Origin of the sequence: Streptomyces sp. NBC_01016, from assembly GCF_026341035.1 — a bacterium.
Classification (GTDB): domain Bacteria; phylum Actinomycetota; class Actinomycetes; order Streptomycetales; family Streptomycetaceae; genus Streptomyces.
The window spans coordinates 110,150-571,522 of the sequence record NZ_JAPEOQ010000002.1; the positions used below are offsets into that span (position 1 = coordinate 110,150).

The 461,373-nt window shown below is 70.5% G+C and carries 385 protein-coding genes, 9 tRNA genes and 6 pseudogenes (1 of these 400 running past the window's edge); 203 read left to right on the forward strand and 197 right to left on the reverse strand.

From position 1 onward, the window contains the following. From OG746_RS27290 to OG746_RS27310, 5 genes are all read left to right on the forward strand, one after another. A protein-coding gene (locus OG746_RS27290) for a Cgl0159 family (beta/alpha)8-fold protein (protein WP_266719417.1) crosses the window boundary here: on the forward strand, positions 1–294 show its 3' portion. Its footprint begins 633 nt before the window's first position; only the last 294 of its 927 coding nucleotides appear in the window; the start codon falls outside the window, past its left edge; its stop codon occupies positions 292–294. A 15-nt stretch (positions 295–309) separates the two neighbouring features. Beyond that, positions 310–1,140, forward strand: a complete 831-nt coding sequence (iolB, locus tag OG746_RS27295; protein ID WP_266719419.1) for a 5-deoxy-glucuronate isomerase — start codon at positions 310–312, stop codon at positions 1,138–1,140. Then, positions 1,137–3,020, forward strand: coding sequence for a 3D-(3,5/4)-trihydroxycyclohexane-1,2-dione acylhydrolase (decyclizing) (iolD, locus tag OG746_RS27300; RefSeq protein ID WP_266719421.1), 1,884 nt, complete (start codon positions 1,137–1,139; stop codon positions 3,018–3,020). Before iolB ends, iolD begins: the two co-directional genes overlap by 4 nt. Before the next feature lie 31 nt (positions 3,021–3,051). Next, positions 3,052–4,560: a CoA-acylating methylmalonate-semialdehyde dehydrogenase gene (mmsA, locus tag OG746_RS27305; RefSeq protein ID WP_266719423.1), complete on the forward strand. Its 1,509-nt coding sequence runs from the start codon at positions 3,052–3,054 to the stop codon at positions 4,558–4,560. Between the two features lie 299 nt (positions 4,561–4,859). Further along, entirely contained in the window at positions 4,860–6,251 is a 1,392-nt protein-coding gene (locus OG746_RS27310) for an APC family permease (RefSeq protein ID WP_266719425.1), read from the forward strand. A gap of 22 nt (positions 6,252–6,273) precedes the next feature. Here OG746_RS27310 and OG746_RS27315 read toward each other — a convergent pair whose 3' ends face one another. The 6 genes from OG746_RS27315 to OG746_RS27340 are packed head-to-tail and all read right to left on the reverse strand — an operon-like array spanning position 6,274 to position 12,496. Beyond that, positions 6,274–7,593 carry a Gfo/Idh/MocA family protein gene (locus tag OG746_RS27315; protein ID WP_266719427.1) on the reverse strand — a complete coding sequence of 440 codons (1,320 nt, stop codon included), beginning with the start codon at positions 7,591–7,593 and terminating at the stop codon, positions 6,274–6,276. 5 nt (positions 7,594–7,598) lie between these two features. Further along, on the reverse strand, positions 7,599–8,618 hold the full coding sequence (locus tag OG746_RS27320) for a LacI family DNA-binding transcriptional regulator (protein WP_266719429.1): 1,020 nt from the start codon (positions 8,616–8,618) through the stop codon (positions 7,599–7,601). 11 nt (positions 8,619–8,629) lie between these two features. Further along, positions 8,630–9,313, reverse strand: a complete 684-nt coding sequence (locus OG746_RS27325) for a hypothetical protein (RefSeq protein WP_266719431.1) — start codon at positions 9,311–9,313, stop codon at positions 8,630–8,632. 5 nt (positions 9,314–9,318) lie between these two features. Further along, a complete protein-coding gene (locus tag OG746_RS27330; RefSeq protein ID WP_266719433.1) occupies positions 9,319–10,185 on the reverse strand; it encodes a carbohydrate ABC transporter permease in 867 nt (288 codons plus the stop codon). Positions 10,186–10,187: 2 nt separating this feature from the next. After that, positions 10,188–11,159, reverse strand: coding sequence for a carbohydrate ABC transporter permease (locus tag OG746_RS27335; RefSeq protein WP_266719435.1), 972 nt, complete (start codon positions 11,157–11,159; stop codon positions 10,188–10,190). Positions 11,160–11,206: 47 nt separating this feature from the next. Continuing rightward, complete coding sequence (locus tag OG746_RS27340; RefSeq protein ID WP_266719437.1) at positions 11,207–12,496, reverse strand: ABC transporter substrate-binding protein; 1,290 nt, start codon at positions 12,494–12,496, stop codon at positions 11,207–11,209. Positions 12,497–12,891: 395 nt separating this feature from the next. Here OG746_RS27340 and OG746_RS27345 point away from each other — a divergent pair, with 395 nt between their 5' ends. Both OG746_RS27345 and OG746_RS27350 read left to right on the forward strand, forming a co-directional pair. Beyond that, entirely contained in the window at positions 12,892–15,636 is a 2,745-nt protein-coding gene (locus tag OG746_RS27345) for an alpha/beta fold hydrolase (RefSeq protein ID WP_266719439.1), read from the forward strand. After that, the gene (locus tag OG746_RS27350; protein WP_266719441.1) at positions 15,633–16,529 is read left to right on the forward strand and encodes an ABC transporter permease; all 897 of its coding nucleotides are present in this window, start codon (positions 15,633–15,635) and stop codon (positions 16,527–16,529) included. The genes OG746_RS27345 and OG746_RS27350 overlap by 4 nt, the downstream gene beginning before the upstream one ends. 127 nt (positions 16,530–16,656) lie before the next feature. On the opposite strand, the gene OG746_RS27355 is transcribed toward OG746_RS27350, so the two are convergent. Together OG746_RS27355 and OG746_RS27360 are read right to left on the reverse strand one after the other, a co-directional pair. Then, positions 16,657–17,871 carry an acyl-CoA dehydrogenase family protein gene (locus OG746_RS27355; RefSeq protein WP_266719443.1) on the reverse strand — a complete coding sequence of 405 codons (1,215 nt, stop codon included), beginning with the start codon at positions 17,869–17,871 and terminating at the stop codon, positions 16,657–16,659. Between the two features lie 21 nt (positions 17,872–17,892). Next, a complete protein-coding gene (locus tag OG746_RS27360) occupies positions 17,893–18,360 on the reverse strand; it encodes an SCP2 sterol-binding domain-containing protein (RefSeq protein ID WP_266719445.1) in 468 nt (155 codons plus the stop codon). 145 nt (positions 18,361–18,505) lie between these two features. Here OG746_RS27360 and OG746_RS27365 point away from each other — a divergent pair, with 145 nt between their 5' ends. Both OG746_RS27365 and OG746_RS27370 read left to right on the forward strand, forming a co-directional pair. Further along, the gene (locus tag OG746_RS27365; RefSeq protein WP_266725457.1) at positions 18,506–19,120 is read left to right on the forward strand and encodes a TetR/AcrR family transcriptional regulator; all 615 of its coding nucleotides are present in this window, start codon (positions 18,506–18,508) and stop codon (positions 19,118–19,120) included. 136 nt (positions 19,121–19,256) lie between these two features. Beyond that, positions 19,257–21,188 (forward strand): AMP-dependent synthetase/ligase, encoded by a 1,932-nt coding sequence (locus OG746_RS27370; protein WP_266719447.1) that lies wholly within the window; start codon positions 19,257–19,259, stop codon positions 21,186–21,188. A gap of 115 nt (positions 21,189–21,303) precedes the next feature. Here OG746_RS27370 and OG746_RS27375 read toward each other — a convergent pair whose 3' ends face one another. The 4 genes from OG746_RS27375 to OG746_RS27390 form a co-directional block, all read right to left on the reverse strand. Further along, the gene (locus OG746_RS27375) at positions 21,304–22,080 is read right to left on the reverse strand and encodes an ABC transporter permease (protein ID WP_266719449.1); all 777 of its coding nucleotides are present in this window, start codon (positions 22,078–22,080) and stop codon (positions 21,304–21,306) included. Further along, complete coding sequence (locus tag OG746_RS27380) at positions 22,077–23,069, reverse strand: efflux ABC transporter ATPase subunit, DrrA-related (protein ID WP_524540480.1); 993 nt, start codon at positions 23,067–23,069, stop codon at positions 22,077–22,079. Before OG746_RS27380 ends, OG746_RS27375 begins: the two co-directional genes overlap by 4 nt. 130 nt (positions 23,070–23,199) lie before the next feature. Then, positions 23,200–24,042 (reverse strand): DUF4097 family beta strand repeat-containing protein, encoded by an 843-nt coding sequence (locus tag OG746_RS27385; protein WP_266719453.1) that lies wholly within the window; start codon positions 24,040–24,042, stop codon positions 23,200–23,202. 95 nt (positions 24,043–24,137) lie between these two features. After that, on the reverse strand, positions 24,138–24,650 hold the full coding sequence (locus tag OG746_RS27390) for a toxin-antitoxin system HicB family antitoxin (RefSeq protein ID WP_266719455.1): 513 nt from the start codon (positions 24,648–24,650) through the stop codon (positions 24,138–24,140). A 244-nt stretch (positions 24,651–24,894) separates the two neighbouring features. On the opposite strand from OG746_RS27390, the gene OG746_RS27395 reads away from it, so the two are divergent. Continuing rightward, positions 24,895–25,668: a LamG domain-containing protein gene (locus OG746_RS27395; protein ID WP_266719457.1), complete on the forward strand. Its 774-nt coding sequence runs from the start codon at positions 24,895–24,897 to the stop codon at positions 25,666–25,668. A 141-nt stretch (positions 25,669–25,809) separates the two neighbouring features. Then, positions 25,810–26,397, forward strand: coding sequence for a sigma-70 family RNA polymerase sigma factor (locus OG746_RS27400; RefSeq protein WP_266719459.1), 588 nt, complete (start codon positions 25,810–25,812; stop codon positions 26,395–26,397). Positions 26,398–26,400: 3 nt separating this feature from the next. Here OG746_RS27400 and OG746_RS27405 read toward each other — a convergent pair whose 3' ends face one another. Then, complete coding sequence (locus tag OG746_RS27405; protein WP_266719461.1) at positions 26,401–27,348, reverse strand: hypothetical protein; 948 nt, start codon at positions 27,346–27,348, stop codon at positions 26,401–26,403. A gap of 211 nt (positions 27,349–27,559) precedes the next feature. On the opposite strand from OG746_RS27405, the gene OG746_RS27410 reads away from it, so the two are divergent. After that, positions 27,560–31,951: an FtsK/SpoIIIE domain-containing protein gene (locus tag OG746_RS27410; protein ID WP_266725459.1), complete on the forward strand. Its 4,392-nt coding sequence runs from the start codon at positions 27,560–27,562 to the stop codon at positions 31,949–31,951. Positions 31,952–32,027: 76 nt separating this feature from the next. On the opposite strand, the gene OG746_RS27415 is transcribed toward OG746_RS27410, so the two are convergent. The 6 genes from OG746_RS27415 to OG746_RS27440 form a co-directional block, all read right to left on the reverse strand. Continuing rightward, complete coding sequence (locus OG746_RS27415; protein ID WP_266719463.1) at positions 32,028–33,050, reverse strand: hypothetical protein; 1,023 nt, start codon at positions 33,048–33,050, stop codon at positions 32,028–32,030. A gap of 55 nt (positions 33,051–33,105) precedes the next feature. After that, positions 33,106–37,596 carry a DUF6531 domain-containing protein gene (locus OG746_RS27420; RefSeq protein WP_266719465.1) on the reverse strand — a complete coding sequence of 1,497 codons (4,491 nt, stop codon included), beginning with the start codon at positions 37,594–37,596 and terminating at the stop codon, positions 33,106–33,108. Between the two features lie 275 nt (positions 37,597–37,871). Continuing rightward, positions 37,872–42,347, reverse strand: coding sequence for a DUF6531 domain-containing protein (locus OG746_RS27425; RefSeq protein WP_266719467.1), 4,476 nt, complete (start codon positions 42,345–42,347; stop codon positions 37,872–37,874). Positions 42,348–42,357: 10 nt separating this feature from the next. Next, positions 42,358–43,080, reverse strand: coding sequence for a hypothetical protein (locus tag OG746_RS27430; protein ID WP_266719469.1), 723 nt, complete (start codon positions 43,078–43,080; stop codon positions 42,358–42,360). 44 nt (positions 43,081–43,124) lie between these two features. After that, positions 43,125–43,442, reverse strand: a complete 318-nt coding sequence (locus OG746_RS27435) for a DUF6317 family protein (RefSeq protein ID WP_266719471.1) — start codon at positions 43,440–43,442, stop codon at positions 43,125–43,127. A gap of 75 nt (positions 43,443–43,517) precedes the next feature. Then, the gene (locus OG746_RS27440; RefSeq protein WP_111662277.1) at positions 43,518–43,817 is read right to left on the reverse strand and encodes a WXG100 family type VII secretion target; all 300 of its coding nucleotides are present in this window, start codon (positions 43,815–43,817) and stop codon (positions 43,518–43,520) included. 262 nt (positions 43,818–44,079) lie between these two features. Here OG746_RS27440 and OG746_RS27445 point away from each other — a divergent pair, with 262 nt between their 5' ends. After that, on the forward strand, positions 44,080–45,102 hold the full coding sequence (locus tag OG746_RS27445) for a helix-turn-helix transcriptional regulator (protein ID WP_266719477.1): 1,023 nt from the start codon (positions 44,080–44,082) through the stop codon (positions 45,100–45,102). A gap of 3 nt (positions 45,103–45,105) precedes the next feature. Here the strand turns inward: OG746_RS27445 and OG746_RS27450 are convergent, their stop codons facing one another. The 11 genes from OG746_RS27450 to OG746_RS27500 all read right to left on the reverse strand — a co-directional run bounded on the left by OG746_RS27450 (position 45,106) and on the right by OG746_RS27500 (position 58,038). Then, complete coding sequence (locus OG746_RS27450; protein WP_266719479.1) at positions 45,106–46,449, reverse strand: methylaspartate mutase; 1,344 nt, start codon at positions 46,447–46,449, stop codon at positions 45,106–45,108. After that, positions 46,446–46,913 (reverse strand): cobalamin-dependent protein, encoded by a 468-nt coding sequence (locus OG746_RS27455; protein ID WP_266719481.1) that lies wholly within the window; start codon positions 46,911–46,913, stop codon positions 46,446–46,448. Before OG746_RS27455 ends, OG746_RS27450 begins: the two co-directional genes overlap by 4 nt. Before the next feature lie 44 nt (positions 46,914–46,957). Beyond that, positions 46,958–48,310, reverse strand: a complete 1,353-nt coding sequence (locus OG746_RS27460; protein WP_266719483.1) for a fatty acid desaturase — start codon at positions 48,308–48,310, stop codon at positions 46,958–46,960. Then, positions 48,307–50,295: an FAD/NAD(P)-binding protein gene (locus tag OG746_RS27465; RefSeq protein WP_266719485.1), complete on the reverse strand. Its 1,989-nt coding sequence runs from the start codon at positions 50,293–50,295 to the stop codon at positions 48,307–48,309. The genes OG746_RS27460 and OG746_RS27465 overlap by 4 nt, the downstream gene beginning before the upstream one ends. Further along, positions 50,285–51,523 (reverse strand): ATP-grasp domain-containing protein, encoded by a 1,239-nt coding sequence (locus OG746_RS27470; RefSeq protein WP_266719487.1) that lies wholly within the window; start codon positions 51,521–51,523, stop codon positions 50,285–50,287. Before OG746_RS27470 ends, OG746_RS27465 begins: the two co-directional genes overlap by 11 nt. A 1-nt stretch (position 51,524) precedes the next feature. After that, complete coding sequence (locus tag OG746_RS27475; protein ID WP_266719489.1) at positions 51,525–52,760, reverse strand: MFS transporter; 1,236 nt, start codon at positions 52,758–52,760, stop codon at positions 51,525–51,527. Next, positions 52,757–54,037: an ATP-grasp domain-containing protein gene (locus tag OG746_RS27480; protein WP_266719491.1), complete on the reverse strand. Its 1,281-nt coding sequence runs from the start codon at positions 54,035–54,037 to the stop codon at positions 52,757–52,759. The genes OG746_RS27475 and OG746_RS27480 overlap by 4 nt, the downstream gene beginning before the upstream one ends. Beyond that, positions 54,021–55,328 carry an ATP-grasp domain-containing protein gene (locus tag OG746_RS27485; RefSeq protein ID WP_266719493.1) on the reverse strand — a complete coding sequence of 436 codons (1,308 nt, stop codon included), beginning with the start codon at positions 55,326–55,328 and terminating at the stop codon, positions 54,021–54,023. Before OG746_RS27485 ends, OG746_RS27480 begins: the two co-directional genes overlap by 17 nt. Next, entirely contained in the window at positions 55,318–57,372 is a 2,055-nt protein-coding gene (locus OG746_RS27490; protein WP_266719495.1) for a hypothetical protein, read from the reverse strand. Before OG746_RS27490 ends, OG746_RS27485 begins: the two co-directional genes overlap by 11 nt. Next, entirely contained in the window at positions 57,356–57,706 is a 351-nt protein-coding gene (locus OG746_RS27495; protein WP_266719497.1) for a 4Fe-4S dicluster domain-containing protein, read from the reverse strand. The genes OG746_RS27490 and OG746_RS27495 overlap by 17 nt, the downstream gene beginning before the upstream one ends. Before the next feature lie 110 nt (positions 57,707–57,816). Then, complete coding sequence (locus OG746_RS27500) at positions 57,817–58,038, reverse strand: hypothetical protein (protein ID WP_266719499.1); 222 nt, start codon at positions 58,036–58,038, stop codon at positions 57,817–57,819. A gap of 266 nt (positions 58,039–58,304) precedes the next feature. Here OG746_RS27500 and OG746_RS27505 point away from each other — a divergent pair, with 266 nt between their 5' ends. The 4 genes from OG746_RS27505 (at position 58,305) to OG746_RS27520 (ending at position 63,855) form a co-directional block, all read left to right on the forward strand. After that, positions 58,305–59,534: a pyridoxal phosphate-dependent aminotransferase gene (locus OG746_RS27505; protein ID WP_266719501.1), complete on the forward strand. Its 1,230-nt coding sequence runs from the start codon at positions 58,305–58,307 to the stop codon at positions 59,532–59,534. A 1,338-nt stretch (positions 59,535–60,872) separates the two neighbouring features. Then, a complete protein-coding gene (locus OG746_RS27510) occupies positions 60,873–61,364 on the forward strand; it encodes a hypothetical protein (protein WP_266719503.1) in 492 nt (163 codons plus the stop codon). Next, positions 61,361–61,933 carry a hypothetical protein gene (locus OG746_RS27515; protein ID WP_266719504.1) on the forward strand — a complete coding sequence of 191 codons (573 nt, stop codon included), beginning with the start codon at positions 61,361–61,363 and terminating at the stop codon, positions 61,931–61,933. The genes OG746_RS27510 and OG746_RS27515 overlap by 4 nt, the downstream gene beginning before the upstream one ends. Next, on the forward strand, positions 61,930–63,855 hold the full coding sequence (locus OG746_RS27520; RefSeq protein ID WP_266719505.1) for a hypothetical protein: 1,926 nt from the start codon (positions 61,930–61,932) through the stop codon (positions 63,853–63,855). The genes OG746_RS27515 and OG746_RS27520 overlap by 4 nt, the downstream gene beginning before the upstream one ends. 39 nt (positions 63,856–63,894) lie before the next feature. Here the strand turns inward: OG746_RS27520 and OG746_RS45650 are convergent. The 6 genes and pseudogenes from OG746_RS45650 to OG746_RS27545 all read right to left on the reverse strand — a co-directional run. Beyond that, positions 63,895–63,990: pseudogene (locus OG746_RS45650) on the reverse strand (transposase); the annotation flags it as partial. A gap of 34 nt (positions 63,991–64,024) precedes the next feature. Beyond that, positions 64,025–65,098, reverse strand: a pseudogene (locus tag OG746_RS27525) (IS3 family transposase). Between the two features lie 34 nt (positions 65,099–65,132). Then, the gene (locus OG746_RS27530; RefSeq protein ID WP_266719506.1) at positions 65,133–65,714 is read right to left on the reverse strand and encodes a hypothetical protein; all 582 of its coding nucleotides are present in this window, start codon (positions 65,712–65,714) and stop codon (positions 65,133–65,135) included. Between the two features lie 174 nt (positions 65,715–65,888). Continuing rightward, positions 65,889–68,525 carry a tetratricopeptide repeat protein gene (locus OG746_RS27535; RefSeq protein ID WP_266719507.1) on the reverse strand — a complete coding sequence of 879 codons (2,637 nt, stop codon included), beginning with the start codon at positions 68,523–68,525 and terminating at the stop codon, positions 65,889–65,891. A gap of 197 nt (positions 68,526–68,722) precedes the next feature. Continuing rightward, positions 68,723–69,037, reverse strand: a complete 315-nt coding sequence (locus OG746_RS27540; protein ID WP_266719508.1) for a hypothetical protein — start codon at positions 69,035–69,037, stop codon at positions 68,723–68,725. Positions 69,038–69,392: 355 nt separating this feature from the next. Next, positions 69,393–69,551, reverse strand: a complete 159-nt coding sequence (locus tag OG746_RS27545) for a hypothetical protein (RefSeq protein ID WP_266719509.1) — start codon at positions 69,549–69,551, stop codon at positions 69,393–69,395. Positions 69,552–69,588: 37 nt separating this feature from the next. Between OG746_RS27545 and OG746_RS45655 the strand changes: the two are divergent. Further along, positions 69,589–69,819 (forward strand): annotated as a pseudogene (locus OG746_RS45655) (helix-turn-helix domain-containing protein); the annotation flags it as partial. Between the two features lie 965 nt (positions 69,820–70,784). Next, entirely contained in the window at positions 70,785–71,324 is a 540-nt protein-coding gene (locus OG746_RS27550; RefSeq protein ID WP_266725461.1) for a nuclease-related domain-containing protein, read from the forward strand. Positions 71,325–71,581: 257 nt separating this feature from the next. Here OG746_RS27550 and OG746_RS27555 read toward each other — a convergent pair whose 3' ends face one another. Genes OG746_RS27555 through OG746_RS27565 form a run of 3 tightly spaced genes read right to left on the reverse strand, consistent with a single transcriptional unit; the run spans position 71,582 to position 72,858 of the window. Continuing rightward, entirely contained in the window at positions 71,582–71,818 is a 237-nt protein-coding gene (locus tag OG746_RS27555; RefSeq protein ID WP_266719510.1) for a DUF397 domain-containing protein, read from the reverse strand. Next, on the reverse strand, positions 71,811–72,002 hold the full coding sequence (locus OG746_RS27560; RefSeq protein ID WP_266719511.1) for a DUF397 domain-containing protein: 192 nt from the start codon (positions 72,000–72,002) through the stop codon (positions 71,811–71,813). The genes OG746_RS27555 and OG746_RS27560 overlap by 8 nt, the downstream gene beginning before the upstream one ends. Positions 72,003–72,012: 10 nt before the next feature. Further along, positions 72,013–72,858, reverse strand: a complete 846-nt coding sequence (locus tag OG746_RS27565) for a helix-turn-helix domain-containing protein (RefSeq protein ID WP_266725463.1) — start codon at positions 72,856–72,858, stop codon at positions 72,013–72,015. Positions 72,859–73,075: 217 nt separating this feature from the next. On the opposite strand from OG746_RS27565, the gene OG746_RS27570 reads away from it, so the two are divergent. Then, positions 73,076–73,567: an ATP-binding protein gene (locus OG746_RS27570; protein WP_266719512.1), complete on the forward strand. Its 492-nt coding sequence runs from the start codon at positions 73,076–73,078 to the stop codon at positions 73,565–73,567. After that, positions 73,564–73,698: a hypothetical protein gene (locus OG746_RS27575; RefSeq protein WP_266719513.1), complete on the forward strand. Its 135-nt coding sequence runs from the start codon at positions 73,564–73,566 to the stop codon at positions 73,696–73,698. Before OG746_RS27570 ends, OG746_RS27575 begins: the two co-directional genes overlap by 4 nt. Before the next feature lie 187 nt (positions 73,699–73,885). Here the strand turns inward: OG746_RS27575 and OG746_RS27580 are convergent. After that, positions 73,886–73,958: transfer RNA gene (locus OG746_RS27580), tRNA-Arg, on the reverse strand. Between the two features lie 333 nt (positions 73,959–74,291). Here OG746_RS27580 and OG746_RS27585 point away from each other — a divergent pair. From OG746_RS27585 to OG746_RS27605, 5 genes are all read left to right on the forward strand, one after another. Continuing rightward, positions 74,292–75,989 carry a dynamin family protein gene (locus OG746_RS27585; protein ID WP_266719515.1) on the forward strand — a complete coding sequence of 566 codons (1,698 nt, stop codon included), beginning with the start codon at positions 74,292–74,294 and terminating at the stop codon, positions 75,987–75,989. Between the two features lie 98 nt (positions 75,990–76,087). Continuing rightward, positions 76,088–77,950, forward strand: coding sequence for a YfjP family GTPase (locus tag OG746_RS27590; protein ID WP_327655428.1), 1,863 nt, complete (start codon positions 76,088–76,090; stop codon positions 77,948–77,950). A 125-nt stretch (positions 77,951–78,075) separates the two neighbouring features. Then, entirely contained in the window at positions 78,076–78,591 is a 516-nt protein-coding gene (locus OG746_RS27595; RefSeq protein WP_266719517.1) for a single-stranded DNA-binding protein, read from the forward strand. Between the two features lie 374 nt (positions 78,592–78,965). Continuing rightward, positions 78,966–80,423, forward strand: coding sequence for a Cys-Gln thioester bond-forming surface protein (locus tag OG746_RS27600; RefSeq protein ID WP_266719519.1), 1,458 nt, complete (start codon positions 78,966–78,968; stop codon positions 80,421–80,423). 184 nt (positions 80,424–80,607) lie between these two features. Further along, on the forward strand, positions 80,608–81,441 hold the full coding sequence (locus tag OG746_RS27605; RefSeq protein WP_266719521.1) for a cutinase family protein: 834 nt from the start codon (positions 80,608–80,610) through the stop codon (positions 81,439–81,441). 116 nt (positions 81,442–81,557) lie between these two features. Here the strand turns inward: OG746_RS27605 and OG746_RS27610 are convergent, their stop codons facing one another. Beyond that, a complete protein-coding gene (locus OG746_RS27610; protein WP_266719523.1) occupies positions 81,558–84,722 on the reverse strand; it encodes an AfsR/SARP family transcriptional regulator in 3,165 nt (1,054 codons plus the stop codon). A gap of 270 nt (positions 84,723–84,992) precedes the next feature. Continuing rightward, the gene (locus tag OG746_RS27615; RefSeq protein WP_266719525.1) at positions 84,993–85,385 is read right to left on the reverse strand and encodes a hypothetical protein; all 393 of its coding nucleotides are present in this window, start codon (positions 85,383–85,385) and stop codon (positions 84,993–84,995) included. 3 nt (positions 85,386–85,388) lie between these two features. On the opposite strand from OG746_RS27615, the gene OG746_RS27620 reads away from it, so the two are divergent. Next, positions 85,389–85,547, forward strand: coding sequence for a hypothetical protein (locus tag OG746_RS27620; protein ID WP_266719527.1), 159 nt, complete (start codon positions 85,389–85,391; stop codon positions 85,545–85,547). Between the two features lie 231 nt (positions 85,548–85,778). Here the strand turns inward: OG746_RS27620 and OG746_RS27625 are convergent. Next, positions 85,779–86,090, reverse strand: a pseudogene (locus OG746_RS27625) (tyrosine-type recombinase/integrase); the annotation flags it as partial. Positions 86,091–86,690: 600 nt separating this feature from the next. Between OG746_RS27625 and OG746_RS27635 the strand changes: the two are divergent. Beyond that, positions 86,691–87,869 carry a protein kinase family protein gene (locus OG746_RS27635; RefSeq protein ID WP_266719529.1) on the forward strand — a complete coding sequence of 393 codons (1,179 nt, stop codon included), beginning with the start codon at positions 86,691–86,693 and terminating at the stop codon, positions 87,867–87,869. Between the two features lie 98 nt (positions 87,870–87,967). After that, a complete protein-coding gene (locus OG746_RS27640; protein WP_266719531.1) occupies positions 87,968–88,942 on the forward strand; it encodes a hypothetical protein in 975 nt (324 codons plus the stop codon). 264 nt (positions 88,943–89,206) lie between these two features. On the opposite strand, the gene OG746_RS27650 is transcribed toward OG746_RS27640, so the two are convergent. Continuing rightward, on the reverse strand, positions 89,207–89,473 hold the full coding sequence (locus OG746_RS27650; RefSeq protein WP_266719533.1) for a hypothetical protein: 267 nt from the start codon (positions 89,471–89,473) through the stop codon (positions 89,207–89,209). A gap of 279 nt (positions 89,474–89,752) precedes the next feature. On the opposite strand from OG746_RS27650, the gene ettA reads away from it, so the two are divergent. Genes ettA through OG746_RS27665 form a run of 3 tightly spaced genes read left to right on the forward strand, consistent with a single transcriptional unit; the run spans position 89,753 to position 92,519 of the window. Further along, entirely contained in the window at positions 89,753–91,417 is a 1,665-nt protein-coding gene (gene ettA, locus OG746_RS27655; RefSeq protein WP_266719534.1) for an energy-dependent translational throttle protein EttA, read from the forward strand. Next, positions 91,417–91,839, forward strand: coding sequence for an acyl-CoA thioesterase (locus tag OG746_RS27660; protein WP_266719535.1), 423 nt, complete (start codon positions 91,417–91,419; stop codon positions 91,837–91,839). Before ettA ends, OG746_RS27660 begins: the two co-directional genes overlap by 1 nt. After that, complete coding sequence (locus OG746_RS27665; RefSeq protein WP_266719536.1) at positions 91,836–92,519, forward strand: DUF8010 domain-containing protein; 684 nt, start codon at positions 91,836–91,838, stop codon at positions 92,517–92,519. Before OG746_RS27660 ends, OG746_RS27665 begins: the two co-directional genes overlap by 4 nt. 18 nt (positions 92,520–92,537) lie before the next feature. Here OG746_RS27665 and OG746_RS27670 read toward each other — a convergent pair whose 3' ends face one another. Then, complete coding sequence (locus OG746_RS27670) at positions 92,538–92,942, reverse strand: globin (RefSeq protein WP_266719538.1); 405 nt, start codon at positions 92,940–92,942, stop codon at positions 92,538–92,540. Positions 92,943–93,046: 104 nt separating this feature from the next. Here OG746_RS27670 and OG746_RS27675 point away from each other — a divergent pair, with 104 nt between their 5' ends. Continuing rightward, entirely contained in the window at positions 93,047–94,045 is a 999-nt protein-coding gene (locus OG746_RS27675) for a methyltransferase domain-containing protein (protein WP_266719540.1), read from the forward strand. A gap of 31 nt (positions 94,046–94,076) precedes the next feature. Here OG746_RS27675 and OG746_RS27680 read toward each other — a convergent pair whose 3' ends face one another. From OG746_RS27680 to OG746_RS27745, 14 genes are all read right to left on the reverse strand, one after another. Then, positions 94,077–95,390 carry an FHA domain-containing protein gene (locus OG746_RS27680; RefSeq protein WP_266719542.1) on the reverse strand — a complete coding sequence of 438 codons (1,314 nt, stop codon included), beginning with the start codon at positions 95,388–95,390 and terminating at the stop codon, positions 94,077–94,079. Between the two features lie 58 nt (positions 95,391–95,448). Further along, entirely contained in the window at positions 95,449–96,795 is a 1,347-nt protein-coding gene (locus OG746_RS27685) for a vWA domain-containing protein (RefSeq protein WP_266719544.1), read from the reverse strand. A gap of 47 nt (positions 96,796–96,842) precedes the next feature. Continuing rightward, complete coding sequence (locus tag OG746_RS27690) at positions 96,843–98,162, reverse strand: protein phosphatase 2C domain-containing protein (protein ID WP_266719546.1); 1,320 nt, start codon at positions 98,160–98,162, stop codon at positions 96,843–96,845. A 29-nt stretch (positions 98,163–98,191) separates the two neighbouring features. After that, the gene (locus tag OG746_RS27695) at positions 98,192–100,675 is read right to left on the reverse strand and encodes a serine/threonine-protein kinase (protein WP_266725469.1); all 2,484 of its coding nucleotides are present in this window, start codon (positions 100,673–100,675) and stop codon (positions 98,192–98,194) included. A 221-nt stretch (positions 100,676–100,896) separates the two neighbouring features. Then, complete coding sequence (locus OG746_RS27700; RefSeq protein ID WP_266719548.1) at positions 100,897–102,204, reverse strand: hypothetical protein; 1,308 nt, start codon at positions 102,202–102,204, stop codon at positions 100,897–100,899. 69 nt (positions 102,205–102,273) lie between these two features. Then, positions 102,274–103,326, reverse strand: a complete 1,053-nt coding sequence (locus tag OG746_RS27705; protein ID WP_266719550.1) for a glutamate ABC transporter substrate-binding protein — start codon at positions 103,324–103,326, stop codon at positions 102,274–102,276. A gap of 14 nt (positions 103,327–103,340) precedes the next feature. Next, positions 103,341–104,789, reverse strand: a complete 1,449-nt coding sequence (locus OG746_RS27710; RefSeq protein ID WP_266719552.1) for a GlnX family signal transduction membrane protein — start codon at positions 104,787–104,789, stop codon at positions 103,341–103,343. A 222-nt stretch (positions 104,790–105,011) separates the two neighbouring features. Further along, positions 105,012–105,977: an N-acetylglucosamine kinase gene (locus tag OG746_RS27715; protein ID WP_266725471.1), complete on the reverse strand. Its 966-nt coding sequence runs from the start codon at positions 105,975–105,977 to the stop codon at positions 105,012–105,014. Continuing rightward, on the reverse strand, positions 105,974–107,239 hold the full coding sequence (locus OG746_RS27720) for a 6-phospho-beta-glucosidase (protein WP_266719554.1): 1,266 nt from the start codon (positions 107,237–107,239) through the stop codon (positions 105,974–105,976). The genes OG746_RS27715 and OG746_RS27720 overlap by 4 nt, the downstream gene beginning before the upstream one ends. A 9-nt stretch (positions 107,240–107,248) precedes the next feature. Continuing rightward, on the reverse strand, positions 107,249–108,157 hold the full coding sequence (locus OG746_RS27725; RefSeq protein ID WP_266719556.1) for a carbohydrate ABC transporter permease: 909 nt from the start codon (positions 108,155–108,157) through the stop codon (positions 107,249–107,251). A 5-nt stretch (positions 108,158–108,162) separates the two neighbouring features. Further along, positions 108,163–109,098 (reverse strand): carbohydrate ABC transporter permease, encoded by a 936-nt coding sequence (locus OG746_RS27730; RefSeq protein WP_266719558.1) that lies wholly within the window; start codon positions 109,096–109,098, stop codon positions 108,163–108,165. Between the two features lie 18 nt (positions 109,099–109,116). Continuing rightward, entirely contained in the window at positions 109,117–110,466 is a 1,350-nt protein-coding gene (locus OG746_RS27735; RefSeq protein WP_266719560.1) for an extracellular solute-binding protein, read from the reverse strand. Between the two features lie 78 nt (positions 110,467–110,544). Continuing rightward, positions 110,545–111,729 carry an ROK family transcriptional regulator gene (locus OG746_RS27740; RefSeq protein ID WP_266719562.1) on the reverse strand — a complete coding sequence of 395 codons (1,185 nt, stop codon included), beginning with the start codon at positions 111,727–111,729 and terminating at the stop codon, positions 110,545–110,547. A 201-nt stretch (positions 111,730–111,930) separates the two neighbouring features. Further along, a complete protein-coding gene (locus OG746_RS27745; protein WP_266719564.1) occupies positions 111,931–112,467 on the reverse strand; it encodes an HNH endonuclease in 537 nt (178 codons plus the stop codon). 316 nt (positions 112,468–112,783) lie between these two features. On the opposite strand from OG746_RS27745, the gene OG746_RS27750 reads away from it, so the two are divergent. After that, complete coding sequence (locus tag OG746_RS27750; protein ID WP_266719566.1) at positions 112,784–113,857, forward strand: mechanosensitive ion channel family protein; 1,074 nt, start codon at positions 112,784–112,786, stop codon at positions 113,855–113,857. Positions 113,858–113,926: 69 nt separating this feature from the next. Here OG746_RS27750 and OG746_RS27755 read toward each other — a convergent pair whose 3' ends face one another. The 4 genes from OG746_RS27755 to OG746_RS27770 all read right to left on the reverse strand — a co-directional run bounded on the left by OG746_RS27755 (position 113,927) and on the right by OG746_RS27770 (position 119,597). Then, positions 113,927–115,276: an FtsX-like permease family protein gene (locus OG746_RS27755; RefSeq protein ID WP_266719568.1), complete on the reverse strand. Its 1,350-nt coding sequence runs from the start codon at positions 115,274–115,276 to the stop codon at positions 113,927–113,929. Beyond that, positions 115,273–115,971, reverse strand: a complete 699-nt coding sequence (locus OG746_RS27760) for an ABC transporter ATP-binding protein (RefSeq protein ID WP_266719570.1) — start codon at positions 115,969–115,971, stop codon at positions 115,273–115,275. The genes OG746_RS27755 and OG746_RS27760 overlap by 4 nt, the downstream gene beginning before the upstream one ends. Then, positions 115,968–116,510 carry a PadR family transcriptional regulator gene (locus tag OG746_RS27765; protein ID WP_266719572.1) on the reverse strand — a complete coding sequence of 181 codons (543 nt, stop codon included), beginning with the start codon at positions 116,508–116,510 and terminating at the stop codon, positions 115,968–115,970. Before OG746_RS27765 ends, OG746_RS27760 begins: the two co-directional genes overlap by 4 nt. A 111-nt stretch (positions 116,511–116,621) precedes the next feature. Further along, positions 116,622–119,597, reverse strand: coding sequence for a glycoside hydrolase family 84 protein (locus tag OG746_RS27770; RefSeq protein ID WP_266719574.1), 2,976 nt, complete (start codon positions 119,595–119,597; stop codon positions 116,622–116,624). A gap of 258 nt (positions 119,598–119,855) precedes the next feature. Between OG746_RS27770 and OG746_RS27775 the strand changes: the two genes are divergently transcribed. The 9 genes from OG746_RS27775 to OG746_RS27815 all read left to right on the forward strand — a co-directional run bounded on the left by OG746_RS27775 (position 119,856) and on the right by OG746_RS27815 (position 129,560). Beyond that, on the forward strand, positions 119,856–120,074 hold the full coding sequence (locus OG746_RS27775) for a hypothetical protein (RefSeq protein WP_266719575.1): 219 nt from the start codon (positions 119,856–119,858) through the stop codon (positions 120,072–120,074). Between the two features lie 5 nt (positions 120,075–120,079). Next, positions 120,080–122,122: a 4-alpha-glucanotransferase gene (gene malQ, locus OG746_RS27780; RefSeq protein ID WP_266719577.1), complete on the forward strand. Its 2,043-nt coding sequence runs from the start codon at positions 120,080–120,082 to the stop codon at positions 122,120–122,122. Between the two features lie 20 nt (positions 122,123–122,142). Then, entirely contained in the window at positions 122,143–122,382 is a 240-nt protein-coding gene (locus OG746_RS27785; RefSeq protein WP_266719579.1) for a hypothetical protein, read from the forward strand. A gap of 127 nt (positions 122,383–122,509) precedes the next feature. Beyond that, positions 122,510–124,009 (forward strand): FAD-dependent monooxygenase, encoded by a 1,500-nt coding sequence (locus OG746_RS27790; RefSeq protein ID WP_266719581.1) that lies wholly within the window; start codon positions 122,510–122,512, stop codon positions 124,007–124,009. Positions 124,010–124,052: 43 nt separating this feature from the next. After that, on the forward strand, positions 124,053–125,315 hold the full coding sequence (locus tag OG746_RS27795; RefSeq protein ID WP_266719583.1) for a sensor histidine kinase: 1,263 nt from the start codon (positions 124,053–124,055) through the stop codon (positions 125,313–125,315). Next, a complete protein-coding gene (locus OG746_RS27800) occupies positions 125,279–125,923 on the forward strand; it encodes a response regulator (RefSeq protein WP_266719584.1) in 645 nt (214 codons plus the stop codon). The genes OG746_RS27795 and OG746_RS27800 overlap by 37 nt, the downstream gene beginning before the upstream one ends. A 152-nt stretch (positions 125,924–126,075) precedes the next feature. Next, positions 126,076–127,050 carry a DMT family transporter gene (locus tag OG746_RS27805; protein WP_266719586.1) on the forward strand — a complete coding sequence of 325 codons (975 nt, stop codon included), beginning with the start codon at positions 126,076–126,078 and terminating at the stop codon, positions 127,048–127,050. Positions 127,051–127,098: 48 nt separating this feature from the next. Beyond that, a complete protein-coding gene (locus tag OG746_RS27810) occupies positions 127,099–128,100 on the forward strand; it encodes an alpha/beta hydrolase (RefSeq protein WP_266725473.1) in 1,002 nt (333 codons plus the stop codon). A gap of 494 nt (positions 128,101–128,594) precedes the next feature. Continuing rightward, a complete protein-coding gene (locus tag OG746_RS27815) occupies positions 128,595–129,560 on the forward strand; it encodes an arsenic resistance protein (protein WP_266725475.1) in 966 nt (321 codons plus the stop codon). On the opposite strand, the gene OG746_RS27820 is transcribed toward OG746_RS27815, so the two are convergent. Together OG746_RS27820 and OG746_RS27825 are read right to left on the reverse strand one after the other, a co-directional pair. Then, positions 129,527–129,742: a GNAT family N-acetyltransferase gene (locus tag OG746_RS27820; RefSeq protein ID WP_266719588.1), complete on the reverse strand. Its 216-nt coding sequence runs from the start codon at positions 129,740–129,742 to the stop codon at positions 129,527–129,529. The two genes, OG746_RS27815 and OG746_RS27820, sit on opposite strands and share 34 nt — an antisense overlap. Before the next feature lie 192 nt (positions 129,743–129,934). Then, complete coding sequence (locus OG746_RS27825) at positions 129,935–130,261, reverse strand: GNAT family N-acetyltransferase (RefSeq protein WP_524540481.1); 327 nt, start codon at positions 130,259–130,261, stop codon at positions 129,935–129,937. Positions 130,262–130,305: 44 nt separating this feature from the next. Between OG746_RS27825 and OG746_RS27830 the strand changes: the two genes are divergently transcribed. Together OG746_RS27830 and alc are read left to right on the forward strand one after the other, a co-directional pair. Beyond that, on the forward strand, positions 130,306–131,226 hold the full coding sequence (locus OG746_RS27830; protein ID WP_266719590.1) for a LysR family transcriptional regulator: 921 nt from the start codon (positions 130,306–130,308) through the stop codon (positions 131,224–131,226). Between the two features lie 109 nt (positions 131,227–131,335). Then, positions 131,336–132,466 (forward strand): allantoicase, encoded by a 1,131-nt coding sequence (gene alc / locus OG746_RS27835; RefSeq protein WP_266719592.1) that lies wholly within the window; start codon positions 131,336–131,338, stop codon positions 132,464–132,466. 71 nt (positions 132,467–132,537) lie between these two features. Here alc and OG746_RS27840 read toward each other — a convergent pair whose 3' ends face one another. Then, a complete protein-coding gene (locus OG746_RS27840) occupies positions 132,538–132,762 on the reverse strand; it encodes a DUF6332 family protein (protein WP_266719594.1) in 225 nt (74 codons plus the stop codon). Between the two features lie 46 nt (positions 132,763–132,808). Continuing rightward, complete coding sequence (gene pepN / locus OG746_RS27845) at positions 132,809–135,382, reverse strand: aminopeptidase N (RefSeq protein WP_266719596.1); 2,574 nt, start codon at positions 135,380–135,382, stop codon at positions 132,809–132,811. 138 nt (positions 135,383–135,520) lie between these two features. On the opposite strand from pepN (OG746_RS27845), the gene OG746_RS27850 reads away from it, so the two are divergent. Both OG746_RS27850 and OG746_RS27855 read left to right on the forward strand, forming a co-directional pair. Further along, on the forward strand, positions 135,521–136,027 hold the full coding sequence (locus OG746_RS27850; RefSeq protein WP_266719598.1) for a DUF1203 domain-containing protein: 507 nt from the start codon (positions 135,521–135,523) through the stop codon (positions 136,025–136,027). A 40-nt stretch (positions 136,028–136,067) separates the two neighbouring features. Continuing rightward, positions 136,068–136,247, forward strand: a complete 180-nt coding sequence (locus tag OG746_RS27855; RefSeq protein ID WP_266719600.1) for a hypothetical protein — start codon at positions 136,068–136,070, stop codon at positions 136,245–136,247. A gap of 27 nt (positions 136,248–136,274) precedes the next feature. On the opposite strand, the gene OG746_RS27860 is transcribed toward OG746_RS27855, so the two are convergent. Next, positions 136,275–137,294 (reverse strand): aspartate-semialdehyde dehydrogenase, encoded by a 1,020-nt coding sequence (locus tag OG746_RS27860; RefSeq protein ID WP_266719602.1) that lies wholly within the window; start codon positions 137,292–137,294, stop codon positions 136,275–136,277. A gap of 117 nt (positions 137,295–137,411) precedes the next feature. On the opposite strand from OG746_RS27860, the gene OG746_RS27865 reads away from it, so the two are divergent. Both OG746_RS27865 and OG746_RS27870 read left to right on the forward strand, forming a co-directional pair. After that, entirely contained in the window at positions 137,412–138,005 is a 594-nt protein-coding gene (locus OG746_RS27865) for a sigma-70 family RNA polymerase sigma factor (protein WP_443063087.1), read from the forward strand. Position 138,006: 1 nt separating this feature from the next. After that, the gene (locus OG746_RS27870) at positions 138,007–138,720 is read left to right on the forward strand and encodes a hypothetical protein (RefSeq protein ID WP_266719606.1); all 714 of its coding nucleotides are present in this window, start codon (positions 138,007–138,009) and stop codon (positions 138,718–138,720) included. A gap of 171 nt (positions 138,721–138,891) precedes the next feature. Here OG746_RS27870 and OG746_RS27875 read toward each other — a convergent pair whose 3' ends face one another. Next, positions 138,892–142,215, reverse strand: coding sequence for a S8 family serine peptidase (locus OG746_RS27875; protein ID WP_266719608.1), 3,324 nt, complete (start codon positions 142,213–142,215; stop codon positions 138,892–138,894). 214 nt (positions 142,216–142,429) lie between these two features. On the opposite strand from OG746_RS27875, the gene OG746_RS27880 reads away from it, so the two are divergent. Together OG746_RS27880 and OG746_RS27885 are read left to right on the forward strand one after the other, a co-directional pair. Further along, positions 142,430–142,879 (forward strand): NUDIX hydrolase, encoded by a 450-nt coding sequence (locus OG746_RS27880; RefSeq protein ID WP_266719609.1) that lies wholly within the window; start codon positions 142,430–142,432, stop codon positions 142,877–142,879. An 829-nt stretch (positions 142,880–143,708) separates the two neighbouring features. Next, on the forward strand, positions 143,709–144,086 hold the full coding sequence (locus OG746_RS27885; RefSeq protein WP_266719611.1) for a nuclear transport factor 2 family protein: 378 nt from the start codon (positions 143,709–143,711) through the stop codon (positions 144,084–144,086). A 102-nt stretch (positions 144,087–144,188) separates the two neighbouring features. Here the strand turns inward: OG746_RS27885 and OG746_RS27890 are convergent. Further along, positions 144,189–144,566: pseudogene (locus OG746_RS27890) on the reverse strand (transposase); the annotation flags it as partial. A gap of 504 nt (positions 144,567–145,070) precedes the next feature. Between OG746_RS27890 and OG746_RS27895 the strand changes: the two are divergent. Both OG746_RS27895 and OG746_RS27900 read left to right on the forward strand, forming a co-directional pair. Further along, positions 145,071–146,840 carry a TIGR03767 family metallophosphoesterase gene (locus tag OG746_RS27895; RefSeq protein WP_266719613.1) on the forward strand — a complete coding sequence of 590 codons (1,770 nt, stop codon included), beginning with the start codon at positions 145,071–145,073 and terminating at the stop codon, positions 146,838–146,840. Positions 146,841–146,938: 98 nt separating this feature from the next. Beyond that, entirely contained in the window at positions 146,939–148,081 is a 1,143-nt protein-coding gene (locus OG746_RS27900; RefSeq protein WP_266719615.1) for a serine hydrolase domain-containing protein, read from the forward strand. Positions 148,082–148,090: 9 nt separating this feature from the next. Here OG746_RS27900 and OG746_RS27905 read toward each other — a convergent pair whose 3' ends face one another. Together OG746_RS27905 and pepN (OG746_RS27910) are read right to left on the reverse strand one after the other, a co-directional pair. Further along, the gene (locus OG746_RS27905; RefSeq protein ID WP_266719617.1) at positions 148,091–149,152 is read right to left on the reverse strand and encodes a hypothetical protein; all 1,062 of its coding nucleotides are present in this window, start codon (positions 149,150–149,152) and stop codon (positions 148,091–148,093) included. Positions 149,153–149,395: 243 nt separating this feature from the next. After that, a complete protein-coding gene (gene pepN / locus OG746_RS27910) occupies positions 149,396–151,981 on the reverse strand; it encodes an aminopeptidase N (RefSeq protein WP_266719619.1) in 2,586 nt (861 codons plus the stop codon). A gap of 138 nt (positions 151,982–152,119) precedes the next feature. Between pepN (OG746_RS27910) and OG746_RS27915 the strand changes: the two genes are divergently transcribed. Further along, positions 152,120–152,752, forward strand: a complete 633-nt coding sequence (locus tag OG746_RS27915; protein WP_266719621.1) for a mycothiol-dependent nitroreductase Rv2466c family protein — start codon at positions 152,120–152,122, stop codon at positions 152,750–152,752. Here the strand turns inward: OG746_RS27915 and OG746_RS27920 are convergent. The 4 genes from OG746_RS27920 to OG746_RS27935 form a co-directional block, all read right to left on the reverse strand. Beyond that, complete coding sequence (locus tag OG746_RS27920; RefSeq protein WP_266719623.1) at positions 152,749–152,970, reverse strand: hypothetical protein; 222 nt, start codon at positions 152,968–152,970, stop codon at positions 152,749–152,751. The genes OG746_RS27915 and OG746_RS27920 overlap by 4 nt on opposite strands. 133 nt (positions 152,971–153,103) lie before the next feature. Continuing rightward, complete coding sequence (locus OG746_RS27925; RefSeq protein ID WP_266719625.1) at positions 153,104–153,745, reverse strand: superoxide dismutase; 642 nt, start codon at positions 153,743–153,745, stop codon at positions 153,104–153,106. Positions 153,746–153,902: 157 nt separating this feature from the next. Continuing rightward, positions 153,903–155,321 (reverse strand): amino acid permease, encoded by a 1,419-nt coding sequence (locus OG746_RS27930; RefSeq protein ID WP_266719627.1) that lies wholly within the window; start codon positions 155,319–155,321, stop codon positions 153,903–153,905. Between the two features lie 167 nt (positions 155,322–155,488). After that, positions 155,489–156,844, reverse strand: coding sequence for an amino acid permease (locus OG746_RS27935; protein ID WP_266719629.1), 1,356 nt, complete (start codon positions 156,842–156,844; stop codon positions 155,489–155,491). Positions 156,845–157,126: 282 nt separating this feature from the next. Here OG746_RS27935 and OG746_RS27940 point away from each other — a divergent pair, with 282 nt between their 5' ends. Further along, on the forward strand, positions 157,127–157,732 hold the full coding sequence (locus tag OG746_RS27940) for a biotin transporter BioY (RefSeq protein WP_266719631.1): 606 nt from the start codon (positions 157,127–157,129) through the stop codon (positions 157,730–157,732). A 23-nt stretch (positions 157,733–157,755) separates the two neighbouring features. Here the strand turns inward: OG746_RS27940 and OG746_RS27945 are convergent, their stop codons facing one another. After that, positions 157,756–158,529, reverse strand: coding sequence for an LPXTG cell wall anchor domain-containing protein (locus OG746_RS27945; protein ID WP_266719633.1), 774 nt, complete (start codon positions 158,527–158,529; stop codon positions 157,756–157,758). A gap of 177 nt (positions 158,530–158,706) precedes the next feature. Here OG746_RS27945 and OG746_RS27950 point away from each other — a divergent pair, with 177 nt between their 5' ends. Then, a complete protein-coding gene (locus OG746_RS27950) occupies positions 158,707–160,212 on the forward strand; it encodes a serine/threonine-protein kinase (protein WP_524540482.1) in 1,506 nt (501 codons plus the stop codon). Between the two features lie 84 nt (positions 160,213–160,296). Here the strand turns inward: OG746_RS27950 and OG746_RS27955 are convergent, their stop codons facing one another. After that, complete coding sequence (locus OG746_RS27955; RefSeq protein WP_266719635.1) at positions 160,297–161,721, reverse strand: amino acid permease; 1,425 nt, start codon at positions 161,719–161,721, stop codon at positions 160,297–160,299. A gap of 161 nt (positions 161,722–161,882) precedes the next feature. Between OG746_RS27955 and OG746_RS27960 the strand changes: the two genes are divergently transcribed. Together OG746_RS27960 and OG746_RS27965 are read left to right on the forward strand one after the other, a co-directional pair. Next, positions 161,883–162,371, forward strand: coding sequence for a ribose-5-phosphate isomerase (locus OG746_RS27960; protein WP_266719637.1), 489 nt, complete (start codon positions 161,883–161,885; stop codon positions 162,369–162,371). Between the two features lie 242 nt (positions 162,372–162,613). Beyond that, positions 162,614–163,429: an Fpg/Nei family DNA glycosylase gene (locus OG746_RS27965; protein ID WP_266719639.1), complete on the forward strand. Its 816-nt coding sequence runs from the start codon at positions 162,614–162,616 to the stop codon at positions 163,427–163,429. Here OG746_RS27965 and OG746_RS27970 read toward each other — a convergent pair. After that, positions 163,426–164,658, reverse strand: a complete 1,233-nt coding sequence (locus OG746_RS27970) for a GNAT family N-acetyltransferase (protein ID WP_266719641.1) — start codon at positions 164,656–164,658, stop codon at positions 163,426–163,428. The genes OG746_RS27965 and OG746_RS27970 overlap by 4 nt on opposite strands. A gap of 150 nt (positions 164,659–164,808) precedes the next feature. Between OG746_RS27970 and OG746_RS27975 the strand changes: the two genes are divergently transcribed. Further along, positions 164,809–165,981: a PP2C family protein-serine/threonine phosphatase gene (locus OG746_RS27975; protein WP_266719643.1), complete on the forward strand. Its 1,173-nt coding sequence runs from the start codon at positions 164,809–164,811 to the stop codon at positions 165,979–165,981. A gap of 21 nt (positions 165,982–166,002) precedes the next feature. On the opposite strand, the gene OG746_RS27980 is transcribed toward OG746_RS27975, so the two are convergent. Next, the gene (locus OG746_RS27980) at positions 166,003–167,184 is read right to left on the reverse strand and encodes a cation:proton antiporter (RefSeq protein ID WP_266719645.1); all 1,182 of its coding nucleotides are present in this window, start codon (positions 167,182–167,184) and stop codon (positions 166,003–166,005) included. A gap of 177 nt (positions 167,185–167,361) precedes the next feature. Between OG746_RS27980 and OG746_RS27985 the strand changes: the two genes are divergently transcribed. Continuing rightward, a complete protein-coding gene (locus tag OG746_RS27985) occupies positions 167,362–167,796 on the forward strand; it encodes an HD domain-containing protein (protein WP_266719647.1) in 435 nt (144 codons plus the stop codon). A gap of 27 nt (positions 167,797–167,823) precedes the next feature. On the opposite strand, the gene OG746_RS27990 is transcribed toward OG746_RS27985, so the two are convergent. Further along, positions 167,824–168,618, reverse strand: a complete 795-nt coding sequence (locus tag OG746_RS27990) for an SDR family NAD(P)-dependent oxidoreductase (protein WP_266719649.1) — start codon at positions 168,616–168,618, stop codon at positions 167,824–167,826. Positions 168,619–168,690: 72 nt separating this feature from the next. Next, on the reverse strand, positions 168,691–169,848 hold the full coding sequence (locus tag OG746_RS27995) for an acyltransferase family protein (protein WP_266719651.1): 1,158 nt from the start codon (positions 169,846–169,848) through the stop codon (positions 168,691–168,693). A gap of 510 nt (positions 169,849–170,358) precedes the next feature. Between OG746_RS27995 and OG746_RS28000 the strand changes: the two genes are divergently transcribed. Continuing rightward, positions 170,359–170,553, forward strand: coding sequence for a hypothetical protein (locus OG746_RS28000; protein WP_255971564.1), 195 nt, complete (start codon positions 170,359–170,361; stop codon positions 170,551–170,553). A 91-nt stretch (positions 170,554–170,644) separates the two neighbouring features. Here the strand turns inward: OG746_RS28000 and OG746_RS28005 are convergent. After that, positions 170,645–170,715: transfer RNA gene (locus OG746_RS28005), tRNA-Gly, on the reverse strand. Between the two features lie 139 nt (positions 170,716–170,854). On the opposite strand from OG746_RS28005, the gene OG746_RS28010 reads away from it, so the two are divergent. The 5 genes from OG746_RS28010 to clpX all read left to right on the forward strand — a co-directional run bounded on the left by OG746_RS28010 (position 170,855) and on the right by clpX (position 175,647). Continuing rightward, positions 170,855–170,931, forward strand: a tRNA-Pro gene (locus tag OG746_RS28010). 150 nt (positions 170,932–171,081) lie between these two features. After that, a complete protein-coding gene (tig, locus tag OG746_RS28015; protein ID WP_266719656.1) occupies positions 171,082–172,464 on the forward strand; it encodes a trigger factor in 1,383 nt (460 codons plus the stop codon). 414 nt (positions 172,465–172,878) lie between these two features. Then, positions 172,879–173,484 (forward strand): ATP-dependent Clp protease proteolytic subunit, encoded by a 606-nt coding sequence (locus tag OG746_RS28020; protein WP_266725478.1) that lies wholly within the window; start codon positions 172,879–172,881, stop codon positions 173,482–173,484. 61 nt (positions 173,485–173,545) lie between these two features. Then, on the forward strand, positions 173,546–174,205 hold the full coding sequence (locus tag OG746_RS28025) for an ATP-dependent Clp protease proteolytic subunit (RefSeq protein ID WP_266719658.1): 660 nt from the start codon (positions 173,546–173,548) through the stop codon (positions 174,203–174,205). 155 nt (positions 174,206–174,360) lie between these two features. Further along, the gene (gene clpX, locus OG746_RS28030; protein WP_266719660.1) at positions 174,361–175,647 is read left to right on the forward strand and encodes an ATP-dependent Clp protease ATP-binding subunit ClpX; all 1,287 of its coding nucleotides are present in this window, start codon (positions 174,361–174,363) and stop codon (positions 175,645–175,647) included. Positions 175,648–175,749: 102 nt separating this feature from the next. On the opposite strand, the gene OG746_RS28035 is transcribed toward clpX, so the two are convergent. Further along, the gene (locus OG746_RS28035) at positions 175,750–176,796 is read right to left on the reverse strand and encodes a hypothetical protein (RefSeq protein ID WP_266719662.1); all 1,047 of its coding nucleotides are present in this window, start codon (positions 176,794–176,796) and stop codon (positions 175,750–175,752) included. A 115-nt stretch (positions 176,797–176,911) separates the two neighbouring features. Between OG746_RS28035 and OG746_RS28040 the strand changes: the two genes are divergently transcribed. Then, positions 176,912–179,536 carry a valine--tRNA ligase gene (locus tag OG746_RS28040; RefSeq protein ID WP_266719664.1) on the forward strand — a complete coding sequence of 875 codons (2,625 nt, stop codon included), beginning with the start codon at positions 176,912–176,914 and terminating at the stop codon, positions 179,534–179,536. Positions 179,537–179,657: 121 nt separating this feature from the next. Next, positions 179,658–180,854, forward strand: a complete 1,197-nt coding sequence (locus OG746_RS28045; protein ID WP_266719666.1) for a sensor histidine kinase — start codon at positions 179,658–179,660, stop codon at positions 180,852–180,854. Between the two features lie 89 nt (positions 180,855–180,943). On the opposite strand, the gene OG746_RS28050 is transcribed toward OG746_RS28045, so the two are convergent. After that, a complete protein-coding gene (locus OG746_RS28050; RefSeq protein ID WP_266719668.1) occupies positions 180,944–181,966 on the reverse strand; it encodes a rod shape-determining protein in 1,023 nt (340 codons plus the stop codon). Between the two features lie 133 nt (positions 181,967–182,099). On the opposite strand from OG746_RS28050, the gene folC reads away from it, so the two are divergent. The 10 genes from folC to OG746_RS28100 all read left to right on the forward strand — a co-directional run bounded on the left by folC (position 182,100) and on the right by OG746_RS28100 (position 194,851). Next, positions 182,100–183,638: a bifunctional tetrahydrofolate synthase/dihydrofolate synthase gene (folC, locus tag OG746_RS28055; RefSeq protein ID WP_266719670.1), complete on the forward strand. Its 1,539-nt coding sequence runs from the start codon at positions 182,100–182,102 to the stop codon at positions 183,636–183,638. A gap of 5 nt (positions 183,639–183,643) precedes the next feature. Continuing rightward, on the forward strand, positions 183,644–183,982 hold the full coding sequence (locus OG746_RS28060; RefSeq protein WP_266719672.1) for a DUF4233 domain-containing protein: 339 nt from the start codon (positions 183,644–183,646) through the stop codon (positions 183,980–183,982). Positions 183,983–184,074: 92 nt separating this feature from the next. Further along, positions 184,075–184,488: a nucleoside-diphosphate kinase gene (ndk, locus tag OG746_RS28065; protein WP_266719673.1), complete on the forward strand. Its 414-nt coding sequence runs from the start codon at positions 184,075–184,077 to the stop codon at positions 184,486–184,488. Between the two features lie 380 nt (positions 184,489–184,868). Next, positions 184,869–185,888 carry a rod shape-determining protein gene (locus OG746_RS28070; protein ID WP_266719674.1) on the forward strand — a complete coding sequence of 340 codons (1,020 nt, stop codon included), beginning with the start codon at positions 184,869–184,871 and terminating at the stop codon, positions 185,886–185,888. A gap of 155 nt (positions 185,889–186,043) precedes the next feature. Continuing rightward, positions 186,044–187,033, forward strand: coding sequence for a rod shape-determining protein MreC (gene mreC, locus OG746_RS28075; protein ID WP_266719676.1), 990 nt, complete (start codon positions 186,044–186,046; stop codon positions 187,031–187,033). Between the two features lie 18 nt (positions 187,034–187,051). Next, a complete protein-coding gene (gene mreD / locus OG746_RS28080) occupies positions 187,052–187,729 on the forward strand; it encodes a rod shape-determining protein MreD (protein ID WP_266719678.1) in 678 nt (225 codons plus the stop codon). Between the two features lie 104 nt (positions 187,730–187,833). After that, a complete protein-coding gene (gene mrdA / locus OG746_RS28085) occupies positions 187,834–190,026 on the forward strand; it encodes a penicillin-binding protein 2 (RefSeq protein ID WP_266719680.1) in 2,193 nt (730 codons plus the stop codon). Between the two features lie 54 nt (positions 190,027–190,080). After that, positions 190,081–191,226, forward strand: a complete 1,146-nt coding sequence (rodA, locus tag OG746_RS28090) for a rod shape-determining protein RodA (RefSeq protein WP_266725480.1) — start codon at positions 190,081–190,083, stop codon at positions 191,224–191,226. Between the two features lie 86 nt (positions 191,227–191,312). Further along, positions 191,313–192,866, forward strand: coding sequence for a CYTH and CHAD domain-containing protein (locus tag OG746_RS28095; protein ID WP_266719682.1), 1,554 nt, complete (start codon positions 191,313–191,315; stop codon positions 192,864–192,866). 41 nt (positions 192,867–192,907) lie between these two features. Further along, complete coding sequence (locus tag OG746_RS28100; protein ID WP_266719684.1) at positions 192,908–194,851, forward strand: TIGR03960 family B12-binding radical SAM protein; 1,944 nt, start codon at positions 192,908–192,910, stop codon at positions 194,849–194,851. Between the two features lie 59 nt (positions 194,852–194,910). Here the strand turns inward: OG746_RS28100 and OG746_RS28105 are convergent, their stop codons facing one another. Continuing rightward, positions 194,911–195,495 carry a TerD family protein gene (locus OG746_RS28105; protein ID WP_266719686.1) on the reverse strand — a complete coding sequence of 195 codons (585 nt, stop codon included), beginning with the start codon at positions 195,493–195,495 and terminating at the stop codon, positions 194,911–194,913. Positions 195,496–195,618: 123 nt separating this feature from the next. Between OG746_RS28105 and OG746_RS28110 the strand changes: the two genes are divergently transcribed. The 3 genes from OG746_RS28110 (at position 195,619) to OG746_RS28120 (ending at position 201,568) form a co-directional block, all read left to right on the forward strand. Next, a complete protein-coding gene (locus OG746_RS28110) occupies positions 195,619–196,458 on the forward strand; it encodes a hypothetical protein (RefSeq protein WP_266719688.1) in 840 nt (279 codons plus the stop codon). Positions 196,459–196,504: 46 nt separating this feature from the next. Beyond that, positions 196,505–197,308 carry a TIGR03936 family radical SAM-associated protein gene (locus OG746_RS28115; RefSeq protein ID WP_266719690.1) on the forward strand — a complete coding sequence of 268 codons (804 nt, stop codon included), beginning with the start codon at positions 196,505–196,507 and terminating at the stop codon, positions 197,306–197,308. A 249-nt stretch (positions 197,309–197,557) separates the two neighbouring features. Further along, positions 197,558–201,568 (forward strand): Rne/Rng family ribonuclease, encoded by a 4,011-nt coding sequence (locus OG746_RS28120; protein ID WP_266719692.1) that lies wholly within the window; start codon positions 197,558–197,560, stop codon positions 201,566–201,568. A 183-nt stretch (positions 201,569–201,751) separates the two neighbouring features. Here OG746_RS28120 and OG746_RS28125 read toward each other — a convergent pair. After that, positions 201,752–202,698 (reverse strand): IS5 family transposase gene (locus OG746_RS28125; protein WP_443063169.1). Its coding sequence is split into 2 segments (ribosomal slippage): positions 201,752–202,299 and positions 202,299–202,698, totalling 948 coding nucleotides; the frame shifts between segments, so codons are not numbered across the junction. 324 nt (positions 202,699–203,022) lie between these two features. Here OG746_RS28125 and OG746_RS28130 point away from each other — a divergent pair. From OG746_RS28130 to obgE, 4 genes are all read left to right on the forward strand, one after another. Next, a complete protein-coding gene (locus tag OG746_RS28130; RefSeq protein WP_266719693.1) occupies positions 203,023–204,357 on the forward strand; it encodes a phospholipase D-like domain-containing protein in 1,335 nt (444 codons plus the stop codon). A 186-nt stretch (positions 204,358–204,543) separates the two neighbouring features. Then, positions 204,544–204,864: a 50S ribosomal protein L21 gene (gene rplU / locus OG746_RS28135; RefSeq protein ID WP_266719694.1), complete on the forward strand. Its 321-nt coding sequence runs from the start codon at positions 204,544–204,546 to the stop codon at positions 204,862–204,864. Positions 204,865–204,878: 14 nt separating this feature from the next. After that, positions 204,879–205,133, forward strand: a complete 255-nt coding sequence (gene rpmA, locus OG746_RS28140; RefSeq protein WP_266719696.1) for a 50S ribosomal protein L27 — start codon at positions 204,879–204,881, stop codon at positions 205,131–205,133. A 127-nt stretch (positions 205,134–205,260) separates the two neighbouring features. Continuing rightward, positions 205,261–206,709 carry a GTPase ObgE gene (obgE, locus tag OG746_RS28145; RefSeq protein ID WP_266719698.1) on the forward strand — a complete coding sequence of 483 codons (1,449 nt, stop codon included), beginning with the start codon at positions 205,261–205,263 and terminating at the stop codon, positions 206,707–206,709. 477 nt (positions 206,710–207,186) lie between these two features. Here the strand turns inward: obgE and OG746_RS28150 are convergent, their stop codons facing one another. Then, positions 207,187–209,286: a hypothetical protein gene (locus tag OG746_RS28150; RefSeq protein ID WP_266719700.1), complete on the reverse strand. Its 2,100-nt coding sequence runs from the start codon at positions 209,284–209,286 to the stop codon at positions 207,187–207,189. Positions 209,287–209,592: 306 nt separating this feature from the next. On the opposite strand from OG746_RS28150, the gene proB reads away from it, so the two are divergent. The 5 genes from proB to OG746_RS28175 all read left to right on the forward strand — a co-directional run bounded on the left by proB (position 209,593) and on the right by OG746_RS28175 (position 214,621). After that, complete coding sequence (gene proB, locus OG746_RS28155; RefSeq protein WP_266719702.1) at positions 209,593–210,699, forward strand: glutamate 5-kinase; 1,107 nt, start codon at positions 209,593–209,595, stop codon at positions 210,697–210,699. Positions 210,700–210,866: 167 nt separating this feature from the next. After that, on the forward strand, positions 210,867–211,343 hold the full coding sequence (locus OG746_RS28160) for a DUF8830 family protein (RefSeq protein WP_266719704.1): 477 nt from the start codon (positions 210,867–210,869) through the stop codon (positions 211,341–211,343). Positions 211,344–211,492: 149 nt separating this feature from the next. Next, positions 211,493–212,779, forward strand: coding sequence for a glutamate-5-semialdehyde dehydrogenase (locus OG746_RS28165; RefSeq protein WP_266719706.1), 1,287 nt, complete (start codon positions 211,493–211,495; stop codon positions 212,777–212,779). An 81-nt stretch (positions 212,780–212,860) separates the two neighbouring features. Next, a complete protein-coding gene (locus OG746_RS28170) occupies positions 212,861–213,442 on the forward strand; it encodes an SCO2584 family spore wall biosynthesis protein (RefSeq protein WP_443063085.1) in 582 nt (193 codons plus the stop codon). Positions 213,443–213,532: 90 nt separating this feature from the next. Beyond that, positions 213,533–214,621, forward strand: coding sequence for an SCO2583 family membrane protein (locus OG746_RS28175; protein ID WP_266719709.1), 1,089 nt, complete (start codon positions 213,533–213,535; stop codon positions 214,619–214,621). Positions 214,622–214,655: 34 nt separating this feature from the next. Here OG746_RS28175 and OG746_RS28180 read toward each other — a convergent pair whose 3' ends face one another. After that, positions 214,656–215,771 (reverse strand): M48 family metallopeptidase, encoded by a 1,116-nt coding sequence (locus OG746_RS28180; RefSeq protein ID WP_266719711.1) that lies wholly within the window; start codon positions 215,769–215,771, stop codon positions 214,656–214,658. A 121-nt stretch (positions 215,772–215,892) separates the two neighbouring features. Between OG746_RS28180 and OG746_RS28185 the strand changes: the two genes are divergently transcribed. The 9 genes from OG746_RS28185 to OG746_RS28225 all read left to right on the forward strand — a co-directional run bounded on the left by OG746_RS28185 (position 215,893) and on the right by OG746_RS28225 (position 220,777). Beyond that, positions 215,893–216,033, forward strand: coding sequence for a hypothetical protein (locus OG746_RS28185; protein WP_266719713.1), 141 nt, complete (start codon positions 215,893–215,895; stop codon positions 216,031–216,033). A 65-nt stretch (positions 216,034–216,098) separates the two neighbouring features. Beyond that, on the forward strand, positions 216,099–216,260 hold the full coding sequence (locus OG746_RS28190; protein ID WP_266719715.1) for a hypothetical protein: 162 nt from the start codon (positions 216,099–216,101) through the stop codon (positions 216,258–216,260). Between the two features lie 43 nt (positions 216,261–216,303). Next, complete coding sequence (gene nadD / locus OG746_RS28195; protein ID WP_266719717.1) at positions 216,304–216,966, forward strand: nicotinate-nucleotide adenylyltransferase; 663 nt, start codon at positions 216,304–216,306, stop codon at positions 216,964–216,966. Between the two features lie 26 nt (positions 216,967–216,992). Further along, positions 216,993–218,660, forward strand: a complete 1,668-nt coding sequence (locus OG746_RS28200) for an LCP family protein (RefSeq protein ID WP_266719719.1) — start codon at positions 216,993–216,995, stop codon at positions 218,658–218,660. Positions 218,661–218,800: 140 nt separating this feature from the next. After that, positions 218,801–219,253 (forward strand): ribosome silencing factor, encoded by a 453-nt coding sequence (gene rsfS, locus OG746_RS28205; protein WP_266719721.1) that lies wholly within the window; start codon positions 218,801–218,803, stop codon positions 219,251–219,253. Further along, positions 219,250–219,900 carry a histidine phosphatase family protein gene (locus OG746_RS28210; protein ID WP_266719723.1) on the forward strand — a complete coding sequence of 217 codons (651 nt, stop codon included), beginning with the start codon at positions 219,250–219,252 and terminating at the stop codon, positions 219,898–219,900. The genes rsfS and OG746_RS28210 overlap by 4 nt, the downstream gene beginning before the upstream one ends. A 141-nt stretch (positions 219,901–220,041) precedes the next feature. Further along, positions 220,042–220,114: transfer RNA gene (locus OG746_RS28215), tRNA-Ala, on the forward strand. Positions 220,115–220,339: 225 nt separating this feature from the next. Next, on the forward strand, positions 220,340–220,534 hold the full coding sequence (locus tag OG746_RS28220; protein ID WP_266719725.1) for a hypothetical protein: 195 nt from the start codon (positions 220,340–220,342) through the stop codon (positions 220,532–220,534). A 9-nt stretch (positions 220,535–220,543) separates the two neighbouring features. After that, positions 220,544–220,777 (forward strand): hypothetical protein, encoded by a 234-nt coding sequence (locus tag OG746_RS28225; protein ID WP_266719727.1) that lies wholly within the window; start codon positions 220,544–220,546, stop codon positions 220,775–220,777. On the opposite strand, the gene OG746_RS28230 is transcribed toward OG746_RS28225, so the two are convergent. Then, positions 220,746–221,933, reverse strand: a complete 1,188-nt coding sequence (locus OG746_RS28230; RefSeq protein ID WP_266719729.1) for a glycosyltransferase 87 family protein — start codon at positions 221,931–221,933, stop codon at positions 220,746–220,748. The genes OG746_RS28225 and OG746_RS28230 overlap by 32 nt on opposite strands. A gap of 148 nt (positions 221,934–222,081) precedes the next feature. Here OG746_RS28230 and OG746_RS28235 point away from each other — a divergent pair. Further along, positions 222,082–222,154: transfer RNA gene (locus tag OG746_RS28235), tRNA-Ala, on the forward strand. A gap of 75 nt (positions 222,155–222,229) precedes the next feature. On the opposite strand, the gene OG746_RS28240 is transcribed toward OG746_RS28235, so the two are convergent. Together OG746_RS28240 and OG746_RS28245 are read right to left on the reverse strand one after the other, a co-directional pair. After that, complete coding sequence (locus tag OG746_RS28240; protein ID WP_266719731.1) at positions 222,230–223,807, reverse strand: NADH-quinone oxidoreductase subunit NuoF family protein; 1,578 nt, start codon at positions 223,805–223,807, stop codon at positions 222,230–222,232. Beyond that, the gene (locus OG746_RS28245) at positions 223,804–224,919 is read right to left on the reverse strand and encodes a cytochrome b/b6 domain-containing protein (RefSeq protein ID WP_266719733.1); all 1,116 of its coding nucleotides are present in this window, start codon (positions 224,917–224,919) and stop codon (positions 223,804–223,806) included. Before OG746_RS28245 ends, OG746_RS28240 begins: the two co-directional genes overlap by 4 nt. A gap of 514 nt (positions 224,920–225,433) precedes the next feature. Between OG746_RS28245 and leuS the strand changes: the two genes are divergently transcribed. From leuS to holA, 8 genes are all read left to right on the forward strand, one after another. Beyond that, positions 225,434–228,346, forward strand: coding sequence for a leucine--tRNA ligase (leuS, locus tag OG746_RS28250; RefSeq protein WP_266719735.1), 2,913 nt, complete (start codon positions 225,434–225,436; stop codon positions 228,344–228,346). Between the two features lie 162 nt (positions 228,347–228,508). Further along, complete coding sequence (locus tag OG746_RS28255) at positions 228,509–229,231, forward strand: hypothetical protein (RefSeq protein ID WP_266719737.1); 723 nt, start codon at positions 228,509–228,511, stop codon at positions 229,229–229,231. A gap of 84 nt (positions 229,232–229,315) precedes the next feature. Then, entirely contained in the window at positions 229,316–230,164 is an 849-nt protein-coding gene (locus OG746_RS28260) for a DegV family protein (RefSeq protein ID WP_266719739.1), read from the forward strand. A gap of 220 nt (positions 230,165–230,384) precedes the next feature. Continuing rightward, positions 230,385–231,401 (forward strand): ComEA family DNA-binding protein, encoded by a 1,017-nt coding sequence (locus OG746_RS28265; RefSeq protein WP_266719741.1) that lies wholly within the window; start codon positions 230,385–230,387, stop codon positions 231,399–231,401. A gap of 41 nt (positions 231,402–231,442) precedes the next feature. Beyond that, positions 231,443–234,022, forward strand: coding sequence for a ComEC/Rec2 family competence protein (locus OG746_RS28270; RefSeq protein WP_266719743.1), 2,580 nt, complete (start codon positions 231,443–231,445; stop codon positions 234,020–234,022). 155 nt (positions 234,023–234,177) lie between these two features. Next, a complete protein-coding gene (locus tag OG746_RS28275) occupies positions 234,178–235,059 on the forward strand; it encodes a YceI family protein (protein ID WP_266719745.1) in 882 nt (293 codons plus the stop codon). A gap of 49 nt (positions 235,060–235,108) precedes the next feature. After that, entirely contained in the window at positions 235,109–235,354 is a 246-nt protein-coding gene (locus OG746_RS28280) for a hypothetical protein (protein WP_266719747.1), read from the forward strand. A gap of 144 nt (positions 235,355–235,498) precedes the next feature. Further along, the gene (holA, locus tag OG746_RS28285) at positions 235,499–236,482 is read left to right on the forward strand and encodes a DNA polymerase III subunit delta (RefSeq protein WP_266719749.1); all 984 of its coding nucleotides are present in this window, start codon (positions 235,499–235,501) and stop codon (positions 236,480–236,482) included. 331 nt (positions 236,483–236,813) lie between these two features. Here holA and rpsT read toward each other — a convergent pair whose 3' ends face one another. Continuing rightward, positions 236,814–237,080, reverse strand: a complete 267-nt coding sequence (rpsT, locus tag OG746_RS28290; RefSeq protein ID WP_266719751.1) for a 30S ribosomal protein S20 — start codon at positions 237,078–237,080, stop codon at positions 236,814–236,816. 232 nt (positions 237,081–237,312) lie between these two features. Here rpsT and lepA point away from each other — a divergent pair, with 232 nt between their 5' ends. Together lepA and OG746_RS28300 are read left to right on the forward strand one after the other, a co-directional pair. Then, a complete protein-coding gene (lepA, locus tag OG746_RS28295; protein WP_266719753.1) occupies positions 237,313–239,184 on the forward strand; it encodes a translation elongation factor 4 in 1,872 nt (623 codons plus the stop codon). Between the two features lie 256 nt (positions 239,185–239,440). Continuing rightward, entirely contained in the window at positions 239,441–241,330 is a 1,890-nt protein-coding gene (locus tag OG746_RS28300; RefSeq protein WP_266719755.1) for an AMP-dependent synthetase/ligase, read from the forward strand. Positions 241,331–241,403: 73 nt separating this feature from the next. Here the strand turns inward: OG746_RS28300 and OG746_RS28305 are convergent, their stop codons facing one another. Continuing rightward, positions 241,404–241,982 carry a response regulator gene (locus tag OG746_RS28305; RefSeq protein ID WP_266719757.1) on the reverse strand — a complete coding sequence of 193 codons (579 nt, stop codon included), beginning with the start codon at positions 241,980–241,982 and terminating at the stop codon, positions 241,404–241,406. A gap of 12 nt (positions 241,983–241,994) precedes the next feature. Further along, positions 241,995–246,134, reverse strand: a complete 4,140-nt coding sequence (locus tag OG746_RS28310; protein WP_266719759.1) for a HAMP domain-containing protein — start codon at positions 246,132–246,134, stop codon at positions 241,995–241,997. A 102-nt stretch (positions 246,135–246,236) separates the two neighbouring features. Here OG746_RS28310 and OG746_RS28315 point away from each other — a divergent pair, with 102 nt between their 5' ends. Together OG746_RS28315 and hemW are read left to right on the forward strand one after the other, a co-directional pair. Further along, positions 246,237–248,192: an ATP-binding SpoIIE family protein phosphatase gene (locus tag OG746_RS28315; protein WP_266719761.1), complete on the forward strand. Its 1,956-nt coding sequence runs from the start codon at positions 246,237–246,239 to the stop codon at positions 248,190–248,192. 73 nt (positions 248,193–248,265) lie between these two features. Next, on the forward strand, positions 248,266–249,498 hold the full coding sequence (gene hemW, locus OG746_RS28320; RefSeq protein WP_266719763.1) for a radical SAM family heme chaperone HemW: 1,233 nt from the start codon (positions 248,266–248,268) through the stop codon (positions 249,496–249,498). Between the two features lie 130 nt (positions 249,499–249,628). Here the strand turns inward: hemW and OG746_RS28325 are convergent, their stop codons facing one another. Both OG746_RS28325 and OG746_RS28330 read right to left on the reverse strand, forming a co-directional pair. Beyond that, positions 249,629–250,447 carry a DUF3097 domain-containing protein gene (locus OG746_RS28325; RefSeq protein WP_266719765.1) on the reverse strand — a complete coding sequence of 273 codons (819 nt, stop codon included), beginning with the start codon at positions 250,445–250,447 and terminating at the stop codon, positions 249,629–249,631. Between the two features lie 34 nt (positions 250,448–250,481). Then, the gene (locus OG746_RS28330) at positions 250,482–251,222 is read right to left on the reverse strand and encodes an MBL fold metallo-hydrolase (RefSeq protein WP_266719767.1); all 741 of its coding nucleotides are present in this window, start codon (positions 251,220–251,222) and stop codon (positions 250,482–250,484) included. 131 nt (positions 251,223–251,353) lie between these two features. Between OG746_RS28330 and hrcA the strand changes: the two genes are divergently transcribed. The 9 genes from hrcA (at position 251,354) to OG746_RS28375 (ending at position 262,787) form a co-directional block, all read left to right on the forward strand. Further along, complete coding sequence (gene hrcA, locus OG746_RS28335) at positions 251,354–252,370, forward strand: heat-inducible transcriptional repressor HrcA (protein ID WP_266719769.1); 1,017 nt, start codon at positions 251,354–251,356, stop codon at positions 252,368–252,370. Continuing rightward, positions 252,371–253,507, forward strand: a complete 1,137-nt coding sequence (gene dnaJ, locus OG746_RS28340) for a molecular chaperone DnaJ (protein ID WP_266719771.1) — start codon at positions 252,371–252,373, stop codon at positions 253,505–253,507. It abuts the gene before it with no gap. Positions 253,508–254,478: 971 nt separating this feature from the next. Then, positions 254,479–255,573 (forward strand): nitronate monooxygenase, encoded by a 1,095-nt coding sequence (locus tag OG746_RS28345; protein WP_266719773.1) that lies wholly within the window; start codon positions 254,479–254,481, stop codon positions 255,571–255,573. Further along, complete coding sequence (locus OG746_RS28350) at positions 255,573–256,319, forward strand: 16S rRNA (uracil(1498)-N(3))-methyltransferase (RefSeq protein ID WP_266719775.1); 747 nt, start codon at positions 255,573–255,575, stop codon at positions 256,317–256,319. Before OG746_RS28345 ends, OG746_RS28350 begins: the two co-directional genes overlap by 1 nt. A gap of 103 nt (positions 256,320–256,422) precedes the next feature. Then, entirely contained in the window at positions 256,423–256,959 is a 537-nt protein-coding gene (locus OG746_RS28355; RefSeq protein ID WP_266719777.1) for a hypothetical protein, read from the forward strand. A gap of 45 nt (positions 256,960–257,004) precedes the next feature. Then, on the forward strand, positions 257,005–260,235 hold the full coding sequence (locus tag OG746_RS28360; protein ID WP_266719779.1) for a S41 family peptidase: 3,231 nt from the start codon (positions 257,005–257,007) through the stop codon (positions 260,233–260,235). Positions 260,236–260,437: 202 nt separating this feature from the next. Next, positions 260,438–260,791 carry a histidine triad nucleotide-binding protein gene (locus OG746_RS28365; protein WP_266725482.1) on the forward strand — a complete coding sequence of 118 codons (354 nt, stop codon included), beginning with the start codon at positions 260,438–260,440 and terminating at the stop codon, positions 260,789–260,791. A gap of 22 nt (positions 260,792–260,813) precedes the next feature. Further along, positions 260,814–261,722 carry a ribonuclease Z gene (locus OG746_RS28370; RefSeq protein ID WP_266719781.1) on the forward strand — a complete coding sequence of 303 codons (909 nt, stop codon included), beginning with the start codon at positions 260,814–260,816 and terminating at the stop codon, positions 261,720–261,722. Between the two features lie 33 nt (positions 261,723–261,755). Continuing rightward, positions 261,756–262,787, forward strand: coding sequence for an adenosine deaminase (locus tag OG746_RS28375; protein ID WP_266719783.1), 1,032 nt, complete (start codon positions 261,756–261,758; stop codon positions 262,785–262,787). Here OG746_RS28375 and OG746_RS28380 read toward each other — a convergent pair. Both OG746_RS28380 and OG746_RS28385 read right to left on the reverse strand, forming a co-directional pair. Further along, positions 262,739–264,121, reverse strand: coding sequence for an MFS transporter (locus OG746_RS28380; protein WP_266719785.1), 1,383 nt, complete (start codon positions 264,119–264,121; stop codon positions 262,739–262,741). The two genes, OG746_RS28375 and OG746_RS28380, sit on opposite strands and share 49 nt — an antisense overlap. A 279-nt stretch (positions 264,122–264,400) precedes the next feature. Then, positions 264,401–265,219, reverse strand: coding sequence for an IclR family transcriptional regulator (locus OG746_RS28385; RefSeq protein ID WP_266719787.1), 819 nt, complete (start codon positions 265,217–265,219; stop codon positions 264,401–264,403). A 107-nt stretch (positions 265,220–265,326) separates the two neighbouring features. Here OG746_RS28385 and OG746_RS28390 point away from each other — a divergent pair, with 107 nt between their 5' ends. The 6 genes from OG746_RS28390 (at position 265,327) to OG746_RS28415 (ending at position 270,820) form a co-directional block, all read left to right on the forward strand. After that, positions 265,327–266,469: a carbohydrate kinase family protein gene (locus OG746_RS28390; RefSeq protein WP_266719789.1), complete on the forward strand. Its 1,143-nt coding sequence runs from the start codon at positions 265,327–265,329 to the stop codon at positions 266,467–266,469. A 259-nt stretch (positions 266,470–266,728) separates the two neighbouring features. Continuing rightward, positions 266,729–267,478, forward strand: a complete 750-nt coding sequence (locus OG746_RS28395) for a GNAT family N-acetyltransferase (protein WP_266719791.1) — start codon at positions 266,729–266,731, stop codon at positions 267,476–267,478. Positions 267,479–267,624: 146 nt separating this feature from the next. Next, positions 267,625–268,659: a PhoH family protein gene (locus OG746_RS28400; protein WP_266719793.1), complete on the forward strand. Its 1,035-nt coding sequence runs from the start codon at positions 267,625–267,627 to the stop codon at positions 268,657–268,659. Positions 268,660–268,671: 12 nt separating this feature from the next. Further along, complete coding sequence (ybeY, locus tag OG746_RS28405) at positions 268,672–269,169, forward strand: rRNA maturation RNase YbeY (RefSeq protein WP_266719795.1); 498 nt, start codon at positions 268,672–268,674, stop codon at positions 269,167–269,169. Continuing rightward, positions 269,166–270,458: a hemolysin family protein gene (locus OG746_RS28410; protein WP_266719797.1), complete on the forward strand. Its 1,293-nt coding sequence runs from the start codon at positions 269,166–269,168 to the stop codon at positions 270,456–270,458. The genes ybeY and OG746_RS28410 overlap by 4 nt, the downstream gene beginning before the upstream one ends. Further along, complete coding sequence (locus OG746_RS28415) at positions 270,455–270,820, forward strand: MmcQ/YjbR family DNA-binding protein (RefSeq protein ID WP_266719799.1); 366 nt, start codon at positions 270,455–270,457, stop codon at positions 270,818–270,820. The genes OG746_RS28410 and OG746_RS28415 overlap by 4 nt, the downstream gene beginning before the upstream one ends. A 38-nt stretch (positions 270,821–270,858) precedes the next feature. On the opposite strand, the gene OG746_RS28420 is transcribed toward OG746_RS28415, so the two are convergent. After that, on the reverse strand, positions 270,859–272,283 hold the full coding sequence (locus tag OG746_RS28420; RefSeq protein WP_266719801.1) for an MFS transporter: 1,425 nt from the start codon (positions 272,281–272,283) through the stop codon (positions 270,859–270,861). A 145-nt stretch (positions 272,284–272,428) separates the two neighbouring features. Between OG746_RS28420 and OG746_RS28425 the strand changes: the two genes are divergently transcribed. The 3 genes and pseudogenes from OG746_RS28425 to OG746_RS28435 all read left to right on the forward strand — a co-directional run. Then, positions 272,429–273,250 (forward strand): helix-turn-helix transcriptional regulator, encoded by an 822-nt coding sequence (locus tag OG746_RS28425; RefSeq protein ID WP_266725483.1) that lies wholly within the window; start codon positions 272,429–272,431, stop codon positions 273,248–273,250. 28 nt (positions 273,251–273,278) lie between these two features. Beyond that, a complete protein-coding gene (locus tag OG746_RS28430; RefSeq protein ID WP_266719803.1) occupies positions 273,279–273,632 on the forward strand; it encodes a cytidine deaminase-like protein in 354 nt (117 codons plus the stop codon). Positions 273,633–273,985: 353 nt separating this feature from the next. Next, a pseudogene (locus OG746_RS28435) lies at positions 273,986–274,315 on the forward strand (transglycosylase family protein); the annotation flags it as partial. Positions 274,316–274,495: 180 nt separating this feature from the next. On the opposite strand, the gene OG746_RS28440 reads toward OG746_RS28435, so the two are convergent. Together OG746_RS28440 and OG746_RS28445 are read right to left on the reverse strand one after the other, a co-directional pair. Beyond that, a complete protein-coding gene (locus OG746_RS28440) occupies positions 274,496–274,834 on the reverse strand; it encodes a P-II family nitrogen regulator (protein ID WP_266719804.1) in 339 nt (112 codons plus the stop codon). Beyond that, the gene (locus OG746_RS28445; RefSeq protein WP_266719805.1) at positions 274,831–276,132 is read right to left on the reverse strand and encodes an ammonium transporter; all 1,302 of its coding nucleotides are present in this window, start codon (positions 276,130–276,132) and stop codon (positions 274,831–274,833) included. Before OG746_RS28445 ends, OG746_RS28440 begins: the two co-directional genes overlap by 4 nt. A 120-nt stretch (positions 276,133–276,252) precedes the next feature. Here OG746_RS28445 and era point away from each other — a divergent pair, with 120 nt between their 5' ends. Next, the gene (gene era / locus OG746_RS28450) at positions 276,253–277,221 is read left to right on the forward strand and encodes a GTPase Era (RefSeq protein ID WP_266719806.1); all 969 of its coding nucleotides are present in this window, start codon (positions 276,253–276,255) and stop codon (positions 277,219–277,221) included. A 15-nt stretch (positions 277,222–277,236) separates the two neighbouring features. Here era and OG746_RS28455 read toward each other — a convergent pair whose 3' ends face one another. Next, complete coding sequence (locus OG746_RS28455) at positions 277,237–278,073, reverse strand: helix-turn-helix transcriptional regulator (protein ID WP_266719807.1); 837 nt, start codon at positions 278,071–278,073, stop codon at positions 277,237–277,239. Positions 278,074–278,212: 139 nt separating this feature from the next. Here OG746_RS28455 and OG746_RS28460 point away from each other — a divergent pair, with 139 nt between their 5' ends. After that, complete coding sequence (locus OG746_RS28460) at positions 278,213–279,067, forward strand: NAD-dependent epimerase/dehydratase family protein (protein ID WP_266725484.1); 855 nt, start codon at positions 278,213–278,215, stop codon at positions 279,065–279,067. Positions 279,068–279,145: 78 nt separating this feature from the next. On the opposite strand, the gene OG746_RS28465 is transcribed toward OG746_RS28460, so the two are convergent. Continuing rightward, positions 279,146–279,412 carry a protealysin inhibitor emfourin gene (locus OG746_RS28465; protein ID WP_266719808.1) on the reverse strand — a complete coding sequence of 89 codons (267 nt, stop codon included), beginning with the start codon at positions 279,410–279,412 and terminating at the stop codon, positions 279,146–279,148. A 26-nt stretch (positions 279,413–279,438) separates the two neighbouring features. Then, positions 279,439–280,524, reverse strand: coding sequence for a M4 family metallopeptidase (locus tag OG746_RS28470; RefSeq protein ID WP_266719809.1), 1,086 nt, complete (start codon positions 280,522–280,524; stop codon positions 279,439–279,441). A 288-nt stretch (positions 280,525–280,812) separates the two neighbouring features. Between OG746_RS28470 and leuA the strand changes: the two genes are divergently transcribed. The 5 genes from leuA (at position 280,813) to OG746_RS28495 (ending at position 287,762) form a co-directional block, all read left to right on the forward strand. Further along, positions 280,813–282,534: a 2-isopropylmalate synthase gene (gene leuA / locus OG746_RS28475; RefSeq protein WP_266719810.1), complete on the forward strand. Its 1,722-nt coding sequence runs from the start codon at positions 280,813–280,815 to the stop codon at positions 282,532–282,534. Positions 282,535–282,721: 187 nt separating this feature from the next. Then, on the forward strand, positions 282,722–283,417 hold the full coding sequence (locus tag OG746_RS28480) for a TerB family tellurite resistance protein (RefSeq protein ID WP_524540483.1): 696 nt from the start codon (positions 282,722–282,724) through the stop codon (positions 283,415–283,417). Between the two features lie 211 nt (positions 283,418–283,628). Next, positions 283,629–285,701, forward strand: coding sequence for an MMPL family transporter (locus OG746_RS28485; protein WP_266719812.1), 2,073 nt, complete (start codon positions 283,629–283,631; stop codon positions 285,699–285,701). 67 nt (positions 285,702–285,768) lie between these two features. Beyond that, positions 285,769–287,094, forward strand: a complete 1,326-nt coding sequence (locus OG746_RS28490; RefSeq protein ID WP_266719813.1) for a sensor histidine kinase — start codon at positions 285,769–285,771, stop codon at positions 287,092–287,094. Then, on the forward strand, positions 287,091–287,762 hold the full coding sequence (locus OG746_RS28495) for a response regulator (protein ID WP_266719815.1): 672 nt from the start codon (positions 287,091–287,093) through the stop codon (positions 287,760–287,762). Before OG746_RS28490 ends, OG746_RS28495 begins: the two co-directional genes overlap by 4 nt. A 4-nt stretch (positions 287,763–287,766) precedes the next feature. On the opposite strand, the gene OG746_RS28500 is transcribed toward OG746_RS28495, so the two are convergent. Both OG746_RS28500 and OG746_RS28505 read right to left on the reverse strand, forming a co-directional pair. Further along, positions 287,767–288,114, reverse strand: coding sequence for a VOC family protein (locus OG746_RS28500; protein WP_266719817.1), 348 nt, complete (start codon positions 288,112–288,114; stop codon positions 287,767–287,769). 30 nt (positions 288,115–288,144) lie between these two features. Next, positions 288,145–290,217 (reverse strand): ATP-binding protein, encoded by a 2,073-nt coding sequence (locus OG746_RS28505; protein ID WP_266719819.1) that lies wholly within the window; start codon positions 290,215–290,217, stop codon positions 288,145–288,147. A 249-nt stretch (positions 290,218–290,466) separates the two neighbouring features. On the opposite strand from OG746_RS28505, the gene OG746_RS28510 reads away from it, so the two are divergent. Further along, positions 290,467–291,528 carry a PP2C family protein-serine/threonine phosphatase gene (locus OG746_RS28510; protein ID WP_266719821.1) on the forward strand — a complete coding sequence of 354 codons (1,062 nt, stop codon included), beginning with the start codon at positions 290,467–290,469 and terminating at the stop codon, positions 291,526–291,528. Here the strand turns inward: OG746_RS28510 and OG746_RS28515 are convergent. Continuing rightward, a complete protein-coding gene (locus OG746_RS28515; RefSeq protein WP_266719823.1) occupies positions 291,525–292,454 on the reverse strand; it encodes a LysR family transcriptional regulator in 930 nt (309 codons plus the stop codon). The two genes, OG746_RS28510 and OG746_RS28515, sit on opposite strands and share 4 nt — an antisense overlap. A gap of 100 nt (positions 292,455–292,554) precedes the next feature. On the opposite strand from OG746_RS28515, the gene OG746_RS28520 reads away from it, so the two are divergent. Continuing rightward, the gene (locus OG746_RS28520; protein ID WP_266719825.1) at positions 292,555–293,760 is read left to right on the forward strand and encodes an MFS transporter; all 1,206 of its coding nucleotides are present in this window, start codon (positions 292,555–292,557) and stop codon (positions 293,758–293,760) included. Here OG746_RS28520 and OG746_RS28525 read toward each other — a convergent pair. After that, a complete protein-coding gene (locus OG746_RS28525; RefSeq protein ID WP_266719827.1) occupies positions 293,708–295,849 on the reverse strand; it encodes an ATP-binding protein in 2,142 nt (713 codons plus the stop codon). The genes OG746_RS28520 and OG746_RS28525 overlap by 53 nt on opposite strands. 237 nt (positions 295,850–296,086) lie before the next feature. Here OG746_RS28525 and OG746_RS28530 point away from each other — a divergent pair, with 237 nt between their 5' ends. Continuing rightward, a complete protein-coding gene (locus OG746_RS28530; RefSeq protein WP_266719829.1) occupies positions 296,087–297,211 on the forward strand; it encodes a PP2C family protein-serine/threonine phosphatase in 1,125 nt (374 codons plus the stop codon). Here OG746_RS28530 and OG746_RS28535 read toward each other — a convergent pair. Both OG746_RS28535 and OG746_RS28540 read right to left on the reverse strand, forming a co-directional pair. Continuing rightward, positions 297,153–297,434: a DUF397 domain-containing protein gene (locus OG746_RS28535; RefSeq protein WP_266719831.1), complete on the reverse strand. Its 282-nt coding sequence runs from the start codon at positions 297,432–297,434 to the stop codon at positions 297,153–297,155. The two genes, OG746_RS28530 and OG746_RS28535, sit on opposite strands and share 59 nt — an antisense overlap. Then, a complete protein-coding gene (locus OG746_RS28540; RefSeq protein ID WP_266719833.1) occupies positions 297,416–298,249 on the reverse strand; it encodes a helix-turn-helix domain-containing protein in 834 nt (277 codons plus the stop codon). Before OG746_RS28540 ends, OG746_RS28535 begins: the two co-directional genes overlap by 19 nt. Before the next feature lie 354 nt (positions 298,250–298,603). Here OG746_RS28540 and OG746_RS28550 point away from each other — a divergent pair, with 354 nt between their 5' ends. Beyond that, positions 298,604–298,819 carry a hypothetical protein gene (locus OG746_RS28550; protein ID WP_266719837.1) on the forward strand — a complete coding sequence of 72 codons (216 nt, stop codon included), beginning with the start codon at positions 298,604–298,606 and terminating at the stop codon, positions 298,817–298,819. On the opposite strand, the gene OG746_RS28555 is transcribed toward OG746_RS28550, so the two are convergent. Beyond that, the gene (locus OG746_RS28555; RefSeq protein ID WP_266719839.1) at positions 298,816–300,267 is read right to left on the reverse strand and encodes an MFS transporter; all 1,452 of its coding nucleotides are present in this window, start codon (positions 300,265–300,267) and stop codon (positions 298,816–298,818) included. The two genes, OG746_RS28550 and OG746_RS28555, sit on opposite strands and share 4 nt — an antisense overlap. 65 nt (positions 300,268–300,332) lie before the next feature. Between OG746_RS28555 and OG746_RS28560 the strand changes: the two genes are divergently transcribed. From OG746_RS28560 to OG746_RS28575, 4 genes are all read left to right on the forward strand, one after another. Then, a complete protein-coding gene (locus OG746_RS28560) occupies positions 300,333–300,854 on the forward strand; it encodes an RrF2 family transcriptional regulator (protein ID WP_266719841.1) in 522 nt (173 codons plus the stop codon). A 49-nt stretch (positions 300,855–300,903) separates the two neighbouring features. Then, positions 300,904–301,653, forward strand: a complete 750-nt coding sequence (gene recO, locus OG746_RS28565; protein WP_266719843.1) for a DNA repair protein RecO — start codon at positions 300,904–300,906, stop codon at positions 301,651–301,653. Between the two features lie 37 nt (positions 301,654–301,690). Next, positions 301,691–302,521, forward strand: a complete 831-nt coding sequence (locus tag OG746_RS28570) for an isoprenyl transferase (protein ID WP_266719845.1) — start codon at positions 301,691–301,693, stop codon at positions 302,519–302,521. A gap of 134 nt (positions 302,522–302,655) precedes the next feature. Beyond that, positions 302,656–305,055, forward strand: coding sequence for an ATP-binding protein (locus tag OG746_RS28575; RefSeq protein ID WP_266719847.1), 2,400 nt, complete (start codon positions 302,656–302,658; stop codon positions 305,053–305,055). Position 305,056: 1 nt separating this feature from the next. Here OG746_RS28575 and OG746_RS28580 read toward each other — a convergent pair whose 3' ends face one another. The 4 genes from OG746_RS28580 to OG746_RS28595 all read right to left on the reverse strand — a co-directional run bounded on the left by OG746_RS28580 (position 305,057) and on the right by OG746_RS28595 (position 308,166). Beyond that, positions 305,057–305,470, reverse strand: a complete 414-nt coding sequence (locus tag OG746_RS28580; protein ID WP_266719849.1) for a Fur family transcriptional regulator — start codon at positions 305,468–305,470, stop codon at positions 305,057–305,059. Positions 305,471–305,537: 67 nt separating this feature from the next. After that, positions 305,538–306,410, reverse strand: coding sequence for a metal ABC transporter permease (locus tag OG746_RS28585; protein WP_266719851.1), 873 nt, complete (start codon positions 306,408–306,410; stop codon positions 305,538–305,540). Then, the gene (locus OG746_RS28590) at positions 306,410–307,183 is read right to left on the reverse strand and encodes a metal ABC transporter ATP-binding protein (RefSeq protein ID WP_266719853.1); all 774 of its coding nucleotides are present in this window, start codon (positions 307,181–307,183) and stop codon (positions 306,410–306,412) included. The genes OG746_RS28585 and OG746_RS28590 overlap by 1 nt, the downstream gene beginning before the upstream one ends. Before the next feature lie 17 nt (positions 307,184–307,200). Beyond that, positions 307,201–308,166 (reverse strand): metal ABC transporter substrate-binding protein, encoded by a 966-nt coding sequence (locus OG746_RS28595; protein ID WP_266719855.1) that lies wholly within the window; start codon positions 308,164–308,166, stop codon positions 307,201–307,203. 188 nt (positions 308,167–308,354) lie between these two features. On the opposite strand from OG746_RS28595, the gene OG746_RS28600 reads away from it, so the two are divergent. Next, positions 308,355–309,737: a glycine--tRNA ligase gene (locus OG746_RS28600; protein WP_266719857.1), complete on the forward strand. Its 1,383-nt coding sequence runs from the start codon at positions 308,355–308,357 to the stop codon at positions 309,735–309,737. A 91-nt stretch (positions 309,738–309,828) separates the two neighbouring features. Here the strand turns inward: OG746_RS28600 and OG746_RS28605 are convergent, their stop codons facing one another. The 3 genes from OG746_RS28605 to OG746_RS28615 are packed head-to-tail and all read right to left on the reverse strand — an operon-like array spanning position 309,829 to position 311,179. Continuing rightward, positions 309,829–310,095, reverse strand: coding sequence for a DUF397 domain-containing protein (locus tag OG746_RS28605; protein WP_266719859.1), 267 nt, complete (start codon positions 310,093–310,095; stop codon positions 309,829–309,831). Further along, the gene (locus OG746_RS28610) at positions 310,092–310,322 is read right to left on the reverse strand and encodes a DUF397 domain-containing protein (RefSeq protein WP_266719861.1); all 231 of its coding nucleotides are present in this window, start codon (positions 310,320–310,322) and stop codon (positions 310,092–310,094) included. Before OG746_RS28610 ends, OG746_RS28605 begins: the two co-directional genes overlap by 4 nt. After that, complete coding sequence (locus OG746_RS28615; protein WP_266719863.1) at positions 310,322–311,179, reverse strand: helix-turn-helix domain-containing protein; 858 nt, start codon at positions 311,177–311,179, stop codon at positions 310,322–310,324. Before OG746_RS28615 ends, OG746_RS28610 begins: the two co-directional genes overlap by 1 nt. Positions 311,180–311,353: 174 nt before the next feature. Here OG746_RS28615 and OG746_RS28620 point away from each other — a divergent pair, with 174 nt between their 5' ends. Next, on the forward strand, positions 311,354–311,800 hold the full coding sequence (locus OG746_RS28620; protein ID WP_266719865.1) for an ATP-binding protein: 447 nt from the start codon (positions 311,354–311,356) through the stop codon (positions 311,798–311,800). A gap of 432 nt (positions 311,801–312,232) precedes the next feature. On the opposite strand, the gene OG746_RS28625 is transcribed toward OG746_RS28620, so the two are convergent. The 4 genes from OG746_RS28625 to OG746_RS28640 form a co-directional block, all read right to left on the reverse strand. Further along, positions 312,233–312,817, reverse strand: coding sequence for a TetR/AcrR family transcriptional regulator (locus OG746_RS28625; protein WP_266719867.1), 585 nt, complete (start codon positions 312,815–312,817; stop codon positions 312,233–312,235). A gap of 24 nt (positions 312,818–312,841) precedes the next feature. After that, positions 312,842–313,852, reverse strand: a complete 1,011-nt coding sequence (locus tag OG746_RS28630; protein ID WP_266719869.1) for an aldo/keto reductase — start codon at positions 313,850–313,852, stop codon at positions 312,842–312,844. A 112-nt stretch (positions 313,853–313,964) separates the two neighbouring features. Next, positions 313,965–314,897, reverse strand: coding sequence for a molybdopterin-dependent oxidoreductase (locus OG746_RS28635; RefSeq protein ID WP_266719871.1), 933 nt, complete (start codon positions 314,895–314,897; stop codon positions 313,965–313,967). 45 nt (positions 314,898–314,942) lie between these two features. Then, the gene (locus OG746_RS28640; RefSeq protein WP_266719873.1) at positions 314,943–316,379 is read right to left on the reverse strand and encodes an MFS transporter; all 1,437 of its coding nucleotides are present in this window, start codon (positions 316,377–316,379) and stop codon (positions 314,943–314,945) included. 112 nt (positions 316,380–316,491) lie between these two features. Here OG746_RS28640 and OG746_RS28645 point away from each other — a divergent pair, with 112 nt between their 5' ends. Continuing rightward, a complete protein-coding gene (locus OG746_RS28645) occupies positions 316,492–317,376 on the forward strand; it encodes a helix-turn-helix transcriptional regulator (RefSeq protein ID WP_266719875.1) in 885 nt (294 codons plus the stop codon). On the opposite strand, the gene OG746_RS28650 is transcribed toward OG746_RS28645, so the two are convergent. Both OG746_RS28650 and OG746_RS28655 read right to left on the reverse strand, forming a co-directional pair. Further along, the gene (locus OG746_RS28650) at positions 317,371–318,840 is read right to left on the reverse strand and encodes an MFS transporter (protein WP_266719877.1); all 1,470 of its coding nucleotides are present in this window, start codon (positions 318,838–318,840) and stop codon (positions 317,371–317,373) included. The genes OG746_RS28645 and OG746_RS28650 overlap by 6 nt on opposite strands. A 57-nt stretch (positions 318,841–318,897) precedes the next feature. Beyond that, entirely contained in the window at positions 318,898–320,379 is a 1,482-nt protein-coding gene (locus OG746_RS28655) for an MFS transporter (RefSeq protein WP_266719879.1), read from the reverse strand. Between the two features lie 100 nt (positions 320,380–320,479). On the opposite strand from OG746_RS28655, the gene OG746_RS28660 reads away from it, so the two are divergent. Continuing rightward, positions 320,480–321,337, forward strand: coding sequence for a helix-turn-helix transcriptional regulator (locus OG746_RS28660; RefSeq protein WP_266719881.1), 858 nt, complete (start codon positions 320,480–320,482; stop codon positions 321,335–321,337). 119 nt (positions 321,338–321,456) lie between these two features. Further along, complete coding sequence (gene dusB, locus OG746_RS28665) at positions 321,457–322,584, forward strand: tRNA dihydrouridine synthase DusB (protein ID WP_266719883.1); 1,128 nt, start codon at positions 321,457–321,459, stop codon at positions 322,582–322,584. A gap of 881 nt (positions 322,585–323,465) precedes the next feature. Here the strand turns inward: dusB and OG746_RS28670 are convergent. Continuing rightward, complete coding sequence (locus OG746_RS28670) at positions 323,466–325,454, reverse strand: amylo-alpha-1,6-glucosidase (RefSeq protein WP_266719885.1); 1,989 nt, start codon at positions 325,452–325,454, stop codon at positions 323,466–323,468. Then, positions 325,451–326,806 carry an MGH1-like glycoside hydrolase domain-containing protein gene (locus OG746_RS28675; protein WP_524540484.1) on the reverse strand — a complete coding sequence of 452 codons (1,356 nt, stop codon included), beginning with the start codon at positions 326,804–326,806 and terminating at the stop codon, positions 325,451–325,453. The genes OG746_RS28670 and OG746_RS28675 overlap by 4 nt, the downstream gene beginning before the upstream one ends. Before the next feature lie 144 nt (positions 326,807–326,950). On the opposite strand from OG746_RS28675, the gene OG746_RS28680 reads away from it, so the two are divergent. The 3 genes from OG746_RS28680 to OG746_RS28690 all read left to right on the forward strand — a co-directional run bounded on the left by OG746_RS28680 (position 326,951) and on the right by OG746_RS28690 (position 332,384). Then, on the forward strand, positions 326,951–328,153 hold the full coding sequence (locus tag OG746_RS28680) for an ROK family protein (protein WP_266719887.1): 1,203 nt from the start codon (positions 326,951–326,953) through the stop codon (positions 328,151–328,153). A gap of 415 nt (positions 328,154–328,568) precedes the next feature. Next, complete coding sequence (ppdK, locus tag OG746_RS28685; RefSeq protein WP_266719889.1) at positions 328,569–331,286, forward strand: pyruvate, phosphate dikinase; 2,718 nt, start codon at positions 328,569–328,571, stop codon at positions 331,284–331,286. A 171-nt stretch (positions 331,287–331,457) separates the two neighbouring features. Further along, the gene (locus OG746_RS28690; protein WP_266719891.1) at positions 331,458–332,384 is read left to right on the forward strand and encodes an oxidoreductase; all 927 of its coding nucleotides are present in this window, start codon (positions 331,458–331,460) and stop codon (positions 332,382–332,384) included. A gap of 90 nt (positions 332,385–332,474) precedes the next feature. On the opposite strand, the gene OG746_RS28695 is transcribed toward OG746_RS28690, so the two are convergent. The 4 genes from OG746_RS28695 to OG746_RS28710 all read right to left on the reverse strand — a co-directional run bounded on the left by OG746_RS28695 (position 332,475) and on the right by OG746_RS28710 (position 338,109). After that, the gene (locus OG746_RS28695; RefSeq protein WP_266719893.1) at positions 332,475–333,758 is read right to left on the reverse strand and encodes an LPXTG cell wall anchor domain-containing protein; all 1,284 of its coding nucleotides are present in this window, start codon (positions 333,756–333,758) and stop codon (positions 332,475–332,477) included. A 211-nt stretch (positions 333,759–333,969) separates the two neighbouring features. Further along, positions 333,970–334,314 (reverse strand): nitrite reductase small subunit NirD, encoded by a 345-nt coding sequence (gene nirD / locus OG746_RS28700; protein ID WP_266719895.1) that lies wholly within the window; start codon positions 334,312–334,314, stop codon positions 333,970–333,972. Beyond that, positions 334,311–336,848 carry a nitrite reductase large subunit NirB gene (nirB, locus tag OG746_RS28705; RefSeq protein WP_266719897.1) on the reverse strand — a complete coding sequence of 846 codons (2,538 nt, stop codon included), beginning with the start codon at positions 336,846–336,848 and terminating at the stop codon, positions 334,311–334,313. Before nirB ends, nirD begins: the two co-directional genes overlap by 4 nt. Before the next feature lies 1 nt (position 336,849). Next, a complete protein-coding gene (locus tag OG746_RS28710; RefSeq protein WP_266719899.1) occupies positions 336,850–338,109 on the reverse strand; it encodes an NAD(P)/FAD-dependent oxidoreductase in 1,260 nt (419 codons plus the stop codon). Positions 338,110–338,359: 250 nt separating this feature from the next. Between OG746_RS28710 and OG746_RS28715 the strand changes: the two genes are divergently transcribed. Together OG746_RS28715 and OG746_RS28720 are read left to right on the forward strand one after the other, a co-directional pair. Then, positions 338,360–339,814, forward strand: a complete 1,455-nt coding sequence (locus OG746_RS28715) for a ferric reductase-like transmembrane domain-containing protein (protein ID WP_266719901.1) — start codon at positions 338,360–338,362, stop codon at positions 339,812–339,814. Positions 339,815–340,119: 305 nt separating this feature from the next. Further along, positions 340,120–340,902 (forward strand): sulfite exporter TauE/SafE family protein, encoded by a 783-nt coding sequence (locus OG746_RS28720; RefSeq protein WP_266719903.1) that lies wholly within the window; start codon positions 340,120–340,122, stop codon positions 340,900–340,902. Between the two features lie 22 nt (positions 340,903–340,924). Here OG746_RS28720 and OG746_RS28725 read toward each other — a convergent pair whose 3' ends face one another. The 5 genes from OG746_RS28725 to OG746_RS28745 all read right to left on the reverse strand — a co-directional run bounded on the left by OG746_RS28725 (position 340,925) and on the right by OG746_RS28745 (position 347,390). Further along, positions 340,925–341,581, reverse strand: coding sequence for a class F sortase (locus OG746_RS28725; protein ID WP_266719905.1), 657 nt, complete (start codon positions 341,579–341,581; stop codon positions 340,925–340,927). 61 nt (positions 341,582–341,642) lie between these two features. Next, positions 341,643–342,188: a GVDTG sorting domain-containing protein gene (locus tag OG746_RS28730; protein WP_524540485.1), complete on the reverse strand. Its 546-nt coding sequence runs from the start codon at positions 342,186–342,188 to the stop codon at positions 341,643–341,645. A 229-nt stretch (positions 342,189–342,417) separates the two neighbouring features. Further along, positions 342,418–344,007 (reverse strand): M4 family metallopeptidase, encoded by a 1,590-nt coding sequence (locus OG746_RS28735; RefSeq protein WP_266719907.1) that lies wholly within the window; start codon positions 344,005–344,007, stop codon positions 342,418–342,420. A 516-nt stretch (positions 344,008–344,523) separates the two neighbouring features. Further along, a complete protein-coding gene (locus OG746_RS28740; RefSeq protein ID WP_266719909.1) occupies positions 344,524–346,623 on the reverse strand; it encodes a molybdopterin oxidoreductase family protein in 2,100 nt (699 codons plus the stop codon). A gap of 80 nt (positions 346,624–346,703) precedes the next feature. Then, the gene (locus OG746_RS28745; protein WP_266719911.1) at positions 346,704–347,390 is read right to left on the reverse strand and encodes a SanA/YdcF family protein; all 687 of its coding nucleotides are present in this window, start codon (positions 347,388–347,390) and stop codon (positions 346,704–346,706) included. A 182-nt stretch (positions 347,391–347,572) separates the two neighbouring features. On the opposite strand from OG746_RS28745, the gene OG746_RS28750 reads away from it, so the two are divergent. The 5 genes from OG746_RS28750 to OG746_RS28770 all read left to right on the forward strand — a co-directional run bounded on the left by OG746_RS28750 (position 347,573) and on the right by OG746_RS28770 (position 354,635). Beyond that, positions 347,573–348,433 (forward strand): sirohydrochlorin chelatase, encoded by an 861-nt coding sequence (locus OG746_RS28750; protein WP_266725490.1) that lies wholly within the window; start codon positions 347,573–347,575, stop codon positions 348,431–348,433. Positions 348,434–348,479: 46 nt separating this feature from the next. After that, positions 348,480–349,811: a deoxyguanosinetriphosphate triphosphohydrolase gene (locus OG746_RS28755; protein WP_266719913.1), complete on the forward strand. Its 1,332-nt coding sequence runs from the start codon at positions 348,480–348,482 to the stop codon at positions 349,809–349,811. A 78-nt stretch (positions 349,812–349,889) separates the two neighbouring features. Further along, positions 349,890–351,155: an NAD(P)/FAD-dependent oxidoreductase gene (locus OG746_RS28760; protein ID WP_266719915.1), complete on the forward strand. Its 1,266-nt coding sequence runs from the start codon at positions 349,890–349,892 to the stop codon at positions 351,153–351,155. Between the two features lie 132 nt (positions 351,156–351,287). Beyond that, the gene (dnaG, locus tag OG746_RS28765) at positions 351,288–353,195 is read left to right on the forward strand and encodes a DNA primase (RefSeq protein WP_266719917.1); all 1,908 of its coding nucleotides are present in this window, start codon (positions 351,288–351,290) and stop codon (positions 353,193–353,195) included. Positions 353,196–353,348: 153 nt separating this feature from the next. Beyond that, positions 353,349–354,635 (forward strand): RNA polymerase sigma factor, encoded by a 1,287-nt coding sequence (locus OG746_RS28770; RefSeq protein WP_266719919.1) that lies wholly within the window; start codon positions 353,349–353,351, stop codon positions 354,633–354,635. 124 nt (positions 354,636–354,759) lie between these two features. On the opposite strand, the gene OG746_RS28775 is transcribed toward OG746_RS28770, so the two are convergent. From OG746_RS28775 to OG746_RS28790, 4 genes are all read right to left on the reverse strand, one after another. Continuing rightward, positions 354,760–356,685 (reverse strand): ABC transporter ATP-binding protein, encoded by a 1,926-nt coding sequence (locus OG746_RS28775; RefSeq protein ID WP_266719921.1) that lies wholly within the window; start codon positions 356,683–356,685, stop codon positions 354,760–354,762. Next, positions 356,685–358,424 carry an ABC transporter ATP-binding protein gene (locus OG746_RS28780; RefSeq protein WP_266719923.1) on the reverse strand — a complete coding sequence of 580 codons (1,740 nt, stop codon included), beginning with the start codon at positions 358,422–358,424 and terminating at the stop codon, positions 356,685–356,687. Before OG746_RS28780 ends, OG746_RS28775 begins: the two co-directional genes overlap by 1 nt. 171 nt (positions 358,425–358,595) lie before the next feature. Next, positions 358,596–360,026, reverse strand: coding sequence for a xylulokinase (locus tag OG746_RS28785; protein ID WP_266719925.1), 1,431 nt, complete (start codon positions 360,024–360,026; stop codon positions 358,596–358,598). A gap of 67 nt (positions 360,027–360,093) precedes the next feature. Continuing rightward, positions 360,094–360,405, reverse strand: a complete 312-nt coding sequence (locus OG746_RS28790) for a YtxH domain-containing protein (protein WP_266719927.1) — start codon at positions 360,403–360,405, stop codon at positions 360,094–360,096. Positions 360,406–360,585: 180 nt separating this feature from the next. Here OG746_RS28790 and OG746_RS28795 point away from each other — a divergent pair. The 3 genes from OG746_RS28795 to OG746_RS28805 all read left to right on the forward strand — a co-directional run bounded on the left by OG746_RS28795 (position 360,586) and on the right by OG746_RS28805 (position 360,987). Beyond that, positions 360,586–360,658, forward strand: a tRNA-Asn gene (locus OG746_RS28795). A 5-nt stretch (positions 360,659–360,663) separates the two neighbouring features. Then, positions 360,664–360,736: transfer RNA gene (locus tag OG746_RS28800), tRNA-Asn, on the forward strand. A 177-nt stretch (positions 360,737–360,913) separates the two neighbouring features. Beyond that, positions 360,914–360,987, forward strand: a tRNA-Ile gene (locus tag OG746_RS28805). A gap of 123 nt (positions 360,988–361,110) precedes the next feature. Here the strand turns inward: OG746_RS28805 and OG746_RS28810 are convergent. The 11 genes from OG746_RS28810 to pgfA all read right to left on the reverse strand — a co-directional run bounded on the left by OG746_RS28810 (position 361,111) and on the right by pgfA (position 374,557). Continuing rightward, positions 361,111–362,148: a rod shape-determining protein gene (locus tag OG746_RS28810; RefSeq protein WP_266719929.1), complete on the reverse strand. Its 1,038-nt coding sequence runs from the start codon at positions 362,146–362,148 to the stop codon at positions 361,111–361,113. Positions 362,149–362,631: 483 nt separating this feature from the next. Continuing rightward, positions 362,632–363,219 (reverse strand): hypothetical protein, encoded by a 588-nt coding sequence (locus tag OG746_RS28815; protein WP_443063080.1) that lies wholly within the window; start codon positions 363,217–363,219, stop codon positions 362,632–362,634. Next, on the reverse strand, positions 363,194–364,018 hold the full coding sequence (locus OG746_RS28820; RefSeq protein WP_266719933.1) for an FkbM family methyltransferase: 825 nt from the start codon (positions 364,016–364,018) through the stop codon (positions 363,194–363,196). The genes OG746_RS28815 and OG746_RS28820 overlap by 26 nt, the downstream gene beginning before the upstream one ends. Beyond that, the gene (locus OG746_RS28825) at positions 364,015–364,257 is read right to left on the reverse strand and encodes a Trm112 family protein (RefSeq protein ID WP_266719935.1); all 243 of its coding nucleotides are present in this window, start codon (positions 364,255–364,257) and stop codon (positions 364,015–364,017) included. Before OG746_RS28825 ends, OG746_RS28820 begins: the two co-directional genes overlap by 4 nt. After that, positions 364,247–365,161 (reverse strand): DMT family transporter, encoded by a 915-nt coding sequence (locus OG746_RS28830; RefSeq protein WP_266719937.1) that lies wholly within the window; start codon positions 365,159–365,161, stop codon positions 364,247–364,249. Before OG746_RS28830 ends, OG746_RS28825 begins: the two co-directional genes overlap by 11 nt. Positions 365,162–365,167: 6 nt before the next feature. Further along, complete coding sequence (locus tag OG746_RS28835; RefSeq protein WP_266719939.1) at positions 365,168–365,914, reverse strand: class I SAM-dependent methyltransferase; 747 nt, start codon at positions 365,912–365,914, stop codon at positions 365,168–365,170. Further along, entirely contained in the window at positions 365,911–367,212 is a 1,302-nt protein-coding gene (locus tag OG746_RS28840) for a condensation protein (protein ID WP_266719941.1), read from the reverse strand. The genes OG746_RS28835 and OG746_RS28840 overlap by 4 nt, the downstream gene beginning before the upstream one ends. Next, positions 367,209–371,462 carry an alpha-(1->3)-arabinofuranosyltransferase gene (locus OG746_RS28845; protein WP_266719943.1) on the reverse strand — a complete coding sequence of 1,418 codons (4,254 nt, stop codon included), beginning with the start codon at positions 371,460–371,462 and terminating at the stop codon, positions 367,209–367,211. The genes OG746_RS28840 and OG746_RS28845 overlap by 4 nt, the downstream gene beginning before the upstream one ends. Next, entirely contained in the window at positions 371,459–372,214 is a 756-nt protein-coding gene (locus OG746_RS28850) for a class I SAM-dependent methyltransferase (protein WP_266719945.1), read from the reverse strand. Before OG746_RS28850 ends, OG746_RS28845 begins: the two co-directional genes overlap by 4 nt. Further along, the gene (locus OG746_RS28855) at positions 372,211–373,365 is read right to left on the reverse strand and encodes a glycosyltransferase family 4 protein (RefSeq protein WP_266719947.1); all 1,155 of its coding nucleotides are present in this window, start codon (positions 373,363–373,365) and stop codon (positions 372,211–372,213) included. Before OG746_RS28855 ends, OG746_RS28850 begins: the two co-directional genes overlap by 4 nt. A 181-nt stretch (positions 373,366–373,546) precedes the next feature. Continuing rightward, positions 373,547–374,557 (reverse strand): cell envelope lipid trafficking protein PgfA, encoded by a 1,011-nt coding sequence (pgfA, locus tag OG746_RS28860; RefSeq protein WP_266719949.1) that lies wholly within the window; start codon positions 374,555–374,557, stop codon positions 373,547–373,549. A 338-nt stretch (positions 374,558–374,895) separates the two neighbouring features. On the opposite strand from pgfA, the gene OG746_RS28865 reads away from it, so the two are divergent. From OG746_RS28865 to arfA, 8 genes are all read left to right on the forward strand, one after another. Then, the gene (locus OG746_RS28865) at positions 374,896–375,048 is read left to right on the forward strand and encodes a DUF2613 family protein (RefSeq protein ID WP_266719950.1); all 153 of its coding nucleotides are present in this window, start codon (positions 374,896–374,898) and stop codon (positions 375,046–375,048) included. A gap of 4 nt (positions 375,049–375,052) precedes the next feature. Next, positions 375,053–376,282 (forward strand): PucR family transcriptional regulator, encoded by a 1,230-nt coding sequence (locus OG746_RS28870; protein WP_266719951.1) that lies wholly within the window; start codon positions 375,053–375,055, stop codon positions 376,280–376,282. 134 nt (positions 376,283–376,416) lie between these two features. Then, complete coding sequence (locus OG746_RS28875) at positions 376,417–377,193, forward strand: IclR family transcriptional regulator (RefSeq protein ID WP_266719953.1); 777 nt, start codon at positions 376,417–376,419, stop codon at positions 377,191–377,193. After that, a complete protein-coding gene (locus OG746_RS28880; RefSeq protein ID WP_266719955.1) occupies positions 377,190–378,038 on the forward strand; it encodes an SMP-30/gluconolactonase/LRE family protein in 849 nt (282 codons plus the stop codon). The genes OG746_RS28875 and OG746_RS28880 overlap by 4 nt, the downstream gene beginning before the upstream one ends. Before the next feature lie 179 nt (positions 378,039–378,217). Continuing rightward, positions 378,218–379,567, forward strand: coding sequence for an extracellular solute-binding protein (locus OG746_RS28885; protein ID WP_266719957.1), 1,350 nt, complete (start codon positions 378,218–378,220; stop codon positions 379,565–379,567). Further along, on the forward strand, positions 379,564–380,508 hold the full coding sequence (locus OG746_RS28890; RefSeq protein WP_266719959.1) for a carbohydrate ABC transporter permease: 945 nt from the start codon (positions 379,564–379,566) through the stop codon (positions 380,506–380,508). The genes OG746_RS28885 and OG746_RS28890 overlap by 4 nt, the downstream gene beginning before the upstream one ends. Then, entirely contained in the window at positions 380,505–381,368 is an 864-nt protein-coding gene (locus OG746_RS28895) for a carbohydrate ABC transporter permease (protein WP_266719961.1), read from the forward strand. The genes OG746_RS28890 and OG746_RS28895 overlap by 4 nt, the downstream gene beginning before the upstream one ends. Positions 381,369–381,411: 43 nt before the next feature. Next, positions 381,412–382,917: an arabinosylfuranosidase ArfA gene (gene arfA, locus OG746_RS28900; RefSeq protein ID WP_266719963.1), complete on the forward strand. Its 1,506-nt coding sequence runs from the start codon at positions 381,412–381,414 to the stop codon at positions 382,915–382,917. Between the two features lie 72 nt (positions 382,918–382,989). On the opposite strand, the gene OG746_RS28905 is transcribed toward arfA, so the two are convergent. After that, positions 382,990–383,934 carry a sulfite exporter TauE/SafE family protein gene (locus OG746_RS28905; protein ID WP_266719965.1) on the reverse strand — a complete coding sequence of 315 codons (945 nt, stop codon included), beginning with the start codon at positions 383,932–383,934 and terminating at the stop codon, positions 382,990–382,992. Positions 383,935–384,067: 133 nt separating this feature from the next. Here OG746_RS28905 and OG746_RS28910 point away from each other — a divergent pair, with 133 nt between their 5' ends. After that, on the forward strand, positions 384,068–384,532 hold the full coding sequence (locus OG746_RS28910) for an RrF2 family transcriptional regulator (RefSeq protein ID WP_266719967.1): 465 nt from the start codon (positions 384,068–384,070) through the stop codon (positions 384,530–384,532). Between the two features lie 42 nt (positions 384,533–384,574). On the opposite strand, the gene OG746_RS28915 is transcribed toward OG746_RS28910, so the two are convergent. Further along, a complete protein-coding gene (locus OG746_RS28915; protein ID WP_266719969.1) occupies positions 384,575–385,792 on the reverse strand; it encodes a pyridoxal phosphate-dependent aminotransferase in 1,218 nt (405 codons plus the stop codon). A gap of 299 nt (positions 385,793–386,091) precedes the next feature. Between OG746_RS28915 and OG746_RS28920 the strand changes: the two genes are divergently transcribed. Next, a complete protein-coding gene (locus tag OG746_RS28920; RefSeq protein ID WP_266725492.1) occupies positions 386,092–387,021 on the forward strand; it encodes an arabinan endo-1,5-alpha-L-arabinosidase in 930 nt (309 codons plus the stop codon). A 67-nt stretch (positions 387,022–387,088) separates the two neighbouring features. On the opposite strand, the gene OG746_RS28925 is transcribed toward OG746_RS28920, so the two are convergent. From OG746_RS28925 to OG746_RS28955, 7 genes are all read right to left on the reverse strand, one after another. After that, complete coding sequence (locus OG746_RS28925; RefSeq protein ID WP_266719971.1) at positions 387,089–388,261, reverse strand: aldose epimerase family protein; 1,173 nt, start codon at positions 388,259–388,261, stop codon at positions 387,089–387,091. 54 nt (positions 388,262–388,315) lie between these two features. Then, on the reverse strand, positions 388,316–389,566 hold the full coding sequence (gene mmsB / locus OG746_RS28930) for a multiple monosaccharide ABC transporter permease (RefSeq protein WP_266719973.1): 1,251 nt from the start codon (positions 389,564–389,566) through the stop codon (positions 388,316–388,318). Next, positions 389,563–391,113 (reverse strand): multiple monosaccharide ABC transporter ATP-binding protein, encoded by a 1,551-nt coding sequence (mmsA, locus tag OG746_RS28935; protein WP_266719975.1) that lies wholly within the window; start codon positions 391,111–391,113, stop codon positions 389,563–389,565. Before mmsA (OG746_RS28935) ends, mmsB begins: the two co-directional genes overlap by 4 nt. Before the next feature lie 30 nt (positions 391,114–391,143). Then, positions 391,144–392,259 carry a multiple monosaccharide ABC transporter substrate-binding protein gene (chvE, locus tag OG746_RS28940; RefSeq protein ID WP_524540486.1) on the reverse strand — a complete coding sequence of 372 codons (1,116 nt, stop codon included), beginning with the start codon at positions 392,257–392,259 and terminating at the stop codon, positions 391,144–391,146. A gap of 137 nt (positions 392,260–392,396) precedes the next feature. Next, complete coding sequence (locus tag OG746_RS28945) at positions 392,397–393,353, reverse strand: hypothetical protein (RefSeq protein ID WP_266719977.1); 957 nt, start codon at positions 393,351–393,353, stop codon at positions 392,397–392,399. A 187-nt stretch (positions 393,354–393,540) separates the two neighbouring features. Continuing rightward, complete coding sequence (locus tag OG746_RS28950) at positions 393,541–394,548, reverse strand: zinc-dependent alcohol dehydrogenase (RefSeq protein ID WP_266719979.1); 1,008 nt, start codon at positions 394,546–394,548, stop codon at positions 393,541–393,543. After that, a complete protein-coding gene (locus OG746_RS28955) occupies positions 394,545–395,702 on the reverse strand; it encodes a mandelate racemase/muconate lactonizing enzyme family protein (protein ID WP_266719981.1) in 1,158 nt (385 codons plus the stop codon). The genes OG746_RS28950 and OG746_RS28955 overlap by 4 nt, the downstream gene beginning before the upstream one ends. Before the next feature lie 203 nt (positions 395,703–395,905). On the opposite strand from OG746_RS28955, the gene OG746_RS28960 reads away from it, so the two are divergent. Continuing rightward, complete coding sequence (locus tag OG746_RS28960; protein WP_266719983.1) at positions 395,906–396,541, forward strand: SCO2400 family protein; 636 nt, start codon at positions 395,906–395,908, stop codon at positions 396,539–396,541. A gap of 28 nt (positions 396,542–396,569) precedes the next feature. On the opposite strand, the gene OG746_RS28965 is transcribed toward OG746_RS28960, so the two are convergent. Then, positions 396,570–397,019 (reverse strand): MarR family winged helix-turn-helix transcriptional regulator, encoded by a 450-nt coding sequence (locus OG746_RS28965; protein WP_266719985.1) that lies wholly within the window; start codon positions 397,017–397,019, stop codon positions 396,570–396,572. A 125-nt stretch (positions 397,020–397,144) separates the two neighbouring features. Between OG746_RS28965 and OG746_RS28970 the strand changes: the two genes are divergently transcribed. The 3 genes from OG746_RS28970 to OG746_RS28980 all read left to right on the forward strand — a co-directional run bounded on the left by OG746_RS28970 (position 397,145) and on the right by OG746_RS28980 (position 399,707). Continuing rightward, positions 397,145–398,170 (forward strand): NADP-dependent oxidoreductase, encoded by a 1,026-nt coding sequence (locus tag OG746_RS28970; RefSeq protein WP_266719987.1) that lies wholly within the window; start codon positions 397,145–397,147, stop codon positions 398,168–398,170. A gap of 130 nt (positions 398,171–398,300) precedes the next feature. Beyond that, positions 398,301–398,723, forward strand: coding sequence for an organic hydroperoxide resistance protein (locus OG746_RS28975; protein WP_266719989.1), 423 nt, complete (start codon positions 398,301–398,303; stop codon positions 398,721–398,723). Between the two features lie 54 nt (positions 398,724–398,777). Next, positions 398,778–399,707 (forward strand): EI24 domain-containing protein, encoded by a 930-nt coding sequence (locus tag OG746_RS28980; RefSeq protein WP_266719991.1) that lies wholly within the window; start codon positions 398,778–398,780, stop codon positions 399,705–399,707. Between the two features lie 30 nt (positions 399,708–399,737). Here the strand turns inward: OG746_RS28980 and OG746_RS28985 are convergent, their stop codons facing one another. Then, positions 399,738–400,304: a TetR/AcrR family transcriptional regulator gene (locus OG746_RS28985; RefSeq protein ID WP_524540487.1), complete on the reverse strand. Its 567-nt coding sequence runs from the start codon at positions 400,302–400,304 to the stop codon at positions 399,738–399,740. 128 nt (positions 400,305–400,432) lie between these two features. Here OG746_RS28985 and OG746_RS28990 point away from each other — a divergent pair, with 128 nt between their 5' ends. Next, positions 400,433–402,880, forward strand: a complete 2,448-nt coding sequence (locus OG746_RS28990) for a beta-glucosidase family protein (protein WP_266719993.1) — start codon at positions 400,433–400,435, stop codon at positions 402,878–402,880. Positions 402,881–402,947: 67 nt separating this feature from the next. Here the strand turns inward: OG746_RS28990 and OG746_RS28995 are convergent, their stop codons facing one another. Together OG746_RS28995 and OG746_RS29000 are read right to left on the reverse strand one after the other, a co-directional pair. After that, entirely contained in the window at positions 402,948–403,946 is a 999-nt protein-coding gene (locus OG746_RS28995) for an aldose epimerase family protein (RefSeq protein WP_266719995.1), read from the reverse strand. Between the two features lie 46 nt (positions 403,947–403,992). Beyond that, complete coding sequence (locus OG746_RS29000; RefSeq protein WP_266719997.1) at positions 403,993–404,916, reverse strand: SGNH/GDSL hydrolase family protein; 924 nt, start codon at positions 404,914–404,916, stop codon at positions 403,993–403,995. A 339-nt stretch (positions 404,917–405,255) separates the two neighbouring features. Between OG746_RS29000 and OG746_RS29005 the strand changes: the two genes are divergently transcribed. Then, entirely contained in the window at positions 405,256–405,750 is a 495-nt protein-coding gene (locus OG746_RS29005; RefSeq protein ID WP_266719999.1) for a DUF3145 domain-containing protein, read from the forward strand. Positions 405,751–405,959: 209 nt separating this feature from the next. Here OG746_RS29005 and OG746_RS29010 read toward each other — a convergent pair whose 3' ends face one another. The 5 genes from OG746_RS29010 to OG746_RS29030 form a co-directional block, all read right to left on the reverse strand. After that, positions 405,960–407,231, reverse strand: coding sequence for a beta-ketoacyl-[acyl-carrier-protein] synthase family protein (locus OG746_RS29010; RefSeq protein ID WP_266720001.1), 1,272 nt, complete (start codon positions 407,229–407,231; stop codon positions 405,960–405,962). Positions 407,232–407,319: 88 nt separating this feature from the next. Further along, the gene (locus OG746_RS29015; RefSeq protein ID WP_266720003.1) at positions 407,320–407,568 is read right to left on the reverse strand and encodes an acyl carrier protein; all 249 of its coding nucleotides are present in this window, start codon (positions 407,566–407,568) and stop codon (positions 407,320–407,322) included. A 73-nt stretch (positions 407,569–407,641) separates the two neighbouring features. Continuing rightward, a complete protein-coding gene (locus OG746_RS29020; RefSeq protein ID WP_266720005.1) occupies positions 407,642–408,673 on the reverse strand; it encodes a ketoacyl-ACP synthase III in 1,032 nt (343 codons plus the stop codon). Between the two features lie 18 nt (positions 408,674–408,691). Further along, on the reverse strand, positions 408,692–409,618 hold the full coding sequence (locus OG746_RS29025) for an ACP S-malonyltransferase (protein ID WP_266720007.1): 927 nt from the start codon (positions 409,616–409,618) through the stop codon (positions 408,692–408,694). Positions 409,619–409,707: 89 nt separating this feature from the next. After that, the gene (locus OG746_RS29030; protein WP_443063078.1) at positions 409,708–410,937 is read right to left on the reverse strand and encodes a PucR family transcriptional regulator; all 1,230 of its coding nucleotides are present in this window, start codon (positions 410,935–410,937) and stop codon (positions 409,708–409,710) included. An 85-nt stretch (positions 410,938–411,022) separates the two neighbouring features. On the opposite strand from OG746_RS29030, the gene OG746_RS29035 reads away from it, so the two are divergent. Continuing rightward, positions 411,023–411,688 carry a pirin family protein gene (locus tag OG746_RS29035; RefSeq protein WP_266720009.1) on the forward strand — a complete coding sequence of 222 codons (666 nt, stop codon included), beginning with the start codon at positions 411,023–411,025 and terminating at the stop codon, positions 411,686–411,688. A gap of 27 nt (positions 411,689–411,715) precedes the next feature. On the opposite strand, the gene OG746_RS29040 is transcribed toward OG746_RS29035, so the two are convergent. Both OG746_RS29040 and OG746_RS29045 read right to left on the reverse strand, forming a co-directional pair. After that, a complete protein-coding gene (locus OG746_RS29040; RefSeq protein ID WP_266720010.1) occupies positions 411,716–412,525 on the reverse strand; it encodes a serine hydrolase domain-containing protein in 810 nt (269 codons plus the stop codon). A gap of 30 nt (positions 412,526–412,555) precedes the next feature. Then, positions 412,556–413,023 (reverse strand): GNAT family N-acetyltransferase, encoded by a 468-nt coding sequence (locus OG746_RS29045; protein ID WP_266720012.1) that lies wholly within the window; start codon positions 413,021–413,023, stop codon positions 412,556–412,558. Between the two features lie 112 nt (positions 413,024–413,135). Here OG746_RS29045 and OG746_RS29050 point away from each other — a divergent pair, with 112 nt between their 5' ends. Then, complete coding sequence (locus tag OG746_RS29050) at positions 413,136–413,609, forward strand: MerR family transcriptional regulator (RefSeq protein WP_266720014.1); 474 nt, start codon at positions 413,136–413,138, stop codon at positions 413,607–413,609. 5 nt (positions 413,610–413,614) lie between these two features. Next, entirely contained in the window at positions 413,615–414,661 is a 1,047-nt protein-coding gene (locus tag OG746_RS29055) for an aldo/keto reductase (RefSeq protein ID WP_266720015.1), read from the forward strand. Positions 414,662–414,703: 42 nt separating this feature from the next. On the opposite strand, the gene OG746_RS29060 is transcribed toward OG746_RS29055, so the two are convergent. From OG746_RS29060 to OG746_RS29090, 7 genes are all read right to left on the reverse strand, one after another. Further along, positions 414,704–415,933 carry an acyltransferase family protein gene (locus tag OG746_RS29060; protein ID WP_266720017.1) on the reverse strand — a complete coding sequence of 410 codons (1,230 nt, stop codon included), beginning with the start codon at positions 415,931–415,933 and terminating at the stop codon, positions 414,704–414,706. Then, the gene (locus tag OG746_RS29065) at positions 415,930–417,060 is read right to left on the reverse strand and encodes an alpha/beta hydrolase (RefSeq protein WP_266720019.1); all 1,131 of its coding nucleotides are present in this window, start codon (positions 417,058–417,060) and stop codon (positions 415,930–415,932) included. The genes OG746_RS29060 and OG746_RS29065 overlap by 4 nt, the downstream gene beginning before the upstream one ends. 153 nt (positions 417,061–417,213) lie before the next feature. Next, positions 417,214–417,891: a response regulator gene (locus OG746_RS29070; RefSeq protein ID WP_266720021.1), complete on the reverse strand. Its 678-nt coding sequence runs from the start codon at positions 417,889–417,891 to the stop codon at positions 417,214–417,216. 15 nt (positions 417,892–417,906) lie between these two features. Next, complete coding sequence (locus OG746_RS29075; protein WP_327655306.1) at positions 417,907–419,283, reverse strand: sensor histidine kinase; 1,377 nt, start codon at positions 419,281–419,283, stop codon at positions 417,907–417,909. Positions 419,284–419,364: 81 nt separating this feature from the next. Then, on the reverse strand, positions 419,365–420,243 hold the full coding sequence (locus OG746_RS29080) for a DUF4429 domain-containing protein (RefSeq protein WP_266720025.1): 879 nt from the start codon (positions 420,241–420,243) through the stop codon (positions 419,365–419,367). A 76-nt stretch (positions 420,244–420,319) separates the two neighbouring features. Then, positions 420,320–421,531, reverse strand: coding sequence for an alpha/beta hydrolase (locus OG746_RS29085; RefSeq protein WP_266720027.1), 1,212 nt, complete (start codon positions 421,529–421,531; stop codon positions 420,320–420,322). A gap of 117 nt (positions 421,532–421,648) precedes the next feature. Next, the gene (locus OG746_RS29090; protein ID WP_266720028.1) at positions 421,649–422,290 is read right to left on the reverse strand and encodes a TetR/AcrR family transcriptional regulator; all 642 of its coding nucleotides are present in this window, start codon (positions 422,288–422,290) and stop codon (positions 421,649–421,651) included. A 110-nt stretch (positions 422,291–422,400) separates the two neighbouring features. On the opposite strand from OG746_RS29090, the gene OG746_RS29095 reads away from it, so the two are divergent. From OG746_RS29095 to OG746_RS29105, 3 genes are all read left to right on the forward strand, one after another. After that, the gene (locus OG746_RS29095; protein WP_266720030.1) at positions 422,401–424,011 is read left to right on the forward strand and encodes an MFS transporter; all 1,611 of its coding nucleotides are present in this window, start codon (positions 422,401–422,403) and stop codon (positions 424,009–424,011) included. A 214-nt stretch (positions 424,012–424,225) separates the two neighbouring features. Then, positions 424,226–424,600, forward strand: coding sequence for a peptidase inhibitor family I36 protein (locus OG746_RS29100; protein WP_266720032.1), 375 nt, complete (start codon positions 424,226–424,228; stop codon positions 424,598–424,600). Between the two features lie 126 nt (positions 424,601–424,726). Then, entirely contained in the window at positions 424,727–425,038 is a 312-nt protein-coding gene (locus OG746_RS29105; RefSeq protein ID WP_266720034.1) for a PTS sugar transporter subunit IIABC family protein, read from the forward strand. A 104-nt stretch (positions 425,039–425,142) separates the two neighbouring features. Here OG746_RS29105 and aceE read toward each other — a convergent pair whose 3' ends face one another. After that, positions 425,143–427,890 (reverse strand): pyruvate dehydrogenase (acetyl-transferring), homodimeric type, encoded by a 2,748-nt coding sequence (gene aceE / locus OG746_RS29110; protein ID WP_266720036.1) that lies wholly within the window; start codon positions 427,888–427,890, stop codon positions 425,143–425,145. Between the two features lie 442 nt (positions 427,891–428,332). Between aceE and OG746_RS29115 the strand changes: the two genes are divergently transcribed. The 6 genes from OG746_RS29115 (at position 428,333) to OG746_RS29140 (ending at position 432,939) form a co-directional block, all read left to right on the forward strand. Then, the gene (locus OG746_RS29115) at positions 428,333–428,764 is read left to right on the forward strand and encodes a DUF3052 domain-containing protein (protein WP_266720038.1); all 432 of its coding nucleotides are present in this window, start codon (positions 428,333–428,335) and stop codon (positions 428,762–428,764) included. 166 nt (positions 428,765–428,930) lie between these two features. Next, entirely contained in the window at positions 428,931–429,389 is a 459-nt protein-coding gene (locus OG746_RS29120; RefSeq protein WP_266720040.1) for a peroxiredoxin, read from the forward strand. Between the two features lie 131 nt (positions 429,390–429,520). Next, positions 429,521–430,096: a TerD family protein gene (locus OG746_RS29125; RefSeq protein ID WP_266720042.1), complete on the forward strand. Its 576-nt coding sequence runs from the start codon at positions 429,521–429,523 to the stop codon at positions 430,094–430,096. Between the two features lie 104 nt (positions 430,097–430,200). Then, complete coding sequence (locus tag OG746_RS29130) at positions 430,201–430,776, forward strand: TerD family protein (protein WP_266720044.1); 576 nt, start codon at positions 430,201–430,203, stop codon at positions 430,774–430,776. A 160-nt stretch (positions 430,777–430,936) separates the two neighbouring features. Continuing rightward, entirely contained in the window at positions 430,937–432,082 is a 1,146-nt protein-coding gene (locus tag OG746_RS29135) for a DUF475 domain-containing protein (RefSeq protein ID WP_266720046.1), read from the forward strand. A 113-nt stretch (positions 432,083–432,195) separates the two neighbouring features. Further along, positions 432,196–432,939, forward strand: coding sequence for a TerD family protein (locus OG746_RS29140; RefSeq protein ID WP_266720048.1), 744 nt, complete (start codon positions 432,196–432,198; stop codon positions 432,937–432,939). Here the strand turns inward: OG746_RS29140 and OG746_RS29145 are convergent. Then, positions 432,926–433,765, reverse strand: coding sequence for a TerD family protein (locus tag OG746_RS29145; RefSeq protein WP_266720050.1), 840 nt, complete (start codon positions 433,763–433,765; stop codon positions 432,926–432,928). The genes OG746_RS29140 and OG746_RS29145 overlap by 14 nt on opposite strands. Positions 433,766–433,986: 221 nt before the next feature. Here OG746_RS29145 and OG746_RS29150 point away from each other — a divergent pair, with 221 nt between their 5' ends. From OG746_RS29150 to OG746_RS29160, 3 genes are all read left to right on the forward strand, one after another. Further along, positions 433,987–435,159 carry an HpcH/HpaI aldolase/citrate lyase family protein gene (locus tag OG746_RS29150; RefSeq protein WP_266720052.1) on the forward strand — a complete coding sequence of 391 codons (1,173 nt, stop codon included), beginning with the start codon at positions 433,987–433,989 and terminating at the stop codon, positions 435,157–435,159. Positions 435,160–435,227: 68 nt separating this feature from the next. Further along, positions 435,228–437,624, forward strand: coding sequence for a phosphoribosyltransferase (locus OG746_RS29155; RefSeq protein ID WP_266725500.1), 2,397 nt, complete (start codon positions 435,228–435,230; stop codon positions 437,622–437,624). Further along, positions 437,621–438,427, forward strand: a complete 807-nt coding sequence (locus OG746_RS29160; RefSeq protein WP_266720054.1) for an HAD family hydrolase — start codon at positions 437,621–437,623, stop codon at positions 438,425–438,427. Before OG746_RS29155 ends, OG746_RS29160 begins: the two co-directional genes overlap by 4 nt. A 558-nt stretch (positions 438,428–438,985) precedes the next feature. Here OG746_RS29160 and OG746_RS29165 read toward each other — a convergent pair. The 4 genes from OG746_RS29165 to OG746_RS29180 form a co-directional block, all read right to left on the reverse strand. After that, positions 438,986–439,201: an FmdB family zinc ribbon protein gene (locus tag OG746_RS29165; protein ID WP_266720056.1), complete on the reverse strand. Its 216-nt coding sequence runs from the start codon at positions 439,199–439,201 to the stop codon at positions 438,986–438,988. 25 nt (positions 439,202–439,226) lie between these two features. Beyond that, positions 439,227–439,745, reverse strand: coding sequence for a DUF4383 domain-containing protein (locus tag OG746_RS29170; RefSeq protein WP_266720058.1), 519 nt, complete (start codon positions 439,743–439,745; stop codon positions 439,227–439,229). Positions 439,746–439,857: 112 nt separating this feature from the next. Continuing rightward, entirely contained in the window at positions 439,858–441,243 is a 1,386-nt protein-coding gene (locus OG746_RS29175) for a coiled-coil domain-containing protein (RefSeq protein WP_266720060.1), read from the reverse strand. Between the two features lie 99 nt (positions 441,244–441,342). Next, on the reverse strand, positions 441,343–442,122 hold the full coding sequence (locus OG746_RS29180) for a DUF4097 family beta strand repeat-containing protein (RefSeq protein WP_266720062.1): 780 nt from the start codon (positions 442,120–442,122) through the stop codon (positions 441,343–441,345). Positions 442,123–442,336: 214 nt separating this feature from the next. On the opposite strand from OG746_RS29180, the gene OG746_RS29185 reads away from it, so the two are divergent. Continuing rightward, positions 442,337–442,408, forward strand: a tRNA-Val gene (locus tag OG746_RS29185). Between the two features lie 34 nt (positions 442,409–442,442). Here the strand turns inward: OG746_RS29185 and OG746_RS29190 are convergent. After that, positions 442,443–442,859: a DUF8825 domain-containing protein gene (locus OG746_RS29190; RefSeq protein WP_266720064.1), complete on the reverse strand. Its 417-nt coding sequence runs from the start codon at positions 442,857–442,859 to the stop codon at positions 442,443–442,445. A 161-nt stretch (positions 442,860–443,020) separates the two neighbouring features. Between OG746_RS29190 and OG746_RS29195 the strand changes: the two genes are divergently transcribed. Continuing rightward, on the forward strand, positions 443,021–443,272 hold the full coding sequence (locus tag OG746_RS29195) for a DUF2277 domain-containing protein (RefSeq protein WP_266720066.1): 252 nt from the start codon (positions 443,021–443,023) through the stop codon (positions 443,270–443,272). 22 nt (positions 443,273–443,294) lie between these two features. On the opposite strand, the gene OG746_RS29200 is transcribed toward OG746_RS29195, so the two are convergent. After that, the gene (locus OG746_RS29200) at positions 443,295–443,927 is read right to left on the reverse strand and encodes a DedA family protein (RefSeq protein ID WP_266720068.1); all 633 of its coding nucleotides are present in this window, start codon (positions 443,925–443,927) and stop codon (positions 443,295–443,297) included. Positions 443,928–444,181: 254 nt separating this feature from the next. Between OG746_RS29200 and OG746_RS29205 the strand changes: the two genes are divergently transcribed. Continuing rightward, on the forward strand, positions 444,182–444,700 hold the full coding sequence (locus tag OG746_RS29205; protein WP_266720070.1) for a superoxide dismutase family protein: 519 nt from the start codon (positions 444,182–444,184) through the stop codon (positions 444,698–444,700). An 86-nt stretch (positions 444,701–444,786) separates the two neighbouring features. Here OG746_RS29205 and OG746_RS29210 read toward each other — a convergent pair whose 3' ends face one another. The 4 genes from OG746_RS29210 to OG746_RS29225 all read right to left on the reverse strand — a co-directional run bounded on the left by OG746_RS29210 (position 444,787) and on the right by OG746_RS29225 (position 450,116). Then, the gene (locus OG746_RS29210) at positions 444,787–445,236 is read right to left on the reverse strand and encodes a DoxX family protein (RefSeq protein ID WP_266720072.1); all 450 of its coding nucleotides are present in this window, start codon (positions 445,234–445,236) and stop codon (positions 444,787–444,789) included. 96 nt (positions 445,237–445,332) lie between these two features. Continuing rightward, positions 445,333–447,324: an FAD/NAD(P)-binding protein gene (locus tag OG746_RS29215; RefSeq protein WP_266720074.1), complete on the reverse strand. Its 1,992-nt coding sequence runs from the start codon at positions 447,322–447,324 to the stop codon at positions 445,333–445,335. A 364-nt stretch (positions 447,325–447,688) separates the two neighbouring features. Beyond that, positions 447,689–449,323, reverse strand: coding sequence for an alkaline phosphatase D family protein (locus tag OG746_RS29220; RefSeq protein ID WP_266720076.1), 1,635 nt, complete (start codon positions 449,321–449,323; stop codon positions 447,689–447,691). A gap of 148 nt (positions 449,324–449,471) precedes the next feature. Then, positions 449,472–450,116 carry an HNH endonuclease family protein gene (locus OG746_RS29225; protein ID WP_266725502.1) on the reverse strand — a complete coding sequence of 215 codons (645 nt, stop codon included), beginning with the start codon at positions 450,114–450,116 and terminating at the stop codon, positions 449,472–449,474. Positions 450,117–450,391: 275 nt separating this feature from the next. Here OG746_RS29225 and OG746_RS29230 point away from each other — a divergent pair, with 275 nt between their 5' ends. Both OG746_RS29230 and OG746_RS29235 read left to right on the forward strand, forming a co-directional pair. Continuing rightward, a complete protein-coding gene (locus tag OG746_RS29230; RefSeq protein ID WP_266720078.1) occupies positions 450,392–451,138 on the forward strand; it encodes a DUF4142 domain-containing protein in 747 nt (248 codons plus the stop codon). Between the two features lie 231 nt (positions 451,139–451,369). Continuing rightward, complete coding sequence (locus tag OG746_RS29235) at positions 451,370–452,047, forward strand: HAD-IA family hydrolase (protein ID WP_266720080.1); 678 nt, start codon at positions 451,370–451,372, stop codon at positions 452,045–452,047. A 139-nt stretch (positions 452,048–452,186) separates the two neighbouring features. Here OG746_RS29235 and OG746_RS29240 read toward each other — a convergent pair whose 3' ends face one another. Next, positions 452,187–453,020 carry a peptidoglycan-binding protein gene (locus OG746_RS29240; protein ID WP_266720082.1) on the reverse strand — a complete coding sequence of 278 codons (834 nt, stop codon included), beginning with the start codon at positions 453,018–453,020 and terminating at the stop codon, positions 452,187–452,189. 254 nt (positions 453,021–453,274) lie between these two features. Between OG746_RS29240 and OG746_RS29245 the strand changes: the two genes are divergently transcribed. Further along, positions 453,275–455,347, forward strand: a complete 2,073-nt coding sequence (locus OG746_RS29245; protein WP_266720083.1) for an MDR family MFS transporter — start codon at positions 453,275–453,277, stop codon at positions 455,345–455,347. On the opposite strand, the gene OG746_RS29250 is transcribed toward OG746_RS29245, so the two are convergent. Further along, positions 455,274–455,828 carry a GNAT family N-acetyltransferase gene (locus OG746_RS29250; protein ID WP_266720085.1) on the reverse strand — a complete coding sequence of 185 codons (555 nt, stop codon included), beginning with the start codon at positions 455,826–455,828 and terminating at the stop codon, positions 455,274–455,276. The two genes, OG746_RS29245 and OG746_RS29250, sit on opposite strands and share 74 nt — an antisense overlap. A gap of 126 nt (positions 455,829–455,954) precedes the next feature. On the opposite strand from OG746_RS29250, the gene OG746_RS29255 reads away from it, so the two are divergent. Continuing rightward, the gene (locus OG746_RS29255; protein ID WP_266720087.1) at positions 455,955–456,608 is read left to right on the forward strand and encodes a hypothetical protein; all 654 of its coding nucleotides are present in this window, start codon (positions 455,955–455,957) and stop codon (positions 456,606–456,608) included. 5 nt (positions 456,609–456,613) lie between these two features. Then, a complete protein-coding gene (locus OG746_RS29260; protein WP_266720089.1) occupies positions 456,614–457,240 on the forward strand; it encodes a hypothetical protein in 627 nt (208 codons plus the stop codon). A 304-nt stretch (positions 457,241–457,544) separates the two neighbouring features. On the opposite strand, the gene OG746_RS29265 is transcribed toward OG746_RS29260, so the two are convergent. The 3 genes from OG746_RS29265 to OG746_RS29270 all read right to left on the reverse strand — a co-directional run bounded on the left by OG746_RS29265 (position 457,545) and on the right by OG746_RS29270 (position 458,385). Then, positions 457,545–457,841, reverse strand: a complete 297-nt coding sequence (locus OG746_RS29265; protein ID WP_323179699.1) for an antibiotic biosynthesis monooxygenase family protein — start codon at positions 457,839–457,841, stop codon at positions 457,545–457,547. An 89-nt stretch (positions 457,842–457,930) separates the two neighbouring features. Then, positions 457,931–458,155, reverse strand: a complete 225-nt coding sequence (locus OG746_RS45660; RefSeq protein WP_524540488.1) for a DUF7848 domain-containing protein — start codon at positions 458,153–458,155, stop codon at positions 457,931–457,933. 2 nt (positions 458,156–458,157) lie between these two features. Beyond that, a complete protein-coding gene (locus tag OG746_RS29270; RefSeq protein ID WP_266720093.1) occupies positions 458,158–458,385 on the reverse strand; it encodes a hypothetical protein in 228 nt (75 codons plus the stop codon). 275 nt (positions 458,386–458,660) lie between these two features. Between OG746_RS29270 and OG746_RS29275 the strand changes: the two genes are divergently transcribed. Continuing rightward, entirely contained in the window at positions 458,661–459,878 is a 1,218-nt protein-coding gene (locus tag OG746_RS29275) for a helix-turn-helix transcriptional regulator (protein ID WP_266720095.1), read from the forward strand. Positions 459,879–460,147: 269 nt separating this feature from the next. Here the strand turns inward: OG746_RS29275 and OG746_RS29280 are convergent, their stop codons facing one another. Together OG746_RS29280 and OG746_RS29285 are read right to left on the reverse strand one after the other, a co-directional pair. Next, positions 460,148–460,297, reverse strand: a complete 150-nt coding sequence (locus OG746_RS29280; protein ID WP_266720097.1) for a hypothetical protein — start codon at positions 460,295–460,297, stop codon at positions 460,148–460,150. Positions 460,298–460,469: 172 nt separating this feature from the next. Then, complete coding sequence (locus OG746_RS29285) at positions 460,470–460,817, reverse strand: hypothetical protein (RefSeq protein ID WP_266720099.1); 348 nt, start codon at positions 460,815–460,817, stop codon at positions 460,470–460,472. Positions 460,818–461,373: the final 556 nt, after the last annotated feature.

Genomic DNA, 461,373 nt, shown 5'->3' on the forward strand with positions numbered 1-461,373 from the left:
TCCGGGCTCGGCGGCACCTCCGCGTACACCTGGCTGAAGCTCCCGGTCACCGACGACCCCGACGACATGGCCCGGGTCATGGAGACCTCCGCCCTGCCCGCCGTGCTGCTCGGCGGCGACATCAAGGACGGCGATCAGGACGCCACGTACGAGAAGTGGCGTGCCGCGCTTCAACTGCCCACGGTTCAGGGGCTCGTGGTGGGGCGCTCGCTGCTCTACCCGGCCGACGGGGATGTCGCGGCCGCCGTCGACACGGCCGTGGGCCTGCTGCGCACCACGCGTGCGGACACCTAGGAGGAGAGTAGAGGGATGACGCACCTTCCACGCGGTAGTGCGGCCGACGGGCCCTACGCCCTGTCCGTCGACCCCGACAAGGTCGGCTGGGCCCGGGCAGGGCTGCGGATCCTCGAACTCCGGGCCGGGCAGACGCACGCCTTCGACACCGGGGAGAGCGAGTGGATCGTGCTGCCGCTCTCCGGCGGATGTTCCGTCCGCGCGGAAGGGATGAACCTTGAACTGGCGGGCAGGGGCAGCGTATTCAGCGGAGTGAGTGACTTCGCCTACGTACCGCGCGACACCAGCGTGGAGATCTCCTCCGGTGCGGGAGGCCGGTTCGCCCTGGCAGGAGCGAAATGCGGTCGACGACTCCCCGTCCGCTACGGCCCCGCGCCGGAGGTTTCCGTCGAGGACAGGGGCGGCGGCCAGAGCGCACGGCAAGTGCGCAACTTCGCCGCCGCCGACGCCTTCGACTGCGATCAGCTCATCGCCGTAGAGGTGATCACCCCTGGCGGGAACTGGTCCTCGTACCCGCCGCACAAGCACGACGAGCACCGGCCGGGCGAGGAGGCGCTGCTCGAGGAGATCTATTACTTCGAGATCGAGGGGCCCGAGGGCGGGGCCGCGGATTCGTCCCCGGGGTACGGGTATCAGCGTGTCTCCCCGTCCCGGCCCGGCGGCACCGATCTCCTCGCCGAGGTCCGCTCCGGCGACACCGTGCTCGTGCCCGACGGCTGGCACGGTCCTTCGATCGCCCAGCCGGGGCACGCCATGTACTACCTGAATGTCATGGCGGGGCCGGGGGACGAGCGGGAGTGGCGGATCTGCTTCCACCCCGATCACGTGACGGAGGGATACCGATGAAGACCAGCACCACTCGCCTCACCGTCGCCCAGGCCCTCGTCCGCTTCCTCGCGAACCAGTACACGGAGCGCGACGGCGCCCGGCAGCGGCTGATCGGCGCCACCTGGGGCATCTTCGGCCACGGCAACGTGGCCGGGCTCGGGCAGGCGCTCCTCCAGTACGGCGACGACATGCCCTTCCACCAGGGCCGCAACGAGCAGGCGATGGTGCACGCCGCCGTCGGCTATGCCAGGCAGTCCGACCGGCTGTCCACGCACGCCGTCACCACCTCGATCGGGCCCGGCGCCACCAACCTCGTCACCGGCGCCGCCCTCGCCACCATCAACCATCTGCCCGTACTGCTGCTGCCTGGTGATGTGTTCGCGGCCCGGCCAGCCGATCCCGTGCTTCAGCAGCTCGAAGTGCCGTACGCGGGTGATGTGTCGGTCAATGATTGTCTGCGGCCCGTGTCGAAGTATTTCGACCGGGTCGAGCGGCCCGAGCAGCTGATTCCGGCCGCCTTGCAGGCCATGCGTGTGCTCACCGATCCCGTCGAGACCGGCGCCGTCACGCTCGCGCTGCCGCAGGACGTGCAGGCGGAGGCGTACGACTGGCCGGACGACTTCTTCCGGGAGCGGGTGTGGGTCGTGCGTCGGCCTGAACCGGATGCCATCGAACTCGCCGCTGCTGTACGGGAGTTGAAGAACGCTCGGCGGCCGCTCGTCGTCGCCGGTGGCGGGGTGCATCACAGTGGCGCCGAGGGTGCCCTGGAGGACTTCGTCGACGCCACCGGGATTCCCGTCGCCTCCACCCAGGCCGGCAAGGGCTCGCTGCTGCACGATCACCCCGCCGACGTCGGCGGCATCGGGCACACCGGGACCGCCACCGCCAACGAACTCGCCCGCACCGCCGACCTGGTGATCGGCATCGGCACCCGGTACACGGACTTCACGACGGCCTCCGCCACCCTCTTCGCGAACCCCGACGTCCGCTTCCTGAACCTGAACGTCGCGGCCTTCGACGCCCACAAGCTGTCCGCGCAGCCGCTCGTCGCCGACGCCCGCGCGGGGCTTGCCGCGCTGAGCGGGGCGCTCGGCGGGGCGTACCGGGCCGAGCCCGCGTACGTCGCCGAGTACACCGAGGACAAGGAGCGCTGGGAGCAACGCGTCGACGCCTGCTTCGCCGCCGAGGACGAACTCGTACGTCCGACCCAGGCACAAGTCCTGGGTGTGATGGACGAGTTGGTCACCGGGGACGACATTCTCATCAATGCGGCCGGGTCGCTCCCCGGCGATCTGCACAAGCTGTGGCGGGCCCGCTCCCGCGACCAGTACCACGTCGAGTACGGGTACTCCTGCATGGGCTACGAGATCCCGGCCTCGCTCGGTGTCGCGCTCGCCGCGCCCGGCCGGCCGGTGTGGGCGCTCGTCGGCGACGGCACGTATCTGATGCTGCCGACGGAGATCGTGACCGCAGTGCAGGAGGGCATTCCCGTCAAGGTGGTCATTCTGCAGAACCACGGGTACGCCTCGATCGGCGGTCTGTCCGCCTCTGTGGGGGCCGAGGGCTTCGCCACGCAGTACCGGTTCGCGGGGGAGCAGGGGGCGTACGCGGGCGCGCCGCTGCCCGTCGACCTCGCCGCCAACGCGGCCAGCCTCGGGATGACGGTGCATCGCGCCAAGACCGTGCGTGACCTGCGCGAAGCGCTCGCCGTCGCGCGTGCCGCGACCCGCCCCACATGTGTCTACGTGGAGACCGAAACGGCAGACACAGTGTCGGGCCCGCCTCCCGCGCAGGCGTGGTGGGATGTTCCTGTGGCCGAGACGGCGGAGCGCAGCGCCGCGGTCAAGGCCCGCGAGGAGTACGACCGGCGCGCCGCCGGTCGACGCCGTCACCTCTGAGAAGTACGTAGCCGTCACAGGAGTTGCCCGTATGTCTGACACGAAGTTGGTCCACCACTGGATCGGCGGCAAGACCGTCGAGGGCGCGTCGGGCAATCACGGCCCGGTGACCGACCCGGCGACCGGCGCCGTCACCACGCACGTCGACTTCGCGAGCGTCGAGGAGGTGGACGCGGCCGTCGCCACCGCCAAGGAGGCGTACAAGTCGTGGGGCCTGTCCTCGCTCGCCAAGCGCACCGAGATCCTCTTCCGGTTCCGCGCGCTGCTCGACGCCAACCGTGACGCGATCGCCGAGCTGATCACCGCCGAGCACGGCAAGGTGCACTCCGACGCGCTCGGCGAGGTCGCCCGCGGCCTGGAGATCGTCGACCTGGCCTGCGGCATCAACGTGCAGCTCAAGGGCGAGCTGTCCACGCAGGTCGCCACCAACGTGGACGTGTCCTCGATCCGCCAGCCGCTCGGCGTCGTCGCCGGCATCACGCCGTTCAACTTCCCGGCCATGGTGCCGATGTGGATGTTCCCGATCGCCATCGCGACCGGCAACACCTTCGTCCTCAAGCCCTCCGAGAAGGACCCCTCGGCCGCCGTCAAGATCGCCGAGCTGCTCACCGAGGCCGGCCTGCCCGACGGCGTCTTCAACGTGCTGCACGGCGACAAGGTCGCCGTCGACCGCCTCCTGGAGCACCCGGACGTCGCCGCCGTCTCCTTCGTCGGCTCGACCCCGATCGCCCGCCACATCCACGCCACGGCCTCCGCCAACGGCAAGCGCGTGCAGGCCCTCGGCGGCGCCAAGAACCACATGCTGGTCCTCCCGGACGCCGACCTGGACGCGGCCGCCGACGCCGCGGTCTCGGCCGCGTACGGCTCGGCGGGCGAGCGCTGCATGGCGATCTCGGCGGTCGTCGCGGTGGGCTCCATCGCCGACGAGCTCGTCGCGAAGATCAAGGAGCGCGCCGAGAAGATCAAGATCGGTCCCGGCAACGACCCGACCTCCGAGATGGGCCCGCTCATCACGGCCGCCCACCGCGACAAGGTCGCCTCCTACGTGAAGGGCGCGGCGGCCGAGGGCTGCGAGGTCGTCCTCGACGGCAGCGACTACACGGTCCCCGGTTTCGAGGACGGCCACTGGGTGGGCCTGTCGCTCCTCGACAACGTCCCCACGACCGCCAAGGCGTACCAGGACGAGATCTTCGGCCCGGTCCTGTGTGTGCTGCGCACGGAGACGTACGAGGAGGGCGTGGCCCTCATGAACGCGTCCCCGTTCGGCAACGGCACCGCGATCTTCACGCGTGACGGTGGCGCCGCCCGCCGCTTCCAGCTGGAGATCGAGGCCGGCATGGTCGGCGTGAACGTGCCGATCCCGGTGCCGGTGGGCTACCACTCCTTCGGTGGCTGGAAGGACTCGCTCTTCGGCGACCACCACATCTACGGCAACGACGGCACGCACTTCTACACCCGCGGCAAGGTCGTCACGACCCGCTGGCCGGACCCGGCCGACGCCCCCGCCGGTGTGGACCTGGGCTTCCCCAGCAACCACTGAGGGCCCTGCGCAGTCCGGAGTACGGACAGTTCGCTGTGAACTTCAGCGCTCCGGCTGCGGTTCCCGTACGTAGGGGATGAACCGGGCAGCGTAAGCCGACTCCCGTGAGGGCCTTGGATAGCAAGGTCATTCACGGGAGTCGCTGCATCTATCCCGGACGACTTTGCGAACACCTAAAGAATCGCGTGCAGTTGGCGCAAGCGGTGGTGCGGATTCCGAAGGCGAACAGGCGTTGACGTTCGGATATCGGCGAGGTTGCATGACGCCTCCCTGTCGCACGAGCCGATCGGATCCGCTTCATGACCGACACGCTTCGCCCCGTCGCCGCCCCGTCCCCGCCAGAGGCGGCACCCCAGGAGCAGAAGCTCAAGCGTTCCATCGGCGTCGTCGGAGGCACCCTGCTCACGCTGTCCTGCGTGACGCCCGCCTCCTCGCTCTTCGTCGTCGTCCCCGACCTGTTCGGCAGCCTCGGCACCGCCACCGCGCTCACCATCGCCGTCGGCTCGCTGATCTGTATCGGCGTCGCCTTCCTCTACTCGGAGCTGGGCACCCTCATCCCCAGCGCGGGCGGCGAGTACGCCATGGTGTCGACGCTGGCCGGGCGCCTGGCGGGCTGGCTGGTCTTCGTCCTGTCCCTGCTGGTCGTCTTCATCGTGCCGCCGGTGATCGCGATGGGCACGGCCGACTACCTGGAGCCGCTGATCCACCTCGACCCGGCGATGGCGGGCGCGGGCGTGATGCTGCTGTCCACCCTCGCGGGCCTGCTCGACCTGCGCGCCAACGCGTGGATCACCGGCATCTTCCTCGTCCTTGAGGTCATCGCGGCGGCCCTCGTCGCGGTCCTCGGCTTCGCGCACGCCGAGCGCGGTGTCGGCTCGCTCGGCTCGATGCAGGTCGCGGGCGCGAACGGACACACGGACGCGGTGACGGGCATGCTCGTGGTCTCCGGCCTCGCCATCGCCCTCTTCGTCACCCAGGGCTTCTCCACCGCCGTCTACCTCTCCGAGGAACTGGAGAACCCGCGCAAGTCCGTGGCCCGCACGGTCCTCGCCACGCTCGCCATCTCCACCGTCGTCATCCTCGTCCCGGTCGTCGCGATCACGATGGGCGCGAAGGACATCTCGGCGCTCACCTCGGGCGACATCAGCACCATGGTCGTGGCCTGGTCGAACTCGGCGGTCGGCGCGTTCGTCTCGCTCTGCGTCGCGCTCGCCATCATCAACGCGGGCATCGTCATGGTCATCCAGAACTCCCGCGTCCTGTTCGCCTCGGCCCGCGACAAGGCCTGGCCGGGACCGGTCAACAACGCGCTGTCCCGGCTCGGCCGCTTCGGCTCGCCGTGGGTCGCGACCCTGGCCGTCGGCGTCCCCGGCGCGGCCCTCTGCTTCGTCAACCTCGACACCCTGTACGGCGTGACGGGCGTCTCCGTCACCGGCATGTACCTGCTGGTCGCGGTGGCCGCCCTGTTCGCCCGCCGCGGCGCCCACAAGGACAGGACGGCCTGGCGGATGCCCCTGTGGCCGGGGATCCCCGTGGTCCTGATCGCGCTGATGATCTACATCCTGATCGAACAGGAGGTCACGTACCTGCTGTGGACGGGCGGCATCATGGCGGTGGCGACGCTGTACTGGGCCTTCTACCTGAGGCCGAGGCAGGAGACGCGGTGGTTGGTGTCGGTCCCGACCGATTGATTCGACTCGATCCCCGAGGCCGTCACCACAGCTGACCGGTCTCCACCGGGAGGCCGGTCGCCAACGACGAGTTGCCGGCCACGCCCACCGCCAGGGCAAGCGCCCCGTCGCGGGCCGTGGCGCCCTTCCCCGCGGCCGGCGCCGCGCCCTCGTCGGAGCCGTCGCCCAGGGGTCCGAAAAGCTCCTTCAGCATGCGGAGGTCCCCGCCGCCGTGGGAGCCCGCCGACCACTCGTACGGGATCTCCCGCGGTGCCTCCCACAGCGGGCGCAGCAGGATCGACGTGCGGCCGGGGCGGTCCATGACCACTCCGCCGTGCGACGCCCCCGCCCCGCCGGAGGCAACCCGTGGGGGCTGCCACGTGTTCTCCTCGACCTCCAGCTCCAGGCGTCCGGCCGTGCCGTTGAACATCACCCGGTAGCCCTCCCAGGGGGAGTACGCCGTGAGGTGGTACGTCATCGTGGCCCCGGAGTCGTAGCGGACCAGGACCGAGAGGTCGTCCTCGACGTCGATGGCGTCGCCGAAGACGTTGCGGTCGCGGACGTAGTCGGAGTCGCCCGCCGCTTCCGCTTCCACGTAGAGGGACTTGAGGTGCGGGTCGTCGGCGAGGTGGATGGCGTATGGGTCGTTGGAGGCCTCGGACGAGCCGTGTGCGCGGACGTAGTCGCGGCGGAGGCCGGTTCGCTCGCCGTTGTCGCGGCCGTAGAAGACGAGGCCGCCCTCCGCGTACACGCGTGAAGGGGCCGCGCCCAGCCACCAGTTGACCAGGTCGAAGTGGTGGCCCGACTTGTGGACGAGGAGGCCGCCGCTGTGCTGCTTCTCGCGGTGCCAGCGGCGGAAGTAGTCGGCGCCGTGGCGGACGTCGAGGAGCCATTCGAAGTGGACGGAGCGGATTTCGCCGATCGCGCCGTCGTGCAGCAGCTGCCAGACCTTCTCGTGGGCCGGGTTGTAGCGGTAGTTGAAGCCGACGGAGAGCTCGCCGCCGGTGCGGTCCACCGTTTCGAGGATCGAGCGGCACTTCTCCGCGTCCGTCGTCATCGGCTTCTCCGTGACGACGCGGCAGCCCGCTTCGAGGGCCGTGTTGATGTACGTGTGGTGGGTCGCGTCGACCGTGGTGACGAGGACCTCGTCGATCCGGTGCGTGCGCAGGGCCTGCGCGAAGTCGCTCGGGTCGCAGGCGGCCGCCTCCGGTGCGCCGAGCTCCGCGAGCACCCGGTTGTGGTGGGCGATACGGGTCGGGCTCGGGTCCGCGAGGAGGGCTACGTCGTAGTGGGGGCGGGCGCCCAGGGCCTTGGTGTACATCTGGGCACGGTGGCCGGTACCGATGATCGCGGCGCGCTTCATGGAGGTCAGGATTCCTTTCGGGGGGCTGGGCCTGTGGAGCGGCGGACTATCAACTCGCTGTCCAGGGTGAGCTCTTCGGGTACGCGGCTCGGGTCGTCGAGGAGTCGCAGCATCAGGTCGACGGCGCGTTCGCCGAGCGCGTCGAGCGGGATGCGGACCGAGGTGAGGGCGGGGGTGGCCGTGGTGGCGAGGAGGGTGTCGTCGGCGCCGACGACGCTCACGTCGTCCGGGACGCGGACCCCGCGGTCGGCGAGGCGGGAGAGTACCCCCAGTGCCATCAGGTCGTTGTGTGCGACGATCGCCGTCGCGCCCGCCGCCAGGGCCAGGTCGGCGACCTGCGCGCCCGTGTGGAACTTGGGCTCGTGCGGGCCGAACTCGGTTACTTTCAGCTCCAGTTGCTCGGCCGCGTAACGGACCGCGTGGCCGCGCTGCTCGCTCGACCAGGAGTTGCGGGCCCCCAGGATCAGGGCGAGGTGGCGGTGGCCGAGCGCGTGCAGATGCGCCACGGCCTGGCGCAGGCCGTCCTCGCTGGGCGCGACCACGGACGACACGCCGGACACGCTCCGATTCACGGCGACGCTCGGCACCTGCCGGACGACTTCGCCGAGCCGGGCGCCGTCCATCCTCGGGGCGACGAGCAGCAGCCCGTCCACCTGGCGGGCCAGCGTCAGCGCCAACTCGTACTCGTCGTCGGGGTGTTCGTCGGTGTCCGCGAGGAACACGGCGTAGTCCTTGCGGCGGGCGCGGGCCTGGACGGCCTTCACGATCACCGCGAAGAACGGATTGGCGATGTCGGGCACGATGAGGCCGAGCGTGCGGGTTCGCCCTTCGGCGAGGGAGCGGGCGATGCGGCTGGGGCGGTAGCCGAGCCGTTCCGCTGCCGCGAGGACCCGGGCGCGGGTGTCCGGCCGGACCTGGTGCGGGGAGGCGAAGCAGCGGCTGACGGTGGAGGGCGAGACACCGGCCGCGTCCGCGACATCTTCGGCGCTGGGGGCTGCGCCGCTTGACCGGTCGTTACTGCGCATGGCGTGTCCCCTCACGTGGTCGTTTTCGCGAGTGCGCCACGGGTGGGCGGGTTTGCGTCGGCGGGTGTCGTCGCGTCGTGGTTTGCGCCCCGCGGCGGAGCCGCAGATCGACACTGCCCCGCGCCCCTGGGGCGTCGGTCCACCGCCACTGCCGCAAGTGCCAGCACACCCGTCACCAGTGGTGCCAGGATCGTCAACTGCCAGACGCAGACCGCCGATACGAGGACCGCCCCCGCGAGCATCGCCGAGCCCCGCGGATCCCGCCCGGGCCGCGCCCAGCGACCCGTCGAGGACCAGGTGGACGCCATCCGGACCTGGTACACGACCACCGATCCCGCCGCTCCCGCGATCACCAGCGCGAGCAGCCAGAAGAACGGCAGGTCACCCGCGGACGCGGCCAGGCGCAGGTCCGCGCCCAGGAAGCCGAGGACCGCAAGGCCCACCGTCCCCACCGCGGAGCCGCCCGGCAGCGCCGCCCGCCAGTCCGCCGCGAACCGGCGGGCCGTGCCGGGCGACGGGCCGTCCGGCACACAGCGACGTACCGCCGCGCAGCCCGCCGCCATCGCCGCCGGCCACGTGACCAGCAGCAGGGAGCCCGCCGCCACCAGCAGACCGATCCACAGCACCTCCGCGAAGAGCGTGAACCGCTCGCCGTACGGGGTGTCGCGCCGCGTCACCGTGCCCGTGCCGGTCATCCCGCTCATCCCTTCATTCCGGACGTCGACGCGCCCTCGATCAGCAGCCGTTGGAACGCGATGAAGAAGGCGATCACCGGGAGGAGCGAGAGGACCGACATGCCGAGCATCGCCCCGTAGTCCTGGCTGCTCGTCGAGTCGACGAACAGGCGGAGCGCCACCGGCAGCGGGTACTTCTCCGGTGACTGGAGGTAGACGAGCGGTGCGAAGAAGTCGTTCCAGGACCAGATGAAGGTGAAGATCGCCGTGGTGATGAGCGCCGGGCGCAGCAGCGGAAGGACGATGTGGCCGAAGATGCGGAAGTGGCCGCAGCCGTCGATCAGCGCCGCCTCGTCGAGGCTGCGCGGCAGGTTGCGTACGAACTGCACCATCAGGAACACGAAGAACGCGTCCGTGGCGAGGAACTTGCCGAGCAGTAGCGGGACGTAGGTGTCGACCAGGCCCACCTTCTGGAACATCGTGTACTGCGGAATGAGCAGCAGGTGTGTCGGCAGCAGGATCGTGCCGATCATCACCGCGAACATCGCCCCGCGTCCCCGGAACCGCAGCCGGGCGAAGGCGTAGGCCGCGATCGAGCACGACAGTACGTTGCCGATCACCGAACCCACGGCGAGTACAAGGGAGTTGGCGAAGAAGCGCCACGCCGGGACCTCGGCGATCCCGTCGAGCGCCGTGCCGAATCCGCTCCAACTGAGCTGGGACGGGAGGATGTTGAAGCTGGAGATGATCTCGTCGGCGGGCTTCACGGAGGCCGTGAACACCCAGACCACGGGATAGAGGAGGACCAGGAGCAGGGCGATCGCGCCCGCGTGCCAGGTCAGGGAGCGGGTCCGCAGTGTCCGAAGGGCCGCATTCGGCGTCGTCGTAGCCATCGTCACTTCTCCTCGCCCGCGTAGTGGACCCAGCGGCCCGAAGTCTTGAAGAGCACCGCGGTGATCACGCCGACGACCAGGAGCAGCACCCAGGTCAGGGCCGCCGCGTAGCCCATCCGGAAGTCGTTGAAGCCGAGTTCGTACAGGTACATCGAGTAGACGTGGGTGGAGCCCGCGGGCCCGCCTGTGCCGTTGGAGAGCACGAACGCCGAGTTGAACATCTGGAAGGCGTGCACCATCTCGAGGACCAGGTTGAAGAAGATCACCGGGGACAGCATGGGGACCGTCACCGAGAGGAAGCGGCGCCAGGGGCCCGCCCCGTCGATCTCCGCCGCCTCGAACAGCTCCTTCGGTATCTGCTGGAGCGCCGCCAGGAAGATGACCATCGGCGCGCCGAACTGCCAGACCGACAGCGCGACCAGGGACATCAGCGACCAGTCGGGGTTGGAGATCCAGCCGCCCGTGTGGATCCCGAAGGTGCCGAGGAACTGGTCGACGACGCTGCCGGTGGAGAACAGCAGCCGCCACACGATGGCCGCGCCGACGCTCGCCCCGATCAGGGACGGCATGTAGAAGGCGGCCCGGTAGAAGTTGCGGCCCTTGCGCCGGGTGTGGAGGAGCAGGGCGACACCGAGCGCGGCGATCAGCTTCAGCGGCGTCGCCACCACTACGTAGAGCAGCGTCACGCCGACGGTGTCCCGGACCTCGGGGTCGTCGAACAGGATGCGCTTGTAGTTGTCGAGGCCGATCCAGCGCGGCGAGTCGAACAGGTTGTAGTCCGTGAACGACATGTAGAGCGAGAACAGCATCGGCCCGACCGTCAGCACGGCCGCGCCGATCATCCACGGCGTGAGGAAGACGTACGCGGAGCGGTCGTTCGTGCCCCGGCGGCGGCGCTTGGCGGGGCTGGTCGAGGGGGAGTCGCCGCGGCGTGCGCGGGGTATCGCGGCGTCGGTCGTCGTCGTAGAGGCCATGAGGGCTCCGTACGTTTGCGGGGAGGGGAGGCGAAGGCGGCCGTGCGTCAGGCGAGGGTGACCTTGGACTGGTCGAAGTAGAGGTCCACGGCCTGGTCCACGGAGATGCGGTCGTAGAAGAGCTTCTCGGCGACGCGCTGCAGATAGACGTTGAGCGAGGCCCCGCCGTCGGCCGGGGGCGGCGGGGTCGACGCGAGCGTCTTCTCGACCTGCTTCTCGTACGTCTGGACCTGGCGCACCTTCGGGTCGCTGAGATCGGCGGCGCCCTCCTGGCTCGTCGTGGGCGGCATGCCGATGTTGGTGCCGAGGATCTTGCCCACGCGCCGGTCGTTGATCAGGAAGTTGATGAACTGCGCGGCCTCGCTGAGGTACGGGCTCTTCGCTGCGGCCCCCAGGAACATGCCCGGCTTGGAGTAGATGCCGGACTTGCTGGTGTCGCTCGGCACATAGCCGAGGCTGAGCTTGCTGCCGCGCATGTCGCTGCGGCCGCCGACCTGGTTGTCCCACTCCAGGTTGGAGGCGACGCGGCGGGTGGTGATGGGGTAGCCGGGCAGCGACTCCAGGACGACGTCGGGCCCGCCGAGCGCGCCCTCCTTGCGCCACTCGTTGACCTTGGTGAAGTAGCGGCGCATGTCGTCGGGGGAGAAGCCGAGTTCGCCGTTCTCCGTCCACATCTGGAGGCCCTGCTGCCGCATCCAGATCTCGACGCCCAGATAGTTCTGGCCGGGGTTGTCCATGCCGAACTGCTTGTATCTGCCGTACTTGGTCACCTTCAGGGACTGCTCCATGAAGGTGTCCCAGTCCATCCGCTTCGTCGGCGGGCGGGCCCCCGCCTTGGCCCAGAACTCGGCGTCGTAGTGCAGCGCGACGCTGTTGTGGGAGAGCGGCAGGCCGACGCGGCGGTCGTTCACCAGGCCCGCCGTGCGCACCGACTCGACCACGGTCGAGGTGTCGATCTCCTTGCCGGAGCCGGCGAGGTCGTTCAGGTCGGCGAGTACGCCGTGCTCGCCGAGGGTGCGGATCCAGGCGTAGTCGACGTGCATCACGTCGGGCGGGTTGCCGCCCGCGGCGGCGGTGCTGAGCTTCGGCCAGAAGGAGTCGAAGGCGGCGAAGCTCGACTTCACCTTGATCTTGGGATGTTCTCGCTCGAAGACGGCTATGCACTTGTTGATCAGGTCGGCCCTGCCGCTGTCGCCCCAGAAGAAATAGCGCAGTGTCACGCTGCCGCCGGCGCCGACGGACCGCGAGGGTCCGCCGCAGGCGGTGAGCGCGGCACCGAGGCCGGAGGCGAGCAGGGCGGACAGGGTGGTGCGACGGGAGGGGGCGGCACTGCCCATAGGGGGCCTCCACGAGCGGCTCGGCGGTGGGCGCTGTCGAGGGAGGACGTTTGCATGCGCTCGCAGGCCGGTCAATGGGTTGCGCAGCGATTCCCGGAACCAGAAATTCCCACCAACTCCCTTCACCGCACGCCCTCTTGACGAACTCTGCGAGCGCTCGCAGAATGCCGGGACAACTTCAGCCCCAATTCCAGCCCCGCCGGCGTTTGAGGCGCGGGGTCCGGGGCGGAGCCCCGTGGCGTAGGACCGGTCGACCGGTCGAGTCCGTGGTTCTCGGCGTCGCGGCCACGTACGACACCTGCAGTACCCCGGAGGGACTCGTACGCCCAGGGGAGGGTGGTTGCCTCGGTCCACCGGATGCGGTGGTTGTCGGTGGTGGCGCCTACCGTTGACCCATGGTTTTTCGACGGCGCGTGTGGCGCGAGCGGATACGCGGGTGGCCGCGACGGTGGGTAGCCGTCGCGGCGGCCCTTGTCGTGCTCGCGGGGGCGGGTACGTGGACGGGACTCTCGGCGGCCGCGGACTCCGGCTCCGGCGGGGCATCCGCCGTGCACCGGCAGGACCGGATGATGCCGATGGGCGGCGGGGTGCGCATCGACACCTCGTACTTCACCGCGGGTGACCCGTCCCACAAGCGCCCCGCGGTGCTGCTCACGCACGGCTTCGGCGGCAGCAAGGCCGACGTCCGCGCCGAGGCGGAGAAGCTCGCCGCCCACGGGTACGCGGTCATGACCTGGTCGTCCCGCGGCTTCGGCCGATCCGGCGGCAAGATCGGCCTGAACGATCCGAAGCACGAGGTGGCCGACGTCTCACGCATGATCGACTGGCTCGCCAAGCGCCCCGAGGTGGAGCTCGACAAGCCGGGCGATCCGCGCGTCGGCGTCTCCGGGGCCTCGTACGGAGGCGCGGTCTCGCTGCTCGCGGCGGGCCACGACAAGCGGGTCGACGCGATCGCCCCGCAGATCACGTACTGGAACCTCGCGGACGCGCTGTTCCCCGACGGCGTCTTCAAGAAGCTGTGGGCGGGCGCCTTCTTCACCTCCGGTTCCGCGCCGGTGGGCACGCGCACCAGTGAGGCCGGGCTCGCCTGCGGCCGCTTCGAGGAAAAGCTGTGCGACATGTACAAGCGCGTCGCCGTCGCCGGGAAGCCGGACGCCGCGGCGCGCAAGCTCCTGGAGGAGCGCAGCCCCGTCGCCGTCGGCGACCGCATCAAGGTCCCCACGTTCATCGCCCAGGGCCAGACGGACTCCCTCTTCCCCCTCGGGCAGGCCGACGAGATCGCGCGCCACGTCAAGGCGAACGGCGCGCCGGTCCAGGTCGACTGGCTGAACGGCGGGCACGACGGCGGCGACATGGAGCTCGACCGGCTGCACGCGCGCGTGACGTCCTGGTTCGACCGCTACCTGAAGGACGAGAACGTCGACACGGGCCCCGCGTTCCGCGTCACCCGCACCGGCGGCGTCGACTCCACGGACGGCGCGGCCACACTGCGCGGCGCGAGCGGCGACATGTACCCGGGCCTGCGCGGCGAGCGGCGCACGGCGGTGCCGCTGAAGTCGGCCACCGAGACCTTCCAGAACCCGCCGGGCGGCGGACCGCCGTCGATCTCCTCGGTGCCGGGCCTCGGCAAGGTGTCGAACCTGTCGTCCTCGCTCGGCGTCGGCTTCTCCCTCGAGTACCCCGGCCAGTTCGCGCGCTTCGACTCGGCGCCGCTGAAGAAGTCGCTGCGCGTCACCGGCTCCCCGACGGTCACCGCGCACGTGAAGTCCTCCACCGGCACCGCCGTGCTGTTCGCGAAGGTGTACGACTCCGGGCCCGACGGGACGCGTCAGGTGCTGCCCTCGCAGCTGGTGACGCCGGTCAAGGTGACCGGCGCGGACGGCGCGGGCAAGGACGTGAAGATCACGCTCCCGGCCATCGACCACGAGGTGCAGAAGGGCCACAAGCTGCGGCTCGTGCTCTCCGCGACCGACCTCGGCTTCGCGTCGCCGAACGAGCCCGCGACGTACCAGGTCTCCGTGCACGACAGCCTGAGCGTGCCCTCCGCCCCCGACGTGAAGACGGCGCCCACCCCGCTGCCCGCATGGGTGTGGTGGCTGCCGGCCGGGGCGCTCGCCGTCGCGGCGGGGCTGCTCCTCACGGCCCGGCGGCGCACGTCGGCGCCAGCGCCCGACCCGGCGCTCGCCGAGGTCCCGCTCCAGATCACGGACCTCAGTAAGAAGTACGCGGGCTCCACTGACCGGTACGCGGTGCGCGACCTGTCCTTCCGCGTCGAACAGGGCCAGGTCCTCGGCCTGCTCGGGCCGAACGGTGCGGGCAAGACCACGACCCTGCGCATGCTCATGGGCCTCATCCGGCCCGACCAGGGCGAGATCCGGGTCTTCGGCCACGCGATCAGGCCGGGCTCCCCGGTGCTCTCCAGGGTCGGCGCGTTCGTCGAGGGCGCCGGCTTCCTGCCGCACCTCTCCGGCCGGGAGAACCTGGAGCTGTACTGGAAGGCGACCGGCCGCCCGGCCGCGGACGCGCACCTCGACGAGGCCCTGGAGATCGCCGGCCTCGGCGACGCCCTCGCCCGCTCCGTGCGCACGTACTCGCAGGGCATGCGCCAGCGCCTCGCGATCGCCCAGGCCATGCTCGGCCTCCCGGACCTGCTCATCCTCGACGAGCCGACGAACGGGCTCGACCCGCCGCAGATCCGCGAGATGCGCGAGGTGATGATCCGCTACGCGCGCGCAGGACGCACGGTCATCGTCTCCAGCCACCTCCTCGCCGAGGTCGAGCAGACCTGCACGCACCTCGTGGTGATGGACCGCGGCCGGCTCGTCCAGGCGGGCCCCGTCGCGGACATCGTCGGCTCCGGCGACACGCTGCTCGTCGGCGTCGCGGGCGAGGTCTCCGACGCGCTCGTGGAGAAGGTCGGCGGCCTCGCGGGCGTGGAATCGGTGGTGCGGGTCGACGACGGCCTGCTGGTCCGCCTCACCCCGGAACCCGGCCTCGAACCGGACCCGACCACCGGGTCCGACCCGGCCGCCCGGCTGGTCGCGGAGCTGGTGCGGCTCGACGTACCGGTGCGCTCCCTCGGCCCGCACCGGCGCCTCGAGGACGCGTTCCTGACCCTGATCGGAGGGGCATCGGCATGACGACGACCGGAGTCGAGACCGGGGCGCGCGACGTGCCCGAACTCGCCCACGGCTACCGGCCGGGCCGCACGCTCCCGCTGCGCGTGGAGCTCGTCCGCCAGGTGAAGCGGCGGCGCACGCTGGTGATGGGCGCGGTCCTGGCCCTGCTCCCGTTCGTGCTTGTCGCCGCGTTCGCGATCGGCGGGGAACCGGGCGGCGGCGGGGGAGGCGACGGCGGCCAGCGCGTGAACCTGATGGACACGGCCACCGCGTCCGCGGCGAACTTCGCGGCGGTCAGCCTGTTCGTGTCCGCCGGATTCCTGCTGGTCGTCCCGGTGGCCCTGTTCTTCGGCGACACCGTCGCGTCCGAGGCGAGCTGGTCGAGCCTGCGCTATCTGCTGGCCGCTCCGGTGCCGCGGGCCCGCCTGCTGTGGTCCAAGCTGGCCGTCGCGTTCGGGCTCAGCCTCGCCGCGATGCTGCTGCTCCCGCTGGTCGCGCTCGGCGTCGGCGCGGTGGCGTACGGCTGGGGACCGCTGGACATCCCGACCGGCGGCGCGCTACCGGCGGGCACGGCGGTGCAGCGCCTGCTGGCCGTGGTCGCGTTCATCTTCGTGTCCCAACTGGTCACGGCGGGGCTCGCGTTCTGGCTGTCGACCAAGACGGACAACCCGCTGGGCGCGGTCGGCGGCGCGGTCTTCCTGACCATCGTCGGCAACGTCCTGGACGCGGTCACCGCGCTCGGCGACTGGCGCGACTTCCTGCCCGCGCACTGGCAGTTCGCCTGGGCGGACGCGATCCAGGCGCAGCCCGAATGGGGCGGGATGATCCAGGGGGCGTCGGTTTCGGTGGCGTACGCGGTGGTGCTGTTCGCGCTGGCGTTCCGGGGGTTCGCGCGTAAGGACGTGGTGTCGTAGGGGCGGCGCGGTGCGGTGGGGACTGTGACGTAGAACCACGACCAAGTCGTAGTCCTACGTCACAGAACCCTCAGTCCCGACCCGACCCGACCCGACCCGACCCGACCGGACCGGACCAGGCCCCCACTCAGCGGATCTGCCGCCCCGAGATCGCTCGTGCGATCACGAGGCGCTGGATCTCGCTCGTGCCCTCGAAGATCGTGTAGATCTTCGCGTCCCGGTACATCCGCTCCACCGGGTGTTCGCGGCTGTACCCGGCCCCGCCGAGGACCTGGATGGCCTTCTCGCTGGCCGCGACGGCCAGTTCGCCCGCGCGCAGCTTGGACATCGAGCCCTGGCCCGCGTCGAAGACCTTGTCGTTGCGGGCCATCCAGGACGCCTGCCAGATGAGGAGGCGGCACGCCTCGATCTCCGTGCGCAGGTCGGCGAGGGCGAACGCGATCGCCTGGTTCTCGATGATGGGGCGGCCGAACGCCTCGCGCTCGCCCGCGTAGTCGAGCGCGTACTCGTACGCGGCGCGCGCGATGCCGAGCGCCTGCGCGCCCACCGTCGGCCGGCTGACCTCGAAGGTCGACATCGCGGCCTGGCCACGGGAGCGCGACGTCCCCTCGCGGGCCCGAGCGAGCCGCGCGTCCAGCCGGTCGCGACCGCCGAGCAGGCAGTGGCCGGGGACGCGGACGTCGTCGAGGAAGACGTCGGCCGTGTGGGAGGCGCGCAGGCCCAACTTCTTTATCTTCTTGGCGCCTTCGAGGCCCGGCGTGCCCGGCGGCACGATGAACGCCGCCTGTCCGCGCGAGCCGAGCTCCGGGTCGACGGAGGCGACGACGACGTGCACGTTCGCGATGCCGCCATTGGTGATCCATGCCTTCTGGCCGGACAGGACCCACTCGTCCTTCGCCTCGTCGTAGCGGGCGCGCGTGCGCATCGCCGCGACGTCCGAACCCGCCTGCGGCTCCGAGACGCAGAACGCCGCGACCTTGGGGTCGTCCTCGTCGCCGTAGCACTGCGGCACCCACTCGGCGAGCTGGTCGGGCGTGCCGGAGGAGAAGATCCCGGCGACCGCGAGCGAGGTGCCGAAGAGGGCCATGCCGATGCCGGCGTCGCCCCAGAACAGCTCCTCGTTGGCGATCTGCAACGAGATGCCGCTCGGGTCGCCGAACATCTCGGCGAGGGACTCGAAGCCGTAGAGGCCGATCTTGGCAGCCTCCTGGATCACCGGCCAGGGCGTCTCCTCGCGCTCGTCCCATTCGGCGGCCGCGGGGCGGACGACGTCGGCGGCGAAGCCGTGCACCCAGTCCCGCAGGTCGCGCTGTTCCTCGCCCAGTTCAAGAGAGAAGGCCATGGTGGACCGAACTCCTTTCCCTCACGCCTTGGGGATGTCGAAGTAGCGGGTCAGGCCGGAGGCGAGTGCGACGTCGCCCGCGATCTTGACCTTGCGCATCATGAACATCGTGACGGGCGAGGAGTTGCCCGAGACCAGCTTGAGGAAGTCGGCGTCGCCCATGATCAGCGTGACGCGCGGCTCGGCCTCCGAGCGGCCCTCGGAGACCGTGCAGGTGCCACCGGAGATCTTGGTTTCGTAGACCGCTTCCGGGACTTCGTCCTGGCCGGTCACCTTCCAGCGGATCAGGGCTTCGAGGGACCCGGCGACGTCCGGCTTGAACTGCCGCTCCATGCGCCCGAAGACCTCCTTGAGGACGCGGGTGCGCAGCTCCTCGTCCCGCGCGATCCGGCCGATCTCCTTCGCGGACAGCCCCTTCACGATCCGCGCGAACTCCTCGGGCGTGACGCTCGCGAAGTCGAGCGCCGCGATCTCCTCGGCACCGCTCATGGGCCCACTCTCCTTCTTGCTTACGGCGACCTTACCGCTTAGTAAGTTTACTGATTGGTAAGGTTACGGCGACGTAGATAGGCTGACAAGAGTGACGGGCACATCGGGAGCGGCTCAAGGGCGTACGGCGGCGCGCAGGAAGCGCATGCCGCGCCAGATGCGCGAGCAGCAGATCATTGACGTCGGCGTGCGGGTCTTCGCCAAGCGTGGCTATCACGCGGCGTCCGTGGACGAGATCGCCGAACTCGCCGGAATCTCCAAGCCGATGGTGTATCTGTACCTGGATTCCAAGGAGGGGCTGTTCCTGGCTTGTCTGCGGCGGGAGGCCGAGCGGCTCGTCGCCGCGTTCCAGGAGGCCGCGCGGGGTGCGGGGGCCGCGCCCGAACTGCGGCTGCACGCCGGGCTCTCGGCGTTCTTCGCGTTCGTCGCCGAGCACCGCGACAGCTGGGTCGTGCTGCACCGGCAGGCCTCCGAGTTGAGCGTGGCGATCGCCGCGGCCGTGGCCGACGCGCGGCGCGCGATCATGGCCGAGGTGGCCGGGCTCATCAGGGACGGCATTTCGGACAGTGGCCGGGGCTCTCAACTGGGCGACGAGGACGCCGACTTCGTCGCGCACGCCCTCGTGGGCGCCGCCGACTCGCTCACCGACTGGATGGAGCACCATCCGGGCCAGTCCCCGGAGGGCATCACGCTGCGTCTGATGAACATGGTGTGGGTGGGGATGCGGGACGTGCTCGACGGTGAGGTCTGGGTGCCGTAGCCGCCTCAGTCGTCTTGGCCGGTGGATCGCCGGCGGTGGTCGCGGATTCGTGCGCGACCATTGAATTTTTCTTACGCGTAGGTAAGTTGACTCACCAGTAAGTACGAGTCGGGCAGCCGCGCACACGGGAGCCGTCATGGGCGTACGTAAGGATCTGAAGCGGGCAGGCGCCCGTCGCGACCTGGCCGATCGCGTCAAGGTCGAACTGGTCAGGGGCGAGAACGGGGCCGTGCGCGAGGCGCGCGTCGCGGCGCTCGCCGAGCCGCCGAAGGACGGGTCCACGCCCGCCGACATCCCGTATCTGAACGCCGAGGACGAGCCGAACGCCGTCGTCGTACGGCGCAAGGAAGCGGGGGAGTGGCGGCCGGTCACCGCCGCCGCGTTCGCCCGTGAAGTCACCGCCACCGCCAAGGGGTTGATCGCGGCGGGGCTCGAACCGGGCGGCCGCGTCGCCCTGATGTCGCGCACCCGCTACGAGTGGCAGGTGCTGGACTTCGCGATCTGGGCCGCCGGCGGGCAGACCGTGCCCGTCTACGCGACGTCCTCGCCCGGGCAGATCGAGTGGATCGTGCGGGACTCCGGCGCGACGATGCTGATCGTCGAGACGCCGGAGAACGCCGTCGCGGCCGGTGAGGCCGTCGCCGAAATACCCGAGGCCGACCGCCCCGGCATCCGGCAAATTGATGCAGGTGCCGTGCTCGAACTCGCCGCCCTGGGCGCCGACGTGGCCGACGAGGAGGTCGCCAAGCGGCGGGCCGCGCTCACCCCCGACACCATCGCGACCGTCTGCTACACCTCCGGCACCACCGGCCGGCCCAAGGGCTGCGTCCTCACGCACGGCAACCTGTACGCCGAGGCCGCGAACACCGTCGAGCTGCTCCACCCGATCTTCAAGGCGATCACCGGACAGTCCGCGTCGACCTTGTTGTTCCTGCCGCTCGCGCACATCCTGGGGCGGACGATCCAGGTGGCGTGCATGCTCGCCCGGATCGAGCTCGGGCACTGCCCGAGCATCAAGCCCGACGAGCTGCGGCCCGAACTGCGCTCGTTCCGGCCGACGTTCGTGGTCGGCGTGCCGTATCTCTTCGAGAAGATCCACGACACCGGGCGCGCGACGGCGGAGAAGCTCGGGCGCGGCTCGTCCTTCGACCGCGCCGACCGGATCGCGGTGCGCTACGCCGAGGCGCATCTGGAGCGGTTCCTGAACGGAGGCAAGGGTCCCGGGCCCGGTCTGACCCTCGCCGCCGGGCTCTACGACCTGCTCGTCTACCGGCGCGTGCGCAAGGAACTCGGCGGCCGGCTCCGGTACGCGATCAGCGGCGGCTCGCCGCTGGACCGCAATCTGAATCTGTTCTTCTACGCCGCCGGGGTCATGATCTACGAGGGCTACGGCCTCACCGAGACCACGGCCGCCGCCACGATCACCCCGCCGCTGCGGCCCCGCCCCGGCACCGTGGGCCTGCCCGTGCCCGGCAGCGCCGTCCGGATCGCGGACGACGGCGAGGTGCTCATCAAGGGCGGCATCGTCTTCGGCGCGTACTGGAACAACCAGGCCGCGACCGATCAAGTCCTGGACGGGGACGGGTGGTTCGCGACCGGCGACCTCGGAGAGCTGGACGACGACGGCTATCTGAGCATCACCGGGCGCAAGAAGGACATCCTCGTCACCAGCGGCGGCAAGAACGTCTCGCCCGCCGTCCTTGAGGACCGGCTGCGCAGCCGCTCGCCCGTCGGCCAGTGCATCGTCGTCGGCGACAACCGCTCCTACATCGGCGCCGTGATCACCCTCGAGCCGGAGTCCGTCGCGCACTGGCTGGGTGTCCGCAAGATGCCCGCCGACACCCCGATGTCCGAGGTGATCGGCGACCCCCGCATCGTCGCGGACGTCCAGAAGGCCGTCGACTACGCCAACGAGGCCGTCTCGCGCGCCGAGTCGATCCGTAAGTTCACGCTGGTGGAGGGCGAGTTCAGTGAGGAGAACGGGCTCCTCACGCCCTCTCTGAAGATCAAGCGGACCGCCGTCATGGCCGCGTACGAGCGCGAGATTGGGGAGCTCTACGGCGACTGAGGCCGCGACCACGGTGTAATCGGGTCCTGGCTGTCGGGACGTGACGGTGGGGATGTGACTCTCGGGACATGACTGTGGGGGCTCCGTTGCGGAGCCCCCACGGTGAACCGCCAGATCAGCGTTCGGTGTTGACGTTGTACAGCTTGCGCGACCAGACGTAGCCGACGACGGTGATCGCGGCGCACCAGGCGAGCGAGATCCACCCGTCGTTCCCGATCGCGGAACCGGTGAGCAGCCCGCGCAGCGTCTCGATCATCGGCGTGAACGGCTGGTTCTCGGCGAACCAGCGCAGGCCCGGCGCCATCGACTCGGCCGGCACGAACGCGGAGCCGAGGAACGGCAGGAACTGGATGAGCAGCGGCTTGTTGCTCGCCGACTCGACCGTCTTGGACTTGAGGCCGAGCGCCGCCGCGAGCCAGGTGATCGCGAACGTGATCGCGACGAGCAGCCCCGCGGCGGCCAGCCACTCGACCGGGTTCGCGTTCGGCCGGAAGCCGAGTGCGATGGCCACGGCCACGACCAGCACCAGGCTCACCGTCGTCGTGAGGACGCTGCCGATGACATGGCCCGTCATGAACGACGAGCGCGTGATGTTCATGGTGCGGAAGCGGTTGATGATGCCCTCGGTCATGTCCTGGCAGACCGCGATCGAGGTCGACATGGCCCCGGAGGCAACCCCCATGACCACGATCCCGGGCGTCAGATACTCCAGATACGCGTCCCGGCCCGCGCCCCCCGACATCGAGTCCCCGAAGGCGAACACGAAGAGCACCAGCATCAGGATCGGCATCATGGACGCGCCGAGCGAGACCATGGGATAGCGCAGGGCGTGCTTGATGTTGCGCCGCGTCATCGTCATCGAGTCGTGCACGGCGTACGTGAGGGTGCTCATCGCAGGGTCTCCTTGACGTGGAGCGGGTTGGCGTCGGTGCCGTCGCCGGTCAGGGCGAGGAACACGTCGTCGAGGTCGGGGGTGTGCACGGAGAAGTCGGCGGCCTGCACACCGGTGGCGTCCAGCCGGTCGAACAGGGAGCGCAGCGCGGCGAGGTCGCCGTCGCCCGCGATCCGCAGCGCGAGCTCCTGGTCGTCGCGGGCCGAACCGGGGAAGGCCTCGGCCGCCCGCTCGTACTCGGCCCAGTCGTTGAACCGCAGCCGTACGTGGCTGCCGGGGATCTGCGCCTTGAGCTCGTCGGCGGTGCCCTCGGCGACGATCCGGCCACCGTCGAGCACGGCGATCCGGTCGGCCAACTGGTCGGCCTCTTCGAGGTATTGCGTGGTCAGGAAGACGGTGACGCCGCCGGCGACCAGGTTCCGCACGGTCTCCCACATGGTGCGGCGGCTGCGCGGGTCGAGCCCGGTCGTCGGCTCGTCGAGGAAGATGATCTGCGGGTCGCCGACGAGCGTCATGGCGAGGTCGAGGCGGCGCCGCATGCCACCGGAGAAGGTGGCCGCGCGGTTCCCTGCGACATCCGCGATGCCGAAGCGCTCGAGCAGCTCCTTCGCCCGTTTCCTGCCCTCGCGCTTGCCGAGCCGCAGCAGGTCGGCCATGAGGAGCAGGTTCTCCTCTGCGGTGAGCATGTTGTCGAGCGCGGCGAACTGCCCGGTGACCCCGATCGCGGCGCGGACGCCGTCCGGCGCTCCGGCGACGTCGTGCCCGGCCACCTGCGCCTGGCCGCCGTCCGCGTCGACGAGCGTGGACAGGATCCGCACGGTCGTCGTCTTCCCGGCCCCGTTCGGCCCGAGCAGGGCGAAGACCGAACCGGCGGGGATGCTCAGGTCGATGCCGTCGAGCACGGTCTTGTCGCCGTAGGACTTGCGCAGGCCGACGGTGGAGACGGCGAGCGGGACCCGTCCGGTCCCACTGCGGGTGGATGTGGACATGACAGATGAAGGCATGGGGCCCTCCGGTGTGAGGGTGCGGGGTGATGGGTGCCGGCGAAGGTGCCGCCGGTGAAGGTGCCGGCGCCGGTGAAGTGCCGGGAAGCGTAAGGGTGTTGTGTCCGTGCGCCGCTCAGTGCTTGGCGCGGCGGATGTCGATGTTGCCCCACTTGGTGCGGGCGCGGACCTTGACGGAGTCCTCGGACTCCGCGGGCGCCTCGGAGGCGGTGAGGGTGTTGCGGACCTGGCCGTTGTCGGCGTTCGCGTCGAGCCAGGCGGCGGTGCCCTCGCGGATGCCGACCTCGATGGCGCCGAAGCTGGTCTCCAACTGGACGGTGCCGCGGGCGACATCGGCCACGCGCAGGGCGCCGTGGGCGGTGGTGGCGGCGACCGAGCCCTCGGCGCGCCCGATCTCGATGTCGCCGTGGGCGCCGTTCACCCGCAGCTCACCGGTCACGGCGTCGATCATCGTGGTGCCGTACGAGTTCTTCAGGACGGCGTGACCGTCGATGACACCGACCCGCAGGCTGCTGGAGCTGGTGGTGATCTCGGCCATGCCTTCGACCCGGTCCACATGGACCGAGCCGTGCGCCGTCTTGAGGTCCAGCGGCCCCGTGGTGTCGAGGCGGACATCGCCGCCCGAGGTCTTCACGCGGACCTTGCCGAGCCGGCCCTCGCCGAGCACCTGGGTCCAGGAGCCGGTCAGTTCGACGGACGAGCCGGTCGGAAGCTCGACCGTCACGTGCACGCCCCCGCTCGGGCCGATCATGCGGCGCTCCTTCGTCCGCACGGTGAGCACACCGCCCGCGAACGAGACCTCGGTCTGCTCGGCGGCCCGCACGTCCTTGTCCCGCTTCGGGTTGCTGGGCGTCACCTCGACGACGGTGTCGGGGCGCTCGCTCGCGGTGAACTGGATGGAACCGGCGCCCACATGGGCGTTGACCGAAATCGCTTCGGGGGTCTCGTAAGTAGGCATGGCTGTCCCGTCCTCCTGGCTCGTTGGGGCGTCCCCGCTGATGGGACGTGGTGCGCCGTTCTCCTGGCGGTGGTGCGGGTGGGGCGGGGGCGCGGCTAGCGCACCCACCCCGTGAAGCTCTGTCCGACGGTGCGGCTCTTCTCTGTCGTACGGGGCCCGGCGCCGCCGTCGACCGCGCCGGACACCGCGCGCACCAGCCACGCGTTGACCGAGAGGCCCTCCCGGCTCGCAGCCTCCTCGGCGCGGGCCTTGAGGTGGGCGGGCAGGCGCAGGTTGACGCGGGCGGTGCCGCCCTCGTCGGTCTCGGGTACGGGCGGCGCGGCCGGAGCTTGAAGGGGCTCGGCGGGCGCTGCCGGGGTGTCGCGCGGCTGTGGTGTCACCACGAACTCGGGGTCGAGCCCCCGCAGCCGTACGTCGACCGAACCGGGCGCCAGGTCGCGGGTGATCTCGTCCATGGCGGCGGAGAGGACGTTGAGCATCGTGAGCCGGGTGGCCGACTCCAGCGGAGCGGTGAGCCGCTCCGCCAGTTCGCGTGCTTCGTCCCCACCGGCTTCGGCGGCCACCGCGAGCTCGCGGTGCAGGGTGTCGACGTAGGGCGTGAGGTCCATGACGTCATAGTGGCACCACTATGGCGCCACGCGCAAGCCCTTTGGCTCAGAGTGGCACCATGTGGCATCACGTGGCGCCATGCTGTGTCACGCGGTGCCAGTGTGCGGACTGTGCGCAGGATGCAGGTGAGGTGCGTGTGGATCAAGTGACCGTCGCGTGTGAACTGGGTGCATGGTGAACCGTTTTCGCCAGGGGTGCGTAGCCAACCAGTGACACGTTTATGCCGCACTTCTGAGGAACTTCATGACGCGCAGATGGGCGCTTATCAGCACGATCGCCGTATTGACCGCCGCGCTGGTCTTCGTCGGCGTCCAACTGGTGCGCGGCCAGGACTCCGGAAACGAGAAGGCCGAGGCGAAACCGGCCGCGTCGCCCAGCCCGAGCAAGGAAGCCGAATCGCTGGACGGCCTCGGATGGTGGCCGCTGCACCGGTCCGGCACTGCGAAGGTCGGTGAGCACGATGCCGTGTTCAACGGCGGCGTGACCTGGGCAGAAGGCCCCGAGGGTGGTGCCCTGCGGCTGAACGGCACCAGCGGATACGCCAGTACCAACACCAGCCTCGACACCGCGGGCAAGGACTACTCGGTCGCCGCGCGCGTGCGCCTCACCGAGCAGAACCTGAAGGGCATGCACACCGCGCTCTCGCAGGAGGGCGACAAGAACAGCGCGTTCTTCCTCCAGTACTCCGGCCAGGACCAGAATTTCGCCTTCAGTTTCCCCGGCGCACGTACCGTCGCGGAGTCGTCGGAGGAGCCCAAGGCCGACCGCTGGTACCACCTGACCGGCACGTACAGTCAGAAGGACCACCGGATGCGGATCTATGTGGACGGCAAGCTCGCTGGAACCAGGGTTGCTTCCAGCAGCGTCAAGCCCACGGGCAGCGTGATGATCGGCCGCGGCAAGTTCGGCGGAAAGGCCACCGACTACTGGAACGGTGACATCGCCGACGTGCATGTCTACGACCGCGAGTTGACATCCCGTGAGGTGAGCACGCTCTCCTCTCACGAACCGGGCTGACCGGCGCCGACGCGCCGAACATCACCGCCGCCGCGGGCCGCCGGGCGCCACACGTGCGCACGGCGGCCTTCGGCGGTGCCTGTCGGTCCGCACCCGGCGGAACCCGTCTTCCCCCACAGAAGATCCGGAGAGGAAAGGCCCTTGTCGGCCAGTGCTTCGCCCGAAGACCGGATACCCGGCCCCCGTGCCGCGGACCTCCAACCCGACGAGTTCCTCAGAGCGCTCTACGAATTCCACGGAACCGCGCTCCTGCAGTTCGCCGCGCGGCGACTGGAGGGCGACTGGCACCGCGCCGAGGACATCCTTCAGGAAGTCGCCATACGCGCCTGGCGGCATGCCGCGGAACTCGACCCGACCGCGGACTCGGCGCGGCCCTGGCTGTTCACCGCGCTGCGCAACCTCGTCATCGACGGCCACCGCGCCCGCCAGGCCAGACCGCCGGAGACCGGCGACCCCGAGCTTGCCCACCTGCCGGTGTCCGACAACGTGGACCACATCCTCACCACCCAGGTCCTCGTCGAGGCGCTGGGCGACCTGCGGCCGTCCCAGCGCGAGGTCCTGCTGCACGTCCACTACCTCGGACGCACCGTCAACCAGACGGCCAAGGTGCTCGGCGTGCCGCCCGGCACCGTCAAGTCCCGCACGTACTACGCCGCGCGTGCCATGCGCGAGGCGCTGAACAGGCGTGGGCTGTACGCGCACGGCGCGGTGGACAGCGAGGCGGCGTGACACTCAGAGGGCCAGTCGTCCAGCGTGGCCGGTGATCTTCAGGCCGAGCGGTCCGGTGTCGAGCGAGCCGTCCGCGCCGATGCGCCAGCGCCACCCCGTGGGCGCCTCGCCGAGCACGAGGAGGGCGTCCCCGCGGCGCAGGCCGGAGAGCACCCCGTCCCGGCGCGGGAGTTGAGTGGCGTCCACGACGAACAGGTGGGGCACCTCGCCCTGCACGGCGATCCGGCTGCTGCCCTCGATCAGTCGGAACACCTGCGTGACGTCGGCCGAACCGGCAGCGGGCACACCCGCGTTCGCCGACGCCGCCGCACTGGCGAAGGCCTCCTCCAGGCTGGCCGCGCTGTGCAGCCGCGAGCTGCGCGTCTCGTCGCCGGTGAGGAGTCGGCCGTCGGCCAGCGAGCCCACCAGCGTGACCTGCGCGAGCGCCCCCACGGGACCGGCGAGCGCCTCGAGGACGAGGGCCCGCACCATGCGGTGCACCTCGGCGTCCGGGCCCGTCACCGAGATGGGGCCCGCCGCGCGGGAGAGGTCGACGAGCACCCGGTCGGGGCCGTCGAGGCCCACCGTCACCGTCAGCGCGTACGGCAGGGCGGGCTCGCCGTCGGGGCCCGGCCGGTGCAGATCGTCGGGCGAGATCGTCCAGCGCTCGCCGTCCTCCTCGGCCGCCCAGGGCGCGGGCGCGTCCTGCTGGGCGCCGGCGAGCAGCAGCCCGAGCCGCTTCTCCGAGTAGACGACGGCGTACAGATCGGGCAGCGACCGGCCGGAGCGCAGGCATTCGCCCGTCAGCCGGCGCAGGCCCGCGTCGACGACGTCGAGCGCGGCGCGGCTCGTGACGGCGGCCGAGGCCTTGACGGGCTTCGGCGGTCGGCCCCGCAGCTCCGTGACGATCAGCACCGTCACCGCCGCGATCAGCGCAAGACCCAGCACCGCGGCCAGGACGTACCAGATCATCCACTGACTCCTTGTCACAAAACGGGAGCGGCACGGTCGCTGCGCCGTGCACCCGATGGCCACTACGGGGCCGGCCTGCGGATGGTTCACAGGAAAGTTCCGTGAACCGTCCGCCGACCGGCCCCGTAGTCACGTCAGTGGTACGGGAGCCGTCGACCGCGGCTGCCCACGCCCCCATTCACCCTGGCTGGAGGACGTTTTCGTGTCGTTGATGTTGACCGTGGTCGAGGCGGGTGGTGACGCGTTCGACGTCCACCTCGACGCCGACCCCGACACGCCCATGAGCGCTGTCGCGGAGGCGCTGGCCGGGGCGGGAGGCGTCCACCGGCCCCCGGAGGGCCTCGGCCTGTACGCCGACGACCGGCTGCTGCCCGGGGACCTGCGGCTGCGGGACGCGCCGCTCCAGCACGCCTCCATCGTGGGCCTGGGCCGCCCGGCCGGCACCGCGGCCGCCGAACCGGACGGCCTGGTGGAGGTCCGTGCGGTCGGCGGTCCCGGAGCGGGCGCCGTGCACCGGATCGACATGGGGGAGTACCGGATCGGCCTCGGCCACGACGGCTCCGCCCAGGTCCTGCGCGCCGTCCCCGACCTGCCGTCCGCCGTGCTCACGGTCGGCCCCGGCGGACGCTGCCGGATCGCGCCCGACGCGTCCGTGCCGGGCGACGGCTCGCTCCAGCTGGACCGCGAGAAGGTCACCGAGGCGGTGGCCTGGCCCGTCGGCGCGCAACTCCTCGTCGGCGGCGCCCTGTTGGAGCTCGCGCTCCCGCAGAAGCCGGACGCCGCCGTGCAGGCGTCCGAGGACGGCACCGGCTGGGACTACAACCGGCCACCGCGGCTGCACCCCGCCGAGCGCGCCACCCGCTTCACCCTGCCGTCGCCGCCCGCACCGCTCGCCGCCCGGCCGCTCCCGTGGATCACCGCCGCGGCCCCGATCGTGATGGCCGTCGTGGGTGCGCTGGTCCTCAACCGCACGTCGATGCTGCTGTTCGGGCTGCTGTCCCCGGTCGTGGTCGTCGGCAACTACGTGATGAGCCGCCGCAGCGGCCGCCAGTCCCACTCCGACAGCGTCGCCGAGTTCGAGGAGAAGAAGGCGCGCATCGAGGGCGACGCGAACGAGGCCCTCACGGCCGAACGCACCGCCCGGCGCCGCGGCTTCCCGGACCCGGCCGAGGTCGTCCTCACCGCCGTGGGCCCCCGGCGCCGCCTCTGGGAGCGCCGCGCCACCGACGCCGACTTCCTCGAACTGCGCGTCGGCACCGCCGACATGGACTCCGACGTCGTGCTCCACGACCCGACGAAGGACGAGCACCGCCGCCAGGACCCGTGGACCGCCTACGACGTCCCCGTGACGGTGCCGCTGCGCGAGCACCACGTCCTCGGCATCGCGGGCCAGGGCCCGGGCGCACGCTCCGTGGCCCGCTGGGCCATCGCCCAGGCCGCCGTCCTGCACAGCCCCCGCGACCTCCAGATCCACCTGCTGACCACCGGCGAACAGGGCCGCGACGGCTGGTCCTGGCTGCGCTGGCTGCCGCACGTCCGCAAGAAGTCGGGCGACACCCCGGCCTCCATCGGCTACGGCACCGAGAGCTGCGCCCTCCGCGTCGCCGAACTCACCGCGCTGATCGCCGAACGCGCCACGGCGACGGCGGCCGAACGGCGCGGCAAGCCCGCGGGACCCGACGTGCTCGTCGTCCTCGACGGCGCCCGCAGGCTGCGCTCGCTGCCCGGCGTGACGCAGATCCTGCGCGAGGGCCCGGCCGTCGGCGTCCGCGCGGTCTGCCTCGACGCCGAGGAGCGGCTGCTGCCCGAGGAGTGCCTCGCCGTCGTCGCCGAGGAGCCCGGCGGCACCATCCGGGTGGGCCGCTCCGGCCGTGGCACCGTCACCGGCGTCCGGCCCGACCTGGTCTCCGCCGACTACTGCCGTTCGCTGGCCCGTGCGATGGGCCCGCTGCGCGACCCGGGCGGCGGCGACGAGGAGGCCGCCGTGCTGCCCGCCTCCGCGCGGCTGCTCGACGTCCTCGCCCTCGACCCGCCGCAGGCCGCCGGCATCCGGGGGCGCTGGCTCGCCGGCGGCCGCTCGACCCGCGCGGCGGTCGGCGTCTCCCTCGACGGCCCGTTCCACCTGGACCTGAAGCGCGACGGCCCGCACGGCCTCGTCGCGGGCACCACGGGTTCCGGCAAGTCCGAACTCCTCCAGACCATCGTCGCGTCCCTCGCCGTGGCGAACCGCCCCGACGCGATGACCTTCGTACTGGTCGACTACAAGGGCGGCTCCGCGTTCAAGGACTGCGTGGACCTGCCGCACACCGTCGGCATGGTCACCGACCTCGACGCCCACCTCGTCGAGCGGGCCCTGGTGTCGCTGACGGCCGAACTCACCCGGCGCGAGCACATCCTCGCCGCGGCGGGCGCCAAGGACATCGAGGACTACATCGACCTCCTGGAGCGCGAACCCGGGTCGGGCCGCGACCCGATGCCCCGACTCCTCATCGTCATCGACGAGTTCGCCTCGATGGTCCGCGACCTGCCCGACTTCGTGAAGGGCCTGGTCAACATCGCCCAGCGGGGCCGTTCGCTGGGCATCCACCTGATCCTCGCGACCCAGCGCCCCAGCGGCGTCGTCTCCTCCGAGATCCGCGCCAACACCAACCTGCGTATCGCCCTGCGCGTCACCGACTCCGGCGAGAGCCAGGACGTCATCAACTCCGGTGAGGCCGCCGGGATTTCGCAGAGCAACCCGGGCCGCGCCTACGTCCGCCTCGGCCAGAACTCCCTCGTCCCGTTCCAGTCCGGACGCGTCGGAGGCCGTCGCCCCGGCGCCTCCACGATCTCCCTGCCCGCTCCCTGGGCAGTGGCGGTCGGCTGGGAACACCTCGGCGAGCCGCTCCCGGCGCGCCCCCGCGCCGCCGCCGCGCCCGCCGAGGTCGAGACCGACCTCACCGGGCTCGTCACGGCGATCCGCGCGGCCGACCGGGAGATGGGCATCCCCCGGCAGCACAGCCCCTGGCTCCCTCCGCTGCCCGAGGTCCTCGTCACCCGCGACCTCCCGGCCCCCGCCCCCTCGCACTACGACCTCCAGCCCGTCCCGTACGGCGTCGTGGACCTGCCCGCCCAGCAGGCCAGGCAGCCGCTGGTCATCGACCCGGCGACCCTCGGCCACCTGCACATCGTCGGCTCGCCGCGCCAGGGCAGGTCGCAGGCGCTGCGCACCATCGCCGGTGCCATGGCGCTCGCCCACTCCGCCGACAAGCTGCACATGTACGGCATCGACTGCGGCAACGGCGCGCTGCTGCCCATCGAGGGCCTGCCGCACTGCGGTGCCATCACCCAGCGCACCCAGCCCGACCGCGTCGCCCGGCTGCTGGCCCGCCTCACTAAGGAGCTGACCCGCCGCCAGGAAATGCTCGCCGCGCGCGGCAGCGCCGACCTGCCGGAGCTCCGCCGCGCGCTGCCGGAGGCCGAACGCCCGCCGCACATCGTGCTGTTCATCGACCGCTGGGAGGTCTTCGACAAGCAGCTCGGCGAGTACGACTCCGGGAACCTGCTGACCTCCGTCATGAACCTGCTCCGGGACGGCGCGAGCGTCGGCATCCACCTGCTGATGACCGGTGACCGTGCGCTGTTCTCCAGCCGGGTCAACGGCTCCACCGAGGACAAGCTCGTCCTCAAGCTGAACGAGAAGTCCGAGTACGGGCAGATCGGCATCACCCAGCGCAACGTGCCGGACGAGATCCCGCCGGGCCGCGCCTTCCGCGCCGCCGACAAGGCGGAGGTGCAGATCGCGCTCCTCACGGACAACCCGGAGGGCCAGGCGCAGGCGGGGGCGCTCCACCAGATCGCCGAACACTGCCGGGCGCAGTCGTCTCAACTCCCGGCTGCGACACGCCCGTTCCGTGTCGACACTCTGCCCGACCGGCTCACCTGGGAACAGGCGATCCAGTACGTGCCGCGCCCGCTGCCGTCGCCGCGGTGGGCCATGTCCGGGGTCGGCGGCGACGAACTCGCCGCGGTGGGCCCCGACTTCTCCGTCACGCCGACGTTCATGGTCTCCGGGCCCGCCCGCTCGGGACGCAGCACGGTCCTGTCGACGCTGGCGATGTCGCTGCTCTCGGTCGGCGCGCCCCTCGTCATCGGCGCGCCCTCCAGGTCACCGCTGCGCCGGCTCGCCGGGCGGCCCGGCGTCCTCGCGGTCTACGAGGAGTCCGACATCGACCCCATGGCGCTCGAGCAGGTGCTCGCGTCCGCGCCGAAGGGCGCCGTGGTGATCCTGGACGACGCCGACCTGCTGCTGAAGACGAAGGCCGAGCCCGTCCTCACCCAGATCGCCAAGTCCGGCGCGGAGAACGGCCGCGGCCTGGTGATCGCGGGCCAGACCGACCGCCTCTCCTCCGGCTTCTCCGGCTGGCACACGGAGGCCCGCCGCAACCGCTGCGGCCTGCTCCTGAAGCCGCAGAACATGAGCGACGGCGACCTGATCGGCGTCAAGATCCCCCGCAGCCGCCTGAACGCACCCACCGCCGGGCGGGCGATGCTGCATCTGGGGGACGGGGTGCTGCGGACGGTGCAGGTGCCGGAGACGGTGTTGCCGGCGGCCGAGGGCTGAGGCCCTGCGGCAGGTACGACAGAGGGCCCCGCCGATGAGTTCGGCGGGGCCCTCTGCGGTGTGCGAACCGGGTTCGTTACGGCGCGATCCGCCACCGTTGCACTTCGTCCTCGTGCACGGTGATCCACGTTCCGTCGCCGAGGGCCTTGGCGTCCGGGCCGTCCGGGAACGGGTACCGAATTCGCTGACGAGCGGTCAGGTCCGCCGTGTCGAGCAGGAAATGCTCGGTCTCCTCGGACCACCATTCCTCGCCCACGGCGGCGATGGCGCGGGACGCGTCGACGAATCCGGAGTCGCCCGTGATGTACGACTCCTCAGCCGTCCGCAGGCCTTCCGGGCGCACCTCGGACTCGACCTGCGTAGTCCCGTCGGGGAGGACACCGCGCAGTTGCAGCCAACTGCCGCCGACATCCTGCACCAGCACTCTGTCGTCCTGCGTGGCCGTCACGCGCGCCAAGCCCGATGCGAGTTCCGTGAGGTGCAGGCGGTCGTCCGCGACGTCCACCTTCCAGGAGTGGGCACTGTCCTGGCCCTGCCCCGCGGACAGGAAGAAGGCCGAGACCCGGGCGAAGGGCGCGTCCAAGGTGTAGGAGGCGGAGAACGACGGGAGCGGCGCCTCGTCGAGCACCTTCCCGGTGGCCGATTCGAGGAGGACGCAGCGGTCACCCGGATATTCCCCGGTGCTTCCCGGAGTTCCCGGAACGACGGCGAGCAGCCGCTGCCCGTCCGGGGTCTCCGCACAGGCCCCGCTGCCGATCGGGCCACCGCCCCAGGGGAAGTGCCTGAAGCTCCATTCCACGGCGCCGTCGCGCGAGTGGTACGACACCGAGTCCTGCCGGGACACCGCGACGCCGCCCCTGGTCGGTGTCACGTAGGCGCCCTCGTAGAGATCCGTCAGCGGGACGTGGAGGACGTCGTCGCAGAAGAGCCGCGGCTCGGCGGACGAGCGCAGGGTCCTGACGGACACCAGCTCCGGCGAGCGGGTCACCAGTCGCAGTGTCCCGTCCCGGAACTGCCGGCCGTCGAATTCTCCCCAGGCCTCCGTGATTCCTTCGACGGTCTCCCGACCGACGAGTTGAGGGGCGATCTCCTCGGGCATCTGTGCTTCCCGTTCCTGATGGGGTGGTGCGGGCGCCGCCGTGCGCCCGCGGTGGTCAACCTGGGAATACGAAGTGCCGGACCTTGGTGCCGGCGTCCCGCACGTGAATGGGTCCCTCCACGCGGCCTCCGAATCCCGTGATGAGAGGCTCGCAGATGTCCTCGCACACACTGCGGCTGGCCGCGCCGTGCGTGGGCACCCGCCCGATCCTGTCGAGGAATTCCAGCAGGTTCTCCTCCGCGTGGCCGGCCAGCATCCTCGGCGGAATGTACTGGTCGTTGGGGAGGAACTTGGCTCCGCGGGCCTCGACGAGGTCCCGCTGCGCGGGAGTCAGCTTCGCCTTGCTCGTTCCGCCCACCCAGATGTCACCGGTCCTGTCACGGACCGCGGCGACCGTCTGGCCCGACTGGCCACGCCTGGACAGCACCTTGTTCACGTCGGTGGCCAGGGACTCCAGTTCGTCGCACGGTGCGAGTCCGAGGGCGTCGAACCAGGTGTTGGGGTTGTGCGGATAGGCGCGGGGGTTGGGAGCGGGCTCCAGGCCCAGCGGGTCCGGCGTCGTGTAGCGGGCGGTCTCCGGGTCGTAGTGCCGGAAGTAGTTGTAGTGCAGCCCCGTCTCGGGGTCCTCGTACTGTCCCGGGAAACGCAGCGGTGTGTGGGCGATCGCGTCCCGGTTGCGTGTGGTGACGCCCCACAGGGTGGCGCGGGAGCGCCAGGCGATGCCGCCGCGTTCGTCGACGAGTTCGGTGGGGGTGCCGACGAGGTCGGTGACGATGGCGAAGAAGCGGGAGTCGAACTCGTCCTGGCTCCTCGGCTTCCGCTCCAGCTGCGTGAGCGGGCGGTGGCCGTCGTGGTCCCAGGTGAGGATGACGCCGGTGGTGCTGTCCCGCTGCTCGGCGAGACGCGTCTCGTCCCAGGTGAAGTACACCGCCTCGGCCACCGAACCGTCCTCCGCCATACGGTACTTGGCGGTCCGGCGCCCCATCGGGTCGTACGTGTAGTGCCAGCGGGTGCCGTCGGGGGTGACGCAGGCGAGGAGGTGGTCCTCGGCGTCCCACTCGTAGCGCCAGGTGTCGGGCTTCTTCGACAGGCGGCGCTTCTGCCGCAGCACCATGCGGCCGGCGTCGTCGTACTCGTAGCGGACCGCGCCGGCGGAGAGCAGCCGGGTCTCGGTGTAGGTGCGGGGGCCCCGGGCGTCGGTGCGGTGCGCCTTGTCGGGCCAGTCGGCCTCGGTCTGGTTGCCCGCCCGGTCGTAGGCGTAGGACTCGGTCCAGCCATCGGCGGTGACCGTCAACGGGCGGCCCGCCGGGTCCAGTTCCATCCGTCGGCTGGTCCCCGTCACCTCGTCGGTGACGGAGGTGACGTAGTCGTCCGCCCGGTACGCGTAGGTGCGGGCCCGGACGTCCCCGCCCGGGGCGGCCACCCGCTGTGCGACGGGGCGCCCTGCCGGGTCCCAGGCCGTGGTCAGGGCGACCGGCGATGCGGCGGCGCCCAGGGAGCGGACGAGCTCGTGGCCGAGGAGGTCGTGCGCGAACTCCATCCGGTGGCCGTCGGAGGCCAGGGAGCTGCGGTTGCCCGCCCCGTCGTAGGCGAGTTCGGTGTACGCGCCGGTGGGAGTGGTGCGGGAGGTGCGGCGCCCCATGATGTCGTAGGTGTAGCGGGTGGTGCGGCCGTCGACCGTCTCCGACAGCGGGTTGCCCGTGATGTCCCGCTCGAAGGCGAGCGTGGACGTGGGGGAGGCCGCGCGGACCAGCGCGCCCGCCGCATCGTAGGTGTACTCGGTCCGCACCCCGGCCGCGTCCTTGGCCGTCAGCTGGCTGAGCTCGTTGTACGTGTAGCCGATCTCCTGGCCCAGCGGCGTCGTGCGCGCAGTGACCCGGCCCAACGCGTCGTGGGCGTAACGGATCTCGCGGTTGTCGAAGTCGGTTTCCTTGGTGAGGTTGCCGGCGCTGTCGTAGACGTAGTCCCACTCCAGGCCCTGCGGGTTGGTGACCCGGGTGAGGCGGAGCTGGGCGTCGTAGGCGAAGGTGCACCGGGCGCCGTCGGGCTCGGTACGGGCCGCGAGCCGGTCGAAGTGCGTGTACGCGAAACGGGCGGTGTTGCCCGCGGCGTCGGTGCGCGTGAGGCAGTTGCCCTCGCCGTCCCAGGTGAGACGTTCGGTGCGGCCGTCGGGACCGGTGCGTTCCGCTACGCGGCCCTCGACGGTCCACACGGTGCGGGTGACCGCGCCCAGCGGGTCGGTGAGGGTGACGGGACGACCGAACGCGTCGCGCTCGATCAGGGCGGTTCCGCCGGAGGCGTCGGTCACGGAGAGGGGCAGGCCGGCGCCGTCGTTCTCGTACGCGGCCGCGGCGCCCGCGGCGTCGATCGCGGTCGCGATGGCACCCGCACGGTCATGGGTGAACCGAAGGGCGGCGCCGTTCGGCCCGGTCATGACGGTGGGGTTGCCCCGCTCGTCGTACTCGCACGTCCACGTCGTCCCGTCGTGGCCGGTCGAGGCGAGCGGCAGGTTCAACTCGTTGTACGTCGCCGAGGACCTGCTGCCGTCCGGGAGCTCGACGACCGTGGAGTTGTGCGCCCGGTCGTATTCGTAGCGAGTGGTGTTGCCGAGGGCGTCGGTGCGGGCCAGCAGGTTGTCATAGCGGTCCCACTCGGAGGTGGTGGTGTGGCCCAGGGGGTCCGTCTCACCGACGACTTGGTGGTGGTCGTTGAGCTGGTAGACGGTCGTGGCGCCGCAGGCGTCGGTGTAGTGGGTGCGATTCCCGACGGGGTCGTAGGACCAGCGGGAGGAGAGGTACCCCTCGGGGCCGATGGTCTCGGTGACGCGGTCGGCGTCGTCGTAGACGTACCGGTAGACGGAGCCGTTGCGGTCGGTCCAGGAGGTGATGCGGGACTGGTCGTCGTAGCCGAACACCAGCGCCTTGCGCGAGGAGTTGACGACGTGGGAGAGGTTGCCGTCCGCGTCGTGCTCGTAGGACATGACCTCGACGGGGCCCTCGGGCGTGGAGACCGAGAGGCCGGTGATGAGGCCGGCGATGCAGTGGGCCTGGACGCGGTAGCCGCTGGAGTGGGCCAGTTCGGTGGGGGTGCCGTCCTCCAGTCGGGAGATGGTGACGGTGTTGTCGTTGCGGTCGTGCCAACGGGTCAGCCAGTAGTGGCCGTTCTCGTCGTCGGGGTGATCCGCGAAGGTCTGGACGAGACCCGAGTGGGGGTCGGCGACGCGGTAGGTGACCCGGCCCGTGGCGTCGTCCGTTCCCGCGCAGGTCAGGGGAAGGCGGTCGCCTTCCTCGGGCCACACCGGCTCGTCGGTGTCGGAGGTGGGGAGGCTCGGGTAGGTGAGGATCGAGCCGTCCTCGCGGGCCCATGAGACCCGTCCGCGGTCGTCGATCTCCAGGCGTTCGTCGAGGGTGGAGGCCCAGGACGGGCCGAAGAACTGGCCGTAGCGGTAGGTCGACAGATGCGTACGGGAGATCGTCAGCGGCAGCACGCCGGGCAGCGACAGATCGGTCTGCGGCAGCACCATCTCACCGCTGGCCACATCGACCGGGTCGGTCTTGCAGGTACGGCTGCCCAGACCACGGCCGACGAAGCGGGTGTTGGCCGTCTTGATCGGGACGGTCTTGACGCCCTTGAGGGCCGAACCGATCCCTCCAAGTCCCTTGAGCAGCGCACCGCCGCCCGCGACCAGGCCCACGACGCCGAGGATGATCTCGCCGATGTTCCAGTCGCCGGTCTCCGCCATGATCGACATATTGATGCCCAGTGATGCCGCCCCGGCGACGACGGCACCGATCGTGAGCGCGATACCCAGCCCCTGAAGCCCGGGAATCAGCAGCGCGAGCACGCCCAACACCGCGCTGATGATGGCGAGCGCCTTGCTGAACGCCTTCTTGATCTTGTCCCAGAGGCTGTAGCCGGCGACGGACTCGTCCCGCGCGTCGTCCAGCTTCTGCGCGGCTACGGAGGCGTCCTCCTCGCGCACTTGGCGTGCGTCCTCGGCGAGCATGCGGGCCGCGTCGAGATCGGCCTGCGCGTCATCGGCCTGGGCCTGGGCGCCGGACTGCTTGCTGTGCGCCTCGTCCAGGGCGCGCCGAGTGCTGGCCCGTGCCGCCTTGTCGTCCGGCGGATGCTTCACCCCGTCGAGGTGACTGATGTCGGCACCGGCAGCCCGCACCACGTCGGTGGCGGACTCAAGGCGTTCCTTGGCCTCGCGGCCCTTCTCCAGGGCGTTGTCGGCATTGCGCTGCTGGTCGCGCAGCGAATGCACGTACGTGTCCAGGGCGCCGGCGGCCTGGTCGTACGAACTGTGCAGTTTTCGCACCTGGTTGGCCAGGTCGCCCAGCTTTTCCCGGAGCTTGTCCATCGTCTTGCCCTCGCCGGTCTGATTGTTCTCCAGACCGGAGACGAGAGGCAGGGCATCGCCCGCGTTGTCCGCTACGGAACGGTACTGGCGGGCGAGATCGCCGAGCATGTCCGCATCGCCCGGGGTCGGGTCGTCCGAGAATCCGAAGACATCTTCCCAGTCGGACACCGCAGGCCGAGTCATGGCCATTTCCCACTTTCTTTTGGCCGGTTCCGGGCAGACCGGCAACGGCTATTGCATTCGGTAACGAACGGTCGGGTTTCTTGCTCGCCAAAGGAACTGCGCTTTCTCCTGCGGCACGTCGACGTGCCGTCCACCGCGCTCAGCTCGTCCGCGCCGGTGCAGGTGCACCCCCGCGCAGGGGTGGCACATCGCCCCCGTAGATCTTCACGAGTCCCGTCGACCGGACGACGTGATCGGTCCAGGCCATGTGCCGCCCTCCGGTCGGTACGCGCGATTCAGACATTGGAGGGCCGTTTACCCCAGCTGTAGTGCTCCGAGGTTCCGGGGACCTTACCGTTTCGGAGGTCGTCGGGGCCGTTGTCGGGGCGCACGTTGAAGTGCGGCCCCTGGTTTCCGGGGGTGCCCTTGGGACCGTAAATGTGGCCGGCGCCGTGGTCCTGGATGGCCACCTTTCTGCCGTCGCCGAGCGTGTAGTGGAGCTGGCGGGTCTCGAACGGCTCGCCGTTCTTCAAGACATTTGCGCCCTTACCGTCCGTCATGTTCGGGCGAGTGATGTAGTCGGGCAGCTGATCCTTCTTGATGCCCAGATCCCGCTTGGCCGCCACGAACGCGCCGCGCTTGGTGGGAAGGTGCTGATTCTGAGGGACCGACGAGCAGCTCTCCGGAGCGAGGCCGAGCACGTCGACCCAGGTGTGCGGGTTGTGGACGTACGTGACCGGGTTGTCGGCCGGCGCGAGGCCCAGCGGGTCGGGGGAGGCGTAGCGCGCGGTCTCGGGGTCGTAGTGGCGGAAGTAGTTGTAGTGGAGGCCGGTCTCGGTGTCCTCGTACTGGCCGGGGAAGCGCAGCGGCGTCAGCGCGACGGCGTCCCGGTTGCGGCTGGTGGTGCCCCACAGGGTGGCGCGGGAGCGCCAGGCGATGTCGCCCCGCTCGTCGACCAGTTCGGTGGGGGCGCCCACCAGGTCGGTGACGATCGAGAAGAACCGCGAGTCGTACTCCTCCTGCGTCCTCGGGTCCTGGGTCCGCGGCCTGCGCTCCAGCTGGGTCAGGGGACGGTGGCCCTCGTGGTCCCAGGTGGTGGTGACGCCGGTGGTGCTTTCGGTCTGCTCGGCGAGGCGGGTCTCGTCCCACGTGAAGCGGACCGTCTCCGCCACCGAACCGTCTTCCGCCACGCGGTACTTGGCGGTGCGGCGGCCCATCGGGTCGTACGTGTAGCGCCACTGGGTGCCGTCGGGCGTCATGCACACGGTGAGCCGGTCCTCGGCGTCCCACGTGTAGCGCCAGGTGTCGGGCTTCTTCGACAGGCGGCGCTTCTGGCGCAGCACCATGCGGCCCGCGGCGTCGTACTCGTAGCGCACGCCTCCAGCCGCCTGGACGCGGGTGCCGGTGTAGGTGCGCTCGCCGCGGGCCTCGGTGCGGCCGGCCTTCTCCGGCCACGTCGCCGACGTCTGGTTGCCCGCCTGGTCGTAGGCGTAGGACTCGGTCCAGTTCTCGGCGGTGACCGTCAACGGGCGCCCGGCCGGGTCGAGTTCCATCTGCCGGGTCCGGCCCGTGACGGCCTCCGTCTCGGATGTGAGCAGGTCGTCGCCGCGATAGGTGTAGCGACGGTCGCGCAGCGCCCGGCCGGAGGCGGTGAGGCCGCGGGTGACGGCGCGCCCTGCCAGGTCCCAAGCGGTCGTGGCGGCCACGGTCTCCGCGCCCCAGGCACGTGCCAGCTCCCGGCCGAGCGCGTCGTGGCTGAAGGCCACGCGGTGCCCGTCGATCGAGAGGCCGTCGCGGTTCCCCCGGTCGTCGTAGGTGAGTTCGGTGACGACGCCGGTGGGGGTGGTGCGGGAGGTGCGGCGGCCGAGGACGTCGTAGCCGAACGCGGTGCGGCGGCCGTCCACGGTCTCGGCGAGCACCCGGCCCATGACGTCCCGCTCGAACTCCACCGTCGACTCGGCGGAGGACATCCGGGTGAGCTCCCCGGCCAGGTCGTAGTCGTAGGACGTGACCGTCCCCGCCACGTCCTTGCGCACGAGTTCGCCGACGGAGTTGTACTCGAAGGCGATCTCCTCGCCCAGCGGCGTCGTACGGACGACCGTGCGGCCCGACGCGTCGTGGGCGTAGCCGACCTCACGGTCGTCGAAGTCGGACTCGCGTATCAGGCGGCCCGCCCCGTCGTACGTGTAGTCCCAGGTCAGGCCCTGCGGGTTGGTGACCTGCGTGAGGCGCCGCTCCCGGTCGTAGCCGAAGGTGTGGCGCACCCCGTCGGGCCCGGTGCGGGCCGCGACCAGGTCGAAGTGGGTGTACTCGTAGCGGGTGGTGGCCCCCGCCGGGTTGGTGGCGGAGCAGCAGTTGCCCTCCCCGTCCCACGTCCTGTGCTCGACGCGGCCGTCGGGCCCGGTGCGCTTGGCCAGCAGCCCCTCGACGGTCCACTCGCTGCGCACGACGGCGCCCAGCGGATCGGTGAGGGCGACGATGCGGCCGAAGGCGTCGCGCTCGGCCGTCGTCCTGCTCCCGTCACCCCGGTCGCGGGCCACGGTGAGCCCCGCGGCATCGGTCTCGTACGTGACGACCGCTCCCGTCGGGTCCGTGACGGAGGCGAGGGCCCCGGTGCCGTGCCGGGCCAGCCGGTGGGTGGACCCGTCGGCCGCGATGAAGGCGACGAGGTTGCCCCGCTCGTCGAACTCCTGCCGCGAGACGTCGCCGTCCGGACCCGTCTCCGTGACCGCCAGGTTCAGCTCGTTGTACGCCGTCGTGGACCTGCTGCCGTCCGGGAGCTCGACGACCGTGGAGTTGTGTGCCCGGTCGTATTCGTAGCGGGTGGTGTTGCCGAGGGCGTCGGTGCGGGCCAGCAGGTTGTCGTAGCGGTCCCACTCGGAGGTGGTGGTGTGGCCCAGGGGGTCCGTCTCACCGACGACTTGGTGGTGGTCGTTGAGCTGGTAGATGTGCGTGGCGCCCACGGCGTCCGTGTAGTGCGTGCGCCGCTGCTCGAGGTCGTACGACCAGCTCGAGGAGAGGTACCCCTCGGGGCCGACGGTCTCGGTGATGCGGTTGGCGTCGTCGTAGACGTACCGGTAGGTCGAGTTGTTCCGGTCCGTCCAGGAGGTGAGGCGGTGTTGGTCGTCGTAGCCGAACACCATTGGCTTGCGGGATGAGTTGATGACGTGCGTGAGGTTGCCGTCCGCGTCGTGTTCGTAGGACATGACCTCGACGGGGCCCTCGGGCGTGGCGACCGAGAGGCCGGTGATCAACCCGGCGATGCAGCGGACCTCGACGCGGTAGCCGCCGGAGTGAAGGAGCTCGGTCGGGGTGCCGTCCTCCAGACGGGAGACGGTGACCTCGTTGTCGTTCCGGTCGTGCCAACGGGTCAGCCAGTACAGGCCGTTCTCGTCGTCGGGGTGATCCGCGAAGGTCTGGACGACACCCGTGTGAGGGTCGGTGACGCGGTACGTGACCCGGCCCGTGACGTCGTCCGTTCCCGCGCAGGTCAGCGGCATGCGGTCGCCTTCCTCGGGCCACACCGGCTCGTCGGACTCGGCGTTGGGAAGGCTGGGATAGGTCAGGATCGACCCGTCCTCGCGGGTCCACCACACGTGCCCCCGGTCGTCGATCTCCAGGCGCTCGTCGAGGGTGGAGGCCCAGGAGGGGCCGAAGAACTGGCCGCAGCGGTAGGTCGACAGATGCGTACGGGAGATCGCCAGCGGCAGCACGCCGGGCAGCGACAGATCGGTCTGCGGCAGCACCATCTCACCGCTGGCCACGTCGACCGGGTCGGTCTTGCACTTACGGCTGCCCAGCCCCCGGCCCACGCCACGAGCGTCGCCCGCCTTGGCCGAGGCGGGCTTGACGCCCTTGAGGGCCGACCCGATTCCCTTGATTCCCTTGAGCAGCGCGCCGCCGCCCGCGACCAGGCCCACGACGCCGAGGATGATCTCGCCGATGTCCCAGTCGCCTGTCTCGACCATGATCGAGATATTGATGGCCAGTGACGCGACGCCGGCGACGACGGCGCCGATCGTGAGCGCGATGCCGAGCCCCTGAAGCCCGGGAATCAGCATCGCCAGCACACCCAACACCGCGCTGATGATCGCGAGCGCCTTGCTGAACGCCTTCTTGATCTTGTCCCAGAGGCTGTAGCCGGCGACGGACTCGCCCCGCGCGTCGTCCAACTTCTGCGCCGCTACGGACGCGTCCTCCTCACGCACCTGCCGCGCATCCTCGGCGAGCATGCGGGCCGCGTCGAGATCCGCCTGCGCGTCATCGGCCTGCGCCTGTGCGCCGGACTGCTTGCTGTGCGCCTCGTCCAGGGCGCGCCGGGTGCTGGCCCGTGCCGCCTTGTCGTCCGGCGGATGCTTCTGGCCGTCGAGGTGACTGATGTCGGCAGTGAGCGCACTCACCACATCGGTGGCCGAATCGAGCCGCGCCTTGGCCTCACGCCCCTTCTCCAGGGCGTTGTCGGCGTTGCGCTGCTGATCGCGCAGCGAGTGCACGTACGTGTCCAGGGCGCCGGCCGCCTGGTCGTACGAGCTGTGCAGTTTGCGTACTTGCTCGGCCAGGTCGCCCAGCTTGTCCCGGAGCTTGTCCATCGTCTTGCCCTCGCCGGTCTGGTTGTTCTCCAGACCGGAGACGAGGGGCAGGGCATCGCCCGCGTTGTCCGCTACGGAGCGGTACTGGCGGGCGAGGTCTCCGAGCATGTCCGCATCACCCGGGGTCGGGTCGTCCGAGAACCCGAAGACGTCTTCCCAATCGGACACCGCAGGGCGCGCCATGGCCGCGACCTCACTTTCCCTGTTCTGTTGCGCCCATGGGGCTTGCGTCGGCGGCTTCCGCGGCCGTATCGGACGGGTCACCGAAACGGAGCGACTCCGCGATCGCGTCGAAGACCTCGTAGAACTGTTCCGCCAGATCCACGTTGGGGGTGGAGCTGGCGAGCACCAGATAGTCGTGGCTGTTCGGCACCTGGACCAGGGTGTGCCGGACCGCGGTGGGCACCCGCGTCCCGTTGTAGTCGATGTCCTCGATACGGGAGATCCGCCCGGCCGCCCCGACGTGCGGCAGCTCCACGAACTCCACCTCGCCGGGCGGCAGTCCGCTGCCTTCCGCGTCGGTGCCGAGCTGGACGCCCGCGGCCATGACGAGGTCCGCCAGGTCCTCCGCCTCCTCCTCGGGGACGGAGATCCGCAGCACCACCGTGGTGGCGCTGAGCACCAGCGGGCCGCTGCCCGCACGCAGAATCCTGAGCATGCCCGACGCCCGCAGCGCGCCCTTCGCGTGCGCCTCGCGGGCGATGCGCCGCGTGCTGCGGATCAGCCCGTCCACCTGCTCGCGGGTCAGCTGCGGGGCCTTCTCCACCTGTGCCTCGATACGGCGGCGGATCGACGCGTCCCGGGTGTTCGGGTCGAGGTCGAGGTGCCACCACGAGTCGGGGAACCTCAGGCTGTACTCCGCGGGCGCGGCCGTTTCCGGCCGCTCCGTTCCCGGTTCCGTACCCGGCTCCGTCATGGTGCTTTTCCCTTCCGCGTGACGTTCTTCGCGACGTTCCTCCGTCACGCGTCCTGCTTCTCTTCGTCCAGCGACTTGATGGTCTCGTCGTCGGTCTGCGTGAAGTTCTCGGCGATCGTGTCCGTGTTGTCGGAGAACTTCTTCACGTTGTCGTGAACCCGCTCGTGACCCGCCACCCACGCCTTGTCGAACGCGTCGAGGGCGTCCGCGAGCTTGCTGTCGCCGGCCAGGCTCTTGAAATCCCCGTCGTCGCCGGCGGCGTGGTAGAGCGTCGCGGAGTTGCCGATCAGATCCCCGATGTTCTGGAGCTCCTTGGCGGTGTCCTTCAGATCCTGCACGGGAACGCTGATGCGACCACTCATCGGTGTCTCCTCTCCTGTCCCAGCCGCCCGGCCCCGCCCTCACGGGGAGAGCGGGGCCGGGCGATGCGGGGCGCTTCAGCCGATGGAGCCGGCCGTCTGGTCGTCGGTGTCGACGAACGCGTCGGCGACCTGCTTGATGAACTCGCTGACACCCTGCAGACCCTCGATGGCCTTCTCGGTGCCGTTCTTGTACTCCTCCCAGTACGGGCGGAACTTGCTCTCGGAGCCCGGCGTCGCGTACGCCGCCTCGACCATCTCGTCCATCTTCGTGTTGGCCTCGTGCAGGCTCTGCTGCATGAGTTCCTTCTGGTTCTGCAGCCAGGTGGACGCCTCGCGCATCTCGTCCGGGCTGATCTGAATGTTGCCGCCGGCCATCTCGGTTCCTTCTCTCGTCTCGATTCGCCCGCGGTCCTAGATCCGCGCACACCGGGGTCTACGGGGCACCTGGCCAGGCGGTTCATGGCTGTTGCCGAACGGTGACGAAAGAAGGGGCCGGCAAGCGATCAAGGGGGCCGTTCCACCCTGTGAGCACCTACTGGTCGGCCGCTCGAAAGCTCTGTTAACGTTCCGGCCGGGTTACGGCAACGGGGCTGTTCTCTGGTTCTTTACATTGTGGGAACGGGAACGTGGGAGCACCATGGGCCGCTTGGTGTGGGACAGCCTGACCGATCTGAGACTTCAGCCGGGTGACGGACTCGTATACGAGCGGGTGCTCGACGGCACCCCCTTCGACGTGCCGGCGCTGGCCGCGGAACTGGGCATCACCGACAGCGATGTGACCGAGTCACTGGCGCGGCTGCTGGGTCTCGGCCTGCTGCACCAGGAGGATCCCGACTGCCACCGCTATGCGCCGGTCGGCCCGGAGTCCGCGGCGCTGCTGACCCTGCTGCCGCTGGAGACGGAGCTGCGCAAGCAGACCGAGCTGATCGCGCACGCCCGCCGCGACCTGGAGAGCCTGGCCCCCGTCTACCACAACAGCCTGGCCTGGCGGCAGCGCGCCAAGGGCGTGCAGGTGCTCACGGAACTCCAGGACGTGCGCAACGTGTTGGCCGAGCGCGCCGCCAACTGCCAGGAGGAGGTCCTCACCGCGCAGCCCGGCGGAGGCCGCCGCACCGAGGTCCTCGAGGAGGCGATCGAGCGGGACGAGGCGATGCTGGGCCGGGGCGTACGGATGCGCACGCTCTACCAGCACAGCGCCCGCTTCAGCCTGCCGACGGCCGCCTACGTCGAGCGGATCACCCACAAGGGCGGCGAAGTGCGCACCGCGTCGGCCGAGTTCATGCGGCTGATCGTGTTCGACCGCCGGGTCGCGGTGATCTCCCACGCGGGCAACAACCTGGGCGCGGTGCTCATCGAGGAACCCAGCGTCGTGAACTTCGCCGTGCAGGCCTTCGAGCATGTGTGGTTCAACGCCGATCCGTTCGAGGTCGACACCTCGCGCGAGCGCATGGAAGTGCTGTCGGAGGACGTCGACAAGGCGCTGCTGAGGCTGCTGGCCAGCGGCATGGACGATGCCGCCATCGCCCGCAGGCTGGGTGTCTCGTTACGCACCTGCCAGCGCCGGGTCTCCCGCATCCTCGACGGGCTCGGCGCCCGCAGCCGCTTCCAGGCCGGCTATCTCATCCACAAGCACGGGCTGCTGGCCGAACCCGCCAAGTGACCCTCACAGGCGGTGGTTCGGCTCCCCGAACAGCCGCGGGAAGTGGTCGATGTCCCTGGTGAGGGCCTCGTACAGGTCCGTGGGCCGGGTCCGCAGCGCGTCGGTGTTCCGGTCCCGCAGGTGCCGTGGCAGGGGCAGCGCGCCCGCGGACAGGATGCGGATCGCGCCGTCCCGCGCACGGCCCGGGATCACCGCCGAGCGGGCATGCCGGCTGGCGCTGAACGGGATGTCCAGGGTGCCGTCGGCGAAGGCGGCGGCGATGGCCTCGTGGAGGCCGAGGCGGCTGTCGAGCACCGGCGCCACCAGCGCGTCGACCTCGGCGAGCAGCCACTCCAGTTCCTCGGCGATCCTTGCCTCGTCGAGCCGCCACCCCGCGAGCAGCGGCGAGTTGGCGCGGGCGGCGAGGTGCAGACCGTCGACGATGGCGCGGGTGTCGGGGATGCCGTACGCCTCCTGGTACGTCTTGGTGATCAGCTTGGTCGCGCCGCCGTACCGGGCGACGAGCGCGCCGTAGAGGATGAGGTCCTCGGCGTGCGCGCGCTCGCGCGGGTAGACGCCCATGAACTCGTGCAGCACCGCGTGGACCTCGACGCCGGCCGGCAGATGGCGGGCGGCGAGCAGCGGGATGGCCCGCAGCGCCGCCACGTCCTGCTCGGCGTGGCCGCCCTGCGGGTAGGCGACCGAGATGCAGCGCACCCCCTCGCGGGCGGCGGCGACCGCCTCCAGGACGCTGACGGCGAGACTGACCGAGGGTGGCATCAGGACGGCCGTGAGCGTGCCGAACAGCTCACGGTCCACGACGAGGCCGAGCTCGGCCAGCTCGCCGCAGGCCGCGTCGACCTCGCGCCACGCGGCCAGGGACCGTTCGAGCGGCACGTCCTTGGAGTACGGCAGGTTGTACGAGATGCCGCCGCCCTCGAAGGACGTGATGCCGGCGGCGACGGCCGTGCGGAACAGCGTCCGGGCGTCGGGGGAGCCGTGCCGGACCTCCAGGGGCGCGCGGACCGCCTCGTTGAGCTCGCGGCCGCGCCGCCAGCCGTGCGAGACCAGCGGATAGCCGTTCAGGTCGGCCGGGTTGCGGTCGAGGACCGACCGGGCGTGGTCGAAGCGGCCGAGGCGGGTGTGCGCGTCGATGGTGAGCGACAGGACGTCGGGGGCGGCGTGTCGCTCGATGTCCTTGAGCAGCGTGGACATCTGGGGGTGCGAGCCGACCCCGCAGCGCGGCTGGAGGGCCAGGCGGCCGGCGGCCCTGGCCTCCCGCAGCACGTCGGCGACGGTGGCCTTCCCCAACGCGCCGACGTACGCGACGGATTCGTGGAGCGTCGGGAGTTCGGTGGCGGTCGTCACGAGGCACCCGCCGGCGTCGGGGCCGAAGTCGGTGCCGGAGCCGGAGTCGCGGCCGGGGCCGGCGTCGGGGCCGCCAACTCGTCGAGTACGGCAGGCAGTTCGGACGCGTCGTTCAGTACGCGGTGGACCCCGATGGCGTAGAGCCGCTCGATGTCGGCGGACTGTTTGCGGCTGCCCACGGAGAGGTTGCCGCCCACCAGGACCGGACAGCCGAGCAGGCCCCGGGCGCGCGCCTCGGGGAGGTCCAGCAGATCCTCGTACGCATGGCCGTTGAGGCTGCCGATCAGGACGGCCTCTGCGTCGGGGTGCTCGCGGTGGGCGGCGGCGAACTCGTCGACGGTCGTGCAGGTGCCCAGGTTGATCACCTGGAATCCACGGGCGCGCAGGGTGTGCGCGATGAGCTGGTTGGCCACGGCATGGCTGTCGCTCGCGGCGACGCCGAGGATCACGGTGCGTCTGTGCATGGGGCGGCTCCGGTCGGATCTGGGCGGCTCTCGGACGGGGAGGGTCAGTCGTCGAAGGCGGCGAACAGCTCCCGCCTGCTGACGTCCCGTATCCGTCGTACGTCGAACTCCGCGGGGTCGGCCGCGGACAGCGAGTCGAAGACCAGGTTGATCGCCGGCACCAGGCCCCAGGCGTGGTGGTAGGGCGGCCAGCCGGCGCTGCCCCGGTCGGCGTCGGCCTGGCGGGCGAAGAGGTAGTCGGCCCACTCGCGGGCCGCCGGGCGGCGGTGGTGGAAGTCGTGGACGACGGTGTCGCCGGTCAGGACCAGGTAGCGGCTCGGCAGGTGCACGAAGAGCATGCGGGCGGTCCAGCGCAGCCAGGCGGCGGTGGCCCGCAGCGGCGCGGCTCCGGGGGCGGGGGCCGCCTCACCGATGAAGATGGCGTTGGTGAGGGAACCGAAGTACGCCTTGCCGCGCCGCTCGGTCTGCTCCGGGTGCGGAAAGGTGTGCTTGACGCACAGGCGCAGGGTGTTGCTGAGCTGGAACAGCGGCACGAGCGGCACGAACCAGACGACGAGCAGCGCCGCCCACGTGCCCGTGAGCAGACAGGCGACGGCCGAACCGCCGTACAGCACGGCCGCCGTGAGCCGCTCGGCGCGCGAGGAGCCGTGCCAGAAGGAGCGGGCCCTGGCCACGGCGAACGTGGCGTGGAAGACCGGTGAGAGCAGCTTGCCGAGGGTGCGCCGCCACATCTGCCGGCGGGTCATGCCCGGGTGCAGGTCGAGGCTGATCAGGAAGGCCTGCACGGTGGGGTCGCGCAGCGTCATGTGGTGGGCCGCGTGGTGGTCGCCGACGTGTTCCTCGCTGTAGCGGGCGAAGTGCTGCACGATCAGCAGGCTCGACGTCGCCCGGCCGATCGCCGTGTCCAGCTTTCTGCGGCGGAACATGTTCCGGTGCGAACACTGGTGGTAGACCATCATGCGCAGGTTGCGCATGCCGTGCAGCGTCATCGCCCAGCCCGGCAGCAGCAGGAGCAGCCAACTCCCCGCCAGCGCCCAGCCGGTGACCGAGACGGCGACCCCGGCGAGCATCGAGGCGAGCGCCGCGAAGAGATGGAAGGCGGGCGTCCACCAGCTCAGCGGTGCCTGTCCTGCCAGGGGTCTGCCGGTGAGGAGCGTCAGCGGGTACTGGAGGACACGGGGCACGCGCCCCATGGACTCGCGTACGGGATCGGGGGCGGGCGCCACGGGATCAGGGGCGGGCGCCACGGGTCCGGGGGCCGGCGTGCCGGTTCCCGGTGCGGGTGTGCCGGATCCGGCTGCGTGGTCAGGGGCGGTGAGGTCGGACACGACGGTCATCGGGGACTCCTCCTGGGGCGTCGGGTCGAGCGGTTCGGCCGTCGCGGTGGTCGAGGTCATGCGGGCGCTCCCGCGAAGCCGGGCGCGGCATCGAGCACGGCCCTGGCCAGCGCGTCGCCGTCGCGCAGCGTCACCGAGTCCACGCCGGGGCCGACGCCCGTCGCGGTGGCCCAGTGCACGGACTCGGTGGGGACGCCGTGGGCGAAGCGGCGGGGGTGCGGGCGGCCGGTGGCGTCGACGACGTGGTGCGGGCGGTCGGTGACGTCGAGGCCGCCGGTCTCGTACGAGGTGCCGTCGGCGGACCGCACCCGGAACGGGCGGCAGTGGCCGGCCGACAGCAGGTGCCGCAGCAGCGGATCGGCGGTGCGGCGCAGGTCGGGTGCGGGCAGCCGGGCCTCGAACAGGACGCGGCCCGTGAGCCGGACGCCGGGGACGTCGGACTCCAGGGCGAAGCCCTCCGGGGTGGCCGTCACCCGGGTGCCCGGGCCCGCGACGCGCAGCACGCCCGCCTCGATCAGTGCCGTCAGTTGCTCGACCCGGTGTGCGGAGGGGCCGTCGGACAGGAACGCGCTGAGCGGCGTGTACCAGCGGTCGAGGTCGTCGCGGTGCGAGCGGCCGTCGAGGCCACCGTGGTCCACCGCGAGCCGGATCGTGTCGCGCAGGTCGCGCAGGACGTCGAGGGCCGCCTTCAGCGGGCCGCTGACATTGCCGAGCCGCGCGGCGCGCGCGTCGGCCCGCAGATGGTCGACCAGCCAGTGCGTGAAGTCCTCGTGGGAGCTGAAGTCCCGTGCGCCGTAAGGGCGGTGGACCAGGTCCCAGTTCCAGCGTTCGGCGTCCCGGACGCCCGCCTCCGTCAGCAGCCGGTCCTCGTCGCCGCGCGGCGCCGTGGCGAAACGGGCCGCGAAGGCCCCGGCCTCGGCACGGTGCACCCGGCCCGCCAGCAGCGTCTCGTAGTAGACGGTCTCGACCTCCTTGGCGATCAGCGGCCACAGGTCGGCGCGGAAGTCGAGCCGGTCGCCGCCGCGCAGCCGCTCGATGCGCTCCGGCGTCAGCAGCCGGGGCACATGGTGGCCGTGCGCGCCCTTCTCGTTCCTGCCGTGCGCCCGGTGGGGCACCCCGCGCCGTGAGCCCGCGCAGATCAGCGGCTCCCGTCCGGAGGGCCGGTAGACCAGACCGTCGGCGGTGCGCTCGTAGGTGCCGCCGCGGCCCTCGGTGAACAGGGCCATGTGGTCGAAGAAGTTGAGCCCGAGGCCGCGCAGCAGCACCGGTTCGCCGGGGGCGACGAGCCGGTCGAGGGCGAGGTCGGCGGGGTTGGCGGGTGGTACGTAGACCAGGCCGTGGTCGATGGCGCCGAGGGCGAGTTCCTCCTCGGCGCGGGACAGCCGGGCGGGCACGTGGCCCTGGCTGAGCACCACCGCGTCCAGCCGGTCGAGCAGCGTGCCGTCGTCCAACAGAACTTCCTGGTACGGCGGTTCGGCCGCGTCGTCGACGGCGACGGCCCGCGACCTGTGCACCCGCACCGTCAGCCGCTCGGGGGCCCGGCGCACCACGCGGCCGAAGGCCCACTCCAGGTAGCGGCCGTACAGGGCGCGCGAGGGGTAGCTGTCGGGGCCGAGATCACGCATCTCGGCGAGGGCGGCACCGTCCGCACCGTCTGAGACAGCCCCGTCCGCGTTCGCCCAGTCCGCGTCGGACCAGCCCTCCGCCCCGCTTTCCATGTCGTCCTGCGTGTCGTCGAAGGGGCCCATGACCGTGCGGAAGCGGGCCCATTCGTACAGGCTCGGCCCCGGCTCCTCGGGTCCTTCGACGGGCGTGCCGGCGTCGGTGAACACGGTGACCCGCGAGGCCACGGTGTTCATCAGCAGATGCCGGGACTGGTCCGTGCGCCACACCCGCCCGGCGCCCGGCCGGTCCGGGTCGACGACATGGACCACGATCGGTCCGGCGGGGCGGCGGTCGCGCGCGTTGGCGCACAGCCGCTCCAGCACGGAGAGGCCGCGCGGCCCCGCGCCGACGACACAGATCTCAAGGCGCTCACCTGTCATGGGAGTTGGTCTCCGGAGCGGTGTTCAGGGATACGGTGATGAGGTCCGCCGCCTCCCGTGCGGCGCGCTCGGCGGCCGGGGCGTCGACGCCCGTGGTGATCACGGAGCCGAGCCGGTCCCAGGAGGAGCGCACGTCGGTGACGGTGTCGCCCGGCTTGCGGGTGAGGTCGACGCGGACGACCCCCGGCCGGGCGCGCACGGCGTCGGCGCCGTCGATGCCGGTGATCGTGCCGGGGCGCGGGGCGGTCAGGAAGCGGATCGCCGCCGCCCGTACGGGAGTCGGCGCGGGCCCGGTGTCCTCGCCGAGGAGCGTGGCGATCCAGCGGCCGTGGAGATCGACGTCGTACGCCAGGTCGATCAGGTCCATGATCCGGTCGCCCGGCGGACGTCCGGCGCACTCGATCAGGCGGGGCCCGTCGGCGGTGCGCACCCACTCGGCGTGCAGGATGCCGCTGCCGTATCCGATGGCGTCGACGAACGCCTGCAACTCCCTTGTCCAGGACGGGTCCTGGGCGTGGACGGTGTGTCCCGTCTCGACCGGGCTCGGTCCTTCGAGGGTGTACTTGCGGGTGGCGTTGCAGAAGACGACCCGGCCCTCGTCGACCAGGCCCTCGGTGGAGAACTCCGGCCCGTACAGCCGCTCCTCGGCGAGATAGCGCCAGGTCATGGGCCGCTTGGCGAGCTGGCGTCCCTCGTCGGCGCCGGTGCAGTGGCGCCAGGCCGCCCCGGGGTCGGCCCCTGCGTCGAGCAGCAGTACGCCGAGGCTGGCCTGCCGCCCCGCGGGCTTGACGACACAGGGGCCGCCGGCCGCGAACGCGGCGATGTCCTCGGCGGAGCCGACCTCGCGGAACGCCGGGGTGGGCAGCCCGGCCGCCCGCATCGTCTCGCGCAGCAGCAGCTTGTCGCGCAGTACGGCGGCGGCCTTGGCGCCGGGGCCGGGAAGCCCGAGCTCCTCCGCGGCGCGGGCGGCGGCCACGACGGCGTACTCCAGCCCGGCCACCACCGCATCCACAGGGCCGAAGTCCCGTACGACATCCAGGAATTGCTCGTCCTGCTGATAGCGGCCGAAGCGGACCTCGCCGAGGCAGGGGTGGGCGGCAGCGCGGGCGGCGAGCCCCTTCGCTTCCCACAGGTCGGCCTCCTCGACGAGGACGACACTGCCGGCGGGGCGGCTGTCGTCGAGGGCGGCCAGGACGCCGTCGTTGTAGCCGATGAGCATCAGACGCATGTCAGTGGGCTCCCTTCGGGACGGTACGGACGGCGGCGGCTGCCAGCAGGCCGATGGCGGCGAGCGTGAACCAGTAACCGGAGGTCAGGCCGTGCGCGCCCGCCAGCAGGAACAGCGAGCCGCCCGCGAACGAGCCTGCGGACTCGCCGGTGGCGGTGGCGACCTGGCGCAGGTTGAACACCTCGACGACCGGCCGGTCGCCGTCGAGCCCGGCGAAGGCGGTGGAGACGGTCGGCGAGAACACCGTCTCGGCGAGCGTGAACACCACCAGTGCCCCGAACGCGGTGACCAGGCCGTCGCTGTCCACGCCGAGCAGGACGAAGGACAGGGCGAACACCGCGGTGCCCAGCCGCAGATGACGCATCGGCGACACCCCGCGCGCAAGGTCGCGGTTCATCCACACCGTGACCGGGATCTGAAGGGCGACGACCAGGACGGCGTTGAGCGTGAAGTACCCGGCGCGTACCGCCGTGTTGTCGCTGAGTTCGGCGATGCCGAGGGCCAGGGCCGAGAAGAACTGCGCGTACAGCAGGCTTCCGGCGGCGGCCAGCAGGGACACGCGGCGCACCGCTGGATCGGTGACGACGACCTTCAGCAGCCCCAGCTTCAGCGGGGGCCGGGTGTCGCCGTCGGACAGCCTGAGGCCGCGCGGAACGGTGACCGCGACGGTCGCCGCCGCGGCCGCGTACAGGGCGCCGACCAGGACGAGCAGCAGGCCGTAACGGGCGCCGCCGAACAGCAGGTTGGCGATGACGGGGCCGAGCGCGGCGGAGATGTTCACGGCGACCTGGATCGCCGAGAAGACGGTGGAGCGGTCGGCGGCGGCGTCCAGCGTCACGGCCACGTAGGCCCGTGCGGTGAGCGCGTTGACGCTGATCCCGAACCCGGCGACCACCAGACACAGCACCACCGCCCACATCCCCGGCGCCAACGGCAGCACGGCGAAGGCGGCGGCCGCGAGCAGCAGCCCGCCGACCATGGCCGCCCGCACCGGCGTCCGCTGCAACAGCCCGCCACAGGTCAGCGAACCGGCCCGGACGGCGACGGTCAGCGACAGCAGCGCGGTACCGACCCACCACGCCCCGGCGCCCGGGTCGAGGCGCGGGACGAGGAGGGGGAGGACCGGGAGCAGGGTGAAGTAGCCGAGGTGGGAGAGGAGATAGTCGAGGGTGATGGTGGCGAGAACGCGCCGAACCGGCCCGCGGGCGACGGACGGCTTCGGCGCGGCGACGGTCACGGGGTGCCTCCCGGCAGGGGCGCGTACCCGTCGAGGCGTACGTCGAGCCGGGCCCTCGCCGCGGCGAGTGTCGCGTCGACCGCCGCGAGGTCGGGCCCCGTGGCGACGAGCACGCCGTGCCGTCCCGCGGAGTCGGCGACCTCGGTCAGGACATCGCCCGCGCCGACGAAGAGGTGGGCGGCGACGAGCACCGGGTCCGCGGCGACCGCGTCCCAGCCGGTAACCGACGCGATCCGGCCGGGGCCGAGCACCAGGAAGTCGGAGCCCGCGGCGCCTTGGGCGGCGGGCGGTTCGGCGACCGGGCGGCCCAGCAGGTCGTCCAGCAGGGTGCCGTAGAGCTCGAAGCCGGGCCGGGTCTCCTCCACGAGGGCGTGGATGAAGTCGCCGCCCGGCCGGGCGTGGATCTCGCCCAGCACGATCGCACCGGCGGGCGTGACCCAGAACTCGGCGTGCAGCACCCCGTGGGTGAGCCCGGCCGCGGTCACCGCCGAGGCCACCGCGTCCCGTGCGGCGGCGGCCGTGGCCGCGTCCAGCGGGGCGGGGGTGCGGTGGCCGGTCTCGACGAAGCCGGCGCCGGTGCGCTTGGCGGTCAGGGCGAGGACCCACGGCTTGCCGCCGACCATGACGCCCTCGGCGGAGAACTCAGCGCCCGCCACGAACTCCTCGACCAGGAAAGGCGGTTCGAGGCCCGCGACGGCCGGGCCGAGCCCGGAGTGGTCCCGTACGAGCGAGACGCCCGCGCTGCCCATGCCGTCCCGCGGCTTGACGATCCACGGGCCTTCAGTGGCGGCGAGGAAGCCCGCGGCCTCCTCCTGGCCGGCGGCGACGGCGAACCCGGGCTGCGCGAAACCGGCCTCCCGCAGCACCGCCCTGCACAGGTCCTTCGTACGGACCGTCCGCACCGCCTCCGGGTCGTTGCCCGCCACGCCCAGCGCCCGCGTGAGGTGGGCGACGGCGAGTACGCAGCCCTCCTTGACGGTGACCACGGCGTCGATGCCGGGATGCGCCGCGGCGAACTCCCGGCAGGCCCCCGGGTCCGCGTACTCCAGCGGCAGGTGCGTGTCGGCGGGCATCCGCCACACCCCGGACCCCAGCGCCCGCGCCGTGTCCGCGCCGATCAGCCGGAGCCCGCGGGACCGGGCCTGGGCCGCAAGTCGGGTCAGCTGGTTCTGGCCGTGCGGGGAGGGCGTGGTGGAGCCGACGACCAGGACCGTCGGGGCGGCGTCCGGGGCCCGCCCGGCCGCCGCCGGCCGGGCGCCCTCAGGCGGCGTCGGCATCCGAGATCCCGATCGTGATCGCGGCCTCGGCGGCGTCCAGGGCGGCCTGCACGGCCGCGGCGCTGCCGCCGGTGGCGATGATGACGCCGATGGTGCTCGACATGTAGTCGGCGGGCGGCAGTTGGACCGTCGCGCCCAGCTTCCGCTCGACGACGATGTGCTCGACGCCGGGCACCCGCAACGCGTCGTCGACGCCTTCGACGCTCGCGAGGACGCCGTCGGCGGGAGCGAGCAGCTTGCGGAGTCCCGAGTGGAGAGGAGTGCCCTCAGCGGCCCGTGGGGCCTGGCCCGTCGCGACGCGCACGGTGTTCTCGCAGAACGGGACGCCTGTCGCGAGACCCACCAGGTGCGAGGTGATGAAGTCGCCGCCCACCCGGGCCGCGCACTCCACCATCCGCGCCTTGCCGTCGGGCCCGACCATCGCCTCCAGATGGAAGGCGCAGTCGTCCATGCCGAATCCCTCGGCGACCGCGTGCGTCAGCTCGTGCACGGCGGCCACGGAGGCCTCGGGCAGCGAGGTCGGGAAGGCGTGTCCGGCCTCCAGACGGTAGGGCTCCGTCGTCGTCTTGTCGGTGATGCCGGCGATGTGCACCTGCCCGCCCTGGACCCAGCCCTCGATGCTGTGCTCGGTGCCGGCCAGGAACTGCTCGATGACGATCTCGCCCGCGTGCCCCGTGAAGACGCGGTCCATCTCCGGGCGGACATAGGACGTCAACTGCTCGAAGGCGGGCCGGAGTTCGTCCTCGCCGTGCACCTGGTAGATGCCCTTGCTGCCGTTGCCCGTGGCCGGCTTCAGCACCAGCGGGAAGCCGAGTTCCGCGGCCGCCTTCGCGGTCTCCTCCCAGGTGGTGACGCGGGCGAAGCGCGGCGACAGGTCCGGTCGTACGGAGGTCAGGGCCTGCCGCATCAGGAACTTGTCGCGGGAGATCCGGGCCGCCTCCGTCGAGGCCGCCGGAAGGCCGAGCCCTTGCGCGATCCGGCTGACCGTCTCCACGGCCGCGTCGGACCAGGTGACGACGCCCACGACGTCGAACTCGGCCGTGATGGCCGCGACCGCGGCGTCCACCGCGGCGTCGTCGTAGGTGTCGACCTGGTGGACCGTACGGACGATCTCCGTCGGCAGCCCGGCCGGCGGCGCGTCGGCGATCAGCGCGACGCCGTAGCCGAGGCGATGGGCGGCGTACAGGGCGGAGCGCTGCTCCAGCGGGGTGCGGCGCAGATTGACGTAGACGAGGACCTGCTGCGGCACAGCGGACTCGGAGGACGGCTCAGATGACGGCTCAGAGGACATGGCTCTCCAGAGAGGGGACGGGGCCGGCGATGGAGGTGCGGTGCCAGCGGTGGTCGAAGGAAGTGACCTCGATCGGACGCCCGGCGACGGCGGCCGCGGCGACCCGCTCGGACAACTGGGCCAGGAACCGGGCGACATGGGTGACCCCGACGAGGTCCGCCTGGTCGAAGGGCTCCCCGGTGCAGCGCAGCACGCGCAGGTCGGTGAGGCTCTTGAAGGTGATCTCGTCGGTGATGCGCACCGGTTCGGGGCTGCGCGCCGAGAACCGGATCAGGTTGGCGACGTGCCCGCGGTGGTGCAGGTCGGAGTGGACGGCGAGATCGGGCAGGACGTGCGGGGAGAGGAAGTCGCGGGCCTGCACGGCCGGGTCCTTGGGCAGGTTGCCCGGCATCACGTGCCAGGTGTTGTACTGCATGCGCGCCGACATGGCCCACGCCGAGTCGGCGACCTTCAGCCGGTCGCCGCCGTGCAGCTCGAAGGCGCGGGCCGAGGGGACGACGCAGCAGTAGAAGTCGGGCAGCTCCCAGGAGACGATCTCCGCCCAGTCCCGCCGGCCGAGCGCGTCGATCAGCTTCGGCAGCGAGCGGATGCCCCGGCTCATCGCGAAGTCCGCGCCGAACAGGTCGACGGAGGCGTGCACGGTCGCCTCCACCAGCGCCTCGAACCCGGTCGCGAACCCGCCGCGCGGCGCCTGCAACCAGGCGTCGTCCAGCACGTCGAGTACGCCGGCGAAGTCCCGCCCGGCGCCGGGCAGCAGCTCACCGAGACGCTCACAGACACCCAGCTCGTGCGGACCGGGACGCTCGGCGCGCGGCAGTGCCCGCTCCGACTTGCGGCGGATGGTGGCGTTGATGTCGTAGTGGATGCGCCGCTCGGCCACGAGCCGGGCCCGCGCATCGGCGATCTGCCCGGCAGACGCCAACAGGCTTTCAATGGAGGGAAGTTCGACGCCCGAGAGCCCCGCGTCCGCCAGCTCGTCGATCACAAGCTCAGGAGCAGCCTGCAGATAAACACCCCTGGTCGTACGGAAGTTGTCGGCGACGTTCTCCAGGGACAGCTGTACGCCGTTGAAGCTCTCGACACGGTTGGGGCCGCCCGAGGAGTACGCCAGCCACAGGCACGCGACGACCACCGCCTCGTCATCCGTCCACAACTCCAGCGGCAGCCTGTCGAGATGGTGGAAGAAGCAGTCGGGGTGGGTGGGCAGCAGGCTCTTGCCGGTGAGGTTCTTCTCGTCCTTCAGGTTGGAGAAGACCGAGTCGTCCTTGTAGAGCATCACGGGCGGAACGAGGAAGACGGCCCCGCGAAGTGCGTCGACGGCGGCCGTACGCCCGTCCTGCCCGAGGCGGTCCAACAGGCCCCGGCACTCGGCGACTTCGTGCTCGGTGCGCCGCCGCACGTCGGCGAAGAGCCGCACGTACTCGGCGAGATCGTCCCGGCTCCAGGTGATCCGGGCGGCGACCCCGGTCGCGGCGGCCTCGGCGGGCAGCGACCGGCGCTGGGGCACGGTGACGACGAGCCGGCCCTGCGGGGAGAGGGCGAGGGTAGAGGTGAACGCGGCCTCGGCGCCCGCTCTTTGGGCTTCATCCGGGTCGCTCGTGGCGCGGGCGCGCTCGGGTCCGCCGGGCTCACCGGCGCCGGGAGTGCGGCCGGGCGCGGTCAGCATCCGCACGGCCGCCGTCTCCGCGCGGGTCAGCGACCGCCGGGCTGTGTCGGCGTCGAGCCGGCCGCCGAGCGTGATCAGGATCTCGACCATCTCGCGGGTGCTCGCCGCGCCGCGGGCGGCGGTGAGGGTCTGCTGGAGCAGCCTCGGGAACCCGGCGTCGTCGAGGGTGCGTTCGGGGTGCGGGGACGCCCCGGCCTGCCGGTCGGCCCGGCTCGGACGCTTGCTGCGCCGGGCCTCCTCCATGGCGAGCCGCCGGGCACTCTTGGGCGGGGCGACGGCGGGGGCGTCCGCCGTGGGGTGCGTGATGAGGTCGTCGACCGTGGGGCGTACGACGAGGCCGTCCGTCGGGGCGGGCAGGACGTCAGTTGACGACTGCACGGAACTCCTCCTGTCCCTCGACGTACGTCCACATCGACTGGTCGGTGGGCTGCCAGTTGTCGTCCGGGTAGATGCAGTCGACGGGGCAGGCCTGCACGCACTTGGCGCAGCCGTTGCACAGCTCCGGGATGATCACGACGTCGAGGCCGTGGTTGTAGATCGCGCTGAACTGCGGCGGGCAGGCCCGCATGCACGAGTCGCAGCCGATGCACTCGGCCTGCTCGATACGGCGCGGCGCCTTCTTCCACTCGTCGTTGCGGCGGTGTTCCTTGAGGCGCCGCGAGAAAGTCGTGGCGGGCGGCGGGGCGTCTGTTCCGGTCTCGTCGCTCTGCATCGTTCCGCTTTCCTGAGGAATTCCTCGATGTTCGGGATTCGGTCTTCGATTCCGGTCTTCGGGATTCAGGTGTTCCGGATTTCGGTGTTCCGGATCCCGAGGGGTGCGGCTCAGCCCCACCCGGTGTCGTCGGTGGACGTCGAGACGGAGGCGTTCACCTGCGACGTCACCTGCTCCAGCGCCTGGCTTCGGGCCTCGTCGGAGGTCGGGCAGAGCCCGCCGGAAAGCGTCACGGCGCCCAGGGCGAGCGAGAGGCAGGCGGCGGAGCTGAGGGCGATACGGGAGGTGATGCCGGGGACGGCTCGGGGGGTGGTTCGGGTGCGGCTCGGCATGTGGTGTGTCGCTTTCTGGCATGGCGGACACCGGGACGGCGATATCCCGGGAAAACGCGGTGAGGTGCCCGTTGCGGAAAGAAGCGACCGGCTCGGACGTCACTCATGTTCAGGTCGGCGCGGCGCGAAGAGCAATGCCGGGCGACCGTCCTGATTGCGCCTGTCGTAACGCGACACAGGGGCATTACTCCTGAACCGCGCGAATATGGACATCAGGGACGGCCGTACATTGTCGCCTCTGTCGTACGGGTGCAAGGCTGCCGCTCATGACCGCAGCCGCAACTCCCCAGTCCCAGAGCCGCATTTCGGCCCGGGTCGCCGCCATCTCCGAGTCCGTCACCCTCGCCGTGGACGCCCAGGCCAAGGCGCTCAGGGCCGCCGGACGTCCCGTGATCGTCTTCGGCGCCGGCGAGCCCGACTTCCCCACCCCGGACTACATCGTCGAGGCCGCCGTGACGGCCTGCCGTGACACGGCCAACCACCGCTACACGCCTTCGGCCGGACTGCCGGGGCTGCGCGAGGCCATCGCAGCCAAGACGCTCCGCGACTCCGGCTACGAGGTGGCCCCGTCGCAGGTCCTGGTCACCAACGGCGGCAAGCAGGCCATCTACAACGCCTTCGCCGCGATCCTCGACCCGGGCGACGAGGTCATCGTTCCGGCCCCGTACTGGACGACGTACCCGGAGTCGGTCCGCCTCGCCGGCGGCGTCCCCGTGGACGTCGTCGCCGACGAGGGGGCCGACTACAAGGTCACCGTCGAGCAACTGGAGGCGGCGCGCACGGAGAAGACCAAGGCGCTGCTCTTCGTCTCCCCGTCGAACCCGACCGGCGCTGTGTACAGCGCGGCCGAGGTCGAGGCGATCGGCCGCTGGGCGGTCGAGCACGACCTGTGGGTGCTGACCGACGAGATCTACGAGCATCTGGTGTACGGCGACGCGGAGTTCCACTCCCTGCCCGTGCTGGTCCCCGAACTGCGGGACAAGTGCATCGTGGTGAACGGCCTCGCCAAGACGTACGCGATGACGGGCTGGCGGGTCGGCTGGATCATCGCCCCGCAGGACGTCGTCAAGGCCGCGACGAACCACCAGTCGCATGCCACCTCGAACGTCAACAACGTCGCCCAGGCCGCCGCGATCACCGCCCTCTCCGGCGACCTGTCCGCCGTCGCCACGATGCGCGAGGCCTTCGACCGCCGCCGCAACCTGATCGTCCCGATGCTGAACGAGATCGACGGCGTCGTCTGCCCGATGCCCGAGGGCGCGTTCTACGCCTACCCCTCGGTGAAGGGCGTGCTCGGCAAGGAGATCCGCGGCAAGCGCCCCCGGAGCTCGGTCGAGTTGGCCGCACTCATCCTGGAAGAGGCCGAGGTGGCAGTGGTCCCCGGCGAAGCCTTCGGCACCCCGGGCTACCTCCGCCTCTCCTACGCCCTGGGCGACACCGACCTCACGGAGGGCCTCACCCGCCTCCAGAAGCTCCTCGCGGAGGCGGGGGCCTGACACCACGTGCGGGCGGCGGCCCGTCACCCACCACGAGCCATCGCGAGGCCGTCCGCCCCTGCCTAGTAAGAAGGCCCTACCGGAGTAGGGCCTCTTTTTTTGGGGGCCTTCGGCGGGACTCGAACCTGCGGCCAAGACTGCACCCCTGCCGTCTCATCGATGCCCTGACCTGGTATTTAGACGCAGGCGGGGCGTTCTGATCACCCAGCTCACCGTGTATTTACCGGAGGCTCTTATTCCGGTGGCGAGCCATCCCGTCGGTGCCATCACGACTGGCCAGGTCGAACTAGGACGGTGGCTAGGTTTGCAGCCTCTGGCCCTCGCTATACCGCCAGTTGGTCGGTGGTGGCCGGACAAGAGGGCGTGTGAGCACTGCTATGCATATGCCAGCTCCCGTGTCAAAATCTGTGGACTGTTACGCCGAGACCGTGTGGGGGCGCGTTGTCCGAGTCGTCAGAGCAGTCCGAGGTGACTGCTGTGGAATTGGTCGTCACGGAGCCTCAACCCGATGACTCGGGGGCCAATACATACGATCGCTACGACTGGCAGGCGTCCATGGCAGCCGCGGACGGCCTACAGCTCTATTTGGATGCTCTAGGCGCCAATAAGCGATTGGGCGGAGACGAGGACAGTCGCGTTCTTTGTGAGTACCACGAGGACTGGGTGGCTATGCGGGGAGGGGACGCGGAACTCGTCTCAGCCAAACATAGAGACGCGTCTGTTGACGCGTACCGAACTGTGAAACAACTCGCTGACGAGGGCGGGTTGGCGCACCTTCTTCTGCGGTGGCGGGCGCTGAAGGAGAAACCGACTTGCAGGCTGGCTACTAGTGGTGGCCTTCTTAGCGGTGATCCCCAAGAGTTGGAGGCAGCCGCGAAGTATCTTCGTGGAATTCGCCTATCCGGAGATCAGGTCACACTCGACGGTGATCACGCCGCAATCATCGAAAAGCTTCATTCCGCAATCCACAACTACGGTAGCTCGCACCTACCGTCGGAGTGGCAGCAGGGGAATGAAAGGGAGATATCCATAGATCTCCAACGGCGGGAAGTGGCAAGGTTCCTGTCAATGCTGGACATCCGTCACGGCTTGACGAGGCGGGCAGATATAGCCTTTGTGGCACCTGCGAAGTTCGCGAAACCAATCGTGGACCACCTGGGATACGACGTGCCCTGCGAGTCTATTTGGAATTCCGTATATGGCCTTTTCCGTACTCGCATGCGCACTGCAGGCCCTAGAGTCAATGCAACCATTTCTCCGGTACTTGCTTTCGCAATCGGTTCCGGTACGCCCACTTCACAAGACAGGGAGCGGGAGCTTGCGAGTCGGATAGTGACGATGTTTGACATCGATCTCGCTGTCATGACTGCAGCGGCGAACCCTTCCGCATATGAATCTCTTGGGTCACCGATACGACTCAGTCGATCGGCCATCAAAATGAGAAGAGGGCGTTGCTCTGACAACAGTGTCGAGCGTAGTGAGCAACTTAGAAAGGACTATCAGCGTTATTGGCGGGAGCGTCTGACTGGGGATCCCACAGCTCTCGCTGACCGCGAACGGTTGCGACGTCTGCTTCTCCGGGTCAGCGACAGAGTCGATACCCCGTCCCTGCGCGGGAATGCGGTTTGGGGTCACGATTTTTGGCGACTTCTCCAAGATGAGCTTGATTCGATTCCCGCCGAGAAGATCCCTGCCGGCATGGACCCTGATCTTTTGCTTGGCGGGATCAGTGAGCTCGCCAATGCATGCCAGGTATGGTTCAGTGAACGCTTCGATGTGGCACAGGAATTTGAAAGGCTCCGCGAGGAAAACCGTGGGAGCGCCGCATGAGCACAGCATATGATGACCTGGAGCTCTCGTTACTTCGAGACGACCTGGCTTACCATCAAGCGCGTGTCCTACTTCTTGTTGACGCGGTATCCAAGGCCGCGGGGCACGCTGGGAAACTAGATGGTCTTACGAAGCTGGCCAAGTTGGACTTCCTCCTGCGGTATCCAGCCTTGGCGCCGCAAGTCCTGGACAACCTCCCGGTTTTTGACCCTCGACTCAACCTTTCTCGTGAAGAATTAGCCACTCCCACTGAGGTTGAGGCGCCCATGGTGCGCTACAAATACGGCCCATGGGATGATAGGTATTACACAGTGATTGGCGCGTTGGTTGGTCGAGGCCTCTTGAAATATGCGAGAGGAAGAAAGGGTAGCGTAGCTCTTTCGATGACCAAAGAAGGCCGGCGACTCTCGGACCAGATGGGGAAGAGCCGAGATTGGAAGGCACTGAGCGAGCGCAGTGAGGCAATCGCGACTGCGTCAGCAGGAATGACTGGAAACTCGCTCAAAGACCTTGTCTATCAGAGGCTTGAAAAACTGATGGATCGTCCGCATCGGCAGGTAATCAAATGACCTTGAACTTTCGGATCAACGAACTCTTCCTGTACACCACAGAGGGTCAGGTTCGCTACGAGTTCGGATCTGACCTGACGGTACTTGAGGGGCCCACCGGAGTCGGAAAGACCACTCTCCTGGAACTCATAAAGTACGGGTTTGCGGCGGGAGAAGCGCGACTTGCGCTAGTAGCGACAGCTGCCGTACACGATGTTGCTCTTGACGTCAGCATCGGCAAGGAGCAGTTCCTTATCGTGCGCAGTCTAGACGCGCGCAAGAGTAAGAATGTCCGCGTTACTGACTTGCGCACCGGAGAGAGACTTCCGGACCATTCCGTGGGTGAAGGAGAGTCTAGCTTCAATAGCTTCCTCCTCCAGAAACTTGGATTTCCCGATGACATTCGCGCTGCAGCGCAGAAGAGCAGGAGCAGTAAGCCCGGAAGTCGCGTCACATTCGGCGATATTTTTAAGTACACGTATGTCCCGCAGTATGCAATCAATAGGGACATTGCCGACAGTAGAGATAGTTATTACGAGCCAAAGCGAAAAGCGGTTTTTGAGCTCCTGTTTAGGTTCACGGATTCAGAAATCCTCTCGATGCAATCGGAAGTGAATCTCTTAAACGGCAAGATTGACGTCGCCGCCAAGAACCTGGAAACCATCCGGGAATTCCTTCGTGACAGTAATACTAGCGGTCGCGAGGAGGTGCTCGAAAAGCTCAATGAAGCTAGGTCTGAAGAAGAGATTGCCTCGGAGAATCTGGCTGCGCTGCGCCAGGAACTTGATCCTGTGATCGACCGCCAGACGCAGGCCTATCGGGACCTGCTAACGGATGCAGAGCGCACTTTGTCTGAGGCGCGCGCCTCCGTGTATGACCTTGAGCGGGAGCGCGATGAAATAGTAGTCGAGCGGAAGCGTGTCCAATCCGATCGTTCCCGTCTGGAGCGAATGCGTGATGCCGGTGCCAGGTTGGCGAACATCGAGTTCACTGTATGCCCACGGTGCATGCAATCGTTGAAGAGCCGAGAGGTCGGGGAGGATAAGTGCCGGCTCTGCCTGCAAGTTGACCCAGTTGCTCCCAACCGGGAATCTGACAGCTATGAACTTCAACAGCTGCAGTTGCAGTTGGCTGAGATGGACGCTCAGAATGAGGTGACGCTACAGCAGTTCGAAAGGGCGCAGAGGGCGGTAGCGGAGCGTGAATCGCTGGTTGAGAAACTGACAGCCACGCTTGAGGAGCGTACGGCTCAGCGAGTTACGCCTCGCTTGCAGGCTTTCAGTGATGCCTCTGCCCGGAGAGCTATTGCTCGAACTCGGCAAGAACACTTGGAAAACGCCCTGCAGCAATGGGATCGAGTGGCCGACATTGAGGGAGAGGTAGAGAATCTTCGATCGGACCAGGAACGCCTCAAGGTGAATGTAGCTGCTAGAAAGTCGGCACTTGAGTCACACAAGGCTAATGTGTTGAATGCAATCGAGAGGGAATTCAATAACACGATAAAGGGGTTGAAGATTGCAGCCGTGGAAACTTCTGGATTGGATAAGGAGAGCTATCTACCCATCATTAATGGCAAGGTTTTCACTAAGGCCATGATGAGTGGTGGTGGGTCCATGACGGCTATGCAAATTGCCTACTGGACTTCGTTGATGACGGTTGCCGAGAAGGCGGGTGTGCCGTACCCGTCGATTCTTGTCATCGATGGCCCAAGGCTGGCGTTGGATCCAGCGAGTCCGACCTGTAAGGCCATCTATCAGCGCCTTGTGCGTGGAGTCTCAGATCCTCCGGATGCTGTGCAGTTCATTGTTGCGGACAATGAGATTCCGGCCGAATATCATGGGGATTTCGCTCGGATCGGGTTCGACTACGGGCATGCCACGGTCTCCACGGTCCGCCACCCTGGGCAGGGGCATGTAGCCGTGATTGCTTCCGCCGACGAGTGACGACCGACGTGAATAGAGACTCGTTGGCGCCCCATGCGCCTGGATGGTGCGCAGGCCATGCCTGACTGTCTGGACCAAGTGGTCGGGGCTGGTGAAGGCGATGTTGCTGAGCCAGCCGTGTCGCAGCAGGGGCCAGAGGGTCTGCCGCAGATTTAGGTGACAGGTGTGGTCACGCGGCTTGGAGGGCTGGTGTGGTCCTGACGGTTTCGTACTCGACGGGCGTCAGCCGGCCGAGCGAGGCTTGTCGACGACGGCGGTGGTAGGTCTTCTCGATCCAGGTCACGGTCGCGATCCGCAGTTCCAGACGGGTAACCCACGCGTGGCGGTCCAGGACGTTCTTCTGCAGCAGGCTGAAGAACGACTCCGTGGCCGCGTTGTCGCCTGCCGCACCGGCCCGCCCTATCGAGCCGACCATCCGGTGGCCGCCGAGCGCCCGGACGAACTTCCGCGACTGGAACTGGACGGATTCAGCGACACCGTCACGCCGGGCAACAGCGTTATCCAGGGCCGCGACGGCCAGGCGGGACTTCATCCGCGCGTCGATCGAGTAGCCCACGATCCTCAGGCTGAAGACGTCCTTGGTCGCGCAGAGGTACAACTTCCCTTCTGCTGTGGGATGTTCGGTGATATCGGCGAGCCATAGCCGGTTCGATCCGGCCGCGGTGAAGTCACGCTGGACAAGGTCGTCGTGCACCGGCGGGCCGGTCTTCTTGGTCCGGCCACGTCTCTTGTCGAACACGCTCCACCAGCGGTTGTCCCGGCAGATCCGCCACACGGTCCGGTCCGCCATGACCGACCCCGCGGCGCGGGCCTCGTCGGCCAGGAACCGGTAGCCGAACTCAGGATCGTCGCGGTGGGCGTCGAACAGCGCGTTCGCACGAGCGGCCTGTTCGAACTCGGCCTCGGCCACCGGTTTGTCGAGCCAGCGGTAGTAGGGCTGTCTGGCGAGTTTGAGCACCCGGCACGTCACCGTGACGGGAACCCCGTCCACGGCCAGCTCTTTTACGAGCGGGTAGATCCTTTTCCTGGCAGATGCGCCTGCGACAGATTAGGCCGCAGCCCGGCGCAGGACCTCGTTCTCTTGCTCCAGCAGCTTGATCCGCCGGCGTGCTTCCCGCAGTTCCGCGTTCTCCTGGCTGGTCGTTCCGGGCTTGGTCCCGTCGTCGATATCCGCCCGCCGCATCCACTTCCACAGCGTCATCGCGTGGACACCGAAGTCAGCGGCCACCTGCTCGACCGTCACACCCGGACCGCGGTTGCTGTTGCGAGGAACCGAGTTAGATCCTGCGGCCTGGCCAGAACGCCCATTTTCTACGCCTCGGACTCGGAGGGGTGTGGATCACTTGGCGAGCAGCGCTGAAGAACTTTGTGCGTGCTGCATCGGCGCGGGTTCGCAACCCCGCTAGCTCTTCAATGGCTGCTTCGTTCAGAGGGAATCGGACTTGGCGAACCCTCTGGACTGCCGTCTTCGCGGTGTTGGCGAGGACGACACACGCGGCATCAACGGTGTTGGGACCCAGCAGTTGGACGCGCTCAAGAGGATGGTCGAGGTCACCCTTGATCTGGAGGGACTTGTTCCAGATGCTCTCTTCCGTCGCCTCGATTAGATCGCCCTCGTAGGTGGCTTCCATGTGAGCCCAGTGCTCGTCGTCCGGGGGCACTAGATCGATGAGTTGCAAGACGCTTGCGTCCCAGGCTGCGAGAAGGGCTGTGTACGCATCCTGTCGCTGTCCTCGGAGCCATTGCTCGTGCTCCACTACTGCCTCGTCCCGAACCTGCCAACGCCCGATGGAGACGCCAGCAAGCCCACCCACGACACCTATTAAGGCGGCGATCACGGTCGCCTGCTCTGCAGTCATGCACGAAGTGTGCCGGGTGTTGGCTCCTGTGACACTCGCTTTAGGAGCTCGACCGAGGGGCGGTCGGGTCCGCGCCGACTGCGGAAGTGACAAGCGGATAACGGCGCTGCTGTACACCGCTGTCCGGTGGATGTCGGGGCTCCTGAGCCGTAGCTCTTTGTGGATCGGTCACTGTCAGTCATTCTGGATCTTTGGGATACTTGCGGTATCCGCAAAGCCGAGGGCACTGGCTGAGCTTGCCGAATTGGACCGCTGTACGGACTCGGCAGCTGTGCGAGCCGCAGCTAGATTCCTTCGGGTGGCCAGGGTTTTTGGGTGGGCGCTACCCAGCACTTGCTTGCACTGGGCAAGCGTTGCCTCGTACAGCGGAATGGCGCGCTGTGGGTCGCCCGCCGACAGGTAGGCGGCAGCCAAGTTGTTGCGGCTGGCCAGCGTGTCCGGGTGGGCTACCCCCCGTACCAGTTCGCCTTGGCGAAGCGCCGTCTTGAACAGCGGAATGGCGCGCTGTGGGTCGCCCGCCGACAGGTAGGCGGCAGCCAAGCCGTTGCAGGTGGCCAGTGTGATTGGGTGGACGTTACCTAGTACTTGCTTGCACTGGGCAAGTGTTGCCTCGTGTAGCGGAATGGCTTGCCGCAAGTCCGCCACAGAGTGATAGGCGTCAGCCAGGCTTTTCCGAGTGATCAGGGTGTTTGGGTCAGCGTCACCAAGCACCTGCTCGAACTGGGCAAGCGTGGTCTTCAGCAGCGGAATGGCGCGCTGTGGGTCGCCCACCGACAAGTAGGCGTCAGCCAAGTATTTCCGGCTGGCCAGGGTGTTCGGGTCAGCGTCACCAAGCACCTGTTCGCTCTGGGCAAGCGTGGCCTCCAGCAGCGGAATAGCGTGCTGCCAGTTGCCCGCCCGCAGATACGCGTTAGCCAAGTTGTTCCGGCAGCCCAGCGTGTCTGGGTGGGTTTCACCCAGTACATGCTCATGCTGGGCAAGTGTCTCCTTATACAACGGAATGGCCTGCCGCAGGTCCCCCATTTCTTTGTAAGCGCTAGCCAGAGATTCGCGGCAAGATAGCGTGTCCGGATGGGCGTCCCCCAGAATCTGCTCGTATTGGGCGAGTGTCTCCTTGTATAGCGGAATGGCTCGCCGCAGGTCCCCCGCCGACCGGCGGGCGTTGGCCAAGTTGTTCCGGCTGTTCAGGGTGTTTGGGTGGGTATCGCCCAGTGCGTGCTCGTACTGGGCGAGCGTCGACTCGTGCAACGGAATCGCTCGCTGTAGATCCCCCACCGACATGTAAGCGTTGGCCAAGTTGTTTTGGCAGGCCAGCGTTTCCGGATGGGCGTCCCCCAGAATCTGCTCGTATTGGGCGAGTGTCTCCTTGTATAGCGGAATGGCTCGCCGCAGGTCCCCCGCCGATACGTAGGCGGTAGCCAAGTTATTCCGACCGCCCAGGGTGATTGGGTGGGTATCACCCAGCACTTGCTCGTACTGGGCGAGCGTCGACTCGTGCAACGGAATCGCTCGCTGTAGGTCCCCCACCGACCGGTAGGCGGTAGCCAAGTTGTTCCGGCTCATCAAGGTGTTCGGGTGGGTGTCCCCTAGCGCCTGCACGCATCGGGTGAGTATCGCCTTCAGCAGTGGGATTGCATCGGCATCGAGTCCCTGGTCGTGAAGGTACAGGGCAGCAGCCTGGTAGGTCTCATCTAATTCGGCTGATATGGGGCTGCTATGCGGAGTGGATTCGGCAAGCGCGAGGACGTGTGGGAGGAGTTGCTCCCACTGTGAGGGATGCCCGTATTCGTAGGGTGCAGCTTGTCGGATCAGGCGTTCGGCCTCCTTCCGGCTGACGGGGCGGCCGGCCGTGTCGATGGTGGCCTGGTGGCGCAGCACGTTCCGCACCAGTCGATGGATGCTGATGTTCTGACGGCCAGTGCTGTACGAGATCATGTTGTATGCGCGCAGCACGCCCAACGCCTCGCCCACAGCGAGCGGGTCGGGACTGAACGGGCCGAGCAGCGTGCGGGGAATGTTGTCCGGTGCGAGCCAGACCATGGTGTTGAGGAGTTTGACGGCTAGCGGATTACGGTTTTCGATCGCGCCTATGGTGTAGCGCCAGATCCGGGCGATGGTTCGTTCAGGGGCGATGCCACCTGTTGCCTTGTCCATCACTTGGCCCAGTAAGCCTCGGTAGTCGGCCAGGGAAGTTCCGGTCTCGAAGAGGTAGGCACCAGCTTGCTCTAGCGCCAGGGGCAGGTAGCCGAGTTCGGCAGCGAGGGTTGCAGCGTCCTGGCGCTGTCTCGGCGTGAGCGGCTGCCCGTTTCCGAAGGCGAGGGTGCACAACAACGACACGGCTGTGTCGGCGTCGAGTACGCCCAAGGGGAGAGTTGGGGCGATGGCATGCCAACCGGTTGCGATGCGGCTGGTGGCCAGATGATGCCCATCTGGGAGTGCACCCAGGTAGTGACCTAGGTCATTCGGGTTCTCGACGTTGTCGAATACGAGTAGCCAGCCGGGGTGCCATTGCAGCCACAGGATGGCCCATGCCGCACGTTCTTGTGCTCCCGCGGTTGTGGCCCACTGGGGGCACAACCGCATGGCTAGGGTAGCCAGGCTGGCGATGATCTGCTCGGTGCTGGCGGCGTTGATCCACCAGACGAGCTTGTACGCATGCCGGTGCTTTTGGGCGTAGTGCAAAGCGAGCGTGCTTTTACCGATGCCGCCCAGCCCATGGATTGCCCGTGTGCTGGACGCCTGGGTGATGGTTGTGTCGCCTTGATCAGTCAAGAGGCAGTGCAGCTCAGCGAGTTCGTCGTCGCGTCCCACGAAGACGCCGGATGTAGACCCAGGCAAGTTCCCGGCGCCTGGTGGTGCGTCTATCTCTTGGGCCCAACGCACCGCTTCCGTTGGAAGCATTACCACTTGGGCATTGTCTCCGGTCACGGCTACGCCTACGTTGCCGTTGACAGCGATGGATCGCGGCGCCGTTGCCCGTGGGCCGCCTTGCTCGGGCCGGTGGTCGGTCATGGCTTGATCGTGGTGTTGTCGCCGGTGACGGCGGTGCCGATGGTTTTGGCGGCTATGGACCGTTCACCCGATGCCGTCACGGTCACCGTCTCACCGGCAGCGGGCAGCATCCGCGCCAGTTCGGCCCGCAATTCGGCGTCGTCGCGCAGCGCCCGCTTGAGCTGCTGGCGCAGAGTAGCCGCCGCATCGTCGTCGTCCGGCGCCTCGGCGGCGTCCTGGACGGCGGCTTCCAATTCTGCCTGGCCCTGCTCGTCCCGGCGGCGCCACACCAACTGGAGCATGCGCCGTCCCAGATTCGCTGTACCTTCCACGGCCGCGTTCTCCGCCCGAGTCAACACAGCCGCCCCGTAGGAGCTCACGGCGGACGTCAGGTACGGCCCGGCTTGCTCCACCAACTGCACGATCTCAGTACTCACTCGCTCCCCCGGTGCTCGCTCCCACGGAAAGACCAGGGTAGGAACACCACCGCTCCCGCAGGGGCCAATCGACAAGATGGCGCCCGCAGTTCCCACCGCCAACGGGCGGGGACAACCCACCTCTCCCGGTCAGTACCGTTAGGGCCGGTGGCCGGGCACGCCAGCTTCACCAACCTCTCACTTGTCCCGGCTCCTTGCGGTCTGCCGTAGAGCTTCGGGCCCCGACCTGATCCGGGGCCCTTGCTGCGGATCAGAACGGCGGGGTGCTGGGGTCGAGTGCGTCCATGGCGGCGCGTTCCTCGTCGGTGGCCGTCGCGCGCAGAAATGCGTGGATGTAGTCGACGATGGGGGCGTTCGCCCGCCGGATCTCGGCAGCTTCGGCGATTGTCGGTCTATAACTGACGACCATCGTTGGCACCTGGGTTTCCGGTCACTAGGAGATCCACATGTCGAAGACGCCCCCTCTGGACCGTGCGGCCAAGCGGCGCCTGGCCGTCATACGCCATGTCGAGGAAGTTACCGGGAACGTCGCGATGTCCTGCCGGTGCTTCGGGATCAGCCGGCAGGCGTAGTACGGCTGGTATCGCCGCTACCAGGCCGATGGCATCGACGGTCTGCGTCCCCGGTCCAAGGCACCCAAGCACAGCCCGAACGCGACACACGTCGAAGTGGTCGGGGTGGCCCTGTGTGATCAGCGGACCGTGGGCGCCAGCGAGTCACGGACCGGCGGACCGACGTTCTCCGTCACCGTGATCCGGCCTGTTCGGGGATCCCAACGTGTCGTTGACCTTGTGGTGCGGCATTTCCCGTGTGCACCGTGGCCCGTTGACGGTTGTGGCCCCTTGGGGTGCGACGGGCGGACGTCGGCCCGCAGCCGGTGACGGAGGCTTGGAGGCGGCGGGGCGGCGGCCGACCGGCGCCGCCCCGGTGTGGGGCCTTCGGTTCCTGGGGAACTGATCCCGGAGGCCCGGTAGGGCCCGGTGTGATCGGGGTGGTTCTTGCTGCTGTTTGCGCCTGGTTGGTCTACGGGTGCGGAAGGGTTCTCCCCTCCACGGCTGGATCACGGTGGCGGATCGCGGCGTACCGGCTGGGCCGTTGATGCGCGAGAGCGTCTTTCGGCGGTTGGGTTGGCACTGATCTATGCCACGAGGCCGGACCCGGGGCGCGAGCGGAGCGAGCCTTGATGATGTAGGGAAAGTCTGTTCGTGCTGGCCGATCGGCGCTCTTGCGGGCTTGGTGGACCGCTGCTGCCATGACCGTTGGGACGCTGTCGGGGGTGGTCATGGGCTCGCTCAAGGTTGTGCGTTGGAAGAGGCACGGACACGATCGGTTGTACGTGAACCTGCCGGACGGCACCGCCGTCGCTTGGATGGATTGCCGTACCGGGAAGATTGAGATCTTGGACGAGCGCCACCGGCGTGAGGCCTTGGAGGCGCTCCGTGTGTACCAGGGCTCGCAGCCGCGCCGCGAGCAAGGTCGCCCGGCTGCTAGTACTCCCTCGGCGCCTCGGTTGTCGGCTGCGCCACGACCGAGGGACACGCGAAGGAAGTCGCTGCCCGCTCTGTCTCCGGGAGAGGACCTGGCCGCTAACCGCCCTGGGGCTCGGCTACTTGGCTTGATCGCCGAGCGTGGGCCTACGCGCATGCAGAGGGCCTGGGCTCGCCTCCGGGGCCAGTCGACGGAGTGGGACTCGTGGTTCTCCGGGCTGGAGGGCGAACGTCGTGTCGGAAACGAGCTGCGTCGGCTGGAGAGTTCGGGCTGGCGAGTACTGCACGGAATACCACTTCCGAGCGGTGCTGACATCGATCATTTGCTGATCGGGCCGGGCGGCGTCTTCGCGATCAACACCAAGCACCACGACGGCAAGAACGTGTGGATTGGTGACGAGATGGCTCGGATCGACCATGGTCCTGCGCGGCCCTATGCCCGCGCGAGCAAGGCCGAGGCTCAGCGTGTGCGAGCGGTCTTGGAGCTGTACGTCGACTTTGACGTCCCGGTAGAACCGGCAATCGTCCTGGTGGGCGCCGAAGACGTGGCCAAGGCCGCTACGCAGTTCACCGTGCGTGTCTACCGGGAGCGAGAGGTGTCGTCGCTGGCGCCGCTGGATGGCGTTCTCGCCAAGGAACAGGTCGAGACCCTGTACGAGGTGGCCCGGCGCCGACGCGTGTGGCTGAGCGGCTGATTGCCAAAGTCGCTTGCGCCGTAAGAGGGATGCGACGTGACCAGGGAGTGGTGATCGCGGACTGTCGGCTGGTCGGAAGCTCCGATGCGGTGCGAATCATGCCTACTGCACCGGATACGCCTCGGAGCGCTGCTGAGCTCGCTGGGACTCGGTTTCTTTGGCTCGGAAACCGCTGGTGGAGGTGGGCGATCGGCTGGTCGACGTCGAGGCAGGGGGAGCGGAAGAGGGCCTGGGGCACAGGCCCTACATTTGGTCCGTTACGCCCCGTCGGCGAAGTGGTCGAACTCTCCAGCCTGCACTCCGAGTGCGAAGGCGTTCCACTTCTCCTGCGTTGTGGTGACGACGGTGTCAGGCGAGGAGGCTTCCCGTAGGAACACCAAGTCGCCGTCACCGAAGGCGATTTCGATCCAGGGGCCAGGGCCGGTGGCCTCGTCGGGCGCGGCCCGCTGCCAGATGAGGTCGTCGGGTATGTCTACCGGGAGGCCGTCAGTCACGGCGGGAGGCGTTGCGCTTCACCATGGAGAGGAGCGCGGAGAAGGCGGCGGGAGTGGCGGTGACTATGGATTCGCGGGGGTCGGCGGACTCGGTCAGGAGCACGCGGTCGGTGTCGGCGGCGACGTGGACGCAGGAGTCGCCTTGCGCGCAGTAGGACGACTTCTGCCAGGTGGGCGTGGGCATTTGGGTTCCTTCACAGGCTCTCGGCGACGGTGTGGATGAGGTCTCGTGAGGCTGGCCCGGGCAGGGCGATGGCTTCCATGCGCTCGATCAGGACGCGGTACTTGGTCAGTTGGGCCTCTGCGTCCAGGAAGACGGGCCCGTGCGATTGGTCGAGGTGCACGGTGTCGAGGCTCGGCACGGGGCCGTGCGAGTAGAAGATCGACTGCCCGGATCCGGCGAAGGAACCCGCGCTGAAGGGGAGCACCTGGAGTACAACTCCGGGCCGTTCGCTCATGTCGAGCAGATGGTGAAGTTGCCCCTTGGCGACCGCAGGTCCTCCCAACTGCATGCGCAGCGCGGCCTCATGGATGATCGCGTGGTACGGGGTCGGCTCCTCCTGGAACAGCACTGCCTGCCGCTTGATGCGGAACGAGACGCGATGCTCGATCTCCGGCGGGGTGATGGCGGGAACGTCCTGACGGAAGATTTCGCGTGCGTGCTCGGCGGTCTGGAGCAGCCCGGGGATGTGCACCGTGATGGCCGTGCGCATGCGTCGGGCGTGGTGCTCCACCTCGGCCAGGTCGAGCAACGCGGCGGGCAGTATGGCCCGGTACTCCTCCCACCAGCCGCGTACGCGCTCGCCGGCCATGCCCGCCAACGCGTCGACCAGCGCGGCGTCCGAGCAGTCGTAGTGACAGGCCAGTGCTCGTACGCGGTCGGGGCTGACGCCCATGCGTCCCGACTCGGTGTTGCTGACCTGGTTCTGCTTCACACCGAGTAGTTGACTTGCCTGAGTGGAGGTCAGACCGGCGCGCTCACGCAGTTTGCGCAGCTCGGAACCGAGGCGTAGCTGACGCCCTGTCGGGTTGCTCCGCACTGAACTCCGCGCCTCCTTGGCGACGCTGTCACCCACAAGGGTGGCACCTAAGGGCTTTTAGCTGTTCTCGATAAGAGTTTATCGCGGCTTCGCTACCTTCAATTCAGGCGCCTCGCCCAGAAGAACCCCGCTCGACGGAGCGACCTGGTCACTGGGCACCGGCCGACGCGATCCACTCGGCCGACAGTCCAACTCGCCCACCGGAAGGGAGACTTCCATGACCACCGTATCCCCGCTTCCGGCCGGCTCCGGCCTGTTCCCGGGCACGTACGCCCTCCAGCTTCCGCACGACCCTCGCGCCCCCGGCATCGCCCGCGCCCTGCTCCGCATGGTCCTTGAAGCGCACGGCAGGGCTGAACTCGTCGAGCCCGCCGAGCTCTTGAGCTCGGAGCTGCTGACCAATGCGCACCTGCACACCACCGGCCCGTACACGCTGCGTCTTGGTCCTGGCGTCGCTGACCCGGGGCGGGTTCGTGTGGCCGTGTGGGACGGTGACCCGAAGATTCCCCCGGGATTCGAGCGGGGCGGGCCGCGCGCTGATGCGTGTGCGGAGGGCGGGCGCGGGCTCTTTCTCGTGCGGGCCTACGCGGATGACTGGGGCGCGTACTCGTTCCCGGACGGGCGGGGCGGGAAGCTGCTGTGGGCCGAGTGTGGGGGCGCGGGCCGGCCGGGCAGCGGCGCGGGGAGTGGGGCCGATCTGTATTGGTGACCGCGGCCTCCACGGCATCCGACCAGGAGGGGTCGTCTGGCCGGATGGCGCAGCGCGAGCCCCGCTCGGGCTCGGACGGCGGCGGGGTGGGCAAGGCGCTTCCGGACGCCGACCTGTCCGGCACCGCCTGAGTCGCCGCCGGGAGACTCCACCGCGTATTTACCGCAGACACCCGCAGACACCCGCAGAAACCCGGTGGCAGCCGGACAGCGCCGGACCCTTCCATGGTCTTCGGGGGAGGGGCCGGCGCTTCCGTACGTTCAAGGGGACCGGCTCTGACCAGCAAAAAAGCCCTACCGGAGTAGGGCCTTTTGAAGGCGCCCCCGGCAGGACTCGAACCTGCGGCCAAGCGCTTAGAAGGCGCCTGCTCTATCCACTGAGCTACGGGGGCCGGTGTGTGGCCGGTGGCTTGGTCGGGGGATGTGGGGTGATCCGTGACCTTGCCGGGGACAAGGATAGGGCTCCCGGGTCCCTGCCCTTGCTGCTTCGCCTCCGCGGCACGATGTGGAGGTTCAGTGAAGCGGTCCCGATAATCGCAGGTAGGTACGAATCCTGCATCGCTTTTGGCTTCATACGCCTCGGGTGTTGTGCACTCGTTATGCCTGCGCCCCCAGTCGCCCCTTCCGTCCCGCTGTGTGCTTCCTGTGCCTTATCGCGTAACTTATCGGCGCGCAGACGAGGTCATATGCTTCATAAAGCGTCCAAAATTGGGCATTCTTCACGTGTGGTGACCTTGGACGTTCGGCCTCAGCTGCTCGACGCAATTACCGCGCTGCGCGACCGTGTCGCCGCCGCGCGCTTTCCGCTCCCGCTTGCGGGGGCGCCACGCGCGCGTGCCAACCGCGGCGAGCTGCTCGCACAACTAGACGACTATTTGGTGCCCCGCCTGCGGGCTCCCGAAGCGCCCTTGCTCGCCGTGGTCGGCGGCTCCACGGGCGCCGGCAAGTCGACCCTGGTGAACTCCCTCGTGGGGCGTGTCGTGAGCGAGGCCGGGGTGCTGCGGCCGACCACACGTACTCCCGTCCTCGTCTGCCATCCGGATGACCATCACTGGTTCTCCGGGATGCGCGTGCTGCCCGACCTCACGCGCGTGTGGATGCCCAAGCAGGCCGATGGCGGGCATGGCGCTCATGGAAGCCATGGCGGGCATAGCGGGCATGGGGGGCATGGCGGGCTCGAAGGAGAAGGGGACGAGGAGGGGGAGCTTGAGCTCGTTTCCGACGAGGAAGAGCGCGTGTTGCGCGTCGAGACCTCGGGGGTGCTGCCGCGCGGGCTCGCGCTGCTCGACGCCCCCGACATCGACTCCCTCGTCGCCGAGAACCGGATGCTCGCCGCACGGCTGATCAGCGCCGCCGACGTGTGGGTCATGGTCACCACCGCCTCCCGGTACGCCGACGCCGTGCCGTGGCGGCTGCTGCGTACCGCCAAGGAGTACGACGCGTCCCTCGTGACCGTGCTCGACCGGGTGCCCCACCAGGTCGTCGCCGAGGTCTCCCGGCAGTACGGCGCGCTGCTCGCCAAGGCCGGGCTCGGCGAGGTGCCGCGGTTCACCGTGCCGGAACTGCCGGAGTCGACCGGCAATGGTGGGCTGCTGCCCGCCACCGCCGTCGCCCCGCTCCGCGCCTGGCTGACCCATCGCGCCCAGGACTCCGACGCCCGCGCCCGCGCCGTCGCCCGCACCGCCCGCGGCACGCTCGACTCGCTGCGCGCCCGGATGCCCGAACTGGCCGCGGCCGTCGCCGCCCAGCACTCCGCCATGGTCCGGCTCACCTCCGCCGTCGAGGACGCCTACGAGACCGAGCACGCGCGCGTACTGGAGCGTTTGCGGAAGGGGGGTGTGCTCTCAGGGAACGCGCTGAAGCACTGGCGGAGTTATCCGGCGGACTGTGGGGCCGGTGAGCTGCTTGATGCGTTGGTGGAGAGTCTCGGCTCGTTGCTGGCGTGTGCGGTGACTGCGGCGGACGAGCGGGTCGATGAGGCCTGGCGTCGCGAACCCGGCTCGCGTGCCAAGGAACTACGTAGGCAGGATCCCGGGTCCGAGACCGCCGAGCAGCGGATCGGGCTGGCCGTACGGCGCTGGCGGCGGGTGCTCGAGGAGTACGCGGAGGAAGAGGCGCGGGCCGCCGCCCAGGCCATGGACGGTTCGCCGCCCGACGCCGAGGCGGTCGCGGCGCTCGTCGCCACCGGCCTGCTCGGCGGGCGCCGGGGCAAGGCCGCCGGCGAGAACCTGGCCGAGCGGATCGGTGCCCAGGGCGCCCTGCGGCTGCGCGATCGCGGTGGAGAGCTCCTGAACGAGTACCTGGACGCCGTGCTCGGCGCGGAACGCGAGCGTCGGCTCGCGCCGCTCGACGCGCTCGACATCACACCCGAATCCCAGGCCGAGTTGATCGCGGCCCTTTCGCTGCTGCAGAAGGAGAGGTGAGGGCGCTGTCCGCCGTCACGGATCAGACCGACCCCAGGGATCCCACCGGTTCCACGAACTCTGCCGATCACACCGGCCCCGCTGATCACACCAGTTGCGTGGATGACTCCGAGCTGACGGATCTCGCGGACAAGCTCGGTGATGCCCCCACAGCCCCCACACCGGAAGCCGCATCAGCCTCCGCGTCCTCCGCGTCCTCCGAAGAGGCTGCCGGGGCCACCCAAGGCGTGGAGATTCCCGAAGGGCGTACGGGGTCCACCCCCTGGGACGACGGTCTCATCGCGCGGCGCGTCGCCAAGCAGGGCGGCGAGGCGGCGGTGCCGGCCGGATCGGGGACGTACGACGGGCAGTTGAAGCAGCGGCTCGACGCGCTGCGGGAGCTCGTCGGGCTCTCGCGCGCCCGGCTCGACGGGACGACCCTCGCCGAGGCCGGGCACGTGCTCGACGAGGCCGCGGCCCGGCGGCGGCTCTCCTCGCGGCACACGGTCGTCGCGATCGCGGGCGCCACCGGAAGCGGCAAGTCGACGCTGTTCAACTCCCTCGCGGGCGTGCCCCTCTCGGAGACCGGGCTGCGCAGGCCCACCACCTCCGCGCCGATCGCGTGCAGCTGGACGGACGGGGCCGCCGGGCTGCTCGACCGGCTCGGGATCCCCGGGCGTGCGCGCAGGCGCCCCGCGCAGGGGCCGCAGGGCGAGGCGGCGCTGGACGGGCTGGTCCTGATCGACCTGCCCGATCACGACTCCGCCGCCCTCGAACACCGTGAGCAGGTCGACCGGGTGCTCGGTCTCGTGGACGCCGTGGTGTGGGTCGTCGACCCCGAGAAGTACGCCGACGCGATGCTCCATGAGCGGTATCTGCGGCCCATGGCGGGGCACGCGGAGGTGATGTTCGTGGTGCTCAACCAGGTCGACCGGCTGCCCGGCGAGGCCGTCGAGCAGGTCCTGGACGATCTGCGGAGGCTTCTCGACGAGGACGGCATCGCGCTCGGCGAGCACGGCGAGCCCGGTGCCACGGTGCTGCCGCTCTCCGCCCTCACCGGTGAGGGCGTGGACGATCTGCGCGACTGCCTCGACCAGGTCACCACCGAACGCCGGGCCGCCGCGCGCCGGATCGGCGCCGACGTCGACGCCGCCGCCGACCATCTCAAGCAGGTGTACGCGACCGGGCGGCAGGGCGGGCTGAGCGAGGAGGCCCGTGAGGAGTTCGCGGACCGGCTCGCCGAGGCCGTCGGCGCGGCCGCCGCGGGCCAGGCGGCCGGGCGGGAGTGGAGCCGGGGCGCCAACCGGGCCTGCGGCACCCCGTGGCTCAGGCTCTGGCGCTGGTACGAGGACCGGCGCGCGGTCGGCTCGACCGTCACGGTCCCCGTGGTCCCTGCCGACGAGGAGGAGGTCACGGCCCGGCAGCGCGTCGAGCACGCGGTGCGGGTGGTCGGCGACGCCGCCGCGAGCGGGCTGCCCGAGGCGTGGGGGCAGGCCGTGCGGGAGGCCGCGACGCGGGGCGGCGAGGGGCTGCCCGAGGCGCTCGACGAGCTGGCGTCCGATGCCGCCTCCGAGCACCTCAAGACGGAGCACGGGGCCGGGCGGCCGCCGCGGCCCGGCTGGTGGCCGGTCGCGGTGTTCGCCCAGGTGGCCATGACGCTGCTGCAAGTTCTGGGGGTGCTGTGGCTGTTGGGGCAGGTCGTCGGGGGCTTCTCGACGAATCTGGGTGTGCCCCTGCTGCTGGTGCTCACGGGGCTCGTGGGTGGGCCGTGCGTGGAGTGGTCGTGCCGGATGGCGGCGAAGGGGCCGGCGCGCCGGTACGGGCAGGAGGCCGAGCGACGGCTCAGGGACGCGGCGGCGGCCTGTGGCAGGGCGCGGGTGCTGGATCCCGTCGCGGCTGAGCTGCTGCGGTACCGGGAGGTGCGGGAGCAGTACGTACGGGTGGCCGGGGGAGTGACCGGGATTTCCACAACCCGCGGGTAGGACACAGGCGTCGGCGGGGATCGCGGCGCCGGGTGCAGTCTGTGATCGCGGCTCGGGAAGGGCTCGGGCCGCGCACGGACGTCCTGGCCGAGAGGGCCGGGCGGGGGTAACGGGAGGGGTTCCGGATGAGCAGCGAGACGATGGTGACCGTGGTGGGGAACGTGGCGACGACACCGGTGTTCCGGGAGTTGCCGACAGGGCCGGTCGCCCGGTTCCGGCTCGCGGCGCACAGCCGCCGCTTCGACCGGGTGCAGAACGTGTGGGTGGACGGGCACACCAATTTCTTCACGGTATGGGCCTGGCGCGGGCTTGGGACGAATGTGCAGAGTTCCCTGGCGCTCGGTGAACCGGTCATGGTGCAGGGCAAGTTGAAGGTGCGCGACGAGGAGCGGGGCGGGCAGCACTGGACGTCGGCGGACATCGAGGCGGTCGCGATCGGGCACGACTTGTCGCGCGGCACCTCCGCGTTCCACCGGACGCAGCAGGTCCGTGCGGAGAGCGCGCCGCGGGGTGATTCTCCGTGGGACGTGGCGAAACCGGGCGAGGTGGGGGCGGGGCCCGAGGTCGGCGACGGCCAAGCGCCGAACGGGCAACCGGCCGACGCCGAGCCGGATTTGGCCGAGCCGCAGCCGGTGGGGTGAGTCTGGCCGAACTGTGGCTTATCGGCTCCCATGTACTGGCGATTTGTCGATAAGCCCAGCTAGGAAACGGTGTTGGCGATAACGATTGCGATTCGGATCGGTTGCCGGAAGGCGGCTCCGGAGATCGCCGAAGATCATTTCCCTAGGATGCCGAGCGTGACTCCTGGGCTCGTCGGGACCTCTGCGCATCAGGTGCAGCGACGGGTCGGGAGTGCAAGGGCCAGCCGAATCACTGTGGTTGGCGTTGATTCTGCCGGCGGGACACCACCCCCCATGTGACACCTGTCCCGCCTGAAGGGAATTACGTGTTTTCTGTGTGCTCACGGACCGCACGGCGTGGACGAGGCGCAGCCCGTCTCGCCGCGGCGGCCCTGATGTCGGGACTCATGGCGACGGGAGCGATATCCGGCGCGGGCGTCGCGCAAGCCGACGACGGTGCGACGGAGCAGAGCGGTGCGAGCGCCACTCTGGCCGGCCTGGAGACGTACGACGCGGCCGTGATCCACGGGGCCGGGAAGGACGAGAAGGTGTCGGCGGGCCTGTTCCGGATGGCCGTCGACGACGGAGGGACCCTCCAGACGTACTGCGTCGACATCCACAACCCGACGCAGCCGGACGCCAAGTACCGCGAGACGTCCTGGGCCGGTACGTCGCTGCACGACAACGTGAACGCGGGGCGCATCCGCTGGATCCTGCAGAACTCGTATCCGCAGGTCAATGATCTCGCCGCGCTCGCCCGCAAGGCGCACGCGGGGAGCCTCACCGAGCAGGAGGCCGCGGCCGGTACCCAGGTCGCGATCTGGCGCTACTCGGACAAGGTCGATGTGGACGCGGTCAGCCCCGCCGCCGAGAAGCTCGCCGACTATCTGCAGCGCAGCGCGCGTGACCTCGCGGAGCCGCAGGCCTCGCTGACCCTGACGCCGCAGGCCGTGTCCGAGCAGCCGGAGGACGAGGCGGCCCCCGCTCGTACGGATACGGAAGCCGGGGGCCGTGCGGATTCGGAAGCCGGGGACTCGGAGGTCGGCAACAGGGTCGGCCCGGTCACGGTGCACACGAACGCAGAGAGCGTCACGGTGATGCCGCCCGTCGAGGCCGCCGCGGGTGGGGTGAAGCTCGTCGACGAGAAGGGCGAGCCCGTCACCACCGCGAAGGACGGCAGCCGGCTCTACTTCGACGTGCCCAAGAAGGCGAAGGAGGGTTCGGCGGAGCTGACCGTGCAGGCGTCGACGACGGTTCCGGTCGGCCGGGCCTTCGCCTCCGACACCAGAAGCCAGACGCAGATCCTCGCGGGCTCCAGCGAGTCCACGGTCTCCGCGACCGCGACGGCGACCTGGGCGAGCGAGGGCGCGGTGCCCGCACTGTCCGCGCGGGAGAACTGCACGAAGGGCGGCGTCGACATCACGGCCGCCAACAGCGGGGACGAGCCGTACACGTTCACGCTCATGGGCACCCGGTACACGATCCCTGCCGGTCAGACGCGGACGGTGACGATACCGCTGCAGGAGGACCAGGCGTACGACTTCACGATCAAGGGGCCGCACGGCTTCGACAAGCGGATACGGGGCGTGCTCGACTGCTCGACGACCTCAGCGGTGGGTTCCACGGCGGGCGGCGGTCTGCGCACCCAGGCGACGACGCAGCCGAGCCCTGCCTCCGTCGGTGGCACGGGCTCCGACGCCGACACGGACCTGGCCGAGACGGGCAGCTCGAACGCGACGCCGATCATCGCGGGCATCGCGGTGCTGCTGGTCCTGATCGGTGGGGCGTCGGTTGTCATGGGGCGCAAGAAGAAGTCGCCGGGCGCCGGCGACGGCGGCAGTGACGGCGAGTAGGCGAGTAACAGTCCCAGCCGGGGTCCCCCTCTCCGGCTGGGTGCGCCCCGCCCCGGCTCGGAATGAGTCCTCCGCAGCCGTGCCACCTGCGCTGTCATCCACATGTCAACGGGATGTGATCACCGCTCCCTAGCGTCAAGTGCGTTGGTTGACCGGGACGTTCACAACCCGAGGGGGATCGCACATGTCGGCATCGACTTCGCACATGTCGAAGAAGAGCAGGGCGGCGGGGGCTGTTCGCGCCGTTGCGGTGGCGGCGGTACTGGCCGCGGGCAGCGCTGTCGCGTTCGCGCCGGCCGCGCACGCGGACGGTGCGGAGCACTACTACATCGAGATCGGCGGCACCGGCCAGACGGAGAACAAGGACGGCTGCCCCAACACCAACTCCTCCTACGATGCCGCGAACGCCGCGTTCGGCCTCGGAGCCAGTGCGATCAAGGTGTGCTACCCGGCCTCCGCGGGCCCGATCATCGGCCCCACCGGCTCACTGATCGATCCGTCCGGGAAGGTCAACCCCGAGGCCCTCACCGCGCCGACCTACGACGCCAGCGTGCAGCTGGGCGTCGAGAGGGGGCTGAAGGCGGCGCAGGACACCCACAACGCGCACCCCGACGCCCAGCTCACGATCACCGGCTACTCCCAGGGCGCCCAGGCGGCGGACGTGGTGCTCCAGAAGATCGCGCAGGGCGACACCGGTGTCCCGCGCTCGCAGGTCGACGGCATGCTCTACGCCGACCCGATGCAGCCCGACACCGGTTTCGGGGCCCGTGTCCCCAAGGGGCTCGGCATCCCCGGCGTGGCCACCACGCCCGGCGCGGGACCGGTGAACTTCGACGGGATTCCGGTCAAGCGGTTCTGCATCGTCGGCGACCCGGTGTGCGACTTGAGGTCCGTCACGAACGCGCCCGGGTACTTCGACGTGCACCCGTTGTATCCGGCGGTCGCCATCCCCAAGAGCCTCAACCAGACCGGCCAGAACGGCGTTCAGTGGCTGAACCAGAACGGAGACCCCGTATAGGGCTCCGGGGGCTCCGGGCTCCGCTCCGGGCTTCAGATCTTCAGGGGCCGAAGGGCTCCTGAGGGAACGGGGGAGCAGGACGGGGGAGGCAGGGACGGGGGGAGTGGTCCGGCCGGTTACCGGCCGGCCGGACCATCCCCGTCCTGTCGCCGTCCCTCTCCCTGTCTTCGGTCTCCCCGTCTTCGGTCTTCCCGTCTTAGGCCTCCCTGTCTTCGGTCTCCCTGTCTTCGGTCTCCTTGTCTTTGGTCGCCGAGATCGTCCAGTACGCGGGAGATTCGCGCCCGGTTGGCGTCGGTGTCGGGGAGGGCGGTGCCGCGTTCGAAGAAGTCGCGGGATCCGGACAGGCCCTCGTCCACGGCCTCGTTCCAGAGCAGCCGGTGCCGTAACGCGATCTCCGGGGCGGTGTCGGTCGCCTCGTCCAGGACGTTGCGCGCCCGGCGCCGCAGGTCGGCGGCCGCCTCCGGGTTGCCCAGGTCCGCCTCGGCCGTGGACAGCCTGTCGAGGGCGGCGGCGTACAGCGGAACATCCCCGAGACGCCGGGCCAGGCTCTCGGCCTTCCCGAGGGTGCCGACGGCCTCGGTGGGCCGCCCGAGGTCGAGTTGGAGCCCGCCGAGGCGGAGCAGGGTCTTGCCGAGGAGTCGGGGGCTGCCCGCCTTCTCGGCCAGGGCGATCGCCTTCAGATAGCGGTCGTACGCCTTGTCGTGCTCGCCGAGCTGATGGTGCATGTCGCCGGCCCGCGTCATGATCGACCCCGTGAGCCAGTCATCGTGCGTCAACTCGCCCGCCAGGCGCAGGACTTCGGCGAAGTGCTCCATGGACTCGGCGATCCGACCCTCCAGATTGGCGAAGGTCCCGAGGCCGGCCGAGGCGCGGGCCTGCTCATGGCGGTCGTCGGCGCGGCGGCTGATGTCCAGCGCCTCGGTGAACCAGGCACGGGCCTCCCGGTACCGGCCCTGGACGCCGTACAGGATGCCGAAGCCGATCCGCAGCGCGGAGTCCATCCGGCGGTCGGTGGCCTGTTCGAGGAGCGGGAGCAGCAGCTCCAGCGCGGTGCGGCACTCGTGGAACCGGCCCTGTCTGGTGAGGTAGTCGACCAGGCCCTCGGCGATCCAGCAGGCCTCGTCGACCCGGCCGACGGCCACCGCCTGGCCGATCACGTCGACCAGTTCACCGCCCGCCTCGTCCAGCCAGGCCGTGGCCTCCTCCCAGCCCGTGAAGGGGCCGGTGCCCTGCGGTCCTGTCGGGGTGGACGACGTTCCCCAGTCGCTGGCGCAGCGGGCGGCGGCGACGTACAGCCGGAACACCCGCTCCCGCGCCGCCGAGGCCTCGTCGGGCGATGCGGCGGCGACGCGGCGGGCGTAGACGGCCACCAGGTCGTGCAGGCGGTAGCGGTCGACGGTCACCCGCTGCGTCAGACTCGCGTCGGCCAGGTTCTCCAGGGCGCGTTCGGCGTCGGGTGGCGTCCAGTCGAGAAGGGCGGCCAGCGTCAGCCGGTCGAGACGCACGGTGGGCGAGAGGCCCAGGACGCGGAAGGCGCGCTGCTCGGCGGCCGGCAGCTGGGCGTAGGAGACCCCGAACGCGGCTTCTACGCTGCGGTCCTCCACGGCGAGTTCGTCGAGGCGGCGCTCGTCGTCGGTCAACCGGGCCGCCAGGGCCTCCACCGCCCAGGGCGGACGGTCCTGGATCCGCGCGCCGACGATCCGCAACGCCAGTGGCAGCCGCCCGCACAAGGTGGCCAGCTCACGCACGGCGGCGCGCTCACGCCCGGAGCCGTCGCCGCCCCCGTCCCCTATGTCTCCTTCCTCTATGTCTCCTTCCTCTATGTCTTCTTCCTCGCGGCCGACGATGCGGGTCAGGAGTTCGGTCGCCTCGCCGATGCCGAGAGGGGACAGCGAGACCCTGCGGTCCACGTCGAGGCCCGTAAGCCGCCGCCGACTCGTCACCATCACCAGCGTGCCGGGGCCCGCGGGCAGCAGGGGACGCACCTGTTCGGCGCGGGCGGCGTCGTCGAGTACGAGGAGCAGCCGGAGGGAAGCGGTGGCCGCCCGCCATGACGCGGCCAGCTCGTCCAGGTCCTCGGAGTCCTGCCCCTCGCCGGCCCCGACCGCCCGTAATAATCGGCGCAGAACGCGTTGCCGCCCGACCGTCCCGCGGTCCTCGCGGTGCCCGTGCAGCTCCACGAACAGGCAGCCGTCGGGGTACCGGTCGCGCAGGGCCCGCGCCGCGCGCACGACCAGCGCGGTCTTCCCGACGCCGGCCATGCCGTCGACCGCCCGGACGGTGACCTCCTGGGCGTCGGCGGGCGCGACGAGCAGCTGGTGCTGGCGCTCGCGGCCGGTGAAGTTGCTTGTGTCGACGGGCAGTTCATACCGTGCGCGGTGCTTGCGGGGAGAGTCGTCGGGACGCGGCTGAGGCACGGTGGGCGGGTTCGGTGTCGCCCGTTCCCGTACCGCGGCGCCGCCGATCGGGGACGGCGGGAACGGATCGTCGCCGCGGAGCACCGCCGCGTGTACCCGTCGGAGTTCGGCGCCCGGCTCCACTCCTTGCTCGTCGACCAGGCGGCGGCGCACGGTCGCGTAGACGTCCAGCGCGTCGGCCTGCCGGTTGGCGGCGTGCAGGGCACGCATGAGCAGGGTGGCCAACGCCTCGTTGTAGGGGTGGGCCGTCGTCAGCGAGAACAGTTCGGCCAGGGCCTCGGCGTGCCGCCCGGAACGGAGCTGGCAGTCGGCCTTCTCCTGCACGGCCGAGAGCCGCTGCTCGCCGAGCCGCAACCGCTCGCCCTCCGCGAAGGGCCCGGGTATCCCGGCCAGGGGCTCACCGCGGAACAGCTCCAACGCACGGGACCACGCGTCCACCGCGCCATCCGGATCCCCGGACTTCTTGGCGGCGTGCCCAGCGGCAACGGCCGCCTCCCACCGCGCCACATCCACATCCACATGCGCACTGCCGGGAGCGAAGCGATACCCGCCGCGCACGGTCTCGATCACGGAGTGCGCTTCCCCGGGGAGATCCAGGCGGCGGCGTAACCGATGCACGTATACGGGGATCACCCTGGTCCCGGTCCCGGGCGGCTCGGTCCCCCACACCCCGTCGAGCAGTTGCTGCCGGCCGACCGTCCTCCCGGGCCGCAACAGCAGCGCGACGAGGAGCGCCTGCTCCCGCACCGGCCCGAGCTCCAGACTGTTGTCGCCGCGCCGGGCCTGGGGCGGCCCGAGCAGAGCGAAGTGAAGGCGCGGGTCCTGCGGGTTCACTTCCGTGGACAACTCGCTCGGAATCGGCACGCGGCGAGACTACCCACGCGTTGAACGCCCCCATCCCGCTCATCCGCCGACCCCCACAAGACCTGCACGCCCCTCCAGAACCTGCGCGCCCCTCGCGACACACAGTGACCGATTTGCTACCAGCCCCCGCCAAGAAAGCCCAGTTCAGGGCCCTGCCCCGATACGGGTTTCCGCCCAGCGGTGGTTGTACGGCAAGATGGGGTGTTTCTCGCTGAACGAGGGCACGAAACAGCCCCTCACCAGCGACTTTCTCGCCAATGAGGGGCCGTGTCAGGCGGCTTGGGCCGTCTCTGGGCCGTCAGCGGGGAGCGGCGGTACGTGCAGAGAGCTCGTCGTCGGTTCATCGCTGGCTGAGCTTTCGACGGCGAGGTCGGTGCGCATCACAGAGCGCATCCTCTCCCACTGATCCCAAAGACGGACGAAGTCTGTCCGTATGTCATTGAAGGATCCGTCAGGGGCGGGATCCCCTTCTTCCAAGCGCATGATCCTCTGGTAGAGCTGAGAAAGCGTCGTTGTCATCTGATCTAGCTCGGCCAGGACTGTTGCTGACGCTATGAGTTGAGCCTCAGCGAAGACTGAGTGGTGGTTGCTTCGAGCTTCCTCAACGAGTTCCCGTGCCTCCGGCGTGACAGTGTCTTTGTGCACGGTCCAGAGGAACTTCATGAGGTGCGTTCGATAGCGTCGAAACGACGCGTTGACCTGTACGTAGCTGCCGCGCCGACGATCCAGTTCAGCTACTTGCTGTTCACGACGCCACTGAGCGTCAGCTACCCGTTGCTCACGCTCGAACTGCTCCGCTTGGACACGAGCAAGGAGACGTTGTGACAGCACGGGAGCGACAAGCGTGCCTGTGACACCAACCACCGCAGCAGCTAACGCTATAAGGGCGCTTCCCATTGATCCCCTCTCTAACTGACAGAGTCACGTCAGTAACAGTCTGCCCGCAGGGGTTGGCTATGGATGTTCGTTCGGCTTGTGAGTTCTTTGGACAACTGGGCGCGCAATGGGCACAACAAAGCCCCTCACCCGCAGGTTTGCTGCCGATGAGGGGCTGCTTCAGGCGACTTGGGTCGTCCTAGGAGTGTCGTGGACGTGACCAGCGGCCCGGTGCATCGCGGAGATGGCCTTGCGGGCGCGTGCCTCGCTGGAGGGCGTCAGATGCGTGTACACGCGGAGCGTGAACCCCGGGTTGCTGTGGCCGAGGTAGAGGCTCAGCGCCTTGATGTTCTCTCCGGCGTCGAGGAGGACCGAAGCGTAGAAGTGCCGCAGGGCGTGCATCCCGTGCTCGCGGGCGGCGTAGCGCTGGCCCTTTTCGGGGACAGGGATGACCCCGCCGGAGGCCAACGCGGGCCTCCAAGTACGGGCGTTGAGGTCTACTCGATCCGGCTCCTGGATGCCCTCGACGGGGCGGGACCGCATGTCCTAAGCCATGACGGCAAGCGGCTGACGCCAGCGCGATAGAACTTTCCCTACTTCATCAAGCCCCGGCTGCGCTCCGCTCCGCCGGGCGCGCTTCCCGGCTCCGCTGCCCTTCGCGCTCATGCCTTCGGCCCGCGCTACGGGCGCTGCGCCGACGCGCGCCCACTCAGTTGGCGCCGCAGGTAATGAAGCGGGCAACCATCCTGCCTATCCGTTGGTCAAAGACGATGCCTCCGGCGGGGGATCGGCCGGCACCGGGAGCCGGGGGAAACGCTGCCGGGTGCGGGTCCGTGGGTGGTTGCGAGGAGCTCCCATCCCGTCCACCGTCGACCCAGGCAAAGCCGAGCAGACGTGGCCCCTGGTGTCCAGGTCGTTCGTACAGTGGCGCGCTCCACCTGGACACCAGGGGCCACGCCCGCTCCACTGCGTGTGGGTCGACGGCGGACGGGATGGGAGCTGGGTGAGTCGTGAGCGGGGCGCCCAGCCTTGCCCTCTTCCCGGACCCTCACCCCGCAAGAAGAGTAAAGCAATAGTCAGGAGGATAGCGAAATGAATGACCCCACCGAGTTGATGCTGGCCGACCTATCGAATTATTACGAACAAGCGGAGGTTTCGAATGCGTTCCTCCGTCTGTACGTGAGTGATCCTCGGTTCGGGCGCGCCTTCGCTAGCCTTCACGAACGGCTAAACGAGCATTTCGAATCCATCAATGACAGGGCGGAGACGACCCACCACTATTGGGCCGAGCAAAGCAGGGAGATGTTCGCGCTCATCAAGGAAATCACGAACTTTCTTGACTCTCTCGATCATGCCGGGATCCAGGTGCACCTCGCGGAGTCCTACGCAGGCGCAATGAAGAGCTGCCAGTCTTGGCTGGTGCGCAGCGGGGGCAGTGCGATTCCGGACGACTTCCAGCAAATCGCAGTTATCAAATACGAGCCGATATTCTCTCGTTCAGACACCGAGATCAAGCTGAAGAAGTCCAGTCAGCGCACCCAGTTGCAGCTGATAGGCGAAGGCTCGTATGCCAAGGTGTTCTCGTTCACTGACCCTGACTACGGAATCAAGTTCGCTGTCAAGCGTGCCAAAAAGGACATGGATGAACGGGATCTTCATCGATTCCAGCAAGAGTTCAAGATCCTCAAGCGTCTTAGGTTCCCGTACGTAGTTGAGGTATTTCAGTACGACGCAACTCGCAATGAATACCTGATGGAGTTTTGTGAATCTACGCTCCGCAAATACATCAAGCAGCGCAACAATAATCTGCCGTTTTCGTCACGGAAGAGAATTGCGCTGCAATTCCTGTATGGCGTCAACTATATCCACAGTCAAGGCCTGCTTCACCGTGATGTCAGCCTCCAAAACGTTCTAGTGAAGACCTTTAATGGTGGGGCGGTCCTTGTGAAGCTGTCGGACTTCGGCCTCGCCAAGGATAAGAACTCCGACTTCACGCGAACAAAGACAGAGATGCGGGGAACCTATCGGGACCCGCTCCTGGCTAACTTCAAGGACTATGGCGTACGTAACGAAATTTACTCGATCGGCTGGGTACTTTCCTACATCTTCACTGGGAGAGAGGCTCTGATGTCTCAGGACGATGCGCCGAGCCAGATCGTGCGGAAATGTGCGGCGCATGATGTTGCCCATCGGTATGGGAGCGTGCGCGAACTAATTGGTGACGTCGAGAGACTGGAATCCACCCCACCGCCCACGGACGCTCCGGCATAGCGCTGAGGGTGGAAGCGCTTCAGCTTGAAACCGACGCGACGCACCGGAGAGAGAAAGATGACAGGCCTGACGGTCAACGAGGCTCGCGAGGGGTGCCGATGACCAACTCCGGGCAGTCCGAAGAATTCAACTTCCCGGCCCTCGTCAATGGCCTCGACTTCCTAGCGAGCGCCGTGGGCTCGTTGTCAGGTGATGAGGGGCCGCCGGGGCCGCGCGATGTCAAGTACGCGGTTCTACACCTCCAAGCCGCAGTCGAGACACTGCTGAAAGCCCGGCTGGAGATACACGACCCCAGACTTGTGTGGACGAAGGTATCGGCGTTCGACAAGCGCAAGCACGAGGCCGGAGACTTCAACAGCTGTAGCGTCAAGATGGCGCTCGAGCGTCTGCACGACACCGTACAAATCGAGAGTGCGATTGATCCGGAGGAGGACAGCCTCAAGGAGCTTGGCAGCCTGCGTAACCGCATCATGCACTTCGGGTGGAGGGACACCGTCGTTGCCGTGCAGGCACGGACCCTACCCGTACTCGATCTATTGGTCGGATTCGTCAACGCCGACCTTCTGCCCTACGTCGACGAGCCGGCCGAGGCGTGGTCCGCCGAGCAGCAGATGGAACAGGTCCGGACCGGATTCAAGCACCTCGCGGACTTCATCGAACTGCGCATGCAAGCCCTGCACAGCCAACTGGCAGGCTATGAGCTCACGACTGCGGCGTGCCGGTCCTGCGGTCAATTCGCCGTCGTGCTCGACGGCGGAGCCTACGACCTCACCTGCCTTCTGTGCGGCCGACAGTACGGCACAGGCAAAGATGCGGCCTGGGAGTTCATCGGTTCTTGTGAGCACATCAGCATCACGGAGGGAGGTGGCGGGCTCAACGGCTGCAACGCTTGTGGGAACTACGCCGTGATCAGCACGCCCACGGCCCACTCCACGGAATCGGAGACATGGATCTGCTTCGCATGCGGGATGATGTTTGATGACGTCTGTGAGTTTTGCGACCAAGCCGCCGATCTCATCGGGGAGATGGGTATGTGTAGCGACTGCTACGAGATTCGGCTCGACAACTTCTGACAGGATATGAGTCGGGGTGACCTCCGCCCGCGCTTAGAGTGCACCTTCGTCGAGATCCTCGTCCTCCGAGGAGCCGCCACGCTCATAACCCGAAACAGAAATGTCGTGGCCGTCAGTAGCCTCCTCGCGCGTCACGCGCATTAGATGGACCAGGGGCGGCCCTTGGAGGCTGCTGACATTGTCGTGTCCTCCGCGCTCTGCGAGATCGTCTCCGAGATCCCTATTAATCGGTAGGGCTGCGAGAGCGGCTAACGGATAGGCGCGTCAGACCTGCGGATGCGTCGAGGTCCACCAGGCGGTGAGGCGGGCGGCCACGTCATCCGCATCGTGGGGTGCGGGTAGGCCGAAGTGGTCTGTGAGCTCGTGGTGGAGGAAATCCCTCAGCTCTGCCCGGTCGGCTCCGCGCTTCAGGCGGGTCAGGATCGGCGTCAGCATGCAGTCGTACTCGTCCTGGACGAGCTCGGCCACGCCGATCGGGTCCCATGCGTTGAGCAGATCTCGGAGGTCGTCCCGTACGTCCGGTGGTGCCATGGCGCCAGGATGGCATGCCGCCAAGTGATCATCCGGTGACGGTTTCTGGGCCGTCCCTGGGCCGTGCGAGGCCGCCCGACGGCGACAAAAGGCGACCGACAGTGACAGCTTCGCTACGACGGGGCTCGCAGAAGCCCCAGCTCAGGCCCACCCACCGATACACGTTTTCGCCCAGCGGTGGCTGTACGGCAAGATGGGGTGTATCTGCCCTCACGCGGTGGAGCCGCAGCACGCGGGCCCCTTACTGCGATACACACTTCGACTGCCGGACGGTTTCTCTTGGCTGAGTTCATCTACTCCATGCGCAAGGCGCGCAAGGCGCACGGCGACAAGGTGATTCTCGACGACGTCACCCTGGACTTTCTTCCTGGAGCGAAGATCGGCGTTGTCGGGCCGAACGGTGCCGGTAAGTCGACTGTCCTGAAGATCATGGCGGGCATCGAGCAGGCGTCGAACGGTGACGCCGTCCTCATGCCCGGCTACAGCGTCAACATCCTGATGCAGGAGCCGAAGCTCGACGAGTCCAAGACCGTTCTGGAGAACGTGCAGGACGGCGCCGCCGAGATCATGGGCAAGCTCAAGCGCTTCAACGAGGTGGCCGAGCTCATGGCCACTGATTACAGCGATGAGCTCATGGAGGAGATGGGCAAGCTCCAGGAGGACCTCGACCACGCCGACGCGTGGGACCTCGACGGTCAGCTGGAGCAGGCCATGGACGCCCTCGGCTGCCCGCCCGGCGACTGGGGTGTCGGCAACCTCTCCGGTGGTGAGAAGCGGCGTGTGGCGCTGTGCAAGCTGCTGATCGAGGCGCCCGACCTGCTGCTTCTCGATGAGCCCACCAACCACCTCGACGCCGAGTCCGTGAACTGGCTGGAGCAGCACCTCGCCCAGTACAAGGGCACCGTCGTGGCCATTACTCACGACCGGTACTTCCTGGACAACGTCGCCGAGTGGATCCTCGAGCTCGACCGCGGCCGCGCCATCCCGTACCAGGGCAACTACTCCACGTACCTGGAGAAGAAGTCCGAGCGCCTCAAGGTCGAGGGCAAGAAGGACGAGAAGCGGCAGAAGCGGCTCAAGGAAGAGCTCGAGTGGGTGCGGTCCAACGCCAAGGGGCGGCAGACCAAGTCCAAGTCGCGTCTTGCCCGGTACGAGGAGATGGCCGCCGAGGCCGACAAGATGCGGAAGCTGGACTTCGAGGAGATCCAGATCCCGCCGGGCCCGCGCCTGGGCAACGTCGTCGTCGAGGTCGAGAACCTCGGCAAGGCGTTCGGCGACAAGGTGCTCATCGATGATCTCTCCTTCACGCTGCCGCGTAACGGGATCGTCGGTGTGATCGGTCCGAACGGTGCCGGTAAGACCACCCTGTTCAAGATGCTGCAGGGCTTCGAGTCGCCGGACTCCGGTTCCATCAAGGTCGGCGACACCGTCAAGATCTCGTACGTCGACCAGAACCGCGCCAACATCGACCCGAAGAAGACTCTTTGGGCCGTGGTGAGTGATGAGCTGGACTACATCAATGTGGGCCAGGTCGAGATGCCGTCGCGGGCGTACGTCTCCGCGTTCGGGTTCAAGGGGCCGGATCAGCAGAAGCCCGCCGGCGTGCTCTCCGGTGGTGAGCGCAACCGGCTCAACCTCGCGCTCACTCTCAAGCAGGGCGGCAACCTGCTGCTTCTTGACGAGCCGACGAACGACCTGGACGTTGAGACCCTGTCCAGCCTTGAGAACGCGCTGCTTGAGTTCCCCGGCTGCGCCGTCGTCGTGTCTCACGACCGGTGGTTCCTCGACCGGGTCGCCACGCACATCCTCGCGTACGAGGGTGAGTCCAAGTGGTTCTGGTTCGAGGGCAACTTCGAGTCCTACGAGAAGAACAAGATCGAGCGGCTCGGCGCCGACGCCGCGCGTCCGCACCGCGCCACCTACAAGAAGCTGACCCGCGGCTGATGGCCCGCCACGTATACGCCTGCCCCCTGCGTTGGGCCGACATGGACGCGTATGGCCACATCAACAATGTGGTCTTCCTCCGGTACTTGGAGGAAGCGCGGATCGATTTCCTGTTTCGGCCCGACAAGGACTTCCAGCAGGGGTCCGTCGTGGCGCGCCATGAGATCGACTACAAGCGGCAGTTGGTGCATCGGCATCGGCCCGTGGACATCGAGCTGTGGGTGAGTGAGATAAAGGCCGCGTCGTTCACGCTGTCGTACGAGGTGAAGGACGAGGACGTCGTGTATGTCCGCGCCTCGACGGTCGTCGTGCCGTTCGACTTCGAGGCGCAGCGGCCGCGCCGGATCACCGCCGATGAGCGGGAGTTCCTGGGCGAGTACCGGGACGACGAAGCGGACCGTTCGGAGGCGCTCGTCGCATGAGTGCGACCGTGTTGTCGTTTGCCGATCCGGGGGAGGCGGCGGATCTCGCCGCCTTCCTCGGCCGGCTGCTGCACTACGACAAGGCGGCCGCCGTGCGGCTGCGGGCGCAGGCCGGTGGGTCGGCGCTCGCGGTGTTCGGCCGGCCGCCCTCGTTCGAGGTGCTGGCCGTGCGTACGGCGCGGCTGCTCAAGCCGTACGAGAACGGGATCGAGGACACCCTCGATGTGACCGTCTCCGCGGGGGAGTTGCTCGACGCCCTCGACGAGGGGACCGCCACCGCCACGGTCCCCGCCGCCGTCACCGGGCCGCCCTGGGCCGGTGTGCTGCCGCCGCTCGGCGGCTGGGAGCGGGTGGCCGGGTTCCCGGACGCCGATGCGCTGCGCGGACTCGTGAAGGCGGCCGTGGCCGAATTCCGGGCGCGGGTCGAGGAGTTGGCGCCGGACGCGCGTACGCGCGGTGAACTCGACCGGATCGGCCACGAGGTCTGGTCGCGGGAGATCGGTACGAGTGGGGCGCCGGTGCGGATCGTGCACGCCGCGGCCTCCCTCGGCTTCCTGCGGGGGGCCGAGGTCGACCTGGTGGCGGCCGGGGCGTGGGTGAGGTTGCGCACCGCGTACGGGTCCGTGGCTGTGCGGCGGGCGTCGTCCACGCTGGGTGGGCTCTCCGTCAGCCCCGTCTGAGGTGCGGCAGAAGCCCCCTCAGCCCGCCGTGTTCACCATCGAGGCCGCCGCGTACGTCAGGTAGTTCCACAGCGTGCGCTCGTGTTCCTCGGAGAGGTTCAGGTCCTCCACCGCCACCCGCATGTGCTTCAGCCACGCGTCGTGTGCCGCGCGGTCCACCTGGAACGGGGCGTGGCGCATCCGCAGGCGCGGGTGGCCGCGGTTGTCGCTGTACGTGCGGGGGCCGCCCCAGTACTGCATCAGGAACAGCGCGAGGCGCTCCTCGGCAGGGCCCAGGTCCTCCTCCGGGTACATGGGGCGCAGCAGCGGGTCCTGTGCGACGCCCTCGTAGAAGCGGTGCACGAGGCGGCGGAACGTCTCCTCGCCACCCACCTGCTCGTAGAACGTCTGCTCCGTAAGCGTGTCGCGTGGGATCTCAGTCACCCCTCCATGCTCTCAGACGCACCGGCCGGGGACCGGGGTCCTAGGACCCCTTCGACTCCGGAGCGGGGGTCGCCGTTTCCCGGTTGCCGCAGGACAGTGGACATATGGGCGCAGAGCACACCCGAGACCTCGAGCAGCTCGCCGAACGGGCGCGGGCCGGGCTCGTGCGCGAGATCGATCACAGCGGTGCCTGGGACGCCGACCCGGACTGGCGGGAGGCCTTCGCGGAAGTGCCGCGGCATCTCTTCGTGCCGTACTACTTCGTCGGCGTGCCCGGAGGCTACGAGCGGCTGTGGGGCGAGCACCCCGACCCGGAGCGGCGCGAGCGCTGGCTGCGTGGCGCCTACGCCGACGAGCCGCTGGCCACCCGGCTGCGGGACGGGGAGCTGGTGTCGTCGAGCAGCCAGCCGTCGCTGATGGCGCGGATGCTCGCGGGCCTGCGGGTACGGGACGGGGACCGGGTCCTGGAGATCGGTGCGGGCACCGGATACAACGCGGCGCTGCTCGCGCACCGGGTCGGTGCGGGGAACGTCACGTCCGTGGACCTCGATCCGGAGGTCGCCGAGTCCGCCCGCACCCATCTCGCCGCCGCCGGATACCGGCCGGCCGTCGTCGCGGGTGACGGGACGCGCGGCTGCCCTGACCGGGCGCCGTACGACCGGATCATGGCGACGTGCGCGCTGCGCTCGGTGCCGGTGGGGTGGCTCGGCCAGTGCGCGGTCGGCGCGCGGATCCTTGCGCCCCTGTCGACCGGGATCGTGGTCCTCGACATGCGGGGTGTGGATGACATGGAGGAGGCGTACGCGGAGGGGCGGTTTTTGCATACCTCCGCGTACTTCATGGCGTTGCGCGGTGGCGGTGACCGGGCGGCGGAGCCGCGGGTCGGGGGGCTGCCGCATCCCGTGCTGCGCGACGAGTTGTTCCGGTTTCTGTTGACGCTGACGTCGGGCCATCTGGACCCGCGGGACGCTCTCGCGTTGTGGGAGCGCGAGGGGCGGCCCGCGCGCGAGCGGTTCGGGGTGACCGTGCGCGGCGACCGTCAGTGGGCCTGGCTGGACGATCCGGGCGGGCCCCACACATGGGAGTTGCCGGGCACCAGCTAGGTGCCCGGCAACGTCCTACGACTGCGTGTACTCAGCCGCGCCGGATCGTGATCGTCGTCCACGCTCCGACGTGCACCCGGTCACCGTCCTGCAGCGGCACGGGGACGAACGGCTGGATCGGTTCGTCGCCGTTGTTGACGGTCGTGCCGTTCGTCGAGTTCTGGTCGACGACCGCCCACGTGCCGTCCGGCTGCTGCACGAGCACCGCGTGCTGGTGCGAGACGCCCGGGTCCTCCGGCGGCACCGACAGGTCGATGTCGGGGGACTCCCCGGTGGAGTGGCGGCGACGGCCGATCGACAGCTGGTTCCCGGTGAGCGGGCGCTGCTGCTCCGGCGAGTACGCGGGCAGGTTGAGCCCCGAGGCCTCGGGGCCGCTGCGCTGCATCATCGCCATGAAGTAGTCGCGGTCGGGGCCGATCGTCGCCGACCACGCCAACGGGCCCTGCGGCTGCTGCGGCGGCTGCTGCTGGAACGGCGGCGGGGTCGTCGAGGGTGCCGACGGGTCCGACGACGGAGGCGGAAGCATCCAGTCGTCCCCGTTCGTCCCACCGGGACCGCCGTGACCACCCGGACCACCGTGACCGCCGTGACCGCCGAACGACGGGTTGGGCGGCGGGGGCGGCGGGCCCTGCGGGTCGTGGTGCTGCGGGAAGCCGGGCGGCGGGGGCTGCATGGGCCCCGGCTGCACGGGCTGCGCCGGACCGGGCGGCGGGCCGGGCTGGCCGTGCGGACCCGGCTGCGCGGGCGGAGCCGGCGCGGGGGCCGGAGCCTGCTGCTGGTGGAAGCCCTGCGGGGCACCGCCACCGGTCTCGTACTGGCCGGAGCCGTCGAAGGACTGCGGGGGCGGCGGCGGGGTCTGACCCGACGGCTCGTTCCCGAACGGGGACGGCGGGATCGGCTCCGCGGGCCGGTTCATCTGCGAGGGCCGCGAGCCCTGGTACTCGTACGGGTCCGGGCCGGGCGGCGGCTGCTGCTGGAAGTGCAGCGCCGGGTTCGGGCCCTGCGGCTCCTGGTGGGGCGGCGGGAAGCCGGGCGCACCGGGGCCGCCCTGGCCGCCCGACGTGGGCAGCGGCGGGTTCGGGGCCGCGGGCGTGTACGACGTCGCCGTGTTCGTGAGGAAGTTCCAGCGGCATTCCTCGCAGAACGGCGCGCCGCCCTCACGCGGCGTACGGCACTGCGGGCACAGTTCGGGCGTACCGGCCCCACCCTGCGGCGCCTGCGGGTAGCCGTAACCGGCGGCCGGGGGTGGCGGAGGGGGCGGGGGCACGGTACCGGCCATGCGGTGACCGCAGACCTCGCACCAGTCGTCGGAACCCGACTGGTGTCCGTTCGGGCAGGTCGGCATGTCGGCGCTTCCCCCTCTCCTTCAAGTGCAAGCAGGGCTTGCCGTAGTGCGTGGGTGGCTATTTCTTGACGCGAACCGTCTTGGTCGACCGGGTCTCGAGAGTCATCTCGTCGGCCTCCGCGACCTTCGCTTTCAATCGAACAGTACCTTCCGCGGCGTCCACCACGTCCACCACCTTCGAAAGCAGCTTGGCCGTATCCGCGTTCCCCGAGAGGGCCGCGAGCTGCACCGCACGGCCCAGCTTCGCGGTCGCCCCGTCCATATCGCCCGACTTTCGGGCGTCAAGTCCCTGTTGGATGACGTCGGCCAGTTCGGCCTGGCCCGTGTAGTGGGCAACCTGCGGGTTGATCGACGTAGAGGCTGCCATGTCGTCCGTCCACACCGCACGGACGAGGCCCTGCGACAGGGTCTGCGCCGAGCCGTCCGGCTGCGGGATCACCAGGGAGACGCGGGCGGCGAGCATCTCCTGGCCGAGATCGGCGTCCGGGACCTGCACGCACACGTGGTAGTCGCGGGACTCGTCGCCCCAGGAGCCGGTGGGGTAGTCGCCGGCCCGTGGGCCCGCCTCGGTGCGGCGCTCCGTCAACTCCTCGACGGTGGGCGCTACTTGCTTCACGAACTTGATCTCGGTGCCGACCGGGGTCCACAGGCGCAGGGCGACGTCCGCGACCTCCTTGCCCATCGCCGTCTCCATCATCTGCGTGAAGTCCTCGGCGAGATGGGCCGGATCGGCAACGATGTCCGCGGTGCCGAGGAGGGCGGAGGCGATTCCTGTGACCTCCTTCACCTCCCAGTCCGTGCCGACGCCACGGGCGTCACAGGTGAAGCGGCCCGCGCCCGCGTCCAGCGCCGCGCGCAGATCCTCCGGCGACTCGTGCTCGTTGCGCCCGTCGGTGAGCAGGATGCCGTGCCTGATCGGCACGTCCGCCGAGGCCAGGAGCCGGTCGGCCAGTTGAAGCCAGGTGCCGATCGCGGTGCCGCCGCCCGCGGAGAGCTTGCGCAGCGCCTGCTTGGCCTGCCCGCGGGTGGTCCGGTCCGCGACGGCGAGGCGGCCCTCGCCCGGGTAGATCTCCTTGGCGATATGGGTGCCGGCGATCACCGCGAAGTGCACGCCGTCGCGCAGCGCGTCGATCGCGGCGGCCGAGGCCTCGCGCGCGCCGCGCATCTTGGTGGGCGGATAGTCCATCGAGCCGGAGCAGTCCACCATCAGCGCGACCGCGGCGTCCGTGCCCTCCCCCGGGACGCTGAACAGATGAGGGGCGCTGACCGCGCCGCCCACCGTGCCGCCCCCGGTGGAGGTCACCGTGACGATCGCGTTGACGTCACGGCCGCCCTCCGGCAGATATTCGTTCTGGTAGACCTCTACGGCGAACTGCGGAACGTGCGATTTCGAGAAATTTGCCATGGCGACATGTCCCCCCTGAACAAGACCATTTGTGCGGCTTTCCCGCGCTACGCCGATCCTGCCCCCGACTGCGGCACAGGGAACGGCAGCACCGCCACTGTTACGTTGTCGTGGCCCCCGCCGTCGAGGGCGTGGCCGACCAGGACCTGGGCGCTGTGCAGCGGATTGCTGGCGGCGTCCGTGGGCAGCACGCGGGCCATCTCGTCGACGGACTCCGCGTAGTTCCACAGCCCGTCGGTGCAGACCACGACCACTCCGGGGCGGTCCGGCTTGAACGACGCGGTGTGCGGCTCCAGTTCGTACGCGTCCGCGCCGAGCCAGCCCGTGATCGCGTGCGCCCGCTCGTCCGCGTACGCCTCCGCCTCGCTCATCAGGCCCGCCGCGACCATCTGCGCGGCCCACGAGTCGTCCTCGGTGAGCCGGGCCGCCGGTGCCTCGCGGTCGTCGGGCACCCAGTAGGCGCGCGAGTCGCCGATCCAGCCGACGATGAGCAGCTCCTTGGTGACGACCGAGGCGACGAAGGTGCACGCCGGCGCGTTCTGGTGCGGCTTGTGCTCGCGGGCCGTCTCGGGCTCGTCCGCAAGGGCGTTGACCGCCTCGGCGGCCACGACGATCGCCTCGTGCATGGCCTGCTGCGGGTGGGTGCCGCGCGGCAGCGCCTCGTGCAGGGCCTCGGTGGCGGCGCGGGACGCGGCGAGCGAGGCGTCGTCGGGCCGGGTCGCCGAGGACACCCCGTCGCAGACCACGGCGAGGACGGCCGCGGAGCCGTCGGGCAGCGCGGCCGAGGAGATCACGAAGGAGTCCTCGTTGCGGTGGTGGCGCAGGCCGCGGTCGCTGACCGCGGCGACCGCGCCCAACTCCTGCTCCATGTGGTCGCGTTCGCGCGGCTGGGCGTGCCCGCAGTTCTCGCAGTAGCCGTCCGGGTCGACGTGCCCGGCGCGGCAGGCCACGCACAGCTTGGTGCCGGCCGGCGGTGTGGCGGCGCCGAGCTCCTCGGGCGTCGCGGTGCGCGGGTCGGGTGCGGCGATCCTGAACTCCTCCTCGGACGGCGGACCGTCGATGCGTACGGCGGCGGGCAGTTCGGAGCCGCCCGAGTCAGTGCCCCGCAGATCGGTCGGCAGGTGCACCGGGGCGGGCAGGTCCGAACTGTCCAGGTCGGGGGCGGCAGGCCACTCGACGGAGGCCGGCTCCTCGACGGAAGCGGGCTCCTCGACGGAGGCGGCAGCGGGCTCTTCGGCGGCATCGCGCCCGGCGTCCTGCGCGCCCGACTGCGGCGGACGCCCGGTCGAGGAAAGGTCGTATCCGCATGCCCCGCAGAAGCGATCGGCCTCCTCCAGAGGCTCCTCGCAGCTGGGACACACTGACATTGCGGCCGCCTTGTGCGTCTGCGACATCCTCACACCCACGTCCGGGGGCGGTAGCGGTTGGCCCGCTCCACCAGTTCGATCCTCTCCTCGCCGCGCTGAGCGAGCCTGGCCAGAGTTCGGTACGAGCGTTCAAGACCGAGGCGGAGGCCGCGCTCGTCCAGATCGCTGCCGAGCACCACCGTGCGCACGGGATCCTGCGGCGGACCGGAACCCTGCCTACCGGAGAGTACCCAGTCCAGAGCCGTGCCGAGCACCTCGGTGGACAACTGCTCGCGGCGCACCGCGTCGAGGCCGAACGAGTCGAGCGCCTCGACCTGTCCCGCGGCGGCCGTCAGGTCGTGCAGCAACGGGTCCCCGTTCGCCCCCTGTGCCGTCCGCCCCCGCAGCCGCGAGCGCACCGCGGCGACCCGCGCCGCCGTGTAGTGGATCGACGACTCGGGCACCGACTCCAGGGTGCGCACCGCGCCGCCCCGGTCACCGGCGGCGAGCTGCACGCGCGCGAGGCCGAACGCCGCGCTGACGTAGCTCGGGTCGGTCGACCACACCAGGCGGTAGTACTCCGCCGCGTTGTCGAGCTGGCCCAGCACCTCCGCGCAGACGCCGAGCGCCAGCTTCGGCGCGGGCTCGCCGGGGAACGCGTCGTATATGGCGTCGAAGGACAGCGCCGCGTTCGTGTGGTCACCGGTCGCGAGCGCCGCGACGCCCCGGTACCAGACCACCCGCCAGTCGTCGGGATGGTCGGTCTCCAGCGCCGCCAAGCCGCGTGCCGCCGAGTCGACTTCGCCCATTTCGAGGCGCGCCCGCAGCTCCCGAAGGCGCAGTTCGAGGGAGTCGGCGGGCGCCGCGTGCAGGGCCGCGATCAGCTCGGCGGGGGCCGAGGCCATCAGGCCCGCGAGGAACCCGGCGTTCGGATCGCCCGGATCGACGCGCGGCACCGGGAGCGCGAGCGCGGTGCCCTGCGCCTGTAGTGGCTTGACGATCTCGGTGGACGACGGCGGCAGGGCGGGCGCGGCGGGCGGCGGGGGCAGCTCGGCCGCCGCCTTTCCCGGGCGCCGGCCGTTCCGTACGCGTACGGGGGTCTCCCGCGCCCCGAGCGGCGACACCTCGCCTTCGAGCAGGCCGAACAGCTCCGTGTCCGTGACCTTCACCTCGGGCCCGAACAGCGTGGAGAGGGCGGGCCGCGGCCGGTTCGTCTGGAGCGCGACGACCTCGCGCAGGACGCCCGTCAGCTGCTCGGCCATCTCCTGCGCGGAGGCGAAGCGGCGGGCAGGGTCCGGGTCGGTGGCGCGCACGAGGAACCGGTAGAACGACTCGTACGTGCGGAAGACCTCGATGTTGTCGGGGTCGGGCAGGGAGTCCACGAACACGTTCGTGTAGCCCTGGAAGTCGAAGGTGAGCAGGGCGAGCGTCCGGGCCACGGTGTAGAGGTCCGAGGCGATGGAGGGCCCCACCTCGGCGACTTCGGGCGCCTGGAAGCCGACGGTCCCGTAGATCGCGCTCTCGTCGTCGTCCATCCTGCGGACCGCGCCCATGTCGATGAGCTTGAGCTGGTCCTCGGTCTGGATCGCGTTGTCGACCTTGAAGTCGCAGTAGAGGAGATTGCGGCTGTGCAGATGGCCGAGCGCTTCGAGCGCCTCGATGCCGTACGCGCACGCCTGCTCCACCGGCAGCGGGTCGCGCCTGCCCTCGGGGGTGCGCCGCTCGTTGGCGATCTCCTTGAGGGACTTGCCGCCCACGTACTCCATGACGATGTATCCGTCCAGGGAGCCGGTGCGCTGGTCGAGGTGCTCGACGAAGTTGTAGATGCGGACGATGTTGGAGTGCTCGATCTCCGCGAGGAAGCGGCGCTCCGAGATCGCGGCGGCCATCGCGTCCTGGTCGCCCGTGTCGAGCAGGCCCTTGAGGACCACCCAGCGGTCCGACACGGCGCGGTCGACGGCGAGATAGACCCAGCCGAGGCCGCCGTGCGCCAGGCAGCCCACGACCTCGTACTGGCCGTGCACGACGTCGCCCGTGGCGAGCTTCGGTACGAAGGAGTACGGGTGGCCGCACTTGGTGCAGAACCCTTCCGTACGGCCCGGCCGCTCGCCCCGCGAACGGCCCACCGGGGCGCCGCAGTCGGACCTCGAACAGAATCGCTTCCGCTCGGGCACTTCGGGGTGCTCCTGCACCATCGCGCGCGGATCGGGCCGCGGCACGTCCGGCACGTTGACCAGGCCGACGCCGAGCCGCGCCCGGCCCGAACCGCTCGCGCCCGCCCCGGAGCTGCGCACCGACACCGAGCGCGACGTCGAACTCCCTGAAAGGGAGCGGGAGAGCCGGCCGGACACCGACCTGCGGGACTGCGAGGAGCGCGCCGACGTCCTGGCCGAGGCCCGCGAACTGGAGCCGGAGCTCTGCGAGCCGCGATGCCCGCCACCGGCGATCCCGGTCGGCTGCGAGGCCACCATGCCGCTCGGCGACACGACCGGGGCGAGCCCGCACATGTCGCAGTACAGCTCGCCGCCGCCCATGTCCTCGTAGGAACCGGTACAGCCGGGCCGCTGGCAGGAGGACGCCGCGGCCACGGGCGCGGGCTGTGGGCGGGCGGCGGGGCGGTGGGTGGGGGCGCTGCCCCCGTAAGTGCCACCGGCCGTCTGCGGTTTCAGGCCGCACGTGTTGCAGTACAGCTCGCCGCCCATGTCTTCGTACGAGCCCGTGCAACCCGCTCTGCCGCACTTCTGTGGCGCCACGCTCACGACTCCCCCCTGGCCGTTCTGTCGGCGGGCGCGGACAGCGTGTCCGCCGCCGCCCGTTGATACCGCAGCACCGCCGCCTCCGCGGCGCGCAGATTGCAGGGCGCGCTCCACAGCATGCGGCGCGCCGCGTCGTACCGCTCCACCAGGAACGGGTCCTCGGCGAAACCGAGCCTGGCCACCTTCGCCTTGTACGCGTCGAGGCGCCCGCGCAGCTCCGCGCGGATCGCCAGCGGGGCCGTCACCGCCGTCAACGACTCGCGGGCGCGCAGCAGTTCGTCCTCCGCCTTCGTCTCAAGCGACTCCAGGAGCGGCGAGAGCCGGTTCCACTGGCCGTGCCTGCGGTACTCGGCCGCCGTCGCCAACTGCTCCTGCAACACCGTCGGCGGACCCGACACCGCGGGCACCTCCGACCCGGCTATCTTCGCGAGCACCTCGCCGCGAGCCGACCTCGCCTCGGCGAGCGTGCGGTCCGCGCGCGACAGCACGTCCCGCAGCCGGCCGAGCCGCACCTCCGCGTCCTGCCGCACGCCGAGCACGGCCTCGATCTCCCGGCGCACGTCCTCCAGGGCGCGGGCCTCCCGGTCGTACGCCGTGGTGTCGGGGCGGCCGCCGCCGGGCGCCGAACTCCCCGCCGCCTTCTGCCAGTACGTGAGCGGGTCCGAGACCACTTCCTCGCGCATCCGGGTCAGCGAGCCGGTGATCCGCTCCAGGTCGTCGCCCGCCGGATGCTCACCGGGGCGCACTCCTACGGAGTGCGCGAGCTGCCGGGTGCGGGCCAGCTCGGCGGCGAGCATGTCGATACGGGCGGGCAGCGCCGACCACACCGCGTCGGCGGCCACCACCATGTCGAGGGACGAGGCGTACAGCGTGTTCATCCGGTCGACGAGCGCCGCGAGCGTGAACTGCTCGGACAGCTTCGCGGGCCCGGTGATCGAGGGCGAGGTGCCGCCCGCGCCGGGGCCCGGCGCGATGGTGACGGACTCGCCGCGCAGCAGCTCCGTCAGCTCCGACAGGTCGCCGCGGCTGGGCAGCCTGCGCCGCGAGCGGATCTCCCGCGCCGTGCGCAACGCGTCCGCGTACGCGTCGAAGTACGCCCACAGCAGCGTGATCTCCTGGTCGGCCGAGGCCCAGCGCTCCTGGGTCGTCCCGGTCAGCCGGGCGCCCTCCAGGAGTCTGCGCCCCGCGTGGTCCTGCAGGGCGAGCAGGGACGTCTCGATCGCTTCGTGCTCCGCGCCGAGCCGGGCCAGGGCACGGTCCACCTCGTCCCGGTCCATCACTGGACCAGCGGGTCCCCCGACGCCCATCGATCACCTCTCGCTTTCCCGAGTCCTCGTCAAGTCCCTGCCGCACCGCTCCGCTTGTCCTGCCGGCTCCTACTGGTACTTCGGCGCGGGCGGCCCCGAAGAGGAGCCGAGCGCCGGCTTCAGCCAGTGGTCGTACGACTTCTGCCAGCCGTCGGACTTGCGGTAGTCCACCAGCACCTGGTTGACCCGGCGCACCAGGTCGTCCGCGCCCTTCTTCATGGCGACGCCGTAGAACTCCTCGGTGTACGGCTCGCCCTTGAGCTCCACCGTCGGGTCCTGCGCGGCCTGGCTCGCGGCGAGCGCGCCGTCGGTGACCACCGCGTCGACCTCGCCGAGCTGGAGCCGCACCAGGCAGTCCAGCTGGTTCGGCACGGTCGTGGAGATGTCGGTGCTCTGCGGGAGACCGCCCTCGTCCACCGGCTTCTTCTTGCCGTCCTCCAGCGACGACGCGGCCGTCGAACCGGTCGCCGCGCAGATCCGCTTGCCCGCGAGCGAGGCCCCGTACCCCTTGATGTCGGAGGTCTTCGGGGCGAGCACCTGCTGGCCGGTCTGGAAGTACGCGGTGGAGAACGCGACGTCCTCGAGGCGGTCGCAGCTGATGGTCATCGTGCGGACCACCATGTCGACGTCGCCGTGCTGGATCGCCGGGATGCGCTCGTTGGTGGGGATGGCGCGGAAGCGGACCGCGTCCCGGTCGCCGAGGATCTTCTCCGCGATCTCGTGCGCGAGATCGATGTCAAAGCCCTCCAACTCGCTGGTCTTCGCCGTGCTGTTGGGGTCGCGGTAGCCCCAGCGGTAGCTGTTCTGGTCGACGCCGACCGAGAGATAGCCGCGGTCCTTGACGGCCTGCACCGCGCTGCCGCTCTCGCTGCCCGAAGGGGAGAGGCTGCGCTCCGGCTCCTTGCCCTTCACCGAGGGGTCGCAGTCGCCCGCCCTGGCCTGCCGGCCGTCGGCGACGCCACCGGACGCGTAGCTCGTCGTGCCGCTGTCGGTGGGGCGCTGTTGCTGGGTCAGCGGGAGCAGCAGCGCGAACACCGCCGTCAGGGCGCATGCCACCGCCATGGCGGCCACGCCGCCCCAGCCGCGCAGAGTCACCTTCCGCACGTTCCTTCGCTCGCTCATCGCCGCACCCCCTCTCACCGGTACTCCGAAAGCCTGCGTCCGATACCGAACACCGCGCCGGCCGCGGCCAGCACCGCCAACACCGCCGCCCCCACGGGCAGTCCGGTCATCGCGTCGAGACCGCCGCTCGCCTTGTCACTGAACTGACGCTGCTCGTGCACGAGGGCCGTGTCCAGATTCTTGTCCACCAGATCGAAGCATTCACCTGTCGGCTTGTCCTTCTTCGAACCGATGATCTTGTCGAGCGCGCCCTGGTAGTTGCCGGAGTCGTCCTGCTCCCGCGCGTCCTGGTGACGCTTGCGCCACTCCTTCATGCTGTCGTTCGCCTTGGTCACGGGCGCGCGGCCCGTGGTGTCGCCCTCGTCGTCGGCGAGCGCGTACGCGGCGTTCAGCTTGCCGGCGAGCGCGGTCATCTCCTGCTGGAAGTCGACGTCGTACTTGTCCTTGGTCTCGCCCTTCACGGACACCGTCTCCGCGCCACGGCTGACCAGCGTCAGGTTCTCGCTGCCCCGCGCCTTCAGGGACGCGATGCTCGCGTCGTGCAACACGTTCAAGGACCGTACGCCATGGTCATAGGACGCACTGAGTCCGCTGCGCGCGACGGTGTGACCGACGACGAGCCACAGCAGCACCACGGTGGCCGCCGCGGTGGCGGCGACGAGCCCCTGGTTGAACACCCGGTTCGTACGCCGGTAGTTGCGCCGCTGTGCCCACGCGAGGCCCGCGAGCGCGAACACGCCGAGGACGATGGCGATCCACGGGTAGGGCGTCGCCGAGTCGTAGTCGTTCCGCAGCCGCTGGTTCTCCGTCTTGTAGAGATCCTCGGCGGCCGGGAGCATCTCGGTCTGCATCTTCTCGTTCGCGTACCGCAGATAGGCGCCGCCCAGCGGGAAGCCCTGCCGGTTGTTGGCCCGGGCCCGCTCGATGAGGCCCTTGTACTGCGGCAGCAGCTTGTTCAGCTCCGCGATCGTCCCGGCAGAACGGGTGCCGGGGTCGGTGCTGGTCGCCGCGGTCACCAGCTTGTCCGCGGCGTTCCTGATGTCGCGCTCGTACCGGTCGCGCACAGCCGCCGGTTCCTGGCCCCCCGCCAGGAAGCCGCTGGACGCCGCCGTGTTGGCGTCGGCGAGCGAGCGGTAGATGTCGGCGGCGTCGGCGCTCAGCGGCTGGCTGGAGTGCAGCACGTCGTCCGCGGCCGCCGAGCGGTCCGTCATCTGCCAGGCCGTCGTCGCGCCGAACGCCACGACGAGCAGCGCGAGGATGGCGCCGATGATGCGCAGCCTGCCGGGCTCGGTCGTGGCCGCGGCCTTCAGCCGGTCCACGCCCTCCGCCCAGGCGGTACGCCGCCGGGGCGGAGGCGCGCCGGGCGGACCGCCCCGCTGCGCCTGTGGTGGCACGCCCGGAATGGACGGCGCGGCGGCGGGACGCTCCGGCGGCGCCACGCTCCCGTTCGACGGGTATGTCACTTCGACCCTCCCCCATGGTCGTACGTCGGTCGCAAGTATCGCTTCCGCGACTGACATCCGCACGGGCATTCGCTGGATCTTGTGCGGAAGCGCTCCGCTGTGGAACACGTGGGGGCGGGGGGTTCGGTTCCCTGGTCGTGTCTGCGGCGACGTGGTCGAGGTCGCGGGGCGCTGCCCCGGACCCCGCGCCTCAATCGCCGGCGGGGCTTGATTGTGGTCGAGTTATGCGTAATACGCCCGCACTCTTGCATGGATCTCCGGAGGAGCTCCCACTGCGTCCAGGCCCAGGAGTGCTGCTCCCAGTACCGGGCGTTCTGTCACCACGCGGGGGATTGCGTGCGGCGCCTTGGTGGACAGCAATATCCGTACGCGGTCGTTGAGTTGGGGGTGTTGGGCTGCCAGGACGCTGCCGCCCAGGAGGACCGGGGCCGGCTCGTCCAGGAGGTCGAGGCGGCGTAGGGCCACTGTTGCCATTGCCACCACCTCGTCGGCCATGCGCTCGACCAGGGAGCGGGCCACCGGGTCGTCGGCCGCCGCCGTGGCGAAGAGGACCGGGGTGAGTTCGTGGCGGCGGAGTGCGGGGATGTGGCCCAGGTGCAGCGCCTCGATCAGGGCGTACATGGAGTCGAGGCCGAAGTGGGCGGGCAGGGCGTGCATCAGGGCCGTGGGCCCGCCGCGGCCGTCCTCCGCGCGTGCGGCGAACCAGATGGCCTCCTCTGCGAGGCCGCCACCGCCGCCCCAGTCGCCGGAGAGCCGGCCGATCGCGGGGAACCGGGCCGTGCGGCCGTCGGGCAGCATCCCCGCGCAGTTGACGCCCGCCCCGCACACGACGGCGACGCCGCGCGGTTCGGCGTCCTCCAGGAGCCCGGCGCGCAGTACGGCGAAGGTGTCGTTGCGTACGTCGACCCGGGATCCCCAGCGGCGTGTGGTGAGGGCTGCCGCCAACTCCCGTTCCTCCACCGGGAGATCGGCATTGGCCAGGCACGCCGACACATGGTCGACGGTGCCCACGCCCGCCTGCGCGAAGGCGCGGTCGACCGCCTCCGCCAGGACGTCCACGGCCGGTGTCACGTTCGCCCGGTGGGGCTGGAACCCGCCGCCGCGGGCCGCGCCGACGACGGTGCCGTCGGCCGCGACCACCGCGACGTCGGTCTTGCTGTTGCCCGCGTCGATGGCGAGGACGGTCATGCCCACGCGAGGTGCTCCCGGTTGTGCGCGATCAGTTCGTCCGTGAGGCGGTCGGCGTATTCGATCTGGCCGATGAGGGGGTGCGCGAGCAGCGCGTTGAAGACGCGGTCCCTGCCGCCCTTGAGGGCCGCCTCCAACGCCAGGTCCTCGTAGGCGGTGACGTTGGCGATGAGGCCCGCGTACAGGGGGTCGAGCTTGGCGACCGGCAGCGGCTTCGCGCCCTTCGCGTCGACGGAGGCCTGTACCTCGATGACGGCGTCGTCGGGGAGGAAGGGGAGAGTGCCGTTGTTGTACGTGTTCACCACCTGGTGCGGGCTGCCGCCGCCACCGAGGAGGGACGCGGCCAGGTCGACCGCCGCCTCGCTGTAGAAGGCGCCGCCCCGCTTCGCGAGCAGCTCCGGCTTCTCGTCGAGCGTCGGGTCGCCGTACAGCTTCAGCAACTCGCTTTCCATCTCCGCCACTTGAGCGGCGCGGGACGGCTTCGTGCGCAGCTCTCGTACGACCGCGTCGTGCTGGTAGTAGTAGCGCAGGTAGTAGGACGGGACGACGCCGAGGCGGTCGACGACCGCGCGCGGCATGTGCAGGTCCTCGGCGATGGCGTCGCCCTGTTCGGCGATCAGGCGCGGCAGGACGTTCTCGCCGTCGGGGCCGCCGAGGCGTACGCCCAGCTCCCACGTCAGGTGGTTGAGGCCGACGTGGTCCAGGTGCACCTCCTGCGGCGTCACGTCCAGGAGCCGGGCGAACTTCCGCTGGAAGCCGATCGCGACGTTGCACAGGCCGACGGCCTTGTGGCCCGCCTGAAGCAGTGCCCGCGTCACGATGCCCACCGGGTTGGTGAAGTCGATGATCCAGGCGTCCGGGTTGGCGCGGCGCACGCGTTCGGCGATGTCGAGGACGACGGGCACGGTCCGCAGCGCCTTCGCGAGGCCGCCGGCGCCGGTCGTCTCCTGGCCGACGCAGCCGCAGTCCAGCGGCCACGTCTCGTCCTGGTTGCGCGCGGCCTGCCCGCCGACGCGCAGTTGGAGGAGGACCGCGTCGGCGTCGGCGACGCCCGCGTCCACGTCGGACGTCGTACGTATGACGCCCGGGTGTCCCTGCTTGGCGAAGATGCGGCGGGCGAGGCCGCCGACCAGTTCGAGGCGGTCCGCGGCCGGGTCGACGAGCACGAGCTCCTCGATCGGCAGCGTGTCCCTCAGCCGCGCGAACCCGTCGATGAGTTCGGGTGTGTAGGTCGATCCTCCGCCGACCACGGCGAGCTTCATAGAAATCCCTTAGCCCTTTACTCCGGTGAGGGTGACGCCTTCGACGAAGGCCTTCTGTGCGAAGAAGAAGACGAGGCAGACCGGCGCCATCACCAGGAGCGTGGCCGCCATCGTCAGGTTCCAGTTGACGCTGTGCGCGGACTTGAAGGACTCAAGGCCGTAACTCAGCGTCCAGGAAGCCGGGTTCTGGGCCGCGTAGATCTGCGGCCCGAAGTAGTCGTTCCAGCAGTAGAAGAACTGGAAGAGGGCGACGGCGGCGATGCCCGGCTTGGCCATCGGCACCACGATCTTCAGCAGCGTGCGCAGCTCGCCGCAGCCGTCGACCTTCGCCGACTCGATGTACTCCTTCGGGATTGTCAGCAGGAACTGACGGAGCAGGAAGATCGAGTACGCGTCGCCGAACGCCATCGGGATGATCAGCGGCCACAGGGTGCCGGAGAGGTGGAACTGCTGCGCCCACACCAGGTACATCGGGATCACGATGACCTGCGGCGGAAGCATCATCGTCGAGATGACGAGGAGCATCGCCGTGCGCCGCCCGCGGAAGCGGAACTTGGCGAGCGCGTACGCGACGGGGATCGCCGAGCACACGGTGAACAGCGTGCCGAGCCCCGCGTACAGCAGCGAGTTCTTCCACCAGTCGAGGAAGCCGTCCGTCTGAAGGACCGCCTTGTAGTTCTCCCAGTGCCAGGAGTCCGGCCACAGGTCGCCGCTCATCGCCTGCCCGTCGCTCATCACGGACGTCAGGAAGACGAACACGAAGGGGAGGACGAAGAGCAGCGCGACCGCGATCGCGATGCTGTGCACGGCGATCCAGTGCAGGATCCGTTGGCGGCGGGCGCGCCGGGCGGCCGGGCCGCTCTCGGGTGCGGGCCCGGTGGTGACGGCGGGGCGCGGCCTCAAGGTCGTAGTGGTCATGTCGATCAGTCCTCCGCCGCGAGCAGACCCGAGCGCTTGCGCATGAGCAGCGAGGTCACGGCCATGGCAATGGCGAACAGGACGAGCGAAAGCACGCACGCCGCGCCGGTGTTGAAGTTCTGGAAGCCCATCGAGTAGACGAGCTGCGGGACGGTGAGCGTCGAGTGGTCGGGATATCCCGGCTGGATGACGGTGCCGGGACCGATCGATACGCCCGACGCGATCTTTCCGGCGACGAGGGCCTGCGTGTAGTACTGCATGGTCTGCACGACGCCCGTCACCACGGCGAACATGACGATCGGGGTGATCGAGGGCCACGTCACGTAGCGGAACTTGGCGAAAGGACCGGCGCCGTCCAGCTCGGCCGCCTCGTACTGCTCCTTCGGTACGTCGAGCAGCGCGGCCATGAAGATGACCATGAGGTCGCCGATGCCCCAGAGGGACAGCAGGACGAGCGAGGGCTTGGCCCAGGTGGGATCGTTGAACCAGTTGGGGCCCTCGATGCCGACCTTGGCGAGGATCTCGTTGACCGGCCCGCTGCCCGGGTTGAGCAGGAAGACGAAGGCGACGGTCGCGGCGACCGGCGGCGCCAGATACGGCAGGTAGAAGGCGGTCCGGAAGAATCCGACGCCACTCTTGATCTTGGTGATGAGCAGCCCGAGCGAGAGTCCGAACACCACGCGCAGCGCCACCATCACCACCACGAGCCACAGCGTGTTCCACAGGGCGGGCCCGAACAGCGGCATGTCCCGGAACACGTACACCCAGTTCCGCAGCCCCACGAAGGTGGGCGCCTTGATCTGGTTGTAGTGCATGAACGAGAAATAGACGGTGGCGAGCAGCGGATAGGCGAAGAAGGCGCTGAATCCGATCAGCCAGGGGGAGAGAAAGCCCACGGTGCGCAGTCTGCGGCGGGCAGGCCTGGAAAGGGTGAGTGCCATACGAGAATGTCCCGTTCCTCAGTTCTGCGACTGCAGGGTGTCGGCGTCGATGAGTTTGTCGAGGCGCCGCAGACCGGCCTTCAGGTCGTGGACCTCGCCGGCCTCCTCGCCGTAACTGAAGTCCTGCAGCTGCGTGATGTACATGCCGCCGTTCGTGGAGGGCGGCATCACCTGGCTGTACTTGTTCTTCGCGATGCCGAGGAAGGTGCGGAATGTCGGATCGGCGTCCAGCTTCGGTGACTTGAGCGCGGCGAACGTGGACGGCACGTTGTGAATGGCGTTGGCGAAACCGACCACCTGATCGGTGTCGGAGGTCAGGAATTTCACCAGCTCCCAGGCCGCGTTCTGGTGCTTGCTGCTGTGCGCGATTCCGGTGACGGTGCCGGTCAGATAGCCGCGCCCGTACGTCTCGGCCTGGTCGTCGGGGACGGGCAGCGGCGCGACGCCCCAGTCGAACTTGGCCTTGGCGTCCTTCAGCATGAGCCCGCGCCATTCACCGTCCATGTGCATGGCCAGCTTGCCGCTGAGGAAGGCGTTCTGGTTCGACATCTCGTCGCCGAACGAGGTCCGGAACTTCTCCAGGGCCCCGTATCCGCCCTGCGCGTCCATCAGCTTCTTCGTCGTCTTGAAGTAGTCGTACGTGTCGGGTTCCTCGGCGAGCCGCGAATTCCCCTTGGCGTCGAAGTACTTGGGCCCCCACTGGCCGAACATCCGGTCCGGGCTGTTCTGGTAGAGCCGGAAGTTCGGCATGAAACCGACGCGCTTGTACGAGGAGTTTTGGGAGGACCCGTCCTTCACGGTGAGCTTCTTCGAGTCGGCGATGAACTCGGACATGGTCCGGGGCGGCCGATCGATGCCCGCCTTCTTGAAGGCGTCCTTGTTGTAGTACATGCCGAAGGCGTCGGCGAGGAGTGGCAGGGCGCACTGGTTGCCGCGATAACTCGTGTAGTCGAGAAGGGACTTGGGGAAGACCTTCGTCTTGTCCATTCCCGTCTTCTTCATGAACGGGTCGAGGTCGACCCACATGCCGGAGTCGCAGTACTGGCCGACGTTGTTCGTGGTGAAGGAGGAGACGACGTCGGGGGCCTCGTCGCCACCGGCCCGCAGGGCCTGATTGGTGGTGGCGTCCGTGACGTTGCCGGTGGCCTGCACCTTGATGTTCGGGTGCAGCTTCTCGAAGCGGGCGATCGACTCGTTGATCGCCTTCACCTCGCCGGGCGCCGACCAGCCGTGCCAGAACTTCAGCGTGACGGGCTTGGTCGGGTCGTCGGCGGCGCTGCCGGTACTCGGATTGGCGCAGCCGGCGAGCAGCAGTCCGGCCGCGGCGAGCCCTACGGGCGCGCGCAGGGGTATGCGCCATCGCGGCATGGCGAACGTCCTTTACGTGTACGGGGGTTGGGGGAGTGTTCCAGTACGTGTACGGGGGTTGGGGGAGTGTTCCAGCGGTCAGGCGTTGCTGGTGTCGAAGACGGTGGCGCGGGCCTGGGTGAGGGCGGTGCGCAGGGCGCCGGTGAGGATGGGGTCGCCGGCGAGGTCGCTGATGCGCAACTGGGGGCGGGGCAGGGCGAGTCCGGTGAGCTGTTCCTCGACGCGGTCGCGCAGGGCGTCGCCGCCGGCCCGGGCGACCTGCCCGGACAGGACGACGAGCTCGGGGTCGACGACGGCGACGACGGCGGCGAGTCCGGTGGCGAGCCGCCGGGCCACCTCGTCGAGGACGTCCTGCTTGTCGAGTGCCTCGGTCAAGTCCTTGACCCCGCCCGCGAGTTCACGCACCGCAGCGGCGGCGACGAGGCTTTGCAGCCCGCCGCCCCCGTCCGAGCGGGCCACGGCGTCGGTGCCGCCGCGCGCCAGGGGAGCCCCCGGCAGCGGCATGTAGCCGATCTCGCCCGCGCCGCCGGTCGCCCCGCGCAGCAGCGTCCCGCCGAGCACGATCGCGGCGCCCACGCCCTCGTCGACGTACGCGAGCACGAAGTCGTCGTGGTCCTGCGCGGCGCCCTCGTACTGCTCGGCGATCGCGGCGAGGTTGACGTCGTTCTCGATGGAGACGGGCGTGCCGAGCACCTGGGCGAGGTCGTCGCGCAGCGTGCGGGAGTGCCAGCCCGGCAGGTGCGGGGCGTAGCGGAGCTGTCCGGTGCCCGGGTCGATGGCGCCGGGGGTGCCGATGACGGTGGCGGTGAGGTCGCCGTGCCCGAGCCCCGCCTGGCGCAGCGCCCCGTCGGTGGCCTCGGCGACGAGCTGGGCGGTGCGGTGCCGCACGTCCTCGCTCACGGCGTGGGCCTCGATGCGGCGGCGGCCGCGTTCGGCGCCGGTGATGTCGGCGACGACGGCGGTGATGCCGGTCGGGTCGGCGGAGAGGGCGGCGACGTGCGCGGCGCCGGGGTCGATCTCGTACAGCAGGGCGTTGGGACCCGGGCGGCCGGTCTGGCTGCCGGTGGTCCGGACGAGCCCGGCGGTTTCGAGGCGGCCGAGGAGCTGCGAGGTCGTCGGCTTGGAGAGGCCGGTCAGCTCACCGATCCGGGTGCGGGTGAGCGGGCCGTGGGCGACGAGGAGGTCGAGCGCGGCGCGGTCGTTCATGGCGCGCAGGACGCTGGGGGTGCCGGGGGTACCGGGGATGCCTGGGTTGGCAGCCATCGTGGGGGACCCGCCTCCTCGCACTGTTAGGAAACTTTCCTATCGGGGTGCGAGGAACGTAAGGCGCGTGTGTGGGGGACGTCAATAGGTGCGGGGCCCCAATAGGGGAGGGCCGCCCAGAGGGAAGGGGCCGCGCACTGTGTGTGCACGGCCCCTTCGGCTCCTCAAGGCAGCTGGGACGACAAAGACCCGGATCGAAGTTCAGGCTGAGATGCCTTCGATCCGGGCCAGGGCCTCGTCCGCGCCGAACGGCTGCAAGTACGGCAGCCAGCACGGATCCCTATGCCCGGTCCCGATGATGCGCCAGGCCAGGCCCGACGGCGGAGCCGGCTTGTGGCGCAGGCGCCAGCCGATCTCCACCAGGTGGCGGTCGGCCTTGGTGTGGTTGCAGCGGCGGCACGACGCCACCACGTTCTCCCAGGCGTGCTGACCCCCGCGGCTGCGCGGGATCACGTGGTCGACGCTGGTTGCGACGCCACCGCAGTACATGCACCGGCCGCCGTCACGGGCGAACAGTGCGCGTCGGGTCAGAGGAACGGGCCCCCGGTAGGGAACCCGGACGAACCGCTTGAGCCGGACGACGCTGGGAGCGGCGACAGTACGTGTTGCGCTGTGCATAAAGGCGCCGGACTCCTCGAGGCACGTGGCCTTGTTCTCGAGAACGAGTACGAGCGCGCGGCGGAGCGGTACGACGCCGAGGGGCTCGTACGACGCGTTGAGGACCAGGACATGCGGCACGGATGCCTCCTTGTACGCCGGCGGCGCGTGGCTCGCGCCGGGACGATCTCCTAGCCAGTCTCCCCTCACGGCTGGTCGTGGCGCCACCATGTCCGCGTAACGGCCTTGGAGTGTTTTCGAGCACACACTCCTTCATTCCCCGCCCGGACCTGGTGAAGACCCTTGGTGCGCCGCGCGGGTTCACGTGACCACTGTCTCTCCGTGGAATGTGACGACGATCCACACACGATGCCCCGTTAGTGTGGTGTTTCTGCCCGCTCCTGTCCCCGAGCTTCGTCCCGAGGCGGGCAGATGGCTACGCCTGGAGGTACCTGCCGTGATCTTGTCCGTCCTGTCGGCCACGGGGACGAGCGACGTCTCGTCCGACCCCGCGAAACCCACACTCAAGGACGCCCAGGAGCAGGCCGGACAGGCCGCCGGCTGGGTCGAGCAGAACTGGTCCACCTGGCTGAGCGTCGGCCTGCGGATTCTGCTGATCGTCGTCATCGCTTTTGTGCTGCGCGCCGTGATACGCCGCACCATCACCAAGTTCGTCGACCGGATGAACCGCAGGAGCGAGGCCGGCGCCACGTCCGCGCTCGGTGGTCTTCTTGTGAACACGGAGCGGCGCCGGCAGCGCTCGGAGGCCATCGGCAGCGTGCTGCGCTCGGTGGCCTCGTTCGTGATCCTGGGCACCGCCGCCCTCATGGTGCTCGGCGCGTTCAAGATCAACCTCGCACCGCTGCTCGCGTCCGCCGGTGTCGCCGGTGTCGCGATCGGTTTCGGTGCGCGCAACCTCGTCACCGACTTCCTCTCCGGCGTCTTCATGATCCTCGAGGACCAGTACGGCGTCGGGGACACGATCGACGCGGGCGTCGCCTCCGGCGAGGTCATCGAGGTCGGCCTGCGCGTGACGAAGCTGCGGGGCGCCGAGGGCGAGATCTGGTACGTGCGCAACGGCGAGGTCAAGCGGATCGGCAACCTCTCCCAGGGCTGGTCCACCGCGGCCGTCGACGTCACCGTCCGCGCCGACGAGGACCTCGACAAGGTCAAGGAGACCCTGACCGAGGTCGCCGAGACCATGAGCAAGTCCGAGCCGTGGAACGAGATGCTGTGGGGCCCGGTCGAGGTGCTCGGCCTGGACAGCGTGCTGCTCGACTCCATGGTGGTGGGAGTCTCCGCCAAGACCATGCCCGGCAAGTCCCTGACCATCTCGCGCGAGCTGCGCTGGCGCATCAAGCGGGCCTTCGACGAGGCGGGCATCCGCATCGTCGGCGGCGTCCCGGCCCAGGTGGACGGCGAGTCCGCCGACCCGTCGGCCGGCGTCTCGGCCCCGTCGGCCTACGCGTCGGCCACGTCCCCGCAGTCCCTTGCGGCGTCGCCGATACCGCCGGCGAATCTGTCGAAGTAGCCAACGGGCCTACGAGGACGGGGGCGCGGGAGAACTTCTCCCGCGCCCCCGTCCTCGTATCCGAAGCCGTCACGCCACCCTGAGCCGCGACGGGTGTGTCGAGCGGTGCAGGAGCGGCAGCGCCGTGGCGGTGGCCAGCAGGCAGGCCGCGCCGACGCCCACCGGGACGAGGAGTGGCAGTGCCCAGGGGACGGACTGCCCCGCGATCCTCGCGTACGCCGTGTGGATCGCCGTGCCGCCGAGTGTCGCGAGGACGAGGGCCGGGGTCAGCGACAGGGCCGTCTCCAGGAGCAGCGCCCGCGTCAGGATCCGGCGCGGCACCCCGGCCGCGACCTGCGCGGCGAGCGCTCGGCGCCGCGAGGACAGTGACTCGGCGGTGCCGACCGCGAGCGCCGCCAGGCTGATCAGCAGGGCGATCAGCACCGCGGTGGCGGTGAGGTTCAGGCCGTACGTGTAGTAGCCGACGTCCTGCGGCACGCCGGTCTCGGCCTCGTTCGCCGCCAGTTGGTCGAGCATCACCTCACGGAGCCCGGCCAGGCCGACCCCGACGACGGTGACCAGGATGACGGCCGCGTGGCTGCGGGCCGCCGACCAAGGGTCCTCCTGCAGTCGGTGCGCGGCCAGCAGCACAGCGGGACGTTCGGTGCGCGGAGCGAACCGCCGCCCGATGAGCCGGGCGGCCGTCCCCGCGACCCAGATGGCGCCCGTCCCGCTCAGCACCACGGCGCCGACCACGAACAGCGGCAGGGACGCGGCCGTACCGGAGCTGCCGCGGACGAGGACCAGGCCCGCGCCGAGCATGACGAGGACGACGGGCAGCAGAAGCCCGAGGAGGAGCCCGGGACCGCGCCCCGCCCCCTCCCGCCGCACGTGCCCCAGCGGCGAGGCGACCCGGCGCAGCGCCACCGCGCTCACCAGGACGCCGAGCACCGGCACCGCGAGCGTCACGACGGCGGCGCCCAGCCATGCGACGGGGTCCACCGCCCGGTCCACGCTCAGCGCGGCCGTCGCGAACCCCGCGTATCCGATGAGCGCCCCCGCCAGGCACGCGAGCCCGGCCTCCAACGCCGCGATCCGCCGCACTTGCTTCGGGCCCGCCCCGGCGAGCCGCAGCCCGGCGAGCCGCCGGTCGCGGTGGACCGCGCCGATCCGGGCGCACTGCCCGAGGAGGCCGAGCACCGGGACGAGGAGCAGGAGCAGCCCGGCGACGACGCCCCGCCGTGTGCCCGGCTGGTCCAACAGGCCGTTCCCATAAGGGAACTGGACCTGGCCGCGCACGCTCGCGAGGGCCACGGCCGCGCACGCGAACCCGGTCGCCGCCGTGGCGCCGAGCGCCGTGAGCACCGCCCGCCGCCGCTCCAGGCGGTCCGCGCCGCGGGTCAGCAGCCAGGCGAGGCGCAGATCGGAGGAGACGCTCATCGGGTCACCGCCGTCGACGGCGCGGACGTGTCCTGCGTCGCTCCGTCCAGCAGCCGCACCTCCCGGTCCGCGTACGCCGCGACCTGCGCCTCGTGCGTCACCAGGACCACGGCCGTGTGCGTCTCCCGGGTCGCGTGGACCAGGGAGGCGAGGACCTGCTCGGTGGCCAGCGAGTCGAGCGCGCCGGTCGGCTCGTCGGCGAAGACGACCTTCGGCTCCGTCACCAACGCCCTTGCCAGGGCCACCCGTTGGGTCTGTCCGCCGCTCATCGCGCCGGGCCGCAGCTCGCGCTGCCCGCGCACGCCGAACCGCTCCAGCCACGCATCGGCCTCCGCCTGCGCCGCGGCGCGCGGTCGTCCCGCGAGCAGCAGCGGCAGCGCCACGTTGTCCAGGGCCGACAACTCCGGGATGAGCTGGCCGAATTGGAGGACGACGCCGAACTCGGTGCGGCGCAGCTCGCTCAGCCGCTCCTCGTCGAACCGGTGCAGGGGTTCGCCCGCGTACGTCACCGTGCCCTCGTCGGGGCGGGCGATGCCGGCCAGGCAGTGCAGCAGCGTCGACTTTCCGCTGCCGCTGGCGCCCGTGACGGCGACGAACTCGCCGGGGCGCACGTCGAAGCCGACGCCGCGCAGCGCCGGAGTCTTTCCGTACGCCTTGGTCAGACCCACGGCGGACAGGAGGGAGGGAGTGCTCATGTTGCAGTGACCTCCGCGGTCAAAGTGGCGAGCCTGGCCGCCGTGGACGCCATCCAGCGCAGGTCGGCGTCGAGGTGGGCCAGGGCGTAGTCGGCGGACAGGACGGTGGTGAGGTCCGCGCCGGGGTCGGTCTTCAGTGCGGTGAGCTCACGCATGCGTGCCATGTGGGCGGCGCGCTGTTCGTGCAGATGGGTGTCCGGGTCGGCGCCCTGCTCCGCGACGAGGATGGAGACGACGACCTTGGCGAAGATCTCGTTGGTGACGTGCGGGGCGGGCGGAGTGATCTCCCGTGTCCAGTCGAGAAGTTGGCGCGACCCGTCGGTCGTCACGCGGTAGAGGGTGCGCTCCGGGCCACCGTCGGAATCGGTGCCCTCGACCTCCACAAGGCCGTCCCGGACCAGGCGCTGGAGTGTCGTGTACACCTGCGCGTACGCGAGCGGGCGGGCCTGCGGGAAACGTTCGTCGTGGCGTCGCTTGAGGTCGTAGCCGTGGCGCGGACCGGAGGCGAGCAGCCCAAGGAGGACATGGCGGGTGCTCATGCGAGGAGTATGTACCGCGTATATGTATCGAGTACATAGTTGCCGCGAGAAGTGCCGGAAGTGGGAAGGTCCGTTCCGGCTCAGCGGCGCGTGCGGTTCACGCGCCGCCGCTCACTTGTGCTCGTCCGCGACCCCGTACGCCCCCACACTCCACAACGAAAACCCGTACTGCGTCGCCCTCTTGTCGCCCACGACCCGCACGAAGCGCACGTCCTTCGCGTCCATGCGGACCGACTCGTGGCCGCCCTGGCCGTCCCGGACGGTTGCCGCCGTGCGCCAGGTGCGGCCGTCGGGGGAGGTCTGGACGCGGTAGTGCCTGGCGTAGGCGTCCTGCCAGTGGAGGGTGACCAGGCCGAGGCGGGTGGGCTTGGCGAGTTCGACCTGCCACCATTCGCCGTTCTTCACGGGGGAGGACCAACGCGTCAACGTCTTGCCGTCGTTGGCGGCCTTCGCCGGGAAGTCCGGGGTCTCGTCCGCCGAGGAGGAGGCCTTGCCGGAGCGGGCCAGGTCGGGGCCCGCCGTGCGGGGGTAGGCGCGGACCGAGAGGGTGCGGGTCTCGTCGCCGAAGGTGAAGGGGATGGAGTACGTGCCCGCGGGGGTGTCCGCGGGAACCGTCACCTCGACGGGTACGTCGACCTTTGTGCCGCGCGGGAGTTCGGACTGGTGCGGGAGGTCGACCTTGATGCCGTGCGGGGCCTTCGTCGTCAGGCGGCCGCGTACGGCGCCCGGGCGCTGCGCCGTCAGGTGGGCCGTCAGTCGCTGGGGTGCGCCGCCGATTTCGGCGTCGGTCTCCGTGCGGGCCAGGGTGACCGAGGCCGCGGGGGAGTCCGCGTACCAGGGGACCACGTGGGTCACCGCGTCGGACGACGCGCCCGTGACGCGTACCGCGTCCGCGCGGGTGTTGTGGGCGTCCAGCTCCGTGAAGCCGCCGTCCGTGAGCGCGCCGATCCGCTTCCAGCCCTCGCCGGGTGCGTGCGCCTCGACCGTGCCCGAGGTGCCGGGGTCGGCGAGGACCGTGACCGTGGACAGAGCGCGGGCGCGCGGGAGTTCGGCCTTCGCGCCCTTCGACGCGTCCGCGCGGTCCGTGCCCGACCAGGAGGCGAACTCCTTCTCGGCCTTCGTCAGGAACGGGTCCAACACCCCCTTGCCGACCGTGACGTTCGACTGCTTCAAGTCCTTGCGGAGGGACGACAGGCGGCGTGCCGCCTTCCATGCCGCCGCCTTGTCGTCGCGGCTCGCCGCCTCCAGCATGTCGACCGCGGCCTCGCCCGCCTGCCCGTAACGGCCCAACTTGTCAGCCCATGGCCGGACTTCGGAGTCGAGTTCCGTGCCGTCGAGGGCCGAAGGCGTGCGGCGCATCTGGGTGAACGCGTCGCGCAGGGCCGCCGCCGTCTTCTTGGTGCTGTCCGCGTCCGTCGTCGTGCGCGCCTTCCGGAACGCCGAGATCAGCGGCTTCAGATACGCCGACTCGTCCGCGCCGAGCACCGACGACGCGTCGTTGCCCGCGAGGGCGGCGAGCGCCTCCTCGGTCTGCTTGTCGCCGTCCGCCAGATCGTCGATCGCCGCCTGCCAGGACTCCTGCGCCCGGTAGTCGCGCGGGTTCCAGGCGTAGTCCGCGGTCGTGAACAGCGGGATGCGGGAGGCAGCGGGCTGCTCCATGGCCGTGGCGAGGACCGCCGCGGAACCGGAGGCCACGGCGGGCTCCCGGCCCATGTACGGGCCCAGGAATATCCGGTCCTGCGCGTAGTCGTTGACCGGGTAGTTGTCCATCGTGAGCAGCTTGTGCCCGCCGCCGAACGCGCCCTGCACGCCCGCCAGTTCGCCACCGGTGATCGTGCGCGGCACCACGCCGACGCCCGTCCACGCGACCTCCACCGCGTCGTCCAGATCGCGGGCGAGCGCCGTCCGGTACTCCGTCGTGCCGTCCTGGTAGTACTCGGTCGGCATCAGGGACAGCGGCCCGGCGCCCGGGTGCCGGGCCGCGAGGTGCTTCGCCACCGCGTTCGCGACCTTCGCCTGCGCCTTCGCCGCGGAGTCGGGACCGGAGCCGAACTCCCGCGCGTCCGACGCGCAGTGCCACTCGCTGTACGACACGTCCTGGAACTGGAGCTGGAAGGCCCGCACCCCGAGCGCCCACATCGCGTCGAGCTTGCGGGTGAGCGCCTTGATGTCGTCCGGCGACGACATGCACATCGCCTGCCCCGGCGCCACGGCCCAGCCGAGCGTCACGTGGTTGGCGCGGGCCCGCTCGGCGAGCCTGCGGAAGTCGGCGCGCTGGTCGGCCGGGTACGGCTCGCGCCAGCGGGCCTGGCGGTACAGGTCGTCGCCGGGCGCGTACAGGTAGCGGTTCTGCTTGGTGCGGCCCATGAAGTCGAGCTGGTCCAGGCGCTGCTCCGTCGTCCACGGAGTGCCGTAGAAACCCTCCGTCAGACCGCGTACGGCCGTGCCCGGCCAGTCCCGTACGACAACCCCCGCGACGGTCCGCCGGTCGATCAGCTGCCGGAACGTCTGCGCCGCGTGGAACAGGCCGTCGTCGCCGATGCCCTCGATGGCGACGGTCGGCGTCCCCGCCGCGCGGCCCACGGCGAGCCGGTAGCCGCCGGACGGCAGATCGCCGCGGGCGCTCGCGCCGAGGCCCCGCAGGGTCGCGTCGAGAGAGCCGGCCCTCCCCTTGCCCGAGTCGGGACGGTAGTCGCCCGCGCCCGTCCTGGCCTGCGGGGACTCGGTGGCGAGCCGCACCACGAGCCGCGCGTCGCGGGGCACGTCGTGCTCGGCGGAGACCTGCCGGACGTCCCGCGCCCCCGCGCCCTTCAGTGCCTTGCGCAGCGCGTCCACGGCGTACGAGTCGGAGCCCGGCGGCACCAGGAGCGTCACCTCGTCCGGGACCGCGACCTCGTCCGCATCGTCCGACGCCTTGAGGGACTGCGGCCGCGGCCACACCGCGGGCAGCTTCGCGTCCGACTTCAGGTCCCCGGTGGTCGTCCCCGGCGTCGGGGGAGCGGCCACGGCCCCCGTGGCCCCGCCCAGCGTCCCGGCGATGACGGCGACCGCGAGGGCAGCCGCCCTCTTCCTGCGCCGGAGCTGCACGGCGTACTCCCTGTGGTTCGAACCTGACTCAAGAGGCACAAGGATAGAAGGGAGGAGGCCGTCGATGGGCGGTAACCGGCCCTACCGACGAGTTGCCTGGTCGAACGGGATTTTTTTCGGCTGTTCAGGCCCTCGGGCAAAGTTCCTTTCGTTGTACACACTGTGACCAGTAACACGTTGTTCGGTGAAAGAGGCCTGAGGTCGTAGCTTCTGGGTAGGTCTTTCGACTCCCGACGCCTTACGACGAAGGAGGCCCCCGTGGCCGCATCAGCACAGCTCCTGCTCTCGGCCCTCTCCAAACAGGCGGACCTCAGCATGATCGACGACGCCGACGTCACCAGCACCTGCTCCTTCGAAGCGCCCCTCACCAGCGAACCCGCCTTCGCGGACTACGCCCCCCTGACTTCCGAGCCGCCCATGACGGACGAGTCCCCCCTCACTTCCGAGCCCACACCCACCGGTCTCGCCGCGGGCTGAGTTCGATGACGCAGGCCCGGATCGCCGCGCTGCACGGAGTGGCCACCTCCTACTCCCCGGCGCCGGGCCGCACCGTCCACGCCTCGGACGCGGCGGTGGCGGCGGCCCTCGCCGCGCTCGGCGTGGACGTGAGCGCGGATCCGGCCGAGCCGCCCGAGCGGCTGCTGCCGCCGACCGTGGTGGTGTGGGCCGACGGCAGCGTCCCGCGTTGGGTGACGGGCCTGCCCGAAGGGGCCGAGCTGCGGCTGCGGCCGGAGGGCGGGGACCGCTTCGACCCCTGGGACCCCGGCACCGCGACCCCGCCAGGCACGCACCGGCTGCGCGTCGGCACACCCGACGGGCGCCGCGCCGAAGCCCATCTGATCGCCGCGCCGCCCACAGCGCCGGCCCCGCCGCCGCGCACCCACGGACTGCTCGTCCAGCTCTACTCGCTGCTCTCCACCCGCTCCTGGGGGATGGGCGACCTCGCGGACCTGGCCGACCTGGCGTCCTGGTCGGCCCGCACCCACGGCACCGGATTCCTCCAGGTCAACCCGCTGCACGCGGCGGTCCCCGCCGGGCCCGACGGCGGCACGGACCCGTCGCCGTACCGCCCCTCCTCGCGCCGCTTCCCCGACCCCGTCCATCTGCGGATCGAGGACATACCCGAGTACGCGTACGTCCCCCAGCACGCCCGGGAGGCCGCCCGGCTGCGCGAGGCGGTGCTCACCCAGGGCGCGCTGATCGACCGGGACGCGGTGTGGGCGCTGAAGCGGACGGCGCTCGAAGCGATCCACGAGGTGCCGCTCACCCCCGGCCGGCGCGCCTCCTACTGGGACTTCCTCGCCGCACAGGGCACGGCCCTGGAGGACCACGCCACGTACTGCGCGCTCGCCGAGCGGTACGGCCCCGACCTGCACACCTGGCCCGCCGCCCTCCAGGACCCGCGCTCGCCGCAGACCGGCCACGCCCGCCGGGAGCTGATGGACCGCGTCGACTTCCACTGCCGGCTCGCCTGGCTCACGGACGGGCAACTCGCCGCCGCCCAGCGTGCGGCGCGCGAGGCGGGCATGCCGATCGGGCTCGTGCACGACCTCGCCGTCGGCGTGCACCCCGGCGGCGCCGACGCGTGGGCGCAGCGCGACGTCTTCGCGCAGGGCATCAGCGTGGGCGCGCCCCCGGACGCCTTCAACGCGCGCGGCCAGGACTGGGGCCTGCCGCCGTGGCGCCCCGACCGCCTCGCGGAGACCGGCTACGCCGCCTTCCGTGACCTACTCCGCAATCTGATGCGGCACGCGGGCGCCATCCGCATCGACCACGTGATGGGCCTGTTCCGGCTCTGGTGGATCCCGGAGGGCCTGCCGCCGACCGAGGGCTGTTACGTCCACTACGACGCCGAGGCCATGCTCGCCGTGCTGCTCCTGGAGGCGTCGCGCTCGGGCACGTACGTCATCGGGGAGGACCTCGGCACCGTCGAGCCGGGCGTGCGCGGGACACTGCACGCGCGCGGGGTGCTCGGCACGTCCGTGCTCTGGTTCGAGCGCGACTGGGAGGGCGACGGACGCCCCGTCCCCGCCGAGGCCTGGCGCACGGACTGCGTCGCCACCGCCACCACCCACGACCTGCCGTCCACCGCCGCCCGCCTGAGCGGCGACGACGTACGGCTGCGCGAGCGGCTCGGCCTGTCGTCGGCGAGCGGGGCGGAGGCGGCGGCCGAGGTGGCGGAGTGGCTCGCCCTGTTCGCCCGGATGGGCCTGTTCGCGCACGGAACGCGGGACGAGGAGGAGGCGGTGCGTGCGGTCCACCGGTTCCTGTGGCGCACGCCCGCCCGGATGACCGGGGTGTGGCTGCCCGACCTGGTGGGCGACCGGCGCCCGCAGAACCTGCCCGGCACCTGGGCCGAGTACCCGAACTGGCGGCTGCCCGTCGCCGACGCCGAGGGCCGGCCCGTCACCCTGGAGGAACTGGCCGCGTCCCCCCGCGCGCACGCCCTGCTCGGCGTGTTCGCGGAGGCGTCCGCGGGAGCCGAAGTCCCCCTTACAGGCCCCCCGGACGCGCGGCCCGTTTAGGCGTTCGCTACGTTGGCACCGTGGACAAGAAGAACGCCCTGCGCGCCGGCGCCCTGGCCTCCGGTACGACGCTGATGATGCTGCTGATGTCGTCCCCCGCGCTCGCGCTCACGCGCGACGACGGCGACGACCCGGGTACCGGCCTGAGCGTGATCGAGACGCTCGGCCTCTACGTGGTGACGCCGATCGTCCTGTTCCTGGTGATCGCAGGACTGGTCTCGCTGGGCGACAAGTCCCGTAAGCAGCCGAAGCAGGGCTGAGGCCCGGCTTCCACACGGTTTCCCCGTCGAGGGCACCCACCGCGTTCTTTCGCGGCGGGTGCCCTCGACGCGTCTGTACGGGCAGGATGGGCGGGTCGATCCGGGCGTCACCGCATCTGGAGGCCTCATGGACAGCACAGGCTCATCCCGCACCACCGGCTCAGTGATCGTGGTCGGCGCGGGCCCGACCGGACTGCTGCTCGCGGGGGACCTCGCCGCCGCGGGCGTCCCCGTCACCCTCGTCGAGCGGCGCCCCCAAGAGATCAGCAACCTCTCCCGCGCCTTCGCCGTGCACGCCCGCACGCTGGAACAGCTCGACGCGCGGGGGCTCGCCGACGAGCTGGAGACGAAGGGCCAACAGCTGCAGCGGCTGCGCCTGTTCGGCAGCCTCGTCCTCGAACTGGCCGATCTGCCCTCGCGCTTCAACCACCTCCTCGTCGTCCCGCAGTACGAGGTCGAGAGGCTCCTGGAGCGGCGGGCCGTCGACGCCGGGGTCGCCTTCGCGTACGAGACCGAGGTGACGGGCCTGGCGCAGGACGCGGACGGCGTCACGCTCCACGTACGCACGCAGGGGGAGTCGAAGGACCTGCGCGCGGCGTACGTCGTCGGCACCGACGGAATGCGCAGCACCGTGCGCACGGCGGTGGGGCTTCCGTTCCCGGGCAAGTCCGTCATCCGCTCGGTCGTCCTCGCCGACGTCCGGCTCGGCGAGCAGCCCGACAACGTGCTCACCGTGAACACGGTCGGCGACGCCTTCGCCTTCATCGCGCCGTTCGGTGACGGCTACTACCGGGTGATCGCCTGGAACCGCGCGCACGACGTGTCGGACGACGCCCCGCTCGACCTCGACGAGATCAAGGAGACCGCCCGGCTCGCCCTCGGCCAGGACTACGGCATGCACGACGCCCGCTGGATGTCCCGCTTCCACAGCGACGAGCGGCAGGCGCCGAAGTACCGCGTGGGCCGGGTGCTGCTGGCCGGGGACGCCGCCCACGTGCACACCCCGGCGGGCGGCCAGGGCATGAACACGGGCCTTCAGGACGCGGCGAACCTCGGCTGGAAACTGGCGGCGGTGGTGGGCGGCCGGGCGACCGAAGAGCTCCTCGACACCTACGAGTCGGAGCGCCACCCCGTCGGTAAGGCGGTGCTGCGCAGCAGCGGCGGCCTGGTCCGCCTCGCGATGGCCAAGCGTCCCTGGACGCTCGCGGCCCGCTCGGTCCTCGCCACGGCCGTGACCCGCGCCCGCCCCGCCCGCACCCGCGCGGTCGGCCAGATCACCGGAATCGGCTTCCGCTACCCGGCCCCCAGGGGCTCCCACCCGCTCGTCGGCAGGCGCGTCCCCGACGTCGCGCTTCAGGGCGGGACCCGGCTCTACGAGGCCCTGCGCGCGGGCGAGTTCGTCCTGATCCTGCCCCAGGGGTCGCCGGACAAGATGGACGGCGTCCAGGTCGCCCACTGGGCGAGCGACCGGCGCACCGCGCTCCTGGTGCGGCCCGACGGATACGCGGCGTGGGCCCGCGACCCGGGTAAGGAAGGGGGAGCGGACGAGGGCGCGGATGAAGGAACCGATGGGGGAGTTAAGTCCACCGACGTCCCCGAGATGTTCGCCGGATACTCATTGCGGTAACGGCAAGTAGCCGAAGACGCGGTCGAGTTGGGGGAGACGGGACATGAAGCGGGTCGAGGCGGTCAGGCGGTGCAACCGGCTGTGGTGGCTGTCCATGGTGGCGATGCACTGGTCGACGATGGTGCACATCGCGGTGTGGACACCGATTCCGGGCATGCTGCCCTGGGCCGCGGCGGGCATGCGCCGCCTCGTGGACCGCGAGCGGGCCCTCGCGGCCGCGTGGTCGGGCATCGCCGTCGAGGCGACACCCGCGCCGACGGCCGGCGGCGAGAAGGAGAGCTTCGGGCCGCTCGCCCGCTACCGCTGGGTGTTCGGGGACGCCCAGCGGTTCCGCGAGTGGCGCTGGACCACGATGTACTCCTTCGTCGGCGGCCTCATCGCCTGCCTGCCCGGCGCGCTCGTCCTCTACGGACTGTGGGGCCTCTTCCTCGCCGTCTTCGGCTCCTACCTGGCGCGGGACGCCGGCTGGGACGGCCTCTGGTACATGTTCGTCCACGTCGAGAACATCCCGACGGGCCTGATGGCGGGTCTGCTCGGCCTCGGCGTCGGCAAGGTCGGCCTGTGGCTCGCGCCCGGCAGCGTCGACTGCCACGCCCGCTTCGTCCGCTCGACGCTCTCCCCGAGTGAGCAGGAGCTGATGGCGGCCCGCATCGCCCACCTGTCCGCGACCCGCACCGACGCCGTGGACACCTCCGCCGCCGAACTGCGCCGTATCGAGCGGGACCTGCACGACGGGGCGCAGGCCCGCCTCGTCGCGATGGGCATGACGCTGGACGCCGCCGAGCACCGCCTGAACGACGACCCGGAAGCCGTCAGGGCCCTCCTCGCGGAGGCCCGCGCCTCCTCGTCCGCCGCGCTCCAGGAGCTGCGCGACCTGGTCCGCGGCATCCACCCGCCGGTCCTCGCCGACCGTGGACTCGCCGACGCCGTACGGTCGTTGGCACTGCTCAGCCCGCTGGCCGCGGAGGTCACGGTCGACCTGCCCGCCCGCCTGGAGGCACCGGTCGAATCGGCGGTCTACTTCGCGGTCGCCGAGACCGTGACGAACGCGGCCAAGCACGCGGAGGCCGAGCGCCTGTGGATCGACATCACCTACGACGCGGGGACCGGGGCCCTGCGCGTCGGCGTCATCGACGACGGCCGCGGCGGCGCGGACCCGGACCGGGGCGGCGGCCTCGCCGGCATCGAGCGGCGGCTCGCCACCTTCGACGGCGTCCTCGCCGTCAACAGTCCGGCCGGTGGCCCGACCCAGATCTCGATGGAGGTGCCGTGCGCGTTGTTGTCGCCGAAGACCACTTCCTGCTGAGGGACGGTCTCGTGCGGCTCCTCGGCGCGTACGGGCACGAGGTCGTCGCCGCCGTGGACAACGGACCTGAGCTGCGCAAGGTCCTCGTCGCCGAGCGTCCCGACGTCGCGATCGTCGACGTACGGCTGCCGCCGGACTTCAGCGACGAGGGCCTGCGCGCGGCCCTCGAAGCCCGCGAACAGGTGCCGGGGCTCCCGGTGTTGCTGCTCTCGCAGTACGTGGAGCCCCTGTACGCACGGGAGTTGCTGGCGGACGGCGCGGGCGCGGTCGGATACGTACTCAAGGACCGGGTCACGAACGGCTCCGAGTTCCTGCGCACCATCCACCAGGTGGCGGGCGGCGGCACGGTGATGGACCCCGAGGTGGTGTCGAAGCTGCTCGCCCGCAAGGTCCGCGACCGGCGGCTCGGCTCCCTGACCGGCCGCGAGCGCGAGGTGCTCGCGCTGCTCGCGCAGGGCAGGTCCAACGCGGGGGTGGCCGAGTCCCTGGTCGTCACGGAGAAGGCCGTCACCAAGCACATCGGCAACATCTTCACCAAGCTCGGCCTGTATCCCGGCGAGAGCGACAACCGGCGGGTGCTGGCGGTGCTGGCGTACCTGGAGGGGTAGCTGGGAGGGGCCAGCTTTAAGGGGCCAGCTTTGAGGGGCATTCGTTCAGTAATTCTGAACGTACGCGGCGAAAAGTTTCGATGGACGTGATGGGTGGGGCGCTGCCACGGTAATGGGGCAACGGAACCCGATCGAGAGAGGCCCCGACCCTGATGGCAGTCCTGGACCGTACCCGTACACCGGTGGAACCGAGCGCGGCGGCGGGCCGCGCGGCCGGCGGGCTCGGCGTCGGCCTCGCGCTCGCCGCGCTCGCGACGGTCGTCTGGTCCGGCAGCTTCGTCACCGCGCGCGGGCTGCACGACAGCGTGCCGCCGATCCAGCACGCGTTCTGGCGCTGGGTGGTGGCGATCGTGGCGGTGGCGCCGTTCGGGGCGCGGGCGGCATGGCGTCAACGGGCGGTGCTGCGGCGGCACTTGGGGTTCGTGGCGCTGGCCTCGCTGCTCGGCATCGCGGTCTACAACACCCTCGTCAACCAGGCCGGCATGACGACCTCCGCCGGCAACATGGGCATGATCATGGCCGCGTCGCCGGTGCTCATGGCGGTGTACGAGCGGATCGGCGGGGCGCGGTTGGGGCCGCGCCGGGTGGCCGGAACGCTGATCGCCTGCGTGGGGGTCGTCCTCCTCGTCAGCAAGGGCTCCCTCACGCCCGACTTCGCACCCGGCGACCTGTGGGTGGTCGTGGCGGCCGTGTGCTTCGGCTCGTACAGCGCGCTGCTGCGCCGCAAGCCGCGCGAACTCGGCGGCGTGGCCTTCCTGTTCGCGACCTTCGTGCTCGGCGCGCTGATGCTGCTGCCCGTGTACGCGGCGAGCGTGGCGGTGCAGGGCGGCTTCGAGGTGCGGGCGGGCACGGCGCTGCCGCTGCTGTACGTGGGAGTGGTGTCGTCGGCGGTCGCCTTCTTCGCGTGGAACAAGGCGATCGCGATGGTGGGGGCGGCGCGAGCGGGGGTCGTGTACTACCTCCAGCCGGTGTGCGTGGCCGCGCTGTCGTACGTCGTCCTCGGGGAGTCGATGGGGTGGGCGCAGGTGGGGTGCATGGCGCTGATCCTGGGCGGGGTGGTGCTGGCGTCGGTCGCCTCGCCGCGGTTTGCCGAACCGGCAACAAGGCGGGGGGCCGGGCGGTCGTAGAGGCAGGATCGAAGGGTGACGTGGAGTTCCCCGGAGCTGGAGGAAACGATGCCCGACCTGCCTGTTCTGCCTGACCTGCCCGGCCTGCCCGAACCGATCCACCGCCTCGTGCCCTCACCGGCGGGCCGCACCCATCTCGTGGAGCAGGGGACGGGGCCGCTCGTCCTGCTCCTGCACGGGTTCCCCGAGTCCTGGTACTCGTGGCGGCGGCAGCTTCCGGCGCTCGCCGCCGCCGGATATCGGGCGGTCGCGATCGACGTACGTGGGTACGGGAGGTCGTCGCGGCCTGACGACATCGCCGCGTACCGGATGCTCGAACTCGTCGAGGACAACGTCGCCGTGGTCCGTGCCCTCGGCGAGGAGTCGGCGGTCGTGATCGGCCACGACTGGGGTGCGAACATCGCCGCCACCTCGGCGCTGGTCCGTCCGGAGGCCTTTCGGGCGGTGGGGCTGCTGAGCGTGCCGTACGCGCCGCGGGGTGGGCCGCGACCCAGTGAGGTGTTCGCGCATATGGGCGGCGGTGAGGAGGAGTTCTACGTCTCGTACTTCCAGGAGCCGGGGCGTGCGGAGGATGAGATCGAGCCGGATGTGCGGGGGTGGCTGGGCGGGATCTACGCCGCGCTCTCCGCGGACACGATGCCGGGGGCGGATGCACCTGACCCGCATTTCGTCGCGCGTGGTGGGCTGATGCGGGACCGGTTCCCCGGGGGTCGGCCCGAGTGGCTGAGCGATGACGAACTCGACGTGTACGCGGGGGAGTTCGAGCGTACGGGGATGGGGGGTGCGCTTGCCCGGTACCGGAACATGGACCGGGACTGGGAGGACCTGGAGGCGTACGACGGTGCGCCGATCGTGCAGCCGTCCTTGTTCATCGGTGGGGGAGGGGACGCCTCGACGACGTGGCTGGCGGAGGCGATTGCCGCGTACCCGAAGACGTTGCCGGGCCTCGCGGGGTCGCACGTTCTGCCCGGGGCGGGGCACTGGCTCCAGCAGGAACGTCCTGTGGAGGTCAACCGTCTGCTCGTGGACTGGCTGACCGCGCTCCGATAGCCACACCGCCCCCCGGCCACGGGGCTCCGCCCCGGCCCCCGCGGGCTCTCGTGCGAGAGGCGGGGCTTGATGGGCTCGGTGCCACGTGGCTTGCGGCCTGCCGTGGCCCAGGCCACGGGGCTCTGCCCCGGACCCCGCGCCTCAAACGCCGGCGGGGCTGGAAATGCCCACCCGCCGCAGGGGCTCGAATTGTCCCGCCCGCCCATGGGTAATCGCCCGGCTCCCGCCCATCTCCCACCCACCCGCCCCCTCCGGGGGCGTCGGCCCGACGGGGTGCCGCCCCGCCTTGGGTAACGCCCACCACGGCTCCCCACCCGCCGCGGTCGGCCGCACGCGCCTTGGGCAATCTGCCGCCTGGGGCGGCAGGGTGGGCAAGGCGGCACCCGGTGCAGGCTGCGCATACGGAGGGCGCCGGCCACGGCACCGTCCCAGAACCCCGGTGCCGCGCAACGAAGGAGCCCCGGTGGGCGGGCTACGGTCGGGGCGTGAGTGCGATGCGTATGGCCCAGGTGGGCGAGGTTATGGAGCGGCGGCAGGTAGCCGTTTATCTGGGGGCGCTGGCGGTCGGCGCCGTGGTCGGGCTCGTCGCGCCCAGCGGCGTTGGGCCCGGGCTGGAGCGTGCCATTAACCCCGTTCTCGCCGCGCTCCTCTACGTGACCTTCCTCCAGGTCCCCGCCGCAGAGCTGCTCCGGTCGCTGCGCGCCGGGCGCTTCCTGGCCGCCGCGCTCACGGTCAACTTCGTCGTCGTGCCGCTCGTCGTCGCCGCCATGTTCATGTTCCTCCCCGACGACCAGGCGGTACGCCTCGGCGTGCTCCTCGTGCTGCTCTGCCCCTGCGTCGACTACGTGATCGTCTTCAGCGGCCTCGCGGGCGGCGCGAGTCAACGGCTGCTCGCGGCGACGCCGTTGCTGCTGCTCGCGCAGATGGTGCTGCTGCCGGGGTATCTGTACCTGTTCATGGGCGCGGGGCTGAGTGACCTCGTCGAGGCGGGGCCGTTCGTCGAGGCGTTCCTCACGCTCATCGTCGTGCCGCTCGCCCTCGCCTGGCTCACCCAGGCGTGGGCCGCCCGCCGCCCGGCCGGGCGGCACTTCTCCGAAGCCGTGGGCATCACGATGGTGCCGCTCATGGCCGCCACGCTGCTGACGGTCGTCGCCTCCCAGATCCCCAAACTGGACGACAACCTCGGGGACGTGGCGCGCGTCGTGCCGTTCTACGTGCTGTTCCTGCTGGTGATGGCGTTCGCGGGCCGCGCCGTGGCCCGCCTCTACCGGCTCGACGTGCCCTCAGGGCGGGCGGTCGTGTTCACCGGCGCCACCCGCAACTCCCTCGTCGTCCTGCCCCTCGCCCTGTCCCTGCCGGACCCGCTGGCCGTCGCCGCGGTGGTCGTCGTCACCCAGACACTGGTCGAGGTCGTCGGCATGGTGGTCTACGTACGGGCCGTCCCGCGGCTGGTCGCCTGAGGCCTCAGTTCCATCAGCGGGAGCATGCGGCCCAGGACCGAGCCCGACGGGATCGCGCCCGCGTGCCGCGCGCCCATCGCCTCGTAGAACGGGACGGCGTTGGGGTCCGCCGCCCAGCTCACCCTCGTGAACCGGGCCTCGCGCGCCGTGTCCCGCACGTGCTCGAAGAGCAGCCGGCCCACCCCTAGGGCCTGTCGTTTGGATCAGGCCGGGCTCGCGGGGTCCGGCACGCACTCCCCCAAGCTCTTAAGGAGCAGGGGGGACCCCCTTCGGCGTTGTCGTCGGTCGACGACGCTCCGCGTCGCCTCCCTCCTCCGCCTTGCGATCGCACGCTTCCCCAAGCTCTCGGCTTCGCTCGAGCAGGGGAGGCCCCACTACCCCGCTCCCTGATCCGGCCTGATCCAAACGACAGGCCCGAGCCCCATCGCGTCGGGGTCCACGAACATCAGGCCCAGCTCGCCCACCGGCGGCGCCCCTTCGAGCGTCACCAGGCCGAGGAGCCGGCCGTCCGCGTCCTCGGCGACGGTCGTACGGCGGCGCGTGACCTCGGACGGGTGCAGCGTCAGCTCGTCCACGCACGCCGCCATGAACACCTCGTCGTAACCCCAGTGCGCCTTCGAGCGCAGCGCGAGGGCCGACAGCCGCTCCGCCTCGTCGGGGCGGGCCGGGCGAAGGCGTGCGGAGGGCGATGTGGGGGTCATGGGGTCAGCGTAGGACGCGGCCGCGAGCGGATACGTTGTGGCGTATGAGCAGCGAGAAGCGAGTGCCGGGGCCCGACCGGTGGGACGTGAAGAAGCTGGTGATCCTGCGCACCCTGCGGGAGTGCGGCACCGTCACCGCCACCGCGCAGACGCTGCTCATGACGCCGTCCGCCGTCTCGCAGCAGCTCACCAACCTCGCCAAGCAGCTCGGCGTGCCGCTCCTCGAGGCGCAGGGCCGGCGGGTGCGGCTGACCGACGCCGCGCAGCTCGTGCTGCGGCACGCGGAGGCCGTGTTCGCCCAACTGGAGCGCGCCGACGCCGAGTTGGCACAGTGGGTGCACGGGGAGACAGGGATGGTGCGGGTCGCCGCGTTCTCCACCGCCGTGCCCGCGCTCGTGGTGCCCGCCGTGCGGCAGCTGCGCTCCGCGCACCCAGGCATCACCGTCCGGGTGCGGGAGGCGGAGGCCGGGCAGGCGTACGAGCTGCTCGCCACCGGCGACGTGGACCTCGCCCTGTCGCTGGCCGCGCACGCGCCGACGCCCCGCGACCCCAAGTTCACGCGGGTGCCGCTGCTCGCCGACCCGCTGGACGTCGCGCTGCCGGTGGGCCATCCGCTGGCGGGCGAGCCGGGCCTGCGGCTCGCCGATCTCGCCGGTGAGCCGTGGATCTTCGGCGGGTCCGGGCCCTGGTCGGAGATCACGACGGCCGCGTGCGAGGCCGCCGGGTTCGTGCCGGAGCAGGCGCACAGCGCGGCCGGGTGGACCGCGATCCTCGCCATGGTCGAGGCCGGGATGGGGGTCGCGCTGGTGCCGCGGATGGCGGCGGCGCGGCGGGACGGCGTCGTGATGTGCCCGCTCGGCGCGGACCGTCCCGTACGGCATGTGGTGGCGGCCGTACGGAAGGGGTCGGAGGAGGGGACGGCGGTGCGCAGGGTCCTGGAAGCGCTGACCGTTCAGCAGAGCTGACACGCCGACCGTTCAGCAGAGCTGACACGCCGACCGTTCAGCAGAACTGAAAGGCCACCTCGAAAACTTTCGATGGACCTGTCGGCTCGTCGCGCGCGACAGTGGGCCCATGACCCAGACGACACCCGCCCAGGACCAGGACCCGCACGCCAACGACGCCGCCCCCTACGGAGGCGGCGACCCGTACGCCGACTACCGCACCTTCGGTGACGCCGACGCCTTCAGCGAGCTCGTCGACCTCGCCGACCGGCGGCTCGGCGGCGGTGTCATCGCCGCGAACGACGAGTTCTTCGCGATGCGCGAGAACCTGCTGCTGCGCGAGCGGGCCGTCTTCGACCCGGAGCACTTCGGGCACAAGGGCAAGGTCATGGACGGCTGGGAGACCCGCAGGCGGCGGGGGACCGCGGACTCCCCGTTCCCGGCTCCGGAGGACCACGACTGGGCCATCGTGCGGCTCGGCGCGCCCGGCGTCGTCCGCGGCGTGATCGTCGACACCGCCCACTTCCGCGGCAACTACCCGCAGAAGGTGAGCATCCAGGCCACGAACGTGCCCGGCGCCCCCGGCCCCGCGGAGCTGCTCGCCGACGACGTGAAGTGGGAGGAGATCGTCCCGAAGAGCCAGGTCAAGGGCCACGCGGCGAACGCCTTCACGATCACCAGCGAGCGCCGCTACACGCACATCCGCGTCTGCCAGCACCCCGACGGCGGCATCGCCCGCCTCCGCGTGCACGGCGAGGTCGTCCCCGACCCCGAGTGGCTCGACCTGCTCGGCACGTTCGACCTGGCGTCGGTGCTCAACGGCGGTTCCTACGAGGACGCGTCCGACAAGTTCTACTCCTCGCCGACGCAGATCATCCTGCCGGGCACCTCGCGCAAGATGGACGACGGCTGGGAGAACCGCCGCCGCCGCGTCCACGGCACCAACGACTGGGTCCGCTTCCGCCTCGCGGCGCAGGGCACCATCCGCGCCGTCGAGATCGACACCGCGTACCTGAAGGGCAACTCGGCGGGCTGGATAGCCCTGAGCGGCCGTGACGGCGAGACCGGCGAGTGGTTCGAGATCATCCCCCGCACCAAGCTGGAGCCCGACACCCTGCACCGCTTCCCGCTCCCGAAGGAGGCCGTGGCCACCCACGTACGCCTCGACGCGTTCCCCGACGGGGGCGTGGCCCGGATGCGCGTGCACGGGTCGCTGACGGAGACGGGCCGCCAGGCGCTGCGCGACCGCTTCACGCAGTAAAAGCCCCGTACGTGCGGGCAGTTGAAGCCCCCGTGCGTACGGGCAGCAACAGCCCCCGTACGTACGGGATTTCACCGCCCGAGGCGGCGCTCCCGGTCGAACCGGCGCAGCACACGCACGATGTGTGCCAGGCCGACGAGGCCGCCGAGCGCCACTGCGTGCGGAGTGACAGGCAGCGTCACCGCGACGGCGACCACCGTCACCGCACCGGCGATCAGCGCGCCGCTCACCAACGCGTAGACGATCTCCACCGTCATCGCGTCCTTCTCCGCCCGCGACTCCCGCCCGGCCCCCATGCGCCCAGTCTCACACGAGTGAGGGCACGGGGGCCGGGCTGCGGTGCTATACGTCCGCGTCCTGTGCCTTCAGCGCACGCTCGACGCCCGCCCGCGACTCCGACACCAGGCGGCGCAGCGCGGCGCTCGGGTCGGCGGACGACAGCCACTCGTCCGTCGCGGCCAGCGTCTCCTGCGAGACCTGGATCGACGGGTACAGGCCGATGGCGATCTGCTGCGCCATCTCGTGGGACCGGGAGTCCCAGACGGACTTCAGCGCCGCGAAGTACTTCTCCGTGTACGGCTCGAGGAGTTCGCGCTGGTCGGTCTGGACGAAGCCGCCGATCACCGCCTCCTGCACCGCGTTCGGCAGCTTGTCCGTCTCGACGACCGAGGCCCACGCCTCCGCCTTGGCCTCGGGGGTCGGCCGCGCCGCGCGGGCGCTGGCGGCGTGCCGCTCACCGGCGGCCGTCCTGTCCCGCTCGTACTCCGAGGCGATCTCCGCCTCGTCGTGGCGCCCGACCGCCGCGAGCCGCTGCACGAACGCCCAGCGCAGCTCGGTGTCGACGGCAAGGCCCTCGATCGTCTGGGAGCCGTCCAACAGGGCCTCAAGAAGGTCGAGTTGCTCCGGCGTGCGGGCGCTCGCCGCGAACGCGCGGGCCCACGCCAGCTGGTGGTCGCTGCCCGCGTCGGCGGTCCGCAGGTGGGTGAGCGCCGCCTCGGTCCAGCGGGTCAGCAGCGCGTCCCGGTGGGCGGGCGCCGCGTACAGGTCGACGGCGAGCTTCACCTGGCGGTGCAGCGACTGCACGACGCCGATGTCGGACTCCTTGCCGACCCCGCTGAGCACCAGGTCCAGGTACGCGCTCGTCGACAGCTCCGCGTCGCGCGTCATGTCCCAGGCGGACGCCCAGCACAGCGCGCGCGGCAGCGAGGCCTCGAAGTCGCCGAGGTGCTGCGTGACGAACGCGAGGGACTCCTCGTCGAGGCGGACCTTCGCGTACGACAGGTCGTCGTCGTTGAGCAGGATCACCGCGGGGCGGCGCTTGCCGACCAGCTGCGCCACCTGCGTCGACTCCGTTGCCGTGACGTCGAGTTCGACGCGCTCGCCGCGCAGCAGCTTGCCGGACTCGTCGTCGAGGTCGTAGAAGCCGATCGCGATGCGGTGCGGCCGCAGCGTCGCCTCGCCCTTGGCGCCCTCGGGCAACGCCGGGGCCTCCTGGCGGACGGCGAAGGAGGTGATGACGCCGTTCGCGTCGGTCTCGATCTCCGGGCGCAGGATGTTGATGCCGGCCGTCTCCAGCCACGCCTTCGACCAGGACTTCAGGTCACGCCCGCTGGTCTCCTCCAGCGCGCCGAGCAGATCGCTCAGCCGCGTGTTCCCGAACGCGTGGCGCTTGAAGTACGCCTGCACGCCCTGGAAGAACTCGTCCATGCCGACGTACGCGACGAGCTGCTTCAGGACGCTCGCGCCCTTCGCGTACGTGATGCCGTCGAAGTTGACGAGCACGTCGTCGAGGTCGCTGATGTCCGCCATGATCGGGTGCGTGGACGGCAGTTGGTCCTGCCGGTACGCCCACGTCTTCATCTGGTTGGCGAACGTCGTCCACGAGTGCGGCCACTTCGAGCCCGGCGCGTACGCCTGGCAGGCGGCCTCGGCGAACGTCGCGAACGACTCGTTCAGCCACAGGTCGTTCCACCACTCCATGGTGACCAGGTCGCCGAACCACATGTGGGCCAGCTCGTGCAGGATCGTCGCGGCCCGCACCTCGTACGCGGCGTCGGTCACCTTCGACCGGAACACGTACTGGTCGCGGATGGTGACGGCACCGGCGTTCTCCATGGCACCCGCGTTGAACTCGGGCACGAACAGCTGGTCGTACTTGGCGAACGGGTACGTGTAGTCGAACTTCTCCTGGAACCAGTCGAAGCCCTGTCGCGTCACCGCGAAGATCTCGTCCGAGTCGAGGAACTCGGCGAGCGAGGGCCGGCAGTAGATCGCCAGCGGCACGCTCTGCCCGGTCTCGGCGTTCTCGTACGAGGAGTGGACGCTGTGGTACGGGCCGACGATCAGCGCCGTGATGTAAGTCGAGATGCGCGGCGTCGGCTCGAAGGCCCAGACGTCGTCCTTCGGCTCGGGCGTCGGCGAGTTGGAGATCACGGTCCAACCGCTGGGCGCCTTCACGGTGAACTGGAAGGTGCCCTTGAGGTCCGGCTGCTCGAACGACGCGAACACGCGCCGGGCGTCCGGAACCTCGAACTGCGTATACAGGTAAGCCTGTTGGTCGACGGGATCGACGAACCGGTGCAGCCCCTCACCCGTGTTCGTGTACGCGCAGTCGGCGACGACCTTCAGCTCGTTCGGCCCCGCCTCCAGGCGCTTCAGCGCGATCCGGGCATCCCGGAACACGGCGGCCACATCCAACGACCGCCCATTGAGCAGCACCTCGTGCACGGCGTCGGCGACGAGATCGATGAACGTCTCGGCGCCCGCCTCCGCGCTGTCGAAGCGCACGGTGGTCACCGACCGGAACGTGCCGCCCTCTTGCGCGCCGGAGAGGTCGAGATCGATCTCGTACGAGTCAACGGTGAGCAGCTTCGCCCGCTGCTGCGCCTCTTCACGGGTCAGATTGGTGCCAGGCACGCGGTCATCTCCTATTAAGCGGTCTACGTTCTACGTTCTACGTTTGTGACGTTTCCGGTCATCCTTCCACGCGGGGTACGCGAAGGCGATGTCCGTTTCCCGCCGGTGAACACGGGCGCCCGGAGCGAGCCTGGAGCCATGACCAGGTACACCGCACTTCCCATCGACCCGACGGCACTCAAGGAACTCCGCGCCACCGACGACGCGGGCCGCGCCATGCGTCCCTTCACCGCGGCCGGTGACGCCTCGGTCGGCTCGCCGCTGCGCTGCTGCCTCCGCCCGGCCCGCGAGGGCGCACGTATCGCCCTCGTCTCGTACGCCCCGCTGCGCCGCTGGGCGGCACGGACGGGCGCGACCCCCGGCGCGTACGACGAGCAGGGCCCGGTCTTCGTGCACGCTGAGGACTGCGGCGGTTACGCACCGGAGGACCGCTACCCCTTCGCTCGACCCGGCGCGCGGCGCACCGTACGGCGCTACGACGTCCGCGGGCACATCGTCGGAGGCGCGCTTCTGGAGATCTCGGAGGAGACGACGGCCGGCTTCGACGCGGCCTTCGACGAGGCGTTCCGTGACCCGAGTGTGGTGCACGTGCACGTACGGGCGCTGGAGTACGGGTGTTACCACTTTGCGGTGCGGCGGCCCTGACCGGCCGCGTCCGTCCGAACCACCTGGCAGGCTCGCTGCCATGGAGATCAGCCTGGATCTGGATCTGCCCGAGGACGACATCGCGTTCATCGACGCGTACGTGGCGTCGAACGGGCTCGCGTCGCGGTCCGCCGCGCTCCGCGCCGCCGTCGAGCTGCTGCGGGCGCGCGTGGCACAGCCCGACGACGTACGCGAAGGGGGCGGTCACCTCGAACGGTGACCGCCCCCTTGGGCTGCGTGCAGCGGCCTACTTGGCCGACAGCTCCTTGGCCACCAGCTCCGCGATCTGCACCGCGTTCAGCGCGGCGCCCTTGCGGAGGTTGTCGTTGGAGATGAACAGCGCCAGGCCGTTCTCCAGCGTCTCGTCGTTGCGGATACGGCCCACGTACGACGGGTCCTTGCCGGCCGCCTGAAGCGGGGTCGGGATGTCGGAGAGCTCGACGCCGTCCGCCTTCGCGAGCAGCTCCGTGGCGCGCTCCGGGCTGATCGGACGGGCGAAGCGGGCGTTGACCTGGAGGGAGTGGCCGGAGAAGACCGGGACACGCACACAGGTGCCGGAGACCTTCAGCTCCGGGATCTCCAGGATCTTGCGGGACTCGTTGCGGAGCTTCTGCTCCTCGTCCGTCTCGTTCAGGCCGTCGTCGACGATCGCGCCGGCCATCGGCAGCACGTTGAAGGCGATGGGGCGCTTGTAGACGTTCGGCTCGGGGAAGTCGACGGCCTCGCCGTCGTGCGTCAGCTTGTCGGCCTCCGCGATGACCTTCTGCGCCTGGCCGTGCAGCTCGGCCACGCCCGCGAGGCCGGAACCGGACACCGCCTGGTACGTGGCGACGGTCAGGGCCTCGAGGCCCGCCTCGTCGTGCAGCGGACGCAGGACCGGCATCGCGGCCATCGTCGTGCAGTTCGGGTTCGCGATGATGCCCTTGGGGCGGTTCGCGATCGCGTGCGGGTTGACCTCGGAGACGACGAGCGGGACCTCGGGGTCCTTGCGCCAGGCCGAGGAGTTGTCGATCACGACGGGGCCCTGGGCGGCGACCTTCTCGGCGAGGGCCTTGGACGTGGCGCCACCTGCGGAGAACAGCACGATGTCGAGCCCGCTGTAGTCGGCCGTCGACGCGTCCTCGATCGTCACACCGTCCAGCACCTTGCCGGCGCTGCGGGCCGAGGCGAACAGGCGCAGCTCGTCGATCGGGAAGTCCCGCTCGACAAGGATCTTGCGCATGACCGTGCCGACCTGACCGGTGGCGCCGACGATTCCGACCTTCACAGGGTCCTCCGAGCTTTCGTGTTTCCGCGCAGCCGGCCATCCGGCCCGGCGGGTGTGTCCATGATGCGTCTGTCCAGGCCCGCCTTGTCCAATCCATTGTCCGTGGTCCGGGACGGTATGGCGCTGGCCACAGTTTCGCCTGAACGTTTCCGTCTTCTCCTGCGTCGTAGGGCGTACGCGGGGAGGGGAGGCGCAGTGCTGCGCAGAAAACCGAGGGGCCGGCCGGACGACCCCCTGGACGCCGCCGTCGAGGACCGGGTGCGGGCCGTGCTGTCGCTCGGCGGGGTGCCGTACGCGGATCTGCCGGACGGCGTGCAGCAGGTGCGCCTGAGGTTGCTGGAGCGGGCCGCGAAGGGGCAGGAGGCGCCCCGCGACGTCTCGGCCTGGGCGGCGGTCGTCGCCTCGAACCTCGCCATGGACTGGCACCGGGCGCGGGCCCGCCAGGCGCGGCTGGGGGAGCGGCTGGCGGCGCTGCGCCAGGAGGACGGAAGGGACGCGGCCGACACGCGCGTGCTGTCGATGGCGGTGGCACAGGGGCTCGACCAGCTGCCGGACGAGCAGCGGCAGGTGGTCGTGCTGCGGTTCTACGCGGATCTGCCGGTGCGGGACATCGCGGCGGAACTGGGTGTGCCCGAGGGCACGGTCAAGAGCCGCCTGCACACGGCGGTGCGGATGCTGCGGGTGCGGCTGCGCGAAGGGGAGGTGGTGTGACATGAACGACGACGCTGCGTCCGACGACCGGCTGCTGATGCTGGCCGTGACCGGGGAGCCACTGCCGGACAACGACCCCGCCGCGGCGGCGGCCGCGGCGGATGTCGCGCTGCTGCGGGAGCAGGTGCGGGGGTTGGGGGATGCGTTGGGGGCCCGCCGGGGGGCGGATCCGGTGGCGGAGTCTGTGCCGCCTGCGCCGGTACGCACGCGTCGGCGCCCGCTGCGGCTCGCCTTCGGGGGGCTCGTCGTGGCCTGCGCTGCCTCTCTCTTCGGCGGGATCGTGTGGCTGGGCGTGAACGCGCCGGGGGGCGGGGGCGACGACGCGGGCTCCGCGGACAGCAAGGCGGTGGCGCCCGACGGGGGCGGGAACGCGAAGTCCGGCTCCCGCGCCGCGATGCGGATCGCCTGCTCGCGGGTGCTGGCGGAGGGGCGGGTGGTCAGTGTCACGCCGCGGGCCGACGGTGACGTGCGGGTCGTCCTCGACGTCGAGCGCTACTACCGGCCTGAACGGTCACCACGGGACGAGCCCACGACGACCGTCACCCTCGACGGTTCGGCCCGCAGGGACCTCAAGCCCGGCACGTACACCCTGATCCGGGTCCCGGTTCACCCCGAGGACGGCCAGGACTGGAAGACGGGCCGGGGCATGGCCGACACCCGCAGGGACATCCTGCGGGCGCTGCCGGAGGCGCGGGGCCTGGACTGCGCCACATAAAGCAGCTTTTTCAGCCCCGCCGGTGTTTGAGGCGCGGGGCTTGGGGCGGCGCCCCATTTCAGCCCCGCCGGCGTTTGAGGCGCGGGGTCCGGGGCGGAGCCCCGAGGCCGTAACGCCGGAAGGGGCGGTCACCCGCAGGTGACCGCCCCCCAGATCTCGCTCAGCCGGAGGCTACGGCGTGACCTTCTCGATCTTTACGCTGCCCGCGCCGGCGACAACACCCCGCTCGTTCAGCAACTGCACCTGCCCGAAGAACTCGCGCCCCTCGGGCGCCGCAGCCGCCGCGACGACCTGCGCGGAGACGGAGGTCGACGCCCCGGTCGCCAGGGACACCGGCTTCGACTCGTCGACCTTCACCGTGCCCAACGAGGGCGCGAAGAAGACGTCGACGTAGTCGTACTCCGTCGAGCCGGACGGCACCGAGTACCCGTCGACCTGCACCGTGTACGTACCGGCGGCCGGCTTCGCGATGCTCACGGACTCCTCGGAGTCACCGTCGGCGGAGGACCCGACAACCGTGCCCGCCGCGTCGAGAACCGTGAGGTCGAGGTCGGCGGCCTGGTCCGAGACGTTGCCGATCGTGACGTCCAGCTTGTCGGCACCCTCGGGGACCTCCACGGTCGACGTCTGCGAGGCGCCGCCCGCGATCGTCGGCCGCGTCGTCTTCGAGGAACCGAGCGCGCCGCCCTTCAGCTTGCCGCCGCTGATGGCCGCGAACTTGTTCGCCACCTTCCACGAGACATCGGCGGGCGTGCCCACCTTCGCCTCGGGCAGCGTCTGCACCGCCGGGTCGAAGTCCGCGCCGAGCACGGCGACGTCCAGCGTGTACGGGTTGTCGAGCACCGGCGACGTACGCCGCGCCTCGACCTCGATCTCCCAGACGCCCGCCTGCGGCGCATCGTACGAACGCAGGTCGGGACGGCAGCCGTTGCCCGAACCGTCCCCGTAGTTCGGGTAGCAGTTCGGCGTCGACGTCGTGTCGACCGGAACGCCGTACGGGTGGATGGAAATGAAGCGCGTCTGGCTCTTGGCGGCGAGCCCGCCCATCCGCACCTCGAGCGACTTCGCGCCCTCCGGCACCGTCACGAAGTACGACTTCACGCCGTTGCGCTGCACCGAACCCTTCGCCTGGTACGTGTACTTGACCGGCGAGGAGACGATGGCCGTCGCCATGATCTGCTGGTCGACGCCCTCGGTCTTCGGGTCGTCGACGCGCAGGATCGCGCTGCGCAGCCCGGCCGACTTCGGCTTCGCCGCGACCTTCACGGTGACCGGCTTGTTCAGCGGCAGCGAGACGGTGCTCGACCCGACGATCGAGAAGGTGTCACCCGAGTTGTTCTTCAGCGACAGCCTGTGCGCCACCGGCTTCGACGAGCCCGACGTACGCGTGACGGTGACCTCGTACGTCTTCTTCTGCCCGGCCTTCAGGCCGCCCTCGCGGTCGTAGATGCCGGTGCCGAAGCCCGGCGTCTTGAGCTGGTCGTCGAGGGCGGTGTCGACGGGCGCCTTCACGGTGTACGTGTGGGCGCTCGCCTTGTCCTCAATGGAGTCCCAGGCATCGACGATGTCGATGAGGCCGGAGCCCTCCGCGTACGCCTGCTCGCCCGAGATGTGCTTCGCGGTCGAGGTGAGCGCGGTGCGCAGCTTCGCCGGGTTCAGCGACACCTTCTGCTGCTTGGCCGCCGAGATCAGCAGCGCGCTCGCGCCCGCCGCCTGCGGCGAGGCCATCGAGGTGCCCTGGAGCATCGAGTAGCCGGCGGGAAGCGAGTAGCCCGCCTCCGGGGTCGGCGAACCCGGCAGCCAGGTCTGGGTGGAGTTGATGGCGGCGCCGGGGGCCGTGATGAGCGGCGCGAAGCCGCCGTCCTCACGCGGGCCGCGCGAGGAGAACGGCATCATGGCGTATGACTTCTCGACCTTGGAGCCGTAGTTGGCGGCCCAGGTGTCCTTCGAGATGGACGCGCCGACGGACAGCACCTTGTCGGCGAGGCCCGGGTCGCCGATGGTGTTCGCGCCGGGGCCGGAGTTACCGGCCGAGATCACCAGCTGCACGCCGTAGTCGTCGATGAGGCGCGTGTAGAGCAGCGCGCGGGCGTTGGCCCCGTCGTTCAGCGCGGGGAGCCCGCCGATCGACATGTTGACGATGTCGACGCCGCGCTTCGTCACGAGGTCGATCATGCCCTCGGTGAGCGCGACGTTGGTGCAGCCGCCGGTCCAGGTGCAGGCCCGCGAGGAGACCAGCTTGGCGCCGGGCGCGGCACCGTTCATGTTCTTGTTGCCGAACAGGCCGTTGGCCGCGGTGATGCCCGCGACGTGCGTGCCGTGCTCGGACTCGATGACGCCGATGTTGACGAAGTCGGCCTTCTTGCCGACCCAGTCACCGCCGTACGGGTCCATGGGGACGTCCTTGCGGAACTCCACCACGAACGGCTGGCGCTCGACGACGTCGGTGGACGGGTTGTCCTTGCCGAAGTAGCCGACCTGGTGGCCGTCCTTGTACGGCTTCATCGGGGTGTCGTCGGTGAAGTCGCCGTTGTCGTTGAGGTCGACGGTCACCGTCCCCTTGGCGGCGTCGTACAGCACGCCCCACTTGTCGGTGGTGTCGCCGTCCCGGTTCGCGTCGCCCTTGGCGTCGCCGCCGGTCGTGGCGGACTCGGCGAAGGTGGAGATCCCGTACGATCCCGAAGCCGCCTTGTACGTACGGCCGTTGTACGTGAACGTAGGCCCGGTCACGTTGGTGACCATCGGCCGCCACGTCGCGTCGCCGTCCACGATCGGGTCGGTCGCGGTGACCCAGTCGACGATCTTGCGCTCGCCGGTCGTGGTCTTCTGCAGCGCCGGGTGGCCGAGGTCGACACCCGAGTCGAGGATGCCGATGGTGGTGCCGCGGCCGTCCGCCTTCGGGTGCTGCTTCACGAAGTCGACGGCGCCCGTCTCGAAGGACGGGTTGTACGGGTTCTTGGCGGGGGTGTCCTTGCCGGGCCCGCTGTACGAGCCGGTGGCCTTGGCCGCCGAGGCCTTGGCGGACTTGGCGGTGTCGGCGGACGGCGTCGGATCGTCGAGCGCGATCTCCTGGCGCAGATCGATGCCGCGCACGGAGCCGAGCTTCTCGGCGGACCTGATCGCGGAATCGGCGCGGCCCGTCGGCACGGTCGCCCGCACATAGCCGAGCTTGTCGTAGGTGCGGCCCACGGAGCCGCCCTTGACGGCGTCGAGCTGCTTCGCGACCTGCTCGGTCTGCCCGGGAGTGGTCGCGACCATCATGGTCACGTTCTTCGTGCCGTCGGCCTTGGCGTCGGCGAGCAGTTCGGCGTCGTGTGCGCCGAGCTTGTCGCTCGCGGACTTGGGGGCCTGGGTCGGGGCCGGGTCCGCGTCCGCGGCGAAGGCCATGGGTATCGGCCCGGTCGCGGTGAGCGCGGCCGCGAGTCCGGCGGCCGCCGCGAGCCGGGCCGCGCGTCTCGCGCCGGATATGGGAGCGCGTTGGGGATCGGTGGTCATCTGCATCCCTGTACGTAAATGGAGAAAGGAATCCGGATTTCGGTGCCGGATGACCGCTCAGCTTTACGCAAGTGACCACAGTTTGGGGAGAGTTGCCCGGGCCGGGAACTCGCCATGGCGTACTTCCGCCATGCGCCATCACGCCCAAACCGTGACGGGACCGGCAAGGCGCGTAACACCTGCACCAGGGGGCGGATGCCTCTAGCGTCGGGGGATGAACAAAGAGCTGAGGGTGGCGGCCTACGCCGTGTGCGTCAGAGAGGGGCAGGTGTTGCTCGCCCGCTGGATCGCGGGGGACGGAAGCAAACGGTGGACGCTTCCGGGCGGGGGGATGGACCACGGTGAGGACCCCTACGACACGGTGATCCGCGAGGTCGACGAGGAGACCGGCTATGTCGTCGACCCGGTCGTCCTGCTCGGCGTCCACTCCGTGCTGCGACGCTACCCCCGCAAGCTCGGCAAGATGGCGGACTTCCACGGTCTGCGTCTCGTCTACGAAGGGGTGATCACGGGCGGTGCCCTGCGCCACGAGCAGAACGGTTCCACGGACATGGCGGCCTGGCACGACCTCGCCGCGGTCCAGGACCTCCCGCGGGTGGAACTGGTGGACGTGGGCATGGACTTGTGGCGTGACCGGCCGGGGGATGGCCACATCCACCCGTGACGGCTCCCCGTCTCCCGGCCATGGGGCGCTGCCCCGGCCACATCCGCCCATGACGGCCCACCGGTCCCCGGCCACATCCGCTCGTGACGGCCCGCCGGTCCCCGGCCACATCCGCTCGTGACGGCCCGCCGGTCCCCGGCCACATCCGCTCGTGACGGCCCGCCGGTCCCCGGCCACGGGGCTCTGCCCCGGTCCCCGCGCCTCAATCGCCGGCGGGGCTGAAGAGAACGGGGCTCCGCCCCGGACCCTGCGAGTCTCGTCCCGGAGCGGGGCTTGAGTTGTCTCGCCCACTCGCAGGCATTGGCCCGGCTCCCGCCCATCTCCCACCGCCCGCCCCCTCCGGGGGCTTCGGCCCGACGGGGTGCGCCACCGCCTTGGGCGATCCGACGGCAGCCACGGCTGCCCTCCCATGGCGGCCGGCCGTCGCCGTCTTGGGCAATCTGCCGCCTGGGGCGGCAGGGTGGGCAAGGCGGCACCCCGATGCCGCGCACCCATGACGCGGGGCCCGACCCCGGAACGGCCAGCACCGCACACCGGCCCCGGCGAACTCCCGCCCCGGGCCGAAGCGCCCCCGACCACCGGCCGAAGCCCCCGGAGGGGGCGGGAGGGCGGGAGGTAACCGGGCACCGGCGCAGCCGGACAAGGACCGGCGCCGCGCACCCGTCACATCGGCGCCCACCCCGGCAAGGCTCCGGGACCCGGTGCCACGCACCCACCACCACAGGCCCCGGCCCCGGCACAGCCCCAGCGCTGTTACCGGGATGGTCCACCGTGATCGGAAGGCGGCTCGCGGGACGAGCTCCCGCACAACGGCTGGTATTACTGGGGCATGCAGGAAGAGACGGCACGCTCCGCGATCGACACGTTCATCTCCGCGTTCAACGCCTCGGACGACGGCTATGTGACTGCCCTGCTCTCCCAGGCCCTGACCTCGGACGTGGTCTTCTGGGGGCCGTTGGGTCGCAGCGAAGGAATCGCGGCGGTCGAGCGGTTCGTGCTGGACATCCGGCGCCACCCGGCGGGGACCGGCACGATGGTGCGCTGCTCAGCGGTGGACATGCCGGACGAGTGGGCCCGGTACCAGTGGGTCTTCACCACGCCGGATGGAGGCCCCCGCCTGGCGGGAACGGACGTCGTCCATCTGCGGCGGAGCCTCATCGACCAGGTCATCGTCTTTGCGGGGGAGATCAAGCCGTCCGCCTCCTGAGTCGTCCTTCTGTCGCTGTCCCTCTCGTGAACTTGTCCCTTTCGGCACTCCGAGGCTGCGGTTCGCGGTCGGTCAGGCTGCGGCGTTGAGGGGACGTCCGCCCTAGCGGAGGCCCTTCTCGCTGCGGATGCGGACGCGTTCCTTGCGTTGGGCGGCAACTACGTCGGGGCGACGGGCGTTGGCGGTGCGCCGGCGCAGGTAGCGGCGGATGTCGGCGCTGGTGTGGACGGAGAGGTTGTCCAGGATGACGTGGATCGGGGCGCCGTCGGGTCGGGCGGCACGGATCGACTTCAGCGCGGCCAGGGTGTTGGCGGTGCCCTTGCGGCGGCGGTTGACGCCCCACAGTCGGTCGTCGCCCACGGAGCAGCAGCCGTGGAAGCAGGTGACGCCGTGGGTGCGGCGGTAGGTCGCCGGCAGCCGGTTGCCCTGCTTCGCCCAGCAGGAGCCTGCGGTGGGCCGGATCCCCAACGGCCCGAACTGTCACAGCGCTAGGCACGGGGGCCGAAGCCCCCGGAAGGGGCGGGTGGGTGGGAGATGACCGGGCACCGGCGCAGCCGGACAAGGACCGGCGCCGCGCGCCAGTCACCTCAGGCGTCGGTCACGGCGCAGCCCCGCATCCCCGGGCGCCGCGCATCCCTCACGACAGGCGTCGGCCGCGGCACCGCCCCCCACCACCGGTGCCGCGCACTCCTCACGACAGGCGTCGGCCACGTCACCGCCCCCCACCACCGCCCCCGCGCACCGCCCCCCTTCCCCGAAAGATGAACACGGCGTGACCGACAGGGCGCCCACGGCCCACCCCCGCGTGACGATGCGGCACCCCCACGCCCGCCCCTAGATCCACGTACGTGATCGGCGCCACGCGTTGCGTCGCCGTTCACGCGCAGGTCATCCCCACTGCCAACCATCCAGTACGGAGGGGCGGTTCGACCGGACCGGCCCGGCCGTCACTGTCGACGCGTTCGCACTCGGGGAGACCGCGCCATGCCGCGCATACGCTCTGTCACCACAGCCGCCGCAGAGATCGACCGCCGCGCATTCCTGACCGCGACCGGCGCGGTGACCCTCTCTGCCGGTATCGGATACGCCCTCGGACCGGCAGGCGGCACCAACGCCGCCGCCCACCCGGCCGCCGCCGCCCCGGCAAGGGCGATGTCCCGCCAAGCACCCGCCGCCCCACTCGCCCCCTACACCCGCGGCACCACCCTCGCCGCCGTCGCGACCGCCGCCGCGGGCTCCGGCTACCGGCGCCTGGGCGACGGACCGGCCTGGACCCGCGTCGTCCGCACCGAACTCGGCTCCGCCCGCAGCGACCGCGAGGCCAAGCGGAAGCCCCTCGCCGCGTTCGTCCAGTTCACCGACCTCCACCTGGTCGACGTACAACACCCCCTGCGCTACGAGTACTTGAGGTCGCAGACCGCCAGCGCTTGGCGGCCGCAGGAGGCGCTGAGCGTAGCCGGGGCCGTCGCCCTCGTGGAACGGGTGAACGCCCTGCGCGGCGCACCCGTCACCGCCTCGCCGCTGCACTTCGTGATGACGACGGGCGACAACACCGACAACAACGCCCGCTCCGAACTCGACTGGTTCCTCAAAGCGATGAGCGGCGGCCGCATCAGCCCCAACACCGGCGACCCCCGCCACTACGAGGGCGTCCAGAACAGCGGGCTTCCCCTCTACTGGCAGCCGGACGAGGCATTCCGGGACGGCGACAAGCGGGACCACGGCTTCCCCCGCATCCCCGGCTTCCTGGACGCCGCGATCTCCGAACTGCAGAGCCCCGGCCTGAACGTCCCCTGGTACTCCACGGTCGGCAACCACGACTCGCTGCCCGGCGGCTGCTACGCGCCCGCGGACCCGTACTTCGCCGAATTCGCGGTGGGTGACCGCAAGTTGATGGACCTCGACACCGCCACGGGCAAGGCGATCTGGGACAACGTACAGAACGGCGGGGACCCGAAGGGCAAGGCGTTCAAGGAGCTGCTCGTCTCGCACAAGCGGAAGATGCGCCGGGTGACGCCCGACGAGTCGCGCGCCCCGTTCACGCCGGTCGAGTACGTCGCGGCCCACCTCGACCCTGCGCACATGGGGCCGGGCCCGATCGGCCACGGCTACACCCAGGCCAACCTGGCCGACGCGACGCAGCACTACGCGTTCCGGATCTCCGACGACGTCCTCGGCATCAGCCTCGACACCACGGACCCGGCCGGCCACTACGAGGGCTCGATCGGTGCGTCCCAACTGGACTGGCTCAAGGGTGAGTTGAAGGCCGCCGAGCGGCGCGGCGACCACGTCCTCGTCTTCTCCCACCACACCTCCAAGACGATGCGCAACCTCCGCGAGGACCCGGACCGCCGCGGCGAACGGCGGCACGGCGGCGAGGAGTTGACCGCCCTGCTCGCGGCCCACCGCCCCGTCCTCGCCTGGGTGAACGGCCACAGTCACAAGAACGACATCACGCCACATGCGGGCACCGGCGACGGCACCGGCTTCTGGGAGATCTCCACCGCATCCCACGTCGACTTTCCGCAGCTCGCCCGCATCATCGAGGTCGCCGACAACCGCGACGGCACGCTGTCCGTCTTCACGACGCTCATCGAGTCCTCGGCCCCGCACCGCACCGACTTCACGGACCTCACGCAGACGGGTCTTGCCGCCCTCTACCGCGAGCTCTCCTACAACGCGCCCGGCTCACGCGCCACGCTCTCCGGCACCCCGGGCGACCGCAACACCGAACTCGTCCTCCGAAAGGGCTGATTCCGGCTCAACCGGCCGACATCGGCTCAACTCCCGCACCCACCCCCGAAGTCCCTCCGGTCGAACGCGACACCACGGCACGGCAACGGAGGAGACACATGCTGAAGCGCACGGCCCTGCTGGGGGCGGCGACAGTGCTGGCGATCACGACCGGGGCGCTCGCCACTCCGGCCCTCGCATCGGGCCCGGACCGCGACGGCCACCGAGCCACCCAGCGTGCCCTGGATGCCGCCGTACGCGAGGGTGTCCCCGGCGCCACCGCTCAGGTCCGCGGCAACGGCCGTACGTGGAAGGGGACTTCGGGCGTCGGGAACCTCACCACCCACAAGCCGCGCGGCGCCCACGACCACTACCGCGTCGGCTCCGTCACCAAGACGTTCGTCTCCACGGTCCTCCTCCAGCTGGAGGCCGAAGGGGAGCTGGACCTCGACGACACCGTCGAGCACTGGCTGCCCGGCCTCGTCACCGGCGACGGATACGACGCCGATCGCATCACCCTGCGGCATCTGCTCAACCACACCAGCGGCATCGCCGACTACCTGGAGGACGCGCGGTTCAACGAGGCGTACATGACCAAGAACTTCCTCGACCACCGCAACGACACTTTCGCGCCGGAGGAGCTCGTACGCATCGGCGTGCGCAACAAGGCGCGCTTCGACCCGGGAGGCGGCTGGGACTACTCCAACACCAACTACGCGCTCGCCGCCATGGTCATCGAGAAGGCGACCGGCCACGCGTACGGGGACGAGATCGAACACCGCATCATCGAGCCCCTGGGCCTGCGCGCCACGAAGGTCCCCGGCACCGACCCACGCATGCCGCGCCCCGCCTCCCGGGCGTACTCCAAGCTGGGCGACAGCGCCGGGCCGACGTACGACGTCACCGAGTTCAACCCGAGCGGCTCCTTCGGATCCGGCGAGATGATCTCCGACTCCGCCGACCTGAACCGCTTCTACACCGCCCTGGTCCGCGGCGAGTTGCTGCCGCCCGAGCAGATGAAGGAGATGCGGACCACGGCGCCGGGCGGCACCCAGGGACCGGACTCCGCCTACGGCCTCGGCCTGCAGCGCTGGAAGCTGGAGTGCGGCACGGTCGTGTGGGGCCACGGCGGCGGCATCCACGGTTCGTCGTCGCTCGTCCTGACGACGCCCGACGGCAGCCACTCCCTCGCCCTCAACTTCAACGGCGACTGGGCGGGCGACATGACGAAGGTCGCCGAGGCGGAGTTCTGCGGCAAGTAGCCCACCGACTCACCGCGGCAGCACCACGACGTACGCCGCCGGGTCCCGGTCGCCGGAAGCCATCAGCGCGGTCCGCACGATGGCGGCCTGCTGCTCGATCGACTCGCGCAGCTTCTTCGGGGAGATGTGCACGACGGTGATCCCGAGCCGCTCCAGGTGCTCGCGCTTACGGGCGTACTCGCTCCACAGCGCGTCGTCGTCCTGCCGAAGGCCATGGCGCGGCGCCCGGGTGTCCAGCTCGACGGCGACGGAGTGATCGGGCCAGAACGCGTCGACGCCGCCGAGGTGCGGGCCGCCGGGCAGCCGCAGATCCACGTTCCACACGGGGTCGGGCAGCCCGTACTCGCGCACCATCGCGTACAGCCGGTCCTCGGCGATGGTCCGCCCCTCGGCGAGCAGCGAGTCGACGGCGTCGATGACGTGCGGCCTGGTCAGCAGCCGGGCCGCCGACAACTCCCGTACGACGGCGGCCGGTTCGCAGTGCCCGCCCCGTACGGCCTCGGTGAGCAGCCGTCGTACGGCGCCCGCGTCGGACAGCCGGGACACCGCGTCGGCGAGCGCCCTCGGCACGGGGGCGACCGGAACTCCCTTCAGCTGTACGGGAGTCGGCAGGGCGGTGGTCCGGATCAGCCGCGCGAAGGCGGTGGACCGCAACCGCCGGGTGCGCGGGACGAGCACGTCGATGTGGTCGAGCGAGGACAGCGGGGGAGCGGCGGAGAAGCCGTGCAGCGCGAGGGCGGCGAGCCCGGTGACGATGGTGTCGGAGTACGGCGCGCGACCGGGGGCGTGCTGCGTGGGCACCCCGTCCGGGCGCCCGCGCCGCTCGGGGGCCCGCCCCGAGTACATCAGCACGGCGTGCAGCCGCTCCTCGTCGCTGGGCTGGCCGGGGTGCAACAAATACACACCTGGCAGCAACTGTTGCCAGGTCCCACCGGCCCGGCACTGCTCGGACACGGCGGCGGCGCCCACGCCGTGCGCCTTCAGCTGCGCGGCGCTCATCAGCTGCCGCTGGTTCTGGTTGAGGTGGCGCAGGGGGCGGGGCGACAGCGGGGCGGGGGTGTTCTGGTTCATGACCCGCCCATTCCCGCCCAAGAACCCCCCACTAACCGCTGTTACACCCCCGTAGGAAACTCCGGACATCGTCGCCCTAAAGGTGTCCCCACCTCCTGCCGAAAAGACCAGGCGGCACCGGGGGTTACGGCCGCGATTGCCAGCATTCAGTAACACCACTTAAGCCCCGCTCTTGGACGAGAGCCCGCGGGGTCCGGGGCAGAGCCCCGAGGCCGAAACCCCGGGGTACCGCCACCACTCCGACTACCTGCCCGCAGCCCCGTCACACGCCTGCCCCCGCAAGGCCCGCGCCAAGTCGTCCCGCGCCTCAAGCACAAGCCTCCGCAACGCCGGCGCACCCCCCTCATGCCCGGACAGCCACGCGTCCGTCGCATCCAGCGTCGCCTGCGAGTCCTGCAGCCCGGGGAACAGCCCCCGCACCACATCCATCCCGATCTGGATCGACCGCTCTTCCCACACCCGCTCGATCACCGCGAAGTACTTCTCCGCGTACTTCGCGGTGAGCGCCCGCTGCGACGGCTGCTGGAACCCCGAAATGGTCGCCTCCACCAGCGCGTTGCTCAACGCGTCCGACTCCACGACCTGCGCCCAGGCCTGCGCCTTCACGGCCTCCGACGGCCGCGCCGCGAGGCACCGCACCTGGTGCCGCTTGCCGGAGGCGGTGTCGTCCCGCGCCAGTTCCGCCGCCAGTACGCCCTCGTTCGCGACCCCGTACGTCGCGAGCGTCTCCAGGAACGCCCACCGCAGCTCTTGGTCGACGTCGAGCCCGTCGATCTTCGCGCCGCCGGAAACGTCCAACAGCCCCTGGAGCAACTGGAGATCGGCCTCGCTGGAGGCGACCGCTCCGAAGAACCGGGCCCACGTCAGCTGGTGCTGGCTCCCCGGCTCCGCGATCCGCAGCTCCTTGAGCGCGCCCTCGGCGAGCAGCCGGCCACCGGTCTCGCGCCACTCGGGCACCGCGTAGTGCACGAGCGCGGAGCGCGCCCACGCGTGCAGCGTCTGGAGCACCCCGATGTCGGACTCGCGCCCCGCGAACCGCAGCACGAGATCGATGAAGTCACGCGCGGGCATCAACGCGTCCCGCGTCGCGTTCCACAGCGCCGACCAGCACAGGGCCCGCGCCAGCGGGTCGGAGATGTCCCCGAGGTGGTCCCGCAGCGTCGCCAGCGACCCCTCGTCGAACCGGATCTTGCAGTAGGTGAGGTCGTCGTCGTTGACCAGTACGAGCTCGGGAGCCTCGGCCCCGGCCAGCTCGCCCACGACCGTCCGCGGCCCGTCCACGTCGACCTCGGCGCGCGCGTACCGCTCGACGGCGCCGCCTGCCGCACGCCGGTACAGGCCCACGGCCACCCGGTGCGGGCGCAGTTCGGGGTGCGACTCGGCCGCTTCCTGCACCACCGCCAGCTCGGTGATCCGCCCCTCGGCGTTCAACGTGACTTGCGGGGTAAGGGAGTTGACGCCCGCGGTCTGAAGCCAGGACCGCGACCAGGTCGCCAGGTCGCGCCCGCTCGTCTCCTCAAGCGCCGACAGCAGATCGCCCAGTTCGGTGTTCCCGTAGGCGTGCCGCTTGAAGTACCGCCGCGCGCCTTCCAGGAACGCGTCCCGCCCGACGTACGCGACGAGCTGCTTCAGTACGGAGGCGCCCTTGGCGTACGTGATGCCGTCGAAGTTGAGCTTCGCGTCCTCCAGGTCCCGGATGTCGGCCGTGATCGGGTGCGTGCTCGGCAGCTGGTCCGCTCGGTACGCCCACGACTTCCGGTTGTTGGCGAAGGTGATCCAGCCGTCCGTGAACCGCGTCGCCTCCACCATCGAGAACGCGCCCATGAAGTCCGCGAAGGACTCCTTCAGCCACAGGTCGTCCCACCAGCGCATGGTGACGAGGTCGCCGAACCACATGTGGGCCATCTCGTGGAGGATCACGTTCGCGCGCCGCTCGTAGGACGCCTGCGTGACCTTCCCGCGGAAGATGAACTCCTCGCGGAAGGTCACCATCCCCGGGTTCTCCATGGCGCCCAGGTTGTACTCGGGCACGAAGGCCTGGTCGTACTTCCCGAAGGGGTACGGGTAGTCGAAGTGGTCGTGGAAGAAGTCGAGGCCCTGCTTGGTCACCGTGAAGACGTCATCGGCGTCGAAGTACGGGGCGAGCCCCTTGCGGCACATCGCGCCGAGCGGGACGACGAGCTTCGACCCGTCTTCGAAGGTCCGCTCGTAGGAATCCGTCACGTAGTGGTACGGCCCGGCGACGACCGCCGTGATGTACGTCGAGATCGGCTTGGTCTCCGCGAACTGCCAGACGCCGTCGACCAGTTCACCCGTGCCGTTCGACCATGCGGTCCATCCCTCGGGGGCCTGCACGCTGAACCGGTACGGCGCCTTCAGGTCGGGCTGCTCGAAGTTGGCGAACACGCGGCGCGAGTCGGCGGGCTCGTACTGCGTGTAGAGGTACACCTCGCCGTCCTCGGGGTCGACGAAGCGGTGCATGCCTTCACCCGTACGCGAATACGCGCACTGGGCGTCGACCACCAGCTCGTTGTCCTCCGCCAGGTTCTCCAGCTGGATGCGGTTGCCGTCGAACACGGCCGCCGGGTCGAGGTCCTCGCCGTTCAGCGACACGGCCGTCACGGACGGCGCGATCAGGTCGACGAACGTGGCCGCCCCCGCCTCGTTCGACCGGAACCGGATCGTGGTCACGGAACGGAAGGTGCGCGGCCCCTCGCCGGCGAAGTCGCCGACCGCGGAGCGCAGGTCGAGCGCCACCTCGTACCCGTCGACGGACAGCAGACCCGCCCGCTCGCGGGCCTCGTCGCGGGACAGATTCTCACCGGGCACGGCGGCACTCCTTTGTGACGTAACTGTTCAGCCGCCTACGATCCTCGCACGCGGCTCCGACACCGGACATCGGGGAATGGACCGGGCACGGGCCGCGTTGGCGCTGCCGAGACCACCCGGTGAATCTTGAGGAGAACCATGTCCGAGAAGACCCCCGTCGACTTCTGGTTCGACCCCCTGTGCCCCTGGGCCTGGATGACCTCGCGCTGGGTCCTGGAGGTCGAGAAGGTCCGCGACATCAAGGTCCGCTGGCACGTGATGAGCCTCGCGGTGCTCAACGAGCCGCGCCTCGACGAGCTGCCCGAGGAGTACCAGGAGATGATGCGCACCCAGGCCTGGGGCCCGGTCCGTGTCGTCATCGCCGCGCAGCAGGAGCACGGCGCGGAGGTCCTCGGCGACCTCTACACCGCGCTCGGCACCCGTATCCACAACCGCGGCGAGGGCCCCACGAAGGAGGCCGTCGCCGGCGCTCTGGAGGAGGTCGGCCTGCCGGAGTCCCTCCTCGACCACTGGGACGCCACCAAGTACGAGGAAGAGCTCCGCGCCTCGCACAAGGAGGGCATCGACAAGGTCGGCCAGGACGTCGGCACGCCGGTCATCGCGGTGCCGGGAGCCGACGGCAACCAGATCGCCTTCTTCGGCCCGGTCGTCACCCCGGCGCCCAAGGGCGAGGAGGCGGCCAAGCTCTGGGACGGCACGCTCCTCGTCGCCTCGGTCCCGGGCTTCTACGAAATCAAGCGCACGCGCACGGTGGGCCCGATCTTCGACTAGTCGTCGATGCTCGGCGGGAAGCTCCCGCCGCCCCACGTGCGGCCGTGGCGCCGGTAGGTGAGACACCCTTCGGTGTCACATCGCCACGTCGCGTGGATGTCGGCCTCGATCTGTCCCTTGGCAGCCAGGTGTGCCTTCTCGTGGGCCTTGAGGCGACGGAAGGGTCGGGGGCCGCCGTGGCACGTGTCGCAGTGCAGGTTCAAGAACTCCGCTGTCATCCCGCCAAGGTCCCCCGGAATCCCGCACACCAACAGACCCCCGTGAGTCACATCCTCACGGGGGTCCGTCGTTTCCGCCGCCCGCCAACGTGAAGGTTGAGAAGACGATCACGAGGCGGGACGCTTCACAGCATCACGGCACCAGCAGCAGGTTGTACGCCCGCTCCCTCGCGGCCGCGTACCGCTTGGCCACGTCCTGCCAGTTGACGACCCGCCACATCGCTTCGATGAAGTCGACCTTCTGGTTCTTGTACTGCAGGTAGAACGCGTGCTCCCACGCGTCGAAGACGAGGATCGGGGTCGAGCCCTGGCCGACGTTGCCCTGGTGGTCGTAGATCTGCTCGACGATGAGCCGCCCGCTCACCGGCTCGTACGCGAGGACGCCCCAGCCGGAGCCCTGCGTGGTGGCCGCGGCCTTCGTCAGCTGTGCCTTGAACCCGGCGAAGGAGCCGAAGGACTCGGTGAGCGCGTCGGCCAACTCGCCCACGCCGTCCGCCGCGAGCGGCTCGCCGCCACCGTCACCGGTCATGTTGTGCCAGTAGATGCTGTGCAGGATGTGGCCGGAGAGGTGGAAGGCCAGGTTCTTCTCCAGGCCGTTGATCGAGCCCCACTGTTCCTTGTCGCGGGCCTCGGCCAGCTGCTCCAGGGTGTCGTTCGCGCCCTTCACGTACGCCGCGTGGTGCTTGTCGTGGTGCAGCTCGATGATCTGCGGGTTGATGACCGGCTCAAGCGCCGCGTAGTCGTACGGAAGCTCAGGAAGCGTGTACGTGGCCATGTCTCTCCGTGCCCTCCGACTGCTTATTGCAACTCTATTGCAAGTGCAGGCTAACAGCAGGAGTGTCGGGCGCAACGAACGGGGACAGCGAACGGGCGCAACGAAAGGGCCCCCGGACCAAGTGGTCCGGGGGCCCTCCGCGTTGAACTCGGTACGGCTACTTCTTCTCGGCCAGCTTCTGCCGCGCGTACCCGACCGCCGCGAGGATGATCGCCAGTCCGCCAGAGAAGTAAAGCTGGACCCGCGTGTCGTGCTCGCGGGCCATCAGGACGAAGACGGCGACCATGCCGACGAGCGCGATGATCGTGAGGTACGGGTACGCCCACATCTTCACGACCAGCTTCTCCGGCGCCTCGCGCTCCAGCTTGCGGCGCAGCACCAGCTGGGAGACGGCGATGAAGAACCAGACGACGAGGATGATCGCGCCGATGGTGTTGAGCAGCCAGGCGAAGATGTCGTCCGGGCGCCAGTAGCTGAGCAGCACGCACACGAAGCCGAAGACCGCCGACAGCAGGACGGCCACGCGCGGCACACCGTTCGTGACCTTGCCGATGGCCTTCGGGCCCATGCCGCGGGCGACCAGCGAGGCGGCCATGCGGGAGGCGCCGTAGATGTTGGCGTTCATGGCGGAGAGCAGCGCGACGAGGATGACCACGTTCATGATCTGGCCGGCCGCCGGGACGCCCAGGTAGTCGAGCGTGGCGACGTACGGGCCCTTGGTCGGGATCTCCTTCGAGGTCCACGGCAGGAGGACCACGACGACCGCCATCGAGCCGACGTAGAAGAGCGCGATGCGCCACATCGCCGTACGGACCGCCTTCGCGACGCCCTGCACCGGGTGCTCCGACTCGGCGGCGGCGATCGTCACCGTCTCCAGACCGCCGTACGCGAAGACCGACGCGAGCAGGCCGACGATCAACCCCTCCGTGCCGTTCGGCATGAAGCCGCCGTGGCCGGTGAGGTTGGACATGCCGGGGGCGTCGACGTCGGGCAGCACGCCGAGCATGGCGAGGACGCCGATGACGAGGAAGAGCACGATCGCGCCGACCTTGAGCGCGGCGAACCAGAACTCGAACTCGCCGAAGTTCTTCACGGCCGACAGGTTCGTGATCGTGAACAGCAGCATGAACAGGGCGACCCAGGCCCACTCGGGCACGCCCGGCACCCAGCCGTGCACGATGCCCGCCGCGCCGATGCCCTCCAGGCCGACGGCCACACAGAGCAGGAACCAGAACGACCAGCCCGCGGTGAATCCGGCCCACGGCCCGATGCCCCGCTCGGCGTGCACGGAGAACGATCCGGACGCCGGGTACGCGGCCGACATCTCGCCCAGCATGCGCATCACGAGCATGACGAGCGCGCCGGATATCGCGTAGGCGAGGATGATCGACGGGCCCGCGGCGGCGATCGCGGTGCCGGAGCCCACGAAGAGGCCCGCGCCGATCACGCCGCCCAGCGCGATCATGGAAAGATGGCGCTGCTTGAGGCCGTGCGACAGCGACGGCTCGGCCGGCGCCTGCTCGACCGGCCGCGCGTCCGTCCCCTCCGCAGGGGACTGCGCTGAGTTCCGAGACATGGGTGTGCCCTGTTCAGTAGCTGTGACGGTCCTGGCGTAAACGGAACGTAAAACTGCCACAGTCTGGGTGGGCGGCCCGCTCAGAGGGAATAGGTTTCCGGTATACGGACACGACGCTCACACGCCGCAATGATCATGTCGACGTTCGGTGAACGCGTGGACACCGCTCAGGCACGCCGTGCGCGCAACTCCCGGGCGCCCGCGACCGCGAGGACGAGCAGCGTCGCCCCGGTCGACCACATCAACTGCGGCCGCGCCGTGTCGTCGGTCAGCATCAAGCCGAAGACCACGGCCATCGCGGCGATCGCCACCCAGGTCAGCCAGGGGAACGCCCACATCTTCAACACGAGGCGCTCGGGGGCCTCCTGCTCGATGCGTCGCCGCAGGCGCAGTTGCGACACGGCGATCAGCGCCCACACGAACAGCAGTACCGCGCCGACCGAGTTGAGCATGTAGAGGAAGATCGTGTCCGGCCACTCCAGGTTCAGGAGTACGGAGATGAAGCCGAAGGCCACCGAGGCCAGGACCGCGCGGCGCGGCACCCCGCCACCGCTCACCTTCAGCAGCGACTTCGGCGCCTCGTCGCGCTCGGCCAGCGAGAAGATCATGCGGGACGAGCCGTAGAGGTTGGCGTTCAGCGCGGAGAGCAGCGCCACGAACACCACGATGTTCATGATCTGCGCCGCCGACGGCACACCGATCGAGTCGAGCACGGTGACGTACGGGCTGATCCCCGCCTTCTGCTCCGTCCAGGGCAGCACGGTCACGATGACCAGCATCGAACCGACGTAGAAGAACAGGATCCGGAACACCGCGCTGCGCACCGCGCGCGCCACCGAGCGGGCCGGGTCCTCGGACTCGGCGGCCGCGATCGTGACGACCTCCAGGCCGCCGAACGCGAAGACGACCGCGAGGACGCCGGAGACGACGCCCTCCCAGCCGTGCGGCAGGAACCCGCCGTCCCCGGTCAGATGGGTGAGGCCGACCGGATCGGTGTCGGGGAGGATCCCGAAGATCGCGAGGGCGCCGAGCACCAGGAACGCGATGATCGCGAAGACCTTGAGGGCCGCGAACCAGAACTCGAACTCGCCGAAGTTCTTCACCGCCGTCAGGTTGGCGACGGTGAACACGACCATGAAGAGCAGCACCCACGCCCACTGCGGGACGCCCGGCGCCCACCCGTTCGCGATCTGCGCCGCGCCCGTCGCCTCGACGGCGAGCACCACCACGAGCATGAACCAGTAGAGCCATCCGGCAGTGAACCCGGCCCACCGGCCGAGCGCCCGCTCCGCGTGCACCGAGAAGGAACCGGACGCGGGCATCGCGGCGGACATCTCGCCGAGCATCCGCATCACCAGCATCGCGAGTGTGCCCGCGATCAGGTACGAGACGACGATGCCGGGCCCCGCGACCGCGATACCGGCTCCCGAGCCGACGAACAGGCCCGCGCCGATGACCCCGCCGAGGCCGAGCATCGTGAGGTGGCGCTGCTTCAGCCCGGCGGAGAGTGGTTCGTCGTGCATGGGGCTTCAGCCGATCTCGGATGTGCTGGTCGCGCGGGCGTGCGCGGTTTGGCGGGAACCTACAGTCTCCCGTTCAAGCACCTCCGCACGCAAAACGGACTCTCCCAGTGACGAGCATCACCTTGTACGAGGTGTAGGTGCCGTTGTTTGTTCAGAGCCCACCAACACGGCGTGGGCCCCTTTGTCGACCGGCGACCGTGATCGGCCCAACTCCCCTGGGATAGCGTCACAAAGTCCTGCCCTGCCCGACCGCAAGGTCCTCTCACTGAACGCGGAGTCCCCATGAGTACCGCCGCCGCTGTCGCGACCGCCGCCCGTCCGGGCAAGGTCCTGGCCGACCTCCTGCCCGCCTCCCGCACCAAGTCCGCCGTGGCCCTGAAGAGCACGGCGCTTGTCCTCGGCGGCGCCGCCCTCACCGGCATCGCCGCGCAGATCGCGTTCCCGATCCCGGGCTCGCCTGTGCCGGTCACCGGTCAGACCTTCGCCGCGCTGCTCGTCGGCACCGCGCTCGGCGCCCGCCGCGGCTTCCTCGCGCTCGCCGTCTACGCGCTCGCGGGCATGGCCGGCGTGCCGTGGTTCGCGGAGGGCGGCTCGGGTATGGCGACGGCCTCGTTCGGTTACGTCATCGGCCTGATGCTGGCCTCGGCCGCGGTCGGCGCGCTCGCCCGGCGCGGCGCCGACCGCTCGATGCTGCGCACCGCAGGCACGTTCCTGCTCGGCGAGGCCATCGTCTACGCGGTCGGTGTCCCGTACCTGGCCCTGTCCACCGGGATGGGCCTCACGGCCGCTATCGCCGCGGGCCTCACCCCGTTCCTGATCGGCGACGTCCTGAAGGCGGCCCTGGCGATGGGCGCGCTGCCCACCGCCTGGAAGCTCGCCGACAAGTAGTCCGCTGGTGCACCTCTAGTCGGCTAGCGCACCTCGGAGCTGCCGCGGCGGGTCCACCACAGGCCCGCCCCGCCGGCGGCCATCAAGGCCGCGCCGACCGCGCCCAGCGGCAGCGCGGCGTCACCGACGCCGGTCGACGGCAGGTTCTCCTGATCGTTGGCCCCGCCGCTTCCGCCCCCGCCCTCGTCGCCCTTGTCGCCCGCGGGGGCGGCCGGCTCGTTCTCCGTGTTGAGCAGCAGCGGCGTGACGGGCGCGTTCGGCGAGGGGCTCGTCGTGCCGAACGGCACCGGGCCCTGCTGCCAGAACGTCTTCTTCGTGTCCCCGCTCTGCACCGGCAGGCAGATCTTTCCGGTCTTTTTCAGATCGAATGTCGCGGCGACCTTGTACGACTGCGTCTTTCCTGCCTTGAGGTTGTCGATGGGGCAGGAGAATCCGCTGTTGGAGCCCTTCGGCAGCTTGTTCTCCGGAATCGCGGTGCAGTTCGGAACATCCTTCACCACGAGCCCGTCGAACCCCACCACGGCCAGGAATATCCGGCCGCTTCCCTTGCTGCCCTGATTGCTGACGCTCGCGATCAGATTCTGCGTCTCTCCGGTCGAGTTGTCGGCCGAGATCTTCTTCGGCAGTGCCGTGGTCAGCTTCACGCCCGAGGGCGCCGCGTCCACCGCCTTTCCCCCCTCGCCGCTGCCCGGACCAGGCCCGTGGTCCGCGAGCGCGGCGCCCGGCAGCACCATGAACGCCGTCACGGCGCCCGCGCACAGTGTCCCGGCGATTTTGACCTGACGTCGTGAACCCATACTCGTCGTCCCCCTAGGTATTTCCACTTCCCCCAACCGCGGCCGAATTCGCGGCACTTGAAGAGGTACCACAAGATTTCTCCGCACTATGCTGGGGCGGCGGGAAGTGTCGACGTTGTGTGCCGGGGGTGCAGTCGATTGCCTGGAAATACAAGCGGAGGCGTTCAGGGGTTACTGGTGGCGTCCCGCTACCGCCTGGACGAATCCATAGGCCAGGGTGGAATGGGGCGCGTGTGGCGCGCGGTGGACGAAATGCTCGACCGCCGGGTCGCCGTCAAGGAAATGCGCATCGACGGGCTCGACCCCGAGGACGCCCGCACCCGCCGCGAGCGCACGCTGCGCGAGGCCCGCGCCACCGCCCGCATCGACCACCCGGGTGTGGTGCGCGTCTATGACGTCGTCGACGAGGGCGAACGCCTGTGGATCGTCATGGAGCTGGTCGACGGCCGCTCCCTGGAGCAACTCCTCGTCGACGACGGGCCGTTGCCGGCGGACGAGGTCGCGCGGATCGGACTGAGCCTGGCCGGGGCGCTGCGGCAGGTGCACGCGGGCGGCGTGCTGCACCGGGACATCAAGCCCGGCAACGTACTGATGGAGCGCGTGGGGCAGCGCCGCGTCATGCTCACGGACTTCGGCATCGCCGCAATCCAGGACGCCAAGGCGCTCACCATGGTCGGCATGCTGGTCGGCTCGCCCGACTACATGGCCCCGGAGCGGGTCTCGGGCCATCTACAGGGCCCGCCGTCCGACCTCTGGTCGCTGGGGGCGACGCTCTGCGCGGCGCTCGGCGGCAGCTCGCCGTTCTCCCGGGAGACGACCCTCGCGACCCTGCACGCCGTCCTCTACGAGCAGCCGCGCCTGCCGCCCGACGCGGGTCCGCTGGGTCCGCTCCTCGCGGGCCTGCTGGCGAAGGAACCGCAGGACCGCCCCGACGTCGACACGGTGACCGGGGCGCTGGCCCCCACCGAGGCCCCGGAACTCCCGGAGGCGCCGACGCCCGGGACCCGCACCCTCGACATCGGCCTGCGCCGCCCGGAGCCCACACCCGCACCCGCGCCCGCACAGCCTCCGCGCGGGAACCGTCGCAGGACCACGCTCATCGCGACCGGGGGAGTACTGGCCGTGGGCCTCGCGGCGGCCATCGCCCTCACGCTGCCGAACGGGGACCCGCAGGCGGGCGGCTCGACGCCCACGACATCCCGCCCGCCCACCGTCGAGGGCACGTCCCGGCCGCCCACCGAGAGCCTTCCGGCGGGCGCGCGGCAGGAGGCGGGGTACGCGTGGGTGCCGCCGAAGGGCTGGGAGCGGGTGGTGAAGACGGCGTCCGAGGTGCACTACACGTCACCGGACGGCACCCAGGAACTCGTCGCCCAGTCGGCCCTCGCGAAGGACGACCTCCTGGCCACGTGGCAGAAGTCCGAACGCGCCGCCCACCAGGGCCAGGACTACAAAAAGCTCCGCCTGACCCGCACCACGTTCCGCGGCCGCCCCGCGGTGGTCTGGGAGTACCTCTTCACCCTGAAGGGCGCCCGCTGGCACGCGGAACTCCTGGGCTTCGACCGCGGAAACAGGTCCTACCAGGTGGGTACGTGGTACCAGCCCGAGGTGGAGGGGCAGGCGAAGGCAACGTACGAGCGGGTGAAGAAGACGTTCACGCCCCAATCAAGCCCCGCCGGCGATTGAGCCAATCCAGCCCCGCTCTGGTGACGAGAGCCCGCGGGGCCAGGGGGCAGCGCCCCGAGACGCCGACCCCGGACCCCGCAACACTCACGCCTTCGCCCGCTGAACCTTCTCGCGTACGAGCGCGAACCCGACAACGAACGCCGCAACGAGCAGAGAAAGCAGAACCTGCTCCCGCCCGTCCTTGTCCGTCAACATGTACACAAGCACGAACGAGATCATCGCGATCGTCGCCCACGTCAGATACGGGAACAGCCACATCTTGACGACAAGCTTCTCCGGCTGGTCCCGCAGGATCATCCCGCGCATCTTCAACTGCGTGAAACAGATGACGAGCCACACGAACAACGCGACGGCTCCGGAGGAGTTCAGCAGGAAGTTGAAGACGGTGTCCGGCCACTGGTAGTTGAACCAGACCGCGAGGAACCCGAAGACGACGGACCCGAGGATCGCGACCCGCGGCACACCGCGCGACGTGGTCTTCGCGAACGCCTTCGGCGCGTCACCGCGCTGCCCGAGCGAGAAGGCCATACGGGAAGCGGTGTACAGCCCCGAGTTCAGACACGACAGCACCGCGGTCAGCACGATGACGTCCATGACCTGCCCGGCGTGCGGGATGCCGATGGAGTTCAGAGCGGCCACGTAGGACCCCTCCTTGACGATCGACGGATCGTTCCACGGCAGCAGCGTAAGCACGACGAAGATCGAGCCCAGGTAGAAGATGCCGATACGCCAGATCACGGAGTTCGTGGCCCTGGTGACGGCCTTCTGCGGGTCCTCGGACTCACCGGCGGCGAGCGTGACGATCTCGGAGCCCATGAAGGAGAAGACGACCATCAGGACACCGGTGAGGATCGCTCCGGGCCCCTTCGGGAAGAAGCCGCCGGAATCGGTGAGGTGTTGGAGCCCGGACCCCGGGTTGTCGGAGCCGGGCAGCAGCCCGAAGACGGCGAGCAGGCCCACGATCACGAACGCCGCGATCGCGACGACCTTGATCCCGGCGAACCAGAACTCGAACTCCCCGTACGAGCCGACGGCCGCCAGGTTCACGACGGTGAGCACGATCATCACGATCAGCGCCCACCCCCACTGCGGGACGCCCGGTATCCAGCCGTTGAGGATCTTCGCGCCCGCCGTCGCCTCCACGGCGAGCACCACGACCCAGAAGAACCAGTAGAGCCAGCCGATGGAGAAGCCGGCCCAGCGGCCGAGGGCCTGGTCGGCATAGGCGGAGAAGGAGCCGGACGAGGGCCGTGCGGCGGCCATCTCGCCCAGCATCCGCATCACGAAGACGACCATCGCGCCGACGAGGGCGTACGAGACGAGGATGGCGGGTCCTGCGGCCGCGATGCCGGAGCTGGAGCCGACGAACAGACCGGCTCCGATGACACCGCCGATGGCGATCATGGACAGGTGCCGGTTCTTCAGCCCTGCCTTGAGTCCGTCACCGTCGCCGCCGGTGGGCGGCGTACCGGAGGAGGCCCCGGTGGTGGGGGGCGACTGCGTGGTCATGCACTGGGTCCTTACGTTTGCGGTAAACGTGGGTTCGCATTCAACGCACCGGGTCGCCCGTGCGGAAGCTTTGAGTCCGGATTGTTGTCAAGGCCACGACGGGCGCCCCGGCGGGCACCCGGAGGCGGCTACCCGGCGCGCGTCGTGCCACACTCGGACCCATGCGCGTGTACCTCGGCTCGGATCATGCCGGCTACGAACTCAAGAACCACCTGGTCGAATGGCTCAAGGCCCACGGCCACGAGCCCGTCGACTGCGGGCCCCACATCTACGACGCCCAGGACGACTACCCGCCGTTCTGCCTCCGCGCCGCGGAGCGGACGGCCGGGGACCCGGACGCCCTCGGCGTCGTGATCGGCGGCTCCGGCAACGGTGAGCAGATCGCCGCGAACAAGGTGAAGGGCGTCCGTGCGGCCCTCGCCTGGAGCGAGCAGACCGCTGCGCTGGGCCGTGAGCACAACAACGCGAACGTGATCTCCATCGGTGGGCGGATGCACACGGAGGAGGAGGCGACGAAGTTCGTCGAGATCTTCCTGGCGACGCCGTACTCCAACGAGGAGCGCCACCAGCGCCGCATCGACATGCTGTCGGCCTACGAGACGTCCGGCGTCCTCCCCGCGATCCCCGCGCACCACCCGCAGCAGGACTAGCCCCTCCGGGTCCGCACCCGCACCGGGGTTGCGCTCCGGGGCTCCGCCCCGGACCCCGCGGGCTCTCGTCACAAGAGCGGGGCTTGAAATACCAAGCCCCGCCGGCCATTTAAGCCCCTGCGGCGATTGAGCAGCGGGGTATGGGGCAGAGCCCCAAATCAGCCCCGCTCTGGTGACGAGAGCCAGCGGGGTCCGGGGCAGAGCCCCGTGACGTCAACCACGGTTAGCCGAAAGGAACCGGCGTGCCCGAAGGCCACACCATCCACCGCCTGGCCAAGGACCACGCCGAGAAATTCGCCGGCCGCAAGGCCACCGTGACCAGCCCCCAGGGCAAGTTCTCCGACGCGGCAGCGCTCCTCACCGGCCAAGAACTCACCCACACCGAGGCCATCGGCAAGCACCTCTTCCTCGGCTTCGGCGACGAGGGCGCCTGGATCCACATCCACCTCGGCCTCTTCGGCAAGTACACCTTCGGCGCGACCCCCGCCCCGCCCCCCACGGACACCGTCCGCCTGCGCCTCGCGAACGACACCCACTACGCGGACCTCCGCGGCCCCACCACCTGCGCGCTCATCACGGACGCCGAGAAGCAGGCGATACACGACCGCCTCGGCCCGGACCCGCTGCGCCAGGGCGAGGACCCCGCCAGGGCCTACGCCCGGATCTCCCGCAGCCGCACCACCATCGCCGCGCTCCTCATGGACCAGAAGGTGATCGCGGGCGTCGGCAACGTCTACCGCGCCGAGGTCCTCTTCCGCCACGGCATCGACCCGTACACCCCGGGAAAGAGCCTCACCGAGCCCCAACTCCACGCCATCTGGGACGACTTGGTGGCGCTGATGCACGACGGCGTCCGCGCCAACCGCATCGACACCGTCCGCCCCGAGCACACCCCCGAGGCGATGAACCGCGCGCCGCGCGTCGACGACCACGGCGGCGAGGTCTACGTCTACCGGCGCGCGCCACAGCCCTGCCACCTGTGCGGCACCGAGATTCGCACGGCGGAACTGGCGGCCCGCAACCTCTTCTGGTGCCCCACGTGTCAACCGCCCCGTTAGAACCCGTGCGGCAGCCACGGCGCGACGGTCGAGCCGAACGCCACCGACGCCTCCACGAGCGCTCCGGGCCGCAGCTCCCGCACCCGCCCGGCCCCTGCCAGCTCCATCAGTGACACGTCGCCGAGATAGGCCGCGCCCAACTCCCGTACGGACAGGGCGAGATCGGCCGGCTCCTCGGTCCGCTTGCAGGACGCGCCGCCCTTCGCGTCGCCGGTGAGCCGCCAACGCCCCTCGTTCCAGGGGCAGAAGGCGTCCGCCACCTCGAACACGACGTCCACGGGCGTGAGATACGTACGCGCTTCGAGCGCCTCGCCCACCTCCACCAGACGTACGTGCATCGAGTCACGCACCCGTACGCCGCACCGCCGGATGTCGGAGACCAGCGAGAACAGCGGATCGTCCACCGGAAGGTTCCCGCATTCCACGGTCTCCGTCAGATCGATGGAGCACAGGAACCGCCACAGCGCCGCGTACGCCGCGGGCTCGACCGAGGTCACCTCGCGCACCAGGACCCGGTTGCGCTCCACCCCGCCCGCGGAGTCCGGCCGGACCTGGAAACGCGCGAACCCGACCGCCTCCCCGTCGCGTTCGGCCACGACGCACTGGAGCGGCGAGGCCCCGTCCCGCTCCTGCTCCGGGTCGAGCAGCGGCAGCCGCTCCCAGCCGGGCGTCCGGGCGAGCATCCCGGGCCGCGTCCCCACGGTCCGCAGATACACGGACTCGCACCGCTCGGCGCCCTCCGCGACCTCCACGTACCGCAGTCGCACCTGGTCGGCCTCGGCGGGCGCCTCGATCCGTACCTGCCGGGACTCGATGCGCACCGCGGCCTTGCGGGTCCCGACGCCGTAGCCGAACCGCCCGTAGATGACGGGTTCGGACGCCGTGAGGACCGCGAGGGGCTCGCCCCACTCTCGTACGTCGTCGAGTTGACGGCGCATCATCCCGGTCAGAATGCCGCGCCTGCGGTGCGTCGCGGCGACGCTGACCATCGTCACGCCCGCCGCGGTCACGAAGGCCCCGCCGGGCACCGCGACGCGGAACGGGAAGGCGCCCGCGGTGCCCACGCACTCGGCCCCGTCCCAGACTCCGAGCGAGCGGTCGAGGACGGTCAGCTCCCGGTAGAGCCCGCGCTCCTCGGCCGCCTCGGCCACTCCGCCGAAGGCCCGCTCCAGCTTCCCGTACCAGTGGTCCCACTCGCTGTCCCGCAAGGTGCGCAGATCGGTCGCCATACGCCATCCCTACCAGGGCGGGCAGCGGCGGGCGAGGGAATTTACTCCCTGCACCGGGGCTGTACCGGGGCTGACGGGCGTGCCCGGAAAGGGGGACAAGTGGGACCTCCCGTGCACAGGTCCTGACCCGGTGGATAGGGTCCACGAACAATGGCGCTACGACGAGAGCGGCGCGGGCGCAAACAGCGCGCGGAGGCCGATACGTTCCCGGCCCGGTTGAGAATGCGTGTACACCGGGTCCGCACAGCCGTGCGCAAATCCGGAGTGGACTACTTCCGCGGGGACGGCTCGGACTGGATCGCGCTCGTCGGGCTGCTCATCACCATCCCGGTGATCGCCTTCGCCACCATCCTCAATCCGGTGTGGTGCGCGCCCGCCGTCCTCGTCCTGCCGATCGTCGCGGGCGGCCTGCTGCTGCGCCCCGCCAGCCTGCTCGGCCTGTACGCGGCGGCGGCCGCGGCGCTGATCGTGGAATCGTTCCAGCTGGGCCCCTACACGCAGCGCGCGGCCGGGGTCACGCCCGGCACCGTGCTCACGGTCGCGGCCTGCGGGTTCTTCGGCCTGCTCATCGCCCAGTTCCGCAGCCGGGTCGGCGTGCCCTGGCGGCGTGGCGGAACGATGCTCTTCGACCTGCGCGAACGTATCCGCACGCAGAGCCGGCTGCCCAAGCTGCCGCCGGGCTGGCACCGCGAGATGGCGCTGCGCCCTGCGGGCGGCCAGTCGTTCTCCGGCGACTTCGTGGTGGCGGCCCGTACGAACAACGGCCGCACGCTGGAGGTCGTCCTCACGGACGTGTCGGGCAAGGGAATGGACGCGGCCAGCCGGGCCCTGCTGCTGGCCGGCGCCTTCAGCGGCCTGCTCGGCTCGCTGCCGCCGCACGCCTTCCTGCCCGCGGCCAACGGCTATCTGCTCCGCCAGGACTGGGACGAGGGCTTCGCGACGTCGATCCACCTCGTCCTTGACCTGGAGTCCGGGGACTACGAGCTGTACTCGGCGGGCCACCCGCCGGGCCTGCAGCTCAGCGCGGGCACGGGCCGCTGGGAGGAGAAGGCGGCCGAGGGCCCGCTCCTCGGCGTCTACGACGGGGCCGAATTCGACGCCACGAAGGGGACGCTGCGCCCCGGTGACGTGCTGATGCTGTTCACGGACGGCCTCGTCGAGACCTCCGAGCGGGACATCAGCGAGGGCATGGACCGCCTCACCGGGGAAGCCGACCGGTATGTGACCGGCGGCTTCCACGGCGCGGCCTGGCACCTCATCGAGGCGGTGGCCAAGGACGTCAACGACGACCGGGCGCTGCTGCTGATCTGCCGGGACGCGTGAGGGTTTCCCTACCCCGGCGCCCTACACCCCGGCGCCCACCCGTGGCTCATCGAGCACCGGCGCCCGCTCCTTGAGCGGCAGGATCCTGGCCAGCCATTCGGACCGGCCGGCGGCCAGCGGCCCGAGCACCGCGAGCAGCAGCACGTATCCCGCGATGAACGGCGACAGGCGTTCGTCGAGCCCCGCGCCCGCGGCCATCGTGGCGAGGATCAGCGCGAACTCGCCGCGCGCCAGCAACGTGGTCGAGATGTTGGCGGCGGGCCCGCTCCCGAATCCGTAGATCTTCGCGGCCCCGAGTCCCGCAAGCACGTTCATGACGAGCGTCACCGCGACCGCCGCGAGCACGGGCCACAGCACCGTCGGCAGGTCACCGGGGTCGATGGAGAGGCCGAACGCGAAGAAGAAGATCGCGCCGAAGGCGTCCCGCAGCGGGTGCACCAGCTTCATGATCCGCTCGCCGGACGTGGTGGACCCGAGCATCAGGCCGACCATGAACGCCCCGATGGCGTCGGCGACACCGAACCACTCGGAGACCCCGGCCACGAACACCGCCGCACCGAGGAAGGAGATGACGAGGAGTTCGTCGTCCTTGGTGTTGAACAGCTTGCCGACGAGCCGCGTGCCGAAGCGCGCCGCGAGGGCGAGCAGCAGCAGGAACCCGAAGGCCTTGCCGCCGTCGAGCACGGCCGCCGACAGCGAGTCCGCCCCGGACAGGATCGGCTGCAGCGCGGCCAGATACAGGGCGAGGAAGATGTCCTCGACCACGATGATCCCGAGGATCGGCTTGGTCTCGGGGTTCCCGAGCCGGCCCGTGTCGACAAGAACCTTGGTGACGATCGCGGACGACGAGATGCCGAGCACCCCGGCGAGGACCAGAGCTTCGGATGTGCCCCAGCCGAGGGCGAATCCGAAACCGAGGCCGGCGCCGACGTTCAGCGCGAGGTACGTCCCGCCGGCGAGGGCCATCTTGCGGCCACCCGTCTTCAGGTCGTCCATGTGGAACTCGAGGCCGAGATAGAAGAGCAGAAGTACGAGTCCGAGCGCGGAGAGCATCTCCAGGTCGTGCGGGTCGGAGAGCAGCACGACGCCCGGCGTGTGGGGGCCGAGCAGGATCCCGGCCAGGATGAACAGGGGAATGGTGGGGAGGCCTATCCGCCCTCCCAGGCGGGCGAGGACGGCGGCCGCGAGAAAGGCGCCGCCCATGGCGATCAAGGTGTCTGCGTGTCCGATGGGCCCGTTCCTCCTTGGTCTTGAAGCCGTACGTAAAGGTCGATGGGTCGACCAGAGGCTTTGGTCAAGAGAGTGTCAAGAAAACGTCAATACTTAGCTTACCAAAGGACCTGGGGGCCCAGTCCTGAGCCGTGTGAGAGGGTCGGCGGCATGCTCACGCTGACGGAAGTAGAGGCCCTCGCGCGGCAGGCCCACCAAGGCCAGAAGGACAAGGCGGGCCGCCCGTACGCGGAGCATTTGGCGGCCGTGGCCGAGGGCACGCGGGCCAGGGGAGGCAGCGAGGCCCAGGTCGCCGCGGCCTGGCTGCACGACGCGATCGAGGACGACGCGCTCACGGAGGAGTGGCTGGACGCGGCCCCGCTCCCGGCGGAGACGAAGGCGGCCGTCCGCGCGCTGACCAAGCGCAAGGGCGAGCCCCCGGAGGCGTACGCGCGGCGCATCCTCGCCACCCCCGGCGCCCGCCTGGTCAAGGAGGCGGACCTGGCCCACAACGCGGATCCGGGCCGCCTCGCCGTCCTCGACGAGCCGACCCGGAATCGACTGACCCAGAAGTACGCGACGATGCGCGCGCTGCTGGGGCTTTAGGGCCCTGGGCCCTGTACGGGTTACGCCTTACGGCAGGATCGAGTCCACGTAACCGCCGTCCACCCGCAGGGCGCCGCCGGTCGTGGCGCTGGAGAGGTCGGAGGCCAGGTACACCACCATGTTCGCGATCTCCTCGGGCTCGATGAGCCGTTGCAGCAGGGACTGCGGGCGGTGCTCGCGCATGAAGGCGCGCTGCGCCTCGTCCCAGGGCAGGGAGCGGTCGACCAGCTCGTAGACGAAGTCCTCGACGCCGCCCGTGTGGGTGGGACCCGCGATGACGGAGTTGACGGTCACGCCGCTGCCGGCGGCCTGCTTCGCGAAGCCACGGGTCACCGAGAGCAGCGCCGTCTTGGACATCCCGTAGTGGATCATCTCGGCGGGGATCACGATGGCCGAGTCGCTGGCGATGTTCTGGATCCGGCCCCAGCCGCGCTCGGTCATGCCGGGCAGATAGTGGCGGATCAGCCGGACCGCGGACAGCACGTTGACCTCGAAGTAGCGGCGCCACTCGGCGTCGGTGATCTCCAGCGGGTCGGCGGAGCCGAAGATCCCCAGGTTGTTGACCAGGATGTCGATGTGGGGGAGCGCCTCGGCGGCGTCCCGCAGACCGTCCTCCGTGGTGACGTCGGCCGCGACCGGCACCAGATCCGCGGCGGGTACTTCGGCGCGGATGCGGGACACGGCCTCGTCCACGCGCTCCCGCGTCCGTCCGTTGACGCCGACGCGGGCCCCGGACCGGGCCAGGCCCGTCGCGATGGCGGCGCCGATGCCCTGGGTGGATCCGGTGACCAGGGCGGTGCGTCCCGTCAGATCGATCTGCATGAGGCCGGGCTCCTCGTGGTTCGGGTAAGGGTGGGCGGGTCGGTTTCCCGTCCCACCCTTACCCGAACCACGTCAGGCGCGCTGCCTGGCCCGTGCCGTCTCGGTGGCGTCCTTCTTGAACGCCCACGGCATCTTCGGCTCCATGGCGAAACGGAAGGCCCGCTGCACCGGTGGAGTGCACAGGGCGGTGACGACCGCGCCGGCGATGAGCGTGACGGCGACCTCGCCGTACGGAGTGTGGGTCCAGTCCGCGTCGAACCAGCCCCAGAACCGGGAGCCCTTCGCCAGGAACCCGTGCAGCAGATAGCCGTACAGCGTCCCGGCGCCGAGCACCGTGAACCACATCTTGCGGCCCGGCACCCACGCGAAGAAGCACGCGGTGAGCACGATCGAGCAGCCGAACAGGGCGAGCGTCATGACGACGCCGACCCACCACGGGACGCCCAGTTCCTGCGCGCTGTCACGGTGGTAGAACCACACCGACGTCATGCGCGGAGCCGCCCAGTAGGCGAGCAGGAAGGCGCACGCCGCGATCGGCACGGACAGGATCCGCACCTCGCGCCGCCGCACGAGCTGGAAGTGCTCGGGCTTCAGGAACAGGCCGAGCACGAAGAACGGCAGGAACTGCAGTACGCGCTGCAGGTCCAGGTCGTCGCCGATGTCGGGGGAGACCGACGCGAGCACGGCGACGGCGATGGAGAGCGGGATCGGCCAGCGGACGACCTTCCACAGCGGCGTGGTGAGCCGCCAGATGAACAGCGCGACGAGGAACCAGGTCAGAAACCATGGGTCGAGCAGGCTGATCGGATGCGTGGGGTCGTTGTCCGCGTACTTCTTGAAGAGGCTGTACGCGACCTCGAAGATCACATAGGGCACGGCGACGCCGGTGATGAGGCGCCGCAGCCGGTCGGGCCGCATGTCGAAGCTGCGCGAGAAATAGCCGGAGATGATGATGAACGCCGGCATGTGGAACGTGTAGACGATCTCGTACAGCGCTTCGGCGGTACGGCTGCCGTCCGTGAGGGGTTCCCAGGAGTGGCCCATCGCGACGAAGACGATGGCCAGGTATTTGGCGTTGTCGAAGAACGCGTCGCGCTGTTTGGGTTTGGGGGAGTCGGCCGGAGCGGGGGCCGGTTTCTGCTGGGGCCGGGGAGCGGCTTCCGCCGCGGGCCGCGCGGTCGGTGGCAGTGGGGTGCGGTGCGAGCTCTGCGGGTGCAGCGAGTTGGTCACAGGCCCTCCCACCAGGAACTCGGGGAGATCGTGGGGGGCCGCACTGCGCCGGTGGGGATGATGGCAGTGTGGAACATCTGAGGCACCTTAGTGGGGCCCCTGTGATTTCGTAAAACCATCAACTCGATTCCTCCTTGGTGTTTCCAGGTACCCCGTTTGTGCGGAAGTTGACATGGAGTTTGTGCGGTTGTGCTCCATCGCTTTGCCCGCCCCTGGTGAAATGACCGATTCGTCCCGTACGGCTTGGTCAGTAATTGGACATCGCATTTCCTTGATTTTCCTGTGTGCAAACCAAGGGGAAACTGAGAGAAGGCCTGCAGGTCGTGGTGACGGCGGGCGCGTGGGGCGGCCGGGACGATAGAAACGATCAAGCCGAAACCGGCCGGTACGTGGCCGACGATGCGTCACGGGCCGCATAGGGGGGCCGTGTTGGTGGCACGATGGTTCTGGCGGGGGGTGGGGCTGTACCCCCCGGGCCGGGAGAGCGGACCGACCTAGGGTGTGATCAGTGTGGCCATTTCGCTGTCAGTGGTGCTGTTGTTGGCGATCGTCCTCGTCGTCCTCATGCGCGGCGGCTCGATCAAGGCGGGACCCGCCATAGTGGCGGTGCTCTTCGGCTTCTTCCTCGCATCGACCGGAATGGCGCCTGCGATCAACAACTTCCTCAACTCGGTCGCGGACAGCATCAGCGCGATCAATTTCTGAGGCGGCGGCCAGGAGGCCCCACGGAGGTCCGCGAAAAAGCCTCCGGCCCGGTCCACGAGAAGTGGATCCGGGCCGGAGGCTTTTTCGCGAGAGCGGGCGACGGGAATCGAACCCGCGTAGCTAGTTTGGAAGACTAGGGCTCTACCATTGAGCTACGCCCGCACGGCTGCACCGCAGGTCGGTGACCGCGGCACGCAGGCATCGTAGCGGGTCGAGGGCGTCGAGTGCACACCCCTTTGTTCGCGGCCCGCAGCGCGGGAGCCGCACTGCCTGCAGGCATGTACCCTACGTGTCGCACCGACGGGGTGTGGCGCAGCTTGGTAGCGCGTCCGCTTTGGGAGCGGAAGGCCGTGGGTTCAAATCCCGCCACCCCGACCAGCGTTCGGGCGCAGGCCGCGAGGCCGCCCCGGGATTCTCCAAGATCGCATTGTGGGTCCGCAGCGGCGTGCCGTTACTATGCAAGCTGCATGCCCGTGTGTCTCTTAAGCCGGGCACGATCCCAGAAGTCAGCCCCCAAGGAGACCCACCGTGAAGAGCGCCGTCGAGACCCTGAACCCGACCCGGGTTCGGCTCAGCATTGAGGTGCCCTTCGAGGAGCTCAAGGACAGCCTCGACGCGGCGTACAAGAAGATCAACCAGCAGGTCACGGTGAAGGGCTTCCGCAAGGGCAAGATCCCGGCCCGCGTCATCGACCAGCGCTTCGGCCGCGGTGCGGTGCTCGAAGAGGCTGTCAACGACGCGCTCCCGAAGTTCTACACCGAGGCCGTCAACGAGGCGGAGCTCAATGTCCTCGGTCAGCCCGAGGTCGACATCACGGACCTGAAGGACGGCGAGACGCTGAACTTCACCGCTGAGGTCGACGTCCGCCCGACGATCGAGATCCCGGACTACTCCGGCATCGAGGTCGAGGTCGACGCCACCGAGGTCACCGAAGAGGACGTCGACAAGGCCGTCGAGCAGCTGCGCGACCGCTTCGCCTCCACCGCGCCGGTCGAGCGCGCCGCCGAGGACGGCGACGTCGTGACGATCGACCTGGAGGCCAAGGTCGAGGGCGAGGTCCTCGAGGACGGCGTCGCCTCCGGTGTCTCGTACACCATCGGCTCGGGCGAGCTCCTCGACGGCATCGACGACGCCGTCAAGGGCCTGGAGGCCGGTGGCGAGGCCACCTTCACCTCCGAGCTCAAGGGCGGCTCCGCCGAGGGCAAGGACGCCGAGGTCACCGTCAAGGTGAGCCAGGTCGCCAAGCGTGAACTGCCGGAGCTGGACGACGAGTTCGCGCAGCTTGCCTCGGAGTTCGACACCCTCGACGAGCTGAAGGCCGACAGCCGCAAGCGCCTCGAGAACCAGAAGCTGAACGACCAGGCCACGCAGGCCCAGGAGCGCGTCCTGGAGAAGCTGCTCGAGCTGGTCGAGGTTCCCGTCCCGGAGAAGCTGCTCGAGGACGAGGTCCAGACCCGCAAGCACAACCTCGAGAACCACCAGCTCGGCCAGATGGGCCTGAACCTCGAGAAGTTCCTCGAGATCCAGGGCAAGACGGTCGAGGAGTTCGACGCCGAGACGAGCGAGCAGGCCGTCAAGGGCATCAAGACGCAGTTCGTCCTCGACGAGCTCGTCAACAAGGAGAAGCTGAACGTCAGCCAGGAGGAGCTCACCGAGCACCTCATGCGCCGCGCCGCTTCCTCCGGCATGTCCCCCGACCAGTTCGCCCAGGCGGTCGTCGAGGGTGGCCAGGTCCCGATGCTGGTCGGCGAGGTCGCCCGCGGAAAGGCCCTTGCCGTGGTCGTCGAGGCCGCCACCGTCAAGGACACCAACGGCGAGGTCGTCGACCTGTCCGACGACGAGGAGGAGACGGAGGAGGCCACCGAGGCCGCCGCCGACTCCACCGAGGCCGCTGAGGCCGAGGACAAGTAAGCGCTCCGCCAGGAACGTGTGAGCAGGCCCCCGGAACCGTGATGGTTCCGGGGGCCTGCTTTTAAGGGGCGCGGGGAACTGCGCGCGCAACCACATCCGGCTCGCAGCCGCGACGACGTCACGCCCTGTGGCCCATGGCGCTCGTCGTGAGTTGCGCGCGCCCACGCGGCGGAGCCGCATATCGACACAGCCCCGCGCCCCTTACGGGGCGCTTCCACCCTGCTCACACGCGAGTGCAACGTACCTGCGCTCACAGCGAACAGTTCCTTCCGCGGGATTCCCCGGAGGGGGCCGCGCGTTAGGGTCCATGAAGAGGAGGGCAGGGGAGTCGCGAGCGTGACCCCCGGCCCCAGCTAAAGACGCGAGACGGCGCGTAGCCGTCAGAGACGAGCAGGTGGATCCGTGACGAATCTGATGCCTTCCGCCGCAGGCGAGCCGTCCATCGGTGGTGGCCTCGGCGACCATGTCTACAACCGGCTGCTCGGCGAGCGCATCGTCTTCCTCGGCCAGCAGGTCGACGACGACATCGCGAACAAGATCACCGCACAGATGCTGCTCCTTGCCGCAGACCCGGACAAGGACATCTTCCTGTACATCAACAGCCCTGGCGGCTCGGTGACGGCCGGCATGGCGATCTACGACACCATGCAGTACATCCCGAACGACGTCGTCACCATCGGCATGGGTATGGCCGCCTCCATGGGGCAGTTCCTGCTGACCGGCGGCTCGGCGGGCAAGCGCTTCGCGCTGCCGCACACCGACATCCTGATGCACCAGGGCTCCGCGGGCATCGGCGGTACCGCGTCGGACGTGAAGATCCAGGCCGAGTACCTGCTGCGCACGAAGAAGCGCATGGCCGAGATCACCGCGCGACACTCGGGCCAGAGCGTCGAGACGATCATCCGTGACGGTGACCGCGACCGCTGGTTCACCACCGAGGAGGCCAAGGAGTACGGCCTCATCGACGAGATCATCACTGCCGCTACGGGCGTTCCGGGCGGCGGCGGCACCGGCGCCTGATCCTCGCGATCACGTCGGCACAGCCAGCCAAGCCCACCTTCACCAGGACGGAACACCGACCATGAACAACTTCCCCGGCAGCGGCCTGTACCAGGGCCCCCAGGTCGACAACCGCTACGTGGTGCCGCGCTTCGTCGAGCGCACCTCGCAGGGTGTGCGCGAGTACGACCCGTACGCGAAGCTCTTCGAGGAGCGCATCATCTTCCTCGGCGTGCAGATCGACGACGCGTCGGCCAACGACGTCATGGCGCAGCTGCTGTGCCTGGAGTCGATGGACCCGGACCGCGACATCTCCATCTACATCAACAGCCCCGGCGGCTCGTTCACGGCCCTCACGGCCATCTACGACACGATGCAGTTCGTGAAGCCGGACATCCAGACGGTCTGCATGGGCCAGGCCGCCTCCGCGGCCGCCGTCCTGCTGGCCGCCGGCACCCCGGGCAAGCGCATGGCGCTGACCAACGCGCGCGTGCTGATCCACCAGCCCTCCGGCGGCACCGGCCGTGAGCAGCTCTCCGACCTGGAGATCGCGGCCAACGAGATCATGCGTATGCGTGCGCAGCTGGAAGACATGCTGGCCAAGCACTCGACGACGCCGATCGAGAAGATCCGCGACGACATCGAGCGCGACAAGATCCTCACGGCCGAGGACGCGCTGGCGTACGGTCTGGTCGACCAGGTCGTCTCGACGCGCAAGATGAACAACGAGGCGATCGCGTAACACGCGCTGTATCGTCTGCCGTCCCCTTGGCAGGGGCCACGTAAAAGTGAACCCTGCCAAGGGGGGCCCGAACGGGGGGCCCGGCAAGGTACCGTCGGATACAGGCACCAGGAGCCGCTGAACGTGGCGTCTCCCAGGCGAAGGGGAAGCACCTCGTGGCACGCATCGGTGACGGCGGCGATCTGCTCAAGTGCTCGTTCTGCGGAAAGAGTCAGAAGCAGGTCAAGAAGCTCATCGCAGGCCCCGGTGTGTACATCTGCGACGAGTGCATCGACCTCTGCAACGAGATCATCGAGGAAGAGCTCGCGGAGACGAGCGAAGTGCGCTGGGAGGAACTGCCCAAGCCGCGCGAGATCTACGAGTTCCTCGAGAGCTACGTCGTAGGACAGGAAGCCGCCAAGAAGGCCCTGTCCGTCGCGGTGTACAACCACTACAAGCGCGTCCAGGCCGGCGAGAACGGCGGGGCGAACGGGCGGGACGACGCGATCGAACTCGCGAAGTCCAACATCCTTCTCCTCGGCCCGACCGGCTCCGGCAAGACGCTCCTCGCACAGACGCTGGCGCGCATGCTCAACGTCCCGTTCGCCATCGCCGACGCGACGGCGCTGACGGAGGCGGGCTACGTCGGCGAGGACGTCGAGAACATTCTGCTCAAGCTGATCCAGGCGGCCGACTACGACGTCAAGAAGGCCGAGACCGGGATCATCTACATCGACGAGATCGACAAGGTCGCCCGCAAGTCGGAGAACCCGTCGATCACGCGTGATGTGAGCGGTGAGGGTGTACAGCAGGCGCTCCTCAAGATCCTTGAGGGGACCAGCGCCTCGGTTCCGCCGCAGGGCGGCCGCAAGCACCCGCACCAGGAGTTCATCCAGATCGACACGACGAACGTGCTGTTCATCGTGGGCGGCGCGTTCTCCGGTCTGGAGAAGATCATCGAGTCGCGGGCGGGCGCCAAGGGCATCGGCTTCGGCGCGACCCTGCACTCCAAGCGCGAGCTCGACGAGAAGGACCAGTTCCAGGAGGTCATGCCGGAGGACCTGGTGAAGTTCGGGATGATCCCGGAGTTCATCGGCCGCCTCCCGGTCATCACCGCGGTCCAGAACCTCGACCGTGAGGCGCTGCTCCAGATCCTCGTCGAGCCGAAGAATGCTCTGGTCAAGCAGTACGAGCGGCTCTTCGAACTCGACGGTGTGGAGCTGGACTTCGAGCGCGAGGCGCTCGAGGCCATCGCCGACCAGGCGATCCTGCGCCGCACCGGCGCGCGAGGGCTGCGCGCCATCATGGAGGAGGTCCTCCAGTCGGTGATGTACGAGGTCCCGTCCCGCAAGGACGTGGCCCGCGTCGTCATCACCGCGGAAGCCGTCCACTCGAACGTGAACCCGACGCTGATCCCGCGGGACGCCCGCGGCGGCGGCAGCGGCGAGCAGAAGTCGGCGTAGCGGCACGCCAGTCGGCAACGCCAGTCGGCACGAGAAGGGCCCCGGTCGGATCTCCGACCGGGGCCCTTCTCATGCGCGTTCCTGCCGTCAGGACTTGACCCGTCAGGACTTGACGCGTACCTCGTTGCGCAGCTTCGCCGTCGTGTCGGCCGCCTCGCTCAGCGGCTGCTCCTTCTTCGAGATGATGGCGCCGCTGTCCGAGTACACGATGTACGTGACCGTGCTGTGGTCACCCCAGATGCACATCGGCATCTTGAAGCTCGACGGCACGCCCGCGGTGGACGAACTGCCGCCGGGCATCTCGTACTTGGCGTTCTGGCACTTCATGACGCCGTTCTTGAAGCCGGCCGGCTCGAACTTCTGGGGCGAGCCCTCGAAGGAGACCTTGGCGCCGCTCGCGCCACCGGCCTCTTCCTGGGACTTCTTCTCCATCTCGGTGAACATCGAGTCGACGACCTTCTCCGGGTCCTCGATCTTGCCGTAGACGCCACCGAAGTTGATCGCCTTGACCGAGGTGCCGGAGCCCGCCTTGTAGCTGGCGTTCACGCTCTTGGGGTCGGTCACGCCCCACTTCTTGGCTTCCTCCAGGTCGCTGTCGCTGAAGGTGCCGCTGCTGGAGGTGTTCGAGCTGCTCTTCTGGTACTCGCCGAGGACCGTGGCCGGGGTCGTCAGCTTGTGCGAGCCGTCGTCCGCCACGGACCCGCCGCCACTGCCGCTGTCACCGCCACCGAAGATGAAGTAGCCCCCCGCCCCGAGAGCCGCCACCACGACCACCGCGCCGATCACGATGCCCAGCACCTTCTTGTTGCCGCCCCCGCCGGTGGGCGGCTGCTGCGGGTACTGGCCGTACGGAGCCTGCTGCGGCTGACCGTAGGGACCCGGCTGCTGGGGCTGGCCGTAACCGCCGGGCGCCTGCTGCGGCGGCTGGCCGTACGGGCCCGGCTGCTGCTGAGGCGGAACGCCCTGGGGTGCCTGTTGGGGCGGCTGCTGCGGGTAACCGTAGCCGGGCTGCGGCGCCTGCGGCGGCTGGCCGTACGGACCCGGCTGCTGCGGCTGACCGTAGGGCCCCGGCGCCCCCGGCTGCTGGCCGTAGGGGCCCGGCTGCTGGGGCGGCTGGTTCCCATAGGGGCCCGGCTGGTTGTGGCTCATTACTGGCGTTCCCTCCCGTTGCTTATGTGCTGCCGACATCCTGACGTACGTAGGTGCGATCCGTTCCACCGGATTCGGTTTCAGTACGAGCTTGTGACCCCTCTAAACTGGCGTGGTGACCGAGAACTCTCAGCAGCAGACGCCAGCGCCCACCTCCGAACTGCCGACCCAGTACGCGCCGGCCGAAGTAGAGGGGCCGCTGTACGAGCGCTGGGTAGAGCGCGGTTACTTCGATGTCGATCCCAAGAGCGAGAAGCCGCCGTACACGATCGTCATCCCGCCGCCGAACGTCACGGGCTCCCTGCACCTGGGCCACGCGTTCGAGCACACGCTGATCGACGCCCTCACGCGCCGCAAGCGCATGCAGGGCTTCGAGACGCTGTGGCAGCCCGGCATGGACCACGCCGGCATCGCCACGCAGAACGTGGTGGAGCGCGAGCTCGCCAAGGAGGGCCTGTCCCGGCACGACCTGGGCCGTGAGGCGTTCGTCGAGCGGGTCTGGCAGTGGAAGGCCGAGTCCGGCGGCCAGATCGCCGGTCAGATGCGCCGCCTGGGCAACGGTGTGGCGTGGAGCCGCGACCGCTTCACCATGGACGAGGGCCTGTCCCGCGCGGTCCAGACCGTCTTCAAGAAGATGTTCGACGACGGGCTGATCTACCGCGCCGAGCGCATCAGCAACTGGTGCCCGCGCTGCCTGACGGCCATCTCGGACATCGAGGTGGACTACCAGGACGACGACGGCGAGCTCGTCTCCATGAAGTACGGCGAGGGCGAGGACACCATCGTCGTCGCGACCACCCGCGCCGAGACGATGCTGGGCGACACCGCGGTCGCCGTGCACCCGGACGACGAGCGGTACGCGCACCTGATCGGCAAGCAGATCAAGCTGCCGCTGACCGGGCGCACGATCCCCGTCGTCGCGGACACGCACGTCGACCCGGAGTTCGGCACCGGCGCCGTCAAGGTCACCCCTGCCCACGACCCGAACGACTTCGCGATCGGCCAGCGCCACGACCTCGAGGCGCTCGAAGTCCTGGACGAGCGCGGCATCATCACCGCCCACGGCCCCTTCGAGGGGCTCGACCGCTTCGAGGCGCGCTCCGCGATCGTCGCCGCGCTGCGGGCCGAGGGCCGCATCGTCGCCGAGAAGCGGCCGTACGTGCACTCGGTCGGGCACTGCTCGCGGTGCAAGACGACGCTGGAGCCGCGGCTCTCGCTGCAGTGGTGGGTGAAGGTCGAGACGCTCGCCAAGGCCGCGGGCGACGCGGTCCGCGACGGCCGGGTGAACATCCACCCCGCCGACCTGTCGCAGCGCTACTTCGACTGGGTCGACAACCTCAACGACTGGTGCATCTCGCGCCAGCTGTGGTGGGGCCATCGCATCCCCGTCTGGCACGGCCCGAACGGCGAGATCGTCTGCGTCGGCCCCGACGAGCAGGCGCCGAGCGGCGAGGGCTGGCACCAGGACACCGACGTCCTGGACACCTGGTTCTCGTCCGGCCTGTGGCCCTTCTCCACGCTGGGCTGGCCGGAGCAGACCGAGGACCTGGCCAAGTTCTATCCGAACTCGGCCCTGGTCACCGGCTACGACCTGATGTTCTTCTGGGTCGCCCGGATGATGATGTTCGGGCTGTACGCGATGGACGGGGAGATTCCCTTCAAGACCATCGCGTTCCACGGCATGGTCCGTGACGAGCACGGCAAGAAGATGTCGAAGTCGTTCGGCAACGCGGTCAACCCGCTGGACTGGATGGACACCTACGGCTCCGACGCGCTGCGGTTCACGCTCGCGCGCGGCGCCAACCCCGGTATCGACGTCCCGATCGGCGAGGACTGGGTCCAGGCGTCCCGCAACTTCGCCAACAAGATCTGGAACGCGACGCGCTTCGCGCTCATGAATGGCGCGACCGTCGAGGGCCTGCTGCCGGAGCCGTCCGAGATGACGGCGACGGACCGCTGGATCCTGTCGCGGCTCAACAAGACGGTCGCCGAGGTCGACGCGTTCTACGACGACTACCAGTTCGCGAAGCTCTCCGACGCGCTCTACCACTTCGCGTGGGACGAGGTCTTCGACTGGTACGTCGAGCTGTCCAAGACGACGTTCATGGCGGGCGGCGAGCCGGCGAAGGTGTCGAGCCGGGTCCTCGGCGAGGTCCTGGACGTCATGCTGCGTCTGCTCCACCCGGTCGTCCCGTTCGTCACCGAGACGCTGTGGACGACGCTCACGGGCGGCGAGTCCGTGGTCATCGCCGACTGGCCGACGGACAGTGGCTTCCGCGACGACGCCGCCGAGCAGGAGATCGCGACGCTCCAGCAGGTCGTCACCGAGGTCCGCCGCTTCAAGGGCGACCAGGGCCTCAAGGCGGGCCAGCGCGTCCCGGCCCGCCTCACCCTGGACGGCACCGCGCTCGCCGCGCACGAGCCGGCGATCCGCCAGCTGCTCAAGCTCCAGCCGGAGGGCGAGGGCTTCACGGCCACCGCCACGCTGCCGGTCGCGGGCGCCGAGGTGGCGCTCGACCTGTCCGGCGCGATCGACGTGGCGGCCGAGCGCAAGCGCCTCGCCAAGGACCTCGCCGCCGCCGAGAAGGACAAGGCGCAGTCCGAGGGCAAGCTGGGCAACGAGGCGTTCCTAGCCAAGGCCCCGGACCACGTGGTCGACAAGATCAAGGGCCGCCTCGCCAAGGCGGACGAGGACATCGCCCGGATCCAGGCCCAGTTGGACCGGCTGCCGCAGGCCTGACCAGCGGCCCACGAAGGCCCCGGAACCCGCTCCAGGGTCCGGGGCCTTCGTGCTGCCCGCCGCTCCGGATCAAGGTAAGAAAGGGAACGTACCGGGCGCAGGCGCGGGGAGAAGGGGCTCCATGCACGACGAGGCCGACGGGCCGGCGACGAGCGGGGCGGCGACGGCCGTCGCGGGCCGTCGCCTCGGCCGTCTCTGGTCGCGCCTGGAGCGCTGGCGCGGCACCCCGCACGCCGTCGACCTCGTCACGGCCGCCGGCTGCTTCGCCCTGATGGGCCTGGACATCCCCGGCCTGGCCAGGGCGGACAACGCGCTCAACGGGACGTCCGCCACGATCGTGCTCGCCCTCGGTGCCGCGACGCTGCTCCTACGTAGGCGCGAGCCGTGGGGGCCCTGGCTGTCGTTCGCCGTCGGGATGGTCTTCCTCGGCTGGCTGCACGATGTGACCCTGATCCAGTTCGCCCTGTACTCCGTGGCCCGCTACCGGGGCCGTAACTCCGGCATCCTCGCCTGTTGCGGCTACCTCGTCTGGGCCTGTGCCGCGTTCGCGCTCTTCGAATGGCCCGCGTACCGGGGCGGCGAGAGCGTCAGCCAGTTCCTCGCCCTCGCCGTGCCCATAGGGGTGCTCGCCACCGGTGTCGGCATCGCCGCGCGCCGCATCGACCTCGTGCGCGCCCTGGAGGTCAAGGGCGCCGAGACCGCGCTGCTCCAGGCCGTGCAGCAGGAGCGCGCCGATGTCGCGGGCGACGTGCACGACTTCGTGGGCCGCGAGCTGACGATGCTCTCGGTGCGGGCGGAGGTGCTGTCGCGGCGGGCCCGCGGCGAGCACTGGGAGCAGGACTTCGACGAGCTGTCCGAGACGGCGCGGCGGGCGCACCTGCTGCTCAACGAGATCGTCGTGCGCCGCGGCAGCGGAGGCGGCGCCCCCACCCCCGGCCTCGACGCGCTGCCCCGGCTCGCCGAGGAGAGCGCGGCGGCCGGCAACGAGGTCGCCGTCGACGTGGACGCCGCCGCCCGCGCCCAGTCCCCGCTGCGCCAGGCCGCGGTCTACCGCGTGGTCCAGGAGTGCCTCACGAACGCCGCGAAACACGCCCCTGGCCAACCGGTGACGGTGACCGTAGCGGTAACAGCGAACCGCCTCCGCGCAACGGTCACGAACCCGCTGCCGACCGATACGCCGACCGTCGCCCCGGTCTCGGCGGGTACCGGCACGGCCGGCATGTCGGAACGCGTCGACTCCTTGGGCGGCACATTCAGGGCGGGCCCGACGGACCAGTCCACGTACGAGGTGGAGGCGGCTTTCCCGGCCAGGACGTAGTGGGTGTCTTTTAGGGGCGCGGGGAACTGCGCAAAAACGCAACCACAGCGAGTCCGCACCCGCCGCACAAACCCGGCCCCACCGGCGACCTACGCCGCAAGCATCCGCTGCAACCCGTCAAAGTCGTCCACACACTTCCCGCACCCCAACGCCACGCTGTCCAGCGGATCGTCCGCCACGAACACCGGAATCCCCGTCGCGGAAGCGATCCGCAGATCAAGCCCCGGCAACAACGCACCCCCACCCGTCAGTACGATCCCGTGCTCCATCACGTCCCCGGACAGCTCCGGCGGGCACTCCTCCAGCGTCGCCTTCACTGCGGTGATCACCGACTCCACGGGCTCGTCCAGCGCGGCCCGCACCTCGCGCACCGTCAGCTCGACCGTCTTCGGCAGGCCCACCACCTTCTCCCGCCCCCGCACGGTGAACGCCCGCATCTCGAACGCGTCCTCACCAGGTACGGGCCACGCCGAGCCGATCGCGACCTTGATGTCCTCGGCCGTGCGCTCGCCGATCAGCAGCCCGTGCTCCTTGCGCACGTAGTCCGTGATCGCCTCGTCGAACCGGTCGCCACCGACCCGCAGCGACTGCGAAGTGACCACGCCGCCCAGCGAGATGACGGCCACCTCGCTCGTGCCGCCGCCGATGTCCACGACCATCGACCCGCGCGGATCGGCGACCGGGAGCCCCGCCCCGATCGCCGCCGCCATCGGCTCCTCGATCAGGTGCACGGCCCTCGCCCCGGCCCGCTGTGCCGCGTGCTCGATGGCCCGCCGCTCCACGGGCGTGACCCCGCTCGGCACGCACACCACCATGCGCGTACGGGGGCGCCGTCCCGGCACCGCCTTGCGGACGAAGTGCCGGATCATCGCCTCGGCCGCCTCGTAGTCGCTGATCACACCGTCCCGCAGCGGCCGGATCGCGGTGATCGACCCCGGCGTGCGCCCGATGGTCTCCTTCGCCTCGCTGCCCACAGCGAGCACTTCACCGTGGCCACCGCCCTTGCCGGAACCCGCCTTCACTGCGACGACGGACGGTTCGTTCAGCACGATCCCCTGACCGCGCACGTAGAGAAGGGTGTTGGCGGTGCCGAGATCGATGCCTATGTCCATGATCAGCAAGTTTGCCGGGCGGAAGGGCGTTCCGGAGGGACCAAGGTCCCGAAACGGACAGGCCTAAAGTCCCGAACCGGGACGTCGGGTGGCGTCGGGCGCGCTGTCGGTGGACCTCCGTAGACTGGCGTGCGTGAGTGACCTCCCCCCGCGCGACAGCAGCGACCCCGGCTTCCCCGACAACCCCGACGACGCCGACCAGTTCGAAGAGATCGTCGGCGAAGAGACCACCCGCGACCCCGACCTCGCGGTGATCGAGGCCGGCAGTCGCACCCTGCGCACCCAGTCGACCCCGCCGCAGGGCGACGGCATTCCGGCCCGCCCGCAGGACCCCGAGGTGGAGAAGGCGCTGCGGGTGGTGGAGACGGAGCTCGCCACCCGCTGGGGCGAGACGAAGCTCGAGCCCTCCGTCGACCGCATCGCGGCGCTGATGGACGTGCTCGGCGAGCCGCAGCGCGCGTACCCCTCGATCCACATCACGGGCACGAACGGCAAGACGTCCACGGCCCGCATGATCGAGGCCCTGCTCACGGCCTTCGACCTGCGCACCGGCCGGTACACCTCGCCGCACGTCCAGTCGATCACCGAGCGGATCAGCCTGGACGGCGCCCCGATCGACCACGAGCGCTTCATCGAGACGTACGACGACATCAAGCCGTACATCGAGATGGTCGACGACCGGCAGGAGTACCGCCTCTCGTTCTTCGAGGTGCTGACCGGCATGGCCTACGCGGCCTTCGCCGACGCCCCGGTGGACGTGGCGGTCGTCGAGGTCGGCATGGGCGGCAGCTGGGACGCGACGAACGTGATCGACGGATCGGTCGCGGTCATCACGCCCATCGACCTCGACCACACCGACCGGCTCGGTGAGACGCCCGGCGAGATCGCCGGCGAGAAGTCCGGGATCATCAAGCAGGACGCCTCCGTGATCATGGCGCAGCAGCCGGTGGACGCGGCGCAGGTGATCCTCAAGAAGGCCGTGGAGACGGACGCGACCGTGGCCCGCGAGGGCCTGGAGTTCGGCGTCGTCCGGCGCGAGGTCGCCGTCGGCGGCCAGTTGGTGACTCTGCGCGGGCTCGGCGGCGAGTACGAGGACATCTTCCTGCCGCTGCACGGCGCGCACCAGGCGCACAACGCGGCGGTGGCGCTCTCCGCCGTCGAGGCGTTCTTCGGCATCGGCTCGCAGCACGCACGCCTGCTCGACATCGACACCATCCGCACCGCGTTCGCCTCGGCCACGTCGCCGGGCCGCCTGGAGGTCGTGCGCCGCTCGCCTACGGTCGTGCTCGACGCCGCGCACAACCCGGCGGGCGCCCGAGTCACCGCCGAGGCGATCGGCGAGGTCTTCGACTTCAGCCGCCTCATCGGTGTCGTGGGCGCCAGCGGCGACAAGAACGTACGGGGGCTCCTCGAGGCCTTCGAGCCGATCTTCGCGGAGGTCGTCGTCACGCAGAATTCCAGCCACCGGGCCATGAACGCCGACGAGTTGGCGGGCATCGCGGTGGAGGTCTTCGGCGACGAGCGCGTCCAGGTCGAGCCGCGCCTCGACGACGCGCTGGAGGCCGCGATCACGCTCGCCGAGGAAGAGGGCGAGTACGCGGGCGGGGGAGTGCTCGTCACCGGTTCCGTGATCACGGTCGGCGAAGCCCGGCTGCTCCTCGGGAAGGGCTGATCGCCGTGCGCATCCTGTGTTCCTCGACGCTGCTCGCCGAGTTCTTCGTCATCGGCTTCGCCGGGCTCGTCGCCATGAAGGAGCCCGACCTGTCGGCCGCCCTGGTGTGGACGGTGAGCGGCGTCGCGATGCTGCTCAGCGTGCTGCTGTGCGGCATGGTGACGCGGCCCGGCGGCGTGCAGCTCGGCTGGGCGCTGCAGATCGCCCTGATCATCAGCGGCTTCTTCGTCCCGGTCATGTTCTTCCTCGGCGCCTGCTTCGCGGGCCTGTGGTGGGCCTCGGTCCACTTCGGCCGCAAGGTCGACGAGGCAAAGGCACGGTGGGCGGCGCAGGCGGAGGCGTAGGAGGGGGCGGTGCCGCCCGCCTGCCAGGGTGATGGTCACGCCCTGTAACCTCGGGCGTCACCGCACATCCAGGCCTACAAGGAGTCCCGCGAATGACCCAGCGCACGCTCGTCCTGCTCAAGCCCGATGCCGTCCGCCGCGGCCTGATCGGCGAGATCATCGGCCGCATCGAGCGCAAGGCCGGCTGGACGATCAGCGCGCTCGAACTGCGCAGCCTGAGCCAGGAGACGCTGGAGGCGCACTACGGCGAGCACAAGGGCAAGCCGTTCTACGAGCCGCTGGTCGACTTCATGTCCTCGGGTCCGGTGGTCGCCCTGGTCGTCGAGGGTGAGCGCGTGATCGAGGGCGTACGCCAGCTGGCCGGTCCGACGGACCCGATCGCCGCCGCGCCCGGTTCGGTCCGTGGTGACTTCGGCAGCATCGTTCGTGAGAACCTGATCCACGCCTCCGACTCCGAGGAGTCGGCGGCGCGCGAGATGAAGCTTTTCTTCCCTGATTTCGCGTAACGGGTCGTCTATCCGGTCTTCTCGCATTCCGGACTTCGGCTCACTCGCGTGAGACACCCGGTGTCCGCTCCATGAGACCGGCGAGTTCGTTTTCTGATGCAGCGTCAGTCACGGAGCGCCACTGACCAGGAGCGGCCCGAGAATTCGGGCCGCTCTTTTGCATATGCGGCCCGATTGGGGGAACGCACTCCTCCGTCGGGACGTCCCCATTAGCGGGGCGGGGACTCCCATGCTGACAATGGCGAAGACCCTCGCGCCGTGATCGTGCAGGCGAGACTACGATGGAGCCTTCACGCCACACCGCGTCCACCTCTCGCCTACCTGACAAGCCATCAAACGCTCCACTTGGGAAGGCCAGACGAATCCTGATGGGGAACTCAATGTCGTTCATCGGCCGTGACATGGCTGTCGACCTCGGGACCGCCAACACGCTGGTGTACGTCAGGGGTCGAGGGATCGTGCTCAATGAGCCGTCCGTGGTCGCTATCAACACCAACACCGGTGGCATCCTCGCGGTCGGCGCCGAAGCCAAGAAGATGATCGGGCGTACGCCGGGCAACATCGTGGCGGTCCGCCCGCTGAAGGACGGCGTGATCGCCGACTTCGAGATCACCGAGCGAATGCTCCGCTACTTCATCCTGAAGGTGCACAAGCGGCGCTACCTCGCCCGGCCTCGCGTCGTCGTCTGCGTGCCGTCCGGCATCACCGGCGTCGAGCGCCGCGCGGTCATCGAGGCCTCTTCGCAGGCCGGTGCCCGCCAGGTGCACATCATCGAGGAGCCCATGGCCGCGGCCATCGGCTCCGGCCTCCCGGTCCACGAGGCCACGGGCAACATGGTGGTGGACATCGGCGGCGGCACCACCGAGGTTGCGGTGATCTCGCTCGGCGGAATCGTCACGGCGCAGTCCATCCGCGTCGCGGGCGACGAGCTGGACAACGCGATCATCCAGCACATCAAGAAGGAGTACTCGCTCCTCCTCGGTGAGCGCACCGCCGAACAGATCAAGATCACGATCGGCTCCGCGTACGACCTCGACTCCGACGAACACACCGAGATCCGCGGCCGCGACCTGGTGTCGGGGCTGCCCAAGACCGTCGTCATCTCGGCGGCGGAAGTCCGCAAGGCGATCGAGGAACCGGTCAACGCGATCGTCGACGCCGTGAAGACCACCCTCGACAAGTGTCCGCCCGAGCTGTCCGGTGACGTAATGGACCGCGGCATCGTTCTCACCGGTGGCGGCGCTCTGCTGCGCGGCCTCGACGAACGGCTGCGCCGTGAGACCGGCATGCCGATCCATATCGCCGAGGACCCGCTGGACAGCGTGGCGCTCGGTTCCGGCAAGTGCGTCGAGGAGTTCGAGGCGCTCCAGCAGGTTCTGGACGCCTCACCGCGCAGATGATGTGAAGTGAAAACGTCCGCCGTACGGGTGCCTGCCACCTCGTGCGGCGGATCGTTGATATATAGGCAAGGCGCACAAGAAATCCTCCCCAGCAGCGCTCGGCACTGCCGGGCACCGCTCGACGCAAACGACAGAGGAAGGCACGGCCGCCGCACGTGAGGGACACACGAGAGAGCCGGCTGCTCCTGGTGCTGCTGATCGCCATCGCGTTCGCGCTGATCACGGTGGACATCCGCGGCGGCGAGGACTCGCCTGTCGACGGTGCCCGACACGCCGCCGCCACGGTCTTCGGCCCGGTGGAGAACGGGGTCTCGGGCGCGGTCGACCCGATCGGCAACGCCATAAGCGCGGTACGCGACTCCGACAAGCGGCACAACCGCATCGGCGAACTGGAGCACGAGAACGCCGCGTTGAAGGCGAAGCTCGGCAGCGGGGACCGCAACCGCAGCAAGGTCCGCCAGCTCGACGCCATGCTGAAGACGGCGGGCGCGGGCCAGTACGGCATCAAGGGCGCCCAGGTCATCGCCATCGGCTCGGCCCAGGGCTTCTCCTGGACCGTGACCATCGACGCCGGCGCCAACGACGGCCTCAAGCGCGACATGACGGTGCTCAACGGTGACGGACTCGTCGGCCGTGTGACCACCGTCGGCCCGAACACCGCCACCGTGCTGCTGGCCAACGACCCGGACTTCACCGTCGGCACCCGCATGGAGAAGTCCGACGAGCTCGGCTTCGCCTCCGGGCAGGGCGACCGCCCGCTGCGCGTCCAACTGCTCAACGGCAAGGCCAAGGTGAGCAAGGGCGAACGGCTCGTCACCTTCGGCTCGCAGGCCGACAAGCCGTTCGTGCCCGGCGTCCCGGTCGGCCGCGTCGTCCGCGTCGACCCCTCCGGCGGCGACCTGACCCGCACCGTCTACGTGAAGCCGTACGTCGGCTTCACCAAGCTCGACGTCGTCGGTGTGGTCGTGCAGGCGCCGCGCACCGACCCGAGGGACACGGTGCTGCCGAAGAAACCCGCCAAGCCCAAGCCGACGCCCACCGTGACCGTGACGGCCACCCCGGGCGCGAACGGCGAGGGCAATGGCGAAGGCAACGCCGCCGGCAATGGCGAGAACGCCGCCGACAACAACGCAGACCAGCAGTAGCAGGAGGAGCAAGGAATCATGCGCTTCAACCGAATGCTGCTGTCCACGGTCCTTGTCGTCGTGGCCCTCGTCCTCCAGGTCTGTGTCCTGGCCCGGCTGCAACTGCCCGGCGCCGTCCCCGACCTGATGCTCCTCACCGTCCTCGGCCTGGCCCTCGTGTACGGGCACGTGGGCGGCGCCTTCGTCGGCTTCGGCGCGGGACTGCTCGCCGACCTCGCCCCGCCCGCCGACCACGCCGCCGGCCGCTACGCCCTCGTGCTCTGCGTCATCGGCTATCTGGCGGGCCTCGCCAAGCCCGAGAACGGCCAGCTGCGTTCGGCCGCAGGACCCATGCTCGTGGTCGTCGGCGCCGCCATCGGCACGACCCTGCTGTACGCGGGTGTGGGCGCGCTCGTCGGCGACACCGCCGCCCGCGACGTCGGCCTCGGCAGCCTCATCTTCACCGCGGCCCTCTACGACCTGCTGCTCGCCCCGTTCGTCGTACCCGGGGTGATGGCGCTCGCCAGACGGGCGGAGAACGATCCGCTGGGCGAGACCTCGGGCAGCTCCGCCAAGGCCGCCGACGTCTCCTCCGGCTGGCTCTCCGGCGGTGGCACAGGCCTGAGCATCGGCGGCAAGAGCGGCGGCCTGCGCATGCGGACGGTCAAGGCGCGCGCCTCCCGCGCGGGCCGCATCAAGGGGGTCAAGCGCCTGTGAGCGCACGGCAGTTGACCGACGACAGCGCAGGCACGCACAGCTTCGGCGTGTACACCTACTCGTACTCGTACACGTCCTCGTACTGAGAGGGGGAGCACGCCACAGTGACCAACATCCCCGAGACGGGCCGGACACCCCGCGTCCAGATCCGCCTCATCATCCTCCAGATCCTCGTCCTCTCCCTCCTGCTCACCCTCGGCGGCCGCCTCTGGTACCTCCAGATCCGCAACGGCGACGAGTACGCCAAGGAGGCGTCCGGGAACCACGTCCAGCAGGTGGTCACGCCCGCCACCCGCGGCTCCATCCTCGACGCCCGCGGCATCCCGCTCGCCGACAACGAGACCCGGCTCGTCGTCTCCGCCTCCCGCACCGACCTGATGAAGATGGACGACGACGGCAAGGCCGTCCTCGCCAAGCTCGCCAAGGTCCTCGGGCTGAAGCCCAAGCAGGTCCAGGAGAAGGTCCGGCTCTGCGACGCGAAGACGCCGCAGCCCTGCTGGAACGGCTCGCCGTACCAGCCGATCCCGATCACCGACGAGGCCACGCCCAAGCAGGCCCTGCAGATCCGCGAGCGCAGCGAGGACTTCCCCGGCATCACCGCGGAGCCCACCGCCGTGCGCCGCTACGCGGGACCCGGCGGCTCCAACACCGCGCAGGTCCTCGGCTATCTCTCCCCGGTCACCGACGCGGAGATCGAGAAGGCCAAGAACTCCGACTCGCCGTACCTGCGCTCCGACCAGGTCGGCCGCAGCGGCCTGGAGCGCACGTACGACAAGGACCTGCGCGGCAAGGCCGGCGTCACCCGCTACGAGGTCGACAACCTCGGCCGCGTCATCGGCCGCGCCGAGAGCGACAAGGCCGAGCCCGGAGCGAACGTCGTCACGTCGATAGACGCCCGCGTGCAGTCCGTCGCCGAGAAGGAGCTGGACGCGGCGATGAAGGCCGCCCGGCACGAGTTCGACAAGAACACCGGCACGAACTACAAGGCCGACGCCGGCTCGGTCGTGGTGATGGAGGCCAAGACCGGCCGCGTCGTCGCCATGGCCTCCAACCCGACGTACGACCCGAACGCCTGGGTCGGCGGCATCTCCGGCAAGGACTACTCCAAGCTCACCGGCAAGAAGTCCAACTACCCGCTGCTGAACCGGGCGATCCAGGGCCAGTCGGCGCCCGGCTCGATCTTCAAGGTCATCTCCAGCACCGCCGCGGTCAACGCCGGCTACCCGTTCAACGGCCGCTACCCGTGCACCAGCTCGTACTCGATCGGCAGCCAGGTCTTCAAGAACTTCGAGTCGGAGAACTTCGGCCCGATCAGCCTCGGCCGCGCCCTCGAGGTCTCCTGCGACACCGTCTTCTACGGCATCGCCCACAAGGAGTGGCAGAAGCTCGGCGGCATCCACCCCAAGGCCGGCGTCAACACCGACGACTCGTTCTACAAGACGGCCCACCAGTTCGGTCTCGGCAAGGAGACCGGCATCGACCTCCCCAACGAGGTCAACGGCCGGGTCCCCGACCGGAAGTGGAAGCAGCAGTACTGGAAGGCCAACAAGGACGCCTGGTGCAAGGGCGGCAAGCGGGACGGCACCTACGTCGAGCGCCTCAACTGGGAGAACTGCCGCCAGGGCAACGTGATGCGCGCCGGTGACGAGGTCAACTACTCCATCGGCCAGGGCGACACGCTCGTCACCCCGATCCAGATGGCCAGGATCTACGGCGCCATCTCCAACGGCGGCACGCTCTACCAGCCCGCGGTCGGCAAGGCCGTGATCAGCCCCGACGGCAAGCAGGTCAGCGAGATCGCGCCGAAGGCGCAGGGCAAGCTGCCCATGACGAAGCAGACCCAGCGCCACATCGACCAGGCCCTCGCGGGCGTGGCGACCCGGGGCACCGCCGCCTGGCGCTTCGGCGGCTGGCCGCAGAACAAGATCCCGATGCACGCCAAGACCGGCACGGCCGAGGTCTACGGCAAGCAGACGACGTCGTGGTTCGCGACGTACACGAAGGACTACTCGGTCGTCATGACGATCGCCCAGGGTGGTACGGGTTCCGGAGCCTCGGGCCCCGCCGTCCGCAAGATCTACGACGCGCTCTACGGCGTCGACAACAAGGGCGGCATCAACAAGAAGAAGGCCCTGCTGCCCGAGCCGGAGAAGAGCCTGCCGAAGATCCAGAAGGACGGTTCGATCGACGCCCCGGAGATCAAGCCGTTCCAGCCCGGCAAGGACACGACGCCCGCCCAGCAGGAGCTGGCGGCGACGCTGCCCACCTCCTCGTACGGCAACAGCAGGAGGGACTGACCGGTGGCCGGTAATGGCTTCTCCGTCTCCGGCTACGGGCCGCAGCGTTCCACCATGACGCGGCTCATGGCCCGCGACTCGGTGGTGCGCAGGCTCGACTGGCCGATGCTGCTCTCGGCGATCGCGCTGTCGTTCATCGGCGCCGCGCTCGTCTTCTCGGCCACGCGCAACAGGACCGAGCTCAACCAGGGTGACCCGTACTACTTCCTGTTCCGGCACCTGATGAACACCGGCATCGGCGTCGCGCTGATGGCGGGCACGATCTGGCTCGGGCACCGGACGCTGCGCACGGCGGTGCCGATCCTGTACGGGATCTCCGTCTTCCTCGTGCTCCTCGTCCTCACCCCGCTCGGCGCCACGGTGAACGGGGCGCACGCCTGGATCCTCTTCCCCGGCGGCTTCTCCCTCCAGCCCTCCGAGTTCGTGAAGATCACGATCATCCTGGGCATGGCGATGCTGCTGGCGACCCGCGTCGACGCGGGCGACCGCGAACACCCCGACCACCGCACGGTGTTGCAGGCCCTCGGCCTCGCCGCCGTCCCGATGATGATCGTCATGCTGATGCCGGACCTCGGGTCCGTCATGGTGATGGTGATGATCGTGCTCGGCGTGCTGCTCGCGTCGGGCGCCTCGAACCGGTGGGTGCTCGGGCTCATCGGCGTCGGCGCGGCGGGCGCGGTGGCGGTCTGGAAGCTGGGCGTCCTGGACGACTACCAGATCGCCCGCTTCGCGGCCTTCGCCAACCCCGCGCTCGACCCGGCGGGCGTCGGCTACAACACCAACCAGGCGCGCATCGCGATCGGTTCGGGCGGCCTCTCCGGCGCGGGCCTCTTCCACGGCTCGCAGACCACCGGCCAGTTCGTGCCGGAGCAGCAGACGGACTTCGTGTTCACGGTGGCCGGTGAGGAACTCGGCTTCCTGGGCGCGGGCCTGATCCTGCTGCTGCTCGGCGTGGTGCTGTGGCGGGCGTGCAAGATCGCGCGCGGCACGAGCGAGCTGTACGGCACGATCGTCGCGGCGGGCATCATCGCCTGGTTCGCCTTCCAGGCCTTCGAGAACGTCGGCATGACGCTGGGCATCATGCCGGTGGCGGGCCTCCCGCTCCCGTTCGTGTCGTACGGCGGTTCATCGATGTTCGCGGTGTGGGTGGCGGTCGGGCTGCTGCAATCGATCAAGGTGCAACGTCCGATGTCGGCATGACGAGCCCCTGCGGCGATCGAGCAGCGGGGTCCGGGGCAGCGCCCCGAGACCTTGGCCCCGGTGCCGGTGACGTCTAAATTCGGGTTATGGCGGAGACAAAGCGCGAGATCGAGCGAAAGTACGACGCCCCGACCGACAACTTCCGGCTGCCCGACCTGCTCAAGGTCCCAGGTGTATCGGCCGTCATCGACAAGGGCGTCGTCGAACTCGACGCCGTCTACTACGACACCGAGGACCAGCGCCTCGCCGAGGACAGGATCACCCTGCGCCACCGCAGCGGCGGCGCCGACGCGGGCTGGCACCTGAAACTGCCGGTCTCACTGAGCGAGGGCGTCCGCGACGAGGTGCAGGCCCCGCCGTCCGACACCCTGCCGCGCGCCCTCGCGGGCCTCGTACGCTCCCGGGTCCGCGGCGACGAGCTCATCCCGGTCGTCCGGCTCCGCTCGTCGCGGGACGTGTCCCACCTGACCGACGCCGACGGCTCGCTGCTCGCCGAGGTGTGCGTCGACGCCGTGCGCGCCGAGCGGGCCGACGGGGAGCGGGCCACCGCCTGGACCGAGATCGAGGTCGAACTGGCGGACGGCGCCGACCCGGCCTTCCTCGGCAAGGTCGAGAAGCGGCTGCGCAAGGCGGGCGTCGAGCGGTCCGCCTCCGCGTCGAAGCTGGCCCGCGCCCTGGAGGAGACCGGGGCCGAGCAACGTACGCATCCGGAGACGTCCGCCGGAGCCGGAGCGGAACCGGACACCCCTGACACCCCGGGCCCGGACACCGCGGGCGCCCGCGTCCTCGCCCGCCTCCGCGCCCAGCGCGACGCCCTCGTCGAGCTCGACCCCGCCGTGCGCCGCGATCTGCCGGACTCGGTGCACCAGATGCGCGTGGCCACACGCCGGATGCGCAGCGCGTTCAAGACGTACAAGAAGGTGCTCGACCCGGCCGTCACCGGGTCCGTCGGCGAGGAGCTGAAGTGGCTCGCGGCCGAGCTGGGCATCGACCGGGACCGCGAGGTGCTCACCGAGCGGCTCACCGGGCGGATCGACGCGGTGCCCAGGACGCTGCTGCTCGGCCCGGTCCGTGGCCGGCTGCGGATCTGGGCCGTCGCCCGCCGCCACGGCTCGCGCCGCCACACCGTCGCCGTACTCGACGGCAAGCGGTACATGGCCCTGCTCAACAGCCTGGACGCGCTGCTCGCAGAGCCGCCGCTGCTGCCCGCCGCCGACAAGCCCGCCGCCGAGGTCCTGGCGAAGGCCGCCCGCAAGGACAAGGCCCGCCTCGCCGCCCGCGTCGAGCACGCCCTGTCCCTGGAACCGGGCACGCGCCGCGACGTCGCGCTGCACGAAGCCCGCAAGGCCGCCAAGCGCGCCCGCTACGCCGGGGAGGCGGCGCGGCCCGTCCTCGGCAAGCAGGCGAAGAAGTTCGCCAAGCGCATGAAGGGCGTACAGAGCGTGCTCGGTGATCACCAGGACTCCGTCGTCGCCCGGGAGGCCCTGCGCCAGCTGGGGATCCAGGCGCACGGGGCGGGGGAGACCGCGTTCACGTGGGGCCTGCTGTACGGGCAGGAGCAGGCGGCCGCCGCCGACCGTGAGCGCGAGCTGCCGGGGGTCTGGGCAAGGGCGGAGAGGCGGGAGCTTTCGGCGGGTTAGGCTAGATGGTCACCCCTGTCAGCTCACGAAGGTCAACGGTTATGCCTGCCGATGCCGCCGCCTCGACGGTGGAGTCTGTCTTTCCGCAGCTCGAAGCCTTGCTGCCCCATGTGCAGAAGCCGATTCAGTACGTCGGCGGTGAGCTGAATTCCACGGTCAAGCCGTGGGAGGAGACCGACGTCCGCTGGGCGCTCATGTACCCGGACGCGTACGAGGTCGGCCTGCCCAACCAGGGCGTCATGATCCTGTACGAGGTGCTCAACGAGCGCCAGGGCGTCCTCGCCGAGCGCACGTACAGCGTGTGGCCGGACCTCGAGGAACTGATGCGCAAGCACAAGGTTCCGCAGTTCACGGTCGACTCGCACCGCCCCGTGAAGGCCTTCGACGTCTTCGGGCTCAGCTTCTCCACCGAGCTCGGCTACACGAACATGCTGACCGCGCTCGACCTGGCCGGCATCCCGCTGGAGTCCAAGGACCGCACCGTCGAGGACCCGATCGTCCTCGCGGGCGGCCACGCGGCCTTCAACCCCGAGCCGATCGCCGACTTCATCGACGCCGTGGTCATCGGCGACGGTGAGCAGGCCGTGCTCGACATGACCGAGATCATCCGCGGCTGGAAGGCCGAGGGGCGTCCGGGCGGACGCGAGGAGGTCCTCCTCCGTCTCGCGAAGACCGGGAACATCTACATCCCGGCCTTCTACGACGTCGAGTACCTGCCGGACGGCCGCATCGGCCGCGTCGTGCCGAACAAGTCGGGCGTCCCGTGGCGGGTCAGCAAGCACACCGTCATGGACCTCGACGAGTGGCCGTACCCGAAGCAGCCCCTCGTGCCGCTCGCGGAGACCGTCCACGAGCGGATGTCCGTCGAGATCTTCCGCGGCTGCACCCGCGGCTGCCGTTTCTGCCAGGCCGGCATGATCACGCGCCCCGTGCGGGAGCGAAGCATCACCGGCATCGGCGAGATGGTCGACAAGGGTCTCAAGGCGACCGGCTTCGAAGAGGTCGGCCTGCTCTCGCTGTCCTCCGCGGACCACTCCGAGATCGGTGACGTCGCGAAGGGCCTGGCGGACCGGTACGAGGAGGACAAGATCGGCCTGTCCCTCCCGTCGACCCGCGTGGACGCCTTCAACATCGACCTCGCCAACGAGCTGACGCGCAACGGCCGTCGCTCCGGCCTCACCTTCGCCCCCGAGGGCGGCAGTGAGCGCATGCGCAAGGTCATCAACAAGATGGTCTCCGAAGAGGACCTGATCCGTACGGTCGCGACCGCGTACGGCAACGGCTGGCGCCAGGTGAAGCTGTACTTCATGCTCGGCCTGCCCACCGAGACCGACGAGGACGTCCTGCAGATCGCGGACATGGCGGCCAACGTGATCGCCAAGGGCCGCGAGGTCGCGGGCAACGACATCCGCTGCACGGTGTCGATCGGCGGGTTCGTCCCGAAGCCGCACACCCCGTTCCAGTGGGCGCCGCAGCTCAGCTCCACGGAGACGGACGAGCGCCTGGCCAAGCTCCGCGACAAGATCCGCGGCGACAAGAAGTACGGCCGCTCCATCGGCTTCCGCTACCACGACGGCAAGCCCGGCATCGTCGAGGGACTGCTCTCGCGCGGTGACCGCCGCATCGGCTCCGTCATCCGCGCCGTCTACGAGGACGGCGGCCGCTTCGACGGCTGGCGCGAGTACTTCAGCTACGACCGCTGGATGGCCTGCGCCGCCAAGACGCTGCCCGCGTACGGCGTGGACGTCGACTGGTACACGACGCGTGAGCGCACGTACGAGGAGGTCCTGCCCTGGGACCACCTGGACTCCGGTCTCGACAAGGACTGGCTCTGGGAGGACTGGCAGGACTCGCTCGACGAGACCGAGGTCGACGACTGCCGCTGGACGCCGTGCTTCGACTGCGGCGTCTGCCCGGCGATGGACACGGACATCCAGATCGGCCCGACGGGCAAGAAGCTCCTGCCGCTGACCGTCGTCAAGTAGCGCGCAACCCCGAAGGGGCGGCCGGTTCTCCAACCGGCCGCCCCTTCGCGGTACTTGGGCTACTGTCCGGCGGCGAACCGCATCAGGGCGCGCTCGTCACCCTGCTTGATCTTGCCCGGCGTGTTGATGACCTCCAGCTTCCAGGAGCTGCCCACGCGCATGGCCTTGGCGACCGCGCAGCCGTTGTCGCTGGTCATCAGGCTCGGCCAGATGTCGGCGACCTGCTGCGTGCTGCCGCCCGTCGCGTCGTACACCTTGAAGCTGATGTTGCGGGCCTTCTGGAACGAACTGCCCTTCTTGTACGCGGCGGCCACGAACACGATCGACGTGATCTGCTGCGGAAGGCGCGAGAACTCGACGGTGACCGTCTCGTCGTCACCGTCGCCCTTGCCGGTCTGGTTGTCGCCGCTGTGGATGAGGGCGCCGTTGCCCATCGGGTCCAGTGAGTCGAGGCCGGCCAGGCGCACCGGATCGCCGCCCTGCATCGCGATGGCGATCAGGTCGAGGTCCGTTCCCTGCTTGCGGCGCAGCGCGCCGAGGACGCCTCCGCTGCTGCCGGCGGTGGGGTCCCAGGACACCCCGATGGACAGATGGGTCACTCCGTCCAGGTCGGCGGGGCCGTCTTCCTTCGTCAGCGTGATCATGCGTAATTCCTCCCCCTACAGGTAGAACTGCGGTTTTGCAGACTTCCCCGAAGATACGACGTGCGAATAGGGCGGGCCACGCCGGGCCGCATCCGCGAAGGCGTCGCGAGCGTCTGGAGAGACATGGACTTGGAGAAGCGCCCCCAACCGGCCCCTGAACCGGCCCCCGAAGGCTGCCTTGTTGCCGCGATCCGGCTGCCGCTGCGGATCGTGATGGTCGTCCTCGTGGTGCCCCTGCGCCTCGTGTGGGACGCGCTCGTGGCGGTCGGCCGCTTCGTGGGCAGATGGCTGCTGCTGCCGCTCGCGCGGGCGATCGGATGGGTGCTGTACGGACTCCTTGTGTGGCCGTGCCTGATGCTGTGGCGCTACGTGCTCGCGCCCGTCGGGCGCGGACTGCGGTGGCTCGGGCGGGTGTTGCTGGTCGTCCCCGCGGTGTGGCTGTACGTCCATGTCCTCGCGCCCGTCGGAAGGGCGCTGCGGGACTACGTGTTGGTGCCGATCGGTCGTGGACTCGCCTGGCTCGTACGGGTGTTGGTCGTGGTGCCGCTGCTCGCGGTGTGGCGTTACGTCCTCGTGCCGGTCGGCCGGGTGCTCGGCGTCATCGGGCGCGAGATCTGGGACGCGCTGCGGGTTGCCTGGCGGGTGGCCGGGTATGTGTCCCGTGCCGTCGGCCGGGCGCTGCGGTGGCTGATCGTGGATCCGCTGCGCTGGGTGTACCGCACCGTGCTCACCCCGGTCGGGCACGTCGTGCGCGACTACGTGCTGCGGCCCGTCGCGCGCGTCGCCGCGAGCGTCCGCGCAGCGGCCCGGCAGGCACGGACCGACGTGCGCCGGGTGCTGTTCGGGGCGGCGCCGCGGCCTGAACCGCAGGTCAGCGACCGGCGGGAACCCGGCGGCGCGCAGGGACGTAGTCTTGACAGCAGTACGACCGCACGCACGAAGAACGCATTCATTAAGGACTAGGACACTGGGCAAGCGACAGCCCGTAGGCCCGCCGCCCGCACCCGCGGTGCAGCGCATCCGACTGCGCTACACCAAGCGCGGCCGCCTCCGGTTCACCAGCCACCGTGACTTCCAGCGCGCCTTCGAGCGTGCGCTGCGCCGCGCCGAGGTACCCATGGCGTACTCGGCGGGGTTCACGCCGCACCCGAAGGTGTCCTACGCCAATGCCGCACCCACCGGCACGGGCAGTGAGGCCGAGTACCTGGAGATCGCGCTCACCGCGCCGCGCGACCCCGAGAAGCTCAGGGCTCTCCTCGACGAGTCGATGCCCACGGGCCTCGACATCGTGGACGCCGTCGAGGCCCGCACCTCGGGCCTCGCCGACCGGCTCACCGCCTCCGTGTGGGAGCTGCGGCTCGACGGCGTGAGCGTCGAGGAGGCCGCGCGCGCCGCGGAGGCGTTCCGCGCCGCCGAGACCGTCGAGGTACAGAGGAAGACAAAGAGCGGGATCCGGACGTTCGACGCCCGTGAGGCCGTCGTCAGTCTGGACGCGCTCGAGGTCTCCGACGTTTCGGCTGGTCCGGCTGATAGGCCCAGCGAGTCGGCCTGTGCGATACTGCGGCTGGTTGTTCGGCACGTGACGCCTGCCGTACGACCCGACGACGTCCTGTCCGGTCTTCGCGCCGTGGCCGACCTGGCGCCGCCGGTCCCCGCAGCGGTGACCAGGCTGGCGCAGGGGCTTTTCGACGCAGAGACAGGCACGGTGACCGACCCGCTCGCGCTCGACCGCGAGGCAGACCGGGCCGCCCCACAAAAGGCGGCCGCAGGAACTGCCACCGCGACGGCGCCTGCCGTGGAAGGTCCCGCGTAAGGCGGTCGTCGTAGCGCCGCCCTTGTACTCGGGAGCCATCTGGGTCGGGCAGCGCACCCACCCCAAGGACTTTCGCCAGGCCGTACGTACATCGCGTACCGGAACCGGCGAGAACAGACAGAGAGCCTCCGTGCGGCGCCCGCGCCCCGGACCGGCGGCACCGCGCTCGACATGATGCGCGTGAGCCGCAGACGTCACCGGTCACGGATCAGGCGCGGCGCCCGGAGGCCCGACGGGAGATCCACCCGCATGCCCGAGACCGAAGCCACCAACCCTCAGCTGGACAGCCCCAGCGACACCCTGCCCCCGCGCCGTCGGCGCCGGGCCGCGTCGCGCCCCGCGGGCCCGCCGGTAGCGGCGACCGCAGGCACCGAGGACGCCGCAGTGGCCATACCGGCCACTGCCACCCAGACTCCGGCCGCCGCCGAGGCGCCCGTCGAGACCCCCGAGACTTCCGCGACCGAGGCCCCGGCGCCCGCCGGCCGCCCGCGCCGCCGCGCGACCCGACGCGCCTCCGCGCCCACCGGTGCACCCGCCGAGCAGGCAGAGACGACGACCGTGGTGGCGGAGCCCGCCGAGCCCGTTGCCGAGCCGGAGCCGGCCGCCGCCGAGGAGCCCGCGGCCCCGCGCCGCAGCCGTCGCCGCGCCACCCGCACCGTGTCGACCCCGGACGCCCCGGCCGCCTCCACCGAGGAGCCGCAGGCCGAGGCCGCCGCTGAGCCCGCCGCCGAGCCGGAGCCGGTCGCCGACGAGGGTTCCGGCCCGCGTCGCAGCCGTCGCCGTGCCACTCGTGGCGCCTCCGCGCCCAGCGCGCCCGCCGGTCCGCCCGAGATCTCCGATGCCATCGCCGCCGAGACGACGGAGGCCGAGACCGTGGAGACCCCGGAGTCCGCTGGGAACACCGAGAACGCCGAGAACGCCGAGGACGAGTCGCCGCGCCGCCGGCGCCGCGCCACCCGTAAGGCCGCCGGTGGTTTCGCCGAGCCGAAGGCCACCAGGGCCACCAAGGCTGCGAAGTCCGCCAAGTCCGGATCGAAGCCGGCGCGGGCCGGCCGGGACGAGCAGGCCGACGAGACGCGCCCGAAGCGCGCCTCCGTCGCCACGTTCCAGGCCCCGGTCTTCACCGAGCCGATGTTCCAGACGCCGGAGCGCGCCGCCGCCGCTGCCGCGGCCGAGGCCGCCGTCGAGCAGCAGCCCGAGCCCGAGCCCGAGCCCGCGCCCACGTCCGCGCCCGAGCCCACGCCGGCCGCCGCCGTCGTCGAGGAGGAGCAGGGGCCGCGCCGTCGTCGCCGCCGTCGCGCCTCCGACGAGCAGCCCGCCGCGGCCGAGGCCGCCAAGGACGCCGAGGTCACCGAGCCCGAGCCCGAGACCGAGCCCGAGGTCCAGGACCAGCGGGCCGAGGAGAACGACGAGCAGGACGAGCACGGGGACCGCCCGGCCCGCCGCCGTCGCCGGGGTGGCCGTCGCCGTCGCCGCGGCGAGTCCGGCGACATCGACAACGACGCCGAGAACGACAACGAGTCCGACGACGACGTCGAGCCGGCCGCCGAGGAGTCCGACGACGACCGGTCCGAGTCCGACGAGCAGCGCGACGACTCCGCCGGTTCCGGCGGTTCGAGCAGCAGCCGTCGCCGCCGTCGCCGTCGCCGTCGCGCCGGTGACAACGGCTCCGACGGCGAGCAGCCGACCGACGACCCGGAGCGCACGGTCGTCAAGGTCCGCGAGCCGCGCAAGAAGGAAGAGAAGGCCGAGCGGTCGACGTCCTCGGACGAGGTGCAGTCCATCAAGGGCTCCACGCGTCTGGAGGCCAAGAAGCAGCGCCGCCGCGAGGGCCGGGAGCAGGGGCGCCGCCGCGTCCCGATCATCACCGAGGCCGAGTTCCTGGCGCGCCGCGAGGCCGTCGAGCGCGTCATGGTGGTCCGCCAGCACGGCGAGCGCACCCAGATCGGCGTGCTCGAGGACGACATCCTCGTCGAGCACTACGTCAACAAGGAGCAGTCGACCTCCTACGTCGGCAACGTGTACCTGGGCAAGGTCCAGAACGTGCTGCCGTCGATGGAGGCCGCCTTCATCGACATCGGCAAGGGCCGCAACGCCGTCCTGTACGCCGGTGAGGTCAACTTCGAGGCGCTCGGGATGGCCCACGGGCCGCGCCGCATCGAGACCGCCCTCAAGTCCGGCCAGTCCGTGCTCGTGCAGGTCACCAAGGACCCGATCGGCCACAAGGGCGCCCGCCTGACCAGCCAGGTCTCGCTGCCCGGCCGCTACCTGGTCTACGTGCCCGAGGGCTCGATGACCGGCATCAGCCGCAAGCTGCCCGACACCGAGCGCGCGCGCCTGAAGACCATCCTCAAGAAGATCGTCCCCGAGGACGCGGGCGTCATCGTGCGCACCGCCGCCGAGGGCGCGAGCGAGGACGAGCTGCGCCGCGACGTCGAGCGTCTGCAGGAGCAGTGGGAGGACATCCAGAAGAAGTCCAAGCAGATCTCGACGTCGTCGCCGAGCCTGCTGTACGGCGAGCCGGACATGACCGTCCGCGTCGTGCGCGACATCTTCAACGAGGACTTCTCCAAGGTCATCGTCAGCGGTGACGAGGCGTGGGACACCATCCACGGCTACGTCAACCACGTGGCGCCCGACCTGTCGGACCGGCTGTCCAAGTGGACGTCCGAGGTCGACGTCTTCGCGACGTACCGGATCGACGAGCAGCTCGCCAAGGCGCTCGACCGCAAGGTGTGGCTGCCGTCCGGCGGCTCCCTGGTGATCGACAAGACCGAGGCGATGATCGTCGTCGACGTCAACACCGGTAAGTTCACCGGCCAGGGCGGCAACCTCGAAGAGACCGTGACGAGGAACAACCTCGAAGCGGCCGAGGAGATCGTCCGCCAGCTGCGGCTGCGCGACCTGGGCGGCATCGTCGTCATCGACTTCATCGACATGGTCCTGGAGTCCAACCGGGACCTGGTGCTGCGGCGCCTGCTCGAATGCCTGGGCAGGGACCGTACGAAGCACCAGGTCGCCGAGGTCACCTCGCTCGGCCTGGTCCAGATGACCCGTAAGCGCGTCGGCCAGGGCCTCCTGGAGTCCTTCTCCGAGACCTGCGTGCACTGCAACGGCCGCGGCGTCATCGTGCACATGGAGCAGCCCGCAGCCAATGGCGGCGGTGGCAAGCGCAAGAAGCGCGGCCGCGGCGGCAACGGCGCGGACCACCAGCACGAGACGCACGAGGCTCCGGCCGCGGAGCAGTCCGAGCCCGAGAGCGAGGCCGAGGTCGCCGCGGAGGCGGCCGCCCCGGCGGCGCTGCCCGAGCCGGAGTTCGTTGCGGACGAGGAGCTGTACTCCAGCGCCGCGGAGGCCGAGGCCGCCGCGGGTCGTGGCCGCTCGCGTCGCCGCGCCACGCGCAAGGCGTCGGCCCCGGCCGGTGCCCCGCAGGCGGAGGCGGCCGAGAAGCCGGCGAGGTCCGGCAGGAAGTCGAGGGCCGAGCGGGCCGCGAAGCTGGAGGAGCGGAAGGCCGCTGAGGCCGAGGCTCCGGCGCCCGAGCCGGTCGTCGAGGAGCCGAAGGCCGCCGAGCCGGCCCCGGTCCCCGCGCCCGAGCCCGTGCAGGACGAGGCCCCCGCGCCCCGTCAGCGCCGCCGTGCCACGCGCAAGGCGTCCGCTCCCGCCGGTTCCCCGAAGGCCTCCTCGGAGGAGGCCGCTGCGGTGACCGTCACGGAGCCGGTCAAGGCCGAGCCCGTGGAGGAGCCGAAGGCCGTCGAGCCCGAGGCGCCGAAGGCCGAGGTGACCGAGGCCGCGGCCCCGGCCCGCCCGCGCCGTCGCGCCGTCCGCAAGGCGACCGCCCCGACCACCACCACTGAGGACACGGCCGTCGTGGTCGTCTCTTCGGCCTCGGACGAGGCCGCCGAGGCGCCCGCGCCGGAGGAGGCCGAGGAGGCGCCCGCCGCCAAGAAGGCCGCCCGTAAGACGGCCAAGAAGGCGACGGCGAAGAAGGCCGCCACCAAGAAGACGGCCGCGCCCAAGACGGCTGCCGCCAAGACGGCCGCGACCGACGAAGCCGCGACCGACGAGGCCGCCCCCAAGACGGCTGCCAAGAAGACGGCCGCCAAGAAGGCGACGGCTGCCAAGAAGGCGACCACGGCCAAGAAGGCGACGGCGGCGAAGAAGACCACCGCCAAGAAGACGACGGCCAAGAAGACGACCGCGAAGAAGACCGCGGCGGCCGAGCAGCAGTCGCTGCCGTCCGTCTCGGCCGCGGCCGACTAGGGCCTGTCCGGCGGGTCAGGCCGAATTGGGTGGCCTTGACCCGCCGGTGCCGGTGAGCAGGACCTGGTGCGTGCAGCTGCAAGGCGGAGGATTGAGGCATCGCGGAGCGATGGTGATTGACGACAACGCCGCAGATGTGCGTGCCAGGCCCTGCGTCCCTCGGCATGACCCGCCGGACAGGCCCTAGGGCGTTTCTGATGGCTCTTGGACGGTGTCGCGGAGCCAGATGACGACTGCTGCGACGGCCAGGGTGCCGTTGAAGATGTAGTCGCGCTTGTCGTAACGGCTGGCGACCGCACGGAACTGCTTCCACTTGCTGACGCACCGTTCGGCGGCACTGCGGCGGCGGTACTGGCCTGTGTCGAAGGCCGGAGGCCGGCCGCCGGCCCGGCCCCGCCGCAGACGGTTGCTGCGTTGGTCCTCGGGTTGGGCGATGGTCACCTTGATGTGCCGTCCGCGCAGGTAGGCGCGGGTGTCGCGGCTGGAGTAGGCCTTGTCTCCGCGGAGCCGGTCCGGGCGGGTGCGGGGCCGCCCCGGCCCGCGCCGGGCGATCCGCAGGCACTCCAGTACCGGGACGAGCATGGGGTTGTCGCCCCGCTGGCCGGGCGAGGTCTGCCAGACCAGCGGGCGGGCCCGGTCATCGGCCAGGAAATGGACCTTGCTGGTCAGTCCGCCCCGGGAACGTCCCAGTGCCTCGCGTCCATCGGCCTCCACACGCGCCCCGCCCCCTTTTGCGGGAAGTCACCCGGCGGCCGGTGCCGGGCCCCGGCCGCATGCTGATGAGCCCGGCAGGACGTGGAGTCGATGTTCACCGCCCACTCGGCCTCCTTCGCCGCCGTGCGGGCCAGGGCACCGTCCGGGTCGCTCGCGGCGGCCTCGATCTGCAGCTCTGTCAGGATCCGCTGCCAGGTTCCGTCGGCCGACCAGCGGCGATGGCGCTCATAGACGGTCTGCCACGGCCCGTACCGCTCGGGCAGATCCGGCCACGGCACCCCGGTACGGGCCCGGAACAGTACGCCGTTGATGACTCGGCGGTGATCCGCCCACTGCCCACCCGGGGCACCGTTTCCCGGCAACAGCGACTCGATCTTCTGCCACTGCGCGTCCGTCAGTTCATGGCGTCGCACCATACGACCCGCATGCCCAGCACCCGCACTGATCCACCCACCCAGCAAGAGCCATCAGAAACGACCTAGGGCCTGAGGCTCCGCCTGGACCGAGTGACGACGCCCCGCACAGCGCTGCTGTGCGGGGCGTCGCCGTATGTACGGGCAAGTCGGTCATTGCCGTGGTTTTCGGCGACGTGGGCGACGTGAGAGGTCTCGAAGAGCGCTCGATTCGCCCCCTGCCTCTTGGTGCGCGGCCAACTGCCTGTAAAAATCATGCAGTCATACAGGTGAAGGACATGGGTGGGCGTTGGGGAGACGCGTACTCGTGTCAGGGGAGGGAATGCGATGGCGCACGTGCGTCTCAGAGGCACGGGCAGACACCGTGCCGTGAAGCCGGTCAAGGCCGGACGGCAGATGGTGGCCCTGGCCACCGTGCTCTCGGCGGCGGGAGTGCAGGCGGGGGTCGCCGCGGGAACCGCGCAGGCGGACGAGGCCAGGACCTGGACCGAGGGGCCGATCTTCAACGATCCGCTGGGCACCGCCCAGGAGCAGTACGCCATCCGCACCAGGCTCGTCGAGCTGACGGACGCGGCGCTGCCGGGCTCGACCATCAAGGTCGCCGTGTACCACGTGTGGGAGCAGACGATCGTCGACGCTCTGAAGCGCGCCAGGGACCGCGGCGTACGCGTACAGATCCTGCTCGACTCGACGAGCAAGACGGACCGGCCGGACAACACGGTGTACTCGCAGCTGGTCGCGCTGTTCGGCACCAGCCGCGCCAACCCGTCCTTCGTGTCGCTGTGCCCCACGAACAAGTCCTGCCTCGGCGACCCGAAGTTCGGGAAGTCGATCATGCACAACAAGTTCTGGCTGTTCTCGGCCGTCGAGGGCGCCACGAACGTCGTCGTGCAGACCACGGCGAACTCCACGCCGTCCGCGAGCACGAGGTTCTTCAACGACGCGCTCCAGCTGCCCAACAACCCGGTCCTGTACGGCGCGTACGCGGACTATTTCGACGACATGGTCGTCAAGGACTGGGCGAACTGGGACTACCGCACGGTCAGCAACGGCCACTACAAGGCGTACTTCTTCCCGCGGGCCGGCACCACGAACTCCACGGACACGCTGCACTCGGTGCTCAACAACGTCTCGTGCACCTACAAGGACGCGGCGACCGGCGCCACGAAGAAGACGATCGTGCGCGCTGCGGTCTTCCAGATCACCCGGCAGGCCATCGCCGACAAGCTGGTCTCGCTGAAGAAGGCGGGCTGCACGGTCCAGATCGAGTACGCGACGTCCGACAGCGGCACCTGGAAGTCGATGCACACCACCGGCGCCCCGCCGCTGCGCTGCTACAACGACAACCGGGACCCGCTGAACCCCGGCGGTGCGAAGCTCGGGACGCCGTTCATCATCCACACCAAGTACGTGGCGATCGACGGCATGTACGACGGCGCGCGCAACAAGATCACGTTCACCGGCTCGCAGAACGCCTCGAACCCGGCGCTGCGCGAGAACGACGAGGCGTACGTCAAGATCGACGACGACTCCGTGCACGACACGTACGTGCAGCACTTCAACAAGGTGTGGGGCGTCGCGTACCCGGGGGCCTCGGACAACACGAACCTGTGCAAGGGCGTCAAGGTGCTCCCGCAGGACGGTGAGGTCAAGACCACGTGAGCCCGTCGGTCAGGGGCCGGTTTGCCCTTCTGTGGGGCGCCCCGTAACCTTGACCGTCGGCGTGTCCATCGATGCGCCTTACTCCCGTAAACCTTTTTCCTCCCGGAGTTCCTCGTGAAATCCGGGAGAGGCTGCCTCGTGCGGCTGGACTGCGGGCGTTCCGTTCCGAGCGAAAGAGAGATCCGCGTGTACGCCATCGTGCGCAGCGGTGGTCGTCAGCACAAGGTTGCTGTCGACGACATCGTTGAGATTGACAAGCTTCCCACCGCCAAGGTTGGCGACACCGTAGAGCTCTCTACGCTGCTCGTTGTCGACGGCGACGCCGTGACCAGCGACCCGTGGGTGCTGGCCGGCATCAAGGTCCAGGCCGAGGTCGTGGACCACCACAAGGGCGCGAAGATCGACATCCTTCGCTACAAGAACAAGACCGGCTACCGCCGTCGCCAGGGTCACCGCCAGCAGTACACGGCGATCAAGGTCACCGGTATCCCCACGGCTGCGAAGTAAGGGACTGAGACAAGATGGCACACAAGAAGGGCGCATCGTCCACTCGGAACGGGCGCGATTCCAATGCTCAGCGGCTCGGCGTGAAGCGCTTCGGCGGTCAGGCCGTCAACGCCGGTGAGATCCTGGTCCGCCAGCGCGGCACCCACTTCCACCCGGGCAACGGCGTCGGCCGCGGCAAGGACGACACCCTGTTCGCGCTGGACGCCGGTGCGGTGGAGTTCGGTACTCACCGTGGCCGCAAGGTCGTGAACATCGTCCCGGTCGTCTGAAACGCCTGAGGGCTTTCTGACCTGGATTTTTTCGCGAGGCGGACCTCACTTCCCCATCGGGGAAGCGGGTCCGCCTTTCGCGTGTTGAAGTAGAGACATTTCCGTACGTTTCTGGAGGCACTGAACCATGACCACCTTCGTGGACCGCGTCGAACTTCATGTCGCCGCGGGTAGCGGGGGCCACGGCTGTGCCTCCGTTCACCGGGAGAAGTTCAAGCCGCTCGGCGGCCCGGACGGTGGCAACGGCGGCCGTGGCGGTGACGTGATCCTGGTCGTCGACCAGGACGTCACGACGCTGCTCGACTACCACCACTCGCCGCACCGCAAGGCCACCAACGGTGCGCCCGGCGCGGGCGACAACCGCTCCGGCAAGGACGGCCAGGACCTGGTCCTGCCGGTGCCGGACGGCACGGTCGTCCTCGACAAGCAGGGCAATGTGCTCGCCGACCTCGTCGGCCAGGGCACCACGTACATCGCCGCACAGGGCGGTCGCGGCGGCCTCGGCAACGCGGCGCTCGCCTCGGCCCGCCGGAAGGCGCCCGGCTTCGCGCTGCTCGGTGTGCCGGGCGACGAGGGCGACGTCCAGCTGGAGCTGAAGACCGTCGCGGACGTGGCGCTCGTCGGCTACCCGAGCGCCGGCAAGTCCTCGCTGATCTCGGTGCTCTCCGCCGCCAAGCCGAAGATCGCGGACTACCCGTTCACGACGCTGGTCCCGAACCTCGGCGTGGTGACGGCCGGCTCGACCGTCTACACGATCGCCGACGTCCCGGGCCTCATCCCCGGCGCCAGCCAGGGCAAGGGCCTCGGCCTGGAGTTCCTGCGGCACGTGGAGCGCTGCAGCGTCCTCGTGCACATCCTCGACACGGCGACGCTCGAGTCCGACCGCGACCCGGTCTCCGACCTCGACATCATCGAGGCGGAGCTCAAGGAGTACGGCGCGGGTCTGGAGAACAGGCCGCGCCTCGTCGTCCTCAACAAGATCGACGTGCCCGACGGCCAGGACCTCGCCGACATGGTCCGCCCGGACCTGGAGGAGCGCGGCTACCGCGTCTTCGAGGTCTCCGCCGTCGCCCACAAGGGCCTCAAGGAGCTGTCGTACGCGCTCGCCGAGCTGGTGGCCGAGGGGCGTGCCGCCAAGCCGAAGGACGAGGCGACCCGGGTCGTCATCCGGCCGAAGGCCGTGGACGACGCGGGCTTCACCGTCAAGCGCGAGGACGCCGACGGCGAGCCGCTGTTCCGCGTCCGCGGCGAGAAGCCGGAGCGCTGGGTGCGGCAGACCGACTTCAACAACGACGAGGCCGTCGGCTACCTCGCCGACCGGCTCAGCCGTCTCGGTGTCGAGGACGAGCTGATGAAGGCGGGCGCCAGGCACGGTGACGGCGTCGCGATCGGTCCCGAGGACAACGCGGTCGTCTTCGACTGGGAGCCGACGATGATGGCGGGCGCCGAGATGCTCGGGCGGCGTGGCGAGGACCACCGTATGGAGGCGCCCCGGCCGGCGGCGCAGCGTCGCCGTGACCGGCAGGCGGAGCGGGACGACTCCCAGCAGGAGTACGACGACTTCGAGCCGTTTTAGTCTTTAGTCTTTGGCCTCTGGCGACCGGGACGTTTGGCCTCCGGGGACCGGGGCGTCCGGGCTCCGGGGACCGGGACGTTTGGCCTCCGGTGACCGGGGCGTCCGGGCTCCGGCGACCGGGACGTTAGGCCTCCGGCGACCGGGACATCTGGGCGGGCCGCACCGAAGGGTGCGGTCCGCTTTGTTGTTGGGGTGGGGGTGGGCTGGGGCCTGGTCCGGGTCCAGGTCCGGGGTCGGAGCCAGTGGTGGTGGGTGCATGGCACCGGGGTCCTGGGGCTTTGCCGGGGTGGTTGCCCCTGCGCTCGTCGCGCGGCGCCGGTCTCTCTCCGGCTGCGCCGTTGCCCGGTCATCTCCTACCCTCCCGCCCCTCGCAGGGGTCGGGGCGGAGCCCCGAGGCGTAGGGGACGGGGGCGGCGCACACGCGGAAGGGCCCGGGAGACGTCTCCCGGGCCCCTCCGCACGCGCGCCGCAAAGGCGTTACGCCGTCACCGTGTCCTCCGGCTCCGACTCGGTCGCCGCCTCCGCGGCCTCCGCCTCGGCCGCAGCCTCCTCGACGGAGTCCTCACGGGTCGGCGGTACCTCGTCCTCGCCACGTGCCGCCATCCGCGCACGCCGCTCGTCGGCCTTGGCGCACAGGGCGCGTACGGCGACGTTGAAGCGGTCGATGGACGGCGGGTCCGAGGGGCCGAGGAGGTGCTCCTTCAGGGCCGCGCGGGCCTCGGCGTGGGCGTCCTCCGCCTCGCCGCGGACGACCGCGAGCAGCTCGGGGACCTCCGTGGCCTCGGGCGCGAGGACCGTCGCGGCACGCACGGTCGGGAAACCGGTGCGGAACTCGTCCTCCGTGAGGCCGGACGTGTTGGCCACCGCGTACGGCTTCTCGCTGCTCAGCCAGTCGGAGACGACCGAGGAGACGTCGGAGATGAGGACGTCGGCCGCGTTGAAGCAGGTGAAGATCGCGGGCCGCGCCTGGGTGATGATCAGGTGCTCCCACTCGGGGAACGACGCCCAGTACGCCTCCTCCCACGCCTCGGTCGCCTCGGCCACCGCCGCCGCCCGGTCCCCGTCGGGCCGGCCCTGGAGCATCATCCGCTCCTGCTCGTCCGTGCCCTTGCGGAACTTGGTGGAGGTCAGCTCGTTCAGCGCCTCGGCGCGGCGCTCGAGCTCGACGGCGGCCTCGGGGCCGGGACGCGCGCCGGAGCGGCGGGTGTTGGCCTCCTCGATCATCGCCATGATGCGCTTGTTGGCCTCACCAGCGGCGGGGACCTGCGAACCGGTCATCGGGTGCGGCTTGTAGATCAGCCGGACCTTGGGGTCGGCGAGCAGGTGCCGCACGATGTTCTCGCCGGCCAGGATGACGGACGTGTTGCCCGGGTTGCCGTCCCAACCTTCCCAGGTGGGGGCGTACAGGACCGTCGTGTACTCGCCTGTCGCCGGGCCGTCCGCGAGCTTGATGGGCGCCAGCTGCGGGCGGCCCACCTCGACGACGTCCCGGTCGTCGACGCCGACGTCGGCGAGCTGGTAGCGGTCGCGCGCCGCGGGACCGGCCACCCACACCTCGTCGTACGCCTTCGCGTACGGGTTGCAGGACGAGAGCTTGTCGGACTCGCCGTGGTTGGTGAACGCGTGCTTGATCGTGGGGATGCGCAGGACCTGCGAGGTCTTCGCGGCGTTCGCCGGGTGCAGCAGCATCTTCAGCGTCGAGTTCTCCAGGGAGAACATCGTGGCGACCTTCGGGAAGCAGATGATCGGCACATCGGTGGCGTCGATCTTGTTCACCATGAAGCGCTCGCGCAGCACGATCAGCGGCTTGCCGTCGACCGCGGCGAGCGTGGAGAGCCACATGTTCGCCTGGTACGCGGAGGTGGTGCCGCCGGAGAAGTACATGCCGACGGTCGGCCGGTAATCGGCCAGCCACTTGTCGAGCCACTCCATGACCTTGGCGTCGCTCACCGGACGCTTCTTCGGCAGCAGCCACGTACCGAGGAAGACCGTGCCGAAGAGGAACAGGGCGATCGAGACGCCGATGCCGATGACGCCCCACACGGCGTTGGTCGTCGCCGCGGTGATCACCAGGCCGATGGTGGACGGGATCGCGAAGGTCAGCAGGCGGTGGGCCGCGCGCCGGGCGAGCAGGCGCGGCGGCGACGCGCACAGGTTCAGCGCGGACGCGTCGATGTTGCGCGTGACGATCGGCAGCGTGCGGGAGCGGCGCACCAGGACCGCGGCCGCCTGGCAGGCGAAGTGCAGCAGGTACATCGCGAGCACCATGACCAGCAGCGGAGCCTGCTCGTCGAGCGGGTTGATACCGCTGATGCGCAGCAGACCGACGAAGATCAGCATGTCGCGCAGCAGTTGCCGCACCGTGACGTCGAAGCGGATCTTGCCGAGCAGCGAGAGCAGCCCCGGCTGCTTGTACTGCAGGTAGGTGTCTAGAGCGAGTCCGGCCGCGCTCGCGGCGACGAAGACGGGAACATACGGAACGAGCGCGCTGACGAGCTGGGCCACATAGAGCGCGAACATCGTGAACAGCGCAGAAAGCTGCACGAGGCGGCGCGAGGCACGTCCGGCGGAGGGCACGGGCTGGGCTCCTGGCAGGGGGTCTCGGAGGGTGGGGGGACCGTGGGGGAGGTCCACCTCGCGGAATGCTGACCACTGACCGTATGACTTTCAGTGGCCCCCTAGCAATCCTCCAGGCCTGTAAGCAGGGGAAACAAGGGCAAATGGCGTGAAAGGACAGGGACCAACTCCCTCTCTTGGTTACCCGGCGTCCACGGCCCTGTCCGTACCTCGAAACCCAAGAGCGGTCGAAGGGGCAGGTCACGTACATTGCCAGGCATGTCAGGGGCTACAACTGGGGCAGCGTCGGGGACGTCACGGCAGGGCGTGGCGGATGCCCGCCGGATCGTCGTCAAGGTCGGATCGTCGTCACTCACCACGGCGGCGGGGGGCCTGGACGCCGACCGCGTCGACGCGCTCGTCGACGTCCTGGCGAAGCAGCGCGGAGGCGGGGAGAAGGAGATCGTCCTCGTCTCCTCCGGCGCCATCGCCGCGGGACTCGCCCCACTGGGCCTGACCCGCCGCCCCAAGGACCTCGCCCGCCAGCAGGCCGCGGCGAGCGTCGGACAGGGCCTCCTGGTCGCCCGCTACACCGCTTCCTTCGCGCGCTACGGAGTCCGCGTCGGCCAGGTCCTCCTGACCAGCGACGACATGGCCCGCCGCGCCCACCACCGCAACGCCTCGCGCACCCTCGACCAGCTCCTGGCGATGGGCGCCCTCCCGATCGTCAACGAGAACGACACGGTGGCCACGGACGAGATCCGCTTCGGCGACAACGACCGGCTCGCGGCCCTCGTCGCCCACCTCGTCCACGCCGACCTGCTGGTGCTGCTCTCCGACATCGACGGCCTCTACGACGGCGACCCCGCGAAGCCCGGCAGCTCCCGCATCGCCGAGGTGCGCGGCCCCGCCGACATAGCGCACGTCAAGATCGGCTCCGCCGGGAAGGCGGGCGTCGGCACCGGCGGCATGGTCACCAAGGTCGAGGCCGCCTCGATCGCCGCGGCCGCCGGCATCCCGGTGGTCCTCACCTCTGCCTCGTACGCCGCCGACGCCCTCGCGGCCCGCGACACCGGCACGTACTTCCACCGCACCGGCCGTCGCAGCGCCGACCGCCTGCTGTGGCTGCAGCACGCCTCGACGCCGCAGGGTGCGATCACCCTCGACGACGGTGCCGTACGGGCCGTGGTCGAGGGGCGCAAGTCGCTGTTGCCCGCCGGGATCGCGGCCGTGGAGGGCGAGTTCGGCGCGGGCGACCCGGTCGAGCTGCGCGACGAGCGCGGGCGCGCGGTCGCCCGTGGGCTCGTCAACTTCGACGCCAAGGAGATCCCGCAGCTGATCGGCCGCTCCACGCGTGAGCTGGCCCGCGACCTCGGTCCCGCCTATGAGCGGGAAGTCGTACACAGGGACGACTTGGTCATCCTCCAGGCTTGAAACGGGCCGCGCGCCTTCGAAACCCCCTGTGTGAAAGGCCGAAAGCCTGCCACCCGTGGGGGACCTTCCCCAAAACCGCCCCAAGAAGCTCCGTGTCCTGCTCAACTCTTGAGGCAGGGAGTTCATCCGGGGAAGGTCCGCACGACCATTGCGCAAAGGAGGCCGTCGTGAGACGAGCGCGCCCGGGGGTCGCGTCCAAGGGGCCCCGAGGGTCGGCGGAGCGGGCGCTGACGAGCGTGGCCGCGGGAGACGCGTACGACGAGGAGACCGCGGGGGAGGCCGCCGAGGGGAGGGCCGAGGAGGGCCCCCGCCTGTGGCACGTCACGCTCAGCGTCTCCGGTGCGGAGGCGCCGCTCGCGGAGGTGCGCCGCGGCCTCGAACAGCTCGCGCACGACCACCCCTTCCTGCTGACGAGCCGCTACGCGGTGGACCACGCGGAGATCCGCTACTGGGAAGAGGCCCGCGACCTGCACGACGCGGCGGCGGTGGCCCTGCGCCTGTGGGGCGAACACCGCCGCACGTCGCAGCTCCCGCCCTGGGAAATCGTCGGCCTGGAGGTCATCGACCGCCAGACCTACCACCAACGCATCGCCGAGGGCTACGGCCCCTTGCCGGCCACTCCCGTCGGCGTCCACCCCTTCTGACCAAGGGGCGCGGGGAACTGCGCGCGTAAGCACAGGTGACCCTCACGAGGCGGAAACCCCCACCCCTGTGGCCCAGGCCGTTTTCGGCCACGTCTCACCCCCCGAAACACCCCCTGGACCGCCCCCCGGCCCCCGATATCCTGCGGAGCATGACGCTGCCGCTCACCCCGTACGACTCGATGACCCCGGTCACCCAGACCGCGTACCGCGCGAGGTCCGCCGCCCACGATCTCGCCTCGCTGCCGCGCGCGGAAAAGGACGACGCCCTCGGTGCGATGGCCGACGCACTGGAAGTGCGTACGGCGGAAATCATCGAGGCCAACGCCAAGGACATCGCGCGCGCCCGGGAGGCCGGCACCTCCGAGGCCATCGTCGACCGCCTCACGCTCACCGCGGAGCGGATCCGCGCCATCGCCTCCGATGTGCGCGACGTCATCGCCCTGCCCGACCCGATCGGCACGGTCGTGCGCGGCAACACCCTCCCGAACGGCATCGACCTGCGCCAGGTCCGCGTCCCGCTCGGCGTCGTCGGCATCATCTACGAGGCCCGCCCGAACGTCACGGTCGACGCCGCCGCCCTCTGCCTCAAGTCGGGCAACGCGGTACTCCTGCGCGGCAGTTCATCGGCGTACGAGTCGAACACCGCGCTTGTGCGCGTACTGCGCGACGCCGTCGGTGGTGCAGGACTGCCCGCCGACGCGATCCAGCTCGTGCCCGGCGAGAGCCGTGACTCGGTGACCGAGCTGATGCGGGCCCGCGGCCTCGTCGACGTGCTGATCCCGCGCGGCGGTGCCTCGCTCATCAAGAACGTCGTCGAGAACTCGACCGTCCCCGTGATCGAGACCGGCACCGGCAACTGCCACGTCTACGTGGACGCCGACGCCGACCTCGACATGGCGGTCGACATCCTCGTCAACTCCAAGGCGCACCGCGTCTCCGTGTGCAACGCGGCCGAGACGCTCCTCGTCCACCAGGACATCGCCGACGCGTTCGTGCCGCGCGCCCTCGACGCGCTCGCCGAGGCGGGCGTCACCGTGCACGCGGACCCGCGGATCCTCGCGTACGCCCCGCAGTCGAAGGCTGAGGTCGTCGAGGCGACTCCGGACGACTGGGAGACCGAGTACCTCTCGTACGACATCGCCGCCGCGGTCGTCGACGACATGGAGCGGGCCGTCGAGCACATCCGCCTGTGGTCCTCGGGTCACACCGAGGCCATCGTCACGACCTCGCAGGCGGCCGCCCGCCGCTTCACGCAGCTCGTCGACTCCACGACCGTCGCCGTGAACGCCTCGACGCGGTTCACCGACGGCGGCCAGTTCGGCTTCGGCGCAGAGATCGGCATCTCCACGCAGAAGCTGCACGCCCGCGGACCCATGGGGCTGCCGGAGCTGACGAGCACGAAGTACATCGTCACGGGCGACGGTCACACCCGCTGACATCCGCCGACGCGCACGGTCGCATGTGGTGAATTCCCTTACCGTCTGCCCAAATTGACCCCTTCGGTCTACCCTGGACGGGTGCCGGAGGACGTGGGGGGCTCGCCGTTCCCGGACGGCTGGGAGCCCGACGACGACCACGACCGCGGGGGCTGGGACGAAGAGTTCGCCTCCGTGGTCTTCGACGAGGACTTCATCAAGGCTGCCGAGGTCCATGAGCCCACCGCGGTCGAGCGGCTGCTCGCCGCTGCGCAGGCGCGCGCCGAGGCCCAGGAGGCCGAGTCCCGCAGGACCCGCATCCGGCCGTCGCCCGACGACGAGTTCTACGACGACGTGGACGGGTACGGCCGCGGCGAAGACGGCGAATTCGGCTGCTACGGGGACGAGTCGGACGAGCTGTACGAGGAGGAGCGCGACCGCGAAAGCCGTCCAGCGGGCGGTATCCGCTGGCGCAGGCCCGTCGCCTGGGCGCTCGCCCTGCTGATGGGCATCGGCATGGTCGCCCTCGCCTTCACGGCCGTCTACCGGGGCGCGTCCTCGGGCAGCCAGGACGAGGTCCCGCCGCCCGCGACGACCGAACTGGAGAAGAACGTTCCGGGCTCGCCCTCCGCCTCCGCGGACTACTCGCAACCGGCGGTTTCGGCCGTTCCGCGGACCCCGTGAGGGGGCGCTCGAGGCGCTCGCGCGGGGGTCCGGAAAGTTGACCGTGCACCAGGGCGTTTACCTGGCGTCGGGGAGACCTACCCTGAAGGTATGAGCGGGCCAGGAGACCCACCGGAGGGGACACCGGACAGCGGTCCCGGTAGTGGCGGCAGCGAGGAAGAGTACCGATCCGTCGTGTTCGACGAATCGTTCGTCAAGGCTGCCCGGCTCCAGGAGTTCTCCGCGCAGGAGCGCATCGGCGACCACTCGCCGGCCGTGCGCCGCCTGCCCGTGCTGCGCCGGGGCCTCACACGGCAGGCCGTCATACTCGTCGTCCTGATCGTGGTCGCCTTCGGCACCGCGGTCTACATGGGCGTACGAAGCCCGTACCGGACCACCCCGGTCGCCCGGAACACCGAACCGCTGCGCATGACCGTCATACCCCTGGCCCCGACGGGCCGCGTCCCCGGCTCCGAGTCCGTGCACGAGCTGTACGAGCACAGCCCTGCCGCCCGGTTCAAGCGCGCCGGCCGTGCCATCGCTCTGCCGGACGACCCGAAGGCCACCGCGCACTTCTCCGACAGCCAGGTCGTCACCGCGCTGACGACGGCCAAGGACTACCTCGTCGACTCCTCGCTCGACCCCGACGTGCTCACGCGCGGCGCCGTGCGCCCGGTGCGGATGCTGATCGACCCGCAGCAGCTCCCGCAGTTCGACCAGAGCGTCAACAGGCCGGTCACCGACGGGCGGCACGCGGCCACCGGCTGGCTCGTCCGCTTCGACCCGGCGCAGGCCACCCTCGTCGATTCACGCATCCGCGTCCGCGGCGCGCTGCATGTGGCCGAGACCGACGCGGACACCCTCGAAGTGACCTCGGACCACACGTTCGTCTACGCGCTGCGGCCCACGGCGAAGGCGGCCGACGGCAAGAAGGCCGAGGCCTCCCTCTTCACCGTCCGCCGCTCCATGCACTTCCGCTTCGACCGCCAGGACCTGCGCAACCACCAGACCGAGCTGCTGGTCTCGTACGTCCAGGCGGGCCCGCTCGCCTGCTCGTCCGACTCCGCCGGGTATCTGCATCCGCTGCTCGCGGGCCAGAGCGCGAAGAAGGGCGGCCCGGCCGGCACCGACCCGTACGCGACGGACAGTGCGACCGCGCTGTGCGGCGCGCTCGCGCCGGACGCCCAGCCGCACGTGTAGGGCCTGTCGTTTGGATCAGGCCGGGCTTCGGGGATCAGCGCTCGCCGTTGCCGTTGCCGTTTCCTGTGCTGTCGTCGTCGGTGCCGTGGTTCCCGCTGGCGCCCCCGCCACCCGTGCCGCCGAAGCCGCCGAAGCCGCGCCGCACCCGGCCGCCCAGGTCGCCCGCGCCGCCCGCGATGTCGCTGACCAGCTTCATCAGCGGGTCCTTCGAGGTCTTCACGGAATCCGTGTAGTGCGAGGCCGACTCGCGCCACGAGTCCGTCACCGAGGTGTCCTTGTCCTCGCTGCGGCGCGGGTAGTGACCGTCCATCAGACGCTGGTAGTCGCGGCTCTCCGCCCACTTCTTCAGCTCGGCGGCGCGCACCGTGGTGAACGGGTGCGAGCGCGGCATCACGTTGAGAATCTTCAGCACGGAGTCGCGCAGATCGCCCCCGGCCTCGTACTCCTCGGCCTGCTTGAGGAACGCGTCCACGTTCATCTGGTGCAGGTGGTTGCCGCCCGCGATCTTCATCAGGCCGCGCATCGACGCCTGCAGGTCCTGGCCGACCAGCAACCCGGCGCGGTCCGCGGAGAGTTCGGACTTGCGGAACCACTCGCGCAGCGCCGTCACGATCGCCATGATCGCGAGGTTGCCGAGCGGGATCCACGCGACGCGCAGCGCGAGGCTGGTCAGGAACAGCAGGATCGTCCGGTACACCGAGTGGCCCGACAGCGCGTGGCCCACCTCGTGGCCGACGACGGCCCGCATCTCCTCCTCGTCGAGGAGCTCCACAAGTCCCGTGGTGACGACGATGATCGGCTCGTCCAGGCCGATGCACATCGCGTTCGGCTGCGGGTCCTGATTGACGTACATCGGCGGGACCTTCTCCAGGTCCAGGATGTAACAGGCGTCCCGCAGCATCGTGTTGAGGTGCGCGAACTGCTCGTCGGACACCCGCACCGAGTCCGACAGGAACAGCAGGCGGAGGCTGCGCTCGGGCAGCAGTCCGCTGAGCGCCTTGAAGACCGTGTCGAACCCGCTGAGCTTGCGCAGCGCGACGAGCGCCGAGCGGTCCGCGGGGTGCTCGTACGCCCGCGAGGAGATCCCCGGGAAGCGCCGACGCTGCCTGCTGGGTACGTTCTCGTGCTGCTCGTTCGGTTCGTCGGGCATCCGACTTCCCCCATGTTCCGTGTGTGCGACGTGTCCCGCCGTATCCGGTGTGCCCCCAAGGTGGAGTCCACACTAGGCGGATATACCGTGACGGGGCAGCACACCGAAGGAGCGAACCGTCATGGAGCACATCGATCAGGTCATCAGCGCGGCGTCGGACCAGGGTGCGGGGAACCTGTTGCGCGGCGTGCTGATCGTGGGCGTTCTGGGCGCGGCCTTCCTCGCCTGGTTCTTGTTGCGGGGCTACAAGAGCGACGACTGACCCCACCGCTTACGATGGGTCAGAAGTCTTTATCCCGATCCCACACCGGATAGGTCCTGCTGAAGATGAGCCTCCACAGCACCGCTGCCCAGCTCGCCACTCTCGCTGCCGAGGGCGAGAACGGCGGCAACCACGAAAGCCTCAGCCCCCTCGTGACGGGCGGCGGCGCCTTCATCATCCTGATCCTGCTGCTGTGGATCACCACGCGCTTCAACCGCGACCGCTGACCCGGGCGGAAGCACTGGGAACGGGCCAGTAGGCTCTGCACGCATGGGAGCGCAGGACATGCCTACCGGCCCGGTCAACAGCCCGGCCGGCGGCCCGGATCACGAGTGGGCCTCACCGGCCAAGCGACGCCTCGGCGTCATGGGCGGGACGTTCGACCCGATCCACCACGGACACCTGGTGGCGGCCAGTGAGGTCGCCGCGCAGTTCGACCTCGACGAGGTGGTGTTCGTGCCCACCGGGCAGCCCTGGCAGAAGAGCGCCAAGAGGGTCTCTCCGGCCGAGGACCGCTATCTGATGACGGTCATCGCGACCGCCGAGAACCCGCAGTTCTCGGTGAGCCGCATCGACATCGACCGCGGTGGTCCGACGTACACGACGGACACGCTGCGCGATCTGCGTCAGCTCAACCCCGACGCCGACCTCTTCTTCATCACGGGTGCCGACGCTCTGGGCCAGATCCTCACCTGGCGTTACACCGACGAGCTGTTCTCCCTGTCACACTTCATCGGAGTCACGCGGCCGGGCCACACGCTCGCCGATCCGGGTCTGCCGGAGGGCGGCGTCTCGTTCGTCGAGGTTCCCGCCCTCGCCATCTCGTCCACGGACTGCCGTGACAGGGTCGCCAAGGGTGACCCCATCTGGTACATGGTGCCGGACGGTGTGGTGCGCTATATCGACAAGCGCCAGCTGTACCGAGGCGACTGAACCCTGCACCGCCGAGAGGGGCATCGGTGAACGACCGATACGACGGTTACGACCAGCAGAACTACGAACTGGTCGGCTATGACGAGTTCGGCCAGCCGGTCTACCGGCCGGTCCAACAGGCGCCGTCGTACGAGCAGAACTCAGCGTACGGGTACGGCTACGACTCGTATGCGGGCGGACAGCAGCAGCCGACCGGGCAGCAGCACCAACAGCCCCAGCAGCCCCCTTCGTACGACCCCTACGGCGGGGCGCCGCAGCAGTTCCAGCAACCTCAACAGCAGCCACAGCCGCAGCAGTTCCAACAGTCTCAGCAGGCGCAACAGCCGCAGCAGTTCCAACAGTCGCAGCAGCCCCAGCAAGCTCAGCAGGCCACGGCGTACATCCCGCAGCAGGCCCCGCCGCCCGCGCCGTCGCAGGCCCAGCAGCCCGACCGCGACTACCGCACCGAGCAGTTCGAGTTCGTCGAGGAGCCGGACGAGGACTCCGAAGACGTCATCGACTGGCTGAAGTTCACCGAATCGCGCACCGAGCGGCGCGAGGAGGCGCGGCGCCGCAGCCGCAGCCGGGGCATCGCCCTCGTCGTCGTCCTCGCCCTGTGCCTGGTCGGCGGCGCCGGCTACCTCTGGTACCAGGGCAAGCTGCCGTTCCTGTCGAAGGACGCGGCGAAGGCGGGTGCGGCCTCCGCGGTCGGTCCGCAGAACCGTGACGTCATCGTCGTCCACCTGCACAACACCAAGGGCGGCGGCACGTCCACGGCGCTGCTCGTGAACAACACGACCACGAAGCGGGCCACCTCCGTCCTGCTGCCGAACTCCCTCGCCCTGTCCGACGAGGACGGCACGAGCACCACGCTCGCCAAGTCCGTCGACGAGGACGGCTCCTCCGGAACAAGCGACGGCCTCGACACCCTGCTCGGCACCGACATCCAGGGCACCTGGCGGCTCGACACCCCGTACCTCAACAACCTCGTCGAGCTCGTCGGCAACATCGACGTCACCACGAACGCGACCGTGCCCGACCCCGCCAAGAAGGGCACCGTGCTCGTCCACAAGAGCGCGGACCAGACCCTCAGCGGCCCGGCGGCCGTGGCGTACGCGACGTACCGGGCCAAGGGCGAGCCGCAGACGGCGCAGCTCGAGCGGTTCGGTCAGGTCATGCAGGGCGTGCTGCGCAAGCTGTCGTCCGACCCGCAGGCCGCGACGACGACCGTGCAGACGCTCGCCCAGATCCTCGACCCGTCGCTGACCGAGAAGGACCTCGGCGCCTTCCTCGCCAAGCTCGCCGACCGGGCCAAGGAGGGCGACTACAAGAGCGAGGTGCTGCCGGTGCAGCGCGGCGGCGCCATCTCCCGGTCCACTGCGGACTCGGTGGTCGAGAACGTGCTCGGCGGCACCGTGAAGTCCCCGTCCAGCGGCGACTCGCTGCGCGTCGGCATCGAGAACGCCACGGGGAACAAGGCCCGCACCGAGAAGGCCCGCGTCGCCCTGGTCAACGGCGGCTACACGTTCGTGTCCGGTGGAACCGGAACGGCGATCGCGACCTCCCGGGTGACGTACGCGGACGCCTCGCACAAGAAGGACGCCGTGGAGGTCGCCAAGACCCTGGGCCTGCCGACGTCGGCCGTGACCAAGGGCAAGGCGGCGAGGAACGCGGACGTCTCCGTGGTGCTGGGCCAGAACTACACCGGTCAGTGACCGCCCACCGGTGGCCCGGCGCCCCGCGCGCGTGGGGCCACCGGTAAGGCCGTGAGGCGTGTCGGCGGACCGTGAGACCCTTGGGGTACCCCCCTGAGGGATCTCTCAGGGGATCCAGACCGCCGACGGAAAGCCTTGTAGTGACCGCCACTGACCGTTCCATCGAGCTCATCAACGTCGCCGCGCAGGCGGCCGCAGACAAGCTCGCGCACGACATCATCGCCTACGACGTCAGCGATGTGCTGTCCATCACGGATGCCTTCCTGCTCGCTTCGGCGCCCAACGACCGCCAGGTCAAGTCGATCGTCGACGAGATCGAGGAGAAGCTGAACAAGGAGCTCGGCGCCAAGCCGGTGCGCCGCGAGGGCGACCGTGACGCCCGCTGGATCCTGCTCGACTACGTCGACATCGTCGTCCACGTCCAGCACAGCGAGGAGCGCGTCTTCTACGCCCTGGAGCGGCTGTGGAAGGACTGCCCCGAGATCGACCTGCCCGAGGAGGCCAAGGCCACCCGCGGCAAGGGCGAGGAGCACGCCAAGGAGCGCGAGGCCGCGGCCGAGGAGATGCGTGAGCTCGGTGGTGAGGTGCTGTGACCAGCGCCTCACCTCGGGGGCGGCGCGTCGTCCTGTGGCGGCACGGTCAGACCTCCTGGAACCTGGAGCGCCGTTTCCAGGGCACCACGGACATCGAGCTGACCGAGGACGGCGTCGGCCAGGCCCGCCGCGCGGCCCGGCTGCTCGCCTCCCTGAGGCCGGACGCGATCGTCGCCTCCGACCTCAGGCGGGCCGCGGCGACGGCCGCCGAACTCACCGCGCTCACGGGCCTCGAAGCCACGTACGACGAGGGCCTGCGCGAGACATACGCGGGTGAGTGGCAGGGCCTCACGCACGAGGAGATCATCGCCAGGTACGGCGACCAGTACGCCGCGTGGAAGCGCGGCGAGCCCGTGCGTCGCGGTGGCGGCGAGCTGGAGACCGAGGTCGCCGACCGGGCCGCGCCCGTCGTGCTGCGGCACGCGGACAAGCTGCCCGACGACGGCCTGCTGGTCGTGGTCAGCCACGGCGGCACCATCCGCACCACCATCGGCCGGCTGCTCGGCCTGGAGTCCCACCACTGGGAGGGACTCGGCGGCCTGTCGAACTGCTGCTGGTCCGTCCTCGGCGAGGGCGCCCGCGGCTGGCGTCTGCTGGAGCACAACGCGGGCACGCTGCCGGAACCGGTCCTCGGCGACGACGACTAGGCACCTTCGCAGGGTGCCCGAGTGCCTGCCAGGACCGGCCCCTCGGGCCGCAGGGGCCGGATTTCACTTTCCGGCAGGTCGCAGGCTAAAGTTCTTCTTGTTCGGCCCGCCGGGGGAAAGCCCGGAGGGGGAAGAACGCGAGGGGCTATAGCTCAGTTGGTAGAGCGCCTGCATGGCATGCAGGAGGTCAGGAGTTCGATTCTCCTTAGCTCCACAGGAATCAAAGATCCCGTCCCGTAAGGGGCGGGATTTTTCGTTGCCGATTTTGCGGCAGATTTGAGGCGTCGAGGGCGCCCGGGGCGTATACCTCAGCGGACGTCGTGTCCGGACTGGTACGCGGGCGTCGCTGACCGGGTCGCTTCCGCCGTGGCAGAATCGGACGGCCGGAACGGGGCTGTGTCCGACCGACGAAGGCGGCCCGCTGGGGAGGGAGTGCGCGATGCCCTTGAGCATCAACGAGGAAGCCGATCGCTTCCTCGGCATGGCAGCGATATCCGCCGAGCCCCCGGCCGGTTCCGAAGACGTCCCGTCCCTCGACTGTCCGTCCTGCGGCTCCTCCCACGTCGCGCAGATGCTCGGCGACAACGGCGGGATCTCGTACGTGTGCACGGCCTGCGGCCACAGCTGGAGCTGAGCGGAACACATGGGTGCACACAGGAGGAAGTGCGACTGGTGCGGCAGCGGCACGCCCATCGTGCGGGACATGGAGCCGCTGAACCCCGACTACCAGTACTGGTGCGAGGAATGCGCGCGGGCGCTGATCATAAAAGGCGACCCGATCGAGACGTACCGCGAGCTGGAGGGCGAGCCGATCTACGGCCGGCTCCTGGACGAGCACTGCACGCTCAAGCGCTTCTATTCGTTCGCCAGAGCCTGACCGCGGAGTACGCGAGGAAGGCGCAGGCCACTCCTACGTAGAGCGCCGAAAGCATCGACTCCCCTGCGTTCTGGTGGAGTTCGGGCCGCCCGTCGGTGTGCGGCACCCACCACAGTGCGTAGGTGCAGAACGTCAAGGCCAGGGCGAGCGCGGCCTTTTGGCGGCCCGACTCCCACACGAACAGCGCCAACGGCACGCACCAGACCCAGTGGTGGGACCACGAGACCGGGCTGACCAGGAGCGCCGTCGTCGCGCACGCCACCACCGCCTGGGCCCTGCGCCCGCGCAGCGCCGCCGCGACCGCGACCGCGAGTCCGATTACGGCGGTCACGGCGGCGGCAACTGCCCACCAGGTCCCGGGATCTCCGGTGTGCAGAAGTCGGGCCAGTACGCCGCGCAGCGACTGGTTGCCGGTCTCCTCGGCGTGGCCGGGGCGGTCCGACTCGAAGACCATCCGCGTCCAGAAGTGCCGGGAGTCGTGCGGCAGGACGACGGCCGTCAGGACGGTCACGCAGACGAACGAGCCCACCGCCACGCAGGCCCCGCGCACCCATGGCCGCCAGGCCCCGCCCCGCGCCAACTGCGCGAGTCCCGTGCACAGCAGGAAGACGGCGAACAGCGCGGGCGTCAGTTTGATCGCGGCCGCGATGCCGATCCCCACGCCTGCCCAGCGGTGCCCGGGCCGGCGCGTCAGGTCCCACAGGACGAGCACGGCGAGCAGCAGATTGACCTGCCCGTAGCGCAGCGTCGTCCACACCGGCTCGCACCACACGGCGGCGGCGGCCACCCACAAGGCGTGCTCCACGCGCGCGTGGCGTCGCACGAGACGCAGGGAGAGGTGCACAAGACCGAAGAGGAGGGCGAGGTTCAGGGCGGTCGCGGCGACCTTCATGGTCACCACGTCCAGGTACGTCAGCGGCAGGAACAGCAGCGCGGCGAACGGCGGGTAGGTGGTCGGCAGGCCGGCGTGGGTCGCGCGCATCGCATACAGGTCGCCACCTGTGCGGACCGTCCAGCCCTCCGCCCGGTAGACCATCAGATCGATCATCGAGACGTCGGCCGCGCGCTGGGCGATCACGAAGGCGGCGAACGAGAGCAGGCAGGCCCCGAGCGCTGCCGGTGCGTGGCGGGTGCGGGGCAGGGCGAGCACAGTCACATGAGGGAACACTAGTAGTCGTCAACGGCGACTTTTCCCTACAGAAGGGGGCGGAACGGAAACGATTTGGTGATGCACCCCGGTGACCGTGTAATGTTGGCGACGCCGCCGGGGAGACCGACAGGGAAGCCCCGGAGGACCAAAGCACGGGGCTATAGCTCAGTTGGTAGAGCGCCTGCATGGCATGCAGGAGGTCAGGAGTTCGATTCTCCTTAGCTCCACAGGAACGTGAAGGCGGGCCATCCGATTCGGATGGCCCGCCTTTGTTTGTGTCCACGGGTGTTTGTGTCGACGGGCTATCTCCGGGCGCGGCTGCGGCCGGGCGGGAGCGCGGGGCGCGCCGGCCTCCGGTCCTGCGCGGCCGCCGATGCGTCCTCCTCGATCCGCAGCGCCAGCGCGGGGCAGCGGCGCACGGCCCGTACCGCGTTCGCCTCCGAGTAGCCGGGGACCGCCGCCTCCGCGACCGTCGGGAAGCCGTCGGGTCCCAACTGCAGCAGCTCCGGCACGATGTCCGCGCACAGGCCGTGGCCCCGGCACAGCGTCCAGTCGACGGCGAGCCGCTTGCCGCTCGGCGTCGAGGCCGCCGGCGCCTCTGCGTGCAACGGCAGCACACCGAGCACCGGGCGGCCGCAGCCGGCGCCCAGGACGTGCGCCGCCAGGTCGTCAGTGAACGCCGAGATCGTCGACTCGATGAACGCCGCCGAACCGTCCGGGTGCTTGCACGCCCCGCGCCGCTTCACCGCGTGCGTGACCTCGCGCAGCGCCTCCAGGGCGGTCGGGCCGCCTCCGTTCAGCACGTCCTCGAGGCCGCGCGCCGCCGCGGGCAGCCCCAGGTAGCAGGGCCCGCACTGGCCCGCGCTCTCCGAGGCCAGCCACTGCGCCACCTTCAGGGCCTCGCCGAGCGGGCAGGTGTCAGGACCGATCGGCAGGATCGCCCCGGCGCCCAGGGCGCCGCCCGAGGCCTCCAGGGAGGCGCGGGAGACGATGGCGTCCTGCGCGCCGACCCCGTCCAGCCACTTGCCGTGATAGCCGCCCGTGAGGACGCCCTGGGGAAGCGGGGGAGCGCCCGCGAGTTGGAGTACGTAGCGCAGCGGGACGCCGGACGGCACCTCCAGGACCATCGGGCGGGCGACCGCCCCGGAGAGCGTCAACAGGACCGTGCCGGGCTCGTCGTGCAGGCCCGTGCGGCAGTAGCGCTCGGCCCCCGTGCGGGTCGCGATGGCGAGCTGGGCGAAGGTCTCCGCGTTCGACAGGAGCGTGGGGGCGCCGCCGACGCCGGAGTCGGAGGCGCGGACCTTGCGGCCCGGCGGCATGGGCGGGCCGCCGTCCGCCGAGCGGATCAGGGCCGAGGACTCGCCGGTGACCATGCGCACCGGATTGCGCTGCACGCGTGCGCGCAGTGGTGCGCCCCGACGGTTCGTCAGGCCGCGCTCGGCGAGGGCCGCCTGCATCGACGCCTCGGTGCTGTCACGGGTCACGCCGATGACGAGCGTGCGCGCGCCGATCGCCTCCGCGACGAGCAGGGCGCCGTCCAGGATCAGGTGTGGGGCCCGGTTGATGAGCACGGTGTCCTTGCGGCAGGCGGGCTCGTCCTCGCTGCCGTTGACGACGACGACCGGGCGCACTCCGCGCCGGATCGCCGACTCCGCGACCGCGCGGAGCTTCTTGGCGAAGGGGAAGCCCGCGCCGCCGCGGCCGCGCAGGGATATCGCCTGGGCCAGCTGCGCGAGCTGTTCGCCCGCCATGGGTTCCAGTGGTCCGTGCACCTTCAGGTGCATGTCGAGGTCGAGCCGCTCCACGAGGTCGAACCCCGAAGTGAGCTGGGGAAGTCCGACGACCCGGACTTCCGGGACGTCGGGCAGTGCGGTGTTCACTGCGTGCCTCCGTAGGGCATGGTCCAGGGCTCGCCGGAAGCGGGTGCTTGGTAGGGGCCGGGGAGCGGTTCGGTGGGATCTGGCGCTTCCGTGTAGCCGGGCGCTTCCTTATAGACGTCTTCGTAGGCGCCGCTGTTCATGCCGTCTCCGTAGGAGGCGGGGTAGCCGGGCACGCCTCCGTAGGGGGTGTCGTACGTCGGGTCGTACTGGGAGGGCGGGGCTGGGGCCGGGGGTGGCGGGGAGGGGGCGGGCCAGCGCTCGGTGGGTGCGGCCGGCATGGCGGCCGTGGGGTCCGCGTACTGCTGCAGGTATGGGACCGACTGCGTGGGCAGCTCCTCGCGGGGGAGAGCGGACACCGCGCGGTAGGCGGCCGCGAAGCCGATGTCGGCCTGCGTCGGGGGAGCGGGTTCGAAGGTGGGCTGCGGGGCGGGCTCCGGGCGGGACTGCGGGGCGGCCGGTGCGGGCTCGCTGCGGGGCTGCGGGAGGGGTGACCCGGCCCGCCTGGTGCCGCCCGCGCGCGGTCCGGCGTCCAGGAATTCGAGGATGCGCACCGCCACCTTGCGCCGTACGGCCTGCGGCGACGCCCGAAGGGCGATCGCGCCGGCGACCGCGACCAGGGCCAGGCAGTACAGGACGGTCACGTACGCCTTCGCGGGCCGGCCCGAGTACAGGCCGTGCATGAGGGCGAAGCACCAGGCCGGGTAGGCGAGCATGTGGGTCGCGCGCCAGCGGGTGGCGAGCCGGGCGGGGGAGGCCATGGAGCTGCGCAGCGCGCCCGTGACGCCTGTGGCGATCATGAGGAGTCCGGCGGTCACGCCCAGGCCGATCAGGCCCGCGCTGCCGTTGAAGCCCCCGGAGAACGGGATCAGCGCGCCGAGCAGCGTCACGTGCGAGAGCGCGAGCTTCACGCTGATGTGCAGCAACAGGAAGACGAGCGAGGAGACCGCGGTGATCCGGTGCACGGCCTGCGCGAGCAGCCGCTGCCGTGAGGTGAGGAAGACCCGGTCGGAGGCGACCAGGCCCCAGACGACGGACGAGGTCAGCGAGACCAGGCAGAGCACGCCCGCGCCGAAGTCGAGCGTCGCCCGCACAGCGTCGCTTCCGACGGACACGAGTACGGGCAACAGGAGGACGACTGCCGCGATGAGCAGCCCTGTTCTCCTGCGACGGCCGGCACCGGGTGTGCGTGAACTCCTCGGCGTACGAAGGGAGTTCAGGGGGTGAGGGGTTCGAGGGTTCATGGGGGTGACTCCGAACGGTTCGGCACGGTGGTCCCACGGCCCGCACTCTAGATCGAGGCATACCGGGCAGTACGAGGTTTGAGTTATCTCGCTGTTATCTACGAGATGTTTGGTCTTTGCGTTGTCCCGATAGGGGTCGGTACGCCGAGTAATCCCTGGGGTGGGGTGGGGCACAGGGGAAGCCCGTCGCGGGTCGAGCGAGGGCTGCGGTACCCTGACGCCATGCGTGCCGTACGCCTTCTGCTTAGCGAGCCGCGCTGATCAGTCCCGACCCGCCCCCAGGGCGTGAGGTCGGAATCGGCGCGGCGTCCCCTCCTGTGCGAGGGGCTTTTTCATTTCTGAGCACGGGCCGCTGGCAGACACAATCGATGGAGCTTTGAGGATCATGAGCGAGACGAATTCCGCCGCCGCTTCCGAGGCGGCGGTCGCGCCGCACCGCTACACGGCGGTCATGGCCGCCGACATCGAGGCACGCTGGCAGGACTTCTGGGACGCCGAGGGCACGTACGAGGCGCCGAACCCGAGCGGTGACCTGGCGGGCGACCCGCAGGTCGCGTCGCGGCCCAAGAAGTTCATCATGGACATGTTCCCGTACCCCTCCGGTGCGGGCCTGCACGTCGGCCACCCGCTGGGCTACATCGCCACGGACGTCTTCGCGCGCTTCCAGCGCATGACGGGCCACAACGTGCTGCACACCCTGGGCTTCGACGCGTTCGGCCTGCCCGCCGAGCAGTACGCCGTGCAGACGGGCACCCACCCGCGCGCGTCGACCGAGGCCAATATGGTCAACATGAAGGTCCAGCTGCGCCGGCTGGGCCTGGGCCACGACAAGCGCCGGTCGTTCGCCACGATCGACCCGGAGTACTACAAGTGGACGCAGTGGATCTTCCTGCAGATCTTCAACTCCTGGTACGACGACGACCTGCAGAAGGCCCGTCCGATCGCCGACCTGGTCAAGCAGTTCGAGACCGGTGAGCGTGCCGTTCCCGGCGGCGGCTCCTGGAGCGGGCTGAACGAGGGCGAGCGCGCCGACATCCTGGGCGATTACCGCCTGGCGTACGCCTCCGACGCGCCCGTGAACTGGGCGCCGGGCCTGGGCACCGTCCTGGCCAACGAGGAGGTCACCGCCGACGGCCGCTCCGAGCGCGGCAACTTCCCCGTCTTCAAGTCGAAGCTGCGCCAGTGGAACATGCGCATCACGGCCTACGCGGACCGCCTGATCGACGACCTGGACGGCCTGGACTGGCCCGAGGCGATCAAGCTGCAGCAGCGCAACTGGATCGGCCGCTCCGAGGGTGCGCGTATCGACTTCGCGGTCCCGGACGCCGATGGCTCCGGCAAGGAGAAGATCACCGTCTTCTCCACCCGCCAGGACACTCTGTTCGGCGCCACCTACATGGTGCTGGCCCCCGAGCACGACCTGGTCGAGAAGATCACCCCGGCCGCCTGGCCGGAGGGCACCCACGACGTCTGGACGGGCGGTCACGCGACCCCTGCCGACGCCATCGCCGCCTACCGCAAGCAGGCCGCCGCCAAGTCCGACGTCGAGCGCCAGACCGAGGCCAAGGACAAGACCGGCGTCTTCACGGGCGCGTTCGCGACCAACCCGGTCAGCGGCGAGCAGGTCCCCGTCTTCATCGCCGACTACGTACTGATGGGCTACGGCACCGGCGCGATCATGGCCGTGCCGGCGCACGACAGCCGTGACTTCGCCTTCGCGCGCGCCTTCGAGCTGCCCATGCGCTGCGTGGTCGAGCCGAGCGACGACCGCGGCACCGACCCCTCGACGTGGGACGACGCGTTCGTCGCGGGCGACGCGAAGCTGGTGAACTCCGCGGGCGACGAGGTGAACCTGGACGGCCTGGGCGTCGCCGACGCCAAGGCCCGCATGACCGAGTGGCTGGAGCGCAAGGGCATCGGCTCGGGCACGGTCAACTTCCGGCTGCGCGACTGGCTGTTCAGCCGTCAGCGCTACTGGGGCGAGCCCTTCCCGATCGCCTACGACGAGGACGGCATCGCCCACGCGCTGCCCGAGTCGATGCTGCCGCTGGAGCTGCCCGAGGTCGAGGACTACAGCCCGCGCACCTTCGACCCGGACGACGCCGACACGCGGCCCGAGACGCCGCTGTCGCGCAACGAGGACTGGGTCAACGTCACGCTGGACCTGGGCGACGGCCGTGGGCCGCGCAAGTTCCGCCGCGAGACCAACACCATGCCCAACTGGGCGGGTTCGTGCTGGTACGAGCTGCGTTACCTGGACCCGAACAACAGCGAGAAGCTGGTCGACCCGGAGATCGAGCAGTACTGGATGGGCCCCCGCGAGGGCATGCCCACCGGCGGTGTCGACCTGTACGTAGGCGGCGCCGAGCACGCCGTGCTGCACCTGCTGTACGCGCGCTTCTGGTCGAAGGTGCTGTTCGACCTGGGCCACATCTCGTCGGCCGAGCCGTTCCACAAGCTGTACAACCAGGGCATGATCCAGGCGTACGTCTACCGGGACGCGCGCGGGATCGCCGTACCGGCCGCCGAGGTGGAGGAGCGCGACGGCGCGTACTACTACCAGGGCGAGAAGGTCAGCCGCCTGCTGGGCAAGATGGGCAAGTCCCTGAAGAACGCCGTCACGCCGGACGAGATCTGCGCCGAGTACGGCGCGGACACGCTGCGCCTGTACGAGATGGCGATGGGCCCGCTGGACGTCTCCCGGCCGTGGGACACGCGCGCGGTGGTCGGCCAGTTCCGGCTGCTGCAGCGCCTGTGGCGCAACGTCGTCGACGAGACGACCGGCGAGGTCACCGTCGTCGACGTGCCCGAGGCGGACATCGACGTGGCCACGCTGCGCGCCCTGCACAAGGCGATCGACGGTGTGCGCGGCGACCTGGAGGGCATGCGGTTCAACACGGCGATCGCCAAGGTCACCGAGCTGAACAACCACCTGGTCAAGTCGTACGCGGGAGGCTCGCTGCCGCGTTCCGTGGCCGAGTGCCTGGTGCTGCTGGTCGCGTCGCTGGCCCCGCACGTCGCCGAGGAGCTGTGGCGCAAGCTGGGCCACAGCGAATCCGTCGTCCACCAGGACTTCCCGGTCGCCGACCCGCAGTACGTGGTCGACGAGGCCGTGACCTGCGTCGTCCAGATCAAGGGCAAGGTCAAGGCCCGCCTGGAGGTCTCCCCGGCGATCTCCGACGAGGAGCTGGAGAAGATCGCCCTGGCCGACGAGAAGGTCGTCGCCGCGCTGGACGGCGCCGGCATCCGCAAGGTCATCGTGCGGGCGCCGAAGCTGGTGAACATCGTGCCTGCGTGATCGGGCACATCGCGCCTGCGTGATCGGCACATCGTGCCTGCGTAAGGCGCTCAGGGTTGTTCCCTACGGGCAGGTTGGGGGTTCCGCTGGAACCCTCGGCCTGCCCGCTCCGTTTACGGTGGAGAGACCGGTTGGGCGGGGCGACCTTGAGGAGAGCGCGCTATGGAAGCCGTGCTATTGATCATTGCGCTGATCTTCGTCGCGTTTTTGGCGTTCGGCGGGTACATGACGGTGAAGGCGGTCGGCGCCGCCAAGCGCGGGGTGGACCGCAAGGTCGAGCAGGCGCGGCGGGCGGTGGAGGACACCACACTGCGCGCCAAGAGCTATGTGCAGCCCGGCACGGCAGCCGAGTTGGCGCAGCTGCGGCTGCATCTGCGCACCTCCATGCGGGCCACGCAGGACGCGCTGCACGCGCGCGTGGCCGAGGACGCCTCGCTCAAGGAGTCCCTCGGCCTCTTCGAGCGCCTGAGTGCGCACGGGCACGAGGTGGACGCCGAGCTGAAGCGCCTGGAGAGCGAGCCCGACAAGGGGCAGGTGGCGCGGGTGCTGCCGGAGCTCAGGACGCGCACGGAGCAGATCACGCGGTCGGCCGACGCGCTGCGGCACGCGGCCCGCGACCGGGCCGGCCGGTTCGCGAGCGACGACCTGGACGCGCTGAGTTCGCAGATCGACCTGGAGGCCGGCGCGCTGCGGCACTGGACGACCGAGCCGGGCTCCGGAGCGGGATCTGCGGCAGCACCCGAGCCCGAGCCCGCCTGGCAGGCGCCGGGGACGGACCGCAGGCAGGGGCGCGATCGGGAGCAGAACCGGGCCGCGATCACTCCGCCAGGTGTACGCCCCGTGTATCCGTGGGAGAAGAAACCCCGTCCGGAGAGCACGACTTGATCGCCCGCCGACGCGCGTCGTCCGATGGCCGGGAGGCAGGGGCCGGGCTGCCGCCGGGAGACCGTGGCAGGTAATCTCCGGTGCATGTCCCGCCATGTCGCGATCGTCACCGATTCAACGGCCTACCTGCCGCAGCGGACGATGGAGCGCCACGGCATCACGGCGGTGCCGTTGACCGTGGTCCTGGGTGACCGGGCGCTCGAAGAGGGTACGGAGATCTCCGCCCGCTCGGTCGCGGAGGCGCTGCAGAAGCGCCGGTCGGTGACGACGTCGAGACCCAGCCCGGAGCAGTTCGCCGAGACCTACCGCAAGGTGGCCGAGTCCGGCGCCACCGCCATCGTCTCGCTGCACCTGTCCGCCGAGATCTCCGGGACGTACGACGCCGCGGTGCTGGCCGCGCGCGAGGCCCCGGTCCCGGTACGCGTCGTGGACACCGGAATGGTGGCCATGGCCCTCGGCTTCTGCGCGCTCGCGGCGGCGGAGACGGCCGACGCCGGGGGCACCGTCGACGAGGCGGTGAACGCGGCGGAGAAGCGGGCCTCGGGCACCTCCGCGTACTTCTACGTCGACACGCTGGACTATCTGCGCCGGGGCGGCCGGATCGGCGCCGCGCAGGCGCTGTTCGGGTCCGCGCTCGCGGTCAAGCCGCTGCTCCAGCTCGACGGCGGCCGCATCGAACTCCTGGAAAAGGTCCGCACGTCGTCGAAGGCGATCGCGCGGCTGCAGGAGATCGCGGCCGAGCGGGCGGGCAGCGCGCAGGTGGACGTGGCCGTGCACCATCTGGCCGCGCCGGAGCGGGCGGAGGCGCTCGCGGAGTGGCTGCGCGAGCATGTGCCGGGTCTGGCCGAGCTGCATGTCAGCGAGGTGGGCGCGGTGATCGGGGCGCACACCGGGCCGGGGTTGCTGGGGGCTGTGGTCTCGCCGCGGACGTAGGGCGGTGACTGTTCGGCTGGTCCGGCGGTCGCGTGCGTGCCTGCTTTGTCGGCCGCGTGTTCTCCTGGTCCGTCGGGCGCGTGCGTGCCTGTTCCGTTGGCGGCGTGCTCGCCTGATCCGTCAGTCGCGTGGGTGACAGAGTTATCCACAACTGCCGGGTTGTCCCCGGGAATTGAGCAAGATCCACGTGCCGGTGGCGCGGTGCCTACCGTCTCGTGACATGGAACTTCGATCACGGACACGGACGGCACACGCATCCAGCGGACCGGGGCGCGGCCCCGCATCGGACAGCCGCGCCCGGCAGCGGCACGTGGTGCGGCGGCGCGCGCGGCGCAGGCGCGTCGAGGCGGAGCGGACTCGGGTGCGGGCGGAGGCGCTGTTCGCGCCGCCGGGGGCGTTGGTGGAGCCGGTGCAGGGCTCGGGTTCTGCACAGGGGCAGGCCTCGGGGCTTGCGCAGGACCGGGACCTGGCGCCCTCGCAAGGCCCTGCGCCTGCGCAGGATCAGGGCCCTGCGCCCTCGCGGCGCGAGCGGGCGGCGTTCGCCCTGCGGGACCGGTTGCCGCTGTGGGTGCAGACGCGGTGCGGGGTCGAGCGGCGCGGTGCCCTGGCGCTGGCCGTTCTCGTCGGCGTGGTGGGGCTCTTCGCCGTGCAGCACTTCTGGGCGGGGCGTACGCAGCCGGTGCGGGCGCCCGAGACGGTGCGGGCGGCGGCGCCGCGAGCCGTGGGGCCTCCGGGCGGCGGGGCCTCGCCCGCGGCGGTGGGGCAGGGGCCGGGGTCGGGACCGGGGCTCGTGGCGAGCGGTGCCACCGGGGTCGTCGTGGACGTCAGCGGAAAGGTGCGACGGCCGGGGATCCAGCGACTGCCCGCCGGGGCCCGGGTCGCGGACGCCTTACGGGCGGCAGGTGGGCTGCGCCCCGGTACGGACACCGAGGGGCTCAACAGGGCGCGGCTCCTCGTGGACGGTGAGCAGGTCGTGGTGGGCGCGCCGGCAGCGGCAGCGGCCGCCGCGCCGTCGGGAGCGCCCGTTGGGGCGTCGGCCCCGGCGGGCCCGATCGGCCTCAACACGGCCACCCTGGAACAGCTCGACACCTTGCCGGGCGTCGGCCCCGTACTGGCGCAGCACATCGTCGACTACCGCACGGAGCACGGCGGTTTCCGCTCCGTCGACGAGCTGCGTGAGGTCAATGGCATCGGTGATCGGCGCTTCGAAGATCTGCAGAATGCCGTACGGCCATGAGTCGCCAGGTCGTGAATCGGCCAGTCATACATCGCCCGGTCATGCGGGGTGGCCGGGAGGCGTTGTCCGCGGTGGGGCGGCTCGGTGATGCGCATCCTCGCCAAGAGGGGCCGCTGGACCTGAGGTTGGTGCCGCCCGCGCTCGCGGCGTGGGGCACGGCGGCGCTGATGGTGACCGGTTCGCCGTGGTGGGCGGGGCTCGTGGCGGTGGCGTGTGCGGTCGGTGGGGCGGGGCTGGTGGTCGCTGGGCGTGGTGGGGCCGGGCGCCCGGCGCGGCCCTGGCGTGGTCCGTCGGCGGCGGCGCTGCTCCTGTGCACCGCCGCGGCCGCGGCCTCCGCCGGGCTGCACGGGGCCGACCTGCGGCGCGGTCCCGTGCCCGGGCTCGGGGCCGAATTCGCCCGCGTGGACGTCGAGTTGGAGGTGACCTCCGATCCCCGGCTCACCCGGCCGAGGATCAGCGGGAACCACGCGGCGCCGACGTCGGTGCTGGTGGAGGCGGACGTGGTGCGGGTGACGGGCCCGGACGGGGGCATGGCGCGAACGCGGGCGCCGGTGCTGGTCGTGGTGGGCGGGGGAGGCAAGGGGGACAGCGAAGACAGAGGCGACAGGGAAGGAGGAGGCAGCGGCGAGAGGAGGGAAAGTGGGCCCGCGTCTCCGCCCGCACCCGGCAAGTCGTCGCAGGTGCGCGGCAGTTCATGGCTGTCGGTGCTTCCGAGTACCAGGGTGCGGGTACGCGGGAGTCTCGCGCCGCCGATGGTCGCGGGGGACCGGGTCGCGGCGGTGCTGCGGGTCGGGAGTGGGGAGCGGGCGCGGGTCGTGGGGGCGCCGAGCCGGGCGCAGCGGCTGGCCGGGGTGCTGCGGGCGGGGCTGCGCGAGGCCACCGGCGGGCTCGACGCGGACGCGCGCGCACTGCTTCCCGGGCTCGTCGTCGGCGACACGGCGCGTGTAACTCCGGAGCTGCATGCCGCCTTCGAGGAGACGGATCTGTTGCACCTCATGGCGGTCAGCGGGGCCAACTTCACGATTCTGCTGGCCCTGTTGATCGGCCCGCCCGGCACGGCGCAACGTGTCGAGCGGCGTGGACTCGCGCCCCGGGTCGGTCTGCCGTTGCGGACGACCGCGGTGCTCGGTGGGGCCCTCACGCTCGGCTTCGTGGTGGTGTGCCGGCCCGAGCCGAGCGTGCTGCGGGCGGCGTCGTGCGGGCTGATCGCGCTGCTCGCCGTGGCCACCGGGCGCCGCAGATCCCTCATCCCCGCCCTGGCCACGGCGGTGCTGCTGCTCGTCCTGTACGACCCGTGGCTGGCGCGGAGTTACGGGTTCCTGCTGTCGGTGCTCGCCACAGGTGCGCTGCTGACGCTGGCGCCGCGGTGGAGCGCTGCGCTGCGCGGGTGCGGGGTGCCCGCACGGCTCGCCGAGGGCCTGGGGGCCGCCGCTGCCGCGCAGGCGGTGTGCGCTCCGGTCGTCGCGGTGCTGGCGGCGCGGGTGAGCCTGGTGGCGGTGCCGTGCAATCTGCTCGCGGAGTTCGCGGTCGCGCCCGCGACCGTGCTCGGGTTCGCGGCGCTGGCGATGGCGCCGCTCGCGATGCCGGTGGCGAAGTCCCTTGCCTGGTGCGCCGGTTGGCCCACGGGGTGGATCGCAGACCTCGCCAGGGCCGGGGCCGCCCTGCCCGGTAGCGGGATGGACTGGCCGGGTGGCTGGCGCGGCGGGGCGCTGCTCGCGCTCGGCACGGCGGTTCTCGTGCTCATGGGACGCAGGGCACTCGCGTCGCCGTGGATCTGCGGGGTCTGCGCGCTGCTGCTCGTGCTGGTGATCACGCGGCCCGCACCGCTCGTGCGGGGTGTCACGGGTTGGCCGCCGGCCGGCTGGCGCCTGGCCATGTGCGACGTGGGGCAGGGCGACGCCCTGGTGCTCGCGGCGGGGGCGGGGACCGGGGTGGTGGTGGACGCGGGCCCCGACCCGCTGCTTGTCGACCGGTGCCTGCGCTCACTGGGCGTCACCCGGGTCCCGGCGGTGGTGCTCACGCACTTCCATGCGGACCATGTGGCCGGGCTCGCGGGGGTGTTGCGGGGGAGGGCCGTCGGGCAGATCGAGACGAGCGGGTTCGAGGAGCCGCCGGACCAGGTGGCCTTCGTGCGGAGGGAGGCCGCCCGGCGCGGGGTCCCGGTGGTGCGCGCCGTGGCGGGGGAGCGGCGCAGGGCGGGGCCGCTCGACTGGCAGGTGCTGTGGCCCCCGCCGGACCCGGCCCCGACTCCGGACGGGCCGAACGACGCGAGCGTGACCCTGCTCGTCCGCGTCGCGGGGCTGACCCTGCTGCTCCTCGGCGACCTCGAACCACCGGCGCAGCGCGCCCTGTTGAGAACGCCCGCCGGGGCTCGGCTGCCCCCGGTCGACGTGCTCAAGGTCGCCCATCATGGCTCGGCGTACCAAGATCCGGAGCTGTTGCGCAGGGCCGCGCCCCGCGTCGCGCTGATCTCGGTGGGCCGTGACAACCCGTACGGCCACCCGGCACCCAGCACGCTGGCGGCGCTGCGGGCGCGCGGTGCGGCCGTGCTCAGGACTGACCGGGAGGGGGCGGTCGCGGTCGTGGGAGGGGGCGGTGGGGAGCTCCGGGTGTTCCCGTAGCGCGGCCGATGCTGCCCAGGTGCTGCCCAGGTGCTGCTCAGGACGGTGTTCTTGTCATGTGGGCGCATGTTGCCTCGAAACTACCCACGATGATCGAATGCTTGTCGAATGCAGTAGATCAGGTAGTTGTCCAGGCGTTCTGGGGTGGGTAGGACATGTTCGGCCTCCGATGGAGAAACCGTACTAACCGGTCAGTAGATTCGAGTTCCCTCGGGGGGAGGGCGGTGCCGCCGGGTGCGGGGGTGCTCAGCGGCCGGATCATCGATGCCGTGAGCGAGCCGGTGCGCGGCGCCGAGTTCCAGGTGAACGACGCGATGGGGCGCAAGGTGGTGAGCGGGGGCGTCGACCCGTTCGGCTCGTTCGTGGCGACCGTGCCCGCGGGGGACTACCGGCTCGCCGTGTCGGCCGAGGGGTACGCGCCGTTCCGCGGCGGGGCCACGGTGGTCGAGGGTGCGCAGGCGGCGCTCGGTGACGTGACGCTCCAGGTGTCCGCGCCGCCGCCGCTGCCGAAGCCGGGGGACTGGGAGCTCGAGCCGACGCACTCGTCGATCGGGTTCACGGCGCGGCACATCGGGATGGCGCGGGTCTACGGCCGGTTCAACACGTTCGCCGGTGTGTTGCGGGTGGCCGAGCGGGTCGAGGACTCCGCGATGCATGTCGTCATCGACGCCTCGTCCATCGATACGAACGTCAAGATGCGCGACGACCACCTCAGGTCCGGGGACTTCCTCGACGTCGAGCGCTTCCCGACGCTGGAGTTCTACAGCGACCGCTTCGTGCACAAGGGCGGCAGCCGCTGGGCGATCACCGGGGCGCTCTCGCTGCACGGTGTGACCCGGACGGTCACGCTGGACGCCGAGTACCTGGGCGTGGGCACCGGCATGGAGGGCGAGACCCGGGCCGCCTGTCGCGCGAGCACGGAGCTGCACCGCGACGACTTCACCGTGAGCTGGCAGACCATGCTGGCGCGGGGCATCGCCGTCGTCGGCTCCAGCGTCCGCATCGACCTCGACATACAGGTCGTGCCCAAGGGCTGACCCGCTGACCCCGTGCGGCGCCGCCGCCGGCGTGCCGGAAAATGGTGGCGTGAGCGATGTGAGACACGTACTGGTGCTGCCCGACCGGGACGCCGCAGAGGAGGCCGCGGAGGCGCTCAAGGAGCGCTTCGGGGTGGCCGAGGAACCCCAGCTCGTACGGGACGCGCTGGCCGGTGAGGACGACGCCGAGGACGCGCAGTGGCTGCTGGTCGTGGAGGACGCGACGGAGCGGCTGTCCGCCGATGAGCTGGACGGGTTCGCGGCCGAGTGGGAGGGCTGGCGCGAGGAACCGTAGGGCTGCTGGGTTGGTCGGCCCTGCGCCCCGGACCAGTGAGCCCCACGCCCGGACCAGTGAGCCCTGCGCCAGGACCCGTGAGCCCGGCCCCGGCTTCGTTCAGTAGGGGCGGGCTTGTCAGTGGCGCGTGGGATGCTTGGCGCGATGGCCAGGAAGACTGCAAACGACGAACCGCTCGCTCCTCTCACCGTCGCGGTGGGGCAGGAGGATCTGCTGCTCGACCGCGCGGTGCAGCAGATCGTGGCGGCCGCGCGCGCCGTGGACGCGGACACCGACGTCCGGGACCTCACCTCCGATCAGCTGCAGCCGGGGACGCTGGCCGAGCTGACCAGCCCCTCGCTGTTCGCCGAGCGCAAGGTCGTCGTCGTACGCAATGCGCAGGACCTGTCCGCGGACACGGTCAAGGACGTCAAGGCGTACATCGGCTCGCCCGCCGAGGAGATCACGCTGGTGCTGCTGCACGCCGGTGGCGCCAAGGGGAAGGGCCTGCTGGACGCGGCGCGCAAGGCCGGGGCCAGGGAGGTCGCCTGTCCCAAGATGACGAAGGCCTCGGATCGGCTGGCCTTTGTACGGAGCGAGTTCCGGGCGCTCGGGCGGTCCGCCACCTCCGAGGCTTCCCAGGCGCTCGTCGACTCCATCGGGAGTGATCTGCGGGAGCTGGCTTCCGCGGTGTCGCAGCTCGCCGCCGACGTCGAGGGGACCATCGACGAGGCCGTTGTCGGGCGGTACTACACGGGGCGGGCCGAGGCGTCCAGCTTCACCGTCGCCGACCGGGCCGTGGAGGGGCGGGTGGCCGAGGCGCTGGAGGCGCTGCGGTGGTCGCTCTCGACCGGGGTGGCGCCGGTGATGATCACCAGTGCGTTGGCTCAGGGGGTGCGGGCGATCGGGAAGCTGTCGTCCGCGCGCGGGGGGCGGCCGGCGGATCTTGCGCGGGAGCTGGGGATGCCGCCGTGGAAGATCGATCGGGTGCGGCAGCAGATGCGGGGGTGGACGCCGGACGGGGTCGCTGTCGCGTTGCGGGCGGTGGCTGAGGCCGATGCGGGGGTCAAGGGGGCCGGGGACGATCCGGAGTATGCGTTGGAGAAGGCCGTCGTGACGGTGGCTCGGGCTGCCCGGGCGCGCGGGTAGCGGGTCAGCGCGGCACCGCGGGAAGTCGCCCCCGCCGCCCCTTCCCGTCCCGTCCCTGGGGCTGCGCCCCAGACCCCTGTCGGCCTTCGGCCGTGTCCTCAAACGCCGGACGGGCTGGAATGAAACGCCCGACGGCCTGGAATCGAACGCCGGACGGGCTGGATCGGAACGCACCGATGCCCCGCCCTTGGAAAGGGCGGGGCATCGGGTCAAGCGTTGTGCGAGCCCGCACCCGCGTGGCGAACGCAGATCGCGTGCGGGCTCTTGGGTGTCGGTCGGGGGCGGAGAGAGAGGGCCCGCCCGGGTCCTACCGACGGCAGTTCAGTTCAGGTCAGGCCTGGATGGACGCGACCTTCGAAGCAAGCGCCGACTTCTTGTTGGCGGCCTGGTTCTTGTGGATGACGCCCTTGGAGACGGCCTTGTCGAGCTGACGCGCGGCAACGCGCTGCGCCTCGACGGCCTTCTGGACGTCACCGGAGGCAGCGGCCTCGCGGGCCTTGCGGATCGAGGTCTTGAGGGAGGACTTCACGGCCTTGTTGCGCAGCCGAGCCTTCTCGTTGGTCTTGATCCGCTTGATCTGGGACTTGATGTTCGCCACGAAATGAGCCTTTTCAGGTTCAGGCACGGATCCGCGAAGGTCCCGTACCGGTGATTGTCACTGAGTGCGTGCCTCGGCTTAGAGGGCAAGAGACACAGCTGCCCACGGTATCAGCCGTCATCCAGGCGGCCCAAACCGAGCACAGCGCCCCGCTCATGGGACCATGGAGGCTACGTATTGATCCCAACCGAGGCCGACCTGAGGCAGAAGGCCTCAAGAGACAGGACCCTGCGTGCCCGCGATCCCTAAAAATGTGCCCGAGCCGAGCCGCACCGACCCGGCTCTGATTCGCAACTTCTGCATCATCGCGCACATCGACCACGGCAAGTCGACGCTCGCCGACCGGATGCTCCAGCTGACCGGTGTGGTCGAGCAGCGGCAGATGCGTGCTCAGTATCTCGACCGGATGGACATCGAGCGAGAGCGCGGCATCACGATCAAGTCCCAGGCGGTGCGGCTGCCCTGGGCCCCGATCGAGGGGCCCGACAAGGGCAGTACCCACATCCTCAACATGATCGACACGCCGGGCCACGTGGACTTCACGTACGAGGTCTCGCGCTCGCTCGCGGCCTGTGAGGGCACGATCCTCCTCGTCGACGCGGCGCAGGGCATCGAGGCGCAGACTCTCGCCAACCTCTACCTGGCGATGGAGAACGACCTCAAGATCGTTCCGGTGCTCAACAAGATCGACCTCCCGGCCGCCCAGCCGGAGAAGTTCTCTGAGGAGCTCGCCAACCTCATCGGCTGCGACCCCGACGACGTGCTGAAGGTCTCCGCGAAGACCGGCATGGGCGTCGAGGCGCTGCTCGACAAGGTCGTCGCCGAGGTCCCGCCGCCGGTCGGTGTCGCGGACGCGCCCGCCCGCGCGATGATCTTCGACTCGGTGTACGACTCGTACCGGGGCGTCGTGACGTACGTACGAGTCGTCGACGGCCAGCTCAACAAGCGCGAGCGGATCCGGATGATGTCGACCGGGGCCACGCACGAGCTGCTCGAGATCGGTGTGTCGTCCCCCGAGATGACCCCGGCCGACGGCATCGGCGTCGGCGAGGTGGGCTACATCATCACCGGCGTGAAGGACGTCCGTCAGTCCAAGGTCGGTGACACGATCACCTCCCTGCACAAGGGCGCGACCGAGCCCCTCGGCGGTTACAAGGACCCGAAGCCGATGGTGTTCTCGGGCCTGTACCCGCTGGACGGCTCGGAGTACCCGGACCTGCGCGAGGCCCTCGACAAGCTGCAGCTCAACGACGCCGCACTGGTCTACGAGCCGGAGACCTCGGCCGCGCTCGGCTTCGGCTTCCGCGTCGGCTTCCTGGGGCTTCTGCACCTCGACGTGATCCGTGAGCGCCTCGAGCGCGAGTTCGGGCTCGACCTCATCGCCACCGCCCCCAACGTGGTCTACCGCGTGGACATGGAGGACGGCACCGAGCACACGGTCACCAACCCGAGCGAGTTCCCCGAGGGCAAGATCGACAAGGTCTACGAGCCCGTCGTGCGCGCCACGCTCCTCGCGCCCAGCGAGTTCATCGGCGCGATCATGGAGCTCTGCCAGACCCGCCGCGGCACCCTCCTCGGCATGGACTACCTCTCCGAGGACCGGGTGGAGATCCGCTACACCCTCCCCCTCGCCGAGATCGTCTTCGACTTCTTCGACCAGCTGAAGTCCAAGACCCGCGGTTACGCGTCCCTGGACTACGAGCCCACCGGCGAGCAGGCCTCCGATCTTGTGAAGGTCGACATCCTGCTGCACGGCGACCGCGTCGACGCGTTCTCCGCCGTCACGCACAAGGACGCCGCGTACGCGTACGGGGTGCGCCTGGTCGCCAAGCTGCGGGAGCTCATTCCGCGGCAGGCCTTCGAGATCCCCGTCCAGGCGGCCATCGGCTCCCGGGTCATCTCCCGCGAGACCATCCGCGCCATCCGCAAGGACGTCCTCGCCAAGTGCTACGGCGGTGACATCTCGCGTAAGCGCAAGCTGCTCGAGAAGCAGAAGGAGGGCAAGAAGCGGATGAAGATGGTCGGCTCCGTCGAGGTGCCGCAGGAGGCCTTCATCTCCGTGCTCTCCAGCGACGACGGCGGCGGTTCCAAGACCAAGAAGTAGCCCGCGGAGCTGCCCTTCGGCGGTGGGCCCGGCACGCGTCGCGCGTGGCGGGCCCACCGCTTTTGTGTGGGCCCTGTGAGGGGTGAGGACGTAGGGGTGAGCCCGATGAAGTCGGTGGCCGGAGCCCCTTACGCGGCAGGCGGGTGACCCTTACCCTGATCACTGCCCCATGGTTACTCGCCAGTTAAACAAGCCTCGTATCAACCAGCCGCGCAGTCTGAGACAAGCCGCACTGTCGCGGGCCCCGGAGGACGTCGTGAGCGACACACAGACCTTGATCGAGAACCGTCCGCCCTCCGTGGCGAACCTCTTCCTGGAGCGCGTGACAGCGACACCGGACGCCGAGGCCTACCGCTATCCGGTGCCCTCGGCCACCGGCACGGGCCCCGACGACTGGAAGTCGCTGAGCTGGGCGCAGGCCGCGCAGCGCGTGTACGCCATCGCCGCCGGCCTGGTCGAGCTGGGCGTGGGCCCGCAGGAGCGGGTGGCGCTCGCCTCCTCGACGCGGGTCGAGTGGATCCTGGCCGACCTCGGCATCATGTGCGCGGGCGCGGCGACCACGACCGTGTACCCGCAGACCAACGAGGAGGAGTCGGCGTTCATCCTGTCCGACTCCGATTCCAAGGTGATGGTCGCGGAGGACGCCGCGCAGCTCGCCAAGGCGCGGGCGCGTCGCGCCGAGCTGCCCGAGCTGCGGCACGTCGTGGTGATCGACGCGACCGGGGTCGTGCCCGACGCGGGCGACCCCGACGGCTGGGTGCTCACGCTTGAGGACCTGGAGGCGCGCGGCGCCGCGTACCTGGAGAAGAACCCTGAGGTCGTCAAGGAGCGGGTCGGGGCGATCCAGAAGGACCAGCTCGCCACGCTCATCTACACCTCCGGCACCACCGGGCGGCCCAAGGGCGTCCGGCTCCCGCACGACAACTGGTCGTACATGGCGAAGGCCATCGCGTCGACCGGGCTGGTGAGCGGCGAGGACGTGCAGTACCTGTGGCTGCCGCTCGCGCACGTCTTCGGCAAGGTGCTCACGTCCGGCCAGATCGAGGTCGGGCACGTCACCGCGGTCGACGGCCGCGTCGACAAGATCATCGAGAATCTGCCGATCGTGCAGCCGACGTACATGGCCGCCGTGCCGCGCATCTTCGAGAAGGTCTACAACGGCGTCGCCGCGAAGGCGCGGGCCGGCGGCTCCGCCAAGTACAAGATCTTCCAGTGGGCGGCCGGTGTCGCGCGCGAGTACGCGAAGGTCAGCCAGGACAACTTCCGGCGTACGGGCGTCGCCTCGGTGCCGTTCAAGCTCGCCTCGAAGCACAAGGCCGCCGACCGCCTGGTCTACAGCAAGCTGCGGGAGGCCTTCGGCGGGCGGCTGCGGGCGTGTGTGTCCGGCTCTGCCGCGCTCGCTCCGGAGATCGGCTACTTCTTCGCCGGCGCCGGAGTGCACATCCTGGAGGGCTACGGACTGACCGAGTCCAGCGCCGCCTCCTTCGTGAACCCCGGTGAGGCCTACCGCACCGGCACCGTCGGCAAGCCGCTGCCCGGCACCGAGGTGCGGATCGCGGACGACGGCGAGATCCTGCTGCGCGGCCCCGGCATCATGGAGGGCTACCACGGTCTGCCCGACAAGACCGCCGAGGTCCTGGAGTCCGACGGCTGGTTCCACACGGGCGACATCGGCGAGCTGTCGAACGACGGCTACCTGCGGATCACCGACCGCAAGAAGGACCTCATCAAGACCTCCGGCGGCAAGTACATCGCGCCCGCCGAGGTCGAGGGCCAGTTCAAGGCCGTGTGCCCGTACGTCTCCAACATCCTGGTGCACGGCGCCGACCGGAACTTCTGCACGGCGCTCATCTCGCTCGACGAGCCGTCGATCCTGGAGTGGGCCAAGGAGAACGGCCTCGGCGGCTCCTCCTACGCGGAGGTCGTCGCCGCGCCGCAGACGGTGCAGCTCGTCGAGGGCTACGTGAAGGAGCTCAACGAGGGCCTGCAGCGCTGGCAGACCATCAAGAAGTTCAAGCTCCTGCCGCGCGACCTCGACATCGAGCACGGCGAGCTGACGCCCAGCCTGAAGCTGAAGCGCCCGGTCGTCGAGCGTGAGTACAAGGCGCTCCTCGACGAGATGTACTCCGGGAGCCGCGAGGGCTGACGCCCCGAGGAGACGCCGCGGTCGAAGCGCCTCGGAGTCCCAGGGTCCTTCTGCAAGATTCGCCAGAAGGGCCCTAACCCCGGCGCACCAGCCGCAGCGTCTCCTTCATCTCCCCGATGTCGTGGCGCAGTTCCCGCACATCGGGGTCCTCGTCCTCGGCCAGGCGGCGCTCCATCATCGTCATGCGGGCCGCGAGGTTGTCCAACTGCTGGTGTTCGCGCGCCAAGAGGCGCTGCAGCTGACGGTTCTTGCGGTGCAGGTCGAGGAAGACCGTCACCTTCGCGCGCAGCACCCACGGGTCGAAGGGCTTGGTCAGGTAGTCGGCGGCGCCGGTCGCGTAGCCGCGGAAGGCGTAGCCGGTGTCGGCCTCCGTGCCCGTCAGGAAGATGATCGGGACGTCCTTCGTCTGGTCGAGGCGCTTGATGTTCGTCGCCGTCTCGAAGCCGTCCATGCCGGGCATCCGGATGTCCAGGAGGACGACGGCGAACTGCCTGCGCAGCAGCGCCTTCATCGCCTCCTCGCCCGAACGGGCCCTGACCAGCGGCTCGTTGAGCGGTCCAAGCACGGCTTCGAGGGCGGTCAGGTTGTCCTCCATGTCGTCGACAAGGAGGATGCTGGCCCGATCCGCCGAAGTGGACTCTGCAGTGGTCATGTTGACGGTGCCTCACTCAGTGGTCGCCGGAGTGCCGGAGACCTCGGGGGCGGACGGTTCCGCCTCCTCGGGGGCCAGCAGCTCGCACACGACATTCAGCAACTGGTCGACGTCCACCGGTTTCGGGACGTAATCGTTCGCGCCCTTGGCGATCGACTTCTCGCGGTCGCCGGGCATGGCCTTGGCGGTGAGCGCGACGATGGGAAGACCGGCCCATCGTGGCGTACCGCGGATGACGGAGATCGTCTCGTAGCCGTCCATCTCGGGCATCATGATGTCCATCAGGACGAGTTCGACATCGGGGTGGCTCTCCAGCGTCTCGATGCCCTCGCGGCCGTTCTCCGCGTACAGGACAGGCATGCCGACGCGGCCCAGTACGTGGGTGAGCGCGAAGACGTTGCGGATGTCGTCGTCGACGATCAGGACGCGGCGGCCCGGCAGGACCAGGCCCGGCCTGCCCGTCTTCCACCGCTCCAGCTTCGTCGGCGCCGGCCAGTTGTCCTCCTGTTCCGGCGGCTGCAGGGACGCGTACGTGTCCATGGAGACGCCCTGCTCCGGTACGAGGGCCGACTGCGGCAGGGTGGACGGTTCGTACCCGTCGGGCGGCTCGTGCCCGGGGCAGCGCACGGGGACGTACAGGGTGAAGGTGGAGCCCTCGCCGGGCTCGCTCTCCGCGACGATGTGGCCGCCGAGCAGCGCGGAGATCTCCCGGCTGATGGACAGGCCGAGGCCCGTGCCGCCGTACTTGCGGTTCGTCGTGCCGTCGGCCTGCTGGAACGCCTCGAAGACGACGGCGAGTTTGTCGCGCGGGATGCCGATCCCGGTGTCGGTGACGGCGAAGGCGAGCAGGTCCTCGCTGTCGACCAGCTGGGCCCCTTCGGGGGCCTTGACCAGGCGGACCCGCAGTTCGACGCGGCCCTGCGCGGTGAACTTGATCGCGTTCGACAGAAGGTTGCGCAGGATCTGCTGGAGGCGCTGTTCGTCGGAGAACATCTCGCGCGGCACGTCCTCGCCGACCGACACCTCGAAGGCGAGGCCGCGGTCGAGGGTGATGGGCCGGAAGGTCGCGTGGACGTAATCGAGGACCTTGATGAGGGGGAGCTTCTTGGGGCGTACGTCCATCCGGCCGGCCTCGATCTTCGACAGGTCGAGGATGTCGTTGATGAGCTGGAGCAGGTCCGAGCCGGAGCGGTGGATCGTCGTCGCGAACTGGACCTCCTGGTCGTTGAGATGGCCGTCCGGGTTGTCGGAGAGCAGCCGGGCCAGGATGAGCAGGGAGTTGAGCGGGGTGCGCAGCTCGTGCGACATGTTCGCCAGGAACTCCGACTTGTACTGCGAGGAGGTCGCCAACAGGGCGGCCTTCTCCTCCAGTTGGGCATTCGAGCGCTGCAACTCGGCCTGCTGCCGCTGCATTTCGTTCGACCGGTCCTGGAGCTGGATGGCGAGCCGCTGGGACTCGCCGAGCAGCGACTCCGTACGGGAGTTGGCGATGATGGTGTTGATGGCGACGCCGATGGTGTTCACGAACTGGTCGAAGAACGCCAGGTGGACGTCGGAGAAGCGGGAGAAGGAGGCGAGCTCGATCACACCGAGGAGCGTGTCCTCGAAGAGGATCGGGATGATCACGACCGACGCTGGCGCCGCCTCGCCGAGCCCGCTGTTGATGTTGATGTAGTCCGTCGGCACCTCCTCCACCAGGATCCGCTTCTTCTCCAGCGCCGCCTGCCGTACGAGGCCGTGGACCGGCATCCCGCCCGTGTTGATGACCGAGGCGGAGCCCGAACCGTAACCGGCGATGTACGCAAGTCCCTTGGTGGGTACGGCCATTGGCTGCTGTGAGCCGTCGTCGTCCTCCTCCGCGAGGAAGAACGCGCCGTACTGGGCGTTCACCAGCGGCGTCAGCTCGCGCAGGATCAGGTCGGCGACCTCCATCAGGTCGCGGTGGCCCTGCATCAGGGCGGCGAGGCGGGCCAGGTTCGACTCCAGCCAGTCCTTCGCGCGGGTCGTCTCGCGGAGGTTGGCCACCATCAGGTTGATGTTGTCCTTGAGCTCGGCGACCTCGCCCTGCGTGTCGACCGTGATCGAGCGGGACATGTCGCCCGAGGTCACCGCGGAGGCGACCTCGGCGATGGCGCGGACCTGCGTGGTCAGGTTCAGCGCCAGCTCGTTCACGTTCGTCGTCAGGCGCTTCCACGTGCCGTACACGCCCTCGACCCGTGCTTGCCCGCCGAGTTGGCCCTGGGAGCCGACCTCTCGGGCCACTCGGGTCACCTCGGAGGAGAACGAGGAGAGCGTGTCGACCATCGTGTTGATGGTCGTCTTCAGTTCGAGGATCTCGCCGCGCGCGTCGACGTCGATCTTCTTGGAGAGGTCGCCCTGGGCCACGGCCGTGGCGACCTGCGCGATGTTCCGCACTTGTGAGGTCAGGTTGTCCGCCATGTAGTTGACGTTGTCGGTCAGGTCCTTCCAGACGCCCGACACGCCGTGAACGGTTGCGCGGCCGCCGAGGCGGCCGTCCGTGCCGACCTCGCGGGCGACGCGGGTCACCTCGTCGGCGAAGCCGCGCAGCTGCTCCACCATCGTGTTGACGGTGTCCTTCAGCTCCAGGATCTCGCCGCGCGCGTCGACCGAGATCTTCTTGCCGAGGTCGCCCTGGGCCACGGCCGTCGTGACCTGTGCGATGTTGCGGACCTGGGAGGTCAGGTTCGACGCCATGAAGTTGACGTTGTCGGTGAGGTCCTTCCAGACGCCGGAGACGCCGCGGACCTGGGCCTGGCCGCCGAGGTTGCCCTCGGTGCCGACTTCGCGGGCGACGCGGGTGACCTCGTCGGCGAACGCGGAGAGCTGGTCGACCATCGTGTTGATGGTCGACTTGAGTTCGAGGATCTCGCCCTTCGCCTCGACGGTGATCTTCTTGCCGAGGTCGCCCTGCGCCACCGCCGTCGACACGAGCGCGATGTTGCGCACCTGCGACGTCAGGTTGTCGGCCATGAAGTTGACGTTGTCGGTGAGGTCCTTCCAGACCCCGGAGACGCCGCGGACCTGGGCGCGGCCGCCGAGCTGGCCCTCGGTGCCGACCTCGCGGGCGACGCGGGTGACCTCGTCGGCGAACGCGGAGAGCTGGTCGACCATCGTGTTGATGGTCGACTTCAGCTCAAGGATCTCGCCCTTCGCGTCGACCGTGATCTTCTGGCTCAGGTCGCCGTCCGCCACGGCCGTCGTGACCTGCGCGATGTTGCGGACCTGGGAGGTCAGGTTCGACGCCATGAAGTTGACGTTGTCGGTGAGGTCCTTCCAGACCCCGGAGACGCCGCGGACCTGGGCGCGGCCGCCGAGCTGGCCTTCGGTGCCGACTTCGCGGGCGACGCGGGTGACCTCGTCGGCGAACGCGGAGAGCTGGTCGACCATCGTGTTCACGGTCAGCTTCAGTTCGAGCAGCTCGCCCGTCGCCTCGATCGTGACCGTACGTGTCAGATCGCCCTGGGCCACCGCCGTCGTCACGAGCGCGATGTCCCGCACCTGCGCCGTGAGCCGCGAGGCCATGGTGTTGACCGCCTCGGTCACATCGCGCCAACTCCCGGACAGGCCGGTCACCTTGGCGCGCCCGCCGAGTCTTCCCTCGGTGCCCACCTCACGGGCCACCCGGGTGACCTCGCCGGTGAACAGGGAGAGCTGGTCCACCATCTTGTTGACCGAACGACCCAACCGCCGCAGGTCGCCCCGGAGTTGGCGGGTGCCGTCGTGCAGGTCGACACGCTGGGTGAGGTCGCCGCCCGCGACCGCCTCGAGCACCCGCGTGGCGTTCGCGGCCGGTGCGACGAGCGCGTCGATTATGGTGTTCACGTCGCCGACCCGGGTCACCCAGGCGCCCTGTCCAGGGCTCGCCTCCAGGCGCTCGTCGAGCCGGCCGTGCCGGGTGATCTCCCGCCGCACCCGCGCCAGTTCGGCGTTGAAGTGCACGCTGCGGTCGGCGAGCTGATTGAATGTCGCGCCGAGCTCGCCGACGATCCCGTCCGCCGCGATCGGTACATGCGCGAACGTGCCGTCCCGGGCAGCCGTCAGCGCGGCCAGTAACGGCCGGAGATCACTCGGGCGGATGGCTTCGTCACCGTAGCCCTTCTGAGGTGCACGCATACCACTGTTCTCACTCATAGCGGCCTACTTAGGTAACTCCACGCTTATGGGCGTGGTCAGTCTGTCACTCTGTCGGTGTCGCCTGAGGCGTCTTTGCCACAACTAACCAGGAGCCGAAACGTGGGTTCCATTCCGATCCAGCGGGAGAGCGCCTTCGGCGCCCCGGACGCGCCTGACCAGGCGACCGGGGTGCCGGTGGCCGCGCGCACGTCGCTGCCCGGAAACCCGCTCGCGCCCGCGGCCGCCCGTCGTTTCCTGCGCGCCGCGTTCGTCGACTGGACCGAACTGCCCGAGCTGTCGGAGTCCCTGACCCTCGACGGGCGGCTCATGGACGACGCGACCGTCGTACTCAGTGAACTCGTCACCAACGCCGTCGTCCACGCCGGCACCGGGGTCGACCTGCTGTGCCGCCTGGAGGGCGCCGCCCCCGACGGGAGCGTCACCGCGGGACTCGTCGTCGAGGTCACCGACCGGCACCCGGCCCGCGCCGTCCGCAACGACCGGGCGTTCCGCTCGCCGGAGATCCCCGAGTACGGCCGCGGACTCCAACTCGTCGCCTCCCTCTCCGAGTTGTGGGGCATCACCTACGGTCACGGTGCCAAGACCGTCTGGGCCCGCATCCCCGCAGACGCCCCGACACCCGCCGCTGAGACTCCCGACACTCCGGCCGGCGTGCGCAGCCTGCAGAGGGGCTTGCGCGCCGCGGAGATCCTGGCGCCCGCGTCCCGGCGCGCCCCCCAGGACCAGGACTGGATCAACCGCGGCGCGCTCTCCTTCCTCGCCGAGGCCTCCGACCTGCTCGCGGGACAGCTCGACGAGGACATGGTCGCCGCGCTCGTCGGCCAGCTCCTCGTGCCGCGGCTCGCCGACTGGTGCGCCGTCTGGTTCTACGAGGAGGAGGGGCGCGGCCTGCCGGGCGTCGTCGAGCACGACATGCGCGGCGCGGACCCGATGCCGCTGCCCCGGCTCGCCCGCGTCTGGCACACCCACGAACACCGCACCGAGGAGCTCCGCGGGCTCCTGGAGAAGGAACCCCCGCGGCTGCCCGACCGGCTCTCCGGCGCCGTCCCCGTGCCCTGGCCCTTCGACGCGCAGAGCAGCCCGGTCACCCAGGACACGGGCTCGGCGCTCGCCTACCGGCTCTCCGCCGGCGGCCGCGCCCTCGGCATCCTGCTGATCGGGCGGGCCGGTCTGCACCGCTTCCCCGACGAGATCACCGGGCTCGTCGAGGACTTCAGCCGGCGCGTCGCCCTCGCCGTCAGCGCGGCCCGCCGCTTCACCCGGCAGGCCACCATCAGCCGCATCCTGCAGCGCGGCCTGCTGCCCACGGTCATGGCCGAGATCCCCGGCGTGGCGAGCGCCCTCGTGTACGAGCCGAAGGAGGCGGGAGGACCCGGCGGCGACTTCTACGACGTGTTCCCGGCCGGCGCCGGACGCTGGTGCTTCGCGCTCGGCGACGTCCAGGGAAAGGGCCCGGAGGCCGCCGTCGTCATCGGGCTCGTACGGCCCTGGCTGCGGCTGCTCGCCCGCGAGGAGTACCAGGTCGCGCAGGTCCTCGACCGGCTCAACCGGCTGCTGCTCGACGACGCGACCGAGGCCTCCGACGCCGCGGCCCGCGCGCTCGCCGCGGCCGACGGCAGGGGCGTGCCACCGGAGGGCTCCACGTCCCGCTTCCTGTCGCTCCTCTACGGAGAGCTGACGCCCACCGAGGACGGCGTGCTGTGCACCATCGCCTCCGCCGGGCATCCGCTGCCGCTGCTCATGCGGCCCGGCGGGGAGGTCGTCGCCGCGGCCACGCCACAGGTGCTGCTCGGCGTCGTCGACGATCCGGACTACACAAGCGAAACGTTTGTGATGCGCACCGGGGACACGCTCCTGGGCGTCACCGACGGGGTGACGGAGCGGCGCCGCGGGGCCCTCCAGTTCGACGACGGGGACGGGCTCGCGCAGGCGCTCGCCGGGTGCGCGGGCCTGACGGCGCCGCTGCTCGTCGAGCGGATCCGGCGGCTCGTGCACGCCTTCGGTGACAGCCCGCCGGACGACGACCTGGCGCTGCTGGTGCTCCAGGCGCAGTGAGGGGGCGGCGTCGCCCACGGGTCGGCGCCGCCCATGGCGATCCGGTCGGTCGCGGAGGCGGGACAATGGGTCCATGCCTTCCGCACTTCCCGACGGTGAGCCCGTGCCCGACGACGGCTCGCTGCCCGCGTCCGCCCTCGCCGGGGCCGGGTCCCGACCCCTCGGCTTCTACCTGCACGTCCCGTACTGCGCCACGCGCTGCGGCTACTGCGACTTCAACACGTACACGGCCACCGAGCTGCGCGGCACGGGCGGCGTACTCGCGTCCCGTGACAACTACGCGGAGACGCTGATCGACGAGGTGCGGCTCGCGCGCAAGGTGCTCGGCGACGACCCGCGCCCGGTCCGGACCGTGTTCGTCGGGGGCGGTACGCCGACGCTGCTGCCGGCCGCCGACCTCGTACGGATGCTGGCGGCGGTCCGCGACGAGTTCGGGCTCGCGGACGACGCGGAGATCACGACCGAGGCGAACCCGGAGTCGGTGGACCCGGCGTACCTGGCGGAGCTGCGGGCAGGCGGCTTCAACCGGATCTCGTTCGGAATGCAGAGCGCCCGGCAGCACGTCCTGAAGGTCCTCGACCGTACGCATACGCCGGGGCGGCCCGAGGCCTGTGTCGCGGAGGCGCGGGCGGCCGGGTTCGAGCACGTGAACCTCGACCTCATCTACGGCACGCCGGGCGAGAGCGACGACGACTGGCGGGCCACGCTGGACGCGGCGCTCGGGGCGGGGCCCGACCACGTTTCGGCCTACGCGCTGATCGTCGAGGAGGGTACGCAGCTCGCGCGGCGGATCCGGCGCGGCGAGGTGCCGATGACCGACGACGACGTGCACGCGGACCGCTATCTGATCGCCGACGAGGTCCTTGGGGCGGCCGGGTTCGACTGGTACGAGGTGTCGAACTGGGCGACGTCCGAGGCCGGGCGCTGCCTCCACAACGAGCTGTACTGGCGCGGAGCCGACTGGTGGGGGGCCGGGCCCGGGGCGCACTCGCACGTGGGCGGGGTGCGGTGGTGGAACGTCAAGCACCCGGGCGCGTACGCGGCGGCGCTCGCGGGTGGGCGCTCGCCGGGGGCCGGTCGGGAACTCCTCGCGGAGGAGGACCGCCGGGTCGAGCGGATTCTCCTTGAGCTACGACTCCGTGACGGATGCCCGATGGAGCTGCTTCGGGCCGACGGCCTCGCGGCGGCGCGGAAGGCGTTGGCGGACGGTCTGCTGGAGGCGGAGCCGTTCGCCGCGGGCCGCGCGGTGCTGACGCTGCGCGGCCGGTTGCTGGCGGACGCGGTGGTCCGGGACCTGGTCGACTGAGGCGCACCCCCACGTAGGTGGGGAAGACGAACTCCTCGGCCGAGTGGACGAACTGATCGACGGGACACCTCCGCGAAGGCGGAGAGCACACAGTCGGCCAGACCCGGTGTGCTTAACGCACTGGAAAGCGTCAGGTCACGGTTACGTGGTCGATCAACTCTTCCACTCTGCCCAAGAGTTCCGGTTCCAGGTCCTTGTAGGAGTGGACCCGGCTCAGGATGTACTGCCACGCCTCGCCCGTGTTCGCCACCCGCCAGCCCAGCGCCCGGCACACGCCCGTCTTCCAGTCCTGACCGCGGGGGACGCGGGGCCATGCCTCGATGCCCACCGATGACGGCTTCACCGCCTCCCAGATGTCGATGTACGGGTGGCCCACGACCAGCGCGTGCTCGCTCGTCACCGATTGGGCGATGTGCCATTCCTTCGTGCCGGGGACCAAGTGGTCGACCAGGACGCCGAGGCGGGCGTCCGGGCCGGGGGCGAAGTCGTCGACGATCGACGGAAGGTCGTCGACGCCCTCCAGGAACTCCACCGCCACGCCCTCGATGCGCAGGTCGTGGCCCCAGACCCGCTCGATGAGCTCGGCGTCGTGCTTGCCCTCCACGTAGATGCGGCCCGCCCGGGCCACCCGTGCGCGGGCGCCGGGGACCGCCACCGAGCCGGACGCGCTCCGGGCGGGGCGAGTCGGGGCGGGCCCCGAGGGGCGTACGAGGGTGACGACCTTGCCGTCGATCATGAAGCCGCGCGGCTCCATCGGGAACACCCGGAGCTTGCCGAAGCGGTCCTCCAAGGTCACCGTCGGACCCTGCGCCGTCTTCTCGACCCGGATCACCGCTCCGCAGAAGCCCGTGGTGACCTCCTCGACGACGAGGTCCGGTTCGGCCGGAACCTCGGGGACCGGCTTGTTCCGCTTCCAGGGGGGAGTCAGGTCGGCAGAGTACTGGCGCATCCGGCAGACGATAAGAGAAGTGCGCAGGCCAGGGCTACGACACGCCGAAACGCGTCGCCAATGTGGCGCGTTGCGCGCGGACGAACTGCGCATTCACCGCCGAACCGTGCCCCGGGACGTACACCGCGTCCTCGCCGCCGAGGTCGAGGAGCCGGTCGAGCGCCGCGGGCCAGTGGCGCGGTGCCGCGTCCGGGCCCGCCTGAGGTTCGCCCGACTCTTCGATCAGGTCGCCGCAGAAGACGATCTCCGGGGACCCCGGAACCAGTACGGCCAGGTCATGGCCGCTGTGCGCAGGGCCGATGTTCGCGAGCAGCACCGTCAGGCCGCCGCCCAGGTCGAGCGTCCACTCGCCGCACACCCGGTGCGGCGGGGTGACGAGGATGTCGACCGCCTCGGTCGCCGCGTCCGGGTCGACACCGTGCCGCACCGCGTCGGCGCGCAGCCCCTCGGCGCCGCGCTCGAAGAGGGCGTCGATGCCCACCGCCCCGTACACCTCGACGCCCGCGAACGCGGCCGTGCCGAGCACGTGGTCGAAGTGCGGGTGCGTCAACGCGACATGGGTCACTCTCCGGTGCGCCCCGAGGAGCGCACGGGCGTCGGCGCGCAGCCGGGCGCCTTCACGGAGTGAGGATCCGGTGTCGATCAAGAGCGCCGCATCTTCACCCACGACGAGGCCACTCGTGCAGTCCAGGCCCGGCAACCGCACCCGCCCCACATTCGGCGCGAGCCCCTCCCAACCCGCCGAGGCCCAATCGATACGCTGCGCGAACTCCATACCTCGACGCTAGCGCCCTTGCCGGGCCCGTACCCACCGGCCGTACACTGACCCGGGGACGATTGGCACTCGCCCACATGGAGTGCCAAAGACAGGATGACCGCAACGGCTGTTTCTGGAGGTGTGCGCCGATGCTCAATGAACGCAGGCTCGAAGTGCTGCGCGCCATCGTCCAGGACTACGTCGGCACCGAGGAGCCCGTCGGCTCCAAGGCGCTCACCGAGCGGCACAAGCTCGGGGTCTCGCCGGCGACCGTGCGCAACGACATGGCAGCCCTGGAGGACGAGGGATTCATCGCCCAGCCGCACACCAGTGCCGGGCGTATCCCCACCGACAAGGGCTACCGCCTGTTCGTCGACAAGCTCACCGCCGTGAAGCCGATGGCCGCGCCCGAGCGGCGCGCCATCCAGAACTTCCTGGACGGCGCCGTCGATCTCGACGACGTCGTCGGACGCACCGTACGGCTGCTCGCGCAGCTGACGCGGCAGGTGGCGATCGTCCAGTACCCGTCCCTGACCCGGTCCACCGTGCGCCATGTCGAGCTGCTCGCGCTCGCACCCGCCCGTCTGATGCTCGTACTGATCACGGACACCGGGCGCGTGGAGCAGCGGATGATCGACTGCCCGGCGCCGTTCGGCGAGTCGTCCCTGGCGGACCTGCGGGCCCGGCTGAACAGCCGCGTCGCGGGCCGCAGGTTCGCCGACGTGCCGCAGCTGGTGCAGGACCTGCCGGACGCCTTCGAGCAGGAGGACCGGGGCACGGTCTCCACGGTGCTCTCCACTCTTCTGGAGACACTCGTCGAGGAGACCGAGGAGCGGCTGATGATCGGCGGAACCGCCAATCTCACTCGCTTCGGACATGATTTTCCCCTCACCATCCGGCCCGTTCTGGAAGCATTGGAGGAGCAGGTCGTGCTCCTCAAGCTCCTTGGCGAGCTGGGAGATTCGGGCATGGCCGTACGGATCGGTCACGAGAACGCCCATGAGGGACTCAACTCCACGTCCGTCGTGTCGGTCGGCTACGGTTCGGGCGGCGAGGCAGTGGCCAAGCTCGGCGTGGTCGGCCCGACCCGCATGGATTACCCGGGAACGATGGGAGCAGTACGCGCAGTGGCACGTTACGTCGGACAGATCCTGGCGGAGTCGTAAGTGGCCACGGACTACTACGCCGTACTAGGCGTGCGCCGCGACGCTTCCCAGGACGAAATCAAGAAGGCCTTCCGAAGGCTGGCGCGTGAGCTTCACCCGGATGTGAATCCGGACCCGAAGACTCAGGAGCGCTTCAAGGAGATCAACGCCGCCTACGAGGTGCTCTCCGACCCGCAGAAGAAGCAGGTCTACGACCTCGGGGGCGACCCCCTGTCGCAGTCCGGTGGAGGCGGGGCCGGTGGCTTCGGCGCCGGTGGGTTCGGGAACTTCTCGGACATCATGGACGCCTTCTTCGGCACGGCGTCGCAGCGCGGGCCCCGGTCCCGTACGCGGCGCGGCCAGGACGCCATGATCCGGCTCGAGATCGAGCTGGACGAGGCGGCCTTCGGCACCACGAAGGACATTCAGGTCGACACGGCTGTGGTCTGTACGACCTGTAGCGGTGAGGGCGCGGCGCCCGGTACCTCGGCGCAGACCTGCGACATGTGTCGCGGGCGCGGTGAGGTCTCGCAGGTGACGCGGTCCTTCCTCGGCCAGGTCATGACCTCGCGGCCGTGCCCGCAGTGCCAGGGATTCGGCACGGTCGTGCCCACTCCGTGCCCGGAGTGCGCGGGCGACGGGCGCATCCGCTCCCGTCGGACCCTGACCGTGAAGATCCCGGCCGGTGTGGACAACGGCACGCGGATCCAGCTCGCGGGCGAGGGCGAGGTCGGCCCCGGTGGCGGCCCCGCCGGTGACCTGTACGTGGAGATCCACGAACTCCCGCACCCGACCTTCCAGCGGCGCGGCGACGATCTGCACTGCACGGTGACCATCCCGATGACGGCGGCGGCCCTCGGCACGAAGGTGCCGCTGGAGACGCTCGACGGCACGGAGGAGGTCGACATCCGGCCGGGCACGCAGTCCGGCCAGTCGGTTCCGCTGCACGGGCGCGGTATCACGCATCTGCGGGGCGGCGGCCGTGGTGACCTCATCGTGCACGTCGAGGTCATGACGCCGCAGAAGTTGGACCCGGAGCAGGAGCGGGTGCTGCGGGAGCTTGCCAAGCTGCGCGGCGAGGAGCGGCCCACGGGGCAGTTCCAGCCGGGCCAGCAGGGGCTCTTCTCCCGCTTGAAGGACGCGTTCAACGGCCGTTGAGTCAGCCGTCGTAGGCAAGGTCGGCCCCCGGTGCGTGGCACCGGGGGCCGACGTGTGTCCACGGTGCGGGGCGCCGGGGGCCGACGTGTGTCCACGGTGCGGGGCGCCGGTGTTCCGGGCCTGTGCCGGGGTCGGCGCCTGTCGTTCTCGTTGCGCGGCACCGGTCGCTGCGCCGGGGGCGGGCCCTGCGTCGTGGGTGCGCTGCGCCGGGGTGCCGGCCGCTGCACCGGGGCCGGGCCCTGCGTTGTGGGTGCGCTGCGCCGGGGTGCCGGCCGCTGCACCGGGGCCGGGCCCAGCGTCATGGGTGCGCGGCACCGGGGTGCCGCCTTGCCCACCCTGCCGCCCCAGGCGGCAGATTGCCCAAGGCGGTGGGCGTCGACCGTAACGGGTGGGGAGCCGCGGGCGGCGGAGGTTGCCCAAGGCGGTGGGCGTCGACCGTAACGGGTGGGGAGCCGCGGGCGGCGGAGATTGCCCAAGGCGGGGCGGCGTCGGCCGCAATGGGTGGGGAGCCGCGGCTGGCGGAGGTTGCCCAAGGCGGTGGCGGCCGAGCGCCTCGGGTGGGGAGCCGTGTCTGTGGCGGATTGCCCAAGGCGGGTGCGGTCGACCGCAGCGGGTGGGGAGCCGTGGCTGGCGCCGGATCGCCCATGGCGGGGCGCCCCTCGCTGTACCGGGCAGGGAGCCGTCGCCGACGCCGGATCGCCCAAGGCCGTGGTGCGGTACACCGTCGGGCCGACGCCCCCGGAGGGGGCGGGTGGGTGGGAGATGGGCGGGAGCCGGGCGATCGCCTGCAGGCGGGCGGGGCAACTCAAGCCCTGCGGCGGGTGGGCATTTCCAGCCCCTGCGGCGTTTGAGCAGCGGGGTCCGGGGCGGAGCCCCGAGGCCGTGACGCCGGTTCGGCGGAATCAGCTTCGCTCTTGGGCGAGAGCCCGCGGGGGCCGGGGTGGCGTCCCGGTCGATTCGGTCGGTCGCGGGTGACATGGCACGATGCGGTCATGTCCTCCGCACTGACCGATCTCTGCCCACTTCCGATCGTGCAGGCCCCCATGGCGGGCGGCGCTTCGCACCCCGCACTGGTCGCCGCCGTGGCCGAGGCGGGCGGGCTCGGGTTTCTCGCCGCCGGGTACAAAACGGCCGACGGGATGTACGAGGAGATCAAACAGGCGCGGGCGCTGACCGCCAGGCCCTTCGGCGTCAACCTCTTCATGCCGCAGACCGAGCACGCGGACCCGGCCACCGTCGAGGTCTACCGCAACCAGCTCTCCGGCGAGGCCACCTGGTACCGCACCCCGCTCGGGGAGACCGACAGCTGCAGCGACGACGGCTACGACGCCAAGCTCGCGATCCTCGTCGACGACCCCGTTCCGCTGGTCACCTTCACCTTCGGCTGCCCCCGGCGCTCGGTCGTACAGGCGTTGCAGCGCGTGGGCACGAAGGTCGGGGTCACCGTCACGTCGGTGGAGGAGGCGCAGGCCGCGCAGGAGGCCGGCGCCGACCTGGTGTGCGTACAGGGGATCGAGGCCGGCGGGCATCAGGGCACGCACCGGGACAACCCCGAGGCCGACGGGAGCGGGTTCGGCCTGCTCTCGCTGATCGTGCAGGTGCGCGAGGCCGTGCAGCTGCCGATCATCGCCGCCGGCGGGATCATGCGCGGCGCGCAGATCGCCGCGGTGCTCGCGGCCGGCGCCGACCTCGCGCAGCTCGGCACCGCGTTCCTGGTCACCCCGGAGTCCGGGGCACCGGAGCCGCACAAGCAGGCCATGACCAACCCGCTGTTCACCCGGACCGAACTGACCCGTGCCTTCTCCGGGCGGCCCGCGCGCGGGCTCGTCAACCGGTTCATGCGTGAGCACGGCCCGTACGCCCCCGCCGCGTACCCGCAGATCCACCACATGACGTCGCCGCTGCGCAAGGCCGCCGCCAAGGCCGGTGACCCGCAGGGCATGGCGCTGTGGGCGGGCCAGGGGCACCGGCTCGCGCGGGAGCTCCCTGCCGGGCAGCTCGTGGAGGTCCTCGCGGCCGAACTCGACGCCGCCAGGGCCGCGTTGACGCAGCGGGGCGCCGCCTGATGACCGCTCCGGTATTCGTCGTCGAGGGGGCCGTCCCCGGCGACCGCGCGTATGTGCTCGACGGGCCCGAGGGGCGCCATGCCGTCTCCGTGAAGCGGCTGCGGGCCGGGGAGACGGTGACGCTCACCGACGGGCTCGGCTCGTGGTGCGAGGCCGTCGTCACCGGCAGCGAGGGCAAGGACCGGCTGCTCGTCGACGCGGGCCCCGTGCACGTGGAGACCGAGGAGCGGCCGCGGATCACCGTCGTACAGGCGCTGCCCAAGGGCGACCGGGGCGAGCTCGCCGTGGAGACCATGACCGAGACCGGCGTCGACGCGATCGTGCCGTGGGCCGCCTCCCGGTGCATCACGCAGTGGCGCGGCGACCGCGGGCTCAAGGCGCTCGGCAAGTGGCGGGCCACCGCGCGCGAGGCCGGGAAGCAGTCGCGGCGCGTGCGGTTTCCGGTCGTCGGGGAGGCCGCGACGACGAAGGAGGTCGCCGCGCTGCTCGCCGGGGCCGACTTCGCGGCGGTGCTGCACGAGGACCGGGACACCCCGAGCGGGGCGCTGGCTTCGGCCGAACTCCCGGACAGCGGTGAGATCGTGCTCGTCGTCGGCCCCGAAGGCGGCGTGTCGCCCGAGGAGTTGACGGTTTTCGAGGAGGCCGGGGCGCGGCCGATGCGGCTCGGGCGGAGCGTCCTGCGCACGTCGACGGCCGGAACGGCGGCGGTGGCGTTGCTGCTGGGACGTACGGGACGGTGGGGGTAGGCACCCGTCACAGGTACCCGTCCGACGGGTGTGTCCACAGTGACTGCAACAGTGGCTGCAACCGCACTACCGAGGCTGTACGTCCACTGGCATTCTGCCGTGCATGCGGGGATCGAGAGGGTTCAGCGGGCTTGTCCTCGTTGCTGCCGTCGTCGCCACGGGCGTCGCGTGTCAGCCGATCGAGGGCGACCTCAATGTGTCCACGGTCGCGATCACCACCGATCAGACGGCCACCGACGAGCTGAACCGGCAGAACGCCAATGTCGCCTGGCTCAGCTGCAACGGCACGTTCAGCAGCAGCTCTCCGTCCGGTAGCGCCACGTCGGGCGAGGTGAAGGTCGAGTGCCGGGGGAAGACCAAGGACGGCAAGGACATCACCGTGGAGGGGTGGGTGTACGGGGTCGTCTCCGGTAAGTGCGTGCGCGGGAAGGTCATCGGGCGTATCGACAACAAGGTGTGGTTCAGCGTCGGCGTGCTCGGCAACTGCGCGGCGAGCGACAGCACTTCGCCACCGCAGGATTCGCAGCAGCCGGCGCCCTCGGAGGACCCGAAGCCGCAGGAGCCGCAACCGGGTGCCACGGGCACGATCACCGAGACCGTCACCGTGACGGCGCCCCCGCCGACTTTCCAGGGCAAGTGATCAGACGGGCTGACGTGGGCGGCGGCCAAATTTAGGCTGGGCCGGGTGACGACTCCTGCGTACCTCCGGTTCCCGCACCTGCACGGCGAGTTGGTGGTCTTCACCGCCGAGGACGACGTGTGGGCCGCGCCCCTCGACGGCGGCCGCGCCTGGCGGGTCAGCGCCGACAACATGCCCGTCGGCAACCCCCGGCTCTCCCCGGACGGCGAGACGGTCGCCTGGACCTCGCGCCGCGACGGAGCGCCGGAGGTGCACATCGCCCCGGTGGCCGGCGGGCCCGCCAAGCGCCTGACGCACTGGGGGAGTTGGACGACCAGTGTGCGCGGCTGGACGTCCGACGGGCGGGTCCTCGCCACCACCACGCACGGCCAGGCCTCGCTGCGCCGCAGCTGGGCGCGGGCCGTTCCGCTGGACGGCGGACCCGCCGAGACCCTGCCGTACGGGCCCGTGGGCGGCGTCGCGTTCGGGCCCGGGTCCCAGGTGCTGCTGCTGTCCGCGCCGATGGGGCGGGAGGCCGCGTGGTGGAAGCGGTACCGGGGCGGCACGGCGGGCAAGTTGTGGATCGACCGGGCTGCCGCGGGCGAGGGCGGGGCAGGGGACTTCGTACGGCTGCACGCCGAGCTCGACGGGAACATCGAGTGCCCCATGTGGGTGGGGGACCGGGTCGCGTTCCTCTCCGACCACGAGGGCGTCGGCGCGCTCTACTCCTCCCTCTCCGACGGGACCGAACTGCGGCGGCACAGCGGCCTTGACGGCTTCTACGCGCGGCACGCCGCCACCGACGGCGAGCGGGTCGTCTACGCGAGCGCCGGTGAACTGTGGGCCGTCGAGGGGCTCGACGAGGGCGTGGAGGCGCGCCGGCTCGACATCCGCCTCGGCGGCCAGCGCGTCGATCTGCAGCCGCGGCCCGTCGACGCCGCGAACTGGTTCGGCGCCGCGTCCCCCGACCACACCGGTCGCGGCAGCGCCGTGAACGTACGCGGCGCCGTGCACTGGGTGACCCACCGTGCGGGCCCCGCCCGCGCGCTCGCCGCCGAACCGGGCGTACGCGCCCGGCTCCCGCACACCTTCCGCGTGGACGGCGAGGAACACGTCGTGTGGGTGACGGACGCCGAGGGCGACGACGCCCTGGAGTTCGCGCCCGCCACCGGGGCCGCGCCGGGCGCCACGCCGCGCAGGCTCGGGGCGGGCCGGCTCGGCCGGGTGCTCGCCCTGACGGTGGCGCCGGACGGCGGCCGGGTCGCCGTCGCCTCGCACGACGGCCGGGTACTGCTCGTCGAGCGGGACAGCGGCGACGTACGGGAGGTGGACCGCAGCGAGGACGGGAACGCCACGGGGCTCGCGTTCTCCCCGGACTCGGCGTGGCTCGCCTGGTCGCACCCCGGCCCGCACGACCTGCGCCAGCTCAAGCTCGCCAACGCCACCGACCTGTCCGTCAGCGAGGCGACCCCGCTGCGCTTCCGGGACTACGCGCCCGCGTTCACGCTCGACGGCAAGCACCTGGCGTTCCTGTCGGCGCGCTCCTTCGACCCGGTCTACGACGAGCACGCCTTCGACCTCGCGTTCGTCAGCGGCTCGCGGCCGCACCTGATCACGCTGGCCGCGACGACCCCGTCCCCGTTCGGGCCGCAGCGGCACGGCCGGGCCTTCGACACCCCCGACAAGGACGAGACGCCCGACAGCGAGGGCGCGCCCGCGACCCGGGTCGACCTGGAGGGCCTGCTCGACCGCATCGTGCCGTTCCCGGTGGAAGCCGCGCGCTACTCCAGGCTGCGCACGGCCAAGGACGGCGTGCTGTGGCTGCGGCACCCGGTGCGCGGCGTGCTCGGCGACTCCCGGGCCGGTCTCGACGCGCCGGAGCCCAAGAACCGCCTGGAGCGCTACGACCTGGCCCAGCAGCGCATCGAGGAGATCGGCGCCGACGCCGACCACTTCGAGGTCACGGGCGACGGCAAGCGGGTGCTGCTGTGGACCGGCGAGGTCCTGAAGGTGGTCCCCAGCGACCGGCGTCCCGCGCACGACGACGACAGCGACACGAACATCACCGTCGACCTGTCCCGGGTCAGCCAGATCGTCGACCCGGCGGCCGAGTGGCGGCAGATGTACGACGAGGCCGGGCGCCTCATGCGGGACAACTTCTGGCGCGCCGACATGAACGGGGTGGACTGGGACGGGGTGTTGGAGCGGTACCGGCCGGTGCTCGACCGGCTCGCCACGCACGACGACCTCGTCGACCTGCTGTGGGAGGTGCAGGGTGAGCTCGGGACCTCGCACGCGTATGTGATCCCGAGGGGCGGGCGGTGGACCTCCGCGCGCCGACAGGGGCTGCTCGGCGCCGACATCTCCCGTCATGAGGACGGCAGTTGGGTCGTCGACCGGGTGCTGCCCTCCGAGACGTCCGACCCGCGCGCCCGTTCCCCGCTCACCGCGCCCGGTGTCGCGGTGCGCGCCGGGGACGCGATCGTGGCGGTGGGCGGGCGGCCGGTCGATCCGGTGACCGGGCCCGCGCCGCTGCTGGTCGGCACCGCCGACAAGCCGGTCGAGCTGACGGTCTCGCCGGCCGGTGGCGGCGATCCGCGGCACGTGATCGTCGTGCCGCTCGACGACGAGGAACCGCTGCGGTACCACGCGTGGGTCGTGGACCGGCGGGCGTACGTCCATGAGCAGTCGGGTGGGCGGCTCGGCTACCTCCACGTCCCGGACATGCAGGCGCCGGGCTGGGCCCAGATCCACCGGGACCTGAGCGTGGAGGTGGCGCGGGAGGGGCTTGTCGTGGACGTCCGGGAGAACCGGGGCGGGCACACGTCGCAGCTCGTCGTGGAGAAGTTGGCGCGGCGCGTCGTGGGCTGGGACGTGCCGCGGGGCAGTCGCCCCTTCACGTATCCGATGGACGCGCCGCGCGGTCCTGTCGTGGCGGTGGCCAACGAGTTCTCCGGCTCGGACGGCGACATCGTCAACGCGGCGATCAAGGCGCTCGGTATCGGGCCCGTCGTGGGTGTACGTACCTGGGGCGGCGTCATCGGCATCGACAGCCGGTACCGGCTCGTCGACGGGACGTTGGTCACGCAGCCGAAGTATGCGACGTGGATGGAGGGTTACGGGTGGGGTCTGGAGAACCACGGGGTGGACCCTGACGTGGAGGTGGTGATGGCTCCCCAGGACGCGGCGGCGGGCCGTGACCCGCAGTTGGACGAGGCGATCCGCATCGCGCTGGCCGCGCTGGTCGAGAACCCGGCCAAGGCCGCGCCCACGCTGCCGCGGGTTTCGGGGGAGTAGTGGTTACGCCCACGGGGCTCCGCCCCGGACCCCGCTGCTCAATCGCCGCAGGGGCTTGAAAGATCGGGGCTCCGCCCCGGACCCCGCTGGCTCTCGTCCAAGAGCAGGGCTTGATGTGGGGCGGAGCCCCGTGGCGTCCACCACGGCGGGGGTGATCGATACGATGCCGACGTACCCACACACCAGCACCGAGGGGACCGAAATGGCCGGGGAACCGCAGGCCGACTGCCTGTTCTGCAAGATTGTCGCGGGGGACGTCCCCGCCACACTGGTCCGCGAGACGGAGTCCACCGTCGCGTTCCGGGACATCAACCCCCAGGCGCCCACCCACGTCCTGGTCATCCCGCGGCTTCACTACACCGACGCCGCCTCCCTCGCCGCCGCCGAACCGGCCATCGCCGCGGACGTGCTGCGCGAGGCCGGCGAGGTCGCCAAGGAAGAGAAGCTGGACAGCTACCGGATCGTGTTCAACACCGGCAGCGGCGCGGGCCAGACCGTCTTCCACGCGCACGCCCACGTCCTCGGCGGCCGCGGCCTGCAGTGGCCCCCCGGATAGCGGCGACAAGGTCCAACGCCCCATGTCCGTAAGGGAATTCGTCGTGCTCGGCACCGCCAGCCAGGTGCCGACCCGGCAGCGCAATCACAACGGCTACCTGCTCCGCTGGGACAGCGAGGGCATCCTCTTCGATCCCGGCGAGGGCACCCAGCGGCAGATGCTGCGCGCCGGCGTGGCCGCGCACGACCTCAATCGGATCTGCGTCACGCACTTCCACGGCGACCACTCCCTCGGCCTCGCGGGCGTCATCCAGCGGATCAACCTCGACCGGGTGCCGCACCCCGTGACCGCGCACTACCCGGCGTCCGGGCAGCGGTTCTTCGACCGGCTGCGGTACTCCACCGCGTACCGGGAGACCGTCGACATCGCGGAGGAGCCGGTGGCCGGGGAGGGCGCGGTGCTCGCGGACACCCCCGCGTACCGCCTCGAAGCCCGTCGCCTTTCGCATCCCGTCGAGGCGTACGGCTACCGCCTCGTCGAGCCCGACGGGCGCCGCATGCTGCCCGAGCGGCTCGCCGCGCACGGCATCAAGGGGCCCGACGTCGGGCGGTTGCAGAAGGAGGGCGCCCTGCGGGGCGTCACGCTCGACGAGGTGAGCGAGGTGCGGCGCGGGCAGCGCGTCGCGTTCGTGATGGACACCCGGCTGTGCGAGGGCGTGGAGGCGCTCGCCGAGGGCTGCGACCTGCTCGTCATCGAGTCGACCTTTCTCGACGAGGATCATCAACTCGCCGGCGATCACGGGCACTTGACTGCCGGGCAGGCCGCCCGCGTCGCGCGTGACGCCGGTGTGCGGCACCTCGTCCTCACCCACTTCAGTCAGCGCTACACCGACCCGGCGGAGTTCGCGCGGCAGGCCCGCGCCACCGGGTTCGACGGGGAGCTGACGGTCGCCCGCGACCTGGACCGCGTCCCCGTACCGAAGCGTCGCTGAGCCAAGGCATCCGGCCCTGCGTACGATGGTCGGATGTCCCTCGCACCACTCGCACGCATCCCCAAAGCAGAGCTTCACCTGCACATCGAAGGCACCCTCGAACCCGAGCTCGCCTTCGAACTCGCCCGGCGCAACGGCATCACGCTGCCGTACGCCGAAACCGAGGAACTGCGGAAGGCGTATCTCTTCGCCGACCTGCAGTCCTTCCTCGATCTCTACTACTCGCTGATGGCCGTCCTCGTCACCGAGGACGACTTCGAGGCGCTCGCAGACGCCTATCTCGCGCGCGCCGCCGAGCAGGGCGTGCGGCACGCCGAGATCTTCTTCGACCCGCAGGCGCACGCGGCGCGGGGCGTGGAGATGGGCACCGTCGTCGAGGGGCTGCACCGGGCGCTCGCGCGCAGCGAGGAGCGGCACGGGATCTCCACCAAGCTGATCCTCTGCTTCCTGCGCGACCAGTCCGCCGAGTCGGCGATGGAGACCCTGGAGGCGGCGAAGCCGTACCTGGACCGCATCGTCGGCGTCGGGCTCGACTCCGCAGAGGTCGGCAACCCCGCGTCCAAGTTCCGTGACGTGTACGAGGCCGCGGGCGGACTCGGCCTGCGCAAGGTCGCGCACGCGGGCGAGGAGGGCGACCCGTCGTACGTGTGGGAGGCCCTGGACATCCTCGGCGTCGAGCGCGTCGACCACGGGCTGCGGTCCCTGGAGGACCCGGAACTGGTGAACCGCCTCGTACGGGACCGGATCCCGCTCACGCTGTGCCCGCTGTCGAACGTGCGGCTGCGCACCATCGACATGCTGGAGGACCACCCGCTGGCCAAGATGATGGACGCGGGCCTGCTGTGCACGGTCAACTCCGACGACCCGTCCTACTTCGGCGGCTACGTCGGCGACACCTTCCACGCCGTCCACGAGGCGCTCGCCCTCGACCACGACCGAGTGCGGGAACTGGCCCGCAACTCGTTCGTGGCGTCGTTCCTCGACGGCAGCGCGGAGGACGAGGCGCGTCGGGCGCGCTACATCGCCGAGGTCGAGGCGTACGAGCTGGACGACATCTCCGGCTGAACCGACGGCCGGAGGTCCTGCACCGACGGCTGGGGCTCCGGCTCCACGCCGTCGGGGCCCACCGCGGTGAACGTCGTGAACGCGGGCGCCTCGACCGTGGGCACCTCGATGTCGAACAGCTCGACCGGCTGCTCCAGCACACCCGACGGCGGCACGATCGCGCCGACCGGGGCACCGCTGTGGCGCCTTGCCGCTCCCGCGAACAGCGGGCGGCCACCGGTGTGCAGGGTCACCGCGGTCAGCGGCACCGCGAGCAGCAGCAGCGCGACGGCGAGCGCCGCGCCCATCACGGGGAAGCCCACCGACTGGGCCAGGAGGCTGCCGGCCAGCGGGCCGAGGGCCGTGCCGAGCGAGGACGCCGAGCCGATGAGGACCGCCCAGCGGCCGCGCGGGTCGAGCGAGGCGGCGAGGCCGAGGACGTACGACAGGACCACCGGGTAGAGGGTGTTCCAGGCGATCTCGCCCGAGGCGAAGGACGCGAGGCCGTCCGCGCGGGCGCTGAGCAGGACGCAGCAGGCGATCGCCGCCGTGCCCGCGCCGATGGGCAGCGCGCGGCCCAGGCGGACGCCGACCGCGCCCGCGCCGATCACGCCGAGCAGCCCGACGCCGAGCGCCACCGCGAAGACCGAGCCGACCGCGACCTCGGACAGGCCCGCCTGTTCGGTGCCGATGCGGCTGCTGACACCCCAGAGCGCGTTCTGCGCCATCGACCAGCACACCAGGGTCACCGCGAGCAGCAGGCCCGAACGGGCGTGGGGGAGCGGTGAGTTGGGGGCAGGGGCCGCGCAGTTGTCCGGGGTGGCAGGGTCCGCGAGGCCGCGCGTGGCGGGCCACACGGCGAGCGCGGCGGCGGCGAGCGCCGCGAACGGCAGGAAGCTGCCCTCGCTGATCCGCGGAATGGTCAGGTAGAGGGCGCACGCGAGCGCGGAGACGCTCAGCAGGCCGAGCGTGGAGGCGCGGTGCGGGTCCTTCTGCGCGGCGATCCCGGTGGCCGCGACGGCCGTCGCCGTACCCGAGCCGAAGCCGCCGACCATCGCACCCGCGACGAGTATCGGGGTGGTGGTGGCGAGGGCGGCGGTGCCGTATCCGACGACGGCGAGGAGCAGTCCGGTCCGGGCGGCGCGGCGGGCGCCGACCCGTTCGACGCGGGCCGCGAGCGTGAGGCCCGCGGCGGCCGAACTCAGCAGCAGCGCACTGCCGATGAGACCGGCCTGGGTGGGAGAGAGCCGCAGGCTGTCGGCGACTCTGCCGACGATGGTGGGCAGGAGATAGGCGGCGAGATAGCCGGCCGTGAAGAGGGCGATGAGCGCGGGCCGGGCGGGGCGGCGGGACACGGGCGTTCCTGAGGACGGGCCTCTTGCCTTGGACGCTGTTTTGGGCAAGGGGGTGCTAAGGCAGGGGAGTTGGGAGCGCGACGTCTTTGCGAACGGGACCGAACCGGGGACGGGGGCGCGGCCAATTTGTATCAAGTCCATGGGGGGTGCACGAAAGCCGGGGCCGTGTGACGCGTGACACATTTGGTTTGGGGGTGGTTCGGCCGGGCAGGAGTGGCGATTTTTGCGCGGTGGGGCGCGATGTGGAGGGGTGCGGCCGGGGCCTGTCGGTGGTGCCGCTCAGCGCCAGTCGGGGACGCCGGAGGTCCCCCGGTGGGCCGTCGCCTCGACCTTCGCGCGGGTCTCGCGCATGACCGCCACGATCCGCTCCTCGTGCTCCGGCGTCAGCCGGACCACCGGCACCGAGCAGCTGATGGCGTCGTGCGCCGGGTCCGCGTAGCGCAGCGCGAAGCCGAAGCCGACGATGCCGTCGACGCCCTCCTCGCGGTCGACCGAGTGGCCGCGCTCGCGGATCGCGGCGAGATCGGCGGCGAGCGCCTCGCGTGTGGCGTGCGTGCGCCTGGTGGACTGCTCGTACGGGCCCGGCGGCAGCTCGTCGTCCGGGCGCTCGGCGAGCAGCGCCTTGCCCAGCGCGCCGATGTGCGCGGGCAGTCGGCGGCCCACGCGGCTGATCGTGCGCAAGTATTCATGCGACTCGCGGGTTGCCAGGTACGCCACGTCGAAGCCGTCGAGCCGCCCCAGGTGGATCGTCTCGCCGAGCGCCTCCGACGCCTCGTCGAGGAACGGGCGCACGGAGCGCACGTACGGATCGGTGTCCAGGTAGCTGGTGCCGGTCAGCAGGGCGCGGATGCCGATGCCGTACAGCGAGCCCGTCACGTCCGTGCGCACCCAGCCGCGCGCGATGAGCGTCTGGAGCAGCGCGTACATGGAGCTGCGCGGCACCACGAGTTCGTCGGCGAGCTCCTGGAGGCGGGCGGGCCGGTCGCCGCGGGAGGCGAGCACGTCGAGCAGATCGACGGTGCGGGCAGCCGACTTCACCTCGCGCACGCCGCGCTGCGGCTCGGTGTCCTGCCGCTGCCCGGCCCTGCTCTCTGCCATGCGCCGATCGTAATCCGGCCGCTTCGTGACAGGTTGATGTCGTCCCCCGTGGTACGCGAACCGGTCGTGCACACTGTCCGAATCCGTACCGATGCAGGGAGCGCGACGTGACCTCCAACCGACCCAGAACGGACCCCCTCGCGGCGCTGCGTACGACGGCCGACCCGCCCTACGACGTCTATCTCACCGGCACGGTCTTCCTCGACATCATCTTCACCGGCCTCGACAGCGCGCCCGTGCGGGGGACGGAGTCGTGGGCGCGCGGCATGGGGTCGAGCCCCGGCGGGATCGCGAACATGGCGACGGCGCTCGCGCGACTCGGCCTGCGCACCTCGCTCGCCGCGGCCTTCGGCGACGACCACTACGGCGAGTACTGCTGGGACGCCCTCGAACGCGGCGAGGGCATCGACCTCAGCTACGCGCGCACCGTGCCGGGCTGGCACTCGCCCGTCACCGTGTCCATGGCGTACGAGGGCGAACGCACGATGGTGAGCCACGGGCACGAGCCACCGCCCGTCGATCCCTCCCGTCTCCCACCACCGCCCTCAACCGAGGCCCTCCGGGCCGCCTTTCCTTTTGCGCCGGACTGTCCGCCGCACGCCAGGGCCGCCGTCGCCTCGCTCGTCCCCGGCGCCGAGGAGCCGTGGGTCGCGACGGCCGCGCGCTCCGGTACGCAGATCTTCGCCGACGTGGGCTGGGACGAGACCGGCCGCTGGGACCTGGCGGCGCTGCCCGGCCTGCGGCACTGCGAGGCGTTCCTGCCGAACGCGCAGGAGGCGATGCGCTACACCTGCACGTCCTGTCCGCGGGAAGCGGCGCACGCGCTGACCGAGCATGTGCCGGTGGCCGTGGTGACGCTCGGCGCGGAGGGCGCGTACGCGGTGGACGGACGCACCGGCGAGACGGCGTCCGTCCCGGCCATCGAGGTCGAGGCCCTCGACCCGACCGGGGCCGGGGACGTCTTCGTCGCCGGCTTCGTCACCGGCACCCTGGCGGGCTGGCCGCTCGCCGACCGCCTCGCCTTCGCCGGCCTCACGGCGGCCCTCTCGGTCCAGGAGTTCGGCGGCTCCCTGTCGGCGCCGGGCTGGTCGGAGATCGCGGCCTGGTGGAAGGAGGTCCGCTCCAACGACCACCAGAGCCGCTGCGCCCTGGACCGCTACGCCTTCATGTCCCCCCTCCTCCCGGACACGTCCCGATCGTGGCCCTTGCGCCGAGCGGTCCCGACGATCGGCTTCGGACGGTCGGCGTAGCGCCTGGAAGGGCCCGGGCGTAAATGTCTTGTCGGGGCGGTGGCAGGCGTGCGAGATTGGCTGCCGCTGCCGTCCGGCGGCCCACCACTTCTCGGACCTCAGGGACTGAAGCCCATGATCTCGGCGACCCGCAGCGGCCGTCGTCCGTACTGAGTTCGCGCCGTACCCCGGTTCGCGGACTCACTCCTCACGGCGGCCCCACGCACACACGTCACCTGTCAGCTGTGCGCTTCTTTCACGTGAGGACACCACCATCACCATGGACATCGACGTCCAGAGCTTCACCGTCGCCCACCTGCGCCGCCGTCCGGAGCCGGTCGAGACGGCCGGGTTCGTGCTCGGGTTCGATCCGGCCACCACCAGCCCGTACGTCAATTACGCGACGCCGGTGCCGGGTGCCGAGCCCACCGCCGCCGATGTGCGCGCGCTCATCGCCGCGTTCCGGGAGCGGGGGCTCACCCCGCGCCTGGAGTTCGCGCCGGGCGCCGCTCCGGAGGCCGCGGCCGCGCTCGACGCCGCCGGGTTCACGGCCGAGGCCGAGCACACGTACCTGGTGTGCACGGCGCAGACGCTCGTCGTACCCGCGCACCCCACCGTCGAGGCCCCGGCCGACGACGGCGACTACCTCGCGCTCGACGCGACGCTCGCCGAGGCGTTCAGCGGGGAGTTCGCCTCGTCGCCCGAAGGGGCCGCGCGGCTGCGGCGCACCGAGGAGAACGGCGGCGCCGTCCGCTTCGTGCGGGCCGACGACGGCACCGTCGCCGGCGGCGCCCTGTGCAGCGCCCCCGCCGCGGGCACCGCCGAACTGGCCGGCGTCGGCACCCGCCCCGACCACCGGGGCCGGGGCATCGCCGGCGCCGTCACCGCCGAACTGGCCCGCGTGCTGCTGCACGAGCGCGGCGCCGCGTCGGTGTGGCTGGAGTACGGCGGGCACGACTCACGCCGCGTGTACGAGCGCGTCGGCTTCCGCCCGCGCGGCACCCGCCGCTACGCCCGCCTGGAGGACTGACGTAATACGGCCGGGGGCCCGACGGGCTCCCGGCCGTATCCGAAACCCGCTCGGCGTTGTCGTACCCGCGCCGTACCCTTGGCGGTGCAGGACAACACCGCAGAAAGTCCCGTACGGGGAGGACGCAAGGGCCACAGGCCCGGCTCATGACGCAGACACCATCCAGCGCCCGCGCACAGTTCACCGTTCCGCCGAAGCACCCCATGGTCGAGGTGCTCGGGTCGGGGGACGCGCTGCTGCGAGTGATCGAGAAGGCCTTCCCGGAGGCCGACATCCACGTCCGGGGCAATGAGATCAGCGCGACCGGGGAGTCGGGGGAAGTCGCCCTCATCCAGCGCCTGTTCGACGAGATGATGCTGGTACTGAGGACAGGGGCACCGATGACCGAGGACGCCGTGGAGCGTTCCATCGCCATGCTGAAGGCCGGCGGGAGCAACGGGCAGGAGACGCCCGCCGAGGTGCTCACGCAGAACATCCTGTCGTCGCGGGGCCGCACGATCCGGCCGAAGACGCTGAACCAGAAGCGGTACGTCGACGCGATCGACAAGAACACGATCGTCTTCGGCATCGGCCCGGCCGGCACCGGCAAGACGTACCTGGCGATGGCCAAGGCGGTCCAGGCCCTGCAGGCCAAGCAGGTCGACCGGATCATCCTGACCCGTCCTGCGGTGGAGGCGGGCGAGCGGCTCGGATTCCTTCCGGGAACGCTGTACGAGAAGATCGACCCGTACCTGCGCCCCCTGTACGACGCGCTGCACGACATGCTCGACCCGGACTCGATCCCGCGTCTGATGGCGGCGGGGACGATCGAGGTGGCGCCGCTGGCCTACATGCGCGGCCGCACCATCAACTCGGCCTTCATCATCCTCGACGAGGCGCAGAACACGACGCCCGAGCAGATGAAGATGTTCCTGACCCGGCTCGGCTTCGACTCGAAGATCGTGATCACGGGTGACGTGACGCAGGTCGACCTGCCGGGCGGCACGAAGAGCGGGCTCAAGCAGGTGCAGGACATCCTGACGGACGTCGAGGACGTGAACTTCTCCCGGCTCACGTCCCAGGACGTGGTGAGGCACAAGCTCGTCGGCCGTATCGTCGACGCGTACGAGAAGTACGACACCGAGCACGGTACGGAGAACGGCACTCACAAGGGCCGTCCCAGAGGGAACCAAGGAAAGTAGTCCAACAGCGCCATGTCGATCGACGTCAACAACGAGTCCGGAACCGAGGTCGACGAGCAGGCGATCCTCGACATCGCCCGCTACGCACTCGCCCGGATGCGGATCCACCCGCTGTCGGAGCTCTCGGTGATCGTCGTCGACGGCGACGCCATGGAGCAGCTGCACGTGCAGTGGATGGACCTGCCGGGGCCGACGGATGTCATGTCGTTCCCGATGGACGAGCTGCGGCCGCCGATGAAGGACGAGGACGAGGCCCCGCAGGGCCTGCTCGGCGACATCGTGCTGTGCCCGGAGGTCGCCAAGCAGCAGGGTGAGGACGCGCCCACGCAGCACTCCATGAACGAGGAGCTCCAGCTCCTCACCGTGCACGGGGTGCTGCACCTGCTCGGGTACGACCACGAGGAGGCCGACGAGAAGGCCGAGATGTTCGGTCTCCAGGCGGGCATCGTGGACGGCTGGCGTGCGGAGAAGGGACTGACGGGGCCGTCGCCGGCGCCGACCGTGTCATGAGCTTTTCGCTGATCGCCGGGGCCGTCGCGCTGGTCGTGATCGCCTGGCTCGCCGCCTGCGCGGAGGCCGGCCTCGCGCGGGTGTCGAGCTTCCGTGCCGAGGAGGCCGTTCGGTCCGGGCGGCGCGGCAGCGCCAAGCTCTCCCAGGTGGCCGCCGACCCGACGCGCTATCTGAACGTGGCGCTCCTGGTGCGCGTCGCCTGCGAGATGGCGGCCGCCTCGCTCGTCACGTACGCGTGCCTGGAGGAGTTCCAGGAGACGTGGCAGGCGCTGCTCGTCGCCATCGGCGTGATGGTGCTGGTGTCGTACGTGGCCGTGGGCGTCTCGCCGCGCACCATCGGCCGCCAGCACCCGCTGAACACCGCGACCGCGGCCGCGTACGTGCTGCTGCCGCTGGCTCGGATCATGGGTCCGATCCCGCCGCTGCTGATCCTCATCGGTAACGCGCTCACCCCCGGCAAGGGCTTCCGGCGCGGCCCCTTCGCCTCCGAGGCCGAGCTGCGGGCCCTGGTCGACCTCGCCGAGAAGGAGTCCCTCATCGAGGACGAGGAGCGCCGCATGGTGCACTCCGTCTTCGAGCTGGGCGACACCCTCGTGCGGGAGGTCATGGTGCCGCGCACCGACCTCGTCGTCATCGAGCGGTACAAGACCATCCGGCAGGCCCTCACCCTCGCCCTGCGGTCCGGTTTCTCGCGGATCCCCGTGGTCGGCGAGAGCGAGGACGACGTCGTGGGTGTCGTGTACCTGAAGGACCTTTCGCGCAAGACGCACATCAACCGGGACGCCGAGACCGAGCTGGTGTCGACCGCCATGCGGCCCGCGACCTTCGTGCCCGACACCAAGAACGCGGGCGATCTGCTGCGCGAGATGCAGCAGCTGCGCACGCACGTCGCCGTCGTGATCGACGAGTACGGCGGCACGGCCGGCATCGTCACGATCGAGGACATCCTCGAGGAGATCGTCGGCGAGATCACCGACGAGTACGACCGCGAGGTGTCCTCCGTGGAGGAGCTCGGCGACGAGCGGTTCCGGGTGACGTCCCGCCTCGACATCGGCGACCTCGGTGAGCTGTACGGCATCGAGGAGTTCGACGACGAGGACGTGGAGACGGTGGGCGGGCTGCTGGCCAAGGCGCTCGGCCGGGTCCCGATCGCCGGGGCCTCGTCCCTGGTCACCCTGCCCGACGGGCGGGCGCTGCGGCTGACCGCGGAGGCCGCGGCGGGCCGCCGGAACAAGATCGTGACCGTGCTCTCGGAGCCCGTCGGTGGCCAGGAGGAGGGCGCCGGATGACCCCGAAGGAGCTGCGCGCGTTCTGCCTGTCGTTCAACGCGGCGGTGGAGGACTTCCCGTTCAGTCCGGAGATCTCCGTGTTCAAGGTGCTGGGCAAGATGTTCGCCCTGTCGTTCCTCGACGCGAGCCCGCTGACCGTGAACCTCAAGTGCGCCCCCGAGGACGCGGTGCGGCTCCGCGGTGAGTACGAGGGCCTCATCGTGCCCGGCTGGCACATGAACAAGCGGCACTGGAACACGGTGACCGTCGAAAGCCCCGACGAGCTCCCGGACCGGCTGGTCCGGGAGCTCATCGAGGACTCGTACGACCTGGTGGTGGCGGGCCTGCCGAAGGCGGAGCGGCTCCGGCTCGACCGGGCCTAGCACCCGCCAGGAGGGCCCTAGGCCTTCCTCGGCCGGGTCTAGACCCTCTTCGACCGCAGGCCCAGCGCCACCAGCGCCGCCGCCACCAGGGTGATCGCCGCGGCGAGCGTGATCACCGTGTGCGCACCGGTCAGCAGGTCCGTGGACGTCGTCGCGAGGACGCCGAGCAGCGGGATGCCGACCGTGATGCCGATCTGCTGGGTCGAGGTGACCAGGCCCGTGGCCAGGCCCTGCTCCTCGTTCGGTACGCCCGAGGTGACCGTGAGGCCGTACGAGATGATCGCGCCCAGGTGGAAGGCGCTGGCCAGCGAGACTCCGGCGGTCGCGAGCCAGACCGAGGCGCCGTCGGTGCCGATCCCCAGGAGCGAGGCGATGAGCACGCCCTGTCCGACGAGCGAGCCGATGAGGGTGCGGCGGGCGCCGAAGCGGCCGACGACCTTCGGCGTGTACGCCCCCGCGACCACCGACAGGACGCCCTGGACGCCGAAGACGAGGCCGGTCTCGAAGGCCGACAGGTGCAGGACCTCCTGGAGGTAGAGGGTCAGCACGAAGACGATCGTCGACATCATCGAGAAGGTGACCAGGCCGCCCAGATTGCCCCACGCGATGGTGCGGCGGCGCAGCATCGGCAGCGACACCAGCGGCTGGGCGCTGCGGGACTCGATGGAGACGAAGGCGGTGAGCAGGGCGAGACCGGCCACCAGCGTGACGAGCACGTCGGCGCGGCCGAAGCCGACCTCCGCCGCCGTGGACAGCGCGTAGATCAGGGCGAGCAGGCCGCCCGTGACCGTGACGGCGCCGGGGATGTCCAGGCGCGGGCGGTCCGGGGTGCGGGACTCGGGCAGCAGTCCGGGTGCGAGCGGCAGCACGAGCACGGCGAACAGGGTCAGCAGGCCCATCGTGGAGCGCCAGCCGAGCGCGTCGGTGAGGACTCCGCCGGCCACCATGCCGACGGTGAAACCGAGGGACATCAGCGTGCCGGAGATGCCGAGCGCCTTGTCGCGCTGCGGGCCCTCAGGGAACGTCGTGGTCAGCAGCGACATCCCGGTCGGCACGATCGCCGCCGCGCCCATGCCTTGCAGCGCGCGGCCCGCGAGGAAGGACGCCGGGTCCCAGGCGAACGTCGCGAGCAGCGAGGCCGCGCCGAACAGGGCGAGCCCTGACAGGAAGATCCGGCGCCGCCCGTACAGGTCGCCGATCCGCCCGAAGAGGAGCAGGAAGCCACCGGACGGCAGGGCGAAGGCGGTCACCGCCCACTGCAGCGCGGACGTGCTCATACCGAGGTCGGGACCGAGCACCGGCAGCGCCACGTTCAGCACGGAGAAGTCGAGCGCCACCATGAACTGGGCGGCGCACAGGACGAAGAGGACGAGCTTGTCGCGGCCCGACAGGCGGGGCGCGGCGGGTCGTTGGGACAGGGGAGCCGTGGAGGTCTCGGTGGAGGTTGCGGTGTCGATCGCCATGGCCAAGAGCTTTCTACGACCGGAATAACCGTGGAGAGTGGGAACTTATGCTGGTGGTCGCACCACCAGACAACCGGGGGAGTCGTACGTGGCCGAGAGCGCAGCGCTCAAGAAGCACCGGCTCAGCGAGTTGCGGGAGTTCCTGATGAGCCGGCGGGCGCGGGTCTCGCCCACCGAGGCGGGCCTGCCCGACGGCGGCGCCCGGCGCCGTACGCCAGGCCTGCGCCGCGAAGAAGTCGCCGTGCTCGCCGGGGTAGGCGCCTCCTGGTACCAGTGGCTGGAGCAGGGCCGGGACATCTCGGTGTCGCCGCAGGTGCTCGACGCCGTGGCCCGCGTCCTGAAGCTGACGAGTGCGGAGCGGCGCCACCTGTACGTGCTCGCGGGGCTCAACCCGCCCGCGTACGAGGTGGATCCGGGCGACCAGCAGATGTGCGACGGGCTGCAGCGGCTCATCGACGCCTGGATGCCGTTCCCGGCGCACATCATGGACGCGTACTACAACTGCGTGATGTACAACGACGCGGCGGCGATCGTCCTCGCGATGCGCCCGGAGAACCGGCAGAACTGCGTCATCGACTTCTTCACCGACTCCCTCTACCGCGCCCGCAGCGAGAGCTGGGAGCAGAACGCGGCGACGGTCGTCGCCCAGTTCCGTGCCGCCTGCTCCGAGTGCCCCGACGACGAGGGCTTCCAGGAGGTCGTCGCCGAACTCAAGGAGGTGAGCCCGGAGTTCGTGGAGCTGTGGGAGCGCCGCGACATCAAGCCGCAGGGGCAGGTCCGCAAGGAGCTCACGCATCCCGTGGCCGGGCTGCTGGTCATGGAGTCGACCGCCATGAAGATCCCCGCGCGGCCGGACCTCACCGTCGTGCTGCACACCCCGATGGCCGAGGCGGACACCGCGGCGAAGCTGGAGTGGCTGGCGTCGCCGGAGGGGCGGCGTGGGGCGATGTACCCCGTCGCAGGGTGAACCCGACCCACTTCCTTATGCTCACCTCATGACTGAGAGCACCGACCTCGGCCCCGAGGACCGCAAGATCGTCACCCTGGCCCGCTCCACGCGTGCCCGCAACGGTGTGCCCGAGGGGGCGGCCGTGCGTGACGAGACGGGGCGCACCTACGTCGCGGGCACCGTCGCCCTCGACTCCCTGAAGCTGAGCGCGCTGCAGACGGCCGTCGCCATGGCGGTGGCGTCCGGGGCGCAGTCCCTGGAGGCGGCGGCCGTCGTCTCCGCGTCCGACGAGCTTCCGGCCGAGGACCTCGCGGCCGTACGTGACCTGGGCGGGGCCGGTACGCCGGTGTTCCTCGCCGGGGGCGACGGTGCGGTGAAGGAGGCGCTGCGGGCGGGCTGAACCCCCTTGCGCGCAACGGCTTTGTGAGCACCCTCACGCCCGCCGCTCACCCGGGCCCGACGGCCCGGTGCGGCGGGCGTCGTGCGTGCGGGCGCGGGGGCCCGGGGAGCGGGCGGCGGGACCAATGACCCGGGGCGCAGGTCCCGGCGGGACGGGACCCCGGGGCGGGACCGAAGGGTGGCGCGGTGGGTCGGGCGGCCCATGGGTCGGGGGCTCGGCGTGGCTCACGGTGGAGTGGTCGCCCGCTGCGGCAGCCGACCGACCGGCCGCCGCACCGGGCGACCTACCACGTCCCCAAACAAAGGTTCTGCTTCGTGTTCTCCGCCGTGCTTCGTCGTCCCTCCGCCGCCCGTATGTCCCGTACTCGTCGTCTTGGCACGGCCGCCGTTCTGGCCGGGGCCAGTGGGGTGATGGTGCTCGCGGGCACCGGCAGCGCTTCGGCGGCCACCGGGGCGTCGGCGTCCCAGTGGCAGTCCGTTGCCCGGTGCGAGGCCAGTGGGAACTGGGCCGCGAACACGGGGAACGGGTTCTCGGGTGGGCTGCAGTTCACGTCGTCCACGTGGGCCGCGTATGGGGGTACGCAGTACGCCGCCTCTGCCCATCAGGCGACGCCGTCGGAGCAGATGGCTGTCGCCAACAAGGTTCTGGCCGAACAGGGGCCGGGGGCGTGGCCGGTCTGCGGCGCGAAGGCGGGCCTTTAAGCCGTACCGGCGTTGCGGTCTCGGGGCTTTGCCCCGGGCCCCGCGCCTCAAACGCCGGCGGGGCTGGAAAGATCGGGGCCCTGCCCCGGACCCCGCTGCTCAATCGCCGCAGGGGCTAGATTTCCGGGCCCGCGCTTGAATGTGCCGGTCGGGCAAAGGACGTCAGATCGCGTCCGGGCCGTGCTCGCCGGTGCGGACGCGGACGACCGTTTCGACCGGGACCGCCCAGACCTTGCCGTCGCCGATCTTCCCGGTCCGTGCGGCCCGCACGATCGCGTCCATCGCGGGTTCGAGGTCCGCGTCCTCGACGACGACCTCGACCCGTACCTTCGGGACCAGGTCGACCTGGTACTCGGCACCCCGGTACACCTCCGTGTGCCCGCGCTGACGGCCGTAGCCGCTCGCCTCGGTCACGGTCAGGCCCATGATGCCCAGCTCCTGGAGCGCGGTCTTGACCTCGTCGAGGCGGAAGGGCTTCACGACCGCGGTGATCAACTTCATGGCGCGACCTTTCGGGCAACGGGAGAGGCGCTCAGGACGCCGTGATCGTACGCACTCTCCGCGTGCGCCGTCTGGTCGAGTCCGGTCATCTCCTCGTCGGCCCCGGCCCGGAAGCCCATCAGCTTGTCGATGGCCTTCCCGATCCCGTACGTGACGAGGAAGGTGTAGGCCGCGACCACCAGCACCGCGAGCAGTTGCTTGCCGAGCTGGCCGAACCCGCCGCCGTACAGCAGGCCCACCTTCGCCGCCGAGCCCGTCATCGCGGACGTCGCGAACAGGCCGATGAGGAGCGTGCCCACCACACCGCCGATGAAGTGCACGCCGACGACGTCGAGGGAGTCGTCGTAGTGGAAGCGCAGCTTCCAGGCGACCGCGTACGAGCAGACGACACCGGCCACGAGCCCGACGACGGCCGCGCCCGGTACGCCGACGACCCCGCAGGCCGGGGTGATCGCGACCAGACCGGCGACCGCGCCCGAGGCCGCGCCGAACGTCGTCGGGTGCCCGTCCCGCCGCTGCTCCACGAACAGCCAGCCCAGCAGCCCCGTGCAGCCCGCGATCAGGGTGTTGAAGAGGGAGGCCGCGGCGACGCCGTTCGCGCCGAGCGCCGAGCCGCCGTTGAAGCCCAGCCAGCCGAACCACAGCAGGCCCGCGCCCATGACCACCATCGGCAGGTTGTGCGGGCGCATCGCGTCCTTCTTGAAGCCGATGCGCGGGCCGAGGACGAGGCAGAGGGCCAGACCCGACGCGCCCGAGGCGATCTCCACGACGAGTCCGCCCGCGAAATCGAGGGCTCCGAGGTGGTTCGCGATCCACCCTCCGGGGCCCCACACCCAGTGCGCCACGGGAACGTATACGAGCAGTGCCCAGACGGGTACGAAGACCAGCCACGCCCCGAATTTCGTACGGTCCGCGACCGCCCCGCTGATCAGCGCCGTGGTGAGGATCGCGAAGGTCAGCTGGAAGGTCGTGAAGAGGAAGGTCGGGACCGTGCCGGTGACGTCGGACGGTCCGATGCCCACCATGCCCGCGTGCTCCAGGCCGCCGATCAGGCCCGCGAAGGCGTCGTCGCCGAAGGCGAGCGAGTAGCCCGCGACCAGCCACACCACCGTCACGAGCGCGATCGACACGAAGCTCATCATCAGCATGTTGAGGACGCTCTTCGTGCGGACCATGCCGCCGTAGAAGAGCGCGAGTCCCGGCGTCATGAGCAGCACGAGGGCGGTGGCGGCGAGCAGCCAGGCGGTGTCGCCGGTATCGAGTGCGGGGGCGGCGAGGGGCACGGTCGAGGCAGGCATGCCGATCAGCGTCATGGGTCCGCGTTTCCGGAACCGCACGTACGGGTTTCCGCCGTGTTTCTTGTTGCCGGGTGGTTACCGGGGCCTCACTGTGCTGCGGCACCCCCGCCATCGGGGACAATGGGCGCCATGAGCGCTCGTACCCAGCCGTCCCAGTCGTCGAATTCCTCGGAGCCCGTGCACCGCGCCGGCTTCGCCTGCTTCGTCGGCCGCCCCAACGCGGGCAAGTCCACCCTCACGAACGCTCTGGTCGGCAAGAAGGTGGCGATCACCGCCGACCAGCCGCAGACCACGCGGCACACCGTGCGCGGCATCGTGCACCGCGAGGACGCGCAGCTGATCCTGGTGGACACCCCCGGCCTGCACAAGCCGCGTACGTTGCTGGGCGAGCGGCTCAACGACGTGGTGCGCACCACGTGGGCCGAGGTCGACGTGATCGGCTTCTGCCTGCCCGCCGACCAGAAGCTCGGCCCCGGTGACAAGTTCATCGCCAAGGAACTCGCGTCGATCAAGAAGACGCCGAAGGTCGCCATCGTCACCAAGACGGACCTCGTCGACAGCAAGACCCTCGCCGAGCAGCTCATCGCCATCGACCAGCTGGGCCGGGAGCTGGGCATCGAGTGGGCGGAGATCGTGCCGGTGTCGGCCGTCGGCGAGTCGCAGGTGGACCTGCTCGCCGATCTGCTGATCCCGATGCTGCCCGAAGGGCCGATGCTCTACCCCGAGGGCGACCTCACGGACGAGCCCGAGCAGGTCATGGTCGCGGAGCTGATCCGCGAGGCCGCGCTCGAGGGCGTACGGGACGAGCTGCCGCACTCCATCGCCGTCGTGGTGGAGGAGATGCTGCCGCGCGAGGACCGGCCCAAGGACAAGCCGCTCCTCGACATCCACGCGTTCGTCTACATCGAGCGGCCCAGCCAGAAGGGCATCATCATCGGCCCGAAGGGCAAGCGCCTCAAGGACGTCGGCATCAAGTCCCGCAAGCAGATCGAGGCACTCCTCGGCACGCCGGTCTACCTGGACCTGCACGTCAAGGTCGCCAAGGACTGGCAGCGGGACCCGCGGCAGCTGCGCAAGCTCGGGTTCTGACCCCCGGCGGCCCGGCTAGGCGGGGTCGCTCGGTGTCAGGTCCTGGAGGCCGATCACCCGCAGCAGTTCCAGGCGCTCGTACGTCTCCGTGCCCGGCCGCGCCGAGTGCACGACGAGCTGCTGGCCGTGGCCGTTGCCGGTCAGCACCTCGCAGTCGAGGTCGAGGACGCCGACCACGGGGTGCACGAAGCGCTTCGGTGACGGCCGGTTCACCACGACGTCGTGCCTGCGCCACATCGACTCGAACTCCCTCGAACCGGCGCGCAGCTCGGTCACGAGCGCGGCCGGACCCGGGTCGTCGGGGCGGGCCGCGGTGACCGCGCGCAGACCCGCCACATGGGCGCGGGCGTGCGGCTCGTGCGCCTCCGGCGGGAACAGGGCCCGGCAGTCCGGCTCCACGAACCAGCGGCGCACCATGTTCTCCCCGACGTGCTCCCCGGTGAGCGCCACCGACATCGGGTTCTGCGCGAGCACCGTGCCCCAGTCGCTCATCACCGACGCCGGCAGGTCGTACAGCCGGTCCAGGATCAGCAGCAGGCCCGGACTGACGTGCTCCGACGAGACCCCGGGCCGCGGCGGCTCCTCGCCCGCCAGATGGAACAGGTGGTCCCGCTCGACGTCGGACAGGCGCAGCGCGCGGGCGAGAGCGGTGAGCATCTGCCGCGATGGGTGCGAGCCACGGCGCTGTTCGAGCCGCGTGTAGTAGTCCGTGGACATCCCGGCGAGCTGCGCCACCTCCTCGCGGCGCAGGCCCGGGGTGCGGCGGCGCGGACCCGCTGTCAGCCCTACGTCGGGCGGGGACAGGCGGGTGCGGGAGCGGCGCAGGAAGTCGGCGAGTTCGGGGCGGTTCACGTATTCAGGATCGCGCGGGTCGGCCGCCGTATCCAGCTCGTATCCAGGGAGTACCGGTCCCTGGATGAACGCGTCTCTCCCGCCGGGCGCCCGGATCTCCCAGGCTTCGGGCAATGGCTACGACATCGAGGAGGCGGCCATGCTGACACTGGTGACGGGTGCGACGGGACAGGTCGGGCGGCGCTTCGTGCCCCGACTGCTGGCGGGCGCGCCGAAGGGGGACCGGGTACGGGTGCTCGTACGGGACGAAGCCCGCGGGGAGCGGTTCGCCGAGCTGGGCGCGGAGGTGGTGGTCGGCGATCTGCGCGACGCCGAGGTGCTGGGCAAGGCGACGAGCGGGGTGGACTCCGTGGTGAACGTCGCGGCGGCGTTCCGCGGGGTGCCGGACGAGGAGGCGCGGGCGGTCAACCGGGACGCGGCGATCGAGCTGGGCCGCGCCGCGGTGGCCTCGGGCGTGCGGAGGTTCGTGCAGGTCAGCACGGGGCTCGTGTACGGGGCCGGTCGGGGGCGGCCGCTCGTGGAGTCGGACGAGACGGTGCCGGGCGGGATCCAGTGGGGTGCGTATCCCGAGTCCAAGTGGGAGGCGGAGCGGGCGCTGCGGGGCCTCGACGGGCTCGACGACCTGCGGATCGCGCGGCTGCCCTTCGTGTACGGGGACGGGGATCCGCATCTCGACAATGTGCTGGAGTGGGCGGTTGCCTGGCCGGCGATGCAGAGGTTGCACATGGGGCATCACGTGGATGTGGCGCAGGGGCTGCGGAGGTTGTTGTACGCGGCCGGGGCGGACGGGGTGTACAACATCGCGGACGACGCGCCGGTGACGACGGTCGACATCCTGGGGATCGGTGGGGTTCCGGTGCCGGCGGAGGCGTACGAGAAGGTGGCGCCGGATCCGTGGCACTCGGTGATGTCCACGGATCGCCTCCGGCACGAGCTGGGGTATCGGCCGGTGTTTCCGTCGGTGTGGGCGGCCCGGGACGCGGGTGTGCTTTAGCCGGACCGGGGTTGCGGACTCGGGGCTCTGCCCCGGACCCCGCTGCTCAATCGCCGCAGGGGCTTTAATCGGCCGAACTCAGGCGCCCTCCTTCAACACCCGTGAGATCAGCCTGCGTTGTTCCTCCGAGAGGTGGGGGTCGGCGCAGTACACGGTCGTGTCGTCGACCGTGATCGTGTAGCTGAAGCCGTCGGGTACGCCGATGGGGGGCGTGGCCCGGCCGGAGGACACCGCCTTCTCGGCCAGGGCGTGCCACTCGTGGGCATCGGACCGGCCCGCCGTGTTCACCTCGGCGTGCCGGTCGATGCCGGCGAATCCGCCCGTGCGTGAGACGTGAATACGCATGGGTCCCTGTCTACTCCTACTGGCGCCTACTGGGTAGGAACGCCGACCTGTTCCCAGGCCTTGAGCACCGACTGGTACTCCTCGCCCTCGTTGTAACGGGACTTCGCGGCCTTCACCGTCGCCTTGGCGAAGTCGACGAAGAGGCAGTCCTGCGCGAGCTCGCCGCCGGTGAGGGTGTCGTACCAGATCTGGCCCGCCCGCTCCCACGCGTTCCCGCCGAGCGCCTCGGCCAGGATGTAGAACGCGTGGTTGGGGATGCCGGAGTTGATGTGCACGCCGCCGTTGTCACGGCCCGTCTTCACGAAGTGGTCCATGTCGGCGGGCTGCGGGTCCTTGCCGAGGACATCGTCGTCATAGGCGGTCCCCGGGGCCTTCATGGAGCGCAGGGCGACGCCCGTGACGCGCGGCGCCAGCAGGCCGGCGCCGATCAGCCAGTCGGCCTCGGAGGCGGACTGGCCCAGCGTGTACTGCTTGATGAGGGAGCCGAAGACGTCGGACATCGACTCGTTGAGCGCGCCCGGCTGACCGAAGTACGTCAGGTTCGCCGTGTACTGCGTGACGCCGTGGGTCAGCTCGTGGCCGATGACGTCGACGGGGATGGTGAAGTCGAGGAAGATCTCGCCGTCACCGTCGCCGAACACCATCTGCTCGCCGTTCCAGAACGCGTTGTTGTACTCCTCGGAGTAGTGCACCGTCGCGTTCAACGGCAGACCGTTGCCGTCGATCGAGTGCCGGGAGAACTTCTCCAGGAACAGCTCGAACGTCGCGCCGAGCCCCGCGTACGCGCGGTTGACGGTCGCGTCCTTGCCCGGCTTGTCCCCCTCGCCGCGCACCTTCCGCCCCGGCAGCTCCGTGTGGTGCCGGGCGTCGTAGATGGTGCGGTGCGGCTTCTGACCGTCGAGGCCCGCGGGCGGGGCGACGGAGGGCGCGCCGATGACGGTCGTCAGCCGGCGCCGCGTGCGCTCGAAGCCGTCGCGCTCGAGGGAGCGGCGGGCCTTGGCGGCGATCGCGGAGTCCTCGGCCTGAGCTGCCTTGTCGAGGATGTGGGGCGGCACGATGGTGCAGAACACGGGCTCGAACCCCTGTGGGTTCCCCGTTGGATTTGCGGTCATGCGAGGCAATCTGGCACCGGGTGATGCCGCTGTCACTACCTGCCACCATGATTAGTGAAATAGAGGTATTGATCACCTCTTACCCGTTACCTGTCCATGGTCCCGCATACTGATACGGGTCTTCGCGTCCGGCGGTACTCGACTAAGGTGCGGTGCATCATGCGTTTCGGGCTGCTTCTCCTTAGCTGCCGCGGCGAGGGCCTGTAGACAAGGTCGGCTCCCTCCCCGCGGAGTTTGGTGTTGCGCCGTCGGCCGCCTTCAAGGCCACCTCCGAGGAGCCCACGCATCATGGCAAACCGTCAGCAGCCCAGCAGCATGCCGATCCACAAGTACGGCCAGTACGACCAGGTCGACATCCCGGACCGCACGTGGCCCGGCAAGCGGATCACCACCGCCCCCCGCTGGCTCTCCACGGACCTGCGCGACGGCAACCAGGCGCTGATCGACCCGATGTCGCCGGCCCGCAAGCGCGCGATGTTCGACCTGCTGGTCAAGATGGGCTACAAGGAGATCGAGGTCGGCTTCCCCGCGTCGGGGCAGACGGACTTCGACTTCGTACGCTCGATCATCGAGGACCCGGCCGCCATCCCGGACGACGTCACGATCTCCGTACTGACCCAGGCCCGTGAGGACCTGATCGAGCGGACCGTGGAGTCCCTGAAGGGCGCCAAGAACGCCACGCTCCACCTGTACAACGCCACGGCGCCGGTCTTCCGCCGCGTCGTCTTCCGCGGCTCCAAGGAAGAGATCAAGCAGATCGCCGTCGACGGCACGCGCCTGGTCATGGAGTACGCGGAGAAGCTGCTGGGCCCGGAGACGAAGTTCGGCTACCAGTACAGCCCCGAGATCTTCACGGACACCGAGCTGGACTTCGCCCTGGAGGTCTGCGAGGCCGTCATGGACGTCTACCAGCCGGGCCCGGACCGCGAGATCATCCTCAACCTGCCCGCCACGGTGGAGCGTTCGACGCCGTCCACGCACGCGGACCGCTTCGAGTGGATGTCCCGCAACCTGTCGCGCCGCGAGTACGTGTGCCTGTCCATCCACCCGCACAACGACCGCGGCACCGCCGTCGCCGCCGCCGAGCTGGGCGTGATGGCGGGCGGCGACCGCGTCGAGGGCTGCCTGTTCGGACAGGGCGAGCGCACCGGCAACGTCGACCTGGTCACCCTGGGCATGAACCTGTTCTCGCAGGGCGTCGACCCGCAGATCGACTTCTCCCACATCGACGAGATCCGTCGCACGTGGGAGTACTGCAACCAGATGGAGGTCCACCCGCGCCACCCGTACGTGGGCGACCTGGTCTACACGTCCTTCTCCGGCTCCCACCAGGACGCCATCAAGAAGGGCTTCGACGCCATGGAGGCCGACGCCAAGGCCAAGGGCGTCACCGTCGACGACATCGAGTGGGCCGTCCCGTACCTGCCGATCGACCCGAAGGACGTCGGCCGCTCCTACGAGGCCGTCATCCGCGTCAACTCGCAGTCCGGCAAGGGCGGCATCGCGTACGTCCTGAAGGACGGGCACAACCTGGACCTGCCGCGCCGTATGCAGGTCGAGTTCTCCAAGGTCATCCAGCAGAAGACGGACGCCGAGGGCGGCGAGGTCACGCCGAAGGACATCTGGAGCGTCTTCCAGGACGAGTACCTGCCCAACCCGGCCAACCCGTGGGGCCGCATCCAGGTCAAGACGGGCCAGACCACGACCGACACGGACGGCGTCGACACGCTGACCGTCGAGGCCGAGGTGGACGGGGAGGAGAAGGTACTGGTCGGCACCGGCAACGGTCCGATCTCCGCGTTCTTCCACGCCCTGCAGGGCATCGGCATCGACGCCCGCCTGCTGGACTACCAGGAGCACACGATGAGCGAGGGCGCCTCCGCGGTCGCCGCCTCGTACATCGAGGTCGCCATCGGGGACAAGGTTCTGTGGGGCATCGGCACCGATGCGAACACGACACGTGCTTCGCTGAAGGCGGTCGTCTCCGCGGTCAACCGCGCGAGCCGCTGACCCGGTTGAGCTGCGCTTTCTCGGCCCCGTGCACCTTTTGTGGGTGCCCGGGGCCGCGTCGTGTCCCGGCCAGGAACGAGAAGTTCCGTGACCTCGGCGTGACCAAGGTACTGACGCCGCATCAACAATGTGGCTAACATCACGCCAACGCCGCGATGATGCGGCGCCACGACGGGAGGTGTGCGACGTGCTGCCGAATCATGGACGCATGGGACTGACCGGGCTCTCGCGGGTGTTCGGGGTGCACACCATATGGACCACCGTGGGCGACGGCGAGTTCTTCTGTCCGGGCTGCGGCGGCGATCGCAACTACCAACGGCGGACCGGGAAACGACGGTTGGTGCTGCTCGGCGTTCCCGTCGTGCCGCGCGGACAGGCGGGGCCCGTCGTCGAATGCGCGGCCTGCGAGGGCCGGTTCGGCACGGACGCGCTCGACCACCCCACCACGCACCGCTTCTCGGCGATGCTGCGGGACGCCGTGCACACGGTGGTGCTCGCGGTGCTCGCGGGCGGTGGCACGTCGCCGCAGGCGCTCGAATGCGCGGTGGGTACGTTGCGGGACGCCGGGTTCGAGGACACCTCCGAGGAACAACTCGCGGCGCTCGTCGAGGCGTTGGTGACCGATGCGGGGCGCGTCGCCGAGCAGTGCGGGACGGGGGCCGGGCTCGCCATAGAGCTGCACGAGGCGCTCGATCCGCTCGCGCAGCATCTCGCTCCGGCGGGGCGGGAGTCGATCCTGCTTCAGGGGGCGCGGATCGCCCTCGCGGACGGGGTGTATTCGGCGGGTGAGCGGGATGTTCTTGGCACGGTGGGCGCGGCTCTTACCTTGTGCACGGATGAGGTCGGAGAGCTGCTGGCTGTCGCTGCTCGTACGCCGAGCTGAGCCTACGTCTCGGGGCTCTGCCCCGGACCCCGCTGCTCAATCGCCGCAGGGGCTCCAAAATGGAGCCCCCGGTTGATACTCCCCGGGGAGTAGTCGGCCGGCCCTGACGCCCGCCGCAGTACCTCCCAACTCGGTCCCTCGGGCGACGTGTTGGGTCCCTCTGGATCGGAATCTGGATGTGTCGGATTTCGGTGTAGAGAGGGGTCAACCCATGAGGCGGATCGCGGTTCCCTGGGGGGTGCTCGCGCTGTGGATCGCCGTGCTTGCCCTCGCGGGGCCCTTCGCCGGCAAGCTCGGCGACGTACAGCACAACCGGGCCGTCGACTACCTGCCCGCGAGCGCCGACTCGACGCAGGTTGCGAAGATCCAGGACCAGTTGCCGGGCGGCGAGACCACCGAGCTGGTGCTCGTGTATCACCGGGACGGCGGGCTCAGTTCCGCCGACCGCGCGGCCGCGTCGGACCAAGTAGCGGACATAGAACGTGAGTTGAATCTTGTACGGGCGCCGGAGGGCGTGCCGTCCAAGAGCGGTGACACCGTGATGTACCCCGTCGCCAGTACGTCCCCCGGGCAGGACGAGAAGGCCCGGGACGCGTTCGTGAACGACGTACGGGACATCGCCCATGACACCGGCGCCGGGATGAGCGTCGACGTCGGCGGGCCCGGGGCGGTGGCCACCGACGCGTCCGAGGTGTACCAGTCGCTCGACGGGCCGCTGCTCTACACCACCGTGGCCGTCGTCGCGCTGCTGCTGATCCTGATCTACCGCAGCCCGTTCCTGTGGCTCGTGCCGCTCGCCGTCGCAGGGGTCGCCGACTTCCTGTCGATGGGCGTCGCGTACGGCCTCAACCAGGCCTTCGGGACCACGATCAGCGGGCAGAGCCAGGGCGTGATGACGATCCTCGTGTTCGGCGCGGGGACCGACTACGCGCTGCTCATCGTGTCCCGGTACCGGGAGGAGCTACGGAGGTTCGAGCGGCCGTACGACGCCATGCGCGCGGCCCTGCGCGGCTGCGGGCCCGCCGTGCTCGCCTCGTCCGCGACCGTCGCCGTAGGGCTGCTGTGCCTGCTCGCGGCCGACCTCAACTCCAGTCGCGGGATGGGCCCGTTGGGGGCCGTCGGCGTGCTGTGCGCGCTCGTCGCCATGCTGACGCTGCTGCCGGCCGTGCTCGTGCTGCTCGGGCGGCGGGTGTTCTGGCCGCTGGTGCCCGCGTTCGGCTCGCGGCCGAAGGAGCGCAGGTCGCTGTTCACGGCGATGGGCTCGTCGGCTGGGCGCAGGCCGCTCACCGTGCTGGGCGTCGGGGCCGTGCTGCTCGGGGCGCTCGCGCTGGGAGCCTTCGCGCTGCCCGGCAGCCTCAAGCAGGAGGACTCCTTCACCGACAAGCCGGACTCGGTCGTCGCGATGCGGACCCTCGCCGATGCCTACCCCGAGGCCAGCAGCCAGCCGATCACCGTCATCGCGCCCACCGGCAAGGCCGCTGAGGCGGTCGCCACCGCGCGCGACACCGACGGAGTCACCGACGTCACGCGCGGGCGCGGTGGCGGCGGCTGGACCGAGATCAACGTGGTCGCGAAGGCCGCGCCGCAGACCGCCGCGGAGACCGCCACCATCGAGGCGCTGCGCGACGGGCTCGACGGGCAGGGGGCCTACGTCGGCGGGCCGAGCGCCGAGCAGCTCGACCTGAAGGACACCAACGCCCGCGACCGGCTCGTCGTCGTGCCGATCGTGCTCGCCGCCGTGCTGCTGATCCTGGTCGCGCTGTTGCGTTCGCTCGTCGCGCCACTGCTGTTGCTCGCCGCCGTGGTCGCGGTGTGGGGAGCGGCGCTCGGCATCGGCGGGCTCGTCTTCGGGCCGCTGTTCGGCTTCGAGGGCACCGACCCGGGGCTCGGGCTGCTGTCCTTCGTCTTCCTCGTCGCCCTCGGTGTGGACTACGGGATCTTCCTGATGCACCGGATGCGGGAGGAGGTGCTCGGCGGGGCGCCGACCGGGGCGGCGGCGCTCACCGCACTGCGGACGACCGGGGCGGTGATCGCGTCGGCGGGCCTGGTGCTCGCGGCCACGTTCGCCGTGCTCACCAGCATGCCGCTGGTCCAACTCGTCGAGCTGGGCTTCGTGATCGCGGTCGGGGTGCTCCTCGACACCTTCCTCGTACGGACGTACCTCGTGACGTCGGCGTCCTACGCGCTCGGCCGGAAGGTGTGGTGGCCGGGGCCGCTGTCCCGGAAGCGGGACGAGGCCGCGCCGCCGTCGGCCCCGGAGCGGGAGTTCGTGCCGGCTCCGTGACCGAAGGACCCGCATCGAACGTGCCTCTCCCTGCCGGAGGGGCACGTTCCTCACCGAAGATGGGGCGGTGGATGTGCCACGTGTTCTCCTGAACGGTCCCGCGCGCCGTGCCGGGCCGCCGGACCCCGGCCGCGTACGGCGCCAGGACGCGCTCCTCGCGGCGGGGCTCGCGCTCGTCGACGCCGGTGTGGCGCTGGCCGTGCCCGTCGCCGACGGGCGTCAACTCACGGCCGTGGGCTGGGCGTTGCTGCTGGGTGCGCACGTGCCGTTGATCTGGCGGCGGAGTGCGCCGCTCGGCTCGTTCCTCGTTCTCATCGCCTTCGTCCTGCCGTACCACGCGATGGACTTCCACCACTCCGCGCCGCTGGCCGCCTCGCTGTTCGGCCTTTTCACCGTCGCCGTGTCCGGGCGGCCGCGGCGTACGGTGCTCGTCGGTGCGTGCGTCGTCGGGCTGATGCTCGCGGTCAAGTTCAGCGCCGGGATGGCCGAGGGCACGGACGCGCTCAGGATCTCCGGGTGGGTCGTCGTCGTGCTGCTGCTCGGTGTGTACGTGCGGGTGCACCGGCAGTACCTCGCCTCGGTCGTCGAGCGGGCCGAGCGGGCGGAGCGGACGAGGGAGGAGGAGGCGCGGCGGCGGGTCGCCGAGGAGCGGTTGCGGGTGGCGCGTGATCTGCACGATCTGCTGGCGCACAGCATCACGTTGGTCGGGGTCCAGACGTCCGTTGCGGCGCATGTCCTGAACGCGGATCCCGGGCGGCTCGACCGGGCCGCCGTCGCCAAGGCGCTCGACGACATCGCCGATACGTGCCGTGCGGCGCGGGGTGAACTCCGGGCGACGTTGGAGGTGTTGAGGTCGCCGGCGGACGATGCGCGTGGGGCTCTGCCGGGGGTGGACGGGATACCGGAGTTGGTGGAGGCGGCGCGGACGTCGGGGGTTTCGGTGCGGTGCGATCTTGAGGCTGCCGTGGTGCCGGTGCCGGCGGCGGTGGGGGCGGCGGCGTACCGGATCGTTCAGGAGGCGTTGACCAACGCGGTGCGGCACGGTGGGGCGGGTCTGTCGGTGTGGGTTGCGCTGCGTGCGGTGCCCGGGGCGGTGGAGGTTTCTGTGGTGGATGACGGAGGCGGGGGTGGTGTGGGTGTGGATGCGGCAGCCGTGCCGGGGTTCGGGTTGGTGGGGATGCGGGAGCGGGCGCGGAGTGTGGGGGGTGTGGTGGAGGCGGGGCCTCGGGCCGCGGGTGGGTTCGAGGTGCGGGCTACGTTGCCGTTGACGTCACGGGGCTCTGCCCCGGACCCCGCTGGCTCTCGTCCCAGAGCGGGGCTTGATTTGCCCGAACCGGCGCAGGGGCAGGAAATGCCGGAACCGGCGCCGGGGCGTGGAGGGGGGAATCGGTGACGGGGATTCGCGTGGTGCTTGCCGACGATCAGACGCTCGTGCGGGCCGCGTTCGCCATGCTCGTGGAGTCCGCTGCCGATATGGATGTGGTGGGGCAGGCCGGGACCGGGCGGGAAGCTGTTGAGGTGGCCAAGGGGGCTCGGGCCGATGTTGTTGTCATGGATGTCCGGATGCCTGATCTCGATGGGATCGAGGCCACCCGGCTGCTCGCCGCCGATGAGGATCTGGCGGGCGTGAAGGTGCTGGTGCTGACCACGTACGACACCGACGAGTACGTGGTCGAGGCCCTGCGCGCCGGGGCCTCCGGGTTCCTCGTGAAGGACACCAGGCCCGCCGAACTCCTCGATGCCATACGGATCGTGGCCGCGGGGGAGGCGCTGCTGTCGCCGGGGCCCACCGCCCGGCTCATCGCCCGTGTGCTGCGCGCCCCGGAGGTGCCCGCGCCGTCGACGGGCGACGCACTCGGGCAGCTGTCGGAGCGCGAGCGCCAGGTGCTCGCGCTCGTCGCGCGTGGGCTCAACAACACCGAGATCGCCGAGGCGCTGGGGCTCAGCCCGCTCACCGCCAAGACCCACGTCAGCCGGATCATGGGCAAGCTGGCCGCGCGGGACCGGGCGCAGTTGGTGATCGCCGCGTACGAGTCGGGGCTGGTGGCCCCGGCGCGCTAAGGACTCAGGCGTGGGCCGTCGGGTGGAGGGGCTGGTACAGGCCCATCTCGCCGCCGCCAGGCAGGCGGAACGACGTGAGGCGGCCCCAGCGCATGTCCTGGACCGGGGACGTGAACTCGACGCCCTTGTCCGTGAGTTCGGTGATCGTACGGTCCACGTCGTCGCACATCAGCGTCAGCTCGTGCTTGGGTGCGTCCTCCGTCGGATGCACCGCGATCTCGGAGGGCGGCGCCGCGAAGATCAGCCAGCCGCCCCCGGCGTCGACGTGCGGGAAGCCGAGGACGTCCCGGAGGAAGGCCCGGTCGGCGTCCGCGTCGGAGGAGTAGAGGATGGTGTGCGCTCCTGTGATCATGCGGGCGAGCGTAGCGGCGCGGGGGCGCGGTCAGCCGGTGTCGACACCGGTTTTCGTGGCCAGGCTGTAGGCGATGCCGTCCGCGGTGTCCATCTCCAGGCCCGCCGCGTACTGCGACTCGTACGCGCTGTCGCCGAGCGTCTCCCGGATGCGGTGCTCCGTGCGGTTCCGCGTGGCCACCAGGTCGGGGGAGCCGAGCTGGGGGCGGCCCAGGCTCTGCCACACGCGCTGGCCGATGCCGAGCAGCCGGGCCGCGCGGCGGGGTTCGCCGAGCGTGCTCAGCGAGGCGGCCAGCGCGTCGATCGCGACGGCGACGCCCACCCGGTCGCGGAACCGGGACTTGCCCGCGATGGTGGTGAGCGCGTGCCGCGCGGCCTCGTCGGGACGGTCCTGGCCGTTCGCCGCGAGGGCCGCCGCCCAGCTGGCCCAGGCGCGCGACCACTGCTCGCCGCGCCGGTCGCACTCGTCGACCAGCTTGGCGGCCACCTCGGCGGCTTCCGTGAACTCGCCCGACATGACGTGGGTGACCGAGCGGCAGGCCGTCGCCACGAACCAGGCGGCCTCATAGGGGCCGGTGTACGTACGGGTGTCCGGGGCTGCGTCGAGGACGTCCGCGGCCTCGGTGAGTCGGCCCATCAGACACAGCGACGTACCTTCCAGATGGGACACAGCCGTCGCCTGGGCCGGCGAGGGCGCGGGCAGCGTGTGCTCGCGGAACAGCCTCGACACCTTCAGGCCCGTCTCCATGTCGCCGCCTGTCATCGCTGCCACCCCCCAGGCCCACAGAGCGAGCAGATACTCGGGCCCTGGCTGCTCGGACAGGGCCAGCGCCGCCTCCGCGTACCGCCGGCCCTCGCGGGCGAACCCGCAGGGGAACCAGAGGATCCACAGGTGCCCGCAGAGCCGCTGCGCGGCCGGTCCGTCGCGGGTCTCCAGGCAGAAGTCGAGCGCCATGCGGAAGTTGGGGTGGTCGGTGACGAGGCGCTCGTACCACTGCTCCTGCTCGCGCCCCATCCAGCCGGCGTCCGCCAGCCGCGCGAGCTCCAGGTGGAAGTCCCGGTGCCTGCGCCGCGCCCCCGTCACCTCCTCGGGTCCGAGCTGCTCCAGCCACGACGCCCCGAACTCGCGGACCGTGTCGAGCATGTCGTAGCGCCCGCCGGGCCTGCGCCGCACCAGTGATTTGGTCACGAGCCCGTCGAGTGCCCCGGGCACCGCGTCCTCGCCGAGCGGCCCGCCGCGGCCCACCGCCCGCGCACCCGCCGGGTCGAAGCCGCCGGTGAACACGGAGAGCCGCGCCCACAGCAGCCGTTCGAGCGGCGTGCACAGTTCGTGGCTCCAGCCGATGGTGGCGCGCAGTGTGCGATGGCGCGGGGGTCCTGTGTGCCCGTCCGACGCGGTCAGCGCGTCGAGGCGGTCGCCGAGCAGGGAGCCGAGTTGTTCCAGGGGGAGTTCGGAGAGCCGGGCCGCGGCCAGTTCGATCGCCAGCGGGATGCCGTCGAGGTGCCGGCAGACGGCCTCGGCGACGCCCCGCTCGCCGGGCCCGAGCCGGAAGCCGGGGGAGGCGAGCGCGGCCCGGTCGGCGAAGAGCGCGACCGCGTCGCCGGGCCGCTCCTCGTCGCCCTCGGCCGTGACGGGCAGCGGCGCGACCATGAACCGGTTCTCGTCGGCGAGCCCCAGCGGCTGCCTGCTCGTCGCGAGGACGCGAAGGCCGGGCGCGACGTCGAGCAGCTTGCGGACGAGGCGGCCGCAGTCGTCCAGGAGGTGCTCGCACGTGTCGAGCACGAGCAGCACCCGCTTGTCGGCGAGCCACTGGGCGACGACGTCGGTGGCGTCCTCGTTCGAGTTGTCGGCGAGCCGCAGCTCCTCCAGGAGTACGTTGCCGAGCAGCGTCGGGTCGTGCAGCGGGGAGAGCGGCACGAAGCACACCGCGTCCGCCAGGCGCGGGCCCGTGCGCAGGGCCAGGCGGGCGGCGAGTCGCGTCTTGCCGACGCCGCCCACGCCGGTGAGTGTGAGCAGCCGATGGTCGCTCAGCTCCTGCTCCAGGTACGCGAGTTCGGCTTCACGGCCGATGAACTGGGTGGCCTCGACAGGCAGGGTTTCCACGGTCACAGTCTGCTCCGTCCGGCGCGCCGACTCGCCGGGATCGGTCGAGCCGAGCGCCTGCAGCGCCCCCCTTCTCCGGATACCGGACGGAATGCGACGGAGAGTGATCAGTTCCGGTCCGCACCGGTCCTATGCGGTTCAACGGAGCGTGACTGATGGTGTGTTGGTCCATAGTGGGCCGTTCACGCACGCGGGGCGGAGCGGCGAGGTCGAGGTCCGGACATGCTACGAAGTCGGTGGGGAGCCCACGTGCCGTGCGTTGCCCTCCTCTGCCTGTGCGCCGCGCTCGCGGCCTGCGTCGAGGCCTGGCGCCCCGGCCGTCCCGCTGTCGCGGTCCTGCTCATCGGCCCGCTCCTGGCCTGCGCCCGGCTCGGCGTGCGGGCCACGCTCACCACGGCCGCCTGGGCGCTGGCCCTCGCGGTGACGGTGGGTGTCGTCCGGCACGTCGGCGCGGGCCCGCAGGTCGCGGTCGAGTACCTCGTGCTGCTCGTCGGCGGGCTCGCCGCGGTCCACATCGCCCGCCGGGCCGCGGCCCGTTCGGCCCGGCTACGGCTGCTCGACGAAGTCGCGCAGGTGACGCAGGCGGCGCTGCTGCGGCCGGTCGACGCGCGGTTCGGCGACATCGACGTGCACACACGCCACCACTGCGCGGTCGCCTCGGCCACGGTCGGCGGCGACGTCTACGCCGTGGCCAACACCCCGTACGGACTACGGGTGTTCATCGGTGACGTACGGGGGCACGGGCTCGACGCGGTGTGCGTCAACGCGGCGGTCGCCGAAGGGTTCCGGGACCTCGCCTACGTCACCGCGGACCTCACGGAGCTCGCCGTGCGACTCGATGCGCGGATCGCCCCCGTGCTCGGCCCGGAGGACTTCGTCACGGCCGTGTTCGCCGAGTTCGCCCCGGGCGAGGTCAGGCTCGTCAACTGCGGCCATCCGCCGCCGCTGCGGTTGGGCGCCCACCCCAAGGTCCTCACCCCGGTGACCTGTTCGCTGCCCCTGGGCCTCGGCTGTGATCCCACCCAGTCCCGGTACTGGTTGCAGTCCGGTGACCGGTTGCTCCTCTACACGGACGGCCTCGTGGAGGCGCGGAACGCCTCCGGCGCGGAGTTCCCGCTTTTCGACCGGGCGTGCGAGGCGCTGTCGCGTACGTTGCCGTGGGAGGCGCTCGATGGGTTGTACGCGGAGGTGACGGCGCACACGGGTGGGCCGTTGCGGGACGACGTGGCGCTTGTCCTGTGTGAGAGCGGTGTGCCTGCGGCGCGTTCGGCGAATCCGGTCCCCGCTGCTCAATCGCCGCAGGGGCTTTAATGCAACGGACGCGCGTTGATGACCGGCCCCAGGTCCTTCGCCAACGCCGTCGCGAGCGCCCGGAAGATGCGGACCTCCGGGTTGTCGTCGCCAGCCCGTACCGCGAGGTAACTGCTCTCCCACGGCGCGTCGAGCACCGGCACGAACACCGCGCCCGGCCACGCGTAGTACCGCGCGAAGGACCGCAGACCGGACCCCGCCGCCCGTCCGGTCACGACGCCCGTGAGGACCTCCTGCGGGGTGAGCGCGCACTCGGTGCTGCGGCGCCGCGCCCGGTCGTCGAAGTACAGGTAGTCGACGAAGGTGTGCGGCGTGTGCCGGGGCACCCGGAAGAACGGGAGGTCGGCCACGTCCGCGACACCCACCCCGCTCTCCCGCGCATCGACCAGCGGCGACCGCTCGTGCACCACCACGATCCGCTGCTCCGTGGTGAGCACATCGGCGACGACCCGCTCGTCGTCGGGACTCGGCCGCACGAACGCGACGTCGACCCGGTCCTCCAGGAGCGCGGTCACATGCTCCGTGAAGTTCAGCTGCCGGATCTCGACCTTCACCTCGGGGCGAGCCCGCCGGTACGCGTTGATGGCGGCCGGGGTCAGCTCGGCCGAGCCGTGCCCCATGATCCCCACCCGCAGCGGCCGGCCGCCCTCCGGTTCCCGGGCCGTGACCTCCGCCACGTCGTCGAGCGCGGCGTTGGCGGCGGCGAGCAGTACGCGCGCGTGCCCGGCCAGGCGCACCCCGGCGGCGGTCGGCACGACAGGGGTGGCCGTCCGGTCGAAGAGCCGCGCGCCGACCTCGCTCTCAAGGCGTCGTACGTGCTGCGTGACCGCCGGCGGCGACAGGAAGAGCCGCCCCGCGGCCCGCCCGAAGTGCCCCTCTTCGACGACCGCCAGGAACGACGACAGAAGCCGCAGGTCAAGCGCCATACGCCCAGCGTAGGCGCACGCGCGTGCGGGTGACGCACGCCGTTCACGAAACGTGAATGTTCGGCGCGCGCCGAACGGCCTTGGCCGTAGGAATGAGGGCATGACCGCAGCATCTGCCCTCGCGCCCCCGACCTCCATAGCGAAGCCCCACGGCACCCGGGCCGCCTGGATCATGCTCGCCTCCGGCTGGAGCGCCAACCAGTTCTCGGCGCTGCTCGGCCCGTACCACTCCGAGCTCGGCCTGACCTCGTCGGCGGTGACGGGCCTCTTCGCGGTGTACGTCGTCGGCCTGATCCCGGCGCTGCTGATCGCGGGCCCGCTGGCCGACCGGCACGGCCGCCGCCCGGTGGCGCTCGCCGCCCTCGGCCTCAACGTCCTGTCGACCCTGATGCTGATGGCGGGCGCCGTGTGGGGCACCGCGCTGCTGCTGCCCGGCCGCTTCCTGACCGGGATCAGTGCGGGCGCGCTGCTCGCGGCGGGCAGCGCCTGGATCAAGGAACTCTCGCACTCGCCCCGCCTCTCCGGCCTCTACGTCTCGGCGGGCTTCGCCACGGGCGGCCTGGCGGCGGCGCTCATCGCGCAGTGGGCACCGGAGCCGATGGTGACGGCGTACGTGCCGCACGTGGTGCTCGGCGTGGCGGCGGGGCTGCTGGCGCTGACGGCCCCGGAGACGGGCAGGGTTCGTACGAAGGCCTCGACATCCGATGTGGAACCGAACGCCGAACCAACCTCCGCGACAACGGACTTGAGCCCGGACACCGAGGCGCGCTCCCGCTTCCGGCGCAGGGTGCTGCCCGTCGCCCCCTGGGTGTTCGTGGCGCCCACCATCGGCTTCGTCACGCTGCCCGGCGCGATCCACGCGGGCCTGCTGTTCACCGGTGTCGCCACGGCCGTCGTCCCCGGCGTCGGCCTGCTCACCGCGCGCCGCGCCGTCGCCACACCGGTGCCGGGTCTGCTCACGACGGCCGTCGGCGCGGCGGCGGCAGCGACCGCCGCCGCGAGCGGCAGCCGCGTCCTCGCCATGGCCGCCGCGGCGGTCCTCGGCGCGGGCTACGGACTGAGCCTCGCCCACGGCCTGACCCGTACGGCGGCCCTCGCCCCGCCCCACCAACTGGCGCGCTGGACGGCCAAGTTCTGGACGGCGGCGTACCTCGGCATGTTCACCCCGTACGTCCTGACCCTCCTCGGCGACGCGGCACCGACCTGTGAGCTGCTGGCGGCGGTGGCCGTGCTCGCGCTGGTCGTGGCGGTCGTCACGCGGCTGCGGGCGACGGGGGCGCCGGCAGCGCAGGTCGGTCGGGCGTGAGGCAGTAGGCGATGCCGTCGTCGGGGGACATCGCGCGGCCCGCGGCGTACTCCGTCTCGTACGTGGCGTCGCCGATGGCCGTGCGGATCTGGTGCTCCGTCGCGGTGTGGGCCGCGGCCATCTGGGGGGAGCCCAAGTGGGGCCGGCCCAGCGTCTGCCAGATCCGTTGGCCGATGCCGAGCAGCCGGGCGGCCCGTTCGGTGCGGCCGGTGGCCGTGGTGGCGGTGGCCAGGGCCTCGACGGCCATGACGACGTTCAGGCTGTCGTGGAACAGCGATTTGTGCGCGATGACGGTACGGGCGTGGGCGCGGGCCTCCGTGATGCGGCCGAGGGAGAGGGCGGCGAGGGCCCGCACGTAGTACGCGAACCCGCGGATCCAGAGTTCCCCGAGTCGTTCGCACTCCTCCGTGATCTCGGACGCCCGGGCTTCGGCGGTCGCCATGTCCCCACTGCAGAAATGGGCGTACGAGTGGGTGACGCGCAGCATGTACCACGGCACGGACGGCACAGGGAACACACCATGGGGCAGCGGCCGGGACAGTGTCGCGGTGGATTCCGCCGCGGCCTGCTCGTGCTCGCTCCGCAGTACCAGTCCGCCGGTCCGCATGTGTGCCGCCGCGAATCGCGCGACCTCGTCGCCGGTGGCGTCGTAGCAATGTCCCAGCTCGGCCGAGAAGCGCTCCGCCACCGTGACGTCGCCGAGCGCCGTCGCGACGTAGGCGCGCGCCCACAGCGCCTTCGCCCGCTCGGGGCTTGGCTCGCGGCAGAGGTCGAGCGCCAGCTCCAGATAGTGCGCCCCCTCCCGCGTGTGACCGAAGCCCGCCCACATCATCCACAGTGCCCCGCCGATCTCCAGGGCGGTGCGTCCCTCGCCCTGGGCCAGGCAGAACCTCAGTGCCGTACGGAAGTTGGCACGGTCGGTGATCAGACGGGTGTACCAGGACACCTGGTCGGGGCCGACCCACTCGGCGTCCGCCCGGCATGCCAGGTCCCGGTAGAAGTCCCGGTGGCGGAGGCGCGCCTCGTCCTCCTCGCCCAGCTCGTACAGCCAGTGCGCACCGAACTCGCGCACGGTGTCGAGCATGCTGTAGCGCTCGCCGCCCAGGCCGTCGGGGTGCTTGCGCACGAGCGACTTCGTCACGAGCCCCGCGAGCACCTCCGCCACCCGCTCGACCGCCAACGGCCCGCCGCAGCCGATGGTTTGCGCGCCCGCGAGGTCGAAGCCGCCGGTGCACACCGAGAGGCGTGCCCACAGCAGCCGTTCCAGAGGCGTGCACAGCTCGTGGCTCCACCCGATGGTGGTGCGCAGCGTCCGGTGCCGGGGCAGCGTCCGGCCCGCCGTGCCGGACTGCGCGACGAGGGTCTCGAAGCGGTGCTGGAGCCGGTCGTTGAGCTCGTACACCGATTGGTCGGGCAGCTCGGCGAGCTGGGCGGCGGCCAGTTCCACGGCGAGTGGGATGCCGTCGAGGCGGCGGCAGACGGCGGCGGCCGCCATCCGGTCGGTGCCGACCAGGTTGAAGTCGGGGACCGCTTCGGCGGCCCGCTCGGCGAAGAGCGCGACGGCGTCGCCGGCAGCAGGCGCGTCCCCGTCGGTCGTCGGCTCCGGGACCGGCAACGGGTCGACCGCGAAGACCAGTTCACCGGGCACGGCGAGGCCCTGCCGGCTGGTGGTCAGGATCCGCAGCCCCGGCGCCGCGTCGAGCAGCGTGCGTACGAGACGGGCGCAGGCCTCGACGAGGTGCTCGCAGGAGTCGAGGACCAGGAGCAACTCCTTGTCGGCCAGCCACTCGGCGACCAGTTCCTCGGGCAACCGGTTGTGCTGGTCGGCGAGGCGCAGGTCCTCCAGGAATACGTGCCCGAGGAGCGAGGCATCACGCAGCGGCGCGAGGGCGACGAACCGTGCGCCGTCCGCGAGCGTCGGGGCGATGCGCGCTGCCGCCCGCACGGCGAGCCGCGATTTCCCGACGCCGCCCACCCCGGTGAGGGTCACCAGGCGGCTGTCCGCCAACGCCTTCTCGATTCCGTCCAGTTCGTGGACGCGGCCTACGAAGCTCGTGGTCTCGGCAGGTAGGTACCTCGTGGTCGACATGCGCCCTCCACTCTCCGTGTCCACTCCGCAGGCCCGGAAGCAGTCTCCTCCGGTGCGGGGGCGGTGCGGGGCCGACCAGGCCCGTTGGCTACCGGATGGACGCACTTCGGTCATACACGGTCGATGTGTGATCGACTCCGGACAACAGGTCGTGAACGTGCGGTGATTGGGGCATCGTGGCCGACTTGGTACGGCGGGGTGGAGCGTACGGGGGAAGAAAAAGTCAGGAGGCCGCCCATGGCTGAGCAGGACATGGGACGGGGAGGACGACCACGGCCGGCGGAGGTGATCCCGCTGTTGGGATCGGGGGTGCTGGCGGCCGGACCGGGACTCCTCGTACCCGGCTGGCCGCCGATGATCGCTTCCCTGTTGATCGTGCCGCTGCTGGCCGCGCTGCGTCTCGACGCCCGGTGCACGGCGGGCGCGGCCGTACTCGCGATGGTCCTCGCCCTTACCGTGACGGTGGTGCGCGATCTGGTGCTAACGCCGTGGGCCGCCGCCGAGTGTCTGGCACTGCTGATAGGCGGCGCGCTGACCGTACGGCTCGCGATGCGCGACGCGGTGCGCGCGACGGCGCTCTCCCATGCCACGGAGATCGCCCGCGTCGCGGAAGCCGCGATCCTGCGGCCGGTCGACGCACGGGTCGGCGGGATCGCGGTGTGCACGCGGCACCATTGCAGGGTCCCCGGGACCACGGTGGGCGGCGACCTGTACGACGTGGTGCACACCCCGTACGGCACGAGGCTGTTCGTCGGGGACGTACGAGGGCACGGGCTTGACGCGGTACGCATCACGGCGAGCGCGCTGAGCAGCTTCCGTGACCTCGCCTACGTGACACCCGAACTCACGGACCTGGTCCGTGAGTTGGATGTGCGCCTGGCACCCGACCTGGGTGCGGAGGATTTCGTCACGGCGGTGTTCGCCGAGTTCGGGCCGAGCGAGGTCAAGAGCGTCAACTGCGGGCACCCGCCGCCGTTGCGCCTCGGGTCCCCGCCCAAACTCCTCGAACCCCACGTTGCGTGCCGGCCCCTGGGCCTCGGCCCGGAACCGGAGCAGAGCAAGTACTGGCTGCAGCCCGGCGACCGCCTGTTGTTCTACACGGACGGCCTCTCCGAGGCCCGCGACCGGCAGGGCGTCGAGTTCCCGTTGGAGGAGGCGGCCGCCGACGCCGCCTCCTCCACGGTCCGGCCCGACGCCTTCCTGGACACCCTGTACGAGGCGGTGACCACGCACACGGGTGGGCCGCTCAGGGACGACGTAGCCCTGATCCTCTGCGAGGACGTGGGCTCCGCCGGGGGCCGGTTCAGCCCCGGGGCCGCACCGTACCCGTCACAAAGGCGGCCCATGCTGCCGCGCCGATGACGACGACGTGCCCGTCCGTGACCTTTGAGTCGCGGACGGGCACGACCTCTGGGACTCCGTCGGCGACTTCGAGGCAGCTGCCGCCCTCGCCGTTGCTGTAGGTCGACTTGCGCCAGCGGGCCGCGCCCACAAAGTCGTGGGCGACCTCGACGCAGTCGCCGCCGTTGCCGTCGCTGAAGGAGCTCTTGCGCCAGCTGGCGTTGCTCAGGTCGTACTCGCGCATCGTTTGTAGTCCTCAGCCGCCGCGTCGACCATCGCCAGGGATGCCTGCGGCGACAGTGCGGCAACCCTGAGCAGATCGTAAGCCTCCTGCACGTGCTTCACCACTGCCGGATCGTCCAGGAGCGACCCCGAAAACACGGCCTCTGTATAGGCAGTTGGCGGGGCGTCCTCGAACTCCATGAGCTTCACCATCCCGGCCATCAGGGCGTGCGGGCCCGCCGCATTCGGCAGGGCCGTCACCAGGACCTGGCGCTCGCGTGCCGCCGCCGCGATGTGCTCCAGCTGCTCGGCCATGCGCGACGGCCCGCCCACGGGGATGCGCAGCACGTTCTCGTGCAGGATCACCCAGTACTGGGGCCTCGTGGCGTCGTCGAGGATGCGCGCCCGCTCCATGCGCGCGGTGACCTTCTCCTCGACGAACTCGTCCGTGGCGAACGGGTTCGTCGCGAGCGTGACCCCGCGGGCGTAGGCGGGCGTCTGCAACAGGCCGGGCACCAGGGTCGGCGCGAACTCGCAGATCTTCGTGGCCGTCCGCTCCAGTTCGACGACCCGCGCGAAGTAATCCGCATACCGACGGTCGTCGATCAGGCCGCGCCACATCCGCTCGAAAATACCGTCGGATTGCAGCGCCTCGTCAATCCTCTGGGCTACATCCAACTGCGGTTTGCGAATTGCCTGTTCGAACTGGCCGATGTAGCCGCCGGAAACGAATACGCGTAACCCCAACTCCACTTGGGTCAGCCCCGCGTCCTCGCGGCGCCGCTTCAACTCCACGCCGAAGAACTCCCACGCCGCCTGCCGCGAACCCTTGGCCATGGCCAACCCCCATGTGAAGCCACGCAGTTGTAGTGCGCAGACCTCTCCCCACTCTAGGGACGGAACGCCACCGTGGAGGCGCAAAGCGTGAAATCCAATGAGGCAGGGGAGCCACGTGACGGAACAATCGAAGCACGCCGCGCTGTGCGTGGAGGAAGCCGAGGAAATGGTGGAGACATTGCGAGCCGCACTCGCCGGAGCGGGAATTGTGCTGCCCTCGCTCGGCCTCGATCCCGGGTCAATCGCACGGAGTGCCCCGTGTCCCTTGGTGGAATTGGGGCGTTGTCCGGTTGACACGGCGGCCCGGCTCGCCGCCGTAGTCCTCGCAGGGACGGACGACAGGAGCGCTACGCCATGAAACCGCCGATCGGTTCGTACGCGATCGACACGAGCACGGGTCAGGTGGGACGAGTGATGGGGCACGAGGGGCCGTACGTACAGTTGCGGCCCTTCGGGGGCGGGCGTGAGTGGGACTGTCCGCCGGAGGTGCTGCGCGTGGCGTCGACGACGGAGCGGGTGCGGGCCGCGACGGCGTACGAGAACAGAAGAAGCCGGGGTGAGGTCCCCTAGGTCCTACGGCGGGTCGACCACATCAGGGCCGCCGCCACGGCCACGAGCACCGCGAACACCGCCGATACGGCCGTCATCCCGGCCCGCGCGTCCCGCAGGCCGGGTCCTGACACCGCGAAGAACAGCATGCCGAGCAGGGCGACGCCCAGGGAACTCGCCGCCTGCTGAGCCGTGTTGAGCATCCCGGACGCCGCGCCCGCCGTCCCGGGTGTCACCCGTGACAGGGCCGCGCCGATGATCGGCGGCATCAGCAGGCCGTTGCCGAGGCCGTTGAGGAGGAGGGCGGGCGTCAGGGCCCAGGGGGAGATCGCCCCGTCGGACGCGGTGAGCCGGCCCGCGGCGAGGGCCAGGCCGCCCACCACCAGCACCCCGCCCGCCACCGGCCACCGCACCCCGTACCGTGCCGTGAGCCGCCCGCTGAGCAGCGAACCCGTGGTGAACATGACCGCCTGCGGGACGAACACAGCGCCGGCCGTGAGCGGGCTCGCGCCGAGGCCCGCCTGGAGCAGCAGCGCGAGCGTGAACATATAGGCGCCGAAGTAGAGCTGGAAGGCCCCCAGGCCCGCGAGCAGGGTCAGATACGGGCGGTTGCGGAAGAGGGCGGGGTTGAGCACGGGCTCCCCGCCGCGCCCCCGCAGCGCCCGCTGCCACCGCCACGTCGCCCACGCCACGGGGGCGGCCGCCGCCAGGCACACCCACGTCCACACCGGCCACCCCTCGTCCCGGCCGAGCGCCAGCGGCACCAGGAGCAGGGCCAGCGTCGCGGTGACCCCCAGCGCGCCGAGCGCGTCGAACTGCCGACGGGGCCCGGCGACATGGGGCGGCAGCATCCGCCACGCGGCGACCGAGGCCACCACGCCCACGGGAACGTTCACCAGGAACACCGCGCGCCAGCCGAGCCCGAACACGTCCGCTTGCAGGAGTACGCCACCGAGGAGCTGCCCGGCGATCGAGCCGATGCCCGCCACCGCGCCGTTCCAGCCGGTGGCCCGGCCCCGGTGCGCCGCCGGGAAGCGGGCCGTCACCAGCGACAGCACCTGCGGCACCATCACCGCCGCCGAGAGCCCCTGCGCCATCCGCGCCACCACCAGCTCCCCGGCCCCCTGGGCGAGCCCGCACAGCAGCGACGTCACCGTGAACGCCACCATGCCCGCCACGAACGTCCGCCGGTAACCGAACCGGTCCCCGAGCCGGCCGCCCGTGATCAGACCCGCCGCGTACGCGAACGCGTAGCCGGACACGACGAGTTCGAGGGCCGCGTCGCTCGCGCGCAGGTCCGCGCGGAGCGCCTCGGTGGCGACGTTCACGACGAAGAGGTCGAAGCTCCCCATGAACGTGGCGGTGAGGGCGACCGCGAGCATGCGCCGGTCGGCGGGGGAGGGCCCGTCGGAGGCGTCCTCCTGCCCGGGGATGGTGCCGACGGTGGTGCCGATCCGGATGTCAGCCATGAGGGCCATCGGTATCATGGACATTGAATATCCATCAAGTGGATGGAAGGGTAGCCTCGGGTCCCATGAAGTTGTCGCAGGGCGTCGAGTGGGGCGTGCACTGCTGCGTGCTCCTCGTGCAGGCGCCGCCCGGTGCCGCCGTGCGCCGCTCCACGCTCGCCGAGTACTACGGGCTGCCCGAGGCGTACCTCGCCAAGCACCTCAAGTCCCTTGCCGCCGCCGGTGTGCTGACCGCCACATCCGGCCCGCGCGGCGGGTTCCGGCTCGCCCGCGACCCGAAGGACATCACCGTGCTCGACGTGGTGGAGGCGGTCGAGGGCTCCGCGCCCGCCTTCGTCTGCGGCGAGATCCGGCAGCGCGGCGCGTGCGCCATCCCGCCCGAGCGGTGCACCGGTCCGTGCGGAGTGGCGCAGGTCATGTACGACGCGGACCGGGCCTGGCGGGAGTCGCTGCGGGCCGTGACGGTGGCGGACCTGAGCGGGGGGCTGAGCGGGGCGGTGCGCTCGCGCGGGCGCGCATGGCTGGCGGATCCGACCGCACCCCTGCCCCCGTTCCCGCAAACGGGCTCCGTCCGTAAGGGACAATGAGAGGCATGAGCCTGTTCCGCGACGACGATGAGAAGCGCGAGGGCGCGCGATGACTCTCATTCGGGACGACGGAGTCGTGCTGCGCACCCAGAAACTCGGCGAAGCCGACCGCATCATCACGCTGCTCACCCGCAACCACGGCCGCGTGCGCGCCGTCGCCCGCGGTGTGCGGCGCACCAAGTCCAAGTTCGGCGCCCGCCTCGAACCCTTCTCGCACGTGGACGTGCAGTTCTTCGCGCGGGGCAGCGAGTTGATCGGCCGCGGGCTCCCGCTGTGCACGCAGAGCGAGACCATCGCCGCGTACGGCGGCGGCATCGTGACGGACTACGGGCGGTACACGGCCGGCACCGCGATGCTGGAGACGGCGGAACGGTTCACCGACCACGAGGGCGAACCCGCGGTACAGCAGTACCTGCTCCTCGTCGGCGCCCTGCGCACGCTCGCCCGCGGCGAGCACGCGCCGGGCCTCGTGCTCGACGCGTTCCTGCTGCGCTCGCTGGCGGTCAACGGCTACGCACCCACCTTCGGTGACTGCGCGAAGTGCGGAATGCCCGGTCCCAACCGGTTTTTCTCCGTCGGAGCGGGCGGCTCGGTTTGCGTCGACTGCCGGGTACCGGGCAGCGTCGTACCCTCACCGCAGGCCCTCGTCCTGCTCGGTGCGCTGCTCACCGGAGACTGGGAGACGGCGGACACGTGCGAGGCACGGTTCGTCCGGGAGGGCAACGGGCTGGTGTCGGCCTACCTGCACTGGCACCTTGAGCGCGGACTGCGATCGCTGCGCTACGTAGAGAAAAGCTAGCGAGAGCTGGCACTGAGCTAGGGGAGAGGCCCGGAAGATGGCACGTCGCGGAATCCTCGGACGCAACCGCCGTGAGTACACAGCGCCCGAACCGCACCCGTCGGGCGCGCGGCCGCCGAAGATCCCCGGCGAGCTGGTGCCCCAGCACGTGGCGATCGTCATGGACGGCAACGGACGCTGGGCCAAGGACCGCGGCCTGCCGCGCACCGAGGGCCACAAGGTCGGCGCGGAGCGTGTCCTCGACGTGCTCCAGGGCGCCATCGAGATGGGCGTCGGCGCCATCTCCCTGTACGCCTTCTCCACGGAGAACTGGAAGCGCTCGCCCGACGAGGTGCGCTTCCTCATGAACTTCAACCGGGACTTCATCCGCAAGACCCGCGACCAGCTCGACGAGCTCGGTGTGCGGGTGCGCTGGGTGGGGCGCATGCCCAAGCTGTGGAAGTCGGTCGCCAAGGAGCTGGAGATCTCCCAGGAGCAGACCAAGGACAACGACAAGCTGACCTTGTACTTCTGCATGAACTACGGCGGCCGCGCGGAGATCGCCGACGCGGCGCAGGCGCTCGCGGAGGACGTGAAGGCGGGCCGCCTCGACCCGTCCAAGGTCAGCGAGAAGACCTTCGCGAAGTACCTCTACTACGCCGACATGCCCGACGTGGACCTGTTCCTGCGCCCCAGCGGCGAACAGCGCACGTCCAACTACCTTCTGTGGCAGAGCGCGTACGCCGAAATGGTCTTCCAGGACGTCCTGTGGCCGGACTTCGACCGGCGTGACCTGTGGCGCGCGTGCGTCGAGTACGCGTCGCGCGACCGGCGGTTCGGCGGGGCGACGCCGAACGAGGTGCTGCTTCAGCTGGAGGGCGGGCAGTAGGCCACAGCGACCGGGTCCGACCCGCGGCCGAAATCAGCAGCGGTCAAAACCGGTCGAACCCTCCCGCCGCGCACCGCCGCCCCCTACGGTGAGTAACGACCCACTCGGGGTCGACCGGACAAGGGGGGCGGTGGATGGACGTGGCTGTGCGGACGCCGGGCGAGCTGCCCGCGGAGACCACGAGCTTCGTCGGCAGGGCGCCCGAACTCGCCCGGATCAAGGACGTCTTCACCCGCTCGCGCCTGGTCACCCTGACCGGCCCCGGCGGCGTCGGCAAGTCGCGTACGGCGATGCGCTCCGCGCGCGACCAGCTCGGCGACTTCCCCGACGGGGCGTGCGTCGTACCGCTCTCCGGGCTCAGCGACCCCGAACTGCTGCCGCACGCCGTGTGCGGCGCGCTCGGCGTGCCCGAGCAGGGCGGGCGCGGGGTGCACGAGGTGCTCGCCACGCATCTCGCGGGGCGGCGGACGCTGATCGTCCTGGACACCTGCGAGCACCTCGTCGACGCCTGCGCGACGCTCGCCGACGCCCTGCTGAGCGCCGCCCCCGGCCTCCGTCTGATCGCCACCAGCAGGCAGCCCCTCGACATCCCCGGCGAGCAGGTGCTGCCCGTGCCGCCGCTGGCGCTGCCGGAACCGGAAGCGGACAGCCGTCCCGGCGCCGAACTCTCCGACGCGGTCCGGCTGTTCGTGGACCGGGCGGAGTCCGCCGCGCCCGAGTTCGTCCTCACCGACGGCAACCGCGCCGCCGTGCACGCGCTGTGCCGCCGCCTCGACGGCATCCCGCTGGCCATCGAACTCGCCGTCGCCCGGCTGCGGGTGATCTCACCGGAGCAGCTGCTGCGCCGCCTCGACCACCGCTTCCGGCTCCTCACCGGCGGCCGCCGCGTCACCGTGCCGCGCCACCAGACGCTGCGGACGACCATCGACTGGAGCCATGAGCTCTGCACCGACCGGGAGCGGCTGCTCTGGGCGCGGCTCGCCGTGTTCGCCGGCGGGTTCGACCTGGAGGCCGCCGAAGTGGTGTGCGCCGACGCCGAGTTGCCCACGGACGAGGTCTTCGACGCCCTGGTGGGGCTCGTCGACAAGTCCATCGTGCGGCACCTGGAGACCGGAGACGGGTCGCGCTACCGGATGCTCGACACCATCCGCGAGTTCGGCCTGGAACACCTCGTGCCGGCGGAGGAGGAGGCGCGGGCCAGGCGGCGCCACAGGGACTACTACCTGGAGGTCGCCGGACAGTTCGACGCGGAGTGGTTCGGCGACGGTCAACTGCCCTGGGTGCGGCGCCTCGTCGCCGACCACGAGAACCTCCAGGCCGCCATGGAGTACTCGTTCAGCACGCCCGACGAGCCGTACGCGGGACTCCAACTCGCCGTCCGGCTCTGGGGGTACTGGGTCTGCACCGCACTGTTCATCCAGGGCCGGCACTGGATGCGGCGCGGTCTGACCGGATCGAAGAAACCGTCCCCGGAGCGGGTCAAGGCCCTGTGGAGCACCAGCGGTTTCATGGACGTCCAGGGCGAACGACAGGACAACCGGGCCCTGCTCGACGAGGCGAAGGAGATCGCGGAGACCATCGGCGACCGGTCGGGGCTCGCCTGGACGCTGGCGTTCCGCACGTTCAACCGGGTGTTCCTCGGAGACTACGAAGGATGCGAGGAGCAGTACGCCGAGGCCCGCCGGATGATGGCCGAACTGGGCGACGAGTTCGGGATGGTGTCGACCACGTACTACGCCGCGGGCCTGTATGTCCTGTCGGGCCAGGACAGCGACCAGGGCATCCGCCTGTGCGACGAGGCGCTGGAGCGCATGGCCGTGATCCCGGAGGAGCGCTGGGCACGCGGGGTGATCCTGTGGGTCAAGTCCATGGGCCTGTGGATCAGGGGCGATCACGCCGACAGCATCGAGTGCGCACGCGAGGGCATCCGCATCAAGCTCGCCCTGCACGACAGGGTGGGCATCGCCCAACTCCTGGACGCCTTCGCCTGGCGCGCCGCCGAGGAGGGCAAGGCGTCCCGCGTCGCGGTGCTGCACGGCGCCGCCGACCGGCTGTGGGCGCTGTCGGTCCTGACGCCGCGGTTCGCGATACCGCTCCTGAGCGGACTGCACGAGGAGGCGGCCCGGGCGTCCCGGGTGGCGCTGGGGGAGCGGGAGTTCCAGCGGTTCTACCGCGAGGGCGAGGCCCTCAGCACACAGGCGGCGGTCGAGCGGGCGCTGACCGAGGATCTGCCGTCGGCCACCGCGGTACCGACCCCGCGCGCACCGGAGGTGGCCGAGGCGCTCACCCCGCGGGAGCGGGAGGTGGCGTCCCTGGTCGCGGTCGGCCTGACCAACCGGGAGATCGCGGAGCGACTCGTCATCTCCAAGCGCACGGCGGACGCCCACGTCGAGCACATCCTGACCAAGCTCGGGGTCGGGACCCGCACCCAGATCGCCGCCCTGTGCGCATCCGACGGCAAGGACGACGAGGAAGTCGGCGACGCGGCCGGGGCCGGCGACGCGTCGGGGGCCGGCGACGCGGCCGGCGGGTGACTCAGTGCGCGGAGGCAGCCGCCGCGCACTCCGCGCAGGTGCCGAAGATCTCCACCGTGTGGGCCACGTTGACGTAGCCGTGCTCGGAGGCGATCGCCTCCGCCCACTTCTCCACGGCGGGGCCCTCGACCTCGACCGCCTTGCCGCACACCCGGCACACCAGGTGGTGGTGATGGTCACCCGTGGAGCAGCGGCGGTAGACCGCCTCGCCCTCCGAGGTGCGCAGGACATCCACCTCGCCCGCGTCGGCGAGGGACTGCAGCGTGCGGTACACCGTGGTCAGCCCGACGGAGTCGCCCTTGTGCTTGAGGACGTCGTGCAGCTCCTGGGCGCTGCGGAACTCGTCCACCTCGTCGAGCGCCGCCGCCACGGCCGCGCGCTGGCGGGTCGACCTGCCTCGAACCGGGGCTGCCACGGGTTTCTCCTCACATCCCTGCCACGTACGTACGGCCGCCATTGTGCCAGGCGGCGCTGTAGGTGGGTCAGACCTCGGCTGCGGCCTGCTCAGGGATCGGGCACTCGGAGTGCGCCGGGACCGACCGTGCCCTGCGCCGGGCGAGCGGCTTCGAGAGCAGCGCGAGGACGATGAACGCCGCGATGGTCAGCAGCACGATCGTCGCTCCGGGCGGCACGTCCTGGTAGTACGACGTGGCGGTGCCGCCGAGCGTCACCGCGACGCCGAGCGCCACCGAGATCACGAACGTCGCCTTGAAGCTGCGGGTCAGCTGCTGTGCCGCGGCGACCGGCACCACCATCAGGGCGGAGACCAGGAGCAGGCCGACCACGCGCATCGCGACGGTCACCGTGACCGCCGCCGTGATCGCGATCAGCAGGTTCAGGAAGCGCACCGGAAGTCCCGTGACCCGCGCGAACTCCTCGTCCTGGCTCACCGCGAACAGCTGCTTGCGCAGGCCGACCGTCACGAGCACCACGAAGGCCGCGAGCAGGCAGATGGCGAGGACGTCGTCCTCCGACACCGTCGACAGCGAGCCGAAGAGGTACGAGTTGAGATTGGCGTTGGAGCCGCCGGGCGCCAGGTTGATGAACATGACACCGCCCGCCATGCCTCCGTAGAAGAGCATCGCGAGCGCGATGTCGCCGCGCGTCTTCCCGTACCAGCGGATCAACTCCATGATCACGGCGCCGAGTACGGAGACCAGCGTCGCCATCCACACCGGCGAGGTCGAGAGCAGGAAGCCGAGGCCGACGCCCGTCATCGCCACGTGGCCGATGCCGTCGCCCATCAGGGCCTGGCGGCGCTGCACCAGGTAGATGCCGACGGCCGGGGCCGTGATGCCGACGAGGACGGCGGCGAGCAGCGCCCGCTGCATGAAGTCGTAGGAGAGGAGTTCCATCAGCTCAGCAGTCCTGTCCGGATCGGCTCGGCGGCCGCGTGCGTGTGCGGGTGTACGTGGTCGTGTCCGGGCAGCGCGTGCTGGCCGACGGCCTGCGGGGGCGGGCCGTCGTGCAGCACGCAGCCGTCGCGCAGGACGACCGCGCGGTCGATCAGCGGTTCCAGCGGGCCGAGTTCGTGCAGCACGAGGAGGACGGACGCGCCGGCAGCGACCTGCGTGCGCAGCGTCGCCGCGAGGATCTCCTGGCTGGCCAGGTCGACGCCCGCCATCGGCTCGTCCATGATCAGCAGCTCGGGTTCGGCGGCCAGGGCGCGCGCGATGAGCACGCGCTGGTGCTGGCCGCCGGAGAGCGCGTCCACGGAGTCCTTCGCGCGGTCCGCCATCCCGACGAGTTCGAGGGCGCGGGTCACCGCGTCCCGGTCGGCCTTGCGCATCATGCCGAACTTCGCGCGCGACAAGCGGCCGGAGGAGACGACCTCGGACACCGTCGCGGGCACGCCGCCCGCGGCCGTCGTGCGCTGCGGTACGTAGCCGACGCGCGCCCAGTCCTTGAAGCGGCGCCGCGGCGTGCCGAAGATCTCGATCCCGCCGCCGGTGGTCGGGACCTGCCCGATGACGCTGCGGATCGCGGTGGACTTGCCCGAGCCGTTCGCCCCCAGCAGGGCGACGACCTCGCCGCGGTGCACGGTGAGATCGATGCCGCGCAGCACGGGACGCCCGCCGAGCTCGGCGGTCACCTTGCTCAGCGAGATGACGGCTTCCCGTTCACCCATGTCGCCCTCCTTCGAGGTCACTTGGTGCCCAGCGCCTTCTGGAGGGCCGCCAGGTTCGACTCCATGACCGAGATGTAGTCGTCGCCCTTGGACTTGTCGGTGATGCCCTCGATCGGGTCGAGCACATCGGTCTTGAGCTTCGCGTCGCCCGCGAGGGTCCTGGCCGTCTTGTCGCTGACGAGCGTCTCGTAGAAGACGGTGGAGACCCCGTCGGCCTTCGCCGTCTTCTGGAGCGCCTTGACGCGGGCGGCGCTGGGCTCGCTCTCCGGGTCCAGGCCGTTGATGGCCTCCTCGGTGAGGCCGTAGCGCTCGGCGAGGTAGCCGAAGGCGGCGTGCGTGGTGATGAAGGTCGAGGACCTGGTGTCCTTCAGGCCCTTCTCGAACTTGGTGTTCAGCTCGTCGAGGTCGCCGACCAGTGCCTTGGTGTTCTTCTTGTACTCGGCCGCGTGGTCCGGGTCGGCCTTCTCCAGGGCCTTGCCGACGCCCTCGGCGACCTCGGCGTACTTCACCGGGTCGAGCCAGATGTGCGGGTCGGCGGCGTCCGCGTCGTGGGTGTGCTCGCCGTGCTCGTGGTCGTGACCGTCGACCTCGGTGCCGTGCTTCTCAAGGGCGGTCAGGGTGCCGGCGTCGACCTTCGTCTTGATGTCGGACTGGTCGATGGCCTCGTCCACGGAGGGCTGCAGGCCCTTCAGGTAGACGGCGACGTCGGACTCCTCGAGCTGGGCGCGCTGCTTGGCGCTGACCTCCAGGTCGTGCGGCTCCTGGCCGGGCTCCGTCAGGTTCGTGACGTCGACGTGGTCGCCGCCGATCTCCTGGGCGAGGTACTGCATCGGATAGAACGACGCGACGACGCTCAGCTTGCCGTCGCTCCCCTTGTCGTCCGCGGCGGAGCTGCCGCACGCGGTCAGGGCACCGAGGCCGAGGGCGGTGGCGGCGGCGACGGGTATCAGGCGGCGAGGACTGCGGAGCACACGTACGTTCATGACTGTCATTTTCAACAAAACTGGAAACGGTTGTCAACAAGATGTTCGTCGAGGTCTTCGTCACGCTCGGTCCCGCTCTGTCCCGGGAACCGATTTGGTTCGGGGGGTGGGCCCGCCGGTAACCTAAAAGCTTCGCTCCCGGAGCGCGTATCCAGCGCGCTCACCGTCGCCGTAATGAAGAGAGCACCGTGGCCGCCGACAAGATCGAAACCATCGTCAGCCTCAGCAAGCGCCGTGGCTTCGTCTACCCCTGCAGCGAGATCTACGGTGGTCAGCGTGCCGCCTGGGACTACGGGCCGCTGGGCGTGGAGCTGAAGGAGAACCTCAAGCGCCAGTGGTGGCGCTACATGGTCACTTCGCGCGAGGACGTCGTCGGTATCGACTCGTCCGTGATCCTGGCGACCGAGGTCTGGCAGGCCTCCGGCCACGTCGCCACGTTCACCGACCCGCTGACCGAGTGCACCTCGTGCCACAAGCGGTTCCGTGCGGACCACCTTGAAGAGGCGTTCGAGGCGAAGAAGGGCCGGCTCCCCGAGAACGGCCTGGCCGACCTCTCCTGCCCCAACTGTGGCAACAAGGGCACGTTCACCGAGCCCAAGCAGTTCTCCGGCCTGCTCTCCACGCACCTCGGCCCGACGCAGGACAGCGGCTCCGTCGCCTACCTGCGCCCCGAGACCGCGCAGGGCATCTTCACCAACTTCAGCCAGGTGCAGACGACTTCGCGCCGCAAGCCGCCCTTCGGCATCGCGCAGATGGGCAAGTCGTTCCGCAACGAGATCACGCCCGGCAACTTCATCTTCCGCACCCGCGAGTTCGAGCAGATGGAGATGGAGTTCTTCGTCAAGCCCGGTGAGGACGAGGCGTGGCAGGAGTACTGGATGGAGCAGCGCTGGAACTGGTACACGGGCCTCGGCATGCGCGAGGAGAACATGCGCTGGTTCGAGCACCCGAAGGAGAAGCTCTCCCACTACTCGAAGCGCACCGCTGACATCGAGTACCGCTTCAGCTTCGGCGGCAGCGAGTGGGGCGAGCTCGAGGGCGTCGCCAACCGCACCGACTACGACCTGTCCGCGCACTCCAAGGCCTCCGGCCAGGACCTCTCCTACTTCGACCAGGAGAAGGGCGAGCGCTACACGCCGTACGTCATCGAGCCCGCGGCCGGTGTCGGCCGCGCGATGCTCGCGTTCATGATGGACGCGTACCTCGAGGACGAGGCGCCCAACGCCAAGGGCAAGATGGAGAAGCGCACGGTCATGCGCTTCGACCACCGCATCGCCCCGGTGAAGGTCGCGGTCCTCCCGCTGTCCCGCAACCCGGAGCTGTCGCCGAAGGCGAAGGGCCTCGCGCAGGCGCTGCGGCAGAACTGGAACATCGACTTCGACGACGCCGGCGCCATCGGCCGTCGTTACCGTCGCCAGGACGAGATCGGCACGCCGTTCTGCGTCACCGTCGACTTCGACACCCTCGACGACAACGCGGTGACCGTGCGCGAGCGCGACACCATGAAGCAGGAGCGCGTCTCCCTCGACCAGATCGAGGGCTACCTCGCCAGCCGCCTGATCGGCTGCTGACCAGCTCTTCGCGTACGAAACGCCCCGGCCGACCGCTTCCGCGGTGGGCCGGGGCGTTTCGTTTTCGGTCTCAGTCTCTTCGGTCTCGGTCTCAGTCGAACTCGCCGTGCAGCGCCCCGAGTTTGAACGCCTCCCACTCATGGGCGGTGAAGCGCAGGACGAGCCCTCGTGGGTCGGCCGGATTGCGCAGGGCCACCGCGCCGTCGCCGAGCGCGGCGATCTCCACGGGGCCGCCCCGGGTCGGGCCGCCGGGGGCACTCAGCCATTGGGCCTCGGAGATGTCGAGCGCATAGAGCCGCGCTTTCTCTTTCTCCAGTGCGATACCGAACGGAATGCTGTCCGTGGTGCCCGTGCTCATAGTGGCAGGACTCCAGAGTTGACGCTTGAAACAAATGCGTGCCACGCCGAGGATTCGAAGACGACCGCTCCGAACTCCCTATGCTTCGTGTCGCGGATTGCCCGCCGGTCCGATGTGAGTTCGGCGTGCTCGACACATCCATTGGATGCGCCGCTGAACGTACTCTTTCGCCAGACCGCTGACCCGACTTCGACGTGCGAGGCGGTGGGGGCGGAGGTGGGGAGCATCACGGCCCACTTTCTTGCTTGATTCGGTCACTGATGTACAGGCGGGACTGTGCGGGGGACAGCGCGGCGGCCGTCAGGTCGTCCCAGGCCTTCGTGTACATCTCCACGTCGGGGCGCTGCTCAAGGAGCGTGCCGCCGGTCATGTGCTCCAGCCACGCCACCTGCACGGGCGGTTCGCCGCGCATCGTGAAGAGCGTGTACGGAGCGTACTGCGCGAGGGGCAGGGTGATGTCCAATGGCAGCACCTGAATGGTGACATTGGGCAGACCGCTTGCTTCCATCAGGTATTCGAACTGCTCACGGATCAATGCCCGTGGGCCCGGTATGCGGTGCAGTGCGGGCATGTCGATGACCACTCTCAGGCGGAATTCCGCAGGTCCGCCGAGTAGATCCTTGCGCCTCATTCGAGTATTCACAAGGGGTTCGACGCGATCCTCTTCGGCCCCCACGGTGAATATCTCTCGCATATATGCTTCTGTCTGCAAAAGCCCTGGCAGTACCGAAGGTTCAAAGGACCGCACGAGCGAGGAATCCGCCTCGAGGGTGAGGTAGTCGCGCAAGTCGTCGCTCAGCAGCGGCCCTTGGCCCGACCACCAGTCGACCTTGTGGATGTCCCGGGCCAGGCGCTTGAGGTTGGTGCGCTGCCGGTCGTCCTCGACTCCGTACAGATTGAGGAGCGTTGTCAGATCGAGCCGGCGGATGCCCCGTTTTCCCGTCTCGATCTGACTGATCTTCGGCTGCCCGCATTCGAGTGCCAGTGCCGCGTCGTTGACCTTCAGACCGGCTTCGGAGCGCAGTCGTCGCAGCTCGGCACCGAGACGACGGCTCCGCATGGTGGGCATCTCGCTCTGGGGCATGGCCACATGATGTCCCGCGCCTTCAGGCCACACAACTGTCATATGCCTACCCGCTCCATCGGAATGGTGATTCTTACGTAATACTTGCCTAAGGCAGGGTTTCGGTACCAAGATGACGGTCCAACGCCCGTTGTCCACAAGCGAGTTCACTCCCATGGGACCCCCGGAGGGGTAATGCCGGACCAGTCGACGGATGAGATCGATGTGATCGACATGCTCGATCAGCCGTGCTCGATCCGTATGGAGTACAGCCCGCACCGCCTGGAGCAGATTCGCCGGATCGTTGGTGCCCGCCTGCGGTGCTGGGGCCTGCACGGGCTGGTGTACGACACGTCGTTCGTGGTGACCGAGCTGTGCAGCAATGTGCGGCACTGTGACGGCGGCACCTTCGAGTTGGCCATCATCCGAACCGTCGATGGTGTCCGCCTCGAAGTGGCCGACACGTCCCCCGAGCTCGTGGTCATCCCCGTGGAGCCACCGGACTTCCTCGAGCCCGGAGGTCGGGGTCTGTTCCTGGTCTCGGCCTACGCCTCCGCTGTCGGCGTGCGGCCGACGCTCACCGGAAAGGTGGTGTGGGCCGAGCTCGCGCTCAAGGACAGAGACGCGGGCGGGTCCGGCTGACGGAGCCGGCGAGCCGCAGGGTGGCACCCGTGTGCGTCTGTGGGGGTTCAAGCGAATCCTCTGGTCGCGCCGTCCGCGGGACTGCCGGGGTCGACACCGCTGTCGCGGGGGTCCAGGGGTCGACCGCGCCGGGGTCCGGGGCGCTGCTTCCGTTTGGGGCGGAAGTCGGGAGAGCGTGGGGATGATCTGTGATCCAGCCCTCATGCGGAGCGTACGAGGGGCTGCGAAAACTTCACAGTGGCAGCCATGTGGATTCGGTCAGATGTTTGGAGGCATGCATCGGCCGAAGTCAACCTATGGCCAACGGTGTTACTGCTGGTATCGGCCGCTGTCACGGCGAAGTACGCCGAGGACGGGCCTCCTGCTCAGCGCTGAAAACGGCCGCACAGCATGGCCGAGAGTGAATGCACGGTTCCGCCAGGAGAGCCCTCGTCAGTGGGCCGAGATCCCGCGCACGACGAGGGACACCAGCGTGTCGAAGGCGCGCTGCGCGTCCGGGTGCGACCACTCCGGCGCGTACACCGGGTCGTGGAAGTGGGCCGTGGCCTCGAAGACCGCCCGGGCCGTCGCGGGGAGATCCTCGATCTCGAACTCACCCGCGGTCACGCCCTGTTGGAGGATAGCGGTCAACTGGGCCGCCAGTTCGTCGATATGGGCGTGGACCACGCCGCCCTGCTCGTCCGTCAGGACGGAGTATGTGGCGAACAGCTCCGGGTCGTCGCCCGCCTTGTGGCGCTTCGCCTCGAAGAGCGTCGCCAGCCAGTGGCGCAGCTTGCCGGCGGCGGGCTCGTCGGCCGCGACGACCTCGGCGAGCCGCGCCGTCGTCCGGTCCAGCCAGCGCTTGGTGACCGCGCCGCGCAGCTCCGCCTTCGTACGGAAGTGGCGGTACACCGAGCCGTGGCTGACCCCCAGCGCGCGGGCCACGTCGACGACGGTCGCCTTCGCGGGACCGTGCCTGCGCAGCACGTCCTCGGTCGCGGCGAGGATGCGCTCGGGGGTCAGGGTCTCGGGGGCCATGGCTACGAAGTTACCCGGCGCCGATCAGCGCTCGCTGTCGAGGTGTGCCATCTGGGCCGCCGGGTAGCGGTCGCCGGCCGCGGCGTCGGCGGGCACGGCCGCCTCGATGGCGGCGAGGTCGGCGGCGTCCAGGCGCACGTCGAGCGCGCCGAGGGCCTCCGAGAGGCGCTCGCGGGTGCGGGCGCCGATCAGCGGCACGATGTTCTCGCTGCGGGCGGCCACCCACGCGATCGCGATCTGCGCGACGCTCGCGCCCTTCTGCTCGGCGATCTTGCGGAGCTGGTCGACGAGGTCCAGGTTGTGCTGGAGGTTCTCGCCCTGGAAGCGCGGGCTGAAGGCGCGGAAGTCGCCGGCGCCGAGCTTGCGGTCGCGCGTGTAGTGGCCGGAGATCAGGCCGCGGGACAGCACGCCGTACGCGGTGATGCCGATGCCCAGCTCGCGGGTGGCGGGCAGGATCGACTCCTCGATGCCGCGCGAGATGAGCGAGTACTCGATCTGGAGGTCCGAGATCGGGGCCGTGGCGGCGGCCCGGCGGATGGTGTCCGCGCCGACCTCGCTGAGCCCGATGTGGCGTACGTAGCCCTGCTCGACGAGCTCGGCGATGGCGCCGACGGTCTCCTCGATCGGCACCTCGGGGTCGAGGCGTGCGGGCCGGTAGATGTCGATGTGGTCGACGCCGAGGCGCTGCAGCGAGTACGCGGCGAAGTTCTTCACCGCCTCGGGGCGGGCGTCATAGCTGTTCCACGAGCCGTCCGGGCCGCGCAGGGCGCCGAACTTCACGCTGGTCAGCGCGTTCTCCCGGGCAGCGGCGGGGGCCGTGCGCAGGGCCTCGCCGATCAGCATCTCGTTGTGGCCCATCGCGTAGAAGTCGCCGGTGTCGAGGAGCGTGACGCCCGCGTCGAGCGCAGCATGGACGGTGGCGATGGACTCGGCGCGGTCGGCCTCGCCGTACAGCGCGGACATGCCCATGCAGCCGAGGCCGAGGGCGGAGACGTCGGGGCCGGTGGTGCCCAGAGGGCGGGTGTGGAGGGTCATGTCATCCACCATGACATGACAGGTGACAGATTTCAATATCTGTCACCTGTCATTCGGCACCCGGTCGGGCGGACGGGAGCTTGTCGGGCAGGTGGGAGTTCGACGACGGGCCCTAGCGGGCCCGTACCTCGATCTCGTGCACGGAATTGCGTGCCCCCGGTGGCGGCTGGACGCGACCCTGCGTGTCCGTGGCGCGGCTGCGGATGCGGTGCGGGCCGGGGGAGAGGGTGGTGTCCAGGGTGAAACGGGTCCAGGCGTAAGGGAGTTGAGGGGTGGGCTCCAGCTCGGCCGGCCGCCACGGGGTGGCGTCCACGGATACCTCCACGCCCGCCACCGCCGACGTGCTCCACGCCCGGCCCGTCAACTCGACGTCCCCTGACGGGATTTCGTCTCCGTCGTACGGGGCGAGCAGCTTGCTGTTGACGTCGACGTCGCGGACCGGGTGGCCGTCCCGGTTGTAGAGGCGGGTGGTGAAGAGGTGGTCCGGGCGGACGTCCGAGACCACCAGGCGCGTCAGCCACTTCACCGAGTTCGTGCCGAACATGTGCGGCACCACCGCCCGTACGGGGAAGCCGTGTTGCACCGGCAGCGGCGCTCCGTTGAGGGAGTGGGCGAGCAGGACGTCGGAGTGGGCGCGGGCGAGGGGCAGGTCCTTGACGTAGCCGATGCCCTTCTCGTCGGCGAAGTCACCGTGGTCCGCCCCCTCGAACCACACGTGGCGGGCCGCGCCGGTCGGCCGGGCGCGGTCCAGGACGGTGGACAGCGGGACGCCGGTCCACTCCAGGTTCGTCACCGCCCGCGTCGGCACATCCGGCGCGAACGGGCTCCCGAAACACTCGTGGACCGACGTGAGGTGGTGCTGGGGGAGGGCCAGGAGGGCGGGGAGATCCAGGGTCAAGGGGTGTTCCACCAGGCCCTCCACCCGCAACTCCCATTCCGCAGCGTCCAGTTCGGGCGGCGCCCCCAGGTGCGTACGCACGAAGAGGGAGTCGACCGGCGTGACGGTCGAGGGCGGGGTGCGCGGGTCCGGCGGGCGTGGGCTCATGGCAACCAGCATGCCGGGGCCCGCGCCGCGCCGCACGGTCACCGGTCAGGCGATCACGCGCGGCAGACGCAGGCTGAGACCCACCGTCAGGGCCACCGTCGCGAGCTGCACGAGCAGCGTCGTGATCAGGGCGTCGCGCATGCCCTGCGAGGAGGCCAGGGAGAGGAACAGGGTGCCGAGCGTGGCCACGCCCAGGGCCAGGGAGGCCTGTTGGGTCGTCGTCATGACGCCGCTGCCGACGCCCGCCCGCTCCGTCGGCACCTCGGACAGGATGATCCGGAAGATGATGGGCAGTTGGAGCGCCTGGCCCGCCCCGGCGAGTGCCGCGCCGGGCAGCAGCTGGAGCACGCCGAGGTCCGGCCAGGTGCGCCACGCCGCCAGCGCGATCAGTACGATCCCCGCCGCCTGCAACAGGCCGCCCGCGGTGACGACCCGCGTACCCCAGCGGGCCACCAGCCGCGGACCGGCGAGCGATGCCACGAAGAAGACCGCCGCCATCGGGGCCAGGGCGAGGCCGGCCGAGGTCGCGCCGAGCCGCTCGCCCTGTTGCAGCGCCACCGCGATCACGAACATGAACCCGCTGAAGCCGATGGAGAAGGGCACCACCATCATCAACCCCCGGCGCAGCGACACCAGTTGAAGGAGGGACGGCGGAATGAGAGGCGTCTGTCCCGCCCGGTCGGCCCTGCGCTCCACCGCGTAGAACGCGTACGCCAGACCCGGGAACGCCGCGAGCGACATCCACGTCCACAGCGGCCAGCCCGCCGCCCGGCCCTCGGTGAGCGGGGCGAGCAGTGCCATCAGGGCGAGGGCGAGCAGCACCGTGCCGGGCACGTCGACCGGCTCGGGGCGGTCGGAGCGGGTCTCGGGGACCGTACGGACGGCGAGTACGAGGGCCAGCACCACCACCGGCACGTTCACCAGGAACACCGAGCGCCAGCCCGAGCCGAACAGGTCGGCCGAGACGAGTACGCCGCCCAGGACCTGGCCCGCCACCATCGACAGGCCGGCCGTCGCCCCGTACATGCTCATCGCCTTGGCGCGGCGCGTCCCGGCCGTCGTGGCTTGGATCGTTGCGAGTACCTGCGGCAGCATCGCGGCGGACGCGGCACCCTGCGCGACCCGCGCAAGCACCAGCGTCCAGGCCGTCGGGGCGAGCCCGCAGGCCAGCGAGGTGAGACCGAAGGCGGCCATGCCGCCGAGGAAGAGCCGGCGGCGGCCGATCAGATCGCCGAGCCGGCCGCCGAGGACCAGGAGCACGGCGTACGCGATGCCGTAACCGGCGACGACCAGCTCAAGGACCGGCTCGCTCGCGGACAGGTCGCGGCCGATCGTGGGCAGGGCGACGTTCACGATGAAGAAGTCGATGAGGGGCAGGGCCGCGCCGAGCAGCACGGTGAACAGGCCGGGGCCCGAGAGGGAGGTGCCGGTGCCGGATCGCACGGGAGGCGCGATCGGCGGGGACTGCGTGTGGGTGGTCATGGCACTGAGCGTGCGCCGCCGCTCAGACTGGTACCAGAGCCTTCTTATCCTGGTAGAACCTCTACCTGGAAACAGAGTGCGTGGGGCCGCCTCCAAGGTGCAGCCTGGAGACATGACCACCATGGCGCACGAGACGCGGGACGTGCGGGACGAGCAGCCCGGCGAGATCCGGCGGCACGAACTGGCCGGGTTCCTGCGCAGCCGCCGCGAGCGGATCACCCCCGAGGACGTCGGCCTGCCGCGCGGACAGCGCCGCCGCACCCCCGGCCTGCGCCGCGAGGAGGTCGCGCATCTCTCCGCGGTCGGTGTCACCTGGTACACGTGGCTGGAGCAGGCCCGCGACATCCAGGTCTCCGCGCAGGTCCTCGACGCGCTCGCCCGGACGCTGCGGCTCGACGGGAGCGAGCGGGCCCATCTGTTCGGCCTCGCGGGCGCCATCGACCCGACACCGGCGGCGAGTTGCACCACGCTGACGCCCGAACTGCTTGACCTGATGGACCGGTTGGAGCCCGTCCCCGCCTGCGTACAGAACAGCAGGTACGACATCCTCGCCTACAACCGCACGTACGGGATGCTGCTCTGCGACCTCGACGAGATCCCGCCGGAGGACCGCAACTGGATGCTGCTCGCGTTCACGCACGAGGGCTGGCGCTCCGCGATCTCGGACCTCGACAGCGTGCTGCGGATCATGGCGGCCAAGTTCCGCTCCGGCATGGCCGAGCACCTCGGCGAGCCCGCCTGGAAGCTGGTCCTCAAGCGGCTCATCGAGGAGTCGCCCGAGTTCCGCGAGCTGTGGGAGCGGCACGAGGTGGTGCAGTCCGTGCCCAGCAAGGTGAAGCACTTCCACAACCCGTACGTGGGACCGCTCTCCGTCGTCCACACCGACCTGTGGCTCGGCCGGGACTGCGGCGCCCGCATGGTCACGTACACACCGGCGGACGCCGTGAGCGGTGAACGCCTCGAAGCGCTCAGGGAGTTGGCGACCGCCCGGTCATGAGCCCGTGGCCGCCTTCGTGACGGCCGCGTCCTCCGCGTCCTCAAGACGCTCCGCCGTCCGCCGCGCCGTCTCCCGCGCCCAGTGCCCGCTGGTCAGCGCGCCGAGCACCAGGACCGCGAGGCCGCAGCCCGCGATGATCCACCAGCAGGAGCGGCTGGCCTCCACGAAGGCCTTCGCGTACGAGGATCCGGCGACGCCCGACGCGAGCACCGCGCCGATCACCGCGACGCCGAGGGTCTGGCCGATCTGGCGGCTGGTGGAGGCGACCGCCGCCGCGACGCCCGCCTGAGCGCGCGGCATTCCGGAGACCGCCGTGTTGGTGATCGGCGCGTTCACGAAGCCGAAGCCGATGCCGAACAGGACGTAGCCGATGAAGAGCGTCGTGTTCGAGGTCTCCGCGTCGAACGCCGCGAAGAGGATCCCGCTCGCCGTCATCATCACCCCCGCGACGAGGAGGGGCAGGCGCGGGCCGTGGCTGCCGACCAGACGGCCGGAGAGCGGGGCGCACACCAGCGTCATCGCCGCCATCGGCAGCATCCACAGGCCCGCGTGCAGCGCGTCCAGGCCGCGTACGTCCTGGAGGTAGAGCGTCGACAGGAACAGGAAGCCGCCGAGCGACGCGAAGCCGCAGATCGCGATGACGGTGGCCCCGCTGAACGGGGCCGAGTGGAAGAACCGCAGGTCGATGAGGGGTTCGGCGCGCCGGGGCTCGTACAGCAGGATGCCGATGAGCGAGGCGGCGGCGATCGCCGCGAAGACGATGATCCGCACCGAGGTCCAGCCCGCCGAGGGCGCCTCGATGATCGCGTACGTCAGTGAGCCGAGCAGCGCGATGATCAGGAGCTGGCCGACCGGGTCGGGGCGGCGGGCCTTCGGGGCGCGGGACTCGGGGACGTAGCGGATGGTGAGCAGGAGCGCGGCGAGGCCGACCGGCAGGTTGATCCAGAAGATCGAGCGCCAGCCGACGGAGTCCACGAGCAGCCCGCCGACCAGCGGCCCGGCCGCCATGGAGATGCCGACGACGCCGCCCCACACGCCGATGGCGCGGGCCCGCTCGCGCGGGTCGGTGAAGGTGTTCGTGATGATCGACATCGCGACCGGGTTGAGCATCGAGCCGCCGACGGCCTGGAGCATCCGGAACGCGACCAGGGACTCCAGGTTCGGCGCGAGGGAGCAGGCCACCGAGGCGGCCGTGAAGACGATGAGGCCGATCTTGAAGACCTTGCGCCGACCGATCCGGTCGGCGGTCGAACCGGCCAGCATCAGCAGCGCGGCGAGGACCAGCGTGTAGGCGTCGATCGTCCACTGCATGCCCGAGAGCGTGGCGTCGAAGTCCTTCGCCATGGACGGGAGGGCGACGTTCAGGACGGTGTTGTCGAGGCTGACGATCAGCAGGCTCATGCAGCAGATCGCCAGGACGAGCATGCGCCTGCGGTGGGGGAGGGGGGTGGGTGCATCGGGCATGTGTTTGACGGTAGCCCGAGTCGCCACAGACCGGACACGCGAGGTCGTCGGTCGGGGTCAGGCCAGGTTCCGTGGCATGCGTACGCTCAGGGCCGCGAGGCCCAGCAGTCCGGCGGCCTGCACCGCGAGGACGACGGCCAGCGCCGTCCGCATCCCCGCTCCCGGCACCAGCGCCAGGAAGAGCGAGCCGAGCGTGGCCACACCCACCGCGAGGCACGCCTGCTGCACGGTGGCGGCGAGGCCGCTGCCCGCCCCGGCCCGTGCGGCGGGCACGGCGGCCAGCACGATCCGGTAGTAGAGCGGCAGCTGGAGGCCGCCGCCGACCCCGACCAGGGCGAGACCGGGGGCCAGGACCAGCGGAGTGATCCGGTCCCAGGGCACCCACAGCGCGGTCAGCGCCACCGTCGCGAGGCCCGCGATGTGCACGGCGGCGCTCAGCGCCAGCGTCCGCGCGCCGAACCGGGCCGCGAGCCGCGGCGCGAGGACCGAGGCCGCGAACTGGGTCACGCCCATCGGCACCAGCGTCAGGCCCGCCTTCAACGCGCCGTAGTGCAGGCCCTGTTGGAGGGTGACCGCGCTCACGAACATCCAGCTCGCGAACCCGACGAAGACCGGAAGGCCGAGGATCAGCCCGCGCCGCACCGCCGGGGCGGCCACCAGCGAAGGCGGCAGCAGAGGGCTGCCGCCACTGCGCTCGGCCCGCCGCTCGACGGAGACGAAGGCCCAGGTCAGGAACGGCGCGGCCAGCAGCGTGAGCACCGACCACAGCGGCCAGCCCGCCGCCCGGCCCTCGGTCAGCGGGAGCAGCAGCGCGGTCAGCGACGCCGCGAGGAGCACCGTCCCGGCGAGGTCGCCGCGCGCGGGCCGCTCGGCGCGGCTGTCCGGCACGGTGCGTACGGCGAGGAGCAGGGCGGCAGCCGCGACCGGCACGTTCACCAGGAAGACGGCCCGCCACCCGGTCCCGGCGAGGTCGGCGGCGACCAGCACCCCGCCGAGGACCTGCCCGAGCACGACGGAGACGCCGCCCACGGACCCGTACAGGGACACGGCCCTCGCCCTGCGCTCCCCGCTCGTCGTGGCGTGGATGGTGGCGAGGACCTGCGGCAGCATCAGCGCGGACGCGGCGCCCTGCGCGACGCGGGCGGCGACCAGCGCCCACGCGTTCGGTGCGAGACCGCAGGCCAGCGAGGTGAGGCCGAAGGCGACGACGCCGAGCAGGAACAGCCGGCGCCGCCCGAAGGTGTCGCCGAGCCGGCCGCCGAGGACGAGCAGCACGGCGTACGCGACCGCGTAACCGGCCACCACCATCTCCAGGCCCGCGGGGGAGGCGTCGAGATCGCGGGCGATGCTGGGCAGGGCGACGTTCACGATGAAGAAGTCGATCATCGGGAGGGCGGCGCCGATGAGGACGGTGAACAGGCCGATGGGGCCGAGTAGGGGTGCGTCCCGCGTTGGGGGCGTGGTGGCGGGGGCCGGTGGTGCCGATGGTGCCGGTAGTGCGGATGCGGTGCCGGTGGTGGTGGTGCCGAGGGTCGTCATGGGTTGACCATCGCCCGGTGCTCAGCCTGGTACCAGAGTCTCCTCATCCTGTTACAGGCGGTACCTGGCAACCGGATGAGGGCCGGGGCATCCTGGTGGCATGTCGACCCGCCCCGTCTCCGACGACCCCCGAAGGCTGGAACTCGCCGCGTTCCTGCGCAGCCGCCGCGAGCGGATCCAGCCGGAGCGGGCCGGACTGCCGCGCACCGCGCGCCGCCGCACCCCCGGCCTGCGCCGCGAGGAGGTCGCGCACCTCTCGGCGGTCGGCGTCACCTGGTACACGTGGCTGGAACAGGGCCGCGCGATCAACGTCTCGCCCGGCGTCCTCGACGCGATCACCCGCGCCCTCCAGATGGACCCGACCGAGCGCGCCCACGCCTTCGCGCTCGCGGGCACCACCGACCCGCACGCGGAGACCGTCTGCCCGGCCGTCACGCCGACGATGCTGCGCCTCATGGAAGGTCTGTCGCCCTACCCGGCGTCCCTGCAGAACGCCCGCTACGACGTACTCGCCCACAACCCCGCCTACGCCGCGGTCTTCGGCGACCCCGCCGAACTCGCCCCCGACGAGCGCAACTGCATGTGGCTGCTCGCCATGAGCGACCGGTGGCGCGAGCAGTTCCTCGACCGCGACGAGATGCTGCGCGACCTGGCCGCCAAGTACCGCACGTCGATGGCCGAGCATGTCGCCGAACCGGCCTGGAAGGCGCGGGTGGCCCGCCTCCTGGAGCTGTCGGCGGAGTTCCGCGCGATCTGGGAGCGGCACGAGGTCGCGCCGATGGTGCCGCACGTGAAGCGGTACCGGAACCCCGAGGTGGGGCTGCTGCGCCTGGAGCACCGCAACCTGTGGCTGTCGCCGGAGAGCGGCGGGTACCGGCTGGTCGCGTACGTTCCCGCGGACGAGGAGACCGGTGGGCGCCTGGAGAAACTGGCGGCGCCGGCGGCCGTGACGGGCTGAGCGGGGGCGGGGCGGGGGCCGGGCGGGGAGTGAGGGACAGCGGCCGTGACGGGCTGAGCGGGGAGTGAGGGACAATGGATGCTTGCCCCCACCCGTCGTCCGTCCCGGAGAGCCCTGAGATGTCCGCTCTGACCATCGGCCCCCACCTGGTGCAGCCCCCCGTGGTGCTCGCCCCCATGGCGGGGATCACGAACGCGCCGTTCCGCACCCTGTGCCGGGAGTTCTCGGGCGGCAAGGGCCTGTTCGTGAGCGAGATGATCACGACGCGGGCGCTGGTCGAGCGCAACGAGAAGACGATGCAGCTCATCCACTTCGACGAGACCGAGAAGCCTCGCTCGATCCAGCTGTACGGGGTGGACCCGGCGACCGTCGGCAAGGCCGTCCGCATGATCGCGGAGGAGGACCTGGCCGACCACATCGACCTGAACTTCGGCTGCCCGGTTCCGAAGGTGACGCGCAAGGGCGGCGGGTCGGCGCTCCCGTACAAGCGCCCGCTGCTGCGCGCGATCCTGAAGGAAGCCGTGTCGGGGGCGGGCGACATCCCGGTCACGATGAAGATGCGCAAGGGCATCGACGACGACCACATCACGTTCCTCGACGCGGGCCGGATCGCGGTCGAGGAGGGCGTCACGGCGATCGCGCTGCACGGGCGTACGGCGGCGGAGCACTACGGCGGCACGGCGGACTGGGACGCGATTGCGCGGTTGAAGGAGCACGTTCCGGAGATCCCTGTCCTCGGCAACGGCGACATCTGGTCGGCGGACGACGCGCTGCGCATGGTGCGCGAGACCGGGGTCGACGGGGTGGTCGTCGGGCGCGGCTGCCTGGGGCGGCCGTGGCTGTTCGCGGATCTGGTGGCGGCGTTCGAGGGGCGCGAGGAGCGGGTCCGGCCGACGCTGCGGGTGGTGGCGGACGCGATGGTGCGCCACGCGACGCTGCTCGGCGAGTGGATCGGCGACGAATCGCGCGGAGTCATCGACTTCCGCAAGCACGTGGCCTGGTACCTGAAGGGTTTCGCGGTCGGCGGCGAGCTCCGCAAGCGCCTCGCGACGACGTCGTCCCTCGGTGAACTCCGGGCGGGGCTGGACGAGTTGGACCTCGACCAGGGTTGGCCCGCGGGTGCGGACGGCCCGCGGGGCCGTACGTCGGGCAACGGACGAGTGGTCCTGCCGGACGGCTGGCTGAACGACCCCAACGACTGCGCGGGCATCTCGGCCGACGCGGAACTGGACACGTCCGGGGGCTGACGGGGTCCTGTTGCCCGGCACCGTCCTCCGGCCACGGGGCTCCGCCCCGGACCCCGCGCCTCAATCGCCGGCGGGGCTGAAAAGATCGGGGCCCTGCCCCGGACCCCGAGTCTCGTCCCAGAGCGGGGCTTTAATTGCCCAGCCGCCGCAGGGGCTTGATGGGGCCGCCACTTCGCGGGGGCGGGGGTCGGCCGAGTGCTGATCGCCTCGTTCCCGCTCATCTCCCACCCACCCGCCCCTCCGGGGGGCGTCGGCCCGACGGGGTGCCGCTCACTCTCGGGGTAGTCCGCCGTCGGCCCCGGCTCCCGACTCGTTGCGGTCGCCGTCCACCGCCTGGGGCGATCTGCTGCCGGTCCCGGCTCCCCACCCGTCCGGTCGGCCGTCACCCGCCTTGGGTAGTCCACCGCCGGCCCCGGCTCCCCACCCCTGGCGGTCGGCGCCCACCGCCTTGGGCAATCTGCCTTCCCCAAGCTCTCCGACAAGCTCCGAGCAGGGGCGACCCCATCGGGCGGCAGGGTGGGCAAGGCGGCACCCCGGTGCGGCGCAACAGCCGACGGGGCCCGGCTCCGGTGCGGCTTCGGGCCTGGTGCGGTTCCGGGGGCACGATGACCTGCCACGCGTGCCCCCTTGGGCCGGAGCCCCCGGAGGGGGCGGGGGGTGGGAGATGGGCGAGGTACGGGGTAAGGGCAAGTAGCAGGTGATCGAGGGAGGCGGACGACCCAGGTGGGCTGGGCGTCAACCGCGATCAGCGGGCGGGGGAGCCACCCCGGTGCAGCTCAAATGCCCGTCGCCGCGCAGCGATTGCTACCGGCGCCCACCCCGGCACCGCCCAACGACCCTGGTGCCGCGCCACAATCCGACCGGCGCCCACCCCGCCCCCGCTAACCCCCCACCGCGCTGAGCAGCGCCAGCGGTGTCGCCGCTGAGCGGGATTCGCGGGTGCAGGCGTGGGGGTAAGGGACCGGCGCCGGGTAGGCCGAGCTTGCGTAGCCTGCGATTACCTCCGGGAGGCGGCCGGCGCAGGCGGTTGATGCCGCGATCAGGCCGGTTGCCACCATCCGCGCCTCGTCGTGCAGCCCGTACCGGGCCAGGCCGAGCGCGATCAGGGCGTTGTCGTGCGGCCACACCGAACCCCGGTGGTAGGAGAGCGGGTGGTACGCGGCCTGGCCGGAGGCCACCGTGCGGACGCCCCAGCCGGAGAAGAAGTCCGGTTCGAGGAGACGACGGCCGACCGCCTCCCCGTACTCCTTGTCCAGCAGGCCCGACCACAGCAAGTGCCCCGCGTCGGAGGCGAGCGCGTCCAGTTGGCGGCCCTCGCCGTCCAGGGCCAGCGCGGGGAACCCCGCCTCCTCCATCCAGAAGTCCCGTACGAAGCGGTCCCGCAGGTCCGACGCCGCCTGCGTCAGCAGATCCGCGTACACCGTGTCGTCCCAGATCGTCCGGGCCAACACCGCCGTCCGCCGAAGCGCGTCGTATGCGTAGCCCTGCGCGCCCGCCGCCATCACGGGGCCCGTCGCCCGGCCGCCGTCGGCCGAGCAGATCGCGCCGGGGGAGTCCTTCCAGTTCTGGTTGGCGAGCCCGCCCCGGTCCGCGCGGTAGACCAGGTAGCCGCGGGACGTGAGGCCGCCGTGGTCGAGCATCCAGCCCACCGCCGCCCGTGCGTGGGACTCCAACCGGCGGGCGAGGGTCACGTCCGCCGTCTGTTCCACGTAGGCCCCGAGAAGGATCAGGAACAGTGGCGTCGCGTCCACCGACCCGTAGTAGCGCCCGTACGGCACCTGCCCGAAGTGCGCCAACTCCCCGTGCCGCACCTCGTGCACGATCTTCCCGGGCTGCGCCACCGCCCCCTCCACCTGCTCGGTCGCCTGCGTCGCGGCCAGCACCGGGAGCGTCGCCGCGGCGAGTTCCGGCCGGTACGGCAGCGCGAAGAGCGAGGTCAGGGCCGCGTCCCGGCCGAGCAGCGTCAGGAACCACGGCACCCCGGCCGCCGGCACCAGATGCCGCTCCCCGTCGGGCCCGGCCGCCGGCACCCGCAGCACCGCCAGATCGGCAAGCCCCCGCGTACAGGCGTCCGCGAGCTCCGGCCACGCCCCCGGCAGCTCGACGCCCTCCGTGAACTCCCTTACGGTCCGGGCAAGTTCGGCCGCCACCGCCGCCGGACTCGTCGCCGCTCCGGCTACCACCGCCGCCCCGGCCGACTCCGCCCCGGCCGACTCCGTCCCCGACGGCCCCGCCACCACCCGCAGCGCCAGCTCCGCTACGCCCTGTCCCGCGAGGTCCAGCGTCCACACGAGGCGGCGTGCCCCGGTTCCCGTCTCCTCCACCGCGTCCGGCGCGGGCTCGCTCGTCACCGTCGTCGACGAGCGCCAGTCGCCCCGCGTGTACGTGAACTCCACGCCGTCGTCCAGGACTTCACGCGTACGCACCGCCCCGGGCTTCTGGTACGTACGGTGGTCGGAGCGCAGCTCGAACTGGTCGGTGAAGTCCGCGTCCACCGTGAGCGCGACGCGTACCGTCGTCGGCACCGGACGGTTCGATACGACCTTCAGGAGCTCCACGAACGAGCCCTCCGTCACCGCCTGTTCGCGGAACAAGGTGTACGCCGACGGCTCCTGGCGCCCGCCGCGCGGCACGAGCACACAGCGGCCGACGCCCTCCTCCTCGTACGACATCGGCATCAGCACCTCGGGCGCCGCCCCGTCGACCGTGAGCTGCCAGCGGCACAGGTGGCGCGCGTCCCGCACGAACAGGCCGTCCGGCGAGAAGCCGCCGCGCACCGCGGTCAGCGCCCCGGACGGGTCGGTCGCCGCGAACGTCCCTCCGTACACCAGGAGTTGCCGCCCCTGCCCGTGTCCGTACCCGTCCGTCATCGTGTCGTCCTCTCGGCCAGCAGATCCAGCGTCAGCGCGGCCGTCCAGCCGAAGCCGCGGGCGCCGCAGCCCGCCCCCGTTCGGGGATCCACGTACTCGGCGAAGTCCGAAGCCCCCGCGACGTCGAGCATGGCGGTGCGCAGCCGCCCGGCCCGCGCGTGCTCGCCGTGCAGCCGCAGGCCGTACTCCAGAAGCCAGTTGGTGTTGAACCAGGCGGGCCCGCGCCAGTAGCGGTGCGGGTCGAAGGCCGCGCCGAGCAGGTCGTAGCTGGGCGCCATCCGTACCTGATCGCCGACGCCGAAGTGCGGTCCGCGCGCCGTCTCCAGGAGCGGCCGCACCACCTCGCGCGGCAGCGTCGGCAGGATCAGCGGCAGCAGCCCGGAGACGCCGTACTCACGGACGAGGCCGCCCCCGCCCCGTAGATCCCGGCAGAAGAACATCCCGGCCCGCGGATCCCACAGCCGCCGAACCAGCGCCGCCGTCAGCCGCTCCGCGCGCGCGTGCCGAGCCGTCCCCCTGGCTCCCAACTCGCAGGCGATCCGGGCCAGCGCGTGCTCGGAGGCCGCGAGCAGGGCGTTGAAGGACGGGTCCTCGACCGCGAACTCCCCGCCCGCGTCCGCGTATTCGGCGTCCCTGTAGTCGGCCGCGAGGCGTACGTACCGTCCGTAGTCGAGATCCGTCGGGCGGTCGTCCGCCGCGCCGTGCTCCAGATCCGCGCGGCGGAACGAGCGTGCCGGGGCGGGGGAGATCCGGTTCAACGGGGCGTCCCAGCAAGGGCTGTTGTCCATGCCCTGCTCCCAGGGGTGGATCACGGAGACGAGGCCCGCGCCGCCGTGGTCGCGGCGGTGGAGGAGATAGCGATGCCAGGCGGCGAGGCCGGGGTACACGCGCGCCAGGAAGCCGCGGGAGCGGGACAGGCCCGGGTCCGCGCGGTGCACCAGCCAGGCGGCCAGCGCGTGCACGGGCGGCTGCACGATGCCGGAGGTCTGCACGGCGGCCGGGGCGCCCGCGGCGCGGCCCGCGGTGGAGGAGCGCCAGAAGTCGGGGCTCGGGAAGTAGGCGTCGAGCGCGACGGCGGGGTTGAAGACGATGTGCGGGATCCGGCCGTCGCCCCACTGCGCGGCAAGAAGCGTCTCCAACTCGCCCTGGGCGCGCAGCGGAGAGACATGACGCAGGCCGATCGCGATGAACGCCGAGTCCCACGACCACTGGTGGGGGTAGAGCGTGCGCGAGGGGACGGTCGAGGTCCCCGTCCAGTTCGCGTCGAGCACGCGCGCGGCGCGGTCCCGTAAGGAGACGCGGGTCCGCGCGGGCCGCAGCGCTCCTCCGCGCCGCTCGGTCGTGTGCTCCACAGGCTTTCCCACACCTCTTCCAACGGGTGTCGGTTACGCGGTTCGCCGCATAGGGTTACGTCTATTTAACACGCAAAACTTAGAATGTAACGCACAGTTGATGAACGCAAGGGGGCCGGACGGCCCGTGAGGGGGCCGGACGGCATGGCGGGGAATCAGGCGAGCGCCGGAGAGCTGCTGCACCTGGTGCGCAGCGGCAGAGCGACCACGCGAGGCGCCCTCCAGGAGGTCACGGGCCTGTCCAGAGCCACGGTCGGCCAGCGGCTCGATCGGCTCTTCCGCGCGGGCTGGCTGCGCGAGGGGACCGCGGGTCCCGTCAACTCCCGGCTCGGCGGCCGCCCTTCGATCCACCTGGAGTTCGATGACGCGCACGCCGTGGTGCTCGCCGCCGACCTCGACACCCGGCACGCCCGCGCCGCCGTCCTGTCCCTGACCGGCGAGGTGCTCGCGGAGCACATGGACACCCTCACCGTCGACGACGGGCCCGAGCGGGTGCTGTCCCAACTCGGCGGCTGGTTCGGCGACTTGCTGCGGAAGGCGGACCGCTCGCCCGACCTGGTGTGCGGGATCGGCCTCGCGGTGCCGGGCCCCGTCGACTTCGCGTCCGGCCGGGTCGTCCAGCCGCCGATGATGCCCGGCTGGGACGGCTACGACATCGTGGGCCGGCTCGCCCGCGCGGCCGCCGAGGGCGCGGGCACCCCGGCGGACGTCCCGGTCCTCGTCGACAACGACGCCAACCTCATGGCGTACGGCGAACAGCGCACCGCCCACCCCGACTGCCGCGCCTTCGCCCTCGTCAAGGTCTCCACCGGCATCGGGGCGGGTGTCGTCGTGGACGGCGCGATCTACCGGGGCATCGACGGCGGCGCGGGCGACATCGGGCACATCCGCGTGCCGGACGGCGCGGACGCGCTGTGCAAGTGCGGCTCGTACGGCTGCCTGGCCGCCGTCGCCAGCGGCCGGGCCGTGGCGCGCCGGCTGACGGAGGCGGGCGTGCCCGCGACGTCCGGCTCCGATGTGCGCGAGCTGCTGGCCGCCGGGCACCCGGAGGCGCTGCGGCTCGCGCGGGAGGCGGGGCACGCCGTCGGCGAGGTCCTCGCGACCGTCGTGACGCTCCTCAACCCCGGCGTTCTCATGATCGCCGGAGATCTGGCCGGAACTGCCTTCCTCACGGGCGTCCGTGAACTCCTGTATCAACGGGCACTGCCGCGCTCGACCGCGCACCTGGACGTGGTCACGTCCCGGCTCGGCGAGCGCTCGGCGCTCATCGGAGCGGGAGCGCTGGTGGTGGAGGAGCTGTACGCCCCCGCGCGGGCCGAGCGGCGGCTGGCGGCGCTGGGCCTGTGACGCGCCCGTTTCGTCCCCGAGAGGCGTCCGCATGCTGGAACGGGAGCGTCCGGGAGCCGCTTCAAACGGCGTGATTCTCGCCACCCCTGATCAGGGTTGCGCTCAAATGAGCGCTTGAAACCCGTCTGCACTTCTCCAAGCCCTGGCACTCAGTGCCACCGTTCGATCATTTACGACCTGAACGCACAAACGAGCAGGGCGCGCTCAAGTGAGCGTTGAGCGGGGTCTACGGGGGTAGTGTCTTCAAGTAATGAACGAAAGGTCGAGAGGGTCACCCCTCGTCCGTCACTTTCGATCTCCTGGCGGACGGGTGGTTACGCCCGTGTGACAGCTGAGTGGACGTACCCACAGGCCTTGGATCTGGGTATGTTCCTCGCCGTCAGGGCAGCCACCGAGCCTCGAGGAGTCGAGACACGTGTCGGAGAACAAGGATCCTCAGGTAGCGAAGTTCGTTTACGACTTCACCGAGGGCAACAAGGACCTCAAGGACCTGCTGGGCGGCAAGGGTGCCAACCTCGCCGAGATGACCAACCTGGGACTTCCCGTCCCGCCCGGCTTCACCGTCACCACCGAGGCCTGCAAGGTCTACCTCGACAGCGGCGAGGAGCCGGTGGCACTCCGTGACGAGGTCTCCGCGCACCTCGACGCGCTCGAGAAGAAGATGGGGAAGAAGCTCGGCCAGGCCGACAACCCCCTTCTGGTGTCGGTCCGTTCGGGCGCCAAGTTCTCCATGCCCGGCATGATGGACACCGTTCTCAACATCGGTCTCTCCGACAAGTCGGTGCAGGGCCTCGCCAAGCAGGCCGGCGACGACCGCTTCGCCTGGGACTCGTACCGCCGCCTCATCCAGATGTTCGGCAAGACCGTCCTCGACATCGACGGCGAGCTCTTCGAGGACGCCCTGGAGAAGGCCAAGGAGGCGAAGAAGGTCTCGGTCGACACCGACCTGGACGCCGCCGACCTCAAGAAGCTCGTCACGCGCTTCAAGAAGATCGTCAAGACCGAGGCCGGACGGGACTTCCCGCAGGACCCGCGCGAGCAGATGGACCTGGCCATAAAGGCCGTCTTCGAGTCGTGGAACACCGACCGCGCCAAGCTGTACCGCCGCCAGGAGCGCATCCCCGGTGACCTGGGCACGGCGGTCAACGTCTGCTCGATGGTCTTCGGCAACCTCGGCGCGGACTCCGGCACGGGCGTCGCGTTCACCCGCGACCCGGCCTCGGGCCACCAGGGCGTGTACGGCGACTACCTGCAGAACGCGCAGGGCGAGGACGTCGTCGCGGGCATCCGCAACACGGTGCCGCTCGCCGAGCTGGAGCAGATCGACAAGAAGTCGTACGACCAGCTCATGCAGATCATGGAGACCTTGGAGAACCACTACAAGGATCTCTGCGACATCGAATTCACCATCGAGCGCGGCCAGTTGTGGATGCTCCAGACCCGCGTCGGCAAGCGCACCGCCGGTGCCGCCTTCCGTATCGCGACGCAGCTCGTCGACCAGGGCCTGATCGACGAGGCCGAGGCGCTCCAGCGCGTCTCCGGCGCGCAGCTCGCGCAGCTGATGTTCCCGCGCTTCGACGACGAGGCGAAGGTCGAGCTGCTCGGCCGCGGCATCGCCGCCTCGCCGGGCGCGGCGGTCGGCAAGGCGGTCTTCGACTCGTACACGGCCATCAAGTGGTCGCGCTCCGGCGAGAAGGTCATCCTGATCCGCCGTGAGACCAACCCCGACGACCTCGACGGCATGATCGCCTGCGAGGGCATCCTCACCTCGCGCGGCGGCAAGACCTCGCACGCCGCCGTCGTCGCCCGCGGCATGGGCAAGACCTGTGTCTGCGGCGCCGAGGACCTCGAGGTCGACACCAAGCGCCGCCGGATGACCATCGGCGAGACCGTGGTCGAGGAGGGCGACGTCGTCTCCATCGACGGCTCCACCGGCAAGGTCTACCTCGGCGAGGTGCCCGTCGTGCCCTCCCCGGTCGTCGAGTACTTCGAGGGCCGGATGCACGCCGGCGCCGACGACGCCGACGAACTCGTGGGCGCCGTGCACCGGATCATGGCCTACGCGGACCGAGTACGCCGCCTGCGCGTACGCGCCAACGCCGACAACGCGGAAGACGCGCTGCGCGCCCGCCGCTTCGGCGCGCAGGGCATCGGCCTGTGCCGCACCGAGCACATGTTCCTCGGTGACCGGCGCGAGCTGGTCGAGAAGCTGATCCTCGCCGACACGGACAGCGAGCGCGAGGACTCCCTCAAGCTGCTCCTCCCGCTCCAGAAGCAGGACTTCGTCGAGCTGTTCGAGGCGATGGACGGCCTCCCGGTCACCGTCCGCCTGCTCGACCCGCCGCTGCACGAGTTCCTGCCGGACATCACCGAGCTCTCGGTCCGCGTCGCGCTCGCCGAGTCCCGCAAGGACAACAACGAGAACGACCTGCGCCTCCTCCAGGCCGTGCACCGGCTGCACGAGCAGAACCCGATGCTGGGCCTGCGCGGCGTCCGTCTCGGCCTCGTCATCCCCGGCCTGTTCACCATGCAGGTCCGCGCCATCGCCGAGGCCGCGGCCGAGCGCAAGGCCGCCAAGGGCGACCCGCGCGCCGAGATCATGATCCCGCTCGTCGGCACCGTCCAGGAGCTGGAGATCGTCCGCGAGGAGGCCGACCAGGTCATCGCGGAGGTCGAGGAGAGCCACGGCGTCAAGCTGAAGCTCGCCATCGGCACCATGATCGAGCTGCCCCGCGCCGCCCTCACGGCCGGGCAGATCGCCGAGGCGGCGCAGTTCTTCTCCTTCGGCACCAACGACCTCACGCAGACGGTCTGGGGCTTCAGCCGCGACGACGTGGAGGCTTCGTTCTTCACCGCGTACCTGGAGAAGGGCATCTTCGGGGTGTCGCCGTTCGAGACGATCGACAAGGACGGCGTCGGCTCGCTCGTGAAGTCCGCCGTCGAGGCGGGACGCGCCACGCGGCCCGACCTCAAGCTCGGCGTCTGCGGCGAGCACGGCGGCGACCCGGAGTCGGTCCACTTCTTCCACGAGGTGGGTCTGGACTACGTCTCCTGCTCCCCGTTCCGCATCCCGGTCGCCCGTCTGGAGGCGGGCCGCGCGGCCTCCACCTCCGCGGGCAGCGACCACCGCTGACCGGGAGTTGAACTCCGGGGCCGCCGCGGGTCCCCGACCCTCACCGATTCGCGGCGGCCCCGGTATCCACGAAAGGGCGGCACCCCTGTGCGGGGGGTGCCGCCCTTTTCGGCGTGTGCGTACCCTTCGGTAACCCCCACTGACGACGTCCCCCCGAAGGAGAGCCGACCCATGAGCGGCTGGAGCGCGACCGACATCCCCGACCAGCAGGGCCGTACGGCGGTGGTCACCGGAGCCAACACCGGCATCGGCTACGTCACCGCACGCGAACTGGCCCGCGCGGGCGCCCACGTGGTCCTGGCCTGCCGCAGCGAGCAGCGGGGCGTCGCGGCCCTGGAGCGTCTGACGTCCGAAGTCCCCGGTGCGCAGGCCGAGTTCGCGCGGCTCGACCTCGGTGACCTCGCCTCGGTACGGGCCTTCGCCGAGGCCCGTGAGGACCGCCCGCTCGACCTCCTGGTCAACAACGCGGGCGTGATGGCCCTCCCGTACGGCCGCACCGTCGACGGCTTCGAGACCCAGTTCGGCGTGAACCACCTGGGGCACTTCGCGCTGACCGGGCTGCTGCTGCCGGGCCTGCTCGCGGCGCCCGCGCCCCGCGTCGTCTCCGTCTCCAGCGGGCTGCACGCCCTCGCCAACATCGACATCGCCGACCTCAACAGCGAGAGGAAGTACGGGCGTTGGGTCGCCTACGGGCGGTCCAAGACGGCCAACCTGCTGTTCGTGCACGAGCTGGCGCGGCAGGTGGAGGCGGCGGGTGCGGGGCTCGTGGCGGCCGCGGCGCACCCCGGCTACGCGGCCACGGAGCTGCAGGCGCGCAGCGCCCGGATGGAGGGCCGCAAGGGCGCGGAACGGTTCTTCGAGGTCGGCAACCGGTTCTTCGGGCAGCCCGCCGAGGACGGAGCGCTGCCGACGCTGCGCGCGGCCACGGCCCCGGACGTACGGCCCGACGACTTCTACGGCCCGCGCGTGATGATGTGGCGCGGCGCCCCCATCAAGTCCTGGCGGGCGTCGTGGACGGTCAACGACGCGGCGGGGGAGCGGCTGTGGGCCGCGTCGGAGCAGCTGACGGGCGTGGACTTCAAGGCGCTTGGCCGATGAGGGCGACAGGCGGGCAGAGCTGATAAAGACGGCGGACCGGCGCCCCCTCCAGCAGGGGCACCGGTCCGCCGTCGGCTATGCGTGCCGGCCTCAGCTGTTGGCGTCGGCCTTGCGGCGGCGCATCACGAACACCGCACCGGCGCCGACCACGACGGCCGCGCCGCCCGCCAGGCCGATCGTCGGCAGGGCGGAGGAGGAGCCGGTGGAGGCGAGGGAGCCGTCCGTGGTGCCGGAGCCGTTGCCCGAGCCGGAGGTGGCGACGGGGGAGGCGCTGCCCTGCGGCTTGGGCTTGTTGCCCTCGCCGGCGGGGGTGTCGGAGTTGCCGGCGCCGACCGGGTTGATCGTGAAGTTGTACGCGACCAAGTCGCCGACGCCGCAGGTGGCGTCCTCGTTGAAGTACGCGCCCACGGCGGCGCTGATGCCGTAGCCGGCAGGTGCCGAGCGGTCGATCGACAGGCGCAGCGGCAGATCGACGTGCGCGCCCGCCTTCACGTTGGTGAACCTACCCGCGTAGTCGTCCGCCGGGACGGACTTCCACTGGCCGCCCTGCTTGGACTTGAGGTGCAGCTTGCTGGTGATGTCCTTGTCGGACTTGTCGCCCGCGCCCACACTCGCGAACGGCAGCACCTCGTCGAGGGTCCGCCCGGTGCCGTTGGTCAGGCGCAGCCGGAAGTCGACCGTGGAGCCGGCGGCGATCTTGGACGGCAGGCCGGGGAGGGTGGCCTTGAGCGCGGCACCTTCCTTGCACTCGGGGTCCGTCGGCTCGTCCGGACCGGGCTGCTCGTCCTTCGCGTCGGCGAGGGCCTTCTCGGCGGCTTCCTTCGTGGCGAGCGCGGCCTTGACGTCCTGCTGGGCCTTGTGGATCTTCCGGGCGATCGCGACCCGGTTGTCGTCGACGGCCGTCCCGGCCGCGGTGACCTTGGCGTCGGCGTCGGTCTTGGCGGTGGCGGCCTTGGCCGCGAGGTCCTTGGCGTCGGTGAGCGCCTTCTCGGCGGCGGCCTTGGCGGCCTCGTCCTCGCCGGCGTTGGCGTCCTTCAGCGCCTGCTCCGCGGCGACAACGGCCGCGTCCGCCTCGTCCTTCGCCTTCGCGGCGGCCTCGGCGTCCTTCTTCGCGTCGGCGAGGGCGACCATGAGCGGGTGCTCCGGGGCCGTCGTGGCGTCGAACTCCTTCTCCAGGGCCTGCTCGGCGGCGACGGCCGCGCGGTACGCCGCTCTCGCCTCCTTCACAGCCTTCTTCAACTTGGCTATGGAGGACTTCTCCTGGGTCTGCACGGCGGACTGGGTCCCGGCGTACGCCGGAGAGACGGACAGCAGCGCCACCGGAGCGGTCACGGCGGCGACTGCGGCTGTCGCGAGAATCTGACGGATCTGCACGGGACGCCCTCTGTTCGGAGTCGGAGTAAGGCGCGTGTAAGCGCTGAGGCCGAGATCCTAAGACGGTTCGAGGGCGCCCGTGCGGGGCTTTCTGTCCCGGTGTAAGCGGTGTTCTGCGCTTACTGGAGTTGAAATATGGACAGATTGTGAAAGTTGCTCTCTATCCCTGCGTTTTCTCTGTGACTGATGTCACGGCCCCGTGCAGGGGGTGTCAACGCACCGCGTACGTCCGGACGGTGACCCCGTCGTCGTCCAGGCAGCGTCCCGTCTCCAGGTCGAACCGCTGCTTCAGCAGGGGCGAGGCCACGAACGGCCGTCCCTCCGCCGAGCCGAGCAGTCCCCGCGAGAGTACGGACGCCCCGGTGAACGGGTCGGTGTTGTCGATCGCGTACACGTGGCCCGCGCGGTCCATGAAGACGGCGGCCTGCCGGTCGTCCGGCAGCAGGACGGCGACCCCGCGCCCCGCGCTCAGGCGGGACGGTTCGCACACGGCCAACAGCTCGCCGTCCACGTCGAGTTGCACGAGAGTGGTCGTCAGTTCAGGAGCGATGGTCATCGGACAGCCAGTCCTTCCAGGGGAATCAGCGGCAGCTCGGGCTTGATCTGGTCGCGCTCGGGCATGAAGCGGACCGTCGGGTCCGGGGTGTCGGGGGCGTTGACGAAGGACACGAAGCGGGCGAGGCGCTCGGGGTCGTCGATGGTCTCGGCCCACTCGTCGCGGTAGTGCGCGACGTGCGCCCGCATCAGGGCTTCGAGCTCGTCGCAGATGCCGAGCGAGTCGTGCACGACGACGTCCCGTACGTGGTCGAGCCCGCCCTCGATCCGCTCCAGCCAGGTCGCGGTGCGCTCCAGGCGGTCGGCGGTGCGGATGTAGAACATCAGGAACCGGTCGATCAGGCGGATCAGCTCGGCGTCGCTCAAGTCCTGGGCGAGCAGGTCGGCGTGACGTGGTGTCATGCCGCCGTTGCCGCCCACGTACAGGTTCCAGCCGTTGGCCGTGGCGATGACGCCGAAGTCCTTCGACTGGGCCTCCGCGCACTCGCGGGCGCACCCGGAGACCGCCGACTTCAGCTTGTGCGGTGCCCGCAGGCCCCGGTAGCGCAGCTCCAGGTCGATCGCCATCCGGACCGAGTCCTGCACCCCGTAACGGCACCAGGTCTGCCCCACGCACGACTTCACGGTCCGCAGCGCCTTGCCGTACGCGTGCCCGGACTCGAAGCCGGCGTCCACCAACTTGGCCCAGATCATCGGCAGTTGGTCGACCCGTGCGCCGAACAGGTCGATGCGCTGGCCGCCCGTGATCTTCGTGTAGAGACCGAAGTCCCGCGCGACCTCCCCGATCACGATCAGCTTCTCGGGGGTGATCTCGCCGCCGGGGATCCGGGGCACGACCGAGTACGAGCCGTTCTTCTGCAGGTTGGCGAGGAAGTGGTCGTTGGTGTCCTGGAGGGCGGCCTGCTCGCCGTCGAGTACGTAGCCGTCCGCGCCGATCGACGGGGCGAGCGAGGCGATGATCGAGCCGACGGTCGGCTTGCAGACCTCGCAGCCCTCGCCGCCGCGCGCACCCTCCCGGCCGTGCTCGTCCAGGAGTTGGGCGTACGTCGTGATCCGCTTGACGCGCACGATCTCGTACAGCTGCTCGCGGGTGTGCTTGAAGCAGCCGCACAGCCCGTCGTCACCGCTCTTCGGCAGCAGCTGGCCGATGAGCTTGACGCAACTCCCGCAGCCGGTACCGGCCTTGGTGCACTTCTTCACCTCGGGCAGCGAGGTGTGCTCGCAGATCGCGCCCTTCGTGACGTTGTGGCAGGAACAGATGACGGCCTCGTCGGGCAGCGCCTCCGGGCCGAGCTGGGCGGGCGCGCCGGCGCCCGCCGGGAGAACCAGCTGCTCGGGGGCGATCGGTGGCACGGTCCCGGTGAGCGCGCGCAGCGTCCCGTACGCCTCCGCGTCGCCGACGAGGATGCCGCCGAGCAGCTCGCCCTCGCCGCCGATCACGAGCTTCTTGTACGTGCCCGAGCGCGAGTCCGAGTAGACGACGTCGAGGCAGCCGTCGGTGGCGCCGTGCGCGTCGCCGAACGAGGCGACGTCGACGCCGAGCAGCTTCAGCTTGGTGGAGAGGTCGGCGCCGGTGAACGACGCGTCCTCGTCGGCGATGGTGTCGGCGACCGCGAGCGCCATCTCGTAGCCGGGGGCCACGAGCCCGTACACCCGGCCGTCCGAGGCCAGCGCGCACTCGCCGATCGCGAAGATGTCGGGGTCGCTGGTGCGGCACCGCTCGTCGACGGTGATGCCGCCGCGCTCGCCCACCGACAGGCCCATGTCGCGGGCGAGTTGGTCGCGGGGGCGGACGCCGGCGGAGAAGACGACGAGATCCGTGGCGAGTTCGCTGCCGTCCGACAGCTTCATGCCGCGCACCGCTGCGTCGGCGTCCGTGACGATCTCCTGGGTGCCGACGCCGGTGTGCACGTCGAGCCCCATGTCGCTGATGGTCTTGAACAGGGCCGCGCCGCCGCCCTCGTCGACCTGCACCGGCATCAGGCGCGGCGCGAACTCGACGATGTGGGTGGCGAGTCCGAGCCCCTGGAGCGCGCCCGCGGCCTCGAGTCCGAGGAGGCCGCCGCCGACCACGGCGCCGACCGTCGCGTTGCTCTTCGCGTACTCCTCGATCGCGTACAGGTCCTCGATCGTCCGGTACACGAAGCAGCCGGTCGCGTCCTTGCCGGGCACCGGCGGGACGAACGGGTACGAGCCGGTGGCCAGCACCAGCGTGTCGTAGGGGACCTTGAGCCCGGAGCGGGCGTGCACGACGCGGGACTCGCGGTCGACGACCACGGCGGGGTCACCGACGTACAGCTCGATGCCGTGCTTCTCGATGAACTCCGGGTCCGTCATGGAGAGTTCCTCGGGCGTGGTGCCCGAGAAGTACGAGGTGAGGTGCACGCGGTCGTAGGCGGGGCGCGGCTCCTCGCACAGGACGACCACGCGGTGCGAGTCCGTGAGCCCGCGCTCGGCGGCGGCCTCGAGGAAACGCTGGCCGACCATGCCGTGGCCGATGAGGACGATCGTGGGCAGTGCCTTGTCGGTCGGCATGTCAGAGGCCTCCGTCGTGGGTGAGCAGGTGCAGCAGAGGCGCGCCGACAGCGTCGTCGGCGGGCAGTGATTCGTCGGACTCCCAGGCGTGCGCGAGCGCGCCGACCGTGGCCAGTTCCCCGATCAGCACCCCGCCGACCAGACGGTCGCCGCGCACGACGACCTTCCGGTACGTGCCGCGGGTGGCGTCGGCGAGCTGCACGACGTCGTCGCCGGGCAGCGCCTCGGTCTCGCCGAACGCGGCGAGGTCCAGCGGCCCGGCCTCGTGCGGGAGGGTGAGCCGGGTCAGGGTGCGGGTGCCGGTGTACCCGGGGTGCGCCGCGTCGGATCCGGTCAGCAGGTCGGCGAGCGCGTCGGCCTGTTCCAGGGCCGGCGTCGCGAGGCCGTAGACGGTGTCGGCGTGCTGGGCGCAGTCGCCGACCGCGCGGATGCGGGGGTCGCTGGTGCGCAGCGCGTCGTCGACGACGATCCCCTTGCGGACGTCGAGCCCCGCGGCCTGCGCGAGACCGGCGCGCGGGCGGACGCCGCAGGCGAGGACGGTGACGTCGGTGCCGAGCACGTAGCCGTCGTGCAGCTCGACGCGGCGCACGTGTCCTTCGACGACGCCGACGCCGCGCACCCGGCACTCGGTGTGGATCTCCACGCCGAGCGCGGTGAGGTGGCGGCGGACGAGTTCGGAGGAGTTCGGGTCGAGCTGGCGCTCCATCAGCCGCTCGGACTGCTGGGTGAGGACCACCTGCGCGCCGCGCCGGGCGAGCGCGCGGGCCGCGGAGACACCGAGGAGGCCGCCGCCGATGACGACGGCGCGGGTGCCATCGGTGACGGCCTCGGACAGTGCCAGGCAGTCGTCCATCGTGCGGAACGCGTGGACGCCGCCCGGCAGTTCGGTGGCATCGGGCGCGAACAGGCCGCGCAGCGGGGGCAGTACCGGGTTCGAGCCGGTGGCGAGGACGAGGGTGTCGTATCCGACCTCGTCCCCGTTCTCGCACTGCACGAGCCGCCGCTCGCGGTCGATCCGGACGGCGCGGGTGCGCAGGTGCGGAACGGTGGCGCGGGGCAGCTCGATGACCTCCGGCGCGTACGTCCCGGCCAGCACCTCCGCGAGCAGCACGCGGTTGTACGGGGCGTGCGTCTCCTCGCCGATCAGCATGGCCCGCTCGCCCAGGCGGTGGGCGATACGGGTCCCGGCGAGGCCGGTGCCGATGACGACGACGCGGCCGGGGCCGGTCGTGGCGTCGTCGTGCTCGTACGGTGCGGTCATGTATCGCAGCGTGCGTGGCGGGTGTTTCTCGGTGGCGTCTCCTTCGTTTCCCACGAGGAACGCTGCGCTCAGCGGGGGGCGGGTGGCGGTGTGAGGGTTCCGTACGGGCGCGGCGGCGGGTCTGTGAGGGGCGTGGTGAGGGTCGTTCGCCGTCGATGGCTTAACCCGTGTTCAGTCCGTCCTCAAGGGCGCCTTAAGGATCGTTCGTACGGCGCTGACCAGCCGAAATCCGGGGTCCGTCGAGCCTAGTGTGCCGGTCGTGACCACCAAGGCCGTCGACCACGAACTCGCCCGCTACCCCGCTCTGGCGTCCTACCGCAGGCAGACCGAGCGGCGCCGCAAGGCCCCGCCGATCCCGCCGCGCCCCCGCAGGGCACCCCGCGTGCGGCCCGCCGCGCCCGCCCGGCTCACCGCGCACCAGCTGCGGGCGGGGATCCGCGCGGGCGCGCTGCTCGTGACCGCCCTGTGGATGGCGCAGGTCCGCCCCTCGGCACGGATCGACGCGCTGTTCACGACCGGCGCCCATCTGACCGGCCTGCTCGCCGGGTACGGAATCCTGGTCATGCTCTTCCTCATGGCCCGGGTGCCCGCCGTCGAGCACGGCATCGGCGCCGACCGGCTCGCCCGCCACCACGCGCGCGGCGGCCGCCACGTCCTCACCCTCTGCGCCGCCCACGTCCTGCTCGCCCTGTGCGGGTACGCGGCGCACACCGGAACCGACCTGGTCGGCACGGTCACCGAGCTGCTCGGCTACCCGGGGCTCGCCGCCGCCGCGGCCGGCACCGCACTGTTCACCGCGGTCGGCGTGAGCAGCGCCCGCGCCGTCCGGCGCCGCGTCGGGCACGGCGCGTGGCAGGGGCTGCACCTGCTGACGTACGTGGCCGCGGCGCTGGCCTTCGCCCACCAGCTCTCCGGCCCCGACATCGCGTCCAGCCCGATCGGCCTCGGCCTGTGGTCGCTGCTGCACGCCACCGTCGCGGTGCTCCTGGTCTGGTATCGGCTGGTCGTGCCGGTGCGGCAGGCGCTGCGGCACCGGCTGCGGATCGTCGACGTACGGCAGGATGGCCCCGGCGTCGCCTCGGTCCTGATGCGCGGCACCGACCTGGGCCTGCTGCGCGCGGAACCGGGCCAGTTCCTGCGCTGGCGGTTCCTGACGCGGCGGCTGTGGCACACGGCGCTGCCGTTCTCCCTGTCCGCGCCGGTCGACGGCGACCACGTCCGGATCACCGTGAAGGCCGTCGGCGACCACACCCGCCGGGTGCGGCGGCTGCGGCCCGGGGTGCGGGTGGTCGCGACCGGACCGTTCGGCGCGCTCACGGCGCACCGCCGCACCCGGCGCAAGGTGCTGTTGCTGGCCGGGGGAGTGGGCATCACGCCGCTGCGGGCGCTGTTCGAGACGCTCCCCGGCGAACCCGGGGACATCACGCTCCTCTACCGCGCGAGCAGCGCCGAACAGCTGGTCCTGCGCGAGGAGTTGGAGTCCATCGCCCGCACCCGCAAGGCGGCCCTGCACTATCTCCTCGGCCCCTCGGGTGCGGCCTTCGACTCCCTCGCCCCGGGGGCCCTGCGCGACCTCGTGCCCGAACTCGCGGACCACGACGTCTACTTGTGCGGCCCGCCCGGCATGACGACGACGGCGACGGCGGCACTGAACAGGGCCGGCGTCCCCGAGAGCCGCATATACGCGGAGTCCTTCACGTACTGACCACGCGACGCCACGCCCAGCCCCGCCCCCTCTCCCGGAGAAGAGAAGACACACCGCCATGGGCCGCCACACCAGACCCACCCGCACCGCACACGCCCCCACCGTCCAGGCCCGTCGCAGGCTCACCGCCGGGCTCGCCTCGGCCAGCGCCGTGGTCGCGGCGTGCCTCGCGCTCACCGTCGAACCGGCGGCGCCCCCGGCCCCCGACCGGGCCGTCCCACATACCGGTACGGAACCCTCAGATCCAGCTCAGCCTTCCAGGGGGCCGTGGGCCGTGCAGGCGGCGGATCCGTAGAGTCCTGATCATGCCTGACATATCCCTGACCACCGTCGTCGTACTGTGCATCGCCGCGCTCGCGGCGGGCTGGGTCGACGCGGTGGTGGGCGGCGGCGGACTGCTCCTGCTCCCGGCCCTTCTCCTCGGTCTGCCGAACTCCGCCGCGGCGGGCCACGCCCTCGGCACCAACAAGGCCGTCGCCATCGTCGGCACCACCGGCGCCGCCGTCACCTACGCCCGCAAGGCCCCCGTCGACGTACGACTCGCCGTCCGCATCGGCACGGCCGCGCTCGTCGGGTCGACCGGCGGGGCGCTGCTCGCGACGGGGATGAGCACGGAGGTCCTCAAGCCGGTCGTGATGGTGGTGCTCGTGGCGGTGGGCGCGTTCGTGATCTTCCGCCCGGCGTTCGGCACGGCGCCGACGGCGATCCCCGCCTCGCCCCGCCGGATCTGGGCCGCCATCGGCTTCGCGGGCCTCGGCATCGGCTTCTACGACGGCCTGATCGGGCCGGGCACCGGCACCTTCCTGGTCCTCGCCCTGACCGCGATCCTCCACCTCGACCTGGTCACCGCCTCCGCCACCGCGAAGATCGTCAACTGCTGCACCAACGCGGGCGCGTTGGCGATGTTCGCCTGGAAGGGCCAGGTGTACTGGCAGCTCGCGGGCCTGATGGCGGTGTTCAACCTGGCGGGCGGCATGGTGGGCGCGCACACCGCGCTGAAGCGGGGCGCCGGGTTCGTGCGCGTGGTGCTGCTGACGGTGGTGTGCGCGCTGGTGGTGAAGATGGCGTACGAGCAGTGGGTGGCGTGAGCCGACTCCCTTTTGGGCGCGGCTACCGGCTGCCCGTCAGGTGCGCGAAGACGACGACGTTCCCCTGGTAGCCCGTCTTGCGTGAGTACGGTCCGCCGCAGGTGATCACCCGGAGTTCGGGGCGGCGGGCCGCGCCGTACACCTTCGCGTCGGGGAAGTGCTTCGCGTCGTACACCTCGACCGCGTCCACCGTGAACACCGCGGCCGAACCGTCCCGCCGCGCCACCTCGATCGTGCGGCCGCGCTTCAGCGAACCCAGGGCGTAGAAGACGGACGGGCCGCGCGCGTTGTCGACGTGGCCCGCGACCACCGCCGTACCCGTCTCGCCGGGCTTGGTGCCCGCCTCGTACCAGCCGGCGAGGTTCTTTTTGCCGGCCGGAGGCACGTCGAGGCTGCCGGAGCGGGTCAGCTCCAGGCCCATCAGCGGGGCGTCGACCTCGATCGACGGGATGCGGACGCGGTCCGGCGGGGACGGTGCCAGGGGAGCGGCGGCCGGTGCTTCGCGGTCCCGGTCGACGCGGGCCTGCGCGGCGGACGGCTGGGGCGGCGGCTGCCCCTCCGCGCCGCTGGCCAGGAGCCAGGCGCCGGCGGCGAGGGCCAGGGTGGTGGCTGCTCCTATGGCGGAGTTCACGCGGTGCGTGGCGCGCGGGCGCGTGCCGGTGCGCTTGGGGTTGCGCATGGGGGCTGGGGTTCCTCGCAGTTCTTCACGGGGCGGTGCTGGTGCTTCGCGGGGTGGTGGCTCAGATGCGGTCGCCGCGTGCCCTGCGGTGCAGCAGCCAGGTGCCGCCCGCGGCGGCCAGCGCCAGCGCCGCCACGCCCGCGGAGGTCCGCGTGGGTTCGGGGCCGAGCGCGCCGCCGACGCCCGTGTTCACGTGGCCCCTGGGGAGCTGGGCCACGGAGGCGCCGGTGCCGGTCACGGAGACGATGAGGTCGCCCGTCACCTCGGGGCCGCTCGCGCACTTCGCGACGATCTCGTACGTTCCCGGCTGCGCGGAGACCGGGATCCGGAAGCGCCCTGTGGCGTTCGAGGCGTTCGGGGTGGCCGGCGCCAGTGTGAAGGTGCCCGCGCCGACCGCGCTGGCGTCACCGGTGGCCGTGTCGCTCCCGCCGCACGCGGTGGTGTCCACCGTGACGCGGTCGCCCGGGGCGGCCGTCGCCGGGTAGACCTCCAGGCCGCCCTGCGCGGCGGTCGCGGGGGCGGCGACGGCGAGCATCGCCGTCGTGGCCGCGGTGGTGAGGAACGCCGCCGCGGTCAGCGGTCGGCCCATGCCCCTGCGCACGCGCATCGTCCAAGCTCCTTCGCGGGCGACGGGCGCGCCCTGCCAAGGTCGAGGTAAGTGCCAGTCGTGGCCGCCCGCCTCCTGATGTGACGTCATGACACCTGCGCAGACAGTACTTCTGACGGCCCGACGGGTACGTTCCAGCAGGTCACCGGGGTGTCCGCCGGAAAGTACCCGAAGGGAGCGGGGAGGCGTGCGACCGGGTGACGGCAGGCGGCGCCCGGGTGATGCCCGGTCAGTTCACCGCCACGGCCGACCAGGTGGCTGCCACGGCCGCGTGCTCCTTGCTGTCCGCCCCGTACAGGTCCTTGGCTGCCTTCAGCGTCGCCGTGCGTGCGCCCTTGTAGTCCGTCGACGACGTCATGTAGATGGTCAGCGCGCGGTACCAGATCTTGCCGAGCTTCTCCTTGCCGATGCCGGTGAGCTTCGACTTGTCGCACGTGGGGCTGTCGTTGTGGACGCCGCCGATCGTCTTCGGGCCGCTGCCCTCCGCGAGCAGATACGCGAAGTGGTTCGCGACGCCGGAGGAGTAGTGCACGTCCAGGCCGGCGACGTCGGAGTTCCAGCAGTCCGCCGACTTGCCGTCGCGGCTCGGCTTGTCCATGAAGCGCAGCGCCGCTGTCTTCGCGCCGGGCTTGACGATCTTCTCGCCGATGAGCCAGTCGCCGGGGTCGGAGGCGTTCTTCGCGTGGAACTCGACGAGCGTGCCGAAGATGTCGGAGGTGGCCTCGTTGAGGCCGCCGGACTCGCCGGAGTAGGTGAGGGCCGCGGTGGAGGAGGTGACGCCGTGGGACATCTCGTGGCCCGTGACGTCGAGGGCGACCAGCGGGCCGAACGTCTTGCCGTCGCCGTCCCCGTACGTCATGCAGAAGCAGTTGTCGTCCCAGAAGGCGTTGTTGTAGTCCTTGCCGTAGTGGACGCGGTTGTACGAGCCCTTGCCGTCGTCGGCTATGCCGATCCGGCCGTGGACGTCCTTGTAGTAGTCCCACGTCTGGTCGGTGCCGTACTGGGCGTCCACGGCGGCCGTGCTCCGGTCCGCGGTCTTTCCGGTGCCCCAGTGGTTGTCGGCGTCCTTGTAGACCTTGGCGGGGGCGCGCTCCAGGCAGATGCCGAGGATGCAGGTGTCGGTCTTGTTGGCGGCGTCGCCGGTGTAAGTGTTGCCGCGGGTGGAGTCGTCGAGCTGGTAGCCGCCGGAGGAGGCGCGGGTGGTGGTGAGGGGGACGGTGCCGGAGTAGAGGGAGCGGCCGTCGCCCGTGGCCGCGGCGGAGGTGGCGGTTTCGAGGCTGTCCCAGGCGTCGATCCCGGCGCCGGTGGTGGCGTCGGTGAGGACGGTGCGGGCCATGGGGTTGCCGAGCGAGTCCTTCGCGGCGGCGGTCGTCCGCCAGGCCAGTTTGGGGCTGCCGTGCAGTGCGTCCACGACGAGTTGCGGCTTGGCCATGAGGCTGTGGAGCACCCTGCCGGGGTTGGCCTCGCGCAGGAGCGTCGTGGCGAGGTCCGCGGCCTTGGGGGCGGAGAGGCGGGGCGTGGTGGTGGGGACGGAGACGCTGCCGGAGACGGCGCGGTCGGTGCCCTCGTACGTGCCGTCCGCGGCCTGGTGCACGACGAAGTCCCCGCCGAGCACGGGGAGTTGACCGTACGTGCGGTCGTAACGGGTGTGCCGGGTCCCGTCGGGGTCGGTGATCACGTCCCGTACGGAGGTGGCCTCGGCGGTGGTGGCGGAGGGGGCCGCGGTCGCCGTGGGGGCGAGGGCGAGGGTGGCGGCGAGGAGGGTGGCCAGGGTGGTGATGCCGGTGGTGAGGCGCGATGTGGTCCGTATGTGTCTCATCAGGCGGCTCCGTGGGGACGGTGAGATGAGCGGCAACTTCCTGACGCTGGTTCAGTTTTAGGCGGTCATGACAAATGGAGTCCATGGATCCGCGGTGTCGGCCCTGTGAAGGACCGGGGTGGCCCGTGCCCCCGCCACGGGGCTCCGCCCCGGCCCCCGCGCCTCAAACGCCGGCGGGGCTGGAAAGACCGGGGCTCCGCCCCGGACCCCGCTCCTCAATCGCCGGAGGGGCTTGATTTGCCCCGCCCATCTCCCACCACCCGCCCCCTCCGGGGGCGTCGGCCCGACGGGGTGCCCGCCCGGGCCAACGTGCCGCGCAGACCTACGGCCGGCCGTCACCGACTTGGGCAATCTGCCGCCTTGGGCGGCAGGGTGGGCAAGGCGGCGCCCGGTGCGGCGCGCCAGGCTACGAGGGCCCCGGCCCCGGCCGACATGGCGAGACCCCGGTGCCGCGCACCACGCACGAGGGCCCCCGCCCCGGCGCAGGTGACAGGAACCCGGTGCCGCGCAACAACGTCACCCCACCCGCTCCACCCGCACCGCACACACCTTGAATTCCGGCATGCGGGACGTGGGGTCGAGCGCCGGGTTCGTCAGGGTGTTGGCCCGCCCCGCCCCCGGCCAGTGGAACGGCATGAAGAGGGTGTCCGGGCGGATCGTGGAGGTGAGGTGGGCCGGAGCCTCGACCCGGCCACGGCGCGACGTCACCGCGACCACGTCCCCCTGCGCGACCCCGATCCGCCCCGCCAGCCGCGGATGCAGCTCCACGAACGCCTCCGGAGCCGCCTTGTTGAGCTCCGGCACGCGCCGCGTCTGGGCCCCGGACTGGTACTGGGCCACGACCCGCCCCGTCGTCAGATACAGCGGATACTCCGCATCCGGCTCCTCCGCCGCGGGCCGATGCGTCACCGGCACGAACCGCGCCCGCCCGTCCTCCGTGGCGAACCGTTCGAGGAAGAGCCGCGGCGTGCCGGGGCCGTCGGCGTCGGCGGCCGCGTCGTCGGAGGAGCACGGCCAGAAGATTCCCTCGCCCTCGGCCAGCCTGTCGTAGCTGATCCCGGAGTAGTCCGCAGGACCGCCCGCCGACGCCCGCCGCAACTCGTCGAACACCTCCCGCGCATCCGTCGGAAAGCCCTTCTCCAGGTCGGGTGCGAGACGGGCCGCGAGTTCCTGGAGGACATAAAGGTCCGTACGCACCCCCGGAGGGGGTGTCAGGGCGCGCTGCCGCAGCAGCACCCGCCCCTCCAGGTTCGTCACCGTGCCGGTCTCCTCGGCCCACTGCGTCACCGGCAGGACCACGTCGGCCAGTTCGGCGGTCTCGGAGAGGACGACATCGGCGACGGCCAGGAAGTCCAGGGAGCGGATCCGGGACTCGATGTGGGCCGCGCGCGGTGCCGAGACCACCGGGTTCGAGCCCATCAGCAGCAGTGCCTGAATGTCTCCGCCCAGCGCGTCGAGCAACTCGTACGCCGACCGCCCAGGGCCCGGCAGCGTGTCCGGGTCCACACCCCAGACCTCCGCCACATGCGCCCGCGCCGCCGGATCCGTGAGCTTGCGGTAGCCGGGCAACTGGTCCGCCTTTTGGCCGTGTTCGCGGCCGCCCTGACCGTTGCCCTGGCCGGTCAGACACCCGTAACCGGAGTACGGCCGGCCCGGCCGCCCCGTCGCGAGCGCCAGGTTGATCCACGCGCCGACCGTGTCCGTGCCCTTGGACTGCTGCTCGGGCCCTCGCGCGGTGAGGACCATCGCCCGCTCGGCCGCCGTGAACATGCCGACCGCCTCGCGCAGTTGGGGCACCGGCACGCCCGTGACCCGCTCCACGTACTCCGGCCAGTGCGCCATCGCCGCCGAACGGGCCTCCTCCCACCCCTGCGTACGGCCGCGTACGTACTCCTCGTCGACCCGGCCCTCCGCGACCACCAGGTGCAGCATCCCGAGCGCGAGCGCCAGGTCCGTGCCGGGGCGGGGCGCCAGGTGCAGGTCCGCCTGGTCCGCGGTGCGGGTGCGGCGGGGGTCGATCACGATCAATGTGCCGCCGTTGGCCTTGAGTTCGCTGAGGTAGCGCAGGGCCGGGGGCATGGTCTCGGCCAGGTTCGAGCCGACCAGGATCACGCAGCCCGTACGCGGAATGTCCTCCAGCGGGAACGGCAGACCCCGGTCCAGGCCGAAGGCCTTCTGCCCGGCGGCCGCGGCCGACGACATGCAGAACCGGCCGTTGTAGTCGATCTGCGACGTGCCGAGCACGATGCGCGCGAACTTGCCGAGCGCGTACGCCTTCTCGTTCGTCAGGCCGCCGCCGCCGAACACGCCGCACGCGTCCGGACCGTGCCCGGTACGCGCGCGTGCCAGACCGTCCGCGACCTTGTCCAGGGCCTCCTCCCAGGTGGCGGGTGTGAGCCGACCGGTGGCGGGGCTGCGGACCAGTGGCTCCGTGAGCCGCACCTGGGAGGAGAGCACGGAGGCGGCGCTCTGGCCCTTGCCGCACAGCGCGCCCTGGTTGACCGGGAACTCCGCGCGACCCTCGACCGTGGGCCCTTCGGTGCCGGGCAGCACGTTCATGCCGCACTGCAGGGCGCAGTACGGGCAGTGGGTGGGCGTCGCCGTGGTGTTGAGCATGCCCCTGAGGGTGCGCCGGGTGTGTTGCCGGTCGGCGCGCCTGGAGGTTACGTAGCCGGAACGAGCATCTCCCGGCCGTCCTACGGACGGCGTGAGGTCGCGCCCAGGGCCTCGCGCACGCCCTGCTCCTCGCGTCCCAGGAAGTGCGGATCAGGACGCACCACCACGTCGAGCGCCGCCTTCGCCGCCGCGAGCGTCTCCCGCGCCCCGCCCGCGTACCAGGTCACGTCGTGCGGTTCGGCGACCCCGATCCCGTACGAGGAGACGCCCGCGGCCTCGCACAGCGCCACCGCGCGCCGCGCGTGGAAGTCCTGGGTGACCAGGACGGCGCGGTCGACGCCGAAGATCTTCTTCGCGCGGACGCAGGAGTCCCAGGTGTCGAAGCCCGCGTAGTCGCTGACGACGGCCCGGGACGGCACCCCGTGGCGGGTCAGGTACGCGCGCATGGCGTCGGGTTCGTCGTACTCCTCGCGGCTGTTGTCGCCCGTGACCAGGAGCACGCGGACCTTTCCGGTGCGGTACAGCTCGGCCGCCGCGTCGAGCCGGTGCGCCAGGTACGGCGAGGGCTCCCCGTTCCACAGGCCCGCACCGAACACCACCGCCACCTCGCCGCGCGGCGCGTCCGCCACCGTCCGCAGCAGGTCCCCGGTCGACACGAACAGCCAGGTCGCCGGCAGCAGCGCCAGCACACAGACAGCCATCACCACCTGCACCGTCCTGCGTTGCGCCCTCCTGGTGCGCGGCAGGCGTGGACGTGGCAGACGCATTCGGGACCCCCGGGGCAGTCGTGGCTCGGTGCTGACAGGAGACGCGCCGCGCGGCCGCGTGGTTGCTCACCGCCGCGCGGCCCGCCCCGTGAACGACCGGCAACCACCCGTCACCGCCCGGCAACAGCCCGGCAACCGGGGACCGGCACGATCTGTTCATGACGGACGAGTCGTACGGCCCCATGGACCACGGCACGACCTACCTCGATCACACAGTCGGCACGGCGGGACTCCTCACCATGATCAGCGACCAGCTCGGCAGCAGACTCAGCCACGTGTCCCCGCTGCGCGGGCACCGGCAGCCGCCCGCCCTCGTGCTCGTGGCGCACGGCAGCCGCGACCCACGGGCCCTGGCCACCGTCTCCGAGCTCGTCGAGCGGATACGCGAGCGACGCCCCGGCCTCACGGTCCGCCTCGGCCACATCGAGCTCAACGAGCCGCTGCTGAGCGACACCCTCGCCGACCTGCCCGCGGGCCGGGCCGTCCTCGTGCCGCTACTCCTCTCCCGCGGCCACCACGTCAAGCACGATCTGCCGCGGGCCGCCGACGCCGCCGGGCACCTGCGCACCCGCGTCGCGGACCCGCTCGGCCCGCACCCGCTGCTCGTCGACGCCCTCCACGACCGGCTCGTCGAGGCCGGCTGGCCCGAGCGGTCCACCGACCGCGATCGCCGCCGCGCCGGAGTCGTCCTCGCCGCCGCCGGATCCCGCGATCCGCACGCCGCCGCCGACGTCCGCCGCACGGCCGCGCTCCTCGCCGACCGCCTCGGCGTCCCCGTCGTCCCCGGCTACGCCTCCGCCACCGCCCCCGACGTCGCCACGGCCGCCCGCTCCCTCGCCGCCCGCGGCCGCGACCGGATCGCCGTCGCCTCGTACTTCACCGCCCCCGGCCGCTTCGCCACGGAGACCGCCGCGGCCGCGCCCGGCATCGCCGCGGCCCCGCTCGGCACCCACCCGGCCCTGGCCCGCCTCGTCCTGCACCGCTACGACCGGGCACCGGCCACGACGGCGTACGCCACGGTGGCGCAGACCGCGTCCGTCTGAGCCGCCGCAGACCCCGGTTGTCGGTGGCTGCCCTTACTGTCAGGACATGGAAGGCAGCGACACATACGACGAGGTGGCGGTCGAGCGCTGGGCCCCCGAGCCCGACAAGCGCCCGGGGCGCACGGCGTTCCAGCGCGACCGGGCCAGGGTGCTGCACTCGTCGGCGCTGCGCCGCCTCGCGGGCAAGACCCAGGTCGTCACGCCGGGCACCCTTGGCCACCACTGGGACGCGAGCCCGCGCACGCGGCTCACGCACTCCCTCGAATGCGCCCAGGTGGGGCGGGAGTTGGGCGCCGCGCTCGGCTGCGACCCCGACCTCGTCGAGACGGCCTGCCTCTCGCACGACCTGGGCCACCCGCCCTTCGGGCACAACGGCGAGCAGGCGCTCAACGAGGTGGCGGAGGACTGCGGCGGCTTCGAGGGGAACGCGCAGTCGCTGCGTCTGCTGACCCGCATCGAGCCCAAGCGCTTCGCGCGCAGCGACAGTTCCGGCCGGCTGACCAGCGTAGGACTCAACCTGACGCGGGCCGCGCTTGACGCCGCGACGAAGTACCCGTGGCCGCGCGGCGAGCACCCCAGTGACCCCGAGTCGCTGAAATTCGGGGTCTACGAGGACGACCGCCCGGTCTTCGACTGGATCAGGAAGACGTCTCCCGGCCGCCGCACCTGCTTCGAGGCGCAGGTCATGGACTGGTCGGACGACGTGGCGTACTCCGTGCACGACCTCGAAGACGGCCTGCACGCGGGGCACTTGGATCCGAACGTGCTGCACGCCGAGCCCGAGCGCGCCGACATCTTCGCCGTCGCCATCGGACGCTACGTTCCCGAGGGCACGGATCCCGCCGAGCTCTCCGCGGCCCTCGACCGCCTCCTCGACCAGGAGTGGTGGCCGCACGGCTACGACGGCACTGCGGTCGCCCAGGCCGGGCTCAAGGACGCGACCAGCCAGCTGATCGGGCGTTTCTGCCTCGCCGCCGAGGGCGCGACACGCGCGAGATACGGCACGGGCCGTTTGACACGGTACGTGGCCGAGCTGGTGGTCCCGCGCGCCGCCCGGTACGAGTGCGCGGTGCTCAAGGCGGTCGCCGACCGGTATGTGATGCAGCGCCCCCAGCAGGAGCGGCTCCGGGCCGACCAGCGCATCGTGGTCGCCGAGTTGGCGCAGGCGCTGGTCGCCCGCGCGCCCGACGGCCTCGACCCGCAGTTCCGCGCCCTCTTCGACGCGGCGCCCGACGACCGCGCGAAGAAGCGGGTGATCGTCGATCAGATCGCCTCCCTGACCGACGCCTCGGCCCGTTCCCTTCACGCGCGGCTTACCGTCGCCGGGCATCATCGAGAGGAAGACGCGACCACTGGGCGTGACGAAAAGATGCCCTGATCGGGCCACGCCCCCTTCCCGCATTACGCTGCGTGCGGGACGCTCGCATATGACGGCATGGCAATGAGGAGGCATCAAGTGGTCGACGCGGACCAGACGTTCGTCATCGTCGGGGGAGGGCTCGCCGGAGCCAAGACCGCCGAGACACTTCGTTCGGAGGGGTTCACCGGGCGGGTGATCCTCATCGGTGACGAACGGGACCACCCGTACGAACGACCGCCCTTGTCGAAGGGCTACCTCCAGGGCAAGGAGGAGCGCGACAGCGTCTTCGTCCACGAACCGGCCTGGTACGCGAGCAACGACATCGAGCTGCACCTCGGCCAGACGGTCACCACGATCGACCGCGCGGAGAAGACCGTGCGGCTCGGCGAGGGCACCGTCGTCCGCTACGACAAGCTGCTGCTCGCCACCGGCGCGGAGCCGCGCCGCCTCGACATCCCCGGCACCCACCTCGCGGGCGTCCACCACCTGCGCCGCCTCGCCCACGCCGAGCGTCTCAAGGGCGTGCTGGCCTCGCTCGGCAGGGACAACGGACACCTGGTGATCGCCGGCGCCGGCTGGATCGGCCTGGAGGTCGCGGCGGCCGCCCGTGAGTACGGTGCGGAGGTCACCATCGTCGAGCCGGAGGCCACGCCGCTGCACTCCGTGCTCGGCCCCGAGGTCGGCCAGATCTTCGCCGAGCTGCACGGCGACCACGGCGTCCGCTTCCACTTCGGCGCCAGGCTCACCGAGATCACCGGCCAGGACGGCATGGTCCTCGCCGCCCTCACCGACGACGGCGAGGAGCACCCGGCGCACGATGTGCTGGCCGCGATCGGCGCCGCCCCGCGCACCGGGCTCGCCGAGGCCGCGGGCCTCGAGCTCGCCGACCGGGCGCACGGCGGCGGCATCGCCGTGGACGCGACGCTGCGCACCTCCGACCCCGACATCTACGCGGCGGGCGACGTGGCGGCGGTCCGGCACCCGCTCTTCGACGACCGGCTGCGCGTCGAGCACTGGGCGAACGCGCTGAACGGCGGGCCGGCCGCGGCCCGCGCCATGCTCGGCAAGGACGTCAGCTACGACCGCGTGCCGTACTTCTTCTCCGACCAGTACGACCTGGGCCTGGAGTACTCGGGCTGGGCGCCCCCGGGCTCGTACGACCAGGTGGTGCTGCGCGGGGACGCGGGCAAGCGCGAGTTCATCGCGTTCTGGCTGAAGGACGGCCAGGTCCTCGCGGGGATGAACGTGAATGTGTGGGACGTCACGGAGCAGATCCAGCGGCTGATCAGGTCCGGGGCCAGGCCCGGGGTCGAGCGCCTTTCGGACCCGTCGGTTCCGCTCGGTGATCTTCTGGACCAGTGAGTTGATCTTCTGGAGCGGTGACAGAAGTGTCAGTGGCGGCCCGTGCTGTGTCTTCTGGGGGCAACCCCCAGACCCCCGGCCGAAAAGACCAGGGGGTACGGGAGTGTCAGTGGGCACCCGTAGAATTGCCGCGTGGCAGGCAGGATCAATGACGAGGACGTGAAGGCGGTTCGGGACGCGGTCCCGATCGACGCCGTGGTGTCCGAGTACCTGCAGCTGCGCAACGCGGGCGGCGGAAACCTCAAGGGTCTGTGCCCGTTCCACGACGAGAAGTCCCCGTCCTTCCAGGTCAGCCCCAGTAAGGGCCTGTTCCACTGCTTCGGCTGCCAGGAGGGCGGCGACACCATCACATTCGTGATGAAGGTCGACCACCTCTCCTTCTCCGAGGTGGTGGAGCGCCTCGCCGGTCAGGCGGGCATCACGCTGCGCTACGAGGAGGGCGGGTACAACCCCACCCACCAGCGCGGCGAGCGCATCCGCCTCGTCGAGGCGCACAAGGTCGCCGCGCAGTTCTACGTCGACCAGCTGGAGTCGCCGGAAGCCGAGATCGGCCGCAAGTTCCTCGCCGAGCGCGGCTTCGACCAGGCCGCGGCCCAGCACTTCGGCGTCGGCTACAGCCCGGCGGGCTGGGACCACCTCACCCGCTTCCTGCGCGGCAAGGGCTTCAGCGACAAGGAGATCCTGCTCTCCGGGCTCTCCCAGGAGGGCCGCCGCGGCCCCATCGACCGGTTCCGCGGCCGCCTGATGTGGCCGATCCGCGACATCGGCGGCGAGGTCGTCGGCTTCGGCGCCCGCCGCCTGCGCGAGGACGACAACGGGCCGAAGTACCTGAACACGCCCGAGACGCCGATCTACCGCAAGTCCCAGGTCCTGTACGGCATCGACCTCGCGAAGAAGGACATCGCCAAGTCCTCCCGCGCGGTCGTCGTCGAGGGGTACACGGACGTGATGGCCTGCCACCTGGCCGGCGTCACCACCGCCATCGCCACCTGTGGCACGGCGTTCGGCGGCGACCACATCAAGATCCTCCGCCGGCTCCTGATGGACAACGGCTCGGCGCGCGTGATCTTCACCTTCGACGGCGACGCGGCGGGCCAGAAGGCCGCCCTGCGCGCCTTCGAGGACGACCAGAAGTTCGCCGCCGAGACGTACATCGCGATCGCGCCGGACAACATGGACCCGTGCGACCTGCGCCTCGCCAAGGGCGACGACGCGGTCGCCGAACTGGCCGAACCCCGCACGCCGCTCTTCGAGTTCGCGCTCCGCCAGATCGTCGCCCGGTACGACCTGGAGACCCCGGCGGGCCGCGCCGCCGCGCTCGACGAGGCGGCGCCCGTCGTCGCCCGCATCAAGAACAGTGCCTCGCAGCACGAGGTCGCGGTCCAGCTCGCCGGGATGCTCGGCATCCTCGACACCCAGTTCGTGGTCAAGCGGGTGGGGCAGCTCGCCCGTTGGGCCCGCGAGCGCGGTGGCCGCGGGCCCGCGCCCGCCTCCGGACGCGGCGGTCCGGGGGCCGACCCCGCTGCCGCCACGGCCCGTCCCTTCGGCGGACCGGCGCTCACCCTGCGCAACCCGGTCTTCACGACCGAACGCGAACTGCTCAAACTCGCCTTGCAGTACCCGCAGTTGGTGTCCCCGGCCTTCGACGCGTACGGGGTCGACGAGTTCACGGCCGACCCGTACGCCGCCGTCCGCCAGGCCGTCATGGACGCGGGCGGCGCCGAGCAGGGCGTCCACGACCCGCAGGAGTACCTGATCGCGGTGCGCGAGGCGGCGCCCGACGACGCGGTGCGGGCGATGGTGACCGAGCTCGCCGTCGAGGCCATCCGCCGCAAGACCGTGGACGAGGCGTACGCGGGGGAGCAGCTGGTGACCGTGCGCAAGCGCGCCGTCGACCGCCGTATCCGGGACGTCCAGGGCACGCTCACCCGCCTCGGCGCGGGCGGCGACCCGCACCAACTGGCCACGGTGCAGAGCGAGTTGTGGGTGCTCCAGCAGTACGGCCAGGCGCTGCGCGAGCGGGGCGCGGAAGCCCTGTAGGTGCCCGCACTCCGATGCGCCGTTTGTGGCTGTTCGGATCCGGGAAAGGCGGGTAACCGTCCAGCACGGTAACCACGCGGTCACGCACCGGACTCAAAAAGTCAACGCACGCCCCTCGTGGCGGCACTGTGTCGTACTCCACACTGGGTTGCGGTGCCTGAGTCCTCGGAGCGCGGCCGGAGCCCGGACAACGGGTCCGACACCCCCGCGGTTCCGCTCATCGCGTACGGGACGGACAGCGGCGAGGCCGTCGTTCCCGCCCCCCTGCCGCACGCCTCAGATGCGATCACTTTGGAGGTCGCCCCCGTGCAGACCCAGACCCTCACCCAGAGCGACAGCACAGCGCAGGCCCTCGCCGAACCCGAAGCCGCGCCCAAGGGTGCCGTGCCGCAGGGCGACGTGCTGGCTTCTGTGCCCTCGCAGAGCCGCGTCGAGCACCATCCCGAGGCCGAGCCGGAAGAACCGGCCGGCCCCCAGGGGTCCGTGGACCCGCCCGAACCGGTGCGCGGCGCCCGCACCGAAAGCGCCAGTCCGTCCTCCGACCTGTTCCGGCAGTATCTGCGCGAGATCGGCCGGATCCCGCTGCTCACCGCGGCCGAGGAAGTGGATCTCGCGCGGCGCGTCGAGGCGGGCCTGTTCGCCGAGGAGAAGCTCGCCCACGCCCCCGACCTCGACTCCCAACTCGCCCTGGACCTCGACAAATTGGTGGTCATGGGCCGGATGGCCAAGCGCCGCCTCATCGAGGCGAACCTGCGCCTGGTCGTCTCCGTCGCCAAGCGGTACGTGGGCCGCGGCCTGACCATGCTCGACCTGGTCCAGGAGGGCAATCTCGGCCTGATCCGCGCGGTCGAGAAGTTCGACTACGCCCGCGGCTACAAGTTCTCGACGTACGCGACCTGGTGGATCCGCCAGGCGATGAGTCGCGCCCTCGCCGACCAGGCGCGCACCATCCGGGTCCCGGTCCACGTCGTCGAGTTGATCAACCGGGTCGTCCGCGTGCAGCGCCGCATGCTGCAGGAGCGCGGTTACGAGCCGACCCCTCAGGAAGTCGCCGTCCACCTCGACCTGACGCACGAGCGGGTCAGCGAAGTGCTGCGCCTCGCCCAGGAGCCGGTGTCCCTCCACGCCCCCGTCGGCGAGGAGGACGATGTGGCGCTCGGCGACCTCATCGAGGACGGCGACGCCACGAGCCCCGTGGAATCGGCGGCGTTCCTCCTGCTGCGCGAACACCTGGAGGCCGTGCTCTCCACGCTCGGCGAGCGCGAACGCAAGGTCGTCCAGCTCCGCTACGGCCTCGCCGACGGCCGCCCCCGCACGCTGGAGGAGATCGGCCGCATCTTCGGCGTCACACGCGAGCGCATCCGCCAGATCGAATCAAAAACCCTGAACAAACTCCGCGACCACGCGTTCGCGGACCAACTGCGGGGCTACCTGGACTAGTTCCACAGCAAGCCCCGTCGGCGGTTCGGCCAATCAAGCCCCGCCGGCGATTGAGGCGCGGGGCCCGGGGCAGAGCCCCGCGACCGCAACCCCGACGGGGCAAGAGATCAGGCGGACCCGGGCGTCAGTCGACCTCGGCGACCGCCTGCGCGAACTGCGCCTCGTACAACCGCTGATACGCCCCATCCGCAGCGACCAGCGCCTCGTGCGAGCCCTGCTCCACGATCGCCCCGTTCTCCATCACGAGAATCGTGTCCGCATCCCGAATCGTCGACAACCGGTGCGCGATCACGAACGACGTCCGGCCGGAGGCCAACCGCGCCATCGCCTTCTGGATCAGCACCTCGGTCCGGGTGTCGACGGAGGAGGTCGCCTCGTCGAGCACGAGGATCACCGGGTCGGACAGGAACGCCCGCGCGATGGTGATCAGCTGCTTCTCACCCGCGCTGACGCCGGTGCCCTCGTCGTCGAGCACGGTGTCGTACCCGTCGGGCAGCGTCCGGATGAACCGGTCGGCGTGCGCGGCCTTCGCCGCCTCCTCGACCTCCTCGCGGGTGACGTCCTTCGGGGCCCCGTACGCGATGTTCTCCGCGATGGTCCCGCCGAACAGCCAGGTGTCCTGGAGCACCATGCCGATCCCGGCGCGCAGCTCCTCCCGCGACATCTTCGCGATGTCGACGCCGTCGAGCGTGATGCGCCCGCCCGTGACCTCGTAGAACCGCAGCAGCAGATTGACGAGGGTCGTCTTGCCCGCGCCCGTCGGCCCGACGATCGCCACCGTGTGACCGGGGTCGGCCGTCAGCGACAGGTCCTCGATGAGCGGCGTGTCCTTCTCGTAGCGGAAGGCCACGTGCTCGAACTCGACGTGCCCGCGCAGGTTGTCCGGCTTCTCGCCGGGCACTGGCTCCGCCGACTGCTCCTCCGCGTCGAGCAGTTCGAAGACGCGCTCGGCCGTAGCGACACCCGACTGCACCAGGTTCGCCATCGACGCGACCTGCGTCAGCGGCATCGAGAACTGGCGCGAGTACTGGATGAAGGCCTGCACATCACCGATGGAGAGCGACCCACTGGCCACCCTCAATCCGCCGACGACAGCGACCAGCACATAGTTCAGGTTCGAGATGAAGAACATCAGCGGCTGCATGATGCCGCTGTTGAACTGCGCCTTGAACGACGCCTCGTACAGCGCGTCGTTCTGTTCGGCGAACAGCTCCGCCGACTCGTCCTGCCGCCCGAACACCTTCACCAGGTTGTGGCCGGTGTACATCTCCTCGATGTGCGCGTTGAGCGCGCCGGTCGCCCGCCACTGCTGCACGAACTGCGGCTGCGACCGCTTGCCGACCTTCGCCGCGACGAACACCGACAGCGGCACCGTGACCAGCGCGACCAGCGCGAGCAGCCAGGAGATCCAGAACATCATCGCGAGCACGCCGATGACGGTCAGCAGCGAGTTGAGCATCTGCCCCATCGTCTGCTGGAGCGTCTGCCCGAGGTTGTCCATGTCGTTGGTCGCCCGGCTCAGTACCTCGCCGCGCTTCTGCTGGTCGTAGTACGACAGCGGCAGTCGCGACAGCTTGCCCTGCAACTCGGCACGGAGCTGCCCCACGGCCAGGTTGATCGTCCGGTTGGCGAGCCGGGTGCCGATCATCATCGTCAGCCCCGCGACGGCGAACACGGCGAGGCCGAGCAGCAGCACCTCACCGATCGCGCCGAAGTCGACGCCCTGTCCCGGCGTGAAGTCGACGCCGCCGAGCATGTCGGCCATGCCGCCGTCACCCTTGGCGCGCAGGCCCTCGAGGACCTGCTCCTTGGTCTGCCCGGCCGGCATCTGCCCGCCGATGATCCCGCCGAACAGCAGATCGGTGGCGTGGCCGAGGATCTTCGGCCCGACCACCGACAGGCCGACGCTGATCACGACGGAGACGAGCACCCCGATCACCGCCGTGCGGTGTGCGGCGAGCCGCTTCAGGAGCCGCTTGCCGGACCCCTTGAAGTCCATCGAACGCGAACCGGGCGCACCGGCCGCCATCCGCCCCATGGGCCCACTCATCAGGCGGCCTCCGCTTCCGTCAGCTGGGAGAGAACGATCTCCCGGTACGTCTCGTTGTCGGCCATCAGCTCGTGATGGCGTCCGGTGCCGACGACGCGGCCCTCGTCGAGCACGATGATCGTGTCGGCGTCGCGGATCGTCGAGACCCGCTGGGCCACGATCACCACGGTCGCCTCGGCGGTCTCCTCGCCGAGCGCCCGGCGCAGCGCCGCGTCGGTCGCGTAGTCGAGCGCGGAGAACGAGTCGTCGAAGAGGTAGATCTCCGGCCGCTGCACCAGCGTGCGCGCGATGGCGAGGCGCTGGCGCTGACCGCCGGAGACGTTGGTGCCGCCCTGGGTAATGGGCGCGTCGAGCCCGCTCTCCAGCTTGCCGACGAACCCCTTGGCCTGCGCCACTTCCAGCGCGTGCCACAGCTCGTCGTCGGTGGCGTCCGGATTGCCGTAGCGCAGGTTCGTGGCGACGGTGCCGGAGAACAGGTACGGCTTCTGCGGCACGAGCCCGACCGTCTTCGCCATCAGTGCCGGGTCGATCCCGCGGACGTCCTCGCCGTCCACGTAGACCGTGCCGGCCGTGGTGTCGTACAGCCGCGGCACGAGGCCGAGGAGCGTCGACTTGCCGCTGCCGGTCGACCCGATGATGGCCGTGGTCTCGCCGGGGCGGGCCGTGATGTCGATGCCGCGCAGGATGGGTTCCTCGGCGCCCGGGTAGCCGAAGTCGGCGCCCCGCAGCTCCAGATGGCCGTGGCGGCGCAGTTCACGCACCGACGCGTCGGGCCGTGGCGGCACCACACTCGAATCGGTGCCGAGCACTTCCTGGATGCGCTCGGCGCACACCTCGGCGCGCGGCATCATCATGAACATGAACGTGGCCATCATCACGCTCATCACGATCTGCATCAGATACGCGAGGAACGCGGTCAGGTCACCGATCTGCATGCCGCCGCTGTCGATGCGGTGCGCGCCGAACCAGACCACGGCGATGGACGCGACGTTCACGATCGTCATCACGAAGGGGAACATCAGTGCCATGATCCGGCCGGTGGCGACCGACACATCGGTCAGATCCCGGTTCGCGGCTCCGAACCGGTCCTTCTCGAAGTCGTCGCGGACGAAGGCGCGGATGACGCGGTTGCCGGTGATCTGCTCGCGCAGCACCCGGTTCACCGTGTCCAGCTTGACCTGCATGGACCGGAACAGCGGCCGCATCTTGCGGATGATCAGCGACAGGACGATCGCCATGACGGGCAGCACGGCGAGCAGCACGCCCGACAGCGGCACGTCCAGGCCGAGCGCCATGACGACGCCGCCGACACACATGATCGGCGCCGAGGCCACCAGCGTGAACGTCATCAGGGCCAGCATCTGGACCTGCTGCACGTCGTTCGTGGTGCGGGTGATCAGCGAAGGAGCGCCGAACTGGCCGACCTCGCGGGCCGAGAAGGACTGCACGCGGTCGAAGATCCCCGCCCGCAGGTCCCGGCCGACGGCCGCGGCGGTCCGGGCGCCGAAGTAGACGGCGCCGGTGTTGCAGACGACCTGGACGACGGTGACGCCCAGCATCAGGGCGCCGAACTCCAGGATGTAGCCGGTGTCGCCGTTCACGACACCGTTGTCAATGATGTCGGCGTTCAGGGTGGGCAGATACAGCGAGGCGCAGGTCTGCAGGAACTGCAGCAGCACCAGCAGCCCGATGGGTTTCTTGTACGGACGGAGATAGGTCCGCAGAAGTTTTATGAGCACGCTCGGTCTCTCGTGGTCGGCGGTCGGGGTGGGAGCGGTGAGCGGGGAGGGGGATCGCCGCGCGCCGTCTGTCACTACGGCGACGCATGGAGCCCTATCGTCCGACACTCCACCCGCGTTACCTCAACCGATTTATCCAAGAGTGCTCAAAGTCCGGCCGCCGCACCGGTGTCAGGCGAACGCGCCGGGGTGGATCTGGTCCCGTACGGCCCGGTACTGCTGCCGCACCGCCTGGCCCACCGGCAGCTCGTCGCCCGCCTCGAAGACCTGCGCGGCCGCGCCCTGCCACTGCGGCAACTGCCCGTTCAGCGCCCACGCGGCCTGTCGCGCCGCGCCGATCGCCGCGTAGTCCGCGGGCTGCGGCACCACGACCTGCGCCCCGAACACGGCCGGCGCCACGCTCTGCACCGCGTGCAGCTCGGCGGCGGCGCCCAGCAGGAACACCCGCCGTATCTCCACGCCACGCCCGCGCAGCACATCCATCGCGTCGGCGAGCCCGCACAGCATGCCCTCGAAGGAGGCCCGCGCCAGATGCTCGGGCTTCATGGACTCTCTTCGCAGCCCGCTCAGCGTCCCCGCGGTGTGCGGCAGATTCGGCGTCTTCTCGCCCTCCAGATAGGGCAGGAGTACGAGTCCGTGGGCGCCCGGCGTCGACTTCATGGCCAGCTCGGACAGCTCCTCCAGGCCTCCGTCGAGCCCCAGCATCTCGACCGTGCCCCGCAGCGCCCGTACGGCGTTCGACGTATGCACGACGGGAAGATGCATTCCGGTCGCGTCGGCGAGCGAGGTGATGGAGCCGCTGGAGTCCACGAGCGCCTCGTGGTGCACGGCCATCACGGAGCCCGATGCCCCGAGCGAGACCACGGCGTCCCCGGACTGCACGCCGAGCCCGAACGCGGCAGCCATCGTCTCCCCGGTCCCGGCCGAGATGACCAGGCCCTCCGGGGTCCGCCCGGCCGCCTCACCGGGGCCGATCACCTCCGGCAGCGCCACCTGGTGCCCGAGCGCAAGCTCCACCAGATCGGGCCGCCACGCGGCGGTCGCCGCCGACCAGTAGCCGGTGCTGGAGGCCCCGCCGCGGTCGGTGGTCCGGCGCGCAGGCCGACCGAGCAGCTGCCACACCAGCCAGTCGTGCGCCTGCATCAGGGCGGCCACCTGCTCCGCGTTCTCCGGCTCGCTGCGCGCAAGCCAGCGCAGCTTGGTCACCGGCAGCGCCGCCTGCGGCACGGTCCCGACGGCCTCGGCCCACGCCTCGCGCGAGCCGAGCCGGTCGATCAGGTCCGCGGCCGCGACCTGCGCCCGCTTGTCCCCGCCGACCAGGGCCGGGCGCACGGTGTTGCCCTGCGCGTCCAGCGGCACCACGGTGTTCTGCTGCGCGGAGACCCCGATGGCCTGCACGCTTTCCAGCAGCCCGCCGCCGGCGGCCTCGCCGAGTGAGAGCAGCCACGCCTGGGGATCCACGTCGGACGGACGTCCGCCGCCTTCCGGTGCCTCCAGCGGGTGCGGGGCGTACCCCTGCCGCAGCACGGCCCCGGTGTCGGCGTCACAAACGACTATGCGCGTAAATTCGGGCGAACTGTCCAGCCCGGCGACTATCCCCATGACTGAAATTCTGCCGTACCGCCGGAGGAATCTGTGCCGTCGGGCTCGCGCCGTGGGGTCCGGGGCGTCAGGTGTTGCTGGTGCCCCAGTCGTCGGTCGCCCCGCCGTCGGCGCTGCCGCCGCGCTCGCGCAGCGTGCGCACCCGGTCGGCGACCGAGTCCGGAACCTTGCTCTCGACCTTCTCGCTCACCGAGTGGAAGGCCTTGCCCGCGACGTTCCGCGTCTGCTGCGCCGCCGTCTCCGCCGTATTGCGCACGGTCGGGTTCTGGGCGATCTCGCGCGCGGACTTCTTCAGCTTCTCGTAGCGCTCGCGACCTGCCCTCGTGCCCAGCACGTAGCCCAGGGCCAGACCTGCGATGAATGTGAGCCGATAGCGCATGGTCGGCCACCCTTTCCGTAGTGAGGCGTCGTGGTCAGTGCGGTCATCGTGGAGCTTGTTGATCACCTGAGGGATACCGATTGGCGGAGCACCCCCCACCTTGCGCTAATGTATGTGTCGCAGCGAGCGCACGCCGCCTGGTGAGTACCCAGGTGGGTTCGTTCGAAGCAACGAGGTCATTCCCCTGTAGCTCAATTGGCAGAGCAGTCGGCTGTTAACCGGCAGGTTACTGGTTCGAGTCCAGTCGGGGGAGCTCGATCTCCTGTAGCTCAATTGGCAGAGCAGCCGGCTGTTAACCGGCAGGTTACTGGTTCGAGTCCAGTCGGGAGAGCTGTGAACAAGTCCCTCCGGAGTCCACTCCGGAGGGCTTTTTCTTGCCTGGTGGAACCGTCCGCGCGCGCGGGGAGTCCTCATGGTCGTGCAGAGCCGGACCATCCGAGGCAGGAGATCGTATGAGCGGCTATGCTGCGGCAGACGGCGCGCACACTTGTACGCGCCACGCTGAGACGGGGCGGTAGCTCAGCCGGTTAGAGCAGCGGACTCATAATCCGTCGGCCGTGGGTTCGAGTCCCACCCGCCCCACCGCAAGTACGCGGCGCAGAAACGATGCGACCAGCTCGTACGTAACCTGATGGCCCGTCACGGAAACCGTGACGGGCCATCTGTCATCCGATGGGCGGGCTCGATGCCCGGGGGCGTGCGCGGTCAGTCGGTCAGGGGGCTCAGAGACATCGGCTGGATCCTGCCCTCCAGCATCTCGCCGAGCCCGCGCACCGCGCACACGTCGGGGCGCTCGGCGATGTGCACCGGGACGCCCGTCGCGGACCGCAGCATCTGGTCGAGGCCGGGCAGCAGGGCGGAGCCGCCGACCATCATGATGCCGCGCTCCGTGAGGTCGGCGACCAGGTCGGGCGGGCAGTCGCGCAGCACCCTGCCGATGCCGTCGAGGACGGCGGTCAGCGGGGTGTGGATCGCGCTGCGCACGGCGGCGGTGTCCACATGTACGGAGCGGGCCAGGCCCGTCGCCACGTCGCGGCCGTGGATCTCGGTCTGCTCCGGGCCCTGCGGGGTGAGGCCGTTGCCGCTCAGGGCGAGTTGCAGGGGGCGTACGGACTGGGACGGCAGCATCAGCGCGTGGTGCTGGCGCAGGTGCTGGACGACCGCGTGGTCGATGGCGTCGCCGCCGACGGGGATCCGGGCGGCCGTCACGATCGAGCCGAGCGAGAGGACCGCGATCTGGGTGGTGGCCGCGCCGCAGACGATGATCATCGTTGCCTCGGGCTGCTCCACCGGGAGGCCGCAGCCGACCGCGGCGGCGATCAGGGTGTCGACCAGTTCCACGCGGCGGGCGCCGAGGCCGATGAGGGTCTCGACGGCCGCGCGCTGGGCCAGCGGGTCCGCGTCGTGCGGGATGGCGGCCGCCGCGCGGAGGCGGGGCTTGCGGCGAAGGGTGCGGCGGAGCTTGTCGCCGAGCAGGTGGCGCAGCATCCGCTGGGCCATCTCGATGTCGACGACCGTGCCGCCGGAGACCGGGCGCACGACGCGGATGTAGTGCGGAGTGCGGCCTGTCATCTTCTCGGCGAACTCGCCGACCGCGATCAGCGCGCCGGTGCGGGTGTTGACCGCCGCCGCGCTGGGCTCATCGACGACGAGGCCCGCGCCTTTCACGTACACGCGGGTGCGCGCGGCACCGAGATCGACGGCGAAGTGGCAGCGGCGCAACTGCTCCAGACTGGCGGTCATGGCAGATCCTCCCGAGAGCGCGGACCGTGGTGGGCTCGCCGGGCGGCGACCCTTCTGGCATCCTGCGGTCGCGCGCGGGAGGGCGCTCGTTGGAGTAGGCCGGGCGGGTCCACAAACGCCGGGGCGCCGCCTCCCGTGGGACGTGGGAGACGGCGCCGCTTCGGTGTCCGACGGTGTTACACCAGCCAGCCGAGGAAGTGGGCGAGGCCGGCGACGATGTCGGTGATGACGTTCATGTGACGCGTTCTCCTAGCGATGATGCAAAGTGCATCGGTGATGCAAAGTGCATATGGGACTTGGGACTTGAGATGTGCATCGCGATGCGGTCGCTACGGTCTGCAGCCCGTTGCTTGCGCACCGTAAGCATCGTTGTTCACGTACGCCCCATGCAAACTCTTCGGCTACGACCACCTGTTCAAGGGAACAACTGCGCCCCTGTTCGTTTTTTGTGTTCGTATTCCGGATGGGCCTCGCGGGTGAATCTCAGGCCTCGTACCAGCGCTGGAGCAGCCCCCAGGTGAACTCCGCCCGCACCTCGCGGGGCGTCCCCGCCTCGTCGGGGGCGTGGAACGCCAGGCCCCAGCGGGTGGGCGCCGAGCCTTCGAGGGGGCGGGCCGGGGCGAAGGCGCGGGCCGCCTCGTCCACCGTGCAGGACCAGGGCGTCAGATCGGCGAGGGTGCGCAGGGCCGGGCCCGGGGTGCCGGGGGTGCGGATCAGCCACTCGTTCCAGATCCCGCCCGTGGGGGCGAGCAGCACCTCGAAGCGCAGGTCGGGCCAGAGCGGCACCGGCCACAGCAGCGCCTCGCACTCCAGGTCGCCGACCTTGCGGAGCAGGGTGCGCTCCGGGGCGCCGAGCACGGACCGGTAGCGGGAGACCGCTGCCTGCGGGTGGCGGGAGTGCAGCTTCGCCTGCCAGCGGCGGTTCGCCTCCCGCATCTCGGCGACGGAGGCACCGAGGTCGGCGCGGGCGGTCTCCACAAGGTCCGGGTTGTGGTCGGCCATGCGGCGCAGCAGGACCAGTTGGAAGTCCAGCGGGGTGAAGGGCTCAGCTGGTGCGGGCATGCGCTCCATGGTGGCGTACGTCGCCGGGGGCCCGCCCGTCCGGAAGGAACAGCACCGAGTTCACGTACCGCGGGCGGCGTCTTGTCGGGGTGAGGGCGCGGCGCAGCAGACCCTGCGAGGCGATGTGGGAGGTGCCGCGCTGATGGGCCGCCAGATCGTAGGAGGGCAGGGGCAGCCAGTCGGTCTCCGGTAGGACCCAGCCCTCGTAGCCCTGGGCGCGGAGATGGGCGACGACCGGGGTGATCGGCTGGATGCGGGTCTCCAGCTCGATGAAGAGGGCGGGCCGGTCGTGGGCGAGCAGGGCCCGGGCGCCGCGCAGGACTCGCAGCTCCGCCCCGTCCACGTCGATCTTGATGAAGTCGACGTCGCGCAGGGCGAGTTCGTCCAGGGTCACGCAGGGCACCTCGCGGCCGGTCGGTGCGTGCAGGTCGTCGCGGCGGACGAGCGAGGACACCCCGCGTTCGCCGCGCTCGTCGTGCGGCGGCTGCCACAGCGGGGCCGTGCCGGGGCGGTCGCTGGCTGCCGCCCGGACGACCCGCACGTTCGCCGGCGCGGACGCGGCGAGCACCCGGGCCAGGTGCGGGACCGGTTCGAGGGTGATCACGCGGCGGGCCCGGTCCGCGAGGCGGTGGGTCCACGGGCCGTACCAGCCGCCGACGTCGACCGCCGTGCCGCAGGCCCCGGCGGCGGGCAGCATGTCGGCGAGCCGGGTCAGCTCGGGCTCGAAGCGCGGGTACAGGGCGCGGGCCGTCGCCGCGGTCAGCCGGGCGGGCAGCCAGGGGGCGATCCGGGCGGCGAGTGTCGTCATGGCAGCGCCCGTTTCGCCTGCTCGGCCCGTTGCAGGAGCTGTTCGTGCTCGCCTTCCGCCACCTGTTCGCCGGACGAAGGGAGGAGCTGCGGGATGCCGTCGACGATGGGGTAACGGCGGTGCAGCCGGGGGTTGTAGAGACTGTCGCCCGTGTTCCCTTCCGGTGCGGGCAGCAGGAGCAGGGGCCCCTTGTCGAGCGGGCAGGCGAGGATCTTGAGCAGCGGGTCGTCAGGGTTCATGCGGGAGCAACTCCCTTGGTTCTTGGTCCGGTTGTGTGGGGGCGTCGTGTTTCGGCATCAGGAGGAGCACGGCGACCGCGAGGGCCGTGCCCGTCAGGCGCAGCGTCAGGCGCACCGGCTCGTGGGGCAGCGACTCGCCGAACGCGAGCGTGCCGAGGACCGCCGTGAACAGGCAGGTCACCGTGGTGCACACCGGGACGATCAGCGAGGCGCGGCAGCGTTGCAGGGCCGCCTGCGACATGACGAGCCCGAACGCGCCCGTGCACATCAGCAGATACGGGTACGGGGACGCGAACAGGGCCGGGATGTCCGGGAGTACGCCCGACACGCCCTTGATGGCGAGCGAGCTGACCCCGTAGAGCAGGCCCACCGCGACCCCGTACTCGACACCCGTGGTCGGGAGCCGGTGGCGGTGCCGCGCGCGGCGTTCCGCGGCGGCGTACAGGGACAGGCCCGCCGCCAGCGAGGGCACGCACACCAGGAGGATGAGGGGCGCGGGGGAGCGGTGCCCCACCGCGTCCGCGTCCTGCTCGAGCGAGAGCACCACCATGAGCAGCGCCGCCAGGATCGCGGCGATGGCGTAGCGCTCGCGGCCCGAGGTGCGTTCGCCGAGGAGCCGGGCCGACAGGAGCAGGAGGATGACCAGACCGGAGACGAAGATTCCCTGGGCCGCGGCGATGGGAAGCGTCCGGTAGACGGCGAGCTGGGCGCCGAAGCCGGAGGCCAGGGCGATGGATCCGGCCAGCCACAGCGGGCTCGTCACCACCTGCCGCAGGAGGTGGGCGGGGCGGCGCACGCTCACTTCGGGCAGCCGGGTGAGGGCCCGCTTCTCCAGGACGAAGCCCACGCTGTAGAGCGTGTTGGCGAGCAGTGCCGCGCCGACTCCCCATGCCACGGCGGGCATCGCCGCTCACGTCCTTCGTGCGTGCAGGAGAAGGATCGAGGCGAGGGACGGGGCCGCGCAGGCGAGCCGGTCGAGGGGGCGCAGCGGGCGGGGCACCCCGTGGAACGGAGCCCCTGCGAGGCGTACGACCTCGAAGCCCGACGCGGCGACGAACTCCCTCAGGGCGCGGGGGGTGTAGAGGCGCAGGTGGCCGACCACTTCGGTGCCCGGCCTGCCGTGGATCGCGCGCAGGCTCACCTCAGAGAAGACGGGCTGTACGCCGGCGAGCAGCAGGGCCCGGTTGTACCAGGCGGCCAGGTTCGGGGTGGACAGCATCAGATGGCCGCCCGGGCGCAGGACGCGGCGGATCTCGTCGAGCGCGGCGTCGGGGTCGACGAGGTGCTCGACGACCTCGGAGAGGAGGACCGCGTCGGCGGACGCGTCCGCGAACGGCAGGCCGTGGCCCGTGAGTTCGCCGCGTACGACCCGGGGAACACGGCGGGCCGCGCGGCGCAGCGCGTCCTGTGACCAGTCGATGCCGATGAGGCGGTGCTCGTCGGGTCCTGGCAGGAGGCGGGCGGTGGTGGCGGCGGCCGTGCCGTCGCCGCAGCCGATGTCCAGGACGGTGGCGCGGCGGGTGCCGGACAGGGCGGTGGCGAGGATGCGGGCCTGGCGGCGGGTGCGGGGGGTGCCGGAGGCCACCGGGACGGCCGGGTTCTCGTAGAAGTCCCTCAAGTCCTTTGGCGGGGCCTCGAGTTCGGGGTGCGTGGTCATGGTGCCTCCTCCTGCGTCGCGTGGAGGTGCTGCTCGAAGAGGTCGCGCAGGCGGGCCCCGTCACCGGGCCCGAGCAGGGTGCGCGACCAGCGCAGGGCCAGGTGCAGCCGGCCCGCCGTGGACGCCGTCGTGAAGGTGAGGCCGCGCGGCATCCGGGCCGGGGCCGAGAACCAGACGGCGCGGGCCTTGCCGCCGTCGCCGAAGTCCAGCGGGTAGGGGACGCGGCCGATGTTGCTGAGCAGGGTGGTCGACGTCCATGGCGCCGCCACCGTGCGCAGGGCGCGGGTGGCGGCGGCGCGCCAGGCCACCGGGGCGTACGGGCTGGTCAACAACGCCGCACCGTGCCCGAGTTGGGGTCTGGGCTGGGACTTGAGGGTCGCGGTGCGGGTGGCCGTGAGACGCAGGAGGGCGGGGGTGTCCTTCTCCAACTCGGCTGGTGTGAGGGCCACTTCCACCAGGCGTGTGCCGTTGCCGATGGGCATCGTCGTGTCGCGCGGGCGGTCGTCCACCGGCATGGTGACGCGCAGGGGGCGGCGGGTGTGGTGGGTGCCGTGCTCCTCGTTCCAGTCGGCGATCGTGCGGGCCGTGGCCACCATCAGCTGGTCGTTGACCGTGTACGGGGCGCCCTTCGGGCGGCGGGGCACCGACAGTTCGGTGACCACGAGGCCGTTGCCGGGTCGGGGGTCGGGGGTGCCGGCGGAGACCCGGGCCGGGCGGGACCAGGGGGAGGGCGGGGGCTGCGGGGGGCGTGGGCTCAGGAGCGGGGGAGTGGTGGGCGGCGGGGAGTTGTCGCGGCCGGCGTAGAGCTCCGCTGCGGTGGCGATGACGCGCAGGCAGGCGGGGCCGTCGAGGGCCGTGTGGTTGATGGTGACGAACAGGACGGTGTTCCCGGTCCCGGGGTCCTCCACCGCCTCCAGGCGGATGGGTGGGGAGGCGGTGAGGGGTGGGGCGTCGGCGAGGGAGCGGGTGCGGGCCTCGTGCAGGGCGTTCGGGGTGGGGGCCGGGAAGGAGACGGGGGGTACGTCCGCGGTCTTTGTCAGTTCCCACTCGTAGCGGCTGCTGTACCAGTGGCGGGGGGCCTCGCGCATGAGGATGCGGGGGTGGTGGTGGAGGGCGTCCGTGAAGGCGTGGGTGAGGCGGGTGGCGTCTAGGCGGGCGGTGAGGTGGATCTCGATGTGGACGGTTTCCGGTTCGCGGTCCTGGAGGCAGTGGCGCGAGACTTCGTCGACGGTGGGGAAGGGGATGCGGGTGGGCCGTTTGCCGTGGTTGCCCCGGGCGGGGCGGTCCAGGGTGGTCATGGGGCGCTCCCCGGGGTTGTGGGTTTCTGCGGGAGCGTGGGGGTGCGGTCCGGAGTCGGGTCCGGGGGAGTCGCCCCTTCCTCCCCTTCCCGTCCCGTCGTTGGGGCTGCGCCCCCGGGGGTTGCGGACTCGGGGCTCTGCCCCGGACCCCGCTGGCTCTCGTCCGAAAGGCGGGCTTGATTGGGCAGCGTGAACGTCACCAGTGCTGCGAACAGGGCGATCAGCGCCAGGAGTTGGGCTGCCGTGCTGTAGGCGCCCGCGCCCTCGCGGACCGGTTCTCCCGCGCCTGTTGCTGCCACCGCGCCTGCCGCCGTCATCGCCGCGAATGCGATCGGGATCAGCAGTGCGTGGCGTTTCCAGGCGAGGAGGGCGAGGGCCGGGACCAGGGCCGCCCAGGGGCCCGCGATCACGATGCCGATGGCCGTGAGCAGGGCCGTGCCGATGATCCAGCCGGGGGGTGGTGGTGCGGCCGGGGGCTCCTGTTCCGTGTCCCGCCTGCGCCACAGGCACAGCGCGCCGAGCACCAGGATTGCGGCGCCGGATGCGAACAGGCCCACCTCGTAGGTGCGGGCCGGGGCGTAGGAGAGTTTGACCGTGCCGCTTGAGCCGCCAGGGATCAGCCACGCCTGCTGCCAGCCGTCGAGGCGCAGCGAGCTCAGCTTCTTGCCGTCGAGGGTCGCCTCCCAGCCGTCGTTGGCGTTCTCGTACGTGGTCAGGTACGTCGCCTCGCCCGCGGCGACCTGTACTTCGCGGCGGTCGCCGAGCCAGTCGCGGACCGTGAGGCCGCGGACGGTGGGCGCTGCCTCCGTGGTGGCCGTCGTGTTCGTGAGGGTGATGTCCGTGAGGGCGAGGGGGCCGGCGGGCGAGGTCTTCAGGGTGTGGGGGCCCGCCGGGAGGTCCAGGGTGTCGCCGCACGGTTTCACCGTGATCGGGCGGCGTTCCGTCAGGGCGCGCAGGGTGCCGCTCGCCGAGGTGCGGTGGCGGGTGCCGTCGATCGTGATCGTCGGGCCCTTGCCGCAGGGGAGGCTGAACCTGCGGTCGGGCGTGGGTTGTGCGACGCGGTAGGCGTCGAGGGTCGGGATGTAGGCCTCGGTCAGGCCCACCGGGAGTTGCAGGTCCTTGTCGGCGACCGGGTTGTGGACCTTGAGCGGGGCCGACTTGGTGATGGTGATGTCCAGGCGGTTCGTGGTGATGGGGTCGAAGCGGGCCACGCCGTTCTCGTCGACGCCGGCCACCGCCGCCCCGTCCGGGCTGCTGATCTCGATCTTCTCGGGGCGCGTGGTGAGGCCGCCGGCCCCGGCGAGGACGAGCGTGGAGACGGGCTGCTTGTCCGGCCAGCGCAGGTGGATCGTGGGGTCGTCGCCCGCGATCCAGGCCGTCGTCAGATCGCCGTCGGTGAGGTTGCGGGGCGTGGTGTTCAGGCCCAGCTCCGCCGTGGAGTCGGCGGTCGCCGTCATCTTGCGGCGCTGGTCGGGGGCCAGGTCGTAGAGCAGCTTGTCGAGCGCGGGTCCCGGCGTGGGGGCGGCCTTCGCCTCGACGTCGTACGTGGACTCGCCCGTCGTCGAGAAGACGCGGTTCAGGGAGCGCTCGGTGTCGGTGAGGGTGAGGCCGCCGTCGCTCGTGGCGCGGTGGAAGGAGTACTGGTCGGCCTGCTCGGAGTCGGACGGAAGGCGCAGCGCGCGGGTCGCCCTGACGCCGGGGATGTCGATGGACGTGAATCCGGCGCCGGTGAGCCCGGGGCGGGCGCGCTGCGTGTCGAGGATCGTCACGCGCAGCCAATTCGCGGTGCCCGCCGGGGACTTGATCGCCTGGCGTTTGCCGTTCGGCTGGATGTTGGCCGTCGTGGAGCCCTTGTCCGTCTCGATCCGTACGCGGGTCGGGGCCGCCCGCACGTTGTCCTGCGGCAGCGGTGTCAGATGGATGGTGGCGGGGATCCGTGTCGGCGCGGAGAAGTCGATGCGCGCCCATTCGCCCTTGGCGGAGTCGGGGGCGCCCTCCACCCATGCCGTGTCGGGGTCCTTGTCGAAGGCGTTCACCGGGTCGAACTGGGGGAGGTGGAGCAGCCAGTTGCCGCTGGAGGACGCCGTGACCGAGCGGGCGCCCTGGATGTCCGCCGTCGTCTGATGGGTCATGCCGTCGGTCGGCAGGATCTGCTTCGGCGGCTCGTCCGGGTTCTCGGAGGCGTTCGGGCTGTTGCGTTCCTTCGGTGTGTACGGATACGAGGTGTTGGTGTTGACCAGGCCGAAGCGGGTGTCCGCGCGGCGCAGTCCGTCGGCGGCCACGCGCAGGGCGGGGTTGCCGATGCCCGGGTGGTTGTCGCCGGTCAGGACGGCGGGGCGGTTCAGGAAGGACGGGTCGGCGGAGAGCCGGAGCAGGGCCTCGGGGCCGCCGCTGACCTCCGCCGTGTTCCCGACCGGGAGCAGGCCCGCCTGGCCAGGCCGGTCGGAGTTGTCCCGCGGCGCGTAGATCTCGACGGCGCGGCTGCGCGGGTAGAGGCCCTCGATCTGGATCGGTGTCTTCTCTGCGATGCGGCCGCCCGTGGTGAGTGGGCCGAAGCCGGTGACGCGCTCATAGCCGGACTCGGCCAGGGTGCGCTTGACCGTGGCCGTGGGGACGTAGCCGAACTGGTCGGGGTCGAGGTCGCCGCGGACCACCACGTAGTGCAGGCCGGCTCGGCTCAAGTAGTCCTGAAGTCCCGGTACTTGGGTGCCGCTCATCAGGGCCTGTTCGACGGCGTCCATGGCGCGCCGGTTGCCGCGCGTGCCGAACGGGACGTAGTCGCGCTGCGCCCAGCGGGACTCGGCGAGCACGTCGAGCGGTTGGTCGATGGGGGAGCCCCAGGTGTAGATGCCGTGGGCGGTCGCGGGGACGACCAGGGCGCGGGAGTCGGGCGAGTACTTCTCCAGCCAGTTCGCCGTCGTCTGCCAGTACGTGGGGAGCTTCTGGAACGCACCCGGTTGCAGGATCGAGCCGTTGAGGTACGGCCAGGCGAGGCCCGGCACGATGAGGATCGCGGCGATCAGCGTGGCGTAGCGGCGGGCGCGCACCGGGCGGGCGCCGCGCGGATTGGCGGCCACGCCCACGAGGTGGGCGATGCCGAGCGCGAGGGCGAGGGCGATTCCCGTCTGGAACTTGTAGATGTTGCGGAACGGGGCGAGGCCCCCGTCCAGCCACGACTGCACCGTGTCGTGGAAGGGCGCGCCGAGCGAACCCCCGTATCCCGCAAGGGTGATGAGGGCCGCCGCCATGACCGTGAGCAGCAGCCAGCGGCGCTCCGGGATGTCGCGGCGCGCCAGGCCCGCGAGCCCGATCGCGGCGGCGAGCGCCGAGCAGACGATGACGACCACCGACGTCGCCACGGCCCAGCCCGCGGGCAGCCAGGCGTCGCCCAGATGCAGATACGCCACCCAGTTCCCGGCTCCGCGCAGCGTCTCCGTCGCGGACATGGCCTCGGTCGTGGTCTGTGAACTCTCCACGTAAGGAAGGAAGTTATTGCCGTGGATGCCGAGCAGGACGAGCGGGATCGTCCACCAGGCCGTCGCCAGGACCACCGAGGGGAGCCACCAGATGATCTGGCGGCGCTTGCGGGCGGACGGTGGCCGGGAGAGCAGATACAGGCCCACGGGGAGCAGGGACGCCAGTGTCGAGGACGCGTTCACGCCGCCCATGAACGGGATCAGGAGCGCCGACCGGGTCGCCGAAATGCGGGCTGTCGTACGGGGGTTGGTGAGCGGGAGCAGCACCCACGGCAGGAACGCGCCCGGCAGCGCCGCCGCCGACGTCGAGCCGATGACGATCGTGAACGTCGGCCACAGCGCGTACGCCACCGCACCGAGCAGCCGGCTGCCCGGCGCGCCGATGCCGAGACGCTCGGCCAGGCGCAGGGCGCCCCAGAAGGCGACGGTCACGATGATCGACATCCACAGCCGCTCGGCCAGCCACACCGGGATCTGTAGGAGGTCGGTCAGGCCGTAGTACGGCAGCATCGGGAACGCGTAGCCGATGTACTGGTCGGAGATCCCGCCGAAGCCGGCTCTGTCGTGCCACAGCTCCCCGAGGTCACCGAGGAACTTCCAGGGGTCCTGCGAGACGCCGAGCTTTGTCTCGAACGTGGCACGCCCCGGCTGCACCGCGCAGAACGCGACGAACAACACGGCCCAGAACGCGAACAGCCAGCGGCGCGCACGCGGACCCGGTTCGGGGTCCGGGTGCGTCGCCGCGGCGGGTGGGGCCTGGACCACGGTCGTCATGGACACCGCCTGAGGATGAGGAGAAGGTTCCAGGTGGCGAACTCGCGCACGCCGGGGACCCGCGTGACCGCTTCCGCGAGGAACGGCCAGTAGCGGGAGCGCGCCGCGACGACCGACACGTCGTCGCGGGCGCGCACATGGCGCAGGGTGGGGCCGATGTGGTGGGCGAAGAGGTTCTCGCCGAGGGTGTGCTTGGGTGCCCGGCCGGTACGCCGCAGATAGCGGGCCTGCGCGCGGTCGGCGCCCAGATAGTGCCAGGGCGCCCACTCGTGACCGCCCCACGGGGACAGCCAGTTGGTGAACGCGACGTAGATCAGGCCGCCGGGCCGGGTGACCCGGATCAGCTCGCTGATGAACGTGTCGCGGTCGGCGACGTGCTCCAGGACGTTCGAGGAGAACGTGACGTCCGCCGACGCGTCGGGCAGCGGCAGCAGATAGCCGTCCGCGACCACTGTGCCCGCCGGCGGGTCGGCGCCCAACTCCCCGGTGTCCGGCTCGAAGAGGAGGGCCTGCGCGCCGCGCGCCCGGAACTCGCGCGTGAAGTGCCCGCTGCCGCCGCCCACGTCCACGACGACCTTCCCGGCCACCTTCCCGTACGCCTCCACCTGGTCGGCGGCGTCCCGGGCGAGCAGCGCGTAGCACGTCTCGGGGTCGCGCTGCTCGCGCAGGAACGCCCGGAAGAGCGCGAGCGAGCGGGCCGGCGACGGATCTCTGAAGCCGGCACGCCCCTTGACCCCCGTGGCCGCCGTCACGGCGTCCAGCCCCGCACCGCTTCCGCCGCCACCGCGCCGAACTGCCGCACGGTGTGGGCCCATCGGTAGCCGGAGGCCCGCTCCTGGGCCGCCTTGCCCATCAGTTCGCGGCGGTGCCCGGACAGGGCGAGCGTGCACCAGGCCGCCGCGAAGGCCGACTCGCCGCGCGCGAGCAGCCCGGTGGCGCCGTCCTCGACGGAGTCGCGCACGCCCGGCACGTCGAAGCCGACCGCGGGGGTGCCGCGCGCCGCCGCCTCGGTGATGACCAGGCCCCAGCCCTCGACGGCCGAGGGGTGGAGCAGCAGCCAGGCCTCGCAGAGCAGACGGTGCTTCTCGGCCTCGGAGACATGGCCCGTGAACTCGACGCCCTCGCCCGCCAGTTGGCGCAGGCGCGGCGCCTCGGGGCCGTCCCCGACGATCACGAGCCGGCCGCCCGTCACCGGACGCACCCGTTCCCACAGGCGCAGCAGCAGATCGATCCGCTTGTACTCGACGAGCCGGCCCATCGCCAGGAACAGCGGTTCGGGGGAGCGGTCCGCACTCGGGCCCGGCTCCTCGACGCCGTTCGGCACGAGGCGGATCCGGTCCCGGTCCACGCCGATGGCGTGCAGCGCGTGTGCCGTCGACGGCGAGACGGCCACGAGCAGATTGCGGCGCTGGGCCCCGGACAGCGCCCAGTGCTCAAGTCTTCGGCCGAGGTGGGCCGCGGGTGCGAGTGGTCCGCGCAGCCGCATCCGCCACAGGTCCGTGTGGACGTGGTTGACGAGGCAGAGCGTGGGGCCGCGGTGCCACAGCGGTGCCAGGTACGGCATCCCGTTGCAGACCTCGACGAGCAGATCGCAGTCGCCGACCTGGCGGGCGAAGGCCGAGCGCGCCCGCAGATAGTGGGCGTGCTCCCCGCCGGCGGAGACGACCCGATAGTCGCGGAAGGCCGCGGGGCCGCCGCACAGCAGCGTCACCTGGTGGCCCTGGCGGGTCAGTCCGTCGGCGAGCCGGTCGACCAGGAGCTCGGAGCCGCCCGCGGCCGGATTGCCGAGGTCGCGGTGGGCGAGGAACACGATGCGGCGCGGGTGCGGGGGGTCGGCTTGCGGATGCCGCGCGCCGGGTGGGGCCGACGTGGCGCGCAGCGGGAGGGGCACGTGCTGGGGCATTGGTGCTCCAACTCGTCGGGCGTACGCGGGTGTTCGGGCGTACTTGGGTGTACTGGGAGGTACGGTGCCGAGGCTGTGCGGAGCCTGTGCACGGGGTGGGGAGGGACAGTTTTCGCCCCGCTGTTCGATGCGGCTACTCACCCGCGTGACAAGTTTCGGTCCGTATTTGACTGACGTACCGTCACATCGTGGACGTTTCCAGGGTCGTCGGGGACGTATCGGGATCCGGACGCTCCGACCCTTCCCGCTCCTGCCTGCCACCCCTGCCCCGTACGACGAGTACCAGGCCGGCCGCCACGAGCAGCACACCCAGACCGCCCGCCACCAGCGGCAACGTCGTGCCGATCAGTGTGAGCCGGTCGTTGTCGTCCTGGGCCAGCGCCACCTGGTCGCGCTGCGTGGCCGGGGTGAACGCGATCTTCCGGCTGTCCAGGAGCACGGCCGCGTCCTTGTCCGTGCCGGGTGCGCGCAGCGTCTTGCGCGGACCGATGGCGGCGTACAGGACGCGGCCCGTGCGCTGGTCGACGACGAGCTCGACGCCGTGGTTGGCGTACCACTCCTCGGCGAGGACCTGGCTCTTGCTCGGCTGCCCCACGATCCGGCCCGGCACGAGCCGGGAGCCGGTCCTGGCGGGGGCGACGGTGCCGGTGAACCGGTAGCCCTCGTAGCCCTGCACCTTGGTCACGCCGCTGAAGCGGAGCGGGACCGTCGCGCCGAGCGTGTTGTCCCACCAGGTGTACGTGCGCTTCTCCACGTTGAAGGGGAACTTCAGGTAGGCCTCGCCGCTGAAGGTGGGCTGCTCGCCGCAGCAGTGCACGGCGGCGTTGGTCTTCCGGTCGGTGACCCAGCGCTCCAGGGTCCATTGCAGTGCGTCGTGCGGGTCGCTCGCCGGGAGGGTCTTCGCGGTGTCGACGGACGTCGTCACGTCCCAGACCGCCCGGCCGCTGCGCTCGCTCGCGGCCACGTCGCCGCGGGCCTGCCGGGTGATGGTGAGCTTGCGATCGCGTACGGTCTTGATCTTCTCGGTGTCGAAGTAGCTGCCGGTTCCGGTGAACACGGTCGTCGCGTCGATGTCGATGCTGGTGCGCTCGGCGCGCGGCTCCACGTACCAGGCGAGCAGCCCCGCCAGGACGAGCAGGAACGTGCCGAGACCTGTTGCGACCAGCGAGAACGGTGAGGCTGTACGGCGCATCCGGCACTCCTGGTGGAAGGGCATCCGCGCTCTGTTCGCGGGCGGCCGGTGAGGGCCCTTCTGACGGGTCAGGCTGGATGCGGACGGCGTCCACGTGCGGTGCAGGCGAGCGGGGTCAGATGCGCGTGCCAGGGCCCGCGACTCCAGCAGGATCCGTCAGAAGGGTCCTTTGGGCCGGGAACCGTAGACGTACTCTTGACGAAGTGTCAACGTCCTGTGGAGACTGGGCACTTGAGGCGGACGGCTTGCCGGACGTCGCAATCGCACGGGTGGGGAACGACCTCGATACCCCGATCGGTGAACTCCGGATCGGGCACGGACGAGAGGCTGACCCTGCGATGAACCGACTGCTCGCCGCCGCGCTGTCCGCGGTCACGGGAGCCGCGCTCGCCTTCGCGGCCGCCTTCGGCGTGCTCGCGCTGATCAACGCGACGCCGGACCAGCCCAATACGCCCCTGGTGACCTACGAGACGCCCGGCCAAGGGGGCTGAGCCGGTGCCGGCCACCGCTCGCTCCGCATGGTGCGACGTGCCGCGCCTCCAGGCCAAGCAGTTCGTGGCGCTCGCCCTCGACGAGGCACCCCGGCTCGCCCGGGACATCCTCGACGAGATCCACCGTGAGTTCCCCCAACTGCCCGTCGTGCTCGACGAGTCGGGTGAGGCGGTGGCCCTCGTCGGCATCCGCCGCGCCGTCGAGGACTTCGTGCGCGGCTTCGCCGACGGGGCCGCGGACGGCCTTCCGGAGGGCCAGGCCCCGGCCCTCTTCCAGGAGTTCGGGCGCGGCCAGTCCCTGCACGGCCGCAGCCTCGACTCGCTCCAGGCGATGTACCGGCTCGGCGTGAAGATGGCCTGGCGCCGCCTCGCCGACATCGGGCAGCGGCTGCACATCCCGCCCCCGGCGATGTACGAACTCGCGGAGGCCGGCTACGAGTACCTCGACGGCCTCGTCGACCAGTCGGTCCGCGGCTACGCGGAGGCGGCCGCCCGGCAGGCCGGGGAGCGCCTGCGCCAGCAGCGCAAGCTGATGGACCTGCTCCTCGAAGGGCGGACCGCGGTGCCCCGCGACCCCGTCCAGGCACTCACCGAACGGGCGGCGCGCATCGGGTGGACGGTGCCCGCGCACGTCGCCGTCGGCGTGCTGCTGCGGCCGGCCCGCGACGCGGTCGCCCCCGCCGTCGGGGCCGACGTCCTCCTCGACATGGAGCCGGAGCGGCCCCGGCTCGTCCTTTCCGAACCCGACGCCGCGGGCCGCGCCGATCTGCTGCGCCGCGCCCTGTCCGGCTGGACCGGGGCGATCGGGCCGCCCGTCGCGCCCGCCGACGCGGCGAAGTCGCTGCGCTGGGCCGAGGCCGCGGTCGGCCTCATGGAGCGCGGACTGCTGCCCGACGCCGAAGTGGTGCAGTGCACCCAGCACACCCAGGCCCTCGTCCTGCTCCAGCCCGAGGAGCTCGTCGACGATCTCGCGCGGCGCGCCCTCGAACCCCTCACCCGGTGCGGCCCCGCGCACGCGCGGCGGCTCGCCGAGACCCTGCTCGCCTGGCTGGAGACCCGCGGCGGCGCCCCCGAGGTCGCGGCCCGGCTCGGCGTCCACCCGCAGACCGTCCGCTACCGGCTGCGCCAGATCCGCGAGCTGTGGGGCGACGAGGTCGACGACCCGGACCGCCGCTTCGAGCTGGAACTGGTGCTGCGGGCCCGGCGTCTTCGGGGGGAACTCGGGCCCGTCTGAGCGGACTCGATGACTCTGTGCAGACCGTGTAGCGGGCATGGGATCACCCATTGCCCGGTCAATGCCCCTGTGTTTAGCCTATGTTCGCGATACCGACCGTCTGTTGAAATACCGAACATAGGGAGGGGTCGGTTGTGGGACGCCTCGTACCAGCCGTGACCCGCGCTCTGGACATCCTGGAGCTGTTCCTGGACGGGGACGGCACGCTGTCCGCCCCCGACATCGTCCGCAAGCTACAGCTACCGCGGACCACGGTCCACGAACTGGTCACCACGCTCGCCGCCCGCCAGTACATCGTGCAGGTCCCGGGACAGCCGGGCCGCTACCGCCTCGGCGTGCGCCCGTACCAGCTCGGCAGCCGGTACGCCGAGCAGCTCGACCTCGCCGCCGAGGGGCAGCACGTCGCCCGCGACGTCGCGGAGACCTGCGACGAGACCGTCCACGTGGCGATCCTGGAGGGCACCGACGTCATCTACATCGCGAAGGTCGACTCCACGCACGCCGTGCGCATGGTGTCCGCCGCGGGCCGCCGCCTCCCCGCGCACTGCACGTCGGTCGGCAAGATGCTGCTCGCGTCGCTGTCCGAGGCCGAGCTGACCGCGCGGGTCCCGGACGACGCGGACCTGGTCGCGATGACCGAGAACTCGATCACCGACCCGGCGGCCCTGCGCACCCACCTGGTCGGGGTGCGCGAGCGCGGCATCGCCGTGGAGAGCCGCGAGTCGAACTCGGACGTGTCGTGCGTCGCCGCGCCCGTACGCGACCGCACCAACCGGGTCGTCGCCGCGCTCTCCATCTCCGTACCGATGATCCGCTGGAGCGACGCGCGCGAGGACGAGCTGGCGGGGCTCGCCGCGAAGGGCGCCGCCGATCTCTCCGAGCGCCTCGGCCACCGGGGGGTGACGCGATGAGGATCCGCGTCGAGGAGGCCGTGCGAGCCTCTGCTGAGCTGGGCGAGGGCCCGACCTGGGACCCGGCCACGGGCCGCGTGATCTGGGTGGACATCCTCAACTCCCGCGTGCACACCTACGAGCCGGGCAGCGGCCGCCGCACCGTCCTCGCCACCGAACAGCACGTGGGCGCCGCCAAGCCGCGCGCGGGAGGCGGCCTGGTCGTCAACCTCCGTGACGGAGTGGGCAGTTACGGCCCGGACGGGGCCTTCACGTGGCTGCACCGCGAGCCCGTCCCCGGGCGGCGCGGCAACGACGCGGCGGTGGCCCCCGACGGCGCGCTGTGGGCGGGTTCCATGTCGTACGACGAGACGCCCGGCGGCGGCAACCTGATCCGCGTCGCCCCCGACGGGGCGGTGACCGAGGTCCTCGACGACGTCACGATCTCCAACGGCACCGGCTGGAGCCCCGACGCCGCGCGCATGTACTACGTCGACACCCCGACGGGACGCATCGACGTCTTCGACGTGGACGGTGAACGGATCGGCAAAAGGCGGGAGTTGGCGGTCGTCGAGGAAGGCTCCGGCTCTCCCGACGGCCTCACCGTCGACGCGGACGGCTGCGTGTGGGTGGCCCTGTGGGGCGGGGCGGCGATCCGCCGCTACACCCCCGAGGGGAAGCTCGACCGGGTGCTCCCGCTACCGGTGAGCCGCCCCACGGCCTGTGCCTTCGGCGGCGCGGACCTCAAGGATCTGTACGTGTCGTCGGCGCGGGTCGGCCTCGAAGCGCCGGAGCCGCTCGCGGGGTCCCTGCTGGTGGTGTCGGGAGCCGGACAGGGCTTGGCCCAACCGGCCTTCGGAGGCTGAGAGTTCGGCCGGGCAGTCCGGTGATGCCCTGCGGGGCGTGCGGCGTTCGCGTCGTGCGCCCCCCGCATTTTTTACCTCCATTCCCGTGCGACCCATTGACGCGGAAGCGCTTCGATTTTACGGTCCCGTTCGAAGTTACGAGCGGCATTCGAAATATCGGACGTAGGGAGGGGCCGGTTGTGGGACGACCTGGCCTGAACCGCAGACAACTCCTCGCAGGTGCGAGTGGGTTGGCGGTCGCGGGAAGCCTGGGATTCGCGGCCATGGGCACGGGCGCCGACGCGCTCACCTCTGGCGCGGACACCCGCGTGCGCTACTGGAATCTCTTCAGCGGCGGCGACGGGTACAACATGATCTCGATGCTGAACGACTTCCGTCGGGGGCATCCGGACATCGACGTGAAGGACTCCACGCTCCAGTGGGGCAATCCGTACTACTCCAAGCTCGCGATGACCGCGTCAGGGGACCGCGCCCCCGACCTCGCCGTGATGCACCTCGGAAGGATCCCCGGCTTCGCGCCCGGAACCCTCCTCGATCCCTGGGACGTCGGCCTGCTCGCCAAGTACGGCGTGCGGGAGGAGGACTTCAACCAGGTCCTGTGGAAGCGCGCGACGATCGACGGCAAGCTGTACGGCCTGCCGCTCGACATCCACGTACAGCTCTGCTTCTACCGCAAGGACGTGCTGAAGAAGGCGGGGCTGCTCGACGGCGAAGGACGGATGGTTCCGGTCACCTCCACCGACGAGTGGTTCGACGTGCTGAAGGAGGCCAAGAAGGCGGCCAAGAAGGGTGTGCAGACCCTCGGTCTGAACGTCCAGGACCTCAACATCCAGTGGTGGATGTTCGTCGCCTTCTACACCCAGCTCGGCGGCACCTGGTTCAGCGCCGACCGCACCGAGGTCACCTTCGACACCGACAAGGCGACCCAGGTCCTGGAGTTCCTGCGCAAGCACGTCACCGACGGCTACTCCGCCAAGGGGGCCAAGGGCGCCGAACAGATGGTCAACGGCGCCCCGTTCACCTGGGAGGGCAACTGGTCGGTGCCCGTCTTCGACACCGCGAAGGTGCCGTACGGGGCGACTCCGCTGCCGCCGGTCTTCGGCAAGGAGGCCACCCACGCCGAGTCCCACGCCTTCGTCCTCCCGCACCAGGCGGAGCGCGGCGGCGCTGCCAACGAGGGCGCCCACCAACTGGCCGCGTACATCGTCAAGCACGCCAGGAAGTGGGCCCTCGGCGGCCACATCCCCGCGTACACGCCGACCCTGTCATCGGCCGCGTACCAAAAGATGGAGCCGCAGAGCGAGTACGTGTCCGCGATGAACCACATGGCGACCGAGCCGAAGGCGTGGTTCGCGGGCTCCACCGGACTACTCGGCCAGCGCACCGGCCCGATCGTGATGTCCGCGTCGGCAGGCTCCGCGAGCCCCGAGGCCGCCGCCCGGCGCCTCAAGGGCGCCCTCTCCCAGCTCCTCGCCTCGAAGAACCCGATGGACGGCAGGACCGCCGCCCAGGGAGGTGCGGTCTCATGACGACGACCACCCCGCAGACCGTCATCGCCCCGGCGCCCGCGCGGTCCGCCACCAAGGCCGCCACCGTCCGCCGCCGCAAGCAGGGCTTCCAGCACGGCGGCTGGTTCGTGGCGCCGTTCCTGGCGCTGTTCGGCCTCTTCGTGATCTGGCCGGTGGTGCGCGGCCTGTACCTCTCGTTCACCGACGCCAACATCTCCGGCGAGGGCGCGAGCTTCATCGGCCTCGACAACTACCGCGAGGCACTCCAGGACGACATGCTGTGGGACTCGCTCGGCCACAGCACGTACTTCACGCTCCTGGTCGTGCCCTGCATCACCGTCATGGCGTTCCTGCTCGCGATGCTGGCGCACCACATCGAGCGCGGGAAGTGGCTGTGGCGGCTCTGCTTCTTCCTGCCGTTCCTGCTGCCCTCGACCGTCGCGGGCAATCTGTGGGAATGGCTGTTCAACCCCACCGCGGGCATGGTCAACCATGTCTTCGGCCTGGACACGGCCTGGCTGGCCGACAAGTCCTACTCGATGCTCGCCGTCGTCATCTGCACCCTGTGGTGGACCGCCGGCTTCAGCTTCCTGCTCTACCTCGCCGCCCTCCAGGGCATCCCGGCCCATCTGTACGAGGCCGCCAAGCTGGACGGCGCGAACGCCTGGCACCGGATGGTCCACATCACGCTGCCGATGCTGCGCAACATCACCGGACTCGTCATCGCGCTCCAGATCCTGGCCTCGCTCCAGGTCTTCGACCAGGCGGTCGTGATGTTCGACTTCGGGCCAGGACCCGAGGACAGCACCCGCACCTTCGTGCAGTTCACCCTCGAAGAGGGCTTCACCGCCTACCGCGTGGGCTACGCCTCCGCCACCTCCATCATCTTCTTCGTGATCATCGCGTCCGTCGCGCTCGCGCGGATGTGGCTGCTGCGCAACCGTGAGGAGGGCGCCCGATGACCACCACCGCCCCGCAGATCCGCGTCAAGGCCCGCCGTGGCTGGACCCCGAGCCAGATCGTGCTCACCGCCCTCGGGGTGGCCGTGTCCGCCGTGTTCCTGTCGCCGCTGGTCTGGGCCCTGTTCACGTCGCTGAAGTCGGAGACGGAGGCCGTCGCCTCACCGACGCACTGGCTGCCCGAGAACTGGACCTGGCAGGCCTGGTCCGCCATCTTCGAGACCGGCAACATCACCAACTGGTTCGTCAACTCCGTGGTCGTGTCCGTGTGCGTCACGGCCGTCGTGGTGATGACCAGCGCGCTCGCCGGATACGGGTTCGCGCGCACCGAGTTCAGGGGCAAGGGCGCCCTGATGGGCCTGGTCATGGCGGGCCTCATGATCTCCCCGGCCGTCCTCGGCGTCCCCCTCTTCACCACGGTCCAGCAGATGGGGATGGTCGACACGTACTGGGGCATGATCCTGCCGCAGTGCGCGCCCGCGTCGATGGTCTACATCCTCTACAAGTTCTTCCAGGGCGTCCCGCGGGAACTGGAGGATGCCGCGGCCATCGACGGCGCGGGCCGCTGGCGGATCTTCTTCACCGTCATCCTGCCGCTGTCCCGCCCCTCGCTCGCGGCGGTCGGCATCTTCACCTTCATCAGCTCGTGGAACAACTTCCTGTGGCCGTACATGGTCACCAACAACCCCGACCTGATGACGATGCCCAACGGCATCGCGACCATCATGAACTCCTACGGCATCCAGTGGGCCCAGCTGATGGCCGGCGGCCTCATGGCGAGCCTCCCCCTGATCATCGTCTTCGTCTTCTTCCAGCGACAGATCGTGGCGGGCGTGGCCCATACCGGTCTGGCCGGCCAGTGACCTCCGGCACCTGAAGATCAACCAGTTCGTCGAAAGGAACACCTTGCGCACCGCACGCTTCACTCTCGACCCCGCCTTCACCGTCGCCCAGGTCAACCCCCGGCTCTTCGGCTCGTTCGTGGAGCACCTCGGCCGCTGCGTCTACACCGGCATCTACGAGCCGGGGCACGAGCACGCGGACGAGGCGGGCCTGCGCACCGATGTCCTGGAGCTGGTACGCGAGTTGGGCGTGACGACCATCCGCTACCCCGGCGGCAACTTCGTCTCCGGCTACAAGTGGGAGGACTCGGTCGGCCCTGTCGAGGACCGCCCGGCCCGCCTCGACCTGGCCTGGCGCACCACGGAGCCGAACCGCTTCGGCCTGTCCGAGTACATCGGTTTCCTCCGCAAGCTCGGCCCGCAGGCGGAGCCGATGATGGCGCTCAACCTGGGCACGCGCGGCGTCGCCGAGGCGATCGAACTCCAGGAGTACGCGAATCATCCCGCCGGCACCGCCCTCTCCGACCTCCGCGTCGAGCACGGCGACAAGGACCCCTTCGGCATCCGCCTGTGGTGCCTCGGCAACGAGATGGACGGCCCCTGGCAGACCGGCCACAAGACGGCCGAGGAGTACGGGCGGATCGCGGCGGAGACGGCGCGCGCGATGCGCCAGATCGACCCGGACGTGGAGCTGGTCGCGTGCGGCAGCTCGGGCCAGTCGATGCCGACGTTCGCCGAATGGGAGGCGAAGGTCCTCGCCGAGACATACGACCTCGTCGACCACATATCACTCCATGCCTACTACCAGGAGCACGACGGCGACCGGGACTCCTTCCTCGCCTCCGCGGTCGACATGGAGTCGTTCATCGAGAACGTGGTGGCGACCTGCGACCACGTGGGCGCGCGCCTCAAGTCGTCGAAGAAGATCAACCTCTCCTTCGACGAGTGGAACGTCTGGTACCAGACGCGCTCCCAGTCCGAGGTCGCGGCCCTCGACTGGCCGGAGGCCCCGCGCCTCCTGGAGGACGTCTACACGGTGACGGACGCGGTCGTCTTCGGCTCGCTCCTCATCGCGCTCCTGCGCCACGCGGACCGCGTCACGGTGGCGTGCCTCGCCCAGCTGGTCAACGTCATCGCCCCGATCATGACCGAGCCGGGCGGGCCGGCCTGGCGGCAGACGACGTTCTACCCGTTCGCGGCGGCCTCGAAGTACGGCCGCGGCGAGGTCCTCGACGTCCGCGTCTCGGGCCCCACCCACGACACGCGGCGCCACGGCACGGCCGACCTCCTGCACGCCACGGCGGTCCGCGCCGAGGACGGCACGCTCACCGTCTTCGCGGTGAACCGCAGCCAGACGGAGACGCTGCCCCTGGAAGTCGCCCTGAACGGCCTCGACCTCACACGCATCGTCGAGCACACCGTCCTCTCCGACGCCGACCCGGAGGCCCGCAACACCCTCACGGAGCCGGACCGGGTGGTACCGCACGCGGCGACGGGAACGGTCCTGGAGGACGGCACCCTCAAGGCGGACCTGGAACCGCTGTCGTGGAACGTGATCCGGTTGGCGTGACCGGAAGAACGGACTGTGACGCGGAACCACGATATTTCCGTGGTTCCGCGTCACAGTCCTGCGCTTGCGCGACTACACCCTGGAGCCCGCCTCCGATGCGGCCTTCTCTGCGTCGGGTGCGGGCGCCGGTGCCGACGAGCCCGCCACCACCAGAGAGCGCCGCCGCCCCCGCAGCGTGACCGTCACGCCCACCGCCGCGAACGCCGCGCACACCAGCAGCAGCGGCGTTCCCGACACGCCCCACATCGCCAGGCCCGATCCCGCCAGGAGTGTCACCAGGGCCCAGCGCAGGGCCGGGCCGGAGATGCGGGTGGAGAGGAGTGCGCCGGCCACGACGCCCGGGATCGCGCCGATCAGCAGCGTGCCCGCCATGCCGAAGGCGACGTCGCCGAAGATCACGTGGCCGAGGGCCGCCGCCGCGACCACCGGGATGGCCTGCACGAGGTCCGTGCCGACCAGGTGGTTCGCCTTCAGGCGCGGGTGCGCCAGCATCAGCATCACGATGATCAGCGAGCCGGAGCCGACGGACGTCATGCCGACGATGAAGCCGCCGATCAGGCCGATGGTGAGGGTGGCCAGCGGGCGGACTGCCACGTGTGCGTCCTCGGCCTCGGCGGAGCCCGTGCCGCGCCGCGCGTCCAGCCACATCCGGGCCAGCATGCCCACGACCGCCAGGACGAGCGCGCCGCCGATGACGTACTTCACGCGCTCCTGAAGCTGATCTCCGTCACCGAGGAGCTGGAGGGCTAGTGCGCCGAGGACCGCCGCCGGCATCGCCGTCGGCAGCAGCCAGCGCACGATGTCCCAGCGCACGGTTCCCGCCCGCTGGTGCACCGCCGCTCCGAAGGGCTTCATGAAGACGGAGGTGGCCAGGTCGCTGCCGATCGCCGCCGTCGGATTGACGCCGAACAGCATCACCATGATCGGTGTCATCAGCGCGCCGCCGCCCATGCCGGTGAGGCCCACTGCCACACCGACGAGCGCACCCGCGACGACTATCGCCCATGAGAAATCCATGGTCGCGACTGTACGCACCATCCCTATGGGAAAGGTAGGGAAGATCTGTGTATCCCAGATGCTGGAAGATCCGCGGAGGACTCAAGCAAGATCCACCGCACCGCGCGCCGCGAACGTCCACCACAATGAGCGCATGAGGATCTCCGCCCGCGCCGACTACGCCGTACGTGCCTGCCTGGAAATCACCGTTCATGCCGAGGGGGACGGTGTCCCGATCAAGGCAGAGGCCGTCGCCGCGGCGCAGGAGATTCCGCACAAGTTCCTGGAGGGGATCCTCAGCGATCTGCGGCGCGGCTGCATCGTCGTGAGCAAGCGGGGTGGGAACGGGGGGTATCTGCTGGCCCGGCCTGCTGACGAGATCACCGTTGCCGATGTCGTACGTGCCGTGGAGGGGCCCATCGTTTCCGTGCGGGGTGAACGGCCGAACGCGCTCAGTTACACCGGACCCGCCGAACCGCTGCTCCCGCTGTGGGTGGCGCTGCGGGCCAACGTGCGCAAGATCCTGGAGGGCGTCACGCTCGCCGACCTCGCGCACGACCGGCTGCCGGATCCGGTGAAGGAGCTGGCCGAGGACCCCGCCGCCTGGCGCAATCCCTGAGGCTTCCTGAGCTCCCTGAGGCCCCCTGATGCTCCCTGAGGTTCACGTTCCCGTGGTCCGGATGAGGCGGTCGACCGCCGCCGTGCCCGAGCTGTAGGTGGTCCCTCCGATCAGCTCGGGCACGGCGACTCCGTTCCCGCTCCCCATGAGCGACTCCAGGCCGGCCACCAGGCGCAGGACGTCCGGTTGGGGTCGCACCACGAGGCGCAGGAAGCTGCTGGACGATCCGATCTTGTTGCCGCACTCGCGCACCAGGACGCCGTGCTCGGCGAGCAGCCGGTCGCGGACCGCCACGCCGTCGACGCCGTCCGGCAGGCGCACGTAGAGGAAGTTGCCCTGCGAGGGGTAGACGGTGAGCGGGCGCAGGCGTGCCAGGTGCCAGCGCATCTCCTGGCGGTCGCGGGTCACCTGGCGGAGGCTGTCGGCGTACTCCTGGCGGTGCTCGCGGAGCATGAAGACGACCGTCTCCGCGAAGGAGTTGAGGTTCCATTTGGGGAGCGCCGTGCGGACCCGGCCGGCGAGTCCCGGGTTCGCGACCAGGTAGCCGAAGCGCACCCCGTGCAGGCCGAAGTTCTTGCCGAGGCTGCGCAGCACGATCACGTTCGGGCGGAGTACCGCCTCCTGTACGAGGCTGGGGTCCTGCCCGCCGTCGGCGTCGGCGAAGTCGAGGAACGACTCGTCGATGACGATCAGGTCGAGGTGGCGCAGCTCGTCGATGAGGGTGAGCAGAGACCGGCGGGTGAGCAGGCCGCCGTCGGGGTTGTTCGGGTTGCAGACGACGGCGACCCGCGAGCCGCGCGCGTGGATGAACTCCGCGTACGCGGCCGGGTCGAGCGCGAACCCGTCGCGCTCGGGCAGCGGGAACATGTCGACCCGCTTGCCCGTCTCCATGGGCTGGTCCGTCCACCGGCCGAACGTCGGCACCGGCACGGCGAGGGACTCGCGGACCAGCAAGTGGTCGATCCAGGTGATGAGTTCGGTCGAGCCGTTGCCCATCGCCACGGTCGCCGGGTTGAGGCCGAGGACCTGGCACAGCTCGGCGGTGATGTGCTCGGCGCTGCTGGGGTAGTACGTCAGGATCTCGTGCAGCCGGCCGCGCAGCGCGTCCAGCATCGCGGGGGTGGGGAAGTAGGGGTTGCAGGGGATGCAGAAGTCGACGACCCCGCCGCTGTCGCCGCCCGCCCCGGCCCGCGTCAGCTGGCCGTAGGACGGGGAGTGGGCCGTCGAGCCCTGGAACAGCGAGACGACGCTTCCGCTCATCACATGCCTCCCATCGGCCGGGTGGGTGTTCGGGCATGAGTACGGGGGTGTGGCGGGCGGTGTTCAGCGCGTGGGGCGAATGTGACGTGCGTGACGCGGCAATCCCGCTGAGTGTGTGAAGCGGCAACCCCGCTGAGTGCGTGACGCGGTAATCCCCGCCCCGCCCCCGGCAACCCCCGCCCCGCCCGCGGCGACTCACCGGTATGAAGGATGAAACCCCCACGCGAAGAGTGCGCGTCCGCCGTCACGCCCTGCGCAAGCGCCGCCTGATCCCGGTGCTCGCCGCGTCCGCCGCCGTCATGACCGCCTACGCCCTCGTCCCCGCCAGCGCGCAGGCCGCCTACCCCGGCTCGGGCGTGCTCACCGGCGATGTGTCGGTGCACGACCCGTCGATGGTCAAGACGTCGAGCGGCTACGTCGTCTACTCCACGCACAACGGCGTCGAGGCCCGCACCTCCACCGACCGCACGGCGTTCAAGCGCGCGGGCGCCGCCTTCACGACGCTCCCGTCGTGGTGGTCGACGTACAACCCCGACAAGGACGTGTGGGCGCCCGACGTCTCGTACCACGGCGGCAAGTACCTGATGTACTACGCCGTTTCGACCTTCGGTTCGACGCACTCGGCGATCGGCTTCGCGTCCTCGCCGAGCGGACAGCCGGGCACCTGGACCGACCACGGCGTCGTGCACGCCACGACCACGTCCTCCGGGTACAACGCCATCGACCCGAACCTCTTCGTGGACGACGACGGCAAGTGGTGGCTGTCGTTCGGGAGTTGGTCGTCCGGCATCAAGATGATCAGGCTCGACCCGTCGACGGGCAAGCAGTACGCCGCCGACAAGGCGGTGCGGTCACTGGCCGCGCGCCCGAGCGGCACCAAGGCCGTCGAGGGCCCCGCGGTCGTCAAGCACGGCGCGTACTACTACCTCTTCGCCTCGTACGACACCTGCTGTGCCGGCACCTCGTCCACGTACAAGATCAAGGTGGGCAGGGCGAGTTCGCCCACGGGGCCCTACGTCGACAAGAACGGCGTACGCATGACGGAGAACGGCGGCACCGAGGTGCTCGCCACGCACGACAAGTACATCGGGCCCGGCGGCCAGTCCGTGCTCTCCGACTCCGACGGCGATCTGCTCGTCTACCACTACTACGACGGGACGGACGGCGGGACGCCCAAGATGGGCGTCAACCTGCTGAACTGGGGGAGTGGTTGGCCCGTCGCGTACTGAGCCGGACCGGGCATGCGAGTGGCCGGGACCCCGCAGGGCCCCGGCCACTTACATGCTCGGACCGTCGTCAGACGCCGAAGGAGTGCACCGTCGTCGTCCGGTACTTCTCACCCGGACGCAGCACCGTCGACGGGAACTTCGGCTGGTTCGGGGAGTCCGGGAAGTGCTGGGTCTCCAGGGCCAGGCCGTCGCCCTGCCGGTAGGTGCGACCCGACTGGCCGACGAGCGTGCCGTCGAGGAAGTTGCCCGAGTAGAACTGCAGGCCCGGCTGGTCCGTGGCGATCTTCAGGCTGCGGCCGGAGGCCGGATCGCGCAGCGTCGCCACGAGGACCGGCTTCGCGGTGATGCCCTTGTCCAGGGCCCAGTTGTGGTCGAAGCCCTTGGCGAGGATCTGCTGCGGGTGGGCGTCGCGGATGTCGCGGCCGATGGGCTTCGCCTTGCGGAAGTCGAACGGGGTGCCCGCGACCTTCGCCAGCTCACCGGTCGGGATGAGCCCCGCGTCGGTGGGCGTGTAGCGGGAGGCGGCCAGCGTCAGCTCGTGGTCGTAGATCGTGCCGCTGCCCTCGCCCGCGAGGTTGTAGTACGTGTGGTTGGTGAGGTTCACGACGGTCGCCTTGTCCGTCGTCGCCTCGTAGTCGATGCGCCAGTCGCCGCGCGCCGTCAGCGTGTACGTGACGGTCGTCTTCAGCGTGCCGGGGTAGCCCATCTCGCCGTCGACGGACGTGTAGTGCATGTGCAGGCCGACGTCGGAGCCGGAGGTGAAGGGCTCGATGTCCCACACCCGCGTGTTGAAGCCCTTGGCGCCGCCGTGCAGCGAGTTGTCGCCGTCGTTCACGGAGACCTGGTACGCCTTGCCGTCCAGGGTGAACTTCCCCTTGGCGATGCGGTTTCCGTAGCGGCCGATGGTGGCGCCGAAGAACGTGGTGCCCGCCACGTACTCCTCGACGGTGTCGTAGCCGAGGGAGACGTTCACGTACCGGCCGTGCCGGTCCGGGAGTTCGAGCGACTGGACGATGCCGCCGTAGTTCAGGACCTTCAGGCGCGTGCCGCCGTTCTCCAGCGACCAGCGGTAGATCTTCGTGCCGTCGGCGAGCTTGCCGAAGGACTCCTTCACGGGCTTCCTGCCTCCCGACGCGTTCGCGGAGGTGCTCCCCGACGCGTGTGCCGTGCCGCCGAGCGCGGTGGCTGCGACACCGGCCGCCGCGGCGGATGCCATGACCGTACGTCTGCTCAGTTCCATCTGTGCGGCTCCTGAAAGTGAGTAACGAACCGGACTTACTACGAACCGGACTTACTACGAACCGGACTTGCGCTTGTTCCACACGTCGAAGCCGACCGCGGCGAGCAGGGCCAGACCCTTGATCACCGACTGCCAGTCGGAGCCGACGCCGAGCAGGTTCATGCCGTTGTTCAGCACGCCGAGGACGAGACCGCCGATGATCGCGCCGAGGATGGTGCCGACGCCGCCGCTCATCGACGCGCCACCGATGAACGACGCGGCGATCGCCTCGAGTTCGAAGTTGAGCCCCGCCTTCGGCGAGGCCGCGTTCAGCCGGGCGGCGACGACCAGACCCGCCAGGGCCGCGAGCACGCCCATGTTCAGGAAGACATAGAAGGTGACCTTCTTGTCCTTCACGCCGGAGAGCTTCGCCGCCGGCAGATTGCCGCCGATCGCGTAGATGTGCCGGCCGAAGATCGAGTTGCGCATCACATAGCCGTAGCCGACCACCAGGACGCCGAGGACGATCAGGACGATCGGGGTGCCCTTGTAGCTGGAGAGCAGCAGCGTCACGACCGCGATCGCCGCGACGATCGCGATCAGCTTCAGTATGAACAGGTTGAACGGGACGACGTCCAGGGAGAATTCGCGCTGCCGGCGCCGGTCGCGCATCTCCTGCCAGACCACCGCGGCGGCGAGCAGGACGCCGAGCAGCAGGGTGAGGTTGTGGTAGTTGGTGTTCGGTCCTACCGCGGGCAGGAAGCCGTTGCCGAGATCCTGCAGGCCGTCGGGGAACGGGCCGAGCGTCTGCCCCTTGAGCAGGATCTCGGTGAGCCCGCGCCACACCAGCATGCCGGCCAGGGTCACGATGAACGACGGTATGCCGCCGAACGCGATGAGCCAGCCCTGAATCGAACCGGCGATGCCGCCCATCACCAGGCAGAGGATCATGGCGACGGGCCAGGAGATGTCGTGACTGACCGTGAGGACCGCCGCCATCGAGCCGACGAACGCCGTCAACGAGCCGACGGACAGGTCGATATGGCCCGCGATGATGACCAGCATCATGCCGATCGCGAGGATCAGGATGTAGCTGTTCTGCAGCACCAGGTTGGAGACGTTGCGCGGCAGGATCAGGTCGCCGTCGGTCCACACGGCGAAGACGGCGACCAGCAGACCGAGCGCGATCAGCATCCCGTACTGGCGCATATTGCGGCGCATGCCGTCGACGACGAGCTGGAGCAGGCCGCCCCCGGCCGCCCCGCCCTCCTTGCGCGGCGGCGGTGGCGCGTCCGCCGGGACCTTGCTCGTGACGTTCGTGCTCATCGTGCTACCTCTTTGTCCTTCGTCATCAGGCGCATCAGCGATTCCTGCGTCGCCTCGGCGCGCGGCACCTCGCCGGTCAGGCGGCCCGCGGCCATCGTGTAGATGCGGTCGCACATGCCGAGCAGCTCGGGCAGCTCGGAGGAGATGAAGACGACCGCCTTGCCCTCGGCGGCCAGCTTGTCGATGACCGTGTAGATCTCGTACTTGGCGCCGACATCGATGCCACGCGTCGGCTCGTCGAGAATCAGCACATCGGGCCCGGCGAAGATCCACTTGCTGAGGACGACCTTCTGCTGGTTGCCGCCCGACAGCTTGCCCGCCGGCTCGAACACCGTGGGGGCCTTGATGTTCATCGACTTGCGGTAGCCCTCGGCGACCTGCCGCTCCTCGTGCTCGTCGACGATCCCGCGCTTGGCGACCTTGTCCAGGGCGCTCATCGTGATGTTGCGGCCGATGGTGTCGATCAGGTTGAGCCCGTAGTGCTTGCGGTCCTCGGTGACATACGCGATCCCGTGGCCGACGGCGTCGGAGACGTGCCTGGTCCGGATCTCCTTGCCGTCCTTCAGGACCACTCCACCCGCATACCTGCCGTACGTACGCCCGAAGACGTTCATCGCCAGCTCGGTGCGGCCCGCGCCCATCAGACCCGCGATGCCGACGATCTCGCCGCGGCGCACGCTGAGCGAGACGTCGTCGACGACCTTGCGCTCACGGTCGAGGGGGTGGTGCACCGTCCAGTTGCGGATCTCCATGGCGGGCGCCGCGCCCGCCTCCGGCTGGTGCGGGGTGCGCTCGGGGAAGCGGTTGTCCAGGTCGCGGCCGACCATGCCGGAGATGATCCGGTCCTCGGTGGTCTCCGGGGCCCGCACATCGAGGGTCTCGACGGTGCGCCCGTCGCGCAGGATCGTCACCGAGTCGGCGACCTTGCGGATCTCGTTCAGCTTGTGCGAGATGATGATCGAGGTGATGCCCTGATCCTTCAGCTCCAGGATCAGATCGAGGAGCGTGTCGGAGTCCTCGTCGTTCAGGGAGGCCGTCGGCTCGTCCAGGATGAGCAGCTTCACCTCCTTGGCGAGCGCCTTGGCGATCTCCACGAGCTGCTGCTTGCCCACCCCGATGTCCGCGATGCGGGTGTTGGGGTTCTCGTTCAGGCCCACCCGGCGCAGCTGGCGCGTCGCGTGTCCGAGGGTCTCGTGCCAGTTGATGAAGCCGCGGCTCGCGTGCTCGTTGCCGAGGAACATGTTCTCGGCGATCGACAGGAACGGCACGAGCGCCAGCTCCTGGTGGATGATGACGATGCCGCGCGCCTCACTGGCGTTGATGTCCTTGAACTCGCAGTGTTCTCCCTCGAAGAGGATGTCCCCTTCGTAACTTCCGTGCGAGTGGACGCCGGAGAGCACCTTCATGAGGGTGGACTTTCCGGCGCCGTTCTCCCCGCAGATGGCGTGGACCTCGCCGGGGCGGACGCTCAGGGAGACGTCCGACAGCGCCTTGACGCCGGGAAAGGTCTTGACGATCGAGCGCATTTCCAGGACGGGTCCCGCCATGGTCGTGCCCTTCTCTGAGGCGTGGACGGTCTACTTCAGGCCCAGGTCGGACTTGGTGTAGTAACCGCTGTCGATCAGCGTCTTCTGGTAGTTGGTCTTGTCGACGCTGACCGGGGTCAGCAGGTACGAGGGGACGACCTTGGCGCCGTTGTCGTACGTCTTGGTGTCGTTGACCTTCGGCTTCTTGTCGTTGAGCACGTCGTCGACCATGTCCACCGAGACCTCGGCGAGCTTGCGGGTGTCCTTGTAGACGGTCGAGAACTGCTGGCCCGCGATGATCGACTTCACGGAGGCGACCTCGGCGTCCTGCCCGGAGACCACCGGCAACGGCTTCGCCTTCGTGCCGTAGTCGTCGGACTTCAGCGCCGACAGGATGCCGATGGAGATGCCGTCGTACGGCGAGAGCACCGCGTCGACCTTCTCGCTCTTGTACGTGGAGGTGAGGATGTCGTCCATGCGCTTCTGCGCGGTGGCGCCGTCCCAGCGCAGCGTCGTGACCTGGTTGAGCTTGGTCTGCCCCGACTTGACGACCAGCTGCTTCTTGTCGATGTACGGCTTGAGCACCGACATCGCGCCGTTGAAGAAGTACTTGGTGTTGTTGTCGTCGTTGGAACCGGCGAACAGCTCCAGGTTGAACGGGCCCTTCTTGCCGCTGTCGAGGCCCAGCTTCTTGACGATGGCGCCGGCCTGAAGCTGGCCGACCTTCTCGTTGTCGAACGTCGCGTAGTAGTCGACGTTCTTCGAGTCCAGGATCAGGCGGTCGTACGCGATCACCGGAATGTTCGCGTCCTTCGCCTCCTGCAGCACGTTGGTCAGCGACTTGTTGTCGATGGAGGCGACGATCAGCGCCGAGACGCCCTGGGTGATCATGTTCTCGATCTGCGAGACCTGCTGGTCGGGGTCGTCCTCACCGAACGCCAGCTTGGTCTTGTAGCCCTTCGCCTTCAGCGACTTGACCACGTTGTTGCCGTCGGCGATCCACCGCTCGGAGGACTTGGTCGGCATCGCGATGCCGACGGTGGAGCCCTTCGCGCTCTTCTTCTCGTCCTTGCTTCCGCCTTCTCCGCTCTGGCCGCACGCGGACAGGGTGAGCGCGAGGGAGGCTGAGGCGGCTATCGCGGTGAGAACGGCTCGACGGTTTCGCATGGTCATCATCCTTGATGTGTGAGTGCACAAATGCGGGCGGTGCGAAGTCCCTTGCGCGGAGCGCGGGTTGAACGAGTGCAGATGCGTTGGATTCTGCGCGGCCCTGTCCAGTTCTGGGAAGTTCCGTGCCCGGAAAGTTATTGGCCCGTGTCGAACCGGCTCAGCGCTCCCGGCAGCCGCGAGCCCAGCGGCGACATCCCGCCGGCGGCCCCGTGCCGCTCCAGCAGGTCGAGCGCGAGCCGGCCCCGGCGCACCCGCTCGCGGGCGGTGTCCAGGGTGACGTCGCGCAGCTGAGCGCCGTACGGATAGATGGCCGGCGCCTTGGCGAGACCGAACTTCAGGTACAACGGGGCGCCGCGGCGCACCAGTTCGGCGATCTCGTACATCCGGACGTAGCCGCCGAGGTCGTCGGGCGCCTCGACGTACATGTCCATGGGCGCGCCGGAGACCCGCCGAATCTCGGTGAGATGCGCGAGCGTCAGATCACTCGGCACATTCAACGAGTCGGCCCCGAGCCGCTCGTACACGGCGTACGCGGCCGGGTTCACGGGCCCGACGAGCGCGGACACCTTGAGCGTGGTGTCGGCGGGGATGATCCCCTGGCTACGCGCCCGGTGCAGCGTCCACAGCACGCCTTCGTCGGCGACGAGCAGGCACTTCACGCCCAACTCCGTTGCCCGCACGGCGTCCTCGACGCATCCGGCGACGGCGTCGTGCCCACGGGCGCGCAACCCCGCGCCGCCCGAGTCGGTCCGCACGGAGGCGCCGGTGTCCCAGGTGCCGCGCGGCCCGGTGAACAGGCAGAGCTCGATGTCCCTTTCGGCGGTCGCCTCGACCATCTCCTGGATCTCGGTGTCCCGCAGCATCCAGATGCCGCTGCCCTGGCTGATCCGGTGAATGGGCACGTCGAGCCGCGAGGACTCCTTGAGCACGGTGGCGACGGCCTCCGGCCCTTCGACCGACGGAATCTCGGTACGCCAGGTACCACCGTCGGGGAAGGTGTGGGCCGAGGCGTCGGCGAGCTGGTGATCGGGGCCGCTGAGCCCGAGATCGGAGAGAGCGGGTTCGCCGGGTCGGCGGGGTGTGTCGGTCACGGTGTTCCTTTACGAGTACGAGTCGTTCGACATTTCGGACGAGGTTTGGTCGTCTCCAGCCCCGCCGGCGTTTGAGGCGCGGGGTCCGGGGCGGAGCCCCGAGACCTCAACCACGGGGCGCGGAGCGCCGTTTCGGGAAGGGGTGGGATTGGGGAAGAAGGCCCGCCGCAGGCGCAGCCGCCCACGGCTAGGGCCGCAACAACACCTTGCCGACCGTAGGGTCCCCCGCCCCGACCCACTCGATCGCCTCGGCAAACCGCTCCAACGGCACCTGATGCGTCACCAGCGGCAACGGATCGAGCAACCCCGCCCCGAACATCCGCACCGCATGCCCCCACGCATCCGCCGCAGCCCCGAACACGGTCCGCACCTCCAACTGCCGCACCACAAGATCCGTCGGATCAAGCCCCTGCGCCGCCCCGGCCGCCGGAATCCCGGTGAGCACGAGCCGCCCGCCCCGCCGCAGCAACGACGCGGCCGTACGCGCGGCCGAGGCGGACCCGGCAGTCTCGATGACCACGTCGAGATCGTCCGGCAGCACATCCGTACGCAGCCGGAAATCGGTGCCGCCGAACTTCCTTGCCAGAGCCTCCCGTTCGCCCCGCGTCCCGACCACCACCAGCTCCGCCGGCGAGGCCGCCGCGAGGAACTGCACGGCGAACATCCCGAGCGTCCCGGTCCCGACCACCCCGACCCGCTCCCCGGGCCTCGCCTCCGCCTTGATCGCGGCGGCGGCGATGCATGCGGCGGGTTCGAGCAGCGCCGCGGCGGTGAGATCGGCGTCGTCGGGCAGCACATGCAGCAGCCGCGCGGGAAGCGTCAACGTCGTTGCCATGGCGCCCGGTTGGGTGAACCCGGTCTCCTCGTACCCGTCGGTGCACAGCGTCGTCTCACCGGCATGGCACCGCGCGCACACCTGGCAGTTGCGGAACCCCTCGCCGACGACCTTCCGCCCGGCCAGGGACCCCGGCACCCCGTCGCCCACCGCGTCGACCACGCCGGACCACTCGTGCCCCGGCGTCAGCGGGTAACGCACGTACCCCTCGGGCCTGTTGCCCTGGTACACCTCGCGGTCGCTGCCGCAGATCCCGACGGCGTGCACCCGCACCCGCGCCTCGCCGGGGCCGGGCGCCGCGGGCTCGTGCGGCACGACCCGGTGCTTGCCCGGCGCCTCGACGACGACGGCGGAGCTCACGACGCCGCCTTCGGGTCGCGCTTCTCCCAGCCCTCGGCCCACAGGTCGAACCGGGCCTGCTGCTGCGGGAATTCGGCCGCCGCGTCGACATCGAGCTCGACGCCGAGACCCGGCTCGTGGGACAGCTCGAAGTAGCCGTCGACGACCTTCGGCGCGCCCTTCACGACCTTCTTGATCTCGGCGTCCGCGAAGTCGTTGAAGTGCTCGAGAATCTTGAAGTTGGGAGTGGAGAAACCCACCTGAAGAGAAGCGGCAGTCAGTACAGGCCCGCCCACATTGTGCGGAGCGACCAGCATGTAGTGCGTCTCCGCGGTGGCGGCCAGCTTCCGCGTCTCCCAGATGCCGCCGATGTGGCCGACGTCCGGCTGCAGAATGTCGACGGCCTGGCTCTCGAAGAGCTCCCGGAACTCGATCCGGTCGTGGATCCGCTCACCGGTCGCCACCGGCATCTCCACCTTCGCGGCCACCTTCTCCAGCGCCTTGAGGTTCTCCGGCGGCACCGGCTCCTCCAGCCACGCCGGGTTGAACGGAGCCAGGTCGCGGGCGAGCCGGATCGCCGTGGCGGGGGAGAACCGCCCGTGCATCTCCAGCATCAGCTCGGCCTCGGGACCGATGGCGTCGCGCACGGCCTCGATCAACGAGACGGCGTACAGGGACTGTTCGTGGTCGAGCTCGAAGTGCCCGGTGCCGAACGGGTCGATCTTCAGCGCTTTGTACCCGCGCTCCATGACCGTCTGCGCGGCCTTGTGGTAGGCCTCCGGCGTGCGCTCGGTGGTGTACCAGCCGTTCGCGTACGCCTTGACCTTGTCGGTCACCTTGCCGCCGAGCAGCTGCCACACCGGCACGCCTAGGGCCTTGCCCTTGATGTCCCAGCAGGCCATCTCGATCACGGCGATGCCGGACATGACGATCTCGCCGGCCCGGCCGTAGTCGCCGTACTTCATCCTCCGTACGAGGTCCTCGACGGCGAACGGATCGGAGCCGACAATGTGGTTGGCCTGGGCCTCGTGCAAGTAGCCGACGAGTGCGTCGGTGTGGCCCAGCATCCGGGTCTCGCCGACACCGGTGAGTCCTTCGTCGGTGTGCACCTGTACGTAGGTCAGGTTCCGCCACGGAGTCCCGACCACGTGCGTGCTGATTCCCGTGATCCGCAAGGCAGTTGCCCCCTGTGCTGTTCGAAATTTCGTCACACGTTCGAAATGCTGGCGAGACAGTAAGTCGGCCTCAGGGGGCTGTCAATGGGTCTGGACCGGTCTGCGAGTGATCAGTGGCCGGTCGATCGGCGTCGCGTTCCGTGCAGAAGTTTCACAGGACAGGCTTTTTCTCTCACGGGCCCCGCGCCTAGCCTCCATTGCTCATGGACGACTACTGCCATCCGTGCCGCAGACATCTCAACGGGGCCCTGGCCTGCCCGGGGTGCGGCACCCCGGAAGAGGCCGTGCGCGCCTACGGAGAGTCAATCGCCGCACAGGAAGCGGCAGTTGAAGGGGAAGACGCGCACGAGGGGATACCCGCCCGGATCCGCTCCCACCGCCTGTCGCGCTCCCGGCGGCGCGGCCGCACCCTCCTCGCCGCCGCGGGCCTCGCGCTCGCCGTGGGCGGCACCGGATTCGGCGTCGTCGAACTCGGCGGGGAGCCCTCCGGCGACGGCGCCACCACTCAGGCGGCACCGGACACGTCCGCAGCCCCTACGAAGGACACCGACGCGACGTCTCCGTCCGCCACGGCCGGGCGCACCACCCCACCCGCGTCCCGCGCCTCCCGTACGTCGTCGGCCCCCGCCTCGGCGCCGCCGGAGCGCACCCGGACCTCGGGCCCTGTGGACGCCGATGCGACCCACCGGGCGTCGCGCCCCGCCCCGACCACGTCCGAACCCCGCACCTCCGCGAGCTCCCGCCCGACGCCCTCACCCTCCCGTTCGGCCTCCGCCACGGCCACGGCGGAGCCGAGCCCTTCGGAGTCGTGCGAGCGCTTCCTGTGGTGGTGTACGTAGAGCCGGACGGTGTGTGGTGCCGGTGGGCTCAGACCGCCCCGACGTCCGTCCCGAGCATCCGCCGCAACATGTCCCGGAACGCCACCCGCTCCTCCTGCGACAGTCCGGCCAGCGGCTCCCGCGCGAAGTCGAGCGACTCACGCAGGGCCCGCGCGATCCGCCGCCCCTCCGCGGTGGCGGCGGCCACCTTCACCCGGCGGTCGCCCGGCGAGGGCTGCCGCTCCACGAGATCGCGGGCCTCCAGCCGGTCCACGATCCCCGTCACGTTCGACGGCTCGCACTTCAGCCGCTGCGCCACCTGCCGCATCGGCAGCGGTCCGAGGGACAGCAGCCCGAGCACCCGCGCCTGCGCCCCGGTGAGCCCGTGCCGCGAGGCGGCCTCCTCGTACTCCTGGTGGTAGCGCGCGACAATCTCCCCGATCAGCTCGACGACCTCGAGCGTGAGGGGGTCCGTGCGGGGGGAACTCGTTGCGGCCATACGCACCAGCGTACCCAGTTGCTTGACATCATGAAATATTCAGGAGCATTGTTGTTTCAGGTACTGAAGTATTTTTTGCATGCTTCGGCCCACGTGCTTCCGCCCCCTCGACAAAGGATCAGCGCATGACCGCCGACACCCCCCAGATCCCCGCCACCGGCCGCGAGTGGGTCCTGACCAGCCGTCCTGTCGGCTGGCCGAAGCCCGAGGACTTCGAGCTGCGCGAGGCCCCGGTGGCCGAGCCGGGCCCCGGCCAGGTCCTGGTCAAGAACCTGTACGTCTCGGTGGACCCGTACATGCGCGGCCGGATGAGCGCCGCGAAGTCGTACGTGGCCCCGTACGAGCTGGGCAAGGCCATGCAGGGCGGCGCCGTCGGCGTCGTGCTGGCCTCGAACGACGAGGGCGTGTCCGTCGGCGACCACGTGCTGCACTTCTTCGGCTGGCGCGAGTACGCGACGTTCGACGCGAAGCAAGCCGTGAAGGTCGACCCGGACGCCGCGCCCCTGTCCACGTACCTCGGTGTCCTCGGCATGACGGGCCTCACCGCCTACGCGGGCCTGCTGCGCACGCTGGACTTCAAGGAGGGCGACAGCGTCTTCGTCTCCGGCGCGGCCGGTGCGGTCGGCGGCCAGGTCGGTCAGATCGCCAAGCTCAAGGGCGCCTCGCGGGTCATCGGCTCGGCCGGCTCGGACGAGAAGGTCAAGCTGCTCATCGAGGAGTACGGCTTCGACGCCGCCTTCAACTACAAGACGGGCGACGTGCACACCCTCCTGAAGGAGGCCGCTCCCGACGGTGTCGACGTCTACTTCGACAACGTCGGCGGTGACCACCTCGAGGCCGCCATCGCGCGCCTGAACCGCGACGGTCGCATCGCCATCTGCGGCGCGATCTCCGTCTACAACGCCACCGAGCCGGCTCCCGGCCCGCGCAACCTCTCCCGCCTCATCCAGACCCGCGGCCGCATCGAGGGCTTCCTCGTCGGTGACCACTACGACCTGCAGCCGCAGTTCGTGCAGGAGGTCGGCGCGTGGGTCCGCTCCGGCGAGCTGAAGTACCGCGAGACGTTCGTCGAGGGCATCGAGAACAACCTGGAGGCGTTCCTCGGGGTACTGCGCGGCGACAACACGGGCAAGATGGTCGTCAAGCTCTGACGTTCCGCGTTCTTGCCGAGTGGCCCTCGTCCTCTGTGACGGGGGCCACTTTCGTTCCTCCGCGCATTCGATACGCTGCTTCCATCTAACGGATGAAACTTTCCGCATTCTGGAACCAGGGAGTACGACCATGGCCATCACGCAGTCCGACGTCGTCTACACCGCCACCGCCACCGCGGAGAACGGCCGCGACGGCCGCGTCTCCACCAGCGACGGCAAGCTCGACCTCGTCGTCAACCCGCCCAAGGAGCAGGGCGGCTCCGGTGAGGGCACCAACCCCGAGCAGCTCTTCGCGGCCGGCTACAGCGCCTGCTTCCAGGGCGCGCTCGCCGTCGTCGCCCGCCAGGAGGGCGCGGACGTGTCCGGCTCGACCGTCACGGCCAACGTCGGCATCGGCAAGAACGACGACGGCTTCGGCATCATCGTCGAGATCGCCGCGGCGATCCCGAACGTGGACGCGGCCACCGCCAAGTCCCTGATCGAGAAGGCCCACCAGGTCTGCCCGTACTCCAAGGCGACCCGCGGCAACATCACGGTCACGCTCACCGTCTGAGCCTGATCGGCCGGTCTTTTCTGTGGGCCGGGCCCGTCCCGTAAGGTTTGCGCCATGCGTGATCTCGGGGCGGGCTTCGGCTATTTGATGAAGGGGCAGCGTTGGGTTGCCCAGCACGGAAAGCAGTACGGCTGGGGCCTGCTGCCGGGGCTGATCACCCTCGTCCTGTACGCGGCGGCGCTGGTCTGCCTCGGCGTCTGGGGCGGCGACTTCATCTCCTGGTCCACCCCGTTCGCCGACGACTGGACCTCCCCGTGGCAGGGCGTGTTCCGCGGCTTCCTCACGGCGGTCCTCTTCGCCCTCGCCCTGCTCCTCGCGGTGCTCACCTTCACCGCGGTGACCCTGCTGATCGGCCAGCCCTTCTACGAGTCGCTGTCCGAGGAGGTCGACCGGGCCGAGAGCGGTGGCCACGCCCCGGAGTCCGGCCTCTCGCTCATGCGTGAACTGTGGATCTCGGCCCGCGACAGCCTGCGGCTGCTCATGCGCGCCGTGCTCTGGGGGATCCTCCTCTTCGCGCTCGGGTTCATCCCGTTCGTCGGCCAGACCGTGATCCCGGTCATCGGCTTCTTCGTCACCGGCTACTTCCTCACGGAGGAGCTGACGTCGGTGGCGTGGCAGCGCCGCAACCGCGAAGTCCGTGAGCGCCTCGCCGTGTTGCGCTCGCGGCGGGGTCTGGCCTGGGGCTTCGGTACGCCGTTGGCCCTCGCGTTCCTGGTCCCGTTCGTCGCGGTGTTCCTGATGCCCGGTGCGGTGGCCGGCGCGACGCTGATGGTCCGCGAACTGGAGGGTGAATCGGGCGCCCCGGAGCCGGCGCACGCGCAGACCCCGGGCCCCGAGGCGCAGTGGCCGGCCGCTTATGGCCAGGGGCAGGGGCAAGCCCAGGGCCAGGGCGCGCAGTGGCCGGGAGCGCACGGCCAGGGCCAGGGTCAGGGCCAGAACGCGCAGTGGTCGGGGCCGCAGCACGGCCAGGGCTGGACCAACTAGCTCCCACCAGCCAGCCCTCACCGGCTCCGACTAGCTCTCCACGGCGAGCAGTTCCAGGAAGTCGCGCACCGCGCCGGGCATGTCCACGGCCTCCGGGTCGAGCAGCCACTGGTACTGCAGGCCGTCCAGCACCGCGACGAGCAGCGGCGCGGCCCGCTCGGGCGTGAGCCCGCCCGGCAGCCGCTCCCCGTACTCGGCGCGCAGCACCTCGGCCATGGCCCCCCGTACGTCGGCGTAGCGCTGCGTGAAGAACTCCCGCGCCGGGTGCCCCTCGGTCACCGACTCGCCGAGCAGCGCCGAGAAGGTCTGCACGATCGCGGGCCGCATCGCGTTGTACTCGACCAGCGTGCCGAGCAGATCGAGCCGCCACTGGCTGCTGGGCACCGAGTCCCACTGGTCGCGCTCCTCGAGGACGGCGACGAGCAGCGCCTCCTTGGTGGGGAAGTGGTGCAGCAGCCCCTGCTGGGTCAGCCCCACGCGCTCGGCCACCGCCGCCAGGCTCGCGCCCCGGTAACCGCGCTCGGCGATGACGTCGAGCGCGGCCCGCAAGATCTCGGCCCGGCGTTCCTGGCTCCTGGCGGTCCTGGCGCTGCTCATGCGGTCACGGTACGTCACGGCCGTGACGTACCCCGTCCCGTACATAACGGCAAGATAACGAAACCTACCGTTCCACAAGTGACGGGTGCAGGATGGAGCTGCCCAGACTTCGACGAGGAGGTGCCGGCATGGCGCAGCAGGCGGACGACGGTAAGGGGCGGGCCGACCGGGCCCGCGAGGCGGCGGTCGAGGCCGCGCTCGGCAAGCTCGATCTGGACACCAAGGCCCGGCTGCTCGGCGGCCAGGACATGTGGTCGCTGCCCGCGGTCCCCGACATCGGACTGAAGTCCCTCGTCATGTCCGACGGCCCCATCGGCGTGCGCGGAGTGCGCTGGAGCGCCGACGACCCGTCGATCGCGCTGCCGTCACCGACCGCGCTCGGCGCCACCTGGGACCCCGAACTGGCCCGCCGGGCAGGGGTGTTGCTCGCCCAGGAGGCCCGCCGCAAGGGCGTCCACGTGCTGCTCGCCCCGACCGTGAACCTGCACCGCTCCCCGCTCGGCGGCCGCCACTTCGAGACGTACAGCGAGGACCCGTACCTCGCCGGGCTCATGGGCACCGGCTACGTCCAGGGCGTGCAGTCCGGCGGCGTCGGCACGACCATGAAGCACTACGTGGCGAACGACGCCGAGACGGACCGCTTTACGGTGAACAACGTGGTCTCCGAACGGGCCCTGCGCGAGCTGTACTTGGCCCCCTTCGAGGCCATCGTCAAGAACGCCCACCCGTGGGGCGTCATGACCGCCTACAACGCGGTCAACGGCACCTCGATGACCGAACACCGCCACCTCGTCAACGAGATCCTGCGCGGCGAGTGGGGCTTCGACGGCTTCAACGTCTCCGACTGGATGGCCGCCCGCTCCACCGTCGGAGACATCAAGGGCGGCCTGGACGCCGCGATGCCCGGCCCGCTGACGGTGTACGGCCCGGCGCTCGTGGAGGCCGTCCGCTCCGGCGAGGTCGACGAGTCCGAGGTCGACGGGGCCGTACGCAATGTGCTGCGGCTCGCCGCCCGCGTCGGCGCCCTCGAAGGTGCCGAACCCGTCGTCGGTGAGCCGCCGGCGGAGGTCGACGGCGAGGCCCTGGCCCGCGAGATCGCCCACCGCGCCTTCGTTCTCCTGCGCAACTCCGGTGTGCTGCCGCTGAGTTCGGACGCGCGGGTCGCCCTCATCGGGGCCGCCGCGCGCGACGCCCGCGTCCTCGGTGGCGGCTCCGCCACCGTCTTCCCGTCCCGGATCGTCTCGCCGCTCGACGGTTTGACCGCCGCGCTGCCGTCGCTGACCTACAGCGTCGGCGCCGACCCGAGCGACGAACTCGCCGTCGCCGACAAGGGGTTCGCACTCCGCGCCGTCTGCCGCGACGCCGAAGGCGCCGTCCTAGGGGAGGGCACGCTCCCGAACGGCCAGGTCCAGTGGCTCGGCAGCGACCTGCCTGCCGGTGTCACCCACGAGGCCCTGCACAGCATTGAGGTGACCGGCACCTTCACGCCGCGCGAGAGCGGCGACCACGCCTTCGGAACGCGCGGCCTCGGCGCCTTCACCCTCACCGTCGACGGCACCGTCCTGTACGAGGGCGCGCAGGCCATGGGCCCCGAGTCCGACCCCTTCGAGGCGTTCATCGGCGCCCCGGTGGAACGCGGCAAGGTGACGCTGACGCAGGGGCAGCCGGTCGAGGTCTCCCTCCTCCACGCCCTCGACAAGTCCCTCGAGATGCCGCTGCCCGCGGTGATGTTCAGCCTCGTGCACCTCGACCCGCGCCAGGACGCCGACCCCCTGCTCGCCGAGGCCGTCGCCGCCGCGCGTGACGCCGAGGTCGCCGTCGTCGTGGTCGCCACGACGGACCGCGTGGAGTCCGAGGGCTTCGACCGTGCCGACCTCCGACTCCCTGGCCGCCAGGACGAGTTGGTACGCGCGGTGGCCGCCGCCAACCCGAACACCGTGGTGGTCGTCAACTCCGGTTCCCCGGTGGAGATGCCGTGGCGCGAGGACGTCGCCGCCGTGCTGCTGTCGTGGTTCCCCGGCCAGGAGGGCGGCGCCGCCCTCGCCGACGTACTCACCGGAGCCGAGGAACCGGGCGGCCGCCTCCCCACCACGTGGGGCTCGCTGGCCGATGCGCCGGTCACCCAGGTCACTCCGGTGGACGGCCAACTCCCGTACACCGAGGACGTCTTCATCGGCTACCGAGCCTGGGAGAAGTCGGGTGCGGTCCCCGCCTACCCCTTCGGTCACGGCCTCGGCTACACCGACTGGACGTACGAGTCGCTCGAGGTCCACGGCACCACGGCGACGGTCCGCCTCCGCAACACGGGCTCCCGCCCCGGCCGCGAGGTCGTCCAGCTCTACCTGTCCCCTGTGGACCGCGACGAGACCCGCCCCACCCGCTGGCTGGCCGCCTTCACCACGGTCACCGCGGCCCCCGGCGAGACGGTCTCGGCCACCATCGACCTCCCCCGCCGCGCCTTCGAAACCTGGGACGAGACGACGCGGGCGTGGTCCTTGGCCCCCGGACCGTACGAGGTGGCGGCAGGCCGCTCCTTGACCGACACTCGTGTCCGGGCGGTCACCTCCGGGACGTGAGTCCGGGCAATTCAAGCCCCGCCCTTCGGACGAGAGCCAGCGGGGTCCGGGGCAGAGCCCCGAGTCGTCAACCCCGGTTCCCGAACCGATACACCGTCTGCGACCGGTACACGTCCCCCGGCCGCAGCACGGTGGACGGAAACTCCACCCGGTTCGGCGAATCCGGAAAGTGCTGCGTCTCCAACGCGATCCCGTCCCCGGCGGCAAACGGCAACGCCGCATCGAACCCGTCCGACGTATACAACTGCACACCCGGCTCAGTCGTCCCCACCACCAACACCCGCCCCGACGCCGGATCGCACAACTCGGCCACCTCCACGGCCTCGCCGCCGACCCCCTTGTCGAGCACATAGTTGTGGTCGTACCCGCCCCCGACCTTCCGGCTCTCCCGGAAATCGAACCGCGTCCCGCCCACATCGACCAGCTCCCCGGTCGGAATGAGCCCGTCGTCGACGGCCGTCACCCGCCCACCGTCGATCCGCAGCTCATGACCGCCCGCGCTCCCGGACGCGGCCCCGCCGAGATTCCAGTACGTGTGATTGGTCAGGTTCACATGCGTCGCCGCATCCGTGACGGCCTCGTACGAGATCCGCAGCGCCCCACCCGCCTCCAACTTGTACGTCACCGAGACCTCGACCCGCCCCGGGAACCCCTCCTCGCCGTGCGGCGACACACGGCTCAGCCGCACCCCGTGCTCCCCGACAGCCTCCGCGTCCCACACCCGCTTGTCGAAGCCGCGCTCACCGCCGTGCAGCGAATTCGGCCCGTTGTTCTGCGCGAGGTGATAGATCCGCTCGTCCAGCGGGAACCGGCCGCCGGCGATCCGGTTCGCGTACCGCCCGACCACCGCGCCCAGATACGGCTCAGGGTGCGTCAGATACCCGTCCAGATCGGCGAACCCGAGCACCACGTCGGCCACGGCGCCGCCCCGGTCGGGCACCTCCACCGACTGCAGGATCCCGCCGTACGTCAGGATGCGTACCCGCACTCCGTCCCGCTCCAGTGTCCAGCGGTGGACGGGCGTGCCGTCGGGGTCGGGCAGGGTGCCGAAGAGTTCGCTGCTCATGATCGCGACCCTACGCCCGCGCGACAGGCCCTGGTTGGGGAGGCTGCTACGGCTGCTCGGCCGTCACCCCGCGGTACGCGAGCGCGGCGATCCTGGCCTGCCCGTTCACGCTCGGGTGGAACCAGTCCCACTCGCTCAACTGCGCCTGCCCGAACTTGTACCCGAACACGGCCCCGCCGTCGTACCGGCACTTCTTGTCCTTTGCGCAGACCTCGCGCAGCACCTCGTTGTACGCCTTCACGCGCGCCTGCACGGAGTCCCGCCGCGCGGTGGCCGCGGAGTTCAGATCGTCCGGATCGGCCAGCATCGAGGCGCAGATGCCGAGCTTCCACACCTGCTTGCCCAGCGGATTCGCCCGCCCCTGCGACCAGAGCCGCTTCAGGTCCGGCACGCTCAGGACGTACACCTGCGCCTTGGGCGCCGTGCGCCGCAACTGGCGCAGGGATTCCTCGAAGTCGGCCCGGAAGTCCGCGACAGGGGTCATTCCGGCGGCCGTAGGGCGGCATGCGTCGTTCGAGCCGGCCATGACCGTCACGAGTTCCGGCTTCTCGGCCGCCGCCAGGCTCATCTGCTCGGGCAGATCGGCCATCCGCGCCCCGGTCCGCGCGTGGTTCCAACTGTGCGTCTTGGCGCGGCTCTCACCGAGCAACCGCACGGCGAGGCTCTTGACCGACCTGTCCGTCCCCGTCGCCCACGACACCTTGGGGCAGTCGGAGAGCACCGAGCACGCGTCGAAGCCGCGCGTGATCGAGTCACCCACCGCGGCAACCGACCGGGGCTTCGTGTCCCACGTGGGAGTGGGCTTCGGCGACGGCTTCGCGGAGCTCGGGGAACCGGCGGGACCGGGGGAGTTGTCACCCGTGGCGTCGCACGCGACGAGCGAGCCGGCTCCGAGCACGGCGGCCGTCACAGCCGCGACAGCGGCCCGAACGGCGAACGGCCGGTCGCCACGGTCGCTACGCTTCCGCATCGGCCCTCCTGCCCTCTCGCTCGCCCTCACCGGCCCTTGCCCGACCCGTCTGACGTCGCCCGCGGGGGCGGGGTTGCCTCCCGCCGGGTGAAAGGTCGGTGTTTGTGAGCCCCGGGACCGACAGTACGTCACACTCCTTGCGCTGCTGCGCGATAGCCTCGCCCCGGGATCCCCGGTCGACCCACTGGGGGCCCGCTGTACCGGTTCCGCTAAATTACTACACGTCAGATGTGTCCCTTTTTGTCTGGACCTTTTCGTTCCGGACGACAAGGGAAGAAGGCTCGGCACGGGCGCGAGGCCGCTGGGGAAGGCGAACCTCGACCCACACTGGAGGTCCCGGTGACGACACGTGGAGTTCTGTACGTGCACTCCGCTCCGCGCGCGCTGTGCCCGCACGTCGAATGGGCGGTCGCGGGCGTACTCGGCGCGCGCGTCAGCCTCGACTGGATCAGGCAGCCCGCGGCGCCGGGCACCTGGAGATCAGAGTTCTCCTGGCGCGCCGAGGCGGGCATCGCGTCCAAGCTGGCCTCCGCGCTGCGCGGTTGGCAGCTGCTGCGCTTCGAGGTGACGGCCGAACCCTGCGCCGCCGCCGAGGGCGAGCGCTACAGCGCCACCCCCGAACTCGGCATCTTCCACGCCATCACCGGCATCCACGGCGACATCCTCATCCCGGAGGACCGCCTGCGCGCCGCACTGACCCGCTCCAAGGCCGGCGAGACGGACCTGGAGGCCGAACTCGCGACCCTCCTCGGCAAGCCCTGGGACGACGAACTGGAGCCTTTCCGCTACGCCGGCGAAGGCGCCCCCGTCAGATGGCTCCACCAGGTGGTGTAATCCCGGCCTTTTCTCGAGGTGGGCGCTGAGGTGAGGGTCGCCCAGTGGGGGGCACGGGGATCTGCTTTTCAGGGGCGCGGGGAACTGCGCAAACCCCCAGCGGATCCGCACCCGTAGACACCAGTCACGCTACACACATACGCACACGAAAAACGGAGTGGGCCCGCCCGGTACCCCAGGGCAGGCCCACTCCCACGTTCAGCGGAGCGTCAGACCGTGCGGAAGGCCAACACCACGTTGTGCCCACCGAAGCCGAACGAGTCGTTCAGCGCGGCGATCCGACCGTCGACGGGCAGCTTGCGCGCCTCGCCACGGACGACGTCGGCGGTGCCCTCGGCCTCCGGGTCGAGGTTCTCGACGTTGATGGTCGGCGGAGCCATGCGGTTGTACAGCGCGAGCACCGACGCCACGGACTCGACGCCACCGGCGCCGCCGAGCAGATGCCCGGTCATCGACTTCGTGCCGGAGACGGCGAAGTGGTCGGCGTCGTCACCGAAGACCTTGCGCAGCGCCTTCAGCTCGGCGATGTCACCGGCGGGCGTCGACGTCGCGTGCGCGTTGACGTGCACGATCTCCGCCGGGTCCAGGTCGGTGTTGTCCAGCAGGTTCTGCAGGGCATGCGCGATGCCGCGGCCCCCCGGCTCCGGCTGCACGATGTCGTGGCTGTCGGCGGAGATACCCTGGCCGACCGCCTCCGCGTAGACGCGGGCGCCGCGCTTGGCGGCGTGCTCGGCCGACTCCAGGATGATGACGCCGGCGCCCTCACCGAGCACGAACCCGTCCCGGGCCGTGTCGTAGGGACGCGACGCACCCTGCGGGTCGTCGTTGTTCTTGGACATCGCCATCATGTTGCCGAACGCGGCGATGGGCAGCGGGTGGATGGCCGCTTCCGTGCCACCGCAGACGACGACGTCGGCGCGGCCGGTGCGGATCATCTCGATGCCGTAGCCGATGGCCTCGGCGCCGGAGGCGCAGGCGGAGACCGGCGTGTGCACACCCGCGCGGGCGTTCACGGCCAGGCCCACGTTGGCCGAAGGGCCGTTGGGCATCAGCATCGGCACGGTGTGCGGGGAGACGCGGCGTACGCCCTTCTCCTTCAGCACGTCGTACTGGTCGAGGAGCGTGGTCACGCCGCCGATGCCAGAAGCGATGACGGCGCCCAGACGGTCGGGGTCGACAGCCGGGTCGTCGCCCGCCTTGTCGGTGAAACCGGCGTCGGCCCAGGCTTCCTTGGCGGCGATCAGCGCGAACTGCGCGGAACGGTCCAGCTTGCGGGCCTGCGGGCGGGGGATGACCTCGCCCGGCTCAACGGCGACCGGCGCCGCGATGCGGACCGCCTGGTCGGCGGCCCACTCCTGCTCAAGGGGCTTGACGCCGGAACGTCCGGCGACGAGGCCCTCCCAGGTGGATGTCGCGTCGCCACCCAGCGGTGTGGTTGCGCCGATACCGGTGACGACCACGGTGCGATTGGTCGAGCTCACAGGAATTCTTTCTCCAACGGATCCGAGGGATTCAGCGGCGCCACCGCCGGGTGGCGGAGCGACTGACCAACTGACTGAGGCTTGTGGCTCAGTTCTGGTGGTCGAGGATGTACTTCGTGGCGTCGCCGACGGTCTTGAGGTTCTTGACGTCGTCGTCCGGGATCTTGACGTCGAAGCGCTCTTCGGCGGCGACGACGACCTCGACCATGGACAGCGAGTCGACGTCCAGGTCATCGGTGAAGGACTTGTCCAGCTGGACGTCCTCGGTGGGGATCCCGGCGATCTCGTTCACGATCTCGGCGAGACCGGCGACGATCTCTTCCTGAGTGGCGGCCATTGTGGCGCTCCTTCGGTGTGTATCCAGAGGGTGTGGCGGCATCCGGTTCGGATCGAAGATCCGCACAGGATGCCTAGGGGAGGGTAACGACCGTGGCGGCGTACACGAGACCCGCCCCGAAGCCGATGACGAGCGCGGTGTCGCCGCTCTTCGCCTCGCCGGTCGCCAGAAGCCGCTCCATAGCGAGCGGAATCGAGGCGGCCGACGTGTTGCCGGTGGTGCGAATGTCACGGGCGACCGTGACGTGCTCCGGCAGTTTCAGAGTCTTCACCATCGAGTCGATGATCCGCTCGTTGGCCTGGTGGGGAATGAAGACATCCAGGTCGTCCGGGTTGATCCCGGCCGCGTCCAGCGCCTGCTGGGCGACCTTCGCCATCTCGAACACGGCCCAGCGGAAGACCGCCTGGCCCTCCTGCGTGATCGCAGGGAACTTGACGTTGCCCTGGGAGTCCAGAGGCAGCTGCGAGACATCACCGATGCGGTACGTGTCCCACGGCACGGTCTGCTTGATGGTGCCGGCCTTGTCGCCCTCGGAGCCCCACACGGTCGGGCCGATCTCGGGCTCCTGGGACGGGCCGACGATCACGGCACCGGCGCCGTCACCGAACAGGAAGGCCGTCGCGCGGTCCTCCAGGTCGGTCAGGTCGGAGAGTCGCTCCACGCCGATGACCAGCACGTACTCCGCGCTGCCCTCGACGATCATGCCCTTGGCGAGCGTGAGGCCGTAGCCGAAGCCGGCGCAGCCCGCGGAGATGTCGAACGCGGCGGCCTTGTCCGTGCCGAGCTTGTCCGCGATCTCCGTCGCGATGGCCGGCGTCTGCGCGAAGTGCGAGACGGTCGACACGACCACGGAGCCGATCTGCTCCGGCCGGATGCCGGCGTTCGCGATGGCCTTGCCGGACGCCTCGACCGACATCATGGCCACGGTCTCCTCGTCACTGGCCCAGTGACGGGTGGAGATGCCGGAGCGCGAGCGGATCCACTCGTCGGACGAGTCGATCTTCTCGAGGATCACCTCGTTCGGCACGACCCGCGTCGGGCGGTAGCCGCCGACGCCGAGGATGCGCGCGTACGGGGCACCCTTGCTGGGCTTGATCTTCGACATGCTGCTCGGATCTCCTTGTCAGGCCGTGGCTGCTGCGGCTACTTCGGCGATCAGGGCGCGGGCTGCGTCGAGGTCGTCGGGGGTCTTCAGGGCGAGAGTCTTGACGCCGGGGAGCGCGCGCTTGGCGATCCCGGTGAGGGTGCCGCCCGGGCACACCTCGATGAGCGCGGTCACACCGAGCTCCTGGAACGTCTCCATGCACAGGTCCCAGCGGACCGGGTTCGCGACCTGGCCGACCAGGCGGGAGACCACCTCGGCGCCGGTCGCGACGGCCTTGCCGTCCTTGTTCGAGACATACGTGACCGTGGGGTCGGCCGGGGCCAGCTCCTTGGCGGCCTCCTCCAGCTTCGTCACGGCCGGGGCCATGTGCCGGGTGTGGAACGCGCCCGCCACCTTCAGCGGCACCACGCGGCGCACCCCCTCGGGCTTGTCGGCCTCGAGGGTGGCCAGCTCCTCCAGCGTGCCGGCGGCCACGATCTGGCCCGCGCCGTTCACATTCGCCGGAGTCAGGCCCAGCTTCTCCAGGTGCGGGACGGTGACCTCGGGGTCGCCGCCGAGCAGCGCCGACATCCCGGTCTCCGTGATCGCCGCGGCCTCCGCCATGGCCAGACCACGCGTGCGCACGAGCTTCAGCGCGGCGGCCTCGTCGAGCACCCCAGCGAACGCCGCGGCGGTGATCTCACCGACGCTGTGCCCCGCCACGGCGCCCGGCGCCACATCGCCGAGCGCGGAGGCCGAGAGTAGCCCGGCCGCGACAAGGAGCGGCTGGGCGACGGCCGTGTCACGGATCGCGTCCGCGTCGGCCTGCGTGCCGTAGTGGGCAAGGTCGAGGCCGATGGCGTCGGACCACGCGGCAACGCGGTCGGCGGCACCGGGGAGTTCGAGCCAGGGAGTCAGGAAGCCGGGCGTCTGGGCGCCTTGGCCGGGAGCGACGAGTACGAGCACTCTCACACTCTCTCTTGGGGACGGGTCGGGCCGCCGGTGGGGACAGGGACGAAGAACCGAAGGGGGAATTGTAGGCCCCCGACAAAAGCCTACGACTGGGGATCGGCCTCGGCCAGACGCCCCAGGATGAGAGCGATGCGCAAGGTGAAGGCCGAGCGGACATCCGAAGGCGACCATCCGGTGACGTCGGTCACACGTCGAAGCCGGTAGCGGACGGTATTCGGATGCACGAAGAGCATCCGGGCCGCGCCCTCCAGACTGCTTGCCTGTTCCAGGTAGACGCTGAGCGTCTCGAGGAGCGCCGAGCCCGCTTCCTCGAGCGGTCTGTAGATCTCCTCCACCAACTGCTCTCGCGCGGCGGGGTCTCCTGCGATCGCGCGCTCCGGAAGTACATCGTCCGCCAGAACGGGACGCGGAGCGTCCTGCCAGGCGCTGCACGCCTTGAGCCCGGCGGCCGCGGCCTGGGCGGACCGCGTGGCGGCCAACAGGTCGGGCACCACGGGCCCGGCGACCACGGCGCCCGCCGCGAACGGGCCGATCAGCGACTTCGCCACGGCCAACGGATTGTCGCTGCCGCCCGCGATCACGACGAGCCGGTTCCCGAGCACCCCGGTCAGGACCTGCAGCTTGGCGTGGCGGGAGGCCCGCCGGATCGCCTCCACCGTCAGCTCGCTGTCCCCGTCGGGCGCCGTGCCGAGCACCACGCACACGTGCTCGGGGGAGTTCCAGCCGAGCGCCGCGGCCCGGCTGACCGCACCCTCGTCGGCCTCCCCGGACAGGACGGCGTTCACCACGAGCGACTCGAGCCGCGCGTCCCAGGCGCCCCGCGCCTCGGCGGCCTGCGCGTACACCTGGGCGGTCGCGAACGCGATCTCCCGTGCGTACACGAGCAGCGCCTCCCGCAGCACGCTCTCGTCGCCGGGCGCCGCCACCTCGTCGATGGCGGACTCCATGACCTCGATCGTCGTCCGTACCATCTCCACGGTCTGGCGCAGCGTGATCGCCCGGGTCAGCTCCCGGGGCGCGGTGCCGAACACATCCGTCGAGATGGCCTGCGGGGCGTCCGGGTGCCGGAACCACTCGGTGAACGCGGCGATACCCGCCTGTGCCACCAGACCGATCCAGGACCGGTTCTCCGGAGGCATCGCCCGGTACCAGGACAACGTCTCGTCCATGCGCGTAATCGCCTGCGCGGCGAGTGCCCCGGACGATTTCTCCAGGCGCTTCAGGGTCGCCGAGTGCGGGTGAGGCTCCGCGGGGCCGCCTCGACGGTCCGCTGGTTCGTTCGCTGAGGGCTGCTCTGATTCCGATTGGGGCACGGGGACAAGACTGCCTTATCGGGACGCCTCAGCGGAGTGGAGGGTCCGAGGTGAGCCCGTCGAACGGCCGGAAACGGGGGCTACCGTGTACCGCGTGATTGATGTACGCCGCTCCGGCGACCGCTATGTCGGCGGCGAACCCGAGGAGGGGATCGAATCCCTCCACGCGTTCTCCTTCGGCCCGCACTACGACCCGGACAACCTGCGCTTCGGTGCGATCCTCGCCTGCAACGAGGAACGCCTCGCGCCGGGCGCCGGCTTCGACGAACACCCCCACAGCCACACGGAGATCGTCACCTGGGTCGTCACCGGTGAGCTCACCCACCGCGACTCATCCGGTCACGAGTCCGTGGTCCGTCCCGGCGATGTGCAGCGCCTCAGCTCCGGCGGGGGCGTCCGCCACGTCGAACGCAACGACGGCGTCGAGCCGCTCACCTTCGTCCAGATGTGGCTCGCCCCCCTCGCCCCGGGCGGTGACCCGGCGTACGAGGTGGTGCACGGCATCGCGGACTCCACCCCCTACGACGTCCCCGCGGCGGGCGCCATGCTGCACGTCCGGCGCCTGGCGGCGGGCGAGCGCGGAGAGGTGCCGGCCGCCCCCCATGTCTACGTCCACGTGGTGCAGGGCGAAGTGCGGCTCGGGGACACGGAGTTGGCCGACGGGGACGCCGCCCGTATCACCGCGGAGACCGACCTCGAGGTGCTGGCGGCGACGGAGGCCCAGCTGCTGATCTGGGAGATGGGCGACTGATTCGCGGCGGGCCGCCCCGCCCCGCGGTCAGACCTCCGCGAGCACCGCGTCGGTGAACGGCGGCCACACCTCGGCCGCCCACGGCCCGAACGCCCGGTCCGTCAGCGCCACAGCGGCCACCCCGGCATCCGGGTCCACCCACAGGAACGTGCCCGACTGCCCGAAGTGCCCGAACGTCCGCGGCGACGACGAACTGCCCGTCCAGTGCGGCGACTTGTGGTCCCGGATCTCGAATCCGAGCCCCCAGTCGTTCGGGTTCTGGTGCCCGTACCCCGGAAGCACACCCTTCGTGCCCGGGTACTGCACGGTCATCGCCTCGGCCACGGTCCGCGGGTCGAGCAGTCGCGGCGCCTGCACCTCGGCGGCGAACCGCACCAGGTCGTCCACCGTCGACACACCGTCCTTGGCGGGCGATCCGTCGAGGGCCGTCCCCGTCATCCCCAGCGGTTCGAGCACGGCCTGGCGCAGGTACTCGCCGAACGGGATGTCCGTCGCCTTCGCGATGTGGTCTCCCAGCACCTCGAAGCCCGCGTTCGAGTACAGCCGCCGGGTGCCCGGCTCCGACGTCGTCTTGTGCTCGTCGAAGGCGAGGCCACTGGTGTGCGCGAGCAGGTGCCGGACGGTCGAGCCCTCGGGGCCCGCCGGCTCCTCCAGCTCGATCGCCCCCTCCTCGTACGCGACCAGCGCCGCGTAGGCCGCGAGCGGCTTGGTGACCGAGGCCAGCGGGAAGCGGTGGGCCGTGGGTCCCCGGGTCCCCAGCACTGTGCCGTCCGCACGGACGACGGCTGCTGCGGCGGTCGGTACCGGCCAGTTCTCGATCAACGCGAGGCTCTGCATGCGTACGAGCCTAATTCCTCGCTGACGGCGTCAGAGCGTCAGCCTCATGGCGGGCGCGGGAGTGCGGGCGAAGCCGAGGGAGGAGTACAGGGGCTCGCCCTCGGCGGAGGCGTGCAGATCGACGCGGCGCACGTCGCGCTCCTTGAACCAGGCCAGCAGCGCCTCCATGCAGGCCCGCGAGTAGCCGCGGCGTCGGTGCGCGGGATCGGTGCAGACATTGAAGACGTGTCCCGCAGTGCCCTCGGGGTTTCCGGGACCGCCCAGGCTGAGGTTGATGGTGCCGGTCGCACAGGCCGCGAGCGTGCCCGGAACGTCCGGTGCCTCGACCACGAATACCGCCAACGGGCCGCCCTCGTCGGCCAGATGGGACCGCAGGACCCGCGCCGTGTACGGCTGCCACTCCAGGTCGTCGCTCGGTCTCATCGAGTCCAGCATGATCTTGCGCAGGCGGACCAGTTCTTCGGCGTCGGCGGGCGTGGCACGGCGTACGGCAGTCATGGCCCGCACCGTAACCGGGCCGTCTTCGAGGTGTCCTCCCTATTTCGTGTGCCGCCCTATTTCCTGTGCCGTGCTTGCCTGGAGTGCACTCCAAGGTTCTAGCGTGGGGGCCATGACGGTGATGGAGACCACGTCCCGCTCCCGCGCGGCGACCCGGAAGACCGACAACTGTGCCTCGGCACCCCACTCACATCCCCGCCCCGAGGGCCAGGACCACTACACGATCAGCGAGGTCGTCGCCCTCACCGGACTGACCGCCCACACCTTGCGCTGGTACGAGCGGATCGGCCTGATGCCCGACGTCGACCGCTCGCACACCGGGCAGCGCCGCTACAGCAACCGTGACCTGGACTGGCTGTCGCTCGTCGGCAAGCTCCGGCTCACCGGGATGCCGGTGGCCGACATGGTGCGCTACGCCGAGCTGGTGCGCCGGGGCGAGGAGACCTTCGACGAGCGCAGGGAGCTCCTGGAAGCGACCCGCCGCGACGTCCTGAACCGGGTGGCGGAGCTGCAGGACACCTTGTCCGTACTGGACTACAAGATCGACTTCTATGCGGGTGCCCGACCGGCGCCGGAGGGGGCTTGAACCGCATGAGCAGCACGGAGCGGACGCAGCGGGCGAGCGAGCAGCGGCGCATTTCCACTGTTGAGTTGGGAAAGAACGGGCCCGTGGTGGGCATTCAGGGCCTCGGCTGCATGGGAATGAGCTGGGCCTATGGACCGACGGACGCCGATGAGGCCAGGGCCACCCTGGAGCGGGCGCTGGAACTCGGCGTCACCTTGTACGACACCGCCGACGCCTACGGTGCCGGTGAGAACGAGAAGTTCCTCTCTCCTTTCGTCAAGGCGCATCGCGACGAGCTCGTCCTCGCGACCAAGTTCGCCATCGGATCCGACCCGAGCGACCCGTACAAGCGCGTCATCAACAACGACCCCGCCTACATCAGGACCTGCATCGACTCCAGCCTCCAACGCCTGGACGTCGACTCGGTCGACCTGTACTACATGCACCGCCGCGACCCGAAGGTGCCGATCGAGGAGACGGTCGGCGCGATGGCCGAACTCGTCGCCGCCGGCAAGGTCAAGCACCTCGGCCTGAGCGAGGTGACCGCCGCCGAACTGCGCGCCGCCCAGGCCGTCCATCCGATCGCGGCCGTCCAGTCCGAGTGGTCGCTGTTCAGCCGCGACATCGAACGCTCGGTCGTGCCCGCCGCCGCCGAACTCGGCGTCGCCCTCGTGCCGTACTCCCCACTCGGGCGTGGCTTCCTCACCGGCGCCTTCGTCTCCGCCGACAAGGAACTCGCCGACGACGACTTCCGCCGCCACCAGCCCCGGTTCACCGGGGACAACGCCGCAGCCAACGCGGCCCTGTTGGAGCCGGTCCGTCAGGTCGCCGACGCCCACGGCGCCTCACTCGGCCAGGTCGCCCTGGCCTGGGTGCAGCAACAGGCGGGAGCCTTCGGCCTCGGCGTCGTCCCGATCCCCGGCACCCGCAAGCGCACGCGCGTCGAGGAGAACACCGCGGCGACCCAGGTCGTGCTCACCGATGAGGAACTGGCGCTCCTCGAGCCCATCGCCGCGAAGGTCTCGGGCGACCGCTACGCGGACATGGCCTTCACGTCGGCGGGCCGCGAGTAGCCGGACCGCCAGGGGAGGGGCGGCAGTGAGGCCCGCGGGGCCTCACGCCAGCCCCAGCGCGAACACCGCGAACCCGGCGGCGAGCAGCCCCGCCAGCGCCCGGCGCCCCCGGCTCACCTGCTTCCACGGTGCCTCGAAGCCCCGCGCATAGCGGCCTATCAGGATGAGCAGAGTCGCGAACAGCGGTAGCCACGCGAGGCGGATCGCTATCCAGGCGAGCGTGTCCGGTGCCGTCGTGAGGCCCGGTATCGCGCTGGCGAACGAGCCGGGTATCGCCGCCGCGAGCAGCGCCGTCTGGTGCCAGCACAGGATGGTCATCGCCGACAGGTTGATGACCACGACCGGTGCCCACAGGGCCGGGCGGCGCAGCAGCTTGGCCAGGCGGTCCCGCACCAGTATCGCGGCGCCGCTCTGTGCGGCCGCAAGGGCGAGGACCAGCAGCGACGGCGGGTGCGAGTTCGTCCGCGCCTCGCCCGGTACCCCGACCATCGACGCCGGGTAGTGGAAGAGCAGCAGCAAGGCCGCGAACAGAGTCGTTCCACCGACGAGCAGCGCCCAGGCCCCCCGCTTTCCGAGTCTCTTCTCGCCCCAGCAGACGCCGAGTTGATAGGCGAACATCCAGCCTGGAAGGAGATTGAGCAGGCTCAGCCACGACGGCATGGCCGAGGAGAAGGGGCCGTACCGGAGGAAGTCGACGACGGCGACCGATCCGATCAGTGGGACCACGGACCAGGCACCGAGCTTGTGCGCCGCCTTGATGCACCACGGTGTGAGCGCGGTGATCACGGTGTAGATGCCGACGAACCACAGGGGCTGTATCACCAGGGTGGAAGCTGTGCGCAACGTCGGCAGGGGTACCCCGAGGGCGTACAGCAAGGGCGCCAGCGCGGCCCACACCGCGGTCACGCCCAGCACGGGACGGCCCAGACGGGCGAGCCTGCCCCGCAGCCAGCCGGCCGTCGACGTGCCACGCTCCCGGGCCCGCCGGAACGACAGGACCGACGCGTATCCGCCGACGAGGAAGAAGACCCCGAGCATCTGCAACACCCAACTGAGGGGCGCGAAGAAGCCGAAGCTGCTCAGCGGGCTCGCATTGTGCAGGGCGCCCTGCGGGTCCAGCGTGAAGCCCGCGAGCAGCCAGTGACCCGCGGGCACGGCGAGCAGGGCCAACGCCCGCAGCCCGTCCACTGCCCGATCCCGGTGGGCCGGGGTCTTCGCTTCGACCGAGGCGATGGCCGAGGACACGGAGGTGCGGAGAGAAGTGGCGGTCATGACGCAGCTCCCGTGGCGATGTCGGCGAAGGCGCGCAGCGAGTCCGTGCCCGGCGCGAAGTAGCCCGTGTGGCCCTGGGCCTGCTCGGCAGGCACCCGGCGGGCTCCGAAGGAGGGGTCGGTCGGGTCGGTGCCGTGTCCCAGACCGAACAGCTCGACGTTCGGCACCTTGCCGATCCAGTCGCTGTCGTCCCGGGCCGCCCACACCCTGGCGCGCGTGTGCAGTTCGGCCACCGTGTCGGCATGCATTCCGGGCGAACCGAGGGCCACAAGGTCCGCAGCGGGAAGCCGGGACGCGGCGAGCCCGCACACCACCGACCCGTAGCTGTGGCAGAAGACGGTCGGCTTCGGGGCGCCGGCCGCGGTGAGGCCCTGCGCGAAGCGGGCCAGCCTGGGGGCTCCCGCTTCGGCGAGCCGGCCCGTGGCCGCATCCGGGCCCAGACCCACCGGAGTGGTGTATCCGGCCCACGCCACCACGGCCGTCCGCCCGGCCGTCGCCCGGTGCAGCGAGCGCGCCATCCCGGCGGGTGTCCCGTACACGTCCCTGGTCCGGTCGAACGTGCCCAGGTCGATATCGGAACCCGGCACGATCACGGAGACATGCCGAGCCGTCTCCAGGTCCCCGTAGACCTCGGCGACCTGGCCACGCCCGCGGGGATCGAAGGCGAGTATCCGGCGGCCTTGCGCGAGCAGTTGGGAGCAGCGGTCGGCGAGCGCACGCGCCGAGGTCCGCTGTTGCTCGGTAAGCGTGCGGTCCTTGGCGTCGGCGCGGGACCTGGCCTGCTCGGCCCGCAGCGACAGCGCGTTCGCCTCGTACCGCAGAGCGATCGGGGCCCCGTCCAGATTGCCGACGACCGACGGGTGTCGCGCGACCAGAGCGTGCTGCTCCGCTGCGCTCAACCCGTGGAAGAAGGCGGCGACTTGAGCAGGCCTTGCTGTCGCGGGGTCAGGCAGTCCGCGGCCCAGCGAATCGTCCGCGCGCCACGAAGCGGTGCCCGGGGGAGGGCCGGTGAGCGGGCGCTGCTCCTGGCCCGATGCCCAACCCGCCGTGCCGGACACGGCGATTGCCGTGAGCGCGGCGGCCGCCACGGCGCGACGGCCGCGTTGTTTCCATGAGCTCAGGCCCATCGCCCGTCTCCCCTTCGTCCAATGGTGTGACGAGGGGAAGGTAGGAGGACGGACGCGGCCGGGACGTCACACTGGGGAGCCAACCAGCCCTTGATACCTGGGTATTGATGACTGATACCGCAGTAGGGGGTCGGACGCCTCAGGAGTGGCGAATCACCGTCCGCCGGGCTCTACGAGACCCGATTCATACGCGAAGATCACGGCCTGCGCCCGGTCGCGCAGGCCCAACTTCGCCAGCACACGGCCGATATGGGTCTTCACCGTCTGCTCGGCCAGCACCAGCTTCTGCGCGATCTCCTGGTTGGACAGTCCGCGCGCGATCAGCTCGAGAACCTCGGACTCACGCGGTGTCAGGGTCTTCAGGAGCGGATCGTGGCTCTTGCGGTTTGCGGGGCGGGTCTTGGCGAAGTCCGCGATGAGACGCTTGGTGACCGTGGGAGCGAGCAGTGCCTCACCGGCCGCGATCACACGCACCGCGGAGATCAGATCGGCCGGTGGCGCGTCCTTGAGCAGAAACCCGGACGCGCCCGCCCGCAGTGCGGCGTACACATAGTCGTCGACGTCGAACGTGGTGAGCATCAGGACCTTCGGCCGGTGCACCACGCCGGGCGGCGGGTCCATCAGTTCCTTGGTTGCGGCCAGCCCGTCCATCTCGGGCATCCGGACATCCATGAGGACGACATCGGGATGCGTGGAGCGGCTCACCTGGACGCCTTCCTTGCCGTCCGGGGCCTCTCCCACGACGTCGATGTCGCTCTGTGCGTTCAACAGCGCGGCGAAACCCGCCCGCACCATGGTCTGGTCGTCGACGATGATCACGCGAATGGTCATGCGTGCCGAATTCCTTTATGCCGTCGGGGAGTCGGGCACGCTCAATGGGAGCCGGGCCGCGACACGGAAACCTCCGTCGGGCAGCGGGCCCACGTCCAGCGTGCCGCCGACCAACCGTACGCGCTCGTTCATCCCTATCAGCCCGTGTCCGGTACCGGCGGTCGATTCGACAGGTGATACCGGTTCCGCGGCCGGCCCGTTGACCACGACCACCAGCAGGGCGTCCCCGTCGAGGCTGATGGAGATCTGAGTCCGGGCACCCGGAGCGTGCCGCACCACGTTCGACAGCGCCTCCTGCACGATGCGGTACGCGGAGAGGTCCACCGCCGGGGACACCTGGGCCAGCTCCACGACGAGAGCCAGCTCCGGATAGGACAGCTCGGCCGGCACCCCGCCTCGTACGGTCGCCTCGACCAGCTGCGGCAGGTGCGCGAGGCCGGGCTGCGGGACCAGGTCGCCCTGCGCCTCTTCGCTGCGCAGGACCGCGAGGAGACGGCGCATCTCGGTCAGTGACGCGCGCGCACCCGTGGCGATCGACTCGAACTCCTCGCGTGCCTCGTCGGGCAGGTCCTGCAGCCGGTAGGGCGCGGAGTCCGCCTGCACGGTGATCACCGACATGTGGTGGGCGACGACGTCGTGCAGCTCGCGCGCGATCCTGGCCCGCTCCTCGAGCAGTGTTCTGCGGGTCCGCTCGGCCTCGCTGATCGTCTCCTGCGCGACGAGCTTGCGTCTGGTCTCGCCGCGCTCCCGCAGCAAAGCGCCCAGGAGCAGCACCCCACCGCTCAGGACGATGAGGAGCACCCCCGTGTCCTGACTGGTGCTGTCGCGGAAGATGCCGACCACGATGCTGGCGGCGACGGTGACCAGCCAGATGTTCACGAGAACGCGACGGCTCTCCCGCAGAGCCAGCGCGATGCACAGCACCACGTAGGCCACGATCATCATGACCGTCCACGGCGAGGGATTGTGGGCGTCCCCCTGAAGCACAGGGATCGCGCCCAGCACGGCCGCGGTGATCATGATGTACCAGGCGGTCAGCGGGCGGCTCACCGCGAGGACCAGGGGAGCGGACTGGGCCACGCCGATCGCAGCGGCCAGTCCGCCGCCGACCCCGTAGTCGTTCGCCAACACCTGGGTCGTGGTCGGGATCAGCGCCGCGGTGAAGCCCAGCGCGAGCAGATAGGGCAACAGCCGCATCCAACGGCGGGGCGCGTGTGCCAGCAGGGGCTCCGACCGGTCGTCGCCCAGGGCCGCGGTGAGTGTCGAACCGGCCCAGGCAATCCGGTCGCCCAGCCCACGCACCGCTCCGGTCATGCGCCGAGAGCCCGCCGGGCCGGAACCGTCGTCCGGCGGGCGGGGCGTTTTCTCGGGAGATGGCGGTGCAGTGCTCATGGCCAGATCAGCGTAGACACCCGGGCCCGGTCGTGCCGTCATACCGGAGTGCTCAACCGCACCCCCTACCCAGGTATGAGGTCACAGCTCGGCGAGCAGCTCGGCCTTCTTCGACGTGAACTCCGCGTCGGTCACCAGACCCGCCTGGTGCAGCTCGCCCAGGTGCCGGATGCGGTCGGCGATGTCCGCGGGATCGCGCCTTCCGGCCCCCGCCGATTCGGTGCACAACGCCCCGCCCTGCGGCGGCGCCGGTCCGGACGCCCGCACGGCCGCCAGCACCGAGGCGGCGAACGGCAGTGACTCGTGCACCGGACCGTAGCCGAGGCCGAAGACGACCGCGGCCGGGTCCTGGTCCGCCTGACCAGGCTGTTCCCCGGAGGCGTCCCGGGGCAGCAGGCGCAGATGGCCCTCGAAGAGTTCGGGCGAGCGCCATTCGATGCCGCTCAGGTCCGAGATCGGGAACGTCTTGTCCCCGGCCTTCCATTTCGCGGAGGACGCTCCGGTCCAGAACCACCGGAAGGCCACCGAGTCTCCGTCGAACGTGGCCTTCCCGTCGTAGGCCTTGAACTGCCGGGGCGCCTCTGGAGGCGCCACCAGATACTTTTCCGGGCGCACGTCTTCGTGGTCGGAGATCTTCGCCCGCAGCTCGTCCGCGTAGTACTCGCCGAGCGTCTCCCGCTCGGCCGGCAGCACGAGGCGGTACGGGTCGCTCCCCTCCTTGAGCTGACCCGCAGCAGCGTCCATCAGGGGGTCCGCGCCCGGCCGCGGCACCGCGTGCAGCACGACGGTCCCGCGTTTTCCAGGCGTCAGGGACACCGCCGCGACCGCTTCCAGGGGGATGCGGCGTTCGCCCAGCGCCTGAAGGAGCTTCGGCGTGCGGATCCCCCGTTCGAAGCGGATGAGCACGGAGTCGGACTCGAACTCCCAGGCGGCATGAAATCCGGCCAGTACGTCACCCATGTGGCTCATCGTAGGCGGAGCGCGCGTCTCCGTCGCCTGTCGTGGCAGACCGCTGTTTCAGCACTTTCTACGCGCGTCAGGCGGAGACGTTCCCGGAGAAACCGTCCAGACAGCCCTGACCTCCGCCGGCGCAGTGCACTGTCTTGTACCCGCCGGTGCCGATGTCGGCGAAGTTGGCGAGGCTCTCGGTGCCCGGCACGAAGTAGCCGGTGTGCCCCTTGGAGTCGCCGGCCGCGAGGACGCGTGCGCCGAAAGCGGAGGAGACGGGGTCCGCTCCGTGACCGAGACCGCCCACCTCCATGTAGGGAATGTCCTGGATCCAGTCGTCCTTGTCGCGCATGGCCCACACGCGCGCGTGCGTGTTCAGGCCCGCCGCGCTCTGGGCGTGCATACCGGGACTGCCCGCCACCGCGATGTCGCTGACCCGCCCCGGCATGTGGTGCGCCGCGACGCCGCACACCACCGAGCCGTAGCTGTGGCAGTACAGGGCGACGGAGGACCGGCCGGGCAGACCGCGCAGCATGGCGTTGAGCCGCACCGCTCCGTCCTCGGCGCGCATCGCCGTGGCGGCGTCCACACCCAGGCCGGCCGGCGCGGTGTAGTCGGCCCACGCGACGACCGCGGTACGCGTGTGCGGACTGGCGCTGCGCTCGGCGCCGTACAGGGAGCGCGCCATGCCCACGGGCGCCGAGTACTGGCGGGACGTGCGCTCGAAGGTGAGCACGTTCGTGTCCACTCCCGGCACCACGACGGACACCCGCTGGGCCTTGTCGAGGTCGCCGAAGACCTCGGCGACCCGGCCGGCGCCCAGAGGGTCGAAGGAGAGGATCTTGCGATCGGGCTTCTCCAGGGACGCGAACCGGTTCATGCGCTTCTTCGCGTCGGCGTGACCGACGGACGACAACCGGTTGTCGTACATGCGCTTGTGCTCGACCTGGCGGGCCTGGTCGAGCGCGATGCGGTTGGCGCGATAGCGCAGCTCTACAGGTGCACCGTTCATATTGCCGACCGCGAGCGGATACCGGGCGGCGAGCTCGCCGCGCTGGTGGGCGCTCAGCGAGCCGAAGAAATGCGCGAGGCGGTTGGGGGAGCCGTCGTGCGCGGGCAGTGCATGTCCGTTTATCCGGCCGTGCTCCCAAGAGGTGAGCGCGGTCTGGAGCGGAGATGTGACGCCTCGCTGATGACGCACCGCGGTCCAGCCGGTGGTGGCCAGCATGACGAACACGACGACCAGCGCAAGCAGTGCGCGCCAGACGTTGAGTTGGGGAGAGGTATCGAAGGAAGTCACTGCGGGACACCCTAGGAGAAGCGCATGCGCCACCGTGAATGAGGTGAGGCGGATCACGTTTCACGTGGTGTATTTGGGTAAAACCGGACGCAGGTGCATTGGTGGCCTCACGCTGTGTCATCCCTGGTCGCGGCGCCATTGTCCGGCCAGTGAAGGCCTCAAGTGATCAAGGTACGACTCGGTGAGCGCGCGGATCGATTCGAGGCTCGCGTCCTCTCCCGCGCCCCACAGGCGTCCGGTCATCCGCATGACGCCACCGAAGGCGGCGACGGCCACACGCGGCCGCGGATCACTGTCCACGTCGAGGCCTTCGCGTTCGGCGACCACGCGCGCGAGTTCCTCTTCCAGTTCGATGGAGCGGCGCAGGTGAACGGCGAGCAGGGAGGGGGTGGATTCGATCATCTGGTAGGTGCGCATGTGGAGTTCGAGCGGGATGAGCTCCTCCACGACGCGACTCATCGCATCCCATGTGCCGAGTACGGTCCGCCGCAGCGCCTCGAACGGGCTTTCCCCCAAGGGGCGTTCACGCAGCGCGGCGACGAAGCGGGACTCCACCGTCTGCTGCACCGCGAGCGCGACCTCCTCCTTGTTCGCGAAATACCGGAAGAACGTGCGCTGGGACACTCCGCAGGCGTCGGCGATCTCGTCGACCGTCGTCCGGTCGAACCCCTGGGTCGTGAAGAGCTCAAGTGCGGTGCGCAGCAAGGCGTTTCGTGTGCGTTGCTTCTTGAGTTCACGCAGGTTGATTCGATCCGTCATGGTTCTCTTTCTTGCCGTTTGTGCAGCTCACCCTAGTGTGAGCGACGTGACAGTCGCTGACTTGTGAAATGATTCGCCAACTGTCAGTGGCTGTCATTAGCCTCGAACACATGACTAGTCAGACCACTGTCGACAAGGCGGATCGGGTTCCGGAGCCCGAGCACGTCCCGGCACCGACCAAGGGGCTGCGCGGTCACCCCTGGTTGACACTTTTCTCCGTCGCGATCGGCGTCATGATGGTCGCCCTCGACGGCACCATCGTCGCGATCGCCAACCCGACTATTAAGAAGGACCTCGGCGCGACCTTCGCCGACGTCCAGTGGATCACCAACGGCTACTTCCTCGCCCTCGCGGTCACGCTGATCACCGCGGGCAAGCTCGGTGACCGATTCGGTCACCGGCAGACGTTCCTCATCGGTGTCGTCGGCTTCGCCGCCGCGTCGGGGGCCATCGGCCTGTCCGACAGCATCGCCTTCGTCGTCACCTTCCGCGTGCTCCAGGGCCTGTTCGGGGCACTGCTCATGCCTGCCGCGCTCGGCCTGCTGCGCGCCACGTTCCCCGCCGAGAAGCTGAACATGGCGATCGGTATCTGGGGCATGGTCATCGGCGCCTCGACCGCCGGCGGGCCGATCGTCGGCGGGCTGCTCGTCGAGCACGTCAGCTGGCAGTCGGTCTTCTTCATCAACGTCCCCATCGGCGTTCTCGCCCTGGCTCTGGGGGTTTTCATCCTCCTGGACCACCGTGCCGAGAACGCGCCGCGGTCCTTCGACATCCTCGGCATCGTGCTGCTGTCCGGCGCGATGTTCTGCCTGGTCTGGGCGCTCATCAAGGCGCCGACCTGGGGCTGGGGCGACGGCATGACCTGGACGTTCATAGCCGGTTCTGTGCTGTGCTTCGTGCTGTTCGCGCTCTGGGAGACCCGCGTCGCCGAACCGCTCATCCCGCTGGCCCTGTTCCGGTCCGTGCCGTTGTCGGCCGGTGTGGTGCTGATGGTGCTGATGGCCATCGCGTTCATGGGCGGACTGTTCTTCGTGACGTTCTACCTCCAGAACGTGCACGGCATGAGCCCGGTCGAGAGCGGAATGCACCTGCTGCCGCTGACCGGCATGATGATCGTCGGCTCTCCGCTGGCGGGGGCGATGATCACGAAGTTCGGTCCCCGTGTCCCGCTCGCCGGTGGCATGACGCTGACCGCCGTCGCCATGTACGGGATGTCCACGCTGGAACCGGGAACGGGCAGCGGGATCATGTCCGTCTGGTTCGCCCTGCTGGGGCTCGGCCTCGCGCCCGTGATGGTCGGAGCGACGGAAGTCATCGTGGGCAACGCCCCGTTGGAGCTCTCCGGCGTGGCCGGCGGCCTCCAGCAGGCCGCGATGCAGATCGGCGGAAGCCTCGGCACCGCCGTGCTCGGCGCCGTCATGGCGTCCAAGGTCGACAGCGATCTCGCCGGGAACTGGACGGGCGCCGGGCTCCCGCCGCTCACGCACGCCCAGCTGGGCCAGGCGTCGGAGGCGGTCCAGGTCGGTGTCGCGCCGGTGCCGCCGGGCGCCCCGCCGGCGCTCGCCGAGAAGATCACGGGCGTTGCGCAGGACACCTTCATCTCGGGCATGAGCATGGCCTGCCTGGTCGCCGCGGGTGTCGCCGTCGTCGCCATCTTCGTCGCGCTGCTCACCAAGCGCGGAGAGAACGCGGAGGCGGGCGCGGGCGCAGCGCACATCTGACGGCCGGCCATCGGGCCGGGTCGCGTGAAATCACCTTTGAGCTGCGCGAAACCGCTCGTACGAGGGAAGCCCCCGGGAACGATCCGGGGGCTTTCGCTTATCAGGGTGACGTCCCTCGACAGCCCTTCCCGGAACCAGAGCTTCCGGGCCAGAGTGTCTGGCAGGCGATCAGTCGCGAACGCAACTGGTCGACACGACACGGGGGTTGAAGCACATGCGTACTTTCATGACCACGGCTGCCGCCGCGACCGCGCTCGCCGCGGTGGCGCTCACTCCGGGCCTCGCCACCGCGGCGGCGCCACCGACCTTGGGCGACTGCGCGGCGGGGGAGCTGTGTCTGTGGGGCAAGAGCGGGTTCAAGGGGTCCCGGCACGCCTATGAGCTGGCCGATATCGACATCGAGAGCTGCATCGCGCTGCCGGAGGGGAGCAGCGCGGCGTCCCTCGCCAACCGCACGGGCCGTCCCGTCACCACCTACCAATCCGCGGTGTGCGCGGAGACCGGCGAGTTCCAGACGTACCCGGGCAGCGGGACGTGGGAGCCCGAATCCCCTTACCGCGCGCGGGCGTTCAAGGTCTGGGAGCAATAAGGGCCCGGCAGGGACAGTCCCGACAGGGACAGTGGAGTACGCGCGCGATAGACCGCGGCAAGCGGGGTACCCGAAGCATCGCCCGAGTCCGGAAGAACCGGAAGCACCGGAAGAACTCAGGGAGTGATGATGGCGGGCTTCGGACACACCACGCGCAAGCACCCCCGCTCACGTGGCCGCGCAGGGTCACGGACCGGGCCGGACCGCGCGTCGCTCGGAATCATCGGCCTCATCTGCGCGATCGTCGGCTTCTTCAGCCTGGGGATCGTGTTCGGACCGGTCGCCGTCGTCTGCGGTTGGCTGGCCATGGGCCGACGCTGGACCGGCACACAGTCGGTACCGGCGCTCATCGCGGTCGTGCTCGGCGCGATCGTCACTCTGCTCGCGGTGGTCTCGCTGGCCTCTGCGGCAGGGCCGCTCGCGGGAGGAGCGTTCTGAGCGCGAGTCGGTAGATGCCGAAGGGCGGCGAGGCCGAGGCTCTCGCCGCCCTTTGCCGAGGCACCGCTCAGGCGGGCACCGCGCACCGCTCAGGCAGACACCGCTCAGGCGTCGCCCCCGGCCGCGCCGGGATCGGCGGCCGCGACATCGAGCAGCTGGTAGCGGTCGATCGCCTGCTTGAGGACCGAGCGGTCGACCTTGCCCTCGCGCGCCAGCTCTGTGAGCACCCCGACCACCACCGATTGGGCGTCGATGTGGAAGAAGCGACGTGCGGCGCCCCGGGTGTCCGCGAAACCGAAACCGTCCGCACCCAGCGACTGGTACGTGCCGGGCACCCACCGCGCGATCTGGTCGGGGACGGCGCGCATCCAGTCGGAGACCGCGACGAACGGCCCCTGCGCGCCGGACAGCTTCTGCGTCACGTAGGGCGTGCGCTGCTCCTCTTCCGGGTGCAGCAGGTTGTGACGCTCCACCTCCACTGCGTCGCGGCGCAGTTCGTTCCACGACGTCGCGGACCAGACGTCGGCCCGTACGTTCCAGTCCTGGGCGAGGATCTGCTGCGCCTCGATCGCCCACGGGACGCCGACGCCCGACGCCAGGATCTGGGCGGGGATCGAGCCCGAAGTCCCGGTGCTGATGCGGTGGATGCCCTTGAGGATGCCCTCGACGTCGACATCGGCCGGCTCAGCGGGGTGCTGGATCGGCTCGTTGTAGACGGTGAGGTAGTAGAAGACGTCCTCGCCCGGCTTGCCGTCGGCGGTCGGTCCGTACATCCGGCGCAGACCGTCCTTGACGATGTACGCGATCTCGTAGGCGTACGCCGGGTCGTAGGCGACGCAGGCGGGGTTGGTCGAGGCGAGCAGCTGCGAGTGCCCGTCCGCGTGCTGGAGACCCTCGCCGGTCAGCGTCGTACGGCCGGCGGTCGCACCGAGGACGAAGCCGCGCGCCAGCTGGTCGCCCATCTGCCAGAACTGGTCGCCGGTGCGCTGGAAACCGAACATCGAGTAGAAGACATAGACCGGGATCAGCGGCTCGCCGTGGGTCGCGTAGGCGGATCCGGCGGCGATCAGCGAGGCCGTGCAGCCCGCTTCCGAGATGCCGTCGTGCAGCATCTGGCCGGTGGCCGACTCCTTGTAGGCGAGCAGGAGTTCACGGTCGACGGACTCGTACTGCTGGCCGAGCGGGTTGTAGATCTTCGCGCTCGGGAAGAAGGAGTCCATGCCGAAGGTGCGGTACTCGTCGGGGGCGATCAGCACGAAGCGCTTGCCGATCTCCTTGTCCCGCATCAGGTCCTTGAGCAGCCGGACGAAGGCCATCGTGGTGGCGATCGACTGCTGCCCGGAGCCCTTCTTGACGCCCGCGTACGCCTTGTCGTCCGGGAGCTGAAGGGGCTTCGCGCGCACGACGCGGGTCGGGACGTACCCGTCCAGCGCCTTGCGGCGGTCGTGCATGTACTGGATCTCCTCGGAGTCCCGGCCGGGGTGGTAGTACGGCGGGGCGCCGCCCTCCAGCTGCGCGTCGGAGATCGGGATGTGCAGCCGGTCGCGGAAGCCCTTGAGGTCGTCGACCGTCAGCTTCTTCATCTGGTGCGTGGCGTTGCGGCCCTCGAAGTTCGGGCCGAGGGTCCAGCCCTTGACCGTCTGCGCCAGGATGACCGTCGGCTGCCCCTTGTGCTCCCTGGCGGCGGTGAACGCGGCGAAGATCTTCTTGTGGTCGTGACCGCCGCGGCCCAGGTGCTGGATCTCCTTGTCGGTCATGTTCTCGACCATCGCGCGCAGGCGGTGGTCGTCGCCGAAGAAGTGTTCGCGGATGTAGTCGCCGGTCTCCGTGGCGTACGTCTGGAACTGGCCGTCGGGCGTTGTGTTCAGCCTGTTGACCAGGACGCCGTCCCGGTCCCGCGCGAGCAGCGGGTCCCAACTGCGGTCCCAGACCAGCTTGATGACGTTCCAGCCGGCGCCGCGGAACTGGGACTCGAGCTCCTGGATGATCTTGCCGTTGCCGCGCACCGGGCCGTCGAGGCGCTGCAGGTTGCAGTTGACGACGAAGGTGAGGTTGTCGAGGCCCTCACGGGCGGCGATGGAGAGCTGGCCCAGCGACTCGGGCTCGTCCATCTCGCCGTCGCCGAGGAAGGCCCACACCTGCGACTTGGAGGTGTCGGCGATGCCGCGGGCCTCCATGTAGCGGTTCATCCGGGCCTGGAAGATCGCGCCGAGCGGGCCGAGGCCCATGGAGACGGTGGGGAACTCCCAGAAGTCCGGCATCAGACGCGGGTGCGGGTACGAGGACAGCCCGTTGGGCGCCTTCGACTTCTCCTGGCGGAAGCCGTCGAGCTGCTCCTCGCTGAGCCGGTCCAGGAGATAGGCGCGGGCGTAGATGCCCGGAGAGGCGTGGCCCTGGAAGAAGACCTGGTCACCGCCGTCGCCCTCGTCCTTGCCGCGGAAGAAGTGGTTGAAGCCCACGTCGTACAGGGAGGCGGAGGAGGCGAAGGTGGCGATGTGACCGCCCACGCCGATGCCGGGCCGCTGGGCGCGGGACACCATCACCGCCGCGTTCCACCGCGTCGCGTTGAGGACCTTGCGCTCGATGTCCTCATTGCCGGGGAAGAACGGCTCGTCCTTGGTGGCGATCGTGTTGATGTAGTCCGTGCTGCGCATCTCGGGCACGGCCACGCGCTTCTCGCGGGCCCGCTCGATCAGCCGGAGCATCAGGTACCGGGCCCGCTCGCGGCCGCGCTCGTCGATTGCGGCGTCAAGGGAGTCGAGCCACTCCTGGGTCTCTTCGGGATCGAAGTCCGGGACCTGGCTGGGGAGACCGCCAATGATGATCGGGTTGCGATCGGATCCGGAAACCACGCTGTTCCTTCACTGTCGGTGATGCCACTGTTCCACTGTCGGGTACGCCGGGTACGCCGTTGTCCATCGTGTACCTCGAATTCGGAATCGTCATCTCTACCGAGAGGTAATTCGAGGTCCGGTCCGTGTCCCACCAGCCGTCGCGCTCAAACCGTCACGATACGCCGATTTCGCTCAGGTGTTCTGTGAGGGGCGACGGACGCCGGTCGCCCTCAGTGCTCGGGCAGTGACGGGCAAAGCTGACAGATCGCTGTGGCATACATCACTGGCCAGCGGGGATCCTTGACAGGAGTTGCGGTGACACAGCCTGGAAAGTCACCGTTTCGGCGGTCTTGACGGCCGGGTACTTGCGCGATCCGTCGCGCACGTGTGGACTACGGCCAATGCTTCGCGCGTACGCGAGGCTGTAGACAACTTCGTAAACACGATCAGGAGGCAATCCGTGAGCGCGACCGCGGACCACGCGGAAACGAACCTTGCCGTAAGGCTTGGTTTCCAGACCGACCAGGTGGTCCAGGAGATCGGCTACGACGACGACGTCGATCAGGAGCTCCGAGAGACCATCGAGGCGGCTATCGGCTCCGAGCTCGTCGACGAGGACTACGACGACGTGGCTGACGCCGTGGTGCTCTGGTTCCGTGATGACGACGGGGACCTTACTGATGCGCTGGTGGATGCCATCGCTTACATGGAGGAGGGCGGGTCCATCCTGCTTCTGACGCCGAAGACCGGCCGCGACGGTTACGTCGAGGCCAGTGAGATCGGCGAGGCCGCCACTACGGCGGGCCTGACCGCGAGCAAGAGCGTCAGCGCGGGTAAGGACTGGACCGCAAGCCGTCTGGCCACACCGAAGGCAGCCGCCAAGAAGCGATAGCAGTCGCGGCGGAACGAGAACCCAGGGCCCCCGCAGGTGCGCCACAGCGCCCGCGGGGGCCCTCACGCATGGTCGGGCGCCCCCGCACCCACCTGCGCGGCGGCGCCCGAACGCGGCCAACTAGGCTGAAGCCACCCGAACAGCCCCACGGAAGGGAAGCTTCACCATGGCGATCGAGGCCGGCACCAAGGCTCCGGAGATCGAGCTCAAGAACCAGCACGGCGAGACCGTGAAGCTCTCGGACTTCCGGGGCGAGAAGAACGTGGTGCTGCTCTTCTACCCGTTCGCCTTCACCGGGGTGTGCACCGGGGAACTGTGCGCGCTGCGTGACGAGTTGCCGAAGTTCGTCAACGACGACGTGCAGCTGCTCGCCGTATCGAACGACTCCCCGTTCTCGCTGCGCGTCTTCGCCGAGCAGGAGGGCCTGGAGTACCCGCTCCTGAGCGACTTCTGGCCGCACGGCGAGGCCTCGCGCGCGTACGGCGTCTTCGACGAGGAGAAGGGCTGCGCGGTGCGCGGCACGTTCATCATCGACAAGGAGGGCGTCGTCCGCTGGACCGTCGTCAACGGCCTGCCGGACGCGCGTGACCTGAACGAGTACGTCAAGGCGATCGACGCCCTGTAGGGCGAGTACCGACGGACGACACCGTGCAGGATCCCTCGCCGGGGCGGGAACCCCTTACTAGGATCCAGACGTTGATCCGATACCAGAGCACTACGGGGGCTCCCCGCCCCTAGAGACCATAGGGAGGATTCGTGGGAGTCAGCCTCAGCAAGGGCGGCAACGTATCGCTGAGCAAGGAGGCCCCTGGCCTCACGGCCGTGGTCGTGGGCCTCGGGTGGGACGTCCGTACCACCACGGGTACGGACTTCGACCTCGACGCCAGCGCCATCCTGACGAACGCCGAGGGCAAGGTCCGCAACGACCAGGACTTCGTGTTCTTCAACAACCTGAAGAGCGCGGACGGCTCGGTCGAGCACACCGGTGACAACACCACCGGTGAGGGCGAGGGCGACGACGAGCAGGTCAAGGTCGACCTCGCCTCGGTTCCGGCCGATGTCGACAAGATCGTGTTCCCGGTGTCGATCTACGACGCCGAGAGCCGTCAGCAGTCCTTCGGCCAGGTGCGCAACGCGTTCATCCGCGTCGTGAACCAGGCGGGCGGCACCGAGATCGCCCGTTACGACCTCTCCGAGGACGCCTCCACCGAGACCGCGATGGTCTTCGGTGAGCTGTACCGCAACGGGGCGGAGTGGAAGTTCCGCGCCGTCGGTCAGGGCTACGCGTCGGGTCTGCGCGGCATCGCGCAGGACTTCGGCGTCAACGTCTGAGCCGAAGCACCGCAGCACGTTCATCCCGTCCGGCGCCGCACCTCCAGTGCGGCGCCGGACGCGCTCGACCACAGCACCACCACACCTCGGGGAGGACCACGATCATGGGCGTCACACTCGCCAAGGGAGGCAATGTCTCCCTCTCCAAGGCCGCACCCAACCTCACACAGATCCTGGTCGGGCTCGGATGGGACGCGCGCTCCACCACCGGAGCCGACTTCGACCTCGACGCCAGCGCACTGCTCTGCAGCGGTGGCCGGGTCATGGGTGACGAGTGGTTCATCTTCTACAACCAGCTCAAGAGCCCCGACGGTTCGGTCGAGCACACGGGGGACAACCTCACCGGTGAGGGCGAGGGCGACGACGAGTCGGTCCTGGTCGACCTCTCCAAGGTGCCGGCCGACTGCGACAAGATCATTTTCCCGGTCTCCATCCATGACGCGGACAACCGCAGCCAGACCTTCGGCCAGGTCAGCAACGCGTTCATCCGTGTCGTGAACCAGGCGGACGGCCAGGAGCTCGCCCGTTATGACCTCTCTGAGGACGCATCCACCGAAACTGCCATGATCTTTGGCGAGGTGTACCGATACGGAGGAGAGTGGAAGTTCCGGGCAGTCGGCCAGGGGTACGCGTCCGGGCTCCGGGGCATCGCTCTAGACTTCGGAGTCAACGTTTCCTAAAGCGTTTTCCTGGTGAGGTTCAAGCTCGGGCGGTTCCGGGGTTTTCCTGCTGGGGGTCCGGGGGTCGTCCCCCGGAAGAATGCAGTGCAAAGCCGTGCGCGGAGCGGGGGAGCCCCGTACAACCAGCACGGGGAAACCCGTACACATGATGGGGTAGCCAGTGGTTCTGAAAACCTTCGGCTGGTCGTTCGCGATCACCGTGCTCGGCTTGATTGCCGCGGTGTTCTACGACGGATGGGAGGCCTTCGGGGTCGTCCTGATCCTCGCGATCCTGGAGATCTCGCTCTCCTTCGACAACGCGGTGGTCAACGCCGGAATCCTGAAGAAGATGAGTGCCTTCTGGCAGAAGATCTTCCTCACGATCGGCGTGCTCATCGCCGTCTTCGGTATGCGGCTGGTCTTCCCTGTCGTGATCGTCGCCATCAGCGCCAAGCTGGGCCCGGTCGAGGCGGTCGACCTCGCGTTCAACCAGCCCGACCGCTATCAGCAGTTGGTCACGGACGCGCACCCGTCCATCGCCGCCTTCGGTGGCATGTTCCTGTTCATGATCTTCCTCGACTTCATCTTCGAGGAGCGCGACATCAAGTGGCTGGGCTGGCTGGAGCGCCCGCTCGCCAAGCTCGGCAAGGTCGACATGCTGTCGGTCTGCATCGCCCTGATCGTGCTGCTCATCGCCTCCATGACCGTCGCGGTCAACGCGCACCAGCACGGCGGCGCCCACGCGGACAAGCAGGCCACCGTGCTGCTCGCGGGTGTCGCGGGCCTCATCACGTACCTCGTCGTGAACGGTCTGTCGGGCTTCTTCGAGCACCGTCTCGAGGAAGAGGAGGAGCGTGAGCACGAGGCCGAGGAGAAGGCCAAGCGCGAGGGCAAGCCGCAGTCGGCGGTCGTGATGGCCGGCAAGGCCGCGTTCTTCATGTTCCTCTACCTCGAGGTCCTGGACGCGTCCTTCTCCTTCGACGGCGTGGTCGGCGCCTTCGCCATCACCAACGACATCGTGATGATGGCCCTCGGCCTCGGTATCGGTGCCATGTACGTCCGTTCGCTCACGGTCTACCTGGTCCGCCAGGGCACCCTGGACGACTACGTGTACCTGGAGCACGGCGCGCACTACGCGATCGGCGCGCTCGCCGTGATCCTTCTGGTCACCATCCAGTACCAGATCAGCGAGCTCATCACGGGCTTCATCGGAGTCGTGCTGATCGCCTGGTCGTTCCTGTCCTCCGTGCGGCGCAACAAGCGCCTCGCGGCGGCCGAGGGCGACTCCGGGAGTTCGGACAAGACCGAGGTGTCATCAGGAGTCTGATTCACGGGTTTGACCCCTGGGGCATTCCTGGAACGCTTTGAGCGGGGCGGTTGTACGAGGACAAGTCCTCAGCGGCCGCCCCGTCGGCATGTACGGCGGCACTTGGGGGCGGTATGTCCTTCTGGGACAGGGTATGGCGCGGGAACTCCGCACAGTTCGAGTTCGATTCGGGCAGCGCGGCGACCAACTCGATCGAACTCACCAAGCGACATCCGGTCGTCTCGCTCTCCAAACAGGGCGCGGCCACCGGCAACCTGCGGGTCAACCTGTCGTGGCGGATGCGGACTTCGGACATCGGCGGCTCCAAGCGGAACAGCCTGGTGCGGCATCCGTTCAGCATGTTCAAGCCCGATGTGGTGCAGGCACACACCCAGTCGATGGTCAATGTGGACCTCGACCTGGGCTGCCTGTACGAGCTGAAGGACGGCACGAAGGGTGTCGTACAACCGCTCGGCAGTTTCTTCGGGGCGCTCAACGAGGCGCCGTACGTGAAGCTCAGCGGTGACGACCGGTTCGGCTCGGCGTCCGGTGAGACGATCTACGTCAATCTCGATCACCGCGACTCCATCAAACGCCTGCTGGTGTTCGTCTACATCTACGACCAGACGCCGGCGTTCGACCGTACGCACGCCCACGTGACGCTGTACCCGAGCAACGGCCCCCGGATCGAGATCAGCCTCGACGAGCGGGCACCGCAGGCCCGCTCGTGCGCCGTGGTCTCCATCGAGAACGTGAAGGGCGACTTCGTCGTACGTCGCGAAGTGCGCTTCGTGTACGGGTTCCAGGCCGAGCTCGACCGGCTGTACGGGTGGGGCCTGCAGTGGGGCCGGGGCTACAAGTCCGTCACTGGCCGATGAACTGAGGCCCCTGCGGCGGGAGCTTGAAGGCCGGGTCGGGCCACGCCGACACCGGCTGCGGGTACCCGTACGCGGGCGGCTGCTGCTGGGTGGCGGCCGCGGGCGGATAGCCGTACGAGGGCGGCTGCTGGGGCGGCAGCGGGAACGACGTCGCCGCGACCGGAGCGGCCTCGGGCATCGGTCCGGGAGCCACGAGGGGCGGCGCGGGCTCGGCGACCGGGGCGGGTGCGGCGGGACCGGGCACGGGCTCGGGCCCGTCGGCGGCATCGGGTTCGGCGGATTCGTCGACCGAGATGCCGAAGTCCGTGGCGAGGCCCACCAGGCCGTCGGAGTAGCCCTCGCCGACCGCGCGCAGCCGCCAGCCGTCACCGCGCCGGTACAGCTCGCCGCAGATCAACGCGGTCTCGGCACCGGTCTCTGGCTTGATATCGAAGTACGCGATCGGCTCGGCGCCCTCGGCCCCGGCGTCGTAGAGGGACAGTCGCAGCGACCGCACGGTCTCGAAAGGAGTGGCGTCCGGGTCCGTGGAGGCCGTCACGAGGATCCGGGTGATCTCCTCGGGAACGCCCGAGAGGTCCGCCTGAACGGTGTCCGTCATGCCGTCCGCGACGCGCTTCTGGCCGAGCCGCCAGACCTTCCCCGAGGGGTGGCGCGGCTGGTTGTAGAAGACGAAGTCCCCGTCGGACCGGACGCGTCCGTCGGCCGTGAGCAGCAGCGCCGAAGCGTCGACGGTCGGCGCGCCCTGCCCCGAGGACCAGCGGAGCACGGCGCGCACCGCCGTGGCGTCGAACGGGACGTTCGCCCCCTTGAGCATCGCGTGCGTCATGCGGTCATCCTGCCTCCCCGCTCCTGGCCGGGACAACGCGGGGTGCAAAGATCGACATCTCTGTGCGCAGGCATCGCCCGCCGCGCGCGAGGCCCGGAAAACAGCACACGACATGCGCCAGTTACCAGAACTTCATTACGGACGGGAACCTTTGACACACCCTTGTACGTACTATTACCGGCCACATCATTTCGGGTGGACCGGCAGTACGGGGGAGTCTTATGCGTCATTTCGGGCACATCGCCCCTGAGGTGCGGGAGCGTCTGTTCCACGAGGAGCCGCGGGACTTCACCGCGGGCTCCCCGCCCCGCATGCTCGCGGCGGCACTCGGGGCGACGCTCTACAGTCCGGCGACCCGCCCCCAGCTCGCGGACGACGTGCTCAAGCAGGCCGGACGCGGCGTCGTCTCCATGGTGCTGTGCCTGGAGGACTCGATACACGACGGCGAGGTGCCGGGCGCCGAGGAGAACCTGGTGCGGCAGTTCGCCGAGCTCGCGGGCCGGGTCGCCGAGGGGGCCGAGCCGCCCCTGCTCTTCATCCGGGTACGGGCCCCGGAGCAGATCACCGATCTCGTGGCACGGCTCGGTAGCTCCGTGGACCTGCTGTCCGGATTCGTGCTGCCCAAGTTCACCGAGGAGCGGGGCGTCCCCTTCCTGGAGGCCCTCACCGCCGCCGAGGCGGCCACCGGACGTCGGCTTTTCGCCATGCCGGTCCTGGAGTCGCCCGACCTGCTGCACCTGGAGACCCGCGGCGAGACGCTGGCCGGCATCGCCCGCGCCGTCGACAAGTACCGCGACCGCGTCCTCGCGCTGCGCCTCGGCGTCACCGACTTCTGCTCGGCGTACGGGCTGCGCAGGCCCGCGGACATGACGGCGTACGACGTCCAGATCGTGGCCTCCGTCATCGGTGACGTGGTCAATCTGCTGGGCCGGGCGGACGGCACCGGGTTCACGGTGACCGGGCCCGTCTGGGAGTACTTCCGCCACCAGGAGCGGATGTTCAAGCCGCAGCTGCGCCGCAGCCCCTTCCTGGAGGGGCGGGCCGACGACCTGCGGCAGGCGCTCATCCAGCACGACATGGACGGGCTGCTGCGCGAGATCGAACTGGACCGGGCCAACGGGCTGCTCGGCAAGACCTGCATCCACCCCACGCACGTGCTGCCCGTGCACGCGCTCTCCGTCGTCAGCCACGAGGAGTACAGCGACGCCCGCGACATATTGCGGCCCGAGCGGGACGGTGGCGGTGTGCTCCGGTCGGCGTACACGAACAAGATGAACGAGGTGAAGCCGCACCGCGCATGGGCGGAGCGGACGCTGCGGCGCGCGGAGGCGTTCGGGGTGGCGCGGGAGGACGTGGGGTTCGTGGAGCTGCTGACGGCCGGGTTGCCGGGATGAGTGACGAGGAGAGTCGGGCTTTCGGGGTGCGTGAATTCGGGGTGCGTGAGGCGAGAGGCAGCGGGAACGTGGTGTGGTCGGGGGAGTGGGTCGCCGAGCGGCTCGGGGTCGGGCTGACGGGTGACCGGGAGCTGTCCGGACTGCTTGGGCTCGCGCTGCGACGCAACCCCAAGCGCGCGCACCTCCTGGTGTCGAACGTGCTGGGCAAGCACGTTCCGCAGCGCCCATCCGTGGTGTGGGGTGCGGGGCGTGAACTCGGCGTCCGCGTAAGGGAACTGCTGGGCGACGAGGCGGCGCGCCGCGCGGTCGTCCTCGGCTACGCCGAGACGGCGACGGGGCTCGGGCACTCGGTCGCCGACGGTCTGGCCCTCGCGACCTATCTGCACTCCACGCGCAGGCCGGTCGAGGGCGTGGCCCGCGCGGGCGGCTTCGAGGAGTCCCACTCGCACGCCACCTCGCACCTGCTGCTGCCCGAGGACCCGCACCTGCTCGCGGGGGACGGCCCGCTGGTCCTCGTCGACGACGAGTTCTCCACGGGGAACACGGTCCTGAACACCATCAGGGCGCTGCACGAACTGCACGCGCGCGAGCACTACGTCATCGTCGCGCTCGTCGACATGCGCTCGCCGGGCGACCAGGGGCGGCTCGAGGAGTTCGCGCGCGACATAGGGGCGCGGGTCGACCTGGTGGTCGCGGCGCGCGGCACGGTGGAGCTGCCGGACGGGGTGCTCGAGAAGGGGCAGGCTCTCGTCGCCGCGCACGAGGGCGGGCAGCTGCCCGCACCCCGCCGGGAGTGCGCCGAGCTGGTGCGCCTCGACGACCTCGGCTGGCCGCGGGGCCTGCCGGACGGCGGACGGCACGGGTTCACACCGGAGCACCGGGAGCGCCTCGAAGCGGCGCTGCCCGACATGGCCGCGCGCCTCGCGCCGCACCTCGGCGACGGACGCGTACTCGTCCTCGGCAACGAGGAGTTGATGTACGCGCCGCTGCGCCTCGCCACCGAGCTGGAGGCGGCGGGCGCCGATGTCGCGTACTCCACCACGACCCGCTCGCCCGTCCTCGCCGTCGACGACCCCGGCTACGCGATCCGCAGCCGCCTCGTCTTCCCGGCGCACGACGCGCCGGCGGACGGGCCGGGAGACCGGTTCGCGTACAACGTCGCGGGGGGCGGCTTCGACACGGTCGTCGTCGTGCTCGACTCGGTGGGCGACACCGCCGAACTCGACTGTCCCGGCGGGCTGTTGGAGCAGGTGGCCGCGCACGCGTCGCGGGTGGTCGTGGCCGTGGTGCCGTCGTACGTTCCCCAGGAAAGGTCCTCCATGCCGTTGCCCGAGCCGCTGCGCGGTCCCGCGTTCTCCTCGTACGCGCCGGACGAGGTGGGGTGGCTGCTCCAGGACCTGTCGGACGTCCAGCTGGAGGCGCCGACCGAGGAGCGCGAGGAGGCCATTCAGGGCGGGGGCGCGCACTACGCGGAGTCGCTGCCCGTCGAGTACCAACCCAGCGCGCAGTACCAGGAGTTGTTCCACGCGGCTCTTGAGGCGTCGGCGGGGCGAATAGCCCACGCGGTGGGCGTGGTCACCGAGACGGTGCTCGCCGAGCGCTCGCCGCGACCGGTCCTTGTGTCGCTCGCGCGCGCGGGAACGCCGGTGGGAGTGCTGATGCGTCGCTGGGCGCTGCGACGGCACGGGCTCGAGCTGCCGCACTACGCGGTGTCGATCGTGCGCGGACGGGGGATCGACGCGAACGCGCTGCGCTGGCTGGCCGCGCACCACGATCCGGCGGATGTGGTGTTCGTGGACGGGTGGACCGGCAAGGGCGCCATCACGCGGGAACTCGCGGCCGCGGTCGCCGAGTTCGAAGGGTTCGACCCGGAGATCGCCGTGCTCGCCGACCCGGGGTCGTGCGTGCGGACGTACGGGACGCGGGAGGACTTCCTCATCCCCTCGGCGTGCCTCAACTCCACGGTGTCCGGGCTGATTTCGCGGACGGTGCTGCGGTCCGACCTGGTCGGGCCCGACGACTTCCACGGGGCGAAGTTCTACTCCGAGCTGGCCGGTTCGGACGTCTCCGGGCGGTTCCTCGATGCGGTGGAGGAGCGGTTCGCGGAGGTCGCCGACGCGGTCGACGCCGAGGCCAAGGAGTTGCAGGGGGTCGATCGGGCGCCCACGTGGGAAGGGTGGGCGGCCGTCGAGCGGATCAGCGAGGAGTACGGGATCCACGACGTGAACCTGGTGAAGCCCGGGGTCGGCGAGACGACGCGGGTGCTGCTGCGGCGGGTGCCGTGGAAGATCCTGGCGCGGGCGGACGCGGGGGCGGACCTCGACCATGTGCGGTTGCTGGCGGAGCAGCGGGGGGTTCCGGTGGAGTTGGTGGACCAACTGCCGTACACCTGCGTCGGGTTGATCCATCCGAAGTTCACGCGCGGGGCGACGGGGACGGACGGCAAGGCGGTGGCGGCCAAGTGACCACGCCCGTTGTCGTCGCGAGTGACCTCGACCGTACGCTCATCTACTCCGCCGGCGCGCTCGGCCTGACGATGCCCGATGCCGAGGCGCCGCGGTTGCTCTGCGTCGAGGTGTACGAGGGCAGGCCCCTGTCGTACGTCACCGAGGACGCCGCCGAGTTGCTGGTCGAGCTGGGGCGGCGCGCGGTGTTCGTGCCCACGACCACGCGGACGCGGGAGCAGTATGCGCGGGTGCGGTTGCCGGGGGCGGCGCCGACGTATGCGATCTGTGCGAACGGTGGGCACCTGCTGGTCGACGGGGTGTCGGACCCGGAGTGGCGGCGTGCGGTCGGGGAGCGGCTCGACTCGGAGTGTGCGCCGCTCGGGGAGGTGCGGGAGCGGATGGTTGCCGCGGCGGATCCGGCGTGGCTGCTGAAGGAGCGGGTCGCGGAGGATCTGTTCGCGTACCTGGTGGTCGACCGGGCGGCGCTGCCGGAGGGGTGGGTCAAGGAGCTCGGGGAGTGGGCCGACGGGGTCGGGTGGGGTGTGTCGCTTCAGGGGCGGAAGGTGTATGCCGTGCCGAAGCCGTTGACCAAGGGGGCGGCGGTTTCGGAGGTTGCGCGGAGGGTTGGGGCGGGGTTGACGTTGGGGGCGGGGGATTCGTTGCTGGATGCGGATTTGCTCCGCGTGGTGGATCGGGGGTGGCGGCCGGGGCACGGTGAACTGGCGGATGTGGGGTGGGTGTCGCCCGGGGTGACGGTGTTGGGGGAGCGGGGGGTTGCTGCGGGGGAGGCGGTGTTGCGGGGGTTTCTCGGGGCGCTGTGAGGTGGGCCTGGGGCGGGGCCGGGGTTTTGAGCTGTGCCGGGGTCGGCGCCCGTCGTGAGGGGTGCGCGGCACCGGGGTTTTTTGAGCTGCGACGGGGTCGGCGCCTGAGGTGATGGGCGCGCTGCACCGGGGTGCCGCCTTGCCCACCCTGCCGCCCAAGGCGGCAGATTGCCCAAGGCGGGTGCGGCCGACCGCAACGGGTGGGGAGCCGTGCTTGCGGCGGATTGCCCAAGGCGGGGCGGCGTCGGCCGTCAGGGGTGGGGAGCCGGAGCTGGTGGCAGATTGGCCAAGGCGCGTGTGGTCGACCGCAACGGGTGGGGAGCTGGGGTTGGCGCGGATTGCCCAAGGCGGGGGCGGCGTCGACCGCCAGGGGTGGGGAGCCGGGGCTGGTGGCGGATCGGCCAAGGCGGTGGCGGTCGACCGCCAGGGGTGGGGAGCCGGGTTGGCGGCGGATTACCCAAGGCGGGGGCGGAGCCGACCGTGAGTAGCCGTAGCCGCAGCCGCAGCCGCAGCCGCAGCCGCAGCCGCAGTCGTGGGCGCAGCCGCAGTCGTGGGCGCTCAGCCGCAGCAGCAGCCGCCTCCGCAGCAGCCGCCGCCTCCGCCAGCCGTGGCGGGTGGGGTGGAGGTTGTGCCGGCTACTGAGACCGTTGAGAGGAGCTTGATCGTGTCCTCGTGGCCCTCGGGGCAGGTGGCCGGGGCGGCGGAGGCGGACATGGGGCGGGACAGTTCGAACGTGGTGGTGCAGCTGCGGCAGCGGTACTCGTAGCGGGGCATGCGCCAAGAGTACGGTCAGGACCGGTCAGTTGGTGTGTGCCTGGCTGTGCCTGGCCTGCCAGTACGGGTTGTTGTGCGGGAGTGATCCGCTCACCCGGCCGTACATGCCGAAGCACATCAGCAGTACGCCGACGACAAAGCTGAACAGCACGTTCTGGATGCGGAACGCCAGGAAGTTGAAGCCGGTGTCCAGCAGGGCCAGGTTCACGAAGCCGCTGAGGATGAACAGGATGCCCAGCGTCATGTTGAGCGTCGACGCGAAGTTGCCGCCGATCACCATGCCGACGAAGAGCAGCAGGCCGACGCAGATGGACAGGACGCTCAGCGCGCCGTTCGTGCTGAGGCCCGCGACGGTGTCCCCGCGGGTGTCGAAGAAGCCGATCTTGTCGATGAGCCCGAGGATCCCGAAGGCCAGCAGAACGAGCCCCATCAGGCCCGCGCCGGTGCGGTACACCTTGCTGAGCCGGTGATCGAGGGGCAGATGCTCGTCGAGCGTGACATGGCGTCGGGCACCGGGACTGGGGTGGAGTACGTGCGTGGACATGATCGCCTCGCCTCCTGGCACGCGGCACGCGGCATGCGGCACGTGTGCACCTGACGTACGTACGTGACTTACGTACCTCAAGGGTCCGCCCGTCACCCGGTGAACGCCAACCTCAGACGCCGCCGCCCCGGTCCTCCCGGATCTGCGTGACCACGCGGGCCACCGTCCGCCGCACGCCCTCCGTCTCGGTCAGGAAGTGCCAGTAGTCGGGGTGGCGCCCCTCCAGGCCCGCGACGGCGCGGTCCAGGCGGGCCACGGAATCGTCGAGGGGTCGGGCGTGCCGCGGGTCCGGCGTGGAGCGGCCCGCCATCGCGAGGCGCTGCGCGTCCCGGATCGCGAACCGGGTGCGGTCGATCTCCGCCCGCGGATCCTTCGCCACCGCGTTCAGCCGCTGCAGGCGGTCGGAGGCCGCCGACACCGACTCGTCCGTCGCGTTCAGCAGGGCACGGACCGTGGACAGCAGCGCCGTCGCGTTCGGCCAGTCCTGGCTCTCGCGGGCCGAACGCGCCTCGGCGAGCTTGGACTCGGCCTGCCGCACGTTCTCCGCGGCCATGTCCGGCACGGACTGGAGGTCCTGCCAGCATGCGACGGTGAACCGGCGCCGCAGCTCGCTGAGCACCGGCTCGACCTGCCCCGCCCGCGTCTGGAGCGCCTGCGCGCGGGTCCGCAGCGAGACGAGCCTGCGGTCGATCTCGGACGCCCGCTCGGGCAGCCGCTCGGCCTCCGCCCGTACCCTCTCGGCATCCCGCGCGACCCGCTCCGCGCGCTCCAGCGTCTCCGGTACGCCGTGCTGCCCCGCCCCCTGGTTCAGCCTGGTCAGCTCGGGGCCGAGCGCGGCGAGCCGGGCCGCCAGGTCGTCGGCCTTCAGGCCCGCCTGCCGTACGGAGTCGAGCGCGGTCGTCGCCGCAAGCAGGGACTGCCGGGCGCGCTCCACGGACGGGGCGAGCCGCGCGAGCTGTGTCTCCGCCTTGCCGAGCAGCGGTCCGATGCCCTGCGCGAAGCGGTCCAGGTCCTGCTTGACCTGCGTCAACTGCTGCTTCGCCTGCGTCAGTTGGGCATGGGCGCGGGAGGCGGCGGACGCCTCCAGGTCGTCCCGGTCCAGGTCGTGCGCGTCGACCGCGGTGATGTACTGCCCGCTGACCTCGTCGATACGGCGGCCGAGCGCCGCGAAGTCGTCGACGGCGCGGCGGGCCGCCGGCGAGTCGTCGACCGCGGTGATCGTCTCTATCGAGATCCGCAGATCCCGCTGGGCGGTGTCCAGCTCGTAGAAGGCGGCGGCCGCATCGTCCTTGGCGGTCTGCGCCTGCGCGCGCTGCGACTCGGCGCGGCCCCCGAACCATCGCCGGGTGCCCCCGGCGTTGAACGCGCCCGTGAGCGCGGCCGTGAGGAGCGGGAGGGGCAGGAGGGTGAGGGTGACGAAGTCCCGGAGCGGGCCTGAGCGGCGGCGGTCCCCGCGAGGGCGTGGATCACGGTCGGGGGACGACGGATGCTGTCGCATGGATGTCGTCGTCGCCGTCACAAACCTCTCCTGTGCTGCCCGTACGGTTCTTAACCGGTGTCCATTCTCCCACCGGTTAAGAACGAATACACGGGCCGGTTAGTTCGCGGTTCGGACCGTGACTTTCCCGTCCTCGGTGCGGGCGGATACCCGGTGGTCACTGTGGGTGTCGCGCGGGACGGAGACATCGACGGCGCCGTCCTGCGTGTCGGTGGTGACGTCGTACGCGGCGGAGCCGGGCAGTCCGAGGGTCAAGGCGCCGTCCTGGGTGGTCGCCTCGACGCGGGCGGGGGCCGTGCGCAGGTCGACCCGGGCGCTGCCGTCCTCGCTGTGGACGGTGACCCGGCGGGCGTCGATGCCGGAGGCGTGCAGGGATCCGTCCTCGCCGGTGAGGCGCAGTGGGCCCGAGGCGCTCTCGACGCGGACCGAGCCGTCGCTCGTCGTGATGTCGAGCCCGTTCTTGAAGTCGCGGGCGTGGACACTGCCGTCGTCGTTGCGGACGGCCACGGCGATGCCGCGCGGCACCTCGATGCGGTGCCGGACCGAGCAGTCGGCGATGAGGCCGTTGCAGTGCAGGCGCAGGGTGAGCCGGTCCTCGTCGGACTGCCATTTCCACGTCGCCTTCGGCGAGGAGCCGACCACGGTGGAGCCCTGGAACCACCGGGTGACCTTCACCTGGTCGCCGTCGCCGGGGACCAGGTCGAGCCGCGAGTCGTCCGAGTCGACCGTGAGCGTCCTGCCGTGCAGGGCGAAGGAGCGGTGCTGGGGCTTCTCGTCGTCGGAGGAGTCGGCCCCGCACGCGGTCGCGAGCGTCGCGACGGCGACCGCGGCTCCGGCGGCGGCCAGGACGCGGACGGTGCGAGGCGAGCGGACTGACATGGTGAACTCCCCGTGTGGAACCCGGTGTTGCGGCACCGACCCGGTGGCCGGCACTCATGAACGTACGGGGGTGGGGATCGCCTCCGGGATGTGGACGGCCACCGGATTCCGAGGGGGGTTAACCCCCGCAGGCGTCGCGGCCGTCACGGGATTGCGGAGCATCGGCACCGGCAAGGTAGTCTGTCCATTCGTCCTGGCCACACGCCGGGATCACGGGCGCGTAGCTCAGGGGTAGAGCGTCTGCCTTACAAGCAGAATGTCGGCGGTTCGAAACCGTCCGCGCCCACCGTGAAGCACGATGAACGAAGGCCCTCAGGCGATCAAGCCCGGGGGCCTTCGTCGTTGCCGGGACCTTCGTCGTTGCCGGGACCTTCGTCGTTCCCGGAGGCGTCGTGTGCGGGCTCGTCGTGCACATGCTTGAGGCGTGCGCGGGCCCGCACCGCGTCGCCGCCCTTCAGCTCGGACCAGTACCGATGGCACGTCACGAAGACGGCCAGTTCCAGCTCGCGCCTGCGGAGTTTCTCCACCTCCGCCTGATCGTCCTCGCTCCAGCCGGGCGAGGCCGCGCGCTCCGTCTTGCGCCAGCCCTGCGTGTCTATGACTGCGTCGTGGGGCTCGACCGACCAGGGGAGCCGCTTGAGCAGGGCCAGGAGCTCGGCCCTGATCTGATGCAGCTCTGCCTGGCCGGCGAGAAGGTCGCCGGGGTAGTCGAAGTCGGAATCATCGGTCGCTGCCACCCGGCAATGGTACGTCTGTTCGAATTCAGGGTGCGAGCAACTTCGGGTACTTCATCGGGTGGTTCACGCGAACGTGTGGTCGATCGGGGGCCCGGCCGTTGGATGCCCGGCCGTGGGGCGATCGCAGGGTGCGGAGCGCTGGCCGGCGGCAGACTGGAGGCATGTGCCGCAGCATCAAGACCCTTCGCCCGCCCGCGCTCCCCGAAGAGGCCACCGGGGACGAGATCAGGGCCGCAGCCCTGCAGTACGTGCGGAAGGTGTCCGGCTTCCGGGCGCCGGCCGCGCACAATCGCGAGGTGTTCGAACGGGCGGTGGACGACATCGCCCGCGCGACCGCCGAGCTGCTCGACGGCCTGGAGGTGCGCGGGGCCGCGCACTCGAAGGACCCGAAGGAGGCGGCTCGGGCCTCTTGAGCCGAAGGCCGAGCGGAGCGGCTCAGGCCTCCTGGGCCGCCGGTACCGGCCTGCGCATCACATACGCCGCCACCGCGCCCGCGCCCACCAGAGCGAGGACCGAGACGACGGTGGAGAGCCAGCTCGCGCCGAGCCACTGCGCGCCGAAGTAGCCGAGCGCCACGCTGTACGCGGCCCAGGCCACGCCCGCGGCGGCCGACCACGGCAGGAACTCGCGGACCCGGCGGTGCGCCGTGCCGGCCGCGAAGGAGACGACCGAGCGGCCCGCGGGCGCGAACCGGGCGATGATCACGAGCAGCCCGCCGCTGGAGCGCGCGAGCGCCCCGCCGAGACGTTCCTGCGCGGTGCTCAGGCGCCGGGAGCGGGCGAGGGCGCGGTCCAGGCGCTCGCCGCCGCGCCAGGCGATCCGGTAGGCGACCAGGTCGCCGAGGACCGAGGCCGTCGCGGCGCAGAGCGTGAGGGCGAGCAGGTCCGGGAGGTCGGGGTGTGGCACGCCGCCGGTGGCGGCAGCGCCGCCCGCGGTCGCGGTGGCCGCGGCGATCACGAGGAAGCCGCTGGGCAGCACGGGCACGAACACGTCGAAGACGACGGAGAGCGCCACGATCGCGTAGATCCACGAACTGTCGGTCAGTGACCCCAGGACACCTTGCAGCACTGTTCGCCTACTCCCGTACGGACCGTTCCGGTGATTTCCGGCCGTTCCTCCCGACAGGAGCGGCTGACATGACAGCTCTACAGCGTACGCCTCAGAAGTGGCTGAAGTGGCGAAAGGGGCACAGTTGTTCCTGATCTCACGTTCCCGCGTGTTCCTGCCGTGATGGGTCGGTCACGTCCCGTACCAAAAAGTCGGTACAGGACGGGTCTGGTGACCCCAAGTGATCGGAGGAAACGGAAATGAAGGCGAAAATCGTGACAGGTGTCCTGGCGGCGGCCGCGCTCGCGGTGACCACCGGCACCGCCGACGCTACGACCAGTTACTGGGTGCGGATGGCGGGGCACTTCTCGCCGCCGAACGCGTTCGTCGCGTCGTCGGCGCTCACGTACGACAAGGTCCTCGTGCCCCCGGCGTCGTCGATCGAGGTGTCGCAGCACGGGACCGACTCGTCCGGCATGACGGTGAGTATGCGGGTGAGAGGGCTCGTGCCGGGCCACAAGTACGGCGCGCACGTGCATCAGAAGTCGTGTGGCGCCGACCCCAAGGCGGCGGGCGGGCACTACCAGAACGTGGTGGACCCGAAGCGGGTGACCGCGGAGAACGAGCTCTGGCTCGACTTCACCGCCGACGCGAAGGGCAATGGCAGCGCGAAGGTGCACAAGTCGTGGGGGCTGCGGCACGGCGGCGCGGGTTCCATCGTGATCCACGACAAGCCGGGCGCGTCGGGGGACCGGGTGGCGTGCTTCTCGGTGCCGTTCACCTCGATCTCCTGAGGTCTTACGTGTAAGTACGCGTACGACGGCGGCCCGCCCTCCACGAGTTCACGTGGGGAGCGGGCCGCCGTTGTACGCGCGGGACCTCAGGCCGGGACGGCCTCGCCGGTCCGTGCCGTGTCCTCGACCCGTTCGCCGCGTCCGGCGAAGAGGCGGTCGAGGCCCAGCGCGCCGGAGCCGGTGAAGACGAGCAGCAGCATCGCCCAGCAGAACAGCACGGAGGCCTCGCCGCCGTTCTGGAGCGGCCACAGCGACTCGGGCTGGTGGACCTTGAAGTACGCGTAGGCCATCGAGCCCGACGCGATGAAGGCGGCGAAGCGGGTGCCGAGGCCGAGCAGCACGAGGCCGCCGCCGACGAGCTGGATCACGGCCGCGTACCAGGCGGGCCAGACGCCGGTCTCGACGCTGCCGCCGCCCATCGCCCCGCCGAGGACGCCGAAGAGCGAAGCGGCGCCGTGGCAGGCGAAGAGCAGGCCTATGACGATGCGGAAGAGGCCGAGAGCGTAGGGCTGGGCGCGGTTGAGACGTCCAGTCATGGTGGGGCTCCTTCGGTCGGTGGGGACGAAACCGAGAGCACCGGCGCGAGGAGCGCCTTCATCGCCGCTGCCGCCACCGGTGTGGGGCGCCAAAGATTAGGGGAACCTAATTAGTGCTTGCAAGTTCAACATCCGGCCATGATCGCCCTCCGGATCGGCTTCCGCTTCGGGCGTGGCGGGGTCCGCGCCGGCCGTGCGCAGGGCGGCGCGGGCCACCGCGTCGGCGTCGGAGAGGGTGACCGAGTCGACCCCCGGACGGGCCCCCGCGGCGGTCACCCAGTGCACCCCCTCGGTGGGCACTCCGAAGGCGAACCGCCGTGTGTGCGACCGGCCTTGACGGTTGATCAGGTGGTACGGGTGGGGCGTGACGTCGAGGCCTCCGGTTTCGTGCCCGTCGACCGTGTGCGGCCGGGCGCCGCCGGTCTTGAGGAGGCGTATCAGCAGGTCGTCGGCGGTCCTGCGGAGGTCGGGCTCGGGCAGCCGGGCCTCGACGAGTGTGGTGACCCTCACGGTCGAACCGGGTACGTCGGGCGAGTGCGCGACGAAACGGCCGTCCCGCACCGTCACCTCCATGCGCGGCCCGACGACGGTCAGGACGCCGGCCTCGATCAGCGCGGTCAGCTCCTCGATACGTCGCCGGGGTGGCCCGATCGACAGGAACGCGTTGAGCGGGGTGTACCAGCGGTCGAGGTGGTCGCGGCGCGAGACGCCGGTCAGGCCGCCGTGGTCGACGACGAGCCGAAGTTCGTTGCGCAGGTCGCGCAGCACGTCGAGGGCGGCCTTCACCGGGCCTTCCACGTTGCCGAGCGCGGCGTGTGCGGCGTCCTCGCGAAGATGGCCGAGAAGCCAGGCGCGCCATGTGGCGGGAGAGGTGTACGTGCGGCCCGAGGCGGGGCGTGAGACGCGGTCCCAGGACCACAGAAGATCCTCGGAAATCCCGAACTCGCCGAGAACGGCGGCCTCTTGGCGGGAGCGGTGGGGCGCGGCGAGGAAGCGCTCGCGGAAGGAGTCGTCGGTGCGGCGTCGGGTGTCCGTGGCCCGCAGGAGCGTCTCGTAGTAGACCGTTTCGACCTCCTTCGCGACCAGCGGCCATATGTCGGCGAGGAAGTCGGGGGCGTCGCCGGAGTCGGCCCGTTTGCGGAATCCGGCTATCAACTCGGGGGTGAGTACGGCGGGTTGGTGGCGGCCGTACGCGCCCTTGGCGTTGTCGCCGCGCGCCTGGTGGGGGATGCCGCGGCGTGAACCCGCGTACAGGCGGGGCTCGTTGCCCGAGGGGAGGTAGCGCAGGCCGCCGTCCGCCGTGCGTATGTGGCGGCCGCCGCGGCCCTGCGTCAACAGGGCCATGTGGTCGAAGAAGTTGAGGCCGAGGCCGCGCAGGAGGACGGGTTCGCCGGGGGCCAGGGGGCTCAGGTCGAGCTCGGCCGGGTTGGCGGGCGGGAGGTGGCGCAGGCCGTGCCGGCGGGCGTACTCGGTGAGGTCGCGCTCGGCCGGGGCGGGGGCGGTGGGCAGGTGGCCCTGGGTGAGGACGACCGCGTGCAGGCCGGTGAGGCGGTGGCCGTCGGCGAGGGTGAGGGTCTGGAGGCCGTCCGCGGCGCCGGGGGTGTCGGTGCCGGAGGCGTCGTCGAGGCGGACGGCGCGGGTGGCGTGTGGGACGACCTCCACGGACGCCGGGGCGGACGCCACCGTTTCGGCGAACACCCAGCGCAGGTAGCGCCCGTACTGGGCGCGGGTCGGATACGCGTCGGGGGCGAGTGCCGCGTCGTGCCGCAGGGCCCACTCGTACAGGCTCGGGCCCGGGCGGATCGGGCCCGAGCAGTCGACGCTGTCGTCGGTGAACAGGGTGACCTGCGAGGCGACCGTGTTCATGAGGAGTTCCGGAGCCTGGTCCGTGCGCCAGACGGCGCCCGCGCCCGGCGGGTGCGGGTCGATCAGGTGGATCGTGAGCCGGGTTCCGGGCGGGAGGAGCTCGTCCGCCGATGCGGTGAGGCGTTCCAGGACGCTGGTGCCGCGGGGGCCTGCGCCGACGATGGCGAGGGCGAACGTGGGGGGTGCGGGGTGCGTGGGGTGCTCGGGGTGGGGGACGGGCAAGGTGGGACTCCCGAGGCATGTGGGGCTGCTGGGAAGCGGATGGACGGCCTCATCATGCCGGTTCCCTGCCGGGAGTGGTGCGGGCCAGTGGGGGTGTGGTCCGTCTCACCTGGGGTGGGCCGTGTGTCGGTGCGGGTTGGTGCCGGCCGGCCGGGCCTACGTCACGGGGCTCTGCCCCGGGCCCCGCGCCTCAAGCGCCGGCGGGGCTGATTTTGCCGAACCGGCGTTACGGGCTCGGGGCTCTGCCCCGGACCCCGCGCCTCAATCGCCGGCGGGGCTTGATTTGCTCAATCGCCGCCGGGGGCTTGAACTACGTCAGCCTCCGCCGGGGCTTGAAGTACGTCAGCCTCCGCCGGGGCTTGAACTACGTCAGCCTCCGCTTTTCCGCCCGCACCAAGCCCCGGCGTGCGTCCGCCTGGTCGAGGGTCAAGTGGGCGGTGCGGGAGCGGAGGGTCAGGGTCATGAGTTGGTTGCCGAACCAGGGGCCGCCCGTTCGGCGCCAGGCGATGCGTGGTGTGGCCGCGCGGGCGTGGCGGGCGAAGCGGCGGCCGATGATCCGTCCGAAGCGGCTCCAGCCGAAGCGGAAGCCGACGCGTATGGATGCCGGGACGGAGTTGTGCACCGGGGAGCAGGTGAGTTGCAGGACGCGGGCGCTCGGGGCCTCGGCGGTCGCGGGCCAGGTCGGCTCGGCGACGTAGGCGTGGTGGACGTCACCGGAGAGGACCGAGATCGTCGCGGGCGCGGCGGACCCCGAGCCGGCCTCGGCGATCAGGTCCGCGAGCGCGTCGAAGGACTTGGGGAACGCCGCCCAGTGCTCCAGGTCCGCCCTGCGCCGCAGATCCTCCCCGAACCGCGCCCAGCGCGCCCCTCGTTCACCCCGGCACAGCGCCGCGTTCCACCCCTCGGCGTCGTGGATGAGGTGCGGGAGCAGCCAGGGCAGCGACGTACCGATGAGGAGGTGGTCGTACGTGCCGTGGTCCGCGAGGGTCTGTTCGCGCAGCCACTTCGCCTCGCCGGGCGAGAGCATCGCCCGGTGTTGTTCGTCGAGGACGCGGGCCGCCCGGGTGTCCACCATGAGAAGGCGTACGCGGCCGAAGTCGCGGCGGTAGCTCCAGCGGACCGAGTCGGGGTCCGTGTCGGCGCGGGCGGCGAACTCGCGGAGCGCGTCCGTGCCGTCGGGGGTGGCCCGGACGGCCGCGTAGACCGGGTCGGTGGCGAGCGCCGCCGGTGACAGATTGCCTATGTGCTGGTGCACCCAGTACGACATCAGGCCGCTCAGCAGGCGCTCGCGCCACCAGGGGATCTCGCGCATCTCGGCGAGCCAGGAGGCGCTGGTGTTCCAATCGTCGATCAGGTCGTGATCATCGAAGATCATGCAGCTGGGCACCGTGGAGAGCAGCCAGCGGACCTCCGGGTCGAGCCACGACTCGTAGTAGAGGTGCGTGTACTCCTGGTAGTCCGCGACTTCCGTGCCCGGTGGCTCCGACAGGTCGCGGCGGCGGGACAGCCACGCCTGCGTCGCTGGTGAGACCTCGTCCGCGTAGACCTGGTCGCCGAGGAGGACGAGGACGTCGGGGCGCTCGCCGTCCGGGTCCGCGGCGATGCGGGCGGCCAGGGTGTCGAGGGCGTCGGGGCCCACGGGGTCGTGTTCCGCGGCCGGGGGAGCGGCCCAGCGGCAGGAGCCGAAGGTGACGCGGACCGGGGCGTCCGTCTCGTACGCCGGGGTGCGGATGGTGCTGGCCGGGTACGGCGAGTCCGGCAGCGGCCAGACCCCGCCGCCGTCGAGGATCACCTCGTACGTGGTCCGTGTGCCGGGCGTGAGCCCGGTGACCGGGATCAGCGCGTAGTGGTGCCCGTCGACCTGGAACGTGGGCGCGCTGCCCGACGCGCCGTCCGCGCAGCGCACCTCGGCGACGCAGGGCCGACTCGCCTCGACCCACACCGTCGCCGTCTCCTCGTCCACGTACCGCAGCAGTGGTCCAAGGCGCAGCCTCGCCACGTGATCGCCTCCCGCTCGTTCCTCCGACGTTCCGGCCCCGTACGGTACGGAACGTCGGAGGTGGGTGGGGCGGTTCCACCGGCCCTGTTTTCCGCGGGCCCCAGCAGAGACCTCGGCGAAGGCCCCGGCAGAGGCCTCGGCAGAGCCCTCAGCAGCCGCTGAGCCCCGACTGGATCGCGGACTTCTCCGCCGGGTCGACGCTGAGCTTGTAGTAGTGCTTCACCTGGACCCACATCCGCAGATACGTGCAGGTGTACGCGGTGCGCGAGGGCATCCACTCGGCCGGGTCCTGGTCGCCCTTGGACTGGTTGACGTTGTCGGTGACCGCGATGAGCTGCGGCCGGGTGAGGTCGTTGGCGAAGCCCTGGCGCGCGTCGTTGGTCCAGGAGCTGGCGCCCGACTTCCACGCCTCGGACAGCGGGACGATGTGGTCGATGTCCACGTCGCCGGAGGCCGTCCAGGTCGCGCCGTCGTACTCCGAGTACCAACTGCCGGACGTGGCCGCGCAGTCGGAGCCCGTCTGGACGTTCTTTCCGTCGCGCTTGAGGACTTCCTCGCGGGTGTTGCACGCGCCGGACTGGGTGATCCAGTGCGGGAACTTCTCGCGGCTGTAGCCGTCGGAGGAACCTTCCGCCTTCTCCGTCAGCTCGCCGAGGTACGTACGGGCGGTGGCGGCGCTGACAGGGGTGGGCGGGGCGGCCTGGGCGGACGGGGTGGCGAGCAGCAGGGCGAGGGCGGTGACGCCGGTGGCGGCCGCGGCGAACGTGGATCGACGCGCGTAGACCGGGCGTATGCGGCGCGAGGTCGAGGTGGGGCGCATGTGAACTCCCTTGGGGTGGGGTGGAGTTACGTGGGACCTGCCGTGCGGTGTGCTGTGGGGCGCCCGGTGTGGCAGGGTCGCGTCAATATGGTGGCGGGCCGGGAGGTCGATCACAAGTAGGCCCGGCAAAACAGGAGTTGGCGGGGGCCGGGCGCGAAAAAGAACGAGGGGATTTTTCGCCGAGCGCTGATCGGACCGGGGTTCGCGTCCGTACTCTCCGGTGTCCCTTGTTCGCGACTGGAGGCACCATGCGACTCTCGCGCTCCACGGCCGGAAACTTCTTCGTGATCGGCGCGTTGATCGTGACCGTCTCGGCCCTGGCCTATCCGGCCATGCTCGGTGTGCAGAACACGACCACGACGCAGGCGCGCGTCGTCGGCAGCACCCGCTGGGGCCCACTCACCGAGGCCGACCGTGACTTCGTGGTCAAGGTCAGGTCTGCGGGGCTGTGGGAATTCCCCCTGGGCCAGGAGGTGTTGAAGCGCGGAACGACGCCGGAGATGAAGACGGCCGGACAGCACCTCATCGTCGGGCACTCCCTCCTGGACGCCAGCTGCCGCAAGATCTCCCAGGATCTGGGCATCACCCTGCCCAACCAACCCACGCCACAACAACAGCAGTTCGTGGCGACCGTGGAGTCCAAGGGCGGCAAGGAGTTCGACTCCACGGCGTCGAACATCATGCGCGTGACGCACGGGCAGATCTTCCCGGCCATCAGCAATATCCGGGCCACCACCCAGAACTCCGAGATACGGCGGCTCGCGAACGAGGCCAACGACGTCGTGCGCGACCACATGGAGGTCCTGGAGAAGACCGGCCTCGTCAACATGGACCAGGCCCTCGCCGAGCAGACCGGGCCACCGCGGGTCCCGAAGGCGCAGATGACCCCGCCGGTGCCGCAGCCCGGGGTGCCTCAGGTCGCGCTGATCGCGCCGCCGGGGCTGCCGAATCCGTATACGAAGACGTTCCCGTCGTCGCCGCCGACGACGCGGTGAGCGGGGGTTGAGCGGGGGGTGAGCGGGGGCGTCGAGCGGCGGCGCTGAGCTGCGGCGCAGGGGGCGTCGGCGTGGAGAGCGGGGGGCGGGTGGCGATCTCCGGGTGAGTTTTTGTATCGTGGAGAAACAAAGTGGCACCCGCCCGTTCAACCCTGACCAGCGGGCGGGGCCGCCTTGTTTCCCTTCTGCCTCCGCAGCTCTCCGTAGCCCTCCGCAGTCTGGAGCCCGCCGATGTCGGCCACGCCCACTGTTCCCACTGTTCTGAAGGCGCGCGCACTTCTCCTCGACATGGACGGCACGCTCGTCAACTCCGACGCCGTCGTCGAGCGGATCTGGCGCCGCTGGGCAGCCGACCACGGATTCGACGCGGAGTACGTCCTCTCCGTCGCGCACGGCCGCCAGGCCCACGCCACGCTGGCCGAGCTGCTCCCCGAGCGGCCGATGGAGGAGAACTACGCGGACAACGCGCGGATGCTCGCCGAGGAGACCTCTGACGTGGAGGGTGTCGTCGCCGTGCCGGGCGCCCCGCGCTTCCTCGAGTCGCTTGTCGAGGGTGGCGTCGCGCACGCCCTCGTCACCTCGGCCGATCTCGCGCTCTCGACGGCGCGGATGGGGGCGGCGGGGCTCGCGTATCCGGCGGTGCGGGTGACCGCGGAGAACGTGGGGGCCAGCAAGCCCGATCCCGAGGGGTTCCTGAAGGGTGCGGCCGAGTTGGGGGTCGATCCGGCGGATTGCGTCGTCTTCGAGGACTCGGGGGCGGGTATCTCGGCGGGGCGCGCCGCGGGGATGCGGGTTGTGGGGGTTGGGCCGAGGGCCGGGGCGCACGGGGCGACCGTGTGTGTGCCGGATCTTTCGGGCGTACGGGTTGAGGTTCTTGGTCGTGGTGAGGTTGCGCTGCACCTGGGGTGACGGTTTGCCCTGGGCCACAGGTGGCGGCGTAGTCCTCGGATTGCGCCATAGCGTGGCTGGGCGCGCCCCGCGGCGGCAGCCGCAAGTAGACACAGCCCCGCGCCCCTTTTTTGGCTACCCGGCTCCCGGTCCCACTTGGCTAACGGTGGTCCTGGCCCCGTTCACCACCGGTCTCCCTCTCTAGGGCTGTCCGTGTCGGTGGGCCGTATTCGCCTTGCTCGTCGTCCTTGATGCCGCGGGAGAGTTGGTAGGTGGCGAGGGCGGATTCTGTGGGGGTGTCGAAGTCGGCGGTGATTTCGCCTACGTAGATGTTCAACTGCTTGAGGCGCCACTGGAGTTCGGCGACCTCGCGGCCACTGTCGCCCTTGCGCAGTGTCGTCGTGTCCGACGGCCTCGACGACGACGTCGTGCGGGAGGTCGAGGGGGACGGGCTCGGGCTGCGCTTCTTCGAATCCGTCTTGGGCTTCTTGCTGGTCGGGGTGGGCGACGGCGTGACTGTCCGGGAGTGCGTCGGTGAGGGCGAGAGGGACAGGGAGGCCGTCGGCGACGGGGACGCGGAGCGCGTGGTGGAGGGCGCCGAGCGGGACGGGGTGAGTGTCATCGCTGTCGCCGTCGCGGCCGTGTTGTCCGAGGCCGAGGCGCCGTCGTCGCCCGGCGACGTGATCAGCACCGTGACCAGGGTCGCCACGCTCAGCACGGCCGTGACCGCGGAGAGCAGCAGCATCCGGCCGTGCCGGGCCGGCTCGTCCGGTGCAGGGTCGTCGGCGTCATCGCCCGCGGCGTGCGGGGGCGGCGGCGGATACGCGTACGGCTCGGCGGCCCGCGGCGGCGACGGCTGCGAGGGCTCCGAGAGCGAGACATAGGGGCGGACGCGGAGCGGAGCGAAAGCTTCCGGCTCGCAGGCGCAGGACGGTACGCCGTCGGGACCTGCCCCGGCCCCGCACTCCGGACACGTACGACGTTCTTCGCTCACCGCTACGAACCCCCTCCGAGCGCTTCGGCCCCCCGCCGCGCCTCTGCAGCGCATTATGCAGACCCGTAGGACCCGGCCGCAGCCGCCGGTCCCATAAACGCTCGTCAGCACCCGTGTGCACGCAGTGACCGGACGGCGCCGCGGAAAACTTCGCGCGCCGCACGACTCAACAGGCCAAACCTGGTCACACCTACCAGGATGGGAAGTACCAAGCACCCGGCCACGTCCGTGCAGGGCCGGCTTCGGAGGTGGCCATGAGCAGCCAGGACGTCGACACCGTGGGGCCGGGAGACAGTGGTCGCGGAGCTCCCGCCGCACCCAAGGAGAACGCCAAGTCGGGCGGCGTCCTCGTGTCGATCGGCGCGCTGCTGCTCGGCATGCTGCTGGCCTCGCTCGACCAGACGATCGTCTCGACGGCCCTGCCGACCATCGTCAGCGATCTGGGCGGCCTGGAGCACCTGTCCTGGGTCGTCACCGCGTACATGCTCGCCGCGACGGCGGCGACCCCGCTGTGGGGAAAACTCGGTGACCAGTACGGGCGCAAGAAGCTCTTCCAACTGGCCATCATCATCTTCCTGGTGGGGTCCGCGCTGTGCGGACTGTCGCAGAACATGGGGCAGTTGATCGGCTTCCGTGCCCTTCAGGGACTCGGTGGCGGCGGCCTGATGGTGCTGTCCATGGCGATCGTCGGCGACATCGTCTCGCCGCGTGAACGCGGCAAGTACCAGGGGTTGTTCGGTGCCGTCTTCGGTGCGACGAGCGTGCTCGGGCCACTGCTCGGAGGACTGTTCACGGAGCATCTGAGCTGGCGCTGGGTCTTCTACGTCAATCTGCCGATCGGCGTCGTCGCGCTCCTCGTGATCGCCGCGGCCCTGCACATCCCGGTCCGCTCCACCAAGCACCGTATCGACTACCTAGGCACGTTCCTCGTCGCCTCCGTCGCCACCTGCCTCGTCCTGGTCGCCTCGCTCGGCGGCACCACGTGGGCCTGGAGCTCGCCGCAGATCATCGGTCTCGCGGCGCTCGGCGTCGTACTCGCCGTGGCCTTCGTCTTCGTGGAGTTCCGGGCGCAGGAGCCGGTCCTTCCGATGCATCTGTTCCGGGTCAGGACCTTCACCCTCTCCGCGATCATCAGCTTCGTCATCGGCTTCGCGATGTTCGGCGCGATGACGTACCTGCCGACGTTCCTCCAGGTCGTGCAGGGCGTCACGCCGACCATGTCGGGCGTGCACATGCTCCCGATGGTCTTCGGCATCCTGCTGTCGACCACCGTGTCCGGGCAGGTCGTCAGCCGCACCGGGCGCTGGAAGATGTTCCCGGTCGCCGGCACGGCCATCACCCTGATCGGGCTGCTGCTCCTGCACAACATGGACGAGCACACGGCCACCGGCATCATGAGCCTGTACTTCTTCGTCTTCGGCGCGGGCCTCGGCCTCGTCATGCAGGTCCTGGTCCTGATCGTGCAGAACGCCGTCCCGTACGAGGATCTGGGCGTGGCCACATCGGGCGCCACGTTCTTCCGCTCCATCGGCGCCTCGTTCGGTGTGGCGATCTTCGGCACGATCTTCGCGAACCAGCTCGGCAGCAGGCTCGCCGACGCCCTCACCGGACGGCAGCTGCCGCCGGGCGTCACCCCGGACTCGCTCGGCGCCGACCCGCGCGGCATCGCCTCCCTCCCGCCGGACGTGCGGGCGCCGGTCATCCACGCCTACTCCACGTCCATCACCGATGTCTTCCTGTACGCGGTGCCGGTCACGCTGCTCGCCTTCGCGCTCGCGCTGCTGCTGCACGAGGACCCGCTGCGCGGTTCGGTCACCGCGCCCGACGTCACCGAGACGCTCGCCAGCAACCCCGTCGAACGCTCCTCGTACGACGAGGCGGCGCGCGCCCTGTCGACGCTCGGCAGCCGTGAGGGGCGCCGCGAGGTGTACGAGAAGATCACCGCCAAGGCCGGCTACGACCTGCTGCCCGCGGCGAGCTGGCTGGTTCTGCGCACCCATCGCAATGGGTGGGCCGAACCGGGCGTGCTCGCCGAGTACACGGCGATCCCGCTGCCGGTGATCCTCGACGCGGCCCGTCAGGTCGAGGAGCGCCGCCTCGCCGTGCGCGAGGGTCCCGATCTGATCCTCACCGACGAGGGCCGCGTGGTCGCCGAACGCCTCGCGCAGGCCCGCGAGGAGTCCCTCGCCGAGCTGCTCGGCGACTGGTGGGGCCCGGACCGCCCCCGTGACCTCGTCCGGCTGGTGGCCGACCTCAACATGGAGATGTGCGGCTCGGACGGGGAGCGGCCGCATGCGGGCGCGGGGGCGACGCCAGCGACTTCCTGAACCAGTGCTCGGCGTAGATGTCGTCGTTGTGCGGCGCCGTCTCCTCGTAGCCGAGCCGCGCGTACAGGGACCGGGCCTCCACCAGGTCGCTGCGGGTGTCGAGGCGGATCGCGGCGGCGCCGAGCGCGCGGGCCGCGTCCTCGGCGGCGGCCACCAGGAGCGCGGCGCCGCCCTTGCCGCGCAGCTCCTCGCGTACGTAGACGCGCGTGAGCTCGGCCGTGACCGCGTCCACCACCCGTACGCCTGCCGTCCCCGCGGGTTCACCCGCGTACCGCGCGAGCAGCAACTGCCCATGCGGCGGCGCCAGTTCGCTGCCGGACGCGGCGGCGACCCCCCGCTCCAGCTCGGCCGGATCCGTCGCGTGTCCCTTGTGCAGCAGATACCAGCGGTCGCTCACCTCCGTGTAGTACGCGCGCCAGAGCGCGGCCGCTGCGGGGGAGTCGTACGGCTCCGGGGTGACAGTCCACGACATGGTGTTCATGGCACATGGTGAGGCCGGTGGGGTGGGTGGGCGCAACCGGAATACGCCGTGGCCGGTACCGATCTGTTTCAGCACGGCTGCCCTGGCAACTCGACGTGCAACAGCCACAGTTGAGGGAAGGCAGTCATGTCCACAGGCTTGATCATCGCTCTGGTCGTGGTGGGGGTCGTGATCGTGGTCGCGGCCGGGTTCTTCGCCGCGCGGACCACACCCCGTGGCGGGCGCGGGCTGCGGCGCAGGTTCGGGCCCGAGTACGAGCGGGCCGTGGCGCGGCACGACGGCGACACCAAGGCCGCCGAGCGGGAGTTGGCCGAGCGTGTGCGGCGGCACGGTGCGCTGCGCGAGCAGCCGCTGGACCCCGCCGCCCGTGAGCGCTATCTGACGCGCTGGGCCGACGCCCAGGAACGCTTCGTCGAATCCCCGGACGTCGCCGTCGCCGAGGCGGATCTGCTCCTCGCCGAACTGGCGCACGAGCGCGGCTTCCCGGACGGCGGCAGCTACGACGAGCAACTCGACGCGCTCTCCGTCCACCACGGCCCGCACGTGCACGGATACCGGCGCGTGCACCGCGCGGCGCACGCACGCACGGGCAGCGCGGAAGAGAGCAGGGCCGGTACGGAGGAGCTGCGCGAGGCGATGGTCGAGGCGCGGCCGCTCTTCGACGAACTGGTCGGCCCGGACCGCGCGACGCCCCGCGCCCACACCTCGGACCGCCCCGCACACGACCACCGGGACAAGCGGCACGGCGTCTTCAAGGGACGCCTGGCGAAGGGGAGTTGAGAGCCATGACGCACATCGAACGGGCACAGGCGGACGGCGTCGACAAGGGGGTCGCGGTGGATCCTACGGTGGGGCGTGAGACGGATCGCGGGACGGGCCGCCGGATGGGCCGTGAGGTTGATCCCACGGTGGGCCGTGAGGCGGACCCGGCGGTTGATCGCGGGGCGGGCCGTGGGGTGGACCCCGCGGTGGGCCGGCCGGCGGGCCGTGAGGTGGACCCCATGGTGGGGCGTGAGGCGGACCCCGCGGTGGATCGCGGATCGGGCCGCGGGATGGGCCGTGAGGTTGACCCGATGGTGGGCCGTGAGGCGGGCCCCGTGGCGGGTGGCCAGGCCGGTCCCGAGCACGGAACACGTGCCGGGCGGCGCTCCGGCCTCGTCCCGGCGGGCGAGCGCGATGAACTCGAAGGCCGCCTGCGGCACGCGCTCACCGGCTTCGTCGACGAGCCGCGCGCAGCAGTGGAGGAGGCCGACCACGTCCTGGAGGACCTGACGGCCCGGCTCACGGAAACCCTCGCGAGCCACCGCCGCACCCTGCGCACGTCCTGGCAGGGCACCCCGGACGACACGGAACAACTCCGCCAGGCCCTCCGGGATTACCGGGAGACGGCGGAGCGGCTGCTGAGCCTCTGAGGCCTGGCGCCTCGGGGGACCGGTCGCACCGGTCACCCGGGAGCTGCCCGCGGCCCGGTTGCACGGGCCCATCCGGCCCGGTCACCCCGGGGACATCCGGCCCGGCTACCCCGGTCCCGGGCCGGATGCCCGGGACCGGGGTAGCCGGTGGATGAGTCCGGACACAGGGCGGCCCCACCTCTCGGTAGGAGCCTCGGCCGGCCGGCTGGCCCCGGCTCCCGCCGAGGCCGCCCTTCGGGGCGGGAGCCCTCGGAGGGGGCGGGTGGGAGGTGGGCGAGGGCGCCGGCCCACCGCGCCGGAGGTGTTACGCCGACTTGGGGGATGCCTGCTGGACGACCTCGAAGGACCACACCGCGGCGCTGCTCGACGCCGGCTTCGGGCGGTCGCCGCCGCCCTGGTGGGCCGCCTTCATCGGGCCCTCCATCCAGGCCTGGAACGACTCCTCGTCACGCCACCGCGTGTACACCAGGTAGTCGTCAGTTCCTTCGATGGGACGGAGAAGCTCGAACCATTCGAAGCCGTCGGAGTTCTCGACGGCGCCGGCGCGCGATGCGAAGCGCTTCTCCAGGGTTTCCCGCTGCTCGGCGGGAACGGTCAGCACATTAGTTGTTGTCAAGCCATGCACATAGAAAAACCCCCTGCCGCGGGACCGGGGGTGTCTCCGCGACAGGGGGTGTTCGGGGCGGGAGGTCAGTCCTCCCTGGTTACGCGCGCATGGTCTGTGACCACTCGCCTGAAGAGATCATGGCCTGTGCGGCCCGTGTGCTCCAGGCACCACTCTTGGGTCGCATCCTGGGCGTCCTGGGGGCCGGAGCCGGCTCCGCATCCGTCGTGAACGCAGGACGCCTCAAAGACGTACCCGCCCTCCTCCAGGTGCCGGATCGTGTGGTTGACGTAGCGGTACTGACTGCGCATGGTCACTCTTCCGGCGGTGGCGTCTCTTCAGATGCGTCGGAGTCGACCTTCGTTAACCGCTGGCCGCGGGACTCTGCGACCCGGACCACTTCGGTCAGGCACTCCACCAGACGGATACCCGCGTATTCGATCTCAGCGCGCGTCGACAGTGGGTCGGTCAGCGCGCTCTGTGCGGACGCCAGCATCGCCTTCGCTACTTCGATCTGGGACGCCTCCATGGTGTCGGCCATGCGCGAAACGTATCCGTCCGGCGCCGCGTCACTCAGGAACCAGCACGGCTTACCCGTGTCCGTGGTCCAGGGGAGGAGCCGGGGGCGGGCCCTGAGGCTGACGGCCAGGCCCGCGCTCTTCGGTTGGTCGGTGTCCGCTCTCGTGGCTTGCTGATCGACTGGCCTGGTCATCCCCGACTCCTCCGCTTCACCCTCACTGATGGCTCCAGCGTCGGACCGGGGACGATCTGGGACTAGCGGCCTCCTGTAGGCCAACTGTCGGCCAGACTGGGCGTATGAGCCTTGCCATCGGGGCCAACATTCGGCGTCTGCGCACCGCGCGGGAGTGGAGCCAGGCACGCCTGGCGCGCGAAGTGTGCCTAGCTGCCCGCGTCCAGGGAGACCCTGTCGGGCGCCAGGAGGTCAGCCGGTGGGAGACCGGGAAGCGCAAGCCGCGTGAATGGCTCCCGTTCATCGCTGCGGCCCTCGGCGTGCCTGTGGAGGAGCTCCGGACGCCGGCAGCCCCAGCCGAACCTCCGTTGCCGACGCTGGCCGACTTCCTGCCCGAAGGAGACCCGTTGAGCCCTCTGGAAGGCAGCCCTGGGCGCCGGATTGGCATAGGCGAAGTCGGAGACCTACAGCAGCGCGTTCACGGCCTCAGGCTGGCCGATGACGTCCTGGCGGGCGGTGACCTGATCCGGCCAGCGCTTCGTGACCTCCGGCGGGCCGTGAAGCTGTACCGGGAAGGCTCGTTCAGTGGCGACGTGGGGCGCCAACTCCTCCGCCAGATTGGCGAGTTGGCTCAGATCTCCGGCTGGATCGCCAGTGACGCCGGACAGCACGACGAAGCCGAACGCATCTATCGCCTGGGGATCAGCGCGGCCCGCCAGGCGGAGGACTACACGCTGGCGGGGAACATCGCCGGTTCGCTCGCGTATCAGTACGCAAACACTGGCCGTGAAGCCGAAGGCGTGACACTGGCGCAAGCCGCACTGAACGACGCTGGCAGCGACGCACCCCCGAAGGCCCGCGCCCTGTATCTCGACCGCGTGGCCTGGGCCCACACGAAGGCCGGAGGAGTCGAGCACGGGCAGGCGGCCATGCGCGCGCTGGGGGAAGCCGGACAGGCACTCAGTGAAGACGACCCAGGGGCGGAGTCACCCGCGTACCTGTACTGGGTTGACGGCGGGGAACTCCGCGTCATGGAGTCCAGGGTCTACACGGAACTCCACAGGCCGCTACGCGCCGTGCCGTTGCTCCGGGAGGTCCTCGGCGGCTACGACGCGACACACGCCCGCGAACTGGCCCTGTACCTGTCCTGGCTGGCCGTGGCGCTCGCCGACGCTAACGAACCCGAGGAGGCCGCCGCGGTTGCGGAGCGCGTGGTCAGCCTGTCCTCTGACGTTGCGTCGGAGCGGACAGCGGAGCGTGTCCGGGTCGTCCTGCGCCGGCTGAAGGAGTACGCCGAAGTGCCGGAGGTGGCCGCAGTCCTGGCCAACCACCAGGCAGCGTGACGGGCAAGCGCGGTCAGCCACGCGGACAGTGCGGACACACGAAGAAAGGGCCCCCGGCCACTCCCGGACAGGAGCGGACAGAGGCCCTTCAGGGTGGCCGGACAGGCGGGCAGGGTGGCCACGGACGGTCAGAGGTGCGGACAGGCCCGGACGGCTGGCCGGACAGCGGCGGACACGCGGCCAGCGCCGACCGGCCAGGAGTTGGACCAGGCGGACGTCGTCGACCACTGTCCACACTGCCTGACCTGGGCGTCTACCTTCGCTGTCCGTCAACGGTCCGCACGGACCAGACAGGCGGACAGGCGGAGCCAGCGTTCACGGACTGGGCGGTCACGCCACTTGCTGGCGGCGGCCAGGTTCCAGCGGAGGGCGGTCACGTTGGCCAGGGCGGCGGCCACGCCGGGGGACAGGGCGGTCACTCTGGGACGTCCTCCAAGCGGCAGCGAAGGCACGGTGAGCCGGGGGCCATTCCGAAGTCATGGCGTGAGCAGATTGACCAGCCTGGTTCGCTGTCAGACCAGGGGCCGGAGCGCGGGCGCGGATGCTTCGGCGCGGTCCCCGCGGCCAGGGCAAGGGCACGTCGGCGGGCACTCATGTGGGCCACCCAGGGAGGCGGAAGCCAGCGCCGGCCAGCGCCTGGGGAGTCAGGAGGAGGTCCGCCAGGAGGCGCCGGTACTCCGTGATCTGCGCGGCCTGGAGGGTGCCCTTCGACTGGGCGGCTTCCAGGTCAATGACCAGGGCGACAGCGCCAGTCTGGGAGTCGTCGTACAGGTTCGCGGCGGGCCCGGACCAGATGCTGGACCAGCGTTCACGCTGCCAGTCAGCCCAATGTCCACGGTTCGGCGGGACGTCAGGCACGGGAGCGGCGCACTCCGCGGGGAGTTCCACGGCCCTGGGGCCGCCCCACCGGCCGCGCCGGAGGTTCTGTTCGTTGGCCACGGGGGCCTCCAATCGTGGGGTTGTGAGGTGGGGTGCGGGTGACGCAGCGTGATCCTTGCCGGATCTTCGCCCGAGCGGACCAGGCAGAGCGCTCCCCCGCGTTCTTCGTCCCCTAGCCGGCAGGGGGCACCCCCCAGGCCCCTAGGGCCTCTGACCTGCGGAAATGCATACGCAAGCCGCTGGCCTGGGGCTATGTCGAAGAGTGACGGTCGAGAGTTGCGGCGTCGAAGATGTGGGAGACCTAGGCTGATAGGCCGACGTCCGAGCAACGCGCTACGGAGGCACCGTCATCATTCATGAGCGTGACTGCCCGCTGTACTCAGTGCATTGGCTGCGCGAAGCCGTGGCTGCTGTCGGGAACCTGACCCATGAGAACCCTGACTCATTCGCACACCGTGAGAACGCTGAGGCGTTGGCGGACACCCTGGCCCGCTTCGCTGAGCAAGACGACTGGGAGAGCGTCACACTGAAGGACATCGCGGAGCATGCCACCACGATGAACCAGGAGAACTTCAGGGGGAGTTGTACGTGCGGAGCATCCGACCGCCCCTAGGTG

Coding starts and splice junctions, on each gene's coding strand:
- iolB (WP_266719419.1), top strand. CDS start 310: ATGACGCACCTTCCACGCGGTAGTGCGGCCGACGGGCCCTACGCCCTG.
- iolD (WP_266719421.1), top strand. CDS start 1,137: ATGAAGACCAGCACCACTCGCCTCACCGTCGCCCAGGCCCTCGTCCGC.
- mmsA (WP_266719423.1), top strand. CDS start 3,052: ATGTCTGACACGAAGTTGGTCCACCACTGGATCGGCGGCAAGACCGTC.
- OG746_RS27310 (WP_266719425.1), top strand. CDS start 4,860: ATGACCGACACGCTTCGCCCCGTCGCCGCCCCGTCCCCGCCAGAGGCG.
- OG746_RS27315 (WP_266719427.1), bottom strand. CDS start 7,593: ATGAAGCGCGCCGCGATCATCGGTACCGGCCACCGTGCCCAGATGTAC.
- OG746_RS27320 (WP_266719429.1), bottom strand. CDS start 8,618: ATGCGCAGTAACGACCGGTCAAGCGGCGCAGCCCCCAGCGCCGAAGAT.
- OG746_RS27325 (WP_266719431.1), bottom strand. CDS start 9,313: ATGACCGGCACGGGCACGGTGACGCGGCGCGACACCCCGTACGGCGAG.
- OG746_RS27330 (WP_266719433.1), bottom strand. CDS start 10,185: ATGGCTACGACGACGCCGAATGCGGCCCTTCGGACACTGCGGACCCGC.
- OG746_RS27335 (WP_266719435.1), bottom strand. CDS start 11,159: ATGGCCTCTACGACGACGACCGACGCCGCGATACCCCGCGCACGCCGC.
- OG746_RS27340 (WP_266719437.1), bottom strand. CDS start 12,496: ATGGGCAGTGCCGCCCCCTCCCGTCGCACCACCCTGTCCGCCCTGCTC.
- OG746_RS27345 (WP_266719439.1), top strand. CDS start 12,892: ATGGTTTTTCGACGGCGCGTGTGGCGCGAGCGGATACGCGGGTGGCCG.
- OG746_RS27350 (WP_266719441.1), top strand. CDS start 15,633: ATGACGACGACCGGAGTCGAGACCGGGGCGCGCGACGTGCCCGAACTC.
- OG746_RS27355 (WP_266719443.1), bottom strand. CDS start 17,871: ATGGCCTTCTCTCTTGAACTGGGCGAGGAACAGCGCGACCTGCGGGAC.
- OG746_RS27360 (WP_266719445.1), bottom strand. CDS start 18,360: ATGAGCGGTGCCGAGGAGATCGCGGCGCTCGACTTCGCGAGCGTCACG.
- OG746_RS27365 (WP_266725457.1), top strand. CDS start 18,506: ATGCCGCGCCAGATGCGCGAGCAGCAGATCATTGACGTCGGCGTGCGG.
- OG746_RS27370 (WP_266719447.1), top strand. CDS start 19,257: ATGGGCGTACGTAAGGATCTGAAGCGGGCAGGCGCCCGTCGCGACCTG.
- OG746_RS27375 (WP_266719449.1), bottom strand. CDS start 22,080: ATGAGCACCCTCACGTACGCCGTGCACGACTCGATGACGATGACGCGG.
- OG746_RS27380 (WP_524540480.1), bottom strand. CDS start 23,069: ATGTCCACATCCACCCGCAGTGGGACCGGACGGGTCCCGCTCGCCGTC.
- OG746_RS27385 (WP_266719453.1), bottom strand. CDS start 24,042: ATGCCTACTTACGAGACCCCCGAAGCGATTTCGGTCAACGCCCATGTG.
- OG746_RS27390 (WP_266719455.1), bottom strand. CDS start 24,650: ATGGACCTCACGCCCTACGTCGACACCCTGCACCGCGAGCTCGCGGTG.
- OG746_RS27395 (WP_266719457.1), top strand. CDS start 24,895: ATGACGCGCAGATGGGCGCTTATCAGCACGATCGCCGTATTGACCGCC.
- OG746_RS27405 (WP_266719461.1), bottom strand. CDS start 27,348: ATGATCTGGTACGTCCTGGCCGCGGTGCTGGGTCTTGCGCTGATCGCG.
- OG746_RS27410 (WP_266725459.1), top strand. CDS start 27,560: ATGTTGACCGTGGTCGAGGCGGGTGGTGACGCGTTCGACGTCCACCTC.
- OG746_RS27415 (WP_266719463.1), bottom strand. CDS start 33,050: ATGCCCGAGGAGATCGCCCCTCAACTCGTCGGTCGGGAGACCGTCGAA.
- OG746_RS27420 (WP_266719465.1), bottom strand. CDS start 37,596: ATGACTCGGCCTGCGGTGTCCGACTGGGAAGATGTCTTCGGATTCTCG.
- OG746_RS27425 (WP_266719467.1), bottom strand. CDS start 42,347: ATGGCGCGCCCTGCGGTGTCCGATTGGGAAGACGTCTTCGGGTTCTCG.
- OG746_RS27430 (WP_266719469.1), bottom strand. CDS start 43,080: ATGACGGAGCCGGGTACGGAACCGGGAACGGAGCGGCCGGAAACGGCC.
- OG746_RS27435 (WP_266719471.1), bottom strand. CDS start 43,442: ATGAGTGGTCGCATCAGCGTTCCCGTGCAGGATCTGAAGGACACCGCC.
- OG746_RS27440 (WP_111662277.1), bottom strand. CDS start 43,817: ATGGCCGGCGGCAACATTCAGATCAGCCCGGACGAGATGCGCGAGGCG.
- OG746_RS27445 (WP_266719477.1), top strand. CDS start 44,080: ATGGGCCGCTTGGTGTGGGACAGCCTGACCGATCTGAGACTTCAGCCG.
- OG746_RS27455 (WP_266719481.1), bottom strand. CDS start 46,913: ATGCACAGACGCACCGTGATCCTCGGCGTCGCCGCGAGCGACAGCCAT.
- OG746_RS27460 (WP_266719483.1), bottom strand. CDS start 48,310: ATGACCTCGACCACCGCGACGGCCGAACCGCTCGACCCGACGCCCCAG.
- OG746_RS27465 (WP_266719485.1), bottom strand. CDS start 50,295: ATGACAGGTGAGCGCCTTGAGATCTGTGTCGTCGGCGCGGGGCCGCGC.
- OG746_RS27470 (WP_266719487.1), bottom strand. CDS start 51,523: ATGCGTCTGATGCTCATCGGCTACAACGACGGCGTCCTGGCCGCCCTC.
- OG746_RS27480 (WP_266719491.1), bottom strand. CDS start 54,037: ATGCCGACGCCGCCTGAGGGCGCCCGGCCGGCGGCGGCCGGGCGGGCC.
- OG746_RS27485 (WP_266719493.1), bottom strand. CDS start 55,328: ATGTCCTCTGAGCCGTCATCTGAGCCGTCCTCCGAGTCCGCTGTGCCG.
- OG746_RS27495 (WP_266719497.1), bottom strand. CDS start 57,706: ATGCAGAGCGACGAGACCGGAACAGACGCCCCGCCGCCCGCCACGACT.
- OG746_RS27500 (WP_266719499.1), bottom strand. CDS start 58,038: ATGCCGAGCCGCACCCGAACCACCCCCCGAGCCGTCCCCGGCATCACC.
- OG746_RS27505 (WP_266719501.1), top strand. CDS start 58,305: ATGACCGCAGCCGCAACTCCCCAGTCCCAGAGCCGCATTTCGGCCCGG.
- OG746_RS27510 (WP_266719503.1), top strand. CDS start 60,873: ATGTTTGACATCGATCTCGCTGTCATGACTGCAGCGGCGAACCCTTCC.
- OG746_RS27515 (WP_266719504.1), top strand. CDS start 61,361: ATGAGCACAGCATATGATGACCTGGAGCTCTCGTTACTTCGAGACGAC.
- OG746_RS27520 (WP_266719505.1), top strand. CDS start 61,930: ATGACCTTGAACTTTCGGATCAACGAACTCTTCCTGTACACCACAGAG.
- OG746_RS27530 (WP_266719506.1), bottom strand. CDS start 65,714: ATGACTGCAGAGCAGGCGACCGTGATCGCCGCCTTAATAGGTGTCGTG.
- OG746_RS27545 (WP_266719509.1), bottom strand. CDS start 69,551: ATGGTCGTCAGTTATAGACCGACAATCGCCGAAGCTGCCGAGATCCGG.
- OG746_RS27550 (WP_266725461.1), top strand. CDS start 70,785: ATGCAGAGGGCCTGGGCTCGCCTCCGGGGCCAGTCGACGGAGTGGGAC.
- OG746_RS27560 (WP_266719511.1), bottom strand. CDS start 72,002: ATGCCCACGCCCACCTGGCAGAAGTCGTCCTACTGCGCGCAAGGCGAC.
- OG746_RS27570 (WP_266719512.1), top strand. CDS start 73,076: ATGACCACCGTATCCCCGCTTCCGGCCGGCTCCGGCCTGTTCCCGGGC.
- OG746_RS27595 (WP_266719517.1), top strand. CDS start 78,076: ATGAGCAGCGAGACGATGGTGACCGTGGTGGGGAACGTGGCGACGACA.
- OG746_RS27600 (WP_266719519.1), top strand. CDS start 78,966: ATGTCGGGACTCATGGCGACGGGAGCGATATCCGGCGCGGGCGTCGCG.
- OG746_RS27605 (WP_266719521.1), top strand. CDS start 80,608: ATGTCGGCATCGACTTCGCACATGTCGAAGAAGAGCAGGGCGGCGGGG.
- OG746_RS27615 (WP_266719525.1), bottom strand. CDS start 85,385: ATGAAGTTCCTCTGGACCGTGCACAAAGACACTGTCACGCCGGAGGCA.
- OG746_RS27635 (WP_266719529.1), top strand. CDS start 86,691: ATGAATGACCCCACCGAGTTGATGCTGGCCGACCTATCGAATTATTAC.
- OG746_RS27640 (WP_266719531.1), top strand. CDS start 87,968: ATGACCAACTCCGGGCAGTCCGAAGAATTCAACTTCCCGGCCCTCGTC.
- OG746_RS27650 (WP_266719533.1), bottom strand. CDS start 89,473: ATGGCACCACCGGACGTACGGGACGACCTCCGAGATCTGCTCAACGCA.
- OG746_RS27660 (WP_266719535.1), top strand. CDS start 91,417: ATGGCCCGCCACGTATACGCCTGCCCCCTGCGTTGGGCCGACATGGAC.
- OG746_RS27665 (WP_266719536.1), top strand. CDS start 91,836: ATGAGTGCGACCGTGTTGTCGTTTGCCGATCCGGGGGAGGCGGCGGAT.
- OG746_RS27675 (WP_266719540.1), top strand. CDS start 93,047: ATGGGCGCAGAGCACACCCGAGACCTCGAGCAGCTCGCCGAACGGGCG.
- OG746_RS27680 (WP_266719542.1), bottom strand. CDS start 95,390: ATGCCGACCTGCCCGAACGGACACCAGTCGGGTTCCGACGACTGGTGC.
- OG746_RS27685 (WP_266719544.1), bottom strand. CDS start 96,795: ATGGCAAATTTCTCGAAATCGCACGTTCCGCAGTTCGCCGTAGAGGTC.
- OG746_RS27690 (WP_266719546.1), bottom strand. CDS start 98,162: ATGTCAGTGTGTCCCAGCTGCGAGGAGCCTCTGGAGGAGGCCGATCGC.
- OG746_RS27695 (WP_266725469.1), bottom strand. CDS start 100,675: ATGGGCGGCGGCGAGCTGTACTGCGACATGTGCGGGCTCGCCCCGGTC.
- OG746_RS27700 (WP_266719548.1), bottom strand. CDS start 102,204: ATGGGCGTCGGGGGACCCGCTGGTCCAGTGATGGACCGGGACGAGGTG.
- OG746_RS27705 (WP_266719550.1), bottom strand. CDS start 103,326: ATGAGCGAGCGAAGGAACGTGCGGAAGGTGACTCTGCGCGGCTGGGGC.
- OG746_RS27715 (WP_266725471.1), bottom strand. CDS start 105,977: ATGACCGTCCTCGCCATCGACGCGGGCAACAGCAAGACCGACGTCGCG.
- OG746_RS27720 (WP_266719554.1), bottom strand. CDS start 107,239: ATGAAGCTCGCCGTGGTCGGCGGAGGATCGACCTACACACCCGAACTC.
- OG746_RS27725 (WP_266719556.1), bottom strand. CDS start 108,157: ATGACCACTACGACCTTGAGGCCGCGCCCCGCCGTCACCACCGGGCCC.
- OG746_RS27730 (WP_266719558.1), bottom strand. CDS start 109,098: ATGGCACTCACCCTTTCCAGGCCTGCCCGCCGCAGACTGCGCACCGTG.
- OG746_RS27735 (WP_266719560.1), bottom strand. CDS start 110,466: ATGCCGCGATGGCGCATACCCCTGCGCGCGCCCGTAGGGCTCGCCGCG.
- OG746_RS27740 (WP_266719562.1), bottom strand. CDS start 111,729: ATGGCTGCCAACCCAGGCATCCCCGGTACCCCCGGCACCCCCAGCGTC.
- OG746_RS27755 (WP_266719568.1), bottom strand. CDS start 115,276: ATGAGCGTCTCCTCCGATCTGCGCCTCGCCTGGCTGCTGACCCGCGGC.
- OG746_RS27760 (WP_266719570.1), bottom strand. CDS start 115,971: ATGAGCACTCCCTCCCTCCTGTCCGCCGTGGGTCTGACCAAGGCGTAC.
- OG746_RS27765 (WP_266719572.1), bottom strand. CDS start 116,510: ATGAGCACCCGCCATGTCCTCCTTGGGCTGCTCGCCTCCGGTCCGCGC.
- malQ (WP_266719577.1), top strand. CDS start 120,080: ATGACGCAGGCCCGGATCGCCGCGCTGCACGGAGTGGCCACCTCCTAC.
- OG746_RS27790 (WP_266719581.1), top strand. CDS start 122,510: ATGGACAGCACAGGCTCATCCCGCACCACCGGCTCAGTGATCGTGGTC.
- OG746_RS27795 (WP_266719583.1), top strand. CDS start 124,053: ATGAAGCGGGTCGAGGCGGTCAGGCGGTGCAACCGGCTGTGGTGGCTG.
- OG746_RS27805 (WP_266719586.1), top strand. CDS start 126,076: ATGGCAGTCCTGGACCGTACCCGTACACCGGTGGAACCGAGCGCGGCG.
- OG746_RS27810 (WP_266725473.1), top strand. CDS start 127,099: ATGCCCGACCTGCCTGTTCTGCCTGACCTGCCCGGCCTGCCCGAACCG.
- OG746_RS27815 (WP_266725475.1), top strand. CDS start 128,595: ATGCGTATGGCCCAGGTGGGCGAGGTTATGGAGCGGCGGCAGGTAGCC.
- OG746_RS27825 (WP_524540481.1), bottom strand. CDS start 130,261: ATGACCCCCACATCGCCCTCCGCACGCCTTCGCCCGGCCCGCCCCGAC.
- OG746_RS27830 (WP_266719590.1), top strand. CDS start 130,306: ATGAGCAGCGAGAAGCGAGTGCCGGGGCCCGACCGGTGGGACGTGAAG.
- alc (WP_266719592.1), top strand. CDS start 131,336: ATGACCCAGACGACACCCGCCCAGGACCAGGACCCGCACGCCAACGAC.
- OG746_RS27840 (WP_266719594.1), bottom strand. CDS start 132,762: ATGGGGGCCGGGCGGGAGTCGCGGGCGGAGAAGGACGCGATGACGGTG.
- OG746_RS27850 (WP_266719598.1), top strand. CDS start 135,521: ATGACCAGGTACACCGCACTTCCCATCGACCCGACGGCACTCAAGGAA.
- OG746_RS27855 (WP_266719600.1), top strand. CDS start 136,068: ATGGAGATCAGCCTGGATCTGGATCTGCCCGAGGACGACATCGCGTTC.
- OG746_RS27865 (WP_443063087.1), top strand. CDS start 137,412: ATGGCGCTGGCCACAGTTTCGCCTGAACGTTTCCGTCTTCTCCTGCGT.
- OG746_RS27870 (WP_266719606.1), top strand. CDS start 138,007: ATGAACGACGACGCTGCGTCCGACGACCGGCTGCTGATGCTGGCCGTG.
- OG746_RS27875 (WP_266719608.1), bottom strand. CDS start 142,215: ATGACCACCGATCCCCAACGCGCTCCCATATCCGGCGCGAGACGCGCG.
- OG746_RS27880 (WP_266719609.1), top strand. CDS start 142,430: ATGAACAAAGAGCTGAGGGTGGCGGCCTACGCCGTGTGCGTCAGAGAG.
- OG746_RS27885 (WP_266719611.1), top strand. CDS start 143,709: ATGCAGGAAGAGACGGCACGCTCCGCGATCGACACGTTCATCTCCGCG.
- OG746_RS27895 (WP_266719613.1), top strand. CDS start 145,071: ATGCCGCGCATACGCTCTGTCACCACAGCCGCCGCAGAGATCGACCGC.
- OG746_RS27900 (WP_266719615.1), top strand. CDS start 146,939: ATGCTGAAGCGCACGGCCCTGCTGGGGGCGGCGACAGTGCTGGCGATC.
- OG746_RS27905 (WP_266719617.1), bottom strand. CDS start 149,152: ATGAACCAGAACACCCCCGCCCCGCTGTCGCCCCGCCCCCTGCGCCAC.
- OG746_RS27915 (WP_266719621.1), top strand. CDS start 152,120: ATGTCCGAGAAGACCCCCGTCGACTTCTGGTTCGACCCCCTGTGCCCC.
- OG746_RS27920 (WP_266719623.1), bottom strand. CDS start 152,970: ATGACAGCGGAGTTCTTGAACCTGCACTGCGACACGTGCCACGGCGGC.
- OG746_RS27925 (WP_266719625.1), bottom strand. CDS start 153,745: ATGGCCACGTACACGCTTCCTGAGCTTCCGTACGACTACGCGGCGCTT.
- OG746_RS27930 (WP_266719627.1), bottom strand. CDS start 155,321: ATGTCTCGGAACTCAGCGCAGTCCCCTGCGGAGGGGACGGACGCGCGG.
- OG746_RS27935 (WP_266719629.1), bottom strand. CDS start 156,844: ATGCACGACGAACCACTCTCCGCCGGGCTGAAGCAGCGCCACCTCACG.
- OG746_RS27940 (WP_266719631.1), top strand. CDS start 157,127: ATGAGTACCGCCGCCGCTGTCGCGACCGCCGCCCGTCCGGGCAAGGTC.
- OG746_RS27945 (WP_266719633.1), bottom strand. CDS start 158,529: ATGGGTTCACGACGTCAGGTCAAAATCGCCGGGACACTGTGCGCGGGC.
- OG746_RS27955 (WP_266719635.1), bottom strand. CDS start 161,721: ATGACCACGCAGTCGCCCCCCACCACCGGGGCCTCCTCCGGTACGCCG.
- OG746_RS27960 (WP_266719637.1), top strand. CDS start 161,883: ATGCGCGTGTACCTCGGCTCGGATCATGCCGGCTACGAACTCAAGAAC.
- OG746_RS27970 (WP_266719641.1), bottom strand. CDS start 164,658: ATGGCGACCGATCTGCGCACCTTGCGGGACAGCGAGTGGGACCACTGG.
- OG746_RS27975 (WP_266719643.1), top strand. CDS start 164,809: ATGGCGCTACGACGAGAGCGGCGCGGGCGCAAACAGCGCGCGGAGGCC.
- OG746_RS27980 (WP_266719645.1), bottom strand. CDS start 167,184: ATGGGCGGCGCCTTTCTCGCGGCCGCCGTCCTCGCCCGCCTGGGAGGG.
- OG746_RS27985 (WP_266719647.1), top strand. CDS start 167,362: ATGCTCACGCTGACGGAAGTAGAGGCCCTCGCGCGGCAGGCCCACCAA.
- OG746_RS27990 (WP_266719649.1), bottom strand. CDS start 168,618: ATGCAGATCGATCTGACGGGACGCACCGCCCTGGTCACCGGATCCACC.
- OG746_RS28020 (WP_266725478.1), top strand. CDS start 172,879: ATGCCTTCCGCCGCAGGCGAGCCGTCCATCGGTGGTGGCCTCGGCGAC.
- OG746_RS28025 (WP_266719658.1), top strand. CDS start 173,546: ATGAACAACTTCCCCGGCAGCGGCCTGTACCAGGGCCCCCAGGTCGAC.
- OG746_RS28035 (WP_266719662.1), bottom strand. CDS start 176,796: ATGAGCCACAACCAGCCGGGCCCCTATGGGAACCAGCCGCCCCAGCAG.
- OG746_RS28045 (WP_266719666.1), top strand. CDS start 179,658: ATGCACGACGAGGCCGACGGGCCGGCGACGAGCGGGGCGGCGACGGCC.
- OG746_RS28050 (WP_266719668.1), bottom strand. CDS start 181,966: ATGGACATAGGCATCGATCTCGGCACCGCCAACACCCTTCTCTACGTG.
- ndk (WP_266719673.1), top strand. CDS start 184,075: ATGACCCAGCGCACGCTCGTCCTGCTCAAGCCCGATGCCGTCCGCCGC.
- OG746_RS28070 (WP_266719674.1), top strand. CDS start 184,869: ATGTCGTTCATCGGCCGTGACATGGCTGTCGACCTCGGGACCGCCAAC.
- mreD (WP_266719678.1), top strand. CDS start 187,052: ATGCGCTTCAACCGAATGCTGCTGTCCACGGTCCTTGTCGTCGTGGCC.
- rodA (WP_266725480.1), top strand. CDS start 190,081: ATGACGCGGCTCATGGCCCGCGACTCGGTGGTGCGCAGGCTCGACTGG.
- OG746_RS28095 (WP_266719682.1), top strand. CDS start 191,313: ATGGCGGAGACAAAGCGCGAGATCGAGCGAAAGTACGACGCCCCGACC.
- OG746_RS28100 (WP_266719684.1), top strand. CDS start 192,908: ATGCCTGCCGATGCCGCCGCCTCGACGGTGGAGTCTGTCTTTCCGCAG.
- OG746_RS28105 (WP_266719686.1), bottom strand. CDS start 195,495: ATGATCACGCTGACGAAGGAAGACGGCCCCGCCGACCTGGACGGAGTG.
- OG746_RS28110 (WP_266719688.1), top strand. CDS start 195,619: ATGGACTTGGAGAAGCGCCCCCAACCGGCCCCTGAACCGGCCCCCGAA.
- OG746_RS28120 (WP_266719692.1), top strand. CDS start 197,558: ATGCCCGAGACCGAAGCCACCAACCCTCAGCTGGACAGCCCCAGCGAC.
- OG746_RS28130 (WP_266719693.1), top strand. CDS start 203,023: ATGGCGCACGTGCGTCTCAGAGGCACGGGCAGACACCGTGCCGTGAAG.
- rpmA (WP_266719696.1), top strand. CDS start 204,879: ATGGCACACAAGAAGGGCGCATCGTCCACTCGGAACGGGCGCGATTCC.
- obgE (WP_266719698.1), top strand. CDS start 205,261: ATGACCACCTTCGTGGACCGCGTCGAACTTCATGTCGCCGCGGGTAGC.
- OG746_RS28165 (WP_266719706.1), top strand. CDS start 211,493: ATGACGCTGCCGCTCACCCCGTACGACTCGATGACCCCGGTCACCCAG.
- OG746_RS28175 (WP_266719709.1), top strand. CDS start 213,533: ATGAGCGGGCCAGGAGACCCACCGGAGGGGACACCGGACAGCGGTCCC.
- OG746_RS28180 (WP_266719711.1), bottom strand. CDS start 215,771: ATGCCCGACGAACCGAACGAGCAGCACGAGAACGTACCCAGCAGGCAG.
- OG746_RS28185 (WP_266719713.1), top strand. CDS start 215,893: ATGGAGCACATCGATCAGGTCATCAGCGCGGCGTCGGACCAGGGTGCG.
- OG746_RS28190 (WP_266719715.1), top strand. CDS start 216,099: ATGAGCCTCCACAGCACCGCTGCCCAGCTCGCCACTCTCGCTGCCGAG.
- nadD (WP_266719717.1), top strand. CDS start 216,304: ATGGGAGCGCAGGACATGCCTACCGGCCCGGTCAACAGCCCGGCCGGC.
- OG746_RS28220 (WP_266719725.1), top strand. CDS start 220,340: ATGCCCTTGAGCATCAACGAGGAAGCCGATCGCTTCCTCGGCATGGCA.
- OG746_RS28225 (WP_266719727.1), top strand. CDS start 220,544: ATGGGTGCACACAGGAGGAAGTGCGACTGGTGCGGCAGCGGCACGCCC.
- leuS (WP_266719735.1), top strand. CDS start 225,434: ATGAGCGAGACGAATTCCGCCGCCGCTTCCGAGGCGGCGGTCGCGCCG.
- OG746_RS28255 (WP_266719737.1), top strand. CDS start 228,509: ATGGAAGCCGTGCTATTGATCATTGCGCTGATCTTCGTCGCGTTTTTG.
- OG746_RS28260 (WP_266719739.1), top strand. CDS start 229,316: ATGTCCCGCCATGTCGCGATCGTCACCGATTCAACGGCCTACCTGCCG.
- OG746_RS28265 (WP_266719741.1), top strand. CDS start 230,385: ATGGAACTTCGATCACGGACACGGACGGCACACGCATCCAGCGGACCG.
- OG746_RS28270 (WP_266719743.1), top strand. CDS start 231,443: ATGCGGGGTGGCCGGGAGGCGTTGTCCGCGGTGGGGCGGCTCGGTGAT.
- OG746_RS28275 (WP_266719745.1), top strand. CDS start 234,178: ATGTTCGGCCTCCGATGGAGAAACCGTACTAACCGGTCAGTAGATTCG.
- holA (WP_266719749.1), top strand. CDS start 235,499: ATGGCCAGGAAGACTGCAAACGACGAACCGCTCGCTCCTCTCACCGTC.
- OG746_RS28305 (WP_266719757.1), bottom strand. CDS start 241,982: ATGACCACTGCAGAGTCCACTTCGGCGGATCGGGCCAGCATCCTCCTT.
- OG746_RS28310 (WP_266719759.1), bottom strand. CDS start 246,134: ATGAGTGAGAACAGTGGTATGCGTGCACCTCAGAAGGGCTACGGTGAC.
- hemW (WP_266719763.1), top strand. CDS start 248,266: ATGCCTTCCGCACTTCCCGACGGTGAGCCCGTGCCCGACGACGGCTCG.
- OG746_RS28325 (WP_266719765.1), bottom strand. CDS start 250,447: ATGCGCCAGTACTCTGCCGACCTGACTCCCCCCTGGAAGCGGAACAAG.
- OG746_RS28330 (WP_266719767.1), bottom strand. CDS start 251,222: ATGGAGTTCGCGCAGCGTATCGATTGGGCCTCGGCGGGTTGGGAGGGG.
- hrcA (WP_266719769.1), top strand. CDS start 251,354: ATGCTCAATGAACGCAGGCTCGAAGTGCTGCGCGCCATCGTCCAGGAC.
- OG746_RS28350 (WP_266719775.1), top strand. CDS start 255,573: ATGACCGCTCCGGTATTCGTCGTCGAGGGGGCCGTCCCCGGCGACCGC.
- OG746_RS28355 (WP_266719777.1), top strand. CDS start 256,423: ATGCGGGGATCGAGAGGGTTCAGCGGGCTTGTCCTCGTTGCTGCCGTC.
- OG746_RS28365 (WP_266725482.1), top strand. CDS start 260,438: ATGGCCGGGGAACCGCAGGCCGACTGCCTGTTCTGCAAGATTGTCGCG.
- OG746_RS28370 (WP_266719781.1), top strand. CDS start 260,814: ATGTCCGTAAGGGAATTCGTCGTGCTCGGCACCGCCAGCCAGGTGCCG.
- OG746_RS28375 (WP_266719783.1), top strand. CDS start 261,756: ATGTCCCTCGCACCACTCGCACGCATCCCCAAAGCAGAGCTTCACCTG.
- OG746_RS28385 (WP_266719787.1), bottom strand. CDS start 265,219: ATGGCAGAGAGCAGGGCCGGGCAGCGGCAGGACACCGAGCCGCAGCGC.
- OG746_RS28395 (WP_266719791.1), top strand. CDS start 266,729: ATGGACATCGACGTCCAGAGCTTCACCGTCGCCCACCTGCGCCGCCGT.
- OG746_RS28400 (WP_266719793.1), top strand. CDS start 267,625: ATGACGCAGACACCATCCAGCGCCCGCGCACAGTTCACCGTTCCGCCG.
- ybeY (WP_266719795.1), top strand. CDS start 268,672: ATGTCGATCGACGTCAACAACGAGTCCGGAACCGAGGTCGACGAGCAG.
- OG746_RS28410 (WP_266719797.1), top strand. CDS start 269,166: ATGAGCTTTTCGCTGATCGCCGGGGCCGTCGCGCTGGTCGTGATCGCC.
- OG746_RS28415 (WP_266719799.1), top strand. CDS start 270,455: ATGACCCCGAAGGAGCTGCGCGCGTTCTGCCTGTCGTTCAACGCGGCG.
- OG746_RS28420 (WP_266719801.1), bottom strand. CDS start 272,283: ATGGCGATCGACACCGCAACCTCCACCGAGACCTCCACGGCTCCCCTG.
- OG746_RS28425 (WP_266725483.1), top strand. CDS start 272,429: ATGAGCCGGCGGGCGCGGGTCTCGCCCACCGAGGCGGGCCTGCCCGAC.
- OG746_RS28430 (WP_266719803.1), top strand. CDS start 273,279: ATGACTGAGAGCACCGACCTCGGCCCCGAGGACCGCAAGATCGTCACC.
- OG746_RS28440 (WP_266719804.1), bottom strand. CDS start 274,834: ATGAAGTTGATCACCGCGGTCGTGAAGCCCTTCCGCCTCGACGAGGTC.
- OG746_RS28445 (WP_266719805.1), bottom strand. CDS start 276,132: ATGCCTGCCTCGACCGTGCCCCTCGCCGCCCCCGCACTCGATACCGGC.
- era (WP_266719806.1), top strand. CDS start 276,253: ATGGGCGCCATGAGCGCTCGTACCCAGCCGTCCCAGTCGTCGAATTCC.
- OG746_RS28460 (WP_266725484.1), top strand. CDS start 278,213: ATGCTGACACTGGTGACGGGTGCGACGGGACAGGTCGGGCGGCGCTTC.
- OG746_RS28465 (WP_266719808.1), bottom strand. CDS start 279,412: ATGCGTATTCACGTCTCACGCACGGGCGGATTCGCCGGCATCGACCGG.
- OG746_RS28470 (WP_266719809.1), bottom strand. CDS start 280,524: ATGACCGCAAATCCAACGGGGAACCCACAGGGGTTCGAGCCCGTGTTC.
- leuA (WP_266719810.1), top strand. CDS start 280,813: ATGGCAAACCGTCAGCAGCCCAGCAGCATGCCGATCCACAAGTACGGC.
- OG746_RS28485 (WP_266719812.1), top strand. CDS start 283,629: ATGAGGCGGATCGCGGTTCCCTGGGGGGTGCTCGCGCTGTGGATCGCC.
- OG746_RS28500 (WP_266719817.1), bottom strand. CDS start 288,114: ATGATCACAGGAGCGCACACCATCCTCTACTCCTCCGACGCGGACGCC.
- OG746_RS28515 (WP_266719823.1), bottom strand. CDS start 292,454: ATGGCGCTTGACCTGCGGCTTCTGTCGTCGTTCCTGGCGGTCGTCGAA.
- OG746_RS28520 (WP_266719825.1), top strand. CDS start 292,555: ATGACCGCAGCATCTGCCCTCGCGCCCCCGACCTCCATAGCGAAGCCC.
- OG746_RS28525 (WP_266719827.1), bottom strand. CDS start 295,849: ATGTCGACCACGAGGTACCTACCTGCCGAGACCACGAGCTTCGTAGGC.
- OG746_RS28530 (WP_266719829.1), top strand. CDS start 296,087: ATGGCTGAGCAGGACATGGGACGGGGAGGACGACCACGGCCGGCGGAG.
- OG746_RS28535 (WP_266719831.1), bottom strand. CDS start 297,434: ATGCGCGAGTACGACCTGAGCAACGCCAGCTGGCGCAAGAGCTCCTTC.
- OG746_RS28540 (WP_266719833.1), bottom strand. CDS start 298,249: ATGGCCAAGGGTTCGCGGCAGGCGGCGTGGGAGTTCTTCGGCGTGGAG.
- OG746_RS28550 (WP_266719837.1), top strand. CDS start 298,604: ATGAAACCGCCGATCGGTTCGTACGCGATCGACACGAGCACGGGTCAG.
- OG746_RS28555 (WP_266719839.1), bottom strand. CDS start 300,267: ATGGCTGACATCCGGATCGGCACCACCGTCGGCACCATCCCCGGGCAG.
- OG746_RS28560 (WP_266719841.1), top strand. CDS start 300,333: ATGAAGTTGTCGCAGGGCGTCGAGTGGGGCGTGCACTGCTGCGTGCTC.
- recO (WP_266719843.1), top strand. CDS start 300,904: ATGACTCTCATTCGGGACGACGGAGTCGTGCTGCGCACCCAGAAACTC.
- OG746_RS28570 (WP_266719845.1), top strand. CDS start 301,691: ATGGCACGTCGCGGAATCCTCGGACGCAACCGCCGTGAGTACACAGCG.
- OG746_RS28575 (WP_266719847.1), top strand. CDS start 302,656: ATGGACGTGGCTGTGCGGACGCCGGGCGAGCTGCCCGCGGAGACCACG.
- OG746_RS28585 (WP_266719851.1), bottom strand. CDS start 306,410: ATGGAACTCCTCTCCTACGACTTCATGCAGCGGGCGCTGCTCGCCGCC.
- OG746_RS28590 (WP_266719853.1), bottom strand. CDS start 307,183: ATGGGTGAACGGGAAGCCGTCATCTCGCTGAGCAAGGTGACCGCCGAG.
- OG746_RS28595 (WP_266719855.1), bottom strand. CDS start 308,166: ATGAACGTACGTGTGCTCCGCAGTCCTCGCCGCCTGATACCCGTCGCC.
- OG746_RS28605 (WP_266719859.1), bottom strand. CDS start 310,095: ATGAGCACGGGCACCACGGACAGCATTCCGTTCGGTATCGCACTGGAG.
- OG746_RS28610 (WP_266719861.1), bottom strand. CDS start 310,322: ATGCTCCCCACCTCCGCCCCCACCGCCTCGCACGTCGAAGTCGGGTCA.
- OG746_RS28615 (WP_266719863.1), bottom strand. CDS start 311,179: ATGCCCCAGAGCGAGATGCCCACCATGCGGAGCCGTCGTCTCGGTGCC.
- OG746_RS28620 (WP_266719865.1), top strand. CDS start 311,354: ATGCCGGACCAGTCGACGGATGAGATCGATGTGATCGACATGCTCGAT.
- OG746_RS28625 (WP_266719867.1), bottom strand. CDS start 312,817: ATGGCCCCCGAGACCCTGACCCCCGAGCGCATCCTCGCCGCGACCGAG.
- OG746_RS28630 (WP_266719869.1), bottom strand. CDS start 313,852: ATGACCCTCCACACCCGCCCTCTGGGCACCACCGGCCCCGACGTCTCC.
- OG746_RS28635 (WP_266719871.1), bottom strand. CDS start 314,897: ATGAGCCCACGCCCGCCGGACCCGCGCACCCCGCCCTCGACCGTCACG.
- OG746_RS28640 (WP_266719873.1), bottom strand. CDS start 316,379: ATGACCACCCACACGCAGTCCCCGCCGATCGCGCCTCCCGTGCGATCC.
- OG746_RS28645 (WP_266719875.1), top strand. CDS start 316,492: ATGACCACCATGGCGCACGAGACGCGGGACGTGCGGGACGAGCAGCCC.
- OG746_RS28650 (WP_266719877.1), bottom strand. CDS start 318,840: ATGCCCGATGCACCCACCCCCCTCCCCCACCGCAGGCGCATGCTCGTC.
- OG746_RS28655 (WP_266719879.1), bottom strand. CDS start 320,379: ATGACGACCCTCGGCACCACCACCACCGGCACCGCATCCGCACTACCG.
- OG746_RS28660 (WP_266719881.1), top strand. CDS start 320,480: ATGTCGACCCGCCCCGTCTCCGACGACCCCCGAAGGCTGGAACTCGCC.
- dusB (WP_266719883.1), top strand. CDS start 321,457: ATGTCCGCTCTGACCATCGGCCCCCACCTGGTGCAGCCCCCCGTGGTG.
- OG746_RS28670 (WP_266719885.1), bottom strand. CDS start 325,454: ATGACGGACGGGTACGGACACGGGCAGGGGCGGCAACTCCTGGTGTAC.
- OG746_RS28680 (WP_266719887.1), top strand. CDS start 326,951: ATGGCGGGGAATCAGGCGAGCGCCGGAGAGCTGCTGCACCTGGTGCGC.
- OG746_RS28690 (WP_266719891.1), top strand. CDS start 331,458: ATGAGCGGCTGGAGCGCGACCGACATCCCCGACCAGCAGGGCCGTACG.
- nirD (WP_266719895.1), bottom strand. CDS start 334,314: ATGACCATCGCTCCTGAACTGACGACCACTCTCGTGCAACTCGACGTG.
- nirB (WP_266719897.1), bottom strand. CDS start 336,848: ATGCCGACCGACAAGGCACTGCCCACGATCGTCCTCATCGGCCACGGC.
- OG746_RS28710 (WP_266719899.1), bottom strand. CDS start 338,109: ATGACCGCACCGTACGAGCACGACGACGCCACGACCGGCCCCGGCCGC.
- OG746_RS28720 (WP_266719903.1), top strand. CDS start 340,120: ATGCCTGACATATCCCTGACCACCGTCGTCGTACTGTGCATCGCCGCG.
- OG746_RS28725 (WP_266719905.1), bottom strand. CDS start 341,581: ATGCGCAACCCCAAGCGCACCGGCACGCGCCCGCGCGCCACGCACCGC.
- OG746_RS28730 (WP_524540485.1), bottom strand. CDS start 342,188: ATGCGCGTGCGCAGGGGCATGGGCCGACCGCTGACCGCGGCGGCGTTC.
- OG746_RS28735 (WP_266719907.1), bottom strand. CDS start 344,007: ATGAGACACATACGGACCACATCGCGCCTCACCACCGGCATCACCACC.
- OG746_RS28740 (WP_266719909.1), bottom strand. CDS start 346,623: ATGCTCAACACCACGGCGACGCCCACCCACTGCCCGTACTGCGCCCTG.
- OG746_RS28745 (WP_266719911.1), bottom strand. CDS start 347,390: ATGCGTCTGCCACGTCCACGCCTGCCGCGCACCAGGAGGGCGCAACGC.
- OG746_RS28750 (WP_266725490.1), top strand. CDS start 347,573: ATGGACCACGGCACGACCTACCTCGATCACACAGTCGGCACGGCGGGA.
- OG746_RS28755 (WP_266719913.1), top strand. CDS start 348,480: ATGGAAGGCAGCGACACATACGACGAGGTGGCGGTCGAGCGCTGGGCC.
- OG746_RS28775 (WP_266719921.1), bottom strand. CDS start 356,685: ATGAGTGGGCCCATGGGGCGGATGGCGGCCGGTGCGCCCGGTTCGCGT.
- OG746_RS28785 (WP_266719925.1), bottom strand. CDS start 360,026: ATGGGGATAGTCGCCGGGCTGGACAGTTCGCCCGAATTTACGCGCATA.
- OG746_RS28790 (WP_266719927.1), bottom strand. CDS start 360,405: ATGCGCTATCGGCTCACATTCATCGCAGGTCTGGCCCTGGGCTACGTG.
- OG746_RS28810 (WP_266719929.1), bottom strand. CDS start 362,148: ATGACCGCCAGTCTGGAGCAGTTGCGCCGCTGCCACTTCGCCGTCGAT.
- OG746_RS28815 (WP_443063080.1), bottom strand. CDS start 363,219: ATGGAGCGCATGCCCGCACCAGCTGAGCCCTTCACCCCGCTGGACTTC.
- OG746_RS28820 (WP_266719933.1), bottom strand. CDS start 364,018: ATGACGACACTCGCCGCCCGGATCGCCCCCTGGCTGCCCGCCCGGCTG.
- OG746_RS28825 (WP_266719935.1), bottom strand. CDS start 364,257: ATGAACCCTGACGACCCGCTGCTCAAGATCCTCGCCTGCCCGCTCGAC.
- OG746_RS28830 (WP_266719937.1), bottom strand. CDS start 365,161: ATGCCCGCCGTGGCATGGGGAGTCGGCGCGGCACTGCTCGCCAACACG.
- OG746_RS28835 (WP_266719939.1), bottom strand. CDS start 365,914: ATGACCACGCACCCCGAACTCGAGGCCCCGCCAAAGGACTTGAGGGAC.
- OG746_RS28840 (WP_266719941.1), bottom strand. CDS start 367,212: ATGACCACCCTGGACCGCCCCGCCCGGGGCAACCACGGCAAACGGCCC.
- OG746_RS28845 (WP_266719943.1), bottom strand. CDS start 371,462: ATGACGACCGTGGTCCAGGCCCCACCCGCCGCGGCGACGCACCCGGAC.
- OG746_RS28855 (WP_266719947.1), bottom strand. CDS start 373,365: ATGCCCCAGCACGTGCCCCTCCCGCTGCGCGCCACGTCGGCCCCACCC.
- pgfA (WP_266719949.1), bottom strand. CDS start 374,557: ATGCGCCGTACAGCCTCACCGTTCTCGCTGGTCGCAACAGGTCTCGGC.
- OG746_RS28865 (WP_266719950.1), top strand. CDS start 374,896: ATGAACCGACTGCTCGCCGCCGCGCTGTCCGCGGTCACGGGAGCCGCG.
- OG746_RS28880 (WP_266719955.1), top strand. CDS start 377,190: ATGAGGATCCGCGTCGAGGAGGCCGTGCGAGCCTCTGCTGAGCTGGGC.
- OG746_RS28890 (WP_266719959.1), top strand. CDS start 379,564: ATGACGACGACCACCCCGCAGACCGTCATCGCCCCGGCGCCCGCGCGG.
- OG746_RS28895 (WP_266719961.1), top strand. CDS start 380,505: ATGACCACCACCGCCCCGCAGATCCGCGTCAAGGCCCGCCGTGGCTGG.
- OG746_RS28905 (WP_266719965.1), bottom strand. CDS start 383,934: ATGGATTTCTCATGGGCGATAGTCGTCGCGGGTGCGCTCGTCGGTGTG.
- OG746_RS28910 (WP_266719967.1), top strand. CDS start 384,068: ATGAGGATCTCCGCCCGCGCCGACTACGCCGTACGTGCCTGCCTGGAA.
- OG746_RS28915 (WP_266719969.1), bottom strand. CDS start 385,792: ATGAGCGGAAGCGTCGTCTCGCTGTTCCAGGGCTCGACGGCCCACTCC.
- OG746_RS28920 (WP_266725492.1), top strand. CDS start 386,092: ATGACCGCCTACGCCCTCGTCCCCGCCAGCGCGCAGGCCGCCTACCCC.
- OG746_RS28925 (WP_266719971.1), bottom strand. CDS start 388,261: ATGGAACTGAGCAGACGTACGGTCATGGCATCCGCCGCGGCGGCCGGT.
- mmsB (WP_266719973.1), bottom strand. CDS start 389,566: ATGAGCACGAACGTCACGAGCAAGGTCCCGGCGGACGCGCCACCGCCG.
- mmsA (WP_266719975.1), bottom strand. CDS start 391,113: ATGGCGGGACCCGTCCTGGAAATGCGCTCGATCGTCAAGACCTTTCCC.
- chvE (WP_524540486.1), bottom strand. CDS start 392,259: ATGCGAAACCGTCGAGCCGTTCTCACCGCGATAGCCGCCTCAGCCTCC.
- OG746_RS28960 (WP_266719983.1), top strand. CDS start 395,906: ATGGACGACTACTGCCATCCGTGCCGCAGACATCTCAACGGGGCCCTG.
- OG746_RS28965 (WP_266719985.1), bottom strand. CDS start 397,019: ATGGCCGCAACGAGTTCCCCCCGCACGGACCCCCTCACGCTCGAGGTC.
- OG746_RS28970 (WP_266719987.1), top strand. CDS start 397,145: ATGACCGCCGACACCCCCCAGATCCCCGCCACCGGCCGCGAGTGGGTC.
- OG746_RS28975 (WP_266719989.1), top strand. CDS start 398,301: ATGGCCATCACGCAGTCCGACGTCGTCTACACCGCCACCGCCACCGCG.
- OG746_RS28980 (WP_266719991.1), top strand. CDS start 398,778: ATGCGTGATCTCGGGGCGGGCTTCGGCTATTTGATGAAGGGGCAGCGT.
- OG746_RS28985 (WP_524540487.1), bottom strand. CDS start 400,304: ATGAGCAGCGCCAGGACCGCCAGGAGCCAGGAACGCCGGGCCGAGATC.
- OG746_RS28990 (WP_266719993.1), top strand. CDS start 400,433: ATGGCGCAGCAGGCGGACGACGGTAAGGGGCGGGCCGACCGGGCCCGC.
- OG746_RS28995 (WP_266719995.1), bottom strand. CDS start 403,946: ATGAGCAGCGAACTCTTCGGCACCCTGCCCGACCCCGACGGCACGCCC.
- OG746_RS29000 (WP_266719997.1), bottom strand. CDS start 404,916: ATGCGGAAGCGTAGCGACCGTGGCGACCGGCCGTTCGCCGTTCGGGCC.
- OG746_RS29015 (WP_266720003.1), bottom strand. CDS start 407,568: ATGGCCGCCACTCAGGAAGAGATCGTCGCCGGTCTCGCCGAGATCGTG.
- OG746_RS29020 (WP_266720005.1), bottom strand. CDS start 408,673: ATGTCGAAGATCAAGCCCAGCAAGGGTGCCCCGTACGCGCGCATCCTC.
- OG746_RS29040 (WP_266720010.1), bottom strand. CDS start 412,525: ATGCAGAGCCTCGCGTTGATCGAGAACTGGCCGGTACCGACCGCCGCA.
- OG746_RS29045 (WP_266720012.1), bottom strand. CDS start 413,023: ATGACTGCCGTACGCCGTGCCACGCCCGCCGACGCCGAAGAACTGGTC.
- OG746_RS29050 (WP_266720014.1), top strand. CDS start 413,136: ATGACGGTGATGGAGACCACGTCCCGCTCCCGCGCGGCGACCCGGAAG.
- OG746_RS29055 (WP_266720015.1), top strand. CDS start 413,615: ATGAGCAGCACGGAGCGGACGCAGCGGGCGAGCGAGCAGCGGCGCATT.
- OG746_RS29060 (WP_266720017.1), bottom strand. CDS start 415,933: ATGACCGCCACTTCTCTCCGCACCTCCGTGTCCTCGGCCATCGCCTCG.
- OG746_RS29065 (WP_266720019.1), bottom strand. CDS start 417,060: ATGGGCCTGAGCTCATGGAAACAACGCGGCCGTCGCGCCGTGGCGGCC.
- OG746_RS29070 (WP_266720021.1), bottom strand. CDS start 417,891: ATGACCATTCGCGTGATCATCGTCGACGACCAGACCATGGTGCGGGCG.
- OG746_RS29075 (WP_327655306.1), bottom strand. CDS start 419,283: ATGAGCACTGCACCGCCATCTCCCGAGAAAACGCCCCGCCCGCCGGAC.
- OG746_RS29080 (WP_266720025.1), bottom strand. CDS start 420,243: ATGGGTGACGTACTGGCCGGATTTCATGCCGCCTGGGAGTTCGAGTCC.
- OG746_RS29090 (WP_266720028.1), bottom strand. CDS start 422,290: ATGACGGATCGAATCAACCTGCGTGAACTCAAGAAGCAACGCACACGA.
- OG746_RS29095 (WP_266720030.1), top strand. CDS start 422,401: ATGACTAGTCAGACCACTGTCGACAAGGCGGATCGGGTTCCGGAGCCC.
- OG746_RS29100 (WP_266720032.1), top strand. CDS start 424,226: ATGCGTACTTTCATGACCACGGCTGCCGCCGCGACCGCGCTCGCCGCG.
- OG746_RS29105 (WP_266720034.1), top strand. CDS start 424,727: ATGATGGCGGGCTTCGGACACACCACGCGCAAGCACCCCCGCTCACGT.
- OG746_RS29120 (WP_266720040.1), top strand. CDS start 428,931: ATGGCGATCGAGGCCGGCACCAAGGCTCCGGAGATCGAGCTCAAGAAC.
- OG746_RS29130 (WP_266720044.1), top strand. CDS start 430,201: ATGGGCGTCACACTCGCCAAGGGAGGCAATGTCTCCCTCTCCAAGGCC.
- OG746_RS29140 (WP_266720048.1), top strand. CDS start 432,196: ATGTCCTTCTGGGACAGGGTATGGCGCGGGAACTCCGCACAGTTCGAG.
- OG746_RS29145 (WP_266720050.1), bottom strand. CDS start 433,765: ATGACGCACGCGATGCTCAAGGGGGCGAACGTCCCGTTCGACGCCACG.
- OG746_RS29150 (WP_266720052.1), top strand. CDS start 433,987: ATGCGTCATTTCGGGCACATCGCCCCTGAGGTGCGGGAGCGTCTGTTC.
- OG746_RS29165 (WP_266720056.1), bottom strand. CDS start 439,201: ATGCCCCGCTACGAGTACCGCTGCCGCAGCTGCACCACCACGTTCGAA.
- OG746_RS29170 (WP_266720058.1), bottom strand. CDS start 439,745: ATGTCCACGCACGTACTCCACCCCAGTCCCGGTGCCCGACGCCATGTC.
- OG746_RS29175 (WP_266720060.1), bottom strand. CDS start 441,243: ATGCGACAGCATCCGTCGTCCCCCGACCGTGATCCACGCCCTCGCGGG.
- OG746_RS29180 (WP_266720062.1), bottom strand. CDS start 442,122: ATGTCAGTCCGCTCGCCTCGCACCGTCCGCGTCCTGGCCGCCGCCGGA.
- OG746_RS29195 (WP_266720066.1), top strand. CDS start 443,021: ATGTGCCGCAGCATCAAGACCCTTCGCCCGCCCGCGCTCCCCGAAGAG.
- OG746_RS29210 (WP_266720072.1), bottom strand. CDS start 445,236: ATGACTGGACGTCTCAACCGCGCCCAGCCCTACGCTCTCGGCCTCTTC.
- OG746_RS29230 (WP_266720078.1), top strand. CDS start 450,392: ATGCGACTCTCGCGCTCCACGGCCGGAAACTTCTTCGTGATCGGCGCG.
- OG746_RS29235 (WP_266720080.1), top strand. CDS start 451,370: ATGTCGGCCACGCCCACTGTTCCCACTGTTCTGAAGGCGCGCGCACTT.
- OG746_RS29245 (WP_266720083.1), top strand. CDS start 453,275: ATGAGCAGCCAGGACGTCGACACCGTGGGGCCGGGAGACAGTGGTCGC.
- OG746_RS29250 (WP_266720085.1), bottom strand. CDS start 455,828: ATGAACACCATGTCGTGGACTGTCACCCCGGAGCCGTACGACTCCCCC.
- OG746_RS29255 (WP_266720087.1), top strand. CDS start 455,955: ATGTCCACAGGCTTGATCATCGCTCTGGTCGTGGTGGGGGTCGTGATC.
- OG746_RS29260 (WP_266720089.1), top strand. CDS start 456,614: ATGACGCACATCGAACGGGCACAGGCGGACGGCGTCGACAAGGGGGTC.
- OG746_RS45660 (WP_524540488.1), bottom strand. CDS start 458,155: ATGCGCAGTCAGTACCGCTACGTCAACCACACGATCCGGCACCTGGAG.
- OG746_RS29270 (WP_266720093.1), bottom strand. CDS start 458,385: ATGGCCGACACCATGGAGGCGTCCCAGATCGAAGTAGCGAAGGCGATG.
- OG746_RS29275 (WP_266720095.1), top strand. CDS start 458,661: ATGAGCCTTGCCATCGGGGCCAACATTCGGCGTCTGCGCACCGCGCGG.